Source organism: Rhizobium sp. AAP43, assembly GCF_001296045.1.
GTDB lineage: Bacteria > Pseudomonadota > Alphaproteobacteria > Rhizobiales > Rhizobiaceae > Allorhizobium.
This window is the reverse complement of sequence record NZ_LJHS01000005.1, coordinates 1-461,373: the sequence shown is the minus strand read 5'-3', so window position 1 is coordinate 461,373 and position 461,373 is coordinate 1. Positions and strand designations below refer to the sequence as shown.

General features: G+C 61.0%; 417 protein-coding genes, 1 tRNA gene and 1 other RNA gene (1 of these 419 only partly in view). 236 read left to right on the top strand and 183 right to left on the bottom strand.

What is annotated here, in order from left to right; translation table 11 throughout:
- A protein-coding gene (locus IP76_RS05645) for a transporter (RefSeq protein WP_054157190.1) crosses the window boundary here: on the top strand, positions 1-941 show its 3' portion. The gene continues 52 nt to the left of window position 1, outside the view; only the last 941 of its 993 coding nucleotides appear in the window; its start codon lies off the left edge, out of view; its stop codon occupies positions 939-941.
- A 123-nt stretch (positions 942-1,064) separates the two neighbouring features.
- Here the strand turns inward: IP76_RS05645 and IP76_RS05640 are convergent, their stop codons facing one another.
- Both IP76_RS05640 and IP76_RS05635 read right to left on the bottom strand, forming a co-directional pair.
- On the bottom strand, positions 1,065-1,901 hold the full coding sequence (locus IP76_RS05640) for an outer membrane protein (protein ID WP_054157189.1): 837 nt from the start codon (positions 1,899-1,901) through the stop codon (positions 1,065-1,067).
- A gap of 183 nt (positions 1,902-2,084) precedes the next feature.
- Complete coding sequence (locus IP76_RS05635; protein WP_054157188.1) at positions 2,085-3,086, bottom strand: LLM class flavin-dependent oxidoreductase; 1,002 nt, start codon at positions 3,084-3,086, stop codon at positions 2,085-2,087.
- Positions 3,087-3,236: 150 nt separating this feature from the next.
- Here IP76_RS05635 and ruvC point away from each other — a divergent pair, with 150 nt between their 5' ends.
- From ruvC to glmM, 19 genes are all read left to right on the top strand, one after another.
- Positions 3,237-3,749 carry a crossover junction endodeoxyribonuclease RuvC gene (gene ruvC / locus IP76_RS05630; protein ID WP_054157187.1) on the top strand — a complete coding sequence of 171 codons (513 nt, stop codon included), beginning with the start codon at positions 3,237-3,239 and terminating at the stop codon, positions 3,747-3,749.
- A gap of 58 nt (positions 3,750-3,807) precedes the next feature.
- Entirely contained in the window at positions 3,808-4,059 is a 252-nt protein-coding gene (locus IP76_RS05625) for an AbrB/MazE/SpoVT family DNA-binding domain-containing protein (protein ID WP_054157186.1), read from the top strand.
- Between the two features lies 1 nt (position 4,060).
- Positions 4,061-4,477, top strand: a complete 417-nt coding sequence (locus IP76_RS05620; protein ID WP_054157185.1) for a type II toxin-antitoxin system VapC family toxin — start codon at positions 4,061-4,063, stop codon at positions 4,475-4,477.
- A 21-nt stretch (positions 4,478-4,498) separates the two neighbouring features.
- A complete protein-coding gene (gene ruvA / locus IP76_RS05615; RefSeq protein WP_054157184.1) occupies positions 4,499-5,116 on the top strand; it encodes a Holliday junction branch migration protein RuvA in 618 nt (205 codons plus the stop codon).
- A gap of 73 nt (positions 5,117-5,189) precedes the next feature.
- Positions 5,190-6,230 carry a Holliday junction branch migration DNA helicase RuvB gene (gene ruvB, locus IP76_RS05610; protein ID WP_054157183.1) on the top strand — a complete coding sequence of 347 codons (1,041 nt, stop codon included), beginning with the start codon at positions 5,190-5,192 and terminating at the stop codon, positions 6,228-6,230.
- Positions 6,231-6,245: 15 nt separating this feature from the next.
- Positions 6,246-7,139: a metallophosphoesterase gene (locus IP76_RS05605; protein WP_245281394.1), complete on the top strand. Its 894-nt coding sequence runs from the start codon at positions 6,246-6,248 to the stop codon at positions 7,137-7,139.
- Positions 7,136-7,645, top strand: a complete 510-nt coding sequence (locus IP76_RS05600) for an NUDIX hydrolase (protein WP_054157181.1) — start codon at positions 7,136-7,138, stop codon at positions 7,643-7,645. Before IP76_RS05605 ends, IP76_RS05600 begins: the two co-directional genes overlap by 4 nt.
- Entirely contained in the window at positions 7,642-8,208 is a 567-nt protein-coding gene (locus IP76_RS05595; RefSeq protein WP_054157180.1) for a DinB family protein, read from the top strand. Before IP76_RS05600 ends, IP76_RS05595 begins: the two co-directional genes overlap by 4 nt.
- Positions 8,209-8,262: 54 nt before the next feature.
- Positions 8,263-8,724, top strand: coding sequence for a tol-pal system-associated acyl-CoA thioesterase (ybgC, locus tag IP76_RS05590; RefSeq protein WP_054157179.1), 462 nt, complete (start codon positions 8,263-8,265; stop codon positions 8,722-8,724).
- 213 nt (positions 8,725-8,937) lie between these two features.
- Positions 8,938-9,654: a protein TolQ gene (tolQ, locus tag IP76_RS05585; RefSeq protein WP_054157178.1), complete on the top strand. Its 717-nt coding sequence runs from the start codon at positions 8,938-8,940 to the stop codon at positions 9,652-9,654.
- Positions 9,655-9,678: 24 nt separating this feature from the next.
- Entirely contained in the window at positions 9,679-10,131 is a 453-nt protein-coding gene (tolR, locus tag IP76_RS05580) for a protein TolR (protein WP_054157177.1), read from the top strand.
- A 9-nt stretch (positions 10,132-10,140) separates the two neighbouring features.
- Positions 10,141-11,217, top strand: coding sequence for a hypothetical protein (locus IP76_RS05575; protein ID WP_054157176.1), 1,077 nt, complete (start codon positions 10,141-10,143; stop codon positions 11,215-11,217).
- A gap of 24 nt (positions 11,218-11,241) precedes the next feature.
- Positions 11,242-12,546, top strand: coding sequence for a Tol-Pal system beta propeller repeat protein TolB (tolB, locus tag IP76_RS05570; RefSeq protein ID WP_054157175.1), 1,305 nt, complete (start codon positions 11,242-11,244; stop codon positions 12,544-12,546).
- 167 nt (positions 12,547-12,713) lie between these two features.
- Entirely contained in the window at positions 12,714-13,253 is a 540-nt protein-coding gene (gene pal, locus IP76_RS05565; RefSeq protein WP_054157174.1) for a peptidoglycan-associated lipoprotein Pal, read from the top strand.
- A gap of 158 nt (positions 13,254-13,411) precedes the next feature.
- Positions 13,412-14,392 (top strand): tol-pal system protein YbgF, encoded by a 981-nt coding sequence (gene ybgF, locus IP76_RS05560; protein WP_054157173.1) that lies wholly within the window; start codon positions 13,412-13,414, stop codon positions 14,390-14,392.
- A complete protein-coding gene (gene tilS, locus IP76_RS05555; protein WP_054157172.1) occupies positions 14,392-15,723 on the top strand; it encodes a tRNA lysidine(34) synthetase TilS in 1,332 nt (443 codons plus the stop codon). Before ybgF ends, tilS begins: the two co-directional genes overlap by 1 nt.
- 119 nt (positions 15,724-15,842) lie before the next feature.
- Positions 15,843-17,777 (top strand): ATP-dependent zinc metalloprotease FtsH, encoded by a 1,935-nt coding sequence (ftsH, locus tag IP76_RS05550; protein ID WP_054157171.1) that lies wholly within the window; start codon positions 15,843-15,845, stop codon positions 17,775-17,777.
- A 243-nt stretch (positions 17,778-18,020) separates the two neighbouring features.
- Positions 18,021-19,103: a thioesterase domain-containing protein gene (locus tag IP76_RS05545; RefSeq protein ID WP_054157170.1), complete on the top strand. Its 1,083-nt coding sequence runs from the start codon at positions 18,021-18,023 to the stop codon at positions 19,101-19,103.
- Positions 19,104-19,259: 156 nt separating this feature from the next.
- Positions 19,260-20,615: a phosphoglucosamine mutase gene (gene glmM / locus IP76_RS05540; RefSeq protein ID WP_054157169.1), complete on the top strand. Its 1,356-nt coding sequence runs from the start codon at positions 19,260-19,262 to the stop codon at positions 20,613-20,615.
- Between the two features lie 97 nt (positions 20,616-20,712).
- Here the strand turns inward: glmM and IP76_RS05535 are convergent, their stop codons facing one another.
- Entirely contained in the window at positions 20,713-21,459 is a 747-nt protein-coding gene (locus tag IP76_RS05535) for a YebC/PmpR family DNA-binding transcriptional regulator (protein WP_054157168.1), read from the bottom strand.
- A gap of 178 nt (positions 21,460-21,637) precedes the next feature.
- Here IP76_RS05535 and IP76_RS05530 point away from each other — a divergent pair, with 178 nt between their 5' ends.
- The gene (locus tag IP76_RS05530) at positions 21,638-22,141 is read left to right on the top strand and encodes a pyridoxamine 5'-phosphate oxidase family protein (protein ID WP_054157167.1); all 504 of its coding nucleotides are present in this window, start codon (positions 21,638-21,640) and stop codon (positions 22,139-22,141) included.
- Between the two features lie 64 nt (positions 22,142-22,205).
- Here the strand turns inward: IP76_RS05530 and IP76_RS05525 are convergent, their stop codons facing one another.
- From IP76_RS05525 to IP76_RS05515, 3 genes are all read right to left on the bottom strand, one after another.
- The gene (locus tag IP76_RS05525) at positions 22,206-23,048 is read right to left on the bottom strand and encodes an MBL fold metallo-hydrolase (RefSeq protein WP_054157166.1); all 843 of its coding nucleotides are present in this window, start codon (positions 23,046-23,048) and stop codon (positions 22,206-22,208) included.
- A 133-nt stretch (positions 23,049-23,181) separates the two neighbouring features.
- Positions 23,182-24,006: a TIGR00282 family metallophosphoesterase gene (locus IP76_RS05520; RefSeq protein ID WP_054157165.1), complete on the bottom strand. Its 825-nt coding sequence runs from the start codon at positions 24,004-24,006 to the stop codon at positions 23,182-23,184.
- A gap of 11 nt (positions 24,007-24,017) precedes the next feature.
- The gene (locus IP76_RS05515; RefSeq protein ID WP_054157164.1) at positions 24,018-24,599 is read right to left on the bottom strand and encodes a 5-formyltetrahydrofolate cyclo-ligase; all 582 of its coding nucleotides are present in this window, start codon (positions 24,597-24,599) and stop codon (positions 24,018-24,020) included.
- Positions 24,600-24,763: 164 nt separating this feature from the next.
- Between IP76_RS05515 and IP76_RS05510 the strand changes: the two genes are divergently transcribed.
- A complete protein-coding gene (locus IP76_RS05510) occupies positions 24,764-26,800 on the top strand; it encodes a methyl-accepting chemotaxis protein (protein WP_054157163.1) in 2,037 nt (678 codons plus the stop codon).
- An 81-nt stretch (positions 26,801-26,881) separates the two neighbouring features.
- Here IP76_RS05510 and ssrS read toward each other — a convergent pair.
- The 3 genes from ssrS to IP76_RS05500 all read right to left on the bottom strand — a co-directional run bounded on the left by ssrS (position 26,882) and on the right by IP76_RS05500 (position 27,835).
- Positions 26,882-27,040: non-coding RNA, 6S RNA (gene ssrS, locus IP76_RS22730), on the bottom strand.
- Positions 27,041-27,096: 56 nt separating this feature from the next.
- Positions 27,097-27,480: a cell division protein ZapA gene (locus tag IP76_RS05505; RefSeq protein WP_054157162.1), complete on the bottom strand. Its 384-nt coding sequence runs from the start codon at positions 27,478-27,480 to the stop codon at positions 27,097-27,099.
- Positions 27,481-27,562: 82 nt separating this feature from the next.
- A complete protein-coding gene (locus IP76_RS05500) occupies positions 27,563-27,835 on the bottom strand; it encodes a DUF4164 domain-containing protein (RefSeq protein WP_054157161.1) in 273 nt (90 codons plus the stop codon).
- 341 nt (positions 27,836-28,176) lie between these two features.
- Between IP76_RS05500 and tkt the strand changes: the two genes are divergently transcribed.
- On the top strand, positions 28,177-30,159 hold the full coding sequence (tkt, locus tag IP76_RS05495; protein WP_054157160.1) for a transketolase: 1,983 nt from the start codon (positions 28,177-28,179) through the stop codon (positions 30,157-30,159).
- Positions 30,160-30,235: 76 nt separating this feature from the next.
- The gene (gene gap / locus IP76_RS05490) at positions 30,236-31,246 is read left to right on the top strand and encodes a type I glyceraldehyde-3-phosphate dehydrogenase (protein ID WP_054157159.1); all 1,011 of its coding nucleotides are present in this window, start codon (positions 30,236-30,238) and stop codon (positions 31,244-31,246) included.
- A 71-nt stretch (positions 31,247-31,317) separates the two neighbouring features.
- Here the strand turns inward: gap and IP76_RS05485 are convergent, their stop codons facing one another.
- The gene (locus IP76_RS05485) at positions 31,318-32,859 is read right to left on the bottom strand and encodes a hypothetical protein (protein WP_156318478.1); all 1,542 of its coding nucleotides are present in this window, start codon (positions 32,857-32,859) and stop codon (positions 31,318-31,320) included.
- A 559-nt stretch (positions 32,860-33,418) separates the two neighbouring features.
- On the opposite strand from IP76_RS05485, the gene IP76_RS05480 reads away from it, so the two are divergent.
- The 5 genes from IP76_RS05480 (at position 33,419) to IP76_RS05460 (ending at position 39,540) form a co-directional block, all read left to right on the top strand.
- The gene (locus IP76_RS05480; protein ID WP_054157157.1) at positions 33,419-35,248 is read left to right on the top strand and encodes a potassium/proton antiporter; all 1,830 of its coding nucleotides are present in this window, start codon (positions 33,419-33,421) and stop codon (positions 35,246-35,248) included.
- A gap of 85 nt (positions 35,249-35,333) precedes the next feature.
- Entirely contained in the window at positions 35,334-36,533 is a 1,200-nt protein-coding gene (gene pgk, locus IP76_RS05475; RefSeq protein WP_054157156.1) for a phosphoglycerate kinase, read from the top strand.
- A 369-nt stretch (positions 36,534-36,902) separates the two neighbouring features.
- Entirely contained in the window at positions 36,903-37,832 is a 930-nt protein-coding gene (locus tag IP76_RS05470) for a fructose bisphosphate aldolase (protein WP_054157155.1), read from the top strand.
- Positions 37,833-37,939: 107 nt separating this feature from the next.
- Positions 37,940-38,851, top strand: a complete 912-nt coding sequence (locus IP76_RS05465) for a PhzF family phenazine biosynthesis protein (RefSeq protein WP_054157154.1) — start codon at positions 37,940-37,942, stop codon at positions 38,849-38,851.
- Positions 38,852-39,087: 236 nt separating this feature from the next.
- A complete protein-coding gene (locus IP76_RS05460; protein WP_054157153.1) occupies positions 39,088-39,540 on the top strand; it encodes a PACE efflux transporter in 453 nt (150 codons plus the stop codon).
- A 10-nt stretch (positions 39,541-39,550) separates the two neighbouring features.
- Here IP76_RS05460 and IP76_RS23255 read toward each other — a convergent pair whose 3' ends face one another.
- Entirely contained in the window at positions 39,551-39,706 is a 156-nt protein-coding gene (locus IP76_RS23255; protein WP_197278307.1) for a hypothetical protein, read from the bottom strand.
- Between the two features lie 231 nt (positions 39,707-39,937).
- Between IP76_RS23255 and IP76_RS05455 the strand changes: the two genes are divergently transcribed.
- From IP76_RS05455 to IP76_RS05445, 3 genes are all read left to right on the top strand, one after another.
- Positions 39,938-41,233, top strand: a complete 1,296-nt coding sequence (locus IP76_RS05455; protein WP_054157401.1) for an MFS transporter — start codon at positions 39,938-39,940, stop codon at positions 41,231-41,233.
- Positions 41,233-41,424, top strand: a complete 192-nt coding sequence (locus IP76_RS05450) for a DUF1192 domain-containing protein (RefSeq protein ID WP_245281393.1) — start codon at positions 41,233-41,235, stop codon at positions 41,422-41,424. The genes IP76_RS05455 and IP76_RS05450 overlap by 1 nt, the downstream gene beginning before the upstream one ends.
- 362 nt (positions 41,425-41,786) lie before the next feature.
- Entirely contained in the window at positions 41,787-42,302 is a 516-nt protein-coding gene (locus IP76_RS05445) for a DUF1465 family protein (protein ID WP_054157151.1), read from the top strand.
- A gap of 175 nt (positions 42,303-42,477) precedes the next feature.
- Here the strand turns inward: IP76_RS05445 and rpmE are convergent, their stop codons facing one another.
- Positions 42,478-42,699 carry a 50S ribosomal protein L31 gene (gene rpmE / locus IP76_RS05440; protein ID WP_006726858.1) on the bottom strand — a complete coding sequence of 74 codons (222 nt, stop codon included), beginning with the start codon at positions 42,697-42,699 and terminating at the stop codon, positions 42,478-42,480.
- A 201-nt stretch (positions 42,700-42,900) separates the two neighbouring features.
- On the opposite strand from rpmE, the gene IP76_RS05435 reads away from it, so the two are divergent.
- A complete protein-coding gene (locus IP76_RS05435) occupies positions 42,901-44,703 on the top strand; it encodes an ABC transporter transmembrane domain-containing protein (protein ID WP_054157150.1) in 1,803 nt (600 codons plus the stop codon).
- A 32-nt stretch (positions 44,704-44,735) separates the two neighbouring features.
- Here the strand turns inward: IP76_RS05435 and IP76_RS05430 are convergent, their stop codons facing one another.
- The 8 genes from IP76_RS05430 to IP76_RS05395 form a co-directional block, all read right to left on the bottom strand.
- On the bottom strand, positions 44,736-45,254 hold the full coding sequence (locus IP76_RS05430; RefSeq protein WP_245281392.1) for a nucleotidyltransferase family protein: 519 nt from the start codon (positions 45,252-45,254) through the stop codon (positions 44,736-44,738).
- A 140-nt stretch (positions 45,255-45,394) separates the two neighbouring features.
- Complete coding sequence (locus IP76_RS05425; protein ID WP_054157148.1) at positions 45,395-47,041, bottom strand: FAD-binding dehydrogenase; 1,647 nt, start codon at positions 47,039-47,041, stop codon at positions 45,395-45,397.
- Between the two features lie 100 nt (positions 47,042-47,141).
- A complete protein-coding gene (locus IP76_RS05420) occupies positions 47,142-48,173 on the bottom strand; it encodes a peptidoglycan -binding protein (RefSeq protein ID WP_054157147.1) in 1,032 nt (343 codons plus the stop codon).
- Complete coding sequence (locus IP76_RS05415) at positions 48,173-49,210, bottom strand: hypothetical protein (RefSeq protein WP_054157146.1); 1,038 nt, start codon at positions 49,208-49,210, stop codon at positions 48,173-48,175. Before IP76_RS05415 ends, IP76_RS05420 begins: the two co-directional genes overlap by 1 nt.
- A gap of 100 nt (positions 49,211-49,310) precedes the next feature.
- Positions 49,311-50,111: an inositol monophosphatase family protein gene (locus IP76_RS05410; RefSeq protein WP_054157145.1), complete on the bottom strand. Its 801-nt coding sequence runs from the start codon at positions 50,109-50,111 to the stop codon at positions 49,311-49,313.
- 138 nt (positions 50,112-50,249) lie between these two features.
- Positions 50,250-51,527: a DUF4010 domain-containing protein gene (locus IP76_RS05405; RefSeq protein ID WP_054157144.1), complete on the bottom strand. Its 1,278-nt coding sequence runs from the start codon at positions 51,525-51,527 to the stop codon at positions 50,250-50,252.
- A 42-nt stretch (positions 51,528-51,569) separates the two neighbouring features.
- Entirely contained in the window at positions 51,570-52,760 is a 1,191-nt protein-coding gene (locus IP76_RS05400) for a tetratricopeptide repeat protein (RefSeq protein ID WP_054157143.1), read from the bottom strand.
- A gap of 8 nt (positions 52,761-52,768) precedes the next feature.
- Complete coding sequence (locus IP76_RS05395; protein ID WP_054157142.1) at positions 52,769-53,416, bottom strand: thiamine phosphate synthase; 648 nt, start codon at positions 53,414-53,416, stop codon at positions 52,769-52,771.
- Positions 53,417-53,521: 105 nt separating this feature from the next.
- On the opposite strand from IP76_RS05395, the gene IP76_RS05390 reads away from it, so the two are divergent.
- Together IP76_RS05390 and IP76_RS05385 are read left to right on the top strand one after the other, a co-directional pair.
- Positions 53,522-54,298 carry a sulfite exporter TauE/SafE family protein gene (locus tag IP76_RS05390; protein ID WP_054157141.1) on the top strand — a complete coding sequence of 259 codons (777 nt, stop codon included), beginning with the start codon at positions 53,522-53,524 and terminating at the stop codon, positions 54,296-54,298.
- Positions 54,299-54,366: 68 nt separating this feature from the next.
- The gene (locus tag IP76_RS05385) at positions 54,367-54,627 is read left to right on the top strand and encodes a helix-turn-helix transcriptional regulator (protein ID WP_054157140.1); all 261 of its coding nucleotides are present in this window, start codon (positions 54,367-54,369) and stop codon (positions 54,625-54,627) included.
- Between the two features lie 138 nt (positions 54,628-54,765).
- Here IP76_RS05385 and IP76_RS22725 read toward each other — a convergent pair whose 3' ends face one another.
- Positions 54,766-54,942 (bottom strand): YdcH family protein, encoded by a 177-nt coding sequence (locus tag IP76_RS22725; protein ID WP_082352413.1) that lies wholly within the window; start codon positions 54,940-54,942, stop codon positions 54,766-54,768.
- 235 nt (positions 54,943-55,177) lie between these two features.
- Between IP76_RS22725 and IP76_RS05380 the strand changes: the two genes are divergently transcribed.
- The 6 genes from IP76_RS05380 to IP76_RS05355 all read left to right on the top strand — a co-directional run bounded on the left by IP76_RS05380 (position 55,178) and on the right by IP76_RS05355 (position 59,238).
- On the top strand, positions 55,178-55,381 hold the full coding sequence (locus IP76_RS05380) for a YdcH family protein (RefSeq protein ID WP_054157139.1): 204 nt from the start codon (positions 55,178-55,180) through the stop codon (positions 55,379-55,381).
- 18 nt (positions 55,382-55,399) lie between these two features.
- Positions 55,400-55,900, top strand: a complete 501-nt coding sequence (gene purE / locus IP76_RS05375; protein WP_054157138.1) for a 5-(carboxyamino)imidazole ribonucleotide mutase — start codon at positions 55,400-55,402, stop codon at positions 55,898-55,900.
- Positions 55,897-56,961: a 5-(carboxyamino)imidazole ribonucleotide synthase gene (locus IP76_RS05370; RefSeq protein WP_054157137.1), complete on the top strand. Its 1,065-nt coding sequence runs from the start codon at positions 55,897-55,899 to the stop codon at positions 56,959-56,961. The genes purE and IP76_RS05370 overlap by 4 nt, the downstream gene beginning before the upstream one ends.
- 177 nt (positions 56,962-57,138) lie before the next feature.
- Entirely contained in the window at positions 57,139-57,264 is a 126-nt protein-coding gene (ykgO, locus tag IP76_RS05365; RefSeq protein ID WP_006726873.1) for a type B 50S ribosomal protein L36, read from the top strand.
- A 112-nt stretch (positions 57,265-57,376) separates the two neighbouring features.
- Positions 57,377-58,081, top strand: a complete 705-nt coding sequence (locus IP76_RS05360) for a tetratricopeptide repeat protein (protein ID WP_054157136.1) — start codon at positions 57,377-57,379, stop codon at positions 58,079-58,081.
- Between the two features lie 86 nt (positions 58,082-58,167).
- A complete protein-coding gene (locus tag IP76_RS05355) occupies positions 58,168-59,238 on the top strand; it encodes an alpha/beta fold hydrolase (protein WP_156318477.1) in 1,071 nt (356 codons plus the stop codon).
- Between the two features lie 77 nt (positions 59,239-59,315).
- Here the strand turns inward: IP76_RS05355 and pyk are convergent, their stop codons facing one another.
- On the bottom strand, positions 59,316-60,755 hold the full coding sequence (gene pyk, locus IP76_RS05350) for a pyruvate kinase (protein WP_054157135.1): 1,440 nt from the start codon (positions 60,753-60,755) through the stop codon (positions 59,316-59,318).
- A complete protein-coding gene (locus IP76_RS05345; RefSeq protein ID WP_054157134.1) occupies positions 60,755-61,261 on the bottom strand; it encodes a DUF1036 domain-containing protein in 507 nt (168 codons plus the stop codon). The genes pyk and IP76_RS05345 overlap by 1 nt, the downstream gene beginning before the upstream one ends.
- Positions 61,262-61,446: 185 nt before the next feature.
- Between IP76_RS05345 and IP76_RS05340 the strand changes: the two genes are divergently transcribed.
- The 3 genes from IP76_RS05340 (at position 61,447) to IP76_RS05330 (ending at position 62,927) form a co-directional block, all read left to right on the top strand.
- Positions 61,447-62,256 (top strand): N-formylglutamate amidohydrolase, encoded by an 810-nt coding sequence (locus IP76_RS05340; protein WP_054157133.1) that lies wholly within the window; start codon positions 61,447-61,449, stop codon positions 62,254-62,256.
- A gap of 11 nt (positions 62,257-62,267) precedes the next feature.
- On the top strand, positions 62,268-62,573 hold the full coding sequence (locus IP76_RS05335; protein WP_054157132.1) for a DUF1244 domain-containing protein: 306 nt from the start codon (positions 62,268-62,270) through the stop codon (positions 62,571-62,573).
- Between the two features lie 87 nt (positions 62,574-62,660).
- Positions 62,661-62,927, top strand: coding sequence for a DUF2312 domain-containing protein (locus IP76_RS05330; protein ID WP_054157131.1), 267 nt, complete (start codon positions 62,661-62,663; stop codon positions 62,925-62,927).
- A 92-nt stretch (positions 62,928-63,019) separates the two neighbouring features.
- Here IP76_RS05330 and IP76_RS05325 read toward each other — a convergent pair whose 3' ends face one another.
- The gene (locus IP76_RS05325) at positions 63,020-64,717 is read right to left on the bottom strand and encodes a DUF882 domain-containing protein (protein WP_245281391.1); all 1,698 of its coding nucleotides are present in this window, start codon (positions 64,715-64,717) and stop codon (positions 63,020-63,022) included.
- Positions 64,718-65,033: 316 nt separating this feature from the next.
- Positions 65,034-66,575, bottom strand: a complete 1,542-nt coding sequence (locus tag IP76_RS05320; RefSeq protein WP_054157130.1) for a sigma-54 dependent transcriptional regulator — start codon at positions 66,573-66,575, stop codon at positions 65,034-65,036.
- Between the two features lie 259 nt (positions 66,576-66,834).
- On the opposite strand from IP76_RS05320, the gene IP76_RS05315 reads away from it, so the two are divergent.
- The 13 genes from IP76_RS05315 to IP76_RS05255 all read left to right on the top strand — a co-directional run bounded on the left by IP76_RS05315 (position 66,835) and on the right by IP76_RS05255 (position 82,128).
- Positions 66,835-68,673, top strand: a complete 1,839-nt coding sequence (locus IP76_RS05315; protein WP_054157129.1) for a M3 family oligoendopeptidase — start codon at positions 66,835-66,837, stop codon at positions 68,671-68,673.
- Positions 68,674-68,693: 20 nt separating this feature from the next.
- Positions 68,694-69,854 (top strand): aminodeoxychorismate synthase component I, encoded by a 1,161-nt coding sequence (locus tag IP76_RS05310; RefSeq protein WP_054157128.1) that lies wholly within the window; start codon positions 68,694-68,696, stop codon positions 69,852-69,854.
- The gene (locus IP76_RS05305) at positions 69,839-70,459 is read left to right on the top strand and encodes an aminotransferase class IV family protein (RefSeq protein ID WP_054157127.1); all 621 of its coding nucleotides are present in this window, start codon (positions 69,839-69,841) and stop codon (positions 70,457-70,459) included. Before IP76_RS05310 ends, IP76_RS05305 begins: the two co-directional genes overlap by 16 nt.
- A 9-nt stretch (positions 70,460-70,468) precedes the next feature.
- Complete coding sequence (locus tag IP76_RS05300; protein ID WP_054157126.1) at positions 70,469-70,753, top strand: YciI family protein; 285 nt, start codon at positions 70,469-70,471, stop codon at positions 70,751-70,753.
- Between the two features lie 390 nt (positions 70,754-71,143).
- Positions 71,144-72,031 carry a DUF3445 domain-containing protein gene (locus tag IP76_RS05295; protein WP_054157125.1) on the top strand — a complete coding sequence of 296 codons (888 nt, stop codon included), beginning with the start codon at positions 71,144-71,146 and terminating at the stop codon, positions 72,029-72,031.
- A gap of 141 nt (positions 72,032-72,172) precedes the next feature.
- The gene (locus IP76_RS05290; protein ID WP_054157124.1) at positions 72,173-73,615 is read left to right on the top strand and encodes a homospermidine synthase; all 1,443 of its coding nucleotides are present in this window, start codon (positions 72,173-72,175) and stop codon (positions 73,613-73,615) included.
- Positions 73,616-73,812: 197 nt separating this feature from the next.
- A complete protein-coding gene (gene omp10, locus IP76_RS05285; RefSeq protein ID WP_054157123.1) occupies positions 73,813-74,178 on the top strand; it encodes an outer membrane lipoprotein Omp10 in 366 nt (121 codons plus the stop codon).
- A gap of 210 nt (positions 74,179-74,388) precedes the next feature.
- A complete protein-coding gene (locus IP76_RS05280; RefSeq protein ID WP_054157122.1) occupies positions 74,389-76,293 on the top strand; it encodes a 5'-nucleotidase C-terminal domain-containing protein in 1,905 nt (634 codons plus the stop codon).
- A gap of 122 nt (positions 76,294-76,415) precedes the next feature.
- Positions 76,416-77,450: a ferrochelatase gene (hemH, locus tag IP76_RS05275; protein WP_054157121.1), complete on the top strand. Its 1,035-nt coding sequence runs from the start codon at positions 76,416-76,418 to the stop codon at positions 77,448-77,450.
- Positions 77,451-77,848: 398 nt separating this feature from the next.
- Positions 77,849-78,457: a hypothetical protein gene (locus IP76_RS05270; RefSeq protein ID WP_054157120.1), complete on the top strand. Its 609-nt coding sequence runs from the start codon at positions 77,849-77,851 to the stop codon at positions 78,455-78,457.
- A gap of 81 nt (positions 78,458-78,538) precedes the next feature.
- Positions 78,539-80,485, top strand: coding sequence for a methyl-accepting chemotaxis protein (locus IP76_RS05265; RefSeq protein ID WP_054157119.1), 1,947 nt, complete (start codon positions 78,539-78,541; stop codon positions 80,483-80,485).
- Between the two features lie 166 nt (positions 80,486-80,651).
- Positions 80,652-81,662 (top strand): SPFH domain-containing protein, encoded by a 1,011-nt coding sequence (locus tag IP76_RS05260; RefSeq protein WP_054157118.1) that lies wholly within the window; start codon positions 80,652-80,654, stop codon positions 81,660-81,662.
- A 7-nt stretch (positions 81,663-81,669) separates the two neighbouring features.
- Positions 81,670-82,128 (top strand): NfeD family protein, encoded by a 459-nt coding sequence (locus IP76_RS05255; RefSeq protein ID WP_054157117.1) that lies wholly within the window; start codon positions 81,670-81,672, stop codon positions 82,126-82,128.
- 10 nt (positions 82,129-82,138) lie between these two features.
- Here IP76_RS05255 and IP76_RS05250 read toward each other — a convergent pair whose 3' ends face one another.
- On the bottom strand, positions 82,139-83,134 hold the full coding sequence (locus IP76_RS05250; RefSeq protein WP_054157116.1) for an SIS domain-containing protein: 996 nt from the start codon (positions 83,132-83,134) through the stop codon (positions 82,139-82,141).
- A gap of 157 nt (positions 83,135-83,291) precedes the next feature.
- Between IP76_RS05250 and IP76_RS05245 the strand changes: the two genes are divergently transcribed.
- Entirely contained in the window at positions 83,292-84,860 is a 1,569-nt protein-coding gene (locus IP76_RS05245) for an outer membrane beta-barrel protein (protein WP_245281390.1), read from the top strand.
- Positions 84,861-84,882: 22 nt separating this feature from the next.
- On the opposite strand, the gene galU is transcribed toward IP76_RS05245, so the two are convergent.
- Positions 84,883-85,770: a UTP--glucose-1-phosphate uridylyltransferase GalU gene (gene galU / locus IP76_RS05240; protein WP_054157114.1), complete on the bottom strand. Its 888-nt coding sequence runs from the start codon at positions 85,768-85,770 to the stop codon at positions 84,883-84,885.
- A gap of 192 nt (positions 85,771-85,962) precedes the next feature.
- Between galU and IP76_RS05235 the strand changes: the two genes are divergently transcribed.
- Positions 85,963-87,174: a lytic murein transglycosylase gene (locus IP76_RS05235; RefSeq protein WP_054157113.1), complete on the top strand. Its 1,212-nt coding sequence runs from the start codon at positions 85,963-85,965 to the stop codon at positions 87,172-87,174.
- 159 nt (positions 87,175-87,333) lie between these two features.
- Entirely contained in the window at positions 87,334-88,557 is a 1,224-nt protein-coding gene (locus IP76_RS05230; RefSeq protein WP_054157112.1) for a GDSL-type esterase/lipase family protein, read from the top strand.
- 88 nt (positions 88,558-88,645) lie between these two features.
- On the opposite strand, the gene IP76_RS05225 is transcribed toward IP76_RS05230, so the two are convergent.
- Positions 88,646-90,100: a glutamate synthase subunit beta gene (locus tag IP76_RS05225; RefSeq protein ID WP_054157111.1), complete on the bottom strand. Its 1,455-nt coding sequence runs from the start codon at positions 90,098-90,100 to the stop codon at positions 88,646-88,648.
- A gap of 87 nt (positions 90,101-90,187) precedes the next feature.
- Entirely contained in the window at positions 90,188-94,876 is a 4,689-nt protein-coding gene (gene gltB, locus IP76_RS05220) for a glutamate synthase large subunit (RefSeq protein ID WP_054157398.1), read from the bottom strand.
- Positions 94,877-95,319: 443 nt separating this feature from the next.
- Here gltB and IP76_RS05215 point away from each other — a divergent pair, with 443 nt between their 5' ends.
- From IP76_RS05215 to IP76_RS05195, 5 genes are all read left to right on the top strand, one after another.
- Positions 95,320-96,366 carry a low specificity L-threonine aldolase gene (locus tag IP76_RS05215; RefSeq protein WP_054157397.1) on the top strand — a complete coding sequence of 349 codons (1,047 nt, stop codon included), beginning with the start codon at positions 95,320-95,322 and terminating at the stop codon, positions 96,364-96,366.
- Between the two features lie 144 nt (positions 96,367-96,510).
- Positions 96,511-96,813: a DUF2282 domain-containing protein gene (locus IP76_RS05210; RefSeq protein WP_054157110.1), complete on the top strand. Its 303-nt coding sequence runs from the start codon at positions 96,511-96,513 to the stop codon at positions 96,811-96,813.
- Between the two features lie 120 nt (positions 96,814-96,933).
- Positions 96,934-97,836, top strand: coding sequence for a DUF692 family multinuclear iron-containing protein (locus IP76_RS05205; protein ID WP_054157109.1), 903 nt, complete (start codon positions 96,934-96,936; stop codon positions 97,834-97,836).
- Positions 97,826-98,605, top strand: a complete 780-nt coding sequence (locus IP76_RS05200; protein WP_054157108.1) for a DUF2063 domain-containing protein — start codon at positions 97,826-97,828, stop codon at positions 98,603-98,605. The genes IP76_RS05205 and IP76_RS05200 overlap by 11 nt, the downstream gene beginning before the upstream one ends.
- Before the next feature lie 47 nt (positions 98,606-98,652).
- Positions 98,653-99,210, top strand: coding sequence for a DoxX family protein (locus IP76_RS05195; protein WP_054157396.1), 558 nt, complete (start codon positions 98,653-98,655; stop codon positions 99,208-99,210).
- A 28-nt stretch (positions 99,211-99,238) separates the two neighbouring features.
- Here the strand turns inward: IP76_RS05195 and IP76_RS05190 are convergent, their stop codons facing one another.
- Positions 99,239-99,709 carry an Hsp20 family protein gene (locus IP76_RS05190; protein WP_054157107.1) on the bottom strand — a complete coding sequence of 157 codons (471 nt, stop codon included), beginning with the start codon at positions 99,707-99,709 and terminating at the stop codon, positions 99,239-99,241.
- A gap of 395 nt (positions 99,710-100,104) precedes the next feature.
- On the opposite strand from IP76_RS05190, the gene IP76_RS05185 reads away from it, so the two are divergent.
- Positions 100,105-101,109 (top strand): alpha/beta hydrolase, encoded by a 1,005-nt coding sequence (locus tag IP76_RS05185; RefSeq protein WP_245281389.1) that lies wholly within the window; start codon positions 100,105-100,107, stop codon positions 101,107-101,109.
- A 5-nt stretch (positions 101,110-101,114) separates the two neighbouring features.
- On the opposite strand, the gene hisN is transcribed toward IP76_RS05185, so the two are convergent.
- Complete coding sequence (hisN, locus tag IP76_RS05180) at positions 101,115-101,891, bottom strand: histidinol-phosphatase (protein ID WP_054157106.1); 777 nt, start codon at positions 101,889-101,891, stop codon at positions 101,115-101,117.
- A 346-nt stretch (positions 101,892-102,237) separates the two neighbouring features.
- Positions 102,238-103,113: an N-formylglutamate amidohydrolase gene (locus IP76_RS05175; protein WP_054157105.1), complete on the bottom strand. Its 876-nt coding sequence runs from the start codon at positions 103,111-103,113 to the stop codon at positions 102,238-102,240.
- A 194-nt stretch (positions 103,114-103,307) separates the two neighbouring features.
- Between IP76_RS05175 and cpdR1 the strand changes: the two genes are divergently transcribed.
- A complete protein-coding gene (gene cpdR1 / locus IP76_RS05170) occupies positions 103,308-103,670 on the top strand; it encodes a response regulator CpdR1 (RefSeq protein ID WP_054157104.1) in 363 nt (120 codons plus the stop codon).
- A 95-nt stretch (positions 103,671-103,765) separates the two neighbouring features.
- Positions 103,766-103,840 (top strand) — tRNA-Val (locus tag IP76_RS05165).
- Between the two features lie 218 nt (positions 103,841-104,058).
- Here IP76_RS05165 and IP76_RS05160 read toward each other — a convergent pair.
- Both IP76_RS05160 and IP76_RS05155 read right to left on the bottom strand, forming a co-directional pair.
- Positions 104,059-104,478 carry a hypothetical protein gene (locus tag IP76_RS05160; protein WP_054157103.1) on the bottom strand — a complete coding sequence of 140 codons (420 nt, stop codon included), beginning with the start codon at positions 104,476-104,478 and terminating at the stop codon, positions 104,059-104,061.
- A gap of 4 nt (positions 104,479-104,482) precedes the next feature.
- Positions 104,483-105,175 (bottom strand): fumarylacetoacetate hydrolase family protein, encoded by a 693-nt coding sequence (locus tag IP76_RS05155; protein ID WP_054157394.1) that lies wholly within the window; start codon positions 105,173-105,175, stop codon positions 104,483-104,485.
- Between the two features lie 317 nt (positions 105,176-105,492).
- On the opposite strand from IP76_RS05155, the gene IP76_RS05150 reads away from it, so the two are divergent.
- From IP76_RS05150 to IP76_RS05065, 18 genes are all read left to right on the top strand, one after another.
- A complete protein-coding gene (locus tag IP76_RS05150; protein ID WP_054157102.1) occupies positions 105,493-106,920 on the top strand; it encodes a mannose-1-phosphate guanylyltransferase/mannose-6-phosphate isomerase in 1,428 nt (475 codons plus the stop codon).
- 135 nt (positions 106,921-107,055) lie between these two features.
- On the top strand, positions 107,056-110,400 hold the full coding sequence (locus tag IP76_RS05145; protein WP_054157101.1) for a DUF2126 domain-containing protein: 3,345 nt from the start codon (positions 107,056-107,058) through the stop codon (positions 110,398-110,400).
- 28 nt (positions 110,401-110,428) lie between these two features.
- Positions 110,429-112,819, top strand: coding sequence for a circularly permuted type 2 ATP-grasp protein (locus IP76_RS05140; RefSeq protein WP_245281404.1), 2,391 nt, complete (start codon positions 110,429-110,431; stop codon positions 112,817-112,819).
- A gap of 4 nt (positions 112,820-112,823) precedes the next feature.
- Positions 112,824-113,705: a transglutaminase family protein gene (locus IP76_RS05135; protein WP_054157099.1), complete on the top strand. Its 882-nt coding sequence runs from the start codon at positions 112,824-112,826 to the stop codon at positions 113,703-113,705.
- A 139-nt stretch (positions 113,706-113,844) separates the two neighbouring features.
- Positions 113,845-115,110, top strand: coding sequence for a TadE/TadG family type IV pilus assembly protein (locus tag IP76_RS05130; RefSeq protein WP_245281388.1), 1,266 nt, complete (start codon positions 113,845-113,847; stop codon positions 115,108-115,110).
- A gap of 249 nt (positions 115,111-115,359) precedes the next feature.
- Positions 115,360-117,822: a glycogen/starch/alpha-glucan phosphorylase gene (locus IP76_RS05125; protein WP_054157097.1), complete on the top strand. Its 2,463-nt coding sequence runs from the start codon at positions 115,360-115,362 to the stop codon at positions 117,820-117,822.
- Positions 117,822-120,038: a 1,4-alpha-glucan branching protein GlgB gene (gene glgB / locus IP76_RS05120; RefSeq protein ID WP_054157096.1), complete on the top strand. Its 2,217-nt coding sequence runs from the start codon at positions 117,822-117,824 to the stop codon at positions 120,036-120,038. Before IP76_RS05125 ends, glgB begins: the two co-directional genes overlap by 1 nt.
- A gap of 12 nt (positions 120,039-120,050) precedes the next feature.
- The gene (gene glgC / locus IP76_RS05115) at positions 120,051-121,310 is read left to right on the top strand and encodes a glucose-1-phosphate adenylyltransferase (protein ID WP_054157095.1); all 1,260 of its coding nucleotides are present in this window, start codon (positions 120,051-120,053) and stop codon (positions 121,308-121,310) included.
- Between the two features lie 8 nt (positions 121,311-121,318).
- Positions 121,319-122,758, top strand: coding sequence for a glycogen synthase GlgA (gene glgA, locus IP76_RS05110; RefSeq protein WP_054157094.1), 1,440 nt, complete (start codon positions 121,319-121,321; stop codon positions 122,756-122,758).
- Positions 122,759-122,761: 3 nt separating this feature from the next.
- Positions 122,762-124,390 (top strand): alpha-D-glucose phosphate-specific phosphoglucomutase, encoded by a 1,629-nt coding sequence (locus IP76_RS05105; protein WP_054157093.1) that lies wholly within the window; start codon positions 122,762-122,764, stop codon positions 124,388-124,390.
- 113 nt (positions 124,391-124,503) lie between these two features.
- Complete coding sequence (locus IP76_RS05100; RefSeq protein ID WP_054157092.1) at positions 124,504-124,863, top strand: helix-turn-helix transcriptional regulator; 360 nt, start codon at positions 124,504-124,506, stop codon at positions 124,861-124,863.
- The gene (locus tag IP76_RS05095; protein ID WP_054157091.1) at positions 124,860-125,552 is read left to right on the top strand and encodes an MIP/aquaporin family protein; all 693 of its coding nucleotides are present in this window, start codon (positions 124,860-124,862) and stop codon (positions 125,550-125,552) included. Before IP76_RS05100 ends, IP76_RS05095 begins: the two co-directional genes overlap by 4 nt.
- 3 nt (positions 125,553-125,555) lie before the next feature.
- Positions 125,556-125,981, top strand: a complete 426-nt coding sequence (gene arsC, locus IP76_RS05090) for an arsenate reductase (glutaredoxin) (protein ID WP_054157090.1) — start codon at positions 125,556-125,558, stop codon at positions 125,979-125,981.
- Positions 125,974-126,705, top strand: coding sequence for an arsenical resistance protein ArsH (arsH, locus tag IP76_RS05085; RefSeq protein ID WP_054157089.1), 732 nt, complete (start codon positions 125,974-125,976; stop codon positions 126,703-126,705). The genes arsC and arsH overlap by 8 nt, the downstream gene beginning before the upstream one ends.
- Positions 126,706-126,801: 96 nt before the next feature.
- Positions 126,802-128,748: a glycogen debranching protein GlgX gene (gene glgX, locus IP76_RS05080; RefSeq protein ID WP_245281387.1), complete on the top strand. Its 1,947-nt coding sequence runs from the start codon at positions 126,802-126,804 to the stop codon at positions 128,746-128,748.
- 89 nt (positions 128,749-128,837) lie between these two features.
- Positions 128,838-129,326: a MaoC family dehydratase gene (locus IP76_RS05075; RefSeq protein WP_054157393.1), complete on the top strand. Its 489-nt coding sequence runs from the start codon at positions 128,838-128,840 to the stop codon at positions 129,324-129,326.
- On the top strand, positions 129,323-130,381 hold the full coding sequence (locus IP76_RS05070; RefSeq protein ID WP_054157087.1) for a DUF2332 domain-containing protein: 1,059 nt from the start codon (positions 129,323-129,325) through the stop codon (positions 130,379-130,381). Before IP76_RS05075 ends, IP76_RS05070 begins: the two co-directional genes overlap by 4 nt.
- A gap of 215 nt (positions 130,382-130,596) precedes the next feature.
- On the top strand, positions 130,597-131,127 hold the full coding sequence (locus IP76_RS05065; protein ID WP_054157086.1) for a DUF2314 domain-containing protein: 531 nt from the start codon (positions 130,597-130,599) through the stop codon (positions 131,125-131,127).
- Positions 131,128-131,182: 55 nt separating this feature from the next.
- Here IP76_RS05065 and IP76_RS05060 read toward each other — a convergent pair whose 3' ends face one another.
- Genes IP76_RS05060 through IP76_RS05045 form a run of 4 tightly spaced genes read right to left on the bottom strand, consistent with a single transcriptional unit; the run spans position 131,183 to position 136,312 of the window.
- Positions 131,183-131,737 (bottom strand): sarcosine oxidase subunit gamma, encoded by a 555-nt coding sequence (locus tag IP76_RS05060; protein WP_054157085.1) that lies wholly within the window; start codon positions 131,735-131,737, stop codon positions 131,183-131,185.
- On the bottom strand, positions 131,730-134,723 hold the full coding sequence (locus tag IP76_RS05055; protein ID WP_054157084.1) for a sarcosine oxidase subunit alpha: 2,994 nt from the start codon (positions 134,721-134,723) through the stop codon (positions 131,730-131,732). Before IP76_RS05055 ends, IP76_RS05060 begins: the two co-directional genes overlap by 8 nt.
- Positions 134,720-135,040 (bottom strand): sarcosine oxidase subunit delta, encoded by a 321-nt coding sequence (locus IP76_RS05050; RefSeq protein WP_054157083.1) that lies wholly within the window; start codon positions 135,038-135,040, stop codon positions 134,720-134,722. Before IP76_RS05050 ends, IP76_RS05055 begins: the two co-directional genes overlap by 4 nt.
- A gap of 18 nt (positions 135,041-135,058) precedes the next feature.
- A complete protein-coding gene (locus tag IP76_RS05045; protein WP_054157082.1) occupies positions 135,059-136,312 on the bottom strand; it encodes a sarcosine oxidase subunit beta family protein in 1,254 nt (417 codons plus the stop codon).
- Positions 136,313-136,619: 307 nt separating this feature from the next.
- On the opposite strand from IP76_RS05045, the gene rpsU reads away from it, so the two are divergent.
- The gene (gene rpsU / locus IP76_RS05040; RefSeq protein ID WP_054157081.1) at positions 136,620-136,853 is read left to right on the top strand and encodes a 30S ribosomal protein S21; all 234 of its coding nucleotides are present in this window, start codon (positions 136,620-136,622) and stop codon (positions 136,851-136,853) included.
- A 191-nt stretch (positions 136,854-137,044) separates the two neighbouring features.
- Positions 137,045-137,854, top strand: a complete 810-nt coding sequence (locus IP76_RS05035) for a tetratricopeptide repeat protein (protein ID WP_245281403.1) — start codon at positions 137,045-137,047, stop codon at positions 137,852-137,854.
- Positions 137,855-138,022: 168 nt separating this feature from the next.
- On the opposite strand, the gene IP76_RS05030 is transcribed toward IP76_RS05035, so the two are convergent.
- Positions 138,023-138,247, bottom strand: coding sequence for an aa3-type cytochrome c oxidase subunit IV (locus IP76_RS05030; protein ID WP_054157080.1), 225 nt, complete (start codon positions 138,245-138,247; stop codon positions 138,023-138,025).
- Positions 138,248-138,508: 261 nt separating this feature from the next.
- Here IP76_RS05030 and IP76_RS05025 point away from each other — a divergent pair, with 261 nt between their 5' ends.
- On the top strand, positions 138,509-139,060 hold the full coding sequence (locus IP76_RS05025) for a TRAP transporter small permease subunit (protein ID WP_054157079.1): 552 nt from the start codon (positions 138,509-138,511) through the stop codon (positions 139,058-139,060).
- 1 nt (position 139,061) lies between these two features.
- Positions 139,062-140,915, top strand: a complete 1,854-nt coding sequence (locus tag IP76_RS05020; RefSeq protein ID WP_054157078.1) for a TRAP transporter large permease subunit — start codon at positions 139,062-139,064, stop codon at positions 140,913-140,915.
- A gap of 130 nt (positions 140,916-141,045) precedes the next feature.
- Here the strand turns inward: IP76_RS05020 and IP76_RS05015 are convergent, their stop codons facing one another.
- The 5 genes from IP76_RS05015 to IP76_RS04995 form a co-directional block, all read right to left on the bottom strand.
- Positions 141,046-142,152, bottom strand: coding sequence for a TRAP transporter substrate-binding protein (locus IP76_RS05015; RefSeq protein ID WP_054157077.1), 1,107 nt, complete (start codon positions 142,150-142,152; stop codon positions 141,046-141,048).
- Between the two features lie 201 nt (positions 142,153-142,353).
- Positions 142,354-142,833 carry a hypothetical protein gene (locus IP76_RS05010; protein WP_054157076.1) on the bottom strand — a complete coding sequence of 160 codons (480 nt, stop codon included), beginning with the start codon at positions 142,831-142,833 and terminating at the stop codon, positions 142,354-142,356.
- 111 nt (positions 142,834-142,944) lie between these two features.
- Positions 142,945-143,901, bottom strand: coding sequence for a 2-hydroxyacid dehydrogenase (locus IP76_RS05005; protein ID WP_054157075.1), 957 nt, complete (start codon positions 143,899-143,901; stop codon positions 142,945-142,947).
- A gap of 20 nt (positions 143,902-143,921) precedes the next feature.
- Positions 143,922-144,938, bottom strand: coding sequence for a LacI family DNA-binding transcriptional regulator (locus tag IP76_RS05000; protein WP_054157074.1), 1,017 nt, complete (start codon positions 144,936-144,938; stop codon positions 143,922-143,924).
- Positions 144,939-145,015: 77 nt separating this feature from the next.
- Positions 145,016-145,606: a MarR family winged helix-turn-helix transcriptional regulator gene (locus IP76_RS04995; RefSeq protein WP_082352431.1), complete on the bottom strand. Its 591-nt coding sequence runs from the start codon at positions 145,604-145,606 to the stop codon at positions 145,016-145,018.
- A 94-nt stretch (positions 145,607-145,700) separates the two neighbouring features.
- Between IP76_RS04995 and IP76_RS04990 the strand changes: the two genes are divergently transcribed.
- From IP76_RS04990 to IP76_RS04975, 4 genes are all read left to right on the top strand, one after another.
- Complete coding sequence (locus IP76_RS04990; protein ID WP_054157073.1) at positions 145,701-146,492, top strand: creatininase family protein; 792 nt, start codon at positions 145,701-145,703, stop codon at positions 146,490-146,492.
- 181 nt (positions 146,493-146,673) lie between these two features.
- Positions 146,674-147,792 carry a GTP-binding protein gene (locus IP76_RS04985; RefSeq protein ID WP_054157390.1) on the top strand — a complete coding sequence of 373 codons (1,119 nt, stop codon included), beginning with the start codon at positions 146,674-146,676 and terminating at the stop codon, positions 147,790-147,792.
- Between the two features lie 50 nt (positions 147,793-147,842).
- On the top strand, positions 147,843-148,829 hold the full coding sequence (locus IP76_RS04980) for a WD40 repeat domain-containing protein (protein ID WP_054157072.1): 987 nt from the start codon (positions 147,843-147,845) through the stop codon (positions 148,827-148,829).
- Positions 148,830-149,118: 289 nt separating this feature from the next.
- A complete protein-coding gene (locus IP76_RS04975; protein ID WP_054157071.1) occupies positions 149,119-150,963 on the top strand; it encodes a HAMP domain-containing methyl-accepting chemotaxis protein in 1,845 nt (614 codons plus the stop codon).
- A gap of 78 nt (positions 150,964-151,041) precedes the next feature.
- On the opposite strand, the gene IP76_RS04970 is transcribed toward IP76_RS04975, so the two are convergent.
- The 4 genes from IP76_RS04970 to odc2 form a co-directional block, all read right to left on the bottom strand.
- Positions 151,042-151,659, bottom strand: coding sequence for an outer membrane protein (locus tag IP76_RS04970; RefSeq protein ID WP_082352410.1), 618 nt, complete (start codon positions 151,657-151,659; stop codon positions 151,042-151,044).
- A gap of 306 nt (positions 151,660-151,965) precedes the next feature.
- Entirely contained in the window at positions 151,966-152,661 is a 696-nt protein-coding gene (locus IP76_RS04965; RefSeq protein WP_054157070.1) for an OmpW family protein, read from the bottom strand.
- 272 nt (positions 152,662-152,933) lie between these two features.
- Positions 152,934-153,530, bottom strand: coding sequence for a GNAT family N-acetyltransferase (locus IP76_RS04960; RefSeq protein ID WP_054157069.1), 597 nt, complete (start codon positions 153,528-153,530; stop codon positions 152,934-152,936).
- Positions 153,531-153,599: 69 nt separating this feature from the next.
- Positions 153,600-154,733, bottom strand: coding sequence for an ornithine/lysine decarboxylase (odc2, locus tag IP76_RS04955; protein ID WP_054157068.1), 1,134 nt, complete (start codon positions 154,731-154,733; stop codon positions 153,600-153,602).
- Positions 154,734-155,337: 604 nt separating this feature from the next.
- On the opposite strand from odc2, the gene IP76_RS04950 reads away from it, so the two are divergent.
- From IP76_RS04950 to IP76_RS04940, 3 genes are all read left to right on the top strand, one after another.
- Complete coding sequence (locus IP76_RS04950; protein ID WP_054157067.1) at positions 155,338-156,231, top strand: LysR family transcriptional regulator; 894 nt, start codon at positions 155,338-155,340, stop codon at positions 156,229-156,231.
- Between the two features lie 91 nt (positions 156,232-156,322).
- Positions 156,323-156,967 (top strand): DUF1007 family protein, encoded by a 645-nt coding sequence (locus IP76_RS04945; RefSeq protein WP_054157066.1) that lies wholly within the window; start codon positions 156,323-156,325, stop codon positions 156,965-156,967.
- A gap of 44 nt (positions 156,968-157,011) precedes the next feature.
- Complete coding sequence (locus IP76_RS04940) at positions 157,012-158,106, top strand: nickel/cobalt transporter (protein WP_054157388.1); 1,095 nt, start codon at positions 157,012-157,014, stop codon at positions 158,104-158,106.
- A gap of 3 nt (positions 158,107-158,109) precedes the next feature.
- On the opposite strand, the gene IP76_RS23430 is transcribed toward IP76_RS04940, so the two are convergent.
- From IP76_RS23430 to IP76_RS04920, 4 genes are all read right to left on the bottom strand, one after another.
- A complete protein-coding gene (locus tag IP76_RS23430; RefSeq protein ID WP_245281386.1) occupies positions 158,110-158,505 on the bottom strand; it encodes a hypothetical protein in 396 nt (131 codons plus the stop codon).
- A 16-nt stretch (positions 158,506-158,521) separates the two neighbouring features.
- Entirely contained in the window at positions 158,522-159,211 is a 690-nt protein-coding gene (locus IP76_RS04930; RefSeq protein ID WP_054157065.1) for a GNAT family N-acetyltransferase, read from the bottom strand.
- A gap of 99 nt (positions 159,212-159,310) precedes the next feature.
- Positions 159,311-160,009 carry a tellurite resistance TerB family protein gene (locus IP76_RS04925; protein ID WP_054157064.1) on the bottom strand — a complete coding sequence of 233 codons (699 nt, stop codon included), beginning with the start codon at positions 160,007-160,009 and terminating at the stop codon, positions 159,311-159,313.
- Positions 160,010-160,110: 101 nt separating this feature from the next.
- A complete protein-coding gene (locus IP76_RS04920; protein WP_054157063.1) occupies positions 160,111-160,749 on the bottom strand; it encodes a 2-dehydro-3-deoxy-phosphogluconate aldolase in 639 nt (212 codons plus the stop codon).
- A gap of 155 nt (positions 160,750-160,904) precedes the next feature.
- Between IP76_RS04920 and IP76_RS04915 the strand changes: the two genes are divergently transcribed.
- From IP76_RS04915 to IP76_RS04905, 3 genes are all read left to right on the top strand, one after another.
- Positions 160,905-161,393 carry a CYTH domain-containing protein gene (locus IP76_RS04915; protein WP_054157062.1) on the top strand — a complete coding sequence of 163 codons (489 nt, stop codon included), beginning with the start codon at positions 160,905-160,907 and terminating at the stop codon, positions 161,391-161,393.
- The gene (locus tag IP76_RS04910; RefSeq protein ID WP_054157061.1) at positions 161,377-162,306 is read left to right on the top strand and encodes a CHAD domain-containing protein; all 930 of its coding nucleotides are present in this window, start codon (positions 161,377-161,379) and stop codon (positions 162,304-162,306) included. The genes IP76_RS04915 and IP76_RS04910 overlap by 17 nt, the downstream gene beginning before the upstream one ends.
- Before the next feature lie 70 nt (positions 162,307-162,376).
- Positions 162,377-163,321 carry a rhodanese-related sulfurtransferase gene (locus IP76_RS04905; RefSeq protein WP_054157060.1) on the top strand — a complete coding sequence of 315 codons (945 nt, stop codon included), beginning with the start codon at positions 162,377-162,379 and terminating at the stop codon, positions 163,319-163,321.
- Between the two features lie 47 nt (positions 163,322-163,368).
- On the opposite strand, the gene IP76_RS04900 is transcribed toward IP76_RS04905, so the two are convergent.
- The 8 genes from IP76_RS04900 to IP76_RS04870 all read right to left on the bottom strand — a co-directional run bounded on the left by IP76_RS04900 (position 163,369) and on the right by IP76_RS04870 (position 170,456).
- Positions 163,369-165,600, bottom strand: a complete 2,232-nt coding sequence (locus tag IP76_RS04900; RefSeq protein ID WP_054157059.1) for an EAL domain-containing protein — start codon at positions 165,598-165,600, stop codon at positions 163,369-163,371.
- A gap of 149 nt (positions 165,601-165,749) precedes the next feature.
- On the bottom strand, positions 165,750-166,478 hold the full coding sequence (locus tag IP76_RS04895; RefSeq protein WP_054157058.1) for a Crp/Fnr family transcriptional regulator: 729 nt from the start codon (positions 166,476-166,478) through the stop codon (positions 165,750-165,752).
- 117 nt (positions 166,479-166,595) lie between these two features.
- Positions 166,596-166,868, bottom strand: a complete 273-nt coding sequence (locus tag IP76_RS04890) for a RebB family R body protein (protein ID WP_054157057.1) — start codon at positions 166,866-166,868, stop codon at positions 166,596-166,598.
- 232 nt (positions 166,869-167,100) lie between these two features.
- A complete protein-coding gene (locus tag IP76_RS04885) occupies positions 167,101-167,424 on the bottom strand; it encodes a RebB family R body protein (RefSeq protein WP_054157056.1) in 324 nt (107 codons plus the stop codon).
- Between the two features lie 50 nt (positions 167,425-167,474).
- On the bottom strand, positions 167,475-167,981 hold the full coding sequence (locus IP76_RS04880) for a hypothetical protein (protein ID WP_156318475.1): 507 nt from the start codon (positions 167,979-167,981) through the stop codon (positions 167,475-167,477).
- A gap of 160 nt (positions 167,982-168,141) precedes the next feature.
- Positions 168,142-169,059 (bottom strand): hypothetical protein, encoded by a 918-nt coding sequence (locus IP76_RS23070; RefSeq protein ID WP_156318474.1) that lies wholly within the window; start codon positions 169,057-169,059, stop codon positions 168,142-168,144.
- 126 nt (positions 169,060-169,185) lie between these two features.
- Positions 169,186-169,395 (bottom strand): RebB family R body protein, encoded by a 210-nt coding sequence (locus IP76_RS22720; protein WP_082352409.1) that lies wholly within the window; start codon positions 169,393-169,395, stop codon positions 169,186-169,188.
- A 422-nt stretch (positions 169,396-169,817) separates the two neighbouring features.
- Positions 169,818-170,456: an NAD(P)H-dependent oxidoreductase gene (locus IP76_RS04870; protein ID WP_054157386.1), complete on the bottom strand. Its 639-nt coding sequence runs from the start codon at positions 170,454-170,456 to the stop codon at positions 169,818-169,820.
- A gap of 158 nt (positions 170,457-170,614) precedes the next feature.
- On the opposite strand from IP76_RS04870, the gene IP76_RS04865 reads away from it, so the two are divergent.
- Positions 170,615-171,007, top strand: a complete 393-nt coding sequence (locus tag IP76_RS04865) for a helix-turn-helix domain-containing protein (protein ID WP_054157053.1) — start codon at positions 170,615-170,617, stop codon at positions 171,005-171,007.
- Between the two features lie 18 nt (positions 171,008-171,025).
- On the opposite strand, the gene IP76_RS04860 is transcribed toward IP76_RS04865, so the two are convergent.
- Complete coding sequence (locus IP76_RS04860) at positions 171,026-172,399, bottom strand: GH1 family beta-glucosidase (RefSeq protein ID WP_054157385.1); 1,374 nt, start codon at positions 172,397-172,399, stop codon at positions 171,026-171,028.
- Between the two features lie 255 nt (positions 172,400-172,654).
- Between IP76_RS04860 and IP76_RS04855 the strand changes: the two genes are divergently transcribed.
- Positions 172,655-173,974, top strand: a complete 1,320-nt coding sequence (locus tag IP76_RS04855; protein WP_156318473.1) for a hypothetical protein — start codon at positions 172,655-172,657, stop codon at positions 173,972-173,974.
- Between the two features lie 55 nt (positions 173,975-174,029).
- Here IP76_RS04855 and IP76_RS04850 read toward each other — a convergent pair whose 3' ends face one another.
- From IP76_RS04850 to IP76_RS04830, 5 genes are all read right to left on the bottom strand, one after another.
- Entirely contained in the window at positions 174,030-175,217 is a 1,188-nt protein-coding gene (locus IP76_RS04850) for a Gfo/Idh/MocA family protein (protein ID WP_054157051.1), read from the bottom strand.
- 188 nt (positions 175,218-175,405) lie between these two features.
- A complete protein-coding gene (locus IP76_RS04845) occupies positions 175,406-176,458 on the bottom strand; it encodes a sugar phosphate isomerase/epimerase (RefSeq protein WP_054157050.1) in 1,053 nt (350 codons plus the stop codon).
- 140 nt (positions 176,459-176,598) lie between these two features.
- Entirely contained in the window at positions 176,599-177,552 is a 954-nt protein-coding gene (locus tag IP76_RS04840; protein ID WP_054157049.1) for a substrate-binding domain-containing protein, read from the bottom strand.
- A gap of 73 nt (positions 177,553-177,625) precedes the next feature.
- Positions 177,626-178,636 carry an ABC transporter permease gene (locus IP76_RS04835; protein ID WP_054157048.1) on the bottom strand — a complete coding sequence of 337 codons (1,011 nt, stop codon included), beginning with the start codon at positions 178,634-178,636 and terminating at the stop codon, positions 177,626-177,628.
- 65 nt (positions 178,637-178,701) lie between these two features.
- Positions 178,702-180,228: a sugar ABC transporter ATP-binding protein gene (locus IP76_RS04830; RefSeq protein WP_054157047.1), complete on the bottom strand. Its 1,527-nt coding sequence runs from the start codon at positions 180,226-180,228 to the stop codon at positions 178,702-178,704.
- Between the two features lie 176 nt (positions 180,229-180,404).
- Here IP76_RS04830 and IP76_RS04825 point away from each other — a divergent pair, with 176 nt between their 5' ends.
- A complete protein-coding gene (locus IP76_RS04825) occupies positions 180,405-181,424 on the top strand; it encodes a LacI family DNA-binding transcriptional regulator (protein WP_054157046.1) in 1,020 nt (339 codons plus the stop codon).
- A 131-nt stretch (positions 181,425-181,555) separates the two neighbouring features.
- Entirely contained in the window at positions 181,556-182,038 is a 483-nt protein-coding gene (gene greA / locus IP76_RS04820; RefSeq protein ID WP_054157045.1) for a transcription elongation factor GreA, read from the top strand.
- A gap of 41 nt (positions 182,039-182,079) precedes the next feature.
- Here the strand turns inward: greA and IP76_RS04815 are convergent, their stop codons facing one another.
- The 7 genes from IP76_RS04815 to IP76_RS04780 all read right to left on the bottom strand — a co-directional run bounded on the left by IP76_RS04815 (position 182,080) and on the right by IP76_RS04780 (position 190,738).
- Positions 182,080-182,619: a hypothetical protein gene (locus IP76_RS04815; protein WP_054157044.1), complete on the bottom strand. Its 540-nt coding sequence runs from the start codon at positions 182,617-182,619 to the stop codon at positions 182,080-182,082.
- 452 nt (positions 182,620-183,071) lie between these two features.
- A complete protein-coding gene (gene xylA, locus IP76_RS04805) occupies positions 183,072-184,382 on the bottom strand; it encodes a xylose isomerase (RefSeq protein ID WP_054157042.1) in 1,311 nt (436 codons plus the stop codon).
- 164 nt (positions 184,383-184,546) lie between these two features.
- Positions 184,547-185,995 carry a xylulokinase gene (gene xylB, locus IP76_RS04800; protein ID WP_054157041.1) on the bottom strand — a complete coding sequence of 483 codons (1,449 nt, stop codon included), beginning with the start codon at positions 185,993-185,995 and terminating at the stop codon, positions 184,547-184,549.
- Between the two features lie 27 nt (positions 185,996-186,022).
- Entirely contained in the window at positions 186,023-187,048 is a 1,026-nt protein-coding gene (locus IP76_RS04795) for a LacI family DNA-binding transcriptional regulator (protein WP_054157040.1), read from the bottom strand.
- Between the two features lie 120 nt (positions 187,049-187,168).
- Positions 187,169-187,816, bottom strand: coding sequence for a hypothetical protein (locus IP76_RS04790; protein ID WP_054157039.1), 648 nt, complete (start codon positions 187,814-187,816; stop codon positions 187,169-187,171).
- A gap of 98 nt (positions 187,817-187,914) precedes the next feature.
- Positions 187,915-189,504, bottom strand: a complete 1,590-nt coding sequence (locus IP76_RS04785; protein ID WP_054157038.1) for a DHA2 family efflux MFS transporter permease subunit — start codon at positions 189,502-189,504, stop codon at positions 187,915-187,917.
- 34 nt (positions 189,505-189,538) lie between these two features.
- A complete protein-coding gene (locus IP76_RS04780) occupies positions 189,539-190,738 on the bottom strand; it encodes an HlyD family secretion protein (protein WP_054157037.1) in 1,200 nt (399 codons plus the stop codon).
- A 212-nt stretch (positions 190,739-190,950) separates the two neighbouring features.
- On the opposite strand from IP76_RS04780, the gene IP76_RS04775 reads away from it, so the two are divergent.
- The 5 genes from IP76_RS04775 to lysS all read left to right on the top strand — a co-directional run bounded on the left by IP76_RS04775 (position 190,951) and on the right by lysS (position 197,964).
- A complete protein-coding gene (locus tag IP76_RS04775) occupies positions 190,951-191,589 on the top strand; it encodes a TetR/AcrR family transcriptional regulator (protein ID WP_054157036.1) in 639 nt (212 codons plus the stop codon).
- A 108-nt stretch (positions 191,590-191,697) separates the two neighbouring features.
- The gene (locus tag IP76_RS04770) at positions 191,698-192,468 is read left to right on the top strand and encodes a TerC family protein (RefSeq protein ID WP_054157035.1); all 771 of its coding nucleotides are present in this window, start codon (positions 191,698-191,700) and stop codon (positions 192,466-192,468) included.
- Positions 192,469-192,613: 145 nt separating this feature from the next.
- Complete coding sequence (locus IP76_RS04765) at positions 192,614-194,395, top strand: SLC13 family permease (protein ID WP_054157034.1); 1,782 nt, start codon at positions 192,614-192,616, stop codon at positions 194,393-194,395.
- 445 nt (positions 194,396-194,840) lie between these two features.
- Positions 194,841-196,298, top strand: coding sequence for a glutamate--tRNA ligase (gene gltX / locus IP76_RS04760; protein WP_054157384.1), 1,458 nt, complete (start codon positions 194,841-194,843; stop codon positions 196,296-196,298).
- 169 nt (positions 196,299-196,467) lie between these two features.
- Entirely contained in the window at positions 196,468-197,964 is a 1,497-nt protein-coding gene (gene lysS / locus IP76_RS04755) for a lysine--tRNA ligase (RefSeq protein WP_054157033.1), read from the top strand.
- Between the two features lie 70 nt (positions 197,965-198,034).
- Here lysS and IP76_RS22715 read toward each other — a convergent pair whose 3' ends face one another.
- Positions 198,035-199,690 carry a hypothetical protein gene (locus tag IP76_RS22715; RefSeq protein WP_156318472.1) on the bottom strand — a complete coding sequence of 552 codons (1,656 nt, stop codon included), beginning with the start codon at positions 199,688-199,690 and terminating at the stop codon, positions 198,035-198,037.
- Positions 199,691-199,901: 211 nt separating this feature from the next.
- Between IP76_RS22715 and IP76_RS04745 the strand changes: the two genes are divergently transcribed.
- The 5 genes from IP76_RS04745 (at position 199,902) to arsA (ending at position 205,365) form a co-directional block, all read left to right on the top strand.
- A complete protein-coding gene (locus IP76_RS04745; RefSeq protein WP_156318471.1) occupies positions 199,902-200,786 on the top strand; it encodes a metal ABC transporter substrate-binding protein in 885 nt (294 codons plus the stop codon).
- A 2-nt stretch (positions 200,787-200,788) separates the two neighbouring features.
- The gene (locus tag IP76_RS04740; RefSeq protein ID WP_156318491.1) at positions 200,789-201,682 is read left to right on the top strand and encodes a manganese/iron ABC transporter ATP-binding protein; all 894 of its coding nucleotides are present in this window, start codon (positions 200,789-200,791) and stop codon (positions 201,680-201,682) included.
- Positions 201,663-202,586: a metal ABC transporter permease gene (locus tag IP76_RS04735; RefSeq protein WP_054157030.1), complete on the top strand. Its 924-nt coding sequence runs from the start codon at positions 201,663-201,665 to the stop codon at positions 202,584-202,586. Before IP76_RS04740 ends, IP76_RS04735 begins: the two co-directional genes overlap by 20 nt.
- On the top strand, positions 202,583-203,443 hold the full coding sequence (locus IP76_RS04730) for a metal ABC transporter permease (protein ID WP_054157029.1): 861 nt from the start codon (positions 202,583-202,585) through the stop codon (positions 203,441-203,443). Before IP76_RS04735 ends, IP76_RS04730 begins: the two co-directional genes overlap by 4 nt.
- 140 nt (positions 203,444-203,583) lie before the next feature.
- The gene (arsA, locus tag IP76_RS04725; RefSeq protein ID WP_054157028.1) at positions 203,584-205,365 is read left to right on the top strand and encodes an arsenical pump-driving ATPase; all 1,782 of its coding nucleotides are present in this window, start codon (positions 203,584-203,586) and stop codon (positions 205,363-205,365) included.
- 23 nt (positions 205,366-205,388) lie between these two features.
- On the opposite strand, the gene IP76_RS04720 is transcribed toward arsA, so the two are convergent.
- Positions 205,389-206,285, bottom strand: coding sequence for a DMT family transporter (locus IP76_RS04720; RefSeq protein ID WP_054157027.1), 897 nt, complete (start codon positions 206,283-206,285; stop codon positions 205,389-205,391).
- Between the two features lie 184 nt (positions 206,286-206,469).
- Here IP76_RS04720 and IP76_RS04715 point away from each other — a divergent pair, with 184 nt between their 5' ends.
- The 7 genes from IP76_RS04715 (at position 206,470) to IP76_RS04685 (ending at position 213,766) form a co-directional block, all read left to right on the top strand.
- Positions 206,470-207,378, top strand: a complete 909-nt coding sequence (locus tag IP76_RS04715) for a LysR family transcriptional regulator (protein ID WP_054157026.1) — start codon at positions 206,470-206,472, stop codon at positions 207,376-207,378.
- Between the two features lie 177 nt (positions 207,379-207,555).
- Positions 207,556-208,713 (top strand): ABC transporter substrate-binding protein, encoded by a 1,158-nt coding sequence (locus tag IP76_RS04710; protein WP_054157025.1) that lies wholly within the window; start codon positions 207,556-207,558, stop codon positions 208,711-208,713.
- A 197-nt stretch (positions 208,714-208,910) separates the two neighbouring features.
- The gene (locus IP76_RS04705) at positions 208,911-209,900 is read left to right on the top strand and encodes an ABC transporter ATP-binding protein (RefSeq protein WP_054157383.1); all 990 of its coding nucleotides are present in this window, start codon (positions 208,911-208,913) and stop codon (positions 209,898-209,900) included.
- On the top strand, positions 209,897-210,847 hold the full coding sequence (locus tag IP76_RS04700) for an ABC transporter permease (RefSeq protein WP_054157024.1): 951 nt from the start codon (positions 209,897-209,899) through the stop codon (positions 210,845-210,847). The genes IP76_RS04705 and IP76_RS04700 overlap by 4 nt, the downstream gene beginning before the upstream one ends.
- Complete coding sequence (locus tag IP76_RS04695) at positions 210,837-211,652, top strand: ABC transporter permease (protein WP_054157023.1); 816 nt, start codon at positions 210,837-210,839, stop codon at positions 211,650-211,652. The genes IP76_RS04700 and IP76_RS04695 overlap by 11 nt, the downstream gene beginning before the upstream one ends.
- A gap of 66 nt (positions 211,653-211,718) precedes the next feature.
- Complete coding sequence (locus IP76_RS04690; protein WP_054157022.1) at positions 211,719-213,143, top strand: gamma-aminobutyraldehyde dehydrogenase; 1,425 nt, start codon at positions 211,719-211,721, stop codon at positions 213,141-213,143.
- Positions 213,144-213,295: 152 nt separating this feature from the next.
- Positions 213,296-213,766 carry an SH3 domain-containing protein gene (locus tag IP76_RS04685; protein WP_054157021.1) on the top strand — a complete coding sequence of 157 codons (471 nt, stop codon included), beginning with the start codon at positions 213,296-213,298 and terminating at the stop codon, positions 213,764-213,766.
- Between the two features lie 19 nt (positions 213,767-213,785).
- Here IP76_RS04685 and IP76_RS04680 read toward each other — a convergent pair whose 3' ends face one another.
- Together IP76_RS04680 and tal are read right to left on the bottom strand one after the other, a co-directional pair.
- The gene (locus tag IP76_RS04680; protein ID WP_054157020.1) at positions 213,786-214,178 is read right to left on the bottom strand and encodes a GFA family protein; all 393 of its coding nucleotides are present in this window, start codon (positions 214,176-214,178) and stop codon (positions 213,786-213,788) included.
- A gap of 107 nt (positions 214,179-214,285) precedes the next feature.
- Positions 214,286-215,242 (bottom strand): transaldolase, encoded by a 957-nt coding sequence (gene tal, locus IP76_RS04675; protein WP_054157019.1) that lies wholly within the window; start codon positions 215,240-215,242, stop codon positions 214,286-214,288.
- A 178-nt stretch (positions 215,243-215,420) separates the two neighbouring features.
- Between tal and IP76_RS04670 the strand changes: the two genes are divergently transcribed.
- Positions 215,421-216,398, top strand: coding sequence for a sugar-binding transcriptional regulator (locus IP76_RS04670; RefSeq protein WP_054157018.1), 978 nt, complete (start codon positions 215,421-215,423; stop codon positions 216,396-216,398).
- Here IP76_RS04670 and IP76_RS04665 read toward each other — a convergent pair.
- The 4 genes from IP76_RS04665 to IP76_RS04650 form a co-directional block, all read right to left on the bottom strand.
- Positions 216,395-216,682 (bottom strand): type II toxin-antitoxin system RelE/ParE family toxin, encoded by a 288-nt coding sequence (locus IP76_RS04665; RefSeq protein WP_054157017.1) that lies wholly within the window; start codon positions 216,680-216,682, stop codon positions 216,395-216,397. The genes IP76_RS04670 and IP76_RS04665 overlap by 4 nt on opposite strands.
- Positions 216,683-216,686: 4 nt before the next feature.
- Positions 216,687-216,923, bottom strand: a complete 237-nt coding sequence (locus IP76_RS04660; protein WP_054157016.1) for a ribbon-helix-helix protein, CopG family — start codon at positions 216,921-216,923, stop codon at positions 216,687-216,689.
- Between the two features lie 57 nt (positions 216,924-216,980).
- Positions 216,981-217,865, bottom strand: coding sequence for a bifunctional helix-turn-helix domain-containing protein/methylated-DNA--[protein]-cysteine S-methyltransferase (locus IP76_RS04655; protein ID WP_054157015.1), 885 nt, complete (start codon positions 217,863-217,865; stop codon positions 216,981-216,983).
- An 82-nt stretch (positions 217,866-217,947) separates the two neighbouring features.
- Positions 217,948-218,442, bottom strand: coding sequence for a DUF2244 domain-containing protein (locus tag IP76_RS04650; RefSeq protein ID WP_054157014.1), 495 nt, complete (start codon positions 218,440-218,442; stop codon positions 217,948-217,950).
- A 25-nt stretch (positions 218,443-218,467) separates the two neighbouring features.
- Here IP76_RS04650 and nth point away from each other — a divergent pair, with 25 nt between their 5' ends.
- Positions 218,468-219,247: an endonuclease III gene (gene nth, locus IP76_RS04645; RefSeq protein WP_054157013.1), complete on the top strand. Its 780-nt coding sequence runs from the start codon at positions 218,468-218,470 to the stop codon at positions 219,245-219,247.
- Between the two features lie 18 nt (positions 219,248-219,265).
- On the opposite strand, the gene IP76_RS04640 is transcribed toward nth, so the two are convergent.
- Positions 219,266-219,994, bottom strand: a complete 729-nt coding sequence (locus tag IP76_RS04640; RefSeq protein WP_054157012.1) for a sulfate transporter family protein — start codon at positions 219,992-219,994, stop codon at positions 219,266-219,268.
- Positions 219,995-220,057: 63 nt separating this feature from the next.
- The gene (locus IP76_RS04635) at positions 220,058-220,843 is read right to left on the bottom strand and encodes a carbon-nitrogen hydrolase family protein (protein WP_054157011.1); all 786 of its coding nucleotides are present in this window, start codon (positions 220,841-220,843) and stop codon (positions 220,058-220,060) included.
- Positions 220,844-221,021: 178 nt separating this feature from the next.
- Here IP76_RS04635 and IP76_RS04630 point away from each other — a divergent pair, with 178 nt between their 5' ends.
- Positions 221,022-221,510, top strand: a complete 489-nt coding sequence (locus tag IP76_RS04630) for a hypothetical protein (protein ID WP_054157010.1) — start codon at positions 221,022-221,024, stop codon at positions 221,508-221,510.
- A gap of 39 nt (positions 221,511-221,549) precedes the next feature.
- On the opposite strand, the gene IP76_RS04625 is transcribed toward IP76_RS04630, so the two are convergent.
- Positions 221,550-223,385 (bottom strand): ABC transporter ATP-binding protein, encoded by a 1,836-nt coding sequence (locus tag IP76_RS04625; RefSeq protein WP_054157009.1) that lies wholly within the window; start codon positions 223,383-223,385, stop codon positions 221,550-221,552.
- 44 nt (positions 223,386-223,429) lie between these two features.
- Positions 223,430-224,593, bottom strand: coding sequence for a M20 aminoacylase family protein (locus IP76_RS04620; protein WP_054157008.1), 1,164 nt, complete (start codon positions 224,591-224,593; stop codon positions 223,430-223,432).
- A 320-nt stretch (positions 224,594-224,913) separates the two neighbouring features.
- Here IP76_RS04620 and IP76_RS04615 point away from each other — a divergent pair, with 320 nt between their 5' ends.
- From IP76_RS04615 to IP76_RS04605, 3 genes are all read left to right on the top strand, one after another.
- The gene (locus IP76_RS04615; protein ID WP_054157382.1) at positions 224,914-226,620 is read left to right on the top strand and encodes a peptide ABC transporter substrate-binding protein; all 1,707 of its coding nucleotides are present in this window, start codon (positions 224,914-224,916) and stop codon (positions 226,618-226,620) included.
- A 75-nt stretch (positions 226,621-226,695) separates the two neighbouring features.
- Positions 226,696-227,706 (top strand): ABC transporter permease, encoded by a 1,011-nt coding sequence (locus IP76_RS04610; protein ID WP_054157007.1) that lies wholly within the window; start codon positions 226,696-226,698, stop codon positions 227,704-227,706.
- Positions 227,699-228,637 (top strand): ABC transporter permease, encoded by a 939-nt coding sequence (locus IP76_RS04605; RefSeq protein ID WP_054157006.1) that lies wholly within the window; start codon positions 227,699-227,701, stop codon positions 228,635-228,637. Before IP76_RS04610 ends, IP76_RS04605 begins: the two co-directional genes overlap by 8 nt.
- Before the next feature lie 30 nt (positions 228,638-228,667).
- Here the strand turns inward: IP76_RS04605 and IP76_RS04600 are convergent, their stop codons facing one another.
- Positions 228,668-229,393 carry a phosphatase PAP2 family protein gene (locus IP76_RS04600; RefSeq protein ID WP_245281385.1) on the bottom strand — a complete coding sequence of 242 codons (726 nt, stop codon included), beginning with the start codon at positions 229,391-229,393 and terminating at the stop codon, positions 228,668-228,670.
- 174 nt (positions 229,394-229,567) lie between these two features.
- Between IP76_RS04600 and IP76_RS04595 the strand changes: the two genes are divergently transcribed.
- The 4 genes from IP76_RS04595 to IP76_RS04580 all read left to right on the top strand — a co-directional run bounded on the left by IP76_RS04595 (position 229,568) and on the right by IP76_RS04580 (position 234,744).
- Positions 229,568-230,566, top strand: coding sequence for a P1 family peptidase (locus IP76_RS04595; RefSeq protein ID WP_054157005.1), 999 nt, complete (start codon positions 229,568-229,570; stop codon positions 230,564-230,566).
- A 337-nt stretch (positions 230,567-230,903) separates the two neighbouring features.
- A complete protein-coding gene (locus IP76_RS04590; RefSeq protein ID WP_197278304.1) occupies positions 230,904-232,286 on the top strand; it encodes a bifunctional enoyl-CoA hydratase/phosphate acetyltransferase in 1,383 nt (460 codons plus the stop codon).
- Positions 232,283-233,461, top strand: coding sequence for an acetate/propionate family kinase (locus tag IP76_RS04585; RefSeq protein WP_054157004.1), 1,179 nt, complete (start codon positions 232,283-232,285; stop codon positions 233,459-233,461). The genes IP76_RS04590 and IP76_RS04585 overlap by 4 nt, the downstream gene beginning before the upstream one ends.
- A gap of 89 nt (positions 233,462-233,550) precedes the next feature.
- Positions 233,551-234,744: an alpha-D-ribose 1-methylphosphonate 5-triphosphate diphosphatase gene (locus IP76_RS04580; RefSeq protein ID WP_054157003.1), complete on the top strand. Its 1,194-nt coding sequence runs from the start codon at positions 233,551-233,553 to the stop codon at positions 234,742-234,744.
- Between the two features lie 25 nt (positions 234,745-234,769).
- Here IP76_RS04580 and IP76_RS04575 read toward each other — a convergent pair whose 3' ends face one another.
- Positions 234,770-235,822 carry a dipeptidase gene (locus IP76_RS04575; RefSeq protein WP_054157002.1) on the bottom strand — a complete coding sequence of 351 codons (1,053 nt, stop codon included), beginning with the start codon at positions 235,820-235,822 and terminating at the stop codon, positions 234,770-234,772.
- A gap of 112 nt (positions 235,823-235,934) precedes the next feature.
- Positions 235,935-237,362 carry an amidase gene (locus tag IP76_RS04570; protein ID WP_054157001.1) on the bottom strand — a complete coding sequence of 476 codons (1,428 nt, stop codon included), beginning with the start codon at positions 237,360-237,362 and terminating at the stop codon, positions 235,935-235,937.
- Positions 237,363-237,797: 435 nt separating this feature from the next.
- On the opposite strand from IP76_RS04570, the gene IP76_RS04565 reads away from it, so the two are divergent.
- The 7 genes from IP76_RS04565 to IP76_RS04535 all read left to right on the top strand — a co-directional run bounded on the left by IP76_RS04565 (position 237,798) and on the right by IP76_RS04535 (position 245,864).
- Positions 237,798-238,895, top strand: a complete 1,098-nt coding sequence (locus IP76_RS04565; RefSeq protein ID WP_054157000.1) for an ABC transporter ATP-binding protein — start codon at positions 237,798-237,800, stop codon at positions 238,893-238,895.
- Between the two features lie 2 nt (positions 238,896-238,897).
- Positions 238,898-239,821, top strand: coding sequence for an ABC transporter permease (locus IP76_RS04560; protein WP_054156999.1), 924 nt, complete (start codon positions 238,898-238,900; stop codon positions 239,819-239,821).
- Positions 239,814-240,614, top strand: a complete 801-nt coding sequence (locus IP76_RS04555) for an ABC transporter permease (RefSeq protein ID WP_054156998.1) — start codon at positions 239,814-239,816, stop codon at positions 240,612-240,614. The genes IP76_RS04560 and IP76_RS04555 overlap by 8 nt, the downstream gene beginning before the upstream one ends.
- Before the next feature lie 29 nt (positions 240,615-240,643).
- Complete coding sequence (locus IP76_RS04550) at positions 240,644-241,684, top strand: extracellular solute-binding protein (RefSeq protein WP_082352407.1); 1,041 nt, start codon at positions 240,644-240,646, stop codon at positions 241,682-241,684.
- A gap of 145 nt (positions 241,685-241,829) precedes the next feature.
- Positions 241,830-243,500: an amidohydrolase gene (locus tag IP76_RS04545; RefSeq protein WP_054156996.1), complete on the top strand. Its 1,671-nt coding sequence runs from the start codon at positions 241,830-241,832 to the stop codon at positions 243,498-243,500.
- Positions 243,501-243,510: 10 nt separating this feature from the next.
- Positions 243,511-245,187 (top strand): amidohydrolase, encoded by a 1,677-nt coding sequence (locus IP76_RS04540; protein WP_054156995.1) that lies wholly within the window; start codon positions 243,511-243,513, stop codon positions 245,185-245,187.
- A complete protein-coding gene (locus IP76_RS04535) occupies positions 245,184-245,864 on the top strand; it encodes a TetR/AcrR family transcriptional regulator (protein WP_054156994.1) in 681 nt (226 codons plus the stop codon). Before IP76_RS04540 ends, IP76_RS04535 begins: the two co-directional genes overlap by 4 nt.
- On the opposite strand, the gene IP76_RS04530 is transcribed toward IP76_RS04535, so the two are convergent.
- Complete coding sequence (locus IP76_RS04530) at positions 245,861-246,700, bottom strand: amidohydrolase (RefSeq protein ID WP_054156993.1); 840 nt, start codon at positions 246,698-246,700, stop codon at positions 245,861-245,863. The genes IP76_RS04535 and IP76_RS04530 overlap by 4 nt on opposite strands.
- A 36-nt stretch (positions 246,701-246,736) precedes the next feature.
- A complete protein-coding gene (locus IP76_RS04525) occupies positions 246,737-247,543 on the bottom strand; it encodes an IclR family transcriptional regulator (protein ID WP_054156992.1) in 807 nt (268 codons plus the stop codon).
- Between the two features lie 200 nt (positions 247,544-247,743).
- On the opposite strand from IP76_RS04525, the gene IP76_RS04520 reads away from it, so the two are divergent.
- On the top strand, positions 247,744-248,466 hold the full coding sequence (locus IP76_RS04520) for an SDR family oxidoreductase (protein WP_054157379.1): 723 nt from the start codon (positions 247,744-247,746) through the stop codon (positions 248,464-248,466).
- Positions 248,467-248,560: 94 nt separating this feature from the next.
- Complete coding sequence (locus tag IP76_RS04515; protein ID WP_054156991.1) at positions 248,561-249,403, top strand: fumarylacetoacetate hydrolase family protein; 843 nt, start codon at positions 248,561-248,563, stop codon at positions 249,401-249,403.
- Here the strand turns inward: IP76_RS04515 and IP76_RS22710 are convergent.
- The 3 genes from IP76_RS22710 to IP76_RS04505 all read right to left on the bottom strand — a co-directional run bounded on the left by IP76_RS22710 (position 249,387) and on the right by IP76_RS04505 (position 252,857).
- On the bottom strand, positions 249,387-249,677 hold the full coding sequence (locus IP76_RS22710) for a type II toxin-antitoxin system RelE/ParE family toxin (protein WP_082352405.1): 291 nt from the start codon (positions 249,675-249,677) through the stop codon (positions 249,387-249,389). The two genes, IP76_RS04515 and IP76_RS22710, sit on opposite strands and share 17 nt — an antisense overlap.
- A gap of 87 nt (positions 249,678-249,764) precedes the next feature.
- On the bottom strand, positions 249,765-251,264 hold the full coding sequence (locus IP76_RS04510; protein WP_054156990.1) for an NAD(P)(+) transhydrogenase (Re/Si-specific) subunit beta: 1,500 nt from the start codon (positions 251,262-251,264) through the stop codon (positions 249,765-249,767).
- 21 nt (positions 251,265-251,285) lie between these two features.
- On the bottom strand, positions 251,286-252,857 hold the full coding sequence (locus IP76_RS04505; RefSeq protein WP_054157378.1) for a Re/Si-specific NAD(P)(+) transhydrogenase subunit alpha: 1,572 nt from the start codon (positions 252,855-252,857) through the stop codon (positions 251,286-251,288).
- Between the two features lie 263 nt (positions 252,858-253,120).
- Between IP76_RS04505 and IP76_RS22705 the strand changes: the two genes are divergently transcribed.
- A complete protein-coding gene (locus IP76_RS22705; RefSeq protein WP_082352404.1) occupies positions 253,121-253,285 on the top strand; it encodes a DUF1328 domain-containing protein in 165 nt (54 codons plus the stop codon).
- A gap of 91 nt (positions 253,286-253,376) precedes the next feature.
- On the opposite strand, the gene IP76_RS04500 is transcribed toward IP76_RS22705, so the two are convergent.
- Positions 253,377-254,132: a Crp/Fnr family transcriptional regulator gene (locus tag IP76_RS04500; RefSeq protein ID WP_054156989.1), complete on the bottom strand. Its 756-nt coding sequence runs from the start codon at positions 254,130-254,132 to the stop codon at positions 253,377-253,379.
- A gap of 122 nt (positions 254,133-254,254) precedes the next feature.
- Between IP76_RS04500 and IP76_RS04495 the strand changes: the two genes are divergently transcribed.
- Positions 254,255-254,632 carry a hypothetical protein gene (locus tag IP76_RS04495; RefSeq protein ID WP_156318468.1) on the top strand — a complete coding sequence of 126 codons (378 nt, stop codon included), beginning with the start codon at positions 254,255-254,257 and terminating at the stop codon, positions 254,630-254,632.
- Here IP76_RS04495 and IP76_RS04490 read toward each other — a convergent pair whose 3' ends face one another.
- Positions 254,633-255,199, bottom strand: a complete 567-nt coding sequence (locus IP76_RS04490; protein WP_054156987.1) for an RNA polymerase sigma factor — start codon at positions 255,197-255,199, stop codon at positions 254,633-254,635. It lies immediately after the preceding gene.
- Complete coding sequence (locus tag IP76_RS23590; RefSeq protein WP_306765461.1) at positions 255,196-255,558, bottom strand: NepR family anti-sigma factor; 363 nt, start codon at positions 255,556-255,558, stop codon at positions 255,196-255,198. Before IP76_RS23590 ends, IP76_RS04490 begins: the two co-directional genes overlap by 4 nt.
- Before the next feature lie 12 nt (positions 255,559-255,570).
- Here IP76_RS23590 and IP76_RS22700 point away from each other — a divergent pair, with 12 nt between their 5' ends.
- Positions 255,571-255,735, top strand: coding sequence for a DUF1328 domain-containing protein (locus IP76_RS22700; RefSeq protein WP_082352403.1), 165 nt, complete (start codon positions 255,571-255,573; stop codon positions 255,733-255,735).
- Between the two features lie 195 nt (positions 255,736-255,930).
- On the opposite strand, the gene IP76_RS04480 is transcribed toward IP76_RS22700, so the two are convergent.
- From IP76_RS04480 to IP76_RS04465, 4 genes are all read right to left on the bottom strand, one after another.
- The gene (locus IP76_RS04480; protein ID WP_245281384.1) at positions 255,931-256,275 is read right to left on the bottom strand and encodes a hypothetical protein; all 345 of its coding nucleotides are present in this window, start codon (positions 256,273-256,275) and stop codon (positions 255,931-255,933) included.
- 98 nt (positions 256,276-256,373) lie between these two features.
- Entirely contained in the window at positions 256,374-257,453 is a 1,080-nt protein-coding gene (locus IP76_RS04475) for a putative zinc-binding metallopeptidase (RefSeq protein WP_054156984.1), read from the bottom strand.
- 96 nt (positions 257,454-257,549) lie between these two features.
- The gene (locus tag IP76_RS04470; RefSeq protein ID WP_245281383.1) at positions 257,550-258,464 is read right to left on the bottom strand and encodes a sensor histidine kinase; all 915 of its coding nucleotides are present in this window, start codon (positions 258,462-258,464) and stop codon (positions 257,550-257,552) included.
- 161 nt (positions 258,465-258,625) lie between these two features.
- Positions 258,626-259,420 (bottom strand): response regulator, encoded by a 795-nt coding sequence (locus IP76_RS04465; RefSeq protein WP_054156982.1) that lies wholly within the window; start codon positions 259,418-259,420, stop codon positions 258,626-258,628.
- Here IP76_RS04465 and IP76_RS23425 point away from each other — a divergent pair.
- A complete protein-coding gene (locus IP76_RS23425) occupies positions 259,419-259,769 on the top strand; it encodes a NepR family anti-sigma factor (protein ID WP_156318467.1) in 351 nt (116 codons plus the stop codon). The two genes, IP76_RS04465 and IP76_RS23425, sit on opposite strands and share 2 nt — an antisense overlap.
- 61 nt (positions 259,770-259,830) lie before the next feature.
- Here the strand turns inward: IP76_RS23425 and IP76_RS04455 are convergent, their stop codons facing one another.
- Together IP76_RS04455 and IP76_RS04450 are read right to left on the bottom strand one after the other, a co-directional pair.
- Positions 259,831-260,280 carry a hypothetical protein gene (locus tag IP76_RS04455; protein WP_054156981.1) on the bottom strand — a complete coding sequence of 150 codons (450 nt, stop codon included), beginning with the start codon at positions 260,278-260,280 and terminating at the stop codon, positions 259,831-259,833.
- Positions 260,281-260,282: 2 nt separating this feature from the next.
- Entirely contained in the window at positions 260,283-260,636 is a 354-nt protein-coding gene (locus IP76_RS04450; RefSeq protein ID WP_054157376.1) for a YqjD family protein, read from the bottom strand.
- 251 nt (positions 260,637-260,887) lie between these two features.
- Between IP76_RS04450 and IP76_RS04445 the strand changes: the two genes are divergently transcribed.
- Complete coding sequence (locus IP76_RS04445) at positions 260,888-261,085, top strand: CsbD family protein (protein ID WP_054156980.1); 198 nt, start codon at positions 260,888-260,890, stop codon at positions 261,083-261,085.
- Positions 261,086-261,148: 63 nt separating this feature from the next.
- Here the strand turns inward: IP76_RS04445 and IP76_RS04440 are convergent, their stop codons facing one another.
- Positions 261,149-262,003, bottom strand: coding sequence for an aromatic ring-hydroxylating dioxygenase subunit alpha (locus IP76_RS04440; protein WP_054156979.1), 855 nt, complete (start codon positions 262,001-262,003; stop codon positions 261,149-261,151).
- A 117-nt stretch (positions 262,004-262,120) separates the two neighbouring features.
- On the opposite strand from IP76_RS04440, the gene IP76_RS04435 reads away from it, so the two are divergent.
- From IP76_RS04435 to IP76_RS04405, 7 genes are all read left to right on the top strand, one after another.
- Positions 262,121-262,402, top strand: a complete 282-nt coding sequence (locus IP76_RS04435; RefSeq protein ID WP_054157375.1) for a hypothetical protein — start codon at positions 262,121-262,123, stop codon at positions 262,400-262,402.
- Positions 262,399-263,067 (top strand): Rieske (2Fe-2S) protein, encoded by a 669-nt coding sequence (locus IP76_RS04430; RefSeq protein WP_054156978.1) that lies wholly within the window; start codon positions 262,399-262,401, stop codon positions 263,065-263,067. The genes IP76_RS04435 and IP76_RS04430 overlap by 4 nt, the downstream gene beginning before the upstream one ends.
- Entirely contained in the window at positions 263,067-263,693 is a 627-nt protein-coding gene (locus tag IP76_RS04425; RefSeq protein ID WP_054156977.1) for a glutathione S-transferase family protein, read from the top strand. The genes IP76_RS04430 and IP76_RS04425 overlap by 1 nt, the downstream gene beginning before the upstream one ends.
- 60 nt (positions 263,694-263,753) lie before the next feature.
- Positions 263,754-264,710, top strand: coding sequence for a D-2-hydroxyacid dehydrogenase (locus IP76_RS04420; RefSeq protein ID WP_054156976.1), 957 nt, complete (start codon positions 263,754-263,756; stop codon positions 264,708-264,710).
- A 287-nt stretch (positions 264,711-264,997) separates the two neighbouring features.
- Complete coding sequence (locus IP76_RS04415) at positions 264,998-266,071, top strand: enoyl-CoA hydratase/isomerase family protein (protein WP_054156975.1); 1,074 nt, start codon at positions 264,998-265,000, stop codon at positions 266,069-266,071.
- Positions 266,072-266,570: 499 nt separating this feature from the next.
- Positions 266,571-267,638, top strand: a complete 1,068-nt coding sequence (locus IP76_RS04410; protein ID WP_054156974.1) for a hypothetical protein — start codon at positions 266,571-266,573, stop codon at positions 267,636-267,638.
- Positions 267,635-267,919: a hypothetical protein gene (locus IP76_RS04405; protein ID WP_054156973.1), complete on the top strand. Its 285-nt coding sequence runs from the start codon at positions 267,635-267,637 to the stop codon at positions 267,917-267,919. Before IP76_RS04410 ends, IP76_RS04405 begins: the two co-directional genes overlap by 4 nt.
- Positions 267,920-268,063: 144 nt before the next feature.
- Here the strand turns inward: IP76_RS04405 and IP76_RS04400 are convergent, their stop codons facing one another.
- Positions 268,064-269,473, bottom strand: a complete 1,410-nt coding sequence (locus IP76_RS04400; RefSeq protein ID WP_054156972.1) for a short-chain fatty acyl-CoA regulator family protein — start codon at positions 269,471-269,473, stop codon at positions 268,064-268,066.
- Between the two features lie 134 nt (positions 269,474-269,607).
- Between IP76_RS04400 and IP76_RS04395 the strand changes: the two genes are divergently transcribed.
- The 7 genes from IP76_RS04395 to IP76_RS04365 all read left to right on the top strand — a co-directional run bounded on the left by IP76_RS04395 (position 269,608) and on the right by IP76_RS04365 (position 275,486).
- Complete coding sequence (locus IP76_RS04395) at positions 269,608-271,140, top strand: acyl-CoA carboxylase subunit beta (protein WP_054156971.1); 1,533 nt, start codon at positions 269,608-269,610, stop codon at positions 271,138-271,140.
- 90 nt (positions 271,141-271,230) lie between these two features.
- The gene (yghU, locus tag IP76_RS04390) at positions 271,231-272,142 is read left to right on the top strand and encodes a glutathione-dependent disulfide-bond oxidoreductase (protein ID WP_054156970.1); all 912 of its coding nucleotides are present in this window, start codon (positions 271,231-271,233) and stop codon (positions 272,140-272,142) included.
- 11 nt (positions 272,143-272,153) lie between these two features.
- Positions 272,154-272,531 (top strand): hypothetical protein, encoded by a 378-nt coding sequence (locus tag IP76_RS04385; RefSeq protein ID WP_054156969.1) that lies wholly within the window; start codon positions 272,154-272,156, stop codon positions 272,529-272,531.
- 4 nt (positions 272,532-272,535) lie between these two features.
- Positions 272,536-272,949, top strand: coding sequence for a hypothetical protein (locus tag IP76_RS04380; RefSeq protein ID WP_054156968.1), 414 nt, complete (start codon positions 272,536-272,538; stop codon positions 272,947-272,949).
- Positions 272,950-272,954: 5 nt separating this feature from the next.
- On the top strand, positions 272,955-273,191 hold the full coding sequence (locus IP76_RS04375; RefSeq protein WP_054156967.1) for a DUF4160 domain-containing protein: 237 nt from the start codon (positions 272,955-272,957) through the stop codon (positions 273,189-273,191).
- Positions 273,172-273,456, top strand: coding sequence for a DUF2442 domain-containing protein (locus tag IP76_RS04370; protein ID WP_054156966.1), 285 nt, complete (start codon positions 273,172-273,174; stop codon positions 273,454-273,456). The genes IP76_RS04375 and IP76_RS04370 overlap by 20 nt, the downstream gene beginning before the upstream one ends.
- Before the next feature lie 5 nt (positions 273,457-273,461).
- Entirely contained in the window at positions 273,462-275,486 is a 2,025-nt protein-coding gene (locus tag IP76_RS04365; protein ID WP_054156965.1) for an acetyl/propionyl/methylcrotonyl-CoA carboxylase subunit alpha, read from the top strand.
- A 198-nt stretch (positions 275,487-275,684) separates the two neighbouring features.
- Here the strand turns inward: IP76_RS04365 and IP76_RS04360 are convergent, their stop codons facing one another.
- Positions 275,685-275,954 (bottom strand): hypothetical protein, encoded by a 270-nt coding sequence (locus IP76_RS04360; RefSeq protein WP_054156964.1) that lies wholly within the window; start codon positions 275,952-275,954, stop codon positions 275,685-275,687.
- A 112-nt stretch (positions 275,955-276,066) separates the two neighbouring features.
- Here IP76_RS04360 and scpA point away from each other — a divergent pair, with 112 nt between their 5' ends.
- Together scpA and IP76_RS04350 are read left to right on the top strand one after the other, a co-directional pair.
- Positions 276,067-278,202, top strand: coding sequence for a methylmalonyl-CoA mutase (scpA, locus tag IP76_RS04355; RefSeq protein ID WP_054156963.1), 2,136 nt, complete (start codon positions 276,067-276,069; stop codon positions 278,200-278,202).
- Between the two features lie 26 nt (positions 278,203-278,228).
- Complete coding sequence (locus IP76_RS04350; protein WP_054156962.1) at positions 278,229-279,824, top strand: GMC family oxidoreductase; 1,596 nt, start codon at positions 278,229-278,231, stop codon at positions 279,822-279,824.
- Between the two features lie 9 nt (positions 279,825-279,833).
- Here IP76_RS04350 and IP76_RS04345 read toward each other — a convergent pair whose 3' ends face one another.
- The 5 genes from IP76_RS04345 to speB form a co-directional block, all read right to left on the bottom strand.
- On the bottom strand, positions 279,834-280,634 hold the full coding sequence (locus IP76_RS04345) for an ABC transporter permease (RefSeq protein ID WP_054156961.1): 801 nt from the start codon (positions 280,632-280,634) through the stop codon (positions 279,834-279,836).
- Positions 280,631-281,485 carry an ABC transporter permease gene (locus IP76_RS04340; protein ID WP_054156960.1) on the bottom strand — a complete coding sequence of 285 codons (855 nt, stop codon included), beginning with the start codon at positions 281,483-281,485 and terminating at the stop codon, positions 280,631-280,633. The genes IP76_RS04345 and IP76_RS04340 overlap by 4 nt, the downstream gene beginning before the upstream one ends.
- Entirely contained in the window at positions 281,482-282,516 is a 1,035-nt protein-coding gene (locus IP76_RS04335; protein ID WP_054157374.1) for an ABC transporter ATP-binding protein, read from the bottom strand. Before IP76_RS04335 ends, IP76_RS04340 begins: the two co-directional genes overlap by 4 nt.
- Positions 282,517-282,780: 264 nt before the next feature.
- Positions 282,781-283,860, bottom strand: coding sequence for a PotD/PotF family extracellular solute-binding protein (locus tag IP76_RS04330; protein WP_156318490.1), 1,080 nt, complete (start codon positions 283,858-283,860; stop codon positions 282,781-282,783).
- Positions 283,861-283,949: 89 nt separating this feature from the next.
- Positions 283,950-285,005, bottom strand: coding sequence for an agmatinase (speB, locus tag IP76_RS04325; protein ID WP_054157373.1), 1,056 nt, complete (start codon positions 285,003-285,005; stop codon positions 283,950-283,952).
- Positions 285,006-285,168: 163 nt separating this feature from the next.
- Here speB and IP76_RS04320 point away from each other — a divergent pair, with 163 nt between their 5' ends.
- From IP76_RS04320 to IP76_RS04310, 3 genes are read left to right on the top strand one after another with little or no spacing between them, the layout of a single operon-like run.
- Positions 285,169-286,152, top strand: coding sequence for a LysR substrate-binding domain-containing protein (locus tag IP76_RS04320; RefSeq protein ID WP_054156958.1), 984 nt, complete (start codon positions 285,169-285,171; stop codon positions 286,150-286,152).
- 17 nt (positions 286,153-286,169) lie between these two features.
- Positions 286,170-287,345, top strand: a complete 1,176-nt coding sequence (locus tag IP76_RS04315; RefSeq protein WP_054156957.1) for an aminotransferase — start codon at positions 286,170-286,172, stop codon at positions 287,343-287,345.
- 5 nt (positions 287,346-287,350) lie between these two features.
- A complete protein-coding gene (locus tag IP76_RS04310; protein ID WP_054156956.1) occupies positions 287,351-288,568 on the top strand; it encodes a TIGR03862 family flavoprotein in 1,218 nt (405 codons plus the stop codon).
- Between the two features lie 2 nt (positions 288,569-288,570).
- Here IP76_RS04310 and IP76_RS04305 read toward each other — a convergent pair whose 3' ends face one another.
- The 7 genes from IP76_RS04305 to IP76_RS04275 all read right to left on the bottom strand — a co-directional run bounded on the left by IP76_RS04305 (position 288,571) and on the right by IP76_RS04275 (position 296,031).
- Positions 288,571-289,101, bottom strand: coding sequence for a DUF3833 family protein (locus IP76_RS04305; protein WP_054156955.1), 531 nt, complete (start codon positions 289,099-289,101; stop codon positions 288,571-288,573).
- A gap of 132 nt (positions 289,102-289,233) precedes the next feature.
- A complete protein-coding gene (gene iolB / locus IP76_RS04300; RefSeq protein WP_054156954.1) occupies positions 289,234-290,043 on the bottom strand; it encodes a 5-deoxy-glucuronate isomerase in 810 nt (269 codons plus the stop codon).
- Positions 290,044-290,067: 24 nt separating this feature from the next.
- Positions 290,068-290,334 (bottom strand): hypothetical protein, encoded by a 267-nt coding sequence (locus IP76_RS04295; RefSeq protein ID WP_054156953.1) that lies wholly within the window; start codon positions 290,332-290,334, stop codon positions 290,068-290,070.
- Between the two features lie 104 nt (positions 290,335-290,438).
- Positions 290,439-291,332 (bottom strand): myo-inosose-2 dehydratase, encoded by an 894-nt coding sequence (iolE, locus tag IP76_RS04290; RefSeq protein WP_054156952.1) that lies wholly within the window; start codon positions 291,330-291,332, stop codon positions 290,439-290,441.
- A 2-nt stretch (positions 291,333-291,334) separates the two neighbouring features.
- Positions 291,335-293,155, bottom strand: a complete 1,821-nt coding sequence (gene iolD, locus IP76_RS04285; RefSeq protein WP_054156951.1) for a 3D-(3,5/4)-trihydroxycyclohexane-1,2-dione acylhydrolase (decyclizing) — start codon at positions 293,153-293,155, stop codon at positions 291,335-291,337.
- Complete coding sequence (gene iolC, locus IP76_RS04280) at positions 293,152-295,092, bottom strand: 5-dehydro-2-deoxygluconokinase (RefSeq protein WP_054156950.1); 1,941 nt, start codon at positions 295,090-295,092, stop codon at positions 293,152-293,154. The genes iolD and iolC overlap by 4 nt, the downstream gene beginning before the upstream one ends.
- A gap of 120 nt (positions 295,093-295,212) precedes the next feature.
- The gene (locus IP76_RS04275) at positions 295,213-296,031 is read right to left on the bottom strand and encodes a MurR/RpiR family transcriptional regulator (RefSeq protein ID WP_054156949.1); all 819 of its coding nucleotides are present in this window, start codon (positions 296,029-296,031) and stop codon (positions 295,213-295,215) included.
- 174 nt (positions 296,032-296,205) lie between these two features.
- Between IP76_RS04275 and iolG the strand changes: the two genes are divergently transcribed.
- Positions 296,206-297,201 carry an inositol 2-dehydrogenase gene (gene iolG, locus IP76_RS04270; protein ID WP_054156948.1) on the top strand — a complete coding sequence of 332 codons (996 nt, stop codon included), beginning with the start codon at positions 296,206-296,208 and terminating at the stop codon, positions 297,199-297,201.
- Between the two features lie 106 nt (positions 297,202-297,307).
- Here iolG and IP76_RS04265 read toward each other — a convergent pair whose 3' ends face one another.
- Positions 297,308-298,366: a Gfo/Idh/MocA family protein gene (locus tag IP76_RS04265; protein WP_054156947.1), complete on the bottom strand. Its 1,059-nt coding sequence runs from the start codon at positions 298,364-298,366 to the stop codon at positions 297,308-297,310.
- Positions 298,363-299,148 carry a ThuA domain-containing protein gene (locus IP76_RS04260; RefSeq protein ID WP_054156946.1) on the bottom strand — a complete coding sequence of 262 codons (786 nt, stop codon included), beginning with the start codon at positions 299,146-299,148 and terminating at the stop codon, positions 298,363-298,365. Before IP76_RS04260 ends, IP76_RS04265 begins: the two co-directional genes overlap by 4 nt.
- Before the next feature lie 344 nt (positions 299,149-299,492).
- Between IP76_RS04260 and IP76_RS04255 the strand changes: the two genes are divergently transcribed.
- The 3 genes from IP76_RS04255 (at position 299,493) to IP76_RS04245 (ending at position 301,751) form a co-directional block, all read left to right on the top strand.
- Positions 299,493-300,521 carry a substrate-binding domain-containing protein gene (locus tag IP76_RS04255; RefSeq protein WP_054156945.1) on the top strand — a complete coding sequence of 343 codons (1,029 nt, stop codon included), beginning with the start codon at positions 299,493-299,495 and terminating at the stop codon, positions 300,519-300,521.
- A complete protein-coding gene (locus tag IP76_RS04250) occupies positions 300,518-301,378 on the top strand; it encodes a PfkB family carbohydrate kinase (RefSeq protein ID WP_054156944.1) in 861 nt (286 codons plus the stop codon). The genes IP76_RS04255 and IP76_RS04250 overlap by 4 nt, the downstream gene beginning before the upstream one ends.
- 73 nt (positions 301,379-301,451) lie before the next feature.
- Positions 301,452-301,751 carry a DUF982 domain-containing protein gene (locus tag IP76_RS04245; protein WP_054156943.1) on the top strand — a complete coding sequence of 100 codons (300 nt, stop codon included), beginning with the start codon at positions 301,452-301,454 and terminating at the stop codon, positions 301,749-301,751.
- Between the two features lie 60 nt (positions 301,752-301,811).
- On the opposite strand, the gene treY is transcribed toward IP76_RS04245, so the two are convergent.
- Positions 301,812-304,457 carry a malto-oligosyltrehalose synthase gene (gene treY / locus IP76_RS04240; protein WP_054156942.1) on the bottom strand — a complete coding sequence of 882 codons (2,646 nt, stop codon included), beginning with the start codon at positions 304,455-304,457 and terminating at the stop codon, positions 301,812-301,814.
- Between the two features lie 291 nt (positions 304,458-304,748).
- Here treY and IP76_RS04235 point away from each other — a divergent pair, with 291 nt between their 5' ends.
- Complete coding sequence (locus tag IP76_RS04235) at positions 304,749-304,982, top strand: hypothetical protein (RefSeq protein WP_054156941.1); 234 nt, start codon at positions 304,749-304,751, stop codon at positions 304,980-304,982.
- Between the two features lie 16 nt (positions 304,983-304,998).
- Here IP76_RS04235 and IP76_RS04230 read toward each other — a convergent pair whose 3' ends face one another.
- The 4 genes from IP76_RS04230 to IP76_RS04215 all read right to left on the bottom strand — a co-directional run bounded on the left by IP76_RS04230 (position 304,999) and on the right by IP76_RS04215 (position 309,268).
- Positions 304,999-305,925, bottom strand: a complete 927-nt coding sequence (locus IP76_RS04230) for an ATP-grasp fold amidoligase family protein (RefSeq protein WP_054156940.1) — start codon at positions 305,923-305,925, stop codon at positions 304,999-305,001.
- Positions 305,926-306,125: 200 nt separating this feature from the next.
- Positions 306,126-307,640, bottom strand: a complete 1,515-nt coding sequence (locus IP76_RS04225) for a tripartite tricarboxylate transporter permease (RefSeq protein WP_054156939.1) — start codon at positions 307,638-307,640, stop codon at positions 306,126-306,128.
- A gap of 30 nt (positions 307,641-307,670) precedes the next feature.
- Positions 307,671-308,129: a tripartite tricarboxylate transporter TctB family protein gene (locus tag IP76_RS04220; protein WP_054157372.1), complete on the bottom strand. Its 459-nt coding sequence runs from the start codon at positions 308,127-308,129 to the stop codon at positions 307,671-307,673.
- Between the two features lie 164 nt (positions 308,130-308,293).
- Positions 308,294-309,268: a tripartite tricarboxylate transporter substrate binding protein gene (locus IP76_RS04215; RefSeq protein WP_245281382.1), complete on the bottom strand. Its 975-nt coding sequence runs from the start codon at positions 309,266-309,268 to the stop codon at positions 308,294-308,296.
- Positions 309,269-309,542: 274 nt separating this feature from the next.
- On the opposite strand from IP76_RS04215, the gene IP76_RS04210 reads away from it, so the two are divergent.
- Genes IP76_RS04210 through IP76_RS04200 form a run of 3 tightly spaced genes read left to right on the top strand, consistent with a single transcriptional unit; the run spans position 309,543 to position 312,707 of the window.
- Positions 309,543-310,220, top strand: a complete 678-nt coding sequence (locus IP76_RS04210) for a response regulator transcription factor (RefSeq protein WP_054156938.1) — start codon at positions 309,543-309,545, stop codon at positions 310,218-310,220.
- Positions 310,221-310,257: 37 nt separating this feature from the next.
- Positions 310,258-311,598 carry a sensor histidine kinase gene (locus IP76_RS04205; protein ID WP_245281381.1) on the top strand — a complete coding sequence of 447 codons (1,341 nt, stop codon included), beginning with the start codon at positions 310,258-310,260 and terminating at the stop codon, positions 311,596-311,598.
- The gene (locus IP76_RS04200) at positions 311,595-312,707 is read left to right on the top strand and encodes an ABC transporter substrate-binding protein (RefSeq protein ID WP_054156936.1); all 1,113 of its coding nucleotides are present in this window, start codon (positions 311,595-311,597) and stop codon (positions 312,705-312,707) included. Before IP76_RS04205 ends, IP76_RS04200 begins: the two co-directional genes overlap by 4 nt.
- Positions 312,708-312,732: 25 nt before the next feature.
- Here the strand turns inward: IP76_RS04200 and IP76_RS04195 are convergent, their stop codons facing one another.
- A complete protein-coding gene (locus tag IP76_RS04195; protein ID WP_054156935.1) occupies positions 312,733-315,270 on the bottom strand; it encodes a methyl-accepting chemotaxis protein in 2,538 nt (845 codons plus the stop codon).
- Between the two features lie 208 nt (positions 315,271-315,478).
- Between IP76_RS04195 and IP76_RS04190 the strand changes: the two genes are divergently transcribed.
- The 3 genes from IP76_RS04190 (at position 315,479) to IP76_RS04180 (ending at position 317,483) form a co-directional block, all read left to right on the top strand.
- Complete coding sequence (locus IP76_RS04190; protein WP_054156934.1) at positions 315,479-316,468, top strand: NAD(P)/FAD-dependent oxidoreductase; 990 nt, start codon at positions 315,479-315,481, stop codon at positions 316,466-316,468.
- A gap of 191 nt (positions 316,469-316,659) precedes the next feature.
- Positions 316,660-317,286 (top strand): sigma-70 family RNA polymerase sigma factor, encoded by a 627-nt coding sequence (locus IP76_RS04185; protein WP_054156933.1) that lies wholly within the window; start codon positions 316,660-316,662, stop codon positions 317,284-317,286.
- A 2-nt stretch (positions 317,287-317,288) separates the two neighbouring features.
- Entirely contained in the window at positions 317,289-317,483 is a 195-nt protein-coding gene (locus IP76_RS04180) for a zf-HC2 domain-containing protein (RefSeq protein ID WP_054156932.1), read from the top strand.
- On the opposite strand, the gene IP76_RS04175 is transcribed toward IP76_RS04180, so the two are convergent.
- From IP76_RS04175 to pcaD, 5 genes are read right to left on the bottom strand one after another with little or no spacing between them, the layout of a single operon-like run.
- The gene (locus IP76_RS04175; protein ID WP_054156931.1) at positions 317,484-318,545 is read right to left on the bottom strand and encodes a 3-carboxy-cis,cis-muconate cycloisomerase; all 1,062 of its coding nucleotides are present in this window, start codon (positions 318,543-318,545) and stop codon (positions 317,484-317,486) included.
- Between the two features lie 19 nt (positions 318,546-318,564).
- Complete coding sequence (gene pcaG, locus IP76_RS04170; RefSeq protein WP_054156930.1) at positions 318,565-319,179, bottom strand: protocatechuate 3,4-dioxygenase subunit alpha; 615 nt, start codon at positions 319,177-319,179, stop codon at positions 318,565-318,567.
- Positions 319,179-319,928 carry a protocatechuate 3,4-dioxygenase subunit beta gene (gene pcaH, locus IP76_RS04165; RefSeq protein ID WP_054156929.1) on the bottom strand — a complete coding sequence of 250 codons (750 nt, stop codon included), beginning with the start codon at positions 319,926-319,928 and terminating at the stop codon, positions 319,179-319,181. The genes pcaG and pcaH overlap by 1 nt, the downstream gene beginning before the upstream one ends.
- Positions 319,921-320,340, bottom strand: a complete 420-nt coding sequence (gene pcaC / locus IP76_RS04160; protein WP_054156928.1) for a 4-carboxymuconolactone decarboxylase — start codon at positions 320,338-320,340, stop codon at positions 319,921-319,923. The genes pcaH and pcaC overlap by 8 nt, the downstream gene beginning before the upstream one ends.
- On the bottom strand, positions 320,333-321,145 hold the full coding sequence (pcaD, locus tag IP76_RS04155) for a 3-oxoadipate enol-lactonase (protein WP_054157370.1): 813 nt from the start codon (positions 321,143-321,145) through the stop codon (positions 320,333-320,335). Before pcaD ends, pcaC begins: the two co-directional genes overlap by 8 nt.
- A gap of 96 nt (positions 321,146-321,241) precedes the next feature.
- On the opposite strand from pcaD, the gene pcaQ reads away from it, so the two are divergent.
- Positions 321,242-322,165 (top strand): pca operon transcription factor PcaQ, encoded by a 924-nt coding sequence (gene pcaQ, locus IP76_RS04150; RefSeq protein ID WP_054156927.1) that lies wholly within the window; start codon positions 321,242-321,244, stop codon positions 322,163-322,165.
- Positions 322,166-322,168: 3 nt separating this feature from the next.
- Here the strand turns inward: pcaQ and IP76_RS04145 are convergent, their stop codons facing one another.
- Positions 322,169-322,924 (bottom strand): IclR family transcriptional regulator C-terminal domain-containing protein, encoded by a 756-nt coding sequence (locus tag IP76_RS04145; protein ID WP_054157369.1) that lies wholly within the window; start codon positions 322,922-322,924, stop codon positions 322,169-322,171.
- Between the two features lie 136 nt (positions 322,925-323,060).
- Here IP76_RS04145 and IP76_RS04140 point away from each other — a divergent pair, with 136 nt between their 5' ends.
- The 3 genes from IP76_RS04140 to pcaF are packed head-to-tail and all read left to right on the top strand — an operon-like array spanning position 323,061 to position 325,684.
- On the top strand, positions 323,061-323,768 hold the full coding sequence (locus IP76_RS04140) for a 3-oxoacid CoA-transferase subunit A (protein WP_054156926.1): 708 nt from the start codon (positions 323,061-323,063) through the stop codon (positions 323,766-323,768).
- Positions 323,765-324,466, top strand: coding sequence for a 3-oxoacid CoA-transferase subunit B (locus IP76_RS04135; protein ID WP_054156925.1), 702 nt, complete (start codon positions 323,765-323,767; stop codon positions 324,464-324,466). Before IP76_RS04140 ends, IP76_RS04135 begins: the two co-directional genes overlap by 4 nt.
- A 12-nt stretch (positions 324,467-324,478) precedes the next feature.
- Complete coding sequence (gene pcaF, locus IP76_RS04130; protein WP_054156924.1) at positions 324,479-325,684, top strand: 3-oxoadipyl-CoA thiolase; 1,206 nt, start codon at positions 324,479-324,481, stop codon at positions 325,682-325,684.
- A gap of 39 nt (positions 325,685-325,723) precedes the next feature.
- On the opposite strand, the gene IP76_RS04125 is transcribed toward pcaF, so the two are convergent.
- Positions 325,724-326,317 (bottom strand): DUF922 domain-containing Zn-dependent protease, encoded by a 594-nt coding sequence (locus tag IP76_RS04125; RefSeq protein ID WP_245281380.1) that lies wholly within the window; start codon positions 326,315-326,317, stop codon positions 325,724-325,726.
- 169 nt (positions 326,318-326,486) lie between these two features.
- Between IP76_RS04125 and IP76_RS04120 the strand changes: the two genes are divergently transcribed.
- Positions 326,487-328,499 (top strand): bifunctional diguanylate cyclase/phosphodiesterase, encoded by a 2,013-nt coding sequence (locus IP76_RS04120; protein ID WP_156318466.1) that lies wholly within the window; start codon positions 326,487-326,489, stop codon positions 328,497-328,499.
- Here the strand turns inward: IP76_RS04120 and IP76_RS04115 are convergent.
- The 7 genes from IP76_RS04115 to IP76_RS04085 all read right to left on the bottom strand — a co-directional run bounded on the left by IP76_RS04115 (position 328,486) and on the right by IP76_RS04085 (position 336,058).
- On the bottom strand, positions 328,486-329,232 hold the full coding sequence (locus IP76_RS04115; RefSeq protein WP_054156922.1) for a copper homeostasis protein CutC: 747 nt from the start codon (positions 329,230-329,232) through the stop codon (positions 328,486-328,488). The genes IP76_RS04120 and IP76_RS04115 overlap by 14 nt on opposite strands.
- A complete protein-coding gene (locus IP76_RS04110; RefSeq protein ID WP_082352399.1) occupies positions 329,229-330,497 on the bottom strand; it encodes an MFS transporter in 1,269 nt (422 codons plus the stop codon). The genes IP76_RS04115 and IP76_RS04110 overlap by 4 nt, the downstream gene beginning before the upstream one ends.
- 63 nt (positions 330,498-330,560) lie before the next feature.
- A complete protein-coding gene (locus tag IP76_RS04105; RefSeq protein WP_054156921.1) occupies positions 330,561-332,003 on the bottom strand; it encodes a M81 family metallopeptidase in 1,443 nt (480 codons plus the stop codon).
- Between the two features lie 10 nt (positions 332,004-332,013).
- On the bottom strand, positions 332,014-333,945 hold the full coding sequence (locus tag IP76_RS04100; RefSeq protein WP_054156920.1) for a beta-N-acetylhexosaminidase: 1,932 nt from the start codon (positions 333,943-333,945) through the stop codon (positions 332,014-332,016).
- 24 nt (positions 333,946-333,969) lie between these two features.
- Positions 333,970-334,746: an SDR family oxidoreductase gene (locus IP76_RS04095; protein WP_054156919.1), complete on the bottom strand. Its 777-nt coding sequence runs from the start codon at positions 334,744-334,746 to the stop codon at positions 333,970-333,972.
- Positions 334,747-334,791: 45 nt separating this feature from the next.
- Entirely contained in the window at positions 334,792-335,658 is an 867-nt protein-coding gene (locus IP76_RS04090; protein ID WP_054156918.1) for a MurR/RpiR family transcriptional regulator, read from the bottom strand.
- A 13-nt stretch (positions 335,659-335,671) separates the two neighbouring features.
- Positions 335,672-336,058 (bottom strand): RidA family protein, encoded by a 387-nt coding sequence (locus IP76_RS04085; RefSeq protein WP_054156917.1) that lies wholly within the window; start codon positions 336,056-336,058, stop codon positions 335,672-335,674.
- 112 nt (positions 336,059-336,170) lie between these two features.
- Here IP76_RS04085 and IP76_RS04080 point away from each other — a divergent pair, with 112 nt between their 5' ends.
- Genes IP76_RS04080 through IP76_RS04070 form a run of 3 tightly spaced genes read left to right on the top strand, consistent with a single transcriptional unit; the run spans position 336,171 to position 339,270 of the window.
- On the top strand, positions 336,171-336,662 hold the full coding sequence (locus tag IP76_RS04080; protein ID WP_054156916.1) for a hypothetical protein: 492 nt from the start codon (positions 336,171-336,173) through the stop codon (positions 336,660-336,662).
- A gap of 35 nt (positions 336,663-336,697) precedes the next feature.
- Positions 336,698-338,179 (top strand): M81 family metallopeptidase, encoded by a 1,482-nt coding sequence (locus tag IP76_RS04075; protein ID WP_054156915.1) that lies wholly within the window; start codon positions 336,698-336,700, stop codon positions 338,177-338,179.
- Positions 338,179-339,270: a D-TA family PLP-dependent enzyme gene (locus tag IP76_RS04070; RefSeq protein ID WP_054156914.1), complete on the top strand. Its 1,092-nt coding sequence runs from the start codon at positions 338,179-338,181 to the stop codon at positions 339,268-339,270. The genes IP76_RS04075 and IP76_RS04070 overlap by 1 nt, the downstream gene beginning before the upstream one ends.
- A 35-nt stretch (positions 339,271-339,305) precedes the next feature.
- Here IP76_RS04070 and IP76_RS04065 read toward each other — a convergent pair whose 3' ends face one another.
- From IP76_RS04065 to IP76_RS23060, 7 genes are all read right to left on the bottom strand, one after another.
- Positions 339,306-340,094 (bottom strand): hypothetical protein, encoded by a 789-nt coding sequence (locus tag IP76_RS04065; RefSeq protein WP_054156913.1) that lies wholly within the window; start codon positions 340,092-340,094, stop codon positions 339,306-339,308.
- A gap of 219 nt (positions 340,095-340,313) precedes the next feature.
- Positions 340,314-341,444, bottom strand: coding sequence for an ABC transporter ATP-binding protein (locus IP76_RS04060; RefSeq protein ID WP_054156912.1), 1,131 nt, complete (start codon positions 341,442-341,444; stop codon positions 340,314-340,316).
- A gap of 100 nt (positions 341,445-341,544) precedes the next feature.
- On the bottom strand, positions 341,545-342,765 hold the full coding sequence (locus IP76_RS04055) for an ABC transporter substrate-binding protein (RefSeq protein ID WP_054156911.1): 1,221 nt from the start codon (positions 342,763-342,765) through the stop codon (positions 341,545-341,547).
- Between the two features lie 62 nt (positions 342,766-342,827).
- Positions 342,828-343,688 (bottom strand): carbohydrate ABC transporter permease, encoded by an 861-nt coding sequence (locus IP76_RS04050; RefSeq protein ID WP_054156910.1) that lies wholly within the window; start codon positions 343,686-343,688, stop codon positions 342,828-342,830.
- Complete coding sequence (locus IP76_RS04045; RefSeq protein ID WP_054156909.1) at positions 343,685-344,569, bottom strand: carbohydrate ABC transporter permease; 885 nt, start codon at positions 344,567-344,569, stop codon at positions 343,685-343,687. Before IP76_RS04045 ends, IP76_RS04050 begins: the two co-directional genes overlap by 4 nt.
- A 9-nt stretch (positions 344,570-344,578) precedes the next feature.
- Entirely contained in the window at positions 344,579-345,763 is a 1,185-nt protein-coding gene (locus IP76_RS04040) for a Gfo/Idh/MocA family protein (protein ID WP_054156908.1), read from the bottom strand.
- A gap of 111 nt (positions 345,764-345,874) precedes the next feature.
- Positions 345,875-346,237, bottom strand: a complete 363-nt coding sequence (locus tag IP76_RS23060; protein ID WP_156318464.1) for a hypothetical protein — start codon at positions 346,235-346,237, stop codon at positions 345,875-345,877.
- Between the two features lie 3 nt (positions 346,238-346,240).
- On the opposite strand from IP76_RS23060, the gene IP76_RS04035 reads away from it, so the two are divergent.
- The 19 genes from IP76_RS04035 (at position 346,241) to IP76_RS03945 (ending at position 368,994) form a co-directional block, all read left to right on the top strand.
- Positions 346,241-347,002, top strand: a complete 762-nt coding sequence (locus IP76_RS04035) for a GntR family transcriptional regulator (RefSeq protein ID WP_054156907.1) — start codon at positions 346,241-346,243, stop codon at positions 347,000-347,002.
- Between the two features lie 10 nt (positions 347,003-347,012).
- Complete coding sequence (locus tag IP76_RS04030; protein WP_054156906.1) at positions 347,013-348,035, top strand: SIS domain-containing protein; 1,023 nt, start codon at positions 347,013-347,015, stop codon at positions 348,033-348,035.
- Complete coding sequence (gene nagA, locus IP76_RS04025; protein ID WP_054156905.1) at positions 348,032-349,216, top strand: N-acetylglucosamine-6-phosphate deacetylase; 1,185 nt, start codon at positions 348,032-348,034, stop codon at positions 349,214-349,216. The genes IP76_RS04030 and nagA overlap by 4 nt, the downstream gene beginning before the upstream one ends.
- A complete protein-coding gene (locus tag IP76_RS04020) occupies positions 349,213-350,136 on the top strand; it encodes an ROK family protein (protein ID WP_054156904.1) in 924 nt (307 codons plus the stop codon). Before nagA ends, IP76_RS04020 begins: the two co-directional genes overlap by 4 nt.
- A 3-nt stretch (positions 350,137-350,139) precedes the next feature.
- A complete protein-coding gene (locus tag IP76_RS04015; RefSeq protein WP_054156903.1) occupies positions 350,140-350,622 on the top strand; it encodes a GNAT family N-acetyltransferase in 483 nt (160 codons plus the stop codon).
- A gap of 157 nt (positions 350,623-350,779) precedes the next feature.
- A complete protein-coding gene (locus IP76_RS04010; protein ID WP_054156902.1) occupies positions 350,780-351,511 on the top strand; it encodes a ParA family protein in 732 nt (243 codons plus the stop codon).
- A gap of 411 nt (positions 351,512-351,922) precedes the next feature.
- Positions 351,923-352,567 (top strand): response regulator transcription factor, encoded by a 645-nt coding sequence (locus tag IP76_RS04005; protein ID WP_054156901.1) that lies wholly within the window; start codon positions 351,923-351,925, stop codon positions 352,565-352,567.
- 241 nt (positions 352,568-352,808) lie between these two features.
- Positions 352,809-354,128 (top strand): nucleotide sugar dehydrogenase, encoded by a 1,320-nt coding sequence (locus IP76_RS04000; RefSeq protein WP_054156900.1) that lies wholly within the window; start codon positions 352,809-352,811, stop codon positions 354,126-354,128.
- 11 nt (positions 354,129-354,139) lie between these two features.
- Positions 354,140-355,618, top strand: coding sequence for a glycosyltransferase (locus tag IP76_RS03995; protein WP_054156899.1), 1,479 nt, complete (start codon positions 354,140-354,142; stop codon positions 355,616-355,618).
- Between the two features lie 21 nt (positions 355,619-355,639).
- Entirely contained in the window at positions 355,640-356,761 is a 1,122-nt protein-coding gene (locus IP76_RS03990; protein ID WP_054156898.1) for a hypothetical protein, read from the top strand.
- A 56-nt stretch (positions 356,762-356,817) separates the two neighbouring features.
- Positions 356,818-358,233 (top strand): sugar phosphate nucleotidyltransferase, encoded by a 1,416-nt coding sequence (locus tag IP76_RS03985; RefSeq protein ID WP_054156897.1) that lies wholly within the window; start codon positions 356,818-356,820, stop codon positions 358,231-358,233.
- 9 nt (positions 358,234-358,242) lie between these two features.
- Positions 358,243-359,754 (top strand): right-handed parallel beta-helix repeat-containing protein, encoded by a 1,512-nt coding sequence (locus IP76_RS03980; RefSeq protein WP_054156896.1) that lies wholly within the window; start codon positions 358,243-358,245, stop codon positions 359,752-359,754.
- Between the two features lie 4 nt (positions 359,755-359,758).
- The gene (locus tag IP76_RS03975) at positions 359,759-361,207 is read left to right on the top strand and encodes an MBOAT family protein (protein WP_054156895.1); all 1,449 of its coding nucleotides are present in this window, start codon (positions 359,759-359,761) and stop codon (positions 361,205-361,207) included.
- A 13-nt stretch (positions 361,208-361,220) separates the two neighbouring features.
- Positions 361,221-362,351, top strand: a complete 1,131-nt coding sequence (locus IP76_RS03970) for an alginate O-acetyltransferase (RefSeq protein WP_054156894.1) — start codon at positions 361,221-361,223, stop codon at positions 362,349-362,351.
- 34 nt (positions 362,352-362,385) lie between these two features.
- The gene (locus tag IP76_RS03965; protein WP_156318463.1) at positions 362,386-363,129 is read left to right on the top strand and encodes a hypothetical protein; all 744 of its coding nucleotides are present in this window, start codon (positions 362,386-362,388) and stop codon (positions 363,127-363,129) included.
- The gene (locus IP76_RS03960) at positions 363,126-364,496 is read left to right on the top strand and encodes an alginate biosynthesis protein (protein ID WP_054156892.1); all 1,371 of its coding nucleotides are present in this window, start codon (positions 363,126-363,128) and stop codon (positions 364,494-364,496) included. The genes IP76_RS03965 and IP76_RS03960 overlap by 4 nt, the downstream gene beginning before the upstream one ends.
- Entirely contained in the window at positions 364,493-365,128 is a 636-nt protein-coding gene (locus tag IP76_RS03955; RefSeq protein ID WP_054156891.1) for an alginate O-acetyltransferase AlgF, read from the top strand. Before IP76_RS03960 ends, IP76_RS03955 begins: the two co-directional genes overlap by 4 nt.
- Before the next feature lie 29 nt (positions 365,129-365,157).
- Positions 365,158-367,902 carry a tetratricopeptide repeat protein gene (locus tag IP76_RS03950; protein WP_054156890.1) on the top strand — a complete coding sequence of 915 codons (2,745 nt, stop codon included), beginning with the start codon at positions 365,158-365,160 and terminating at the stop codon, positions 367,900-367,902.
- Between the two features lie 3 nt (positions 367,903-367,905).
- A complete protein-coding gene (locus IP76_RS03945) occupies positions 367,906-368,994 on the top strand; it encodes an alginate lyase family protein (protein ID WP_245281379.1) in 1,089 nt (362 codons plus the stop codon).
- An 11-nt stretch (positions 368,995-369,005) separates the two neighbouring features.
- Here IP76_RS03945 and IP76_RS03940 read toward each other — a convergent pair whose 3' ends face one another.
- From IP76_RS03940 to IP76_RS03925, 4 genes are all read right to left on the bottom strand, one after another.
- Positions 369,006-369,239: a hypothetical protein gene (locus IP76_RS03940; protein WP_082352397.1), complete on the bottom strand. Its 234-nt coding sequence runs from the start codon at positions 369,237-369,239 to the stop codon at positions 369,006-369,008.
- 181 nt (positions 369,240-369,420) lie between these two features.
- A complete protein-coding gene (locus IP76_RS03935; RefSeq protein WP_054156888.1) occupies positions 369,421-369,891 on the bottom strand; it encodes a chemotaxis protein CheW in 471 nt (156 codons plus the stop codon).
- A 150-nt stretch (positions 369,892-370,041) separates the two neighbouring features.
- Positions 370,042-370,965, bottom strand: coding sequence for a hypothetical protein (locus tag IP76_RS03930; protein ID WP_054156887.1), 924 nt, complete (start codon positions 370,963-370,965; stop codon positions 370,042-370,044).
- 88 nt (positions 370,966-371,053) lie between these two features.
- Positions 371,054-371,386: a TIGR01244 family sulfur transferase gene (locus tag IP76_RS03925; RefSeq protein ID WP_054156886.1), complete on the bottom strand. Its 333-nt coding sequence runs from the start codon at positions 371,384-371,386 to the stop codon at positions 371,054-371,056.
- Positions 371,387-371,514: 128 nt separating this feature from the next.
- Here IP76_RS03925 and IP76_RS03920 point away from each other — a divergent pair, with 128 nt between their 5' ends.
- The 5 genes from IP76_RS03920 (at position 371,515) to IP76_RS03900 (ending at position 377,465) form a co-directional block, all read left to right on the top strand.
- Complete coding sequence (locus tag IP76_RS03920) at positions 371,515-371,832, top strand: helix-turn-helix transcriptional regulator (RefSeq protein WP_054156885.1); 318 nt, start codon at positions 371,515-371,517, stop codon at positions 371,830-371,832.
- Between the two features lie 123 nt (positions 371,833-371,955).
- Complete coding sequence (locus IP76_RS03915) at positions 371,956-372,156, top strand: DUF2892 domain-containing protein (protein ID WP_054156884.1); 201 nt, start codon at positions 371,956-371,958, stop codon at positions 372,154-372,156.
- Between the two features lie 14 nt (positions 372,157-372,170).
- The gene (locus tag IP76_RS03910; protein ID WP_054156883.1) at positions 372,171-373,145 is read left to right on the top strand and encodes an efflux RND transporter periplasmic adaptor subunit; all 975 of its coding nucleotides are present in this window, start codon (positions 372,171-372,173) and stop codon (positions 373,143-373,145) included.
- A 47-nt stretch (positions 373,146-373,192) separates the two neighbouring features.
- Positions 373,193-376,393 (top strand): efflux RND transporter permease subunit, encoded by a 3,201-nt coding sequence (locus IP76_RS03905; RefSeq protein WP_156318488.1) that lies wholly within the window; start codon positions 373,193-373,195, stop codon positions 376,391-376,393.
- A 157-nt stretch (positions 376,394-376,550) separates the two neighbouring features.
- Positions 376,551-377,465, top strand: coding sequence for an SMP-30/gluconolactonase/LRE family protein (locus tag IP76_RS03900; protein ID WP_054156882.1), 915 nt, complete (start codon positions 376,551-376,553; stop codon positions 377,463-377,465).
- A 9-nt stretch (positions 377,466-377,474) separates the two neighbouring features.
- On the opposite strand, the gene IP76_RS03895 is transcribed toward IP76_RS03900, so the two are convergent.
- The 6 genes from IP76_RS03895 to IP76_RS03870 form a co-directional block, all read right to left on the bottom strand.
- A complete protein-coding gene (locus IP76_RS03895; protein WP_054156881.1) occupies positions 377,475-378,551 on the bottom strand; it encodes an ABC transporter ATP-binding protein in 1,077 nt (358 codons plus the stop codon).
- Positions 378,548-379,375, bottom strand: a complete 828-nt coding sequence (locus IP76_RS03890; RefSeq protein ID WP_054156880.1) for a carbohydrate ABC transporter permease — start codon at positions 379,373-379,375, stop codon at positions 378,548-378,550. Before IP76_RS03890 ends, IP76_RS03895 begins: the two co-directional genes overlap by 4 nt.
- On the bottom strand, positions 379,372-380,274 hold the full coding sequence (locus IP76_RS03885; RefSeq protein WP_054156879.1) for a carbohydrate ABC transporter permease: 903 nt from the start codon (positions 380,272-380,274) through the stop codon (positions 379,372-379,374). Before IP76_RS03885 ends, IP76_RS03890 begins: the two co-directional genes overlap by 4 nt.
- Before the next feature lie 137 nt (positions 380,275-380,411).
- The gene (locus IP76_RS03880) at positions 380,412-381,647 is read right to left on the bottom strand and encodes a sugar ABC transporter substrate-binding protein (protein WP_054157365.1); all 1,236 of its coding nucleotides are present in this window, start codon (positions 381,645-381,647) and stop codon (positions 380,412-380,414) included.
- Between the two features lie 60 nt (positions 381,648-381,707).
- Complete coding sequence (locus IP76_RS03875) at positions 381,708-382,610, bottom strand: sugar phosphate isomerase/epimerase (protein WP_054157364.1); 903 nt, start codon at positions 382,608-382,610, stop codon at positions 381,708-381,710.
- A 5-nt stretch (positions 382,611-382,615) separates the two neighbouring features.
- Positions 382,616-383,659: a Gfo/Idh/MocA family protein gene (locus IP76_RS03870; RefSeq protein ID WP_082352396.1), complete on the bottom strand. Its 1,044-nt coding sequence runs from the start codon at positions 383,657-383,659 to the stop codon at positions 382,616-382,618.
- A 145-nt stretch (positions 383,660-383,804) separates the two neighbouring features.
- Here IP76_RS03870 and IP76_RS03865 point away from each other — a divergent pair, with 145 nt between their 5' ends.
- On the top strand, positions 383,805-384,821 hold the full coding sequence (locus IP76_RS03865; protein WP_054156877.1) for a LacI family DNA-binding transcriptional regulator: 1,017 nt from the start codon (positions 383,805-383,807) through the stop codon (positions 384,819-384,821).
- A gap of 25 nt (positions 384,822-384,846) precedes the next feature.
- Here IP76_RS03865 and IP76_RS03860 read toward each other — a convergent pair whose 3' ends face one another.
- The 5 genes from IP76_RS03860 to IP76_RS03840 are packed head-to-tail and all read right to left on the bottom strand — an operon-like array spanning position 384,847 to position 389,682.
- Positions 384,847-385,452 carry an ATP-binding cassette domain-containing protein gene (locus IP76_RS03860; RefSeq protein ID WP_054156876.1) on the bottom strand — a complete coding sequence of 202 codons (606 nt, stop codon included), beginning with the start codon at positions 385,450-385,452 and terminating at the stop codon, positions 384,847-384,849.
- On the bottom strand, positions 385,436-386,245 hold the full coding sequence (locus tag IP76_RS03855) for an ATP-binding cassette domain-containing protein (RefSeq protein WP_245281378.1): 810 nt from the start codon (positions 386,243-386,245) through the stop codon (positions 385,436-385,438). Before IP76_RS03855 ends, IP76_RS03860 begins: the two co-directional genes overlap by 17 nt.
- Positions 386,245-387,108, bottom strand: a complete 864-nt coding sequence (locus IP76_RS03850; protein WP_054156875.1) for an ABC transporter permease — start codon at positions 387,106-387,108, stop codon at positions 386,245-386,247. Before IP76_RS03850 ends, IP76_RS03855 begins: the two co-directional genes overlap by 1 nt.
- A complete protein-coding gene (locus IP76_RS03845) occupies positions 387,105-388,112 on the bottom strand; it encodes an ABC transporter permease (RefSeq protein ID WP_245281377.1) in 1,008 nt (335 codons plus the stop codon). Before IP76_RS03845 ends, IP76_RS03850 begins: the two co-directional genes overlap by 4 nt.
- Complete coding sequence (locus IP76_RS03840; protein ID WP_054156873.1) at positions 388,105-389,682, bottom strand: ABC transporter substrate-binding protein; 1,578 nt, start codon at positions 389,680-389,682, stop codon at positions 388,105-388,107. Before IP76_RS03840 ends, IP76_RS03845 begins: the two co-directional genes overlap by 8 nt.
- Before the next feature lie 113 nt (positions 389,683-389,795).
- Between IP76_RS03840 and nikR the strand changes: the two genes are divergently transcribed.
- The gene (gene nikR, locus IP76_RS03835; protein WP_054156872.1) at positions 389,796-390,212 is read left to right on the top strand and encodes a nickel-responsive transcriptional regulator NikR; all 417 of its coding nucleotides are present in this window, start codon (positions 389,796-389,798) and stop codon (positions 390,210-390,212) included.
- A gap of 60 nt (positions 390,213-390,272) precedes the next feature.
- Here the strand turns inward: nikR and IP76_RS03830 are convergent, their stop codons facing one another.
- The 4 genes from IP76_RS03830 to IP76_RS03815 all read right to left on the bottom strand — a co-directional run bounded on the left by IP76_RS03830 (position 390,273) and on the right by IP76_RS03815 (position 404,387).
- Positions 390,273-391,577 carry an HlyD family type I secretion periplasmic adaptor subunit gene (locus IP76_RS03830; protein WP_054156871.1) on the bottom strand — a complete coding sequence of 435 codons (1,305 nt, stop codon included), beginning with the start codon at positions 391,575-391,577 and terminating at the stop codon, positions 390,273-390,275.
- 45 nt (positions 391,578-391,622) lie between these two features.
- A complete protein-coding gene (locus IP76_RS03825; RefSeq protein ID WP_054156870.1) occupies positions 391,623-393,728 on the bottom strand; it encodes a calcium-binding protein in 2,106 nt (701 codons plus the stop codon).
- Between the two features lie 12 nt (positions 393,729-393,740).
- On the bottom strand, positions 393,741-395,459 hold the full coding sequence (locus tag IP76_RS03820) for a type I secretion system permease/ATPase (RefSeq protein WP_054156869.1): 1,719 nt from the start codon (positions 395,457-395,459) through the stop codon (positions 393,741-393,743).
- Positions 395,460-395,537: 78 nt separating this feature from the next.
- A complete protein-coding gene (locus tag IP76_RS03815) occupies positions 395,538-404,387 on the bottom strand; it encodes a peroxidase family protein (protein WP_054156868.1) in 8,850 nt (2,949 codons plus the stop codon).
- Between the two features lie 317 nt (positions 404,388-404,704).
- Here IP76_RS03815 and IP76_RS03810 point away from each other — a divergent pair, with 317 nt between their 5' ends.
- Complete coding sequence (locus tag IP76_RS03810; protein ID WP_054156867.1) at positions 404,705-406,129, top strand: sensor histidine kinase; 1,425 nt, start codon at positions 404,705-404,707, stop codon at positions 406,127-406,129.
- Between the two features lie 28 nt (positions 406,130-406,157).
- Here IP76_RS03810 and IP76_RS03805 read toward each other — a convergent pair whose 3' ends face one another.
- On the bottom strand, positions 406,158-406,826 hold the full coding sequence (locus tag IP76_RS03805; protein WP_054156866.1) for a response regulator transcription factor: 669 nt from the start codon (positions 406,824-406,826) through the stop codon (positions 406,158-406,160).
- Between the two features lie 294 nt (positions 406,827-407,120).
- On the opposite strand from IP76_RS03805, the gene IP76_RS03800 reads away from it, so the two are divergent.
- From IP76_RS03800 to cysG, 9 genes are all read left to right on the top strand, one after another.
- Positions 407,121-407,708: an ANTAR domain-containing response regulator gene (locus IP76_RS03800; RefSeq protein ID WP_054157362.1), complete on the top strand. Its 588-nt coding sequence runs from the start codon at positions 407,121-407,123 to the stop codon at positions 407,706-407,708.
- Positions 407,709-407,756: 48 nt separating this feature from the next.
- Positions 407,757-409,022: a CmpA/NrtA family ABC transporter substrate-binding protein gene (locus IP76_RS03795; protein WP_054156865.1), complete on the top strand. Its 1,266-nt coding sequence runs from the start codon at positions 407,757-407,759 to the stop codon at positions 409,020-409,022.
- A gap of 355 nt (positions 409,023-409,377) precedes the next feature.
- On the top strand, positions 409,378-410,676 hold the full coding sequence (locus IP76_RS03790; protein WP_054156864.1) for a CmpA/NrtA family ABC transporter substrate-binding protein: 1,299 nt from the start codon (positions 409,378-409,380) through the stop codon (positions 410,674-410,676).
- A gap of 123 nt (positions 410,677-410,799) precedes the next feature.
- On the top strand, positions 410,800-411,696 hold the full coding sequence (gene ntrB, locus IP76_RS03785) for a nitrate ABC transporter permease (RefSeq protein WP_054156863.1): 897 nt from the start codon (positions 410,800-410,802) through the stop codon (positions 411,694-411,696).
- 11 nt (positions 411,697-411,707) lie between these two features.
- Positions 411,708-412,505, top strand: coding sequence for an ABC transporter ATP-binding protein (locus tag IP76_RS03780; protein ID WP_054156862.1), 798 nt, complete (start codon positions 411,708-411,710; stop codon positions 412,503-412,505).
- A gap of 5 nt (positions 412,506-412,510) precedes the next feature.
- Positions 412,511-414,958 (top strand): nitrite reductase large subunit NirB, encoded by a 2,448-nt coding sequence (gene nirB, locus IP76_RS03775; RefSeq protein WP_054156861.1) that lies wholly within the window; start codon positions 412,511-412,513, stop codon positions 414,956-414,958.
- A 156-nt stretch (positions 414,959-415,114) separates the two neighbouring features.
- A complete protein-coding gene (nirD, locus tag IP76_RS03770; RefSeq protein WP_054156860.1) occupies positions 415,115-415,444 on the top strand; it encodes a nitrite reductase small subunit NirD in 330 nt (109 codons plus the stop codon).
- A gap of 29 nt (positions 415,445-415,473) precedes the next feature.
- Positions 415,474-418,131, top strand: coding sequence for a nitrate reductase (locus tag IP76_RS03765; protein ID WP_054157361.1), 2,658 nt, complete (start codon positions 415,474-415,476; stop codon positions 418,129-418,131).
- On the top strand, positions 418,103-419,569 hold the full coding sequence (gene cysG / locus IP76_RS03760; protein WP_054156859.1) for a siroheme synthase CysG: 1,467 nt from the start codon (positions 418,103-418,105) through the stop codon (positions 419,567-419,569). The genes IP76_RS03765 and cysG overlap by 29 nt, the downstream gene beginning before the upstream one ends.
- Positions 419,570-419,584: 15 nt before the next feature.
- Here cysG and IP76_RS03755 read toward each other — a convergent pair whose 3' ends face one another.
- The 9 genes from IP76_RS03755 to IP76_RS03715 all read right to left on the bottom strand — a co-directional run bounded on the left by IP76_RS03755 (position 419,585) and on the right by IP76_RS03715 (position 427,293).
- Entirely contained in the window at positions 419,585-420,250 is a 666-nt protein-coding gene (locus IP76_RS03755) for a flavin reductase family protein (RefSeq protein WP_054156858.1), read from the bottom strand.
- Positions 420,251-420,276: 26 nt separating this feature from the next.
- Entirely contained in the window at positions 420,277-421,197 is a 921-nt protein-coding gene (locus IP76_RS03750) for a LysR family transcriptional regulator (protein ID WP_054156857.1), read from the bottom strand.
- On the bottom strand, positions 421,194-421,868 hold the full coding sequence (locus IP76_RS03745) for an aspartate/glutamate racemase family protein (protein WP_054156856.1): 675 nt from the start codon (positions 421,866-421,868) through the stop codon (positions 421,194-421,196). Before IP76_RS03745 ends, IP76_RS03750 begins: the two co-directional genes overlap by 4 nt.
- Complete coding sequence (gene hydA, locus IP76_RS03740) at positions 421,865-423,325, bottom strand: dihydropyrimidinase (protein WP_054156855.1); 1,461 nt, start codon at positions 423,323-423,325, stop codon at positions 421,865-421,867. The genes IP76_RS03745 and hydA overlap by 4 nt, the downstream gene beginning before the upstream one ends.
- A 12-nt stretch (positions 423,326-423,337) precedes the next feature.
- Entirely contained in the window at positions 423,338-424,264 is a 927-nt protein-coding gene (locus IP76_RS03735; protein WP_054156854.1) for an N-carbamoyl-D-amino-acid hydrolase, read from the bottom strand.
- A 28-nt stretch (positions 424,265-424,292) separates the two neighbouring features.
- Positions 424,293-424,958 carry an amino acid ABC transporter permease gene (locus IP76_RS03730; protein WP_054156853.1) on the bottom strand — a complete coding sequence of 222 codons (666 nt, stop codon included), beginning with the start codon at positions 424,956-424,958 and terminating at the stop codon, positions 424,293-424,295.
- Between the two features lie 2 nt (positions 424,959-424,960).
- Complete coding sequence (locus IP76_RS03725) at positions 424,961-425,638, bottom strand: amino acid ABC transporter permease (RefSeq protein WP_054156852.1); 678 nt, start codon at positions 425,636-425,638, stop codon at positions 424,961-424,963.
- Positions 425,639-425,645: 7 nt separating this feature from the next.
- Positions 425,646-426,389 carry an amino acid ABC transporter ATP-binding protein gene (locus IP76_RS03720; protein ID WP_306765460.1) on the bottom strand — a complete coding sequence of 248 codons (744 nt, stop codon included), beginning with the start codon at positions 426,387-426,389 and terminating at the stop codon, positions 425,646-425,648.
- A 61-nt stretch (positions 426,390-426,450) separates the two neighbouring features.
- On the bottom strand, positions 426,451-427,293 hold the full coding sequence (locus tag IP76_RS03715; protein ID WP_082352394.1) for a transporter substrate-binding domain-containing protein: 843 nt from the start codon (positions 427,291-427,293) through the stop codon (positions 426,451-426,453).
- Positions 427,294-427,623: 330 nt separating this feature from the next.
- Between IP76_RS03715 and IP76_RS03710 the strand changes: the two genes are divergently transcribed.
- Positions 427,624-428,493, top strand: a complete 870-nt coding sequence (locus IP76_RS03710; protein ID WP_054156850.1) for a D-amino-acid transaminase — start codon at positions 427,624-427,626, stop codon at positions 428,491-428,493.
- A 20-nt stretch (positions 428,494-428,513) separates the two neighbouring features.
- On the opposite strand, the gene IP76_RS03705 is transcribed toward IP76_RS03710, so the two are convergent.
- Positions 428,514-429,818, bottom strand: coding sequence for an NtaA/DmoA family FMN-dependent monooxygenase (locus tag IP76_RS03705; RefSeq protein WP_054156849.1), 1,305 nt, complete (start codon positions 429,816-429,818; stop codon positions 428,514-428,516).
- A gap of 122 nt (positions 429,819-429,940) precedes the next feature.
- Between IP76_RS03705 and IP76_RS03700 the strand changes: the two genes are divergently transcribed.
- The 4 genes from IP76_RS03700 to IP76_RS03685 are packed head-to-tail and all read left to right on the top strand — an operon-like array spanning position 429,941 to position 433,761.
- A complete protein-coding gene (locus IP76_RS03700; RefSeq protein WP_054156848.1) occupies positions 429,941-430,729 on the top strand; it encodes an ABC transporter ATP-binding protein in 789 nt (262 codons plus the stop codon).
- Entirely contained in the window at positions 430,726-431,739 is a 1,014-nt protein-coding gene (locus IP76_RS03695; RefSeq protein ID WP_054156847.1) for an iron ABC transporter permease, read from the top strand. Before IP76_RS03700 ends, IP76_RS03695 begins: the two co-directional genes overlap by 4 nt.
- Positions 431,736-432,800, top strand: coding sequence for an iron ABC transporter permease (locus IP76_RS03690; RefSeq protein ID WP_054156846.1), 1,065 nt, complete (start codon positions 431,736-431,738; stop codon positions 432,798-432,800). The genes IP76_RS03695 and IP76_RS03690 overlap by 4 nt, the downstream gene beginning before the upstream one ends.
- Before the next feature lie 13 nt (positions 432,801-432,813).
- Entirely contained in the window at positions 432,814-433,761 is a 948-nt protein-coding gene (locus tag IP76_RS03685; RefSeq protein ID WP_054156845.1) for an ABC transporter substrate-binding protein, read from the top strand.
- Positions 433,762-433,842: 81 nt separating this feature from the next.
- On the opposite strand, the gene IP76_RS03680 is transcribed toward IP76_RS03685, so the two are convergent.
- Positions 433,843-435,888: a TonB-dependent receptor gene (locus IP76_RS03680; RefSeq protein WP_245281376.1), complete on the bottom strand. Its 2,046-nt coding sequence runs from the start codon at positions 435,886-435,888 to the stop codon at positions 433,843-433,845.
- A gap of 555 nt (positions 435,889-436,443) precedes the next feature.
- On the opposite strand from IP76_RS03680, the gene IP76_RS03675 reads away from it, so the two are divergent.
- Together IP76_RS03675 and IP76_RS03670 are read left to right on the top strand one after the other, a co-directional pair.
- Positions 436,444-437,280, top strand: coding sequence for a siderophore-interacting protein (locus tag IP76_RS03675; protein WP_197278303.1), 837 nt, complete (start codon positions 436,444-436,446; stop codon positions 437,278-437,280).
- 56 nt (positions 437,281-437,336) lie between these two features.
- Positions 437,337-440,294, top strand: a complete 2,958-nt coding sequence (locus IP76_RS03670) for a condensation domain-containing protein (protein WP_054156842.1) — start codon at positions 437,337-437,339, stop codon at positions 440,292-440,294.
- A 78-nt stretch (positions 440,295-440,372) separates the two neighbouring features.
- On the opposite strand, the gene IP76_RS03665 is transcribed toward IP76_RS03670, so the two are convergent.
- Together IP76_RS03665 and IP76_RS03660 are read right to left on the bottom strand one after the other, a co-directional pair.
- Positions 440,373-441,737, bottom strand: coding sequence for a condensation domain-containing protein (locus IP76_RS03665; protein WP_082352393.1), 1,365 nt, complete (start codon positions 441,735-441,737; stop codon positions 440,373-440,375).
- Positions 441,738-441,828: 91 nt separating this feature from the next.
- Entirely contained in the window at positions 441,829-446,232 is a 4,404-nt protein-coding gene (locus tag IP76_RS03660) for an amino acid adenylation domain-containing protein (protein WP_306765459.1), read from the bottom strand.
- 129 nt (positions 446,233-446,361) lie between these two features.
- Here IP76_RS03660 and IP76_RS03655 point away from each other — a divergent pair, with 129 nt between their 5' ends.
- The 5 genes from IP76_RS03655 to IP76_RS23055 all read left to right on the top strand — a co-directional run bounded on the left by IP76_RS03655 (position 446,362) and on the right by IP76_RS23055 (position 451,689).
- Positions 446,362-447,537, top strand: a complete 1,176-nt coding sequence (locus tag IP76_RS03655; protein WP_054156840.1) for an isochorismate synthase MenF — start codon at positions 446,362-446,364, stop codon at positions 447,535-447,537.
- 26 nt (positions 447,538-447,563) lie between these two features.
- Entirely contained in the window at positions 447,564-449,216 is a 1,653-nt protein-coding gene (locus IP76_RS03650) for a (2,3-dihydroxybenzoyl)adenylate synthase (RefSeq protein ID WP_054157359.1), read from the top strand.
- A gap of 22 nt (positions 449,217-449,238) precedes the next feature.
- Positions 449,239-450,108 carry an isochorismatase gene (locus tag IP76_RS03645; protein ID WP_054156839.1) on the top strand — a complete coding sequence of 290 codons (870 nt, stop codon included), beginning with the start codon at positions 449,239-449,241 and terminating at the stop codon, positions 450,106-450,108.
- Between the two features lie 20 nt (positions 450,109-450,128).
- Positions 450,129-450,884 (top strand): 2,3-dihydro-2,3-dihydroxybenzoate dehydrogenase, encoded by a 756-nt coding sequence (dhbA, locus tag IP76_RS03640; RefSeq protein ID WP_054157358.1) that lies wholly within the window; start codon positions 450,129-450,131, stop codon positions 450,882-450,884.
- 247 nt (positions 450,885-451,131) lie between these two features.
- The gene (locus tag IP76_RS23055; protein ID WP_054156838.1) at positions 451,132-451,689 is read left to right on the top strand and encodes a 4'-phosphopantetheinyl transferase superfamily protein; all 558 of its coding nucleotides are present in this window, start codon (positions 451,132-451,134) and stop codon (positions 451,687-451,689) included.
- Positions 451,690-451,691: 2 nt separating this feature from the next.
- Here the strand turns inward: IP76_RS23055 and IP76_RS03630 are convergent, their stop codons facing one another.
- The 4 genes from IP76_RS03630 to IP76_RS03615 are packed head-to-tail and all read right to left on the bottom strand — an operon-like array spanning position 451,692 to position 455,190.
- Positions 451,692-452,486, bottom strand: coding sequence for a 3-methyl-2-oxobutanoate hydroxymethyltransferase (locus tag IP76_RS03630; RefSeq protein ID WP_054156837.1), 795 nt, complete (start codon positions 452,484-452,486; stop codon positions 451,692-451,694).
- A 25-nt stretch (positions 452,487-452,511) separates the two neighbouring features.
- A complete protein-coding gene (locus IP76_RS03625) occupies positions 452,512-453,738 on the bottom strand; it encodes an NAD(P)/FAD-dependent oxidoreductase (RefSeq protein WP_054156836.1) in 1,227 nt (408 codons plus the stop codon).
- A 1-nt stretch (position 453,739) separates the two neighbouring features.
- A complete protein-coding gene (locus IP76_RS03620) occupies positions 453,740-454,054 on the bottom strand; it encodes a MocE family 2Fe-2S type ferredoxin (RefSeq protein WP_054156835.1) in 315 nt (104 codons plus the stop codon).
- Between the two features lie 44 nt (positions 454,055-454,098).
- Positions 454,099-455,190, bottom strand: coding sequence for a fatty acid desaturase family protein (locus tag IP76_RS03615; RefSeq protein WP_054156834.1), 1,092 nt, complete (start codon positions 455,188-455,190; stop codon positions 454,099-454,101).
- A gap of 163 nt (positions 455,191-455,353) precedes the next feature.
- On the opposite strand from IP76_RS03615, the gene IP76_RS03610 reads away from it, so the two are divergent.
- The 5 genes from IP76_RS03610 (at position 455,354) to IP76_RS03590 (ending at position 461,196) form a co-directional block, all read left to right on the top strand.
- Positions 455,354-456,385 carry a LacI family DNA-binding transcriptional regulator gene (locus IP76_RS03610; protein WP_054157357.1) on the top strand — a complete coding sequence of 344 codons (1,032 nt, stop codon included), beginning with the start codon at positions 455,354-455,356 and terminating at the stop codon, positions 456,383-456,385.
- 163 nt (positions 456,386-456,548) lie between these two features.
- A complete protein-coding gene (locus tag IP76_RS03605; RefSeq protein ID WP_054156833.1) occupies positions 456,549-457,364 on the top strand; it encodes a TIM barrel protein in 816 nt (271 codons plus the stop codon).
- A gap of 182 nt (positions 457,365-457,546) precedes the next feature.
- Entirely contained in the window at positions 457,547-458,470 is a 924-nt protein-coding gene (locus tag IP76_RS03600) for a sugar ABC transporter substrate-binding protein (protein WP_054156832.1), read from the top strand.
- A 68-nt stretch (positions 458,471-458,538) separates the two neighbouring features.
- Positions 458,539-460,092 carry a sugar ABC transporter ATP-binding protein gene (locus tag IP76_RS03595; RefSeq protein WP_054156831.1) on the top strand — a complete coding sequence of 518 codons (1,554 nt, stop codon included), beginning with the start codon at positions 458,539-458,541 and terminating at the stop codon, positions 460,090-460,092.
- A 21-nt stretch (positions 460,093-460,113) separates the two neighbouring features.
- On the top strand, positions 460,114-461,196 hold the full coding sequence (locus tag IP76_RS03590) for an ABC transporter permease (RefSeq protein ID WP_054156830.1): 1,083 nt from the start codon (positions 460,114-460,116) through the stop codon (positions 461,194-461,196).
- Positions 461,197-461,373 lie beyond the last annotated feature (177 nt).

Sequence of the window (461,373 nt, the reverse complement as noted above, 5' to 3'; positions counted from 1 at the left end):
AACCTGGCTCAAGAGGAGAGCGACTTTCGCCCGAATGCCGCATGGCGGACGTCATGACGGGCGACGGCTTCGTCTGGATCCACCTCAACCTAGCAGGTGGTCGCGTTGCCGGATTTCTGGAGCAATTCCCGGGCCTGACGCCAGCGGCCATCGCCGCACTGACGACCCATGACACCCATGCAGCGCTTGCCGTGGACGAAAAGCTGATCTTCGGAACGCTGATCGACTTCCAACGCGAGTTCGACGCAGCGACCCGCGACATCGGCTGGCTGCATTTTGGGCTCTCGGACACCTTCATCATCACCACACGGCTGCAACCGATCCGATCGGTGGACAAGGTTCGTGCGGCGGTGGAAAAGAATACCAGCCGCTATGCTGCGCCACTGCAGATCTTTGAGGTGCTGGTCGCGGAGTTCCAACGCGGAATGATCGCCGTGGTGCTGGAGCTGACGGAAGAACTGAACCAGATCGAAGACCACGTTTATGGCAGCGAAATGCGCGATGAGCGCCGTCGATTGACCCCGATCCGGCGGCTGATCGTGCGGCTGCATCGCCATCTACGAACCATGCTGCTTATCATGCGCCGGGCCGCAGCGACCGACGACGACGAAATGCCAGATGGCGTCGAAGACAGTCTTGCCCGCCTCGCTGGTCGTCTGGAGACGGTGGATCAGGACGTCTCCGCGCTCGCGGATCGCGCAAGGCTTCTGCATGAAGAACTCGATTCCAAGCAGAGCGCCGAGACGAACCGGCATCTCTATATCCTGTCCCTGATGACCGCCCTGCTGCTGCCGCCGTCGCTGGTGACGGGCTTCTTTGGCATGAACACCACGGCCCTTCCCTTCTCGGATGGCGCACACGGCACGCTCTCCGCCTTCGGCTTCATCCTGATATCGATTTTCCTCTCCTGGCTCATTCTCAGGCGAACAGGCATTCTCTAGAGCATTTCCAGCCGAAGCGGTATCGCTTCGGCGTCGGATAATGCGGTAAAATCAGAATGATAGCGCCTGAAACGAAAAAGGGCTGCCCGGAGGCAGCCCTTTGTCTGGATCGTTGTCGAGAGATTATTTGTAGACGAGCTGCTGCGGCGGCTCATAGGCCACCGGCTCTTCGCAGCCGCCGAAGACGTAGCGAGCACCGGCATGCAGACCATGGCTGTAGAAGCCCTTGTCATAGCCAGGACCGCCGCTGTTCTGGAAGCCGAACATATCGCCGCCCAGCGTGTGGCGGAAACGATAACCGACATCGGCCTTGACGTTGCAGGTGACGTCGATCGAGGCACCAGCCATAAGCTGATAGGCAAAGCGCCAGCTGCCGCGGCCGCTATGCTCTTCGGTCGGGTCGCAATTCGTCGGATCCGCTGTTTCGCAGGAGGTGTTGTTCAGCTTGTCCCACTTCACGTAGGAGCCACCGACACCGGCACCGACATACGGCGTGAAATAGGCATAGGAGCCCAGATCCAGGTAGGCGTTGGCCATCAGGCTATAGGCCCTCATCGCCGCGACATCCGTTGATGTACAAGCGACGGCGACACCGCAGGAACCGGTCGTCGAGCCGTTGAAGTCAGCCTTGGCCATGTAGTCGAAGGTCAGATCGGTGCGCAGATATCTGTTGACCTGGTAACCGACACCGCCGCCGACAGAGAAGCTGTCCTTGATGGATGCCGTGGTGAAGTCAACAAGGTTGCCATTCGAACCCTGAAAGTATTCCGCGCCGCGAAGCTTCTGGAAATTGTAGCCCAGATCGCCACGCAGATACCAGCCGGACGCCTCGGACACTTCAACTTCCGGTGCGTCATAGACGGGCTGCGGCTGCGGCTCGGGCTGGTAAAGGTCTGCGGCATAGGATGCCGTGCCGGCCGAAAGGCAAGCCACAGCAATGGCGAGAAGTTTCATCTTCATGGCAGGATACTCCAAAAATCCCAGCGTGGTTGCATCAGGCGAGCACCCGCCCGACCTTCTGAATTGCCTGGATCATGAAGATGAAAAGTTAAGTCCCGCTTAACTACGCGTGTTAACTGTGACCATTGGCGATTTACTTACCATGACGCTTTTTCATTCCGGGCATGCCGGCGAAATGCACCCTCAGGCGGCCAACTGAACCCCTTGGCGCACATCCGCAAGCAACTCGACGGATCTCAGCCTCGCTGCGACATCGTGGATCGGCATAGAGACGATCAACTCATCCGGCTGCACCGCCTTCAGGAACGTATCCAGCTTGCCAGCCACCGTCTGGCGCGAGCCAACGAGCGCATAGCGCAAGGTGTGCTCCACATTGATACGCTCAATATCCGTCCAGACGCCGTCCATACTGTCTACCGGTCGCGGGAAGGCGCGCCGGATATTGCGCCTCAGATTGACGAATTGCTGCTGCGCCGAGGTGAAATAATGACGGGCCGTCTCGTCGTCTTCGGCAAGGGCTGCCATGACCCCAACCATCACATGCGGCTTTTCAAGCGTCGCGGACGGCTGGAAGCGCTCGCGATAGATCTCAACGGCATCCAGCAATTGATCGGGCGCAAAATGCGAGGCGAAGGCATAAGGCAGCCCCAATGCGGCGGCGAGATGCGCGCTATAGAGACTGGACCCGAGAAGCCAGATCGGGACATGGCTGCGCATGCCGGGAACGGCGAGCAGGACCTGCCCCTCGTCCGGCTCGCCCAGCAACTTTTGCAATTCCAGAATATCATGCGGGAAGCTCTCTGCTCCGGCATCCAGATTGCGCCTCAGCGCCTGCGCCGTGCGCATGTCGGTCCCCGGCGCGCGGCCAAGGCCGAGATCGACACGGCCGGGAAACAGCGCCTCCAGCGTGCCGAACTGCTCTGCGATGACCAGCGGAGAATGATTGGGCAGCATGATGCCGCCGGACCCGATCCGGATCGTCCTGGTGCCCGCACCGACATGCCCGATCACCACGGCAGTCGCCGCACTGGCAATGCCAGGCATGCCGTGATGCTCGGCCAGCCAGAAGCGATTGTATCCACGCGCCTCCGCCGTCTGCGCCAGCTTCAGCGAAGCATCGAGCGCCTCGGAAGCGCTGTGACCTTCGGAAATCGGCGAGAGGTCGAGAATGGAAAAGGGGATCATGGCATCGGTCCTGCGTGTCGTTTCCACTCATGTAGGCAGTGCGGACGCCGTACCCAAGAGGTGATGATATTAAATTATAATCACTTCGGATGTTTTTGGTTTGTTCACATTTGGCTGGCACAGATCGCAACGATTGAACTAGGATAGCCCATGACCTCCACGATTCGCATCATTGGTATCGATCCGGGCCTGCGCCGCTGCGGCTGGGGCGTGATCGAAACGCTCGGCAACTCGCTTCGTTTTGTCGGCTCTGGCACCGTGACCTCGGACGGTGACATGGATCTTGCATCGCGCCTCTGCCAGTTGCATGACGGGCTTTCCGAAGTCGTGCACACCTACAATCCGGATGAGGCCGCTGTCGAACAGACCTTCGTCAACAAGGATGCGGTGGCGACGCTGAAGCTCGGCCAGGCCCGTGGTATCGCCATGCTGGTGCCCGCCCGCGCCGGATTGCCGGTGGCAGAATACGCCCCGAATGCCGTGAAGAAAGCCGTGATTGGCGTCGGCCATGGCGAAAAGCAGCAGATCCACATGATGCTGAAAATCCTGATGCCCAAGGCCGAATTCAAGGGCAATGACGCCGCCGACGCGCTCGCTATCGCCATCTGCCACGCCCACAATCGCGGCGGTGACCGCATGCGCAAGGTGCTGGCCTCCGCCTGATTTGTTCTTGACTTGTTCTGACGGTAGGATTTATTCTTACTTGTGAAGGAGCAAGGCCATGCGCGTATCATCCAAGGGTCAAGTGACCATTCCCCGCGACCTGCGCGAGCTCGTCGGCATCGAACCGAATTCGGAAGTGGTCTTCACCGTGGAAGACGGGCGTCTGATGCTATCCGCCAAGAACAGCCCGGAGGCTATTCAGGAACGCGTCCGCTTGGCAGGCCTTCTGAAGACCCTCGAAGCGCTGGAAGGAACAGGCGCCGCAGACATCGACGCAGATGCGCTGATGCACATGACCCGGGATCGTTGACATGGCCGTTCTGGTCGATACCAACGTGCTGGTGGATATCGCGGTGCGCGATCCCGCATGGCTGACCTGGTCCAGGAACCAGCTTTTGAAACTGGGGCGGGCCGAACCGCTTCTGATCAACCCCATCATCTATTCCGAATTTTCCGTGCGCTATACCAACCGCGAGGAAGTCGACGAACTGCTGCCCGAAAGTGAATTCCGCCGCGAGAACCTCCCCTGGGCCGCCGCTTTCGCCGCCGGTCGTGCATTCCGGATCTACAAACTGGCCGGTGGTGGGCGCGATCGTGTGCTGCCGGATTTTCTGATCGGTGCGCATGCCGCCATTCGGGGCCACAAGGTCCTGACTCGCGACCCGAAAGGCTACCGCACCTACTTCCCCGACCTCGACATCATCTCGCCTGAAACCCATCCCCTGTAACTCTTTCGACGCGGACCTCCCATGATCGGCAAACTCAAAGGCACCATTGACGAAATCGGCGACGACTATGTGCTCGTCGACGTCCATGGCGTCTGCTACGTCGCGCATTGTTCGGCCCGCACACTTTCGCGCATTGGCTCGGCCGGTGAGGCCGTGGTGCTTTTCATCGAGACCTATGTGCGCGAGGACCAGTTGAAGCTCTTCGGCTTCATGAGCGCGCTGGAGCGCGAATGGTTCAACCTTTTGCAAAGCGTGCAGGGCGTCGGCGCGAAGGTGGCGCTTGCCGTCCTCTCCACCCTTCCCCCGTCGGACCTCGCCAATGCCATTGCCCTGCAGGACAAGGCTGCCATTTCCCGCGCCCCCGGCGTTGGCCCCAAGGTTGCGTTGCGGCTCGTCACTGAACTCAAGAACAAGGCGCCCGCCTTCGCCGGCGAGGCCTCCGGTACGATTGGCCTCAAGCAGGAGATCGGCGAAGGCGTCGCCTCCGCCCCCGTCGCCGATGCCGTCTCGGCACTCACCAATCTCGGCTATTCCCGCGATCAGGCCGCAAACGCCGTAGCGGCTGCATTGAAGAATGGCGGCGAAGGCGCCGACAGCGCCAAGCTGATCCGATTGGGGCTGAAGGAGCTTTCACGGTGAGAATTGGTCTGCGGCAGCAATGTCGGTATAAGAAAACGAAGCAGTCCGGCTCGATCCGCATGGAAATCCTCGCATGACCACCAACAACCCTATCCTGACGCCCGAAAAGCGTGGCGAAGATCTCGATGCGGCGCTCCGCCCGCAGACCCTCGATGACTTCACCGGTCAGGCGGAGGCACGCGCCAACCTGAAGATCTTTATCGAGGCAGCGAAGAACCGTGGTGAGGCGCTTGATCATGTGCTCTTCGTCGGCCCGCCCGGCCTTGGCAAGACGACCCTTGCCCAGATCATGGCCAAGGAACTCGGCGTCAACTTTCGCTCCACCTCCGGCCCCGTTATCGCCAAGGCCGGCGATCTTGCAGCCCTCCTCACCAATCTTGAAGAGCGTGACGTGCTCTTCATCGACGAAATCCACCGCTTGAGCCCCGCCGTTGAGGAAATCCTCTATCCGGCGATGGAAGATTTTCAGCTCGACCTGATCATCGGCGAAGGCCCGGCTGCGCGATCGGTCAAGATCGACCTGTCGAAGTTCACGCTGGTGGCTGCCACCACCCGTCTCGGCCTTCTGACCACGCCGCTGCGTGACCGTTTCGGCATTCCGGTTCGCCTGAATTTCTATACCGTCGAGGAACTGGAATCGATTGTCCGACGTGGCGCCCGCCTGCTCAACCTGCCGATGACCGATGACGGCGCCCGCGAAGTTGCCCGCCGCGCCCGCGGCACGCCCCGCATCGCAGGCCGCCTTCTGCGGCGCGTGCGCGATTTCGCCGAAGTTGCCCGCGCCGAGGCCGTCACAAAGGTGATTGCAGACGAAGCACTGACACGCCTTAACGTCGACAATATGGGCCTCGACCAGCTCGACATGCGCTATCTCAAGATGATCGCCGTCAATTTCGGCGGCGGGCCTGTTGGTATCGAAACAATTGCCGCCGGTCTCTCCGAACCGCGTGATGCCATCGAAGACATCATCGAGCCCTACATGATCCAGCAGGGCTTTATCCAGCGCACGCCACGTGGCCGCGTCTTGACCGCGACCGCATGGAAGCATCTCGGCATGACCCCACCCAAGGATCTCGAAGCCGCCCAGTTTCGCCTGACGCTTGAGGATGATTGAGTGCTGGGACGACGCATGTTTCTCAAGCTCGCCATTGCCGGTTTATCCGCAGCGATGGCGACAGCGGCCTATCCCTTTGTCGAGGTTTTCGGCAAGCCAAAGGTAACACCCTACCGCCTGACGCCTGCACGCTGGCCAAAGGGCTTGCGACTGAAGATAGCGGTTCTGGCCGATTTCCATGCCTGCGATCCTTGGATGACGCCGGAGCGGATCGGGAGCATCTGCAGCGAGGCCAATGCGCTTGAAGCCGACATCGTGCTGCTGCTCGGCGACTACATGCGCGGGCTGCACCTGATGACGCAGGAGGTCGCGCCGACAGATTGGGCGCAGGCACTATCGATTTTGAAGGCCCCGCTCGGCGTGCACGCGGTGCTTGGCAATCATGACTACTGGGAGGATCCGCGGTTTCAGAAAGAAGGAAACGGCGAGACGATTGCCGAGCAGGCGCTGCGCAGCGTTGGCATCAACATTCTGATCAACACTACCCTTCCCGTCGACAAAGATGGATATCGCTTCTGGCTTGCGGGGCTTGGCGATCAGCTCGCACTCAGACCGGGCTCCCGCTACAAGCGCCCTGAGGCCATCGGCATTCACGACCTCCCTGCCACCCTCGCTTCGATCAACGACGATGCCCCTGTCATCCTGATGGCCCATGAACCCGACATTTTCCCGGAGGTCGACGATCGCGTCAGCCTCACCCTGTCCGGCCACACCCATAACGGCCAGGTCAACATCTTCGGCTGGCGCCCGATTTCCGCGTCGAAGGGGTCGGCGCGTTACCCACGCGGCCACTTCCGCGAAGAGGGCCGTGACCTGATCGTATCGGGCGGCCTCGGATGCTCGGTCCTTCCGGTGCGCGTCGGCACATGGCCGGAAATCTTGGCTATCGAGCTTGGAGACACCGCATGACCTCCCGAACCCTGATCACCATCAAGGATGGCAAGCGCCGGTTCAATCACCGCATTGCGGGCCTGGCCTTTCGGGATGGCCATGTTCTGGTGCATCGCGCAACCCATGAGGCCTTCTGGACATTCCCTGGCGGTCGGGCCGAGATCGGCGAGACCTCGCAGGAGACGCTCCGCCGCGAGATGATGGAAGAACTGCAGGTCGAAGCGAAGATCGAGCGCCTGCTCTGGATCGTCGAGAACTTCTTCGATTACGAGGGCAAGGCCTGGCACGAACTCGGCCTCTACTACCTGATGGAAATTCCGGATCGTTTTCCTTTCCATCCCGCTGACATCGTGCATCATATCCAGGATGGCAAAAACGCGCTCGAGTTCAAATGGGTGCCGGCGACCGGTGAGGCTCTGAAGCGGCTCGATATTCCGCCATACTTCATTGCCGACGAAATCGAGACCCTGCCGCAATCGCCAAAACACATCATCTGGCACGATGGAGATCTTGACCTGAAATGACCGATCCGACCCGGAGTTTCAGAAAGCTGGCCTATAACAACCTGCTCGCCAATGACAGGCTGCATGACGCGGTCGCCAAGCTCTCCGGTGAAGACTTCGAAGCGCCGAGGACAGGCTTCTTCCCGTCGCTCTGCGCAACACTCAATCATATCCTGATCATCGACTGGTTCTATATTGACGCCCTTCTGGGCGGTGATCTGGGACCGAAAGCCTGGGCGAACGAGATCCCGTTCAACACGCAGGGCGAATTGCGGGCAGCACAGGTGAAGTCGGACCGGCGCCTGCTCGACTTCTGTTTGGCCCTCGAAGCCGAAAATCTGAGAGAGCTTGTGCGCATTCACAGGACAGGCCGTGTCCAGATCGAACGCGTGGACGACGTCCTGTCGCATCTCTTCCAGCATCAGACCCATCATCGCGGCCAGGCCCATGCCATGCTGTCCGGCACATCGGTAGCCCCGCCTCAACTCGATGAGTTCATCGTCGCAGATGATGCTGCCAATCGTTTGGACGTGATGCTGCGACTTGGTATCGACGAAACCACCCTCATGATGCTGGACAGGTAAGGGTCGGATCGGTTAGCCCCTCGCCCGCGCGCAAATCCTCGACAGGAGAAATCCATGACAATCCCGAGATTACCCCTCTCCGGCGAGATCATCAACGGCGTGCACCATCTGGTGCAGCGGGTTTACTACGAAGACACCGACTTCTCCGGTGCGGTGTATCATGCGCGCTATCTGCATTTCATGGAACGCGCCCGCACCGATTATCTCCGCTGCCTCGGCGTCGAGCAATCAGCACTCTATGAGACATCGGACGAAGGCCTCGCCTTCATGGTTCATCGCATGGAGATCGATTTCAAGGCCCCTGCCCGCATGGATGACCTCATCACCGTCACGACACGAACCGAAAGGGCCGGCGGCGCGAAGATGATTCTCGCCCAGCAGATCGGGCGCGATGACCGCCTGCTGATTGCTGCGAAAGTGGTCATTGCCGTTGTCAACCGTCATGGCAAACCGAGACGTTTGCCGGAGGGGCTGGCAGAACAGTTCCGCACGGGGATTGAAACTCCCGTTTCGTAACACAGTTTTAACCATAATGGGGTCTTACTCGCGCACTGGAAGTTTGTGCGCTGCACGCCTTCCTTTGACCAAATTTTCATCTCAGAAGGCATTCTGGGGAGCTAAGGCGGAAAAAGGGTTTCGGCGGCGGCTGCCGCGTTCTTCCACCAGTAACAGCTCAGTCACCGCCCGGTTTCACCCACCGGGCGTTTGGATTTCGGGAAAGTGAAGGCGATGGAACAAGTTGGAATGGCAGCAGCCCATGACGTGAGCCTGTGGGGCCTGTTCATGCAGGCTGGCCTGATCGTGAAGTTTGTCATGCTCGGGCTGATTTCGGCCTCTATCTGGACCTGGGCGATCGTCATCGACAAGTATCTGAGCTATGCCCGTGCCCGCCGCCAGTTCGACCAGTTCGAGCAGATCTTCTGGTCCGGCCAGTCCCTCGAAGAACTGTACCGGACCCTTTCCGAGCGCAGCAATACCGGTCTCGCCTCCATGTTCGTCGCTGCGATGCGCGAATGGAAGAAGAGCTTCGAACGCGGCGCCCGCTCGCCGATCGGCCTTCAGATGCGTATCGACCGCGCCATGGATGTGACGCTGGCGCGTGAAACCGAAACACTGGAAGCACGTCTGTCCTCGCTCGCCACCATCGGCTCTGCCGCACCGTTCATCGGCCTTTTCGGTACCGTTGTCGGTATCATGACCTCCTTCCAGGCCATTGCCGGCTCGAACAGCGCCAGCCTCGCAGTTGTTGCACCGGGTATTGCCGAAGCGTTGCTCGCCACCGCCATCGGTCTGGTTGCCGCTATCCCGGCCGTCATCGCCTACAACAAGTTCTCCGGAGAAGCCGGCAAGCTGACCGCCCGCATGGAAGGCTTCGCCGACGAATTCTCTGCCATTCTTTCGCGCCAGATCGACGAGAAGCTGCAGCCGCGCCAGGCGGCGCAGTAACGGCTCGGCGACAGGAGACTTAACATGGGTATGTCAGTCGGATCAGGGGGCAAGGGCGGCGGACGCCGCGGACGCCGCGGCGGTCGAAAGGCCCTCGTCAGCGAAATCAACGTCACGCCTTTCGTCGACGTCGTCCTCGTTCTGCTCATCATCTTCATGGTCGCAGCCCCGATGATGACCGTTGGCGTGCCGATCGACCTGCCGCAGACGCAGGCAGGCGCCCTCAATACAGATACCCAGCCGATCACGGTTTCGGTCAATCCGGCTGGCGAGATCTATCTGCAGGAATCGGCCATCGCCATCGACGAAGTCGTGCCGAAGCTGCAGGCCATCGCCACCACAGGCTATAGCGAACGCATCTTCGTCCGCGCCGACACCGCCGCGACCTATGGCATCGTCATGCAGGTCATGGCACGCATTTCCGCCGCCGGTTACACCAATATCGGCCTTGTCACTTCGCAGGAACAGAAGAACTGATCGGGCGACATGAAGGCGAGTCTCTTCACATCGACTTTTCTGCATGGAGTGGCGCTCGCAGCGACGCTGGTGACACTAGGCTCGCCGGAAAAGCTGGACATGGTGAACATGGAGACGCTTCCGGTCAGCATCGTTCCGATCGAGGAATTCACCCAGATCCAGAAGGGCGACAAGGAAGCCCCGATGGCGGAGAAATCGGCACCGGTTCCGACCGAGAAGCCGCCGATCGCAGAGCCGGCTGAGAACTTCGGCGACAACCAGGTTGATCTGAAATCACCGCCGACGCCAACACAGCGTCCCGTCGAGAAGGAAGTCGCGGCCGCGCCGAAATCCGTCGAAGCCCCTGTGCCGCCGAATGATGCCAAGCCGAACGAAGTGAAGGAAGTGGTGCCGGAAGAGACGGCGCCGCCGCCAACGCCCGAGGCCAAGCCCGCCGAGACACCACCGCCGGAGCCCAAGCCGGAAGAGCCCGTGCCTGTCGAACAGGCCGCTGCGGAAGAAATTCCGCTGCCCGAGAAGGCGCCGGTACCAGCCGCACGCCCCGAGCCGGAACTTGCCAAGCCGGCTGAAAAGAAGCCGGAAAAGAAAGAGACGGCAAAGTCTGACGCCAAGAAGGCTGACAAGAAGCAGGAAACCGCCTCTGCCAAGAAGCAGATGGAGAGCGATTTCAATGCCGACGAAGTTGCAGCCCTCCTGAACAAGACCGATGCCTCCGGCGGCGGCGCGAAACGCTCGACCGATCAGGCCGCACTCGGCGGCGAGACGGACACGGGCGGTTCGACGCTGAGCCAGAGTGAACTCGACGCCCTGCGCGGCGTGATCCAGGAAAACTGGCTGATCACACCCGGCATGGCTGATGCTGAGGATGTGCAGATTCGCGTGTCCTTCCGCCTCGATCAGAATGGCGAGTTGATCGGCGAACCGGAAGCGACAGCCACCGGCGGCTCGCCAACGGCACAACAGGTTCTCATGAGCGGCGCTGTGCGTGCCGTTCGCAAGTCTGCCCCGTTCTCCAATCTGCCACGGGACAAATACGATGCCTGGTCCGAAGTTGTGGTCAACTTCGATCCCAGCGAATTGATGTAAGAGCTGAAAAAAGGCTTGGATAGCATGAAAAAAAATCTACTCGGACTTCTGCTGGTCTGTGCCGGCCTTGCCGGTGCCTTCGTTGCACCAGCCTATGCCGCCGTCGAAATCAACATCAACCGCGGCAATGTCCAGCCGCTCCCGATCGCCGTATCGGACTTCGTCTCCAATGACGGCGTCGGTGCGCAGATCTCGCAGGTCATCGAGGCGAACCTGAAGCGTTCGGGCCTCTTTGCGCCGGTCAACCGTGCGGCATTCATCGAAAAGATCTCCAATCCCGACCAGCCGCCGCGCTTCGAGGACTGGAAGGTCCTCAAGACCGAGGCCCTCGTCGTCGGCCGCATCACCAAGGAAGCCGACGGCCGCCTGCGCGCCGAAGTCCGCCTCTGGGACGTGTTTGGCGGCCAGCAGATGCTCGGACAGCAGTTCTACACGGATCCGAAGAACTGGCGTCGCGTTGCGCACATCATCTCGGATGCGATCTATGAGCGCATCACCGGTGAAAAGGGCTATTTCGACACGCGCATCGTCTTCGTCTCCGAAAGCGGCCCGAAGACAGACCGCAAGCGTCAGCTGGCAATCATGGACCAGGACGGCGAGAACATGCGTCCGCTGACCAACTCCAAGGATCTGGTGCTGACGCCGCGCTTCTCGCCGAACCGTCAGGAAATCACCTACATGTCCTTCGAGGGCGACCAGCCGCGCGTCTACCTTCTGCAGCTGGAAACCGGTTCGCGTGAAGTGGTCGGCAATTTCCCCGGTATGACCTTTGCCCCACGCTTCTCGCCCGATGGTCAACGCGTCATCATGAGCCTGCAGCAGGAAGGCAATGCCAACATCTACACGATGGACCTGCGCTCGCGCACGACCACCCGTCTGACCTCGACCGCCGCCATCGACACCTCGCCCTCTTACTCGCCCGATGGAAGCCAGATCGCCTTTGAAAGCGACCGCGGCGGTCGTCAGCAGCTTTACGTCATGAGTGCAGATGGCTCCGGGCAGCGCCGTATCTCCTTCGGTGACGGCTCCTATTCGACCCCGGTCTGGTCGCCTCGCGGTGATTTGATCGCCTTCACCAAGCAGTCGGGCGGCAAGTTCTCGATCGGCGTGATGAAGACGGACGGCTCGGGCGAGCGCATCCTGACCTCGGGCTTCCACAACGAAGGCCCGACATGGGCGCCAAACGGTCGCGTGCTGATGTTCTTCCGGCAGAATGCCGGCGCCGGCGGGCCGCAGCTCTACTCGATCGACCTGACCGGATACAACGAGCAGGCGATCAAGACCCCCTCCTTCGCGTCAGACCCGGCATGGTCCCCGCTCATGGAGTAGCAAGTTCTAAATGAGGCGCATTTGCGCCTCTTTCTTGCCTTAAACGGGTCTCATTCGACCTGACTTTGCAGTGATTTCACGCTTTGTTAACCATGATTGTTTGGAGCCGCTTAACCGCGATTGGTTATCGTCCGGCAACCCTAACCAAGAATTCAAGGAGACTGGCGATGAGCCGTATCGACACCCCGGCCAAGAGCCGTCTGCAGAAGCTGGCCACCAATCCTGCGATGGTCGCTCTCATGATGACGCTCGCCCTGGCTGGCTGCGCCAACAAGAAGAACCTGCCCAACAGCGCCGGTGAACTAGGCCTCGGCGCCGGCGGCGCAGGTGCCGCGACCCCGGGTTCCGCACAGGACTTCACGGTCAATGTCGGTGACCGCATCTTCTTCGACACCGACTCGACTTCGATCCGCGCGGACGCTGCCCAGACGCTCGACCGTCAGGCTCAGTGGCTAGCTCGTTACCCCAACTACGCGATTACGATCGAAGGCCATGCCGACGAACGCGGCACCCGCGAATACAACCTCGCTCTCGGTGCTCGCCGTGCAGCAGCGACCCGCGATTATCTCGCTCAGCGCGGCGTGCCGGCACAGCGTCTGAAGACGATCTCCTACGGCAAGGAACGCCCGGTCGCCGTCTGCGACGACATCTCGTGCTGGTCGCAGAACCGTCGCGCGGTCACCGTTCTCGGTGGCGCCGGAATGTAAGGCTTCAAGCCTTCGCCAAAATCAAAGGCGTCGCCGCGTGCGGCGCCTTTTTCTTTTCACCTTACTTTGGCCGAACTCGGTTGCTTTTTGCAGCCAATTGGAAAAACTCCTGTCTGCGCCGGTTCGGCGCCCTTGATCGAGAAAACAGGAAAAGGAATATGAAGAAACTTGTGATGGCCGCACTGCTCGCGTCGGCCGCTTTGGCGGGATCGGGCGGGGGAGCATTCGCGTTCCAGCTGTTTCCGGGTCTCTCCGTCGGCGAGCAGAAGGCTGAGCCGAAATCTGCACCACGCGCAGAAGTCCAGATGGCACAGGTCTCCGACCCTTCGATCCGCGTCCAGCAGCTCGAAGAGGAAATCCGCAGCCTCAACGGCCGCATCGAAGAGATGAGCTTCCAGCTGCTGCAGATGCAGGAACAGATCCGCAAGCAGCAGGAAGACAATGAATTCCGCTTCCAGGATCTGGAGAAGAAGAGCGGCTCGCTGACCCGACCGGTGAATCCGGGCAGCGATCAGGATTCGGTCGCCGAAATCATCACCGACACCCCCGACGCCGGCGCATCCGCCGGCGCCGCCACCCCATCGACAGGCGCGCCGGCCGAGCAGACGCTTGGCTCGATCGAGCTCGACGCCAACGGCATGCCGAAGACGGCAATCCTGAATGGCGATGCCGGCAGCAATTCCGCGGCTTTGCCCGGTGTTGATTCGGGGACCACGGTTGCTCCTTCAACCCGCAACACCCAGTCAGCCTCGCTCGGCGCAGAAGACGACGTCTACCAGGTCGCCTATGCCCACGTGCTCTCCGGTGATTACTCGCTGGCCGAAAGCGAATTCCGCGATTTCATCAATGCTTATCCAAGCAGCGCCAAGGTTGCAGACGCAAACTTCTGGCTTGGCGAAGCCCTGTATTCGCAAGGCAATTTCAGTGAAGCCGCCAAGACCTTCCTGAATGCACACCAGACCTACAGTTCCTCGCCCAAGGCACCGGAAATGCTGCTCAAGCTCGGCATGTCGCTGGCCGCTCTCGACAACAATGAAACCGCCTGTGCCACGCTTCGCGAGGTCAGCAAGCGTTACCCCAAAGCCTCCCGTGCCGTTGTTTCCAAGGTCGCGAGCGAGCAGAAGCGGCTCGGCTGCTGATGTCTGCCGCGGCCGCAGAGACGGCCACGACCGGCAGACCATCATCACCCGAGGCCGCCCTTTCGGCCTTCCTTTCGTCTCTGAAGACACCAGCCACTCTGCTGGTCGCCATTTCCGGTGGCAGTGACTCGACCGGGCTCCTGATCCTTCTCAAAAACCTCCTGCGCACGTCACATCGAGACCACCGCCTCGTCGCCGCCACCGTCGACCATCGTCTCCGCCAGGGCTCGACCGAAGAGGCCCGCTGGGTCGCGGATCTCTGCAAACACCTCGACATCCCCCACGACATCCTCGACTGGACCGGTGCCAAGCCGAAAACAGGCATTCCCGCCGCCGCCCGTGACGCACGCTATCGCCTGCTTTCGGACGCCGCCGAGCGCATGGGAGCCGACGCAATCCTCACCGGCCATACCCTGGATGACCAAATCGAGACTGTGCGCATGCGCGCCGAACGCGCTGCAGCATCAGGCCTCGGCCTTGCCGGAATGGCACCGGCCACCCTCTATGGCCGCCGGCACTGGATTCTGAGACCACTTCTCGGAGTCCGCCGCGAAGCCATCCGTGTTGCGCTTCGCCAACAAGCTGCGGCATGGCTGGATGACCCCACGAATGAAGATCCCCGCTATGAGCGCGTGCGCGTCCGGCGCGATGCTCTCCCCTTCGATGAGACCGTCATTGCCAACGCAGCCGCAAGCCGCCGGACACTGTGCTGGGCCACAGCTGACTGGCTGCAGGAGACAGTCGAGAGGCTCGGCGATTATGTCTTTCGTATAGGCCTCCCCTCGCCGCCCGCCGCCGCGATCGCTGACGACCCAGTCCGCCGCCATGCCCTATCGACACTGGCAGCCATCGCCGGCGGACGTTCGCATCGTCCACAGGCCGACAGCATCGATCGGCTGATGACAGCGCTGGATGGGGGACAGGACTTTCGCCTCACACTGGCCGGTGCGCTCTTTGTCAGACGCCGAAACGACCTCTTTTGTCTGCGCGAGAGGCGCGGTCTTTTGCCGCTCCCCCTCCCCGCCGGGACTTCGGTGCTCTGGGACGGCCGGTATCGGCTCGACAATCTGGGCGCGGTCGATCTGCACATCGCAGCCGGCCACGCCCCGATCAATGACCCGAGCCTGCCCGGCACGGTTAAGGCCGCATTGGCCGGCACCCACCCATTTTTCCATGATTTTCAGGGCAATCCGCTGGCCGAACCCGGTCTGGTCCGGTCCAATCTCCACATTGCGCTTCTCGACCACATGCTGCCGGATTTCGATCTGCCGCTTGCTCGGGCGATCGATCGCCTGGTCGGCCGCGACGAGACGCCTTTCTGTCCAATTTAGGAGTTATTGACGGAAAACGTCGGGGGAAGGTCGGTTTGCCTTGGCAACCGGGCGGAGCGCTCCTATGTTATCTGGTAATTCTGCGGGTTCGGCCCGCCTACAGGTGTTCGGGGAGTTCAATGAACCCAAATTTTCGGAATTTCGCGCTCTGGGCAATCATAGCCCTCCTGCTGATCGCATTGTTCAGCATGTTCCAGACGTCGCCGTCTCAGACGAGCTCGCGCGAGATCCCCTATTCGCAGTTCCTCCGGGAAGTGGATTCGGGTCGCGTTCGTGACGCAACAATCACCGGAAACCGCGTCCTTGGAACCTATGTCGAGAATGGCACGGCCTTCCAGACCTATGCGCCCGTGATCGACGACAACCTGCTGAACAAGCTTGAACAGCGGAACGTGATGATTGTCGCCCGGCCGGAAACGGACGGTTCCTCCGGCTTCCTGAGCTATATCGGCACGCTTCTGCCGATGCTGCTGATCCTTGGCGTCTGGCTGTTCTTCATGCGCCAGATGCAGGGCGGCGGTCGTGGTGGCGCCATGGGCTTTGGCAAGTCCAAGGCCAAGCTTTTGACCGAAGCGCATGGCCGCGTGACCTTTGACGACGTTGCCGGCGTTGACGAAGCCAAGCAGGATCTCGAGGAAATCGTCGAATTCCTGCGCGACCCGCAGAAGTTCCAGCGCCTTGGCGGCAAAATCCCGCGCGGCGTTCTGCTCGTTGGCCCTCCGGGCACGGGTAAGACCCTTCTCGCCCGTTCGGTTGCCGGTGAAGCCAATGTGCCATTCTTCACGATCTCCGGTTCGGACTTCGTTGAAATGTTCGTCGGCGTCGGTGCAAGCCGCGTCCGCGACATGTTCGAGCAGGCCAAGAAGAACGCACCTTGCATCATCTTCATCGACGAAATCGACGCCGTCGGTCGCCATCGTGGCGCAGGCCTCGGCGGCGGCAATGACGAGCGCGAACAGACGCTCAACCAGTTGCTCGTCGAGATGGACGGCTTCGAAGCCAATGAAGGCATCATCCTGATCGCGGCGACCAACCGCCCCGACGTTCTCGATCCCGCCCTTCTGCGTCCGGGCCGTTTTGACCGCCAGGTCGTCGTTCCGAACCCCGACATCATCGGCCGCGAGCGCATCCTCAAGGTTCACGCCCGCAACGTGCCGCTGGCACCGAATGTTGATCTGAAGGTTCTCGCCCGCGGGACGCCCGGCTTCTCTGGTGCAGATCTGATGAACCTCGTCAACGAAGCTGCCCTGATGGCCGCACGCCGCAACAAGCGTGTCGTCACCATGGCCGAGTTCGAGGACGCCAAGGACAAGATCATGATGGGCGCGGAACGCCGCTCGTCTGCCATGACCGAAGCCGAAAAGAAGCTGACCGCCTATCACGAAGCCGGCCACGCCATCACCGCTCTGCAGGTGCCGGTTGCTGATCCCTTGCACAAGGCGACGATCATCCCGCGCGGCCGTGCACTTGGCATGGTCATGCAGTTGCCCGAGGGCGACCGCTATTCGATGAGCTACAAGTGGATGGTCTCGCGCCTCGTCATCATGATGGGTGGCCGCGTGGCGGAAGAGCTGACCTTCGGCAAGGAGAACATCACCTCTGGTGCCTCCTCCGACATCGAGCAGGCCACCAAGCTTGCCCGCGCCATGGTCACGCAGTGGGGCTTCTCCGACGTCCTCGGCCAGGTCGCTTACGGCGAAAACCAGCAGGAAGTCTTCCTCGGCCACTCCGTTTCGCAGTCGAAGAACGTTTCGGAATCGACCGCTCAGAAGATCGACACGGAAGTGCGTCGCCTGATCGACGAAGCCTATACCGAAGCCCGCCGTATTTTGACCGACCATCACGACGCCTTTGTTGCGATCGCCGAGGGTCTGCTGGAATACGAAACCCTGTCCGGCGAAGAGATCAAGGCTCTGATCCGCGGCGAAAAGCCGTCCCGCGACAGCGGCGACGACAGCACGCCGAGCCGCGGCTCTGCCGTTCCCTCGACCGGCCGTAAGGACCTGCCGAAGGGTGGCGAGCCGGAAGCGGGCTTTGAGCCTCAGCCGCACTAAGGAACGCCGGTCGCAAAGACCAAACGATTGCAAAGCCCTCCCCTTTCGGGAGGGCTTTGTTGTTTGTGGCGTCAGTGCATGACAGCAGACCACGAAGCGTGATCGACAGCCGGTAACCAAACTTGATCTTTCAACGCGAGAGTGGCCTGCCGTTAACGCATTTTGCCCCCGCTCGTTCTAATATGCCGCACCAGGACAACGGGCGAAGGGCAATTCGTGCAGGCAGGGACGAACGCGGCAAGCATGGAGCGACTGAAGGCGATCTGCGAGCAGATCCTCCGCAAGCCCCTTTCTCCCGATGATAATCTCGTCGATGCGGGCCTCAACGCCAATCGCGCACTCAACATCATGAGGCTGTTCTACCTGCAGACAGGCGTCGAACTCGACGTCAACGCGTTTCTCGATTACCCAAACCTCACACGCCTCGGGCAAATGCTTGGCTGCGGCAAGACAGGTCCGGATGGCAAGCTAATCCTTCTCCGTGAAGGCAAGGGCGAAAGCCCACCGCTCTTCGTCTACGCCGGTGGCGTCAGCGTCTTCTTGGAGCTTGACGACCTCACCCGCACAATCGAACAGCCAGGCCCCATCTACGGGGTCTCGATCTCCTGGACGGACCGCCCTTTCGATAACCCGGCGACGGTGGCAGACGAGGTGCAACACGCGCTTGATGCGATCCGGCATCATCAGCCCGAAGGGCCCGTGCATCTTCTCGGTTATTCCTTTGGAGGAGTACTGGCGCTTGAAATTGCGCGGGCGCTGACCGCTGAAGGCAGGACTGTCGCGTTTTGCGGATTGATCGATACGCCGCAAAACGATCATGTCTGGCCTCTGCATCGCTGGACGGGCTTCATCCTGGCGCGTCTCGCCGCAAAATTGCAAAGGGTTGCAAAGGGCGTTCTGGCAGGCATGCCGGCCCGGCGCGAAGCTCAGGCAATCCTGACGCCCGGCGATCTGCAACGGTTGAGCGCGCCCAAGCGCGGTCACCAACTGGCATTTCGCTTTCTCAACCCTAAACAGCCGGACTATCCGTATCGAGCACCGCAATGGCTCGGCGGCAACACACCGGGCTATACCGCCCGCGCCTGCGAACTCCTGCGGATGAAGGGTTTATACCGCCCCCGCAGATATGATGGCCCGGTCACCTTCTTCTTCTCAATGCAAGGTTCGCCCGTCGACTGCGACGCGCGCACCCTCTGGCGCCCCTATATGCCCCAAGCGGAATGGGTGGCGATCCGGGGCAATCACCTGAGCATGATCATCGGACGAAACGCCCGTACACTGGCCGCCGAAATCTCAAGCCGGCTCGCATCCGCTCACGACATGTAATCAAGTTTGACGCTAATTTACGTGATCAGCGCCGCATTTCGTGGCATGGGAGCGAAAAGTGCGGATGAAGAGCGACCAGCGAGGCAGCCGATTCGGGTTGCCAAGCCCTACCCGCGAGACAGGTTCGCCGCGAAACGGCATTGATACGGAGTTGACATGACACGTCGGTATTTTGGCACAGACGGCATTCGCGGATTGTCCAACCGCTTCCCGATGACGCCGGATCTTGCCATGCGCGTCGGCATCGCCGCCGGCACCCTTTTCCGCCGCGGGGGCCATCGCCACCGGGTGGTGATCGGCAAGGACACGCGCCTCTCCGGCTATATGCTCGAAAACGCCATGGTCGCGGGCTTTACAGCCGCTGGCCTCGATGCCTTCGTTCTGGGCCCGATCCCGACACCGGCCGTCGCCATGCTGACCCGGTCGCTTCGCTGCGACATCGGCGTGATGATCTCGGCGTCCCACAACCCCTTCGCCGATAACGGCATCAAGCTCTTCGGCCCTGACGGCTACAAGCTCTCCGACGAACTGGAGCTCCAGATCGAGGATATGCTAGAAAAGGATATCTACGGCCAGCTCGCAGCGCCCAACGACATCGGCCGGGCCAAGCGTATTGACGGCGTGCAGGACCGCTATGTCGAGTTCGCCAAGCGCACCCTGCCCCGCGACGTCACACTCAAGGGTCTGCGCGTCGCCATCGATTGCGCCAACGGCGCGGCCTACAAGGTGGCGCCGCTCGCCCTTTGGGAACTCGGCGCCGAGGTCATTACCATCGGCAACGAGCCGAACGGCACCAATATCAATCTCGAATGCGGCTCCACCCACCCGGACGCGCTGCAGAAAAAGGTGCATGAAGTACGCGCTGACATTGGCATCGCCCTCGACGGCGACGCCGACCGCGTCATCATCGTCGACGAAAATGGCAAGGTGATCGATGGCGACCAGTTGATGGCGCTGATTGCCGAGACCTGGGCGCAGGACCAGATGCTGCGCGGCGGCGGCATCGTCGCGACCGTCATGTCCAATCTCGGTCTTGAGCGGTTCCTCACCGGCAAGGGCCTGACGCTGGCCCGCACCAAGGTCGGCGACCGCTATGTCGTCGAGCACATGCGCCACAACGACTTCAACATTGGCGGCGAACAGTCCGGCCATATCGTGCTGTCCGACCACGGCACGACCGGCGACGGCCTCGTTGCTGCCCTGCAGATCCTCGCGGCTGTGAAGCGAACCGGAAAGACGGTCAGCGAATTGTGCAACCGGTTTGAACCCGTGCCGCAGCTTCTGCGCAATGTCCGCTTCTCCGGCGGCAAGCCGCTCGAAGACGCGACCGTGAAGCAGGCGATTGCCGATGCCGAGAGTGAGCTCGCCAATTCCGGCCGCCTCGTCATTCGCCCCTCCGGCACCGAGCCGCTGATCCGCGTCATGGCGGAAGGCGACGACCGCGAACAGGTCGAGCGCATCGTCAATGAACTCGTCGACGTCATCGGCAGCGTCCGCAGCGTCGCCGCCTGACAAGCCCGAAATCCACCGCCGCATCCATGAGGCGAAATGCAAGAAGCCCGGCCGCTCAACGCAGCCGGGCTTCTTGTTTCAGGCAAGATTGATGAAATCAGGCGGAGAGTTTCGCCATGACTTCGTCAGAGACTTCGAAGTTCGAATAGACGTTCTGCACATCGTCATCGTCTTCCAGCGTGTCGATGAGCTTCATCAGCGACTGCGCCTTGTCTTCGTCGACCGGCACCGTGTTCTGCGGCTTCCAGATCGCCTTGACCGACTCCGCGCCACCCAGCACCGCTTCCAGCGCCTTGGACACGTCGTTCATGTCCTCAAACGCGCAATAGATGGTGTGGCCGTCTTCATCCGAAACCACGTCCTCGGCACCGGCTTCGATCGCGGCTTCCATGACGGAATCGGCACTGCCGACAGAGGCCTTGTAGGTGATCTCTCCGACGTGATCGAAGGAGAAGGATACCGATCCCGTTTCGCCAAGAGCGCCGCCAGCCTTGGAGAAGGTCGAGCGGACAACCGAAGCCGTACGATTGCGGTTGTCGGTCAGCGTCTCGACGATCACGGCAACGCCGCCCGGACCATAGCCCTCGTAACGGATCGCGTCATAGCTCTCTGCATCGGCGCCAGAGGCCTTCTTGATGGCGCGGTCGATATTGTCCTTCGGCATCGACTGCGCCTTGGCGTTCTGGACGGCGAGGCGCAGAGCAGCGTTCATGGATGGATCGGGCAAGCCAGACTTGGCCGCAACCGTGATTTCGCGCGCGAGCTTGGAGAACATCTTCGAACGGATGCCGTCCTGCTTGCCCTTGCGGTGCATGATGTTTTTGAACTGTGAATGGCCAGCCATGGCACCCCTGATCAGGTCTTATGTTGGAATTGGCGCCTTATACGGGCGAAAGCAGCCCTGTTCAAGACCAAGCTAACCTCGCGCGCCCCATGTGCAACCGAACGGCGCGTGATCGAGGGGCCGGAACAAGTCCCGGCAAAACTCGTTGCCTCTCCGACTGACGTGAAGGAGATAAAACATGGCCAGCTTCAGCGACGCTCGCGAAAACCCTGCAGAACAGCTCTGGGACGAAATCGACCACATCCATGCCGGCATGCTCGGCTTGATGGGAACTGACATGCATATGCAGCCGATGGCCCCGAATGCCGATCGGAAGCGCAACATGATCTGGTTCTACACCAAGACCGATAGCCACCTTGTGCAATCCCTCAAGCCGGGGAGCCGCGCCCATTTCTGCGTCGTCGGCAAGAACCACGATTACCACGCCTGCCTGTCCGGCACGCTCACCGAGATCAAGGATCCGGCCAAGATCGACGAATACTGGAACTCGGTCGTTGCCGCATGGTATGAGGGCGGCAAGTCAGACCCGACACTTACCATGATCGCACTCTCGCTCGATGATGGTGAGATCTGGGCCTCGACCGGAAGCACGCTCAAGTTCGGATGGGAAATCGCCAAGGCCAATCTCGATCCGGAAAAGACCCCCGATGTGGGCATCCATCGCCAGCTGCGGTTCGCCTGAGACCTGTACCTCAGCCATGCCTGACAGAAGAGCGTCCCATAGTCTTCCACGACAGGGGCGCTCTTTAGTTTCCGGCCAGCACCAGGATCATCGGCTTCTTCGGCAAGGTCCGCATGGATACCGTGAAGCCGCTGTTCTGAGACACCTGTTTGTCGTAGCGGTCATCGAACATGCCAAGGAAGCTGTCGATGATTGCTCCGCGCCGATGCATCGGCAGCACCAGCGATGAGCGCAGCCGCTCGATCGTCCGGCTCATGCTCTCGGCCCCCATAGTGAGCCCACCATCCACGGGCACCATCACGATATCAAGGCGGCCGATCTCACCGTAATGAGCGTCCGTCAATTCGTGATGCAAATGTCCGAGATGCCCGATGCACAGCCCCGCCACTTCGAAGATGAAGATGGAATTGCCATTCGGCTCGAAGGCACCGCCCCAACTGCGGATGTCCGTCGCGACATTGCGAACATAGGCATCACCGACAACCAGCGCATGTTTGGCCGGTTCACCCGGCTGCGCCTCATTCCACCCCTGCAGCACGTTCGTGATCGCGGGATCGGGGTTCATCGTATAGTGGCTGGAATGCGCCTTGTTCATCGTCACGACATCAGGCGTGCGAGACGTTCGCAGCCATCCGTTGAAATCTGTGGCGATGGAGATGCCGCCCGGTGTATCGATCTGGAAGGTTGAATGACCGACGAAGGTGATGACCACGTCTTCCTGCAATTGCACGGGCGTGGCGAAAACGGGGCTGCCTGAGGGCGGCGGCGTGAAATTGGCATACTGGACCGACGGTAGGCGTTCCGCGATCAATTGACACTGGCTGAGCTGAGGCCGCGCCTCCTGCGCCCCGACGCCACCCGCCGCCATCAGCAAACTCAAGCCACTCAGCACCAGTCTCAGCATCATGCCGCTCCCGAACCGTCTGTGTCGATGGCATGGAGCATGAGCCAGCCGGACGAAGGCGTAAACCGCCCGCAGCACGCGCGGCCGTCACTTTGGCGTTATTGAGAAACGGTCTTCTGCCGGATGAAGCGGCCAATCAGGCCCAGAAATCCGGAATGGTTTCAGCCAGCCGAGGCCCAATGCGAAGCGGCGCAATCTTTTCGGCAAGACCGGTGCTGTCGGAGATTTCGACACCCACGCCGCAAATGGTTGCAGGCCCGCTTGCCGCTTCGAAACGTCCCTTCGGCATCTTGGAGATGAACCGGTTGAGTGGTTCTTCCTTTTCCATGCCGAGCGAGGAGTCGTAATCGCCGCACATGCCGGCATCCGACATATAGGCCGTGCCGCCGTTCAGGATCTGGTGGTCGGCCGTCGGCACATGCGTATGCGTGCCAACAACGAAGCTGGCACGGCCATCGACGAAATGGCCAAAACACTGCTTCTCGCTGGTCGCTTCTGCGTGGAAGTCGAAGACGATCACGTCGGCCTGCTCCTTCAGCGGGGCGGCCGCAAGAATGCTCTCCGCCGACTTGAAGGGGTCGTCGAGTTCGGGATGCATGAACACCCGGCCCATGATGTTGGCAACGAGCACGCGCGCGCCGTTGCGCGCATAAAAAAGGCCGGAACCCTTGCCGGGCGTGCCGGCCGGATAGTTCGCCGGCCGCAGGAACTGGTCGTGGCGCGTGCAGAAGCTGACCGCTTCCTTCTGGTCCCAGACGTGATTGCCGGTCGTCACCACATCAGCGCCGGCATTGATCGTTTCGAGATAGATGTCCTCGGTAATGCCGAACCCGCCGGCGGCATTTTCCCCGTTGACGATGACGAAATCCAGCTTGAGGTCGGAGATCAAGCCTGGCAGTCGCTCCCAGACAGCCGTCCGTCCGGTCTTGCCCACCATGTCACCGAGAAAAAGCAGTCGCATCGTTCGTCCAATCACACCTTGAATGTTCTGAGGCCGCTTTCCGTCAGCACGGCCTCAAGCCGGACGTCATGCGCTTCCGCCGGCACTTCTGCCACCTCCTGACAGTCGAATGCAATGCCGATCAGCCGCGGATGCCGGCCTTTTTCCCTCAAACGGGCGATTGCACGGTCATAATGCCCCGCGCCATAGCCGATCCGATGCCCCGAAGCATCGAATGCCGAAAGCGGAACGAAGAGCAGATCCGGATCAAGGACAGCTGCCTCGGCACCCGGGCCCCGGGTTCCGAACCCGGTATCAACCAGTTCCGCACCGGCCACAAGTTCGCGGAAGACAATGGTTTCCTTATCCATCACCACTGGCAGGCAGAGGCGCGCACCCCGCGCCTGCAGACGCGCCATCAGCGGGCGAATGTCGGCTTCAGAGCGGATCGGGAAAAAACCCGAGACGACAAGACCCGGTTCAAGCCGGATAGCATCCCCGGCGCGTTCCGCCATGCCAAGGCTCAACTCGAGCCGTGATGTCGCGTCAATTGCGTCACGCAGGGCCAACCGTTCCTTGCGGATGGCAGCCTTCAAAACACGTTTTTCGTTCATTCCTCTCTCCGCAAACCCCATAACCCCCATATCTAGGGAGGCCAAAACACCAAAATATCAGAAAATGCCGTTTATCAAGTTTGGCCGGCAGCCTCTTGAAAACCAACGATTAACAGCACCCCTCTAAACTAAGGGAGAATTCATCCTCATGAGGACCACGTCATATGACACTATTCTCCCGTTTCGGCATCACCAAGACGATCGCCGTCACGACCGTGATGATCCTGGTCGCATCGCTCGGCGCCGTCTCCTGGGTCATCTCCGGTCATATTCAGCAGCGCATCAAGGAAGATGCAATCGCCAACCAGGACACCAGCCTGCGTGTGGCAGCCACCATCATCAGCCGTGACCTGCCCGGCGCCCAGATCACCTGGGGCAGCGACGGCAATGTCACGCGCATCGTGATGGACAGCATTCCCGCCGAGTTCACCGATCACACGATGATCGACACCATCGGTCGCATGACGGGTCAGACGGCGACGATCTTTGCCTGGGACGCTGCCAGCAAGGACTTCTGGCGCCGGACCACGAACATCATCAAGCCGGACGGCAAGCGCGCTGTCGGCACGGCGCTTGGCCAGACCGGCGCGGTCTATCCGTTTGCCACCAAGGGCGAGACCTATCGCGGCGAAGCCGTGATCCTCGATGTTCCCTATTACACCATCTATCAGCCGATCTTCTCGCCGAAGGGCGACGTCCTCGGCATTCTTTACGCCGGTGTCCGTTCTGCAGACATCAACAGCATTGCGACCCAGATGACGAATGCCATCGCCATCACGGCGCTGATTGTCCTGATTTTCGCTGCTGTCCTCATCTCGCTCTTCGTCCGCCAGATCGTCGGCGCTCTCCCGCGTCTGACGGCGGTCGCCAATCGCCTGGCCGGTGGCCAACTCGATACGGTTGTCCCGGACACGAACCTGAAGAACGAAATTGGTGATCTCGCCCGCTCGATCGACGTATTCCGCGAAAGTGCGATCCAGAAGATCGAAATCGAGCGTCGCGCCGCCGAAGCGACAGCCCATGGCGAACAGGAGCGGATCGAGCGCGAGCGCGCCAAGGCCGAAGATGCACGCCTGCTGCAGGAAGCCGTTGAAGCGCTGGCCAGCGGCCTGCACAAACTGAGCGATGGCGACCTCACGGTTCGCATCAACCAGACCTTTACCGGCAATCTCGACAAGCTGCGTCTCGACTTCAACAACTCGGTCGAAAAACTGTCGACCACCCTCTCCGATATCCGCACGGAGACAATGGGCATCGAGGCGAGTTCTTCGGAAATGCGCTCGGCCAATGACGACCTGTCCAAGCGCACCGAGCAGCAGGCCGCCTCGCTGGAAGAGACCTCAGCAGCACTCGAAGAGATCACCTCGACCGTCCGTGGCTCGTCCACCAAGGCTGATCAGGCCGCACAGATCGCCGCGCTGGCCCGCAAGAGCACCGAAAGCTCGAGCAAGGTCGTGTCCGACGCGATCGAAGCCATGAGCCGGATCGAGCAGGCTTCGAGCGAAATCTCGAAGATCATCAACGTCATCGACGAAATCGCCTTCCAGACCAACCTGCTGGCGCTGAACGCCGGCGTTGAGGCCGCACGCGCTGGTGAAGCCGGCAAGGGCTTTGCAGTCGTTGCCCAGGAAGTTCGCGAACTGGCACAACGTTCGGCGAATGCCGCAAAGGACATCAAGACGCTGATCACCAAGTCCGGTGAGGCCGTTGCCGGCGGCGTTTCGCTCGTCCAGCAGACGGGCTCGGCACTCAGCGAGATCTCCGGTCAGGTGGCCTCGATCAACGAGCACATCTCGGCCATCGCATCGGCTGCCCGCGAGCAGTCAACCGCGCTGCACGAGATCAACGGCTCGGTGAACCACATGGACCAGTTCACCCAGAAGAACGCCGCCATGGTGGAAGAAGCGACGGCCGTCACGCATCGTCTCGCCGAAAGCGCCCGCAACCTTTCCGGTCTCGTCACCCAGTTCCGTATGCAGGACGCCGGTTTCCGCCAGATGCCGGCAGCGCAGGCTCCGGCCCGTGCGCCGGCACCGGTCAGCCAGCCGGTTCGCGCCACGTCTGCGCCACGCGCCGCAGAAAGTGCAGCCCGCCCGGTGAACTCCCCTGCCCGAAAGATGGTCGGTACGCTCGCCAAGGCCTTCGGTGGCGGTGGTTCGGCGGCAGCCGCCAGCAGCCCGGACAACTGGGAAGAATTCTGAGCCTCGCTGAGGTCGCAAAACGAAAAGCCGTCGCGAGCGATCGCGGCGGCTTTTTCGTTGAATGCGGATGAAGAGGTAAAAGTGCGATCCACGGCAACCGATGGAGATTTACGATCCTGGGTGCCTACAAACGTAGGTGGGCGCCATATGTCCAAGCCCACGGGCCTGGTCAGGGACAGCTCCCTTTGGATCGAGTATGGCCCCAGGGATTGTGGTTCCTGTCGAGAGGCGCAGACCGCTTGAGAGATATAGGCGCTTCGCCTGCGTCGCGCCAGACCCGCGTGACAATTCCTTGATCAGTTTTCCTGAGCGGTCGCGACAGGACGCTGGGTGAGCTTGCGGGTGATGCCGTTCAATCTGTCCGCAAGTTCGGCGACCGCACGCGCCACCTGCTGGTCACGCTGCACAGCACCTGTCAACACGGTATCTCGACCGTCGCGGAAAGCGGCAAGCTCGGCCTCCGCCGCTGCCAACCGCCGATTGACCTCGGACAATTCGTCCATGACCATGATGCCGGACATCACCGTCAGCCTGAGGTCACCGATTTCGCCGAATTGCCCCTTCAAATGGCTGACATAACGATCGAACTGTCCGGCAAGTGTCGTGAGGTGCTCTTCCTGCCCCTCTTCACAGGCCATGCGATAGGCCTTGCCGTCTATCGTGACTGTTACCTGGGCCATCGGCAATCCAACTCTTCAATCAAAAGCGGCACCGTGGCACCGCCCCTCCAACACTGACTGCCGCACATATGGCAGTCGCGGATCACCGGTCCAACACGGCCCGGATCGTTTCCATGGCCGTCACGAGACGGCGCGAAACCTCGCGATTGACTTCTTCCAGCCGGTTCGCCCGGAACTGGGACTCATCCAGCTCATGCGCCAGCTGCGAGCGATCCGCATGCACCCGGCGCACTTCACCCTCGACTTCGCGGCCCTCGCGCTCGGCTTCGAAACGCATGTCCACGGCATTCTCTAGCCCGGCCACCGCCTGACGAAGCGCGTTCAGCGCGGCATCGACCGGATTGTCCGTCGGCATTGTCTCGCCCCAGTCCCGTTATTCTTGTTGCGCCAGACGAATCGTTGTCGCCCCAGGCGTCGATCTTGCCGGGACAGTAAGCCCCGTGATTGCCGTGCGTCAATAAACCGCCCGTCTGCGATACCAGCCAATTCTGTGGAATATTTGGGTGGATCATCTGATCGGTGAAAGAAATCTCGCCATGCACAGAGAAGAGGCAGGTCATGCTTTTTGCGCCTCACAAATGCCCACACGCTGGGGCTTTTGTTGACTTGCGCGATGCACCTGATAAGGATCAGCCCCGTTCAGACGGCCTGCCATGACAGGCCGTGTCTCGCAGCCCCGGAACAAGCGGAAAAGCCATGATTTCTCCCGAAAAACATCAGCGGATGGCAAATGCGATCCGTTTCCTTGCCATGGATGCAGTGGAAAAGGCCAATTCTGGTCACCCCGGCATGCCAATGGGCTGCGCCGATGTCGCGACTGTCCTCTTCACCCGCTATCTGAGCTTCGACCCGAAGAACCCGCTCTGGCCTGACCGCGATCGTTTCGTGCTGTCGGCCGGCCATGGTTCGATGCTGATCTATTCGCTCCTCTATCTCACAGGATATGAGGACATGACGATCGACGACATCAAGGCCTTCCGCCAGCTGGGCGCCAAGACCGCCGGCCACCCGGAATATGGTCACGCCTCCGGCATCGAGACGACCACCGGTCCGCTCGGCCAGGGCATTGCGACCGCCGTCGGCATGGCCCTCGCCGAAAAGAAGCTCGGCAATGAATTCGGTTCCGAGCTGCAGAACCATTACACCTATGTGCTTGCCGGTGACGGTTGCCTCATGGAAGGCATCAGCCAGGAAGCGATCACGCTTGCCGGCCACCTTAAGCTCAACAAGCTGATCGTCTTCTGGGATGACAACGGCATTTCGATCGACGGTGCCGTCTCGCTCGCCGACTCGACCGACCAGCATGCCCGCTTCCGTTCGGCCGGCTGGAACACCATTGCCATCGATGGTCACGATCCGGAGGCCATTGCCGCTGCCATCGAGACCGCCAAGGCCTCCGACAAGCCGACAATGATCGCGGCCAAGACCGTGATCGGCTTCGGTTCGCCGAACAAGGCCGGCACTCACAAGGTTCACGGCTCGCCGCTCGGCGCCGATGAGATCGCCGCCACCCGCAAGGCGCTTGGCTGGGCCGACGAAGCCTTCTCGATCCCGGCCGACGTGCTCGACGCCTGGCGCCTGTCTGGTCTGCGCTCCACCAAGATCCGCAAGGACTGGGAAGCGCGCCTCGCTGCCGCCGATGCCGACAAGCGCACGGAATTCAACCGCCGCTTCGCCGGTGATCTGCCGGGCACCCTGTCCGGTGCCATCGACGCCTACAAGAAGAAGCTGGCCGAAACCAAGCCGAACATCGCCACCCGCAAGGCCTCCGAGGATGCGCTGGAAGTGATCAACGGCGTTGTTGCCGAAACGCTCGGCGGTTCTGCCGACCTGACCGGCTCGAACAACACCAAGACGAGCCAGACCAAGTCGATCACCCCGACCGACTTCTCCGGCCGCTACCTCCATTACGGGATCCGCGAGCACGGCATGGCAGCCGCCATGAACGGCATCGCGCTGCATGGCGGTCTGATCCCGTATTCCGGCGGCTTCCTGATCTTCTCGGACTATTGCCGTCCGTCGATCCGTCTGGCGGCCCTGATGGGCATCCGCGTCATCCACGTCCTGACCCATGATTCCATCGGTCTTGGCGAAGACGGCCCGACCCACCAGCCGGTCGAGCACATGGCAGCGCTGCGTGCCATCCCGAACCTGATGATGTTCCGACCGGCAGATGCGACGGAAACCGTCGAGTGCTGGCAGGTTGCGCTCGAACATAAGGATCGCCCGTCCGGCATCGCCCTGACCCGCCAGAACCTGATCCCGGCCCGCACGGAATACGAAGAAAGCAACCTCTGCGCCAAGGGCGCCTATGAGCTGATCTCGGCCAGCGACGCCAAGGTCTCGATCTTCGCCTCAGGCTCCGAAGTGGAAATCGCGATCAAGGCCCAGCAGCAGCTGGAAGCCAAGGGCATTTCCGCCCGCGTCGTTTCCGTGCCCTGCTTCGAGCTCTTCTTCGAGCAGGATGCCGCCTATCAGGAAGCGATTATCGGCAAAGCACCGGTCAAGATCGCCGTTGAAGCCGGCATCCGCATGGGGTGGGACGCGATCATCGGTTCCACCGGCACATTCATCGGTATGAAGTCCTTCGGTGCTTCTGGCCCGGCCAAGGAACTTTACAAGCATTTCGGCATCACCTCGGACGCCGTCGTTGCGGCGGCCGAAGCAAAGCTTGCCTGACACCATCCCGCCAGGGCGTCCCCCGGGGCGCCCTGACTTGCCTCTTAAGCCATCTATTCAATTCGGGAGTGTATTCATGACTGTGAAAGTTGCCATCAACGGCTTTGGCCGTATCGGACGTAACGTTCTGCGCGCCATCGTCGAATCCGGCCGCACCGACATCGAAGTCGTCGCGATCAACGATCTCGGCCCGGTCGAAACCAATGCGCATCTGCTGCGCTACGATTCCATCCACGGCAAGTTCCCGGCCACGGTCAAGGTCGAAGGCGACACGATCATCATCGACGGCGGCAAGCCGATCAAGGTCACCGCGATCAAGGATCCGGCAACGCTGCCGCACGCAGAACTCGGCGTCGACATCGCCATGGAATGCACCGGCATCTTCACCTCGCGTGACAAGGCCGCGCTTCACCTCCAGGCTGGCGCAAAGCGCGTCATCGTCTCCGCTCCGGCTGACGGCGCCGACCTGACGGTCGTCTTCGGCGTCAACCACGACCAGCTGACCAAGGACCACCTGGTCATCTCCAACGCCTCCTGCACGACGAACTGCCTGGTTCCTGTCGTCAAGACGCTGGATGACGCCGTAGGCATCGACCACGGCTTCATGACCACGATCCACTCCTACACCGGTGACCAGCCGACGCTCGACACCATGCACAAGGATCTGTACCGCGCCCGCGCTGCAGCCCTGTCCATGATCCCGACCTCGACCGGCGCTGCCAAGGCCGTTGGCCTGGTCCTGCCGCACCTCAAGGGCAAGCTGGACGGCACCTCGATCCGCGTGCCGACCCCGAACGTCTCGGTCGTCGACTTCAAGTTCGTCGCCAAGCGGAACACCACGGTTCAGGAAATCAACGACGCCATCATCGCCGCCTCGAACGGCGCGCTGAAGGGCATCCTCGGCTACACTGACGAGCCGCTGGTCAGCCGTGACTTCAACCACGACAGCCACTCCTCGATCTTCGCGCTCGACCAGACCAAGGTGCTCGAAGGCAACTTCGTCCGCATCCTGACCTGGTACGACAACGAGTGGGGTTTCTCCAACCGCATGTCGGACACGGCAGTGGCGCTCGCCAAGCTGATCTGATCCGTCGCTTCACGCGAGATGCGAAAAGCCGCCCTTCCGGGCGGCTTTTCTGTTTCTACCGACGACCAAGCTTACTGGCAGGCGACTGCATTACCGCCGCCGATCCAGGTCAGCGCCGTGCGATGTGCGCAGCAGGCCGGGCAATTTGTCCGCGGCAGCTGGGTGCCGTCCCCAAGCATGCACTGCCCGATGACACCGTTGGGGATCTGGGCGCATCCGCCGCCAACCGCTGACGTCATCTGGAAGTCGACGCCGATCTCCGTCGACAAGGCATCATTGATGCTTTCCACGAGAACGCCAAGGATCTGCGGATTGCCGACCGGTGAGGTACTGACTGCGGTAAAAGTGCCGTCATCGTTGAAGGTCACGTCATTCGACCATCCGCCCTCACCCTCGACGCCAAAGAACGGAAAGAAGCCGGCGGCAAATTCGTGCTGCACATTTTCGCGATCTTCCTGGGCGACGGAATAGCTCGAGGTCATGGTGATCGTCACGCCATCGACGACGATCAGCCCCTGCACCACGCGCTGCATGTTGCCGTCACCGCCAAAGGTCTGGTCCCAGGTCGGTGCACCATGCTTCCAAACGATGTTGTTGTTGTTCTCCTGCGCCGTCTTCAGCGCTGCGCCATTGTACCAGGGTGAATAGTTCACCAGGTCCGGATTGGTCGACGCCGAGGTGGCGTAGGGTCCGCCAAGCACGGTCGCGACCTTCTGGAAGGTCGCATTGATCTGCACCTTTTCATTGGTCAGGCTGGAGGTGAATTGCGACCAGCTGGATTCGGCTTCACCGCCGAAAATATCCCACACGCCCTCTGCCGCCACCTTGGCCCAGGACTGGCTGACGTCAGACGACGTGGTGGTGCTGTCCAGCGAAGCCGAACGCGCCCGCCCCTGGTTAACCTGGTTCTGGACGTCGCCTATCGATGCCGTATAGGCAAATTGGCCGTTGGCCGCCACCCACTGGGTAATCGCCGTCGAGATGATGTCCGTCTGCTGCAGAAGCGTACGTCCGGCATTCAGTGTATTGGTATCCAGGCCATTCATCAGCCCCCAGGTGAGATATTGCGTCACCCGCACCTGGACGAAATCCGGATAGCCGTTCTTGTCCTTGGGAAGCGGGTTTGGCAGATTCTTCGGATCCGAGGCATAGGTCTCCCAGGCGACATACTTGTCCGCAAGCAGCTTCTGCAGATCGTTGCTGACCTGCGGCACGAGATTGTTGATCACCGCTCCATAGGTCTGCGCGAAGCTGTTGACCCGGCTCGGCTCGTAAAAATTGCTGACGCTTTGCGGCGGCATCGCATCGAAGAAGGCCCAAACGGAATCCGAGGTCGTGCCGAAGGCGGTATTCGCCTGCATCAGCTGGAACTTGCTGCTGTCGAGGTTCAGCCCGTTGACAACGGCATTGTACCATTGCGCCGTAAGCTTCGACATGGCCTGTTCGGAGGCGGATTGCGCCATGGCTTGCCCGCTCCATGCGGCAAAACCAAGCGCCAGTGTCGCGAGTGCCATCCGCCCGAGACCACGGCGGACCCGCCCTGGCACTTTCGCCGCCGCAGCCTGGCCATCAGTGCGAGTACGTTCAGGAATATGAAGATGATTCAATGACATGTGTCCTCCTTCGCGATCTCTTGGGAGATCGACGTCCAACGGTTGTCCGAGTGTGGAAGTCTTTGAGCCATGCGCCGGAACTGCTCCGACACGATCATGTTTCCACAACCAAGACGACACTTCAACGTGCAGAAATTCGATTTCGAGTAGCAAGCCCCTTTAGTCGGGCAAAGGGTAAACGTGGAGCGAGCGGTGTTGGGCCATGCGTCCCGGCAAAGATCCGCCAAGGCGTGCGATCCCATCAATAGCAAGTGGATCGGCGCTTCTCCGGCGCTGTCGACCATTGCGGAGGACCAATTTGGCACGGCCTGTATTCGGCGACCGGCCCGACCGGAAATGGCGCCGAAATTATTTTGCCCCGGCCGATGAAAAGATTTGAATTCGCCCAAGTATCATCATGATCGTCTCTGATAGTCTCCGAGCCATTCGGCAGGGGTAAATGACACCGCCATCTTAAAGCGCCTCTAGCGAGGCATGTGGGTATTCCGGCTCTGGGGGCTGGAGTGAGTGGTGGGGTATGGGTGCCGTTCTTCGGCACCGGGGGTATGAGGGCAAGGTATTGGATGCGTTTTATGCAGTCACACTGGTTGCTACAGCACTTGTGCTTCTGGCGGCCTTTTCGAGCCTCATCGCCTTTCGCTTCGGTGCGCCCCTTCTTCTTCTCTTCCTGAGCATCGGACTTGGTGCCGGGGTCGATGGTCTCGGCATCCGTTTCGACAATTTCGGCCTCGCCTATGTAATCGGTTCACTGGCGCTCGCCGTGGTTCTGTTCGATTCGGGCTATGGCACGTCGCTGCAGTCGTTCCGGCTCGCGGCGGCCCCGGCCCTCACCATGGCAACCCTCGGCGTTCTGTTCACCACGGGCCTTGTCGGGGTGGCGGCGGCGCTCCTGTTCGGCTTCACCTATCCGGAAGGTTTTCTGCTCGGTGCGATCCTCGCCTCAACCGATGCGGCCGCTGTCTTCTTCCTGCTGCGCATCGGCGGCATCAACATCCGTGACCGGGTGCGCTCAGCCCTCGAGGTGGAATCGGGCACCAATGACCCGATGGCGATCTTCCTCGCCATCGCACTCGTTGAGCTGATCGCCAATGGCAGCGGCACGGAAGGCATATCTGGCGACCTCCTGCTGCTGTTCATCGAGCATATGGGCATCGGCCTGGTGATGGGCCTTGCCGGCGGCGTGCTGATCGTCTTCATTCTGCGCCGCATGCATATAGAACAAGGTCTGGCCCCGATCTTCATGCTGGCGCTGTCGCTGATGATCTTTTCCTTTACAGGCCTGATCGGCGGCAGTGGGTTCCTCGCCGTCTATGTCGCGGGCATCTATGCCGGCTCGCGCAAGCTGCCGTCCACCGTTTCGATCAGCCGCTTTCAGGATGGCATGACCTGGCTCGCCCAGATCGTCATGTTCCTTGTGCTCGGTTTGCTGGCCACGCCATCGCAGTTCCCGGCCATCCTTCTGCCAGCGATCCTTCTCGCCCTCTTCCTGATGTTCATCGCCCGGCCACTCGCCATCTGGCTCTGCCTGCTGCCTTACGACTTCACCCAGCGCGAGACGGGCTTCATCGCCTGGGTCGGCCTGCGCGGTGCCGTGTCGATCCTGCTCGGCATCGTGCCGGTCATCGGCAAGATGGAAAATGGTGAAGTCTTCTTCAACACGGCCTTTATCGTCGTGATGATCTCGCTGGTGCTTCAGGGCTGGACGATCAAGCCGCTGGCCAAGCGTCTCGGCCTCATCATCCCACCCCGCATCGGTGCGATCGACAAGGTCGAGCTCGATCTGCCCGGCAGCGCCAATCATGAACTCCTCGCTTACCGCGTTGTGGCTGGAAGTCCCGTCCTGCGCGGTGAGCGCATTCCCCGCTGGGCCATGCCCTCGCTGGTTATCCGTGACGGTAAGTCGATGCGCTACCAGTATGCCGGCCGCCTGCGCGAGAATGACCAGGTCTATCTCTTCATCGCGCCGAGCTACTCGAAACTGCTCGACCGGCTGTTTGCCTCGGAAGTGCCAGTGGAAGACGATGACGGCGAATTCTTCGGCACCTTCGCGATCTCGCCCGCGACACTGGTCAAGAATCTCGACGAAGCCTATGGCCCGCTCTCGATTTCCGATGCCGAGCGCGGCAAGACGGTGACCGAAATGATGACCCAGCGCGTCGGTGGACGGGCAGACTATGCAGACCGCGTCCGTCTCGGCCCCATCGTTCTGATCGTCCGCGATATCGACGAGCATGGCCACATCTCGTCGGTTGGTGTCTCGCTCGAACCTGTGGAACCGGCAACCACCTGGCCGATCTTCCTCAATATCCGCGAACTCGCCCATGCCGTGCGCGACCACCTGCGCCAGAAACGGGCACTCGCACGCGCGGCCCGTCAGGCCGAAAAATGAGACGCCGCGCCTTGCGCCGTCACATCAGCGGTGTAAGGTCCGGCCCGTCAGCCCCATTCAACAGCTTTTCACGACGGGTATATCCATGCCGGCTTTCAAGACACTCGACGACCTCACCGACATCGCAGGCAAGCGCGTGCTTGTCCGCGTCGACCTCAATGTTCCCATGACAGACGGCAAGGTCTCGGACACAACCCGCATCGAACGCGTCGCGCCGACCATCAAGGAACTCTCGGCGAAGGGCGCAAAGGTCATTCTTCTTGCCCATTTTGGTCGTCCGAAGGGTGAACCGGTTGCCGACCAGTCGCTCTCGCTGATTGCGCCATCCGTCGAAGCCGTGCTCGGACAGCATGTCGCCTTCGCCTCCGATTGCATCGGCGCCCCGGCTGCCGACGCCATCGCCGCCATGCAGAACGGTGACATTCTGCTTCTGGAAAACACCCGCTTCCACAAGGGCGAAGAAAAGAACACGCCAGAATTCACCGCCGAACTGGCAAAGAACGGCGACCTCTACGTCAACGACGCCTTCTCGGCCGCCCACCGCGCTCATGCCTCGACCGAGGGCCTCGCCCACCATCTGCCCGCCTATGCCGGCCGCACCATGCAGGCCGAGCTGGAAGCCCTGGAGAAGGGCCTCGGCCAGCCTGAGCGCCCGGTCGTTGCCATCGTCGGCGGCGCCAAGGTCTCGACCAAGATCGATCTTCTGTCCAACCTCGTGACCAAGGTCGATGCACTCGTCATCGGTGGGGGCATGGCCAACACCTTCATTGCCGCCCAAGGCATCGATGTCGGCAAGTCGCTGTGCGAGCACGACCTTGCAGACACCGCCCGCGCGATCATGGAAACGGCAAAGACCGCCGGCTGCGCCATCGTGCTGCCGGTTGACGGCGTCGTTGCCCGCGAGTTCAAGGCCAATACCGCCAATGAAACGGTCGATATCGGCGCGATCCCTGCCGATGCCATGATGCTGGATGTCGGTCCGAAGTCGGTTGAACTGATCAATGGCTGGATCGAGAAGGCCTCGACGCTCGTCTGGAACGGACCGCTCGGCGCATTTGAAATCGCACCCTTCGACACGGCAACCGTGTCCGCGGCCAAGCATGCCGCCACGCAGACACGCGCTGGCAAGCTGGTTTCGGTTGCTGGCGGTGGCGACACCGTCTCAGCGCTGAACCATGCAGGCGTTGCAGACGACTTCTCCTATGTGTCGACCGCAGGTGGCGCCTTCCTCGAATGGATGGAAGGCAAGGAACTGCCAGGCGTTGCAGTCCTGACCAAGGGCTGAGCCGAGGCGCAAAACGCCTTTTCTCCATGCCCTGCCTCCATAAGCGTGAACCGCGTACCGAAAGGTGCGCGGTTTTTCTATGCGGTGTAGCTCACCGCCAGCCTCAGGCTTCGGAACTCAACAGCGTTCGGCGCTTTGTAGCCGGAGAGAGAGAGAGAAGCAGAAACGGGGCAGATGCCAGCGCGATTGAAATTCATTTAAAAAAATATTGGATTTTCAAACGATTGAAATGATTTCAATCGTTTCAATAGGTTAGGCTGCCATTTTCCCATCATGGAAGTTCTGTTATCGCCGAAGTCACCTTGGTTTCTTGAGCGTGAAAACAACGTGAGCGCGTAGCGCGCCATGTTTTAGGGATAGGAGTGAAATATGGTAGACGCGAAGATGTTGAAGACGATCGGCTCGGCCCCCGGCTTTATTGCGGCACTGGATCAGAGCGGTGGTTCGACACCGAAAGCGTTGAGCCTGTATGGCATTTCCGAGACCGACTACGAGGGCGAGGAAGACATGTTCCGCCTGATGCACGCCATGCGCGTCCGCATCATGAAGGCCCCGGCCTTCACCGGCGAAAAGGTTGTCGGCGCCATCCTCTTCGAACGGACGATGGATGGCGATGTCGATGGCCAGCCGGTGCCTTCCTATCTCTGGGAAAAGCGCGGCGTCGTACCGCTCCTGAAGATCGACAAGGGCCTTCTGGACGAGGAAAATGGCGTTCAGTTGATGAAGCCGATGCCCGACCTTGACGCCCTCCTGATCCGCGCCCGGAACAAGGGCATTTTCGGAACCAAGATGCGCTCCGTGATCGCCCATGCCGACAAGGCCGGCATTGCCGCCGTCGTCAGCCAACAGTTCGAAGTCGCTCGCCAGATCATCGGCCAGGGCCTTGTTCCGATCGTCGAGCCGGAAGTCTCGATCAACAGCCCGACCAAGGTGGAAGCCGAAGCCATGTTGCGCGACGCCATCGCCGAGCAGCTGGACACGCTCACCGCCAATGAAGCCGTGATCCTCAAATTGACCATCCCGACAATCGATGACTTCTACGCGCCTCTTGTCGCGCATGAAAAGGTCATCCGCGTCGTTGCGCTTTCCGGCGGTTACAGCACCGTGGACGCCTGCGAAAAGCTCAGCCACAACCACGGCATGATCGCGAGCTTCTCGCGCGCCCTGACGGAAAAGCTGCGGGTCTCGATGAGCGACGCCGACTTCAATACCAGCATCGGCGAGACAATCGACCAGATCTATGCCGCCAGCGTGAACAAGGTTGAGACCGGCACCGAAAACCTGCGTCGTCTGGCTTGAAGGCATGGCATGAAGCCTCGGCCTCGAGCTTGTCACCGTGACACGAAAACCCGGCCTCGCGCCGGGTTTTTTGTTTATGCGGAAGGAAGGTAATATCGGAGCAGAGCATGACATCCGTCCCCTTCGTCACTGTCGACGTCTTCACCGACACCCGCTTTGCCGGCAATCCGCTCGCCGTCATCACGGATGCCCGCAGCCTGAGCGATCGGGAGATGCAAAAGATCGCCACCGAGTTCGGCTATTCCGAAACAACCTTCGTCCTGCCGCCCAGCGATCCCGCCAATACCATCGCACTGCGCATCTTTACCCCGACCACGGAAGTCCCCTTTGCCGGCCATCCCAATGTCGGCACGGCCCACGTGCTCGCAACGCAGGGCTCAGTTTTCGGCAAGGCGTTGACCGACGAGCTGCGGTTCGAGGAAAAAGCAGGCCTCGTGACGATTGCAGTATCGCGTGACGATACGGGTGCGGTCTCCCGGACCACGATTGGCGCACCAGGGCCGCTGATAATCGGCGCTACCGTCACGCCTGATGAGATGGCCCGGTGCTTGGGCTTGGCACCCCAGGATATAGAAACCGCACGCCACCTGCCCGTCTTTGCCTCGGTTGGCCTCAAATTCATTCTGATTGAGGTCACGGATCTTGATGCGCTTGGAAGGGCGACGTCGCGGATCGAACCCCTTCGAGCCCTGCGTGCCGCCCATGCCAGTGAGGATTGCGACTGTGCCACCTTCCTTTATACCTGGGTCGGCGAGGATCATGTGCGGGCCCGCGTGTTCGCGCCCTTCGACAACGTGGCCGAAGACCCGGCAACCGGCAGCGCCTCGGCCGCCCTCGGCGCTCTCCTCACCACGCTCGCAAACCCGAAACCGCACCGCCAACTGCTGGTCGAGCAGGGTGTGGAGATGGGACGCCGCAGCCTCATCCATCTTGATGTCTTCGCCGCGGACAACGAGTTCGACCACGTCACGGTGAGCGGTGGCTCTGTGGAGGTCATGCGCGGGTGTCTGAATGTCTAGAGAAAGTCTGGCAAAACTGTGCAGCGGTTTTGCGTGCGCAAGTGCATGAACACAAAGACTGGAGACGTTCGGCGACACCGTGGCAGCCGGAAGGGCTCTAGCGCCTCGACCGGGCAAAAGACCTTGTAAGGCATCTTGCCCGCTCCATCCGCCCGGCCTATATCAGCGCTCGAGAGGACGACCTCCCCATGCCTGAATTGCGGGACGACCCGCCTGTTTTCCCAGGAGGGAAGAACATGCGCACTGTCGCAGACCGCATTCGCCACGCCGTGAGCTTCGAGATCCTCGGGCTTGCCATGATCACCCCGCTCGGCGCCTGGATCTTCTCCATGCCGATGACCGATATCGGCATCGTTGGCCTTGTCAGCGCCACCTTGGCGACAGCCTGGAACTATCTCTACAATCTCGGCTTCGATCACGCCCTGACCGCCTGGAAAGGCACGACCCTCAAGTCCTGGCCGCAGCGCGTCGCGCATGCCGTCCTGTTCGAAGTCGGCCTGCTGATGATCCTCATGCCCTTTATCGCCTGGTATCTCGGCGTCAGCCTCTGGCATGCCTTCGTCATGGATGCGGCATTCGCGCTTTTTTATATGGTCTATGCCTTCGTCTTCAACTGGAGCTACGACCGTCTCTTTCCCTTGCCGGAATGGAAAAATGCGCAGCAGGCTCAGGCAAACACGGCGCCCTGAACCGATCGGCTCAAGGCCGCAAAAGCAGCGTGGCTGACCAGAGCACGAAGGCGACGACGGCGATCTTCCAGAAATCGCCCCGTCGTCTGAAGCCGGGTAGCCCGAGAGGCTTGATCAGCTGAATGACCATGGCCAACAGCAGGAAGGCGGAGATCGCCTTGTTCATCGTCTTCCCCTTCCAGGTGGCATGCGCAGGGAACCCGTAGGCGGGGCGCGGTGTTGAGGGGAGCTTGAACCGCGTTATCAAACGCAATGCAAGTCATACGCGCGTCACTTTTACACTTCAGAGAAAATCATCCGCCCGCATTGCTGTTCAGACAAACGTAGGAAGATCCGCCTACTGTGACGATGCAGCCACGCTGCGCAGGCCCGCAAACCTCCATTGATGACGAATGCCATGAGCCGTAATCTTCTTCCTGTGATGTCCCTTCTGCTGGGCACTCTCTTCCTGTTTCTCGGAAACGGCCTGCATGGTCTTCTCCTGCCTGTGCGGGGTGCCGCCGAAGGCTATTCCAACGAGGTGCTCGGCCTCCTCGGCACCTCATGGGCCTCCGGCTTCGTGCTCGGTTGCTTCGTGGCCCCTCAGCTCGTCATGCGCGTCGGCCATGTTCGCGCCTTCTCGACATTTGTCTCACTGATCTCGGTCACCGCACTCCTCACCGGGATTTTCGTCGATTCCTATTGGTGGGTGGCGCTCCGCATCGTCACGGGCTTCTGCACGGCTGGAACCTCGATGATCATCGAAAGCTGGCTGAACGAGCGGGCGACGAACGAGAGCCGCGGCATGATCTTCTCGTTCTACATCTCGATCACGCTGATCGGTGTCGTCGGCGGCCAGATGATGGTAGGTCCGCTTGACCCGGAAACGGCGACCCTCTTCATGATCTGCGGCATCGTCTACGGCATTGCCGTGCTGCCGACGCTGATGTCGACGGCAGCGTCGCCACAGCCGCTAAAATCGTTGAAGCTCGACCTGCCGCTGCTTTACCGGAATTCGCCTGTTTCCTTTATCGGTATCCTGATGATCGGCATTGCCAATGGCGCCTATGGCACGCTCGGCGCCGTCTTCGGCACCCGCGCCGGACTTGACGCCGGCACCATCGCGCTCCTCCTGTCGACGACCATCTTCCTTGGCGCAATCATGCAGTTTCCGGCAGGCAAGCTCTCCGACCGGATCGACCGTCGCTACGTGCTGGCCGCCCTGTCGCTGATTGCAGCCCTCGCCGCCCTTGTCATTTTCGCCTTCGGACCGACAGATCCGCTGCACATCTTCATCCTGGTCGGCATCTATGGCGCAGCCGCCAACGCGCTCTATCCGATCGCTGTCGCCCATGCCAACGACTTCGCCAAGGCGGATGAGTTCGTCAAAGTCTCCGGCGGCTTGCTGCTGCTCTTCGGCATTGGCACGATCATTGGCCCCACCATCGGGGGGCCTGTCATGACAGCGGCGGGGCCTTACGCGCTCTTTGCAGTGACCGCCCTCGCCCATCTGTCGATCTTTGCCTATGCGCTCTACCGCAGCCGCCTGCGCGCAGCGATCCCGGCAGCCGACCGCGAGAATATGCCAAACCTGCCGATCTCCGCCTCACCACTCTCGACCCCGGAAAGCCTGACGCTTGATCCACGCTCCACGCCCCTGGACGAGACACAAGAGCCGGGCGATGAAACCAATCTGGAAGGAGCAAAGGCTTGATGAACGAAGAAGACTCGCGCTCGAAACCGGCTCACCATGAGCTGGGTTGTGACCTTTCCGCCATCTCCGCCGGCGAGCTGCAGGGGCGAATCACCCTGCTGGAAAGCGAAATAGACAGAATCCGGGCGGAGATTCTTAGGAAAGACGCAGGCCGAAAGGCCGCAGACAGCCTCTTCAACCAAAAGCTATAGGGGTCAAAATCAGGTGAAGCGCTTGTGAATGATCCACAAGAATTCACAAGAGGCTTTCGTCTTTACCTGTCATTAATCCTTTTCCTGTTAACTACGTTCATCCAGTCTCCTGGATTCAGACGGTTCTCCTCTCGGGTTAAGGTCTGATTTTCTCCCTGTTTTACCTTCAGAGCCGCATTTGCGGCTCTTTTTTTGCTTATTGCGACCCTGTTACCCCGAACTTGTGGGAATTAACCCTTCCTTAAGATACGTCTTGCGGATTTTCGGTAATGGTAGCATCTTGCGATCACCAAAAGCGGCAGGAACAAGTCCACACCGCTGTCGTTACATACTTCAGCGATGCGTTTTACAGGGAAACACTCATGTCGGAACTCGGGGTGAATACGGTCAGCTTCGCAGGACGCGCAGCAGCCTCCACACAGTTCAAGTCGACTTATGCCGAAGGCATGGGCCTCGTTGAAGAAACGGCAGCCTATCTTGATGGCCCCGGCCGCGCAGCGGCAAAGGTTCTTCCGCGTCAGGCGTCGGTGCTCTACGCAGCCGAGTCGATGCGCCTCACCACCCGCCTGATGCAGATGGCCTCCTGGCTCCTCCTTCAGCGCGCCGTCAACAACGGCGAAATGAGCCGCGATCAGGTTCTTTCGGAAAAAAGCAAGGTTCGTCTCGACGGCTTCAACGTCGACCGCACGGCCCCCGGCTGGAACGATCTGCCGGAAGCCTTCCGCGATCTCGTCGAGCGCTCGCTGCGCCTGCAGAACCGCATCGCCCTGCTCGACCGTGAAATCTACCGTCCGTCGGAAGAAGAGTTTCTTCCGGACAATGAGAACAGCGTCCAGGCGCAGCTCAATCTTCTTCGTACCGCATTCAACGCCGGCTGATCAGCCGGTCGACAGCACCACCTTATGCCCGGCCTGCTTTTTGCAGGACCGGGCTTTTTTCTGTCCGCGCGTCAGTCTGCACGACGAGAGATCGATCAAACGAAGACGAGACAAAGCCAAACGCAAAAAGCCCGGCGCGAGGCCGGGCTTTGCATGCAGACGAAGTCGACTGAGATCAGAGGCCGAGGCCGCCGAAACGCTTGTTGAACTTCGAAACGCGGCCGCCGCGGTCCAGCAGCTGCTGGTTGCCGCCGGTCCAGGCCGGGTGCGAAGTCGGGTCGATTTCGAGGTTCATCACGGCGCCTTCAGAACCCCAGGTCGAGCGGGTTTCGTACTCGGTGCCATCGGTCATGACGACCTTGATGACGTGGTAGTCGGGATGGATATCAGCCTTCATGGTTCTATTCCTGCTGTGCCGTGCGGTCCATTTGCCGCAATTGTCTCGGCAAGACCTATTCAATAGATGAAGCCGCAGTCCTTATGGGCTACGGCTTCCCAATTCGATGCCGTGCCTATACATGAAGGGCGCAGGGATAACAAGTACCATGGCGCGAAAGCCTTGGGTCCTTGTCGGAAGCATGAGCAGGAGCATCAAAGAGTGACGTCGCAAGCCGAGACCAATGACAGGAAGCGCGCCTCGCTGAAGCCGCTCGCCTCGCTTCTTCCCTATCTCAAGCGTTATCGCGGCCTCGTCGCCGGTGCCGTGATCTTCCTCGGCCTTGCCGCAGCAACGACACTGGCCTTGCCGATCGCGATCCGCCGTATGCTCGACCATGGCTTTTCCGGCGCCGATACCGGCTTCGTCGACAAGTACTTCGCCATGATGATCGTCATGGCACTGGTTCTCGCCGTCGCCAGCGCACTTCGCTACTATTTCGTCATCACCATCGGCGAGCGTGTCGTTGCCGATCTGCGCGGCGATGTCTTCGCCCAGGTGACCCGCCTCTCGCCCTCCTTCTTCGACGTCAACCAGTCTGGCGAGATCGTGTCGCGGCTGACGGCGGATACGACTCAGCTCAAGTCTGCCGTCGGCGCCACCGCATCGCTTGCCCTGCGCAACTCCATCCTGTGTCTCGGTGCCATCGCCATGATGATCGCGACAAGCCCGAAGCTCTCGGTCATGGTGCTGGCCGCGATCCCGGTCATCGTCTTTCCGCTCGTCGGTTTCGGTCGCTCCGTACGCCGCCGCTCCCGTGCGGCACAGGACACGCTGGCAGAGGCCTCGACCTTCGCCGGCGAGATGATCGGTGCCGCCCGCACACTTCAGGCCTTCAACGGTGAGCAGACAGCCCGCAACCGCTATATGTCCGCCGTCGAAAGCGCCTATGAGGCAGCCCGTGCCGCGATCAAGTCCCGCTCGCTTTTGACCGGCGTTGCAATCACGCTGGTTTTCGGCAGCGTGGTCGGCGTTCTCTGGTACGGCGCCCATAGCGTGCTGGCCGGCACGATGACCGCGGGAACGCTTGGCCAATTCCTCCTCTATTCGTTGATTGCCGCAGGCTCACTCGGCACGCTCTCGGAAGTCTGGGGCGAACTCTCTCAGGCAGCCGGCGCCGCCGAACGACTGACCGAGCTTCTCGCCGAACATCCGGCAATCTCTGCGCCCGCCAATCCGGTTGCCCTGCCGAAACCGGCCAAGGGTGCCGTCAATTTCGAGGCTGTGCAGTTCGCCTACCCGTCGAGCCCCAGCAAATCGGCATTGAAAGGCCTCACCTTCTCCGTCGCTCCGGGCGAAACTGTCGCGATTGTCGGGCCCTCAGGCGCTGGCAAGAGCACGATCTTCTCGCTGATCCTGCGCTTCTACGACCCCGCTTCCGGCACCATCCGGCTTGATGGTATCGACCTGCGAGATGCAGACCCTGAAGATGTCCGAGCCCGCATCGCAATCGTGCCGCAGGACACGACGATCTTCGCCTCGACCATCCACGACAACATCGCCTTCGGCAGCCCGAATGCCAGCCGCGCCATGGTCGAGGCCGCAGCCGAGGCTGCCCAGGCCAGCGAATTCATCGGCCGCCTGGAACACGGCTTCGACACCATGGTGGGCGAACGCGGCATCACACTCTCAGGCGGCCAGCGCCAGCGCATCGCCATTGCCCGGGCCATCCTGCGCGACGCCCCTCTGCTGCTGCTCGACGAAGCAACCTCGGCACTTGACGCCGAAAGCGAAACGCTGGTGCAGAAGGCACTGGAAATCCTGATGCGCGACCGCACCACTGTCGTCATTGCCCACCGTCTGGCAACCGTGCTGAAGGCCGACCGTATCCTCGTGCTGGATCAGGGTGTCATCGTCGAGGAAGGCACGCATCAGAGCCTGATCCGCGATGGCGGGCTCTATGCCAAGCTCGCCCGCCTGCAGTTCGAAACCGGCGGCCGGGACTTTACGGCAGCGGCGCAGTGAGACGCATTTCACGCGCCGGAATCCGTGTTTGATCAGCCGATATCTGCCACTTCCGGCACATCATCCCAAGCAACGATTGTCAGATCTGGCCAATACCGGATCCACCGGCGAAACTTGGCCTCATAGATGTCGCGCGTGATCTGCTTTTTGTTGGGGCGGACGACACATCCCATCAGGTCGTCCAGCCCGAACGGCGCAACAAGCGCAATATCCGCCCCTGCAGGCCTGATGCCCACGGCAGTCGCAGTTGTCGGAAACGTGGTGATGGCGTCGAGGGTCGAGCAATACGGCGAAATGGCCGCGCCGAACTTGGCTGCATACCACAAATGCACCCGAGCCTCGTTTTTGACATCGAGGCGGACAGGCAACTCGCGGAAAACCTCGCCGAGTCGGTTCGCATTTTGCGCTTCCCCCTGCTCAGTCAGATCTTCAGGATCGAAATATACGAGATCAATATCGGCGATACCGTGCAACGGATCCATCCCGAAGGAATCGTTCCAGACGCTCTGTGCCAGCCCGCCAGCGACCAGCCAACAATCCGGCAGCGCCATGTCATGCCAACGATCAAGGATGGGGCGCAAGACCGGGCTGCGCATGACGATGCAAGAAAGTCGAGCGAGCATAGCCTGCTGGTGATCGCACACAGACACCAGAACTCTCCTGAATGATTAGCCGTTCCCGGCCCAATCCCTTACCGACCCGCACTTCTCCCGGCAACGCGACCTGAAAACAGGCAGCCGCCCAGGAACGTGCCTTCAAGCGCATTGTAGCCATGCATGCCGCCGCCGCCGAAGCCCGAGACTTCGCCGGCAGCGTAGAGCCCCGGCACCGGCGCATTATCTGCGCCGAGAACCCTGCCCTGCAGATCCGTGTGTAAACCTCCTAGCGTCTTGCGGGTGAGGATATGTAGACGCACGCCGATCAGCGGCCCGGCGGAAGGATCCAGCAGCGGCTTCGGCTTGGCTGTCCGCAGCAATCGGTCGCCGAGATAGCGGCGTGCGCCGTTGATCGCGGTAACCTGGATGTCCTTGCTGAACGGGTTGGCGAGTTGCCTGTCGCGTGCTTCAATTTGCCGGCGTAAATGGTGAATGCCAAGCCGGTGCTCGCCGGAGAGCTCGTTCATGCCGACGACCAGGTCTTCCAGCGTATCGCGAACGACGAAATCCTCGCCTTTGTCCATGAAGGCTTGCACCGGCCCCGGCGGATTCCGGCCGAACCGTTTCATCAGAAGCGGTATATCCTTGCCCGTCAGGTCAGGGTTTTGCTCCGAACCGGAAAGCGCAAACTCCTTCTTGATGATGGCCCGATTGAGGATGAACCAGGAATAATCATCGCCGCGGCTGCGGATCGCCTTGACGGTGGCAAGCGTATCAAAACCCGGAAGCGCTGGTGGCGCAAACCGATTGCCGTCGGCATCGCACCAGAAGGATGATGGCCCGGGCAGAATGCGGATACCGTGATTGGGCCAGATCGGGTCCCAGTTCTTGAGCCCCTCGGCATAGTGCCACATGCGGTCACCATTGATCACGGTTCCGCCGGCCTCGGTCGCAACCGACAGCATGCGTCCGTCAACATGGACAGGCACGCCTGATACCATCGAGCCTGGCGGTGCACCAAGCCGGTCCACCGGCCAATGCTTGCGCACGAGATCATGATTGCCGCCGATCCCGCCCGAAGCCACGATCACGGCACCCGCCCGCACCTCGAATTCACCGACCACGGCACGCGAACTCGAAGCCCCACGCGAAACCGCATCCGGGGCAAGGACAGAGCCGGACACGCCGACCACGGCACCATTGGTCACAATCAACCGGTCAACGCGATGGCGAAACAGAAAGACCAGGCTGCCGGCCTCCTCTCCCGCCTGCGCTGCCTTGACGAAAGGCTCGATCACTGCAGGGCCTGTGCCCCAGGTCAGGTGGAAGCGCGGCACCGAATTGCCGTGTCCATCAGCCAGCAATCCGCCGCGCTCGGCCCAGCCGACAACCGGAAACCAGCGCATGCCTCTTTGCCGGAGCCATTGGCGCTTCTCGCCCGCGGCAAATTGGAGATAGGCCTCCGCCCATTGGCGCGGCCAGAAATCTTCGGACCGGTCGAAACCAGCCGACCCGAACCAGTCCTGCCGGGCGAGATCAAGACTGTCGCGAATGCCCATCCGGCGCTGTTCCGGGCTGTCGACAAGGAACAATCCGCCCAACGACCAGAAGGCCTGGCCACCGAGGTTCTGCTCGCCCTCCTGATCGATCAGGCCGACTGATAGGCCCCGCTCGACGGCTTCCGTTGCGGCCACAAGGCCCGCAAGCCCGCCGCCGATCACCACGATATCAAATTCTCGCATCGGCCCCTCCTCCGTTACGCAGTGGGATCGATCTTACCTTTACGCGCACGTAACTCAACCGGATAAAAACATCCCGCAACCTGCGGGACGTTCGTTTCCGTTAGCGCTCTGTGAGTTTCAATTCGATGCGCCGGTTTTGGGCCAGAATGTCGGGCGTATTGCCCTCGGTGATCGGCTGGTATTCGCCGAAGCCGGCAGCGACGAGCCGATTGGCCGGAACACCGCGTCCGATCAGATGCTTGACGACCGAGGTCGCACGCGCCGAGGAAAGCTCCCAGTTGTCGCGGTAACGGCCCGTGCCCGACAGTGGCGAGGCATCCGTATGCCCGTCTACGCGCAGAACCCAGTTGATCTCCGAGGGGATCTCCCGGGCAAGCTCAAGGATAGCGCTGGCGAGCTTGTCCATCTCCGCACGACCGGCATCATCCAGGTCAGCTCCACCGACCGGAAACAGGACTTCCGACTGGAAAACGAAGCGGTCGCCGACAATACGGATGTTTTCGCGGTCAGAGAGAATCTCGCGCAAGCGTCCGAAGAAGTCAGAGCGATAACGATTGAGCTCCTGCACGCGCTGGGCAAGCGCCACATTGAGACGGCGACCGAGATCGGCAATGCGCGTCTGCGATGCCTCATCCTTCGCTTCAGACGCCTGCAACGCGCCTTCAATGGCGGCAATCTGGGCCCGCAAGGCTGCGATCTGCTGGTTCAGAAGCTCGATCTGGCTCATGGCGCGGGCACTGACCTGGCGCTCATTATTAAGTTCCGAGGTCAGTTCGCCAACGCGCACTGCCGCCTGCCCCGCAGACCCGGCACCGCTCTCCAGCAGCATCTGCAGCCGTGACCGCTCGGATTCCGAAGTGGAGAGCGAGGATTGCAGTTGCGCAAGCGTATCCTCGAGATCCTGCTTTCCGCCCTTTTCAAGGGCGAGCAGCTGCGTGAGTTCGGCGATCTGGCTGTTGAGCCGGTTCATCACCTCGTCCTTGCCGGAAATCTCGCGGCTGAGGATGAACTGGGCCAGCACGAAGACCGTGAGCAGAAACATGATGGCAAGCAACAGCGTCGACAGGGCATCGACGAAGCCGGGCCAGTAGTCGACCGCACGTTCCTTGCGCCGGTTACGGCCGAGCGCCATTACTTGCTCCCACTCATCTTGTCGTTCAGACGATCCAGCGTCTTGCGCATGGCGCGGGCATCTTCCTGCTGTGCCTCGATCCAGTCGCGCAGCATCTGCTGCTCATTGCGCATGTTCTTGACGAGGCCCTGGATGCTTTCGGCAAGTCCGGCAATGGCCGCAATCGAGCGGTCATTGCCGCCATTGCCATCGCGGCCGGCGATCTTCTGCAGTTCGGCAATCAGCACCCGCATCTCGTCGCCGCCAATGGCGCCTGCCGCATCGATCGAGCCACGCTCGGAATCGAGATCGGTCATGCCGGAGAGCCAGTTTTCCAGTTCCGTATAGAAGCGGTTCTGCGCACGGCCGGCCTGGAGGTCGAGAAATCCGAGGATGAGCGAGCCGGAAAGACCGAGCAGCGACGACGAAAACGCCGTACCCATGCCGGCAAGCGGGGCCGTCAGGCCGGATTTCAGCGATTGCAGAATGTCATTGCTGTCGCCGGATGTCGGATTGAGCGCCTGGATCACCTCGTTGATCGAGCCGATCGTTCCAAGCAACCCCCAGAACGTGCCGAGCAGGCCGAGAAAGACCAGAAGGCCAATCAGATAGCGGGTCGTGTCGCGCGACTCGTCAAGACGCGTACCGATCGAGTCGAGTATCGAACGGAGCGCCGTCGTCGAGATCGCCATGGAGCGACGACGGCCGATCAGCGCTCGCATCGGCGCCAGAAGGCGCGGATCGCGACCGACGCGATCGGCATTGTCGCCGGCTGCCCGGAAGGAGTTGAACCAACGCACTTCGGGGCGAAGCGCCCAGACCTGATTGAACACCAGGATGATGCCGATGACGAGAACGCCAAGGATCAGGCCATTCAGGCCCGGATTGGTCACAAAGGCGGCCTGAGCCTGTCTGTAGAGGATCGCCGCGATGAACCCGACGATGATCAGGAAGATGACCATCGTCGTGAAGAAGGGCATCGGGCTGGAGAGCTTCTGGCCGTGATCTCCCGTCCGGACCTCGACCGCTTCCACGTCCTCCAGCTTCACTTTTACCATGTCGTCTTCAACCTCCTGGAATCTTGAGCCGGAGGCTAGTGGAAAATTGAGACGAATTGAAGCCGAGAAGACGGGGGAATTTCACCTGAATTTTCAGGCGTCAGGCCTGCGGGATCGGCCGGTTGACAACCTCTTCCAGAGCCTTGCGGATATATTCGTTGCCGGCAAGCACGGTGCCGTTCTCGAACATATCCTGGCCGCCCTTCATATCCGAGACAAAGCCGCCGGCTTCGCGGATCAACAGCAGGCCGGCTGCGATGTCCCAGGCATTGAGCTGCGCTTCCCAGAAGCCGTCGAGACGCCCGGCCGCGACATAGGCGAGGTCGAGCGCAGCCGCGCCCATGCGGCGCACGCCGGAGACTTCACCCATCACGTGGCGCAGTTCGACGAGGAACTTGCCGTGCTGGCCGCGGCCGAGATGCGGCACGCCACAGCCGATGACGCAATCCGACAGCACCTTGCGGGCACCAACACGGATGCGGCGATCATTAAGGAAGGCACCGCCGCCCTTTTCGGTCGTGTAGAGCTCGTCGGTCGCCGGGTTGAAGATGACGCCGGCGACGATGTCGCCATTGCGCTCAAGCGCGATCGAGACGGCGAACTGTGGAATGCCGTGCAGGAAGTTGGTCGTACCATCGAGCGGATCGACAATCCAGCGATGCGCGCCATCGCTACCCTTGATCTCGTCGCCCTCTTCACCGAGGAAGCCATAGGTTGGGCGGGCTTTCATAAGCTCCTCGCGCACGATCTTCTCGGCGCGGAAATCGGCCTGCGAAACAAAGTCGCCGGGACCCTTCACCGACACCTGGAGGTTCTGCACCTCACCGAAATCGCGCGACAGCGACTTGCCGGCCTTGAGCGCGGCCTGAACCATGACATTGAGAAGGGCTGAACGGGCCATGAAACGAAATCCTTGAGACTGACGCTCGCCGGAAGCGGCGCTGGGTTGTAGCGCATGGGGCGGCGATGATTGGCGGGTTCAAGACCACAAATAGCGCCGGAATTCAAGGGGCAAAGCCTTCGCGAACGACGCAGGAGGTCAGAGCAGCCCTGTCGTAAGCGGCGCCAGGAGCCCGACGCCAAGCGCGATTGCCGAGACGACACAGACGATGACGGCGAAGGGCCGGCTGCCAGCCACGACAGCATAGCCCGCTTTGGCCAGCATGTTGGCGATGACCGCAATCCCGATGGCATGGCTCGCAACAGGACCGGAGACCCGGTCGAGCATGCCAGACACGGTGACCGTTGCGGCATCGACATCCGCAAGCGCCGAGAGTGCTGAGACCACATATAGCCCCCGATCGCCAAAGACACTGCTTCCGGCCCGCGCAAGAAAAGCAATCACTGCAATCAGCAGCGCCATGCGGACCACCTGGCCCAGTTCGAACGGATTGGCCGGCGGGTCTGCCTTGTTCTCCCCCTCGACCACCGCTCCGCCACGCCCGGCAAGCAGCAACGCTGCGCCACCCATCGCCAGCCCGGCCAAGAGGAGTGAGGGCAGAAGTTCGGAGGCAAGCGATGGCGCAAGGGCGACCACCAGAAATCCGGTGCGGATCAACGATACGCCACCTGCAGCCACGGCACCGGCCGCGAGCCCCGCGGCTGAACCTTCTGCCACGCTGCGCTGGGCGAAAGCGAGTGTCGTTGCTGTCGAAGACACCAGCCCACCAACTGCACCGGCGACGAGATTGCCCTGACCCGGCCCAAGCAAACGCACCGCGACATAGCCGATGAAGGAAATCGATGCGAGGATGATCACCAGAACGACCAGACTACGGGGCGAGACGCCGCCAAAGGGGCCGTAAGGTTGCGATGGGATCAGCGGCAGCAGCAGGAAACCCATGGCGAGCAGCAGGACAGCGGAACGCAACTCAGGCCAGGTCAGCCGCCGGATCGACTGATGCAGGAACTCGCGACTGGAAAGCACGACAACCGTCGCCGCTCCTGCCGCCGACGCAATCACCATGTCGCCCAGCACGGCCAGCACGCCCAGCGCAAAGGCGGCTATGGCCGCAATCACGGTCGTTGCGCTGAAACGGTTCTGCCCCTCCGCTTCCAGCAAAGCAAAACGCAGCAGCGCCGAACTGACGGCAATGAGAAACGCCGCAACAACAAGACCTGGCAACGCAGATGATCCGAGCGATGTCTCGATCAGGCCGGCAAGGCCGCCGGTCATGCCGATCAGAGTGAAGGTCCGGATCCCGGCGATCCGCGCCCCGTCTGGCTCCTCGCGCTCACGCCAGTGCCGCTCGACGCCAATGGCAGCGCCAATTGCAATCGCAAGGCCCAGTCTCTGGAACAGGTCAATCAGGTCCATCTCTTCCGCCCTCCCCCAGACGGCGATCGGCGGTATGTGACCTTAACCCCTCCGGAACCGGTTGGCCTGGTCAATGGCCTGCTTCTGCTGGTCCTCGTTCAGGCCAAGATAGAAATCCTCAAGCCCGACATCCTTGAGACCCGCGCGACGCGACAGCACATACCACTTCGCCGCTTCGACGGGATTGGGTGCCGTGCCGAGCGCGTTGATATAGAGATGCGCCAGCCGGTTCTGCGCAACGACATTGCCACGCTTGGCGGCAATGCTCAGCCAGCGATAGCCCTTCTCGTAGTCGCGCGGACCATTATAGCCGTTCACCTGCCACAGGCCCATATCGAGCTGTGCGGTATCAAAACCGGCCCGCGCGGCACGCTCCATCCATTCGCGGGCGCGGTTCTTCTTTTCCTGCGGGATTTCCTTCAGCGCCGAATAGACCTGCGCCAGCGCATATTGCGCATCAGCGATCCCCTGCTCGGCTGCTTTCTCGTAAAAGGGCATGGCCATGGTGAGGCCGCGCACGCCGGGATTTTCAGAGACCAGGATCTGCGCCCAGTTGAACTGCGCCGAAGCGTTTCCGGCTTCGGCGGCACGGCGCATATAGTCGTCGGCCTTGGCCTTGTCCTGCTCGACGACCCGACCCTCCATCATCATCAGCGCGTATTTGAACATCGCGGCCGGATCGCCGCCCTGGGCTGCCTGAGCATACCAGAAGGCCGCTCCCTTCGGATCGCGCTTGACGCCCAAGCCCCGCGACATGATTTCAGCCAGCAACGTTTGTGCCGCCGGATCGCCGAGTTGAGCGCGCGGCAGCGCCTTGTCGACCGCCGTTAGGAACAGGCCGCGCTGGAACGCGCCATAAGCCTCGTCCGGTTCGTCCGCGAATGGCCGCTCCAGTGGAAGCTCGGGCAACGGCGTTCCCATGCGCAGGAAGATATTGATGCCCTGAAGCTCTTCTTTTCCGCCATCAGGAGAGACCTTCGCACCCTTGACGACCGGAGGGGCCGAATCACGCGCATTGCGGTCGAGCGCTCTGGCATCGCCCGAATTGTCCGGCCCGCCACCGCCGAGGCCGCGCTCAATGGTTCCGGCATCCGCTGGATCTGCGGGCATAATGACCGGCGCATCACCGATATCGAGGCCTTCATCCTCCTGGGCCTGGGCCGCAGACAACGAAAGCACGACCCCGGCAAGGGCTGTACAAATCAGGCGAAGGATTGGCGAGGTTTGGCGCATGACGCGGTCTAAGCTTCAAACCGTGGCGCTTTTTCGTCAAGTTCCGCATTCACCCGTGCAACGATCACAGCGGCGTTTGCAGGATCTTCGAAAACGGCCTTGCCAAGGGCCACAAATTCCACCCCGCTGGCTGCCACGACGACGGCAGAAGCCGGGTCTGTGCCGCCCATGACGATGCACGGGATCTCGATCATCGCCGACCACCACTCGCCGAGTGCCACATTCTTCGAATGTGCTTCAGGCTTGATGTCGCCGTCCAGCTTGCCGAAGAAAACATAGTCGGGCTGCGCCTCGCCGATCTGCAGCGCATGATCGCGGTCCATGGCATTGCCACCACCGACGATCAGCTTGGGCGCATGCTTTTCGACGGCTTCCGCAAGCGCTGCGGCATTGCCGGTCACATGCAAGCCATCAGCCTTCACTCGTCCCGCAGTCCGGCTGTCGTCGACGACCAGTGCCGCCGCACCCGCAGCCTGGATAACCGGCACCAGCGCTTCCGCCGCTTTCTGGAAGGTCGCGTCGTCGCGGCCATAAGAGGGGATAATCACCGAGGCCACGTCGCCGCCGCGCAGCGCATCGCCAACGATCCTTGCGCATTCGGCCGGATCGGCAATATCGGGAACGATGAGAACGAGACGGCAGCGATCTTCGGTCATGCGGGGTCAATCCGGTGATGGGACGGCTCCGCACCCTGCGGAAATGGTCCTCGTAATGTCTGTTTAAATCCGATAGACCGCTCGACCGAAAGGATCAACCGCACAATGCTGACCGACCCGAACTTCTATGCTGTCGCAATCCCCGCAGTAGCGCTGGTTGGCCTGTCAAAAGGCGGTCTTGGCGGTGCTCTGGCATTGATCGGCGTGCCACTGATGGCCTTTGCCGTGCCCCCTATGCAGGCAGCTGCAATCTTCTTGCCGATCCTTCTTGTCATGGATGCGGCAGCGCTCTGGTCCTGGCGCAAGTACAACAGTGCGAGCACCCTCACCGCCATGATGCCGGGCGCATTGATAGGCCTCGGTCTCGGCTGGGCCACATCGAGCTACGTCTCGGCTGACGCCATGCGGCTGGTTTTGGGCGGGATTTCGGTTGTCTTTGCGCTGCGCTACTTCATCGACATCTGGACGGCGCGCAACAGTCCGGCGGCACTGCCGGCCGCCCAGCGCCCACTGGCAGGATCGATCTGGGGATTGCTTTCCGGTTATGGCAGCTTCGTCGCCCATGCGGGCGGCCCGCCATTCCAGGTTTACACACTGCCTTTGAAACTCGACCCCAAGACCTATACCGGCGCGTCTACCCGCTTCTTCGCCATCCTGAACGCCATCAAGGTGATCCCATATTTCGCCCTCGGAGAACTCGATGCGACAAATCTGAAATTGTCGATCGGCCTTCTGCCGGTCGCCCTGATTTCCACACTGATCGGCGCGAAACTCGTCCATCATCTCAGACCCTCCCTCTTCTATCCGCTGATGTACGGCATGGTGCTGGTGGCCGGCGGAAAGCTCTTCTACGACGGCGCAAGTGGCGCCCTCGGCCTTTGACTTTTTGACGAGTGCTGCAGCGCACATTCCCGCTTGCCGGGAAGCGGCCTTTCGCCTAACGTTTGCCCATGACGAACGTGGATCCTTTCATGGCGATTGCAGATCCCAACCGCCGGCAGATCCTGGAGGATCTCCGTCGCGGACCGAGAACCGTCAACGACCTTGCCAGCCAGATGCCGATCAGTCGCCCTGCGGTCTCACAGCACCTGAAAGCCCTGCTTGATTCCGGTCTCGTCGATGTGCGCGCCGAAGGCACACGTCGCATATATTTCATCCGACGTCCCGGCTTTGACCGGATGAACCTCTGGCTCGACCAATTCTGGTCCTGAGCCCCAGCACCCCCGGATCAGCAAACAAAAGCCCCGAAGCTCGGGGGAACTCCGGGGCGGGTTGATGTGGGCTGCTTCATCTATACGGCGGGAGCGACCTTAGGATCGTCTCCCGGCACAGCCCGGAAAGGGTATGGATCAGTGGCGTGTCGAAGCCCTCAGGCGTTCCATTTCATCCTTGAGTCGCAATTTCAGGCGCTTAAGTTCGGCGATCTGCTGATCGTCGGTGGAGGGAGATGCGAGCGCATCATGGAGCTTTTCCTCGATAGCGCCATGCTTCTTCTGCAGCGAGTCAAGATGAGCCTGTATGGTCATTTGATACGTCCTTCCTTGTCGCCTACCTCCAGCCCTCATCCGCTGGAGTTTCAGGCTTTGCGAAAGTAATGTGACACGAGAAATGCGGTTTGTCGAAGGCGAAAGGGCAAATTCCGGCGTCGATAATCGCGCAGAAGGATAACTTCCCGTTACCGGTATTTGGTGATAGGAGCTTGCGCGAATCTCCGGGGCCTTCGTATAGGATGGGCTCGAGGCGCAAAAATGGGGAAAAACGATGGCCGATCAGGAACAGGCTGACATTCGGCTCTCGCTGGCACGGCTTCGCCAGGAGCACGAGGATTACGATGCGGCGATCAACGCCATGATCGCGACCGGATGCGACGCCTTGAGAATCCAGCGGATGAAGAAGAAGAAGCTGGCGATCAAGGACAAGATCACCTCCATCGAAGACCAGATCATCCCCGATATCATCGCATGAAGGCAGAAGGATAGCCTGATGACAGCTGAGTGCCCGCCCGTCGCCATCATCATGGGAAGCCAGTCCGACTGGGAAACCATGAAGAATGCCGCCGACACCCTGGACGCACTCGGCGTCGACTACGAGGCTAGGATCGTTTCGGCACACCGAACGCCTGACCGTATGGTGGCCTTCGCCAAAGGCGCCCGCGACGAGGGCTTCAAGGTGATCATTGCAGGTGCCGGCGGTGCCGCCCACCTGCCCGGCATGGTGGCTTCACTCACCCCGCTTCCGGTCTTCGGCGTACCGGTCCAGTCGAAATCCATGTCCGGTCTCGACAGCCTCTATTCCATCGTCCAGATGCCCGCCGGCATTCCGGTCGGCACACTCGCCATCGGCCGGGCAGGCGCCGTTAATGCCGGCCTGCTCGCTGCCCGTGTCCTTGCCATCTACGACGACGAACTGGCCGACCGCCTGGACGAGTGGATTGCCCGCCAGACAGGCTCTGTTGCCGAATATCCGGTGGACGAAGCGCCATGACCGTTCGCACGATCGGCATTATCGGCGGCGGCCAACTCGGTCGCATGCTGGCCATGGCAGCCGCCCGCCTGAATTACCAGACCGTGATTCTCGAACCGCAGGCAAACAGCCCCGCCGCCCAGCTCGCCAATCGGCAGATCACCGCTGCCTATGACGATGCAGAGGCCCTGGCAGAACTTGCCGAAATCTGCGACGTCGTTACCTACGAATTCGAGAACGTGCCCGTCTCCGCCGCGGAAACCTTGGCGCACAATGTTCCGGTGTATCCGCCGCCAAAAGCGCTGGAAGTCGCCCAGGATCGCGTGACGGAAAAACGCTTCCTCAATGCCTCAGGGATTGAGACCGCCCGCTTCAATGCCATCGACAGCCAGGCTGATCTCGACGCCGCACTCGCCGATTTCGGCGGCGAAGGTGTCTTGAAGACCCGCCGTCTCGGTTACGACGGCAAGGGCCAGAAAGTCTTCCGCAAGGGAGATCCATCCACCGGTGCCTTTGCCGAACTCGGCGGCGTGCCGCTCATCCTCGAAAGCTTCGTGCCCTTTGTCCGCGAGATCTCGATCATCGCTGCCCGCGGCATCGACGGCGACGTGCGTTGCTACGATCCGACGGAAAATGTGCATCGCAATGGCATCCTGCACACCTCGACACTGCCGGCCGCGATCGCCAACGAGACAGCTCAGGCCGCACGCGAGGCCGCAACCAAATTGCTTGATGGCCTCGGCTATGTCGGCGTGGTCGGCATGGAATTCTTCGTGCTCGAAGACGGCACCCTGATTGCCAACGAGATCGCGCCCCGCGTTCACAATTCCGGGCACTGGACGGAAGCCGCCTGCATCGTTTCGCAGTTCGAGCAGCACATCCGTGCCGTTGCGGGCCTCACTCTTGGCGATCCCGTACGCCACTCCGATTGCGTGATGACGAATCTGATTGGTGACGACATCGATTCTGTGCCGGCCTGGCTCGCAAAGCCGAACGTGCTCGTCCATCTCTACGGCAAAACGGAAGCCCGGCCCGGTCGCAAGATGGGTCATGTCACGCAAATCCTGCCGTTCCGGGACTGATAACTCCCGTTTTTTAGCCTTTTGGGCTGGGCAAATGCCGCCCAACCGGTTGACAGGCAGGCCTCCCTCGGGCTAATTGCGCCCAACTCTTCAGGGGCGCGCCCAGCGGCGCGCTTTTGATTGTTTCAGACAGTGGGTGAATGACACATTCCCCGACAATCGTTGTGGACCAGAAAAATGAAGATCAAGAACTCGCTGAAAGCGCTTAAGGCCCGTCATCGCGACAACCGTCTGGTTCGCCGCAAGGGCCGTATCTACATCATCAACAAGCAGAACCCGCGCTTCAAGGCCCGCCAGGGCTGATGCTTCGGGATCTCCGGATCCCGACGCGCTGCTGGTCTGCCCGCCATTCACTGGCGTGTTGATTTCGAAAAATTGAGTTTGAAAGACGGCGCTGAGGGACTACCTTCCCTGAATGCGCCGTTTTTCTTTGCGACTCACCCTTTCCCCGCTGTTTGTCTCCGCCTTGCTCATGACCGGCTCCTCGCTGGCGCAAGCGCCGGATCAGCCCATGCCGACACCGCCGGAGGCTCCCGGCACAATCGTGCCGGAAGCGCGGCCTGGTGCACCCGCAGCACCTAAGGCAGCACCACCTGCAGCCGGGGTCGAGCGCATCCCCGTCAAGGCACCGCCGCCGAAAGTAAAGAGCATCGATGAGATGCTCGTCGAGCTCAAGCGCGAGCGCAATCCGGACGCCGCACGCCAGATCGCCAACAGTGTCCTGGCACGCTGGAGCGAGTCGTCCAGCCCGACCGTCGACCTCCTCATGCAATGGTCCGCCAAGGCAGCCGCTGAAAAGCGCAATGCCGCCGCCCTTGATTTCCTTGACCAGGCGATTGTCCTGAAGCCTGATTTCGCCGGCGCCTGGAACCAGCGAGCCACCCTGCATTTCTCGATGGGCAATTACCGCATGTCCGTCTCGGACATCGAGCGTGTGCTGAAACTCGAGCCCCGCCACTTCGGCGCCATTGCAGGCCTTGCCGGCATCCTCACCGAACGCGGCAGCAAGGATGCTGCCCTTGCCGCCTGGGAACGCTACCTCGAGGTCTTCCCGGCCGACCGTGAGGCACAGGAACTGGTGGCAAAGCTGTCTGAGGAAATCGCCGGGCAGAGGACGTAAACGGTCACCCGTTTCGTGGCCCTTGACGAATGGCTCCACAGCACGATCTCTTGGCGCAGACAGTCCTTGCCTGAAAGATCCCACTCTTGTTCATCGCCTCCCGCCTCGGCATCGTGCTCCTCGGTTTTCTAGCACTGCTCGCCCTCATTCTGGTGGCACTTGCGATTGCCACCCATCTGCGCGCCCGCGCAATCGAGGCTCGGTATCCCAATACAGGCACGCTGACGGATATCGGCGGCTACGGGCTCAACGCGCTGCATCTGCCGGCAGGCGCGGGTGCTGACCTTCCGCCTATTGTCTTCATCCACGGTGCCTCCGGGAATCTGCGTGACCAGGTGGGTGCCTTTCTGGAGCCGCTGGGCGGGCGCGCCGAACTCCTGTTTGTCGACCGGCCGGGACACGGCTATTCGGAGCGCGGCGGGCCAGAAAACGATACGCCGGACGGCCAGGCCAATGCGATTGCCAGACTGATGGAGAAGAAGGGGATCAAGCGTGCAGTCATCGTTGGCCACTCCTTTGGTGGCGCGATTGCAGCTAGCTTCGGGGTGCTGCATCCCGACAAGGTCGAGGGTCTTGTCTTCCTAGCCGCGGCCACCCATCCCTGGCCCGGCGGCGTCGACTGGTATTATCATCTGGCATCGGCACCGATCATCGGGCCGATCTTCTGCAATACGATTGCACTCCATGCCGGCATGGCCCGGCTGGAGCCGGCAACGCACCACGTCTTCGCACCCAATCCGCTTCCGCGAACCTATGTCGAAGACACCGGCCCCGCGCTTGTGCTGCGGCCACAGACATTCCGTGCCAATGCAACCGATGTCGCGGGCCTCCTGGACTACGTCACCCGCTTTTCGCCACGATACAGGGAGATCACACGTCCGACGGTGGTCATCACCGGAGACAGTGATGAAATCGTGCTGGAAGAGATCCACTCAAAAGGCCTTGCCCGCGATATTGCCGGCTCCGAATTGGTCTGGATCGAAGGCCTCGGCCATAAGCCGGACTATGTGGTGACAGAGATTGCGATAGCCGCTATCGAGAAGGTCGCAGGCAACCCACGCGACCTGCAGACCATGGCCCGTGCGGCGGAACCTCGCCTCGCTGCCAACCGCGTTCCATCAAGCGGCTCGACGATGTCTCTACAGGCAGGGCAATAAGGCGAGCGGCCATAACGAAAAAGCCGCCCGAAGGCGGCTTGTCGTAACTTTCAATCACCCCGTCATGGACGAAGGCGTCAGATACCCGTCTGGCCGTCAGAGCCGATATAGGCAATGCGCAGCATGTTCGTTGAACCCGGGGTGCCGAGCGGAACACCGGCCGAAATGATGATCCGGTCACCAGGCTTGCCAAAGCCTTCGTCGACCACGATGCGGCAGGCGCCATTGACCATTTCGTCGAGGTCGGTCGGCTCGGACGAGACGACGCAATGCAGGCCCCAGACGACAGACAGGCGGCGTGCCGTCTGAATGACCGGCGACAATGCGATGATCGGCACTTCCGGACGCTCGCGCGAGGCGCGCAGGCCGGTATTGCCGGACGAGGTATAACAGACGATCGCCTGCAGCTTCAGCGTCTCGGCAATCTGGCGGGCAGCGAGCGAAATCGCGTCGGCACCCGTTGCTTCCGGCTGGGCGCGCTGGGCGTAGATGATGCCCGGATAGTGCGGCTCGCGTTCAACCGTATGCGCGATCGATGCCATGGTGGCCACGGCTTCAACCGGATACTGGCCCGAAGCGGATTCGGCCGAGAGCATGATGGCGTCGGCGCCTTCGAAGACGGCGGTCGCGACGTCGGAGACTTCGGCGCGGGTCGGAACTGGCGCCGTGATCATCGATTCCAGCATCTGGGTAGCAACGACGACAGGCTTGCCTTCGCGGCGGCAGGCGCGGATCAGTTGCTTCTGGATGCCAGGGACGCGCTCGAGCGGCATTTCCACGCCGAGGTCGCCACGGGCAACCATCAGGGCGTCAGAAAGGGCGATGATTTCGTCGATGCGCTCGATGGCCTGCGGCTTCTCGATCTTCGACATCAGGCCAACGCGGCCCTTGGCAATCTTGCGCACTTCGGAGAGATCTTCCGGACGCTGGATGAAGGAGAGCGCAACCCAATCGACATCGTTCACGGCAAGCACGGCGTCGAGGTCGGCGCGGTCCTTGTCGGTGAGTACGCCGGTTGCGAGAATGGTGTCAGGCAGGCTGACGCCCTTGCGGTCGGAGATCTTGGTGCCGGATACGACCGTCGTGACGATGCTCTTGCCATCGCACTTTTCAGCCTTCAGATGCAGCTTGCCGTCGTCGATCAGCAGTCGGTCACCCGGCTTGACAGATTCGAGGATCTCCGGATGCGGCAGGAACACGCGGTTCTGGTCGCCAGGCTCATCCTTGCTGTCGAGGGTAAAGGTCTGGCCCGGCTTCAGTTCCACCGTGGTCTCTGCGAACTTGCCGACGCGCAGCTTCGGACCCTGAAGGTCGGCGAGGATGCCGATCGGACGGCCACAAGCCGCTTCGACATTGCGGATACGCTGCACAAGCGTGCGCATCGTGTCATGGCTCGCATGGCTCATGTTGATGCGGAAAAGATCAGCGCCGGCTTCGTGGAGCTTGCGGATCATTGCCTCGTCGGAGGAGGCGGGACCAAGCGTGGCAAGGATCTTTACTTTGCGGTTGCGCTTCATCAGTTCTGGCTTTCCTGGGTGCCCGACGAATCGGACAGCTGGACCATCCAGCTCCCCTGCCTGCCGGTGTCATATTCTTTGAACCCCATCTGCTGATAGCCGCGTGCGAAGCAATCCTTCACGCCCACGATCTTGAATTCGTTTTCGGCTGCGCACATGTTGATGTCGCCAGCCCAACGCCCACCGCGGGCAGCATCCTCAGCATAGAGATAGTAGTAGCGCGATTGGAGTTCACCCTCGATCAACGTGGCGCAGGTGCCGGCGGGAACCTGCCACCAACCCTCGGTGATCCAGCCCTCTTCCGCCCGGTAGCCGATAGCGACCCCGACGAGGTTCTGGGTGCCATTGCAGACCCGAAACTCGGCATGAGCAGCATCAGCCGCGAGAACGGGTGCAAACAATGCGCCCGCGATCAGGATGGGCTTCAGAAAACGCGCGGCAGCGCGGTCGCAAGTCTGTCGGATTTGCTTCTGCACGGTTGGTGCCGGAACTCCAAAAATACGCATGGGATGCCTTCTTGCGATGCTGGCCAGAGAATGTCAACGCAACTCTAATCGATTGTAATTTCCGCCCCCGGCCAGTCCCGGGACCTTCGTGTCTGATCTTGGCACAAACGTGACGGCCTTGAAAGCTTGCGCTCCTGCATTCCCCATGCGATCAAGCCTTTGCAGCATGGAATGACATCCCGACGATGAATAACGCACCCGTTTTCGAGATACTGGACGGCCGATATGACAGCGGCTTGGTGCTGCTGGCCGATCATGCGACCAATCTCGTGCCGGAGGCCTATGCGCGGCTCGGCCTCGCTGACAGCGCCTTTTCGCGGCATATCGCTTATGACATCGGCATCGAGCCCCTCACGCGTCGCCTGTCAGCCAGGCTTCAGGCGCCAGCCGTGATGTCGCGCTTCTCCCGCCTGCTGATCGATCCGAATCGCGGCGAGGATGATCCGACGATCATCATGCGGATTTCCGACGGCGCGATCATTCCCGGCAACCACCCGATCACAGCCGATGAATGGCAGCACCGTATCGCCACCTATCATCGGCCCTATCATGAAGCTGTATCGGACGTGATTGCGCGTACGGCTGACGCCTCGGGCAAGGCGCCGCTGGTGCTGTCACTGCACTCCTACACTCCGGCCTGGAAAGGCATCCCCCGCCCCTGGCACGCGGCTGTTCTCTGGGACACCGATGAACGCGCCGTTCGCCCCCTGATCGACCAGCTATCCGCGTCGGGCGACATTCTTGTGGGTGACAACGAACCTTATGACGGCGCCTTGAAGGGCGACACCATGTACCGTCACTGCATGATCAAAGGCATCCCGCACGCGCTTCTCGAAGTGCGCCAGGATCTGATCGGCACGGATGATGGCGTCGATACCTGGGTCGACCGGCTGGCGCCGATCTTCGAGCGCCTCAATGCCGACCCGAAGCTGCATGAATATCAGATCCATGCGTCGCGCACCGGCCCCTACCCGGCCGTTGACCCCACGCCCTGAAGGAGATCGTCATGACCTTGCCAACCAAGGACGAGCAGACCGAACTCGAAGCCGCCGCCTTCCGCCGACTGGTCTCGCATCTGCGCAACCGGGCGGATGTGCAGAATATCGACCTGATGAATCTGGCCGGCTTTTGCCGCAACTGTCTGTCCAACTGGTATCTCGATGCGGCACAGGAAAAGGGACTGGGCCTCACGCGCGACGAAAGCCGCGAGATCGTTTACGGCATGCCCTATGACGAATGGAAGGCTCTGAACCAGCGCGAGGCCACGTCTGCGCAGCAACAGGCCTTCGAAAAGAACCGCCCTCAGGAATGAGGCCAAACGCTTTGCTCTTGACGTCGCGCTCGGATCGCGGCACCTGAGCGCCACCGAAAATCCATCCCGAAATCAAGGAGAATGCCCATGTCTGATGCCGCCCACGGCGTCGCCCGCGACCAGCTCCGCGCCTTTGTCGAGCGCATCGAGCGCCTCGAGGAAGAAAAAAAGACGATCGCCGACGACATCAAGGACGTCTATGGCGAAGCCAAGTCCATGGGCTTCGACACCAAGATCCTGAAAAAGGTGATCGCACTGCGCAAGAAGGACGATCAGGAGCGTATGGAAGAGGATCTGATCCTCGACACCTATCTCGCAGCGCTTGGCATGATCGAGAGCCCGCCGGAAGGCTGAGGCCTTCCAATGATGCGGGGACCTCAGACTGAAGGCCCCAATAAAAAACCCGCCTCACGGCGGGTTTTTTCATATCGGCAAACCAGGAAGGATCAGGGCGCCCCGAAACGACTGGGATCGATCGTCGTCGCGTCGAGACGGAAACCATCAGGCACCACGGTCGGCGCGGCAAGCGCACGGGAGACCACGCGCGGCGCCTTGACACTTCTGTCGGAGACCTCAAAACGACCCTGGCTCATTGCCCATTGCTCAAGCATGTTCTTCGTCAGCGACGTACCGCCATACATGGCCATGTGAGCACGCTCCGCCTCTTCCTGACCCGGGCGTCCACCCTTGACCGGGACGGTCGGATCGACCTTGGCGGAACCAGCGGCAGGCTCATCGAAAACATCACCGAACTGGCTTGCAGAAGCAGGCTCAGACTTCGGCGGAATGGAAGCGACTTCGACAGGCCGCTGCGCCGGCTGCGGCGCGGAAACGGCCTCAGGCTCCGCCCGCATCTGCGGAACGGCCACGGGCATATCGCTGGCAGAGCGATTGCTTTCCTCAAGCGCATCGGCAGCTTCCGGCGACAGAATGGCCTGCTCGACCTCGTCGACCTCTGCCTCGGAATCTGCTTGCGCCTTGGCAAGCAAGGCCTCCGCCAGAGCCGGTCGGCTGGCCGGAATCGGCACGGCCAAGCCATCAGGCGACATCATCGAAGGTGCATTCGGATCGATCGACGCCGTCATGACATTGGTCGAGGCATCACCCGGCGCCGGCCGCGGTCCAAGCAAGCTCGGCACCGGAATAGTCATCTCGGCCAGGTCAGGGAATTCGTCGGATGGCGGCTCGACCGGTTGCGGCGTCGCGGAGGCAACCTGCTGCAACGCTTCGCCGGCGGCATTACGCGGCGGCTGATAAAGGGCAACGGCAAGGCTTGCATCGGCCTGGCGGAGCGAAGGACGCGACACTGGAACCGGCGCATCGACACCCGGAAGCGCGCTGGCAACCATTGTCGGCTCGCTGGCCGTAACGACCGGCGGCGGCGGAGCAGCCGGCTCACGCTGGCTTGCAACGGCTGGGCGCTGCGGGACGTCCGGCACGTCTTCCGCTTCATCCTCATCGCCGCCACGAAAGAGCATGGCGAGCAGGTTGCGCGGACGGCTGGAACCCTTTTCCTCGGCCATCATGACAGTGTTGCCACTGGCCAGACGGCGCTTGTATTCGGCCAGCGCCTGCTGGTAACCCGGCAGCGGCTTGCCATCGGACGGAATGTGAACGGTCTTGCCATCCGGGAAAAGACGCACGAGATCCTGACGGTTCATGCGTGGCCAGGCACGCACACCCGCCACGTCCATGTGGACGAAGGGCGAACCGGATGTCGGATAATAGCCAACGCCGCCCGCCTGCATCTTGACGCCCAGCTCGCGCAGCCGCTTGAGCGGCACGCCGGGAATGTAGAAGTCCATCGCCGTGCCCTGCATATGCTGGCTTTCCTTCGCGACACCCTTGGAGCGCGAACGCAGCATGGCATTGGTGGCCGGCGAACGATAAGCGGAGACGACCTTGATATAGCCGGAGGCGCGGGCCTGGCGATAGACCTCCCAAACGAGGTCGAAAAGCCGCGGATCCATCTTTGTGGGCTCGTTGCGGCGCCAGTCGCGCAGAATGTAGTTGAGCTGCTTCAGGCCCTTGGGATCATAGCGACCATTACGCTTGAACGTAATCGAGGCGCGTTCACCGGTATGGACGAATTCGATATTGAGGGTGCGACTCTCCGCGCGCGCCTGTCCGGTTCCCGTGAGCATGAGACCCAGAGACAGGAAGAACACTGCAAAAACGGAAAATGCCAGCCTCGCCGCAAAGTGCGCGCACGCAATCTTTATTTTGCGCCCATCTGCTTGTTGGAGCGCACTGTTTTCTTGCGATGCCTGCAACTCGATCCCCGTAAGCAAAGACTAGGTCCCACGCCACCTGAAATGAACGCTAAATGCGGTCATAGCATGGCAATTGTGCCACAGCCGCACAAGCGTTTCATACATGGTGAACGCTTGCCTAACAAGTATTTAGCCTTATTAGGTGATTAAGCTTACGCGAGAGTTAACAACAGGGGATTGAGCCAAATCAAGCCGCGCTTTTCTGGGGGTTGTCGGGGTCGATGCCGTAGTCCTTCAGCTTTCTGTAGAGAGTCGAGCGGCCGATGCCCAGCTTGCGCGCCACCTGGCTCATCTGGCCACGATAGAATTTCAGCGCAAACCGGATCAATTCCTCTTCGATCTCGGCCAGTTTTCGCACATTTCCGGCCTCGTCGGTACTCACAATGACGTTGGCCATGGACGCGGCCGCGAAGGCCTGGGTCTGGGCTGCGGATTGGCTCGGGACGGACACACGATCGAACAATGCAGCCTGAGCCCGGACAAATGCGGAAGCATCGGCGGCTGCCTGGGCAGCATCGACACCGGCGCTCCGCATCATCTGACGGCGCTCTCCGACCTGTGCCGATATATGCGGGAAATCAGCCTCCCGCAGGCTGGACCCCTCTGCGAGCACGACGGCGCGGAAGACAGCATTTTCGAGCTGGCGCGTATTGCCTGGCCAGTCGAATGCCGTGAGGAGCGCAATCGCCGAGGCTTCGAGCTGAAGCGTCTTGGCGAGCCGCTGCTCCAGCGAAAACCGCTCGACGAAACTGCGCACAAGATGCGGAATATCCTCCTTGCGCCGACGCAGCGATGCGATCGTGATCGGGAAGACGTTGAGGCGATAATAGAGATCCTCGCGGAACCGCCCGGACTTCACCTCTTCTATCAGGTCGCGACTGGTCGCCAGGATCAGACGCACATTGACCTTGGATGCGCGATCCTGGCCAGGACGGCGGATTTCGCCATGCTGGACAATATCGAGAAGACGCATCTGCGTGGAAAGAGGCAGTTCCGCCACCTCGTTGAGATAGAGCGTGCCGCCGTCCGCCTCGAAAAACTTACCCGAAGGGGCGCCCTTCAAGCCCAGGCCAAGATCATTGCCGAACAGGGCCTCGTCCATCTGCGCTGGCGAAATACCGTTGCAATTGACACTGACGAAGGGCCGCGATGAACGCTCGCTGGCCGAATGGATGGCCCGAGCAACCGTTTCCTTGCCAACGCCCGTTTCCCCCTCAAGCATGACGGGAATGGTCGACTGCGCTGCGCGCCGGCCGAGTTCGACGACGCGCGACATGGTCGCACTGACGGCCACAATATCGGCAAAGGTGACCGCGCCGCCGCGCATCCGTCGCGGCGATTTTCCCTGTTGCGCACTCTGATGCACTTTCATCGCCGCTTCGATGGCGCCGACCAACCGGTCACTGCTCACCGGCTTGACGAGGAAGTCGAAGGCTCCGGCCCTGACCGCGTCGAGTGCAAGCTCGTCGGCGCCTTCGGAAATCTCGACGATGACGGGCAAGGCCGCGTTGATTTCGAGTGCGAGGGGCAGAAGTTCGTCGGCGAGATCGGCAACGGTCGCCGAATCGACCACCACCACGCCAATGCTGTCGCGATGACGGATCAGGATCTCGATTCCGTCTTGGCCCGTATCTGCGACATGGACCACATGACCGTGCGCCTCGATTGCAGACTTCATGCTGCGGCGTTCGGCAACATCTTCATCGATGAGTAGGACCTGTGCGTTCAACTTCGTCTCCCCGGATGGACGATAAGGCGCGTTTCGCGCTCCTGGGTTGCAGGTCTCGGAGAGTGACAGAAAGGACTGAACATGTTCTTGGGAGAAACACTCGCATTTTAACGGTCCTTAACCAGTTATGGCACAATCCACAGGCGAGGCGCGACAAAACTCGCCGTTGTGGCACAGACCTGCAACGATCTCCGGAACTTGCCGCGGCGCACATGACTGACTACATCTGGCGCTAACATTGAAAATACGAGGAGCCGCCATGTCGATCGTCCACAGTTCATCTGCCGAAGCCCGCGCCAACCAGGATGCGACGCTTGGCAATCTGCCGGTCTGGCGGCTGGAAGACCTGTATCCCGGCCAGACATCGCCGGAATTTCTCGCAGCACTCGACAAGGCAGCCGCAGACGCGCTGGCCTTTGAAGTGAAGTGGAAGGGCAAGCTGACCGAGGCATTGGAAACTGTTGGCGCCGGCGGGCTCGCTGAGGCGCTCACCGAACTCGATGCGCTGGAAGATCTGCTCGGCCGCATCGCCTCCTATGCCGGCCTCACCTATTATTCCGACATGACGAACCCGGCGAACGGCAAGTTCTTCGGCGATATCCAGGCCAAGCTCACCGACATGTCGTCGCGCCTGCTGTTCTTCCCACTGGAGATGAACCGTCTGGCCGATGACGCGGTCGACGCCGCCATGGACCGTGACGCAGCCCTTGCCCATTTTCGCCCCTGGATCGTTGATCTGAGGAAGGACAAGCCGTTCCAGCTCGACGATCGGATCGAACAACTCTTCCTCGAAAAGTCGCAGACCGGCGCTGCCGCCTTCAACCGTCTCTTCGATGAAACGCTGGCCTCGCTGCGCTTCAAGATCGGCGAAGATGAAATGCCGCTCGAGCCGACGCTGACGCTGCTGCAGGATGCTGATCCGGAAAAGCGCCGGCAGGCCGCCATGGCCCTGTCAAAGACCTTCAAGGACAATGCCCGCATCTTCACGCTGGTGACCAACACGCTGGCGAAGGACAAGGAGATCTCCGATCGCTGGCGCGGCTTCGAAGACATTGCCGATAGTCGCCATCTGGCAAACCGCGTCGAGCGCGAAGTCGTCGACGCGCTCGCCGAAGCCGTACGTGAAGCCTATCCGCGCCTGTCGCACCGCTATTACAAGATGAAGGCCAAATGGCTCGGCATGGACCGGATGAATTTCTGGGACCGCAATGCGCCGCTCGCCGAAACCCCGGATCGTCTGATCCCCTGGAATGAAGCGAAAGACATGGTGCTCTCCGCCTATGGCGGCTTTGCCCCTGAAATGGCCGAGATTGCCGGACGCTTCTTTGACGGCGGCTGGATCGATGCGCCAGCCCGTCCGGGCAAGGCCCCGGGTGCTTTTGCTCATCCGACAGTGCCCTCGGCACATCCCTATGTTCTGGTCAACTATCTCGGCAAGCCGCGCGATGTCATGACGCTAGCCCACGAACTCGGCCATGGCGTGCACCAGGTGCTGGCGGGCGGCCAGGGCGCACTGATGTGCAATACCCCACTGACACTTGCAGAAACGGCATCTGTCTTCGGCGAGATGCTGACATTCCGCGCCCTCCTCGACAAGACGACCGACAGCAAAGAACGCAAGGCCATGCTGGCCCAGAAGGTCGAGGACATGATCAATACGGTCGTGCGACAGATCGCCTTCTACCAGTTCGAGCGCAAGCTCCACACCGCCCGCAAGGACGGCGAACTGACCTCCGAGCAGATCGGCGAACTGTGGCTATCGGTCCAGCAGGAAAGCCTCGGACCGGCCATCGAAATCTCGGAAGGCTACGAGACCTGGTGGACCTACATCCCCCACTTCATCCACTCGCCCTTCTACGTCTACGCTTATGCCTTCGGCGACTGCCTGGTGAACTCGCTCTATGCGGTCTACCAGAATGCCGACCAGGGCTTCCAGGACAAGTATTTCGAACTCCTGAAGGCAGGCGGCACGAAGCACCATTCCGAACTCCTCGCCCCCTTCGGCCTGGACGCGACCGATCCGTCGTTCTGGGCCAAGGGTCTGTCGATGATTGAGGGGCTGATCGACGAGTTGGAAGCGCTAGATAAGGCAGCTTGAACTGGAGCAGCCGCTTTTCCATGGGTGACCACGCCCCTTACGCGCTCTTCCGCGATGATCGCGCCGGAACGAGCCTCGTCTTTGCCGAACCGCAGGACCTCGTCTTCGCGCGGACGGCGGGCGAGGTGCGCCCGGCGCTCGCGCGGTTGGAGGCGGCTCGCAAGGCCGGTAAATGGCTGGCCGGCCACCTCTCCTACGAGGCCGGCTTTGTCTTCGAGGACAAGCTTGCGCCCCTGGTCGAGGACCATCGCGAGACCCCGCTGATCGCCATGGGCATCTTCGAGGCCCCAGCACCAGACAGTCATCCTCTTGCGGCGGCCCCATCGGACATTCCCAACGCGCCTTTTCTGTCTGCGCCGCATGCGGGATGGGATTTTGAGGCCTATCGCGAGCGGTTCGATCGCCTGCACCACCACTTGCGCAGGGGCGATTGTTATCAGGCCAATCTCACCATGCCGATCGAAGCGTGCTGGGAGGGTGATCCAAGGGCGGCATTCTGGTCGCTAGTCGGACGCCAGCCGGTGCATTACGGCGCCTTGATTGATTTCGGTGACCCGGTCATCCTGTCGCGCTCGCCGGAACTGTTCTTCTCCGTCGATGCTGACGGCTGGCTCGAAACCCGGCCGATGAAGGGCACGGCCCCCCGCGGCGCAAGCGCTGAGGAGGACGATGCGATCATCGAGGCCATGCTCGCCGACGAAAAGACTCAGGCCGAAAACCGGATGATCGTCGACCTGCTGCGCAACGATGTCTCCGTGATCTCGGAGGTCGGCACCCTCTCGGTCCCCAAGTTGTTTGCGATAGAGACCTATCCGACCGTGCATCAGATGGTGAGCTATGTCAGGGCCAGGCTCTCGCCCGATATCGGCCTGCCCGAGATCATGGCCGCCCTCTTCCCCTGCGGCTCGGTCACCGGCGCACCAAAAATGTGGGCGATGCGCATCCTGCATGAGTTGGAGGCCGGTCCACGAGATATCTATTGCGGTGCGATCGGCTGGTGCGACCCCAACGGTCCCATGCGATTTTCAGTTGCAATCCGCACGATCTCCCTTTTCAACCAGGGCCGCGCCGTCTTCAATGTGGGCGGCGGCATCGTCTTCGATTCGAAGGCCGAGGCCGAATACGAGGAATGCCTGTTAAAGGCGCGCTTTGCCGTGGGTGACCAATGGATTTCTCGCTGATCGAGACGATGCGGTGGCAGCCGGGCGCAGGTTTCCTGCGGCTCGATCAGCATATGCGCAGGCTCTCCCGCTCAGCCGATGCATTGGGCTTTCGCCAGCCTCAGGATCCGAAAGGCAGGCTCGAGAAAGAGATTTCCGGAGATCAGCCGCTGCGTGTCCGGCTCGTCATGACCTTTCGCGGCAAGATGGAAATCAGCGCCACGCCGTTCGATCCGCTGCCGGAAGAAGCCGTCTGGCGCTTGCGGATTGCCAAAACCCGATTGCAATCCGAAGACAGCCTCTTCCGCCATAAAACCTCGCGGCGAGAGCCCTACGAGGCCGCGCGCGCCGAATATGCCAAAGAGGAGGCTGACGAAGTCATCCTTCTCAACGAGCGGGACGAGGTCTGCGAAGGCACGGTCACCAATGTCTTCGCCGAGGCGGAGGATGGCATGCTGCTGACCCCGCCGCTCACCAGCGGCCTCTTGCCCGGCGTGCTGCGTGCGGAACTTATTCGCGAACGCAAGGCCCGCGGCGAAGTGCTGAAACTTGATGACCTGCGACACCGCAAGCTCTTTGTCGGCAACTCACTGCGCGGTCTCATCCGCGCCGAACTGGTGGAATAGGCAAGCCGAATGTTCATTCTCTCCCTCACCTATGTGAAGCCAGCCGAAGAAGCCGACCGCCTGATGCAGCCGCATATGGACTGGGTGAACGCCGGCTATGATAGCGGCCTGTTCCTGGCTTCCGGCCGCAAGAACCCACGCACCGGCGGAGTGATCCTCGCACGGGGCGATCGAGGCCAGATCGAGGCTTATGTCGCAGCCGATCCCTTCATCATGGAAGGCGTGGCTGTCTGCGAGGTGACGGAAGTTGCGGTGACGCGGACAGCAGCGGGGCTTGAGGGGTTGAAGGACTGATATCAGGATCAGTCACCGCCGCTCCTTGGCGCGTGTCGCCGCCCGTCGAAGACTTCGAGGATTTCGATGCTCTCCGCATGTAACCTGTAGGAGACGATGTAGGGCGTACCCGGGACAATCAGGCGGCGGATGTTTGCCAGACGGGTTATTGTTCCGATTTGAGGCTACAGGTGTAGAAGTTCGACGACGGCAAGGATGCGGGCAGATACCCGGCCGCCCAAGTCAGCTTCGAACGCGCGTCATCGTCTCTTCAGACATGGCAACGATCCTTGGGTTTCCCGGCATCGCTCGACACTCCCAATTCCGCGCCGATCTAGATACACGGCAAAGCCTGTCTTGCCTTCAGATTGGCAAGGCGTCAGGGTGACAGCAAATCGAGACTGACATCAGATGTCCACCACCTTCACCCACACCCCATATGCCAGCACCACCCGCCCCTTCACCATAGGCCTCTCGGCACTCGCCCCCGAGCGCTGGATCACGCCAGATGCTGACCTCCCGCACTATCTCGCCGAAAAACACCACCTCGAAGCAACCCGTCTCGACGAGGTCTTTCGAGCCACCGAAGATAGCCTGCCTGCCCAGCGCGAATGCCTCTATGCTTTGGTCGCGCATCTCGAGCAGGATCACCCGCATGTCTATCAGCGCACCGACAACCATCTCCGTATGGCAGACCATGTCGTCGATCTCTTCGACGAAACGATCCCGCCGCTTCTGCGGGCCGGCATGCTGGTGCAGGACGACCTTGTCATCATGATGAAGCGCGAAACAGGCTGGTCGATCGCTGCCGCCCACCTTTCCTTTCCCTCCTCCTGGCGCCTTGCGGAAAAGTTCGACAGGCCAATGGAGGCGGTGCATGAACACGTACCTGGCTTTGAGGCCGGCACGCGCAATGCCGTGATGATCAACCGTATCTTCGACAATCTCTTACCCGGTCAGCCGGCCGAACGGTTCAACTGGTCGATCAACTGGAAGGAAAAGCTCTTCCATCCCGAAACAGGCCGCAACGATACGGCAGACCCTAAGGACGCTGTGATCCGCGTCGAGCGTCAGACGCTGACGAAATTGCCAGAAAGCGGCGCGATCGTCTTCACCATCCGCATCTATCTCGATCCTGTCAGGCTCTTCGCCCAACACGCAGAAGGGCCTCGGCTGGCAGCCGAACTCGCACGTCAATTGGAGGCGCTGACCGAGGCCCAACTGGCCTATAAAGGCCTTGATCGCCAGAGGGAGCGGCTCGTTGAGCGCTTGGTGGCCATGGCCGCCCACGAAAAATAGGCGCTGACGACATTCGAGCGCCTTGTGACGCCCTTTATTGTGTCAGAGTTTTGTGATCTAGAACCGCCAATATCGCTCCGGCCAGACAAGAAGAGGCCGGAAACACAGCCCGAGAAAAACCGGGCTTCCAAGGAGACGGACATGAGCGAAAAGACCTACCCGGTATACGGCGAGATCACCGGCCCGATCGTGATGATCGGTTTCGGCTCGATCGGCCGCGGCACCCTGCCGCTGATCGAACGCCACTTCAAGTTCGACAAGAGCCGGATGGTCGTGATTGACCCGCGCAACGACGAGGCAGACCTGCTCGCCAAGCACGGCATCAAGCACATCCAGGCGCATGTCACCAAGGACAACTACAAGAAGCTGCTGAAGCCGCTCCTCACGGAAGGGGAAGGCCAGGGCTTCTGCGTCAACCTCTCGGTTGACACCGGCTCGCTCGACCTGATGAAGTTCTGCCGCAAGCTCGACGTGCTCTACATCGACACCGTCGTCGAGCCCTGGCTCGGCTTCTACTTCGACAAGAACATGAAGAACTCCGAGCGCACCAACTATGCGCTGCGCGAAACCGTGCGCCAGGAAAAGGCCAAGAACCCGGGCGGCACCACGGCCGTCTCCACCTGCGGCGCAAACCCCGGCATGGTCTCCTGGTTCGTCAAGCAGGGCCTCGTCAACATTGCTCACGAAATCGGCCTGAAGTTCGAGGAACCGGACCAGAACGACCGCGAAGGCTGGGCCAAGCTGATGAAGAAGGTCGGCGTCAAGGGCGTGCACATTGCCGAGCGCGACACGCAGCGCACGAAGAACCCGAAGCCGCTCAACGTGTTCTGGAACACCTGGTCGGTCGAAGGCTTCATCTCGGAGGGTCTGCAGCCGGCCGAACTCGGCTGGGGCACCCATGAAAACTGGATGCCGAAGAACGCCAAGAAGCACAAGAAGGGCTGCAAGGCCGCAATCTATCTGGAGCAACCGGGCGCCAACACCCGCGTGCGCACCTGGTGCCCGACGCCGGGCCCGCAATATGGCTTCCTCGTCACCCACAACGAGTCGATCTCGATCGCTGACTACTTCACCGTCGAGAAGGATGGCGAAGTCACCTATCGCCCGACCTGCCACTATGCCTACCACCCGGCCAATGATGCCGTGCTCTCGCTGCACGAGATGTTCGGCAATGGCGGGACGCCGCAGCCGGTCCTGCACGTCCTCAACGAAGACGAACTGGTCGACGGCGTCGACGAACTCGGCGTTCTGCTCTACGGCCACGAGAAGAATGCCTACTGGTACGGTTCGCGCCTGTCGCTCGAAGAAACCCGCGAGATCGCCCCTTACCAGAATGCAACCGGCCTGCAGGTGACATCCGCTGTGCTCGCCGGCATGGTCTGGGCGCTTGAAAACCCGAAGGCGGGCATCGTTGAAGCCGACGAGATGGACTACAAGCGCTGCCTCGAAGTGCAGTCGCCCTATCTCGGCCCGGTCGAAGGCCACTACACCGACTGGACCCCGCTCGACGGCCGCCCGGGCCTCTTCCCGGAAGAGCTCGACGAGAAAGATCCGTGGCAGTTCAAGAACATCCTCGTTCGCTGAGCCAATTCCTTTCGCAAACAGGGCCCGCTTTCCTGGCGGGTCCCAGCCTCCTGTCGCAGAAGGGCCACAGCAAGACCGGGATAAGCACCTCGGTCCAGGCGGGATGCCTTGCTTTGGTCCAGCCTTCGCGGCATGGTTCGAAACGACGCATATTGGCAACCGGCCGGACCGGGCTGCCGCACAGGTGGGAGCACTGAATGAACATCCGATCCATCACGGCAATCGCAGCCTGCAGCCTCGCCCTTTCCTCCTGCTATTCCTCGGGTCCGCAGCGGCAGCTGCCGAGCGTTCAGCAGGGACCATCGGTCGAAGGCGCATGGGTCGATCCGAACGGTATTGTCTCGACATTCCAGGGCGGCACTTTCACGACCCGCACCACAGACTCGAACCAGATCCTGGCCTCAGGCTCCTACATGCTGGTCAATGATCGCCTGGTCGAGATCAACATGACCTCGCTGGTGCGCAACACCCGCCAGAAGGTCAACTGCGCCCTTGTCACCCCGGGCCAGCTGAACTGCACCTCGGATAGCGGCGCACAGTTCTCGCTCGCGCGCCGAGCCTGATACAGCCTTCCATCACGAGCGCCTTTTTCGAAAGCGGCCCGCAAGGCCGCTTTCTTGCATTTGCACCGACACTAACATTTTGGAGTGGCCCGTTTTCCGCTTGCCCTCCCCTGGACTTGATGAAAACATCAAGCTTTCCGAGGCCGGGATCGGCTGTCACGAAGACGTGCCAAGCTGGCGGAAGACATATTGCAAAAGGAGAGTAGATCGATGTTCAGACAATTGCGAATTGGCCTCTTGAGCGCCTCCGTACTGGCCCTGACGGCAGGAACGGCATTCGCCGATTTCGAGCTTAACATCCTTCATATCAACGACTTGCACTCCCGCATTGAGGCAATCAACAAGTCCGACTCCACCTGCTCTGCGGAAGATGAAGCGAAAAACGCCTGCTTCGGTGGCATTGCTCGCGTCAAGACCGCAATCGACACCCGTCGGGGCGAGTTGCAGGGCAAGAATGTGCTGACCCTCGACGCCGGCGACCAGTTCCAGGGCTCGCTGTTCTACACCACCTACAAAAGCGCGCCGATCGCCGAATTCATGAATGGCATCGGCTTTGACGCCATGGCCATCGGCAACCATGAATTCGACGATGGCCCGGAAGAACTCGCCAAGTTCATCGATGCGCTGAAGTTCCCGATGATTTCCGGCAACACGCTGGCCGGCCTCAATTCGCCGGTCGCCAACAAGTTCAAGCCCTACATCGTCAAGGAGTTCGGCGCGGAAAAGGTTGCGGTCGTCTCCGTGCTGGCGACCGACACCGACGAGACCTCGTCACCCGGCGATAGCGTGCTCTTCGCCGATGAGATCGGCTACCTGAAGGAAGCCGTCAAGGAAATCGAGGGCCAGGGGATCAACAAGATCGTGCTGCTCTCGCATGTTGGTTACGTCAAGGACCAGGAAATCGCCAAGGCCGTTGATGGCATTGACGTCATCGTCGGTGGCCATAGTCACACGCTTCTGTCCAGCACCGACGAGAAGGCGCAAGGCCCATATCCGACCCTGGTCAAGAACCCGGCCGGCAAGGATGTACCGATCGTCACCGCCTACGCCTATTCCAAATATCTCGGCGATCTGACTGTGGTCTTCGATGACGCCGGTGTCGTCACCTCCTCCACCGGTGCACCGAAACTGCTCGATGCCTCGGTCACACCCGATGCCGGCTTTGTCGCCAAGGTAAAAGAACTGGGCGGCCCGATCGAGGAACTGAAACTGAAGGAGATTGGCTCTACCGCAGAAGCCATCGACGGCGCCCGCGAGACCTGCCGCGCAGTCGAATGCTCGATGGGCAACCTCGTCGCCGACGCAATGGTCGATCGTCTGAAGGATCAGGGCGTCACCATCGCCATCCAGAATGGCGGGGGCCTGCGCGCCTCGATCGATGCCGGCACGGTGACCATGGGCGAGGTTCTGACGGTTCTGCCGTTCCAGAATTCGCTCGCCTCGTTCCAGCTCAAGGGCTCGGATGTGGTGGCAGCGCTTGAAAACGGCGTCAGCCAGATCGAAGAGGCCGCTGGCCGCTTCCCGCAGGTCTCCGGCCTGAAATACACATTCGACGCCTCGAAGCCAGCCGGCAGCCGCGTCTCCGATGTTCAGGTCAAGGAAGGCGATGCCTTCGTCGCCATCGACCCCAACAAGGTCTATGGCATCGCGACCAACAACTACATGCGGTCCGGTGGCGACGGATATAAGGTCTTCGCGACCGGCGGTCAGAACGCCTACGATTTCGGCCCTGGCCTTGAAGCGGTGGTCGCCGACTTCATCGCCAAGAACAGCCCCTATAAGCCCTATACCGATGGCCGCATCACGGTGATTGCAGCCGCAGCACCGGCCGCTGATGCCGCACCGGCCACAACCGATGCAGCGACGAAGCCCGCTGAACCGGCACCAGCCGCAGAAACGGCCACCCCGACAGCAGCACCGGCCGCAACCGCAACCGAGACCGCCGCCACGGCTGCGGCGACTGTCTACAAGGTCATCGCTGGCGACAGCCTGTGGAAGATTGCCGAAGCCACCTATGGCGACGGCAATCTGTGGAAGAAGATTGCCAAGGCCAATGCGCTGCGCAATCCGAACCGCATCCATGTCGGTCGCGAACTGGAATTGCCGGCGAAGTAAGACCCTTTGCCGCACGACAAGGGCCGGTCCGGACTTTTCCGGACCGGCTTTTGCTTTTATCAGATGATCTTAGCAGGCCTTCGTGACGTATAGGTCGAGACACTTATCACCAGGAATTCAAGATGAATGCTCTTCCCGCCCATTGGCCCTCCGACCATCCGCCGGTGAACTTCGGTAAAGTCGGTGTGCTGCTCGTCAACCTCGGCACGCCTGATGGCACCGACTACAAGTCGATGCGCCGTTATCTCGAGGAATTCCTGACGGACAAGCGGGTGATCGAGTGGTCGCGTTGGTTCTGGTATCCGATCCTCTACGGGATTGTGCTGAACAAGCGCCCACAGAAGGTCGGCAAGGCCTATGAGGAGATCTGGAACAAGGAGCTCGACGAAAGCTATCTGCGCACCTACACGCGCAACCAGGCCGAAAAGCTGGCGGTCGCGATGAAGGACCTGCCAAACGTCCATGTCGATTGGGCCATGCGCTACGGCCAGCCGGCCATCCAAGCCAAGATGGACGAGATGCAGAAGGCAGGCTGCGAGAAGATCCTCGTCTATCCGCTTTACCCGCAATATGCCGCCGCAACGACGGCCACCGTCAATGATGAGGCCTTTCGCGCACTTCTGAAAATGCGCTGGCAACCCGCTTTGCGCACCGTGCCGCAATATGCTGACGACCCGGTCTATATCGAAGCGCTGGCCAATTCGATCAACAAGCACCTGGCAACGCTCGACTGGGAGCCGGAGCTGGTGATCACGTCCTATCACGGCATCCCCCGGTCCTACTTCATGAAGGGCGATCCCTATCACTGCCAGTGCTACAAGACGACGCGCCTTCTGCGCGATCATCTGGGCTGGGAAAAAGACAAGCTGATGGTGACCTTCCAGTCCCGTTTTGGACCAGAGGAATGGCTGCAGCCTTACACCGACAAGACGGTCGAAAGGCTCGCCAAGGAAGGCGTGAAGCGTATAGCCATTCTCAATCCCGGCTTCGTCTCGGATTGCCTCGAAACACTGGAGGAAATCGCCGGTGAAGCGGGCGAAGACTTCCTCCACAATGGCGGCGAGAAATTCACCCACATCCCCTGTCTCAACGACAGTGAAGACGGCATGCGCGTGATCGAGAACGTGGTCCGGCGTGAACTTCAAGGTTGGGTCTGAAACGAACGAGTTGAAATGAAGGCCGCCTCCGGGCGGCCTTTCTTCTTGTGGCGGCGTCCGACAGACCAGGGACCGGGCCTGTTAATTGTGGCAGGTACAAACTAATTTCTCTGCGCAACTTAGAGGTCGCACGCCCACCGGAGGACACTGAGAGGACGGACAGAAAAACGATCATCTGCACAAATTTTTCGCAGTGCGTGCGGCCGCTTAGCATCATCATGGACCCGGAGCGGACGCACTCCAATGCAACCAGGCGGTACCAAAGAGCGGACACATTTATTCAACTTTTCGATCTAAAGTATTGGATTTTCGGAGTGTTCTATCTTCGTCTATCGTTATATTAACGTTCCTTTTAAGAATAACTCTTAGATTTCACGGGGAGAGAAGGAGATCCCCCAATGAAATTGAACCGCAACCTATTGGCGTCAGCCCTCGTCGCGCTGTCAGCCGCCCAGGCCCTCGCAGAACCGCCGGCCCCCGATGTCAACAAGCTCGTGACACCGGAAGTCGTGCAGGAGATGCGCGACATCATCGGCGCAGAAATTGTCCGGGTGTCCATCGAGGCCCAGAACAAGAGGCTGGCGAATCTTGAGCAGAGCAAGATCGATGCGCTCGACAGCCAGTGGAAAGCGGAACGCGAATCCACCGACAAGCCACTGATCGCGGCAACTCTGTCCAGCCCGCTCTCCGTTTACCTCGCCCGCCTCCAGGGCAAGTCGCTCGGCCTCTATGCGGAAATCTTCGTGATGGACAAGAACGGCCTGAATGTCGGTCAAAGCTCGGTCACCAGCGACTTCTGGCAGGGCGACGAAGGCAAATTCCAGAACACCTACGCCGTATCGGAAGAAGCTCTCTTCATCGACGAGGCTGAATGGGACGACGAAGCCAAGATCTGGCGCGGCCAGGTGAGCTTCACGGTCCTCGGCACTGACAAGAAGAAGATCGGTGCCGTGACAGTGGAACTCAACCTCACCGAACTTGAGCGTCGCGTGCAGGCCGGCGCCTGATCGACCATTCGCGGTGCCATGACGGCAATCGCTTTTCCCATCTGTGCCGCATCACCTTGAACGTCGAGGCAATTCAGAGCCATGTTGAATAATATTTCCGTCACCACGAAGGGACTGGCCGCCTTCAGCCTTCTGGCGGCAATCGCCATCGCCAGCTCCACCTTCATCTACAACAGGGCTGTCGTGGCTAACGTCCTCGTCAAAGAGGCCGAGCAGATCCAGACCCTGACGGACGCAGTCAGTGAGTTCAGCGATGACATCTATGTTGCCGATCTTCAGCTGAAAAGCTTCCTTCTCACCGGCAACCGCGATTTCGCCGCTACGGTGACGAGCCGGCTTGAGGAGATGAACAAGGATATGAGTGATCTCTCAACCTTGTTCGGGAAGGAAGCGCCAACAGAAGTGCCGGCATTGCAAGCCACTTTCGCCACACTGGGCGAGTGGCAAACCAAATTCGTTCAACGCCAGATCGACCTGATGCGTGACCCTGCGACGGTGGAACTCGCCCGTGCAATCGAGGTCGGCGGCGAGAGCGAAGCTTTGGTCGAGCAAGCTCAGCAGAGCCTCCAATCGATCAAGCAACAATTCGCCACCCGTAGCGCCACTGCCAAGCAACTGCAGGGCGCCGCTCTGTCAACGGTCGAGAGCATATCGCTCGTGGCATCCCTTGCTGTCGCCTTCGCTGCAGCCTTGATGGGCTTCCTCAACTACCGCCTTGTTTCCAGCCCGCTTGCACGTTTGGCAACGGCGACAGACAAGCTCGCCCATGGCGATCTTGACGTCGCGATCAAATCTGGTGGCAAGGACGAAATCGGCCAGATGGCAGCCTCCATGCAGATCTTCCGCGAAGCGGCCCTGGCCAATAAGCGCCTGCAAGCCGATGCGGAAACCAATCGTCGCCAGGCGGAAGCAGACCGCATCTCGGCACAGGAACGCGCCGAGGCCGATGCAGCCGAGCGCCTGCGGATCGCCACCTCCGGCCTTGCTGCCGGTCTCCAGCGGCTTGCCGCCGGCGATCTCGCCTTCCAGCTCAACGAACCCTTCGCTGCAGACTTCGAACCCCTGCGTCACGATTTCAACACGTCGATCCGCCAGCTCAACACCACGCTCTCCGCCATCACACGCAGTGTCAGCGCCATGGAACTTGGAACGCGTGAAATCGCCAGCGGCTCGGATCATCTGTCGAAGCGCACCGAACAGCAGGCAGCATCGCTTGAGGAAACCGCCGCAGCCGTCGAACAGATCACGGCCAATGTGGTGAACTCGACGAAGCGCACGGAAGAAGCGCGGGGCGTGGCGGCTCAGGCCAACACCTCGGCCACCCAGTCCTCGGAGGTCGTCTCCCGCGCCGAGGAAGCCATGCGCCGGATCGAAGGCTCGTCGCAGCAGATCTCCAACATCATCGGCGTGATCGACGAGATCGCCTTCCAGACCAACCTTCTTGCACTGAATGCCGGCGTAGAGGCCGCACGCGCCGGTGAAGCCGGCAAGGGCTTCGCCGTCGTCGCCCAGGAAGTGCGTGAACTGGCTCAGCGTTCGGCCAACGCCGCCAAGGAAATCAAGGCACTGATCCAGAACTCCTCAACGGAGGTCTCCGGTGGTGTTGACCTGGTACGCAAGACCGGAGAGGCGCTCCGGACCATCGGCGGCTTCATCACCGAGATGAACGTGCACATGGATGCCATCGCCATCTCGGCCCGCGAACAGTCGACCGGCCTGTCGGAAGTCAACCAGGCGGTCAACGCCATGGACCAGACGACCCAGCAGAATGCCGCCATGGTCGAAGAGTCGAACGCCGCCTCGGCTGCCCTTGCCACCGAAGCCGCCAAGCTGCGCGAGCTCATCTCGCAGTTCAGCATTGATGCCGGACAGACAGCACAGGTCGGTGCGCTTCGCGAAACGGCCCAGGCCATGGCGCGCCCCTCGGCCCAGGCACCGGTTGCAGCCCGCCCGGCCCCGCGCCGCGCCGCCGCCCCGATGACGCACGGCAATGCAGCGGTCTCAAGGGACAACTGGGAAGAATTCTGATCGCCAGGACAGCTTGAAATGAAAGGGGCGGAGTGCAAACTCCGCCCCTTTCCAATTGTGGGGCACGGGCATGCCGCAGTGACACACGCCCCTTGCATTTGGCGTGCAATATGCCGATCTACAAAGAGAAACTGAAGGTTGTGCCTAGCTAGGGCGGGGAGTGAATATGCCTTTCACAGGTCCGGATATCGTCGTCATTGCACTGGTCGTGCTTGTCATCCTCATACTCTTCGCCGGCATCAAGACCGTGCCGCAGGGTTACCGCTACACGATCGAACGCTTCGGCCGCTACACGCGCACGCTGGAACCCGGCCTTAACATCATCATGCCCTTCATCGAGCAGATTGGTGCGAAGATGAATGTCATGGAACAGGTCCTGGATGTTCCGACCCAGGAAGTCATCACCAAAGACAATGCCTCGGTCTCCGCCGATGCCGTCGCCTTTTACCAGGTGCTGAACGCCGCCGAAGCAGCCTACCAGGTCGCCAACCTTGAAAACGCCATTCTCAACCTGACCATGACCAATATCCGCTCGGTCATGGGCTCGATGGATCTCGACGAGCTCCTCTCCAACCGCGAAGTCATCAACGACCGTCTGCTGCGCGTGGTCGACGAGGCGGTGCGCCCCTGGGGCATCAAGGTCACCCGCGTCGAGATCAAGGACATCCAGCCACCGGTCGATCTGGTCGACGCCATGGGCCGCCAGATGAAGGCCGAGCGCGAGAAGCGCGCCCAGGTCCTGGAAGCTGAAGGCTTCCGCAACGCCCAGATCCTCAGAGCCGAAGGCGCCAAGCAGTCGGCCATCCTGGAAGCCGAAGGCCAGCGCGAAGCCGCTTACCGCGAGGCGGAAGCCCGCGAGCGTCTGGCCGAAGCCGAAGCCAAGGCGACCCGCATGGTGTCGGAAGCGATTGCCGCCGGTGACATCAACGCGATCAACTACTTCGTTGCGCAGAAATACACCGAAGCCATGGCTTCGATCGGCAGCGCCCCCAATTCCAAGGTCGTGCTGATGCCGATGGAAGCTTCCTCTCTGATCGGCTCGCTCGGCGGCATCGGCGCAATTGCGCGCGAAGTCTTCGGCGACCAGCAGCAGCAGCGCGCCCCTGCCCCGCCGCGTGCGCCCGCCGCACCGCGTTCGACGCCGGTCGTCAACCCCTTTGATCCGAACCGCGAGTGAGATCGCCATGATCAGCCGGATCATCACGGAACTTGGCCCCTGGAGCTGGTGGGTGCTCGGCATGCTGCTTCTGGCGGCCGAATTGACGATGCCCGGCGTCTTCCTCGTCTGGGTCGGCCTCGGCGCCCTGCTGACGGGCGCGCTCTCGCTTCTCTTCTGGGAGATGGGCTTCTGGACCTGGCATGTGCAGGCGCTGGTCTTCGCGCTGGCCGCCGTCACCTTCACGCTGGCCGGCCGGCGCTATTTTGCCAGCCGTGACAAGGCCAGCGACCAGCCAATGCTCAACCAGCGCAGCGCAAGCCTTGTCGGCCGCACCGCAACGCTTGGCGAGCCGATCCGCGAAGGCCGCGGCCGCATCCGCCTCGACGACACCTTCTGGTCCGTCTCCGGCCCCGACCTGCCCGAAGGCACGCGCGTCCGAGTGATTTCTGGCAAGGGTGGAGACCTGACGGTCGAAAAGGCTTAAGCCGACGTCGTCAAGCGACCCCGATGCGCAACAGGTCGTGGAAGTGGATGAGGCCTATAGGGCAGTGATGCTCGTCAACCACGATCAGCGCGCCGATGCCATGTTTGTTGATCATGGCAGCGGCCGTCGTTGCCAGTTGATCGCCCTTGATCACCTTCGGATTGCGGGTCATCACGTCATCGACCGTCAGCACGGATAGGTCGCGCGCAAGGTTACGCGCCATGTCACCTTCGGTGACGATGCCGCACAGCCTGCCATCGCCATCAACGACACCGACACAGCCAAAATGCTTGTGCGAGAGAACCTTGACCGCGTCCGGCATCGATGTGCCGAGCGGTACCAGCGGCACCCGCTCCCCGGTATGCATGATTTCACCGACATGGGTGAGCGCCGCTCCCAGCTTTCCGCCAGGATGGAAGGTGCGGAAATCGCCGGGGCCAAAGCCGCGCGCTTCAAGCAGCGCAATCGCGATCGCATCGCCCATGGCCAACTGCAGCACGGCGGAGGTCGTCGGCGCCAGACCGTGCGGGCAGGCTTCCTGCACCTTGGGCATCAAGAGCACGACATCGGCATTGCGCGCGAGCGTCGAGGTCTCGCCGGCGGTGATCGCAATCAGCGGAATGGAAAAACGTCTGGAAAAGCTCAGGATACCCTGAAGCTCTGTCGTCTCGCCGCCCCAGGACAGGGCGAGGATCGCATCGTCTTCGGCAATCATGCCAAGATCGCCGTGATTGGCCTCCGAAGGATGAACGAAGAAGGCCGGCGTGCCGGTCGACGCAAAGGTGGCCGCGATCTTGGTGCCGATATGGCCGCTCTTGCCGACCCCAGTGACAATCACCCGCCCGGAAATCTCGCCGATTGTGCGCACAGCATTGCAGAAGGGCTCAGCCAGCGGCCCCGCCAGCGCCTCCTCAAGCATCCTCATGCCCTCCCGTTCGGTCGAAACGACACGAAGGGCGGTCTCTGTTGCATTGGCTTCGACGAGTTGGACGGCGCGCTTGATCATGCCCGTCCCATACTGCGTTTGGCAAAGCCTGTCCACCGGACCAAGGGGGGCACAGGATCCATCAGCCATGCAGACCCGCGATCGAAACCAAACATTAACCGTCCCGCTTTACGTTTGGGTAAGCATTCGAGACCGTCGGACAAGCAGGATGAAACGCGTGGAGACTTCAAGGGCAAGCGGTATGCGCCGCAGGGGCAGCAAGGCATTTGCCGTGCTGCTGGCCAGCCATGTCTACACCGCCCCTCTTCCCGTCTTCGCCCAGCAGGCCCCGTCGCAGCCAACAGCCGCGGCGTCTACAGCCGCACCGGGCCTATTTTCGACGAGTTGGTCGCAGCCGCAGCGCGCCAGCGAAGAAGTCGCTGGCTTTGAAGCCGAGGGCGTAAACGCCGAGAATGGGGCGACAGAGAGCGGCGAGACCACGGCTTCAGGCCAAGCAGCTGCGAACGGAGCGACACCGGACCCAACCACCGTCACCGGCAGCCTGCCGGCGACAGAGGCCGCCGCTGACGATGGGCTTGCCCGCGACGAGGACCTTCTGCGCCAGAACCTCCCCGAAGGTAAAGTCGATGGCGTAGGCGCCGGCCCGTTGCGCTCGGACGAAGATGAAACCGGCATCCGGCTCGGCAGCTTCATCCTTCGCCCCTCGCTCAGCCAGCAACTGGGCCACGAGCGCCAGAAGACTGCAAGTGGCCGCGAAAGCCGCACCTTTTCCGAAACCGGCCTCAAGGGCACGCTGACTTCCGACTGGTCGCGCCACGAATTGAGCGTGACCGGCGATGGTGCCTGGCAGGAGACCCTCAACGGGGAAGGCTCAGACAAGCCCCGCGCAGCACTCGATGCGCGCCTCAGGCTCGATCTTTCCGACGACACGATTGTCGGGGTAACCGGGAACTACAATTTCAGCCGCGAAGATACGGATGATCCAAATGCCCTCGCTGGTGCTGCCGTCCAGTCCGGCGTCAACCAGTATGGAGGTGGACTGTCGATCGAGCGCGATTTCGGCCTGATCCGCGGTTCGCTGTCCGGCGATGTCACGCGCTACCAGTATTCCGATGCCGAACTCTCCGATGGCACCACAGTCCAGCGTAGCGAGCGTGATCGCATCCGTTCCACCGTAACCGGGCGCGTCACCTACGAGCTGTCGCCGGCTCTGATGCCTTTCGTCGAACTGACCGGTGGCCGCATCCATTATGACGAGACACTCGACAGCGCCGGCTTCCGCCGCTCGGCCGATGTCTACGGCGCAAAGGCCGGCGTCATGCTGGATCTCGGAGAAAAGCTGCGCGGTGAACTGGCTCTTGGCCATGAGCAACAGCGGTTTGACGATAACCGCCTGTCTGATCTCAAGGCGCTGACCATCGACGGCAATCTCGCCTGGTCGCCACGCGAAGGCACGACCCTCGATCTTGCGCTCGATACAAGCATCGATCCCTCGACCACAGCCGGCGTCAATGGTTCGGTCATCCACCGCCTGACGGCGAGCCTCGCCCATGACCTGCGCACCAACCTCGTGGCCCGCCTGACAGGCGGCACAACATTGACACGTTATGAGGAAGAGAATTCGGCCTCGGACACGACGGCCTATCTCGCCGGCGCAGGGCTCACCTGGAAGGTGAACAGCCATCTCGACGCGACGGCTGATCTGAATTTCGAGCGAACCCACTATGAGACAGGGACCGACAGCGACACGCTGACTGCTCTGATCGGCCTAACCGCCAAACGCTGACGGTCAGCCGATCCGCAGATGATTACTTCAAGGCGGCCAGAAGCGCCTTCAGCTGATCTTCGATGACAGGGCGGATGTCTTCGCGTTCGATCGCAAAGGCGACATTGGCGAGGATAAACCCGTCCTTGGCGCCACAGTCGAAGGTCTGCCCCCGGAAGTGGTAGCCTGCGAAATCCTGCTCCTTGGCAAGTCGCAGCATGCCGTCGGTCAGCTGGATCTCGTTGCCGGCTCCGCGTTCCTGGGTTTCCAGGATCTCGAAGATTTCCGGCTGCAGGATGTAGCGGCCGTTGATGAAGAAGTTGGAAGGGGCAGTTCCCTTGGCCGGCTTCTCGACCATTTCGGTAATCTTGAAGCCGCCTTCAAGCGTCTCGCCAACGCCGACGATACCGTATTTATGCGCCTGGTCGGGGGCGCATTCCTCGACTGCGACAATATTTCCGCCGGTTTTCTCATAAAGTTCGACCATGCCCTTGAGGCAGCCCTTTTCAGAGCGCATGATCATATCTGGCAGGAGAAGCGCGAACGGTTCCGTGCCGACGATATCGCGGGCGCACCAGACGGCATGGCCGAGGCCGAGCGGCTCCTGCTGGCGGGTGAAGCTGGTTTGGCCAGCGGTCAGCTGCAGCGAGTCAAGCAGAGACAATTCGGCATTCTTGTTGCGTGACTTGAGCGTCTGCTCAAGTTCGAACTGGATGTCGAAATAGTCTTCGATGACGCCCTTGCCGCGGCCCGTGACGAAAACGAAGTGCTCGATCCCGGCCTCGATCGCCTCGTCGACGACATATTGAATGACCGGCTTGTCGACGACAGTGAGCATTTCCTTCGGCACAGCCTTGGTCGCGGGCAAAAAGCGCGTACCGAGACCGGCAACGGGAAACACGGCTTTACGAAGTTTTTCAGGTCGAACCACACATTCCTCCTGGAGGATCTAATCGATTAACGCATCGCCACGCATGTGCCAGTAACATACATTTGCTTAAAAAAGGCAAAGGCAAAACGAGACTGGGCCGCGTGGTAAAGAGTTTGTTGACGCACCCGCATTAACCTGGCGTGAACAGCCTTTGTTCCGGCTGCAAACCGTAGAACCTACCGGGAGATGCCCATGACAAGACACCGTCCCACCCTCTTCGGCGCCATTGCCCTCGCGCTGTCCACGGTCATGATGCCGCTGGAAGCCTCTGCCGATGCCGGTTTCCAGAAGTGGATCCGCGACTTCTATCCCACGGCAGCCAAGAGCGGCATCACGGAAAAGACCTATCGTCAGGCCTTCAAGGGCGTGACGGAGCCGGACAGGTTTGTCTTGGAAAAGGCCGCCTACCAGCCGGAATTCAAATCCGAGATCTGGGATTATCTCGACAGCCGCGTGAACCCCTACACCGTCAAGGTGGGTCAGGAAATGCTCGCCAAGCATGGCGGTCTGCTGACCGCCCTCGAACGCCACTTTGGCGTCGACAAGCATGTGATCCTCGCCATCTGGTCGATGGAATCCAATTATGGCGCAGCGCTCGAGCGTCCGGATCGTCTGCACAATGTGCCAGGCTCCCTGGCAACGCTAGCCTATGCAGACAAGAAGCGCGCCAAATACGCCCGCACGCAGCTGATTGCCGCGCTGAAAATGCTTCAGAACGGTGATGTTACCAACAAGAACCTGATGGGCTCCTGGGCCGGTGCCATGGGTCACACCCAGTTCATCCCGTCGAGCTACCTGCTTTATGCCATCGACGCCGATGGCAATGGCACGAAGGATATCTGGCACTCGGTCCCGGACGCGCTGGCAACCGCTGCCAATCTGCTGGCCAAGAACGGCTGGACCACTGGCCGCACTTGGGGCTATGAGACCGTCGTTCCGCGGGGCGCTGCCAAATATGCCGGCCAGACCAAGACGCTGGCACAATGGGCGGCCCTCGGCTTCACCCGTCCGAACGGTCGCGGCTTCCGCGATGGCTCTGAGCGCGCCGAACTGAAGATGATGGCCGGCGCCGGTGGCCCGGGCTTCCTGATGACGAAGAACTTCTTCACCATCAAGCGCTACAACAATGCTGACAGCTACGCGCTGGGCGTCGGCCTGCTGGCCGACGAGATCGCCGGCTATAGCGGCATGCAGCAGCGCTGGCCACGGCCGGATGCCTCGCTCGACGTCAAGGAGAAGTTCGAACTGCAGACCCGCATGCAGGCCATGGGCTATTATGACGGCAAGATCGACGGCAATTTCGGCTCCGGCTCGCGTGCTGCCATCTCCGCCATCCAGGCTCGCCTCGGCATGTCCGCCGACGGCCAGCCGTCACGTCAATTGCTTGACGCGCTGCGGAACTGATGCCAGGCCAACCGTCCGGTGACGGACGCGCATTGACGAATACGTCGTCGCGGGAGAGAATTTCACGCGCGACGACCAGCGGCTGCGCGGGTTAAAGTGGCTTGTACCAAGGCCAACCGGACGGAACCAACCGGACGGGCAATGCGGAGGAGTTTACCAATGCACAGCAAAGCAATGCAAACGGCGCGCCGCGCCTGTGCGCTGCTGCTTGGCCTCCTCATCGCCCTATCCGCGCTTATTCCGGCCGCAGAGGCGCAGCAACCGGAGCGTCGCCGCACGCTGATGGATCTCTTCTTCGGTGATCGCCAACCCCGCTATCAGCCCGCACCGCCCCCGCGCGATGTCCGTCGCTCGCAGCGTCAGGCAGAGCCCCGTGCAAGAACAAATCGCAGCGTCACGACAATCAAGACCCGCCAGCCGGCTGCACGGGCCGAGGTGAAACCGCCACCGCCGGCAAAGCTGGAAACGGCGAAGAAGGTGCTGGTCATCGGCGATTTTGTCGCAGGCGGGCTCGGTGACGGCCTGAAGATCGCCTTCGAGGATTCCCCGGGCGTCGTGGTCGAGACCCGCTCCAACGGTTCCTCTGGCCTTGTCCGCGCCGATTATCACGACTGGGCTGGCGAACTGCCCCGCCTCATCGGGGAAATCAAACCGACCGTCGTGGTCATCCAGATTGGCGCCAACGACCGGCAACAGATGGTGACGGACACTGGCCGCCTGGAATTCCGCACCGAAGAATGGTTCGCCGCCTACGCCGCGCGTGCGACCGCCCTCGGTCAGATCGCGACCCAGGCCCGCATCCCCCTTGTCTGGGTCGGGCTCACAGCCTTCCAGTCACCAAGCATGACGGCAGACACACTGCGGCTCAACACGATCTACCAGACGACCGCCGAAAAGCTCGGCGGTGAATTCGTCGACGTCTGGGATGGCTTCGTCGATCAGGACGGTCGCTTTATCGTGACTGGCTCTGACATCAATGGCCAGCCAGTGCGTCTGCGCGGCAGCGACGGCATCAACTTCACAGCCTCCGGCAAGCGCAAGCTCGCCTTCTATGCCGAAAAGCCGCTGCGCCGCCTGCTTGGTGACATGACCAGCCCGGATCTTGTCCGCCTTGACGCCAGCAACCTGCCGAACCTCACAACGCTTGCCCCAACCGAGACGCGCCAGGCGATGACCACGCCGCCGATCGACCTGTTCGACCCGGAACTCGACGGCGCGACGGAACTGCTGGGGGCCAGCACTAAACCGGCCCGGTCTGCTTTTTCGACCCCACGCGAGCAACTGGTCGAAACCGGCAAGCTACCGGATCCACCGCCGGGCCGCGTTGATTATGTCCGCCTGCCGGCCGCGTCGACCCCACAGGGCAAGACGGCGACGCCCTGACCGGCATCGCGGCCAGACATCCAGCACTGCAAGACAAAAAAAGGGGCCGCCCGCCGGCGACCCCTTTGTCATTCCATCACCGCCACGCTTAGCGCGGCAAGATGCTTTCACCCATCAGCGCCTCGTCAATCGCGCGCGCCGCCTGACGGCCCTCACGGATGGCCCAGACCACCAGCGACTGACCACGGCGCACGTCGCCCGCTGCCCAGAGCTTGTCGACGGATGTCTTGTAGTCCTTGTCATTGGCCACGACATTGGTCGAGCCGCGACGGTCGGTATTGAGCGTCAGGCTGCCGTCCAGTTCCTTCAGCACGCTGTCGGTGAACGGACCGGAAAAACCGATGGCGATGAAGGCGAGATCAGCCTTGATGATGAATTCCGTGCCGGGGATCGGCTTGCGCTTGTCATCCACCTGGCAGCACTTCACGCCGGTCAGCACACCGTCTTCGCCGACGAATTCGAGTGTCGCCACCTGGAATTCGCGGTTGGCGCCCTCGGCCTGACTGGACGAGGTCCGCATCTTCGTTGCCCAGAACGGCCAGACGGCGAGCTTATCCTCGGTCTGGGGCGGGCGCGGACGGATGTCGAGCTGGGTAACCTTCACGGCGCCCTGGCGGAAAGCGGTACCGACACAGTCCGACGCCGTGTCACCACCGCCAACCACGACGATGTGCTTGCCACCGGCCAGGATCGGATCGGCAGGCCAGCCGACGCTGTCGATGTTTTCGCGACCGACACGGCGGTTCTGCTGGACCAGATAGGGCATCGCGTCATGAACGCCCTGGAGTTCTACGCCCGGAATGCCCGCTTCGCGCGGCGTTTCCGATCCACCGCAATAGAGCACGGCGTCGTAGTCGGTCCGCAGCTGCTCGACGGTCACGTCGACGCCGACATTGACGCCGTAATGGAAGGTCACGTTTTCGCCCGTCATCTGCTCGACGCGGCGGTCAATGAAGTTCTTCTCCATCTTGAAGTCCGGGATACCGTAACGCAGCAGGCCACCGGCCTTGCTTTCGCGCTCATAGACATGGACTTCATGGCCAGCACGACCAAGCTGCTGCGCAGCGGCGAGACCCGACGGACCGGAGCCGATGATCGCCACCTTCTTGCCGGTATGGATCGTCGCCGGCTGCGGCACGATGAAGCCAAGCTCATAGGCCTTGTCGGCAATCGCCTGCTCGACGGTCTTGATCGCGACCGGCGCATCTTCGAGGTTCAGCGTGCAGGCTTCCTCGCAGGGCGCCGGGCAGACGCGGCCTGTGAATTCCGGGAAGTTGTTGGTGGAATGGAGGTTGCGGATCGCCTCCTCCCACTTGTTGTTGTAGACGAGGTCGTTCCAGTCCGGGATCTGGTTATGCACCGGACAGCCGGTCGGACCATGGCAATAGGGAATGCCGCAGTCCATGCAGCGCGCCGCCTGCTTGGTCACCTCGGGATCCGACATCGGGATGGTGAATTCGCGGAAATGGCGAATGCGGTCGGAGGCCGGCTGATACTTCGCCACCTGCCGGTCGATTTCCATGAAACCTGTAACCTTGCCCATTTTAAAGTCCTGCTAATCTGAGCTTCAACTGCACGGCCGGGCCGTGGGCGGCGACATCCCGGCCCATCCGGGATGTCGAGGTGGCAATCATTCGGCGGCAACGCCCATGCGCATGCGTTCCATCTCCTCAAGCGCACGCCGATACTCGACCGGCATGACCTTGCGGAACTTCGGACGATACTCGGCCCAGCTGTCGAGGATCTGCTTGGCACGGTTGGAACCCGTGTAGTGCAGATGGTTCGAGATCAGCTGGTAGAGGCGCTCTTCGTCGTGGCGGGTCATGTCGCCCGACACGTCAACAAGGCCCTTGTGCATGAGGTCGCCGCCGTGATGGTGCAGCTTCTCCAGCATGTCGTCCTCTTCCGGAACCGGCTCGAGTTCGACCATGGCCATGTTGCAGCGCTTGGCGAAATCGCCGCTCTCATCGAGCACGTAAGCAACACCGCCCGACATGCCGGCTGCAAAGTTGCGGCCGGTTTCACCGAGCACGACGACGACGCCGCCGGTCATGTATTCGCAGCCATGGTCGCCCACGCCCTCGACGACGGCAATCGCACCCGAGTTGCGCACAGCAAACCGTTCGCCAGCCACGCCGCGGAAATAGCACTCCCCGGAGATCGCGCCGTAAAGCACGGTATTGCCGACGATGATCGAGTTCTCCGCCACGATCCGCGAGTTTTCCGGCGGACGCACCACGATGCGGCCACCCGAAAGCCCCTTGCCGACATAGTCATTGCCATCGCCCACGAGGTCGAAGGTAATGCCGCGCGACAGGAAGGCCCCGAAGGACTGGCCGGCAGTGCCGGTCAGCGTCACGTGGATCGTGTCGTCCTTCAGGCCCTTATGGCCGTAGCGCTTGGCCACTTCGCCCGAGAGCATGGCACCCGCAGACCGGTCGACGTTCTTGATGTCGACGTCGAAGACGACAGGCTGCTTCGCCTCAAGCGCCGGCATGGCCTTTTCGATCAGCTTGCGGTCAAGGATGTCGATGATCGGATGGCTCTGCTTCTCGGTCCAGTAGGTCGCCGCCTTCGGCGCGTCGACCTTGTGGAAGATCTTCGAAAAATCGAGCCCCTTGGCCTTCCAGTGCGCCAGCATCTCGTCCTTTTCCAGAAGCTCGGAAGCACCGATGATCTCGTCAAGCTTGGTCACGCCAAGCGAAGCGAGGATCTCGCGCACTTCTTCCGCAACGAAGAAGAAGTAGTTGATGACGTGCTCGGGCGTACCCTTGAAGCGCTTGCGCAGGACCGGATCCTGGGTGGCGACGCCAACCGGGCAGGTGTTGAGATGGCACTTGCGCATCATGATGCAGCCGGCCGCGATCAGCGGTGCCGTCGCAAAGCCGAATTCGTCGGCGCCCAGAAGCGCACCGATGATGACGTCGCGACCGGTCTTCAGACCACCGTCGACCTGCAGCGCGATGCGCGAACGAAGACCGTTCAGCACCAGCGTCTGCTGGGTCTCGGCAAGGCCGATTTCCCAAGGCGAACCCGCATGCTTCAGCGAGGTGAGCGGCGATGCGCCCGTGCCGCCATCAAAGCCCGAGACGGTGATATGGTCGGCGCGTGCCTTGGCAACACCGGCGGCAACCGTGCCGACGCCGACTTCCGAGACGAGCTTAACCGAGACATCGGCTTCGGGATTGACGTTCTTCAGGTCGTAGATCAGCTGCGCCAGATCTTCGATCGAATAGATGTCGTGATGCGGCGGTGGCGAGATCAGGCCGACGCCCGGGGTGGAATGCCGGGTCTTGGCAACGGTCGCATCGACCTTGTGGCCGGGCAGCTGACCGCCCTCGCCGGGCTTGGCACCCTGCGCCACCTTGATCTGCAGCATGTCGGCATTCACCAGGTATTCCGTCGTCACGCCAAAACGGCCAGACGCGATCTGCTTGATCGCCGAACGCTCGGGGTTCATCGACCCGTCTGCGAGCGGCAGGTAACGATCGCTCTCTTCGCCGCCTTCGCCGGTGTTCGACTTGCCGCCGATCTTGTTCATCGCAATCGCCAGCGTCGTATGCGCCTCACGGCTGATTGAGCCGAAGGACATGGCGCCGGTCGAGAAGCGCTTGACGATATCAACCGCGGGCTCGACATCGTCGATGGACACTGGCTTGCGGCCGAGCGCATCCGCCGACTTGATCTTGAACAGGCCGCGAATGGTGTTCATCCGCAGATTGCTGTCATTCACCATTTCGGCGAACTCGCGGTAGCGATCCTGGCTGTTGCCACGAACGGCATGCTGCAGCGACGCGATGGAGTCCGGGCTCCAGGCATGGTTTTCGCCGCGCATGCGGTAGGCATATTCGCCGCCGATATCGAGCGTGTTGGCGAGAACCGGATCCTTGCCGAAGGCCGAGGTATGGCGGGCAACGGTCTCTTCGGCGATTTCCGCAAGTCCGACACCTTCGATCGTGGTGGCGGTCCCGAAGAAATACTTGTCGACCAGCTCCGACGACAGCCCGATCGCATCGAAGATCTGCGCGCCGCAATAGGACTGGTAGGTCGAGATGCCCATCTTGGACATCACCTTGAGGATGCCCTTACCCACCGCCTTGATATAGCGATAGACGACTTCATCATCCGATACTTCCGGCGGGAATTCGCCATGCTTGTGCATGTCGAGCAACGTGTCGAAGGCGAGATAGGGGTTGATTGCCTCGGCGCCGAAGCCGGCGAGACAGCAGAAATGATGCACTTCGCGCGGCTCACCCGATTCCACGACAAGACCGACGGAGGTGCGAAGCCCCTTGCGGATCAGGTGATGGTGCACGGCAGCTGTCGCCAGCAGCGCCGGGATCGCGATACGATCCGGGCCGATCTGGCGGTCGGACAGCACGATGATGTTGTAGCCGCCGCGAACGGCCGCTTCCGCCCGCTCGCAGAGGCGGTCGAGCATTTCCGGCATGCCTTCGGCGCCGCGCTCCACGTCATAGGTGAAGTCGAGCGTCTTGGTGTCGAAACGGTCTTCCATGTGACCGATGGAGCGGATCTTTTCGAGATCGCCATTGGTCAGGATCGGCTGGCGCACTTCCATGCGCTTGGCATTCGCGGCACCCTCGTGATCGAGAATGTTCGGACGCGGCCCGATGAACGAGACGAGGCTCATGACGAGCTCTTCGCGAATCGGATCGATCGGCGGGTTCGTCACCTGCGCGAAGTTCTGCTTGAAATAGGTGTAGAGCAGCTTCGACTTCGATGACATAGCCGAAATCGGCGTGTCGGTGCCCATCGAGCCGATCGCTTCCTGGCCCGTGGTCGCCATTGGCGACATCAGGAGCTTGGTGTCCTCGGTCGTGTAGCCGAACGCCTGCTGGCGATCGAGCAGCGATACGTCACGACGCAGCGCGCGGGGTTCCACCGGCTTCAGGTCTTCGAGGATGAGCTGGGTGCGATCGAGCCATTCGCGGTAGGGATGGCTGCCGGCAAGCGACGACTTCACTTCCTCGTCGGAAATGATGCGGCCTTCCGCCATGTCGATGAGCAGCATCTTGCCCGGCTGCAGGCGCCACTTCTTGACGATCCGCTCTTCCGGCACCGGCAGCGTGCCGGCTTCGGATGCGAGAATGACGCGGTCGTCGTCCGTCACCAGATAGCGAGCCGGACGCAGACCATTGCGGTCGAGCGTGGCACCGATCTGCTTGCCATCGGTGAAGCAGACGGCGGCAGGACCATCCCACGGCTCCATCAGGGCTGCGTGATATTCGTAGAACGCCTTGCGCTCCTTCGACATCGACTGGTTGCCCGACCACGCTTCCGGGATCAGCATCATCACGGCATGCGCCAGCGAGTAACCGCCACGTTGCAGGAATTCGAGCGCGTTATCAAAGCAGGCCGTATCCGACTGGCCTTCATAAGAGATCGGCCAGAGCTTAGAAATGTCGTCGCCGAAGAGTGGCGAGGAGACGGACGCCTGACGCGCCGCCATCCAGTTGACGTTGCCGCGCAGCGTGTTGATTTCGCCGTTATGGGCAACCATGCGGTAAGGGTGCGCGAGCTTCCACGACGGGAAGGTATTGGTCGAGAAACGCTGGTGCACGAGGGCAACGGCCGACTCGAAGCGCGGATCGGCGAGATCCTTGTAATAGGCGCCGACCTGGTAAGCGAGGAACATGCCCTTGTAGACGATCGTCGAGGACGACAGCGAGACCGGATAGAAGCCGGTTTCCTGACCGCCATACTGGTCGTAGATGCGGTTGGAGATGACCTTGCGCAGCAGGAACAGGCGACGTTCGAACTGTTCCTGCGTCGCGGCATCACGGCCGGCACCGATAAAGACCTGGATCTGGCGCGGCTCGGTCGCGGCAATCTCCGGCGCCTTGGACAGCGAGGAATTGTCGACCGGCACGTCGCGATAACCGATCAGGTGCTGGCCTTCGTCAAGACAGACTTCGGCAATGACCTTCTTGAAATGCGCGATCTGCTCTTCATCCTGTGGGAAGAAGAAGTGACCGACGGCATATTCACCGGCCTTCGGCAGGGTAATGCCCTGGGCTGCCATTTCCTCCCGGAAGAAACGATCCGGGATCTGCACCAGAATACCGGCGCCATCGCCCATCAACGGATCGGCGCCGACGGCGCCGCGATGGGTGAGGTTTTCCAGAATGAACAGGCCGTCCCTGACGATCTGGTGGGACTTCACACCCTTCATATGGGCGATGAAGCCGACACCGCAGGCATCGTGCTCGTTCTTCGGATCGTAGAGGCCCTGCTTCGGAGGCAGGCCCGCGCGCACGACCGGGCCGGCGGCGGCCGTATCCACAGCGGTGGACCGCATGATCTCTTCGGATGACGTGACCTTCGTCATTGCCTTTTCCTCCGTTAATGCCGGTCTAGCCGGCTTGTTTGCCGAGAACCCGGCGCAGATGGGCGCCAGCGATGCTGCCGAGATCCTGACAGGACCCTGTGACCATCGCTTGACGCCCGAAAACTTTCGCCCCGGATCTTCAAATTACGTCAGTCATTCTGACCTAATTCCTGGTGATCCTATGCCAGAAACAAGAGGTCCATGCAAGGGTGTGCATGGAAAATTAACGGGGGCCGCGACGTTAAGTTGCCAGCAGACAGGGCTTGGCGCAATTTCCTTTCTTCGGCAAAGACCGCATCAACAACTTCTTGCGGACTGATCATTTCCGGCATGTTCCGCCGCAGACCGCATTGCTCCCATTGGAGAAATGCCTAAGCTTCGAGCATCCTCCCCCCATCTTCAGGAATGATGCCATGTTCTTCGCTTCCGACAACTGGTCCGGCGCCCATCCCAGGATCGCTGAAAGCCTCACCCGCTTTGCCTCCGGCTTCGCCTCTGCATACGGCACCAGCGACCACGACAAGCTCATCGAAGCGAAGTTCAACGACATGTTCGAACGCGAAGTGGCGGTGTTCTTCGTCGCGACCGGCACGGCGGCCAACTCGCTGGCGCTGGCAAGCGTCGCCAAGGCTGGCGGCGTCACCTTCTGTCACTCCGACGCGCATGTGAACGCTGACGAAGGCGGCGCACCGGAATTTCTCACCGGCTCCACGCGCCTGTTCCCGGTCGAAGGCGACAATGGCAAGATCGATCCGCAAGCCCTCGACATCGCCGTCTCGCGCTTCGACGTGCCCTCCGTGCATCACGGCCGACCCATGGCAATCACCGTGACCCAGGCCACTGAAGCCGGCACCGTCTATACGCTCGACGAACTGGACGCGATTGCCGCGATTGCCCGCGAAAAGAAGCTGCCGCTGCATATGGACGGCGCCCGTTTTGCCAATGCACTTGTCGGCCTCAACGCCTCCCCCGCAGAAATGACCTGGAAACGCGGCGTCGACATCCTCTCCTTCGGCGGCACGAAGAACGGCTGCTGGTGCGCCGAGGCGATCATCTTCTTCAAGCCGGAAATGGCAGAGGAAATGCCCTATATCCGCAAGCGCTCCGCCCAGCTCTTTTCCAAGACCCGCTTCATCTCCGCCCAGCTTGAAGCCTACCTTGAGGGCGATCTCTGGCTGGAACTGGCGCGCCATTCCAACGCCATGGCCGATAGGCTGCGTCAGGGCCTGACCGCCAAGAACTCGGCGCGACTCGCCTGGGACACCCAGGCCAATGAGGTCTTCGCTGTGATCGACCGGCAGGCAGCAGCCCGCGCGCGGGAAAATGGGGCCACGTTTTACGATTGGCTGCCGCCCCGCGAAATGCCGCATTTGCTCAACGAAAACGAGACGCTGATCCGTCTGGTCACAAGCTTTGCCACCACGGCAGACGAGGTCGATCAATTCATGGAAGTCGTTTGAGAAGATCGTTTCTTACACTCGGAACTCCTCACTAAACTACAAAAAACATTGATTTTTCAAAGGCTCTTCTTCCGATCATGGTGTTTCTGCCAGCCCCAATAAGGGCCGGCGGGAACAACCAATTGAACCTCCGAGGAGAAGACCATGACCAAATCCACGCTCAACACTGCAGCCCTTGCCGCCGCCGTTACCATGGCGATCGGCAGCGCAGCGCTCATGTCCGCACCAGCCGTCGCCCAGGAAAAGGAACGCTGCTTCGGCATCTCGCTCGCCGGCAAGAACGATTGCGCCGCCGGCCCGGGCACGACATGCGCCGGCACGTCCAAGGTCGACTACCAGGGCAATGCCTGGAAATACGTCGCCAAGGGCACCTGCATGACCATGGCCCTTCCTGACAGCCGCATGGGCTCGCTTGAAGCCCTCGACCGCGACCTCCCCAAGGCCTGATCCGAAAGGTCCAGAGCCGAAATCGGCATCTGCGGGCACACCCCGCGGATGCCGCCTTCACCTGCCCTTGGGATAGTCAGGAGCCTAGCCATGTCAGCCCCCGCCTCGATACATTGTGCCATGTCCGGCGATCCGGGCCATACCAGCCGCTCAAGCCTACCGGCCCGCGCCGGCGCCGGCTTCAAACCCGAGCATGCAGACGAAATCCTGGCGGACAGCTTCCGCATCGGCTTTCTCGAAGTTCATGCGGAAAACTACATGGGTGCCGGCGGACACCCGCACCGCATCCTCACTCGGATGCGCGAAGACTTTCCCCTGTCGATCCACGGCGTCAGCATGTCGATCGGCAGCCCGACCGGGCTCGATAGGGCCCATCTCGAACGCCTCAAAGCGGTCGCCGACCGCTACCAGCCGGCCATGGTTTCCGAACATCTCGCCTGGTCGACCCATGACAGCCATTTCTTCAACGACCTTCTTCCGGTCCCTTATGACGAGGCGACACTTTCCCGGGTCTGCGAGCACGTCCATCAGGTTCAGGAGAGGCTGGGTCGGCGCATTCTTCTCGAAAACCCCTCTACCTATGTCGCCTTCGAAGCAACAACCATGCGCGAGACCGATTTCATTCGTCAGATTGCCGAGCGCACCGGGTGCGGCCTGCTGCTGGACATCAATAATGTCCACGTCTCCGCCACCAATCACGGCTACGGCGCCATTGAATATCTCTCGGATTTCCCGCTCGACCGGGTCGAGGAAATCCACCTTGCCGGCCATGCCGAAGACCTGGACGATGAAGGGCTACCGCTGCTGATCGACAGCCACGACCGGCCCGTCGATGACAAGGTGTGGAAGCTCTACGATCTCGTGCTGGCCAGAACCGGGCCGCTGCCGACGCTTATCGAATGGGACAATGACGTTCCGGACTGGCCAATCCTCAAGCGCGAGGCCCTGCGCGCCGATGCCCGCCTCGAGCGCCATGCCGAAAACCACACCATAACCGCACGCGAGCGTCGCCATGCACGCTGACCCCGTCTCCAGCGGTGCCTTTGCCGCCGCCCTTCTCGCCCCCGACCAACCGCTACCGGATGGCCTGCGCATGAAAGCAGGCACACCGCCGCAGAAGCGCTTTGCCGTCTATCGCAACAATGTCAGCATATCCCTTGTCGATGCCCTGGCCTCGATCTTCCCGACGGTGCAGAACCTCGTCGGCGAAGACTTTTTCCGGGCCATGGCACGCGCCTATGGGACGTCCAGTCCGCCAACATCACCCCTGCTCTTTCAATATGGAGAGAGTTTTGCGGCTTTCCTCGCAACATTTCCGCCTGCCGCTGACCTCCCCTTCTTGGCCGACGTCGCCCGCATCGAACGCCTGTGGCTCGACGCCTTCCACGCAGCCGACGCAAATCCGCTCGATCCAGCAGCACTTGCATCCATACCCCCTGAGAGCCTCGCGGCGACCGCCTTCATGGCGCATCCGGCAACCAGGCTCATTCAAACCCGCTACGCCGCCGGGACAATTGTCGCACGCGACCGGCACGGCATTTCGCTGGAAGGCCTTGATCCCGACCGGACGGAAGACGTGCTCGTGGCCCGACCGCATTTTGATGTCGGCGTCCACATCCTGCCGCTAGGCGGCTATGCCTTTTTCTCCGCCCTGAGCAAGGGAAGCCCGCTCGGTACGGCATGCCAGGCCGCAGAGGAAGCCAGTGGCGACATCGCAGCACTCCTGCAGATAGCCCTAGCGACCGGTGCATTCACCGCCCTCCAAGTTCCCGCCGAAAGGACCGCGCCGTGACCTTCGCCATCGCTCCAATCGATCTCTATCACCGCTCCGCCAGGGCCATGGAGGCGGCCCTCGACGGCTGGTTCCTCGGTCTTGCCGCGCGCTTCGTCTTTCTCGCCGTCCTTGTGCCCTACTACCTGAATTCGGCACTGACCAAGTTCGACGGCCCCTTCTCCGTTGCCGATGGCGCCTACTACCAGATCGCACTGCCGGCCGTGGATGCAGCGAGTGGCGACGTCTCGGCGGTCTCCTTTTTCCCCTGGGGTGCGATGGTAATTTCCGGTTCCTACGGTGAGTTCATCCTGCCGCTGCTCGTCGTCGCCGGCCTCTTCACCCGCATCACCGCCCTTGGAATGATCGCCTTTATTGCCGTCCAGACCCTGACCGACATTCTCGTCCACCAGGTGGATGCCGCGACCATCGGCGCACTTTTCGACCGCTTCCCCGACAGCGTCATCCTCGATCAGCGCCTGCTCTGGGTCTTCCCACTCCTCTATCTCGCCGTGAAGGGCGCAGGCTTCATCTCCCTCGATAAGATCCTTCGCACGCTTTGGACACGCTCCCGAAATCGAACCGCTATGCACGAAAAAGGCGGCAGGCTTTCGCCCGCCGCCTGATGTCAGGACCAAAGATCCTGAGCTTTGATCAGTTCACATGCGCCTCGATCGCCTTCGGCGCAGTCCCGACAGGCTCAGCAGCAATCGAGATGCGACGCGGCTTCATGGCCTCGGGAATATTGCGCAGGAGATCGATGTGCAGAAGGCCGTTCTTCAGCGATGCGGCCGTCACCTCCACATGATCGGCCAGCTGGAAGCGGCGCTCAAAGGCGCGCTTGGCGATGCCGCGATAGAGGAATTCGGTCTGCTCGACCTTGTCATCCTCGGCCTTCTCACCCTTGACGGTGAGAACATGGGCATGTGCCTCGATCGAAAGTTCGCTTTCGTCAAAACCGGCAACGGCCATGGTGATGCGGTACAGGTTCTCGCCCGTCCGCTCGATATTATAAGGTGGGTAGCTCTGGGCGGCTTCCGGTTGGCCGAGACTGTCCAGCATGGTGAACAGACGATCGAAGCCGACCGTGGAGCGGTAGAGGGGAGAAAAGTCGACGTGACGCATATGTGTCCTCCTGAGAAGCGACGTTGGCGTGACAGTCCGCCGGCACATCCCTTGGGGCGATGTGCGAGCGGCTCTGACGGACCCTTCCGGCATCCGTGACAACGATGTGGGAAATCGGATCGGCGAATTCAAGATCGGTTTTCGACCAGCACTGCATAGCTGATGAACTCCCTGTGAACGCTGGGTTCAAGCAGCATTCAACCGGTCCGGACTAGACAGAGGCATCGGTTAAATCAAACCCGATGACCGGCGCTTTTCGCTCTTCCGCGCCGGCCGCACTTCAGCCGGAGCCGTCCGCCCCCTCATCGACGGTTCCGGCTCTTTTCCTTTGACCTTTTCACCGCCTCGCCCTATCCCAATCCTCTCACAGGGCACCTTACGGCAGGCAACCAGGCATGACAGGCATGGCAGACGACACGACAGGCGCCATACTTCACGCGACTCCCGGCAATCCCATTCCGGGCACGCCGCGCACTGGCTACTTCACCGGCCATCGCGGGGTAAAGCTGCGTTATGCGGTCTTCCGCGCCGACACGCAAAACTCCAAGGGGACCGTCGTCCTGCTCCACGGTCGCAATGAGACCATCGAGAAGTATTTCGAGACGATCCGCGACCTCACGGCCAGCGGCTTCTGGGTCGCAACCTATGATTTTCGCGGCCAGGGCGGCTCGGAGCGCCTGCTGAAGGATGGACGGAAAGGCCATGTCGGCCGGTTCGATCACTATGTCCGCGACCTCGAGATTTTCCTCGAAGACGTGGTCCTGCCCGACACCCGCCTGCCATTCTACATGCTGGCCCATTCAACCGGCGGTCTGATCGCGCTGAAGGCCGCTCCACGGCTGGCCAACCGGATCGAGCGCATGGTGCTGACCGCCCCCTTTGTCGGGCTCGGCAAGCAGAAGATGTCGATCGACAACATCAAGCGACTGTCGGCCCTGTTCAGCATCACAGGTTTCGGCACGCGCTCCGTCAACAAGGATGAGCCGCTGAAGCCCTTCGAGGGCAATGCGCTGACATCCGATGCCGAGCGTTACGCCAGAAACCAGCGCCTGATGGCAACGCATCCAGAACTGACCCTCGGTCCGCCAACGGCGCGCTGGCTGCATGAGGCCTTGACGACGATCGATGAAATCCGCGACCCGCGCCATCTGGCCTCGATCACGGTGCCGACCGTCATCGTCGCATCGGGCAATGACCCGATCGTGCCCTATCTCTTCCAGGAATCGCTGGCGCAATATTTCCGCGCCGCCCAACTCGTGCCCGTTCCCGGTGCCCGCCACGAGATCCTCCAGGAGCAGGATCGCTACCGAAACCAGGCCATGGCAGCCTTTCACGCCTTCATTCCCGGCGGCGATCCGGAAGACCAGACCAACCAGGACGACGCAACGCTTGAGGCCTGAGGATATCAGCGGCGGCGGAGCATCTCCATCGCCTCGGCATGCACGGCCTTCGACCCTGCCGCGATAATCGAACCGCCGGCTTCCGGACGCCCGCCGTCCCAGGTGGTGATCACGCCGCCCGCCTGTTCGATGATCGGGATCAGCGCGCCAACGTCATAGGGCTTCAAAACCGTTTCGATGACGAGATCGACATGGCCGGCTGCGAGCAGGCAATAGGCATAGCAGTCAACGCCATAGCGGAAGAGCTTCACCCGATCCTGCACCGCCTGGAAGCGCTCCACCTCCCAGCCCTGGAACAGATGCGGTGACGTTGTGAACAGGGTTGCATTCTCAATGCCACCGCAATCGCGCACATGGTTCTGCCGCTCGCCGTCAGGGCCGGAATACCAGGACCGCTCACCATCGGCAAAATAGCGCTCGCCGGTAAACGGCTGTTCCATCAAGCCCATGACCGAGCGGCCGCGCTCCTGAAAACCGATCAGCGTTCCCCAGACAGGAACACCCGAAATAAAGGCGCGCGTGCCGTCGATCGGATCGATCACCCAAAGCTGGTCGCTGTCCATGCGGATATTCTCATGCTCTTCGCCGAGAATGCCATGGTCGGGGAACTGCGCTTCGATCAGCCGGCGAATGGCAGCCTCCGCCGCCTGATCGCCTTCTGTCACAGGATCGAAGCCGCCCGCCTCCTTGTTGACGACGGACAGCCCCGAGCGAAAGCGTGGCAGGGTCTCGGCCTTGGCCGCATCGGCGAGGCGGAAGAAGAAATCACGATCTGGGCGCATGGTGTCGATCCGTCATCTGAGGGCGGCGCCAGTCTTAGCGGCAGACGCACGGAAAGAAAACCGCCCTCGCCATCCTGCCCTGTGCATTTCGCACGCTGCCTTGCACGCCCCAGGGCCAAATATGCGTATTTTTTCAGCATGCTCAAAAATACACCAGAACCGCTTGACAATGATGCGCTGCAGCATGTACGTTTCAGATACAGTCTTTGACTGTAAATACCCTCCTTGGGTGTTTCCTCCCTAGACTTAGCCGCGCCTTGGGCGCGGTTTTTTTTGCCCGCAGCAAAGCCACGCGCAAAGCAAGCGCACCCGGCAATCGGCAATGTGGGGAGAAAGGCAGGACGGACTACTCGGCCGCGAGAGGCCGCTCGCCGGCATAATCCTCAACGAAATCGGCCATCTGCTGCATGAACACGCCAAGCGAACCTGCAAGGCGGTCAAAGTCCGGGCGCTTCTGCAAGGTCGCTTCATCGATGTAGAGCGATCGATTAATCTCGATCTGCAAGGCATGCAAGCCTCGCGCGGGGCGGCCATAATGCTCGGTGATGAAGCCACCAGCATAGGGCTTGTTGCGCACAGCGGTAAAGCCGAGCTCTTCCAGAAACTGCAAGGCGGCCTGAGACAGCTCGGCAGACGCGCTGGTGCCGTAGCGATCACCAACGATGAAATCAGGCTTCACGCCGCTCCCCGCCACGCGGATATTGCCCGGCATCGAATGGCAGTCGATCAGCACGCCGAAGCCGAAACGGGTATGGGTGCGCGCAATCAACCGGCGCAGGCAGGCGTGATAGGGCTTGTAGCAACCATCGATGCGGGCCATGGCCGCCGCAAGCGGCAGACGGCCCTGATAGATTTCCATATTCTCTGCAACGATGCGTGGTATGGTGCCCAGACCACCCGCCACACGGGCCGAGTTGGAATTGGCATAAGGCGGCAGCGGATCGGAAAACATCCGCGGATCGAGCTCATAAGGCTCGCGATTGACGTCGACATAGGCCCGCGGGAAATGCGCCATCAACAGCGGCGCACCGAGCGCTGGCGCTGCGGAAAAGAGTTCGTCGACATAGTGATCTTCGGACCGGCGGATGGACAGGCCATCGAGACGCGACTGATCGAGGAAGGACACAGGGTAGCGACGGCCGCTATGCGGCGAATTGTAAACGAAGGGGATCGACTGAACTGTCGGCTCACGAACCTCGAACAGTTCGGTATCGATGGTCATCAGCACCCCATGGTTCTTCTTTACCAAGTCACAATCTTGTCGCTTCGTCATGTTGCCAGTTGCCCGATCCGAAGTCCATACTGAGGAAAACGGGTAAATAGGTGCAGTGTGCTTGTTCACCGGTTCTTTACTGAGGCAGCCCTAATGTGAGCGGCTGCCAGTTTCCCATGCAATATATGAACAGCGGTTCCTCAATGACTCAGAAAATTCTCCTCGCCGAAGACGACAACGATATGCGCCGCTTCCTCGTGAAGGCGCTGGAAAAGGCGGGCTACAAGGTCTCCTCCTTCGACAACGGCGCCAGCGCCTATGATCGTCTGCGCGAAGAGCCCTTCTCGCTGCTTTTGACCGACATCGTCATGCCCGAGATGGACGGCATCGAGCTGGCGCGCCGCGCCACCGAACTCGATCCGGACCTCAAGGTGATGTTCATCACCGGCTTTGCCGCCGTCGCTCTCAACGCCGATTCGCAGGCGCCGAAGGATGCCAAGGTCTTGTCCAAGCCTTTCCACCTTCGCGATCTCGTTGATGAAGTGAACAAACTCCTTGCTGCATAAGGCCTTCGCTGGGGATTGAAAAAATCTCTTCACAAAACTGCAAAATGCCTATTGACGGGCGAACAGGTTTTGTGGTCTTAAGCCGCTCATCGGATGGGCGTGTAGCTCAGCGGGAGAGCACTACGTTGACATCGTAGGGGTCACAGGTTCAATCCCTGTCACGCCCACCATTCGAATTCTTTCAAGGGCTTGCCGGAAACGGCGAGCCCTTTTGAATTTCCGGCGTCAGAACCGCCAACAGCCCATTCACCACGCGAATCACTGCAAGGCGTCGCCTCTACCGGTGACCGACAGCTGCATTTTGGCTGGAAGCAGATGGTGCAGGCGCTGACGGGCGAGTGACTTTTGCGGATAGACGATATCCTGAAGAAGGCGGCAGGTCTCTGAACTACCCCGCCATCACCGTCACGGCATCGCCGACAAACACCACCACATAGCCGCCCCGCGTCTTGAGTGCTGCGGCTCGCGCCTGAAGCGCCTCGGCATAGGGCGGCTGTCGCCAGGCGTCGGGAAAGGCCGGGTCGACCAGCACGGTCAGCTGCGGCCCTTGTTCATAAAGCATCATATGCGCGCGCGACGGCTCCCATTCTTCTGAAAGGGATTCATCCGTGCGCCAGAGACAGAAGAAATCGCGACAGGTGGCGGGCCGCGCGTCATAGGCGTCGCAGCCGCCACCGGAAAGACAGTGGCCGCAGCGGATATTGGCCGGTTTGTCGAGTACGTCGATGTCGGGCAGGATGCAGCACAGCGCGCACTCCCCGCACTCACGGTCTGCAACGAGTGCCGGCCCCTGCCCCAGATCGGTCAACGCCTCAGGCCTTGGGCCCGATCGGCGTCGAGATCGGTGACAAGCCTTCGACCTCGCCGGTCAAGACGTCGCCCGAAACGACGGCACCGACGCCAGACGGCGTGCCCGTGTAGATCAGGTCGCCAGGCGTCAGATGGTAGTAGTGCGACAAATGGCTGACCAGTTCCGCAACCGACCAGACCATCTCGTCAAGACGGCCCTCCTGGCGCAGCGCACCGTTAACGGCAAGCGAAATCCGCTGATTGCCAGGAGTGAATGCGTCGGCCGCAGTAATCTCGCCAATCACCGCTGATTGCTCAAAGGCTTTGGCGATATCCCAGGGGCGCTGCTTGTCCTTTGCCACCTGTTGAAGGTCGCGCCGGGTCATGTCGAGACCAACCGCATAGCCGTAGACGGCGGCCATGGCCTGCTCGACCGGGACCTTGAACACCGGCTGGCCGATGGCCACCACCAGCTCGATTTCATGATGGTAATCCTCGGTCCCCGGCGGATAGGCAATCGCCTCGCCTGACAAAACGAGGCCTGTTGGCGGCTTGGTGAAGTAGAAGGGCGCCGCGCGATCGATCGTATTGCCCATCTCTGCCGCATGAGCGGCGTAGTTGCGCCCGACGCAGAAGATGCGATGGACGGGAAAACCTTCCGAGACACCGGCAACGGGAATGAGCGGAGAGGATGGAACGGGAAAGAGCGGAGACACGGGCGACAATACCTTTTCGGAATGCAAGAATGCGATGGACACGCAACAGGGACAGGCGGCGGCGGACGTCATGCCGGAGCGCGAATGGAGCACAGGACGACAGGCCCCGCAACCGCAGGAAATGCCTAATGGTCGAGAAACGCGCAGCCACGAAGGCCGCAACTTGTAGAAAGATGTAACAATATTCACATCTTTGCGTTAAGTCTCGAGCGCAGAAAAAGCCTTCCGGGCGCATACCGGAAAAGGCCAGACCACAATGAAACCGTTCGTCGCATGGGACTGCGACGGAGCCAGAAGACAAGAGAGGCAAGAAGCGTATGAGCGTCAAGATCGTGCCAGTCATCATGGCCGGAGGCAAGGGCACCAGACTGTGGCCATTGTCGAGAGCAGCCGCGGCCAAGCAGTTCATCCGCTTCCTCGGCGACGAGACGCTTCTGCAAAAGACCCTGGCCCGCGTATCGGACGACGCCCTCTATGATGCCCCGATCGTCGTGACCAACGAGGACTTCCGCTTCCTGGTGGCCGAGCAGGCCCGCGAAATGGATGTCAAGCTGGATGCCATCATCCTCGAGCCCGTTGCCCGCAACACGGCAGCCGCCGTGGCCGCCGCCGCCCTGATCGTCCGCGCCCGTCATGGCAGCGACGCTCTGATTCAGATCCTCCCCTCGGACCATGAGATCACCGTCGACGCCGCCTACCGTGACTGCGTAGCCCGTGCAGCCAAGGCCGCAAGCGCCGGCAAGATCGTCACCTTCGGCATCACCCCAACCGAACCTGCCACCGGTTACGGCTATATCGAGATCGGCATGGATCTTGGTGACGGCGTCCATACCGTTTCCCGTTTCGTCGAAAAGCCGAATGCGGACGTCGCGCAGGAAATGCTCGACAGCGGCAAATATGCCTGGAACTCCGGCATGTTCGTCTTCTCGGCCGGTCAGATGATTGCCGAATTGCAGACACTGGCCCCCGAGGTTCTGGCCTCCGTCGAAAAGGCAATCGACAAGGCCAAGGGCGACCTCGATTTTACCCGTCTCGACGCCGAGAGTTTTGCCGCGGCCCCAAGCATCTCGATCGACTATGCCGTCATGGAAAAGACGCCGAACGCAGCCGTGGTTCCCGCCGCAATCAGCTGGTCGGATCTTGGCAGCTGGGACGCGATCTGGAAGCTTGCCGGTGGCGATGAGGATGGCAATGTCGTGAGCGGCAATGCCACTGTCAGCGACACGACGAACTCACTGATTATGTCACGTGATGCCCATCTGGCCGTGCAGGGCATGGATGGCGTGGCCGTGATCGCGTCAGAGGATGCCGTCTATGTCGGCCGCCTCGATCGCAGCCAGGATGTCGGCAATCTGGTGAAGATGCTCGCCGCTGATCCAAAGACCACGCACCTGACCGAAAACCACCCGACGGCCCTGCGCCCCTGGGGCGGCTACACCTCGATCCTCAATGGCGACCGCTTCCAGGTAAAGCGCCTCTTCGTCCATCCCGAGAAGAAGCTGTCGTTGCAAAAGCACCATCACCGTGCGGAACACTGGGTCTGCGTGCGCGGCATCGCCGAAGTGACCATCGACGACAAGGTGACGATCCTGCACGAGAACCAGTCGATCTACATTCCGCAGGGCTCTGTCCACCGCCTCGCCAATCCCGGCAAGATCCGCCTGGAGGTCATCGAGGTGCAGACCGGCTCCTATCTCGGCGAAGATGACATTATCCGCCTGGTCGACGAGTTCGGCCGGAGCTGATCTGCTTTTGACAATTGATAAGTCAGGCCTGGCTCTCGTGAAGATGGCCGGGTCTGCTTGCTTTATGCCGCTGCATTGCACAAGATCGCGACAAGCCGAAAAAATCGGCAGTGGCGAACAGCGAAGCGGAAGCGAATGTCGATCAAGGCAAGCATCTACCACCTCACCCACTACAAGTATGACAATCCGGTCCAGCTTGGACCGCAGATCATCCGGCTGAAACCCGCCGCCCATTCCCGCACCAAGGTCTTGAGCCACGCACTGAAGGTCACGCCCGAGAAACACTTCGTCAACCTGCAGCAGGATCCCTACGGCAACTACCTGGCCCGCTTCGTTTTTCCGGAGCCGGTGACGGAGCTCAAGATCGAGGTCGATCTCGTCGCCGACATGACGGTCTACAATCCCTTCGACTTCTTCACCGAGGAAGTGGCCGCGAAATGGCCCTTCGAATATCCGGAAGACATCCGCGAAGACCTTGCGATCTACCGGACACCAGAGCCATCCTCGCCCGCTTTTGAGGCCTTCATGGACACGGTCGACAAGACGCCTGGTCAGGGCACCGTCGACATGGTTGTCGGCCTCAATGCCCGACTTCAGCACGACATCGGCTACGTCATCCGCATGGAGCCCGGCGTCCAGACGCCGGAGCAGACGCTGACCTCGGCCCGCGGCTCCTGCCGCGACACAAGCTGGCTTCTCGTCCAGGTCCTGCGCCGTCTCGGCCTTGCAGCCCGTTTCGTCTCCGGCTACCTCATCCAGCTCGCACCGGATCTGAAAGCTCTCGACGGCCCCTCCGGCACGGAAGTCGACTTCACCGACCTGCATGCCTGGGCGGAGGTTTATATTCCAGGCGCAGGATGGATCGGCCTTGACCCGACTTCGGGCCTGCTCACCGGCGAGAGCCATATCCCGCTCGCAGCCACACCGCATTACCGCAACGCGGCCCCGATCTCCGGCGGCTATACGGGTCAGGCAAACACAGAATTCGCCTTCGACATGCAGGTCAGCCGTGTTGCCGAGCACCCGCGCATCACCAAACCCTTCTCCGACGACAGCTGGGAGGCGCTGAACAAGCTGGGCCTGAAGGTCGACAGCGACCTCAAGGCCCATGACGTGCGCCTGACCATGGGCGGCGAGCCAACCTTCGTGTCGATCGACGATTTCCAGTCGGCCGAGTGGAACACCGATGCCGTCGGCCCGACCAAGCGGGCGCTGGCCGACCAGCTCATCCGCCGCCTGCGCGAGCGCTTCGCGCCCGGTGGCTTCCTGCATTATGGCCAGGGCAAGTGGTATCCGGGCGAAAGCCTGCCGCGCTGGACCTTCTCCCTCTACTGGCGACGTGACGGCAAGCCGATCTGGCATGAGCCGAGCCTGATTGCCGCCGAAAACCAGGACACAAGCGTCTCGGCAGAACAGGCGCATGCCCTGATGGCTGGCATCGCGAAGGAACTGGAGATCGAGGAGGAGATGATCATACCGGCCTATGAGGATCCGGCCGAATGGATCATCAAGGAAGGCAGCCTGCCGGAAAATGTCGATCCGTCGAATTCCAAGCTGGAAAGCCCGGAAGAGCGCGCCCGCATCGCCAAGGTCTTCGAGCGCGGCCTGACGACGCCGACAGGCTTCATCCTGCCGGTTCAGGCCTGGAACGCCAAAGCGGGTGGCCGGCGATGGGTCAGCGAAAAGTGGCGCACGCGTCGCGGCAAGATCTTCCTCATTCCCGGCGACAGCCCGATCGGTTTTCGCATGCCGCTTGGCACGCTGCCCTACGTGCCGCCGTCGCAGTACCCGTACATCCACCCGGTCGATCCCTCCATTCCGCGTGCACCGCTTCCCGACTATGGCCCTGAGGTCAGGGAAGGCCGGGCCATGCCCGAAGCCTCGCGCAAGAGCGGCGAGACCCAGCAGGACCGCAACGAACAGAACATCACCGGATCGGCCGGCGACATCAGAGGCGCGGTGCGCACCGCGATGAGCGTCGAGCCGCGCGACGGCCGTCTTTGCGTCTTCATGCCGCCGGTCGAGGCCATTGAAGACTATCTGGAACTGGTGGCAGCGGCCGAGACCGCCGCCCGAGATCTCGGTCTTCCCGTCCATATCGAAGGCTATGCCCCACCGCAGGATGAGCGGATCAATGTCATCCGCGTTGCGCCCGATCCGGGTGTCATCGAAGTCAACATCCATCCGGCGGCCAGCTGGCAGGACTGCGTCGCGACCACCAACGCTGTCTATGAGGAAGCGCGCCAGACGAGGCTTGGTGCCGACAAGTTCATGATCGACGGCCGCCACACCGGCACCGGCGGCGGCAACCATGTCGTGGTCGGCGGTGCCAACCCCGCCGACAGCCCTTTCCTGCGCCGGCCCGATCTCCTGAAGAGCCTCGTCCTGCACTGGCAGCGCCATCCGGCTTTGTCCTACATGTTCTCGGGCATGTTCATCGGCCCGACCAGCCAGGCCCCGCGTTTCGATGAGGCCCGCCATGACAGCCTCTATGAGCTGGAAATCGCGATGGCCCAGGTGCCGCTACCCGCCTCTGGGGCAACGCCACCCCTGCCCTGGCTGGTCGACCGGCTGTTCCGCAATCTCTTGACCGACGTCACCGGCAATACCCACCGCTCGGAAATCTGCATCGACAAGCTGTTTTCCCCCGATGGCCCGACCGGTCGCCTCGGCCTTGTCGAGTTTCGCGGCTTCGAAATGCCGCCGAATGCCCGCATGTCGCTTGCCCAGCAATTGCTGATCCGCGCGCTCATTGCACGGTTCTGGAAAAACCCAATCGGCGGTCGATTCGTGCGCTGGGGAACCTCCCTGCATGACCGCTTCATGCTGCCGCATTATCTCTGGCTGGATTTCCTCGAAGTTCTCGCCGACCTCCGCGAAAACGGCTTCGACTTCAAACCGGAATGGTTTGCCGCCCAGCTCGAGTTCCGCTTCCCCTTTGTCGGCGAAGTGACCTACGAGAATTCCAAGCTGGAGCTGCGCCAGGCACTGGAGCCCTGGCATGTCATGGGTGAGGAAGGTGCGGTTGGCGGGACAGTCCGATATGTGGACTCGTCCGTCGAGCGCCTGCAGGTCAAACTCGAGACCGCCAACCCCGAGCGCTATTCCGTTGCCTGCAACGGTCGGCAGGTGCCGCTGCGCAAAACCGACGTCAACGGCGTTGCAGTGGCGGGTGTCCGCTACAAGGCCTGGCAACCGGCGTCTGGCTTGCATCCGAACCTGCCTGTAAACACACCGCTAATATTCGACATATATGATGGATGGTCTGGTCGCTCGATTGGCGGATGCGTCTATCACGTCGCCCATCCCGGTGGCCGGACTTATGACACTTTCCCTGTGAATGGGAATGAAGCGGAAGCCCGTCGGCTTGCACGTTTCGAGCCTTGGGGCCATACAGCCGGCTCCTACACACTTTGGCCCGAGACCGTGTCGCCGGAATTTCCGCATACATTGGACCTGAGGCGACCGCAGGGTATCTGACCAGATGGCACCAAAAACGGCAGCGGAGATGTCACCGCCAGACGATCCCGACAGCGAGGCCCGCTCGGCCGGCTATCGGGTACTGCCGGGCGTTGCCGACGAGATGCTCGACACCCAGGGCAATGTCCGCCCGGTCTGGCGCCCTCTGCTCTCGGCCATCGAGACCATGTCGGACGAGGAACTGCATGAGCGGTTCTCCCGCGCCGACCGCTATCTGCGCGATGCCGGCGTGTTCTACCGGGCGTATGGCGCCGGTGGTTCGAGTGAGCGGGCCTGGCCCTTTTCCCATGTCCCGGTCCTGATTTCGGAAACCGAATGGCAAGTGCTGGCCGAAGGGCTGGTGCAGCGCGCCAATCTGCTGGAAGCGGTGGTCGCCGACATCTATTCCGACAACAAGCTGGTCCAGGAAGGCTTTCTGCCGCCGCAGCTGATCGCTTCCAATCCCGAATTTCTGCGCCCACTGGTCGGCATCAAGCCCGTCGGCGGCCACTACCTGCATTTCTGTTCGTTCGAAATCGGCCGCGGGCCTGACGGCAACTGGTGGGTTCTGGCCGACCGGACGCAAGCGCCTTCCGGCGCGGGCTTTGCGCTGGAAAACCGCGTGGCGACGGCCCGCGCCTTTTCCGACCTCTATGCCGAAACCCATGTCCACCGCCTCGCCTCCTTCTTCGGTGCCTTCCGCAAGGCTTTGCAGAGCAAGGCGCGCAGCAGCGACGAACGAATTGCGGTCCTTTCGCCGGGCCCCGCTAACGAAACCTATTTCGAACACGCCTATATCGCCCGCTACCTCGGCATCATGCTGCTTGAGGGCGAAGACCTGACCGTCGTCGACGGCAAGGTCATGGTGCGCACGGTCGCAGGCCTGAAACCCGTCAGTGTGCTGTGGCGGCGTCTGGATGCGGCCTTTGCCGATCCACTCGAACTCGACCAGAATTCCTATATCGGCACGCCCGGCATGGTCGAGGCGCTGCGCAATGGCGCGGTCACCTTCGTCAACGCGCTCGGTTCCGGCATTCTGGAAACCCGCGCCCTCCTCGCTTTCATGCCGACGCTCTCGCGGCATCTGCTGGGCGAAGAACTGAAACTGCCATCGATCGCCACCTGGTGGTGCGGCCAGAAGGCAGAGCGCGAGCATGTCGCCCGCAATCTCGACCGCATGGTGGTGGGTTCCGCCTTCTCCCGCCTGCCCTTCTTCGATGACAACGGCCGCTCGGTGCTTGGTTCGCGCTACAAGGATCCACAAAGCCGCAGCATTTCCGAATGGCTGGAAGCCGAAACAGGCAATCTCGTCGGCCAGGAAGTGGTCACGCTGTCAACGACGCCGGCCATGGTCGACGGTCGCCTGACGCCGCGGCCGATGAGCCTGCGCGTCTTTGCCGCCCGCACCAATGACGGCTGGCAGATCATGCCCGGCGGTTTCGCCCGTATCGGCAGCGGCAGCGATGCCTCCGCGATCGCCATGCAGTCCGGCGGCAGTGCAGCCGACGTCTGGATCGTCTCCGACAAACCGGTAGAGCGCACCTCGCTTCTGCCCGCCGAGGAAACCTTCACCCGCAACATGCCCGGCAGCCTGCCGAGCCGCGCCGCCGACAACCTGTTCTGGCTTGGCCGCTACATCGAGCGGGCAGAAGGCGTGCTGCGTATCCTGCGCGCCTGGCATTCCCGCTACGCCGAGAGCGCCGATCCGAGCCAGCCGCTCTTGGCCTTCGTCAGCGACTATCTCGCCGCCATCGATGTCGACCCCGGCAAGGGTGCACCCGACAGCCTGCTGCGCAACATCGACAGCGCCGTCTACTCAGCCAGCAACATTCGCGACCGTTTTTCGCCCGATGGCTGGCTGGCGCTCAACGACCTGTCGAAAACCGCGAGGCGCTTCCATGAACATGTGAAGCCCGGCGACGACGCGGCCCATGCGATGACCATCCTCCTGCGCAAGCTCGCGGGCTTTGCCGGTCTCGTGCATGAAAACATGTATCGCTTCACTGGCTGGCGGTTCCTGACGCTTGGACGCCTGATTGAACGCGGGCTGCACATGACCCGCCTGCTTGGCCACATGACCGGCCCGGATGCACCCGATGGCGCGCTCGACATGCTGCTGGAGATCGGCGACAACGTGATGACCCATCGCCGTCGCTACAATGTCTCGACGGCACGTCTGACCGTTACTGACCTTCTGGCGCTCGATCCGCTCAACCCGCGCTCGATCCTCTTCCAGCTCAACGAGATCCGCATCGAGGTCGAGCAACTGCCCAACGCCATGGTCAATGGCCAGATGTCCAACCTCTTCCGCGAAGCCATGCGCCTGCATTCCGGCCTTGCCGTGCTGACACCCGAAACCATGACGGCGGACACCTATGTCAATCTGGAACGGGAACTGGAGAAACTCTCCGATATCCTCGCCCGCTCCTATCTGAGCTGACCCGATGCTCTACGACATCACGCTGCATATCGGCTATTCCTACGAAGTCCCGGCCACCGGCGCCCATCACATGTTGCGGCTGCTGCCGCTTTCGCTGCCAGACCGTCAACGCCTGGTCGCCGGCGCCGTAACCGTCACGCCAGCACCGGACGAGATCTCGACCTTCACGGATTTCTTCCGCCACGCGACGAGCCACGCCATTCTGCGGTCGCCGCACGAAAAGCTCGATATCCGCATGCAGGCCCGTGTGATGCTGCAGGCACAGCCGCTTTCCGCCGACTTTTCGCCGATCCTGGACCGCTTGCCGCCCGAGATTGCCGAAACCTGGTCACTGGAACCGGAATCGCCGCATCATTTCATCGGCACGAGCCCGCGCCTGCCGCGCGACAAGCAGATTGCGGCCTATGCCCGCGAGCAGCTGAAGCCCAGCATGACTGTGCGCCAGATCGCCGAGCAGCTTTGCGCCCGCATTCACAAGGATTTCAAATACGACGCCGCGGCGACCACGGTGGACACCACGCCGACGGAGGCCTTTGCGCTGAAGCGCGGTGTCTGCCAGGACTTTTCCCATGTGATGATCGTGGCCCTCCGGAGCCTCGGCATACCGGCGGGCTATGTCAGCGGCTTCCTGCGCACCATTCCGCCACCGGGTAAGGAGAGGCTGGAAGGCGCCGATGCCATGCATGCCTGGGTACGCGTCTGGTGCGGCAAGCTGACCGGCTGGCTCGAATTCGACCCGACCAATGACGTGCCTGCCGGCACCGATCATATCGTTGTCGGCTACGGTCGCGACTATGCGGATGTGGCTCCTGTGATCGGCGTATTGAAGAGCTACGGCTCGCACAAGACCGAGCAAGCCGTAGATGTGATCCCGATCAAACCCTAAAAAATAACAGGAAAAATCGGAAAATCCGCCGAAAACCGGGCCTTATGCCGGGATTGCATCGAATTATACGGATTGTCTTAAACAGGATGAAACAGGTCTCTGTCATAAAGCATCCAAACCCTGCCTTTGGATGGACATGATGACTGGAACCAAGACTGAGAAGCGACTTTCGGTTCGCCGGATGCTCACCGATCGGGGCGGCAACTTTGCCATGATGACGGCAATCCTGCTGCCTGTGACGCTCGCAACCGTTGGCGTTGCGATGGACATGAACAACCTCGTTCAGGTCAAGAGCGCACTGCAGGACGCAGCCGATTCTGCGGCCCTCTCGGCGGCCTCAGCTCTGGCCAACCAGAATTTGACCGACGAGCAGGCGATCGCCCTCGCCAAGACCTTCTACGCGACACAATACAAAAACACCCGAGGGACCACGGACGCCGTACCGGGTGAAGAAGACAAGCTCGTCCTGACCCTCGGTCAGAACGCGATCGCCTCCGTCAACAAGAACATTGGCACCAAGCTCAACACGTATGACGTGACGATCAACGGAAGCATCGATGTTCCGACCAACGCCTTTACCCAGCTTCTGGGTTATAAGAGCGTGAAAATCGCGGTCGAGGCAAAGGCGGAAAGCTCGAAGGAAACCAAGAGCGCACTGTCCATGTATCTTGTCCTGGACCGGTCGGGCTCGATGTCCTTTACCACCGACACCGTCGATACCACACTGTCGAGCTGCGTGAACTATACGGCCGCCAACTGGGCCTATAAGGACGTTGCACAGGGCAAGAGGAACTATATCAGCCCGACGAAGCCCTGCTATGTGAAGAAGATCGCCGCCTTGAAGACGGCGGCAGCCATGCTTCTGACACAGCTGACGACGGCCGACCCGTTGAACGCCCTGGTCCGAGTGGGAGCCGTCTCTTACAACGACGCGACCCAGACGGAATCGGGCCTCTCCTGGGGCGTTGCCGGTGCGTCAACCTATATCACGGCCCTGCCGCTCGTCCCGACCGGCGGAACGGATGCTTCCGGCGGCATGAAGATTGCCTATGATGCCTTGAAGTCGACGGCGACGACGGAAACCAACGCTCATACCGCCAAGGGCAATGAACGCTTCAGCCGCTACATCGTGCTGATGACAGACGGCGAAATGACGGGCAACAGCTCGAACTGGAACTCCAACATCGACAGCCAGGTCCGCACGCACTGCGCCAACGCCAAGGCTGACGGTATCGAAATCTTCACCGTCGCCTTCATGGCCCCGACCAAGGGCAAGGAGCTGCTCAGCGCCTGCGCGTCAAGCGCCAGCAACTACTACGAACCGAGCGACATGAGTGGCCTTGTCAAGGCCTTCGAGGAAATCGGCAAGGCGGCGGCCAAGGCCACGACGCGCCTGACCAACTGATCCACCGCCCGCCATTCGGCCGAACATTGAAACCGCGCTTCAGTAGCGCGGTTTTTTTGTTACCTGCATTTTCGACTAATCTCATGTGGCGCCAGTGGAACGCCCCGACAATGCTGTGCCGTTTGGTGACACCGATCCAACTCCCTTGTTGCAAGCCACTCAATTCGATGCGTAAACTCGGTTTCGAACGAGGCGACGCCGAAGCTCCAGTCGGCGGCGACCTGCATCCCTCCCTCTGTCAGGCGCCCCATGATCAAGACACCCCACAAAGTCGACCTACCCCTCCCGAAGCGCGAGGTTTCCGATCCGGCAGCACTCGCCGCCGAGATCATGGAAAAGCTGACCTACAGCATCGGCAAGGACGCCAAGGTCGCGACACCGCATGACTGGCTGACGGCGACGATCCTCGTTGTCCGCGACCGGGTCATCGACAAGTGGATGGAATCAACCCGCACGACCTACCACAACAACGGCAAGCGCGTTTATTACCTCTCGCTCGAATTCCTCATCGGTCGCCTGTTGCGCGACGCAATGTCCAATCTCGGCCTCATGGACGATATCCAGACGGCGCTGCAATCGCTCTCCGTAGAATTCGACGTGATCGCAACCCTTGAGCCGGATGCTGCTCTGGGCAATGGCGGCCTCGGCCGTCTGGCGGCCTGTTTCATGGAGAGCATGGCCACCGTCAACATTCCGGCCTATGGCTACGGCATCCGTTACATTCACGGCCTCTTCCGCCAGCAGATGGCCGAAGGCTGGCAGGTGGAATTGCCGGAAAGCTGGCTGGCCCACGGCAATCCGTGGGAGTTCGAACGCCGGGAAAGCTCTTACGAAGTGGGCTTCGGCGGCACGGTGGAAACCGCAGAAGGACCGGATGGCGAGCCGCGCTACGTCTGGAAACAGAGCGAACGCGTCATCGCCACCGCCTATGACACGCCGGCAGTCGGCTGGCGTGGAGAGCGCGTCAACACACTGCGCCTGTGGGCCGCCCAGCCGATAGACCCTATCCTGCTCGCCGCTTTCAACGCCGGTGACCACATCGGCGCGCTGCGGGAAAGCAACAAGGCCGAAACCCTGACCCGCGTCCTTTATCCGGCCGACGCCACCCCGGCCGGTCAGGAACTGCGTCTGCGCCAGGAATTCTTCTTCTGCTCCGCCTCGCTGCAGGACATCGTCCGCCGTCATCTCCAGCAAGGCAATACGCTTGCGCAGATGCCCGACAAGGTGGCGATCCAGCTCAACGACACCCACCCGGCCGTCTCCGTCGCCGAACTCATGCGCATCCTGATCGACCTGCACGGCGTCACCTTCGACGACGCCTGGGATATCACCTCGAAGACCTTCTCCTACACCAACCATACGCTGCTGCCCGAAGCACTGGAAAGCTGGCCGGTGCCGCTCTTCGAGCGCCTCTTGCCGCGCCATATGCAGCTGGTCTACGCGATCAATGCCAAGATCCTGCTCGACGCCCGCAAGAAGCGTGGCTTCAACGACAACGAAATCCGTCAGATCTCTCTGATCGACGAGAGCGGCGAGCGCCGGGTTCGCATGGGCAATCTCGCCTTCATCGGCTCTCACTCGGTAAACGGCGTTTCTGCGCTTCATACCGAGCTAATGAAGGAAACGGTCTTCGCCGACCTGCACAAGCTCTACCCGACGCGCATCAACAACAAGACCAACGGCATCACGCCGCGGCGCTGGCTGATGCAGTGCAACCCTGATCTGACAAGCCTCCTGACCGAAGCCATCGGCCCTGCTTTCCTCGACGATACCGCCAAGCTCACCGAGCTCGACGCCTTTGCTGACGATGCTGCATTCCAGGAAAAGTTCGCGGCCGTAAAGCGGGCCAACAAGCAGCAGCTTGCCCAGCTGGTGGCAAGCCGCATGGGCATCAAGATTGATCCGTCGGCCATGTTCGACATTCAGATCAAGCGCATTCACGAATACAAGCGCCAGCTCCTGAACATCATCGAGACGGTGGCGCTCTTCGACCAGATCCGCTCACATCCGGAACGCGACTGGGTGCCACGCGTCAAGCTCTTCGCCGGCAAGGCCGCCCCCAGCTACCACAACGCCAAACTGATCATCAAACTGGCCAATGACGTCGCCCGCGTCATCAACAACGATCCCTCGGTGCGCGGCCTGCTCAAGGTCGTCTTCGTACCGAACTACAATGTCTCGCTGGCCGAAGTCATGGTGCCGGCGGCCGACCTCTCCGAGCAGATTTCTACCGCCGGCATGGAAGCCTCTGGAACCGGCAACATGAAGTTCGCGTTAAACGGCGCATTGACCATCGGCACGCTCGATGGCGCCAATGTCGAAATGCGCGACCATGTGGGAGAGGATAACATCGTGATTTTTGGAATGACGGCCGAGGAAGTCGGCCGGACGCGCGCCGAGGGGCATAATCCCCGCGCCGTGATCGAAGCCTCACCCGAACTGCAGCAGGCCCTTTCGGCCATCGCCTCCGGCGTGTTTTCGCCAGACGACCGCGAGCGCTATAGCGGTCTCGTGGACGGACTTTATCATCACGACTGGTTCATGGTCGCCGCCGATTTCGACGCCTATGCCCGCGCCCAGCGCCAGGTCGACAGCATCTGGACCGATGAGGCCGCGTGGTATTCGAAGACCATTCGCAACACCGCCCGCATGGGCTGGTTCTCGTCCGACCGCACCATCAGACAGTACAACGACGAAATCTGGAGAGCCTGATGGCAAAATCGCCGAAGACGATCGGTGACGATGCCATGCCGGACACGCCACCGGCCGCAGAAATCGAGGCCATCATCCATGGAACGCATGGCGACCCCTTCGCCTTTCTCGGCGTTCAGCAGGCAGCCGGCGGCGGCCATGTCGCCCGCTGCTTCATTCCCGGCGCCGAGACGGTCACGGCCTGCAATCTCGCAGGCGATGAGATCGGCATACTGACCCGGCACCATGATGCCGGCTTCTTTTCCGGTCGCGTCAAGCTCGAGGGCATCTTGCCGGTGCGCTACCGCGCGACCCGCGGCGATGCCGAATGGACTGTCACCGACCCCTATAGCTTCTGGCCGGTGCTCGGTCCGATGGACGACTACTTCATCCGCGAAGGCTCGCATTTGCGTCTCTTCGACAAGATGGGCGCTCATCCGATCAAGCACCAGGGCGTGGATGGCTTCCATTTTGCCGTCTGGGCCCCCAATGCCCGGCGCGTCTCCGTCGTCGGCGACTTCAACGAGTGGGACGGCCGTCGCCATGTAATGCGCCTGCGCCGCGACACCGGCATCTGGGAGATATTCGCACCTGATGTCCGCACCGGCGCGAGCTACAAATTCGAGATCATCGGCCCGCATGGCGAACTCTTGCCGCTGAAGGCTGATCCCTATGCCCGCCGTGGCGAGCTGCGGCCAAAAAACGCTTCGGTGACGACCGCCGAACTGCAGCAGGTCTGGGAAGACGAGGATCACCGCAAGCACTGGTCAAGCATTGACCAGCGCCGGCAGCCGATCTCGATCTACGAAGTCCATGCCGGCTCCTGGCAGCGGCGTCACGACGGGTCCATGCTGTCATGGGACGAGATGGCCGAGCGGCTGATCCCCTACTGCGTCGACATGGGTTTTACCCATATCGAATTCATGCCGGTGACCGAGCACCCCTACGATCCATCCTGGGGCTACCAGACGACAGGGCTCTACGCCCCGACCGCGCGCTTCGGCGAGCCTGAAGGCTTCGCCCGTTTCGTCAACGGCTGCCACAAGGTGGGCGTGAGCGTCATTCTCGACTGGGTGCCTGCCCATTTCCCGACGGATGCCCATGGGCTTCGCCAGTTCGACGGTACGGCACTTTACGAACATGCCGATCCGCGCCAGGGCTTCCACCCCGACTGGAATACGGCCATCTACAATTTCGGCCGGATCGAGGTCTTGTCTTACCTGATCAACAACGCGCTCTACTGGGCCGAGAAGTTCCATCTCGACGGACTGCGCGTCGATGCTGTCGCGTCCATGCTCTATCTCGACTACTCCCGGAAGGAAGGCGAGTGGGTGCCCAACGAGTATGGCGGGCGCGAGAATCTGGAATCGGTCCGCTTCCTGCAGCAGATGAACGCGCATGTTTACGGCAGCCATCCCGGCATCATGACGATTGCCGAGGAATCGACGTCCTGGCCCAAGGTCTCGCAGCCCGTGCATGAAGGCGGCCTCGGCTTCGGCTTCAAGTGGAACATGGGCTTCATGCATGACACGCTGAGCTATTTCGCCCGTGACCCGATTTACCGAAAGCACCATCACAGCGAGATTACCTTCGGCCTGCTCTATGCCTTCTCGGAAAACTTCGTGCTGCCGATCAGCCATGACGAAGTCGTGCATGGCAAAGGCTCGATGATTGCCAAGATGCCGGGCGACGACTGGCAGAAGTTCGCCAATCTCAGAGCCTATTACGGGCTGATGTGGGGTCACCCCGGCAAGAAGCTGCTCTTCATGGGCCAGGAATTCGCGCAATGGAGCGAGTGGTCGGAAGAGCGATCTCTCGACTGGAACCTGCTGGATTACGCCCCGCATGAAGGCATGCGCCGCCTGGTACGTGACCTGAACTTCACATACCGCAAGAAGCCGGCCCTGCATGCCCGCGATTGCGAGGGCGAAGGCTTTGAATGGATCGTCGGCGATGATCAGGACAATTCTGTCTACGCCTGGCTTCGCAAGGCGCCTGGCGAAAAAACCATCGCCGTGATCTGCAATCTGACACCGACTTATCACGAACGTTACGAATTGAGCTTGCCAGCGGCCGGTCGTTGGCGCGAGATACTCAATACCGATGCTGAAATCTATGGTGGCAGCGGCAAGGGCAATGGCGGACGCGTGGAGGCGTACGCTGCAGAAGGTGGCTGGGCGAAAGCCGGGGTAACGCTTCCGCCACTCGCCGTCATCATGCTGGAACTGGAACATTAAGGGGAGGACTAAATGACGGAAAAATCGGCAAAAAGCCTGTCGCGCGACGCCATGGCCTATGTTCTGGCTGGCGGTCGTGGCAGCCGTCTGAAGGAGTTGACGGATAGGCGCGCAAAGCCAGCCGTCTATTTCGGCGGCAAGGCCCGCATCATCGACTTCGCCCTGTCCAACGCACTCAATTCCGGCATCCGCCGCATCGGTGTCGCCACCCAATACAAGGCCCACTCGCTCATCCGCCACCTGCAGCTCGGCTGGAACTTCTTCAGACCGGAGCGCAACGAGAGCTTCGACGTTCTGCCCGCCTCCCAGCGTGTGTCGGAAACGCAGTGGTATGAAGGCACCGCCGACGCCGTCTACCAGAATGCCGACATCATCGAGTCTTACGCGCCGGAATACATGGTCATCCTTGCCGGCGACCACATCTACAAGATGGACTACGAGCTGATGCTGCAGCAGCACGTCAATTCGGGCGCCGACGTGACGATCGGCTGCCTGGAAGTGCCGCGCATGGAAGCGACCGGCTTCGGCGTCATGCATGTCGATCCGACGGATCGGATCATCGATTTCGTCGAAAAGCCCGCCGACCCGCCGGGCATCCCCGGCAATGAGGATTTTGCCCTCGCCTCCATGGGCATCTACGTCTTCCACACCAAGTTCCTGATGGAGCTCCTGCGTCGGGATGCCGCCGATCCGGATTCCAGCCGCGACTTCGGCAAGGACATCATCCCTTACGTGGTCAAGAGCGGCAAAGCGGTCGCCCATCGCTTCGCCCGCTCCTGCGTGCGCTCCGATTTCGAGCGCACACCCTACTGGCGCGACGTCGGCACGATCGACGCTTACTGGCAGGCCAATATCGACCTGACGGACATCGTTCCCGAACTCGACCTCTACGACAAGACATGGCCAATCTGGACCTATTCGGAAAACACGCCGCCGGCCAAATTCGTCCATGACGACGAAGGCCGTCGCGGGTCGGCGATCTCTTCGCTGGTCTCGGGGGATTGCATCATCTCCGGCTCATCGCTCTACAAGAGCCTGCTGTTCACCGGTGTGCGCGCCAATTCCTATTCGCGCCTCGAAGGGGCGGTCATCCTGCCCAAGGTGCAGATCGGCCGCCATGCTCGCCTCACCAATGTGGTGATCGATCATGGCGTCGTCATTCCCGAGGGCCTGATCGTCGGCGAGGATCCGGAAATGGATGCCAAACGCTTCCGCCGTTCGGAGAACGGCATCTGCCTGATCACGCAGGCGATGATCGACAAACTGGGTTAGCCAATCCGATGAAGGTCCTATCGGTCGCCTCCGAAATCTACCCGCTGATCAAGACCGGGGGCCTTGCCGATGTGGCGGGCGCCCTTCCGATCGCGCTCGCCGCCCATGGCGTCGAGACGAAGACGCTGATCCCTGGTTATCCGGCAGTGATGAAGGCGGTGAAGAAGCCGAAAAAGGTGCACGAGTTCCCCGATCTGCTCGGGGAACATGCCAACCTGCTGCAGGCGAGCCATGAGGGCCTGGAGCTCCTGATCCTGGATATTCCCGCCCTCTATTTGCGCACCGGCGGTCCCTATCTCGACAGCCTTGGCCGCGATTATCCGGATAACTGGAAGCGCTTCGCAGCGCTTTCCAAGGCCGGTGCCGAAATCGCCGCCGGCGCCGTTGCCGGTTTCCAGCCCGATCTCGTGCATGTCCATGACTGGCAGGCCGCGCTCACCCCTGTCTATATGCGCTACGCCGAAGCGCCCGAAGTGCCAAGCCTGATCACCATCCACAACATCGCCTTCCAGGGCCAGTTCGGTGGCGGACTCTTCGCAAGCCTCGGTCTGCCCAGCCATGCCTGGCACGAAGCACTCGAATATTACGGCACGATCAGCTACCTGAAGAGCGGCCTGATGACGGCCCATGCGCTGTCGACCGTCAGCCCGTCCTATGCCGAGGAAATCCTCACACCCGAATTCGGCATGGGTCTGGAAGGGGTGATCGCCAGCCGCAGCGCCGATCTCTACGGCATTGTCAACGGAATCGACGCCGACGTCTGGAACCCGGCAAGGGACACGCTGTTGCCGGCGACCTACTCCGCCACCCAATTGAAGAAACGCGAGCGCAATCGCCGTGCCATGGTTGAGCGTTTCGGCCTGCATGACGATGATGGCCCGATCTTCTGCGTCATCTCGCGTCTCACCTGGCAGAAGGGGCTCGACCTCCTGCATGAAGTTGTGCACGACATCGTCAGAGGCGGCGGCAAACTCGCCATCCTCGGTTCCGGCGATGGCGGTATCGAAGCAACGCTTCAAGCAGCCGCAAGCCAAAATCCCGGCCGTGTCGCCATGGTCCTCGGCTATGATGAGGACCTGTCGCACCTGATGCAGGCCGGCTCTGACATCATCCTTGTGCCCTCCCGTTTCGAGCCCTGCGGCCTGACACAGCTCTATGCACTGCGTTATGGCTGCGTGCCGCTCGTTGCCCGGACCGGCGGTCTGGCCGACACGATCATCGATGCCAATGAAGCAGCCCTTGCCGCCGGTGTCGCGACCGGGGTCCAGTTTGCTCCCGTCACGGCCGAGGCGCTGCGCCGCGCAATCCAACGCACGATGCGCCTATACCGTGACGAGCGACTCTGGCCACAACTGCAGAAGCAGGGCATGAAGTCAGACGTCTCCTGGACCAGGAGCGGCGCCACCTATGCCGAACTCTATCAACGCCTCGTCTCGAAAGGCCTCTAATCGATGATTTCCACCGTCTCCACCAAACCCTATGCGGACCAGAAGCCGGGCACATCCGGCCTGCGCAAGAAGGTCCCGGTGTTCCAGCAGGAAAACTATGCGGAGAACTTCATCCAGGCGATTTTCGACAGCTTGGAAGGCTTTGCCGGCAAGACCCTGGTGATCGGCGGCGACGGCCGCTTCTACAACCGCGAAGTCATCCAGAAGGCGCTGAAAATGGCGGCCGCCAATGGCTTCGGCAAGGTTCTGGTCGGCAAGGGCGGCATCCTGTCGACGCCGGCCGCCTCACATGTCATCCGCAGATACCAGGCCTTCGGCGGCATCGTGCTTTCGGCCAGCCACAATCCCGGCGGCCCGACCGAAGACTTCGGCATCAAATACAACATCGGCAATGGCGGCCCGGCACCGGAAAAGATCACCGACGCGATCTTCGCCCGCACCAAGGTCATCGACAGCTACAAGACGGTTGACGTCGCCGACATCGATCTCGACACGGTGGGCAGCTTCGATCTCGCCGGCATGGTGGTCGAAGTCATCGACCCCGTCACCGACTATGCCGACCTCATGGAGACCCTCTTCGATTTCGCATCCATCCGCGCGTTGATCGCAGGCGGCTTCCGCGTGGTGATCGATTCGATGAGCGCCGTCACCGGCCCCTATGCCGTCGAGATCCTCGAAAAGCGCCTCGGCGCGCCGGCAGGGTCCGTGCGCAACGAAGTCCCGCTGCCCGATTTCGGTCATCACCACCCGGACCCGAACCTCGTCCATGCCAAGACCCTCTATGACGACGTCATGAGCGCTGACGGCCCGGACTTTGGTGCAGCCTCCGATGGCGACGGCGATCGGAACATGGTCGTCGGCAAGGGCATGTTCGTGACGCCCTCGGACAGTCTGGCGATGATCGCAGCAAACGCCACATGCGCCCCCGGCTACGCGCGCGGCATCGCCGGCATCGCCCGCTCGATGCCAACAAGCGCTGCTGCCGACCGCGTCGCTGAAAAGCTCGGCATCGGCATGTTTGAGACCCCGACCGGCTGGAAGTTCTTCGGCAACCTGATGGATGCCGGCAAGGTCACCGTCTGTGGCGAAGAAAGTTTCGGCACTGGCTCCGACCATGTGCGCGAAAAGGACGGCCTTTGGGCCGTGCTCTTCTGGCTGAACATCGTTGCCGCCCGCAAGCAGAGCGTCAAGCAGATCGTGGAAAGTCACTGGGCCGAATACGGCCGCAACTACTATTCGCGCCACGACTATGAGGGCGTCGACACCGATAACGCCAACGCTCTGGTCGCCTCCCTCCGGGCCAAGCTGGACACCCTGCCCGGCACGGCGATCAACGGCCTCACCGTGACAGCCGCCGACGACTTCGCCTATCACGACCCGATCGACCAGTCGGTTTCGAAGAACCAGGGCATCCGAATCCTCTTCGAAGGCGGCAGTCGCATCGTCTTCCGCCTCTCCGGCACCGGCACCTCCGGCGCGACGCTGCGCCTCTATGTCGAACGCTACGAGCCCGACGCCAGCCGCCACCGCATTGAGACGCAAGAGGTCCTGGCGGATCTGATCGCGGCAGCGGAAGAAGTGGCCGAGATCAAGCGCTACACGGGGATGAACGAGCCGACGGTCATTACCTGATCTGACGCACTACATTTGAGACTGATATCAACCCCGGCGCTTCAGCTCCGGGGTTTTTCTATACGAGGAACAGCAGCGATTGACTCCCACATCATATCCACTATTCTGGATATATGGATGAAAAATCGACGATCGCGGCGCTTGCCGCCCTGGCCCAGCCGACCCGCCTTCAGACATTCCGTCTGCTTGTGGCCCATGAACCCGATGGCGTGCCCGCCGGTGAACTCGCGCGCCTGATCGGTGTGCCGCAGAACACCATGTCGGCGCATCTGTCGACGCTCTCCCAGGCAGGTCTGGTCTCTAGTGAGCGCCAGAGCCGCTCGATCATCTACCGAGCCGATCTCGACCGGTTTCGCGCGGTCGCCCTCTATCTGCTTAAGGATTGCTGTGGCGGCAATGTGAGCCTCTGCCAACCGCTGATCGAAGATCTCGCCTGCTGCAGCACGGCTCCAAAATCAGTATTGCCGCAATGACCGATCTCTCCCGCCGCCTCACCGCCGAAGCACTCGGCACCGCCATTCTCGTCGCCACCGTCGTCGGATCCGGCATCATGGCCGACCGCCTCAGTGACGACGTCGCCATCTCGCTGCTCGGCAACACCATCCCGACGGGTGCCATCCTCTTCGTGCTGATCACCATCCTCGGGCCCATCTCAGGCGCCCATTTCAATCCAGTCGTGACGATGGTGTTTGCCGCCCGCCGGGAAATGACGCCAGGCGCGGCTCTGTCCTATCTCATCGCCCAGATCCTTGGCGGCATCGCCGGCACACTCATCGCTCATGCCATGTTCGAGCTACCCATATTCCAGATCTCGGAGACGGTTAGAACTGGCTCCGCCCAGTGGACGGCGGAAGCGGTCGCAACCTTTGGCCTGCTCCTCACCATCCTCGGCGGCCTGCGTTTCAAGGCGGACGCCATTCCCATGCTCGTCGGCCTCTACATCACGGCCGCCTACTGGTTCACCGCCTCGACGTCCTTCGCCAATCCGGCCGTCGCAATCGCCCGCAGCCTGACCAACACATTTGCTGGCATCCGCCCAATCGATTTACCGGGTTTCATCATCGCGCAAATCATTGGCACCGTGCTGGCTTCCATGCTCGCAGCATGGCTGTTTGCCGATGAAGGCCGCGACCCACAGCACAACCGCTCAAGGAGCCGATAGACCATGAACGTCACCATCTACCACAACCCGGCCTGCGGCACCTCGCGCAACACGCTGGATCTCATCCGCCATGCCGGTATCGAGCCCACGGTCATCGAATATCTAAAGACCCCGCCGAGCAAGCCGGAACTGGCAAAGATGATCGCCGACTCTGGCCTCTCCGTGCGCGAAGCGATCCGCGAAAAGGGCACACCTTACGAGGATCTCGGCCTTGCCGATCCCGCCCTTTCAGACGATCAACTGCTCGACGCCATGATCGCGACCCCTATCCTGATCAACCGCCCGCTTGTCGTCACGGAAATGGGCACCCGCCTCTGCCGGCCGTCCGAAGTCGTGCTCGACATTCTCCCCGCCGATGCCTTCACTGCTGCCTTCGTGAAAGAAGACGGCGAGGCCGTGCTCGATGCGGAGGGCAAGCGCCTTGTCTGACAACAAGCCTGATCACACCACCGATCTGCCGGCCGCCGATCTCGATCACCTCCGCCTGCCGGACCTGGAGGCGCTGCGCCGCCCCTTCTCGACGCACAAGCCGCGGATCCTGATCCTCTACGGTTCGCTGCGGCAGATCTCCTTCAGCCGCCTGCTGGCAATGGAAGCCAAGCGTCTGCTCGAGCATTTCGGCGCCGAGGTGAAGGTTTTCGACCCCTCCGGCCTGCCCTTGCCCGACGATGCACCGGTCAGCCACCCCAAGGTCCAGGAACTGCGCGATCTCTCTGCGTGGTCAGAAGGTCAGGTCTGGGTGAGCCCCGAGCGCCACGGCACGCTGACTGGCATCATGAAGGCGCAAATCGACTGGATTCCCTTGTCCGTCGGCGCTATCAGGCCGACTCAGGGCAAGACGCTCGCCGTCATGCAGGTCTCCGGCGGCTCGCAATCGTTCAACGCCGTCAACGCCATGCGCCTGCTCGGCCGCTGGATGCGAATGATCACCATCCCCAACCAATCCTCTGTCGCCAAGGCCTGGCAGGAATTCGACGTCGATGGCCGGATGAAGCCTTCGTCCTATTACGAGCGCGTCGTCGACGTTTGCGAGGAACTGGTGAAGTTCACCTACCTCACACGAGACATCTCGGACTACCTCATCGATCGCTATAGCGAACGCAAGGAAGCCGCGGCCAAGGCGGCAAAGCCCCTCAACCTAGCCGCCCTGTAATAGTCGGCGGCCCCCATTTGCGCGCAGCGGGGGCCTGCTATTCTCTTCTGAACGGAGAGAATCACCGAGATCGCGAGGCCGTGCATGACAGAGCCGATGCCGGGAGTCACAGTCGGACACACCGGAGCCGATTTCCGGCTCTGGTCTCACCATTGCAGCCATGTCGAGCTTTGCCTCTTCGACGCCGATGGACAAGATGAGCTGGCCCGTGTGCCCCTGACGCGCGGCGACGGCGACATCCACCACGTCTTTGTCGAGGGTGCGAAGGAAGGAACCCGTTACGGTTTTCGCGTTCACGGCCCCTATGCGCCAACCGATGGGCACTGGTATGATCCGGCAAAGCTGCTGATCGACCCCTATGCCACAGAGCTCGACCGGCCCTTCGTATACGATCCCCGCTTGGGCCAGTTTGGCGTCGATACCGCCGGCCTGATGCCGAAGGCGATCCTGCGGCATCATCAGCCGCTGCGTCCGATGATGCCGCTCGGCGACCGCGCCGGTTTCATCTACGAGGTCAACGTCAAGGCGCTGACCATGCTGCATCCGGATGTACCGGACGCGCAAAAGGGTACGCTGGCAGCCATTGCCCATCCCGCCATCCTCGCCCATCTCAGGCGTATCGGCGTCGACATGGTCGAACTCATGCCGATCACCGCCTGGATCGACGAGCGACATCTGCCACCCCTCGGCCTCACCAATAGCTGGGGTTACAACCCCGTCGCCATGATGGCGCTCGATCCGCGCATTGTACCGGGCGGCGTCCACGAACTGCGCGAAACGGTGGCGGCGCTCCATGCAGAGGGCATCGGCGTCATCCTTGACCTCGTCTTCAACCACACCGGGGAAAGCGATGTGCACGGCACGACCCTCTCGATGCGCGGCATCGACAATCGCTCGCACTTCCGCCATGTTGCCAATGATCCGGGCAAACTGGTCAACGACACCGGTTGCGGCAATACGCTCGCCTGCGATCACCCCTTCATCCGCAAGCTAATCGTCGACACGCTCCGCCACTTCGTCCTCTCAGCCGGCGTCGACGGTTTCCGCTTTGACCTCGCGCCGATCATGGGCCGGCACTGGGACGGTTTCCACGCCGACGCTCCCACCCTCAAGGCCATCATCGAAGACGAAGTGCTGGAAGACCGCATCCTGATTGCCGAGCCCTGGGATATCGGCCCCGGCGGTTATCAGCTCGGCCGCTTCCCCTCCGCCTTCCTCGAATGGAACGACCGCGCACGCGATACCTACCGACGCCACTGGCGCGGTGATGGCGGAACGACCGGCGACCTCGCAACAGCATTGGCCGGTTCGGCGGATCTGTTTGGAAACAGCGGCCTTCCGCTCACCCGCAGCGTCAACTTCATCGCGGCCCATGATGGCTTCTCGCTCTACGACCTCGTCTCTCATACCCACAAACACAATGCGGCCAATGGCGAGGACAACCGCGACGGCCATAACGAGAACCATTCCTGGAACAATGGCGTCGAAGGCGAGACGAGTGACAAGGTGATCCGCAAGGCGCGTCGCCAGGATGTCGAGGCGCTGCTCTCGACCCTCTTTGCCAGTCGTGGTGCCGTGATGCTGACCGCTGGCGACGAGTTCGGCCGAAGCCAGCGCGGCAACAACAATGCCTATTGCCAGGACAATGCCATCACCTGGCTTGATTGGTCCAAGGCCGACGAGGAGCTGATCGACACCACCGCCCGCCTCGCCGCGATCCGGCAGCGCTTCACCTGCTTTACCGATCCCGGTTTCCTCACCGGTGATGGCGACGTTTCCTGGCTCGCACCGTCCGGCGATCAAATGTCGGTTGCCGATTGGGAGCAGCCGGACAACGCGACATTTGCCATGGTGCTGCGCTCGCTCGACCGCGAAACGGGCACCGCCTGCCGCATTGCCGTCCTGTTCAACAGATCCCACGACGCCGCCGCCTTTTGCCTCCCCCCGCAGCCGGAAAAGAAATGGCGCCGACTTTCCAGCGGAAAAGGCGCGGCAAAGATCGAGGTGAAGGCCAGAAGCGTCGATTTCTGGCTGGAAAGCTGATTTTATTGCAGTGCGGTGACCGGCGCCTATTCCGCCTGACGTGAAGCGGCTGTAGCGTTGCCCAAGGATTGATCAATCAGGTTGTTTATATGCCGCGTGAAATTTCGCTGTCGGATGTGCAGGGCCTTGTCGGTGAGGTTGTCGGGGTCTCGGACTGGATCCTTGTTGACCAGACGATGATCGACGCCTTTGCCGGCGCCACCATGGATCACCAGTTCATCCATACCGATCCGGTTCGCGCCGCGGCCGAAACCCCTTTCGGCGGCACGATCGCGCATGGCTTCCTCACGGTCTCGCTGCTCTCGGCCATGAACTATAATTGCCTGCCGAAGATCCGCGAACAGACCATGGGCATCAATTACGGCTTCGACAAGCTGCGCTTCATGTCGCCGGTCAAGACGGGAAAGCGCATCCGTGGCAGCTTCAAGCTGGCAGAGGCCCGCTTCCGCGGTGCCGGCATGCTGATGAACACCTATGAAGTGACGGTCGAGATTGAGGATGAGCGCAAGCCGGCACTGACCGCCAATTGGATCACCATTTCCCAGTTCGACCCGAAGGACCGGCCGGAGACCATATGACCAGGAATGGGCCTGAGACGATCCGTGAGAGCTTTTACCGTCAGGCGAAAGCGTGTGACGATCTTGGCTCCCCCTTTACCGCCCGCCTCTGCCGGCTGGCAGCCGAAAGGTTGACGGAGGATACTTCCGTCGGCGCGGTGCTCCTCGGCTGGCAGGGCAATCCGGACGGAACCGGCGATGCCGTGGCGCTCAGACTGGCCGGGACGCTGCATGCGCTGGTCCGATCCGGCACGGATGCCGAACTCGCAGCCGTCTATCCGCCGCATGCGGTCGATGACGACACCCTCTGGGGCGCGATCTCAAACGCCCTTCAACGCGACGAAGCCTTCATGCTCGACCGGCTGGCATCCGCACCACAGACCAATGAGGTGCGCCGCTCATCCGCCCTCCTCCCCGGTTTCCTCACGATCGCGGCGCTGACGGAAAAACCGCTCGCCTTGTCCGAAGTCGGTGCCAGTGCGGGCCTCAATCTGCAATGGGATCGCTACAGCTACACGCTTGGCGACACGGCCTTTGGTGACACCTCATCCGTTCATCTCGAACCCCGCTGGCAAGGCCCCCCGCCGCCAAATGTCCGGTTGGAAGTTGCCGAGCGTGCCGGCTGCGACCTCAACCCGCTGGACCCGGCGTCCGAAGATGACCGCCTGCGGCTCTTCTCCTATATCTGGGCCGATCAGCAGGACCGTCTGGACCGGACCGCAGCAGCACTCGCCATGGCAACCGAGAGCGGGCTGAAGGTCGAAAAGGCCGATGCCATTGCCTGGCTCCGCCAACGCCTGGCCACGCCCCGCCCCGGCCTTACCCACGTGATCTACCACACCATCGCCTGGCAGTATTTCCCAGCCGAGCTGAAGGCCGAGGGCGAAGCCTTGATCACTGAGGCGGGTCTGCGTGCAACACAGGACGCGCCACTGGCCCGCCTGCAACTCGAGGCCGACGGCAAGCCGGATGGCGCTGCCATCCTCCTGACGATGTGGCCGACGGGCGAGACCCGCGAGATAGGGCGGGCGGATTTTCATGGACGCTGGGTGAAATGGGTAGGCTGGAGCGCGTAAAGCCTCGGCATCCGTGCAGCCGTCACTTGTCAGACACGGCGCCATTCTCCTGTGACTGCCACCACTTCCAAAACGCACAGGGCTTTCGGTAGATGCCGCCTTGCCGGCACTGGGCCACGCCGCGTTTCCATGACTGCCGTATCGGCAGTTAAGGGCTACACGCGGGATAAGACGCTCTCATCGGCACAACAGGCGAAGAGAACGGAACTTTGGCGATGACAGTTTTCAAGGCGGCAAGTCTTGCCGCATACCTCACCTTGGCATCTTTTGGCGCGGCATCAGCCGTAGTCATGGTCGAACAAGGCGATCCGATTATGGCCGAGGCCTTTGAAAAAGCGAAGGCAGGCCTCGATGACTTCCTCGCCAAGGCGGAAAACCCGCCCGAGGGGACCTATAACTACACGGTCAAGATCGGCATCTTCGATGAAGGCGACAGCTATCGGATCAACAGTTTCTCGGAGGGCTCCCTGTCCTCCGAATTCTTCTGGCTGAGCGACATCGAAAGAAACGAGAGCGGCTATACCGGCCGGATCAGCAACGAACCTGAAATGGTCGAGCACATCGAAATGGGCCAGACGATTGCCTTCACCAAGGAGGATATCGCCGACTGGTTCTACATGGACGAGAAGGGCATGACCGGCAATTTTACCGGCTGCGCGATTGCCAAGATCACTCCTTCCGCCGAGATCGACGAACTCTTCCGCTCCATGGGCCTTGTCTGCGACACGCAGGCCATCACCCATTGAAAAAGGCCGGGGTCACCCCGGCCTTTTCTTTAACAACAGGAGCAGACCGCTCTCCTCAGAGCGAGGCATCCTCGGCGCCTTCGGCCAACATGCCAAAAGCATAGTCGGCAAACGACCGCCAGCATTCGACGCGGAAAGTTTCAGCCTCGACACGGTGGAGAATGATCTCGATCTTGCCGAACACCGTGCGGGTGACGGCACCCACCGGGAAAGCGACAAGCGAGAGGTCGAGTGGGCAGCCGGTATTGACGGTGACGTCAGCCGCAGGCCCCGATACGATGATCGCGGCGTTGCGGTGGGAGACGTCCGCTGCCGAATGCAGGGTGCCGGAGGCGGCGCAATCGGCCATCAGGTCTCCGCCGGTCTCATCGATCAGCAGCCACTCGTCCGGACCGATCCAGAACGCCGTGCGGCCCTTGGCGGCGGCAGAGGTCTTCGGCTTCGTTGGAAGCGTCAACCCAAGCGCCTTGGAGAGTCCGGCGACCGCATCGGCACCGGCGCGCAACGAGACGCGGACAGCAACGGGAGCCGCCGTCAGGCGCACCTTCGCGCTGCCACCATGGAAGCCGGCAAGAACAGTCTTGCGCTCAGCGATTACAGCATCAGCCATGGATGCGGCCTCCTTCCTTGTCAAAGAATACCATGTCGGTCACTTCCACCGCGATGGTCTTGTCCTTCATCGGCACGTAGAGCGTCTCGCCCATCCGGGCACGTCCACCGGCCACCATGGCAATCGCAATGGAGCGGCCGAGGTTTTCCGACCAGTAGGACGAGGTGACGTGACCGAGCATGGTCATCGGCTTCGGCTGGTTCGGATTGGCCACGATCTGCCCGCCCTCTTCCAGCACCTCATTCGGGTTCTTGGTCAAAAGTCCGACCAGCTGCTTGCGGCCTTCCTTGACCAGATCCGGACGCTTCATGCCGCGAATACCGACAAAGTCGGTCTTCTTTTTCGACACCGCCCAGGAGAGGCCGGCATCGTCTGCGGTCAGCGTGCCGTCGGTGTCCTGTCCGACGATGATGTAGCCCTTCTCGGCGCGCAGCACGTGCATGGTCTCGGTGCCGTAGAGGCAGGCGCCCATCGACTGGGCCCGTTCCCAGATTTGTCTAAAGACGTCAGCACCGAAATCGGCAGGCACGTTGACTTCGAAACCGAGTTCACCGGTGAACGACACGCGGAAGAGGCGCGTCGGCACGCCGCAGAACTTGCCTTCGGCCACGCTCATATGCGGGAAGGCTTCGTTCGAGATATCGATGCCCTCGACGAAAGGCGCGATGATGTCGCGCGCCTTCGGACCCTGGACCGCGATGACCGCCCACTGTTCGGTGGTCGAGGTGAGCCAGACCTTCAGATGCGGGAATTCCGTCTGCAGATAGTCTTCCATGTGGTGCATGACACGCGGCGCACCGCCGGTCGTCGTGGTCACATGGAAGCGATCCTCGGCGAGACGCCCGACAACGCCGTCGTCATAGATGAAGCCGTCTTCGCGCGTCATGATGCCATAGCGCGCCTTGCCGGGCTTCAGCGTGTCCCAGGCATTGGTGTACATGAGGTTGAGGAACTCGGCCGCGTCAGGACCGACAACCTCGATCTTGCCCAGCGTCGAGGCGTTGAACACGCCAGCGACGTCACGGGCCGTCTTGCATTCGCGGTTGACGGCCGCATGCATGTCTTCGCCGGCCCTTGGATAGTACCAGGCGCGCTTCCAGTTGCCGACGTCTTCATAGACGGCACCCTGGCTGACTTCATAGGCATGCATCGGCGTCTTGCGGGTCGGATCGAACAATTCGCCACGCGAATGGTTGATCAGTGTGCCGAAGGTGACCGGCGTGTAAGGCGCACGGAAGGTTGTGAGACCGACCTGCGGGATTTCCTTGCCAAGCACTTCCGCCGCGATCGCCAGACCATGCATGTTGGACAGCTTGCCCTGATCGGACGCCATACCATTTGTCGTGAAGCGCTTGATATGCTCGATCGAATGCATGCCTTCGCGCACGGCAAGACGAATGTCCTTGGCGCAGACATCGTGCTGGAAGTCGACGAAGGCCTTGACGTTGTCTTCGCGGCCAGCCCCTTCGGCAGCCCCGATCATGCCACCGGTCCAGGCATGGGCGTTCGAACCCGTCAGCGAAACGCTTGAAGTCTCGGTCGCACCGGCAGCCTTGGCCATGGAAAGCCCGGCCGACGTTGCTTCATCCAGCAAGGCCTGCAGATCGTCGGTGCCGTTGCAGGCGCCGACCGAGATGCAGTCATGCGCATAGACATCCGGCAGGAAGCGCTGGTTGGCCGCATCGAACTTCAGCTTGCCGCGCGACTGCGAGAACATGTGCACGGAGGGCGTCCAGCCGCCGCACATCAGAAGCGCATCGACCTCGATCTTGCGCGCCTGACCACCGCCATTGCGGCGAACCGTGATCGAGCGAACGCGCAGACGTCCGGCGGTATCGACGACGCCGTGACCGGTCAGAACCTCGATCCCCAGCGCCCGCGCCTCGGCCAGAACGCCCTCGCCCGGCTTTTCGCGGGCATCGACGATGACGGGCACCGAGACGCCGGCCTTTTTCAGGTCGATCGCCGCTTCGTATGCGGAATCATGCGCCGTGTAGACGGCAACCTTTGCACCAACGGCAACGCCGAAGTGGTTGAGATAGGTCCGGGCTGCTGACGCCAGCATGATGCCGGGGCGGTCATTGTTGGCGAACACCATATGACGCTCGATCGCACCGCTGGCGATCACGACGCGTTTGGCGCGCACCTGCCACAGACGCTCGCGCGGCAGCGCCTTGGACGGATTGGCGACATGATCGGTCACACGCTCGGCCAGCGCCACATAGTTATGGGCGTGATAACCGAAAGCAGTCGTGCGGGTCAGCACCGTCACATTCGGCATGGCCTTGAGCTTGGCGACCACACCTTGCGCCCAGTCATAGCCATTCTGGCCGTCGATGGTGGCACCGGTGTCGAAATGGAAAGCACCGCCCATTTCCGGCTGCTCGTCAGCGATCATGACGCGAACGCCCGTCTGGGCGGCAGCCAGTGCAGAGGCGAGACCGGCAGCGCCGCCGCCAATCACCAGCACGTCACAATGGGCATAGCGGCTCGCATAGTGGTCCGGATCCGATTCCTTCGGCGCATTGCCAAGACCGGCAGCGCGACGGATGAAGGGCTCATAGATCTGATGCCAGGCGGCCTTCGGCCACATGAAGGTCTTGTAGTAAAAGCCGGCGGCGAAGAACGGCGACAACAGATTGTTGACCTCGCCGATGTCGAGCGACAGCGACGGCCAGCGGTTCTGCGTCTCGACCTTCATCCCGTCGAAGACTTCCTGCACGGTCGCCCGCACATTCGGCTGCCGGCGGGCAGCATCGCGCGAAATGTCGAGCAGCGCATTCGGCTCTTCCGGGCCGGCCGTCAGGATGCCGCGCGGACGATGATATTTGAACGAGCGGCCAGCGAGATGCATGCCGTTGGCAATCATCGCGGAAGCGACGGTATCGCCTTCGTATGCGGTCAGGCTGCGGCCATCAATGGTGAAGCGGGCGGTGCGAGCCGGTGTCAGGCGGCCCTTGCCGGGAATGCGGTTGGCAGCGCTCATGCCTTTTCTCCCTTCGATGCAGACGGGGCAACCAGTGTTGCGGGATCGGGCATGGGTTCACCGGCCTTGTAGGTCAGCAGGATCTTGTCGGAAATCGTGTCACGGGCCGCATTGAAGAAACGCCCGCAGCCATGGATATGACGCCAGCGCTCGAAGATCAGACCCTTCGGGTTGTCGCGCAGGAAGAAGTAGTCGGCGAATTCTTCGTCCGTGATCGAGGCGATGTTTTCCGGGCGTGCGATATGCGCTTCACCGGCGGCGCGAAATTCGAGCTCGGCGCGCTCTTCTTCGCAATAGGGGCACTTGATGATCAGCATTTTGATCGATCCTTGAAATCAGTGAGCAACGGCAGCGGCGGCTGCCTCATCGATCAGGCGGCCGGTGCGGAAGCGGTCGAGCGTCAGGCCCTGGGCCAGACGATGCGGCTCGCCTTTGGCGATCAGATGCGCGAACAGGTTGGCAGAACCCGGCGTTGCCTTGAAACCGCCCGTCCCCCAGCCGGCATTGACGAACAGGTTCTGAACCGGCGTGACACTCTGGATCGGTGAACGGTCGGCCGTGTTGTCGGTAATCCCGCCCCACTGGCGCATCATCTTCACGCGACGGAACATTGGGAACAGCTCGCAGATCGCATCCAGCGTATGCGTGATGATCTGCATGCCACCGGTCTGACTATAGGAATTGTACTGGTCGGTACCGGCACCGATAACCAGCTCTCCCTTGTCCGACTGCGAGATATAGGCATGTACGGTGTTCGACATGACCACGCAGGGGAAGATCGGTTTCAGCGGCTCGGAGACGAGCGCCTGCAGCGGCGTCGAGTGAACCGGCAAGCGCACGCCGGCCATGCCCATGACGACCGAGGAGTGGCCAGCAGCGGAAACGCCGACCTTCTTCGCGCCGATAAAGCCCTTGGTCGTGTCGACGCCGGTGACTTCACCATTTGGTCCGCGACGGATACCCGTCACTTCGCAATTCTGGATGATGTGCACGCCGCGATCAGACGCGGCACGCGCATAACCCCAGGCAACCGCATCGTGACGCGCCGTGCCGCCACGGCGCTGCAGCGCTGCACCATTGATCGGGTAACGAGCCGTCTTGGAAATATCGAGCGGCGGGCAAAACGCCTTGGCCTGCTCCGGCGTCAGCCACTCGTTGTCGATGCCATAGAGGTTGTTGGCATTCACATGGCGCTTGAACGACTGCTGGTCGTGCACATTGTGCGACAGCATCATCACGCCGCGCGGCGAATACATGACGTTGTAATTGAGGTCCTGGCTCAGGCCCTCCCAGAGCTTCAGCGAATGCTCGTAGATGTCCATGCTCTCTTCATAGAGATAGTTGGACCGGATGATCGTCGTGTTTCGACCGGTATTGCCACCGCCGAGCCAGCCTTTTTCAATCACCGCGACATTAGTGATGCCGTGTTCCTTGGCCAGATAATAGGCTGCACCAAGACCATGGCCGCCGGCACCGATGATAATGACGTCATAGGATTGCCGCGGTTCGGGAGAGACCCACTGAGCCTCCCATCCCTTGTGGGCACGCATCGCCTCACGGACAACGGCAAAGACCGAATATTTGCGCATTCGCCTTAAACTCCTGTGGTTCAGGCATTTGGGTAGGGCCTTAGCTGTCGCAAATCAATATGCGTCATGACGTGCATTTTGCGACACGCAGGTGCTCCTCTTTCGACACGCTTCAGATCGTGGCCGCAGAGAGCCAAAAATTAAGACCGGAACGCCTGCCCCATATGGACTTCCGGGCATCTCTCTGCTATTGGCCGTCGTCAATCGCCAGACTCACAAGGTCAGGCGAACCTTTTTGCTGTTTCCGTCGATGCAACGTTCGTTGGCGGAAGGACACAACTCTTAGAACCGAAGGAACGGGATAAACGTGCAGGTACTAGTCCGCGACAACAACGTTGACCAGGCGCTCCGCGCTCTCAAGAAGAAGATGCAGCGCGAAGGCATCTTCCGTGAAATGAAGATGCACGACTTCTATGAGAAGCCGTCCCAGAAGCGCGCTCGCGAAAAGGCCGAATCCGTTCGTCGCGTTCGCAAGCTTGCTCGCAAGCGGATGCAGCGCGAAGGTCTGATTGCTGGTCCGTCGCGCTCGGCTGCTCGCTGATCAGCCCCGATTTGGACGTTTTCCTATGAAATGAGAGCGGGGGCGAAGAGAATCGCCGCCGCTCTTTTGATATGAAACACGAACTGACGCTGTTCCCGGAGCTTTCTGGCGCTGGCAGCGGCCGGATGATGCGACCGATGAAAAACACCTCGATCCTCGCGACCGCCCTCCCCGCAATCCGCACGAGGCAGATGGCGACTGCGATGGCTGTGACTGCGCTTCTGGCGTTGACTGGCTGCGCGACGACCACGGAAACCACTGATGTTATCCGCGTCGATCGCGCTCAGGGCTCTGAGGAAAACATTGCATCACTGACGGCCGTCATTCAGTCGAACCCACGCGATCCGGAAGGCTACAATGTTCGCGGCTCCGCTTATGGCCGTGCAGGCCAGTTCAAGCCCGCGCTGGACGACTTCAACACCGCACTTCAGATCAACCCGCAGTTCTACCAGGCCTATGCCAACCGTGCGCTCGTCTACCGCAACATGGGCAAGCCGGTTGAAGCTGCCGCCGATTACAATGCGGCTCTGAAGCTGAACGCGAATTACGATGTCGCCTATATCGGCCGCGGCAATATTTATCGTCAGGCCGGGCGAATCGACGAAGCCTTCGGAGATTTCAACCGCGCCATTCAGCTCGACACCACGGACGGGCGCGCCTACCACAATCGCGGCCTGATCTACCAGCTGCGCGGCGACCACGCCAAGGCGATCGAGGACTTCTCAAAAGCCATCTCGCTGTCCGGACGCGCGCCCGAGCCCTATAACGGCCGCGGCGTCTCCTATATCGCGCTCAACGACGATGAAAACGCATTTGCCGACTTCAACCTCGCCATCGAGCTGAACGGCAACATCGCTGAAAGCTGGGCCAACCAGGCACTGGTCTATGAGCGTCGCGGCGACAAGGCACGCGCTGCCAAGTCCTACGCCCACGCGCTTAATCTGGACCCGAAATATGAACCCGCCAAGCAGGGCCTCGCCCGGACGCGCGGCGCGAGCTGAGCGGTTAAACTCAGCGAGACTGAAGCGAAGTTTTGACAGTGATCAGCGGCGGGGAAACCCGCCGTTTTCTTTTGTACTCGGCGACGGCCAGGGCTCGGAACAGCGGACAAAGAAAAAGGCGACCCGCCTGACGGATCGCCTTGAACAACATATCAGCAGGAATGCCGATCAGCGCATGATAAAGACGCCGGCAATGCTGAGAACGATCCAGACGAAGAAGCCGCCGATCAGGCCAGCGCCACCGAAAAAGCCGGCAGCCATGGCGATCATCAGAGCAACCAGGATGGCCGTGCCATACTTGGTGCCGGCGATAAAGAAGTCATAGGTCTTTTCATGCTCCCGGTAATCCATCTGAGCACCGGTTTCAACCGGACCGGAATGATGTTCGCTCATAGTCGATCTCCCACGTCTTCGTCTGACACCCGCCCGCAGAATCGCATCCGGCCAGCGCTGGTGAAATAAGGTCGAATTCCCGAATACACAAACGACAGCGGGAGCGCAATCGCAGCCAGCGCGCATTTTGTCGCCCCGGCTGTACCTTCATAAACACAGCGTCGCGACTTTGGTCGAATGCCTCCGGAGAAGTGGCAGAGCGACCGTTGCACCCATGCAATCCATGCTCTAATCACGAAGCACTATGGGGAGACAAAAACCATGAAAATTCTATTGGCTCTTTCCCGGCTGATCGACACAGTCAACGCCTTCATCGGACGTTCCGTGTCCTGGCTGCTCCTGGCAGCCGTGCTGATCAGCGCCGGCAATGCCGTTATGCGCAAGATGTTCGACTTGTCATCCAATGCGTGGCTCGAACTACAATGGTACCTGTTCGGCGCGGTCTTCATGCTGGCCGCCGCCTACACGCTGCTGCGCAACGAACACATCCGCATCGACATCGTATCGAGTACCTGGACCAAGCGGACGCGGGACTGGATCGACCTCATCCTGCACATCATCTTTCTGGTGCCTTTCTCCACGCTGATGGCCTACCTCGCATGGCCTTGGTTCTGGCGATCCTTCACATCGGGGGAAATCTCCTCAAGCGCCGGCGGCCTGATCATCTGGCCCGCAAAGGGAGTCGTGTTGATCGGTTTCATGCTGCTCGTAGCCCAGGCGTTTTCTGAAATCATCAAGCGCTTCGCCATCGTCACCGGACGGATGGCCGATCCCGCACTGGAAGAAGCCGCAACCGAAAACATGGAGCGCTGAGATGATCGATCTGATCGCACATAACCTTGCGCCCATCATGTTCACGACCGTCATGCTGATGCTGCTGCTCGGCTATCCGGTCGCCTTCACGCTCGCCGCTGGCGGATTGATCTACTTCGTCCTCGGAGTCGAATTCTCAACGATCTCTTCAGAGATCCGTTTGTTCTGGCCGCTGCTGCAGTCCCATCCAGACCGCATCTACGGCGGCATCATGTCCAACGAGACATTGCTGTCGATCCCCTTTTTCACCCTGATGGGCATCATCCTCGAGCGCTCGCGCATGGCAGAAGATCTGCTCGACACGATCGGTCAGCTGTTCGGCCCAATCCGCGGTGGCCTTGCCTATGCGGTCATTCTAGTTGGCGCCCTGCTTGGCGCCACGACAGGCGTTGTCGCCGCATCAGTCATGGCCATGGGCCTCATCTCCCTGCCAATCATGCTGCGCTACAATTACAACGCCCCGCTCGCGACCGGAACGATTGCAGCTTCTGGCACGCTGGCGCAGATCGTGCCGCCGTCGCTCGTACTGATCGTCATGGCCGACCAGCTCGGCCGATCTGTTGGAGACATGTATGTCGGCGCGCTCTATCCCGCACTCCTCATCATCGCCACCTACTGCGCTTATATTTTCGTAATCAGCCTGATCAAACCCCAATGGGTCCCTGCCCTGCCGAAGGAAGCCCGCACACTGGGTGACGGGGTCACGTCCCTGCTGGTCATGATCGCCCTCGGTACCGGCCTCTATTTCCTCGGTCGGTCGTTTCTGTTCACAGGCATTCAGAGCCCGGAATGGCAGCTGGTCGCCGGGCTCGCATTTAGCGTCACGACCGTCTACATCCTGGCGCTCGTCAACCGCGGCATGAATCTGAACCTGATCTCCCGCCTCGCCCAGCAGGTGATCATCGTGATGGTGCCGCCGCTGGCGTTGATCTTCCTCGTGCTTGGCACCATCTTCCTCGGCATCGCCACCCCGACTGAGGGCGGCGCCATGGGTGCAACGGGGGCCCTGATCATCTCCGCCGCCAAGGGACGTCTGTCCTTTGCGGTGCTGAAGAATGCACTCGACGCCTCCACCCGCCTCTCGGCTTTCGTCATGATGATCCTGATCGGTGCCCGAGTCTTCGGCCTGACCTTCTACGGCATCAACGGCAATGTCTGGATCGAGGACCTGATGCTTGCCCTGCCGGGCGGTGAATACGGCTTCCTGATCGTTGTCACGATCATCGTCTTCATCCTCGGCTGCTTCCTCGATTTCTTCGAGATCGCCTTCATCATGGTGCCACTGCTCGTACCTGTGGCCGAAAGCCATGGCATCGACCTCGTCTGGTTCGGCATCATCCTTGGCATCAACCTGCAAACTTCGTTCCTCACACCTCCCTTCGGCTTCTCGCTATTCTACCTTCGCTCTGTCGCACCCGAAGGCCAATGGAAGGACAAGGTGACGGGACATACGCGACCCGGCATCAAGACACTGGACATCTACAAGGGCGTCCTCCCCTTCATCGTCATCCAATTCCTGATGATCATGGTGGTCATTGCCTTCCCAGGCCTGGTCATGCACTACAAGGGTACGGCAGGAACTGCCGATCCAAGCACGATCCAGATTCAGGTTCCCTCCGGTGGTGGCCTGTCATTGCCGCCACTCGGATCCGGAACCGGTACGGCCCCATCCTTCGGACTACCTCCGCCGAGCTTTGGTGGACAGCCCGCAACACCCGGAACGTCCGTAGCACCAGCAGCACCATCGCTCGGCCTGCCGCCGCCGGACTTCGGCGGGGCGCAGGCACCCGCTCCAGCTGCCCCGGCACCGGCATCGAAGACCCCGGATCTCAGTCAGCCACCAGCCTTCAACTGATGCAACCAAAATGGAAAAGCCCCCGTCCGGGGGCTTTTTTTTCTATCTCTCATGCGCCGCGACGCAGCAGACAATAAAAAACCCGGCCTCCACAGGAGGCCGGGCATTGCGGATCACGAAGGCATAAGGCTTAGAGCTTGCCGGCGCGCTGCTGCATCATCATGAAGGTATCATAGGTGTATTCAGACAGCTGCATCCACAGATAGGCATCGCGCTTGAACGCGACCTGGTCTTCGTAGATCTTCTTGAACCACTCGTTTGACGCGGTGATCTCGGCATAGACCTCGGTTGCGGCATTATAGCAGGCTTCGAGGATCTCCTGGCTGAATGGACGCAGCTGCGTACCGGCTGCCACAAGCTCGCGGATAGCGACGGGGTTCTTTTTGTCGTACTTCGCCATCATGCTGGTATTGGCATAAGCGCAGGCGTCACGCAGCACCGCCTTGTAGCCGGCCGGAAGCTCATCATACTTGGTCTTGTTGACGAAGGCATGGATAACCGGGCCGCCTTCCCAGAAGGCTGGATAATAGTAGTAAGGGGCAACCTTGTTGAAGCCGAGCTTCTGGTCGTCATAGGGCCCGACCCATTCAGCGGCATCGATCGTGCCCTTTTCGAGCGCCGGGTAGATGTCGCCGCCCGGGATCTGCTGCGGCACGGCCCCAAGCTTTTCGACAACGCGGCCTGCCAGGCCGGCGATGCGCATCTTCACGCCCTTGAAGTCGTCGACGGTATTGATCTCCTTGCGGAACCAGCCCCCCATCTGCGCACCGGTATTGCCAGCGATAAAACCGACAAGGCCGTGGGTCGCATAGAATTCGTTGAGCAGCGTGTTGCCATTGCCTTCATAGAACCAGGAATTGGTGAGGCGTGCATTGAGGCCGAAGGGAATGGCCGTACCGATCGCGAAGGTCGGGTCCTTGCCGACATAATAGTAGGAGCAGGTATGGCACATTTCGACAGTGCCGGCAGACACGGCGTCAGCGGCTTGCAGACCGGGCACGATCTCACCCGCTGCAAAGGGTTGTATAGTGAAATTGCCGTCAGTGGCTTCGGAAACATGCTTGGCGATGTCATCAGCGCCACCATAGATGGTGTCGAGCGACTTCGGAAATGATGACGTCAGACGCCAGGTGACCTTGGGCGCACCCTGCGCGATGGCAGGTGCGGCGAGCACTGTCGAAGCGGCAGCGCCGGCACCGGCAATCCCGGCCTTTTTGATAAATGAACGACGATCCATGTAATACCTCCCGTTATGGACTGATCGACGAAAAGGCGCCGTTGCGCCTTCCCCCTCGCATCGATCACGAGAGCTAACCATGTTGGCACAACGCTTTCAAGACATGCCTCATGCACCTTTAGGCCTAGACTTTGGTTGTATCATCCAGACGCCTGCACTTTTGTCCCACCGACAAAGGGCCAGCAAGGCGGCTCGGGCGCGTCACGGCAGCATGAGCAAAGCGAGATCGGCCTCGCGTGGGTCTGCCATCTCGTAGGAAAAGCTCTTTCCCCTTACCAGCGTGATCAGCGCCTTTCCGGCGCCGTCGCTGAGGGTGACGCTGCCATCTTCGTTTTCCGTCCAAGTCCGCGCCGCCTGCAGCCCGGGCCAGACTGCGGCACAATCCGGAGGGGCAAAGAAGGAGCGGCTGCGGCTGGTGAGCGTTCCACCCCGCTCGACCAGACAGACGCTGCGGCGGGTAAAATTGGAAACCGAAAAAATCGCCGGTGGCGACGCCCCGACAGCCGCCGTATCAATCAGCGTCGAGGGCTTGGGCCCAGCCGGCTGAGGAATACCGCCAGAAATCAGGGCATCGGTCTGAACAGACGACATGGAGGCAGGATTGGCGAGCAGCGACAATCCTGTCGCGGCAACCGCTGCAGCGCCGAGCGCAGACGCAAGCACGAGGAGATAGGCTTTCATGGAAGCACCCCTTCACCGCCTTGAGGGCTGGTCAGGGAACAATGCGCCGACAAGCTTGCCGAAAGCTGGAGCGGCAAGCTTGCAAGTAGACCAAGGCCTTTGGGGGTTACATCAGCCCTTGAACGGTGTTTCCGGAACCGGCGTCAGCGGCCGCCCCTCTTCGAACCAGGAGAGAATATTGTCGGCCACCAGATCCGCCATCGCATCCCGCGTCGGGACGGAGGCCGAGGCGACATGCGGCAAGAGCGAGACATTCGGCAGGTCGAGCAAAGCCTTCGGCACGCGCGGCTCGTCCGCAAAGACGTCGAGGCCGGCGGCCGCGATGGTCCCGTCCTTGAGTGCCGCAATCAGCGCCGGCTCATCGACTGTCGATCCACGTCCGACATTGATCAGCACGCCCTTGGGCCCAAGCGCCTTCAGCACCCCGGCGTCGATTGCACCCGCTGTCTGCGGCGTCGACGGCACGATCGAGATCAGCGTATCGACAGCGGTGGCGAGTGCAAGCAGGCTTTCGTGATAGGTGTAGGGCACATCGGCACGGGGCGTGCGGGTGTGATAATGGATCTCCACCTTGAACGGCACCAGCCGCGACGCGATCTCCAGGCCGATCCGCCCCAGCCCGTGTATGCCGACGCGTTGGCCCTTGAGCGACAGGGGCGACAGCGGGAAAGCCCCTTCGCTTTCCCAGCGCCCTTCGCGCAGATAGGTTTCAGCGAAATGAAACCGACGCACGGTATTGAGCAGCAAGGCGAGCGCCGTGTCGGCAACCTCGTCGTTCAGGACATCAGGCGTATGCGTGACGATTACGCCCCGGCGGGCCGCTTCTGCAACGTCAACGCCGTCATAGCCGACGCCGAAGCTGCCGATGACCTCAAGATTGGGCAGCGCCGCCATCAGCGACGCCGGAAAACGGCCTGACACCGCACCGCCACGCACCCGCGACAAAGTCTCCGCATCCAGCTCTGACGTGTCGACGGAGGCGATTTCGACAAGTTCGCAGCGCTCGGACAGGCGCGCGGTAACACGCGGATGGATACGTCCCGGGATCAGGATGACAGGCTTGGTCATGGGGGAGCTTCCTTCGGCTTTCAACGCGGAATGGGGCTGGTCGACTGGCGAATCCGCATCTCGGGCTTGATCAGATGGATGCCATCAGGCTCGTGGCTGCCCGCAAGCTTGTCGAGCAGCGCCCGCGCGGCCAGCCTGCCGACCTCGGCCTGACCGTTCCAGACGGTCGTCAGCGCTGGCGTTGCGATCGAGGCTTCTTCAAGATCGTCGTAGCCAGTCACGGAAATGTCCTTGCCGGGCACCAGTCCAGCACGGGCAATGCCGTTCATCAGACCGATGGCGACAAGATCGTTCCAGCACACCGCAGCCGTTGGCTTTTGTGGCAGAGACAGGAAGTTCACAGCCGCCTCGAAACCGCCCTGCTTGGTGCGGGGCCCTGGAATGCGAAGGCCCGGATCGACCTCTATGCCCGCCTTGCGCAGCGCATTGACATAGCCCTGATAACGATCACGCCCCGTCGACGTCTGGTCGGTCCCGCCGATCATTGCAATCGAGCGATGGCCAAGACCAATCAGATGATTGGTCGCAAGTGAAATGCCATAGGTGTCGTCACCGCGATAGATCGGTACGTCGAGCCCATCCATCGAGCGGGCAATGAAGATTGCCGGCATCCCGTTGTTTTCCGCCAGCATCACATCTTCCGGCGGCGTGCCAATGGCCGGTGACATGATCACACCGTCACCGCCAAGCTGCAAAAGCGTCTCGACGAACATGCGCTGCTTGTCGACCGAATCGTAGTGGTTGGACAGAATGAAGGTGTGGCGACTGCGATCGAGTTCGGTCTCGATCGCCTTCAGGATCTCCCCGTAAAACGGGTTCATGATATCATGCACCACGACACCGATAATGCCTGAACGCGATGTCCGGAGACTGGCCGCACGGCGGTTATAGATATAACCGAGCGCCCTTGCCTGCTCTTTGATCTTTTCCCTGGTATCGACGGCAACCAGAGGACTGTCGCGGAGCGCAAGCGAAATTGTCGCCGTAGACAGACCGAGCGATTCCGCAATGGTCGAAAGCTTGACCTTTTGTGCCACGTATCCTCCCTCGCAGCAGACCGGCGGCGCGAATTCGCGCCCTTAAACCGTTTAATTAAACAATTTAAGCGCGGCTTTCAATCGTCTTCGTCCAGATCGACTGGTTCACGCGCGGCCTGCGGCCGGTTTGACAGGTTGTCCTCAATGGCGGTGAGCAGCTTCACAAGTTGGCGCACCTCTTTTCCAGACAGGCCGCGGATCGCCTTACGCTCGCAATCGGCCATGGCGGCCTGGATTCGCGCCAGGCTGTTGCGGCCCTCTCCGGTCAGATAGACCTTGGTCTGCCGCTGGTCACGATCATCCGCCTGCCGGGTGACGAAGCCCTGAGCTTCCATGCGGCCGATGGTGCGCGTCATGGTCGGTGCCTTGACGCCAAGCCTAAGCGCCAGGGCGCCGGGCGTCATGCCGTCATCGGCGGCCAGCAGCTGGATGACGCCATCCTGTCCGGGGTAAAGACCACTTTGCGACAGCCCGTGGGAGAGACGCGTGCGCATGGCCCGCGCAACCTGGGTGACGGAGGCAGAAAGCAGGCCGCTTCCGGCGAGATCCTTCTTCTTCGCCCCCTTCTTCTTCTCGCTGCGATCCAGCTTGCCGCCAGTGTCGCCCTTGGCCGCCTTCTCAGGCTTGGATGCCTTGGGTGCCTTGTCGGCCTTGTCCTTTTTCGCCATTACTCTCCCCGGGGGCTTGGCCGCATGCATCACCAGCCAATAGGCTGGCCGCGAACGGTCGCCTGTCATATCGAAGATCAGGAGACGAGGCCAGATGGCGAAACCCGAGCGCTGGTTCAACCGCAACGATGCCCGGCTCTCGCCGCGTGATCGCCACGACTGGATCGCCGTCCTGCCGCTCGGCGCCCATGAGCAGCACGGCCCGCACCTGCCCTTCGAGACGGACACCATCATTGCAACCGGCATAGCAGAGCGGCTCGCAGCCGCCTTGCCGGATCATTTGCCAGTCACGATCCTGCCAACGGAGCCGGTCGGCTATTCCATCGAACACATGGACGTCGAGGGCACGGCAACGCTCGCCTTCGACGAGGCCGTCACCCGCTGGCTGGGTATGGCGGAGGAATTGAACGAAGGGGGCATTCGCAAGCTCGTTCTGCTCAATGCCCATGGCGGCAATTCGCCCCTGCTCACCATTGTCGCGACCGAGGCCCGCGTCCGCTTCAACATGCTGGTCGTGGCGACAAGCTGGAGCCGCTTCGGACTGCCGGAGGGCGTCATCACACCGGAGGCCAAGGCCATCGACATTCACGGCGGCGATATCGAAACCTCGGTGATGCTGGCGCTCGCACCTGAACGTGTCGACATGCAGAAGGCCGAAAATTTTCCGTCCCGCCAAACCGATTTAGTCCAGCGCTTCACGCACCTGCGCGCCTACGGTCCGCATGCCTTCGGCTGGAAAATGGCCGACCTCAACCCACAAGGCGTCGCCGGCAATGCGAAGGCAGCAACGGCGGACAAGGGCGAAAGGTTGATCGAGCACGCGGTAAAGGGACTGGTGGAGCTGATTGAGGATATGCGTCAGTTTGATGTGGCGGACTTTCGGTGAATACGGCCTGTACCTGCTTCGGCAAGGGCTTCCGCTTTGCTACCCCGACCTCAGGCGGCTGCCCGACATTGAACCTCACCTGACCGCACGAAAGCCTTTGAACTGCTCCGGCTGAACGCCTATATGGGGGTAACACCATTACAAGCCGCTGATGCGGCAGTCCCACCCGATCGAGGCTTTCATGACCGAAGCAACCGTAAAACCGACACCCGTCACCGTGCTCACCGGCTATCTCGGCGCCGGAAAGACCACGCTCTTGAACCGCATTCTGTCGGAAAACCACGGCAAGAAATACGCCGTCATCGTCAATGAATTCGGCGAAATCGGCATCGATAACGACCTGATCGTCGAGTCGGACGAAGAAATCTACGAGATGAACAATGGCTGCGTCTGCTGCACGGTGCGCGGCGACCTGATCCGCGTCGTTGAAGGCCTGATGCGCCGCCCCGGCCGGTTCGATGGCATCATCGTCGAGACGACGGGCCTCGCCGATCCGGTTCCCGTTGCACAGACCTTCTTCATGGATGACGATGTCCGCTCCAAGACCGAGCTTGATGCCGTGGTCGCGCTTGTCGACGCCAAGCACCTGCCGCTGCGCCTGAAGGACAGCCGCGAAGCCGAAGACCAGATCGCCTTTGCCGATGTCGTTGTCATCAACAAGGCCGATCTTGTCAGCCATGACGAGCTGCACCAGATCGAGCACATCGTACGCGCGATCAACCCGTCCGCCCGCATCTACTCGACCACCCGCTCCGGCGTCGATCTGTCCAAGGTGCTCGACCAGGGCGCCTTCAATCTTGAGCGCGCGCTGGAAAATGATCCGCATTTCCTCGATCACGATGCCCCCGATCATGTCTGCGGTCCGGATTGCGGCCACGACCATCATCACCATGATCACGACCATCATCATCATGACCACGGGCACGATCATCATGATCATGGCCATGCGCATGACCACGGCCACCACCACCATGATCACGGCCCATCCGCGATCCATGATGTAACGGTTGTTTCCGTCTCGCTGCGCGGCGGCGAGATGAACCCGGATCGCTTCTTCCCCTGGATCCAGAAGGTAACCCAGACGCAAGGCCCGAACATCCTGCGCCTGAAGGGTATCATCGCCTTCAAGGGCGACGAAGAACGTTACGTTGTTCAGGGCGTGCACATGATCGTCGAGGGCGATCACCAGCGTCCGTGGAAGGATGGTGAAAAGCGCGAAAGCCGCCTCGTCTTCATCGGTCGAGAGCTGGATCGCGAAAAGCTCGAAGCGAGCTTCAAGGCCTGCGAGGCGACGGCGTGAGCCCTCACCTGACCCTGCCCAAAGACAAAGCAAGAGGACATATCTGACCCATGCCGACCGTTGCCCCGCTCGACATCGAAGGCCACGTGCTGGCAGCCCATTTTCTCGGCGACATTCCGGTTTTCGCCGCCTCGAGCGGTGCTATCCACCGCCTTGATGGCGGCGAGAAGGTGACGAAAACGGATGCTGGATTGCTGACCTGCGTCAAGGATCCCGCTAGCCAAACCCTCCTCACCGGCGGCGAGGACGGGCGCGTGCTCCGGATCGCCCCTGACGGCAGCGTGACCGAACTGGCCCATGCCCCGCGTAAATGGATCAATGTCGTCGCCCCCGGCCCGCAGGGCGCCGTCGCCTATGCCCATGGCAAGTCCACTTTTGTGCGGCTCGCGGATGGTACGACGAAGGAATTCGCCGAGGAACGCACGGTCGAGGGGGTAGACTTCGCGCCCAAGGGTCTGCGCATAGCCGTCGCCCGCTATAATGGCGTGACCCTGCACTGGGTTGGAACTGCCGGCGCACCTGTCGACCTCGACTGGAAAGGCGCGCATACCGGCGTGACCTTCTCACCCGATGGCCGCTTCGTCGTCACCATGATGCAGGAAAGCGCCCTTCACGGCTGGAAGCTGGACGGCAAGAGCACGGATGCCCGTCACATGCGCATGACCGGCTACCCCGCCAAGGTCAAATCCCTGTCCTGGTCACCGAAGGGCAAATGGCTGGCTTCATCCGGTGCGCCCGCCGCCATCGTCTGGCCTTTTGCCGGCAAGGATGGCCCAATGGGCAAGGCGCCGCTGGAACTCGGCACACGCGCCAACATCCTCGTGACCCAGGTCGCCTTCCATCCACTGGAAGAGGTTCTCGCCATCGGCTTCATCGACGGCATGATCCTCGCCGTGCGGATTGCGGACGGCAAGGAGGCCCTTCTGCGTCGCCCAGGCAAAGGTGCGATCACGGCCATGGACTGGAGCACGACCGGCAAGCTTCTCTGCTTTGCATCCGATCAGGGCGACTGCGGCGTCATCGACATCACCGCCTGATTGAGCCGGAGCGCCCGGGAAACCCTGTTGATTGCAGACTTCCGGGCGCCCTTACCGAAATGACAAAAAAAACCCGCTAAATCTTGCATAGCCCCCTAAACGAGTCGTCAACCTTAACCGACCGGTAGGATATTTGTCCTTTGATGAGGACAGAACGGGCGAGAGATATAAGCCGCGCTTCGTTCGCCGCGCTATTTCAAAAAATCAGACTGTTGAACCACGGCATTGCTCCGCGGACGCTCCTGCTTGCGCTGGACGCCGGCTGCCCTGCCATCCGCACGGATACACCATGACACTCAATTTGAAAATCGTCATCACGACAGCCGGTCTAGCTCTCGCAGGCGGTATCGTGGTCGTCGCAGCCATCGGCGCCCAGACACTGCAGATGCTGAAGGTGAACGGACCGATCTATCAAGAGATCGTCGACGGCAAGGACCTGATCGCCGACATCCTGCCACCACCGCTCTATCTGATCGAATCCTACGCGCTTGCCAGCGAAACCGCGCTGCATCCGGAAACAGCCGCAACCAATATTCCGCGCATCAAGGATCTGCACAAGCTCTACGACGAGCGACGTGACTACTGGAAATCCTCCACGCTGCCAGCCAGCCTGCAGAATAAGCTCTACACGGACGTTCTGGCTAAGGGCGACACCTATTGGAAGACGCTTGAAGGCGACTACGTCCCCTTTGCAAATGCAGGCGATGTTAGCGCCATCAAGCCTGCACTTTTGAAGCTGAAGCAGGAGTTTCATGACCATGAAGCTTCGGTGAACCAATTGGTCGCCATGGCCGGAACCTATCTCGTCGATCGCGAGGCCTATGCCGCCGCGGAGTCCGCGAGCCGCGAGATGCTGTCAATAGTTCTCGGCCTGATGCTGATCGCGACCGCACTCGGAACCGTCTTCTTCGTCCGCCGGCGTGCCCTCAATCCACTGGCCGAAATCTCCGGCTACATGACGCAGATGGCAACCGGCACCTATTCGGAACCCGTGCCACACTCAGAGCGTCGAGACGAAATCGGACAGATCGCAGCCGCTGTCGAAGTCTTCCGCAAAGCCGGACTTGAGAATCAACGCCTCCAGTTCGACGCAGAAAACGCCCGTGCCGTGATTGATCAGGAGCGTAGCGCTCGAGATCATGATCGGGCGATCGAAGCAGAGGCGCTCCGTTTTGTCATCGAGACGCTCGGTGCCGGTCTGCATCGCCTGGCCGACTGCAACATTCGCATGACCTTGGACGAGCCCTTCGATCACCGATTCGAACGCTTGCGCGAGGATTTCAACCACTCCATCGCGACCTTTCAGACCACACTGGAAAGAGTTCTGGTCGAGACCCGGCGGCTTCACGAAAACAGTATGGAAATGCGCGAGGGATCGTCCAACCTTGCCACCCGAACAGAACAACAGGCAGCAGCACTCGAGCAGACCTCATCTGCGCTGGAACAGGTCACCGCGACCGTCAATGCCTCGGCCGATCGCACACAGGATACCCGCGACCTCGTTCGCGAGGCCAAGGACTCGGCCATCGCATCCGCCGAAGTGGTGCGCTCGGCCGTGACTGCCATGGAGCGGATCGAACAGGCCTCGTCAGAAATCGGACAGATCATCGGCGTCATCGATGAAATCGCTTTCCAGACAAACCTGCTGGCGCTCAACGCCGGCGTGGAAGCCGCGCGCGCCGGCGAGGCCGGCAAGGGCTTTGCCGTCGTCGCCCAGGAAGTGCGGGAACTGGCCCAGAGGTCCGCGACAGCCGCGCGTGATATCAAGGGGTTGATCCAGAAGTCCAGCACAGAGGTATCGTCAGGCGTCAGGCTGGTGGGTGAAACCGGATCGGCGCTCGACCGGATCGGCGAGTTCGTGGCTCAGATCGACACGAACATCGACGCCATTGCTCTTGCGGCGAAGGAGCAGGCGCTTGGCCTCAAGGAGATCAGCACCGCCGTGGAGAACATCGATCAGATGACCCAGCGCAATGCCGCCATGGTCGAGGAAACCTCGGCGATCAGCCACACACTTGCCGCCGGTGCTACCGAACTGTCGAACCTTGTCGGTCGCTTCCAGCTCAATCGCCGTTCTGGCATTCGTGACGAGGAAGCACCAAAGCCCGTAAGGCGTCTGTCAGCCGCGGCCTGATCAGACAGGGCACCAACGAAAAACGCCCGGCCATCCATTCAGGAGGCCGGGCGTTCTTATTAAGTCCGGGTGTTCTGATTAGAACTTCACGCCAAGACCGACATTGACCACGTGCTGGTCGAAATCGATCTCGTTGCCACCCAGGTCACCCGTGCCGAAATCGTTGTAACGATATTCGACGCGCGTGAACATGCGATCGGTGAGCGCGTAGTCGACGCCACCGCCGACGGTCCAGCCGTGCAGCGTGTCATCGTCGCCATTGCCCTCGATCTGGGTGCCCGTGTAACCACCTGCTGCGAAGAGCAGCGCGCGGTCCATGGCATAGCCGACGCGGCCGCGAGCCGAGCCGCTAAGGCCGGTGCTGACATCAGAACCTGCCAGGTTTTCTTCGTTCCAGTCGTAGTTCAGATCGCCTTCAAGACCGACCAGGAAGCCGCTGGAAAGCTGCCAGTTGTAGCCGGCAAAGCCGCCGAAGCGAGCGCCGTCGAAGCTTTCCGAACCAACGCCATCAACGTCGCCATTGCCCCAGCCGTAGCCGGTGTGAATACCTGCATAGCCACCTGCCCAGGTAAAGGCCGGTGCGGATTCAACAGCGACCGGCGGCTCGGCCGGTGCTTCATAGATCGCATCTGCTGCGAATACCGAGGTCGAAATCGCAACAGCTGCGACCGAACCGAGAAGGATGCTCTTGATCATGTGTTTCACTCCTGTGTTACAAGATCGGGTTGTAACGCCACCCCTGATTTTTGTCTGTAATCATTATACAACACAACAATCAGAACTTCATCAGCGTTTTAGTTCCCGCCCGAGCGAACGTTTTTCGCGCCGGACCCCGCTGCCAGAAGGGTGTAGAGAGAAATTGGTTCCGTGTTATGGCGGAAAAAAGATCATTGCAGCTCAACTTGCCTTGATGCTTTTGTAAGCTGTTGCGCAATCGACACAAAAAAATGAGGCGACCGCCTTGCGATCGCCCCTTTCACTCTACGTCAGTAGCCCGCCTGATCAGAAGCGGTAGGTGACGCCGGCACCGATGAGCCAGGGATCAAGCTTTGCCTTGCCCGAGTAATCTGCGCCACCGATCGTGGTCTCGTAATCAGCCTTGAGGAAGAGTTTCTTCACGTCGAAGTTCACGCCCCAGTGCTCGTTCACCATATAGTCGGCACCGATCTGCAGGGCCGTGCCAAAGGTATTCTCTACATCGAGATCGCTCGCCGTATCCCCCGACTGGCTGTAAAACATCGTGTAGTTGAGGCCGGCGCCGACATAAGGCTTGAAGGCGCCGAAGTCGGTGAAGTGATACTGCAGGGTCAGCGTTGGCGGCAGGACCCAAGTCTTGCCGATTTTGCCAAGACCGGCAACAGAACCCTCGCCGTAGACATTGGCGTAGGTCGTGCCGAGGATCAGTTCAGCCGCGATGTTATCGGTGAAGTAGTAGGACACGTCGAGTTCCGGGATCACCGTGTCGCTGTAGGACAGGTCAGAGCCGGCAACGCCATCGACCGAACCGGAATCATTCGTGATGACGCCGAGCCCACGCACGCGGATCTGCCAGGGGCTGAGTGAAGCGATATCCGCCGTTGCCGCGGGGACAGGCTCCTGCAGCGGCGCGAGATCCGCTGCAACCGCCGCTGATGAAAGCAGCACGAGGGTCGCGGTCGCGATGATGGCGCGGTTGCAGGCAGTCCGAGGGGTGGTCATTGGTCTCTCCTTGAGAAGTCGATCTGTGGCATTAGCCAATGCCAGCTAGCAGTCATGGAGAGAGACCCGATTTGAGCCAGATCAATAGGTTGGCATTGAATTATAGAGAACAACAATCGCAATAGGGACTGTTGCCGCAATGCGACAGTCAGATTTGACGATTGGAAAAACGGCAGGTTGGGCGAACACACACCCATAACCCCGTGAAAGAAAAGACCCGGCACGACGAATCGTCGGCCGAGCCTCTTTCAGCCAATGCCTTGAGGTGTCGATCAGGCTGCGCGACGTCGATCCGTCGGATGGGACAGTCGCCGGCCAGTCGCAACAACCATGCCTGCCGTGCCCTCCAGCCAGCCGGGCACAAGCTCAAGCGCCAGGAAACGCTCGCGGGCAAATGGCCCTGGCATCACCAGATGCTGGGTCTTTTCGGCAAAGAAGCCGAAGCGCTCGTAATAGGGCGCATCGCCGACGAGGAGCACCGCTCCATGGCCCCGCGTCTTCGCTTCGAGGAGCGCGGCGCGCATCAAAGCCCCACCGACGCCCTTGCCGGCATGGGCAGCATCGACCGCGAGCGGACCGAGCAGCAACGCATCAACACCCTGCCCCTCGCGGCTGACGCCAGCCTCGACATTCCACAGGCGCACGGTGCCGATGACGTGACCGTCCCGGTCGCGTGCGACAAGCGCCAGCCCCTCGGCCGGAATGCGGTTGCGGCGGATCTTCTCCGACGATTTCTTGCGGCGGTCTTCGCCCATGGCGCGGTCGAGCAAAGCCTCGCGTGCCACGACGTCGGCCGGCGTTTCATGATCGATGACGAATGCAGGCGTGGCGAGAAAAAGCGCACGCATGCTGGTCAGAACAGCGGCCATTCTGGCCTCCCATCCCAAGCGATGACGATAATTGTGAGGGTCCGTGCCGGTTAGCCGGCACGGGAGACGTCAGATGACGTAGGACTTCAGCGGGTCGAAGCCGTTGAACGCCACCGCCGAATAGGTGGTGGTGTAGGCGCCAGTGCCCTCGATCAGAACCTCGTCGCCGATCGAAAGCGAGATCGGCAGCGGATACATGTTCTTCTCGTACATCACGTCAGCCGAATCGCAGGTCGGACCGGCGAGAACGCAGGGCTCCATCGCGTCGGCGTCATGGGCGGTGCGGATCGGGTAACGGATCGCTTCGTCCATGGTTTCGGCGAGACCGCCGAACTTGCCGATGTCGAGGAACACCCAGCGGTGCTCGTCATTGTCAGACTTCTTCGAAATCAGCACGACCTCGGCCTTGATCACGCCGGCATTGCCGACCATGCCGCGGCCTGGCTCGATGATGGTCTGCGGGATGTTGTTGCCGAAGTGCTTCTTCAGCGACGCCTTGATCGCCAGGCCATAAGCTTCTGCCGACGGGATGTCGCGCAGATACTTGGTCGGGAAACCACCACCCATGTTGACCATCTGGAGCACGATGCCCTGCTTGGCCAGCGAGTTAAACACGCGCTTGGCATCGGCAAGAGCGCCATCCCAGGCATCGACCTTGGTCATCTGCGAACCGACATGGAACGAGACGCCGAAGGATTCGAGGCCGAGCTGGTGTGCGTAGACGAGAACGTCGACGGCCATCTGCGGCACGCAGCCGAACTTGCGGGAAAGCGGCCATTCGGCACCTTCGCCATCGGTCAGGACGCGGCAGAACACGCGGGCACCCGGAGCGGCACGGGAAATCTTTTCGACTTCCTCATGGCTGTCGACGGCATAGAGGTTCACGCCAAGCGCAAATGCGCGGGCGATGTCGCGTTCCTTCTTGATGGTGTTGCCGAACGAGATGCGCGAGGCATCCGCACCGGCATCGAGCGCCATCTGGATTTCGGCAACGGAAGCGCAGTCGAAGTTCGAGCCGAGCGAGGCCAGGAGCTGGAGGATCTCTGGGGCTGGGTTCGCCTTGACTGCGTAGTAGATGGCGCTGTCCGGCAGGGCGTGCCGGAAGGCGCCGAAATTGTCGCGTACGACGTCGAGGTCAACCACGAGGCAGGGACCTTCGGGACGTCGGGTGTTGATGAAGTCGAGGATGCGAGCCGTGGTCATCGGTCTACCTTCCATATTCCAAGTGTATCCGAAGCTGCCAAGCTTGCGGATGGACAAAGGACGGCGAGACATCGCTCGAAACCAGTCGGTGGAGACACCGGTACCGTACGAACGCTCGACGCGCGAAACATTGGATAAACGCACCCTGCAACGAGCGCATAAATCCGCTTTGTCTGCCATGGATTGGAGGGAGACCCTACCGCACTTCCGGCAATGATGGTGTGCCTCTGAAGTAACTCCAGCTGATGGAAAGCCGGAAGAGACTAGAAAGGCCCGCACCGTCGTTGCTTCGTATGTCCTCGCATTTTCCGGTTGGCCGGAATAGCGACTGGAGGGGTTAGTTCCAGGTACCTTACCGATGACCTCACCTTAGGGATAAATCCCCATTCGAGGGTCGGCGGACACACACGGGCACGTGCGACTTTGGGCTGATCACGAGATAAGAAAGGTGGCCGTCATAATCAAGCGGTTTTTCAACCTCTGGGGAAGTTTTTTGAAGACCTCCCGCAGTCACTATTGAACAGTGCCGAGCTATTGTTCACAATCCACTGATAGAACAGACCCGACCAGAACCGGACTGCAGACCAGCGGAACAAGGAAAACGATGGACACCCTGACGCGAATTCGTGCTTTCATCGATGTCGTCGAAGCGGAGGGCTTCTCGGCAGCGGCCCGCAAGACCGGCCGCTCAAAAGCCCTGTTGTCCAAATATGTCAAGGAGTTGGAAGACGAGCTCGGGGCGCTTTTGCTCAACCGCACCACCCGACAGTTCTCTCTGACGGAGGCTGGCCACACCTATTACCGCACGGCCGCCGACATCCTGAAGGAGATCGACAATCTTGCCGATCTCGTTCGCGAGAATAATGCTGACCTCAAGGGCAAGCTCAAGGTGACGGTGCCGCGCACCTTCCTCGACGCGGAAATCGGTCAGTCGCTGATCGATTTTGCCAAGGAGAATCCCGAACTCTCGCTCGAAATCGTCGCGGAAGATCGATTCGTTGATCTGATCGAGGAAGGCTTCGACCTCGGCATCCGAATCACGAAGCTGGATGATTCCGGCATGATTGCCCGCAAGCTCTCCGATTTCCGGCTTTATGCCTGCGCCACGCCGGAGTTCGTCGCCGCCAACCAACCCCTGATCCATCCAAGCGAGTTGTCACGCCTGCCCTTCCTCATCGACACCAATTCACGCTCGCACAACAGTCTACGCTTCGTCGATGCGGACGGCGCCACCATCTCGGTGGGCGTCAGCGGCCCGATCGAGGTCAACAGTCCCCAGGCCACACTTCGGGCGGCGCGCGCTGGAATGGGCATCGCCATGCTGCCGGACTTCATCGCCAGACCCTATATCGTCTCTGGCGAACTGGTCTCGCTGTTCGACGACTTCATCGCCAAGGATCGCGGCATCTATGCCGTCTACCCGCATCGCCGCTATCTCCCGGCCAAGGTGCGCGCTTTCGTCGACTACCTCCACGCATGGTTCAAACGCTATACGTGAAGCTCGGCGCCGGATGCGGGTCCCATTTTCGTCCCAATCCTCTTTCAAGGGAACACACATCACGGGCATTCGGGGGAAGGTCAGGATCACCATGTTGAGACGTCTCGGTATAGGGTTGGCCGGATTGGTGACAGGCTTCGCCACGCCGGCCTTTTCCCATCCGCACATTTTCGCCGAAGCGCGGCTGGAAATCGTCGCCGCCGATGACGGCACGCTGAAGGAATTGCGCAATGTCTGGCGCTTCGATGATGTCTTCTCGGCGAGCGTCCTCATGGACTATGACAAGAACAGCGACCTGAAGCTCGACCCTTCCGAACTGAAGGAGATCGCAGACACGATCCGCGAATCGCTCGGCGACTACGGCTACTTCACCTTCATCACCAAGGATGGGCAGCCGGCGGAAGTGGCACGCCCAGAGGTCTTCAACGTCGATTACCGCGAAAATCAGCTCCTCGTCTTCTTCGTGGCTCATCCGAAGACGCCGCTCAAGATTGGCGGCAAGATGACGGTCGGCGTCTATGACCCGACCCTCTACACGGCGATCGACTTTGCCAATGACACGGACATGGTTGTCGAGGGCAAGGGCTTTGAAACCTGCAAGCACAAGGTCGTGCGGCCCGATGCAGACGCGGTCATTGCCCAGAACCAGGATAACCTGACCGAAGCCTTCTTCAACGATCCGGCCGGCACCGACATGGGCAAGCTCTTTGCCACCCGCATGGAGATCGCGTGCTGACGGCCTGCCGGAATGTCGGCCGGTCCGGCGGGAGCAACGCCCGGATGGTCGCCATGGCGGCCGTGGGGATTGGCGCACTTCTGCTGGCAGCTGGCCTCGCCCATGCAGCCTCGCCCCTCGGCGTCGGCAGCGCCGAACCCGCCTACCAGCCAACAAGCGGCCCGCTGGCCGGATTACTCCTCTGGATCAACAGTCACCAGCAGGATTTTTATCGAGCCCTGACCGGATCGCTGAAAGCCATGCGCGAAGATCCCTGGGCGTTGACCGGCCTGATCGGCCTGTCATTTGCTTACGGCGTCTTTCACGCAGCCGGCCCCGGGCACGGCAAGGCTGTAATTTCCTCCTACATGCTGGCCAACGAGATCGAACTGCGCCGCGGCATTCTCGTTTCCTTTATCTCGGCGCTGATGCAGGGGCTGGTCGCGATCGTCGTTGTCGGCGCTGCCTATCTCGTCCTGCGCGGCACGTCGATCACCATGACCACGGCGACGCAGAGCCTGGAAATTGCAAGCTATGCGCTGATCGTCGCCTTCGGCGTCTGGCTTCTGCTGCGCAAGCTGAAAACCCTGTGGCGCCCGTCAGCGCGCGCGAGCCAACCGGCAACAGATGGCCTGTTCGGACAAACAGCGGCAGCAGACAGCACCACCGCGTCACTCTTCGCCAACCCCTCGGAGACCACCGGACCATCCGCCGTGAGAGCACCCTCGCGCTTTCAGGCGCTGGCGGTGGATCACCGCCACGACGCACTTGCTCCCGGCTCCGTCTGCCACGAATGCGGCATTGCGCATGCCCCCGATCCGGGCCTCCTGCGCGGCACCTTCCATCTCCGCGATGCCTGGTCAGCCGTCATTGCAGTCGGCCTGCGGCCCTGTTCCGGCGCTGTACTGGTGATGACATTTGCCCTTTTGAACGGCTTGCTGCTGGGGGGCGTCCTCTCGGTGCTGGCCATGGCGCTCGGCACCGCGATCACGGTCTCGATCCTCGCCAGCCTCGCCGTTGGCGCCAAGGGTCTGGCGCTGCGCCTCTCCGGCCCCGGCTCCCGCCGCGCCGGCGTTGTCGCGACGGCCATTGAAATCGCCGCCGCGCTTCTTGTCATCCTGCTTGGGGCCTTGCTGCTCGCAGCCAGCCTGCAGATCTGAAGCTTACTCGCCGTTGCGGCTCTGTTGGTAGCGCGAACGCAGCCACAGAATGACGAAGATCGACATCAAGGCAATCGCGCCGAACAAGGCGCCAAGTTCCGGCGAATAGCGTCCGATCCAGAGCACCACGGTCGGCACGATCAGCATGAGGCCGAAGATGACGGCGACAACGGCTGCTGCAGAGGTGGCGGTCGAACGCGGCGCAACAGCACCCGCCTCGCCCGTTGCCGATTTTTTCGGCGCGGGCAAGAAACGCCAGGCATAGACCACAACGCCGATAGCGACACAGATACCAACCGACCAGGCAATCGTCGGATTGACGACAGAACCGTAGAGAAGCGCCGCTGCCGTGATGGCAGTGCCGACATAAAGAATGATGCTGAAGATGTTCGGCTTCACGGGATGTTCTTCCTTGTCATGTGTGGGTGGCCGAGAGCGCGGCACGCAGATCTTCAAGGCGCTGGCGCTGACGTCCGGCCTCATCGAAATTCTCAGGCGACAGCCAGGCCTCGAACGCCGCCTTCGCCAGCGACCACTCGCCATCGATCATTGAGAACCAAGCGGTATCGCGGTTCTTGCCCTTCGACAGCATGTGCTGGCGAAAGACACCTTCGAAACTGAAACCGTAGCGCAAAGCCGAGGCCTTGCTCGGCGCATTGTCGTTGTGGCACTTCCACTCGTAGCGGCGATAGCCGAGATCCTCGAAGATGTGCCGCGCCAGAAGGTAATGCGCCTCCGTCGACAACGGCGAGCGGCTCATCTGCGGACCATGCGCCACACCGCCAATTTCGACCACGCCATTGGCGGGATCGGGCCGCATGTAGTTCGCCATGCCCACGACCTTGCCGGTCGCCTTGTCCCGAAACACTTCCGTGACCCAACCGCCTTTCTGAACAGCCGAGAGCCACGTATCGAAATCCTCGACACCGGCAAAATCCGGCTGGGTGAAATAGGTGAGCAGCGGATTGATGGCGATACCGCCGAGACCGTCCCAAAGAGCATTGAGGTGGGCGGTGCGATCATAAGGCTCGATCACGACAAAACGCCCCTCAAGCCGAACCGGCTGGGGCGGGATGCACCCCTTGAATGTCGACAGATCACGCATCGGAACCTCCGGCAAAATGGATTGCCCGAGGCTTAGGCCACTGAAGGGCCAAAGGCAACCGGAACGGCCGCGGGCGGGCCGGACCGGTTGCCGCAGCCGTTAGAGACTGACCTTGGCAGAGGCGACGGTTGCCTCGATATGATCGACAAGCGCATCGGCAAGACCAAGCCTGCCAGCCAGCATGTCGAGATAGCCACGCTCGGTGCGCGTGTCGGGCTCGATCGTCAGACGCGACGCCGTGTAGATCTCGACCTTCTGCTCTTCTGTCTTGGCAGCGGCCACCAGTGCATCGAGATCGGCGGGCTTTGCGAGTTCCGCTTCGATGAAGGCTTCCGCTTCGGCGCCAAGGCCCGACAGATGCACCTTGTCCATGATCCGGCCCCGTTCCTCGGCATCGATATGACCGTCCGCCTTGGCAGCCGCGATCATCGCCCGCACCAGTGACAGCGCAAAATCATTGGAGATGGCGGCAGGCTCAGTGCTGAACGGGCTGTCACTCGGCGGCGGAAGAAGTTCCGGCAGCGCCTGGGTCGGCTCGACCGGCTGGCCGGACTTGTAATTCTTGTAGGCCTGGTAGCCGAGGCCGGCGATAACGGCGAGGCCTCCGAGCTTCAGCGCATTACCACCGAGCGAGCGGCCGGTCTTGGTGCCGAGGAGCACGGTCGCAAGCGCGCCCGTCTTCCAGGGATTGGCCTTGGCAAGGCCAAGGAGATCGCTGCCCTTCTGGCCCACACTGCCAGTCGATCCGGGCATTTGCGATCCGAGGAATTGATCCAGCAGCTTCTTGGCATCGAACATCGCGGTCTCCTTGTTGTATCCGTCGTTTCCTAGATAGGAAGGGGTCAGACGATTACAAAGAGGCCGCGACGCTTCTTGTTCCCCAAAGTGGAACCGAGAGATCAGCCCTTCAGGGCTGCCGCTTCACTGGCAAGCTTGGTGATGCCGGCCCAGTCACCAGCGGCAACCAGTTCCTTCGGCGCAACCCAGGAGCCGCCGACGCAGACGACGTTCGGCAGCGACAGGTAATCCATGGCATTCTTCAGCGAAATACCGCCGGTCGGGCAGAACAGCGTGCCGGCAAGCGGCGAGGACAGCGCCTTGAGATAGGCGGCACCGCCGGCCTGTTCGGCGGGGAAGAACTTCAAAACCTTGTAACCTTCCTCGCGCAACGCCATCACTTCGGACGCAGTCGCCGCACCCGGCAGGAGCGGAATGTCCGACCCGCGAGCGACGTCGAGCAGTTCCTGCGTCGTGCCCGGGCTGACGATGAACTGCGAACCGGCCTCGACCGCTGCGTGAAAATGGCTGGCATTGAGGATTGTGCCGGCACCAACAACGGCACCTTCGACTTCCTGGGCAACCAGGCGGACGGCTTCAAGTGCGGCATCCGTGCGCAGCGTGATCTCGATCGCCTTCAGGCCACCGGCCACCAGCGCCCGCGCCAGAGGCACGGCCGTCTTTGCGTCCTCGATGATCAGCACCGGAACGACCGGCTGCAGCTTCAGGGTGGAAAGGAGCTTTTCGGTTTTTTCGCCCATGGCAGAAGCCTCTTTTCAAACGATTAGATTTCGCTATTCCCTAGCGCGGGTGACGGTCGATGTCGAGCACCAAGGTTGCACTGAATCTTTACGGTTTCCTAACGTGACATCCTCGGATAGTGTCGCAATGCGGTAAATCTTCGGAGTATGGGTGTATGGCGAAGGAAATTGAACGCAAGTTTCTCGTTCGCGCTGACAGCTGGAAAGAATCCGTCACATCGCAGACGCGAATGAAACAGGCCTATATCGCCGCCGAAAGCGACCGTTCCGTACGGATCCGCACACGCAATGACGAAACTGCACAGCTGACAATCAAGTTTGGCAGCGGCATTCTGGTGCGAGACGAGTTCGAATACCAGATTCCCCATGCCGATGCCGTGGAGATGATGGCATTTGCAAATGGCAGCGTCATCGAAAAGACCCGTCACACCGTCGACTATGAAGGTTTCACCTGGGAGATTGATGTCTTCGCAGGCGTCTATCGCGGCTTGGTGATTGCAGAAGTCGAAATGGCTTCGGAGCAGGACAACCCCGCCCTGCCCGACTGGCTTGGACGCGAAGTCACCGGTGACACGCGTTATTCGAACCAGACGCTCGCCACCCAGCGCCCGCGCCCGGAGCTGGTGCATGCCATATCGCATTGAGCCGGGTCGCGACCTCGCAAACGAGGTGCGCGCCGTGGCCACGGGGCAGTTCGAAGACGCGATTGAGGCGCTGGAGAAGAGGCCCGAAGGGCTGCATGAGGCTATCCACGAGGCGCGCAAGAAATTCAAGCGCCTGCGCAATCTCTACCGTCTGATCGGCTCGAGCGCCAAGACCTTCCGCCGGTCAGAGAACCAGCGCCTGCGCGATTGCGCCCGTACGCTGTCGCGGGTACGCGACGCCACGGCGCTGATCGAAACGGTTGCGCACCTGTCCGCCCATGCAATTACCGACGATGAGGCACAAACGCTGGCCACAGTCCGCGAGGTGCTTGAGCGCCGCCGGGACGAGATTGCCGCAACCGAAACGGATCTTGAGGGCAAGGTGGCAGCTGTGATTGCCGAATGCCGGAAAGGCATCGACACCCTCGGCAAGCTCAAACTGCCCTCGAAGCAGGGCCATGGCGGCCAACTCCTCGCCAAAGGATGGCGCCAGGGACTGGAGCGCGCGCGGGAGGCTCTGGAAGCCTGCAAGGGTGACGGACATGGCGAAGCCTATCACGACCTGCGAAAGGCAGCGCAAGCCTATTGGATGAACCTGTCGCTCATGCAGCCGCTCTGGCCGAGCGCCTTTGCAGCCAAACGCGACGCCGCAAAGCGCCTCGTCGATCTGCTTGGTCACGAACATGACTTGACCATTCTGGCCGGGCTGTTCGATGAGGAAGCGGAGATCTTCGGTGATGGACAAGGACAATCCTTCCTGCTCGCCATCATCATCCGCCACCAGCAGGAACTGCGCCGCCAGGCTTTGACGCTCGCGGGCAAGGTCTTCGCCGATCACCCCCGGCGCGAGGCCCAGATCATCGCCTGCCTATGGGCGGAGGCGAAAGCCGCCGGACGAGACGGTAGGAATTGACGAATTTCAAACTTGCCGCCGGACGCGGAAATCCGTTGCGCAGCAGGGCGCAAAGCAGTATTTCGCAGCCATGACAGACAGCCTCACCTCTCCCCGCCCCGAAGCCGTCGGCGCCTTTTGCGTCGCCGCTCTCTATCATTTTGCCAAATTTCCGCGCTTCGCAGACTTCCGCGAACCGCTGGAAGATCTGTGCAAGGCCAACGGCGTGAAGGGCACCCTGCTGATTGCCCATGAAGGCATCAACGGCACGATCGCCGGCACCGATGCCGGCATTGCCACGGTGCTCGCCTTCATCCGCAGCCAGCCGGAATTCGGAGGTCTGGTGCACAAGGAAAGCCGGGCGTCGAAGATGCCGTTCCTGCGCATGAAGGTACGGCTGAAGAAAGAAATCGTCACCATGGGCGTCGAGGACATCGACCCCAACGAGATCGTCGGCACCTATGTCGATCCGAAGGATTGGAACGACCTGATTTCCGATCCGGAGACGATCGTCATCGACACCCGCAATGACTATGAGACGGCGATCGGCATTTTCCGCGGTGCGGTTGATCCGAACACCAAGACCTTCCGGGAATTCCCCGACTGGGTGAAAAACAATCCCGGCCTGCACAACAAGCCGAAGATCGCCATGTATTGCACCGGCGGCATCCGCTGCGAGAAGGCGACGGCCTTCATGAAGCAACAGGGCTTCGACGAGGTCTACCACCTCAAGGGCGGCATTCTGAAATATCTGGAAGAGGTGCCGGAAGAAGAGAGCCTTTGGGATGGCGCCTGCTTCGTCTTCGACGAGCGCGTCTCCGTGACCCACGGGTTGAAGGAAGGCGATCACAAGCTCTGCCATGCCTGCCGCAACCCGATCACGGCCGAGGAAATTACCCACCCGCATTATGAGGAAGGCGTCTCCTGCAGCCATTGCTACGGTGATCGTACCGAGGCTGACCGCGACCGTTACCGGCAGCGGCAATTGCAGATCGCTTTGGCGAAGAAGCGCGGCGAACGCCATATCGGCAGCTGATAACTACCCATCACCTTAGGGTCGACCCGGCCTAAACCGCTGACATCCTAGTGCCGCTCGCCCCGATGGGCAGCAAAGGCGATATCGGCCGCCCGCGCCCGTGGCGTCATCGAGCGCGCCCGATAGGCGTCGATATCCTCGACGGTCGACGGTCGTCCGAAGAGATAGCCTTGCAACTGGTCGCAGCCCGCAAGGCGAAGAATGACCGCCTGCTGCTCGGTTTCGACCCCTTCGGCCGTAACGGGAATGTTGAGCGACCGCGCCAATGCCACAGTCGCCTGCAGCATCTCGACCGCCCGATGGCCATCACCCAGGCTCTGGATCAGCGACCGGTCGATCTTCATCCGGTCAAAGCCAAACTGGCGGAGATAGCCGACGCTTGAGAAACCGACGCCAAAATCGTCCAGCGCGATCCGCACGCCGATGCGCCGCAAGCGATCGAGCGCCATGCGCGCCCGCTCGGCATTCTGGATGAAATAGGTCTCGGTCATTTCCAGCACGACGCGCTGCGGATCGACATTTGCCTGTTCGAACAAGTCCTCGACGCGGCACACAAAGGCCGGATCTCGGAACTGGCCGGGCGAAATATTGACCGAGAGCTTGATGCCCGGCCAGCGCTTCAGCTGCGACAGCGCCATATCAAGTACGCAGAGCCCGAGGCGGTCGATCAGACCACTGGCTTCGGCAATCGGAATGAAGACATCTGGAGACACAGGTCCATGGCCGCGTCGCGTCCAGCGAGCCAAAGCTTCGACGCCGACCAGATCGAAACTGTGCGCATCGACGATTGGCTGGTAGACGACGGAAATCTCGCCATCCTGGATCGCGGCCCTGAGGTCGAGTTCCAGCTGGTTGCGCATCTCACGAGCGTCGTCCATCCCCGCATCGTAAAAGGTCCAGCGTCCGCGTCCGCCATCCTTGGAGGAATACATCGCCATGTCTGCACGGCGGATCAGTTCGTCCGCATCGACATGCCCCCCGGAAGACACACAAAGTCCGATACTGCAGCCTACAACCACCACGCGGTCGCCAAGCAACAGCGGCTCGTTGAAGAAGGACAGGATCGCTTCTGACAGGACTTCTGCCCGCGCCTGGGCATCCTCCCCCTTCAGCACGATTGCAAACTCGTCGCCGCCAATCCGCGCAAGAGCCGACGGATCGCCCGCAAGAACCGTCAGACCCGCAGCCACGGCGCGGATCAGGCTGTCACCGGTGGCATGACCATAGGCGTCATTGATCTCCTTGAAACCGTCGAGGTCGAGATAGATCAGCACGACATCGTCACCCGTCACCTGCGCTTCCGCGACGCGGGTCTCCAGCATCCTGAACAGACCTTCGCGATTGGCAACGCCGCTCAACTGGTCAGTGAGCGACAAGCGAACGGCCGCCTGCTCATCCGCCCGCAACCGCCGGACCACCATCCAGCCGGTCAGAAGCAGGGTGAGGCAGAACAGGCCAACGATCACCAGCGCCGTTGTCACCAGCGCCTCGACCTGCTGGCGGCTCATGTCGCCGGGTGCACGTGGGCTCCACGCAAGAGCTGCAAGCGGTACGCCCGAAGGGGATTCAATCGCGACCCGATGAGTGGAGCGGGTGGAGGCAGGAACCAGGGACAATCCCGGCAGGACATAGGCTGCTGCGTGCCGATCCACGGTGCCGGGCGTCAGGTGGCGGATGAAGACGAGATAGGCCCGCCGTTCCGGCGGGACCTCGATTTCGCCCGACTTCTTGCGAATGAGCGCAACACCGGCAGCTCCAATGCCCTTGTCGGTGCGCACGAAGCCGGAGACTTGCGGCGTGCCGCCCGCCTCCCGCGACTGCACTTCCTTCAGCATCGCCTGAATGTCTTGCCGAAGATATCCCCCCAAGCCGCCGGCAATCGGACTTCCGTCGGAATAGGCCATCAGCGATCGCCCTGCGCGATCTAGAAGGATCGCCACGTCGAACAGGTCGCTGTCATAGGTCATGTCGCCGAAATTGCGATCGGACCAGTCGCTCGGCGACGGATCATAGACGTTGTCAGCCGCATCATCCCAGGCCGCATAGTCGTTGAGCGTCGCATCGAGCTGATAGCGGAAGGTCTGGATCGCCCCGCGAATTGTCTCGCGTGACCGCTCCTCATCGAGGTGGTTTGCGTAGCTCGCGACACGATCAAGTGCGGTGACGACGATCAGGGTCACCGTCACTGCGACAACCGCCGACAACAACAGCATCGCTGCGACCGCGAACCGTCTGTTGAGGTGGGCCTTGAGCCCCGTCTGTACTGCCTCGTGCCGCATCGGGTTGACCTTCAATCGAATTTTTACCCTGCATTGCAATAGGTTCAATTTGACTTAACAGGTCTTCACTAGATGCTAGCTATATCTAGGGGGCTGGAGGCGGCCAATCTGATCCCACCGCAAGACTTGATATGTGGATTCGCTCGCCGTCACATCAGGGCTTCGGCGGAGCGGATGGTAATCGACTGGCGACTGGTCTCGATCGACCCCTCTCGGCAGAGTGCTATGATCGATCTGCTGACAACTTCGCGAGTTGTGCCGAGCATCGAGGCAAACTCCGCATGGGTCGGTGCCGGATAGATCATGCCCCCGTCGCGTAGCTGGTCGGTTTCCTGCGCAAGCTTGGAAATTGCCCGGCGCAGGCGGTCGTCGGTCTTCATCGTCGCCAGTTCGAAGCTCAATTCGGCAAGCGTATTGATCCGCCCCGCCATCTGCTCGATCAATCGAGCGCTGAGCGGCGGATATTGCGCCATGAGGTCACGAAAAGTCCGGACAGAAAACAGGAGTGCTGAGGATTTCTCCGAACCGGCAGCCACCTCAAGCTGGTTTTCACCCGCCTCGATCAACGACATTTCATAAAACAGGTCGCCCGGGCGAATGGTCTGCAAGGCAAGAAGAATTCCGCTCGGCGAGCAGCGACGAACCACAAAGAGACCACTGACCGCAAGGCCAACCAGCCGCTTCTCGCTTCCCTGCGTCACCACGATCTCGTTCTTGGAATAGCTGCGATGATAACCTCGGGAAACGATCGTCCGGATTGCCTGAGGGTCAAGCCCGCGAAACAAGGCGCAGGATGTGCCGAGACTGGCGATCTCGCTGCCCGATGGACGCGGGCTGGCAAAGGCAGACTTGGTGCGATCAAGGCGATAGGACGTCATGATGCAAGGGACCCGTGTTCTGTTACAGATGGCAAGCCGGCCGCCAACCCTGAAGCGGATGACCGGTGCACTTCCAAAAATGGCCGGGAGGCAGGGCCTCCCGGCAGCGGACGCGGATCAGCTCGCGCTGAGCATTTTGGCGATGGCGATAGCGTCGGAGATCGTGTCGACACTGTAGATCTGCATGACGCCCTGTGTCGTCGCAGCCTGCGCCAGGATGTTCTGGTTGTTCTGGGCCGTGACCGAGTTTTCGAACATCAGGCCGGTCGAATGCGAGGCAGCCTGATACAGCGAGCCCATGGCCATGGCCGGTGCTTCGCCCACAACCTTGACGTTGGCCTGGGTAACGGCATCGGTGATCACGGAATTGACGGCGGTCGGGGTAGTCATATGTTCACTCCTTGGTTAGCTTTGGCTTCAGGACCTGATCGCGGCGCAATCAGGGGTTCTCGGTGCCGCCTGCGCAGCACGAGTTCGGGTGTCCGAGAAGGACCTGGAATGGGTGTCGAACCGTCGCTGTCCGCCATGACCCGGAGAGAGGTTGCGCTCCACTCCGCCGGAACGGCCCCGTCTGCTCCGGCGGGCGGTCGGGCACACTGCCAACCCTCCGCCCGGCGACGGTTCAACCTGGTATTCGGGAACGCATCAGGGCAACCATCCCGGCGCGCGGCTCACCGAGAAGAAGACTTGCCAGCGCCACGGCATCGGCAACGGTATCGATGGTGCTGACCTGCTTGGCGCTCTGCGCAAGGCCGGACAGGGACAGGGTATTGATATTGCCATGCGCCTTGACGGCGTTGGCGAACATAAGTCCGGTCGAGTGCGAGGCGGTGAGAAATTCCTGCCCCATGGAATAGGCGGGGCTATCGGCTTCAACGATCTCGCCCAGGGCGCCCGCATCGCTGTCGACGTCCATTGTCTTTCCCTTTTCTCCAGCGGTCGGCATCTGCTCTTCCCCTTTGTGACAATGATTGAAGTCTGCAATTCGTCGAGGACCTACTGTCCCCGTTTTTGCTGGGCAGTGCGTTTCAGTGCCTCGTATCGCTCCTGGAATTTTTGCATGCGGTAGTTGAGTTGGTCCTCGCGCGCCTTCATCGAGGCCATTCTGGTCTTTTCGTCCATGCCCGCGGCGACCGCACCGCGCCCCAGAAGATCACTGACCAGAGGCTGTCCATTCGGCCCGGCCGCCTGCGATCCCAAGGCAGCCATTCCCTGATCCCGGATCTTTTGCAGATCCTGAAGAAGCGGCGCGAATTCCTTGAGAACCACCGCCACCACTGTATCGATGAGGATGCGCGGTATCTCCGGTTCGGTTGCACCGCTGTTTCCCGGCAGCGTGATCTGGCCTGGGACCAGATCCATATTCACCTCCGGCAATTCCAGCACCTGAGGCTTTTCCGGCACGACGGGCAGCGGAATCCCCGGCTCCTTGATCTTCTGCGTATCGTCGAGTAGCGCCTTGACCCGGTTGAACACCACGGCCGCGACGGTATCGATGAGCAAGGTCGGGATATCCGGTTGCGTGGTGGTCCCAGTTGCCGGTGGCGTGGTCGGATCCGGCGGCGCCGGCGACAGAACCGCGGCTGGATCAGCGCTCGGCGATGCCGATGGTTCGGTACCGGTCTGGTCGCGCAGCTCTGCTGATGAAGTCTCCGTGTCCATCTCAACCTCCCTTGATGCTGACGAATTGTTTGGCGAGACTTGCAATGTCGGTGGCAAAGGCCGTGGTATCCTGTTGCGACGCCTTGATCTGGGTCAGCAACGTCTTGCCGGTCTCCTGCTCCGATGAGACGCCACTGGCGATCATCGCCAACGCCTTACCGGCGGCGGCCGTATAGATCTGCTCCATCCCCTGCAGGTAGGTCCGGGTATCCTCGCCCAGCATCGAGACGACCTGGCCGAGCGCTGCGGACGCAAAGGTCTCGACCGTTGCATCCGATATCCCGATCAGAGGACCGCTTGGGGGTGTCGTGCCCCCACCAGACCCATCACCTCCGGTGTCACCGAGCTTGTTCGTGGCTTTCTCGTCCGTTTTGCTTTCGAGCCTTAGACCGTCAGGTTGAGTATCGGCCGACAAAGGCTCAGTCGTAAGCGACATCGGTGTGCCGGATACGGGTGCCCGCGGCGCAACTGGAACCACCGACGCAGGCGGCTGAGCCGGATTGGAATTGCCAGCCGCAATCGGCGGCCCTTGACGGGTCTGAGCCTGCGCCATCTGAGCCCCATTCGACACCTGCCCCGGACCGGGATTGCCACCGGGCGGAACGGCAGCAATCCCGGACGGCCGAACGGAAGGTGCAGCGGCGGAGACTGGGCTGACACCAAGGCGAACAGGGGCGGGCGCAGCCTGGGATGGGGCCGATGATGGCGCCACCGGAACAGGGCGGACTGTAGCGGCGGCCGGCGGCACCGATACGGCTCCAGCCGGCGCTGCGGTCTGCATTGCCGCTTGAGGTACAGAATTGGCTGCAAGCGCGGCCGCCACAACGGTCGGAGGTGCGGCCAAAGGAGGTCCCGGTTGCAGCAGAGGAGCCGGCTCGGTCCTCGACTGCGCAACCGCCTGCTCCTTTCTCTTCAGCATCCACATGACTTCATCCCGATCATTTGGTGATAGAAGCCGCCACACGCGGCCAAGGCTCAAAACACACTGACAAGGGTTGCGAGATACGCGGCAAGATCTCCCGCTCTCTGCGAAACGGTCCTTCCGCTAAGGCGCCGCTGGCGGCTTGTTGAGGAGTGCCAGAGCATTGGCGATGACCGAGGGCGCGAGCGTATTGATATTTTGCTGCGCCGCCGTCGCATTTTGCATGGAAAGTGAATAGGCATGGCCGGCGGCCTGGTAGAACATGCTGACCGCGACACTCGGAGCCTCGGTCATCACGGATGCAGTTCCGTTTCCAGTCTGTGGTGCACTCATCGCGACTAACCTGCTCTAAGCTGCTTCATTTTCTACGTCTGGTGGACAAGGCGGTTGTAAATTAGCGATCACATCAGTTCTGTAGCTTTTGGTACATGTTTAATATTTTATGCAATTATAGATAGTCACATCCTGTCACAATCAACCAGCCATATGCGCCATTTCGCCTTCCCTGCAGTCCAGCAGGAAAGCCTATCCATCTGATAAGAATGCAAGAATCTCGATTGAGGCCATTGCAACCTCGAGCAAGGCAACAATCTCCCAACGGAGGTTTTCCACAACCTTGCACAGAATGAAGCATGCGTACTCTTGGTTGTATTTTCCTCTTGGGGCGATGCCGTGTTTACCCGACATGAAAAAGGGCCCTGGAAATCCAGAGCCCTTGCAAGCATTTTTGGAACAGCGGTCCGATAAAGAGGATATCAGGCAACCACGGACACGAACTGGTCCTTCGGACGGCGGACCTTCTTCAGGCCAGCCAGCCAATCCCCTTCCGCAGCGCGATAGCCGAGCGGCAGGATTGTGACCGATCGCAGGCCCTTTTCGCGAAGGCCAAGGATCTCGTCGAGTTTGGCCGCATCGAAACCTTCCATCGGGGTTGCATCGACGCCTTCAAAGGCGGCAGCGGCCACCGACATGCCAAAGCCGATATAAGCCTGACGGGCGGCGTGCTCGAAATTGACCTCGGCCTCACGGCCCGGATACATGTTGAGCAGCATCTGGCGGTAGTTTTCCCAGCCTTCGTTCTTGAAGCCACGCTCCTCATTGACGAGGTCGAACATGTCGTTGATGCGGTCAGTCGTGTAATTGTCCCAGGCCGCGAAAACGAGAAGGTGCGACCCTTCGGTCACCTGCGCCTGGTTCCAGGCAATTTCCTGGATTCGGGCGCGGACCTCAGGATTGGTCACAACGATGACCTCGAAGGGCTGCAACCCGCTGGAGGTGGGCGCGAGACGCGCCGCCTCGATAATGCGCTCGACCTTGTCTTCGGGAACGCTCTTCGTGGGGTCCATCTTCTTGGTGGCATAGCGCCAGTTCAGCTTTTCGATTAGTGCGGACATCAGGATCTCCATCCAGGTTTCGACCCTTGGTTCGCCTGGGAGGCATTGGCGAGACGCACAAGGTCTGGTATTGATTAGTAACCAGGCCTAGATAGGGAACCCAAAGAAATGTGCAAGCAGGCACATTTCTGATACCAGGTTTCACGAGGAGAACCGAAATGTGTAACGGCTATGATCCGGCCAAGTGTACGACGGTCAGCGAGATGCTGGCGCGGCTCGGTGACAAGTGGACCGTACTCGTGATCATGATGCTGGATGACGGGCCACAGCGCTTCAGCGATCTGAAACGCATGGTCGTTGGCGTGTCGCAGCGGATGCTAACCCTCACGCTGAGAGCGCTGGAGCGGGACGGGATTGTCGAGCGGACAGTCCACCCGACCGTGCCGCCCAAGGTCGAATATGCCCTCACCGATCTCGGACGATCCTTCTCAGCGCCGGTCAAGGCTCTGGGCGGCTGGGTCTTCTCCAATCACGAGGACATCCAGTCTGCCCGCACCCGCTTCGACGAGCGGAATGCGGAAGCCGGAGCGAAACTCATAAAGCTCGGATAACGCCCACGATGACGGCGACTAGTCAGCCTTGAAATTTCCCTTGGGAAATTCGGCTGCCAGATCCCGATACCACTTGCCGCTCTTCTTGATGGTGCGAACCTGGGTGTCATAATCGACATGCACAAGGCCGAAGCGCATCCGGTAGCCTTCCGCCCATTCGAAATTGTCCATCAGCGACCAGGCGAAATAACCCTGCATCGGATAGCCCTCGGCGATCAGATCAGCCACCTTGTCGAGATGTTCGGCGTAGTAATCGAGCCGCGGCTGGTCATCGACCTCGCCGCCTTCGACCTCCATATTGTAGCAGGCGCCATTCTCGGTGATGTAGCAGACTGGCAGATCGTAACGGGCATAGAGCCGCTCGACGAGCGACTTCAGCGCCGGCGCGTAGACTTCCCAGCCAATATCGGTTTTCACATCCGACACAGGTGCTGCATTGACGGTTGCCGGGAATTCGGCACCCGGCGTCGGATCGTCAGAGACCCGCATCGGTGTGTAGTAGTTGAGCCCCCACCAATCGAGCGGCTGGCTGATGATGGACAAGTCCCCCTCTTCGATCTTCGGCATGCGATGGCCAAGGGCCGAGAGGAACTCGGCCGGGTACTCGCCCTTGAAAACCGGATCGAAGAAAACGCCATTGTGGAACTGATGCGCCCGCTCGGCCGCCGCACGATCCTCCGTGGCCTCAGACCCTGGCAGCGTCTCATGCGCGTTGAGCACCAGCCCGACCGGCACCTTGGGCGCCACTTCGCGGATCGCCTGGACCGAAAGCCCATGCGCAAGATTGGTGTAGTGCAGCGCATGAAGGGCCGCATCCATGCTGCGCTCACCCGGCGCATGCACGCCATAGAGATGGCTGAGCCAGACCGAGCACCAGGGCTCGTTGAAGGTCGCGACCGCATCAAGCCGGTCACCGAGGCGTTCCATCACCACCTTGGTGTAACGTTGGAAACCCTGCGCCGTGGGGCGCGCCGTCCAGCCGCCCTCACCCATCAGCGAAAGCGGCAGATCCCAATGGTAAAGCGTCGCATAGGCCTTGATGCCGCGTGCCTTCAGGCCATCGACAAGGTTGTCATAGAAATCGAGACCCTTCTCGTTGATCGGGCCCGCCCCATCAGGAATGATCCGCGGCCAGGCAATCGAGAAACGATAGCCGGTGACGCCCATGTCCTTGATCAGATCGAGATCGCTTTCCCACCTGTTGTAGTGATCGCAGGCCACATCGCCATTGTGGCGCCCGAACACCCGCCCCGGCATGTTGGAAAACGCATCCCAGATCGAGGGCTTGCGACCATCGGCCTTCGACGCCCCTTCGATCTGGAAGGAGGCGGTAGCGACACCGAACAGGAAGTCACCGGGAAAACGTTCGGCAAGTGCCTTGGGATCGATCATCGACAGGTCCTTCGTCTCGTCTCGGCGGGCGTGCCGCCGTGCAAACATCGCTAGCGGTTTAGGGCAAAGCCGCAACGGGGTGAAGACAGCGCGGCGAAAAAACTGCAACGTTGTAGGTGGAGGCCTTTTACCTCACAGAGATCAGTCAAAAATGATTGCATCCAAAAATAAATGCAACCATTGATGCAGACAGCAATCTTAGCCATCGCTAAGATGGACAAGTTCACTCTCGTTCAGGATTGGCTGGAGCACTCAATGGCACAGAAACAACTGCAACTGAACTTTATCAACAACACGCCGTATCACGGGCACGAGGTCTTCATCAGCTTTCAGAACGGCGCCCCGGGCACCACAAATTTCGACGTGACCTACGGGAATGGGAAATCCGTTGAGATCAAGCCCCACAACCTGATGTCGGAGCCCCTGAGCCTGAAAGACATAGGCCCAACAGGGCTGACGATCAATCAGGCCGTCTCGATCCTCGTCTATGTTTCCTATGGCAATGCGCTGCAATCGCGCACCAGTGCTCCCACTTTCATCGGCGGCGGGATGGATTACCAAACCCTGTTCCAAACCTTTGAAATCACAATGACGGGCAATGCCGGCGACCAGGGTGATATGACCGCGATCAACTACTTCACAGCGCCGATGGAGATTGCGAGTTACGCCGCCGATGGCACCCTCATCCAATCAGTCGGATACACCGCCGACGCCAACACCATCGCGGCGAAACTGGGTGCCAGTTCCTCGCCGCCTTGGGGCGCTTTGGTGAAAGACGCAGCGGGTGATTGGGTGCGGTTTATCGGTCCCTCCTCCTACGCTCCGCCGCCTGCCACGCCCTATCAGAGCTTCATTCCCTATCTGCAATCCGTCCATGCAGCCGGTCAGTTGACGAAGATCGTCAACTCCAATGCCTTTCTCTATAAGTCTAAAAAAACACAAAAGACCACAAACTACATACTAACACTCGACCACGTGGCCACAGCAGCTGCCAATGGCTCGTTGACCTTGAATGGGGAAATCCACACCACGATCACGGGCGATAGCAGTGCACAAGGGCCGACCTTCAAAGAATGCAACGCGACGATATCCGCTGTGGATCCCGTCAGTTACAACACGGCTATCTACGGCCAGGTCATCAATTCGGCGGTGACATTTTCAGGATTGGGCTGGAGCAAACTCTCAAGCCAGGTAAAGTCCTGGGATCTGGAAGATCAAGCGGTCGAGCTGACAACGCAGAAGCTGTTGATCGGCGAGGTAACAACAGGCCTTCTGCTCGGTCTGATCAACAGCAATACGGTGCCCGCAGGCCAGGACGTCGCGCTCAAGGACATGAAATCCGATGCCTGGTGGAAGCTCTCTCCGCTGCCGGCCTTCCGCGAGGCGCAACCGGATCATCCCTATTATAACACGTATGCAGCCGAGCTCTTCGCGGCCTCTACCAATCAGGTCTACTCTATTCCCTTCAGCGATCGCCTGGGCAACGGCCCGTTGATCAACACCGTGTCGTACAACGGCCAGGACGTCGCCAACTGGACCGTGACACTCCTGCCACCGCTTTCCGCAGGGGGATAGGTAAAAGCCAACGGGAACCTCCCGGCTTCAGCACCGGGAGGTTCCCGTTGGGCGTTTAAACCTTCACCCAACCGCCATTCTTCTTCGACGACTCGATGCAGGCCGTGACAAAAGCCACGCCCTTCACCCCGTCATCCACCGTCGGATAGACCACGGCCGGATCAACGGCCGCTCCCGTCCGCGCTGCTTGGATGGCGTGAGCCGCCTCGGTGTAGATCGTCGCAAAGGCTTCCAGATACCCCTCCGGATGCCCCGACGGAATGCGGGTCACACGGGCAGCAGCAGAGTTCGCCCCAGCGCCACCACGGGTGATCAGCTGCTTGGGCTCGCCAAGACGGGTGTACCAGAGATAGTTCGGATCGGCCTGCGTCCATTCGATGCCAGCCTTGGTGCCATAGACCCGCACCTTCAGCCCGTTTTCATGGCCAGTCGCCACCTGGCTGCACCAGAGCATGCCCTTGGCCGGCATTTCGCTGCCCTTGGCTTTGAACCGCAGCATCACATGGGCGTTGTCATCCAGACGACGGCCTTCGACGAAGGTGTGCACATCAGCCGCCAGTTCGTCCAGTTCAAGGCCGGAAATGAAACTGCCGAGGTTATAGGCATGGGTCCCGATATCGCCGGTCGAGCCGCCGACGCCGGATTGTGCCGGGTCGGTGCGCCAGACGGCCTGTTTCGCCCCGGTCTGCTCGACCGGTTCGGCCAGCCAATCCTGCGGATATTCCATATGCACCAGCCTGATATCACCGAGATCACCGGATGCCACCAGTTCGCGGGCATGGCGGACCATCGGATAGCCAGTATAGTTATGTGTCAGGATGAAGAGGGCCTTCGCCTTGTCGGCCACCTCTTTCAGAGCCTTTGCATCCTCCAGGTTCGAGGTCAGCGGCTTGTCGCAGATGACGTGGATGCCTTTTTCAAGGAAGGCCTTGGCGGCAGCAAAATGCACATGGTTCGGCGTCACGATCGAGACCGCCTCGATGCCATCAGGACGCGCCGATTCCTTGTCCGCCATCTCCTGGAAGGAGGCGTAGCAACGCTCCGGATCAAGGCCGAGATCGCGCCCCGAAGCCAGCGACTTCTCCGCCGTCGACGACAGCGCACCCGCGACCAGATCATACTGATCGTCGAGCCGGGCGGCCATGCGGTGTACGGCACCGATAAACGCCCCCTGCCCGCCGCCGACCATGCCCAGACGGATTTTTGCCGCGCGGTGTTCCGATTTGCTCGCTTCAATCGCCATAGTGTTTTCTCCCTTGCTATCCTTGAAGCCCCCTCTGGCTGCCGCCATCTCCCCCACAAGGGGGGAGAGCGATCACCGCAAGCGTCCCTTTTCCTGTTTGGCATATGGCACCGTGGAGGAGGGCTCACAGGCCGGCGGCAAAGCCCCTCCCCCTTGTGGGGAGGGGTTGGGGAGGGGAATAAAGCTGACTACAGCCCCAGCATCCGCCGGTTCGCCGCATCATCCGTGCCGCCGGCGGCAAAATCGTCGAAGGCATGTTCGGTCACGCGGATGATATGCGCCTTGACGAATTCCGCCCCTTCGCGGGCGCCGTCTTCCGGATGCTTCAATGCGCATTCCCACTCGACAACAGCCCAGCCGTCGAAATCATTGGCTGCCATCTTCGAGAAAATCGCACCGAAATCGACCTGGCCATCACCGAGCGAGCGGAAGCGCCCTGCCCTGTTGACCCAGCCCTGGTAGCCGCCATAGACGCCTTGCCGGCCGGTCGGGTTGAATTCCGCGTCCTTGACGTGGAACATCTTGATGCGGTCTTTGTAGATGTCGATGTTGTCGAGATAGTCGAGGCACTGCAGCACATAGTGCGAGGGGTCGTAGAGCATGTTGGCTCTGCTATGGTTCTTCACCCGCTCGAGGAACATCTCGAAGGTGACGCCATCATGCAGATCTTCGCCTGGATGGATCTCGTAGCAAACATCGACGCCCTGCTCCTCGGCATAGTCGAGGATCGGCAGCCAGCGGCGCGCCAACTCGTCGAAAGCAGTCTCGACCAGACCGGCCGGACGCTGCGGCCACGGATAAATGTAGGGCCAGGCCAGTGCACCGGAAAAGGTCGCATGCGCCTTGATGCCGAGGTTGCGCGACGCCTTCAACGCGTATTTGACTTGGCTCACGGCCCATTCCTGCCGCGCCTTCGGATTGCCGCGCACCTCGGGTGCGGCAAAGCCGTCAAAGGCCTCGTCATAGGCCGGATGCACAGCGACCAGCTGGCCCTGCAAATGGGTGGAAAGCTCGGTGATCTCGACGCCATTGGCCTGCGCCACACCGGCAAGCTCGTCGCAATAATCCTTGGAGTCTGCAGCCTTTTTCAGGTCGACCAGCTGGCTGGCCCAGGTCGGAACCTGCACGCCCACATAGCCCTTGTCGGCGGCCCATTTGGTGATCGCATCCCAGGAATTAAACGGTGCGGCATCGCCCGCAAACTGGCCGAGAAAGATTGCCGGCCCCTTGATCGTCTTCATGAATTCTCCTCCCTGAGATCCCTGCAACGTTTCCGTAAACGATTACAGGAGATGGATTTTCGATACAACCGCAATGATGCAGCCCTTCAAACATCTGCCCGGGATAACCCGGGCAGAGCAGTCTTTGCGGTGTGGTTGGATCAGAACGGCGAATCCGGGAAGTAGTAATTCTTCGCGTTTTCCGGCGTGATCAGCGTGGCGTCGAGCGTATAGGTGCCATGGACCGGAACGCTGTCATAGATGGCCGCAGCCGTCAGCTCCATCGCCGTGCCGACCATCGATGGCGGATAGAGCACGTTGACCGGCACCATCTTGTCGCCATCCTGAACCTTCTTGATCATGTCCTTCGAGCCCGCACCACCAATGATGTACTGGATATCGGTACGACCGGCCTGTTCGATCGCCTGCAGCACGCCGACAGCCATGTCGTCATCCTGGCACCAGACCACATCGATCTTCGGATATTTGGTCAGGTAATCCTGCATGACCTTGAAAGCATCGTCGCGATTCCAGTTTCCGAACTGGCGATCGAGAACCTTGACGTTGGAGCCCTTAATGCCTTCATCGAAGCCATCCTGTCGCTGCTGGTCGATCGGGATCGGCAGGCCGCGGATGATGACGACTTCCGCATCTGGTGAGGTCTTGGCAATGTATTCGCCGGCAACCTTGCCGAGCGCCGGGTTGTTGCCGGCGACATAGAGATCACGCACCGTATTGTCGTTCACCGACGGGGCACGGTCGACGATGGTGACGAAGTGACCCTTGTTCTTCACTTCCTTCATCGCGTTGACCAGCGGATCTGGATCGGTCGGCAGGATGACGAGCGCGTCGATGCCCTGGATTTCCAGATCCTGCACGGCATTGGCCTGGGTTGCCGGATCAGCCGAGGTCTTGACGATGACGTTAAGGCCCGGATGCTCCTTCATCAGGAGTTCGGCAACGCGGTTGGCATGATAGACGACGCCTGCGGTCCAGCCGTGGTCGGCAGCGGGAATGGAGACGCCGATGGTCTTGGTCTCCTGCGCCTGGGCCGCCGTGAAGATCGAGGTCAGCGCCGTCATCGCGACAGCGAGACCCAACAGTTTCTTGTGCATTGGTTTCCTCCCAAAGTGACAAAGGGTCGACTGATGAACGGACCGGGCGACCCTCCTCTGCCCGGCCGTTTCGTTACGCCTTGCGCGCCAGCGACCGCTGGACGAGCATCGCGATGATGATGATCGTGCCCTGAATGGCGCCGATCAGATATTCGGAGATGAAGTTGGACAGCAGCATGATGTTGCCGACGAGTTCGAGGATGAAGGCACCGCAAATCGTGCCCCAGACGCGCCCCGCGCCCCCTTTGAGCGCAGTCCCGCCGACGACAACGGCGGTGATCGCCTGCAACTCCCAGAGAATGCCCGTAGTCGCCGAGGTCGAGCCAAGGCGCGGCACATAGAGCAACACGGCAATCGCCACACAGAGACCCTGGATAACGAAGGCAATGGTGCGCACCCGGTCAACGGCAATGCCGGAATAGCGCGCCACATCACGGTTCGAACCGACGGCGACGACATGGCGGCCATAGCGTGTGCGGTAAAGAATGACCGCGGCAATCGCTGTCACCACGAGGATGATGACTATCGGCACAGGTAGGCCGAGGATCGAGCCGAAATAGACCGGTCGATAGACTTCCTGCTGGGCCGGATCGCTGAGCGTGATCGCGCCGCCTTGGGAAAGCCAGGTTGTCAAGCCGCGATAGATGCCCATCGTGCCAAGCGTGGCGATGAAAGGCTCGATCTTGCCGACAGTGGTGATCAGACCATTGGCAAGGCCGCAGAGCGAACCGATGATGATGGCAAGCGCCATGGCAGCCGCAATCATCAGCGTCGGATCGGCAATCACGCCCGAATTCATGAACAGGATCATGAGGCTGGCGACAAAGGCCACCATCGAGCCGACCGAAAGATCGAGATCGCCCGAGGAGATGACGAAGGTTGCCCCGACAGCGATGATCGCGATGAAGGCGGAGCGCGTCGCCACATTGGCCAGATTGTTGAGCCCGATGAAATTGGGGTTCACCAGCGCGCCGACGATCAGCAGGATCAGCAATGCGGCAAAGGGGGCGACGGCCCGCAGATCCACATCACGCCAGCTGCGGCGGCTGCGGCTTTCCGGTGTCGTATCAGTCTCGGCAGTCATATGGTCCCGTCTCCTCCCGGATGCCCCTTGTGCCTGGGGCTACTCCGTCCATCAAATTCCGTTGTTCAACTTGCCATCTGCCGTTTCAGGCCGGCGGCATAGCGCATGATCACCTGCTCGGAGATCTCCTCACCCTCAAGCACGCCGACCAGCCGGCCCTCGCGCATCACAGCGACCCGCGTGCAGAGACCGATGACCTCAGGCATCTCAGAGGAGATGACGATGATCGAGCGCCCCTCTCGGGCAAGGGCTGCGATGAAATGATAGATCTGCTGCTTGGTGCCGACATCGATGCCGCGTGTCGGCTCGTCGATGATGATCACGTCAGGTTCGACTTCCATGATCTTGGCGAGCAGCAGCTTCTGCTGATTGCCGCCTGACATGCGCCCGACCCGGACCTTGTCGTCGCGAACGCGGATATCGAAGCGGCGCTTGGCGCGTGCCATGGCTTTCGCCTCGCTGGCTGGGTCGAGATAGCCGTGGCGAACGTGATTTTCCATGGATTGCAAGGTCAGGTTCGCCGTCATGCCCTCGCCGAGCAGCAGGCCCTTGCCCTTGCGATCCTTGGTCATATAGGCGAGCCCGCGCCGGTTCGCCTCGCGGAAATCGCCGGCGTCGAGGACCATGCCCTTGAGCCGCACCTCGCCAGACAGCCTCGGCCTTAAACCCGCGACCGCCTCCATCAGCTCCGTCCGGCCAGAGCCGATGAGCCCTGAGAAACCCAGCACTTCGCCGCGCTTGAGCTCGAAGCTTGCGTGCTTGACGAAGCCGGTCGAGAGATCCTTGACCGACAGCACGATCTCCTCGTCGACATTGGGCTCATGTTTGCTCGGATAGAGGCTGGACAATTCGCGCCCCACCATCAGCTGGGCAATGGCCTCACCATCGAGCGCAGAGGTCGGCGCCGTCTTCACCCATTGCCCATCGCGCAACACCGTCACGCGGTCGGTCAGCTCCATCACCTCGTCCAACTTGTGAGACACGAAGACGAAGCTGGTGCCGCCGGCGCGCAGTTTGCGCACCTGGTCGAACAGCACTTCCGTTTCCTCGCGCGACAACACCGCGGTCGGCTCATCCATGAAGACGATGCGCGCCTTGCGGCTGATCGCCTTGGCAATCTCGACCATCTGCTTGTCGGCCACCGCCAGCGAACTGATCAAGGCATTTTCATCGATATGAGAACCCAGCTGATCCAGCACCCGGCGCGCCTCAGCCCGCATCACCTTGCGATCGAGCATGCCGAAACGTGTGACTTCGCGACCGAGAAACAGGCTCTCGGTGACTGTCAGATGGTCCGCGAGATTGAATTCCTGGTGGATGAGCACGATGCCCAGCGCTTCCGCAGAGCCATTAGCGGGCAGGATCACCGGCTCGCCGTCGAGCAGAATGCGCCCAGCCGTTGCCTGCTCGAAACCCGAGAGGATCTTGACCAGCGTAGATTTACCCGCGCCGTTCTCACCCATCAACGCATGGACCTCACCCGGCAACACGTCGAAATCGACGCTGAACAGGACCTGGACCTCACCGAATGATTTGGAAATACGCTCCGCCACGAGCACGGGTGTCCGCGCCTCGTCCCCAGCCAATGTCATGCAATCCTCCCGGCGGCTCCTCAACCGCTATGACCTTTGTGTAAACCTTTACATGGATGATGTAAAGGTTTACATCAGTCAATCATGGGGAGATTTAGGACCCCACCGTCTTTCGCAGGCGCAATAGGGAAGGTAAGGTCTCCAACGATTCCATGCGGATAGGGGGATGAAGCCGCGTGCAGAATTCAGCACCAGCGACGATCGAGGATGTCGCACGTCTTGCAGAAGTATCGATCGCAACGGTGAGCCGCGCGATCCACACGCCGGACAAGGTCGCCAAGTCGACCCGCCAGCGCGTCAACCAGGCCATCGCCATCACCGGCTACACGACCAATGCCATGGCGCGCTCGCTGCGCATGGGCCGGTCGAACATGATCCTGATCCTCGCCCCCGATATCGGCGACCCGAACTTCTCGTCCACGCTGATCGGGCTTGAGAACGAAGCGCGCGCCCATGGCTACGGCGTGTTGATCGGCCATACCCAGAACGACCCGGAACGTGGGCTGGAATATCTGAAATTCCTAAGCTCCGGCCAGGCCACCGGCCTTGTGCTCTTCACGGGCCACGAACCCTTTGGCCATCAGGTGCTCGGCACCCGCCTGCCACCGTCGGTCGCCGTGTTCGAGCCGGTCTTCGGCTCGAAGATCTCCTATGTCGGCGTCGATGATGTCGCCGGTGCGCGCAAGGCCGCCGAACACCTGCTCTCCGCCGGCCATCGCTCGATTGCGTTTATCGGTGACAGCAAGACCAGGCTCGGCCACCAGCGCCGCCGCCAGGGGTTCGACAAGGCGCTGGACGCCGCACGCATTCCACCGGCAAACCGCTTCGTGCTGGAAGGCGATGGCACAATTGAAAGCGGCCGCCTCGCCGTCGAGCAACTCTTCGTCCGCGACACCCTGCCCACCGCCTTCATGTGCGTCAACGATGCCACCGCCGTCGGCGTGCTCAGCGGCCTCACCGCCCGCGGCTATAACCTGCCGCACGATTTCTCCGTCATCGGCTTTGATGACGTACCCCAGGCCACCTATGTTAATCCGGCACTGACCACGATCCGCCAGCCCCGCACCGCCATCGGAAAACAGGCCATGGCCCTGCTGATCCAGCAGCTGTCAGAGCGCCCGACTGAGCGGGAGGAAATCCTGCTGATGCCAGATCTGATCGTGCGCGGATCCGTGGCAGGTCCGGTGAGGCGATAAGGACCGAGCGTCGAGAAGATGCGGAGTGGACCTATCCTCAGACTTGGCCGTTAGTGTCGGATCATCCTATTATGTTGGGAACAACCCGTGACGCCCGCTGGCGCCACCAGACATCGCTATCGGAGACTATTGTGAGCGTAGCTTTCACCAAGGAAGAGAGTTCGGAAACCGCAGCGGAACTCCATCTGCCTGACCGCCCGATCTCGCAGCATCCCAACCTCGTCACCGCGGATGGCCTGAAACGGCTGGAGGTAGAGGCAGAGGAAGCACGCATCGCCTATCTCGCCGCCCAGGCCGTCGAGGATGTCAACGAGCGCCGCCGGCAGTCGGCCGTCCCCTATCGCGACTTGCGTTATCTGACCGAACGCCTGCGCACCGCCCAGGTGATCCCAGCCCCCGAAAGCAACGCCATTGTCGCCTTCGGCAGCAAGGTCACATTTGAACGCGACGATGGTCGCGTGCAGACCTACCGCATTGTCGGCGAGGATGAAGCCGATCCGAAGACCGGCTCGATCTCGTTTGTCTCGCCAGTCGCCGCCCGCCTGATGGGCAAGGCGGTGGGTGACGTGGTGAGCGTCGGCGATCAGGAGTTGGAGATCACGGCGATCGCGTGAAGACCCGACGGCTTGACAACCGTACCGCCGGTCCAATGCGCTCAGCTTCGGACCCGCAGATATCGCTGTACAATTGGGGCGCCCGCGCCGCGGATGGTCATGCGCGTTTCCATGTGATCGCCGTCGCAACTCACGTCGTAGATCATCGGCCCACCCGGTGTCATGGGAGGAACGGGGACCGAATTCGACCCGCCTGAACTGTGGACGGTGACCTGATTTCCGTGGACCTCGGCAGAGGTGGAGAGCTGCAGCTTGCCCTCGGCGGTCATCTGCCATGTGCCGGTGCCGGAATATCCAAGGCCGGACGTATCCCCACCGGTGATCACAGCATCATCGGTTTCCAGGCTGGCAGCCAGCGAGGCCGCAGCGGCAAAGCGTCCATCGGGCTGGAATGTCACATATCCGGTCCGTTCGACAACCGGCATCCGAACATTGGCAGGCAGCTTTTCGCGCATCCATTCGGCCATACCGTTTCCATCGGTTTTCCAGGAGCCGACGATACAATCTTCTTGCGCCCGGGCGGCTGGCGCAGAAAGCGCCGCACCAAGGAGTGAGCTCATCAAGGCAACCATGACTTTCATCGTGAGATATCCTCGCAGAAATCAATTTACAGCTTTTGGATGCAGTCCACACGCGATGGCTCGGGCTTGCCCCACGGCAGTTGCCGGCGGACCAGAGCCGCTTTGAACCCACGGGATCGATACATCAACCGCAAAAGCAGCAGAAACCGAACCGGTCGGAGAATTCGGAACCCTTTGAGGAGTGACGGCTGACGGCCACTGACCTCATCCAAAATTTCTCGCAATAAGTGTACCAAAAGCTGGAATAGACGGCAATCTGGCGGAAGCGGGTGCTGTGATCCGTGACGATCCGGAGAGAAAAATCATGAGATTTCGATAGCTTCTTGCGACCGATGCCGAGGGAATTCGAATGCATGGCTACGCGTCGCACACCGCGGCCCTCGGCTGGAAACCCCGACGATAAAAAAGCCGGGACGCTTGCGCGCCCCGGCCTTGAACCGTTGAACGGCCGATCAAACGTAGCGGTTGACCACGTTCTCCAGCAGCTCCTGCTTGCCGGAAACCGGCTTCGGGTTGACGTTCTGGGCTTCGACGCGAGCGGCGATCGCATCGAGGCTTTCCTCGCCGCGCAGCATCTTCTGGTTCTCGGCCTTGTCCCAGCCGGCATAACGGCTGTTGAGCGGGCCGGAAAGCGCCTTGTCTTCCACCATTTTCGCCGCCGCCTTCAGGCCGCGGGCGCAGCAGTCCATGCCGCCGATATGGCCGATCAGCAGGTCTTCGGCGTCGAGTGACTGGCGGCGCAGCTTGGCGTCGAAGTTGGTGCCGCCCGTCGTGAAGCCACCGGCCTGCAGAACCTGGTAATAGGCCAGCGCCATTTCCGGCACATTGTTCGGGAACTGGTCGGTATCCCAGCCGGACTGGTAGTCGTTGCGGTTCATGTCGATCGAGCCGAAGATGCCGAGCGCATTGGCAAGCGCCAGCTCGTGCTCGAAGCTGTGACCGGCAAGGATCGCATGGCCCTGCTCGATGTTCACCTTCACTTCCTTTTCAAGGCCATAACGCTTCAGGAAGCCATAGACCGTCGCGACGTCGTAGTCATACTGGTGCTTCGACGGTTCCTGCGGCTTCGGCTCGATCAGGATTGCGCCCTTGAAGCCGATCTTGTGCTTGTATTCGACGACGAGATTGAGGAAGCGGCCCATCTGGTCGAGTTCGCGAGAAAGATCGGTATTGAGCAGCGTCTCATAGCCTTCGCGGCCGCCCCACAGGACATAGTTTTCGCCGCCGAGCTTCTGCGTCGCATCCAGGCAGGTCTTCACGGTCGCGGCCGCAAAGGCAAAGACGTCAGGATCCGGATTGGTGGCCGCGCCCGACATGTAGCGGCGATGCGAGAACATGTTCGCCGTGCCCCAGAGCAGCTTGACGCCGGTCTCTTCCTGCTTCTTGGCGAAGTAGTCGACGATCTCGTTGAGGTTCTTCGTGTTCTCGGCAAAGCTGTTGCCCTCAGGGCGAACATCGGCGTCGTGGAAGCAGTAGTAGGGCGTGCCGAGCAGCTGGAAGAATTCGAAGGCGACATCGGCCTTCAGCTTCGCCGCAGCCATCGTATCCTCAAACCAGGGACGCTCAAACGTGTTGCCGCCGAACGGGTCAGTGCCCGGCCAGACAAAGGTGTGCCAATAGGCAATCGCAAAGCGCAGATGGTCTTCCATGCGCTTGCCGAGGACAACTTCGTCCGGATTGTAGTGACGGAAGGCCAGAGGATTGGTGCTGTCCGGGCCTTCATATTTGATCTTCTGGATATTGCCGAAGAAACCTGTGCTCATGGGATACTCCTCCTTGGTGTGGTGATTTTTCAAGTCCCCTCCCCAACCCCTCCCCACAAGGGGGAGGGGCTAGACCTGCCGCCGACCAATTGCCGGAGTGCCGGCCTCTTGGTTTTCTCCCCCCTTGTGGGGGAGATGGCCGGCAGGCCAGAGGGGGTATTTCTTCAAATTCCGCGGATCGCCGGATAAAGCGCCCGGTAGCGGCCATAGGCCGTCTCGTAGGCCCCAGTCAGCGCCTTGACCGGCTCGACCGTCTCAGCCGTCTTCGGCGCCGTGCAGACCGAAAGCGGATCAGCCCCGGTCGCCGCAATCAGCCCAAGCCGTGCGGCCCCGAAGGCAGCCCCGAAATCACCGTCAGCTGGAATGTCGACGGACATGTCGAGTGCCGTTGCGATGGAAGACAGCCAGTAGCGCGAGCGCGATCCGCCGCCGATCGCCGTCACGCGGTTGATCTTCGTGCCAGCGGATTTCAATGCTTCCAGGCTGTCCCGAATGGCAAAGGTGACGCCCTCGAGCACGGCCTGGGTGAGCACGGCGCGATAGCTCTCATGGCCAAGCCCGATAAAGGCGCCGCGGATCTTGGCGTCATTATGCGGTGTGCGCTCGCCCGAAAGATACGGCAGGAAGGTCACGCCTGATGGCGCCTTCAGCGTGTCGCCGAGTTCGGCCGTGAGATCGCCGGCCGACTTGCCGGTCACGCCCGAATGCCAGTTCAGCGCATCGGTGGCCGAGAGGATGACGCCCATCTGATGCCAGGTCTTCGGAAGAGCATGGCAGAAGGCGTGGACTGCACTTTCCGGCTTCGGGAGATAGGAGGCGTTGGCTGCGAACAGCACGCCAGATGTGCCGAGCGACACGAAAGCCTGACCTTCGGCAACCGTACCCATACCGCAGGCAGATGCTGCATTGTCCCCTGCTCCGCCGGCGACGACAACATCAGCACCCAGCCCCCACTTCGCTGCCAGTTCCGCGCGCAAAGTGCCGGCGCGATCCGTACCTTCGACGAGACCCGGCATCTGTTCGACGGTCAGGCCCGTGGCTTCCAGCAGTGCCGGCGACCAGGCACGCTTGCCGGTATCGAGCCAGCTGGTGCCGGCCGAATCCGACATGTCGGAAAGATACTCCCCCGTCAGCCAGAGCCTGAGGAAATCCTTGGGCAGCAGCACCTTGTGCACCCGGGCAAAGACGTCAGGCTCGTTGTTCTTCACCCAGGCAAGCTTCGGCGCGGTAAACCCGGGAAATACGATATTGCCGGTCAGTGCCCGAAAACGTGGATCGGCATCGAGGCTCGCTGCCTCGGCATGGGAGCGCGTGTCATTCCACAGGATGCAAGGCCGCAGCACCTGATCGGCCGCGTCGATCAGCGTCGCACCATGCATGTGGCCGGATAGGCCAATGCCCTTCACCGCCGCCAATTCCTTCGGATGTGTTGCCTTCAGCGCCGCAACGGCTTCTTCCGTCGCAGTCAGCCAGTCAACTGGCGCCTGCTCCGACCAGCCCGGATGCGGCCGCTGCACGGTAAGGGCCGCATGGCCGACGCCAACCACCCGCTGGTCGCCATCGATCAGCATCGCCTTGACACTCGACGTGCCGAGATCCAGTCCGAGATACATGGGGTAGCCTCCTCATTGCCTCTGCCTTCAGGGCAGATTGTCCTTCAAGAATATGTCGATACGAATGCGCTCCTGGGCCGTGACCACCGGAAGCCCGTCGGCCTTCGCCTTCAGCACGCGAATGGCGCTGCGCACTTCATGGCCCGCATCCTGGTTGAGCACGGCATCGATCAGCCCGCTGTGCAATGCCTCGCGCGTCGTCTCGGTCAACTCATGCGCGATCACCACCGGCCGGTCGGCAGGAGCAAGCTTCGCGAGCGCCCGGACAAGCCCGCGATTGCCGGCCCCCAGACTGTAGAGCCCGACAATGTCGTCGCGTTGCGCAAAGAGATCGCCAACGATGGCCTCGACCGTTGCCGGATCGTCACGCCCCTCCAGCACCGGCAGCAGTCCGAAGCCGGAAAAATCATCCGTCATCACCTTGGCAAAGGCATCACAACGTTCACGATGGTCGCGCACCAGCATGGACCCGGCCAGAACGGCGACCGTGCCGCGGCGCCCGCTGAGGAAGCGTCCGATCAGGCTAGCGGCCGTCCGCCCGGCAGCGGCATTGTCGATGCCGGCATAGTGATCCCGCAGCGTGCCGGACAGATCAGAAACGAGCGTGACGAGCGGGATACCGGCTGTAACGGCACGCTGGGCAGCCATCGCCACCTCCGGCGCATCGACGGCGACGAAGGCAATGCCGGCGGGATTTTCCGCCGCCGCCTGATCGAGCGCCTGCGCAAGTGCCTGCGCATCGAAGGCTGGCACATCAATGAGCCGGATCGCGATCCGCTCAACGGCAGCCCTCTCCCGCGCCTCCTCAAGCCTCGCGCGCAAACCGTGCATAAAGGAATTGTCGTTGAAGGGAATGATGAAGGTCAGCGGATAAACGCGTCCTTTGGCAAGGTTCGCCGCCGCCACATCGCGCACGAAACCCAGCTCCATGACCGCCTGGTCAACCTTGCCACGCGTCGCAGCACTCACACCCGGACGCCGGTTCAACACGCGGTCGACCGTGGCAAGGCTGACGCCCGCGCGAGTGGCGATATCATGGACTGTGGGTTTCATGCTCTCCTCCGGCGCCTGTCCTACACCAGAGAATGAGGTACGTAAATCAGATTTCGATGTACGTACCTCAGATTTTGTCGAAGACCTTGCAATCGACTCTTTCCGGTGGCCAAGGAAGAGCTACGGCAGAGCGACTTCCTCGATCACATAGCGCATGCGCCCCGCCTCTTCGACCTGCCGGAATACGATGTAGTGAGGCGGAAGGGCGAGCTGAGGCTCATCGGTCATGCCCGGCGTTTTCATCGCCGAGAGGCCTGGCCCGTCGACTGGCTGGATCGTCAACTGGTTGCCGTCAGCGCCCACTATCCGCAAGGGTGCGTCCCCCGGCATGCGCGCGAGGAAGGTGGCGGCGAGTTCCCCTTGCATATATCCGGAGAGTTGCAGCATGTAAGTATTGGTATGCTGGAAGGCCACACCATTGTTCGACGTGCTGTTATGCCAATAACATAGCGGCATCAGGTAGCAGGACCCGCCCGTGGGCACGGAACCGTCGGCGTTCGCCGTCATATGGCCGCCGACGCTGAATTGCGGATGGCTCGTGCTGCCACCCGGCAGCGGAGACGTCACATAGCAGGTGCTGTTGATGCCATAGTTGATCAACAGCTGTTTCCAGGTCGCACCGTCGATCTTTGGATCAGGGGTGCTGCCGTCCACATTGTAGAGAACGCCACTGTAGTTCACCGGGGTTGCCGACGTGGATTCGATATGAATGCCGGAATAGCGGCTGACAAAATCTGCCAGGGCCTGCGCTGCGATTTGCTCGTTCATTTGAGTGCTCCTCGTGCCGACCAACCCCGGCAGCATTGCCGAGGTTGCACACGAGAAATATTACACCGCAACCGAGAATCGCAAATCCGGGCACAACCTCAGTGACCGGCACCCGCCGGTGCTGCGGACTTCGGCTTCTGCAACAGCATGGCAAGCACCACCAGAGCACCGAAGAGCACGGTAAGCGTCAGGAACACGTCCATGAAGGACAGGAGCCAAGCCTGCTGGGTGGCAACACCGGACAGCTTCTGAACCGCGACTGTCGTCCCGTCCAGTCCATAGCCGTCATAGTTCGCGCCGACGCTTGCGAGCCAGTCGAGCGCCGACTGGTTGCCCCAGTGAAGCTGCTCGGAGAGCCTTGCATAGTGATCGTCCGAGCGCTGGGTCAGCATGGTATTGATGATTGCGAGCCCTACCGCGCCGCCAAGGTTGCGCGTCAGATTGAACAGGCCGGACGCGTTCTTCATGCGCTCGGGCGGCAGAGTGCCAAGCGCCAGATTGTTGATCGGCACCATGCAGATCATCAACGAGCAGCCGCGCAGGATCTGCGGCACCAGCAATTCGTAGAAGTCCCAGTCGGCCGTGATCCCGGTCATCATATAAGTACCGATGGCGAAACCGCCGAAGCCGATCATCATCATCACGCGCGGATCGAGTTTGCTCGACAGGATGCCGGCAATCGGAGCGGTGATGAACATTGCTGCGCCAGAGACGAACATGGTCTCCCCGATCATCAGCGAGTCGTAACCGCGGATACGCCCAAGATAAAGTGGGTAGAGGTAGGTCAGACCATAGAGCCCGACCCCCATCACGAAGGAAAACAACGAGCCGAACGCAAAATTGGCATTGGAGAAGGCTCGCAAATCAACGACCGGCAACTCCACTCTGAACACGCGCCAGAAGAAGATCGCGCCGCCCACCACCATGGCAACCGTGCCCATGACGATATGATGGTCGTTGAACCAGTCCTTGTTATTGCCCTCTTCAAGCACAAACTCCATCGTACCGAGGAAGATCGCCATCGCGGCAAGCCCCCACCAGTCGAACTTCTTCAGAAGCTTCAGGTCGGGCTTGTCGAAGTCAATCAGGCTCCAGGCGGCAGCCGCAACAAGGACGCCTGGAATGACGTTGATCAGGAACAGCCAATGCCAGGACATGGCATGGCTGATATAGCCGCCGATCGTGGGGCCAACCGTTGGTGCAAGCGTGGCCACAAGCCCCACCATCGGCGAGACGATATTGCGCTTGGAGGGCGGGAAGATTGTGAAGGCGGCCGCGAAGACGGAGGGGATCATGCCGCCGCCGATAAAGCCCTGGATCGCTCGGTAGACGATCATCTGCTCGATATTCGTTGCTGTCGCGCACAAGGCGCTGGCCAGGGTGAAACCGGCCGCACAGAAGGTGAAAAGAACCCGCGTCGACAGGATGCGGGCAAGAACGCCCGACAGCGGGATCATGATGACTTCGGCGATCAGGTAGGACGTCTGCACCCAGGCGATCTCGTCCGAACCGGCTCCAAGGCCGGCCTGGATCTCGGACAGCGACGCCGAAACGATCTGAATATCGAGGATAGACATGAACATGCCGAAGACCATCGCCAGAAAGGCGACGAGGCGCTTCGGATCCATGCGCTCTTCCGCGCCGATCCCGGATGCGGGAACGGCACCCTGTGCTGTTGCTGCGGCCATGACACGGCCCTTTCGAAAGCTGATCGACCCGACGTTACTTGGCAGCCAGCGCCTGCGCAGCCGGTGCAGTGCGCATGTCGACATCGACGATGACACTCAGACCTGCGCGCAAGTGGCCTTCAGCCAAAGCCTCCTTAGGCAGCGCAATGCGGACCGGAACCCGCTGCACGACCTTGGTGAAGTTGCCTGTCGCGTTTTCCGCCGGCAGCATCGAGAAGACGGCACCCGAAGCAGGCGCGATGGAGGTCACGGTGCCCTCAAGCGGCTGATCGCCGTAAGCGTCAACATGGATATTGACCTTGGAACCCGGCTCCAGATGCGCAATCTGGGTTTCCTTGAAATTGGCCTCGATGAAAAGCTCGCTCGTCGGCACCAGCGCGGCAAGTCGCTTGCCGGCCGAGACGAGGTCGCCGGTCTGTACCGAAAGATTGCCGACGATACCGTCGTATGGAGCCTTGAGGACTGTGAAATCGAGGTCCCGTTTTGCCTTGTCGACCGCCAGCGCAGCAACCTTGATGCTGTTCAGCGCCTCATCGCGCTGTGCTTTCAGCAGCGACAGATTGGCTTCCGACGACGCGACGGCCGCCTCTCCGGCGACGAGATTGGCCTTGGCCTGCTCCAGCACGACCGAGGCATTGTCGAGATCAGCCGTCGTACCAACCGACTTCGACGCGAGGTCACTGGCACGCTTGGCATTGATTTCAGCACCACGGACGGCTGCCTGCAAGGCACCGAGTTGCGCCTTGGCCTGAGCAACGCTCGCATTGCCACCGATGATCTGGGCATCGATACGGCTGACCGCGAGCTCTGCACTCCGACGATTGGCTTCGGCCTGATCAAACGCAATCTGATAGTCGCCGCCATCCAGCGTTACCAGCGGATCGCCAGCCCGCACAGCCTGGTTGCTCTTCACATCTACTTTAGCCACATAGCCGGAGACCTTCGGCGAAATGATCGCGATGTCGCCCTGGATATAGGCATCTTCGGTAGACACCATGAAGCGACCTTCGGTCCACCAGCCATAACCATACCAACCGGCGGCGCCGAGAAGCGCCAGGGCAATTACCGGGAGGACAGGGCTGCGGCGCTTCTTCGCGGCCGGAGCAACGAGGGCTTCAGGGCCTGCGACTTCGGATGGGCTTCCCGGTTCCCGACCTGTCTCCGACACGGCTTCGTCAGCCTCGACGGGTGCGGAGTTCGAACGAAGGGCGGTGGATCTTTGCGTGGCGGACATGTCTGGGACCGGGAGTAAGAGAATTGTTAATCGAACTAAACCGTTCGGTTCGATTGACATAAAAGGTTTTCTCGTCCATATCAAGAGGCAGATCGATGAAGATCGGGCAACACGTGCATTCACCAGATGAACGGTTAACGATGCAAGAATTGAAGAGCGAAGTAGGTGCGGCGCAGGAGCCGTCGGCGGATGCAAAAGACCCATGCGCCCGGATGATTGCCGGCCGCTTTGCCGCCGGTGCGGATCCGGTGAAGCGTGGCCAGATCCTCGATGGCGCCAAGCGTGTCTTCATGAAGATGGGTTATGACGCCGCCAGCATGAACGACGTGACGCGCGAAGCTGGCGTGTCCAAGGGCACGATCTACGTCTACTTCCAGAGCAAGGAAGAGCTTTTCGCCGCCCTGATTGAACGGGCCAAGGGCCTCTTCGCCGAAAGCATCCGTGAACTCCTTGCTCAAAGCCCGGAACCGATCGAGGGACTGCGCCGCTTCGGCCACGCCTTCGCACGACAGATCTTTGACAGCGAGATGATCCCCGCCATGCGCATCCTGCTCGGGGTTGTCGACCGCATGCCAACACTTTGTCAGCGCTTCTTCGCCGGCTCTCCGACAAATGCCAGATCGGTGTTGAAGAACTATCTCGACAAGCATGTCGAAGCAGGCGTCTTCTATATTGACGATACCTCGCTGGCAGCCAGCCAGTTCATCGAGTTGACGGCGGGCTCCTTCTTCAAAGGTTCTCTGTTCAACGACTACGAGCAGCGGCCATCCGACGACGAGATCGCCCGCGTCATCGAAAGCGGCCTGGCGGTGTTTCTGGCAGCCTATGGTCGTCGCGACCGAACGATCTGAGCGACCGAGCAAACCAAGCGATAACGGCACCAAGGCGTTGCGACATCTTGTCAAATGCCAAGTCCTGCACCATGTCTGTCCGGCCCTTTTCTCGCTCGGAAGTCATTCATGGAACAGATCACCGTCCTCATGCAGGATCCTGCCGCCTGGATCGCCCTCCTGACCCTCGTGGTCATGGAAGTCGTGCTCGGCATCGACAATCTCATCTTCATTTCGATCCTGACCAACAAGCTGCCCGCCGAAATGCGCGAAAAGGCACGCCGCATCGGCATCGGCCTGGCACTCGGTATGCGCCTTGCGCTACTCGGAACGGTCGCCTGGATCGTCCAGCTGACAACGCCGGTGTTTGAGCTCTTCGGCCATGGCTTCTCCTGGAAGGACATGATCCTGATTGCCGGCGGCCTGTTCCTGGTCTGGAAGGCCACCAAGGAAATCCACCACAATGTCGACCCAGTCGACCAGGAAGAGGATTTCATCGCCTCCTCCGCCTCCACGACCTTTGCCAGCGCGATTGGCCAGATCCTGCTGCTCGACCTCGTCTTCTCCATCGACAGCATCATCACCGCGGTTGGCATGACGCCCCATCTGCCGATCATGGTAATCGCCGTTCTCGCTGCCGTTACCGTGATGCTTGTCGCAGCGACACCGCTTGCCAATTTCATCGAAAAGAACCCCACCATCGTGATGCTGGCGCTGGCCTTCCTCCTGATGATCGGCACGACCCTGATTGCCGAAGGCATGGGCTTCCATGTGCCGAAGGGGTACATTTACGCCGCTATGGCCTTCTCGGCACTGGTCGAGGTCCTCAATATGTTTGCCCGACGCAAACGCGAGCGCGACCGCGCCATCGCCAAAGCAACGGCATCATCGCTCCACTGAGCGGATCTCATGTGGCACTGCGATCGGCCTGCTTCGGCGGGCCGATTTTTTTTCGCACAGTAACATCTTGGGAACCCTTTGCTCTTGCCTGAATTGGAGGCAGGTTCTAGTCCTTCACCCAACGCGTCACCAACGCCGGGGCACCATGACATACGAGCAGATACTCTCCTTCAGTCTCATTGCCGTGATGATGGCGGCATTCCTCTGGGAGAAGCTGCGATATGACGTCATCGCCTGCGGCGCGCTGATCGCATCGGTCGCGCTTGGCCTCGTCACGCCGAAAGATGCCTTTGCCGGCTTCTCCGACGATCTTGTTATCATTGTCGGCAGCGCTCTTGTTGTGTCAGCCGGCGTTGCCCGCTCCGGCGTGGTCGACCTGGCGATCAAGCGGTTCTTCCCTGCCCTGAGCTCCCTCCACGGCCAGATGCTGCTGCTGCTGGTTTCAGTCGCCGTCCTCTCCGCCTTCATCAAGAACATCGGGGCTCTGGCAATCATGATGCCGGTGGCCTTCCGCTTTGCCCGCAAGTCCAGCGTGCCGGTTTCTGTTTTTCTGATGCCAATGGCCTTTTCTGCCCTGCTCGGTGGCCTGATGACACAGATCGGCACCTCGCCCAATATTGCCGTCTCTCGGCTCCGCCAGGAAATGACGGGCCAATCCTTCACGATGTTTGACTTCACCCCCGTCGGAGGCCTTCTGACGGTCGGCGGCATTGCCTTTCTGATCTTCTTCTATTGGCTGGTGCCCCGGCGCGAAAATCAGAATCCCTCATTGCAGGAGGCGCTGGAAAGCTCGAACTTTACCACCGAGGCTCGCATCCCCGGCCAGTCGGCCTTTGTCGGAAAGCCGCTCAACGCCTTGCTGCAACTGACACAGGGCGAGGTGACCGCCACGGCCATCCTGCGCGGAGACACGCGGCTCTCGCCCTTCCCCGATATCATCCTGCAGGAAGACGACACCATCCTTCTGGAAGGTCCTTCTGAAGGCCTCGACAGAATTGTGTCCCAGGCCAATCTGTCGCTCGGCAATGAGGGAACAGGCAAAAGCGGCCCGGACCGGCGCAAGCGCGGCGACCTCTCCTCGGTCGAGGCCGTGGTTGGACGCGGATCGCCGCTGATTGGTCAGACAGCCAAGGAACTGTCCCTTGTCCACACCTATGGCGTCAATCTCCTGGCGGTCAGCCGCCAAGGCAAGCGCATGCGCGAACGTCTTGGCGCGATCACGCTGCGATCCGGCGATGTCGTGCTTCTGCAGGGTCTGCGCCAGCAAATGCCGTCAATCCTGACCGAGCTTGGCTGCCTGCCATTGGCGGAGCGGGAAATCCTGCTCGGCACATCGCGCAATGTCCTGATCCCGCTTGCCATTCTCGTCATCGCCATGGGTGCGACGGCGGTCGGCCTCGCACCGGTCGCCATCGCCTTCTTCGCCGCAGCCCTCGCGATGGTCGCGTTTGGCGTCATTCCGGTGAGTGAGGTCTACCGCGCGGTCGACGGCCCGATCCTCGTCATGCTGGCCGCCCTTATCCCGGTCGCAGACACGCTGCGCACGACGGGCGGCAGCGACGTCATCGCCGGCTGGCTGAATGTGGCGGCGTCCGGCATGCCAGCCTGGGGAACAGTGGCGCTCATCCTGGTCACGGCCATGGCTGTCACGCCCTTCCTGAACAATGCAGCGACCGTCCTCGTGATGGCACCGATTGCGGCAAGCTTTGCAACCGGCCTCGGCTATAAGCCGGAGGCCTTCCTCATGGCAGTTGCCATCGGCGCCGGTTGCGACTTCCTCACTCCGATTGGTCATCAGTGCAACACGCTGGTCATGGGGCCGGGCGGCTACAAGTTTTCCGATTATCCACGGCTTGGCCTGCCCCTCTCCTTCATGGTCCTGCTGGTGGCCGTTCCGGCCCTGCTTTACGTCTGGCCGGTGCAATAGAATCCCGAACGCAAAAAAGAACCTGCGCCGGCGGGCGCAGGTTCCAGGGGCGGGGACTTGGGGACGAACACAGGTCGGACGGTTGAGGGGCTCGTCTGCCAATTCGTTGGCCAGGGAGAGAAACCGGAAAAATCTCCCTGTTCCCCTTGATCCCGTCGCGTCCGGTTGGCACGACCTGCGTTCTGGCTAAGAAACGAGCGCCACGGCCTCTGGTTCCATGCCACCTCGTGTTTTTTTTAAAGCCAGAGGCCGGCCGGTGGCGGCAGCAACCTGTTTGCCTCGGTTTTCCTTGACGCAATCGCCTGAATATGGCCTAAGGCCAGCCGGCGGAAGAGGCATGGGCACTGGCAAAGATCAGCCTGCCCCACCGCCAAACGCATCCTTCGCATCCCCTTTGAAGACCGGGCATCCGCCGGGTCCCCGCACGCACCACGAGCTGAGTTCCATGACCAATTCCGGCGTCCGCGTCCGCATCGCACCTTCCCCGACCGGCGAGCCCCATGTCGGCACCGCCTATATCGCGCTGTTCAACTACCTCTTCGCGAAGAAATTCGGCGGCGAGTTCATTCTGCGCATCGAGGACACCGACGCGACGCGCTCGACGGCCGAATTCGAACAGAAGGTGCTGGACGCCCTGAAATGGACCGGCCTCACCTGGTCGGAGGGCCCAGATGTCGGCGGCCCCTACGGCCCGTACCGCCAGTCCGAGCGCAAGGATCTCTACCGCCCCTTCGTCGACAAGATGCTCGACAATGGCGGCGCCTTTCATTGCTTCTGCACGCCAGCTCGCCTGGAAAGCATGCGCGAGGCACAGCGCGCGGCCGGAAAGCCCCCCGGCTATGACGGTCACTGCCTGCACCTGAAGGCCGAGGAAGTCACCACCCGCGTGGCCGCCGGTGAGCCGCATGTCATTCGCCTGAAGGTACCGACAGAAGGTTCCTGCGATTTCCACGACGGCGTCTATGGCGATGTCTCGATCCCGTGGGAAAGCGTCGACATGCAGGTCCTCTTGAAGGCCGACGGCATGCCGACCTATCACATGGCCAACGTCGTCGACGACCACATGATGAAGATCACCCACGTCGCCCGTGGCGAAGAGTGGCTGGCCTCCGTGCCGAAGCACATCCTCATCTACAGGCATCTCGGCCTTGAGCCGCCAGTCTTTATGCACCTGTCGCTGATGCGCAATCACGACAAGTCGAAGCTGTCGAAGCGCAAGAACCCGACCTCGATCTCCTACTACTCGGCCCTCGGCTATTTGCCGGAAGCCCTGATGAACTTCCTCGGCCTGTTCTTCATCCAGATCGCCGAAGGCGAAGAGCTGCTGTCTATGGAAGAGCTGATCGCAAAGTTCGACCCCGACAACCTCTCCAAGGCCGGCGCGATCTTCGACATCCAGAAGCTCGACTGGCTGAACGGCCGCTGGCTGCGCGAGAAGCTGACACCGGAAGAGTTTGTTGCCCGTGTCCTCGACTGGTCGATGGAGAATGATCGCCTCGTCGAAGGCCTGAAACTCGCCCAGAGCCGCGTCACCAAGCTCGGCGAAGTCCCGCCGCTCGCCGGCTTCCTGCTCGCCAACGACGTTGGTCTTTCGCCCGCCTCGTTTGGCGGCCTGAAGACCAGCCCGGCCGAAACGCTCGAAATCGTCACCACCGTCCAGGCGGATCTCGAAAAGATCCTCGAATGGAACGTCACGACCATCGAGGAAGAACTCCGCACGATCTCCGAACGCCTGAACAAGAAGCTGCGCGTTGTCACCCCGCCCCTCTTCGTCGCCGTCTCCGGCAGCCAGCGCTCGCTGCCGCTGTTTGACTCGATGGCGCTCCTCGGCCGCTCGGTCGTGCGCCAGCGGCTGAAGATTGCGATCCAGGTGCTGACCGCGATGGCGGGTGCGCAGAACTGAGGGTAACCCCTCCCCCTTGTGGGGAGGGGTTGGGGAGGGGTTTTTGCCCCGAGCAAGACGCCTCCCCTCCCCGTTGCTTCGCTCCGACCCTCCCCACAAGCGGGAGGGTTGACCGAGCCAGCCGCACCGGCGAACTGAAACGAACACAGCCGCAAGAGGCATTCACACGATGACCGAACAGAAGACCGAAACCGCCCTCTCCTCCGACCCGACAGAGGTCCGCCGCCAGAAGCTTGCGCTGCTGCGCGAAACCGTGGGCGACGTCTATCCGGCGCATTTCCACCGCACGATGACCAACGCGGAATTCGCCGAGAAGTACGCGGGCCTGGAACTGGACGAGACGTCGGATGACATCATCACTGTCGCAGGTCGCGTCTATTCCTCGCGCAATTCCGGCATGTTCATGGATATCCATGATGCCTCGGGGAAGATCCAGATCTTCAGCCATAAGGACACGACCCCGGAAGAAGCCCGCGCGCTTTTGCCGATGATCGATCTCGGCGACATCATCGGGGTCAAGGGCCAGGTCCGTCGCACCAAGCGTGGCGAGCTCACCATCAACGCCCATGAAATCACCATGCTCACCAAGACGCTGCTCCCCATGCCGGAGAAGTATCATGGTCTCGCCGACATCGAGCTGCGCTACCGCAAGCGCCACCTCGACATCCTCACCAACGAGGAATCCAAGCTCCGCTTCCAGCAGCGCTCGAAGATCGTCTCCGGCATTCGCCGCTTCATGGAGGCCGAAGGCTTCCTCGAAGTCGAGACCCCGATGCTGCAGACCGTCTATGGCGGCGCGACCGCCGAGCCCTTCAAGACGCACCACAATACGCTGAAGATGGACATGTACCTGCGCATCGCGCCGGAACTGTTCTTGAAGCGCACGCTGGTCTCAGGCCTTGCCGACAAGGTGTTCGAGGTCAACCGCAACTTCCGCAACGAAGGTGTGTCGACCCGCCACAACCCCGAATTCACCATGCTGGAATGCTACTGGGCCTATGCCGACTACGAGGACATCATGGGCCTCGTCGAGCGCATGTTCGAGACGCTCGCCCTCTCGATCCACGGCACGACGGACATCACCTTCGGCGACAAGGAAATCTCCTTCAAGGGCCCGTTCAAGCGCGTGCCCATGCCTGATGCCGTCAAGGAAGCAACCGGCATCGATTTCCTCGCGATGAAGACCGACGAAGAAGCCCGTACCGCCGCCAAGGCCGCCGGCTTTGCCGTCGAGAAGGACTGGACCTGGGGCGAATGCCTCGCTTTCATCTTCGAGGAGAAGGTCGAAGGCACGCTGATCCAGCCATCACACGTCACCCATTTCCCGAAGGACATCTCGCCCTTTGCCAAGGAAGTGCCGGGCGAGCCACGCCTCGTCGAACGTTTCGAGACCTATTGCAACGCCTGGGAAGTCGGCAACGCCTTCTCCGAACTCAATGATCCGGAAGAGCAGCGCAAGCGCATGGTCGAGCAGCTCGAACAGGCCCATTCGCGCGGTGAAAAGGACAAGCAGCTTGACGACGAGTTCCTTGATGCCATCGACCAGGGCATGCCGCCCGCCGGCGGCCTCGGCATCGGCGTAGACCGCCTCGTCATGCTCTTGACCAACGCCCCGTCGATCCGCGACATCATCCTTTTCCCGGCGCGCCGCAATCGCAACGATTGAGCGAGCGCAGGTTCAACAAACGAAAAGGGCGGCCATCCTGCGATGGCCGCCTTTTTTTGATTTCGAGAATTCAGTGATCCGCCTTGGCGTGCTCATCCGTTTTTGGCTGCGCCTTGGGCGGCAGGATGGCCTCGTCTTCGGCGGGCGCATCCGGACCGCTTCCCGCAGCCGCTGGCTTGGCGTCCGTACCGGGGTTTGCAGCCGCACCATGGCTTGTCGTCTCAGCCCCATCCGCGGCACCGCCTTCGATCGGGGCGGCCCGCATCTTGGCCAGCCAGTCATCGCCCTGGATCGGCGCCGTCGCCGGGCCGGCATCCTCGGAAGTCGCGTCTTCCGCCTTTGCTGCCTCAGGCTCTGACGGCTCATCGCCACCGCCAAGACCCACCATGCTCTTCAAGCCGTCGAACCAACCCTTGTCCTCGGCAGGGGCTGCCGCAGTCTCTGCCGGCGCGGCGGCATCATCCTCGACGGGGGCAGCGGCATGATCGTCGGCTGGAGCCTTTGCCTGTTCCTCGGACGCCACATCGCCATGGCCATCAACAGGAGTCTCGGCCGGGGCCTGAGCGTGATCATCAGCAGGCGTCGCGCCATCTTCCTTCGCTGGTGCCTCCGCATGTTGCTCAGCGGGTGCAGCAGCGTGGTCATCAGCCGGTGCTGCGGCGTGATCTTTCGCAGGCGCATCCCCGTGGCCTTCTGCGGGGGCCGACACGTGCCCTTCCGCAGCGGGTGCCGCATGGCCGTCAGCCGGTGCTGCCGCATGATCTTCCGCAGGCGCATCGCCGTGGCCTTCTGCTTGGGCCGCAGCATGACCGTCCGCAGCGGGTGCCGCATGACCGTCAACAGGTGTTGCCGCATGGTCGGCAGCCGGGGCTTCGTCACCGCCCAGCCCGACCATGCCCATGACGGTGGCCATCCAGCCCTTGCTCTCCGTCGTGCCGTGCTCGGCAACGGGTGTCTCTTCGCCATGGCCTTCGGCAGGCGCTTCGCCATGCGCATCCGCTGGCGCTTCGCCATGGCCTTCAGCCGGCGCTTCGCCGTGACCTTCAGCTGGCGCTTCGCCATGACCATCGGCCGGCGCCTCGCCATGGCCTTCGGCCGGAGCCTTTTCACCATGGCCCTCGGCAGCCGCACCATCGTCTCCGCCCTCGGGCACTTCGACCTCGGGTTTCAGACAATCCGTTGAGTCATCCAGTTTTGCCATGAGCGCCTGGATATCGGCGTCCGGCATTTCGAAACGCTCGCCAAAAAACTGACCGTTTGCAGCAGCAGTCCCATCAATGTAGCGTGCGGTCAGCACCCGTGCGGACGCCTCTTCGGGTACGCGGCTCGGATCCGGCACATAGATCACATCCGCACCGACAGATCGGCCACGGATCAGCGCCCGGCTGGTCGGCCCGTTCACATCCAGCACCACCACCTGCACCAGGTCAGCCTTCTTTGCTTCCTGCACCGCCTTGGCGACGCGGAGCGCTGTCTTGATCCGTCCGAGACCATCACTCGGCTCGTCTGTGGTGACATATTTGCGGATCCAGAAACGATCCTTTTTCTGGATTTCGACGGTCTGCACTTCGGTGCAGGCAAATCCGTTCAGCTCTGCATAGGATGGGCCGAGGAGTTGGTCAGCGCCGATGAACACGGCAGCAGCACCCGTGCCGCCGCACATGACAAGCGCGGCTCCTGCGATCAGCACGACTTTGCGTGACAGGTGAGGCTTTGGAATCCTCACGCTTCGAACTCCGCCATGACACTGTCCCGACTGTTGACGCAATACTGACTGTCACCATATGCCAGTCTCCTTGCAGAACCCTTAAGCCCATCTTCCCATTATGAAACGGCAAGGCTTTCGCTTGTTTTTGCAAATCATTCGCAAGAGCGTTGACAAACGCCGACCGCGCTATAAGTTTTAATGCGAATGAGTTGCAAGAATGGGATGGACCATGATTTCGAAGCTCGGCCGACTACTGGCGCTTGCCCTGCTCCTTCCCGGAGCGGCACTTGCCGACGAGAAGCCGAAGATCGTAACGACCTTCACGGTGATTGCCGATATCGCCCGCAACGTCGCGGGTGACGCAGCCACGGTCGAGAGCATCACCAAGCCCGGCGCCGAGATCCACGGTTACCAGCCAACCCCGCGCGATATCCTGAAGGCCCGCGATGCCGATCTCGTTCTGTGGAACGGTCTCAATCTGGAAGTCTGGTTCGAAAAATTCCTCGCCAATCTCGGCGACGTGCCCAATGTGACGGTCAGCGATGGCGTAGAACCGATCGATATTTCCGGCGGGGACTACGAGGGCAAACCCAACCCGCATGCCTGGATGTCGCCGGAAAATGCCCTCATCTATGTCGACAACATCCGCAAGGCACTGATTGAAATCGACCCGGCCAATATCGCCGTCTACGAAGCCAATGCCCGCACCTATACACTGAAGATCAGGGCCGAGATCGATCCCTTGAAGGCCGAGATCGCAGCCCTGCCGGAAGACCGGCGTTATCTCGTCACCAGCGAAGGCGCCTTCTCCTATCTCGCCCGCGATCTCGGCCTCAAGGAACTTTATCTCTGGCCGATCAATGCCGACAGTCAGGGCACGCCGCAGCAGGTCAAGGCGGTGGTCGATGCGGTGGTCGAGAACAAGATCCCGGCCGTCTTCTCCGAAAGCACGGTCTCCGACAAACCGGCAAGACAGGTAGCGGCAGAAACCGGTGCAGCCTATGGCGGCGTGCTCTATGTCGACTCGCTGAGCGACGAGAGCGGCCCGGTCCCGACCTATATCGACCTCCTCAAGGTTACCGTATCCACCATTGCGAAGGGTCTCGCCGGATGATCATGGGATCGCGCGATCGAAGGTCACCCCGCCAGGCACCGCAAGGCATCACGGCGAACGACGTCACGGTCACTTATCGCAACGGCCACACGGCATTGCGCCATGCAAGCTTCGCCATCCCGACCGGCACCATCACGGCCCTTGTCGGTGTCAACGGCGCCGGCAAATCCACTCTCTTCAAGGCGATCATGGGCTTCGTTCCGGTCGCCTCGGGCGAGATCCGCATTCTCGGCATGAACGTGCGCGAGGCGCTGCGCCGGAACCTGATCGCCTATGTACCGCAGGCCGAAGAGGTCGACTGGAATTTCCCGGTGCTGGTCGAGGACGTGGTGATGATGGGCCGCTACGGCCACATGAATTTCCTGCGCATTCCCTCAAAGCACGATCACCAGCTTGTCGATGAAGCGCTTATCCGCGTTGGCATGTCGGACTATCGCAAGCGCCAGATCGGCGAACTCTCCGGCGGCCAGCGCAAGCGTGTCTTCCTCGCCCGCGCGCTCGCCCAGGAAGGCCAGGTCATCTTGCTCGACGAACCCTTTACCGGCGTCGACGTCACGACCGAAGAACAGATCATCAGCCTGATGAAGGACCTGCGCGCCGAAGGCCGCGTCATGCTGGTCTCGACCCACAATCTCGGCAGCGTTCCGGACTTTTGCGATCGCACAATCTTCGTCAAGGGAACCGTCATCGCATCCGGCACGACGCAAGACACCTTCACCGAAGACAACCTGAAGACCGCGTTTGGCGGCGCGCTCCGCCATTTCGTGCTGGCCGGCCGCGATCTGCATGACGACGAAGACGGCCGCGAAGTCACCGTGATCACCGACGACGAACGCCCCTTCGTTATCTACGGCACACCGAAGCCCGGAGTGAACAATGCTCGCGACGCTTCTTGAGCCCTTCACTTATGACTACATGCGCAATGCAATCCTGGTCAGCGCACTGGTCGGCGGCGTCTGCGGCTTTCTCTCTGCCTATCTTATGCTGAAGGGCTGGTCGTTGATCGGCGACGCACTGTCCCATGCCATCGTGCCCGGCGTCGCCGGCGCCTATATGCTCGGCCTCCCCTTCGCCTTTGGCGCCTTCCTCTCCGGCGGCATGGCCGCCCTTGCCATCCTCTTCCTCAACCAGCGCACCAAGCTCAAGGAAGATGCGATCATCGGCTTGATCTTCACCTCGTTCTTCGGTCTTGGCCTCTTCATGGTGTCGATCTCGCCTGTCTCGATCGACATCAAGACCATTGTGCTTGGCAATATCCTCGCTATTACGCCCGCCGATACACTGCAGCTCGTCCTGATCGGTGGCGTGAGCCTTCTCGTTCTGACGCTCAAGTGGAAGGACCTGATGGTCACCTTCTTCGATGAGAACCACGCCCGGTCGATCGGCCTCAAGCCTGAGCGGCTGAAGGTGATCTTCTTCACACTGCTCGCCGCCTCCACGGTCGCAGCCATGCAGACTGTTGGCGCCTTCCTCGTCATCGCCATGGTCGTGACGCCCGGCGCCACCGCCTATCTCTTGACCGACCGTTTCCAGCGACTGATCCTCATGGCACTTAGCATCGGTGCCGGCACCAGCTTCGTCGGCGCCTATGCAAGCTACTTCCTCGATGGTGCAACCGGCGGCATCATCGTCGTGCTGCAGACCGTGATCTTCCTGGCCGCCTTCCTGTTCGCGCCCAAACACGGCATGCTGGCCGCCCGCAGCCGCGCCCGTGACGCGCTCGCGCCTGTGCCCGTGCCCGTTTCAAAGGCCAGCACCGGCATTGCGCCGCAAGGCCTTGCCGAAGAGCGCCCGGCATGAGCGAAACCATCGAACTCGCGCTCCTGCCCTTCCAGCTGCCCTTCATGCAGTCGGCCTTCGTGGTGACGCTAATGATCGCCGTGCCGATGGCGCTTTTATCCTGCCTGCTGGTGCTCAAAGGCTGGTCGCTGATGGGCGACGCCGTCTCCCATGCCGTGCTTCCGGGTATTGTCATCGCTTATATTGCCGGCATTCCGCTCGCCATCGGCGCCTTTATCGCCGGCCTCGCCTGCGCACTGCTCACCGGCTTCATCAAAGAAAACAGCCGCATCAAGGAAGACACGGTGCTCGGCATCGTCTTCTCCGGCATGTTCGGCCTCGGTCTTGTGCTCTATGTGCAGGTCAAAAGCTCCGTCCACCTCGACCACATCCTTTTCGGCGACATGCTTGGCATCCTGCCGTCAGACCTGATCGAGACGGGCCTGATCGCCCTCTTCTCCACGCTCTTCCTCGTCGTCCTGCGCAAGGACCTGCTGGCGCATGCCTTTGATCCGCAGCACGCCCAGGCCATCGGCCTTTCGGTGCGCCTGCTGCACTACGGTCAGCTCGCGGTCTTGTCCCTGCTCGTCGTTGGCGCGTTGAAGGCGGTCGGCATCATTCTCTCCGTCGCCATGCTGGTTGCCCCTGGCGCGATTGCCTTCCTGCTCACGCGGCGATTTGCCACTATGATGGTCGCCGCCGTCACTGTTGCCGTCACGGCCTCACTGTCCGGCATTTATGTAAGCTTCTTCCTGGACAGCGCCCCGGCCCCAACCATCGTTTTGATCATGAGCACCATGTTCATCCTCGCCTTTCTGCGCACTGTCTGGACGGCAAGGCACGAGCGCCAGATGCCGGTATCGGAGATCGACGGTTAAGCCGCCACCCCGGATACCGCCCCCAACCCGTCGGTCGACCCGAGGCGCAAGCCCTGCGTCGCCCCTTGTTGTGGATCAAGTGATCTGCCTCAGCCTGCGCTATGCTGCCGTTCACGCAATGAGCGAGGAGCACGCAGGGCATGACATCCATGAGATTGCTGGAAACGCCAAGTCGCCACCTGTTCTTCACCGGGAAAGGCGGGGTCGGCAAGACTTCGCTCAGTTGCGCAACCGCCATCGCGCTTGCCGACAAGGGCTTGAAAATCCTGCTGGTCAGCACGGATCCTGCATCCAATCTCGATGAAATGCTCGGCGTGGCGCTCGACACCGAGCCCACCCCGGTACCGGGCGTGCCCGGCCTCTCGGCGATGAACATAGATCCCGAAACCGCGGCCGAGGAATACCGGGCGCGCGTGCTCGACCAGATGGGGCCGGCGGCCACGGAAACGGAAAAGGCCACCGTTCGGGAGCAATTGTCGGGTGCCTGCACCACCGAGATCGCGGCCTTCGATGCCTTTGTCGGTCTGCTGGCCGATGACAATCCGCTCTTCGATCACATCATCTTCGACACCGCCCCGACCGGCCATACGCTGCGGCTATTGAGCCTGCCGAAAGCCTGGACGGGCTTTCTCGAAGCCAATCAACGCGGCGCCTCCTGCCTTGGGCCCCATTCCGGCCTGAAGATGCAGGAAGATCGGTTTCGCGATGCCCTGCAATGCCTCGGCGATCCGGCCCGCACCACCATCGTTCTCGTGACCAGGGCCGAGCGGGGCGCCATCCGCGAAGCCGCACGCACGGCTAGCGAACTGGCCGAGCTTGGACTCTCGAACCAGATGCTCGCAGTCAACGGCCGCTTCACGCCCTCGGACCCGGCCGATCGGGTGGCGGTCGCTTTCGCCGCAGAACAGACGGCAGCCCTCGCCGATCTGCCGCCATCGCTTGCCGCACTTCCCCGTGACGAGGTGCCGCTCAAATCCTTTGACATGATCGGGCTCTCCGCCCTTCGAGGCCTGTTCTCGCCCGACGCGGCGTTGGTCGCAGCAGACGCAGACATGTCGATCACCATTACCGATCTCCCGCAGCTTTCAACACTGGTGGACGACATTGCCGAAGGCGACAAAGGCCTTGTCATGATCATGGGTAAGGGCGGGGTCGGCAAAACCACGATTGCCGCCGCTGTCGCAGTCGGCCTCGCAGCACGCGGTCATACCGTACACCTGACGACGACCGATCCGGCCGCACATCTGTCCTTCGTGGTCGGTGGAGACGCAATGCCGGGCCTGACTGTTGACCGCATCGACCCTGAAGCCGAGACGGCGCGCTATATCAAAAAAATCCTGTCGACCAAGGGGCGTGATCTCGATCAGGAGGAAAAGGATCTGCTGCGCGAGGATCTCGCCTCCCCCTGCACCGAGGAAGTCGCCGTTTTCCACGCCTTTTCCCGTGTCGTCGGCGAGGCGCGCTCGAGCTTCGTCGTCATCGATACGGCGCCGACCGGCCACACGCTGCTGCTGCTCGACGCAACAGGTGCCTATCACCGTCAGATGACGCGCCACATGGATGACGCTGCACCCGGCCGCATGGTGACCCCGCTGATGCGCCTTCAGGACCCCGCCTATACCCGTGTTCTGCTGGTGACCTTGGCCGAGACGACGCCCGTTTCGGAGGCCGCCGCCCTACAGGAGGATCTGCGCCGCGCGAAAATCGAACCCTATGGCTGGGTGGTGAACAAGTCGATGGCCATCACCGGCACGCGCGACCCGCTCCTGCGAGCCCGCATCAAGGGCGAGATGGCCCAGATCGAGCGCGTAAAACGGGATTTTGCCCACCGCCTCTATGGCCTGGATTTCCGCGCCGTGGCACCGGTCGGACTGCCGGCCCTGCTTGAGCTCGTCCAGCAACGGCAAACGCCGCAACATTGATAACGGCAGGGGGAGCCAAGGCCTTATACCCGGGCTTCTTCCTCGGCCCGACGTACGCGGCGGGAGACAACCCATTCCCGCCAGACCGTGAACAGGCCGGCACCCACGACAATCACCGCACCGAGCACCGTATTCCAGCGCAGGACTTCGCCGAAGACGCTGACGGCAATTACCGCGCCGAGCACGAGCTGCCAGTAGGAAATCGGTTGAACGATCACAGCATCCAGATTTTCATAGGCCCGGATCAAGGCGAAGTGCCCGACAATGCCGGTGCAGCAGAGCCCGCCCATCCAGGCCCAGTCGCCCGGCGTGAACGGCACCCAGAAGAACGGCCCAAGCACACTCGCCCCCATGAAACCGACAATGGCGAGATAGAAGAAGCTGGTCGATGGCTGGTCGTCACGGCTGACCAGCCGGGTCGCAATGCCATACACCGCGCCGAGCACGGCGCAGATCAGCGGCAGCCAGATATAGGTGTTGAAGCCACCGCCGCTGGGCGACAGCATGATCACGACACCGACAAGACCGGCGACGATCGCAGTCCAGCGCCGCCAGCCGACCTTTTCGCCGAGGATCGGCATGGACAGAAGCGCCACGAAGATCGGTCCGGCGGCAAAAATCGCCTGGCTCTGGGCGAGGCCCACCTTGGTGAAGGCAACGATCGAGATCAGGATCTGCGAAAAGAGAATAAGTCCCCGCAGGACCTGCAGGAACGGCCGCTTGGTGTTCACCGCCTGCGTCAGGCCACCCGAGGAGCGCATGGCGAGAAATACGGCGAAGGCCACGAAGGCCCAGTACCGAACCATGGCCACCTGCACCGGCGAATAGCTGGCGCCGAGATGTTTGGAAATGCCATCCTGGATGGCAAAGACCGAGAAGGCGAGAAAGGTGAAGGTATAGCCGAGCGGCGTCGATTTCATGGGAGCGGACGGATGCTTTTGTTCGGGGCAAGGTTCCGTGGATCAACCGACGGCGCGGGCATACCGATCCTACACCCCTGACGCCGATTTCCTAGTCCGCAAATTCACAGCTGCCATGCAAGCTGACAATGTCTTGGCTTTAAGATGGCTTGCCGCGCCCCGAGCCGCCATGCTTCAGTAGCGCATGGCATTCACATTCCGTCAGTTGCAATATTTCGTCGCCGTCGCCGAGCAGGGCTCCGTCACCCGCGCCGCCCAGAACCTGTCGATCTCCCAGTCTTCGGTGACCGAGGCGATCAAGGAACTGGAGGGCGATCTTGGCGTAACGCTCTTCGAGCGCCACCCTCGCGGGCTGTCGGTCACCCATAACGGCCACCAGTTCCTGCGCCACGCCACGAAGATCCTCGCCACCGTCTCAGATGCGCGAAATGTCTTTGCCGACACCAAGAGCAACACCGGCGGAACGCTCAATATCGGTGTCACCTCGCTCGTCGCGGGCTATGTGCTGTCCGACCTTCTTGCCCGCTATCGCCGCGCCTGCCCCGATGTCGAGGTATCGGCGCTGGAGGATAATGGCTCCTATCTTGAACATCTGCTGATCGGCGGCGAGCTGGACGTGGCAGTCATGGTTATCTCCAACCTCCGCGACCGCATGGCCCTGCAGGCGGAAATCCTCGAAACCTCGCCCTACCGCCTCTGGCTGCCGATTGGCCATCCGCTCGTCTCCGCCGACATCATCTCGATTGCCGATATCACCAAGGAACCACTGATCATGCTGACGGTGGATGAAATCGAGGAGAATACCGGAAAACTCCTCTCGGCGCTCGGTGCCCGCCCCCATGTCGCCTTCCGCACCCGTTCCGTGGAAGCCGTCCGCAGCCTGGTCGCAACAGGCGCCGGCGTGGCCCTGCTTCCCGACCTCGTCTATCGGCCCTGGTCGCTGGAAGGCGACCGCATCGAAAGCCGCGACGTCTCCGGCGCGCTGCCTGTGGTGCAGGTCGGCATGGTCTGGCGCAAAGGGTCCAGCCTGCCGCAAGCGGCGCGGGATTTTGTCGGGATCGCCGAGGCGAGCCGCAGTGGCAGGGTGCGATAAGGACACCCTGCTGATGATTTGCCCCTCATCCCCCCGATCTCGCAGATCCTCACCTATCGGAAAAACCGATACCACCATTCTGACGAATGAATTTGCGAATGCGGCACATTCGCGGCAACCTTCACGGCGGGAACATTGAGCCGCACAAGCGGCCACTCACAACCGGGAGACGTCGCGATGAAGACCTTTCTGAAATCCTGCACAGCCCTTGCTTCCGTCCTCAGCATGACCACTGTATCGCTTGCCCAGGAACCGCTTCAGGCACTGGGACCGGGCGAAGGTGCCGTCTCGATCGTTGCCTGGGCCGGCTATATCGAGCGCGGCGAAACCGACAAGAATTACGACTGGGTCACCGAATTCGAGAAGAAGACCGGCTGCATGGTCACTGTGAAGACCGCTGCCACCTCGGATGAAATGGTCGCCCTGATGAACGAAGGCGGCTTCGACCTCGTCACCGCCTCGGGCGACGCCTCGCTGCGCCTCGTGGCCGGCAAGCGCGTGCAGCCGATCAATACCGCCCTCATCCCGTCCTGGAGCACGATCGACGAGCGCCTGCAGAACGCCCCCTGGCACACCAAGGACGGCGTTCATTATGGCACCCCTTATGTCTGGGGCCCGAACGTGCTGATGTACAATACCAAGGCCTTTGGCGACAAGGCGCCGGACAGCTGGAACGTGGTGTTCGAGGAAATGACGCTGCCCGACGGCAAGTCGAACAGCGGCCGCGTCCAGGCCTATGACGGCCCGATCTATGTGGCGGACGCCGCCCTCTACCTGATGACCCACAAGCCGGAACTCGGCATCAAGGATCCGTACGAGCTGAACGAGGACCAGTACAAGGCAGCGCTTGAGCTGCTGCGTGGCCAGCGCAAGCTGGTTGGCCGCTACTGGCATGACGCGATGATCCAGATCGACGACTTCAAGAATGAAGGCGTCGTCGCCTCCGGCTCCTGGCCCTTCCAGGCCAACCTCTTGAAGGCCGACCAGCCAGTCGCGTCTGTCTTCCCGAAGGAAGGCGTAACCGGCTGGGCTGACACCACCATGCTGCATGTCGACAGCGAGCATCCGAATTGCGCGTACATGTGGATGGAGCATTCGCTCTCGCCCAAGGTCCAGGGTGATGTCTCGGCCTGGTTCGGCACGGTGCCGTCCGTTCCCGCCGCCTGCAAGGGCAATGCGCTTCTCGGCGACGAGGGCTGCAAGACCAATGGCTACGAGAACTTCGACAAGATCAAGTTCTGGAAGACCCCGGTCTCCAAATGCGAAAGCCAGGGCGAATGCGTGCCCTATCACCGCTGGGTCTCCGACTACATCGGCGTAATCGGCGGACGGTAAGCTCTCAAACGGGGCGCCAGCCCCTCACCCTAACCCTCTCCCCGTGAACGGGGAGAGGGGACTTGCCCCGAAACACCGCTCACATCATTGCCAGCCGACGCTCTGCGAGGCCGGCGGAGTTGTGCCTTTCTCCCCGCCTGCGGGGAGAAGGTGCCGGCAGGCGGATGAGGGGCCATAATGCAAATCTGGAGTCCTTGATGACCGCAGCCGTCTCATTCACGAAGGTCTCGCGCCATTTTGGCAGCGTCAAAGCCGTCGACAGCGTCGACCTGACGGTCGCCCCGGGCGAGTTCTTTGCCATGCTCGGCCCGTCGGGCTCCGGCAAGACGACGTGTCTGCGCCTCATCGCCGGCTTCGAACAGCCGACCGATGGCCATATCGAGATCTTCGGTGAAACGGCCGAGGGCGTGCCGCCCTATCGCCGCAACGTCAACACGGTGTTCCAAGACTACGCCCTCTTCCCGCATCTGAACATCCTCGACAACGTCGCCTATGGCTTGATGGTCAAGGGCGTGGCAAAGGCCGAACGACATCGCGAAGCCGAAAAGGCGCTGGAAATGGTCAAGCTGCCCGGCTACGGCGCGCGCAAGCCGGGTCAACTTTCCGGCGGACAGCGCCAGCGCGTGGCGCTCGCCCGGGCGCTTGTCAACAAGCCCAAGGTCCTTCTGCTCGATGAACCGCTCGGTGCCCTCGATCTGAAGCTGCGCGAACAGATGCAGGAGGAGCTGAAAAGCCTGCAGCGCGCGCTCGGCATTACCTTTGTTTTCGTCACCCATGACCAGGGCGAGGCGCTCTCCATGGCCGACCGCGTCGCCGTCTTCAACGACGGCAAGATCGTTCAGGCCGGCACGCCGCACGAAATCTACAACCGCCCCCGCACCCGCTTCGTCGCCGATTTTGTCGGCTCTTCCAATGTGATCGCACCAGACGCCATGAAACTGCTGGGCGGCGAAGCCCGCTGGACGAGCCTGCGTCCGGAAGCCATCCGCATCGTCTCAGAAGGCGGCGTGGAGGCGACTGTCCGCTCCGCGAGCTTCCTCGGCGCCTCGACCAAGCTCTTTGTCGAAACGGCCGTTGCAGCACTCACCGTGTCGCTGCCCGCTGGCCAGACCGCACCGCAGACCCGCGAAAGCATCCGCATTGGGTGGTTGCCGTCTGACCCGCATTACATGGAGGCCGGCGCATGACGGCGGTCTCCGCATCGGCGATCACCCCTGGCCGTCAGGGCCTGATGGGGCGGCTCTCGGATCTGTTCTGGCGGAGGCCCAACCTGCTGCTGGTTCTGATGCTGGTGCCGCCCCTGCTCTGGCTTGGCATCGTCTATGTCGGCTCGCTGGTGGCGCTGCTCCTGCAGAGCTTCTTCTCGATCGACGAATTCTCCGGCCTGATCACCTACGAATTCACGCTCGCAACCTATGGCCAGCTGCTGCAACCGGCAAATTTCGACATCATCCTGCGCACGCTGCTGATGTCGGCTGCCGTTACCCTCGCCTCTGCCGTCATTGCCTTCCCGATCGCCTATTATGCCGCCCGCCACGCCAAGGGAAAATGGAAGGCCATCTTCTATCTCGGCATCATGCTGCCGCTCTGGTCGAGCTATCTGGTCAAAGTCTATGCCTGGAAGCTGATCCTTGCCAAGGAAGGCATCCTGACCTGGATCTTCGAAAAACTGCGCCTGACATGGCTGCTCGACGGCATTCTCGCCATCCCCGTCATCGGCGGCAATTCGCTGTCGATCAGCTATCTCGGCATCTTTATCGTCTTCGTCTATGTCTGGCTGCCCTTCATGATCCTGCCAATCCAGGCAGCGCTCGAGCGCGTGCCCGGCAACCTGATCGAAGCCTCGGGCGATCTTGGCGCCGATTCCGGCCAGACCTTCCGCCATGTGCTTTTCCCCCTGGCGCTCCCCGGCATTGTCGCCGGCTCGATCTTCACCTTCTCGCTGACCATGGGCGATTACATTATCCCGCAGATCGTCGGCACCTCGCGTCTCTTCATCGGCCAGGCCGTCTATGCCCAGCAGGGCACGGCGGGCAATATCCCGCTCGCCGCCGCTTTCTCGGTTGTGCCGATCGTCATCATGGGCATTTATCTGACCATCGCCAAACGCATGGGGGCCTTCGATGCGCTCTGATCGTTCCCAGTCCGCAGGCCTTTCGCTCAAGATCGCCGCAGGCTTCGGCCTTGCCTTCCTGCACCTGCCGATCCTTTTGATCTTCGTCTATGCCTTCACCACGGAGGAAAAGAGCTTCCAGTGGCCGCCGCCGGGCTTCACGATGAAATGGTTCGCCGTCGCCTGGAACCGCCCCGACATCTGGGAAGCGCTTGGCCTTTCGGTCAAGGTCGCGAGCATTGCCACCGTCATCGCGCTTGTGCTCGGCACACTTGCCGCCGCTGCCGTCGCCCGGACAAAATTCTTCGGTCGGGAGGTGATCTCGCTGCTCGTCATCCTGCCGATCGCCCTGCCCGGCATCATCACCGGTATTGCGCTGCGCTCGGCTTTTTCGTTGGCGGATATCCCGTTTTCGGTCTGGACGATCATTCTCGGCCACGCCACTTTCTGCGTCGTCGTCGTCTATAACAATGCGGTGGCCCGCTTCCGCCGAACCTCCGGCTCGCTGATCGAGGCCTCGATGGATCTCGGTGCCGATGGTTTTCAGACCTTCCGGCACGTCATCCTGCCGAACATTGCAACAGCCTTGCTCGCCGGCGGCATGCTCGCCTTTGCACTGTCGTTTGACGAAGTCATCGTCACCACATTTACTGCCGGCCAGCAGACGACCCTGCCCATCTGGATGCTCGAAGAACTGATCCGCCCCCGCCAGCGCCCGGTGACCAATGTCGTCGCAATGGTCGTGGTCATCGTCACCTTCCTGCCAATCCTGGCGGCCTATTACCTGACCCGCGATACCGACCAGATCGCCGGCAGTGGCAAATGAACAACCGGCACCGCCTCTTCTAAACGGGCGCCGTCCCAAATGAAGTCTGATAAAAGGGAGAACGACATGGACACCCAGATGCTGATCGGCGCGAGCTTCGAAGCCGGAACAGAGACGGACGAGAAAATCCTCAATCCGAAGACGGGCGAGGTCATTATCGACCTACCGGAAGCCTCGCTCGCCCAGGTCGAACAAGCCGTTGACGCTGCCGAAGGCGCTTTTGCCTCCTGGTCGCAGACCACCCCCGGCCAGCGCGCCGGCTATCTGCTCGCCATTGCCGATGCGATCGAAAAGGATGCCGCCGGCTTCGCCGCCCTTGAAAGCCTGAACTGCGGCAAGCCGATCAATGCCGTTTTGAACGATGAAATCCCGGCGATCGTCGATTGCTACCGCTTCTTTGCCGGTGCGATCCGCACGCTGCAGGCGCCGGTCTCGGGCGAATATCTGCCGGGCTTCACCTCGATGATCCGCCGCGACGCTGTCGGCGTCATCGGCTCGATTGCGCCGTGGAACTATCCGCTGATGATGATGGCCTGGAAGCTGGCACCGGCGCTGGCCGGCGGCAACACCATCGTCTTCAAGCCCTCCGAACAGACGCCGCTGACGGCGCTGAAACTCGCCAAGGTCATGGCCGAGATCCTGCCCGAGGGCGTGGTCAATGTCGTGCTCGGCCGCGGCGAAAGCGTCGGCAACGCGCTGATCAACAATCCGAAGATCCAGATGCTGTCGATCACCGGCGACATCGCCACGGGCAAGAAGGTGATGACCGCCGCTGCGAAGACGGTGAAGCGCACGCACCTGGAACTCGGCGGCAAGGCGCCTGTCATCATCCACGATGACGCCGATATCGACGCGGTTGTCGCCGCCATCCGCACCTTCGGTTATTACAATGCCGGCCAGGATTGCACCGCCGCCTGCCGCATCTATGCGGCTGACAAGATCTACGACCGTTTCGTCGCCGATCTCGCAAGCGCCGTATCGACGATCAAATTCAACCAGGCCGATGACGCGGAAAACGAGATCGGTCCGCTGATCTCCAAGCGCCAGCGCGACCGCGTCGAAAGCTTCGTAACGCGCGCTGCCGAACACAAGCACATGGAAGTCGTCACCGGCGGCAAGATCGGCTCGGACAAGGGCTTCTTCTACACGCCGACCGTCATTGCCGGCGCGACGCAAGACGACGAAATCGTCCGTCGCGAAGTCTTCGGCCCGGTGGTCTCCGTCACCCGCTTCTCAGACGCAGACCAGGCGGTCACCTGGGCAAACGACAGCGACTACGGCCTTGCCTCCTCGGTCTGGACCAAGGACATCTCCCGCGCCATGCAGACCGCCGCCAAGCTTCGCTACGGCTGCACCTGGATCAACACCCACTTCATGCTCTGCAACGAAATGCCCCATGGCGGCATGAAGCAATCCGGCTATGGCAAGGACATGTCGATCTACGCGCTGGAAGATTACACGACGGTGCGCCATGTGATGATCGCGCATTGAGAACAATGCGGGCGTCCGATGAACGCTATCCTCGTCCTCGGGCTTAACCCGGGGACGAGCAAGACGATCTCTCTGCCGTTTACCCTGACAGACCAAACCAGTGGCAACGGACCTCGCTCCTCCTTATCATAATGCCGAACGAGGAGAACGAGATGCGCTGCGAACAGAATCGCGTGAGATACAAGAGCACCAAGACCCTCATCGCGGCTGCCGCACTTCTCTGCACAACTCAACTGCTGCCCACCCCGGCACAAGCCCAGCAGCCGCAAGTCATCCCCGCCCCGAGCCTCGATGGCGGCAGTCAGATGATGGATACCTATCTCTGGCATGTCCGCGGCCTACCACCCGGCACACAGCTTTCTGTCCATACGGGAGCCGGCCCCAATTTTCGCGTCATCCACGCGCTTGAAGATGGCACCCCAATCGAACGCCTCTCCTGCAAGGACAGCCGTGGCGGCTACTGGTGCCGCATCGCCACCGTCACCCGCCCACGCATCTCAGGCTGGGTGGATGGTCGGTTTTTGCTGGAAGAACCGGGCTTCGCCCCACCAGAAGCGGATCGGAATGCACCGACCGATCCGGTCATCGTGATCGATCCGTTTGAGCGGCCACGGCGTCCGTGAACGATACGTTCCTGGATGCTCAATCCTCCCCTCGCCCCTCGGCAGGCCGATCCCGATCAAAGCGCTCGGCAACCGGAAACTCAGGCATCCAGCTTTCCCGCCGGATCGTCCAGAGCTCGTAGCTCGGCTGCAACACGTTAATATCGTCGAATGAGCCCACATGAAGCTCGACCTCATCTCCGCTGCGATTGAAGACACGCGAGCCGCAGACAGGACAGAAGAAGCGCCCGTCATACATCTGGGCTTCGCCGGTAATCCTCACCTGATTATCCCGATAGATCGCTGCGGCGTAAAAAAGGGCACCATGATACTTCCGGCAGTCAAGGCAATGGCAAATGCCGACGCGGTCTGGCTCGCCTTCGGCCTCGAACCGCACCTTGCCGCAGGCGCAGCCACCCGTAATGATCGCCATCTCTTTCCTCCCTCAGATAGGCGAACAGCCTAGCGAAAACGAAAATGGCCCGAGCTTTTGCTAGGGCCATTTCCAAACTCCAAATTGAGGGAACGGTTCCCCGACGATCAGGCAGCCAATGCCTTGGCAATCTGACCGCGCAGCGTGCCCAGATCCTTGGCGAAGCCGCGAATGCCTTCGGCGAGCTTTTCGGTCGCCATGGCATCTTCGTTCATCGCCCAGCGGAAGGCCTTTTCGTCGAGCGAGACATGCGGCTCGGCCTTGACGGTATCGGGCGACAGCGCGCGGGTGAGCGTGCCTTCAGCAGCATTCAGCTCGTCGAGCAGCTGCGGGCTGATGGTCAGGCGGTCGCAACCGGCCAGTGCTTCGATTTCGCCGGCATTGCGGAAGGAGGCGCCCATGACGATCGTGCCGATGCCGTTTGCCTTGTAATAGTTGTAGATCGAACGAACCGAGACGACGCCCGGATCGGTCTCGGAAGTGTAGTCCTCACCGGTCGACTTCTTGTACCAGTCGAGGATACGGCCGACGAAGGGCGAGATGAGGAAGACCTTGGCTTCGGCGCAGGCGATCGCCTGGGCCTTGGAGAAGAGCAGGGTCAGATTGCAATCTATGCCTTCCTTCTGCAGCACTTCGGCAGCGCGAATGCCTTCCCAGGTCGAGGCGAGCTTGATCAGGATGCGATCCTTCTCGATGCCGCGCTCCTTGTAGCCGGCAATGATCTGATGCGCCTTTTCGATCGAGGCCTTGGTGTCGAAGGAGAGATCGGCATCCACTTCGGTCGAGACACGGCCGGGCACCAGGGCTGCAAGAGCCGCGCCAACAGAAATCGCCATACGGTCAGCAATCGCGCCAATCACGGCATCATCCTGGCCGCCCTTGGTCTTGCCCCAGGTGATGGCTTCCTGGAAGGCATCCTTGAACGCATCGGTGCCGAGCGCCTTCAAAACGATCGAGGGATTGGTGGTGCAATCGACCGGCTTCAGACGGGCAACGGCCTCGATATCGCCGGTATCGGCGACCACGGTCGTCATGGAACGAAGCTGTTCGAGTTTCGAGGTCATCGCGAGATCCTTCGGCTGGACGAAAACAGGTTGCCGAGCGGCCCGAGCGGCCGATCGTGCTTGGCCAGACTATCGCCATCCGAAGGTGGCAAAGTCAAGACATCTGTTCTTACAATTTGACATAAGTATCATGAGAACGGATAGTGAGGCTCGGAAGTTCCACAATTCGAGAGAGATCTTGGCGAAGCTCAGACGCGATCATCACACGACGCTTACGGATGCCGGTTCACTCCGTATCCGCGCCGCATGGCTCTATTACAACGAGGGCCTGACGCAGAAAGACGTGGCTGACAGGCTGGGAGTCAGCCGGCAGACGGTGATCCGCATGCTTGAGGAGGCGCGCAAGCGTGCCGAAGTGCAGATCTGGATCAGCGAAGGCATGGCCGATAGCATCGATCTCGCGATCCGACTCGAGAAAGCCTACGGCCTCGACGAAGCCATCGTCGTGCCCTCGCCGGAAAAGACGGACGCCGACGCCATCGCCAAGGCCGTCGGTCTGGCGCTTGGCCAGTTCCTGACAGAGGCAATCACCGACGACATGACGATTGGTGTCGGCTGGGGCCGCACCATGACCGCCTCGCTGTCAGCCTTCCGCCCGCCGCGGCGGGAAAACTGCAAGGTGGTGTCCCTGCTCGGCGGCATTGTCGCCGTCCACCAGACCAACCCGATCGACTATACCTGGCGACTGGCAAGCCAGCTTGGCGCCGAATGCTACATGTTCCTTGCACCGCTGATGGTCGACAGCCTTGCAACGAAGAAGGCGCTGATCGAGCAATGCGGGTTGAAGACGCTTTATGACCTCGCCGAAAACCTCGACCTCGCGGTCGTGTCCTGCGGCGATATCGGACCGCACTCCACCTCTCTGTCGGAAGGCTTCATCAGCCATGAAACGCTGACAGAACTGGTGGACGCAGGATGCGTTTGCGACACCATGTTCAACTTCATCGACGAAGACGGAAATCCGGTTGCACACCCGATCAATGAACGGGCGATGGCGATTGATCTGGATACGCTGAAAAAGGCACAACACATCGTGATTGCGTCTGGCGGCGCGCATCGCGCCATGGCAATCCGCGCCACCATGCGCCGGATCGGCGGCAATACGCTGATCACGGATGAGGCGGCAGCACGGGAGTTGTTGGAGATGGTGCGCTAAAGTTGTTCTGGCCAGGCGCGTGCGCCATGCTGAACGAACAGGATCTCAATCTGGTTATCCTTCACCCGGTAGGCGACGACATATCCAAGGTCTGCTAGCACCAACTCGCGCGTACCATTAATCTCGCCCCTCCGCCCCATAAAGGCATTGGTCGCCAGCAATCGAGCCGTTCGTGAGTGTATTGCTCTCACGATACGCCCGGCAGCAACGGGGTTGCGTTCGAGCAGATAGTCGCCGATGGCCGCGAGTTCTTGAAGATAGCGTCGCGTCCAGACGATACGCATGGCCTCAAGGTGAACCGTACTTGTTCAACACGGCTTCGATCTCCGCATCGCTGGCAAATTCGCCGCGGTCGGCTTCAGCCACGGCTTCCAGAACACCGGATACCCACTGCTCCTGCCAGGCAAGCGAACGCCCTTGAGCCAGCGCATCCTCGACGATCTGGTCGCGGGACAAATCGCTCCGCTCCACCAGACTGTCGATCCGGCGGCTGATGTCATCAGGAATTTGAACCGTGTTGCGCATACGCCATCATCTCACAGCGGCGTTGTTTCGAAAAGCGCCCTTTCACCCAGTCGCTTGTCATCCCTTCCCGGCCTCCCAGCCAAGCATCGCCCGCTTGCGGGTCAGCCCCCAATGATACCCCGTCAAGGCACCACTCTTGCCGAGCGCCCGGTGGCACGGCACGACAAACGAGATCGGGTTGCGTCCGACGGCGGCGCCCACGGCACGGCTTGCGGTTGGCTGGCCGATTTTCTGGGCGATATCGGAATAGGTGACGGCCCGGCCGAGCGGGATCCCCAGGAGGCTTTGCCAGACGCGGATCTGGAAGTCGGAGCCGATCAGCACCACGCGCAAGGGCTCCTCTGCCGACCAGCGTTCGGGATGGAAGACGCGAGCCGCATAGGATGCGGTTGCCTCGCTATCCTCGACGTATTTGGCATTTGGCCAGCGGCGCGCCATGTCATCGAAACAGGCGGCCTCGCCACCCGTTTCCGCAAAGGCGAGGCCCGCCAGCCCGCGATCGGTGATCATGACCAGCGAAAGCCCAAAGGGCGATGGGTGATAGCCGTAGCGGATCGTGAGTCCAGCGCCGCGTGCCTTCCATTCACCCGGGCTCATCGCTTCATGCGTGACAAAGAGATCATGCAAGCGGCCTGGGCCGGAAAGACCGAGTTCGAGTGATGTCTCGAGCAGCGGCAGTTCCTCGCGACCGAGCAAGCGTTTGGCATGATCGAGCGTGACCGCCTGCAGGAAGGCCTTAGGTGAAAGGCCCGCCCAGCGGGTAAACGTTTTCTGCAATTGTGTCGGAGACTGCCCGAGCCGTTCGGCAATATCATCCAGTGACGGCTGGCTCTGGTAGTCGAGCGTCAGCATTTCGATCACCTGCCGCACGGTCTCGTAATCCGAGCCCTCAGGCGTGATGTCGGTCCCGCGGGACAGGTCGATCTGCTCGGCAAGTGTCATGGCGAAATCCTCTTCTCGTGAGGACTTCACCACAGGCTCAGGCCTGATACCACCCGTTTCTTGCGGTGGGTATCAGCCCAGATCAGATCCGTTGCTTGGCGGTCGCCAGTGCACACTTGAAGGCCTTGGAAAAGCTTTCCCGGTCATCCGGATTGAGGAACGAGCCGACATCGGTGATCAGCCCCTCGCCGGCAACGGTCATTGAGGTGATACCGAACTCCTCGTGCCGCTTGACGAAGAAGCGCGCCCAGAGCGTCTTGAACCGATGCTCCGTCATCCGCCCTGCCGGCGTGAACTTGCGAATCGACAGACTGGTGCGCGAGACGACAACCTCTTCGCGGGCACGGGCCGCGCGATAATTCAGCCAGAAAGCACCGTAGAGGAGCAGGAAATCAAGCCCGAAAAACAGTCCGATTGGCCAGGCACCCGTCGCCATGAAGAAAAGCGCATGGACAAGGCAGACCGTACCGGTAATCGCAAACAGCACCCGGTAGCCTTTTCGCCCCAGCGACCGGTAGGGCGTCAGTTCCGCTGCGAAAATCGGCTGGTCCGCCGCCTGCTCGAGATTGCCTTCCATTGCCCTGCCCGACTATAGGTTTTCCATGACTGATCAGAAGCCGAAATCCAGCGCCCAAACTTTGAAAAAGTCAAATCCAACGGCCCGTCGCAAGCCAGCGGCACGCCGTCGCACCGCTTATTCGAAGGCCGAGCTGGAAGAGATTTTCCGCCGCTTCTCGATCCAAAGGCCGGAGCCCAAAGGCGAGCTGGAGCACGTCAACCCCTTTACGCTTGTCGTCGCCGTGGCGCTTTCTGCCCAGGCAACCGACGCCGGCGTAAATAAGGCGACCCGCGCCCTCTTCAAGGTGGCCGATACGCCCGAAAAAATGCTGGCTTTGGGCGAGGAAAAGGTCCGGGAATACATCAAGACCATCGGGCTTTTTCGCAACAAGGCGAAGAACGTCATCGCGCTTTCCCAGAAACTGGTCGATGACTTCGGAAGCATCGTACCGCGCACCCGCGAGGAGCTGGTCACGCTCCCCGGTGTTGGGCGGAAGACAGCGAATGTCGTGATGTCCATGGCCTTCGGCATCCCGACCATGGCAGTCGATACGCATATCCTCCGGATCGGCAACCGCATCAAGCTCGCGCCGGGCAAGACACCGGACGAGATCGAGGACACCCTGATGCAGATTGTCCCGAAGCAGTATCTCTTCCATGCCCATCATTGGCTGATCCTGCATGGCCGTTACTGTTGCAAGGCGCGCAAGCCCGAATGTGAGCGCTGCGTGATTGCCGATATCTGCAAATCGCCGGAAAAGACCGTCGATGTGCCAGCCCCGCTGGTCGAGCTGCCTCAGCAGATGATCGGCGTCAGTGAATGATGGCAGCCGGCGCGGGCGTCAACGACTGACCGCGGTGGCTCCCACGCCCACATCCCGGCGGCTAAGCGCCTTGTGCAGATGCACCATAAGCCCGGCTGCAAAAAGCGGCGTCAAAAGGTTGAGGATCGGCACGGCGAGAAAGCCGGCAATCACGAGACCCGCAAGAAAGACGGTGCTCGAATGCTTGGCCCGGTAACGCTTGGCATCTTCGACACTGCGCAAACGCATGGCGGCAAACTCGAAGAATTCGCGACCCAGCAGATAGCCGTTGACCAGGAAAAAGGCGATGATGTTGATGCCGGGGATGAACAGCAGCATCAGCGCAACGAGATTGCCGATGATCACAACGCCGAAGAACTTGATCGAGGCAATGATCGCCTCCCCCATCGGCATGGCCTTGCCCGGCGGGTCGTTCGGATAGTCGCGCTTCTCGACCACTTCAGCGACATCGTCGAGAAAGAGACCGGCCACAATCGCCGTCACGGGCGAAAGCAGAAGTGCCAGACCAAGCGCAAGGCCGATGCTGGCCAGGATCCCGAAGACCAATGTCAGCCAGCCGGCCCAGGCCGGAAGCTCCGGAATGAAGCCTTCGACGGTCGGCATGATGAAGGCCATGAAGCTTTCGCGCAGACCAAACCACAGTCCGATCAAAACCAGGATGGTGAGCCCGAGTGTCTTCCAGAAGGCAGATCTCGTTTCCGGGGCAAAGAGATTGCGCAGGGACATGAGCGCGGCATCAAAGATCATCAGGGGCTCCTTCGGCTTTCGCCTGATGTAGTGCCACGCATCCACCGCTGCAATGCGAGCGCATCACAGACGATAAAGCCCCGGCCGCCGATCGGTGAGATAGGGATTTTGCGCCCGTGCCTCGTCATAGGCGGCCGGGTTGACCTCGGCGACAAGCAGCGTTTCCATCATGCCGGCCCGTGCAAGCTCGTCACCATCAGGCCCGAGAATCACGGATCGGCCGCCATAGGAGAGTTCGTTTTCCGTCCCGCAGAGATCGGCATAGACCAGAAAGACCCCGTTTTCGAAGGCCCGTGCCGGCACCACGATATCGGCAACGCGCCGGCTGATCAGCCCCTGCGGCAAGGCGGTCGGAACGAGGACCAGTTCGGCGCCCGCAAGGGCCAGTGTCCGCACATTTTCCGGAAACTCGACATCGTAGCAGATCAGCATGCCGGTCTTGATACCGTTGAGGTCGAACACCTGCGGCGGCTCTGAGCCGGGTTTGAAGGCTGCCCGCTCCCCTTCGCCGTAGAGATGGCTCTTGCGATAGAATTCAGCGCTTCCATCCGGCCGGACCAGAACCGAGGAATTGTAAACATGGGCGCCGTCGCGCTCCGGAAATCCGGCGCAGATGGCCAGTCCGCAGTCTGCGGCGATCTCGCGCAAGGCCTCCATGATCGGCCCATCCCGCCCTTCGGCAAGCGATGCAAAGCCGGCACCCTGGGCATAACCGCTGATCCCGAGTTCAGGCGTCACCAGAAGATCAGCCCCCATTTCGGCAGCGGCCATCGCAGCCCTTGCGATCTTTCCGATATTGCCGGGAACATCGCCGGAAAGCGGCTGCATCTGGTAAAGCGAAATGAGCATTTCAACACCTGTCGACCTTGTGAACGGGTGTTGGCAGGTTAGAACCGCTTCAAGGGTCGAGGCAAGCGGCAACTCCAAGACACAAGGCAAAGACGACGGTTGCGGATCTCCGTTGCCTTTCCCGCAGCGGACCTTATCTTGGGTGTATGAAATCTATGTCCTGCCTGGAATGGCCGTAATGGTCTGGATCGCCGCGGCAACCATTGCCGTCCTGCTGGCTGCCTTGCTTTTGAAAAGGCGCCCCCTGGCGATCGGGGTCGCGGCAGTGATTGCCGTGATCGGCGCAATCGTCTGGTTTTTCAGCGACGGCCAATCCCGGCTTCAACGCGCTGAGATGACCGCCGTGACGGTCAGCGTGGCTGCCAACAACAAGACATGCGCCAACCCGGATCGGCCGATTGCCGCAACCTTCACCAACACCTCAGACCAGACGGTAAACCGCCTGTCCTTCGACCTGGTTGGACGACCACTGGGGAAAACGGATATCGCCTATCGTGGCTTCCTGCGCGACGAACAGGTCATCGCGCCCGGCGATACGGTCACCCGGTGCTACGCGTTACTCTTCCACGCCTTTGCCCACCCCCGCCCCGAAATCATCGACGCGACGAAATACGAGTGGAGCGCCCATGTGACGCTCGTCGGCTTCGGTCAGCCGCCTTCCAGTTGAGGGGCCGAGCGCCCCCCAATACGAGTCAGCGGGCGACATTCACATCTGAACCAGATGCCCCTCGGCCACTTCGCGATATTTTCGCACAGGCGGCTCATAACCGAGCGGGCGGATCGGGCTCTTGATCTCGTCGGTCGCAAGATTGCGCTTAAGCTTGCGACGTGCGGGATCCGGCACCGGCACTGCCGCCATCAGCTTTTTGGTATACGGATGCTGCGGATTGTCGAACACCGCCTGACGCGGTCCGATCTCGACGATCTCGCCGAGATACATGACCGCCACACGATGGCTCACACGCTCCACCACGGCCATGTCGTGGCTGATGAACAGATAGGCGAGGTTGAGGCTCTGCTGCAATTCGAGCAGCAGATTGCAGACCTGCGCCTTGATCGAGACGTCGAGTGCCGACACGGCCTCGTCCGCAACGATGATCTTCGGGTCGAGCATGAGGGATCGAGCGATCGCCACACGCTGGCGCTGGCCGCCGGAGAACTCATGCGGATAGCGTGACATGAACTCGGCGCTGAGACCGACCCGTTCGAGCAGGTCGGCCGCCTTGTCGCGCGCCTGTGCCTTTGTGCCCAACTGATGTTCGATGAAGGGTTCCATCACCGCCTGGCCGACGCTCATCCGCGGATCGAGGCTGGCAAACGGGTCCTGGAAAACCATCTGGATGCTTCGACGCATGCGCCGCAACGAAGCCTCGTCGAGCCGGCGCACATCATAGCCATCCACCGAGATCTGACCGGATGTCGGATTGACCAGCCGCGTGATCGAACGCCCGGTCGTCGACTTGCCGCAACCGGATTCGCCGACCAGCGAAAGCGTTTCGCCGGGGCGAAGGTCGAAGGACACGTTTTCGACCGCATGCACGGCACCACTCCTGCGGCCCAGCAGCCCTGAGCGGATATCAAAGCGAGTGGTGAGGTTCTTGACCTCCAGAAGCGGCTGATTGCCCTTTTGCGGCGGCGCGGTTTCAGCCTCTGCAACAAGCGTTTCGCCTGTCTTGATATCGATGACCGGAAACCGCATCGGATTGTCGCGTCCGCCCATCGAGCCGAGCTTGGGCACGGCTGACAGAAGCGCCCGCGTATAGGGATGCTGACCACGATTGAAAATGTCGTCGGTCGTGCCGGTTTCCACTGCCTCGCCGCGGAACATGACCACGGTGCGGTCGGAGACTTCAGCCACCACGCCCATGTCATGGGTGATGAACAGAACCGCCATGCCCTCCTCGTCCTGAAGCGTCTTGATCAGGTCGAGGATCTGGCCCTGGATGGTGACGTCGAGCGCGGTCGTCGGCTCATCCGCGATCAGGAGCTTGGGCCGGGAGGCAAGCGCCATGGCAATCATCACGCGCTGGCGCATGCCGCCGGAAAACTGGTGCGGATATTCGTCGAAGCGGTTCTTCGCATTGGGGATTCGCACACGGTCAAGCAGTCGCAAGACCTCCGCCTTCGCGTCCGCCGCCGGGATGTCGCGGTGGCAGGTGATGGCTTCCGCGATCTGCTTGCCGATCGGGAAGATCGGGTTGAGCGAGGTCATCGGCTCCTGGAAGATCATCGAGATCTGGTTGCCGCGCACCTGCCGCATCTGCTCGCGGTCGAGTGTCAGGAGTTCACGTCCCTCGAGCTTGACGCTGCCCTCGATACGGCTGGTCGTCTCCGACAGAAGCCGCATGATCGAGAGCGAGGTAACGCTTTTGCCTGATCCCGATTCCCCGACGATCGCCACCGTTTCGCGTGGCGCGATATCGAGGTTCATGCCCCGCACGACCGATCGCCACTCTGTCCCGATGCGGAAGGAGGTCGTGAGGTTACGCACCGAGAGCACTGGTGCCGCGCTCGTCTCTTTTCCCTGTTCCACCGCTGCCATATCCCGTTCCCCTGTTTTTATGTCGTCGAGATCTGGTTGAAATGTCAGGCTGCGAGTGCCGTCTCCGCAAGCGTCACCCAGTAGCTGATGCCGTAGGGGATCGCCTCGTCGTTGAAGTCATAGGCCGAGTTGTGCAGGTTGGCCGTCTCGCCATTGCCGATGAAGACGAAGGAGCCCGGCCGCGCCTCCAGCATGTAGGAGAAATCCTCAGCACCCATGGCAGGCGGGAATTCGTCGCTGACAGCCTGGGGTCCGGCGACCTTTCGCATGACGTCAAGCGCAAATTCGGTTTCGGCCGCGTGGTTGAAGGTAACGGGATAGCCGCGATGATAGGAGACGGTGGCCCTTGCCCCCATCGCCATAGCCACACCGGTGGCAATCTCGTTGATCCGGGTTTCTGCCATGTCGCGCAGCTCCGGCAGCAGCGTGCGCACCGTGCCCGAAAGCTTCACGCCGTCCGGGATGACGTTATAGGCATCGCCGCCATGGATTTTGGTGACGGTGACGACCACCGACTTCAAAGGATCGGTTTCGCGCGCTGCGATCGACTGCAGGGCGACGACGACCTGCGCCGAGGCCAGCACCGGATCAACACTTTTGTGTGGCTGGGCCGCATGGCCGCTGCGGCCGTGGATCTCGATGTCGAACTGGTCGGCCGCCGCCATCACCGAGCCCTTGCGGGTGGCAAACGTGCCGACGGCCATGCCCGGATGATTGTGCATGCCATAAACTTCCGAGATGGCGAACTCTTCCATCATGCCGTCGGCGACCATTTCCCGGGCGCCACCGCCACCCTCTTCCGCCGGCTGGAAAATGACCGCGATCGAGCCCTTGAAATTGCGCGTCTCGGCCAGATGCTTGGCTGCACCGAGCAGCATGGCCGTATGCCCATCGTGACCGCAGGCATGCATCTTGCCGGGGGTCTTCGACGCCCAGGCCTTGCCCGACATTTCATGGATCGGCAGGGCATCCATGTCGGCGCGGAACCCGACGACCGGACCCTCACCACGGCTGCCCTTGATGATGCCGACGACGCCCGTGCGGCCGATGCCGGTTTTCACCTCGTCACAGCCGAACTCCTTCAGCTTGTCCGCAACGAAGGCGGCTGTGGCATGCACATCGAACAGCAGTTCCGGATGCTGGTGGATATGCCGCCGCCATTCGGCGACCTCCGGCTGCAGCTCGCTGGCACGATTGATCACTGGCATAAAGGACCTCTTTTTGTCGTTGTTCCCCGCAGGATTTGGGGCATACTGTTTCCGCGAATTCACACTTTGGCAACCCGCAATTTTCGCTGTTGCATCAAAATTGGGCTCATGCTTACATGGCCCAAATTTTAGACAGCCCGACAGAGCGCGCCTTTGTCCGGGGCGCGCAGCGCGCACGCTTCATCCCTGCATTTTCTCAAAAAATTTGAATAATACCAAGATGATAGGTGGTTGACATTTGGTGCATCCGCTGGCCACATCTCGCTCCGGTGGATAAAACGACACCGTGCTCCAAACAATAATAAATGGGGAATGAGCTGATGAAGACACGCACACTGATGCTGGCGGCCTCGGCAGCCGCCTTCGCCCTGTCGGGCGCGCCGGCCATGGCCGAACGCGGCACGGACGGCGATCTGAAGATCATCTTCTGGCAGGCCGTTTCGACGATGAACCCGTATCTTTCGGGTGGCACCAAGGAAGTCTACGCGGCGTCCATGGTCATCGAACCGCTGGCCCGCTATGACGAGACCGGCGCGCTGGTGCCCATGCTCGCCGCCGAAATTCCGACCGTCGAGAACGGTGGCGTCGCAGCCGACCTGAAGAGCATCACCTGGAAGCTGAAGCCCGACCTGAAGTGGTCCGACGGCTCCGCCGTAACAGCCGAAGACGCAATCTTCACCTGGAAATATTGCACGGCGCCGGACGGCGGCTGCGCGCAAGGGGCTTATTTCGAAGGCGTGACCAATGTCGAGGCGATCGACGCCTCCACCATCAAGGTCTCCTTTGCCGATCCCAAGCCCTATCCCTACAGCGCCTTTGTCGGCGCACAGGCCCCGATCATCCAGGCGGCCCAGTTCAAGGATTGCCTCGGCATCAAGGCGCCGGAATGCACCTCAGCCAACTTTGGCCCGATTGGTACCGGTCCCTTCGTCGTCAAGGAGTTCAAGCCGAACGACGTCGTCACCTTCGAAGCCAACAGCAATTATCGCGATGCGGCCAAGCCGGCTTTCGCCTCGGTCACCCTGAAGGGTGGCGGTGACGCGGCGTCTGCAGCCCGCTCGGTTCTTGAGACCGGCGAATTCGACTATGCCTGGAACATGCAGGTCGAACCTGAAATCCTCGAACAGATGATGGCTGCCGGCAAGGGCAAGATCGAAGTCGCCTTCGGCACCCAGGTCGAACGTATCGACATCAACCCCTACGGCGTCGACCCCTCGCTCGGCGACAAGCGCTCGACCAAGGAAGCTGGCCCGCATCCGGCGCTGTCTGATCCGGCTGTGCGCCGCGCGCTGTCGATCGCCATTGACCGCGAGATCATCGATGAGGCCGGCTACGGCCCGAACGGTCAGCCCACCTGCAACATCCTGCCCGCTCCGGACATCTATGTCTCGACCGCCGTCGACTGGTGCCTGAAGCAGGACGTTGAAGGCGCCAACAAGCTGCTCGACGATGCCGGCTGGAAGATGGGCTCGGATGGCATCCGCGAAAAGGATGGCGTCAAGCTCTCCTTCCTCTACCAGACCTCGACCAACTCCGTTCGCCAGGGCACCCAGGCGCTGGTCAAGGACATGTGGAGCCAGATCGGCGTCTCCGTCGAACTGCGCAACATCTCGGCCTCCGTCTTCTTCGGTGGAGATCCGGCCTCTCCGGACACCTTCCAGAAGTTCATGGCCGACATCCAGATGTACACCAACAACTTCGACGGCACCGACCCGGAGAAGTACATGGCCGGCTGGATGTGCGACAAGATCCCGAGCCCGGCCACCGGCTGGCAGGGGGAGAACATCGTCCGCTATTGCAACCCGGAATATGATGCACTCGTGAAGGAACTCGGCAAGACCGGCAAGCTGGAAGATCGCGCCGTCATTGCCAAGAAGCTGAACGACATGCTCTCCAACGATGTCGCCCAGATTCCGCTTATCCATCGTGGCCAGCCCTCGGCTGTCAACAACACGCTGCTGGGCGTCAAGATGAACGCCTGGGACTCGGAGCTCTGGAACGTCGCCGACTGGTCGCGCGCGAAGTAATGCCACCGTGGCTGGGTCCGTCGCTTGCGGCGGCTCCAGCCACAGCCTCTTCGCCGACAGTCTGGAGACCCACCGATGTTTACCTTCACCGTCCGGCGGCTGCTGTTCGCAGTGCCGACGCTACTGGCCATCAGTTTCATTATCTTTGCCCTGCTCGACCTGTCCCCGGGCGATCCCTTGAGCGACCTGCCACTGACCATTCCGCCGGAAGTGCGTGAACAGATCCGGCTGGCCATGGGCCTCGATCAGCCCTTCTTCATCCGCTACATGAAATGGCTGCAGCAGTTCTTCATCAATGAACCGCTCAACATCTTCGAACAATTGACCGGGCTCACCATCGGCACCGGAGAGCGCATGCGGGTTCTGTCCTGGGCAACCCGCAGCCCCGTGGTCGATCTTATCGTCCAGCGCCTGCCCCAGACGCTCTGGGTGGTTGGCCTGTCCTATCTCTTCGGTGTGCTGCTGGCGATCCCGATCGGCGTCATCTCCGCCTATCGGCAATATTCGCTCTTCGACCAGATCGGCACCTTCGTTTCGATGGTCGGCTATTCGGTGCCGACCTTCTTCACCGGCGTGCTCTTGATCGTCGTGTTTTCCTCCTGGCTGCAGTGGTTCCCGTCGATCTATGATACCACGCTGGTGGTCGACAGCTGGGGAACCTTTCTCCTCCAAGTGAAGCAGATGTTCCTGCCCGTGCTGGTGCTGACGCTGTACAACGTCTCGCAGATCAGCCGCTTCGTCCGGGCTTCCATGCTCGACAACCTCCACATGGATTATGTGCGCACAGCACGTGCCAAGGGTGTGAAGGAAAAGATCGTGCTCCTCGTGCATGTGCTGCGCAACAGCCTGATCCCGGTGGTCACCGTGATTGCGCTCGGCGTGCCCACTATCTTCTCCGGTGCCATTATCACCGAGCAGGTGTTCCGGGTGAACGGGCTCGGCCAGCTGCTGATCACCGCGATCCAGGGCGCTGACATCCCGCTCGTCCAAACGCTGACCTTCATCTTCGCGATCCTGATCGTGCTCTTCAACCTGATTGCCGACGTTCTCTACGGCATACTCGATCCGAGGATCCGCTATGAGTGACGCCACGCTTTCCCCCGCCGCAACGGCAGCACCCGCCCCACAGACAAGGAGCAAAAGCGGTGGCTTCTGGTCTCAGCTCTGGCGACAATTCCGCGCCCACAAGGGCGGTGTGGCTGGCCTCATCGTCTTCATCTTCATTCTTCTGGCGGTCTTCATCGGCCCGTATATCCACACGATCGACCCGAACAAGATCGACATCAAGGCGAAGAACCAGGGCCCGTCGCTCCTGCATCCGTTTGGCACGGACAATCTTGGCAAGGACATGCTTGCTCAAGTGCTTGCCGGCGGTCAGATCTCGCTCGCTGTCGGCATGACCGCAATGGCCTTAGCGCTGCTCGTCGGCACTCTCGTCGGCGTGCTCTCGGGCTATTCCCGCAAGCTCGACGGCCCGCTGATGCGCATGACCGACCTCTTCCTGGCCCTGCCGCTCCTGCCGCTGCTGCTCGTGATCATCATGCTCTTCCGCGATACGCTGCGGGCGGCCTTCGGACCCGAGACCGGTATCTTCATCCTGATCGTCTTCGTCATCGGCATCACCAGCTGGATGCACACCGCCCGCATCGTCCGCGGCGATGTTCTGGCGATCAAGAGCCAGGAATTCATCCTGGCGGCCAAATCGAGCGGCATGCGCGAATATCGCATCATCCTCAAGCACATCCTGCCCAATGTGATGTCCTCGATCATGGTCTCGGCCACACTCGGCATCGCCACCGCCATCATCACCGAATCCGCCCTCTCCTTCCTCGGCCTTGGCTTCCCGCCCGACTTCCCCACCTGGGGCCGCCTCCTCTTCGACGGCGCCAACTTCCTGCAGATCAACCCATCCCGCGTCCTCTGGCCGGGTCTGGCGATCTCGCTGACGGTGTTGAGCGTGAATTACATCGGCGATGCGATCAGGGATGCACTGGACCCGAAGGCAGTGAAGCATTGAGGAGATGAGGGAGGTGAGGGAAAGCGTCCCTCACCGCCCCAGAAACCACCGTGCTGCAAACCAGCTGCCACAGGCCCAGACCGTGCCAGCGGCCCAGCCGCCCAGCACGTCAGTCGGGTAGTGCACGCCGAGATAGATCCGGCTGAGGCCGATGATCAGGGTGAGGAAAACGGCGACAAGCGGAAAGAAATAGCGCAGAAGGCGGCGGTCTTCGAGGCGCGAGAGCAGTGCACCGAGCGTCAGATAGGTGATGGCGGACAGCATCGCATGGCCGCTCGGGAAGGAGAGGTCCGTCACTTCGACGAGATGCTGCACGACCTCCGGTCGGGGTCTCGCAATACCGATCTTCATCGCGCTGCTCACAGCCCAGCCGCCGAGGATGGAGACGGTGACGAAGATTGCGGTTCGGTAGGATCGGCGCAGGATCAGGTAGATGACGACGAGCGATGTCAGCAGCGACAGGACCGTGATCCCACCAAGCGCCGTAATGTCCGTCACCACCTTGGTCAGCCATGCAGGGCCAATCGGCAGGCCGACATCCGAGGCATCGCGCAGCATCAGAAGCACGCTCTCATCAAAAGCCCGCGTCTCGCCTTCGAGGATCTCGTCGGTCAGGGCAAAAAGGCCATAGGCGAAGAGGGCGGCCACAAGCGCGGTGAGCCAGACACGATATTCGGTGCCGGAAACATAGCGCGTAAAGCGTGTCCTCAGAGGCTCGAGGGGGCGCAGGAGCCGGTGCTGGTCTTGCTCGGTCAAGGTCAAGGTCTTTCGTTGAAACAGATCGGGCAATGCTTCAGATGGGGTCGCACCGACGGCGCGTCAATCCGCAAAGGCGGCGCGTTGTTCCCGGAAAGAAGCTCCATGATGGGGCTTGATATCAACCACTTGCCCCTTCACTCTCCCCGCGCAATCCTTTGGGAGACACACCGCATGCCTCACGCCGCTCTGAACCTCCTGACAGATGTCGAGGGCCTCTCCGTTGGCCATGCCACGGATCTGGTCCTCGGCTCGGGCGTCACGGTGATCGTCTTCGATGAACCGGCAACCGCATCCGGCACCGTGCTGGGTGGCGCACCGGGTGGACGCGATACAGGCCTGCTTGACCCATCGATGACGGTGCAGCAGGTCGACGCCTTCGTGCTCTCGGGCGGCTCGGCCTTCGGGCTGGATGCCGCAGGCGGGGTGCAATCGGGGCTGAGGGCTGCGGGACGGGGCTTTGCCGTCGGGCCAGTGCGCGTGCCGATCGTCCCGCAGGCGATCCTGATGGATCTGTTGAACGGTGGCAACAAGGACTGGGGCCTGCATGCACCATATCGCGATCTCGGTTATGAAGCGTATCGGAACGCAGCCACAGGAGCCTTCCCGCTCGGCACCATCGGGGCGGGAACAGGCGCCACGACGGCAAATTTCAAGGGCGGCCTGGGCTCGGCCAGCGCCGTTTCCTCGACCGGGCACACGATCGCAGCGCTGGTGGCCGTCAATGCCATGGGCTCGGTGGTCATTGGCGACGGCCCGCAGTTCTGGGCAGCCAGCTTTGAGGAAAAGCAGGAATTCGGCGGCCTTGGCCAACCGAGCCACGTAAGCGCCGAAGACCGCGCCATGCGCATAAAGGGTCTGCGACTGACGGCGACGACCATCGGCGCGGTGGTGACCGATTGCACACTCTCCAAGGCGGAAACGCACCGGCTGTCGCTTTGCGCCCATGACGGCCTGGCCCGCGCCGTGCTGCCTGCCCACTTGCCCTCCGATGGCGACACGATGTTTGCCGCCTCGACGGGCAAGCGTGCGAGCAATGGTGCCGCCGATCTGATGGAACTCTGCCATCTGGCGACGCTGGTAACAGCGCGGGCAATTGCGCGCGGCGTGTTCGAGGCGGTGGCTTTGCCTTATCCGGATGCGATGCCGGCCTGGCGTGACAGGTGGGGGTGACGTCTTCTCACCCGCACCCCGAGGTGCCCGACTATGCCGGCCCTTGAAGGACGCAGGCCACTAGCCGGCCCCGTGCCGCCTCGCCCTCTGCCGACCGCGCAATGCGGGTGGCGGCTTCGAGGCACTTGCCGGCCAAGGTCACCTCGGCATGAGGGCATGACACGCACAGTACCCTGCCATTCTCCACAAAGGGCGAGCCCAATACTTTCGTCCCATCGCTCCTTGACCCAAGTCAAGGACAGCCCATGCTTCACCACAGAGATTGCCCACCAAGATTGGTCGTGCCTCTGAAGCAGACCAGTCGCAGGATGAACAGATCGTGGGAGGACGATCCGACATGGAAGACGAAAGCGACATGGAAAGACCTGTCCTCACCAACCGCACCTTCGATGAACTGAAGCTCGGCGATTCCGCCAGCCTGACGCGCATCATCGGGCCCGATGATATCGAACTTTTCGCCGCCCTTTCCGGCGATCACAATCCAGTGCCCCTCGGCCAGTCGCTGATCCCGGCCGGCATGATTTCCGCCGTGCTCGATACGCGGCTTCCGGGCCCCGGCACTGTCTATCTCGGTCAGGATCTCGAATTCTGGAAGGATATCGCAACCGGCGACCGGATTACCGCCACCGTGACGCTGATGACCAAGGAGAGCGACGGCCATACGCTGATCTTCGACACGCGCTGCGTCAACCAGCAGGGTGAGCCAGTGCTGGTCGGCCGCGCCAGGGTGCGCGCACCCCAGGAGCGGATCAGCTGGTCGGAAAACGCAGCACCGGGCGTCTCCCTGCAGCGCCACGACCGCTTCGACGCCATCGTGGCCGAGGCCCGCAGCCTGCCCATGGTCCGCACCGCCCTTGTCCATCCCTGCTCGCCTGACGTCATCGAGGCCGCAGTCGAGATCCGTGACGAAGGGCTGCTCGATCCGATCCTGATCGGTCCGGAAGCAAAAATCAGGGCGGCTGCCGCGGCCGCCGGTATCTCGATCGACGGCTTCCAGATTGTGCATGCCGAACACAGCCACGCGGCAGCGGCCATGGCGGTGGAACTCGCCGTGGCCGGCAAGGTCGGCTCGGTGATGAAGGGCAGCCTGCATTCCGACGAAATCCTGGGCGCGGTCGTCGGCAGCGGATCGGGCCTGCGGACCGAGCGTCGCGTCAGCCATGTCTATGTCATGGATGTGCCCGCCTATTCCAAGCTGCTCGTGGTGACGGACGCGGCGATCAACATCGCGCCGACCCTCGACCAGAAACGCGACATCTGCCAGAACGCCGTGGATCTCATGCATATGCTGGGCGTGGCAGAGCCCAAGGTCGCCGTGCTCGCAGCCGTCGAAACGGTCAATGACAAGATGCCGGCCACGCTCGAGGCAGCAGCCTTGACCGTCATGGCAGCCCGCGGTCAGATCAAGGGCGCCAAGGTCGACGGCCCGCTCGCCTTCGACAATGCGATCTCGATGGAGGCCGCCCGGACCAAGGGCATCATCTCGCCCGTTGCGGGCGACGCCGATGTCCTGTTGGTGCCCGATCTCGAGGCCGGCAACATGCTCGCCAAGCAGCTTCTCTATTTCGCCAATGCCGATGCGGCAGGCCTTGTGCTTGGCGCGCGCGTACCCGTCATCCTTACGAGCCGCTCGGACAGCCTGCGTGTCCGCATCGCCTCGGCAGCCCTTGCCAAACTCGTGGCCGCGAAGCGCTTGGCAGCGCAGGGCCAGATCAAATGAGCCAAAAATTGCTGCTGACCTTCAATGCCGGTTCGTCCACGGTCAAGATCGGCATCTTTGCCCGAAAGACGGATGGGGCAAGGCGCATCGGCAAGGGCGTCATCGATTTTCGCGCCGAACCGCTCACCTTCCACCTGGTCGAAGGCCCCACCGTCTTCGACGTGCCCCTGGAAGCCAGAACCGATGACCTTCTGCATGACGTGCTGGAAGAGGTCTTCGACTGGCTCGGGGAACACTACGACCTCGACGCCGTCTCGGCGGTCGGCCACCGCGTCGTTCATGGCGGCGACCTGTTTGGCGAAGCCGTTGGCATCGACAGCACAAGCCTCAAGGCCATTGAAAGCCTGGTGACATTGGCGCCGCTGCATCAGCCACAGAACCTGCGGCTGATCCGCGCCATTGCCGAACTCAAAGCTGGCCTGCCCCAGACCGCCTCCTTCGACACCGCCTTCCATCGCACGCAAGCCGATGTGATCAGGCGTTTCGCGATCCCACGAGACTGGTTCGACAAGGGCGTCAAACGCTACGGTTTCCACGGCCTGTCCTATGTCTATATCGCCGGAGCACTGAAGACACTGGAACCGCAACGGTTGGGCGGCCGCGCTATCGTTGCCCATCTGGGATCCGGCGCCAGTCTCTGCGCGATGGAAAACGGCGTTAGCCTCGACACCTCCATGGGCTTTTCCACCATTGATGGCGTGCCCATGGCCACCCGCTCCGGCGCTATTGATCCGGGTGTCCTCTTCCACCTGATGGATGCGCACGGCCTGACTGCAAAACAGGTCGAGGAGATGATCTATCGGCAGTCCGGATTGCTGGGCCTCTCCGGCGGCATCAGCGCCGATAGCCGCGTCCTGCTCGAGACAGCAGCACCGGCAGCCCGCGAAGCCCTCGACGTCTTCACCTTCCGCATCGCCGGCGAAGTGGCGCGGCTGGCAGCCTCGCTCGGTGGGCTGGATACGCTGGTCTTCACCGCTGGCATCGGAGAAAACCAGCCGGCGATCCGAAGCGCTGTCGTCGAGCGGCTGCAGTTCCTCGGAGCCGTTCTGGATGACGCGGCGAATGGCCGAAATGATCCGGTGATTTCCACCCCGGAGAGCCGTATCGTCATCCGTGTCATCGCGACCGACGAGGAACAGGTGATCGCCGATGACTGCCAGGCACTGGTCGGCTGAGCCCATGCGGTTCTGAGCGCAGGTGACACCAAAGCGTCATGAAACCCGCCTAGAGACGCAGCATCGACAAGCGGACCGGAGGTGTGACGATGCTGAGACAGACGAATGCTGCGGGCGAGATTTTTGAACCCGCGCGCGGCAACGCCCTCATCCTCTCCAATGCTCGCGTGGTTCTCCCCACCCATGTCTTGCATGGCTCGGTGGTAATCGAAGACGGAAAGATCGCCGAGATCCATGAAGGCGCGTCGAGGGTCCCCGGCGCGCTCGACCTGGCCGGCGACTATCTCCTGCCTGGCCTCGTCGACATCCACACCGACCATTTCGAGAAGCACCTCTATCCCCGCGCCCATGTGCGCTGGGATTTCATGCGCGCAGCCTTGGCTCACGACGCCCAGATCATCGGCGGCGGTGTGACCACCGTCTTCGACAGCCTCTGCGTTGGTGCCACCACCGACAATCCCGAACGCGCCGAAATCCTGGGGCCGATGATCGCAGCCCTTGAACAAGCGCAAGCGTCCGGCATGTTGCGCGCCGAGCATCTCGTCCATCTGCGCTGCGAACTCACCGATCCCGCAACGCCAGCGCTGACGGCGGCAAACATCGATCGCGAGATCGTGCGGGTCATTTCGGTCATGGAGCACCTGCCCGGCATCCGCCAGAGCCGCGACATCGCGGCCTATGTGGCCCGCGCCGCCAAGTCGACCGGCGAAAGCCCGGAACGCGTGCGCGAGAAAATCAAGGATCTGGTGGCCGAAAAGAGCCATTTCGCCGCGACCACACGGCCGGACGTGGTCGCACTCGCGACGTCACGCGGGCTGCCGCTGATGAGCCATGACGATACGGACGTGGCCCATATCGCAGAGGGTCTGGCCGAAGGCGTGACGATCTCCGAATTTCCCTGTTCAATGGAAGCAGCCCGGGCCGCTCGAGACGGCGGCATGCAGATCGTGGCTGGCGCCCCCAACCTCGTGCGCGGCGGTTCCCAGTCCGGCAATATCGCCGTGCGCGATCTGCTGGTGGAAAGGCTGGTTGATATCCTGGCATCCGACTATGTGCCGCGCTCGATGCTGGACGCCGCTTTCATGATAGCGGCCGATCCGGGCCTTAATTTCGATCTGCCAACGGCGATCGCCATGGTCACCCGCAACCCGGCGCTTGCCGGTGGTCTTGCCGATCGCGGCGCCATCGAGACCGGCCTCAAGGCCGACGTCATCCGCGTCGACCTTGCAGACAGCCATCCCTTTGTGAAAGCCGCATGGCGCTCAGGCTCGCGGGTCGCCTGAACCGCAGGCCAGAGTTCTGGCGCGTCTATTCGTGCCAGGCGGAGGCCAGCACCCTCAGCCAGTTTTCACGGCAAATCTTGTCGAGCGCATCCTGATCGTAACCATGGTCCCGGAGTGCCGAGATCAGGCGTTGATTGCCTGCCGCATCGGCAATCGCATTCGGGATGGTGGCACCGTCAAAGTCCGAACCGAGCGCCACGCAGTCGATTCCGACGCGCTCGACCAGACGGTCGAGATGGCGCACCATGTCAGACAGCGGCGTATCTGGATTGTCCCGCCCGTCGGCGCGCAACATGGTCACGGCATAGTTGAGACCGACGAGACCCCGGCTCTCGCGGATGGCGTCAAGCTGGTGGTCAGTCAGATTGCGCGCGACTGGGGTCAAGGCATGCACATTGGAATGGCTGGCGATCAACGGCTGATCGCTGATGCGCGCCACATCCCAGAAGCCCTTCTCGGTGATATGCGCGAGATCGATCAGGATACCCAGCCTGTTGCAGGCCTTGACCAACGCCGCGCCCGCATCCGTCAGCCCAGGTCCCGTATCCGGCGAGCTGGGATAAGCGAACGGAACGCCGTGACCGAAGATATTGTTCCGGCTCCAGACCGGGCCGAGTGAGCGCAGGCCGGCAGCATAGAACACATCCAGCGCGTCGAGATCCGCGTCGATCGCCTCGCAACCTTCCATGTGAAGGACAGCGGCGAAAACACCCTCCGCCATTGCAGCCCGGATCTCGGCCGTGCTGCGGCATAGCCGCCAACCGCCGGCCTGTTCCAGCTGATGTGCGAGCGCCGCCATGCCGAGCGCAATGTCGAGCGAGGAGTGGCGGTCGAGTGGCGGATCGAGTGGGGTGGTATAATGCCCGTCCGCATCCGGCTCCTTCAGGCTGAAGTCATGCGGTGAGGGAATGTAGATCGCGCACAAGCCACCGGCGAGCCCGCCTCGCTTTGCCCGTGGCGCATCGATATGGCCGGCAGACGTGCCCTTGATAAAGTCCTGAAGCGGATTGCCGCCCTCCTGCCGCTCCCGCCACAGGCGCAGGAGAACATCGTTGTGACCGTCGAAGACCATATCCATGAAAGATTATTCCGTATGCAAAATGAGATCTGCCGATGCCCTCGCCTCGGCAACGCAGCGATGATCAGAGACTAGAACCAGAATCTGGGCGAACTCAAGAGGACAAAAGGCATCAGGCAAAGAGCGGCGGGACACGCTTGAGAAAGTCCGTCGCTCCCTCATACGCAGCGGCAAGCGACAGAACCCTCTGGTCCGCCCGTGGCGGGCCGATCAGCTGAAAACCATTCGGCAGGCCTTCAGGCGAGAACCCGGCCGGCAGCGCTGCAACTGGCAGGCCCGCCATGCTGGGGCCGATCACCACTTCCATCCAGCGATGGTAGGTGTCCATCGCACGCCCGGCAATCATGCGCGGCCAGGGGATATCGACCTCGAAGGGAAACACCTGGGCAGACGGCGCCACCAGATAGTCATGGGTCTGGAACAGTGTCTGCAGCGCCTGATACCAGGCGGTCCTGATCGCCGACGCCTCATAGACCTCGGCTGCCGTGATCCGCAGGCCTGCGCGAACCTCAAACAGGATCTCCGGCTTCAGATGGCCGCGCCGGCTCGGATCCTCATAGAGATCGCGCATGCTGCCGGCGGTGAAGAAGCTGCGCAGCGTCGTCCAGGCCCACCACAGCCGCTCCATGTCGAAATCGGGCATCGCCGCTTCCACCTGAAAGCCAAGACCGGAAAACACCTTGAGGGCACGCTCGGAAAGGGAAAGGACGCCGGGCTCGAACGGAAGATGGCCACGATAGTCACCCAGCCAGCCAATCCGCCCGCCCTTTTCCGCAACAGCCGGGTCGAGCGCAAACTGCGGGCTGTCGATCGAGGCTGGGTCGCGTGGGTCATAGCCGGCCTGGACATTGAGCAGCATCACCACATCCTCAACGCTGCGCCCCATCGGCCCGATCGTCGAAAGCTGGTTGAGATAGGCGTCGCGTCCCGGAAGCGTGGGGATACGGCCAAAACTCGGGCGGAAACCAACGACATTGTTGAAGGCGGCCGGATTGCGCAATGATCCCATCATGTCGCTGCCATCGGCGAGCGGCAGGAGCCGGGCCGCAAGCGCTGCCGCCGCCCCGCCACTGGAGCCGCCGGCCGAGCGACCGAGGTCCCAGGGGTTCCGGGTTGGCCCGAAGACCGGATTATAGGTGTGGGAGCCAAAGCCCCATTCTGGGGTATTGGTTTTGCCGATGATGATCGCACCAGCCCGGCGCATGCGCTCGACCTGGATGTCGTCGTAGTCCGGCACATAGTCATGGAACAGCGTCGAGCCATAGGTACAGGGAATGCCCTTCGCCTCGCTGAGGTCCTTGATCGCGATCGGCATACCATGCAGCGGACCGAGGATATGCCCCTCTTCACGGGCACGATCCATGCGCCGCGCCTCGTCCAGAACCTCCTCCGTCTTCCGCAGGCTGACCAGGGCATTGACGCCGGCATTCAGACGGCCGATCCGCTCGAGATAGGCGGCCATCACCGCCTCTGCCTGAAGGGCGCCTGTTTGAAGGTCGGTGGCAAGAGAGGTGGCGGACAGGAAAGTCGGATCGGTCAACAGAAACTCCGGTCGTCGGGGAAGGACTGGACGCATCTCGCGCAACCCACGATGGGACGAGGCCGTTAGCCTGTCAACCGCACGGCCACGCCGGTTGTGCAGCCCAGCCATGCGTCAGAGAAATCGGTGCAGGCCTTGAAAATAAAAATGGTCAAACGACCAAATTGGAGGCAACATGCCAAAAAATGGGGTGCGCCAAAGGTCTGGCAGCGCATCACCGGAACCAAGGGAACAGCCGGACAAGCAGTGATCGGGGCCTGTTTACCCGCAACCTGGCGGGCAAGGCTCCATCCAACCGGGAGACGCCTGCAATGCAAGACAGCTGGCACGTGATTTGCGTGGAGGAAGGGGCGAGACCGCAAAGGGCCTCCGCCCGTTCGACGACGAACCCGTATCGCCCGCATCACGCATAACCCGAACGCCAGGGGGCATCGCTTGAGTTCCGCATCCGAAAAGGCAGCCATCGAAATTCGCGGCGTAAGCCGCATCTACGGAGCGGGAAGTGATAAGGTCACCGCGCTCGACAAGATCTTCCTCGCGATCCGGGAAAACGAGTTCTTTACCCTCCTCGGCCCTTCCGGTTGCGGAAAGACCACACTGCTCCGGTTGATCGCCGGCTTCGATTTCCCGACAACAGGCGAAATCCTGCTGCATGGCGAAGACATCGCACCCCTGCCGCCTTTCAAGCGGCCGGTGAACACCGTTTTCCAGAGCTATGCCCTCTTTCCCCACATGACCGTCGCCGAAAACATCGGCTTCGGGCTGAAGATGCTCGGCAAGCCGGCAGCCGAGATCAAGGCGCGGGTCGAGGAGATGCTTGACCTCGTCCACATGACAAAGATGCGCGACCGCCAGGTCAGCCAGATCTCCGGTGGCCAGCAGCAGCGCGTGGCACTGGCCCGGGCGCTGGCACCGAAGCCCAAGGTCCTTCTGCTCGACGAACCGCTCTCCGCCCTTGACTATAAGCTCCGCAAGGAAATGCAGATCGAGTTGAAGCGCGTGCAGTCTGAAACTGGCATCACCTTCATCTTCGTCACCCATGATCAGGAAGAAGCGCTGACCATGTCCGACCGCATCGCGGTCATGTCGAATGGCGAGCTTCGCCAGGTCGGCACGGCGCGCGAAATCTACGATCGGCCGGCTGACCGCTTCGTGGCGGACTTTATCGGCGAGAGCAATTTCATCGAGGCCGAGATCCTTGCCATACGCGACGAGGCGGCGAGCGTGCGCCTTGCCAACGGTGCCGAGATCGAGGCATCGCTTCCTATCGGCCGGCCTGATGACAGTAAGGTCACGATCGTGATCCGCCCGGAACATGCCGCGCTGACCTCCGCTGGCAGCGGAAACTTCGACGGTGTCCTCTCCGACGCGATCTATTTCGGCACCGACACCCATTACCATCTGACGCTTGATGACGGCACGGCCTTCATCGTGCGCGAGCAGAACAGTCGCGCAAGCGCCGTTGGCCACCCCAAGGGTGAACGCATCGGTATCAAGCTCCGCCCCGCCGCCGCACAGATCCTGGGAGGCTGACCATGGATGGCGCCCAGAAAGCAGCAGCCAGCGCCGAAAGCCGGGATATCCGCAACCGCTGGCTTCTCAGCCTGCCCGCTCTGATAATCGTGTTCGTGGCGGCCGTCGGCCCGCTCTTCGTCATGCTGGTCTATTCCTTCTTCGAGAAGGGCTCCTATGGCGATGTAAAGTTCGGCACGTTCTCGACGGAAGGTTGGGTTTCGGTCTTCTTCCAGCGGGATATCTTCGACGACACGCTGGGGCTCGCCGACGCGCATCTGTCGATCATCTGGCGCTCGATCAAGCTCTCTTTCTTCACCACCCTGCTCACCCTCGCACTTGGCTTTCCCACCGCCTATTTCATCGCGACACGACCACCAAAGACGCGTGAGATCTGGGTCTTCCTCGTCACCATCCCCTTCTGGACCAACCTTCTGATCCGCACTTTCGCCATGCAGCAGGTCATCCGCAACGAAGGCATCCTGAACAATGTGCTGATCTGGCTCGGGGTGATCGATAGCCCGCTGCAGATCATGTACACGGATACGGCCAACCTCCTCGGCATGACCTATATCTATCTGCCGCTGATGGTTCTGCCGCTCTATGCCTCGATCGAAAAGCTGGATTTCCGGCTCGTCGAAGCCGGCTACGATCTCTACGCCAACCGCCTGCAAGTCCTCTGGCGGATCGTCATCCCGCTGGTAAAACCCGGCCTGATTGCCGGTTCCATCCTCGTCTTCATTCCCTCGCTCGGCGCCTATGTCATTCCGCGCGTGCTCGGCGGCGGCAAGAACATGATGCTCGGCAACCTGATCGAGCTGCAGTTCGGGGCCGGACGCAACTGGCCGCTCGGTGCCGCGATGTCGATCACGCTGATGGCGCTCGTCATGGTGGCGCTGCTGATCTACGTCCGGAACGCCTCACGCACGGGGGCCGGTCATGCGTAGTCAATTCGACATCCGCTCGCAGCCAGGCTTCGGCGTCATTGCCCTGATTACCTTCTTTGCGCTCTATCTGCCGATGGCGACCCTTGTTGCCTATTCCTTCAACGGCGCCGACTCGCTCTCGGTCTGGGAAGGGTTTTCCCTGCGCTGGTTCGTCTCCGCCTCGCAGAACGAAGCCGTCCAGGATGCCGCGATCCGCTCGCTCGTCATCGCCGTCTGGGCTGCCACCATCGCCACAACTGCCGCCACCATGGCGGCCCTCGCGATGACACGCACAAGGCCCTATCGCGGCCTGACCTTCAAATATGCGCTGATCAACCAGCCGCTGATGGTGCCGGAAATCGTCACCGCGGTGGCCCTTCTGATCGTCTTTTCCCGCATCAAGGTCTGGACCGGCTATTCCGGCCTCGGCTTCCTGATCGCCGCTCATACAGCGTTTTGCCTGCCCTTTGCCTATCTGCCGATCCGGGCAAGGCTCGAAAGCATGGACCTGACGCTCGAGCGCGCTGCCGCCGATCTTTATGCCACACCATGGCAGGCCTTCCGCCATGTCACGCTGCCACTGCTGCGCCCCGCCATCATCGCAGGCTTCATGCTGTCGCTCGTGATTTCCCTCGACGACGTGGTGATTACGGAATTCGTCAAATCGGGCGGCCAGGACACCCTGCCCACCTACATGCTCGGCCAGATCCGTCGCGAGACGACGCCAGAGATCAATGCCATCGCGACCATCTTCCTTGTGCTCTCGACGATCCTCGTCGTGATCTTCTTCTTCATCAACAGACGCAAACAATAACGACTGTCAAAAACAGAGAGGAACGGACAATGCATAAAAAATGGATGACAACCACGGCGCTCGCAGCGCTCTCGGTGCTGGCCCTTGCAGGCTCGGCGTCGGCCGCCGGCGAACTCAACATCTACAACTGGGGTGATTATACCAGCCCGGACATGATCAAGAAGTTCGAACAGCAGTTCGACGTCAAGGTGACGATCACCGACTACGATTCCAATGACACGGCGCTTGCCAAGGTGCGTGCCGGCGGCCATGGCTTCGACATCGTGGTGCCCTCGGCCAACTATCTGCCGATCTGGATCAGCGAAGGCCTGCTGCTCGAAGCGCGCCCTGACCAGATGGAAAACTTCAAGAATGTCGATCCGCGCTGGGTCGACGTCGAATGGGATCCGGGCCGTCACTACTCGGTTCCGTGGCAGTGGGGCGTGACCGGCATCGGCGTCAACACCAAGGTCTATGGCGGCGACATCAACACCTCGGCCATCTTCCTCGACCCGCCGGCCGAACTGGTCGGCAAGTTGAACGTGACGCCTGAGATGAACGACGTGCTGTTCGCCACGATCAAATATGTTGGCGGCGACTGGTGCACCAGCGACAAGGATGTGCTGCGCAAGGTGCGTGACAAGCTGGTCGAAGCCAAGAGCAAGTGGCTGGCCATGGACTACAGCGTCACCGAGAAGCTGCCCGCCGGCGATTATTCGGGCGTCTACTACTGGAATGGCGCCATCATGCGCGCCCGCGAGAAGAACGCGGACATCAAGTTCGGCTATCCGAAGGAAGGCTACCCGGTCTTCATGGACAGCGTCGCAATCCTGAAGGACGCCAAGAACGCCGACAATGCCAAGCTGTTCATGAACTTCATCATGGACCCGGAAAACGCGGCCATGATTTCCAACTTCGCCAAATATGCCAATGGCATCAAGGGCTCCGAGCAGTTCATGGCCAAGGAGATGCAAGGCGCACCGGAGCTGGTGATCCCCGCCGAACTGGAAAGCGCCGGCCAGTTCCTGCTGACCTGCGAGCCGGCCGTGCAGGAACTTTACACCAAGATCTGGACCGAAGTGCAGAAGTAAGCACGCCCCAGACAAACAGACCTGAGACAGGGCGGGAGGGGAACTCCCTTCCGCCTTGCGGAGATCCGCGTCGTGCGTCCGACCGGAGCGTGCCGACTGCTTCCGCGCGCAGCGTAAGAAAGACCTGAGATTTAAGGAAACCGCCATGGCCAAGACCGCAGACATCATCATCACCAATGGCCGCGTGCTGACCATGGACCCCGCAAGTCCGAGGGCGGAGGCCGTCGCCCTTGCCGGTAACCGCATTCTGGCCGTCGGCACCAATGCCGAGATAGGCGCCCTCGCCGCGCCCGCAACCAAAGTGATCGATGCCGGTGGCGCAACCGTCATGCCGGGCTTCAATGAAGCCCATATGCACATCTTCCCGGGCTCGGTGTCGCTGCGCCAGTTGAACCTGCACGGCATCCAGGGTGTTGAGGCACTGAGGTCCGCGATCCTCGACTATGCAGACAAGAACCCGGACGAACCCCTGCTCATGGGCTTTTCCGCCGACTATTCGATCATCTCGATGACGGAGCCCTGCACCCGCCACCATCTGGATGCGATCCTGCCCGACCGCCCCTTCATGATGTTTGCGCCAGACCATCATACCGCCTGGGCCAACACCATGGCGCTCACACAGGCAGGCCTCCTCCACGGCAAGGACGTCGGCATCGGCAACGAGATTGTCATGGGTCCTGACGGCCTCGCCAACGGCGAACTGCGCGAAGGCAATGCCTTCGGTCCGGTCGCAGCGCTTGCCTCGACCGGCGGCCGCGAGGAGCTTGGCATGGTGACCGGCATGGACCCTGACCATGTAACAGCGGAGCAATATGCCCTCGACCGCTCAATCCTGAAGGCCGGTCTCGACTACTGCGCCAGCTGGGGCGTCACCTCGATCCAGAATTTCGACGGAAACCACTACCAGCTGCGCCTGATGCGCGACCTGGAGCTGGCGGGCGAACTCTCCTGCCGCATTCGCATTCCCTATCACATGAAGAATTTCATGCCCCTTGATGACCTCGACAAGGCAGCCGCCTGGAAGACGGAATTCGCCACCGACATGCTGCGCGGCGATTTCGTCAAGGTCTTCATGGATGGCGTGCTCGACAGCCAGACAGCCTATATGCTGGACGGCTATGGCGACCGGCCAGGCTACACTTATGAGCCGCTTTTTACGCCGCAAGCCTTCAACGCCATCGCCACAAAGGCCGATGCTCTTGGGCTGCAGGTCGCGGTCCATGCCATCGGCAGTGCCGCCGTGCGTCAGACGCTTGATGGATACGAAGCGGCCGTGACGGCGAATGGCAAGGGAGACAATCGCCACCGCATCGAGCATATCGAACTCATCTACCCGGACGATATTGCGCGCTTTGCGGAGCTCGGCATCGTCGCTTCCGTACAGCCTGTGCACTATCCCGGCGGCACCTGCTTTCCGGCAGAGCCGACGACGGCAAAGATCGGTGAGGACCGCTGGGACTATGCCTATGCCTGGCGCACGCTGAAAAATGCCGGCGCGCCTGTCGTCTTTGCATCGGACTGGCCCGTCTCTCCAGTCTCGCCCTTCCAGTGCATCCAGGATGCATTGACCCGCAAGCCCTGGAAGGAGGGCCTGAACGACCAGCGCTTCACGCTTTCAGAGGCGCTCGAAGCCTATACCGCGATCGGCGCCTGGGTTGAGTTCATGGAGGATCGCAAGGGTAAGCTGAAACCCGGCTTCCTCGCCGACGTGGTGATCCTGACGACCGATATCGAAACCGTCGACCCGGACCAGATCATGGACACGGTCCGCGCCGCCGTCACGATCTGCGACGGTCGCATTACCCATCAGGCCTGAGGACACCAGCATGCACGCCGATCTCATCATCCATAATGCCCGCATCCTGACGATGGATGATGCTCATCCGCGCGCAGAGGCAATCGCGCTTTGCGGTAACCGGATCCTCGCGGTCGGCGGCAACGACGCGGTGCTCGCGCTTGCCGGTGCCGAGACCCGTCTCCACGATGCCGATGGCGCGACCGTGCTGCCCGGCTTCAACGAAGCCCATATGCACATCTTCGGCGGCTCCGTGGCGCTCGGCGAGCTCTCGCTTTTCGGCGTGAAAGGCTTCGATGCGCTGGCGAAGGCGGTGTTGGACTATGCGGCTGACAACCCCGACCTGCCGCTGCTTGTCGCGCAGACGGCAGACTATACCATCCTGTCCGAGACCGAACGCGTGACCCGTCATCATCTCGACCGCATCATCGCCGACCGGCCCTTCCTGATGGTCGCCCCCGACCGCCACACGGCCTGGGCCAACACGATTGCGCTGGAAAAGGCAGGCATCCTGAAAGGCCGCGAGGTCGGCATCGGCAACGAGATCGTCATGGGCGAGGACGGACTGGCGAGCGGCGAACTGCGCGAGAGCAATGCCATGCGCCCAGTCCAGGCCATGAGCGTGACCGGCGGTCGCGAAGGCCTCGGCGTCGGCACCGGGGGCGATCCCGAACACGTCACCGCCAAACAACGGGCCGGCGACATCTCCATCCTCAAGCGCGGCCTCGCCTATTGCGCCTCGCTCGGCATCACATCGATCCAGAACATGGACGGCAGCCTCTATCAGCTGGAAATGCTCGACGAGATCGAGAGGACGGATGGCCTGCCGGTCCGGGTGCGAATGCCCTATCACATGAAGAATTTCATGCCGCTCTCTGACCTTGAGGAAAAGGCCGCCGCCTGGAAGGTGCGCTTCGACACGGACAAGCTCCGCTGCGACTTCGTCAAGCTGTTCATGGACGGTGTGACCGAGGGCGAAACCGCCGTCTTCGTCGATGACTATGCTCACAAGCCGGGCTGGAAGGGCGAGCCGCTGTTTTCGGCCGAAGCCTTCAATGCGGTTGCGACCGAAGCCAACCGTCTCGGCCTTCCTGTTGCCGTGCATGCGATCGGCGATGGCGCAGTGCGCATGGTGCTGGACGGCTACGAGGCTTCGATCAACGCCAATGGCCGAAAGGACATGCGCAACCGCATCGAACATATCGAGGTGGTCCATCCCGACGATATCGGGCGCTTTGCCGAGACAGGCACCGTGGCCTCGATGCAGCCCACCCATCCGCCGGGGTCCGCCGGCCTGCCGCTTGAACCCTATCTCACCTATATCGGCCCTGAGCGCTGGCCGCATGCCTTTGCCTGGAAAACGCTGGTGGATGCAGGCGCAACGATCGTCTTCGCCACCGACTGGCCCGTCTCGCCGCTCCCGCCGCTGAGCTGCATCGTCGACGCCATGACACGCCAGCCCTGGGCCGAAAATGTGCCTGACCAACGCTTGAGCCTTGGCGAAACGCTCGCCGCCTATACCCGCACCAGCGCCTGGGTCGAATACATGGGGGATCGCAAAGGCGTGCTGAAGCCGGGCTATCTTGCCGATGTCGTGCTATTGTCCGGAAACCTTGAAAACCAGACCCACGCCGATATCGCAGCCCTTTCGCCTGTTCTGACGATCTGCGACGGCCGCATCACCTTCGATGCCGGAGGAAGACAATGAGCGAAACGCCGCCGCGACCGGATCGAGGGCCGAGCGCCGAGCCGGCACGCGGCCGTCCGCCGGGCGCGACGCGCAAGGGACTGGAAACTCGCCTCCGCATCATCAAGGGCGCCCGCGAAGCGCTGGAGGTAGGCGGCATGGAGGCGCTGACCACCCGGCGCATCGCCGCGTCGGCAGGCGTCAAGCTTGCCACACTGCACTACTACTTCGACAGCAAGGAAAGCCTGCTCCTTGCCGTGCTCGAAGACCTGATCGACGACATGGACACGGCTTATCGGCAGGACGAAGCCTTGCCGGAAGCGCCGGAGGACAGGATCGAGGCCTTGATCCGCGCCAGTTGGCGCTACATCCAGCGCACCCGCGACAAGCAGCTCGCCCAGACCGAACTGACGCTCTACGCCCTGCGCACCAAGGGCTCGGAATGGCTCGCGGCGCGGCAGTACAATGCCTATATCGACTTCTATGGCCATCTCGTCTTCGTCGACGTTGAGGACGAGGATCTGCGCCGGATCGGCCGCGCCGTCGCCCGCCAGATGCTAATCGGCATCGACGGCATCATCCTGCAAAGCTATGCTCTACAGGACCTCTCATCCTCCAACGACGACATTGAGGCCCTGATCGCAGCCACGCGCGGCTACCTGCGCCGTCTTCTGGCAGAGCGCGACAAGGCCCCTTAACCGAGACCCCAGACCCGCTTCGCATTGCCGGAAAAGAGCATCTCCTTTTCCACCACCGTCGCGCCATGCAACAGGGCCTGCGTGGTCGCGACCCAGGTGGAGAGCCCGCCGCCCAGAGTGCAGACAGGCCAGTCGGAGCCCCAAATCGCGCGATCAAAACCGAAGGCGGCAATCACATGCTCGAAATAGGGCTTGAGATCCTCCAGCGTCCAGGTCTCAAGATCGCCATAGGCCGGCACGCCAGAGATCTTCACAAGGATGTTGCGACGCTTGGCGATCTCTGCAACGCCTTGGCTCCAGATCTCGTAGCCATGGCCCTTGATATCCGGCACGCCGCAATGATCGAGGATGAAGGTCACATCAGGAGCAAGATCGACCAGCGCGATTGCCTTGTCGATCTGATGCGGCAGCATGCAGAGATCGAAGGTCAGGCCCGTTCCCGACAGCCGCCTGATATTCTCCCGAAACAGAGCGCCCTCGGAGATATCGTCGGGCACCACATGCAAGACCCGGCGAAATCCCTTGACGAGGGGATTGGCGCGCTGCCCCTCCAGATAAGCGGCAAAGCCCGGATCTTCGGGCCGGCACGCAGCGATCACGCCGCGGATAAGACTGCCCGGCTCACGGGATACGGCTGCGACCATATCCGTCTCGGCAGCCATATCGGCGGGATCGACATCCACCTCCATGTGGAGAACCGAGGATATGCCGAGCCGCCGCGCTTCACGAGAATAGCGCTCCCAAGTGAAATCGGCATCGAGTGCGGGCACAGACTGAAGCCAAGGATAGCGCAGCCGGTCGCGATAGATCAGGTGCAGGTGGGTATCGATGATCATGGTGGCCCCTCCCAAGGCGCATGCGAAATCAAGTCGTCATAACGAGGCATAGGCCTCTTCACCGCCAGCCATGCCGCCGCCGGCAAGCGCCGAGATCCGCCGTGCCGTCTCTGTAAGTGCGCTGATCGTGGCGTTGATGTCAGGGGCACCGGGCGTATTGATCAGTGTGATGTAGGGAACGGTCAGTGCGGCAATCGCCTGACCATCGGCGCTGGTGATTGGCGCGGAGAGATTGACCACGCCGGCCGTCTGCGCGCTCGGCATCATTTCGTAGCCACGCGCCGCGATCTGGACGAGCCGGGCGCGGAATGCATCCGTCATGCGCCCCTCCGGGCCGCCGCTTGCCACATGTTCAGCCACCATCATCTCGCGTAGGTCGGGATGGCGAAAGGCGAGCAGCACATGCCCCGATCCGGTGTCGAACAGGCCCATGCGCGAGCCGACCCGGATCGAAATGCCCCAGTAGCCGGGCGCCTCCAATTGCGCGATGACCACCGGATGGCCCCGATCATAAACGACGATGTGGTTTGCCTGACGTGTTGCCTCGCCGAGTTCCCGCATCAGCGGCATGGCGAGAGAGGCAAGACGACGGGTCGGCGCATGCATCTGCGCAAGGCCGAATATCTTCAGCGTCAGTGCGTAGAGATCGCCCTCCAGCCGCGCCACGTATCCACGTTTCACCAGCCGGTCGAGCATCCGGTAGAATTCATTAGGGCTGCGGTCGAGGCGCTTGGCGATCTCGGCTTGGCTCAACCCGCCATCGACACCAGCGAGAAGCTCGAGAATATCAAGCCCCTTGTCGAGCGCCGGTGCCCGGTAGCGATCCTGATCTGCCTCACTCACCCAATTCCCTCCTCGAAAGGCTGCAAGCGACCTTGACGTTTATGAATAAATGTTTTGCATATGAATGATGCTCGCATTGTGCGACCCTTTATGCAAGGGTTGAACGGCGACGGGAGGAGACCGGCCGTGTTTTCGACCGCAGCGCGCCAACGCGATGACCGGACAGAGCCGCGGGAAGAGGAGTGATTATGAACCTGCCGATGAAAGACAAGCATGTGCTAGTGACGGCGGCCGGCCAGGGCATTGGCCGCGCAAGCGCCATCGCCTTCGCGCGGGCCGGTGCGACCGTGGTCGCGACCGACATCAACACGGAGGCCTTGGCGTCGCTGGAGGGCGAGCCGAATATCACCACACGCATTCTCGACGTCCTGAACGAAGAGGCAGTGAGCGCAGTTGTCGCCGAAACCGGTCCCTTCGATGTCCTGTTCAACTGCGCCGGCGTGGTTCATGCCGGAACCGTGCTGGACATGGCCGACAAGGATCTCGACTTCGCTTTCGACCTCAATGTCCGCGCCATGATCCGCACCATCCGCGCCGTTCTTCCGGCCATGCTGGAGCGCGGCGATGGCTCGATCATCAACATGGCCTCGGTGGCGAGCTCGATAAAGGGTGTCCCCAACCGCTTTGCCTATACGGTGACAAAGGCAGCCGTGATCGGGCTGACGAAATCCGTCGCCGCCGACTACGTGACACAAGGCATTCGTTGTAACGCCATCTGCCCCGGCACAGTGGAAAGCCCGTCGCTGCAGGACCGCATGCGCGCCCAAGGGGACTACGATGCCGCCCGCGCCGCCTTCATCGCCCGCCAGCCCATGGGGCGCCTCGGCACCCCGGAAGAAATTGCCGACCTCGCCGTCTACATTGCCGGCGCCACCTATACCTCGGGCCAGGCCTTCGCCATCGACGGCGGTTGGACGATCTAAGCAATGCCGGGAACAGTGTCAGGCGGCTGTCCGTCCGGCATTGCGAATACGCACACTGAGCGGCACCGCCGCGCGTTTTGAAAGGACGACGACTATGAAACTGATGCGCGTTGGCCCACTCGGGCAGGAAAAGCCCGCCATTGTCGACAAGGACGGCAAGATCCGCGACCTCTCCGCCCATGTCACCGACATCGGCGGCGCTGCGATTTCGCCGGAAGGCCTGGCCAAGATCGCCGCTCTCGATCTGGCCTCTCTGCCGGAAATTGCCGCCGACCGCATCGGTGCCTGCGTCGCCGGGACCGGCAAATTCATCTGCATCGGCCTCAACTACTCCGACCACGCCGCCGAGACAGGTGCAGCGGTCCCGCCGGAGCCTGTCATCTTCATGAAGGCGACCTCGGCCATCTGCGGCCCCAACGATGACGTGCTCATCCCGCGCACCTCGGAAAAGACCGACTGGGAAGTCGAACTCGGCGTCGTCATCGGCAAGACCGCCAAGTATGTCTCGGAAGCCGATGCCATGGATTATGTCGCTGGCTACTGCGTCTCCCACGACGTGTCTGAACGGGCCTTCCAGACGGAGCGCGCGGGACAGTGGACCAAGGGCAAGTCCTGCGACACCTTCGGCCCGATCGGCCCCTGGCTCGTCACCAAGGACGAGATCGCGGACCCGCAGAACCTCAAGATGTGGCTCTCGGTGAACGGTAAGATGATGCAGGACGGTTCGTCGAAGACCATGGTCTACGGCGTTGCCCACCTCGTCTCCTATCTCAGCCAGTTCATGAGCCTGCATCCCGGCGACGTCATCTCCACCGGCACTCCTCCGGGCGTTGGCCTTGGCATGAAGCCGCCGCAGTTCTTGAAGGCTGGCGACGTGGTCGAGCTGGGCATTGAAGGCTTGGGTACGCAGAAGCAGACCTTCAAGGCGGATGTCTGAGACTGCCTGTTAGGCCTGGTACCGACCCCGCCTTCGTGGCGGGGTTTTCGTTTGGGAATTCAGGCAAGTGGTTCACAGACCAGCTGGTCCAGTCTCCGCAATGCCGAGTCCTGATTTCTCGGACACCGGGGCCAATCGTCGGCATCGGCTTCCAGTCATCAGGATCTTCGCTGCGTTGAACCAGTTCCAACTGCCAGCCGGCATCGATCCGGGCGTCATCGGGAAACGCACGAACTTCGGCCCCGCCACTTCCAAGCCACTGGATCAGCTTCATGTTCGCAATGTATCAAAACGGAGATACTTGATCGAACAAAAAAGCCGGGCGTTCCCACCCGGCTTTCCATGTTCAAATCCATCCCGCTTACTTGATCAACGGCAGAATACTGTCGATCGACTTTTTCGCGTCGCCGTAGAACATCCGCGTGTTGTCCTTGTAGAACAGCGGGTTCTCGATGCCGGAATAGCCGGTGCCCTGGCCGCGCTTGGAGACGAACACCTGCTTGGCCTTCCACACTTCCAGAACCGGCATGCCGGCGATCGGGGAGTTCGGGTCTTCCTGGGCGGCCGGGTTGACGATGTCGTTCGAGCCGATGACGATGACGACGTCCGTCTCGGGGAAGTCCTCGTTGATCTCGTCCATTTCGAGAACGATGTCGTAAGGGACCTTCGCTTCTGCGAGCAGCACGTTCATGTGGCCCGGCAGACGGCCCGCGACCGGATGGATCGCAAAGCGCACGGTCTTGCCGGCTGCGCGCAGCTTGCGGGTGAGTTCCGAGACAGACTGCTGCGCCTGCGCGACCGCCATGCCGTAACCCGGCACGATGACGATGCTGTCGGCATCATTGAGCGCATTGGCAACACCATCGCCATCAATCGCGATCTGCTCGCCCGTGACTTCCATTTGCGGCCCGGTTGCGCCGCCGAAACCGCCGAGGATGACCGAGACGAAGCTGCGGTTCATCGCCTTGCACATGATGTAGGAGAGGATGGCACCCGAAGAGCCAACGAGCGCTCCGACGACGATCAGGAGATCGTTCGACAGCGAGAAGCCGATGGCCGCGGCTGCCCAGCCGGAATAGCTGTTCAGCATCGAGACGACGACCGGCATGTCGGCGCCGCCGATGCCCATGATCAGGTGATAGCCGATGAAGAGCGCCAAGAGCGTCATTAGGATCAGCGTCCAGCTGCCGGCACCCTGGAAGTAGAGGACTAGCAGGATCAGCGAGCCCAAGGCCGCAGCCGCGTTGAGCAGATGACCGCCCGGAAGCTTCGTTGCCTTGCCATCCACCTTGCCGGCAAGCTTGCCATAGGCAACAACCGAACCGGTGAAGGTAACGGCACCGATGAAGACGCCGAGGAAGACTTCGATCTTCAAGACCGCGATTTCCGCTGCCGTCTTTTCGGCAATCTTCAGGGCAAAGCCGGTGAAATCGCCAAACAGCGCGGCCTTCCCGGCCTGAGCCGCACAGGCAACCGCACTCAGCGGATCGCAGGTCGCAAGACCGGCCTCGCTCAGCGTGCTGGCAATGCGCCACATCTCGATTTCGGCGTTGAAGCCGATGAAGACGGCGGCGAGACCAACCAGCGAATGCATGGCGGCAACCAGTTGCGGCATCTCGGTCATCTGCACGCGCTGGGCAACGACCCAGCCAATGCCGCCGCCGATGGCGATCATGATTGCCGAGATGACCCAGTTGCCGGCACCGGGGCCGTAGATCGTCGCAACGACCGCAAGCCCCATGCCGACGATGCCGTACCAGACGGCGCGCTTGGCGCTTTCCTGGCCGGAGAGACCGCCGAGCGACAGGATGAAGAGAACGGCTGCGACGACATAGGCCGCTGTTGTGAATCCGTAGTCCATGTGTGTGTCCCCTCCCCTAGCTCAAGACTTCTGGAACATGGCGAGCATGCGCCGTGTCACCATGAAACCACCGACGATATTGATGCCGGCCATCAGGATGGAAAGACCTGCAAGCAGGATCACCAGGAAGTTGCCGGACCCGATCTGCATCAGGGCGCCCAGGATGATGATCGAGGAAATCGCATTGGTGATTGCCATCAGCGGCGTGTGCAGCGAATGGCTGACATTCCAGATGACCTGGAAGCCGACGAAGCAGGCAAGCACGAAGACGATGAAATGGCTCATGAAGCTGGCCGGCGCATAAAGGCCGGCGAGCAGGATCAGCGCACCACCACCGGCGAGCATGCCCACCTGGTTGCGGGTCTGCGTCTTGAAGGCGGCGATTTCCTGCGCCCGCTTTTCTTCAGGCGTCAGCTCCTTGACCTTTTCCTTGGGCTTGGCAGCGGCGATCGCCTGGATCTTCGGCGGCGGTGGCGGATAGGTGATCTCGCCGCCCTTGGTGACGGTCGCGCCGCGAATGACGTCGTCTTCCATGTTGTGAACGACGACACCGTCCTTTGCAGGCGTCAGGTCCGTCATCATGTGGCGAATGTTCGTCGCGTAGAGCGTCGACGACTGGGCTGCCATCCGGCTCGGGAAATCCGTATAGCCGACGATGGTCACGCCATTGTCCGAGACGATCTTCTGGTCGGCAACCGTGAGATCGCAATTGCCGCCACGCTCTGCTGCGAGGTCGACAACGACGGAGCCGGGCTTCATCGCAGCGACCATGTCGGCGAGCCAGAGCTTTGGCGCGTCACGCCCCGGGATCAGCGCCGTGGTGATGACGATGTCGATGTCGGGGGCCAGTTCGCGGAACTTGGCGAGCTGCTTTTCACGGAACTCCGGCGACGACGGTGCAGCATAGCCACCCGTTGCAGCACCATCCTGCGTGGCTTCGAATTCGAGATAGACGAACTGCGCGCCCATACTTTCGATCTGCTCGGCAACCTCAGGGCGCACGTCGAAGGCATAGGTGATGGCGCCGAGCGAGGTGGCCGTGCCGATCGCCGCAAGACCGGCTACGCCTGCACCGATCACCAGAACTTTCGCCGGCGGCACCTTGCCCGCAGCCGTCACCTGGCCGGTGAAGAAGCGGCCGAAATTGTTGCCGGCCTCGATGACGGCGCGGTAACCGGCGATGTTTGCCATCGACGACAGGGCGTCCATCTTCTGTGCGCGCGAAATGCGCGGCACCATGTCCATGGCAATGACATTGGCGCCCTTCGATCGGGCCTGTTCGAGCAATTCTGCGTTCTGGCCAGGATAGAAGAAGGAGATCAGCGTCTTCGAGGGTGAAAGCAGGTCGATTTCGACGGCTTCCGGCGGCCGGACCTTGGCGATGATATCGGCGGCATCATAAAGCGCGGCCGCGGTATCGACCACGGTGACGCCAGCGGCCTTGTAGGCCTCATCGGAAAAGCCGGCGGCCTTGCCTGCACCCGCCTCGATCAGGCAATCATAACCCAGCTTCTGCAATTGCTGAGCGCTATCGGGCGTCATGGCAACTCGCGCCTCGCCACCATACGTTTCTCTCGGTGAACCGATCTTCAATCCCATCTCCCTCGCTCCTCGCTCGAACGATCAAACCTTGGGCAAGGCGACTAACGTCACCACGCATACCGAGGCGGACACGAGCAGATGTGCGCTGCGCTGTCTAGCCCGGCAAACCCGCCATGTGACGGTTTTACCCTTCGACTTCTCGCCTTAAAACGATTTTTGCTGCAACGCACAACGTCGCAAAGCGCACTTTGGGGAACAATCCGGCCGCGCAAAAGTTTGCCTCGCGGAACAAGGAACAAAACTGGAGACGACCGATGCTGCAATGGATTTTGATCTTCCTCCTGATCGCCGCCGTGGCGAGCCTTTTCGGCTTTCGCGGTGTGGCTGGCGCATCGGCGGGCATTGCGAAGATCCTGATCTTCATCGTGCTTGTCGTCATGATAATCGCGCTGTTTACCGGCATTCTGATCGTCGCCTGACCGACTTACGCTTTTGGACGCAAAAAAGGCCCGCTGCCAAAGTGGGCCTTTTTACATTGATACATCACAGTCTTCGGTGAGCGGGCGCGGATTAGATGAAGGGTCGCAGGCGCGGCTCACCGGGTGTCCAGCCGGCAAGGTCCTGCAGGCCTTCCGGATTGATCACCTCGCAACCACGATCACGCCAGAGGATGAGGCCACGATCAACCAGTTTGCGCAGGGTCTTGTTGGTGTGCACGATCGACAGGCCGAGCGTATCGGCGAGATGCATTTGGGTGATCGGGATGTGCCGTCTGGTATCGTCGAGCATCCCGGCATTCATGCCGCGCTCAAAGAGGAAAGCAAGGAGGTAGGACGCCCTTTCGATGGCCGAACGACGGCCGATGCTGAGGAGGTGCTCATCCAGGATCGCCTCTTCCCGGGCCGCGAGCCAGGTTAGGTCGTAACCGAGACCGGCATGGCGCTCGAAGAGCGAAAAGAGCTTGGAACGTTCGAACACGCAGAGCGTCATCGGCGTCATCGCTTCCACCGAATGCTGCATCTCTGCCATCAGGGCGCCTTGCAGGCCGACCATATCACCCGGCACGACGTAATTGAGGATTTGCCGGCGCCCGTCCTCAAGGATCTTGTAGCGAAAACCCCAGCCGGACAACACTGTGTAGAGATGCGCGCTGCGCGCACCCTCGACGAGAATGGTGGAATTGGCATCCGCGAGGAGTTCCCCGCGCTTGAACTGGGCCACAAACTCCACTTCCTCTTCTGAAAAAGGGCGAAAGCTGCGCAGCTGGCGCAAAGGACATTCAAAGCAGCTGACGCGAATGGGGTTCTGGCGCGGCTCTACAGTCATGGCTTAACCTCAAAAATGCGTCACAATCTCGCCAATGGAACAATAGAGGTTGTTCCATGTCTTTTTTAAATGACCACCTCCTTTCGCCTCAGCATAAAGCGGGCACAAAAGAAGGAATGTTCATGGCCACGCCACCTCTCCACGTGCTGATCGCAGAGAACCAATACCTGATCGCGATGGAGGTGGAGCGCATCTTGAGAGAAACCGTGCACTGCGACGTGTCGATCGTTCCACTCTCACGTCTTGGCGCGATCCTCGAAAAAACCCGCTTCGATATCGTGATCGTCGAGGCCGCAGCGGCAGCGACCGCCAATCTGGAGCGATCATCAATCATTGAGACGGCGGGAGCCGTCCCGGTATTTCTCTCGTCCTACGACGAACTTGGCAAGGAAATGCCCGCCGCATCCGCCCAGCTCGTCGTACAGAAACCCCTCGCACAGGAAGAACTGGCGACTGCCCTCGCTGAGGCTGCGGCGCGCGTTGCCGCGCGCCGCGGATGATCAGCCGGCAAACGCCTTCTTGATCACAGCCGAGCTATTGGCATCGGGACCATAGTCGCCCTCGCCGCTCACACCCAGGATTTCCTGGAGCTTGTTGCGCGCGCGATTGATACGGCTCTTGATTGTGCCCACTGCGCAGCCGCAGATTTCAGCCGCTTCCTCATAGGCAAAGCCTGAGGCACCGACGAGCACGATCGCCTCGCGCTGATCGCTCGGCAACTGGTCGAGCGCGCGCTTGAAGTCCTGTAGATCAAGGGATCCATACTGTTGCGGATGGGTCGAGAGCTGGGAAGTAAAGATACCATCCGTGTCGGAGACCTCGCGGCCACGCTTGCGCATTTGCGAATAGAATTCGTTGCGCAGAATGGTGAACAGCCAGGCCTTCATGTTTGTACCCGGCTCGAAATGGTCCTGCTTGGCCCAGGCTTTCATGATCGTGTCCTGCACCAGATCGTCCGCCACATGGTGGCGACCGGTCAGGGAGACGGCGAAGGCGCGCAGATTTGGCAGCGCTGCCAGAAGATCGCGTTTGAAGGAACGGTCGATCGCCTCCTGATCCACAGTCATTGCGCAACGTCCTTCGCGATGGCCTGGTTGGAGCGCTCGGCCGCATCCAGCTTTTCAAGAAGCTGCATGAAGCGATCCGGAATGCCTTCTTCCTGGACGGACTGATAGTAGCTGCGCAACTGGTCCGCCACGCTCGGATGAAATGCATTAACGCCTGGCTGGCCTACTGGCACCGGCGCTTTCTTGGTGTGCTCTGTCATATGTTCCAACACGTTTGGACAACTCTCGTGCGGTGAATGCGCGAAGTGGCCAGAAGTTCCGGGGGTGCCCGATCTTTTTTTAAGGCGCTGCGCAAAAATCGCAGATGTGGACCATGGAACAATCCTTGGCGGATCGACGTTTGTCCAGTCATCGATCAAGGAGAAATTACCATGCTTTATTACGCTCTCGTCTTCCTCGTCATCGCACTGATCGCCGGTGTACTTGGCTTCGGCGGTATTGCCGGCACGTCTGCAGGCATTGCCCAGATACTCTTCGGCGTCTTTATCATTCTTTTCCTCGTATCGCTCGCGATGCGTCTCTTCCGTCGCGCCTGAATGCAAATGGAGGCGCCCCAGCGGCGCCTCCCATCACCCAGTTAAAGATTCGGGTTTGAGCGGCCGGTAACAGCGCTGTCAGTCTGACCCGAGATTTCATCCAGACATGCATATTACACCTCGATCCAGCTTCGCCTGATCGAGGTGTTGTCGTGTGCTCTTCTTCGTTGGGTGGCCTCTGCTACCGGCTGTCCCTCACTCCGGCAGCGAACCATAGCGGTCGAGGGGAATCGGAATGTCTTGGGCGAGAGGCAACATGGCCTGCGGGTTGACCGCATCATCACCAGCAGCCTGAGACGACCAGGCGGTCAGCCGATTGGGGTTGATGGTCTGACGAATGGACTTTCCAGCCACAAGCTCGGCATCCACAGGAACGCAATCGCCATAGACGATATTTGTCAATTTTCGCGCTTGATCGAGTTCTTTTGGCAGCGCCATGAAGCACTGTGTAACGCTGTCGTAGGAAACGACAGAGACGGGCTCGTCGAGACAGCTTGTATCCTGAGAATGGCAAGCCACGATAACCAGCAATGCAGCCATACTATTCATCGTCGTTCTCTCCGTTACACAAGTGTTAACGCGAAGAACTGTCCGATGTTCCAGAGAGGGTGTCTTGGCGAAATCCGCTGTGGCAGACGTCACATTGAGTTGGACGCTTCGCTCCGGATCAGCTGATGAATATAGGCGAGCTTGTCGAAGACAGCCTCGGACATGACGAACGGATAGAGGTCCGGCTGCCCCATGCTGCGGTTGATGCTATTGATCGCGAGCGTCAACGGCACCCAGGCTCGGATGAGCGTCTGTGCGCTCCCGCTCCGATAGCTGTCAAATGTCCGCTTGAGTTCAATATTCTCCGCCGGCGTCTCGACATCCGGATTGGTCCTGAGACCAAATGCATCGGCCGTATCCAGTGCATCGACGATATGGAAGTAATGCGCGAAGGTCTCAGCAAAGTCCTCCCACGGGTGGCTCGCTGCATAGGCGGAAATGAACCATTGCTCCCATCCCGGCTGCGGTCCTTCCCGGTAATGGCGATTGAGCGCCTCACCATAATCCGCTCGCTCGTCGCCAAACACCGCCCGGCAGGCCTCGAAGGCGTTGCGGTCGCGAATGAGGACGTTCCAGTAGTAATGCGCAATCTCGTGCCGGAAATGGCCAAGCAGCGTGCGGAAGGGCTCACCCAGCGCCACCCGCCGCGCCTCGCGCTCGGCATCATGGGCCTCAACGACGTTGAGCGTGATCAACCCGTCCGCATGGCCCGTCAGGATCGGCTCGTCATCGGAAGACTGCGGATCTTCAGCCAGAAAATCAAAACCCAGGCCGTTTTCCGGATCCTGCCGTCGAGTGACGAGCGGCAGGCGGAAGCGCAAGAGAGAATAGAACAGTCCCCGCTTGGCGAGTTCGATCTTCTGCCAGTTCTCGACATTTTCCGAAACGGAGAGGTCAGGGATTGTCACATTGTGCCGACAGGCAATGCAGAAACCCGTCTCGTCATCATCTTCAACAAGCCAGTTGCAGCCACCGACCTCTGCGTTGACGCAGCGCTTTGGAAAGACAGCTTGCGCGTTGACGGCGGGTAGAAGCGCGCCATTGCCGGAATCCAGAGCAACCATGGTGAGGTCCGACGGCTTGAAAGCCAGCCGGGCATGGCAGGAAACACAGCCGGTATTTTCGAAATGCACCACATTCGAGCAGTTCGTGCAATTGAACAGGCGCATGGGACCCCCAGAGAAAAGATGCAGTCCCCGCAGTTCGCGCGCCGCGCACCCGCACGAAGGTGCAAGGGTCACGCCAACACGTTGGACTGGGAACAATCAGTCGAAGATTTCAAGCGGGAAGGACAGTTCGTAACGAACCTCGCCATCCTGCAACAAATGCCGAGCCTCGCCATTAACGGATGCCGGCACAACACGTTCCAGAACCGTACTGCCGAAACGCCCAGCCTTGCCTTCTTCAATCCCCGGCGATCCATAAGGCTCGACCCAGGTGATCTTCACCATCGGCCCAGTCGGGGTCTCGAACTTCTGACAAGACACGTCGATCGGCATGCGGCGCTGCAAGAAGTCGCCATGGCTGACAGCATTGACGACCAGTTCGTGCAGGGCAAGACCGATATGCAGAGACGCATTCGGCGTCAGAAGGACATTGTCCCCGCTGACCTTTACGAGGTCAGCGTTCTCCTGAACATAGCGATCCACCTGCTGCTTCAAAAGATCGCGGAAATAGGCGCCCCGCCAGCTGGAATCGGTGATCAGATCCTGGCTCTGCGACAAGGCATGCAGGCGGCCGCGGAACTTTCCGAGGAACATGTCGAGGGTTCCGGCATGACGCGCCGTCTGGGATGCGATGGACTGGATAATGGCGAGCAGGTTCTTCGAGCGATGGCTGACTTCACGCAGCAAGGCCCGCAACAAACGTTCGCGGCGCCGATCCTCGGTTCGATCAATGACCACGGTGATCATGTGCAGATCGCCATCGTTCATTTCCACCAGCCGGCAGCGGAATTCGAAGAAGGTATCGTCGGTGGATTCCACTTCGATCTCGGCCTTGTCGCCGGATTTCTTCAGCATCGCCTTCATCTCGGCAAGGCGTTCGCCGATCTCGGGTCCGAAAATGGTCTCATCGCTCGGAACAGCACCGGGTTCCAGCCGCCAGCGTGCGGGAAGCGACGTGATGCAAACGTACCGGCCATCCTTATCCTGGAGGATCAGGCTGGCTCCGACATCCATCAGGGCGGTTATGAAAAACTCCCGCAGCTGCCGATCGCCGCGCTGAGGTTCAAACCATGTCAACCGATGTACCAATATTCCAGCTCCGCCTTTAATCGGCAATTCGGTTCAGGTCGGGGCAGCTGGCGCCGCTCCGCCTGAACTCTTTTCGTTCGTCTCAATCAAGCCTGTTCGGCCACACGTTCGTTGAAAAACAGAGCCTGGCTGATCAGTGCCTTGACCATGTCGGGGTTGAACGGCTTGGTCACCAGGAAGGCTGGTTCAGGGCGCTCGCCGGTGAGAAGACGCTCGGGGAAGGCTGTAATGAAGATGACCGGAATGCTGTCGACCTTCAGAATGTCGTTGACAGCATCGATACCCGAGCTGCCATCCGCAAGCTGGATATCGGCAAGCACCATCTTGGGGTTTGTGCGCTTGAAGAGATCAACCGCCTCGTCATGCGTGCGGGCAATGCCTGTAACCCGGTGACCCAGATCCTCGACCATCTGTTCGATGTCGAGCGCGATCAGCGGCTCGTCCTCGATGATCATGATATCGGTTGCCACCTGGCGCGAGATTTCAGCAGACGCCTCGTTGAACAGCGCGTTGAAACCGGCCTCGCTGACCGCAAGCACGCTTGCCGCTTCCGCGACCGTGAAACCTTCCACAGTGATCAGCAGGAAGGCGTGGCGGGCGCGCGTCGGCACCGCGGCCAGATTGGCCTGCGCACGCTTCTCCCAGGCGAAGGGCGAGGTAATCGGGGGAAGCTCGACCTTGGTCGAATCATAAATGGCGACGAACAGCCGATAAAGCGCGACCCGGTCGTCACCGACGTTCGGGAAAACGGAGATATCGGCAATGAGTGCTTCGAGGACTGCCGCCACATAGGCATCACCGGAAGTCTGTGAGCCGGTAACAGCGCGAGCATATCGCCTCAGGTAAGGCAGGTGGACAGCGACGCGGGCGGTAAGGGACATGCAATTCTCCAATCAGTATGGAATAGGTGCGGACTCGGCCTCAAACGTGCAAATCAAAAAATTGTTCCGTCGATCTGGAACTTTTTTCAACGATCGCTTCTTATCAGCGCATAATCTCTTCGGGAAAAGAAATGCAGTGGATGACAAAGATATGAGGAACGATGGCGCCGACAAGAGCGACAAGTCGAAATCGTCCACAGAGGGCCGAAAGAATGCAGACGCCCTGATCGCCTCGAAGTTGCGAGGCTATTATGACAGCATCGTTGAGGAAGGCACGCCCGACCACCTGCTGGACCTGCTCGAAAGGCTGCAGGAGGCGGAGAGGAAGATGAACGAGCCTCGGGAGTGACGCCTCACGCCCGCCGCTCTTTTTCCGGGGAAGGCCCCAGCACATCAGTCATCGCAACCACTCAGTCATCGTCCGCCTGAGAGCCGGCGCCCTGGGACTTCACCACAGCGAACACCATGGCAGCGATGGCCGCCGTGGTCAGGATCGAGCGCCCCTTCATGAGCGCAGGAATCCCGGCCAGCAATTGCAAAGTCATTGGATCGGGCAAACGAGATCGCGCCGCCCTCTGCCGCGCTTCGAGACGCAGTTGCGCACGCCGATTGATCCTCTGCACGACGAGAACGACAATGCCAGCCGCAAGCGCCGTGATCCCCGCCACCCCAAGGGCTGCCAGCACCGGACCAAAGAACTGAGATAGGTACAGTCCGAGCGCCACCAGAAGGGCGACATAGGCGGTCATGCCGAACACAGCGGCAATCGCGCCGCCAATGAGCGAGCGCGACAAGCGTCGGGCCGCCGGCTTCACCCGGCCGAAAGCAACGACGCCCAATTGTCTGAACAGTGGAAACATGATCAGCGACGGCTGAGCAGCGCGAGCACATAGCCGACGCCAGCGGCAATCGCCAGCGACTGGAACGGCTTGGCGTGGACATAGTCCTCGATATCCTGCTCGATGTTCGCGACCGTCTCACGCGCGCTCTCGACATACTCGCGAGACACTTCACCGGCTTCCCGAACCTTGCCGCTGCCATAGGAAGCAAGGGTCTGGGTCAATGCCGCGATGTCACGGCGCAAGGTCTCAAGTTCGGCCTGGATGTCTTCGCTCGATGCGCCCGGAGTGGTTGATGCAGCCGCCTCGTTGCGATCCGCGGCCTCATCCGCCACGGCTTCAATCTTGCTCTTCGAGGCGTTCGGGATCTGGGCCATGCGGGGCTCCTTTGTCTGATCTGAAAATACGGTTTCACCACCACAACGCCGCAGCAGGCGCAGTGTTCCAAGGCAAAAGAAGATTTCGACACCTGTGCAAGGTGGCGGCATTTTTTCGCGCGGGATGAGGTTTCCGGTTGGGTGCCAGGCCATAGCCAAGGCGATTTTTCAGCGGAACTTCCGGGGCCGAACAGACGTTATTGCCACCGAGGACACGAGCCTCGATGAACAACAAAACACGGGAGTGACCCATGAATTGGAATCAAGTCGAAGGCAATTGGGAGCAGTTCAAGGGCAAGGCCCAGACCCAGTGGGGCAAGCTCACCGGTGACGATCTCGACGTCATCGCCGGCAAGCGCAAGGAGCTCTCCGGCAAGATCCAGGCCGCCTATGGCAAGACCCAGGAAGAAGCCGATCGCGAGATCGATGACTGGATGACCCGCAACTAAGCACGTCAGCGCATTTAAGGAAAAGCCCGGAAGCCGCCGCTTCCGGGCTTTTTGCTGTCTCCCTCAGGCAGCGGTCGTCGCTCCATAGGTAACACCTTTTTCCTTCAGCCAACGCCGATAGGCAATCGACGATGCATCCGCCCGCGTCGGGATTTCCTTGCGCGGCTCGAGCGGCAGGAGCACCGGTCGCTGGTTTTCGAGAATGATCCGGTCCTGCAGGAAAATCATCTGCTGGAAGTGAATGAGTTCGGTGGTCGTCGAGACATCATCGATCAGATACATGATCGGATGCGCCCGACAGCGATCCGGATCGAGGGGCTGGACGAAGAGGCCGATCACATCCCAGCGGTCATCCGCATTCGGACAGGTCTTGTAGAGGATCGTCGTGAACGGGGTCATCACCCGATACATGTATTTGGTCGAAATACCGTTCGTGGCGGATAGCGCAGCCTGCGGCTGGAAAAACTCGCAATTGGTTGCCCAGACCTCGTCTTCCTCGCGCCGGATCTCGACGTCATACTGCATCACTTCGGTATGCGGCTCGGCACCCAGCACATCGGTATGGACGAAGGGAAAATGCGCCATGTCCAGGAAGTTTTCCACGATCCTCAGACCCGACGCCCTGACGGTGACGACACCGCAGGGCACGTAACGCCGATCTGCCTCATCGGCTTCGGGCAGGGGAAAGATCTCGCGCTCCGGGGACCCGAGCGTCGTCCACAGAAAGCCGAAACGATGACGCAGCGGCAGCGGATCGACGCGACCCTCCGCCCGAACCACGATTTGGCCGTCCGCGTCCTTCTCCATGGTGAGATCCGTGCCCAAAAGGCGGTTATGCGAGCGCCCGACGGGAATGACAGCCTCCGTATCGAGCACATACCACTGGTCGAGCGAAGCCCTGTCGACACTATTCTGCATTTTCCGTCTTTCCTCTGGAGCAAGGGGAGAAACCACTTGAAACCCCGTCTGCATGACCGCTAGATTGCCCAAAAATTAGAGCGCGCACAATTGCAGGGCAACGTTGATCCCCATCCGATGACAGAGCATGCCAAGAGCGCGACCGTCGCCTTCACCTTTTCCGGGCGCCTCGAGCCCAACAGTTTCACCGCCTTCGCCGAACACCGCGCCGCCCGTTTAGCGCTCCTCCTCGACATCGCGACCTGCGACCGTGACCACTGTCGGCTGGCAATTTCCGGTCCCGAAGCGCTGATCGATGCCTTCGAGATGGCAACGAGCCTTGGGCCCTATGATTGCATCGTGCTCGACGTAAGCCGCACCTCTCTTGATCAAGACCTGCCCGAAAAGGCCGTATCATGACCGCCAATCCCTGGATCCCGATCGCCCTCTCCGCCTCGATCGAGCCCGGCACGTCGGCCGGCACACGCGTTCTCGGCGAAGAGCGCGTCGTCTGGCGTGACGAGGCAGGCGCGCCGCATGTCTGGGAAGATCGCTGTCCGCATCGCGGCATGCGCATGAGCTTCGGCTTCGTACGCGGCGACCACATTGCCTGCCTCTATCATGGCTGGCGCTATGATACCGCCGGCCAGTGTCGGCACATCCCCGCCCATCCCGATCTCGACGTGCCGAAGACAATCAAGGTGCCGACCTTCGCCGTGGTTGAAAAAGGCGGCATAGTGTGGATGGCGACCGAAGGCGCCGACCTGGCCGAGCTGCCCGCAGTTCCAGACCACGCACACCCCGTCCGCAGCCTTTTTCTCGACCAGCCCATCGCCCTCGTCCGGGCAGCGGTCGTCGACACACCACCGCAAGGCTGGCATGCCGAGCCCTTGGCCGATGGCGTGGTTACCTTGCGGGGTAACGACGCCACCGCAATCCTTGCCTTGCAGACCCGCGACACCTCAAAGACGGGACTTCACATCACCGTGGGAGGCGAGGCGTCCACCGCAATCCGCCGCGAACTCGCGATTTGGGCAACGGCCCTGCGCACAAGGCTCGAAACCGAAATGACGAAGGCCGCGTGATGATCAGACTTTACGACTATCACCTCGACGAGAATGGTTTTCGCGTCCGCCTCCTTCTCTCCATGCTGGGCCTGCCCTTCGAGACTGTCGCCGTCGACAAGGCGCCCGGCCGGGAACACCAGATGCCCGCCATGCTGGCGATCAACCCGACCGGTACCCTGCCGACCCTCGAAGACGGTGACGTCAGGCTCTTCGGCACCGGTGCGATCCTCGCCTATCTCGTGCGGGCCTATGCACCCGACCAGAAATGGCTGCCCGTCGACCCGGCAGACTTCGGCCGCGTGCAACAATGGCTGGGCTTTGCCGGACGCGAATTGCAGGCGGCGATCGACGCGCGCGAGGCCGCTCTCTTTTCGGCCGCAGGCGCATCGGACACCGACCGTCAAAGAGCCCGAAACGCCCTCCGCATCATGGACGACCATATGGTGCTCCGGCAGATTGAAGGCGCCGAATGGTTCGTCGGCGACACCCCGACGCTTGCCGATCTGGCCCTTCTGCCGAGCTTTGCCCTCTCCCGCGATGCCGGCATCGACCATGACGAATATCCCGCCCTTCGCCGCTGGCTGCGCCGCTTCCGCGCCCTGCCCGGCTTCATCACCATGCCCGGCATTCCCGACTATCACTGACATGCAGGGGCCAGCCGGCAGCAGATCGGCAAGCGCAAAGCCAAAGCAGGGAGGACCACCATGATCCGCATCGTCTTTCTCGATCGAGACACGCTGTCGCCGGAAACGGTTCTGCGCCCGCCCGCCATGCCGCATGAACTGATCGTCCATGCCCGGACAAGGCCCGATCAGGTGGCCGAACGCATCCGTGAGGCAGACGTGGTGATCACCAACAAAGCACCGGTCCGCGCCGATGCGCTGGCCACCGCAACCCGGCTAAAGCTGATCGCCGTTGCCGCCACCGGGACCGATGTCATCGACCTTGCCGCAGCAAAGGCACGCAGCGTGGCCGTCTGCAACATCCGCAACTATGCCAGGCACACGGTGCCGGAGCACACATTCGCGCTGATGCTGGCGCTGCGTCGCTCGATCCTGCCCTATCGGCAATCCGTGATCGAAGGCCATTGGCAGCAGGCGGCGCAGTTTTGCTATTTCGACTATCCGATATCTGACCTCGGCGGCTCGACGCTCGGCATCATCGGGCATGGAACGCTTGGCCAGGCAGTTGGCCGGATTGCCGAAGCCTTCGGTATGACGGTCCTCGCCGCCGGGCGGCGCGGCGAAACCGACCTCAAACCCGGCCAGACGGCCTTCGACGAGGTGCTGCGCCGATCCGACGTCATCACCCTGCATTGCCCGCTGACACCGGAAACGCGCGGTGTGATCGGCGCCCGCGAATTCGGCCTGATGGAGAGACGGCCCCTGCTGATCAACACCGGTCGCGGCGGCCTTGTCGATGAAAGGGCACTCGAACAGGCGCTGGACAAGGGCCAGATATCAGGCGCCGGCTTCGACGTCACCGATGGCGAACCGCCGGCCGTAGACAGCCCGATGATGCGGATTGCGTCACGCGAAAACGTCATCCTCACACCGCATGTCGCCTGGGCCAGCCGCGAGGCCATCCAGGCACTGGCCGACCAGCTGATCGAGAATATCGAGCTGTTTCTCGCAGGGACCCCGCGCAATCTCGTTGGCTGACCCTGCTCAGGCAGCAGGGCTATCGCATAGGGATACCGGCCGCGGTTCCAGGCTCCCTCTTCTCCCCAGCGGGGAGAAGGTGGCCCGCAGGGCCGGATGAGGGGGGCGCGAAGCGCCAAAGGTGTGCCACGTAGCCCCCTCATCGCCTCGCATGCGCTCGGCACTTCTCCCCGCTGGGGAGAAGAGGGAGGCCGCAACAGCCTCCGTTACCCCATACGCAACAGCCCAGCCCTTGCCCTTTCGCCACGACGCATATCTAACTCTTTCAAAAGACAAGGGAGGACGGCATGCGCTATCTGGAGGCGGACTATCAGGGTGAGGACATCCTGACGGCAAAAAAGGGCGCGCTCGGGCTGATCGCTCTCAACCGGCCACGGGTGCTGAACAGTCTCTCCCACGATATGGTCCTCGCCTTCGGCAAGGCGCTCGATGCCTTCGAGGCCGACCGCCAAGTGGCAGCAGTCCTCGTCACCGGCGAGGGCGAACGTGGCCTTTGCGCCGGCGGCGACATCAGGATGTTCTATGAAAGCGGCAAGGCGGGCGATGGCAAGGCCTCGGAATTCCTCAAGGCAGAATACCGCCTGAATGCCCGCATCGCCGGTTTCAAAAAGCCCTATATCGTCGTGATGGACGGCATCACCATGGGCGGCGGCGTCGGTGTCTCGAGCCATGGCAGCCACCGCATCGTCACTGAAACGACGAAACTCGCCATGCCCGAAACCGGCATCGGCTTCTTCCCCGATATCGGCGCCACCTGGCTCCTCTCCCGCGCATCCGGCGAACTCGGCACCTGGATGGGGCTAACAGGCGAGGCAGTGAACGGCGCGGACGCGATCACCGCAGGCTTTGCCGACTGGTATGTGCCGCAGGACCGGGTGACAGAACTTCTGGAACGGATCGCCGCCCTCCCCGCACCCGCCCTTGGGGCAACAATCGCTTCGATCATCCGCGACTATACGGTGGACGGCCCGACCGGCATTTTTTCCGAAGGCCGCACCATGATCGACCGCTGCTTCGCCTTCGACACGGTGGAGGAGATCATCGCCGCCCTTGAAAAGGAACAGGGCGACCTCGCCGCCAGAACGCTCACCGCCCTCAGCGCGAAATCGCCGACCAGCCTGAAGGTGACGCTCAGGATGATGCGCGAGGCCCGCCGCTCCAGGGACCTCGAAACCTGCCTCGAACGCGAATTTGCCGGCACCCTCCAGGTGGTGAAAGTCCCCGATTTCTACGAAGGCATCCGCGCGGCGATCATCGACAAGGACAGGAACCCGAAATGGTCGCCGGCGACGCTGGAGGGGGTGGCACCGGAGAGTGTCGAGGCGTTCTTTGTGGCACGGGATGTGCGGTTGTTTGGGTAGGGTGGGAGATGCCTAGAGTTCGCGACCGACGAGCGGTGAGTCCATATGCTCGCGGACAGAAGCGTTAAGCTGGGCCGATTTCGCCGCTGTCAATTGGTCGCAACTTACTGAAGGGAACTGATGACGGAGATAATCGGCGCAATGTGCCGTGAGAGAACAACCGCCTTGCGCTAGAAGCGGTCACGCAAATCCTTTTGGCCGAAATCCTTATTGCCGACCAGAATCAGCTTCCTAAGCGCATGCGCAGTGATCAGAGCTCGCAGTATATGGGAAAGCAAACGACCGTCACGCATATCAACTCGCGGTTACCCACGACAGCCATAGCAGGACGTTGTGCCTTGGGCAGCATGCCATCCATTACCGACTCCTTGCTGGAAGGGGGAGATTGTGTCATCGTTGAAACCAACAATTTCGAAGCGGCTCGCGCGCATTCCAGCGGCTGTAGTAATGCACGCTGGTAACAATAAGTAGGGTAGGTGTCGTCAGGAGGCACCCGGAAATGGCTTTTGAACGAGAAACTTTCTTTGGCCTGCATTTCGAGCCAAGGCATGACGGCGAGCGTCATCACGTAATTCCGGTGCAGAACCTTATCCAAGCTTTAGAGGGGTTGCAGCGTACTATCCATCTCGTCGCAATGATGAGAGAAGGACGGGAGGTACGAACTCGCGCTCGCGTGACACGTGACATTGAAGAGCGCTTTCAGCTTCATTGTGAAATCCCAGAAGAGGGAAGCTACTATCAGCCCACATTCATTGCGGAAAAAGACCAAAGCCTTTTTAGTCTGGATGAAGCAGCAGCCGTAGCGGAACTAACTCGAAGCCTACTGAAGTCTGTCGCGACTGGGGATGAGGAGGATTTCAGGAAAGCAGTCGTTGATTCTGCATTCCGCACGCCCCTTCTTTCATCACTCGGTAAGATGTTTGGTGGGCAAGGTGGACATTATCGCCTTTCAGTCGAAGATCGGTCGGGTCACGTAATCGTCGACAGCTTATCTGCGATCAATGGGCTGGAACGGCTCCGGCTGGCACGGCTGTCGCCGGATACCCACTCGATTGTTACGGGCTATTTTACGAAGATTGACTTTAAAGAGCGCAAACTCTCCCTGCTGATTCCAAGCACAGGGCGCTTAATCAGCTGCCTATACGTAGAGGAAATTGAGCCAGCACTGCTCGAAAACGCCAGGGACCTTATTCAGGTTGTAGGCACTATTGAGCTAGATGAAGACGGTAATCCGCAGAGGATTACGGACGTTCAGGAAGTTCACCCTGTCAATACTGACGACATCGACCTCATCGAACTTCTCCCGGATTACCTTAAATCTAACGAGCTGAATAATCTTCGGGTGACTGTAGAGCTGAGTGAAGATAAACAGACATATTTTGGAAAATTGGACGATCTAGGCATCAATCAAGCTGCGTATACACGTTCCGACCTAATCGAAGCTTTGGAAGCAGAGATTGATTTTCTTTGGAAGAATGTCGCTCGCGAAGACGATGACAACCTTGCGCCCAAGGCGCAATTACTCAAGTCGCGGCTCAGAACGCTCTTTAAGGAGTATTCAGAATGAACTTAGATCGTTCGAAAGTTCAGGAAAACTTGCCAAAAAAGGGTTTTGTCGAGCAAGATGACCGCAGTCATATCTTCTACCATTTTTATCACGAGGGCAAGAAAACCCATATTCGCACCCATGTTAGCCATGGCAGCAAATATAAGACACTCGGCGACGATCTGGTATCAAGTATGGCGAAACAGTGCAAAACAACGGCAAAGAACTTCAGAGGCCTAGCAGAATGCACGCTGTCCCAAGAAGGCTATATTAAGTTACTTAAAGAGGCTGGCGAGATTTAAGGGATGCAAACCCCGGTTGCCGGGGGCCATTTTAAATTCGGACACGACGGCCACATTGGGCACATGAATGCATCACAATACGAAGACGTTGAGGAAGGGTTAGATATCTGCGACGAGACTAATCGTTCCAATCCGAGCCCCCCCTCACTCAATCTCATAGGGCATCGGGTTCCGCACCCGATGATCCACCACCAGCTTCCTTTTCAGCGGCGGCACGGCGCGGCTGGTGCATTTGACGCGTTCGCAGATGCGGCAGGAGATGCCGATGGGGTCGAAGGCGCCGCGGTTGGAGAGGTCGAGGTCGTCGGCATAGACGAAGGCGCCGGCATAGGAGATCTCGCAGCCGAGCGCCAAGGCGTAGCGCGGATTGGCGGCGCGGAAGCCGGCGGAGCCTTTTGACACCTGGGTCGCGATGCAGAGATAGCGCACGCCGTCGGGCGTCTCCGCCGTCTGGCGGATGATCCGGCCAGGCGTCTCGAAGGCCTGATGGGCATTCCACAGCGGACAGGCTGCCCCGAAGCGGGCGAATTGCAGGCGGGCAGCACTGTGCCGCTTGGTGATGTTGCCGGCCCGGTCGATGCGGGCAAAGAAGATCGGCACGCCCTTGAGGCCCGGACGCTGCAGCGTCGAGAGACGGTGGCAGACCTGTTCCAGCGAGGCCTCGAAACGGGCGGCGAGCAGTTCGATGTCGTGGCGCAGATCCCGCGCGGCGGTGAGGAAGCTGCGATAGGGCAGGATCAGCGCGCCGGCGAAATAGTTGTAGAGACCCATGCGACAGATCTCGACCGCTTCTTCGCTGCGGAAATTCGCCTGTTTCAGCACCTGGTCGATCTTTGTGGCAGCGGCGAGCTGGGCGATCTGGATGGCGATCTGGAAATCGCGCGTAGGCGCCGAGGCATAGCGGCTGACAGTGAGGATCCGCCCCACCGGATCGAAGCGACGGATGGCCTCGTCGCCCGCCTCGCCGCGCACGACGCGCACGCCGTGGCGCGCTTCGAGATGGCCTGAAAGGGCCGCGTAATTCTCCCCCTCCCCGAGCTTCAGCTCCGTCGCCAGCTGCTCGGCGGCGAGGTCGAGATCGTGGATATAGTTGTCGACGAAATGGAAGAAGTCGCGCACCTCGTCATAAGGCGTCACCTCCTGGCTGGGGGCTGCCCCCAGCCGGTCGTCGAGGCTGGCAAGCTGTTCATTGCCGCGCCTGTAAGCCTGGTGCGCGGCAATCAGGGCATGGGCAAAGCCGGGCGCATTCTGGGTGACGAGCTTCAACTCCTGCAGGCTCGGTGAATAGGTCTCGAACAGGGGATCGGAGAGCGCCTCCGTCAGCGCCGACATCAGCCGGTCGTTCTGGCCGGAGGAGAGCTCCGTGATATCAATGCCGAACTTTTCCGCCAGCGACAAAAGCACAGAGGCCGAGACCGGGCGCTGGTTGTTTTCGATCTGGTTGAGATAGCTGGTGGAAATGCCGACCATATCGGCAAACTGCGCCTGGGTGGCCCCGTTTGCCTGGCGGATGTCGCGGACCTTGCGGCCGATGAAGAGTTTCCCGATGGCCATTTCGCAAATTCGCAATTTTCACTTTGCAAATTCATAAATCCACAGATGCACCTGTTCAACCGTTTTCTTCTGCGGCACAGTGGAATAGGTGTCACATCAAGGCTTGAGAGCCAAAAGACCATTCGGGAGGACATATGCTGACGATCCTGGACCAGCTCGAAGCCCGCCGCGACGAGGCCCGCCTCGGCGGCGGCGAAAAGCGCATCGCCGCCCAGCATGGCAAGAGCAAGCTGACTGCCCGCGAGCGCATCGAGGTCCTGCTCGACGAAGGCTCCTTCGAAGAATACGACATGTATGTCACCCATCGCTGCACCGATTTCGGCATGGCCGAACAGAAGGTGCCGGGCGACGGCGTCGTCACCGGCTGGGGCACGATCAACGGCCGCCAGGTCTATGTCTTCTCCCAGGATTTCACCGTGCTCGGCGGCTCGCTGTCGGAAACCCATGCCCAGAAGATCTGCAAGATCATGGACATGGCGATGAAGGTGGGCGCACCCGTGATCGGCCTCAACGACAGCGGCGGCGCCCGCATTCAGGAGGGCGTCGCTTCACTCGCCGGCTATGCCGACGTCTTCAAGCGCAATGTCGACGCGTCGGGCGTCATCCCGCAGATCTCCGTGATCATGGGCCCCTGCGCCGGCGGTGCCGTCTATTCGCCCGCCATGACCGATTTCATCTTCATGGTGCGGGATAGCTCGTACATGTTCGTCACCGGCCCCGATGTGGTGAAGACCGTGACCAACGAGATCGTCACGGCGGAAGAGCTTGGCGGCGCCTCGACGCATACCAAGAAGTCTTCCGTGGCAGACGGCGCCTTTGAGAACGATATCGAGGCGCTGGAACAGGTCCGCCTGCTCTTCGATTTCCTGCCGCTCAACAACCGCGAAAAGCCGCCGGTCCGCCCCTTCCACGACGATCCGGCCCGCATCGAGATGCGGCTGGACACGCTGATCCCCGACAGTTCCAACAAGCCCTATGACATGAAGGAGCTGATCTACGCGCTGGCCGACGAGGGCGATTTCTTCGAGATCCAGGAAGCCTTTGCGAAGAACATCATCACCGGCTTTATCCGCATGGAAGGCCAGACGGTCGGCGTTGTTGCCAACCAGCCCATGGTGCTGGCCGGCTGCCTCGACATCGATTCGTCGCGCAAGGCCGCCCGCTTCGTCCGCTTCTGCGACGCCTTCTCGATCCCGATCCTGACGCTGGTTGACGTGCCCGGCTTCCTGCCCGGCACGGCGCAGGAATATGGCGGCGTCATCAAGCATGGCGCCAAGCTCCTCTTCGCCTATAGCCAGGCGACTGTGCCGATGGTGACCCTCATCACCCGCAAGGCCTATGGCGGCGCCTATGACGTCATGGCCTCCAAACACATTGGCGCCGACATCAACTATGCCTGGCCGACCGCCGAAATCGCCGTCATGGGCGCCAAGGGAGCCACAGAGATCCTCTACCGTCAGGAACTCGGCGACGCCGAGAAGATCGCGGCACGGACCAAAGAATACGAAGTCAACTTTGCCAACCCCTTCAAGGCCGCCGAACGCGGCTTCATCGACGAGGTCATCATGCCGCATTCCTCCCGTCGCCGGATCGCCCGCGCCTTCGCGAGCCTTCGGAACAAGCAGGTCGGCACCCACTGGAAGAAGCACGATACGATCCCGCTTTAACGCGCGGATGTGTGTGGGCAAACCGGATGCCGAGCGCCTATATAGGCGTGAGCGTGCCCAAGGCGCTTCACCGAGAGAGGAAGAGATTTCATGACCGACGAAAAATTTCCGCCCGCCAACAACCTGCCCGCCGGCTATGTCCCGCCCAAGGTTTGGACCTGGGAGCCGGGCAATGGCGGCCAGTTCGCCAGCATCAACCGGCCAACCGCCGGCGCTCAGACGGATGTCGAACTCCAGGTCGGTAAACATCCACTGCAGCTCTATTCGCTCGCGACGCCGAACGGCCAGAAGGTGACGATCCTGCTTGAGGAACTGCTTGAAGCCGGTCATCAGGGTGCGGAATACGATGCCTGGCTGATCAATATCGGCAAGGGCGAACAGTTCGGCAAAGGCTTTGTCGACATCAACCCGAATTCGAAGATCCCGGCCCTCGCCGACCATGCGCCGAAAGATGGCGGTGCGCCGATCCGGTTGTTCGAGTCCGCCTCGATCATGACCTATCTCGCGGAAAAGTTCGGTGCCTTCCTGCCGTCGGAGCCTCGCGCCCGCGCTGAAGTTCTGAATTGGCTGTTCTGGCAGATGGGATCTGCCCCCTTTGTCGGCGGTGGCTTCGGCCACTTCTTCTCCTACGCGCCAATGAAGATCCAATATGCGATCGATCGTTACGCCATGGAGGCCAAGCGGCAGATGGACGTTCTCAACCGGCAGCTCGCCGACAACGAATTTGTCGCCGGCAAGGAATACTCCATCGCCGACATGGCCATCTGGCCCTGGTATGGCCGCCTCGCGCTCGACACTTCCTATCCGGATGCCGGCACCTTCCTGTCGACCCATGAATATGACCACGTCCTGCGCTGGGCCAAGCAACTTGCCGAACGGCCCGCCCTGAAGCGCGGGGTGATGGTCAACAAGACCTCCGGCCCGCTTGCTGAACAATTGCACGAACGCCACGATGCCTCCGACTTCTTGACGAAGACGCAGGACAAGATCAGCGAGGCGTAAGGGAGACGCAAATGTCCAAGGCACCAGACATGATCAAGCACCGTGGCTTCCCTTCCGGGATGCCGGGAACCGGTGTGCAGTTCACCATCCGCCGTGCCAATGATCGGGGGGTAACCCCGATCAAGGCCCTGCCGCGCAAGGCGCGGCCGGGCACCAAGGAACACCGGATCGACGCCGCCTTCCTGCATGCGCTCTGGCACCAGTTCGGGGCCGAGCCCTTCATTCGCGGCAATCTCGACGCCGCACGGATGAGCCTCCTTTTCGGCCGTGAGGTCGTGCCGGCCGAGAAGGACTTCGATCCGCAATCCTATGATGCGATGCTGGTGATCGACGAACGGGTCGCCCGCAAGAACTTCCCCGAATCCTTCGAAGACGTGTTTGAGGTCTGAGGTCATGGCAAAAGATCCGATCATGCCCAAACATCAGGGTTTTCCGGCAGGCCTCCTCGGCACGCAGTGGCAGTACACGATCCGCCGGCCGAACCCGAAGGTGACGCCGCTCACCAACTGGCCGCGCCACCGGACGATGGACCAGACCGTCGCGGCGGCCGATTCAGGCTTTGTCCAGGCGCTCTGGCAGTATTTTGGCACGGAACCCTTCGAGCGCGGCAATCTCGACGGCGAGCGGCTCTGCCGCCTCTTCGGCCGGGAAGTGATTGCCGCCGAACGCGGTTTTGACCCGCAATCCTACTTTGCCAAGCTGAAACTCAACGAACCGCTGGCCCGCAAGAACTTCCCGGAAGCGTTCGGCGACGTGAAGGACGAGCAGAGCGTGGCCAAGGGCTTGAAGAAGAAGGTGCGGGAATAGCGGGCATGCCGACACTCCTTCTCTGGAAAGGACATCGTTTTCTTTTCTACTCGAAGGAGATCGGCGTGCCGCCACATATTCACGTCCCGAAGGACGGAAAGCAGTTGAAAGTGTGGTTGCGGGATCTCGGTGTCGCCCGCAACGCAGGCTTCGCGGCCCATGAGGTGAATGCACTCCTCAAGGTCGTCGAGGAACACCGGCAGGGTTTCGAGGAGGCGTGGAATGACCACTTTGGACATTGACGAGCGGCAGCTTCAGGTCCGTTCCGTAGACGTCACGGAGGACAGCATCATCTTCGATATGCTGGATGGGCGCAGGATCGTGGCGCCGCTCTGGTGGTATCCACGCCTCGCCTCCGCCTCCCCCGAGCAGCGTTCCAAGGGTGAAATTCTCCCCTTTGGTGACGCCGTCGGCTGGGAAGAGATCGACGAATACATCAGCGCCAAGGCGCTCATCATCGGAGGTGCCGCTCCCGGCGCCGTCCCACCTGCTCAAGCTGCCGAGTGACAACAATGATCCAGAAAATCCTCATCGCCAACCGGGGCGAAATCGCCTGCCGGGTCATCAAGACCGCCAAGAAGCTCGGCATCAAGACGGTCGCTGTCTATTCCGATGCTGACCGCAATGCGCTGCATGTCGAGATGGCGGATGAGGCGGTGCATATCGGCCCAGCCCCGTCGAACCAGTCCTATATCGTCATCGACAAGATCCTCGATGCGATCAGACAGACTGGCGCCGATGCGGTCCATCCCGGCTATGGCTTCCTCTCGGAAAACGCCGCATTTGCCGAAGCGCTGGAAAAGGCAGGCGTCACCTTCATCGGGCCACCGGTGGGCGCGATCCAGGCCATGGGCGACAAGATTACCTCGAAGAAGCTGGCGGCAGAAGCCGGTGTCTCCACAGTGCCCGGCCATATGGGCCTGATCGCGGATGCCGACGAGGCGGTCAAAATTTCCGGTGAGATTGGCTATCCCGTCATGATCAAGGCCTCGGCCGGCGGCGGCGGCAAGGGCATGCGCATCGCCTGGAATGCAGAAGAGGCCCGCGAAGGGTTCCAGTCGTCGAAGAACGAGGCGAAGAATTCCTTCGGCGACGACCGCATCTTCATCGAGAAATTTGTGACGGAACCGCGCCATATCGAAATCCAGGTGCTCGGCGACAAGCACGGCAACACGCTCTATCTCGGCGAGCGCGAATGCTCGATCCAGCGGCGCAACCAGAAGGTCATCGAAGAGGCCCCCTCGCCCTTCCTTGACGAAGCCACCCGCAAGGCCATGGGGGAACAGGCCGTCGCGCTGGCAAAAGCCGTCGGTTATCACTCCGCCGGTACCGTCGAATTCATCGTCGATGGCAAAGAGAACAAGTTCTACTTCCTCGAGATGAACACCCGCTTGCAGGTCGAGCATCCCGTGACCGAACTGGTGACCGGACTGGACTTGGTCGAGCAAATGATCCGCGTTGCTGCGGGCGAAACGCTTAGCTTCGGCCAGGACGACGTGAAGCTCAACGGCTGGGCGATCGAAAGCCGACTCTATGCCGAAGACCCGTATCGCAACTTCCTGCCTTCGATCGGCCGCCTCAGCCGCTATCGCCCGCCGGAAGAAGGCGAGCGCCCCGATGGCACCGTGGTGCGCAACGACACCGGCGTCTTCGAGGGCGGCGAGATCTCGATGTATTACGACCCGATGATCGCCAAGCTCTGCACCTGGGCGCCCGGCGAAGGGGCCACGGCGCGCCTCGCGGCAATCAAGGCCATGGGCAAGGCGCTGAACAGCTTCGAGGTCGAGGGCATCGGCCACAACCTGCCATTCCTCTCGGCTGTCATGGGCCAGGAGCGCTTCCGCTCCGGCAAGCTCACCACGGCCTATATCGCCGAGGAATTCAAGGACGGCTTTACAGGCGTTGCGCCGGATACGGCAACCGAGCACGTTCTTGCAGCCTTCGCCGCTGTTGCCCACTATCGCCGCGAAAGCCGCGCAACCCAGATTTCCGGCACACTCGGAAACCATCCGCGCAAGCTCGGCCGCAACTGGGTGGTTGCGATTGGGGAGACCAGGCACACAGTCACTCTTCGTTCGGAGCCGACCGAAACCATTGTGCATTTCGAGACCGGCCGAAGCCTGCGCATCGACACGACCTGGCAACCCGGCCAGACGCTCGCCCATATCCTCGTCGATGGTGACCCCACCATCATCAAGGTCGACCTCAAGGGCCCGGCCATCCGCCTGCGTCTGCACGGCATAGACGTGACCGCCCGCATCCGCTCCCCGCGCGTGGCGGCACTCGCCGAACTCATGCCGGAAAAACTGCCGCCGGATACGTCGAAGATGCTGCTCTGCCCGATGCCGGGCGTGATCACCGGGGTTGCGGTCAAGGAAGGCGAGACCGTGGAAGCCGGTCAGGCGCTTGCCACCGTCGAGGCGATGAAGATGGAAAACATCCTGAAGGCCGAACGCCGCGGCACCGTGAAGAAGATCGTCGTCAAGCCGGGCCAGAGTCTAGCAGTGGACGAGCTGATCATGGAGTTCGAGGGGTGAGGACGCCGTCGGCAATTGCGGTCGGGGTACCCCCCTCTGTCGGCTACGCCGACATCTCCCCCACAAGGGGGGAGAGTGGCCGCTCGCGTTCCGCCTGCCTCACAGATTCGAAGTTACATTTGGGGCAAAAGGCCGGCCCCACCCCGCTCTCCCCCCTTGTGGGGGAGATGTCCGGCAGGACAGAGGGGGGTACCGCCATCACAAGCCATATTCGACCTTCTTGCGCGCGATCATCTCTTCGATCTGCACCCGGCTCTCTTCTTCCGAGAGAAACGGACCTTCCATGCGTCGCAGAAGGAGAGCACGCAACGCCTGCTGATCTTCCTCCCGCATCTCCGTCTCTTCGCGCACCAGATCAAGCCCTCGCTCGACGACAGCGGCGAGGCTCGGGAAGTGGCCGTCCTCGACCAGCTTGCGGGCAAATTCTGCCTGCTGCGGCGAGAGCGAGACAGAGGCTTTTACGGTCATGGCAAGGCGCTCCGGTTAGGCTCACAAGAATAGCCCCGACCGAAAACCCCGTCAAACTGACTTCCCTCGGCGAACCGCCGAACCGCGCAGCCTTCAGATAAGGATCGCATCGATGACCAAGAAAACCATTGCCGACTGGCAGGCGCTTGCCGAGAAGGAATTGAAGCGCCCCGCCGACAGCCTTGTCTGGCAGACACCGGAGGGCATTCCGGTGAAGCCGCTGTATACGGCAGACGACATCGCCGGCATCGGCCATCTCGACAGCCTGCCGGGCTTTGCCCCCTTCGTACGCGGCCCCCGTGCCACCATGTATGCCGGCCGCCCGTGGACGATCCGGCAATATGCCGGCTTCTCGACGGCGGAGGAGAGCAATGCCTTTTATCGCAAGGCGCTGGCCGCCGGTCAGCAGGGCGTATCCGTCGCCTTCGATCTTGCCACCCATCGCGGTTATGACTCGGATCACCCGCGTGTGGAGGGCGATGTCGGCAAGGCGGGTGTGGCGATCGACAGTGTCGAGGACATGAAGATCCTGTTCGACGGCATTCCGTTGCAGGATATCTCGGTGTCGATGACCATGAACGGTGCGGTCATCCCGATCCTGGCGAACTTCATTGTTACGGGTGAGGAGCAAGGGGTATCGCGCGACAAGCTGTCCGGGACCATCCAGAACGACATCCTCAAGGAGTTCATGGTCCGCAACACCTACATCTATCCGCCCGAACCCTCGATGCGGATCATCGCCGACATCATCGAATACACGGCAAAGGAGATGCCGAAGTTCAATTCGATCTCGATCTCCGGCTATCACATGCAGGAGGCCGGCGCGACGCTGGTGCAGGAGCTCGCTTTCACGCTAGCCGACGGGCGCGAATATGTCCGCGCGGCCATCGCCAAGGGCATGGATGTCGATGAATTCGCCGGCCGGCTGTCGTTCTTCTTCGCCATCGGCATGAACTTTTTCATGGAGGCCGCGAAACTGCGCACCGCCCGCCTGCTCTGGACCCGCATCATGCAGGAATTCGAGCCGAAGAAGGCGTCCTCCCTGATGCTGCGCACCCATTGCCAGACATCGGGCGTGTCGCTGGCCGAACAGGACCCCTACAACAACATCATCCGCACCGCCTTTGAGGCCATGTCGGCAGCCCTTGGCGGCACGCAGTCGCTGCACACCAATTCCTTCGACGAGGCGATCGCCCTGCCGACCGAATTCTCCGCCCGCATCGCCCGCAACACCCAGCTCATCTTGCAGAACGAGACGGGTGTCACCAAGGTCGTCGATCCGCTCGCCGGCTCCTATTATGTTGAGAGCCTGACCAACGAACTGGCGGAGAAAGCCTGGGCGCTGATCGAGGAGGTCGAAAGCCTGGGTGGCATGACCAAGGCTGTCGATGACGGCCTGCCGAAGCGGCTGATCGAGGAAGCCGCCACCCGCCGCCAGGCCGCCGTCGACCGGGGCGAGGAGGTCATCGTCGGGGTCAACAAGTTCCGCCTGGAAAACGAAGAACCCATCGACATCCTCGAAATCGACAACACCGCCGTTCGTCTGTCGCAGGTCAAGCGCATCGAGCAGACGCGCCGCCAGCGGGATCCGAAGCGGGTCAGCGAAACGCTCGCTCGGCTGACCGAGGTCGCCAAGACCGGACAGGGCAACATTCTCGAAGCCGCCGTCGACGCGGCCCGCGCCCGTGCGACCGTCGGCGAGATTTCGGACGCCATGCGCGCCGTCTTCGGCGATCACGTTGCTGTCCCCGAAGTCGTGCATGACATCTACGGCAAGGCTTACGAGGGCGATCCGGAAATGGAAACGCTCACGACCCGCCTCAAGGACTACGGCAAGGCAGCCGCCAAGCCACGCATCCTGATCGCCAAGCTCGGCCAGGATGGCCATGATCGCGGTGCCAAGGTGATTGCGTCGGCCTTCGGCGATATCGGCTTCGATGTCGTGGCAGGCCCCCTCTTCCAGACGCCGGACGAGGCGGCAGACCTGGCCGTCGCAAACAAGGTGCAGGTCGTCGGCATGTCCTCGCTCGCCGCAGGCCATAAGACACTCGCCCCGCAGCTCGTCGAGGCACTGAAGGCCAAGGGCGCGAATGACGTGATCGTCGTCGTCGGCGGGGTCATTCCGCGTCAGGACTACGACTTCCTGCTCGAGCATGGCGCCTCCGCCGTCTTCGGCCCCGGCACCAATGTCATGGATGCCGCGCGCTCTGTGCTTGACCTGCTGGAGGGGCGCCTGCGAAACAGTTGAGACGCAGGCAGCGCTCGGGGAGGAGCATGGAGACCTACGATTACATCGTCATCGGCGCCGGCACTGCCGGCTGCCTGCTGGCCAACCGGCTCTCCGCCGATCCATCGCGGCGGGTGCTGCTGCTGGAAGCCGGTGGCAGCGACAATTATCACTGGATCCATATCCCGGTCGGCTATCTGTACTGCATCAACAATCCGCGCACCGACTGGTGTTTTAAGACAGAGGCCGAGCCAGGCCTGAACGGTCGCGCCATCGGCTATCCCAGAGGCAAGGTGCTGGGCGGCTGCTCCTCGATCAACGGCATGATCTACATGCGCGGCCAGGCGCGCGACTACGACCAGTGGCGCCAGATGGGTTGCGACGGCTGGGGCTGGGATGACGTGCTGCCGCTCTTCAAAAAGACCGAAGACTTCCACAAGGGTGCCGACGACAAGCATGGTTCAGGCGGCGAATGGCGCGTGGAAAAGGCCAGGCTTCGCTGGGATGTGCTGGAAGCGTTTCGCGAGGCGGCCAAACAGGCCGGCATTCCGGAAACCGACGACTTCAACCACGGCGACAATGAAGGCTCCGGCTTCTTCGAGGTCAACCAGCGCTCCGGCATCCGCTGGAACACGGCGAAGGCCTTTCTGAAGCCGATCCGTCACCGGAAGAACCTGACGATCCTCACGCGCGCCCATGTGAAGCGGCTGACCATCGAAGGCGACCGCGTAACCGGCGCCGAAGTGCATCACGACGGGGAGCTGAAACACTTTACCGCCCGCCGCGAGGTGGTGCTGTCAGCCGGCGCCATCGGCTCGCCGCAGATCCTCGAACTCTCCGGCATCGGTCGCGGCGATGTCTTGCAGCAGGCGGGGATCGAGACCGTCCGTGAAGTGCCCGCTGTCGGCGAGAACCTGCAGGACCACCTGCAACTTCGCCTCGTCTTCAAGGTGACGGGCGTTCCAACACTTAACGAGCGCGCGTCGAGCCTCTACGGCAAGGCAATGATCGGCCTGGAATACGCGCTGCGCCGCTCTGGCCCCATGTCCATGGCCCCGAGCCAACTTGGCATCTTCACCCGTTCCGGCCCGGACAAGGAGACGGCCGATCTCGAATATCACGTTCAGCCGGTCTCCCTCGACAAGTTCGGCGACCCCGTTCACCCCTTCCCAGCGATGACGGCGAGTGTCTGCAATCTGAGACCCGAGAGCAGGGGCTCGGTGCATATTGCGGGGCCGGACTGCGCCGCCCAGCCGAAGATCGCGCCGAACTATCTCTCGACACCTGGCGACCGCGACGTGGCTGTGCGCGCGATCCGCCTCACCCGCCACATCGCGTCCCAGCCCGCCTTTGCCCGCTATCAGCCGGAGGAGTATCGCCCCGGCCCAGCGCTCGAAAGCGATGCGGAGCTGGAAACGGCCGCAGGCGACATCGGCACGACGATCTTCCACCCCGTCGGCACCTGCCGCATGGGGGCGGATCCGGACAGCGTCGTCGATCCGCGTTTGCGGCTACGCGCCTTGAAGGGCCTGCGCATTGCCGATGCCTCGGTCATGCCGACGATCACCTCGGGCAACACCAATTCCCCAACCCTGATGATTGGCGAAAAAGCGTCAGCGATGATCCTGGAGGATCACCGCTAACCGTTGAGATCAGTTGCGGTCGTCGGCATTCGCCCCGAGCAGCTTCGGCAGATCGCCGAAGCGCGCCACCAGCCCGAAGACGGTCGCCGCGACAGCGACGAACAGGATCGTCACCGACGCCATCACCGGCGTATAGCCGTAGCGCAGGGCGTTGAAGATCTTGATCGGCAGCGTCTCCATCACGAAACCGACCGTCATGTAGGCGACGATGTATTCGTTGAGCGAGAGTACGAAGGCGAAGGCATAGCCGGAGACGAGATAGGGCATGATCAGCGGCAAAACGACCGTGCGGAAGATAGTCCGGTCGTCGGCCCCCATGGTCGCAGCCGCCTCGACCAGCGAGCGATCGATGGCCGAGAAGCCGAGCGACAGCGTCACCAAAGGCAGCGTGACGAAGAAGATCGCGTGGCTGACAACGGCTGTCCAGGGCTGGCCATAAAAGCCGGTCGCGGCCCAGAAGGTGAGCAGGCCCAGCGCCGTGATGACGGGCGGCAGGGTGAAGGGTGCGATGCCAAGCAGCTGGAACACCTGCGCCCAGGGCGCATGCCGCCGCCAGAGGAACCAGGCAAGCGGCAGGGCGATGGCAACGGCCAGAGCGGCCGCGCAAAGCGCCAGGATGACCGAGGCGAAGAAGGCGGCACGCCAACCGGGATCAGTAAAGATCGCGCCGTACCACGAGAGCGAAAAGCCCTGCGGCGGGAAGTTCAGGCTCTGCTTGGCATTTACCGAGACCCCTGCGACGACCACGATGGGCGCAGCAAGGAAAATGCCGATCAGGGTAAAGTAGAGACGGGTCAGGGCCTTGTTCATGCTGCCTCTCCCTTGCGACCAATGAGCAGCGTCAGCGCCACCATGCCAAGCGTAACGAGCACGAGGAACACGGCCATGGCCGCTGCGAACGGCATGTTGGACTGGTAGATCGCCTGGTCGGTAATCAGCACCGAAAGCGTCCAGTGCGAGGGTCGACCGAGGATCTGCGGCAGAAGATAAGAGCCAAGCGCAAAGATGAACACCATGATCAGCGTGGCAATCAGCGTATTGCGCAGCGCTGGGACCACCACCGTGAAGAAGGCCTTGATCGGCGAAGCGCCGAGCGTGCGGGCGGCTTCCGTTAGCGTTGGGTCAAGCCGAACGAGCGCGGGATAAAGCACGAGCACCGTGTAGGGCAGCGCCTGATAGGCCATGCCGGTCAGAACCGCGCCGAAATTCGGCATCAGCGCCACCGGCTTTTCCATGAGGCCGATCATGACCAGCAGGTTGGTGATGCCGGCGGTGCGCGAAAACAGCGTTGACCAGGCAAAGCCAATAATGACTTCCGAAAGCGACAGGATGGAGAGGAGCGCGACCAGCCACAGCACCTGCGCTTTGCGCGACATGCGCGCCAGCAGATAGGTAAACGGTAGCGCCAGCGTCACGCAGACGACGGCAACCGCAATCGCCAGCATCAGCGAAAAGCCGAGCACGCCACCGAAGAAGAAGCTGAGGAAGCGGGCATAATTGTCGAAGACGAAATCCGGCGAATAGAAGCCGGTCGGATCCCGCTTGAAGAAAGAGACGGCGATCATCGTCGCGAAAGGCACGACGAAGAACAGGATCAGCATGCCCGCCGGAAAGGCGAGCGGTGCATAGTCGAGCGCGGTTTTGGGGGGCTCGCGTCTCATGCGGACAGCACCACGGCGGTTTCGGGATCGATGACGATACCGACATCCTGTCCGACGGTCACGACCGGCCGCTCGCGTGGCGTCGAGACGGCGACGACTTCGGTGCCGGATACATCGAGGAAGGTTTCGATCGTACCGCCGAGATCGCGGATGAAGGTAACCTTGCCGGTGATCCGGCCTTCGCCGGGGGCTGCGAGCTTGACGTCCTCGGGCCGAACCGAGAGGCTGGCCTGCGCCGAACCGGATGGAGCCGATATGCCGGCGACAGTCTGGCCGAGAACCAGCGTGGAACCGCCCTGCGCCGTCAGCGGCAGGAGGTTGGTCGAGCCGATAAAGTCGGCCACGAAGCGGTCGGCCGGCTTGCGATAGATCTCGATGGGGCTTGCCGCCTGGCGGATCTTGCCGCCGCTCATCACGACGACCGTATCGGCCATGGTCATCGCCTCGCGCTGATCGTGGGTCACGACGATGGTCGTGATGCCAAGCTGCTGCTGCAGCTTGCGCAACTCCACCTGCATCGCCTCGCGCAGCTTGGCATCAAGCGCCGACAGCGGCTCATCGAGCAGGAAGAGTTTCGGCGAAATCGCAAGCGCCCGCGCAATCGCCACGCGCTGGCGCTGGCCGCCGGAGAGCTTGTGCACGGGACGGTCTGCATAACCGGTCAGGTGGATCATCGAGAGCAGCTCATCCACCCGCTTCACCTGCTCCTCGCGACCGATGCCACGGATGCGCAAGGGATAGGCGATGTTCTCGCCGACGGTCAGATGCGGAAAAAGCGCCAGCGACTGGAAGACCATGCCGAGTTCACGCTTGTGCGTCGGCACCTGGGTGATGTCCTGCCCGTCAAGCACGATCGCGCCGCCTGTCGGGCTGTCGAGACCGGCAATCATTCGAAGCAACGTTGTCTTGCCGCAGCCGGATGGGCCGAGCAGGCAGACGAAAGTGCCATGCGGCACCGAGAGCTGCACTTTGTCGACGGCCGTGAACGGACCGAACTGCTTGGTGATAGAGTTGAGGGCGAGGCCAGACATCATGTCTCCGAAATCAAATGGTGCAGGCTCGAAGCCCTTTGGCGCGGCGATAACATTTCACGCCCGAATTGTCTTGCAAACGCTATGCGGTCATACACTGCGCGACATGCGCTTTAAGTCGGGGCTTTGCCCCTCGCCCTACCCTCTCCCCGCAAGCGGGGAGAGGAGAAGTAGGCGCAGAGCGAACCGCTCATCTCCCTCTCCCCGCGTGCGGGGAGAAGGTGCCGGCAGGCGGATGAGGGGCAGGACCCTGCCCCGTCACGATCAACCGACGATCAACTCGGTCCACTTCTGGTTCAGCCAGTCCGACTTGGTCTGGTAGAGGTCATAGCGCGGCGTGATCGGCTCGATATCCGAGGAAACGGACGCGAATTCTTCCGCCGTCAGATCAAGCAGTTCGCGCTTAACCGTAGGCGCCGTACCGACCTTGCGCGACAGGGTCGCCTGGATCGACGGCTGGCACATGTAGTCGATGAACACATGCGCTTCTTCAGACTTGGTCGAAGCGCGAGACAGCGCCCAGCAACCCGAATCCTGAATGCCGCCTTCCTTCGGGAAGGTCGAACGAACCGGCTGGCCGTCGGCAGCGGCAAGGCCCGTAACGTCATGGTAATACTGACCCATCGGAATTTCGCCCGACTTCAGCGACTGCTCGAACTGCGCCTCATCACGATACCAGAGACGGACATTCGGCTTCACTTCGGCAAGTTTCTCCAGGACCTTGAGGATACCCTCTTCGGTGTCGAGCGCATTGGTGCCGCCAAAGTGGGTCTTGGCCGTCACTTCCAGCAGGAAGGAGTTGGAAACCAGGGCCAGCAGGCCGAGCTTGTCCTCATTCGCCGGATCCCAAAGCGCGTTCCAGGAGGTTGGTGCTTCCTTGTAGACATCGGTATTGGTGACAAGTGTGATGTACCAGGCCACGGCACCGACGCCGGCAACGCGACCATCCGGGTACTTGTTGACGAAGCGGTCGATCAGGCCCGAGGCGTTCTTGATCTTCGCCATATCGATCGGCGCCCAGAGTTCGGTCGCCTGGCCCTTCAGCATCGCAACCTGCGACATCATCGAAAGGTCGGCCGGCGCCTGACCGGCCTTGGCGGCCTGCTCAAGCTGCACGAGCCAGGCCTCACCGGTCGGTTCGGCGATGGACTCAACGGCAATGCCGGTCGACTTGGTGAACTCAGGGAAGATATTCTTGTCGAACGAATCCTTGAAGTAGCCGCCATAGACGCCGATCTTGATCGACTTGTCCTGGGCGCGCAGGATCGACGGCATGGCAAGCGCGCCGGCAGCGGCGACCGAACCGGCCAGCACGCTGCGGCGGCTGATGGAAGTGGAGAGAATGTCTTTCATGGTCCTGTTCCCTTGTTGTGATCGGGCCGTTTCGCCCTTGTTGTGATGCCAGGCCGGTCATTCCGGCCCCTTGGGTTTCCTCAGCGTGCCTTGATCGCTGGACTGTAGACCATCAGGCTGAGGATTTCGAAGAGGATTTGTGCGCCGACATGCGCCGTGTTGTGGTTCGCGTCATATTGCGGCGCGACCTCGACCACATCGCCGCCAACAAGGTTCACACCCTTGAAGCCGCGAATGAGTTCCAATGCCTCCCGCGAGGTCAGACCACCGACTTCAGGTGTCCCCGTGCCGGGGGCCACGCTCGGATCGAGACTGTCGATATCGAAGGAGAGATAGGTCGGGCCGTCGCCGATCACAGCCTTCGCCTTTTCGATGATGGCGGCAATGCCGAGACCGTTGATCTCCTCGGCATGAATGACGGTCATGCCGGACTCGTAGGAGAATTCCCAGAGATATTCGGCAGGCCCGCGAATGCCGATCTGGATCGTCCGGACAGGGTCGAGCACGCCGTCGAGCACCGCATTGCGGAACGGGCCGCCGTGGTGGAACTTCGTCTGGTCGAAGGCACCGCCGGTGTCGCAATGGGCGTCGATATGGATCATACCGACGGGGCCATGCGTCTTGGCAATCGCCTTCATGATCGGATGGGTGATCGAATGGTCTCCACCAACAGAAAGCGGCAGCACACCCTGGCTCACCAGCTTCGTGTGATAAGCCTCGATATCGTCATGGCTCATCTCCAACCGGTAGCGGCTGGAAAACGGCACGTCGCCGATATCGGCAACCTTGAGATCGAAGACCGGCGCGCATTCGAGCACATGGTTATAGGGACCGATGCGATCGATCGCCCGCAAGGCGCGAGGCCCGAAGCGGGAGCCTGGCCGGTTGGTGACACCAAGATCCATGGGCACGCCGACAATCGCGACGTCGAGATCGCTGACGTCAGGATTGCGCTGGTCGACCTGACGATAAGGGGCAGACACGAAGGTCGGCACGCCGGCATAAGGGGCAGCCCGAGTGCCGTTCGAGAAGATCTTCTCGCCGACTTTGGCGAACTTCGGATCGAAGATCTCGCCGGCTTTGTCGTTTCCGTATTTCTCGCGCAACGCCGCCAGACGCTTTTCGTCGAAGGTCATATCTCGTTCCCAGTTCATGAACGATGTCGAAAACATCGTATGTTTTTTCAGCACACGTCCCGTTTGCCTTTATTGCGAGCATTAATCCGCAGTGGACTTGGAAAATCAATTCACGATGTTATAGCAATCGATGTGAGAAATTTTCACGGAGCCAAAGTCCTCAATGGCAAGCCGCCTGCCCCCACTCAACCCTTTGCGCGCCTTCGAGGCGGCCGCCCGGCGCGGCTCGATTTCTGCTGCGGCGCGGGAACTGAGCGTGACCCACGGCGCCATTTCGCACCAGATCAAGAGCCTGGAAGAGACGCTGAAGACGGCGCTCTTCGAACGTGGCGGCAAGCGACTGAAGCTCACGCCGCAAGGGGCACTGCTGCTGCCAGCCGTCACCCAGGCTTTTGATGGGATCGCGGCCGCTACCGCACTGATGAACCGGCCGTCTACCAGCGGCAATCTACGCATTTCCTGCGTCCCTGCCCTCCTCTCGCTCTGGCTTGTGCCCCGCCTCGGCTCCTTTGTTGACCGCTATCCCGAGATCAGCCTGACACTCACCTCCAGCAATGAGCCCAACCTGATCTATTCGCCGGATATTGACGTGGCTGTCCTTTACGGCTCCGGCGGTTGGAAGGATTGCTGGACGCGGCTGTGGAGTACGTTCGAACTCTTCCCCGTCGTCAGCCCGACATTGCTCAATAGCCGTCCGCTGCGGTCCATCCGGGACCTGCGCGAGCATGTACTCTTGCATGGCGATGACGGACGCGAATGGTACAGCTGGCTCGCGGCAGCCGACCAACTGGATATGCCAAAGGCGCGCGAGCACTTCATGGGCGATGCACGGCTCTCCACCGAAGCCGCTCGCCACGGCCAAGGCGTAGCACTCGGTGACAGCATTACAGCATCGAGCCTGATCGCTGCCGGCGAGCTGATAATGCCCTTCGATCTCGCGGTTCCCGCACCCGATGCCTTCTATGTCGCTGCCCGCAATGATGTTCGCGCAGCCCCTATTGCCAAGGTCTTCATCGACTGGATGTTCGAGACGATCGAGGCCGAACGCGCGGCTCAGCCGCGTCCTGCCAGCCGGAGCCGTAGCCTGCCATCGCCCCGCCGGCGCAACACGAACAGCACAACCTCGCCCATGGACGAGGGCGATTAACATCTAAGGATTTCGTCATGACAGCCGCCCGCTTCAACCCGCTCGTTGCCGAGCTTTCCGCCCCGCCTGTTCCCGCGGTCTTTGCCTGGGCACGCGCTTACAGCGGCTCGGCCGGCCCGATGATCGATCTGAGCCAGGCCGTTCCCGGCTACCCCCCGCATCCGGACCTCTTCGCCTGGCTCGCCGAGGCAGCGTCGGCCCGGGCGAATGCGGGTTACGGCCCAATCGAAGGGGAAACGCCGCTGCGCGAGGCCTATGCCACCGAGGTATCGCAGGTTTATGGCGCGGCGGTGAGCGCCGAGAATATCCACATCACAGCCGGCTGCAACCAGGCATTCATGGCGTCTGCCATGGCGATCGCCGGCAACGGCGATGCAATTGCGCTGACCGACCCCTATTACTTCAACCAGGAAACAACGCTTGCCATGCTCGGCATCCGTCGTGAACTGATCCCGCTCGATGCAGCGTGTGGCTTTGTGCCTGAAATTGAAGGCATCGAGGCCGCACTGGCCAAAGGCGTAAAGGCCGTGGCGCTGGTCTCGCCGAACAACCCGACTGGCGCGATTTATCCCGCAACCCTGTTGCATCAGGCCTTCGAAGCCTGCCGCCGGGCTGGGGCCTTCCTGATCCTGGACGAGACCTATCGCGACTTCCTGCCTGGCACTGATCGCCCGCATGATCTCCTGTCTATCCCCGGCTGGGAGGACAATCTGATCCTCCTCTATTCCTTCTCGAAATCCTTCTGCATTCCGGGGCATCGGCTGGGCGCGATCACGGCTGGCCCGAAAGCCGTATCGGAAATCGCCAAGGTCATGGACAATCTGCAGATCTGCGCGCCCCGCGCGCCCCAGGCAGCCGTCGCCAAGGCCATTCCGGCGCTCAGGGACTGGCGCGAGCAGAACCGCATCGAAATCCTCAAGCGCGCCGATACGCTGAGGCAGGTGATAACTGAACTTCCGGCCTGGAACATGGCCTCGCTTGGTGCCTATTTCGCTTTCATCCGACATCCGTTCCCGGGGAAGGATTCGGCAGAAGTTGCAGAACGTCTCGCCAAGAAGGCCGGCGTGCTCTGCATCCCCGGCGCCTATTTTGGCGACGACCAGCAAGATTATTTGCGCTTCGCCTTTGCCAATGCCGACAGCGAAACCATCGCCGGTCTTGTTGCCCGCCTCTCGACCTTCTCGATGGACTGACGGACATGGCACGACGAAACGTGGCAGTCATCGGCGGCGGCCCAGCAGGGCTTATGGCGGCGGAGCATCTGGCAGGACAGGGTCACGCCGTCACCGTCTACGACGCCATGCCGACGGTCGGGCGGAAGTTCATGCTGGCCGGAAAGTCTGGCCTGAACATCAGCCATGCCGAGGATTATGCCCGCTTTGTCACCCGCTATGGCGCAGCGAACGATCGGCTGCGTCCGGTGCTTGACCTGATGACGCCGGACGCGATCCGCAGCTGGGCCGCAGGGCTCGGCACGGAAACCTTTGTCGGCTCCTCCGGCCGCATCTTTCCAGTGGCGATGAAGGCCTCGCCCTTGCTGCGCGCCTGGCTGAAACGGCTGGAGGATCTGGGCGTGACCATCCTGACCCGCCATCGCTGGACCGGATTTGACGGAAACACGCTGCGTTTCGAGACATCAGAAGGCATAAAGCACGTCACGCCAGATGCGACGCTGCTGGCACTTGGTGGGGCAAGCTGGCCGAAGCTGGGCTCGGATGCCGCCTGGGTTCCATGGCTGGAAGCCGAGGGTATTGCGATTACCCCCTTGCGCTCCGCCAATTGCGGCTTCGACTGCGATTTTTCAGAAAATTTCAACAGCCGCTTTTCCGGCCAGCCGGTAAAATCCGTAAAAGCTGCATCGGCCGCGGGCACCACCCAGGGCGAATTCGTCATCAGCCGCGGCGGCATAGAAGGCAGCGTGATCTATGCCCATTCTGCAGCACTCAGAGATGCGCTTGACCGGGATGGCCATGCCGCCTTGTCGCTTGATCTGACGCCCGGACGCACGGCAGAGAGACTGGCGGCGGATCTCGTCCGCCAGGATCGCAAGGCGAGTTTTTCGACACGACTGAAGAAGGCCGCCAATCTCGATGGTGTAAAGATCGCACTGCTGCGCGAAGTCACCCCTGAGGCCAGTCACCTCGACGCCAGCGCACTCGCAAACCTCATCAAGGCTTTACCGCTCGCCGTCCACCGCCCGCGTCCGATTGCCGAGGCGATCTCGACGGCAGGCGGCGTTTCTTTGGACGCGATAGACGCGCAGTTCATGCTGACATCACGCCCCGGCACCTTTGTCGCTGGCGAGATGCTCGACTGGGAAGCACCGACAGGCGGCTATCTGCTCACGGCCTGTTTCGCGACCGGCATCGCTGCCGCCAATGGCATCGACCGCTGGCTGGCAGCCGGAGAGGCTTGACCTCAGCGGCTGGCGGTCTTGTGCGAAGACCCCGGCTTGCGGAATTCGACCGTGGTCTTGGCAACCGGAATGCCGAATTTGGTGACCAATGCCGTGTTCAGCACGGTGCCATCCTCACGCAAAACCATCTTATCCCAGAAATGCACCTTATTGCCCTGCGTTTCCGGGCTCAGATAGACGAGGTAATTGAAGCGGGCGACCGGCCCGTTCAGCGTCACCTTGGTTTCGCCGATCACGTCTTCGCGGGTGCCGCTATAGGTGGTCGGGCTGGTCTTGGTGAACCGCCATGTCTTGCGATCCTTGGTCCCGTCGTCGAAAACGAAGTCTTCGCGCAGCGTCAGCGTCTTGCCATCCCACTTTCCGGTGAGATCGACCGTGAAGCTGCGCTTCACGCCATTGATCGCGCGGAACGAGCCGACCGCTTCCGTTCGACCGGTGAAATAGTCTTCAAAGGTGAATTTCTCGGCCGCCTGTCCGGTCGCGGGCAGTAGGCTGAGGGCAAGCCCGACCAGGGCAAAACTGATCTTTGGCATGGATACATCTCCATCATTGGCGCAGTTGTGCACCTAGTACGGAGAGGATGGCCCGCCGGATCTGGCATTGGCCCGGGAAACGCTTTCGTGAAGGCGAAGACCGCCTTCACGGTGCTTTTCAACCCGCCTGGCTCAAGAATTGTCGCGCTTATAGATCCAGTCGTGGTCCGGGTGGTTCTGGAAACGCCATTTGCGCAAGGGGCCGGCCATGACGTTGAGATAATACATCTCATAGCCATGCGGCACGCCGCAGGGATGATGCCCCTTCGGCACCAGCACCACATCACCATCGGAAACGGCCATGGTCTCGTCCAGCGAGCCATCCTCGGTGAAGACGCGCTGGAAACCGAAGCCCTGGGCAGGATTCAGGCGATGATAATAAGTCTCCTCAAGATAGGTCATCTCGGGGAAATTGTCCTCGTCATGCCGATGCGGCGGATAGGATGACCAGTTGCCCGACGGCGTGAAGACTTCCGTCACCAGCAGGCTGTCGGCAACATCGCGGTCTTCCATGGCAATCGGATAGATATGCCGGGTATTGGCACCCTTGCCGCGATCAACGAGCGAAATACCTTCAGGCCCGATCTGCTGCGCCTCGCGACCTGGCATGGCAGGCGCCGTGCAGATTGCCAGCACGCAGTCTGTTGTCGCCGTGGCTGACCAGTCGCTGCCAGCCGGCACATAAACGCAATGCGGCGGCGTCTTCTCGAAGACCGACATGCGGTCGCCAAGCGCGCCGAAGTTCTTGCCACCACCGGAGATCTCAGCCTTGCCCTCGACAAGCACTAGAATGACTTCCGTTTCACCGGTCTGCTCGGCAGCGCTTTCGCCCGCTTTCAGACGGTAGAGGCCGAAGCCGACATAGCCCCAACCGGCATCCGCGGGCGTAATGTCATGCACCTTGCCGGATGTGCCCGAAGGCTTGCGCAACAGATCGGTCATTCCTCGTCTCCCAAAATTCGGCGCTTACTCGCCATCAGGCCTTTCGGCTTCGGCAGCAATCCTCGCCCGTTCGGCCTCCGCCTTGGCTTCGGCCTTCCTGATTGTGTGGTCATACATGAACAGCAATTCGTAACCGGCATAGAGGCCGGTAACGACAAAGATCATCGCCCAGCCGGTCGCCCCGTTCGAAAATTCCACCCCAGCCCAGGCCAGCGGAAAAACGGTGCAAAGGATGCGAATCCAGAGTGGCTTAAAGAAGGGATGGGTCGGATCGAGGATCTGGAATTTCAAGGCTTCGCTCCCGGCAGTCTTGTGAATGGGTCGCCTGCAATAGAGCCCAAATCCGTGCGCTGTCAAAACACGGGGCGGAGAGAAGTCCCCGCCCCGGCTGCAATTCAAATCAGGCCGGCGTCCTTGGCGAAGCCCTTGAGCGACTTCAGACCCAGGCTCTGATACTCGAACGGATTGCGCACGTTAGGATCCTGCTCGGCTTCGATGACCACCCAGCCCTGATAGCCGTGCTCGGCAGCGATCTTCAGCACCGGCGTAAAATTCACGCCGCCTTCGCTGTCACCGGGAACCGTGAACACGCCCCGGCGCACACCTTCGAGGAAGGAAAGCTTTTCCTGGCGAACCTGATCGGCGATCACCGGACGCACGTTCTTGGCATGGATATGCCCGACGCGGCCCATATACTTGCGTGCGACCGCTTCCGGGTTGCCGCCGCCGAAATAGCAATGGCCGGTATCGAGCAGCAGCTTGGCATGCGGCCCCGTGTGCTCCATCAGCTTGTCGATCTCAGCCTCGGTCTCGACAACCGTTCCCATGTGGTGGTGGTAGACGAGCGAAATGCCTTGGGCTGCCGAGAATTCGGCCAGCGCCTCGACGCCCGCGCCAAACTTCGCCCAGTCGGCCTCCGCAAGAACCGGACGATCGGCAAGTGCCGTATCATCTGCGCCATGGATGGCGTTGGAGGTTTCGCAGACGATGATGACCTTGCAGCCCATCGCCTTCAGCACGTCGAGGAAGGGCTGCATGGCGGCCTTTTCTTCCTCGATCGTATTGGTAAGAAGGTTCAGCGAATGCCAGCCGGAAACGAATTTCAGGCCGCGCGGCTCCAGGACAGACTTCAATCCGGCCGGATCGGTCGGCAGCTTATGGCCCTTCTCGATGCCGTCGAAACCGATCTTGGCGGTCTCGTCCAGGCACTGTTCTAGGCTGATATGCGCACCGAGGCTGCGATCGTCATCGTTCGACCAGGCAATCGGGTTGGTTCCGAAAAGGATCATGTTCAGTTTCTTTCCTTGAGAGCTGCCTCATAGCGGGCGCGGGCATCATTTACTTCGCTGCGGACCGAGACTTCCGGCACCGCGACATCCCACCAGTAGCCGCCGGCCCCGGTCGTCGGATAAGGGTCGGTGTCAATGACGATGACCGTGGTTTCGGTCGCTTCGCGGGCAGCGTCGAGCGCCGCTTCGAGTTCCGCAATGCTCGACACCTTCGTGGAACGTGCGCCCATCGCAGCAGTGTGGGCAACGAAATCGATGGCAATCGGATTGACGTTGGAATGGGCATAGAGGTTGTTAAACTCGGCGCCACCGGTCCCCATCTGCAGCCGGTTGATGCAGCCGTAACCCCTGTTATCGGTAATCACGAGCGTGATCTTCACACCCATGCCGACGGCAGTGGCGAGTTCCGAATTCATCATCATGTACGAGCCGTCGCCGACCATGACGATGACATCGCGATCAGGCTCCGCCATCTTGATGCCGAGACCACCGGCAACTTCGTAGCCCATGCAGGAGAAGCCGTATTCCATGTGGTAGGAAAGCGGCAGTTTCGACTTCCACAACTGGTGCAGTTCGCCCGGCATGGTGCCGGCGGCGCACATGACGACGGTGTTGTCGCGCGAGGCGCGTTGAACGGCGCCGATCACCTGCATGTCCGTTGGCAGTGAATTCGAATCCTGTGGCGCGTCCGTAACCGCATCGGCCTTGGCGAACCAGGCGGCCTTGAGGGCCGCATCGGGGGCGGCATAGGCGTGCGCGCCAAGCGCCGCCGAGAGCTTTTCGAGACCGACCTTTGCATCTGATGTCAGCGGGATCGCATCATGCTTGGCGCTGTCATAGGCTTGAACATTGAGCGCCAGGATGCGGCGATTGGGGTTCTTGAACAGCGCCCAGGAACCGGTGGTGAAGTCCTGGAAACGCGTGCCGACACCGATCACCAGATCGGCGTTTTCTGAAACGATGTTGGCGCTCTCCGCCCCGGTCACACCGACCGGGCCAAAATTCAGGCTGTGATCCCAGGCAAGCGCCGACTTGCCCGCCTGTGTCTCGACGACGGGGATCTGATGTTTCTCGACGAAGGCCTTCAGTGTCTCTGTGGCGCCCGAAAAATGCACACCGCCACCGGCCACGATGACCGGGTTCTTGGCAGCCTTGAGTGCCGCAACAGCCGCATCGAATTCACCGACATCCGGTTCCGGACGGCGGAAGCGCCAGACCTTCTTTGCAAAGAAACTCTCGGGATAGTCATAGGCTTCTGCCTGCACATCCTGGCAGAAGGCCAGCGTCACCGGACCGCAATCGGCCGGATCTGTCATCGTGCGAAAGGCGCGCGGCAAGGCGGTGAGCAACTGTTCCGGGCGGGTGATCCGATCGAAGTAGCGGGAAACAGGCTTGAAGCAGTCATTCACCGACATCGTGCCGTCGCCGAAATCCTCGATCTGTTGCAGGACCGGATCGGGGCCGCGATTGGCAAACACATCGCCGGGGATGAACAGAACCGGCAGGCGGTTGACATGGGCAAGCGCTGCCGCAGTCACCATGTTGAGTGCGCCCGGGCCGATGGACGATGTCACCGCCATGGCGCGGCGGCGGCGCAACTGCTTGGCATAGGCGATTGCCGCATGCGCCATCGACTGCTCGTTCTGGCCGCGATAGGTCGGCAGCTCATGGCGAATGCCATGCAGCGCTTCCCCGATGCCGGCCACATTGCCGTGGCCGAAGATCGCCCAGACACCCGAGATATAGGTCTCGCCATCCTCGTTGAACTGATTGGCGAGGTACCGCACCATCGCCTGAGCGGCGGTCAGCCGGATCGTTTTCATGCTCTCTCTCCCTCGGCGGCAACCGCCCTCGCTTGCGCCTTTGCCCGCGCCTCATCCCAGATGGCACAGAGGCTCCGGTAGCGTGCCGCCATATCCTCCACCGCTTCGGCATCACTAATGGTGCCGCTCAGCCACTTGCGCGCGGCATCGGCGAAGATCGTCCGCCCCACCGCAAAACCCTTCACCAGATCGAAGCCGGCCGCAAGCTGGAAGCTCTCCTCCAGCTCTGCCTGCGGAGCGTCGAGGCCGAGCACCACGATGCCACGCGTATGCTGGTCGTTGCGTTCAATTGCGGCGCAAGCATTGGCCCAGGACGCCGTTGTCTTCATCGGCTCCAGCTTCCACCAGTCGGGATAGACGCCGATTTCGTAGAACCGTTCGATGATCTTGGCGGTCGTCTCGTCGTCGCAAGCGCCGACCTTGGACGGGATGACCTCCAGCAGGAATTCCAGACGATTGCGACGTGCCGCATGGAACAGACGCTGTACCGTCTTTTCCTGCTCCGCTTTCATCTCGGCCGTATCGTCCGGATGGTAGAAGCATAGAACCTTGACGACATGTTCGAGCGGCCACTCGACCAGCCCGCCGAAATCGGGACCGATCTCCGGCTCCAGCGTCAGGGGCCGCGATCCCGGCCATTCGACCGGACGTCCGATCCAGAGGCCCGTTCCGGCGGCGCTGTAAAGCGCATCGCGCCCGACCCGGCTGTCGCAAAGCAGACCATAACCCGGTTGCCCCGCCGAAACACCGAGTGCCGCGTCGAGGCAGAGGTTCTTGAAATCACCGATCCGGTCGTCGGAAACGCCGGCTTCCTTCGCCATGGCTTCAAGCTGCATGCGATGGTCAAAGGCGAAAACCCGCATGGTCGACCAGTCACCCTTGCGGTTGGTCGACCAGTGCACCTGCTCCAGCGCCTCGTCCTTGCGCAGCGCCTTGTTCTTGATCCCGGTGCGGAAGAAATATTGCAGCTCTTCCCAGCTTGGATAGGCGGGTGTGCAGCCGTGGCGCGAGACGGCAAAGGCGCCGCAGGCATTGGCAAATTTGAGGCTCGTCGGCCAGTCTTCGCCAGTCAGCCAGCCCTTCAGCAGACCGGACATGAAGCCGTCGCCAGCGCCAAGCACGTTGAACACCTCGATCGGGAACCCTTCGCCGGTCTGGCCGTCATCGAGACTGTCGGGAATGGCATCTTCGAACACGACCGCGCCCATCGGCCCGCGTTTGCAGACCAGCGTGGCCGGCGAGACCTGACGAACGGCACGCAGGGCCTCGATCGTATTGGTTGAGCCACCGGCGATATGGAATTCTTCTTCGGTGCCGACGATCAGGTTGAACAGATGGAGCGTCGACTGCAGCTTGGCCGTGACCTTGGCTGACTCGACAAACCGGCTTTCGCCATCGCCATGACCAGCCAAACCCCAGAGGTTCGGGCGGTAGTCAATATCGAGCGCGGTCAGACCACCGGACTGGCGAGCAATTTCCAGCGCCTTCAGCACGGCCTGCTCCGTGCGCGGATGGGAAAGATGTGTACCGGTCGCACAAACGCAGCGCGCCTCGGCGACGAAATCCGGGTCGATATCGTCTTCCGACAGCGCCATGTCAGCGCAGTTCTCGCGATAGAAGATCAGCGGAAACTGGTGTTCGTCGCGAATGCCGAGCAGGACCAGTGCCGTCAGGCGCTCCTTGTCCGTCTTGACGCCGCGCACATCGACCCCTTCGCGGACCAGCTGTTCGCGAATGAAGCGACCCATATGCTCGTCACCAACACGCGTGATCAGCGCCGACTTGAGGCCGAGCCGGGCAGTGCCCGCGGCGATGTTCGTCGGCGAGCCACCAATATATTTGTTGAAGGAGGCCATATCCTCCAGCCGTCCGCCAACCTGAGCCCCGTAAAGGTCCACAGATGAACGACCGATCGTGATCAGATCGAGCGAAGCCAAGTCTATTCCTCCCTACAATACGAGGTCTCCCGCCCCGCCTCGCGACCGCTCGCAACATTTGGAACGGCCATCTTCAAAATGGACTATAAATTCTATTTTTGAGAATTTCAATACGGATGTTCAATCTTCCTTCCGCTTTGTACCGACCGCGACTGCCAGTGTGATGGCGAGGCAAAGCGTCGCAGAAAGCGAGCGAAACGCGCCAAAATCGACCTCCGAAACCGAAAGCAAGGTGGCATCCGTGCGCATGAGCGGACCAACGACCGTATCGGTCACGGCGACGACGGGCATGCCACGGGCACATACCTGCTCCACAAGCTCCAGGGTTTCCGCCGAATAGGGCGAAAAGGTCACCGCAAGCAGTGCATCCCCATCCCGGATCGAATGATGATTATCGAGCCGCCCGACGATGCTGTGCAGCACGGCCGGAACGCCCATTTTTTCGAAGGCATAGGCCAGATAACTGGCAACGGGGAACGAACGGCGAAGGCCGATGATGTGAATGGTCTGCGCACCGGCCAGGGCCTCGACGGCGGCTTCCAAGGCCTGCGGATCAACGCTGTTCACCAGATTTTCAAGCGAAAGTCGCCCGGCCTCGACAAATTCGGCCAAAAGGGCCGATGGCGTGCCCTCCGCTTTTTCGCGCAGATGCTCCAGCCGTGTCGAATAGTCCGGCCAGCCGCCAACATAGCTCTCGCGAAATAGCTTCTGCATGCCGGAAAAGCCGGAAAAGCCCATGATCTGGCAAAAGCGCATGAAGGCCGACGGCTGGACGCCTGCCCCTTCTGCCATCTCGGCCACCGTGGAAACTGCGATACGATCCCGGTTCGCCGCGACATAGTCGGCGCATTGTTTCAGGCGCTTCGGCAGTGCCGTCGAGACCTCCAGCAATTTCTCCTCGAAGGCCTTGATCGTCTGTGGCCCGCCAACATCATTCATCGCGTCATCCCGTGTTCAGTCATACTTGACAGCACCTTTGCCAGTGACTAGCAAAATAGAACGTATATTCCAAATCGCGGCATTTGCCAGCAAGAAATGGAATGGTCGCCAGGCCCGAACTGGGACCGGCAGTAACGAGGGCCACCGATGGCGGTGGCATAGGGAGGATTGATCATGGTCACGAAACTGGCGCTTCTCGGCGCAGGTCGTATCGGCAAGGTGCATGCAAAAGCCATCGCGGAGGACAAGCGCGCCAAGCTCGTGGCGGTCGCGGACGCCTTCGCCGAGGCGGCGAACGCCATCGCGGCCCAGACAGGCTGCGCGGTGAAGACGATCGAGGAGATCGAAGCCGACAAGGACATCGATGCCGTCATCATCTGCACCCCGACCAACACCCATGCCGACCTGATCGAGCGTTTCGCCAAGGCCGGCAAGGCGATTTTCTGCGAAAAGCCGATTGATCTGGACGTTAACAGGGCCAAGGCCTGCCTTGAAACCGTGCGCGCCGTCGGCGGCAAGGTCATGCTTGGCTTCAACCGCCGCTTCGACCCGCATTTCCAGGCCGTCCGCAAGGAAATCGACAAGGGCACGATCGGCAAGGTCGAGATGGTCACCATCACCAGCCGCGATCCGGGCGCCCCGCCGGCCGAATACATCAAGGTGTCCGGCGGCATCTTCCGCGACATGACCATCCATGACTTCGACATGGCGCGCTTCCTGCTCGGCGAAGAGATCGAGACCGTTCAGGCTTCGGCCTCCGTTCTGGTCGACCCCAAGATTGGCGAACTCGGCGACTACGACAGCGCCTCGCTGATCCTGACGACGAAGAGCGGCCGCCAGGCGATCATCTCCAACTCGCGCCGCGCCTCCTACGGCTACGACCAGCGCATCGAAGTGCATGGCTCGCTCGGTTCGGTTTCGGCCGAAAACCAGCGCCCGGTCTCGATCGAAGTCGCCAGCAAGGATGGTTATACCCGCCCGCCGCTGCATGACTTCTTCATGACCCGCTACACGGCCGCTTACGCCGCCGAAATCTCGGCCTTCATCGATGCGCTGGAAAACGGCACGCCGATGGCCCCCTCGGCAGAAGACGGGTTGATCGCCCTGGCGCTGGCCGACGCTGCCGTGAAGTCCGCCAAGGACAAATCAGCCGTAACGATCGCCTACTGACCACAACATAGGCCCGCGCCACCGCAAGGAGGCGCAGAATGGAAACGCCGCCCGAACCTCCTCGGGCGGCGTTTTCCGTTTCGCTATAGATCCAGCAAGGACGGCCTCAGACGGCGAGCTCGCGCCGCTCGACTTCGGTCAGCATGGCGAGATCCAGGATCTTCTGCAGGTCTGCCGCATGTCGGAAGCTCGGCTCCTGCATGTGGCCCGAACGGATGGCAGCAATGAACTTCTGATAGTTCGTTTCCACCGGATCGACCTCGATTTCGCGCCAGACCGCCTTTTCGACATCCTCCTGCAGGCAGGCTCTGAGCGAGGAATCCTCCAGCGTATGGATGACCTCCAGCGCACCCTTGTCGCCATGCACCCGGAGCCGCAGCTCGTTCAGGTGTCCCGTAGCCCACCGGCTGGCATGGACGACGCCCATCGCGCCATTGGTGAACTCGGCCGTCATGGTGAAGCTGTCATTCGCATCGAGATCGTATTCGCCGATCCGATTGCCCGGCGCCTTCTCGAAGGTCTTCAGCCGGGCAAAGACATGGTCGATATCGGTCGCCGCTCCAAAGCCGGCAAAGTCGAGGATATGGATGCCGACATCGCCCAGCACGCCGTTCGAGCCATGCTTGGTGGACAGCCGCCACAGCCATTGGCTTTCGGTTGCCCAGTCGCCCCAGGCCTTGGAGACGAGCCAGCTCTGCAGATAGGAGGCCTCGATGTGGCGAACCTTGCCGATTTCGCCGTCCAGGACCAGCTGGCGGGCCTTCTGCACCTGCGCCACATTGCGGTATGTCAGGTTGACCATATTGACGAGCCCCGACGCTTCCGCCGCCGTCGCCATTTCATCGGCCTTGGCATAATTCTCGGCCAGCGGCTTCTCGCACATCACATGCTTGCCAGCCGCAATCAGCTTCAGCGTGGTTGGATGATGCACACGGTCGGGCGTGACATTGGTGACCGCGTCGAATTCACCCCAGGCAATCGCCTCGTCGAGCGACGTGAAGGTATTGGGGATGCCATGCCGGGCAGCAAAACCGCGCACTGTCGCCAGGTCGAGATCAACAGCCGCGACAAGCTGCACATCCGACATCGTCGAGAAATTCATCGCATGGCTATTGGCCATGCCGCCGGTCCCGAGGATCAAAAGACGAATGGGGGCAGTGCTCATTTGTAGCCTTCCTCCCCGGCCTGATGCAGGCGCGGACCGCGCTCCGTGATCGGCTCCAGCGCCTCTTCAACCGGAACATTCGGCGCCTCATGCACGGCCGAATAGCGCGGCATCGGATTGTAGGCCCACTTCACGCCATTGCGGATGACCTGCTGGACCGTCGCATCATGATAGGTCGGATAGGTTTCATGGCCGGGACGGAAATAGAAGATATTGCCCGCACCGCGACGCCAAGTGAGACCCGAACGGAAGATCTCACCGCCGGCAAACCAGGAGATGAACACCGTCTCCAGCGGTTCGGGAACGGAGAAGAACTCGCCGTACATTTCCTCGTTTTCAAGTACGAAATTCTCCGGGATACCGGCTGCGATGGGATGGCCCGGATTGACCGTCCAGATTCGCTCACGCTCGCCGGCCTCGCGCCATTTCAGCGCGCAGGGCGTGCCCATCAGCCGTTTGAAAGGCTTGGAGAAATGGCCGGAATGCAGGACGATTAGCCCCATGCCTTCCCAGACCCGTTTGGCCACGCGCTCGACGATCTCATCGGAGACTTCGCCATGCGCCTTATGGCCCCACCAGATCAGCACATCGGTCTCGGCAAGCCGCGCCTCGGAGAGGCCATGCTCCGGCTCCTGCAGGGTGGCCGTCGTGGCTTCCATCCCCTCCCCTTTGTTGAGCGCTGCAGCAATCGTGGAATGCATACCCTCGGGATAGATCTCGCGCACGACGGCGTTTTCCCGCTCGTGAATATTCTCTCCCCAGACAACCGTTCGGATCGTCATCTGACGCCTCCCTGACTTTGATTTTCCATACTGTGCTCATTTTCCGGCACGCGACTGCACCATCGCTTCCAAATTTGAAAGCGCTTTGGCTGGCGCAAGCTGACAAAAAACCACCGACCTGTCAAACCCTCGAAGAGGCTCCGGGCGAAACTGTCGCAGCGCAATATCAGCAAGCTACGCCACTCCATCCAGGCGCATGAACACCATCAGGAATGAGGGCTACAACCGAACCAAAATTGCAACCGCTTTGGCAAACAGGATCCCACGCTTGCCAGCTGGCGCGGGCGCATGGGATAAGCGGGGCGAAAAGACCAACCCCAGAAGCGAGAGCAACGGCACCACGGATGAAGCTGAAGGAATTCGCAGAGCATATCGGCCTGTCGCCGACCACCGTCAGCCGCGCCTTGAGCGGCTATCCGGAGGTCAGCGAAGCCACGCGCAAGCGGGTGTCGGAAGAAGCCGCCCGGCTCGGCTATCGCCCGAACGTCAATGCAGTCAGGCTGGCGACGGGTCGCGCCGGCGCGATTGGCGTGGTGATGACCAAGGTTGGCGACTATCAGTTCTCCGAATTCATGAGCGGCATGGCTGAGCGACTGAGCGGCAGTGATATCGACATCCTGCTGACGCCGATGGCTGAACACGAAACCACAGACGAATTGCAGATCTATCGCCGGCTTGCCCAGAGCCGCCGCGTCGATGCCGTGGTCATCCACTCGCCCCGCCCCAATGACCCACGCATTGCCCTGCTCCATCAGCTGAAACTGCCCTTCATCGTGCATGGGCGTTCCGAAACCGATGTGCCGCACGCCTGGCTCGACATTGACAATGAAGGCGCGATCCGCCGCTCGACGGACCATCTTCTCGACCTTGGCCATCGCCGCATCGCCATGATCAATGGCCGCGAGGGCCTGACATTCACGCTCGATCGCGACCGTGGATATCAGACGGCTCTTGCCGAACGCGGCATCGCCTTTGACCCGGGGCTCGTCAGCCACGCGGAATTCACTGACGAGCAGGGCTTCCGCATCGCCCGCGCACGGCTCGCTGACCACCCCCGGCCAACCGCCTTTATCGCCGGTTCGATGATGACGGCGCTCGGCATCTACCGGGCCGCGCGTGCCATGAACCTCACCGTCGGCAAGGACGTCTCCGTCATCGCGCATGACGACGTTTTTCCCTATCTGACCGCCGACAACATGGCGCCCGCCCTGTCGGCGACGAGGTCCTCGATCCGCGCAGCCGGACACCGCATCGCCGATCTCCTCTTGCAGATGCTGGAAGGGCGCGAGGCAACTGAGATTGCCGAACTCTGGCCGGTCGAGCTGATCCTGCGCGAATCCTCCCGCGCAGCACCCAGGGAAACTTCGGCATGATTGACGGACGCGCCAAAGCCCAGGTGGTCGTGATCGGTCACGTCAACCACGACCGCATCTGGCGGCTGAACGAAACACTGCGCTCAGGCGCGCGGATTGCCTGGCACAGCCGCGAAACGCGCCTTGGCGGCGGTGGCTATTTCACCGGGCGACGGCTGCTGCAGCTCGGGCATCCGGTAACGCTGATCTCCAATCTGATGGACGATGCGGCCGGCGATCAGGCATTCGCAGATTTGGCAGCCGAAGGTTTCGATACCTCGCTGATCACCCGACGCGAGGGCGAGACCGATTTCGCCGATATCCTGCTCGACCCGGAAGGTGAACGCACCATCCTGTCAAGCGAGCGCCGCCTGTCGCGCAGCTTCGTCCTCGATGAGCCCGTCTCTGCCGCCGCCTTTTATGTCAACGCCCCTCGCCTGCCCGAGGCCGCCATCACCTCCCTGTCGCAGGCGAGGCTTTCCGTTTCTCAATTGCCGCTGAGGGATGCGGGGCCACGCCCGGCAGATGTCGTGGTCGGCTCGAAGGCGGACCTGCCAGAGCATTCGATCAAGGATATCTGGCAGCTCGCCCATGCGCTCTCTGGCGAACGCCTGCGCCATCTCGTGATGACAGATGGCCCGGCGGCCATGGTGATCTACGACGGGGCGCACGAACGGCGCGTCCCGGTCACCGAGCAGGTTTCCGTCCGCGATACGATCGGCGCCGGCGACAGTTTCAGTGGCGCGCTGATCGACGGCCTCCTTCGTGAGATGGAGATTGCCGAGGCGGCCCGGCATGCGTCATCCCTCACAGCGCGATGGCTGGAACAGCGCGAACAGGGCGCCGACCCGATAGTTGCCGCAGAATCAACATCATAACTCCCCTTTTTTGAGGCCTACCTGGAACCGATCCTGTCACCCGTGAGTTTGTGGGTGCCTAACGGAGGATGGTATGACCGATACTGATTTCACCTGGACCGTTCCAGTCGAACTACAACTGCCTTGCGGCCTGACCAGACGCTTTCTCAATGCTTATGATGCCCTTGATTTTCTCGACGCCGAATGGCCGACCCGCCGTGGCGACGCCTATGCACGCGCCATCCGCCTTTGCCGCATAGCGCTTCGCAGCCCAAGCGCCACGGAACTTGCCCGCGCAGCCTTTATCGCCGCCGGCGAAGAGACTGGCATGCGTCAGTGCTATGACCTGCGCCGCCAGCCAAGCTTTCGCCCTTCCGGCCGCGCGGTCGCCTGAAATTTCAACCAACTGAGAGACGAAGAGAGGACGCCATTCGCCGAAGCGAATGGCGTCAGATTACGGCGCGACGAGCAGCGCCACCGGCTGCGGCCCCAGCACATCGCGGAGCGAAAGCCTCGATCCCGGACCGATCCGGCGTCCCGTCAACACATCGCGCCACTCGGTGGTTTCGAGATCATCCGGCAGATCAATCCCGGTATCCCCCCAGAACTTACTTGCCTCCAGACCAGCGCATGATGTTTGCAGCGACAGCGGAAGCCTGATTGCAATGGTGAGCAAGGTATACCCCCCATGACGGCGCGCGAAGGCGACGACATGCTGCTGGCGTGCGCCCACGGCCTGAAGCGGCGTATAGGTGCCTTCGCTAAAAAGCAGCGGCTCATCGTGCCTAAGACGCAAGCCACGGGCGATCAGCGCCTGCTTGGCGCGACCCGTTGCAAGGGCATGGGGATCTGTCAGTACCGGGGCCGCATCCACTTCGAAGTCTCCCACCGCCTCGAACGCTGGCGGGCGCCTGTTATCCGGATCGACAAAGCTGAAATCCAGCACTTCGCTGCCCTGGTAGATATCAGGAATACCGGGTGCTGTGAGCTTGAGGGCCGTTTGGGTCAGACCATTGATCAGACCCGCAGCCATGATAGACTGAATTTCACCGACAAAATCCTTCAAGAATTCAGGACGATCGAGAAGAGCCCGCGCGTGGTCGGCAACGGCGCTCTCGTAGTCTTCATTGACATCGGCCCAGTCACTGCGCAGCTTCGCCTCGCGCATGGATTTTTCGAGGAAAGCGACAAAGCGGTCGCAAAAGGCCGCAACGCCATCTCGGTCATCAGCCGCAAGATTGATGGGCCAATGCCCGACCAGCGACTGGTAGATCATCCATTCGAGGCGGGGCTCAGGCGCCGCCTCGCCATTCACAGAGCGGAGGGCTGGCCGATCCATGGCGCGCCATTTCTCGACCAAGGTCGCAAATCGGGGCGCATCTTCTGCAAGGGCAAACAGTCGTGCCCGCGCATCCTCACCCCGCTTGGTGTCATGGGTGGACGATGCCGAAAGACCGCGAGGCTGGCGCTCCGAACGCCGCGTCATCTCGGCATGAAAATGGTCAAGTCCCGCCATTGGTGGCTCCAGTTCGCCCCCAACTTCATTCAGCGCCAGACATTCCACATGTCGGAAGAACAGTGTGTCTTCGAGCGCCTTGGCCATCAGCGGTCCGGTCAATTGCTGAAAACGCCGCCGCAATTCTGCAGCGCGCACCGGATCACTGGCATCGCCATCGCCCTTCAACAGTGTCACCAGGGCGGATGCTGCCTCGCGTTCAACAGCAGAAAGCTCCCTTTCGGCCGCCGCAAGCACCGCATCGAGAAGTTCGCCGTCCGCAGCGGATAGACCCGTTTGCGTGCCGTAGCTTCGATAGCGCGGAAAGGCGACGAGCAGTTCCTCCAGCCCCCTGCGCAGCGGCCCAGCTTCACAGCCGAGAAGCCCACGTGCAAGACGAAGGACCGCATCCACTTCGCCTGCAAAATTGACCCGGACCATGCGAAGCTTGGCCTCGCGCATCTCCGTTGCCACATCGACCGTAGTCCCGCAGATCGTCTCATAGCCTTGCCGCATAGCCAGAAAACCAGCGCTGTCGAGCAGAACCGGCACTTCGGCTGCGATGAACTCATATCCAGTCGAGCCCTCAACCGGCCAGTCTGCGGGCAGATCCTCACCGGGGGCGAGGATTTTCTCAACGAAGATTGGTAGGTCATGTCCAACAGCATCCCGCAGACGCCGGAGATAGGCCGCCGGATCCGCAAGCCCATCGACGTGATCGATCCGCAAGCCCTGAACCAAGCCGTCGCCCACCATATCCAGCACGGCTTGATGGGCCGCGGCAAAAACAGCCTCATCCTCGACCCTCAGGCCAACCAAACCGGCAATTTCGAAGAAGCGTCGGTAGTTGAGCCCCTTGGCGGCTTCCGTCCAGGCTATCAACTGCCATGGCTGGCGTTTGTGCAGGGCGACGAGGAATGCAGGGTCTGCCGAGCGCTCTGCAAGCGCCTGCTGGAGCACCTCAAAATCAGGGCTCTCGCACAAGCCCGACACGGCGGCATGAAACTCTTGCGCGCGATCCGCCGAAGCTGCCTTCCCGAGGGCGGCAAGCTCTGCAGCGAGGCCCGTTTTAAAGCCGACGAGTGCAAATGGATACGTCTCAGGAAGGAGCGGATAGCCACTGTCGATGTAACGCAGAACAAGAGTGCCTCGCTCCCGATCGAGATCAAGTTTCAGATCGCCATTCGCCACCGCATCGTCAAAGGAGGCTCCGAGAAATGGCAGGGTCAGCCGACGGCTCCAGTCTATGTCAAAGTAATGGGAAAACGGGCTCGCCTCACCCCATTCGATCACGCTGCGCCACCACGGGTTTTCAAGGCTCGCAGCCATATGGTTCGGCACAATGTCGAGGATCAGGCCCATGCCATTGCTTTTCAAGACGCGAGCCAATGCCTCAAGACCCTGGCGCCCGCCAAGCGTCGGATCAACGAGGTTCGCGTCGGTGACATCATAGCCATGCGTCGACCCGTCCGTCGCCGCAAAGATCGGAGAGGCGTAGAGATGACTGATCCCCAGTCGCCTCAGGTAAGGAACGAGGCTCGCGGCGCGCTCAAAGTCCATACCCCCGCGAAATTGCAGGCGATAGGTCGAGACAGGAACTGACATGGATATTCCTTGGAAAAGGCAGTTGCGGATATCACCGACAAACGCCCGAGCCGGCGATTTGTTTCCGCCCAGAACAAAGGGCCCGGCCCCGCCTTTACTCTATTTGAACAGATTTCGCTCAAGAGACGGCAGTTGCTACGCAAGCGAACTTTAAAAGCGCAAGTATTACCCAGAATTATTCAAGACCTTTTTTGGTCACTCATTTAACAGATCCGCATTTTCCAATATGTTGGATATGAGGCTGATTCGAGAAAGTCTCGCGAGCTAAATGACTTAGCTGGGGATGCGGACATGACGGACAATACCGATATCGAGACCTGGGCCATGGTCCGGGCGCAGCAGATCGTGATGCAGCAAGGCGCCAATCTTGTGGTTGCCGCGCAACGCCTCGATCACAAGAAAACCACCGCCAATACCTATGCACTGAGGGCTGCGATTGCGCATTGCCTGATGGAAGCACTCTCCGTTCCCTCTCCGGAGGTGATCGGCAGCATGCAGGCTCAGGCTTCGCGCCACAGCGCCTGACACGCGCCTCGCAATGCTATGGCAGCTTTGGCGGAAGCTGCCATGCATTGCCGAGGATGAGGTCATATTCCGGCGGTTCGAAGGCCTCAAAGCCACCGCCGGGATAGAGGGTTAGTTCCCCGACAAACAGCCCCTCGTCCGTGTCGAAGAAATCCACCCGGACGAAATCCAGATCGTGCACGAGGCGCTCCGCCAACGACACCATCAGGTCAAGGGTGTCAGGCTTCGGCAACTCGCCCGGATAGGGTGCGTAGTAATCGGGATCATAGAACGGCAAGCGCTCCCATGAGCGCGAATAGGTGGCGGAATAGCCGCGGTCATCAACGCGGGTATCGACGATCACATAGGACACCACGCCGTTGAACACGAAGCAGCGATAGTCCCACGGCACGCCGCCGTCTTTGCTTAACAGCTTCTCGACAACAATCTTGCGCTCGACCTGAGAATAGGCCCATTCGCGATTGTAGCGCGCATGATCGGTTGCGAGCCATGCCGGGCCGGGATCATCGATCACCAGGGCGTCGACATCCGCCTGTGTATACAGAAACCGCCCGAGGCCGCTCGCGTGGTTTGGCTTCATCACGGCGGGCAACGGGATCTTCGACCAGTCGGCGTCACGAAGGTTCGTGCCGGCCCAATAGGTCGGAATGACATGTTGAGCGCCAATGCGACCGGCGATGAACTCCTTCACCGCCAGCTTGTCGACCAGCTTGCCATAGAGTGGATTGCGATCGTGGAGCTTGCGATACTGGACCTTCTCGCTGAAGGTTCGAGGCGCGTCGAGCCGTGGCCATGCACCCTTCATGCTCCAGAATTTCAAGGCGACATAGGGCCTGTCCGGCAAGGGCGCGATCAGTCGCCAGAAAATGCGTTTCATCAGAGAGAGCAGCGAGCTCTGCTCGTAGCCCGATCGGATAAAACTCTCTTTGCGTGGTTCGCTCACCGTGAACTCCCGGACCGGCCTCCCAGATCGGCTGCGCCCTCAGCTATTGTCGTCCAGATCTTGTCGCATCCCGACGTTAAGATTGTCGAACCGGCGCGCACTTTGCGCCAAAACAGAAAACGCCGTGCCTGCAAAGCAGGACACGGCGCCTCCTGGGAGGATCTGGTCGGAGATGGCGGCCCGAACGGGCCGCCCCGTGGTCAGATCGGGAGTTCTGCGGCAAGCTTTGCCCGACGCTTGGCCCGCCAGCCGAGGATGAGCGGCAGGAAGGCGACGAGGATGGCAAGCGCCCAGAGGATGAGCGAGATCTTGCTCTGGAACAGGATGGAAACGTCACCACCGCTGATCGCCAGCGCATTGCGCAAGTTCACTTCCATGACTTCACCCAGGACATAGCCAAGGATGATGGGCGCCATGTCGAAGCCCGCCTTGCGCAAGAGCCATCCCGCAATACCGATGGCAAGCATCAGATAGATCGCAAAGACCGAGGCATGGGTAGAATAGACACCGATAACCGAGAGTACGAGGATGCCCGGAACCAGGACCCAGTTCGGCATGGTGAGCACGCGGGCAAAGATATTGACCAGCGGCAGGTTGAGCGCGAGCAGAATGAAGTTGCCGACGAAGAGCGAGGCGACAAGACCACCGACGATCTCGGGACGCTCGACGAGCAGCATCGGACCCGGCTGGATGTTGTAGAGCATCAGGGCGCCGAGCATGACAGCGGTCGTGCCCGAACCGGGTACGCCAAGCGTCAGCATCGGTACGAAAGCGCCCGCAGCTGTTGCGTTATTGGCCGCTTCCGGAGCCGCCAGACCGCGAACGTCACCCTTGCCGAAGGTGCCTTCCGTATCGGAAAAGCGCTTTTCGGTGGTGTAGGACACGGCACTCGAAACCGAGGCACCGGTTCCCGGCAGAACGCCGACGATGAAGCCGATGATCGAACCACGGATCGTCGCACCCATGCTGAACATCACGTCGGAGAACTTCGCCGTCATGCGGCCGAGTTCGCGGATGACCGTAACGCCCTTCGTCTGGTGCTCGAGGATGAGCATGGCTTCCGAGATCGAGAAGAGACCGATGACAAGTGTGACGAACTCGATGCCGTCGCCGAGTTCCGGCTCATTGAAGGTGAAGCGATAGGCGCCCGAGGTGGCGTCGAGGCCGACAGTCGCCAGCATCAGACCGAGCGTGCAGCCGATCAGCGTCTTGACAGGCTGCGAACCGACCATGGAGCCGAGCGTTGCAAAAGCGAAGACCATCAGCACGAAGTATTCAGCCGGACCGAAACCGATCGCCAGACCGGACAGGACAGGCGCAAAGAAAGCAAGTCCGATGACCCCGATGATGCCGCCCACAAAGGACGCGATCCCGGAAAGCGCCAGCGCTTCGCCGGCCCGGCCCTGTTTTGCCATCGGATAGCCGTCCATCGCCGTCATGACTGCCCCGGCATCCCCGGGCACATTGAGCAGGATGGACGAGATACGACCGCCATATTCGGCGCCGCAATATACGGAAGCGAGCAGGATCATCGTGCTTTCGGCGGGAAGGCCCATCGAATAGGCGATCGGCATCAGAAGCGCGATCCCGTTGATCGGGCCGATGGCCGGCAAAGCGCCGACGAGCGTGCCGATAAAGCAGCCGATGAAACCAATCAGCAGGTTTTGCCAGGTGAGAGCAACGCCGAAGCCCTGCCAGAGATAATCGAAATCCATGGGATATGTCCTTTCAGGTCAGGGCGACGGTCAGCCGAAAATGGCGCCGGTCGGCAGATAGACCTCGAGCAAGAAGGAGAAGATGAACCACCAGAGCGCTGCGTGAACAACTGCGCCAATAACCGAGAGTTTGGCCGATGCGCCGAACAACCAACCGGTGACGGCCGTCAGAACGAAGATCGAAGCCGCAAATCCGAGTGGTTCAAGCAGCGCAACGCTGATGATCAAGGTCAGCGGAATGGCCAGGATGCGAACAAGTGCCTTGCCTGTGGGAAAGCTTTCGGCCGATCCTGGAAACTTCATGTAGATCAGCCCGAAGAGACCGAGCAGGATGGCGAGCATAACCGGGACAAAGCGCGGTCCAAGCGGATCGGAGGAGAAGGCATATTCGATCCGGCTACCGCCGATGCCATAGGCGACGGCAAGACCAAGCAGGACGATGGCGCTGATCCGGCCGATAAGGTGATGGGTTCTGGTATTTTCCGACATGTATTGCTCCCAGCAGCCGGGATTTGCCGCGACAACGATCGGCGGCAGGTCCGAATTCATGAGGCCGGCTTTGTGGATCCGGCATTGGTGGAGGGATCAGCCCCCGGCGCGTTAAGGCCGGGGGATAGTCGATGCCGCCCCAACGAGCGGCATCGCCTGCGACATCAGAGACCGGCTTCCTTGGCCAACGTCTTGAACTTCGCCACATCGGCCTTGACGCGATCGTCGAATGCCTGACCGATCAGGGTGAATTCGAACAGGCCGCGATCCTGGCGTTCCTTGGCGAATTCCGGCGTCTTGCTCATCTCTTCGAGGGCCTTGACCCAGAAGTCATAGTCGGCGGCGCTGACATCCTTGCCGACATAGTAACCGCGCCAGACCGGCCATTCGATATCGAAGCCAGCTTCCTTGGCTGTCGGGATTTCGGCAAGTTCGCCCGGCAGGCGATCCGGCGACATGACGGCGAGAATGCGGACCTTGCCGGCCACATGGTGCTTGCCCATTTCGGCCGCATCACCGGCACCGATCTTGACATGGCCGCCTTCGAGTGCGGTCAGAACCGCGCCGCCGCCTTCAAGCGCCACATAGCGCATGTCCTTCGGCTCATGGCCCGCGGCCTTGGCAATCAGCGAACCCTTCATCCAGTCCTGCGAACCGACGGCGCCACCGCCGGCAATCGCGAAGCTCGAAGGATCAGCCTTGTAGGCTTCAACGAGTTCGGCCATCGACTTGTAGGGCGAGTCTGCCGCAACAACGATGACGCCATAGTCGGCACCGAGTGCGCCAAGCCAGCGCACGGCGTTTTCGTCATACTGACCAAACTTACCCTGGGCGATCAGCAAAGCCGAACCGGACGATGCAGCCGTGATGAGATTGCCGTCGCTGCCGCGCTTGCCGATCACATGGTTGTAGGCCACGGCGCCGACGCCGCCTTCCATGTAGGTAACAGCCATGGGCTCGGAAATCTTCTTGGTCGCCAGAAGCGCATTCGCAGCCAGGCGGCAGGTCAGGTCGAAACCACCGCCAGGCTTGGCGCCGGCCAGGCATTCCGGCTTTGTCGGCTCGGCCATGGCGCTGCCACCTGCAACGAGCGTTACGACGGCCGCACCGGCCAGCATCTTCATCATGGTATGGATCATTGTATTCTCCCGAGTTTGAAACACCCGGAAAACCCTCTCGACACGAAAAGTGCGCACGGCCACAAAAGGGCATGCGGGCAGCTCTGCGATGGCGTGAGGATCCTCCCTCATGACCGGGTTCAGCTCTCTCCCTCGACCGGTCGACCATCTAGCTATGCCTCGAACCTGTCATAATACTGTCTAAACGGTAAACGCGTGTGGATCGGCATTAACCAGCCGTCTTGGCAGCGCTGAGCCGCTTGATTGGCACCCGCATCCGTGTAAGCGTCTGCTCATGCGCATATTGCTCGTGGAAGACACGCTGGATGTTGGCGAGGCAATCTCGCGTCGCTTCGAGACCATCGGCCACACGGTCGACTGGCAAACCGATGGCCGTGCCGCGTCGGAAATCCTCGACTTCACCGAATATGATCTCGTCATTCTCGACGTCATGCTGCCGGGGCTCGACGGCTTTTCGGTGCTCAAACGCCTGCGGCAGAGCCGGAACACGGTGCCTGTCCTCGTGCTGACGGCCCGCTCCGAGATCGACGACCGGGTCGGTGCGCTCGATCTCGGTGCCGATGACTATCTGGTCAAGCCTTTCGACTTCCGCGAACTCGAGGCGCGAGCCCGCGTGCTGATGCGCCGCCGCACCGGCGGTGAGGCGACCAATGTGATTACGGTCGGCGATATCTTGCTCGACCGCTCGCAGCGTTCAGTCCGTATCGGCAATCGCGAGGTTCAGCTCAAGCGGCGCGAAATGACACTTCTCGAAATCTTCGCCAGCCGTCCCGGCCGCGTCTTTTCCAAGGAGCAACTGCTTGATCAGTTGTTCGGCTTTGATGAAGCCGCCGGCCCGAATGCGATTGAGCTCTATGTCGGTCGGCTGCGCAAGAAGATTGAAGGCGGCAGGGCGCGCATCGTCACGGTACGCGGAATAGGATATCAGCTGGTGACCGATGCAGAGGACTGAGCCTTCTCTTTTTTCCCGCCTGGTTATCCGGGTAACCATGGTTCTCGCTGGCGGCGCCGCGATCCTCATGACGGCGGCCTGGATCTATGCCAAGGCAGCCGCAGATGAGGCCTATGATCGGCTCCTGCAAGGGGCGGCAATCCAGATCCTCGACAGCCTGTCGGTGGTCGATGGAAAGATCGAGGTCAATCTGCCACCAAGCGCCTTCGAGCTTCTTGGGCTCGCGCCACGCGACAAGATCTTCTACCGCGTCGTTCTGCCGGATGGCGAAACCCTGACCGGCTATGAGGATCTGGCAGAAGAAGCCGATCTCAACACACCGCGTGCGACACCGCTCTTCCAGACCATCACCTATCGCGATCAGGAGGTTCGCCTCGTGATTACCAGTCGGGCCATGGCAGACCAGAGCGTCGGCGGCTGGGCGCATGTCGCGATTGCCCAGACGGTCGAGGCACGGCACGCTTTGACAACGGAGCTGACCACGCGCGCTTTTCTTCTGGTCGCGCTGATGAGCCTCCTCGCACTCGGCGGAACGATCATTGCCGTGCGTTACTCTCTGCGCCCCCTGGATGCCTTAGGCGACACCCTGCGTCGACGCGACCCACAGGACCTTACTCCACTCGACGTCTCGGTCCCCCGTGAACTCGCGCCCTTCGTCGGCTCGATCAACCACTTCATGCGAAGGTTGGACGAGCGACTGAGGCTCCTGCAGCGCTTCATCGCCGACAGCGCCCATCAGATCCGCACGCCGCTGACAGCGCTGTCCGCTCAAGTCAGTCTGATCGACGAAGAGGCGATGGCTGAAAGCGACCGCCGGCATCTGAGCCGCGTGAAGAGCAGAACGGCTGAACTGGCGCGGTTCACCACGCAATTGCTCAACCATGCCATGGTCATCCATCGCTTCGATTCCGTCCAGCTTTCCCCGGTTGACCTGACCGACGTCGCCCGCAAGGCATTTCGGGCAGCCGTGCCGATCACCATCGATCCCGATACGGTGGTGTCCTTCGAGGCGCCGGACGAACGTTTGACCATTCTGGGGGACGGCCTCAGCCTGCGCGAGGCCATCGTCAACATCATCGACAATTCGCTGCGACACGGCACCCTGCAGAAACTCGAGGTCCGCATCCAGCGCCGGGGCAACTACGCGCAGGTCGAAGTTGAGGATGATGGGCCGGGGATTGCCCCCGCTGACTGGCAAACCGTGACCAAGCGTTTCGTATCGTCAAAATCCGGCGAAGGAAGCTCCGGCCTTGGCTTCGCCATTGCCGCCGAAGTGGCTGCCGCACTCGGCGGCTCCTTGTCATTCCGCGAAAAGACGGACGTGACCGATTTCGCCGTCGTGCTTGAACTGCCGCTGATGAGGGAAGAGATCGTATGAAGCCAATAGCGACAGGACACCTCGCCGCTGGGCTATCGCTGATGCTGTGCCTTGCTTCAGTGCAGACACACGCGGCAGAGGGCGAGCAGCTCCTCCTCCCGGCACTGGGCAGCGAGCGGGTAAGGCTCGTAATCAATGCTGCGACCGATGCAGATGCGATGCGGCCACTCATCCTGGATTTTCAGCAGATGGCCCCGGATGTCACCGTCGAGTTTAACGACTATGTCACGAATGACCTGTTTCGCGAGGCGGAAATGGCCTGCGCGATGGGCAACGCCTTCGGTGACCTGCTCCTGTCGTCATCCGTCGACCAACTGGTCAAGCTTGCCAATGACGGCTGTGCCCAGACCCATCGTTCGCCTGAAACAGAAAACGTTCCTGCCTGGGCCAACTGGCGCGACGAGGTTTTCGGCTTCACTTTCGAGCCGGCTGTGATCGTCTATGACAGTCGCCGCGTGCCCCCCGAAGACGTGCCGCGCTCCCATGTTGAAATCGCCGAACTGTTGCGCGCCAAGCCTGAGGTCTATCGCGGGCGCATTGGCACCTATGACATCGAAGCTTCGGGGGTTGGTTATCTCCTGGCGTTTCACGATGCCCTGCAGGCACCGACAAGCTTCGGCCGGCTGCTTGAAAGCCTCAGCCGCGCCGATGTGGTGACGCGATGCTGCAACAATGAAGTGCTGGGCGAGATCAACAATGGCAAGCTGCGGATCGCATACAATGTTCTCGGTTCCTACGCCTATGCAGCCTCGTTACGCAATTCCGACCTGAAGGTGCTTATTCCGCGGGACTATACCTTGATCCTGTCACGCGGCGCACTGGTGCCCCAGCACGCGGCGCATGTTGGCGAGGCACAGCGTTTCCTGGATTATCTTCTGTCGCCCCGCGGCAAGCAGGTTGCCCGGGAGCAGGCCTTCTTCTTTGCCGAGGGGGCGCCTCTGCCACAGGGCGTCGACGGGCCATCCTCATCGCTGATCGAATCGGGAATCGGCAGACCGATCCGCATCGGCCCTGCCCTGCTAGCAGCCCAGGACCGGGCCACACGACAAGGCTTCATCGAAAATTGGGCAGCGCTGTTTCGCCCTTCGATAAAAGGGACCGATCAGTGAACGGATCGATCCCTTCTTATCTCAATCAGGCAGCGCGGGCATTGCCCGGCCGGGATGCCTGCGTTTGCGCGGCCAGTTTGAAGCGGTTGACGAGCTGCATCAGCGCATCGGCTTCATCCGCCAGCTGGCGTGTCGCGGCATTGGTTTCCTCGACCATGGCCGCATTGCGCTGGGTCATCTGATCCATCTCATTGACGGAGGCATTGACCTCGGCAAGGCCCATTGACTGGTCGCGGCTCGCCGTCGCGATCACGGCCACCCGATCGGCAACGGTGACGATATTGGTGGAAATCTCTGCCAGCACTGCGCCTGTCTGCTGTACGAGCTTTGCACCGGAGGCGACCTCAGAGCCTGACTTGTTGATCAGATCCTTGATCTGCTGGGCGGCCCCCGCAGACCGCTGAGCAAGTTCACGAACCTCCTGGGCGACGACGGCAAAGCCCTTGCCGGCCTCGCCGGCGCGCGCCGCCTCAATGCCCGCATTGAGAGCAAGAAGATTGGTCTGGAAGGCGATTTCATCGATCACATCGATGATCTGCACGATCTGGCCGGACGCGTTTTCGATCCGGCCCATGGCCTCGATCGCGCTGTTCACGACGACAGACGAGGTATCGGCCCGAGACTTGGTCTCCGCCACGATCTGATTGGCTTCCTCAGCCCGTTCAGCCGAAGACTTGACCGTCACCGTGATCTGGTCGACAGCCGCCGCCGTCTCCTCCAGCGAAGCCGCCTGCTGTTCGGTCCGCTTGGCCAGCTGGTCCGCAGCGCTGGTCATTTCAGCCGCATTCCGCTGGATCATGTAGGTGTTCGAGCGGATATGGGTGAGCGTATCCTGCAGACGCTCCAGCGAACTGTTGAAATCCGTGCGCAACTGTTCGAGGCGCCCCTGGAACGGGGTATCGATTGTCTGCGAAATATCACCCTGCGACAGGCGTCCAAGCCCCGCGGCCAGCGCACTGACGGCGAAGTCGATCTGGCGATCAACCTCCTGCTTTTCGAGATCATTGCGACGGCGCTCGTCTTCCGCCTGTACGCGTTCGGCCTCGCTGCGGCTTTCGATTTCGATCTTCGACAGGGCATTTTGCTTGAACACGCCAAGCGCACGGGCCATTTCGCCGATTTCATCGACGCGCGCCTCGCCATTGATCTTTGTGTCCAGAACACCTTCGGCCAGCCGGCGCATGGCACCGGTGATCTGGCCAATCGGCCCCTTGAAGGTCAGCACCAGGCCGATACCGGCAAAGATCGAGATCAGGATGCCGAGCATCGTGGCACCAATGGAGATCGAATTGGCGTCGCGGCGCTCTTCGCCGGCGCTCACCTTCTGCATCTCGGCGAAGCTGGTCAGTTTCGTCCAGATCACATTGAGGTCACTGCCGGCCTGCTCAAAACTCGCCTTGCGGTCCTTGCTCACCTTGACGAGATCCAGGCTTGCCGCCTCCATGCTTGCAACGGAGCGCTCGAGTTCCTGTGTCACGGCGACGAGCGACGGCTGATCGGCAGCCACCTCCGCCAGCGATGCGAGTGCTTTGCGGGCGGCGGCAAACTGCTGCTGCAGCAGCGCCTGATTCTCGTCGGTCGGCTCCAAGAGGAACCGAGCCATCATGATCTGCAGCGAGTAGCCGACAGAAATCATCTGGCGACCGTTTGTCAGCACGGTCTGAGCCTTGGCGAGCGGCGCATCCAGCTCGGCGAAACGGATGGTCGCGTCCTTCATCTTCTGCTGCGCGGCAAGGCCGAGATAAGCATTGAGCTGGGTGAAATTGCGCAGATTGCCGGTCACCGCCGTGATGGCATCTTCCGAGCGATCCCCGGCGTCAATAAAGGCCTTGAGGTCCGTGGCAATCTTGTCGAGTGTCTTGGCAGCCGACTTGTTGGCCTCCGGAAGGACGCTGACCAGCAGCTTCTGACGCTCGACGAGTTCGCCGAGGCGGCCCTTCACGACTTCAAATTTTTCATCCGGCGTCTTGGCCTTGGTGTAGGCAGAATTGGTTTCAGTGAGGAATGTGCCCGTGCTGCGAATGCTTTCCGCCTCGCGGAGCATGGATTTCGCCATCGTATCGTCGGACTGGATCTTGGTTTCCGTGCTCATCATTGCAGCCGTGGCACGGCCCTGTGCGGCGACGACAGCCCCATTGCCATCCTGAAGTGTACCGATGAGCCCACCTTCAGCCTCATGCAGCTTCCACAATTCGTCGACATGCGTGACAACCGTATCGACCAGAGCGCTGGCTTCGTTGAGCTCCGCGCGGCCGCCGGCATCAGGGCCGAGCTGCGCGAGCGTAGCTTTCAAGTTGTCCTGCTGCTGCTTCAACTGACGGGTCAGATCGTCCCGTGCTTCCGGCGTCGTCTCGGCGAGGAACCGCGTCATCGAGGCCGACACGTCGCGGAATCCACTCAGCGACTGCAGGACGCTGTTCGAGATCTCAATGCGCCCCTGCAGCAAACCCGAAGCATAAAGCCCTGTAAAGCCGACTGCCGAGATGCTGATCACGAAGGGAAGGATGAAGATCAGCACCTTCGTCTGAATGCTGAAACGCGACAAAATGCGGTCGATAAACACTCTAAATCTCCTCAATACCGGATGCCGAACGGAATCCGGGATCGTCTGCTCCCATGAATCATCCGAGAATGGGGCGACAAACCTAATTCCCCCTTAATAAAGGGATCGCAGATTTATCATCATCTGTGCGCCACGAAGTCGTCAGAACACATCCGGATCGTCTCCACAGACGTAGTCCGATTTGAAATTATGCTGGAAAGGGAAACACATGCGGCAAAGGCTTGCGATCATCGGTGCGGGTATTGCCGGCTTAAGCCTCGCGCGGGCGCTTGGAAATTCGGCAGACGTGATAATCTTTGAAAAGAGCCGCGGGCTTGGTGGGCGAATGGCCAATCGGCGGCGCGAGGGCTATGCCTTCGATCATGGAGCGCAGTTCTTCACAGCCCGCTCTGAAAGCTTCAAGACCGTCATCGAACGCGCCCGCGCGTCGGAGGCCGTGGCGCCGTGGCCCGAACGCGTTCCAACGCTGTCTAGGGCGGGACTTCTTCCCGACGATCGTCCTGATCAGCTGCGGTATGTCGGCACGCCCGGCATGAACAGCCTGGCGAATGCACTTGGACTGGAGCTGACAATTCGCAAAGAGGCAACGGTCGGCGGCCTGATCGACACCCCGGATGGCTGGCATCTGCGCGATGGCGAGGGCGGCGATCTTGGCCGGTTCGACTGGGTAATATCAACCGCGCCCGCGCCCCAGACAGCGCGACTGATGCCGGACGCGTTTTCGGGCAAGGCCGCGCTGGAGCGCGTCCGAATGAGCGGATGCTTCACCCTGATGATCGGCCTTGAGCAAAGCTTCGATCCGGGCTTCGAAGCCGCAAGAATCGAGGACACCGTGCTGAGCTGGATCGCCGTCGACACAAGCAAGCCGGGTCGTGGCAGGAACGGAACAAGTCTCGTGCTCCACAGCCGCAACGACTGGGCCGAGGCCAATTTGGAGCGTGAGCGAAGCGCCGTGACAACCCACATGCTGGCGGCAGCGGGGCATCTCCTCCGGCGCGACCTCACCCATACCGCCTTCATCGACCTGCATCGCTGGCGCTATGCCAATGTCGAGGAGACAGCTGGCCAGGATTACCTGCTCGATCACCAAAGGAAGCTTGCCGCCTGTGGAGACTGGTGCCGCGGCAACCGTGTAGAGGCGGCCGTGGAAAGCGCCGAGGCACTGGCAAGGGCTCTTCTGCCCTATTTCCGAGGATGAGCATGACACTTGGCGTGGACTGACCAGCCCCATGACAAGGCAAGTTGCATCTGGCGTTCCAGCCACACTCAGTTTTTTTCAGCATAGCCTGTAAGAACGATGAACCTCACGCGACTGAACTGGTGCAAACTGCAAACTGCAAGCTTGCAGTCAGGCGGTCGATAGGCCGCGCCACGACCAGGGGAACGGTGATGAGGGAATTGGGCGAACATGGAGCCTATGCAGATGGCCGAGCCGTAGCGGCGTTTCTCGCCGATGGCGTCTACTTGAGCGATCTGAGAAGCCGCATGCTGAAGTTCGCCAGCTTGCAGTTGTCCGATCGCAGTCTCGCCGAAGATGCAGTGCAAGAGGCTCTGGCTGGCGCTTTGCGCAATGCCGACGCCTTTGCCGGTCGCTCCGCCTTTCGCACCTGGGTCTTCGCCATTTTGCGCAACAAGATCGCCGACCAGTTGCGACACAAGCGACGGCAATCTGCTCTCATTGCCATGCCTCTTGGCGAAGACAATAATGATGACGACAGATCCTTCTTCGACGCCAAGGGGCATTGGTCACCGGAAAACAAGCCATGCGACTGGGGCAATCCGGAGGAAGAACTGCTCGGCAAAGATTTCTGGAGGGTCTTTGAAGCCTGCCTGGATCACCTCCCGCCGGATCAGGGTCGCGTCTTCATGATGCGGGAATTCGTCGAGATGGAAACGCCCGAGATCTGCGCCGAAGTCGGCATAACCGTCACCAATCTGCATGTGTTGATGCATCGCGCGCGCCTGCGTTTGCGCAATTGCCTCGAAGGTCACTGGTTCGCACCGAAGGAAAACTGATCATGCTGAAATGCGAAGAAGCGACAAAACTGGCCTCCGACGGTATGGATCGTCGCCTGTCTCTGGCCGAATCCCTCGGCCTCAAACTGCATCTGATTGGCTGCGGCGCCTGCACGAACTTCAACCGCCAGATCAGACTGATCGGCAGCGTCAGCCGTCGCTTTGCCCGGCAGAGTTCAGCCGCGACGGAGGACTGATCAGTCGTTGCCCAATCTCTCGCCCAAGACTTCGATTGAACCAAGAAGCTCAATGGCCAGCCGCGTGGCCGCCCCCGTTGCAACCGCCATCTGCGGGAGGATCATCCATTCAAGCGTCCAGGCGGCCCCCGAACGCTCCTGCTCGTGAACCAGCGCCTGATGCAGGCCGGAGATCTGCACCGCATTGAAACGGGCAAGCGAAACCAGCACCTCCGCCTTCACCGGATTGCGCTTGTGCGGCATGGCCGAGGAAGCACCGCCGCCGCCAATTGCGGCCGTTCCGTCGCTGGCCATCAGGGCGAGGTCCTGCCCCAGTTTTCCAAGGCTGCCTGAGATCTGTGACAGGAGGCCACCGATCTCGACGATTATCCCGCGCTGGCTGTGCCATCGTGGTCGATCGGCAAGGCCGAGCTCCGACGCCAGCCGGCTGCGGACGGCAAGCCCCTTGTCGCCCAGTTTTTCCAATGTGCCCGCAGCACCGCCGAACTGAAGCGGGAACCCCGTTTCGACCATGCGTGCAAGGGAGCCTCGAAGATCGACCAAAGGCCGCCTCCAGGTTTCGATACGGTCAGCGACCGTGATCGGGATGGCGGCCTGCATCCGGGTGCGACCCATCAGTGAATGGCTGCCGAACCGGTCATGCACATCATCAAGACCATGAACAATAGTGCCGAGCCGCTGATCGAGGATCCGCGAGACGGCCTGCAGCCGAAGCATCAGGCCGGTGTCGATCGCATCCTGGCTGGTCGCGCCGAAATGCAGCTCTGGACCGTGCTCGCCCAGCGAGGCCCGCCACTGCCGCACCAGATCCGGAATGACAACGCCGTCCCTGGCCACCGCTTGCTTCACCGCATCGAGGTCGGCGACGAAATGCTCCGGCAAGGCACCGATCGCCGCCGCAGCAGCCTCCGACACCAGCCCCTCTTCGGCCTGGACTTTCGCCAGCGCCACCTCAAACGCAAGCAGCGCTGCGAGTTCGGCAGCCAGCGCAAACTGTGCGGCAACCACTTCGTCCCCGAGAAGGCCCGAGAGGATGGGATGGTCGAAAACGGATGCGGTCATGCGGGTCTCGCCTTTGCCGTCAGATATCGAAGAAGACGGTTTCCTTCTCCCCCTGCAGGTGGATGTCGAAGTGGTAAGTCGAACCGTTCGGCTCTGCAATCAGCGTTGGCACGCGAACCCTGTGCTCGATGCGGGCTAGCACCGGATCTTCGGCATTGGCCGCCTCTTCGTCGGCGAAATACATCCGCGTGTTGAGGCCGAGATTGATGCCGCGGGCGACGATCCAGAACGAGATATGCGGCGCCATCAGGCGACCATCGCGAAAAGGCACCCGGCCGGGCTTGATCGTCTCGAACTGGTATTCGCCGCTGGTCAGATCACAGGGGCAGCGCCCCCAGCCGGTGAAGTTCGGGTCCGCACTGCCACGCGTCTCCGACGGGCTGTTGTAAAAGCCAGCCGCATCCGCCTGCCAAATCTCGATGAGTGCGTCCTTCAGCGGCGTGCCGGCGCCATCGATCACGCGGCCGGTCACGGCGATGCGCTCACCGAGTGTCTTGTCGTTGACCATGGTGGTGCCGAGGTCGACGGGATAGACGCCCTTGATCTCGGCAAAGTTCGGCGTGAGGCCGATATGCACGTACGGGCCTGCAGTCTGCGACGGGCTTTCCTTGAGATAGTCGAGACCCTGAACCATCAGTTTCCCTCCATCCGGTTTTCAAACAGCGTTGACCGACGCCCACGCAAAATGATGTCGAACTTGTAGGCCCGCGCATCCATCGGGATTGTCGCCGCCCAATCGAGCGCTGCGACCAATTGCTCGATGGCCGCTCGGTCGGGAATCGTCATCACGATCGGACATTTCCAGATCATCGGATCGCCCTCGAAATACATCTGGGTGATCAGGCGCTGGGCAAAACCATGTCCGAAGATGGAGAAATGAATATGCGCCGGCCGCCAGTCATTGACGCCGTTGGGCCAGGGATATGGACCCGGCTTCACTGTCCGAAAGGCGTAATAGCCATTCTCGTCGGTGATCGTGCGCCCGCAGCCACCGAAATTGGGGTCGAGGGCAGCGAGATAGCTTTCCTTCTTGTGGCGATAACGCCCGCCTGCATTGGCCTGCCAAAACTCCAGAAGCGCGCCCGGCACCGGTCGTCCGCGCTCATCGAGTACACGGCCATGCACGATAATCCGTTCGCCGATGGCGCTCTCACCGGGCTTGGCGAAATTGTGGATCAGATCGTTGTCGAGTTCGCCCAGCATGGAATGACCGAAGACGGGGCCGGTGATTTCGGACTTGGTCCCATCGAGCGACAGCAATGCCTTCTGCGGTGATCGCAGCACGGATGTCTTGTAGGTCGGAGTCAACGCTGGCGGATGCCAGTCGCGGTCGCGGGCGAAGAAGGCCCCGGTTTCAGGCTTGTTGTTGGAAGGATCAGTCATCGCGCCCTCCTCCGGACGGTTCGGAATCCATCTTTTGAAACTCGGTCTTGGCGATCTTGAAGGCCCGGTTGGCCGCCGGCACGCCGGCATAGACAGCAACATGCAGCAGCGCTTCGCAGATATCGTCGCGGCTGGCCCCCGTATTGGCCGTCGCCCGGATATGCATCGCAACCTCCTCGTCATGGCCAAGTGCCGCCAGAAGCGCAATGGTCACCATGGACCGCTCGCGCTTGCTCCAGGTCGGGCGTGACCAGACCGTCCCCCACGCACCCTCGGTGATCATCTCCTGAAATGGCGCATCGAAGGTGGTCGCCGACTGAGAAGCACGATCGACATGGGCATCACCGAGTACGGAACGACGGGTCACCATGCCCTGTCGGTAGCGTTCGGACGGGTAACGGCTCTCAGCCATGGGGCGCATCTCCAGAGACGACCATTGCAAGGAAGGCTTCGATGACGGCGGTCAGCGCTTCGGGCTGCTCGACGCAGGGAATGTGGCCGGCGTCGCGGATCACCTCATAGCGCGCCGAGGGAATGAGCCGGGCAAGCGACAGCACCAGATCCGGCGGCGTCGCGCCATCCTGATCGCCCACCACGCAAAGCGTCGGAACAGCAATTCGGGCCGCTGCCTCGGTAAAATCGGCATCGCGAATAGCAGCGCAGGTTCCGGTATAACCGTCCGCCGGCTGGCGGCTCATCATGTTGCGATAGCCCGGAAGTGCCGGATTGTCGGCCTGCCGGAAGCCAGGTGTAAACCAGCGCTCCATCACGGCATCGGCAATGCTCTCGATCCCGGCCTCCTCGACGGCAGCAATCCGGGCATTCCAGGCGTCCGTCGTGCCGATCTTGTGGGCCGTATCGCAGAGAACCAGTGCCCTGACGAGATCGGGACGGTGGGCATAGAGACCCTGGGCGATCAGACCACCGACGGAAAGGCCGCAGATCACGGCATTTTCGATCTTCAGATGTTCGAGAAGCCCGACAAGGTCATCAACGTGATCGCCGATTGTGTAGGGCGCTGACCCGACATCCGAGAGACCATGGCCACGCTTGTCATAGGCCAGCAGCGGATAGTCACCGGCCAGCCGCACCAGGACGTCACGCCAGATCCGAAAATCGGTTCCAAGCGAATTGACGAACACCAGCACTGGGCGATGTGCCGGTCCGCCGATGATCTGATAATGCAGCGCAAGGCCATTGATATCTACGAATTGCACGGCGGGCTCCTCTCTCGGCGACATATTGCGCATGCTGTTTGGTTCGGTAAAATGACGTTTTGGACGCTACACCTAACCAAATGGTTATGGAATCGAATGATCGACAACCGCATCAAGTTTCGCCATCTCCAGACATTCGTCGAGGTCGCCCGGCAGAAAAGCGTAATGAAGGCAGCTGGACTTCTGCATGTCAGCCAGCCTGCGGTCACCAAGACCATCCGCGAACTGGAAGACGTGCTCGGCGTAGCCGTCTTCGAGCGGGACGGTCGCGGCATCCGCATTACCCGCTATGGCGAAGCCTTTCTCAAGCACGCCGGTGCGGCGCTGACGGCACTGAGGCAAGGCTTTGACAGCGTCTCGCATGCGCTGCATGCCGATGCACCGCCCATCCGCATCGGCGCCCTTCCCACGGTTTCGACGCATATCATGCCGCAGGCGATGACGCTTTTCCTCAAGGAGGATGTCTCGGCCCGGATCAAGATCGTCACAGGTGAAAACGCGGTCCTGCTCGAACAATTGCGGGTCGGCGATCTCGATCTCGTGGTAGGCCGCCTTGCCGCACCGGAACAGATGGCGGGATTCTCGTTTGAACATCTCTATTCGGAGCAGGTCATCTTCTGCGTCCGCGACGGCCATCCCATGCTCGATGAGGGCCCGGGCGTCTTCGCCGCGCTGGACCGGTATCCGGTGCTCATGCCGACACGCGCCTCGATCATCCGGCCCTTTGTCGAGCGCTTCCTGATTGCCAACGGCATTTCCGGCCTGCCGACCCAGATCGAGACCGTCTCTGACAGTTTCGGTCGCGCCTTCGTGCGCCAGACCGATGCGATCTGGATCATTTCCGCCGGTGTCGTCGCAACTGACATTGCCGATGGTAAGCTCAAGGCCCTGCCGTTCGACACCAGCGAAACCAGGGGACCGGTGGGCTTGACCGTCCGTTCGGATTCCATTCCCTCCATGCCACTGGCACTGCTGATGCGCACAATCCGCGAAGTGGCACGGAACACTGCGGCGGCATGACACTCAGGCAAGCATGGTGCGCAGCCGCGCCTGCAGCGCCTGCATGGGGCCAAGACAGTGTAGACCAAGCTCTGAGGCCGGAAGAACAGCCGCCGGTGCACCGACATTGATCGCGGCCACCACACGTCCGCGCTCATTGCGAACAGGCACGGCGATCGAGCAGAGACCGATTTCCAACTCTTGATCGATCACCGCATAACCCTGGCTGCGCACCCGGGCGATCTCCGCCATGAGCGCAGATTTCTCCGTCAGCGTATGCACCGTATGCGCCTTGAGAACCGATGCATCGAGAATGGTAGCGACGTCGGTGTCGGACAGGGCCGCAAGCAGGACACGCCCCATCGAGGCACTATAGGCAGGCAGGCGGGATCCGGGCATCAGGTTGATCGACATGACCCGCTTCTGCGATGCGCGGGCGATATAGACGACCTCGGTGCCATCCAGCACCGAGGCGGAGGCGCTATGCCCGACGATCTCCGACAACTGGTCGAGATGGGGCTGCAGCAGGATCGGAAGCGGCGTTGCCGAAAGCCAGGCATGGCCGAGCCGCAAGACCTTGGGCGTCAGCGCGAAGAACTTGCCGTCATAATCCGCATATCCCTGATCGGCGAGTGTCAGCAGACAACGCCGTGCAGTCGCCCGGTCAAGCCCGCTGATCTCCGCCGCCTCGGTGATGCTCAGCCTCTGGCGCTCCGGCCCGAAGGCTTCGATGACCTTGAGGCCCTTGGCAAAGCCCCCCATCAGATCGCGCTCACCCATCGCCATCCTCGATCTTTCCGTGCGATAATCGAACAAAAATCGCATATCGCACAAAACTCTTGCTGTCTATCCGTCGCTTGGCTTAGGTCTGAGGTGACGATGCGGCTGGCCGCAACCAGAGGAAACGGGAGTTCCCATGGACAAGACAATTGCAAACCTGGCGGAAGCGGTGGCCGGCATCGGCGATGGTGCCACCGTCATGATCGGAGGCTTCGGCGGCTCCGGCGCACCGATCGAGCTCATCCACGCGCTCATCGACAAGGGCCCGAAGAACCTGACGGTCATCAACAACAATGCCGGCAATGGTCGCATCGGCATTGCGGCCATGATCGACGCTGGCATGGTCAAAAAGATGATCTGCTCCTTCCCGCGCTCTTCCGACCCCCGCGCTTTTACCGACCGATATCTGGCGGGCGAGATCGAGCTGGAACTGGTTCCGCAAGGCACGCTTGCAGAGCGTATACGCGCAGGCGGCGCCGGCATCCCGGCCTTCTACACGCCGACAGGCTTCGGCACGGAACTGGCCGAAGGCAAGGTCATTGCGGAGTTCGATGGCCGCAAATACGTGCAGGAACGCTGGCTGAAGGCCGATTTTGCCATCGTCAAGGCGCATCTCGGCGATACCATGGGCAACCTGACCTACCGGATGGCTGGCCGCAACTTCAATCCGCTGATGTGCATGGCCGCTGCCAAGACCATCGCCCAGGTGTCCAAGATCGTCCCACCCGGCGGCATCGACCCCGAACAGGTGATCACCCCCGGCATCTTCGTCGATGGGGTTGTTGAAGTCGAAAACCCGCAACAGGAAGAAGCGCTGATCCGCGCCGGAGTGGTTTACGCATGACCGAAGCCCCAGCCATCGACACCCGCGAGGATATCAAGCTCTCCAATGCCCAGATCGCCTGGCGCGCGGCCCAGGACATCGAGGACGGCGCCTATGTGAACCTCGGCATCGGCTTCCCCGAAATGGTGGCCAAGTTCCAGCCACCCGGCCGTGAAGCGATCTTTCATACCGAAAATGGCGTGCTGAACTTCGGCGAAGCGCCTGCCGCCGGCGAAGAGGACTGGGACCTGATCAATGCCGGCAAGAAGGCGATCACGCTGAAGCCGGGTGCAGCCTTTTTCCACCATGCCGACAGCTTCGCCATGGTCCGCGGCGGCCATCTCGATGTCGCGATCCTCGGCGCCTATCAGGTGGCCGAAAACGGTGACCTCGCCAACTGGCGCGTCGGCTCCAAGGGCGTTCCCGCCGTCGGCGGCGCCATGGATCTGGTACACGGTGCCAAGCAGGTCGTCGTCATCACCGAACATGTCACCAAGGACGGCAAGCCGAAGCTCGTCGAGCGCTGCAGCTTCCCGCTGACTGGCGTCGGCTGCATCACCCGCGTCTATACGAGTCATGCCGTGATCGACATCGTCGACGGCAAGTTTGTCGTACGCGAAAAGCTTGCCGCCATGTCGATGGACGAACTGCAGGCCATGACCGGCGCCAAGCTGCATACGGACGGTCCGGTCGCCGACCTCGTCGTGCCCGCGCTGTAAGGAGTAGAAGCCATGACCGAAGCCTTTATCTGCGACTACATCCGCACGCCCATCGGCCGTTTCGGCGGATCGCTCTCCTCCGTCCGGGCCGATGATCTCGGCGCCGTGCCGCTGAAGGCACTGATGGAGCGCCACGCCGGCATCGATTGGGAAGCCGTCGAGGACGTGATCTACGGCTGCGCCAACCAGGCCGGCGAAGACAACCGCAACGTTGCCCGTATGTCACTGCTGCTGGCCGGCCTTCCGGTCTCTGTGACGGGCACCACGATCAACCGCCTCTGCGGCTCCGGCATGGATGCGGTCATCACCGCCGCCCGCGCCATCAAGGCCGGTGAGGCAGAACTGATGATCGCAGGCGGCGTCGAAAGCATGAGCCGTGCCCCCTTCGTCATGCCCAAGGCCGAGACAGCTTTCTCCCGCAATGCCGAGATCTACGACACGACTATCGGCTGGCGCTTCGTCAATCCACTGATGAAGAAGCAGTATGGCGTCGATTCCATGCCGGAGACCGGCGATAACGTCGCAATCGATTTCAAGGTTTCCCGCGAGGATCAGGATGCCTTTGCCGTGCGCAGCCAGGCAAAGGCGGCGGAAGCGCAAGCAAATGGCCGGCTGGCGAAGGAAATCGTTGATGTCACCGTACCGCAGCGCAAGGGTGACCCCATCATCGTTGACCGTGACGAGCACCCGCGCGCAACCTCTGTCGAGGCGCTCGCCAAGCTGAAGCCGGTCAACAAGATGGACGGCGCCACCGTCACCGCCGGCAATGCCTCGGGCGTCAATGACGGAGCCGCCGCCCTGATCATCGCTTCGGAAGCTGCCGTAAAGAAATACGGCCTCAACCCCATCGCCCGCATCCTGGGTGGTGCGACCGCGGGCGTTCCGCCGCGCATCATGGGCTTCGGCCCAGCCCCGGCCTCGAAGAAACTGCTCGCCCGCTTAGGCCTGACGCAGCAGCAGATCGACGTCATCGAACTGAACGAAGCCTTTGCCTCCCAAGGGATCGCCACACTCCGCGATCTCGGCATTGCCGACGACGACCCGCGCGTCAACCGCAACGGTGGCGCGATTGCGCTTGGTCACCCGCTCGGCATGTCGGGCGCCCGCATCGCCGGAACGGCAGCGCTGGAACTCAGGGAAATCGGTGGGCGCTATGCGCTCTCCACCATGTGTATCGGTGTCGGCCAGGGCATCGCGATCGCCCTTGAACGGGTCTGATACCACAACAAGGTGCCCCATAGGGGCGCCTTTTTCGCTTCAGGGGTTGAGGAAGGTCAGGATCAGCTGATGGACCGCGCCACCCGGTGACATCTCGACCTGATCATATTCGCTATGGCGTGCGCCATGCGCATCCGAGATCGGTTTGAGCTGCGCCTGAAGTGCTGCACGGACCTTCTTGCAGCCAGGGTCATTCTGGGCACTGAGGCCGATCGAGACATCCTGAATCTGCTGCGTCAGGTCCTGCATGAACTGTCCATGCAGCTTTTCATGCGCCGCGATCCCGTCATAGAAACGATCCCACTTCGCCTGAACATTGGACGGCAGTTTCTGTGTGGGTTTCGGCAAGGTATAGGTGATGATGAGCTTTGGCTTGGCCGTTGCCAGCACGCAATCAGCACCCTGCTGCTGATAGTCCCGCTGCCAGGTGAGCTTGAAACTCGTATGGGCAATCACCCGACCGAGACCGAGTTTGGGGCCGCGCTCGCCGATCGATTGGTAAAGCTCCATCGGAGCCGTTCCCTTGATCGAGTAATGCTCAATTTTTTCGATCGGCTCCCAGCTTTGAGCCGAGACATTGCTCCCAAAGAGACTTGCCGCCGCCACGAGTGAGATAATTGCCTGCTTGATCACGCGGGGGAGCCTCCGTTGCTGGGAGGTTTGCCATAGCGACGAATTGCGGCAGCAGCAACCAGGACAGGGCATACACGTATTGCCAGATCCTGCGAAAACGCTTTGCGCTAAGTTAAGATCTTCTGTTGTAGAGTGTGCAAAACTACCACTTTCAGGAGGTGTAGTCCGAGTGACGGATGATACCATGATGGGCCGCATGCGCAGGATCTTGGTCAGCGCGATCCGATTGTTGAAGGTACCGAATGACAATCCGGAGCTGACGCTCGCCCAGTTCGGCGCCTTTTCCAAACAGGTCCCGCTGCTCTATTTTATTCTGGGAACGAATATGCTGTCGCTCGCCTGGACGCACCAGGGTACGGCACCTGCAGCCTTGGTCACCTATGTCCCGGCATTCCTCGTATTGGTGTTCTTCGCCCGCTCGCTCATCTGGTTGAAAAGTCGCAAGGTCAGCCGGACTGCAGAGCAGGCCTATCGGCAATTGCGCGCGACGAACATCCTGTCCTTCCCGATTGCCGTGGTCTGCACCCTCTGGGCACTATCGGTCCTGCCCTATGGCGATGCATATCAGAGAGCACATGTCGCCTTCTTCATGGCAATCACGGTCATCGGCTGTATCTTCAGTCTGATGCATTTGCGCTCCGCCGCCATGATGGTGACGGTAACGGTGACAATCCCCTTCTTCGTCGCCATGTGCCTGACGGGCGAACCGACCTTCATCGCGACGGGGATCAATGTCATTCTCGTCACCATTCCGATGATCATGATCCTTCTGGACCAGTATCGCGACTTTCGGACCTTGAACGAATCCCGCCACGTGCTTCTGCAGCAGCAGAAAGCGCTTCAGGATCAAAACAAGGCCATGCAGGCCCTGTCCGATGAGAACCTGCGCCTGGCCAATCTCGACACACTGACGCAGCTTGCCAATCGTCGCAGCTTCTTCCAGATGCTGGAACGGGCCTTCGCACGGGCACGCCAGAGCGGCGAACGCCTCGCTGTCGGCGTGATCGATCTCGACGGCTTCAAACCCGTCAACGACATGTATGGTCACGCAGCTGGCGACAAGGTTCTCGCCGAGATCGGCCTGCGCCTCGGCGGCATCACCGAAAGCAGACTGACCGTCTATCGCCTTGGCGGCGATGAGTTTGCCCTTTTGCTCGAAGGTGATGCATCAGAAGGCCGTGTCACAGCGCTGGGCCAGACGATCTGCGACCTGATCGCCAATAGAATCAATATCGGCAGCGGCCTTGTACAGGTGACGGCATCGGTCGGCTTTGCCATCTATCCGGATGTCGGCGGTTCGGGCCAGGAAATTTACGAGCGAGCCGACTATGCCCTCTATACGGCCAAACGCCGCCACCGGGCCGGATCGGTCATCTTCAACGCGGTGCAGGCGGACGAACTGACACGCCAGAAGATCGTCGAAGACGCAATGATCGCAGCCGACCTGGAGCGCGAACTCTATCTGGTCTACCAGCCGATCAGCCATGCGGACGACTTAAGCTGCACCGGCTATGAGGCGCTTGCCCGCTGGCAGAGCCCGCGCATTGGGTCTGTCTCTCCGGCGGAATTCATTCCGGTCGCCGAACACAATGGTCGCATTACGATGATGACCCGCATCCTCTTGGAGCGGGCACTCGCTGTTGCCGCGAATTGGCCGAAGGATGTCTATCTCTCGTTCAATCTCTCGCCCCACGACCTCAGCTCACCGGATAACTGTCTGAAGATCGTCGCGATCGTGCTGAAGAGCGGCTTCAATCCGGCCCGCATCAACTTTGAGGTGACGGAGACGGCGATCATGCACGACTTCGAACAGGCCAGCGCCTCTATCCAGCTGCTGCGTGAACTCGGTGCCGGCATCGCCCTCGACGACTTCGGTACGGGCTTCTCCAGCCTCAATCACGTCCACAAGCTGCCACTGACCAAAATCAAGATCGACGGCAGCTTTGTGCGCAACATCCACCAGCGCAAGACGAGCTACAAAATCGTCAAGTCTGTCCTGGCGCTGAGCGCGGATATGGAACTCGATGCGATTGCCGAGGGCGTGGAAACGCTGGAGGAACTGCAGGTTCTGCGGGCGCTCGGCGTCAGCTCGGTACAGGGCTACTATGTGAGCAAGCCGATCACGGCCGAAGAGACATTCGCACAGACACCCGCCGAAATGCCCCTGGTCAGGATATCCTGACGGGGGCGTCTGCCAGCCGCTGCATTTCCTGCTTCAACTGACGGACGGTTTCCTCGTCCGTCCGGCGCCGGTCGCGACTTTCGAAACCGAACTCAACAAGACGCGCAGCAACCGCCACCGGCTGGCTGCAAGACGCATGCAGTTCGACAATGCCGGGGATCGACAGGAAAGCCGCCGCATTCTCCGGCCGCACACCGCCGCCCGGCATGATCGATATCCGCCCAGCGGCCGCAGCTGCGATCCTCGACAGTTCGGCAAGCCCTGTCACGGCATGACGGGCGCCACCGGACGTCAAAATCCGCTTGAAGCCGAGGGCGATGGCGAGATCAAGAGCCTGTGTGAGGTCCGGTGCAAGATCGAAGGCCCGGTGCAGGGTCAGATCCATGCCGGATGCGGCATCAACCAGACTTTCGAGCACCGCAGGATCCAGCCGCCCATCGGTCTGGGCAGCTCCGATGACAACGCCGGCAAGCCCCACCTCTTTCGCCACCCGGATATCGTCTAGAATGATGTCGATTTCGGACGCTTGATAGTGGAAATCGCCAGAACGCGGCCGGATCAGCGCATGGACGGGCAGTGGCTGTCTCGCTGCAAGGTGCATCAGCCCGGCAGACGGGGTCAGGCCTCCCGCATCGAGGGCGGAACAGAGTTCGATGCGATCGGCCCCACCACGAACCGCAGCCTGAAGCCCTTCAGCATCATCGACGCAGATTTCCAGCAATGACGGCATCATGCAGTTTCCCCCTCACCCGCAACCAGCGGATCGCCGCCTTGTGCCACCTCAGGCTTGCGCCGCATCCGGGACGCCGAGCCGTCAAGGAACCAGAGGAGGGCAACCCCGCACAGTCCGGCCAAGGCACCAATCAGCGCCGTGCCCGAATAGTCGCTGAGGCTGGTGCCCGTTGCAAACAGAAGCGAACTCAATCCACCGCTGACAAAGATGTTCACCGCGATCAGCGAGCTGCCGAGACCAGCCCGGTCGGCGATCAGGTTCTGCAGATAGCTGATCGGCACGGCGATGATTGCGGCCGCGCCGAGACCGCTGACGAGGGTCAAGACGTAGACGTCGACCCGGCTGTCGGCAAAGCCGAGAAAAACGAGGTAGCTGCAATAGATCGACGCCCCAACCCCGACGGCAAAGATGGGCGATGCGCGAGCCTCGACCCACCCCCAGAACAGGATGAAGAGGATCTCGAGAAAGGCAACGATGCCGACGATGATGCCAACATCTGCGGCACTGCCCCCAGCCGCCCCAGTAACGATCAGCGGCAGCACCGTACCGTTGACATGCAGCATGGAGGAAATGAGCGCGATGGCGAGCAGCCGGACCAGCACCGGCGGTGCTGCAATCTGCCCCAGCGAGCGGAGAAAGGAATGGTCGACACTCTTGGTCAGCCCCGCCACCGGCGTTTGCTCCTTCACACCAAAGGTGAACAGGGCGACGCAAATGCAGCAGGCGAGGCTCGCGAGCAGAAAGGCCGGCAACATGCTGGGCGCACCGGCAAGCACAATGCCAACAAGGCCCGGCACCAGAACCCAGGAGGCCGACAGCACGGCCCGGATGGCGGAGTTCACCGCCATCAGTTCGCGGGCCGACATGCCTGATGAGGAGGTGCGCACATGCGCGAAGATCAGCGAGTTGAGCGCGCCGAAGATCGGGAGGAAGATCAGGGTTGCAACGACGAAGACGGGCGCTGTCGGAAAGACATAGACCATGCCGAAACCGACCACGCCGAAAAGAGCGGCCGCGATCATCGAGGAGCGAAAACGGCCGAGACGGTCGGCGACAATGCCGGCGGTGACGCTGGCGCTGACATTGACGAGCGCTGCCGTGAAGATGATCGCCGAATAGACGGCGTCTGACAGCCCAAGCTCCCGGATCCCGATCAGCGACATATAGGGTGATGTCGCGGCCCCGGTGAAACCGAAGAAGAAGATGGCGAGCGCACTCACCCGGATGGGCGGATGCCGAAAGAGAAGCGAAAGCGTCGACGACATCGATGAACTCAAAAATGATGTGACTGCCACCGACGGGCGGCAGTCGTGATCTTGCTGCAAATATCAGGCCGGGAATCGCTGAGAGAAATGAACCACCGGGCTATACGCGAAATCCTTGACGAAGGGATAGGTCGGCTGATGCCGCCTTTGGCTCGTCTGGTTCTCGATATCCTGGTTGATCACGCCATCGGTCAGCGCCATGAGGTTGGGATTGGCGATCGGCGCCAGTTCTGGCGAGAGATAGCCTGACTTGACCACAAGCAGCCTGACCGTCTTTGGATCAAGACCAAGCCGTTCGAAATCCGCGATATTGTGATAGGGCCGACGCTTGGCGGCAAGCACCAGCGTGATGCCGCCGATCCACACCACCACCTGCCTGTCGGCATCCGCGCCGGGCGCATCGAGTCTGATCACCTCGACATCGGCAATCACGGACGGGCTTGCCGGATCGAGCGCACCGCCGATCTTGAGCGAGAGCCGAGCGCCCTCACCCGCAGCAAAGCAGGCGTCGACGGCGGGACGGTCGGTGATCCCGGCGATCAGCACATCCTCTGCCTGTTCCCGAATGAGAGCAGCCAGCACATCGGCGCGGTCGCCGACGCCGCCACCGGTCGGATTGTCACCGGAATCGGCAAGGATGATCGGTCGTGTCTCGGTCTTGGCGGCGATCTCCAGCATGGCGTCCAGCGGACCGGTGACCGGACCGAAGCGGAAGTCTTCGCGTGCATCCCAGTAGGACTGGGCAATGGCAGTGGCGACCGTCTCAGCAGCCGCCTTGTCGACAGCCGTCACGACGGCACAGGCCGTGCCCCGCGGCTCGTCTGCCCAGACATAACCGACCATCAGATTGGCGTCCCAGATACCGGGCACGGCATCGTGTTCCGGGAGTTTCAGATAGAGGCTCTTCGCCGGCTCGTCTTCGGTCGAGGTCCGCTCGCCAGGCAGCAGCACCGGCACGGGCGCCCATGCGACGCCCGGACGCTCGCCCGTCGTCAGGGCGCGAACCAACATCGACCAGGCCCGCACCATAGTTTCGCGCACATCGATATGCGGCGCCGTGCGATAACCGGCGAATATATCGAGCTGATCGATAATCCTCTGGCTGACATTGCCATGCAGGTCATAGCTTGCAGCCACGATCACCTCGGGACCAACGACAGAACGAGCCGCCGCAATCCAGTCGCCTTCGGCATCGTCCATGCCCTCGACATTCATCGCGCCATGCATGGCAAGATAAAGACCATCGACCGGCAGTGCCGCTTTCAGGCGGTCGAGGAATTCTGCTTTGAACCCCTCATAGGTGGCGCGCGCCAGAGGGCCGCCGGGCGTGGCGCGGGCATGGAGGAGCGGCAGATGCTCAACGCCTTCGGCATCGAGGAAATTGAAATACTCGGCCCCCAGAAGCTCACCCTCCCGCAGCACGCGGAAATCCTCTGGCTGCATGAGAACGGGCGATGAGGTCGAGCATTCGGTGTGGATGCCGCCGACGGCGATGCGAAGTGTCATGAATCGATCCTCAGTAGCGGGGGCTCAAACGGACGATGGCGGCAAAGCGCAGCCAGTCCTTGTTTTCCCTCGGCGTCCAGGCGGCTTCTGCGATGGCCGGAAGACGCGGGAAAACGAGATGGTTGAAATAGTCCCGCGTCAGGAAGTGCTCACACCAGATACAGGCCTGCACACCGCGCATGCGGGCGGCCAGTTCCGGCGGGAACTCGGCGACCGCCTCATAGGTGTAGGTATGCTGCGGAGGCACGGTGCCGGCCCAGCTCGCGCCCGGCTCCTGGAAGGCTTCGTCCTGCACCATGTCGAGATAATAGGCCTGGCCCGGCGTCATGACGACGTCATAGCCCAGTTTTGCCAGTTCAAGTCCGACCTCCGGCTTCTGCCAGGCCATCAAGAGCGTACCATCCGGATCGACGCCGCCGCCATGGCTGACTTCGTCCCAGCCCGCGAGCTTGCGGCCGCGCTCGGAGAGCATCACCTGAATGCGCTTCATGAAATAGCTCTGCAGGCCGAAGGTACCCTCGATGCCTTGCCTCTCCATCAGCTTCCTGGCGAGCGGCGATGCCATCCAGGTATTGGCGGCCACTTCGTCGCCACCGATATGGATCAGCCTGGACGGGAAGAGTTCGACCATCTCGTCGAACACCTTGCCGAGGACTTCATAGGTGTATTCAATCGCCGGATTGAGCGCGTTGTTGGGATATCCCTGGACCGAGCGGTAGCTGTCGGGTGCTTCCTGACCATCAACGAGCTCCGGCAGTGCGACCAACGTTGCGGTGCTGTGGCCGGGAATGTCGATCTCTGGAACGACCTCGACCTGCAACGCACCGGCATGCGCAACGATATCCTTCACATCCTCCTGGGAGTAAAAACCGCCGACCGGATCAACGCCATTGCCGAGCTGCGGCAGGAGTGGTTCGTCCGGTCCCCGAAGCACGCCCAGCGTGGTCAGTTGAGGGAAGGCCTTGATTTCCAGACGCCAAGCCTCGTCATCGGAGAGGTGCCAGTGAAAGGTGTTCATCCGGAACCAGGCCAGGATATCGATCAACCGCTTGACGTCATCGACCGGATAGAACTGGCGGGAGACATCGAGATGGCAGCCGCGCCAATCATAGCGCGGCGCATCGGAAATCGTGCCGGAGGCGGGGAAGCGGAAGATATCGGGCTGCATGCGCGCGCCATGCAGCATCTGGGCAAGCAGGGTCAGCGCATATTGAAGCCCCGCCACATCGCCATAGCGGAGCGCAATTTCATCGGCAGCGAAGGTGAGCGCATAGGCAGAAGCGCCGAGGCTGTCATCTGCGGACAATGACACAGCCCGCCCTTCATGCACTCTGGCAAGCGAGAGCGGCGCATGACCGACCGGGAAGAGGCGGCAGAACAGCCGCAGCACATTCTCGACGGCGCGCAACTCGACAAGCGATGCGCCGTCAGCGGGATAAAGCGCAACTGGGAAACCCTCGCCCGCAACGAGCGCGACCGAGGCCGGCCAGGGCAGCATGGCGAAGGGCTCGGTGACTTTGCCCTCCGGCAGGAGCGCTGGCGGCGGCGCGCTGTGGTCACCACCCAGCATCAGATCGGCCACTGCGACTGCGGCATGCTGGCCGGACGACAGGGTGAGATAGGCAGACTTCGCGCCATCCGTCCTGTGTTTTGCCGGACGCCACAGACCGCCGACCCGGAAGCTCCAGGATGCACCCGGCTGAAGCACGAAGCCGGCTGGCGGGGCGAACTGATGGAAATTCGCATTGCGCTTGAGGAAGGTGGCGTTCTCGCAGACCGGCTCTTCGATATCCTTCACGCGCGTCAAAGACGTATAGGCGAGCTTGAAACCATCGATCGAAACATCGGACAGGTTGATGAGAGTGAAAACGAAAGCGCCACACGGATCGCCCTCGACGGGAACCCAGGTGTTTTCGAGGCGAAACTGGACAGCTGTTGCCATGGTGATGCTCCCGGCTTTGGAAAATCAATAATTGTCGGATTGTGAAAAGGTGCGGGCAAGCTCGGCCTGGCCGGCCGTCAGGCCGCAATCGACCGGTAGGCACACGCCGGTAATGGCGGCGGCTTGCTCGCTAGCGAGAAAATAGACGGCATTGGCCACGTCTTGCGCCGTCGCGATGCGGCGAAGCGCGTACCAGCGCTTGGCCTCTTCAAAGACTTGCGGATTGGCGCTCGCCCGCGCCTCCCAGGCCTGCGTGCGCACCGTGCCGGGTGCCACCGCATTGGCGCGAATGCCGAACTTGCCGTATTCAACAGCGATCAGCTTGGTGAGATGGATGAGGCCCGCTTTCGCCGCGCTATAGGCCGGATGGCCGAACACGGCCATGCCATTGACCGAGGCAATGTTGACCAGCGCGCCATGGCTTTCCTTCAATGCTGCCTCGAAGGCGCGGAAGCAGAGGAATGGTGCCTCGAGATTAAGCGCGTTGTCCCGACGCCAGATATCGCCATCGGTATCGCTAAGAGATACGGCGCGGGCGGCGCCGGCATTGTTCACCAGCGTGTGGACGAGGCCCAGTGCAGCGACGGTAGATGCGGCGCGGCCAAGTTCGACCTCATTGGTGACATCGCAGGCAAGTGGCACGAAGCGATCATTGTCTCCAAGCGACGCTGCCGCCATGGCTGCGGCATCGCCATCCAGGTCGAGCAGCACGACGAGGTCATGGCTATCGGCCAGACGCTTGGCAATCGCCCGCCCGATATCGCCGGCAGCACCCGTTACAACCGCCACGCTGCGCATCAGACGCGGATCCCGGTCTGCTCGGAGGACGAAATGAGGCGCATCAGACTAGTCTCCCAGAAGTTGCCGGTCATCGCCGCCGTCGCGGTGCTCAACCAGTTGCTGCTTGATATGGCGCAGGGTGACCTGCGACTGTTTTCGATTTCGGTAGGCAACAAGGCTGGCGATCACATCGACCACAGCCAGATAGGCAAAGCGCGTGGAGGTTGGGCGGAAGATGTTCTCGCCCTCCGGCAGATCGATGCCCACAACCAGTTCGGAAGCCCTTGCGACCGGGCTGTCGCTCTGGGTGAGCGCGATCGTCGTGATGCCGTTCTCGCGAGCCAGATTGAAGCAGTTGACCAATTCGGCATTCCGCCCGGAAAAGGACGAGCCGATCAAGACATCGTTCGAGCGGGCTGCGGCTGTCAGCATCAGTTGCATATTGTGATCCGCAGAGGCCGTGACCCGCGAGCCGAGCCGGAAGAGCCGGTTCTGGATCTCGCCTGAGATCATCGAGGAATTGCCGCCAGAACCGAAGGCATAGACCATTTCGGCCCGTGCCAGCCGGTCAGCAACTTTGTCGAGGATCACCGGATCGAGCGCGCGATGGACCATGAACATCGCATTCTGCGCCTTGGTGATCACGTCGGTTGCGACATCCGCCGGCTCCGTGCTCTGCGTCTCCGGATTGAGATAGCGCACGCCGACATAGGCCGTACGTGCCAGACTGACCTTGAAATCGGCAAAGTTCTGGCAGCCGAGACGTCTGCAGAAGCGCGTCACGGTCGGTGGCGAGACTTCGGCACGCTCGGCAAGCTCGATGATCGAGGCATTGACCGCGAAATCAAACGCGTTGAGCAGAATATCCGCGATGCGTTGTTCTGAGGCCGAAAACTGGCCCGCCTCTTCCTGTAACCGCGCGAAGATATCCATGCCCTTGCCTCTGCTATTTCGAAGGCTTGTAGGCTATGCAGTCGATCTCGACCTTGCAATCGACCATCATCGAGGCCTGCACGCAGGCGCGCGCCGGCGGATGCTCGCCGAAGTACTGCTGGTAGATCTTGTTGAATGTCCAGAAATCACGGGGATCGTCGAGCCAGACGCCGCAGCGCACGACATGCTCGACGCCATATCCAGCCTCATCGAGAATGGCGAGGACATTGGCAATTGTCTTGTGGGTCTGCTCGATGATGCCGCCGGAAATGATTTCGCCGTCTTCCATGGCCACCTGGCCGGAAACATGCAGCCAGCCATCGGCCTCAACAGCCCGCGCGAAAGGCAAACGCTGACCACCGGCACCGGCCTTCTCAGCCCCGTAACGCTTGATCGTCATGGACACCTCTTATGCAAATTATTTTCTTCGATCGTTGACAAGCGACCACAAAAAACGGATTTTGACCAGACAAAATCGACATCTATGAAAAGAATTTCAAAGTGGGGACGAAATGCGCGATCCTTTCCAAAATCCTTTTGCAATTGAAGATACTGCCCGCCACGCGATCTGGGAGATGCTCGTACCCCGCGACATCGACGCCTTCCTGGCAGCCGACTGGAGCATGGTGGCAGGCGATTTCGTCGAGGATGGCTTCATCGGCATCAGCGGCAATCGCGAAGAGGATGCCGACAAATGGACCCTCGCCTTTCCGAACCTGGCCGCCTATCGCGATGAATGGTTGAAGCAGGCGCAAGACTTTGCCCAGCAGAGCTATGGCGAAGATCCGCGCGGCGCAATTTTCACCACGACGACCCTGGAGGAAATCGAGGTGATTGGTGAGACGGCGCTGGTGCGCAAGAAGTTCGACGGCGGCATCAAGAAGGCCGACGGCACAGTGGACGTGATGCGCTGGCAGACGCTGTATTACTGCCGTCTGCACGAAGGACGCTGGAAGATCTCCGGCTTTACCGGCTACCTGCCCAACCCGATGGGCAAGCGCTGATCTCAGCGCCTCTCCCCACACCCGGAGTTTAGCCTTTGCGCATCTTCACCGCAGCACTTGCAACGGAAACCAACACGTTTTCGCCGATCTGCATCGACCGCCGCGCCTTCGAGGAATCGCTGTATGCGGCACCGGGCCAACATCCGGTCACGCCAACGCTCTGCACGGCCCCCCTCACCGTCGGCCGCAAGGTCTGCTCTGACAAGGGCTGGACCCTGATCGAGGGGACGGCGACCTGGGCGGATCCAGCCGGCCTGGTCAACCGCCAGACCTATGAGGGCCTGCGCGACGAGATCCTCGATCAACTGCGCGCAGCAATGCCGGTGAATGCCGTCGTACTTGGCCTGCATGGCGCCATGGTGGCCGACGGCTACATCGATCCAGAGGGCGACTTGCTGGCCCGGATCCGCGCAATCGTCGGCCCGGACATCCTCGTCTGCGCCGAACTCGACCCGCATAGCCATCTGACTGCAAAACGCGTAGCGGCAGCCGACTTTTTCGTCGTCTTCAAGGAATTCCCGCATACCGACTTCGTTGATCGCGCCGAAGATCTCTGGCGGATTGCCGTTGACACGCTGGAGGGCCGCGTCAATCCGGTCATGTCCGTCTTCGATTGCCGGATGATCGATGTTTTCCCCACTTCGCGTGAACCGATGCGCAGCTTTGTTGACAGGCTTATGGCCATTGAAGCTGACGATGCGGATGTGCTGTCACTCTCCGTAATTCACGGCTTCATGGCAGGCGACGTGCCGGAAATGGGCACCAAGACGATTGCCGTGACCAACGGAACGCCGGAAAAGGGCGAAGCACTGGCCCGTGACCTAGGCCTCGAACTCTTTTCCAAGCGTGGCACGTTCATGATGCCGCAGATTGATGAGGGCGAAGCGCTGGATCGGGCCCTTACGCGCACCGACGGCCCCGTCGTCATCGCCGACATGTGGGACAATCCGGGCGGCGGGACGGCTGGCGATGCCACAGTCATCCTGGAGGAAATGCTGAGACGCGGCGTAACCAATGCAGCGATTGGCATGATCTGGGATCCGATTGCCGTGCAGATCTGCATGGCAGCCGGCGAAGGGGCGGAGATCCCCTTGCGTTTCGGGGCAAAATCAGCGCCCGGAACCGGAAATCCCGTCGACGGGCTGGTCAAGGTCGTCAAGGTCGTGCCGAATGCCGAGATGCGCTTTGGCGACAGCATCGCGCCTTTCGGCGATGCCGCCCATATCCACCTCGCCGGCATCGACATCATCCTGAGCTCGGTCCGGGTCCAGAGTTACGATCCCTCGCTGTTTACGGCGCTCGGCATCGAGCCGACGGAAAAGCACCTCCTGGTGATCAAGTCGACCAACCACTTCTATGCTGCCTTTTCCAAGATCGCCTCGGAGATTCTTTACTGCGCTGCCGGAACACCCTATCCCAACAATCCCGCGAAAACGGCCTATCGCCATGTCAGGCATGACATCTGGCCGATCATGGCCAATCCGCATGACGCACCTGAAGGCAACGAGGCCGCTTGATGACGAACCTGCCACGCCCCCGCATCGGACAGGACATTGCTTCCCTGTCGACACCCCTGCCGATGATTGATGAAGCCCGCCTGGCTGGCAATATCGCGCGTGTGCAGTCTTACATGAATACCCATGGCCTTGCCTTCCGGCCGCATATCAAGACCCACAAGATCCCGAATCTTGCCAGGGAGCAGGTCGAAGCCGGCGCACGCGGCATCAATTGCCAGAAGATCACTGAAGCCGAAGTCTTCGCCGATGCCGGCTTCGAGGACATTCTTATCACATTCAACATTCTCGGGCCGGAAAAGCTGGAACGTCTGGTCGCGCTTAATGCACGGATCTCCGGGCTGAAAGTGGTTGCCGACAGCGAAGCTACAGTTTCAGGCCTCTCGAAGGCCTTCTCCGGCGAGCGCCCGCTGGCGGTACTCGTCGAATGCGATACCGGCGGTGGCCGCTGCGGCGTACAGACGCCGGACGCAGCAGTCGCCCTGGCAAAGGCCATCGCCGGCGCCCCGGGGCTCACCTTCGCCGGCCTGCTCACCTATCCCAAGGCTGACACCGAGGACGCCGTCGAAGCCTTTTTCAGCACAGCCATCGCGAAGCTGGCGGACCTCGACATCCCCTGCCCCATCGTCTCGAATGGCGGTACGCCCAGTCTCTTTTCCGCCCACAAGGTCAAATCCGCGACGGAACACCGGGCCGGCACCTACATCTACAATGACCGCTCCATGGTCCGCGCAGGCCATTGCAGCCTCGATGATTGCGCCATGTTCATTCTGGCAACGGTGGTCTCACGGCCGACCGAGGACCGTGCCATCCTCGATGCTGGTTCCAAGGCGCTGACCTCAGACCTCCTCGGCTTTTCCGACTTCGGCCTGATCCTCGATTATCCGGATGCCGTTATAACGGGTCTCTCCGAAGAACACGGCACCGTAGACCTGTCCAAGGTCACCCGCCGCCGCCCCGAGATCGGCGAAAAGGTCCGCGTCATCCCGAACCACACCTGCGTCGTCTCCAACCTCTTCGACATCATGACCTTCCACAAGGACGGCGTCGTGACCCGCGTGGAAGAGGTCGAGGCCCGCGGTCTGGTCTGGTAAAGGCCTGACCAAGACCGGTTCGGCACATCCAATCGCTATCTGGAGGAAGGTGCCAGCCTTTGGCTGAGTGCCATTGAGAGTTCTCGCGCGACACAGCCAAGTGACGGCAGAGAGCTGATGCCGTATCTTGAACGCACTTTCGCAGGCGCATCCGACATACCCTGGTGGGCGCAGAGGCGCACGTAATCCACGATGACGAGCCTTACATCGGTATCGGGCAGACGAGCCTGATCAAACGAATTGCTTTTGAGCGGTAATCCATCGAGAGCATCAAAGCCAGCCAGGACACAGTCAATTGCGGACCTGGAATGCTCACGGTGATAACCGAGATCGACAAGCACGTAGCCGCCGACGGCCCAGTTGAATTTCTGGAAGCTTGCGGCATGGCAACCAAGGTTGGATCGCGGCAGTGCCAGCATGTCCTCTTTGATGAAATCCTGCATCGGAAGGTCTCGAAGCTGGCTTAGTCGCACTTCCTGATCGGCTGTAAAGAAGGTGTCCACGGCGACGATAGAAATATGCTCGGTACCCCATGCCCGTCGATAGCGACCTGGTCTTTCACGGATAAGGCTATCAGCGACATCCTTTGCAAAAGCGGAATCCGCGTGAATTTTGGTCTCCGGCTGACCATTCCGATACAGGAAAATTTGCGTATCCGGTCCAAGTGCCTGCACATAGTCGAAGGCTTGCCGCAGTTGAGCCTGGGAGTACTCACTCCCTGCCTTGTATGGGCTACTTGTGAGGAACACGCCGAGAAAGAAAAGACAGAAAATGAGAATGCCGAAGCCTTGTCGAGCCAGGGCTTCACTGTCGCGTGATTTCAATGCAGTTCCAGATCCATTTCAATCTTCAAATAGAAACGTCTCCCGGTGCGACAGCTGGGCCATAGGAAAAAGCTGCATCGCATGATGGATTGCACCCATACAGTGCACATCGCCCCTGAGGGGTCCAGTCGAAATTTTCTGACTGCGATTTTGCCACAAAAAAAGGTCCGCCCGAAGGCGGACCAAGGCTCTGGCCGCTGGATTGGCCGGGAGGATGGTTTAGCCGGCCGCCGTAACGGAGGCCGGGAGTTCAAGCGTGCGCCAGTCGATGCGGCGCTCCAGAGCCTGCCCATTGGCATCGAAGAGATGGCAGTCTGCCGCCATGATGCCCGTGGTCATCGGCTGTTCTGCCTGGACCGGTGCCGATCCTGGCAGAAGCGCGCAATAGGCGTCGCCGGTTGAAAGTGCCGCATAGGCGATCGTGTTGATGCCCAGGCGCTCGATTACGCTTGGCGTTACCACGATATTGATGTCGCCCTGTCCGAGACGGGTATGTTCCGGCCGGATGCCGAGCGTCAGCGTTTTGCCGACGAGATCGTCGCGCGGCTCGACCGGGATGATCGCCGTCTGGCCATCATAGCTGATTTTGACGCCCGTCGGATCGATCCCGACGCATGTCACGGGCACGAAATTCATCTTCGGATTGCCGATGAAGCCGGCAACGAAGGTGTTCTGCGGCTTGTGATAGAGTTCAAGCGGCGCACCGACCTGGGCGATATCACCGGCATTCAGAACCACGATCCGGTCGGCCATGGTCATGGCTTCGATCTGGTCATGGGTGACGTAGATCATCGTCGCTTCGAGATCGCGGTGCAGCTTGGTGAGCTCGATGCGCATTTCGGCGCGCAGGGCCGCATCGAGGTTCGACAAGGGTTCGTCGAACAGAAAGATCTTCGGCTCGCGCACGATCGCACGACCGATCGCCACACGCTGGCGCTGGCCGCCGGACAGCTGTCCCGGCCGCTGCTGCAGGCGCTGGTCGAGATGCAGGATCTTGGCGACGCCATCGACCTTTTCGCGGATCTTCTCTTCAGAAAGTTTCTCGACGCGCAGCGGGAAGGCGATGTTCTCGAACACCGTCATGTGCGGATAGAGCGCATAGGACTGGAAGACCATGGCGATGCCACGCTCGACCGGTGGCTTGTCGTTCACCCGCTCGGCATCGATGACGATGTCACCATCAGTGGTGTCGTCGAGGCCGGCGATCATCCTCAGAAGCGTGGACTTGCCACAGCCGGACGGGCCGACGAACACGATGAACTCGCCGTCCCGGACGTCAAGGCTCACACCCTTGATGACCTCGAAATGTCCGTAGGACTTGCGCACCTTGTTGAGAAATAGCTGACCCACGCGCTCACGTCTCCAACGCCGGTTGAATGAACCGGCCAAATGTCTGTCGTTTAATGACCGCGGGCCGGAACCGGCCCGCGGAAGAGGAATTGGCTCGAGCTTACTTGTACTGCTCGAGGTCGGCGGCTGCCTTCTTCAGGGCATCTGCCGGCTCAGCCTTGCCGGTCACGACAGACTGGACCATTTCGATCATGACGTTCTGGAAGCCCTTGTAGTCCGTGAAAAGAGGCTCAGGACCACCATAGGCGATACCGTCGATGAACGGCTTCCAGAAGGGCTCGTTGGCGACGAACTTGTCGACGACAGCACCCGGACGCAGCGGCGTGAGGCCCGCGCCTCCCTGCAGCTCATATTCGTGCTGGATGTCGGTCGAGGTGATGTACTTGGCGAATTCGATCGCCTTTTCCTCGACGCCCGAATCCTTGAAGATGGCAAGGCTGTCAGTGATCAGCAGCGTGCCTTCACCCTTGGCCGATGGGCCCTTCGGCAGCGGCGCGACACCCCATTCAACCTTCGTGTCCTTGAGGCGGTAGGCAGCGCCAGAGCCGGCCTGGATCATGCCGACCTTGCCGTCGAGGAAGATGGCGCGGATTTCGTTCTGCTCGTAAGCGGTCGCACCTTCGACGGAGTAAGGCGTGATCTCCTTGTAAGCTTGAAGGGCTGCCAGAACCTCAGGGCTGTCGATGACGATCTTGTCGCCGTCGATGACCTTGCCGTTGTTGGTGTAAACCCAGTGCATGAACTGGTGCATGGTGTTGTCAAAGGTCTTGGCCGGGAGACCGTAACCGGCAATGCCAGTCTTTTCCTTGATCTGCTTGGCAAATGCGATTTCTTCTTCCCAGGTCTTCGGGGGAGTTTCCGGGTCGAGACCAGCCTGCTTGAAGAGAGCCTTGTTCCAGTAGAGGGCCTTGGTCGAGAAAGCGACCGGAACGCCCCACTGCGTGCCATCGAAGGTCACGGTGTCAACGATATTGGGATAATAGGACGCCTTCTCCTCGTCGGTCATCGGGACTTCGACGATCAGTTCGTTCTGGGCAAATTCCTTCAGCGTGCGCGAACCGACATAGGCCATGGCGACCGGCGTGCCGGCAACGGCGAGCGTGGTTGCCTTGTCCTGGCACTGCTCCCAGCCAACGACTTCCGGCTTGACCTTCCAGCCCGCGTTTTTGGCTTCCCATTCGCCAATATACTTCTCGTGGATCGGGTCGATCTTATCGCCGCAATAGATCCAGCTGATTTCCTGATCGGCAGCCAGTGTGGTCAGCGCCGAGCTGGCCAGAAGGGCGAAAGAGCCCGCGAGCATGGTAAGAGACTTCGTCATCTGTAGTTCCCCTTTGTTGACAGGTTGAAGCGTCCGGTTGGCCCGAATTTTATTGGCATCGCTTATTTCACGGCGCCTGCGGTCAGTCCGCTGACGAGATAGCGTTGCAGGAAGAAGATCACGATCATCGCTGGCGCAATGCCGACGAAGCTTGCCGCCATCAACTCATTCCAGATCACCTCCTGGCGACCGAAATAGGCAAACAGCCCGATCGGCAGCGGCATGTATTCGGTCTTGGAGTTGAAGGTCAGCGCAAAGATGAATTGCTGGGCATAGGCGCCAATGAACGTCGTGATGGCAACAACGGCGATGCCAGGCGTGGCAAGCGGCAGAATAACCCGACGGAAGGTATAGAAATAGCCCGCGCCATCGACATAGGCCGCCTCTTCCAGCTCCTTCGGAATGCGCAGCATATAGGTTCGCAGCAACCAGATGGCCGATGGAATAAGGAAAGCGACACCCGGCACGATCATGGCGAAATAGGTATTGAGCACGCCCATCGACCGCATCAGACGAAAGAGCGGGATCAACAGCACGGCGCCCGAGAACATGTTGACGGCAAGGAAGGCACCCAAAAGCTGGCCCCGTCCCTTGAACTCGAAGCGGGCAAAGGCATAGGCCGCCGGCACCACAAGCGTCAGGACAATGACCGTCGCAATCGTCGAGATGAGGAAAGAGTTGAAGATATACCGGGCGAAACCGGGAACGCTGACCCACATCGTGCGATAGGCGTCGAATGAACCGTTTTCCGGAAAGAAGCGGTAAGGCGAGGAGAAGAGCTGGCTGAGCGGTTTCAGCGACACGAGGAACCCTTCGACGAAGGGCGCCAGGATGAAGGTGAGGAAGACGCCGATGCCGGCATAAATCCCGACCAGTTCGTACCATTTGTAGCGGTTGATCAACGCTGTCTTGTCGTAACTCATCGGGCATGCTCCTGCGAAAGACGGCTGGTGACGCGGAAGTAGGCGACGCAGAAGATCGACAGGAAGATGCAGATCAGCACGGCACGCGCAGCCCCCTCCCCGTATTTCTTCGACCCGATCGCGGTGTGATAGGTATCGATGATCATCGTGGTGGTCTCGCCGCTCGGTCCGCCGCGCGTCAGGATCCAGATGATATCGAAGGAGTTGAAGGTAGCGATCAGCGACAGCATCGACATGGTGATCATGGCAGGCAGGATCAGCGGCATGGTGATGCGGCGGAAGCGATAGAAGCGGCCGGCGCCATCGGTCCATGCAGCCTCATAGAGATCCTGCGGGATCGCCTGCATGGCAGCGAGCATATAGAGCGTCACCATCGGTACGCCGATCCACACATCGGTGAAGATCGTCGCCCAGAAGGCAGTCGAGCCATAGGCCAGGAAGGCAACGGGCCCGTCGACCAGACCGGTCCGCTGCAGCATGCCGGAGATCATGCCGAACTGGCCATTATACATCCAGCCCCACATGAAGATGCCAATCGCCATCGGCACGATCCAGGGCGGCATGGTAAGCACGCGAAACAGCGTGCGGCCCGGCACGGCCGTGTTGAGCATCGCCGCGCCAAAAGTCCCGATGATCATCTTGATCGATACCGAGAAGAAGGTCCAGATGAAGGTTCTGACGATGACTGTCGCGAAGGTGTCGTTGAAAATCTTCTCGTAATTCACCCAACCAACCCAGTTGGTTGTCTTCTTCAGCGACGCATCGGTGAAGGACAGGATGAAGGTTTCAACGAGCGGATAGGCGACGATGACCGCGATGTAGAGGACCGCCGGCGCAATCAGTAGCCAGGCGAAGAGAACCGCGCTTTTGCGAGCTTCCATGGTCGCTCCTTACGCCTGCCGAACACGGGATCGCGCGGCATCCGCACCGTGCAGACACGCATCGAACCGCTCCCAGACCGGCTTCAGGTCAACCACCTTGCGGCCGAAACGCGCCTCATCCATGGCAAGTGCCAGAATACCGGCTTCCAGCGCATCGATGGCCGAAACTGGCTGCTGAGCACCAGTCTTGACAAACGCGATGACGTCTTCCGCCATCTGTTCGTCGGCTCCATAATGCTGCGAGAGTGCCGAGGGCGCCTTGTAGGTATTGGCGACGACCTTCTCATTGGTGCGCGCATTGTGCACATCCATGAAGCCGCGAACGAAGTCGCCTTCCGCCATCCCCTTTGACCCGATCACGCAGAAGCGGCGGAATTCGTCGGGCACGTTGAGATTGGTATGGAAGGTCATCGACACACCGTTCTCGTATTCCACGATCGCGGTCTGATAATCGATGATATCGCCATCGCTGTCGAAGACCTTGTCGGAGCCCTGCCAGCCGCTTGGCTTGCGGTGGTAGACTTCCAGATCATTGATGCCATCGTTCTGCGGTGCGTTTTCCGGCGTGAAGCTCTTGCGACCGCCGAAGCTTGCGACGAAGCGCGGCCGCGCGTCGACCACGCCATTGTAGAGGTCGAGGTCATGGCAGCACTTTTCCAGCATGAAGCCACCGGCATAATGGCCATAACGGCGCCAGTCCCGCATGAAGAAGGCGCCATGATAGGGCTGAATATGCTCTGACGCCTCAATCGACACGACATTGCCGAGAAGCCCATCCGCCTGCGCCTTGCGCAGATCGCGGTAGAGTGGCGAATAGCGCAGCACGAGGCCGACAAGAAGCCGATCATGGCCATAGGTATTGAGCAGAGAGGCCAGCGCATAGCTTTCCTCGATGCTGGTAACGATCGGCTTTTCGGTAAAGACAGTGAGACCGGCCTCGAGGCCGAGGCGGATATGCTCCAGATGCATGTGATTGGGCGAGCCGATCATCAAAAGATCGAAGCTTTCGCCCGTAATCAGCGCTTCGGGCGTGTCATAGACCTTGCCGGCAGAAATCCCATGCTCCGTCAGCGTTGCCATGCCGGCTGGTGCCGGATCGACATAACCGACGATTTCGAAGCTCGGATCGATCTCCTTGAACACGCGTCCGAGATATCCCAGACGGAATCCGAGTCCGATTACGGCGACCTTCATGCTGCATTCCCCTGTCTTCGTAATTATTTTTCGCAGACTGCGTCAAAACCCGGTCACCGTCAACACGAACTGCGAAATTTCGCGACTCGATGAAAATGGTTTTCACAACACTCAGCGATGATCGTAACCCTGCACAAACTGACAGCCCGCTCGCCCCACCAGGATCAAGAAGTACGGCACGGTTCGCCGGCCACCGTTGTGCAAAGTCCAATCGTTAATGGACGATACCAAAAACAGTCCAATCGTAAAGGTGAGACTCGACAGAATCAGGCAAAACAGGGGCAAACCTCTGGATTTACGAGGATATTTCTTACTGAACTCCAAAAACAGCTGCTCACGCTCAAAACCATTTGCAAAAAGGTCTCCTGTTGGTATTGTTTTGGCCATGAATGATTGGGACAGAACCATGCGGCGGAACCATTCCAAGGACGGCGTGACTGCACGGAACAGACCATGGCCGGGCAGGAGTGCCACAGCATGAACTTGCCTCTAGACAAGCTTCAGTCAGCCCGCGGCGGCCCCCTTTACGTGAAGCTGCGCATGATGATCGAAGAGGCGGTTGCCTCCGGCCGTCTGAAACATGGCGACGCCCTGCCGGCAGAGCGCGACATTGCCGAGGCCGCGGACATCAGCCGCGTGACTGTCAGGAAGGCAATCGACGAACTGGTGGCGGAAGGACTGCTCGTGCGCCGGCGCGGCTCGGGCACCTTTGTCGTCAAACCTGTCACCCGTATGCAGCAACCGCTCAGCCAGCTGACCTCCTTCACGGAGGATATGCGGCGGCGCGGTATGGTGGCGGGCTCGCGCTGGCTCGGTCGTGGCATCCATTATCCGACGGCGGAAGAAACCATGATGCTAGGCCTGGTCGGGGGCGCACGCGTTGCCCGCATTGATCGGCTCCGCACCGCCGATGACATGCCGATTGCGCTGGAGCGCACCAGCCTGCCGGAAGACTTGTTGCCTGATCCGGAAGCCATAGAGGATTCACTGTATCTGTGTCTGTTCAAGGCCGGCATCCGCCCCGTCCGGGCCAACCAGCGTATCTCGGCCGTCCTTCTGAAGGATGACGAAACCAAACTGCTCGGCGTGCCGCCAGGCTCGGCCGCCCTCTCGGTCCAGCGCATCGCCTATCTCGAAAGCGGCCGCGTAATGGAAATGTCCCGCGCCCTCTATCGCAGCGATGCCTACGACCTCGTCGCCGAACTTGGTGTCGGCTCGCCCATGAAGCCCGAAAACTGAAAGTGAGACCATGACTACCAAGATGCGCGAGGAGATCGACGAGATCCCGGCAGCAGCAGCGCGACTGCTCGATACCCAAACCGACCTGATACGGGATTGCGCCAGCGCCCTGAAGAAGGCCGATCCGAAGACAGTGGTGACGATTGCGCGCGGCTCCTCGGATCATGCGGCATACTTCCTCAAATATGCAGTGGAACTGCAACTCGGCCTGCCCGTCGCCTCTCTCGGCCCTTCGCTCGCCTCCATCTACGAGGCGCCGCTGAAGCTCGGGCATGCGGCAGCCTTCGCCGTCTCGCAATCGGGCGCCAGCCCCGACATCGTCGCGATGGCGCGGGGCGCCCGTGCAGGCGGCGCAACCACCATCAGCCTTGTCAATACGATCGCATCCCCGCTCGCAGAGACCGCCGACTTTGCCGTCGACATCATGGCCGGCCCCGAGATTGCCGTTGCCGCGACCAAGTCCTTCGTCAATTCAATCGTCGCGGGCCTGGCCATTATTGCCGCCTGGAGCGAGGACAAGGTGCTGGTTCAGGCGGTCGATGCCCTGCCTGAGCATCTGCAATCAGCACTGGCGCTGGACTGGTCGGCACTTCTTGAGCCACTGCGCGAAGCTGAATCCCTCTATATGCTGGGCCGTGGCCCGGCGCTGGCGATTGCGGCGGAAGCAGCCTTGAAATGCAAGGAAACCTGCGAACTGCATGCCGAGGCCTATTCCTCGGCCGAGGTCCTGCATGGTCCGGTTTCCATCGTCGGACGTGACTTCCCCGTCGTCGCCTTTGCGGCGCGCGACCGGGCGGAAGCCTCCGTGGCCCAGACAATCTCGAAACTGGCAGCAGGCAACGCAGCCTGCTTCATCACCTCGGACAAGGCGACTGGTGGGGAAAAGCTGCCCTTCATTGCGACAGGGCACCCGATCACGGATGCGCTGGCATTGATCGTTCCCTATTATGGCTTCATCGAATCCCTGTCGCGCGCCCGGGGGTTCAATCCGGACAAGCCCGTCGCGCTGAAAAAGGTGACCGAGACACAATGAGCGGCCGTTACGCCATCACCGCCACCCGCATTTTCGACGGACATGTCATGCATGCGAATGCTGCCATGACCGTCGAAGCGGGCCGCGTGGTCGAAATCCTGCCGCGCGATCGCTTAGGTGCGGGTTTCCCCGTCCGCGAGACCGGAGCAGCCCTCATCGCCCCTGGCTATGTCGATCTCCAGGTCAATGGCGGCGGCGGCGTGCTGTTCAACAATGATCCGACGGTCCAAGGCATCGAGACGATCTGCCGGGCTCATGCCCGTTTCGGAACGACGGCTCTGATGATCACGCTGATCACCGACACGCCGGACGTGAAGAAGACAGCTATCGGTGCGGGCTGTGATGCCGCCAACAAGTCCATCACCGGCTATCTCGGCCTGCACCTTGAAGGTCCGCATCTGTCGCTCGCCCGCAAGGGTACGCATGATCCAGCCCTGATCCGTCCGATGACAGAGGATGATCTGCGCTACCTCGAAACGGAAGCCGGCAGCTTCGGCTTGCCGATGATCACGGTGGCGCCGGAAAGCGTCACGCCGGCCCAGGTTGCAAGGCTCGTTGCCACCGGATATCGGGTCAGCCTCGGTCACACCGACACCCGTTGCGCCGATGTATCCGCCTATGTCGAAGCCGGCGCCACGCTCGTCACCCATTTGTTCAACGCCATGAGCCAGCTTGGCAATCGCGAACCCGGACTTGTCGGCGCGGCCCTCGCCTCGCCGGCACTTCATTGCGGCCTGATCGCCGATGGCTTCCATGTCGATCCCGTCACGATGCGCATCGCGTTGGCGGCAAAGCAGCACCCTGCCCACATCTTCCTCGTCACCGATGCCATGTCGACCATTGGCACCGATTCGACCGGATTTGATCTCAACGGCCGCGCCGTCTACCGGAGCGGCGGACGACTGACACTCGCTGACGGCACGCTGGCCGGTGCCGATATCGACATGCATTCCTGTGTCCGCTTCGTTCATGAAACCCTTGACCTGCCTCTTGAAGAAGCATTGCGCATGGCCGCGCTCTATCCTGCACAGGCCATCGGGGCGACGAGCAAGGGCTGCCTGACGGCTGGTTCCGACGCCGATTTTGTGATGCTGAATGACGATCTATCGCTCGCCTCGACTTGGATCGCCGGGGAACGCATTCATCAGGCAGAAGCAGTATTGAACAGGATCAGCGCATGATCGTCTGTTTTGATATCGGTGGCACCGCCATCAAGGGCGCGGTCGCGACGACCGCTGAAGACATCCAGACCTTTCCGCGTAAGCCCACGCCCCTCAATGATTTCGACGCCTTCGTTGCAACGCTGGCCGAAGTCGTTTCCGAGGCTGGCGGGACACCGGACTGCATCGCAATCTCGATTGCCGGCGTCATCGATCCCGACACATCGAAAGCCGTCGTTGCCAACATTCCCTGCATTCACGGCAGAACACTCCAGGCAGACCTTGAATCCGCCCTCGGCTTACCCGTGTTCATTGCCAATGATGCCGACTGCTTTGTACTCGCCGAAGCCGGGATCGGAGCCGCACGCGGCCATCGCGTCGTCTTCGGCGTCATTCTCGGTACGGGCGTCGGCGGCGGATTGGTCATCGACGGAAAGCTGATCAACAGCACCGGTGGATTTGCCGGTGAGTGGGGCCATGGGCCGATCCAGAAAACGGAAGCTGGCACACCACCGGTCCGCATTCCCCGATTTCAATGCGGCTGCGGCCAGATCGGCTGCATCGACGCGATCTGCAGTGCCAGAGGCCTCGAAAAGCTGCATTTCGAACTGCACCGTGAGACGCAGACAAGCGAAGGGATCATTACCGCCTGGCAAGCGGCGGACAAGACCGCGGCCCGAACCATCGACGTCTATCTCGACATCATTGCCGATCCGCTGGCGCTCGTCGTCAACGTGACAGGAACGACGAGCGTGCCCGTCGGTGGCGGGCTGTCCAATGTGCCGGCGCTGATTTCCGAAATCGACATCGCGGTGCGCCGTCGTATCTTACGAAAATTCGACCGCCCGCTGGTCGTACCGGCTGCCTGCCGCGTCGAGCCTGGCCTGATCGGTGCCGCGCTCTTCGGCCTCGGCGCCTTGGCCGACAAAACGGAGAGCTGAGACATGGCCGCAGACATGCTGGTCAAGCTCTATGAGCTTTCCGCCGATTCGGTACTCGACCGAAATCTGGAGGACGCGGGGATCATCATCCGCCGGGCGCTTGCACCCGAACTGGAAACGATCTGCAACTGGATCAGACCCCGCTTCGGAGCAGGCTGGGCCTCAGAGGCGACCGTCGCGATCAGCCGGCAGCCGCCAACCTGCTTCATCGCCCATCAGGGTGAGACCCTGCTCGGCTTCGCTTGCCATGAGGCCACGATGAAAGGCTTTTTCGGTCCGACCGGTGTTGACGAGAAGGCACGTGGCCGTGGCATCGGCATGGCACTCCTGGTGCGGACACTCATCGACATGCGGGACCAGGGTTACGCCTATGCCGTCATCGGCGGTGCCGGCCCCATCGAGTTCTACCGCAAAAGTGTTGGTGCCATCGAAATCGAGGGCTCCTCGCCCGGCATCTACAGACATATTCTGCGGGATCTCGGTTAGTCTCATTGCACAATAACCGACCAGCTCGACACCAGAAATCGGACCGGCGAATAGGAAACGCTAATTCAAAGTTAACTATATTTTTTAATTCTTCGTTTGCACCATGACCGTGCCAGGCAGAGCGATTTGAGCTCGAATGCGCAGCAGGATTTTTCCGATGACGGTCATTACATTTGCAAACACCAAGGGTGGCGCCGGCAAGACAACGGCAGCGGTTCTGCTCACCAGCGAGCTGCTGCATCGCGGCTACCGCGTCTGCGTTCTCGATGCCGATCCACAGCGCTGGCTGGCCCGCTGGGTTGAGCAGATGGGCGGCATGCCGGGCCTCAGCGTCGATTCCTACATCTCGTCGGCGACCCTGCAGCGCACAATGACCGAAAAGCGCAAGATGTTCGAATATGTCATCGTCGACATGCCCGGCATCCAGTCCTCGCTGCTCGCCTCTGCTGTCGGCTTCTCCAACCACGTGATCGTGCCCATACAGGGCAGCCACATGGATGCCCAAGGAGGCGCGCATGTGCTGGATCTGATCCGCTATCTCGACCGCAGTGCCGGCATTCGCGTGCCGCATTCGGTCGTTCTCTCACGCGTCAATCCGTTGATCACCACCCGCTCGATGCAGGCCGTAAAGCGGCTTCTGTCGGAGCAGAACATCCATGTCTTCGACACCCCCATCGCCGAACGCTCAGCCTTCCGCGAAATGTTCGACTTCAACTGCCTGTTGCGCAAGCTCGACCCCGCGCGGGTAAGCAATCTCGACAAGGCGGTCGACAATGCCAGCCGCTACGCCAACGAAGTGATGGCACTTGTGCCCGCCAGCCAGGCGGTCGAGCCTGCCCGCATGAGCCTGCGCAGAGAAAACCGGCTCGATACGGCCGCCGCAGCCTGACATTACCCAACGCCTCCAGCGACATGCGGTCGATCGATAGCTCCGATCGACCGCATGCTTTTTTGGAGAACCGAGCCGCGGTTCAAATTGCGAATGTTCAGCAATCCGTCTCAGATTTGCACACACAGACTGTGACGTAGGACACACGTCAATTTTCGTTCCGTGCGCAGCGTCATAAAATTAAACGATTGAAAACCATGAATATGTTCTGAAGAGACCCTCTAAAATGAGGTGGTTTTGATCATGCTGCATGACAACATTTCGTTGGGCATTTTCGCGGCAACGCAACATATTGACACTCTGACAGTTGTCCCGGAACATGAACCAGTATCCGGGGAAGGTTCTCATTGAACACTCGGACTTCAAAACCAATCAGGAGATTTGCGGCAATGTCGACAGATTGGAGCACCAATGGAAAGCGCTAACAAGATCAGGGTCCTCGTCGTCGACGACAACCCAGTCCTAGTGGATGGGCTCAACTTCCTGATCAACTCCACTCGCCGAATGGCGGCGACAATCCCCTCCCGGCGGGAGCAGACACTGAACGATATGGTCGAGCGACTTGAACCCGACGTCCTGGTCGCAGACCCGGAAGTCCTCGATACCAAACTGAAGGATTGCGGACTAGATTTTGATACACTTAAGAATCGCGTGAAGGTCTTGGCCTATTGCGACTGCCGCGATCTACGTTGCGGACAATTCTATCTTGGGCGCGGCTATGGTGGCGTTGTCACGAAAGCCGTTGCGAGCCCTAAACTCTTGAGAGCGATCCAGAGTATCCATGCCGGTGACATGGTGATTGATGAAACTGTGTTGGCCGCAACTGATCGAAACATGGAACCGCCGGAAACTGACCAGCGAAAACTCTCACTCAAGGAAGAACTTGTTTTGCGGCATGTGGCCCTCGGCAAGGCCATGAAAGAGATCGCTGCCGAAAACCAGCTAAGCGCCAAGACCGTCGAGACGTATAAGTACAGGGCAACAAAAAAACTCGATCTCCGATCTAGATCTGACATTGTCAGCTACGCCATGAGCGTAGGATGGCTTCAACACTAGACTAAAATAAATAATTACGACAAAGCCGCGACAAACGTTGCGGCTTTTTTATTTGAAAAATTCCGAAAAATGTCAGGAATGAGTCAAAATTATTCAAACAAAGAGAGGAAAATCCTGACAAGAGTCGATTTTTCCTGACTTTGATCTGATTGCCACACCTGCCAATCCTAGAGCCCAGATTAACAATCGTTAACCATCGGACGCCCGGAACGGGACGGACGACAACGAGAGGGCATGAAGTATGGCCAGGATCAGCGTGTTTGGAATAGGGTATGTCGGCGTCGTTGCGGCGGCATGCCTGGCGAAGGACGGCCACGAGGTGATCGCCGTCGATATCGACCCCGGTAAGGTCGACGCAATCAACCAGGGACGCGCACCGATCGTCGAAAAGGGGCTCGACGCCATTATTGCAACGACGGTCGCCAGCGGCAAGCTGCGCGCCACCCTCGACATCAACGAAGCGATTGCAAACACCGAAGTCTCCTTCGTCTGCGTTGGAACCCCGAGCGCACCAGATGGTTCGGTCGGCCTTACCTACGTGACCAAGGCCTGCGAAGCGATCGGCGTTGCCATCGCCGCCAAGGGAACCTTCCATTCCGTCGTCGTCCGCTCGACGATCGTCCCCGGCAGCATGGACACAGTCTGCATTCCGGCCCTCGAAGCCGCATCTGGCCTCGTCGCCGGCAAGGACTTCGGCGTCGGATACTATCCGGAATTCCTGCGCGAAAGCACGGCCATCGAGGACTATTATGATCCAGGCCTCATCGTCTTCGGCGCGATCGACGAGCGCACAGATGCCGTCCTGCACGAACTGAACGCCGGACTGCCCTGCCCCTGCCATTCGGTACCGCTCGCGACTGCCGAAATGATCAAGTACACGAGCAATTCCTGGCGCGCCGTCAAGGTGACCTTCGCCAACGAGATTGGCAACATTGCCAAGGCCTGCGGTGTCGATGGCCAGCAGGTCATGAAGATCCTGTGCTCCGACCTCAAGGTCAACATCTCGCCTTACTTCATGCGGCCTGGCTTCGCTTTCGGCGGCTCCTGCCTTCCGAAGGACGTGCGGGCGCTGCGCCATCTGGCCGGTGAGAAGCACGTCGAAAGCGCGCTGCTCGACGCGGTGCTGGAAGCCAACGAAGCCCAGATCGACCGCGCCGAAACCATGGTTTCCCAGATGGGCGGCCAAAGCATCGGCATGGTCGGCATTTCCTTCAAGACCGGCACGGACGATCTGCGCGAGAGCCCGCTTGCCAACCTTGCCTCCAGGCTGATCGCCAAGGGCTATGACCTCAAGATCTACGATCCCTTCGTCCACCAGGCCTATGCCGAGGGCATGACAGGTGCTGGACGCGGCAACGACACGGAAATCGACCTCAAGAACCGTCTGGTCGGTGATCTCGGCGACCTGATGGACAATTCGGACGTCATCCTTGTCGGCAATCACTATGCCGAAGCGATGCCGGTTCTCGATCAGTCGAGCGACAAGATCCCCATGGTCGACCTGCTTCGGATCCGCCCGGACATCCGCTCGTCTGGATCCTATCAGGGCATCTGCTGGTAAAGGAGAAACTGATGCTGGCCCATGTCATCTATATCCTGGCCATGATCGTCCTGGCGCTGAGCGTACCGCATGCCAAGGTGGATGCCGTCTCCGGCACGCTCGTCACCATCGGGCTGATCGGAGGCTGGCGATATTGCTGGGCCGGCATCAACCTGGCGCGCGCCGCTTATTACCTTCGATTCGCCTATCCGAGACGGCGGGATGCAGCCGCCCATGCCTACAAAGCACGCGGCCTCAAGGATCACGCCTATTTCCTCGTGACCACCTACAAGATCGCCCCGGAAATCTCGACCCGCGTCTATCGCTCGATTTTCGAAGCTGCTTACCGTGCTGCCGGTGGCGCCACCATCGTGGCGTCAATCGTCGACGAGGCGGACGCCCGACTTATCCGCCGGGTCAGGGCGTCCGTCGCGCTCGATCACCCTGGCCGAGAGGCACAGGTATCGGTCCAGATCGACAAGATCGACGGCACCGGCAAGCGCGATGCGCTGGCAACCTCGCTGCAATCGATCGCAAGGCTCAATCCGGGCCGCAACGACATCGTCCTCTTTGTTGATGGTGACAGCTGCGTCCCCACGGACGTTATCGAACGCAGCCTGCCCTTCTTCACCGATCCGAAGGTCGGCGCCGTAACCACGGACGAAATGAGCGACACCGAAGGCGGCCGCCTGTTCCGCGACTGGTTCGATCTTCGCTTTGCCCAGCGTCACGTCATGATGTCGTCGATGTCGCTGAGTGAGCGCGTTTTGACCCTGACTGGTCGCATGTCGATCTTCAGGGCGAGCCTCGCCACCGATCCCGGCTTCGTCGAACTGGTGCGCAGCGATTTCATCGACCACTGGCGCCTGGGGCGCGTGCACTTCCTCACCGGCGACGACAAGTCCACCTGGTTCTGGCTGCTGCAGCGCGGTTACAAGATGCTCTACCTGCCGGACCTGTGCAGCGTATCGATCGAGACCCAGCCGAAACCAGGCTTCTACGAATCCGCAACCGTTCTGATGACACGCTGGTTCGGCAACATGCTGCGGACGAACGCCCGTGCACTGTCACTGCCGGGACGCCAGATCGGCTACTTCACCTGGTGGTCGCTGCTCGATCAGGCGCTGTCGATCTGGACCACGCTGGCGGGTCCCGCGAGCATCCTGCTTGCCACACTGTTCGTCAGCCCCTGGATCCTGCCCATCTATTTCGCCTGGGTCATGTTCACTCGCTACAGCCTGTGCACCGTGATCATGACCTTCCGCGGCAAGAGCTTCCCGATCACCTATCCCTTCCTGCTTTATTTCAGCCAGGTCGCCGGCGCCGTTGTTAAAAGCTTCATCCTCTTCCGCCTCGACCGGCAAAAATGGACCCGCCAGAGCACGGCCGGATCAGGGAGGTCTCCCCTCCCCTTCCGCCAGCGCTGGCGCGCTCGCAGCTCCACTTACATGCACTGCCTCGCGCTGGGATGGCTGATCCTCGGCGTGGCCTATGTCGGCAACATCATCTGATCGCGAAAAGGACTAGAGACCATGGACACCGATACGAAACCCGCCCGCGACACCGTTCCAGGCACGTTTGCCACGCATTCCAATACGCGGGCTAATCCCATGCTCGACAATGGCACCGAGCATCCGCAGACGAGCATTCCCTTTTCCGCGATGATCGACGGACGCCATTTCAGCGGTCGCAGCCTGTCGCTCGTTTCCGCCAATGTTTCGGGCCTCTCCAGCCCCGACCTGGACGGCAAGGAACGGATCGCGGTTCTGCGTTTCGACTTTGGCGGCTACGCGATCTCCCTCCATGCCGGCGTCCATATCAGCCGCCTCGATGCCGAAACCGGCGAATTGCGGCTCACCTTCCTTGATCCGACCGGCGAACACCTGCCGACGCTCCGCTACCTCCTGAACAGCCACATTGCCGGCGACATCACCTCTGTCGATGGCATCATCAGCCTGCGTGAACGCTCGGCATCCGGCACGAGCAAGCGAACAGGCACGCAGAGTTCACTGAGCGACGTCATCGGCCGTGGCTTGAAGGTCGCAGCAACGGCAGCCCTTAGTCTGGCGCTCGCCGGGATCGCTGCCAACCTGATCTACCAGCGGATCTTCTCCAAGGACGTCACCCAGCTCGCCACGCTCTCGGCCGGCGGCGATCCACTGCGTGCCGTCGCAAGCGGCCAGATCTCCTACCTCAACCCTGAGGCTCGAGAAGGCGAGGTCCTGTACACGCTGCAGGCCGTCTCCGGCACAACCCTTAACATCACCATGCCCTGCGATTGCCAGGTCCTGCCCGTCTCCACCAAGGGCTCCACTGTCCTCGCCGGCGAGCCGGTCGTGGAAATCCTGAAGGCCAACGGCGCGCCCGTTGTTGAGGCCGTGGTCAGTGCAGAACAGGCCAAGGCGCTTGTCGCCGGCGATGTCGCCGAACTGCACTTTGCCGATGGCATGGTCGCCTATGGCTGGCTCGCCGATGGCTCGGGTTCGCTGACATCGGCCAACAATGAAGGCGATATGCGTGCCCTGATCGCGCCCAAGGCCGAAATCGGCAAGGCCGCCATCGGTTCCCCGGTCACGGTTCGGATCATCAACCGGCAGATTTTCGCGGTCCGCCAGAAACTCGACACCTGGTTCCGCTCTGGAGCGGCCGGCTGAGGAGGCCGAAGCAGATGATCCCGCACACGCAATCTCAAGATCCGACTGGAGCAGTCATGCAGGACATTCATCCTCTTATCCTCTGCGGAGGCATTGGCACACGTCTCTGGCCGCTATCGCGTACAGAACACCCCAAGCAGTTCCAGCGTATTGACGGCAACTCCGAGACAACTTTCTTCCACGCAACCGTCGAGCGCTACAGGGCCCCGGGCTTTGCCGATCCGCTTGTTTCGGTCAGCAGCACCCATGTCGCGACCGTCCTCCAGCAGCTCGACGAGATCCGTTGCCCCGCCCGCATCATCGCTGAACCGATCTCCCGCAATACCGGCCCGGCCGTACTTGCAGCAGCGCTGATGCTGGCAAAGACGGATCCCGCCTCCCTGATCTGCGTCATCCCATCGGATCATATCGTCAAGGGTGACCTTGCTGCCGACATCGTATCGGCACGTTCGGCGGCAGAGGCAGGCCACATCGTGCTCTTCGGCGTACCGCCGGAATACCCAGAGACAGGTTACGGCTACATCGTCGATGGCGGTGAAATCGAGGCATTGCCTTGCGCCCGAAAGGTCTCCCGTTTCGTTGAGAAGCCGCCACTGGACGTGGCAATGGCACTCATCGAGGCTGGCACCGCGTTTTGGGCATCCGGCATCAGCCTCTTCCGGGCCGATGTGCTGATCGAGGAATTCCGCCGCCTGGACGAGCAAACATTTGATGCGGTCACGCTTGCCGTCGCACGCGGACTTGAGACCGACCACGCGCTTTACCTCTCTGCAGAAGCCCTGCAGCCGGCCGCCAACCTGCCGACGGAATCCATCGTCTTCGAACGCTCGCCGACCACCGTCATCTCCCCCCTTACCGTCGCATGGAGCGATGTCGGCGCCTGGAATGCGCTGCACCACATCGCTGAGAAGGACGAGGAAGGCAATGTGCTGAGCGGTGACGTCATCTCGATCGATACCCGCAATTCCTACGTCCGCTCCACCCACAAGCTGATCGCTGTCGTCGGTCTCGACGATGTCGTCATTGTCGATACGGACGATGCACTCCTGGTGACCACGCGGGACCAGGCCCAGCAGGTCAAGCAGATCGTCAAGAAGCTGGAAACAATCAAGCGCCGCGAACTGTCGCAACATATGCGCAACCAGATGGCTTGGGGCGAAGTCAAGCGGATCCAGAGTGGGCCCGGCTACGAGTTGCGCAGCATGACCTTGCGTCCGGGCATGATGTTGCCTGTCGCCCAGGACCAGACGCTGCATCGCATGATGACGGTGACCAAAGGCGCCGGTCTGCTCAAGACCGAGACACTGACCAGGCCACTCCGGATCGGAGAGACCTTCGAAGTCGCAGCCAATGAGGGAGCCGTCATCTACTGCAGCCCGGAATCCGAAATGCAGATCGTCGAAGTCGTCTGCGATGCGGCCTTCAAGTCGGTCGCAACCGCCCTCGACGCCCTCCAACTGGTCAACAGCTAAGGGTAAACCATGCGCAAGGCTCTTCCCCTCCTCGTCGTCCTGGCGGCTTCGGTCTCGATGCCGCTCCAGGCAAATGCTGCCGAGACGGGCGACCAGAGCGTCGCGCAGCTGACCGATGCCGTCACCGCACTCGGTCGGCGCCTTCAGCCGGCGAACACGCGGTTGCCGGATGCACGGGATCTTCTGGTCGGTCCGCTTGCAGTCGCCGTGCTGCCGCAGGACCGGCCCGTGCCGGCCCTCGACCAGCTCGCGGGAAAAGCCACGCTCGACATGATCCCCGCCGACTTCATGCTCGCACAATTGCGGCTGCAGGCCGGCGCCGGTTTCGACGCCAGCATGGAAAACGCAATTGCCGGCTCAGAAACGGAAGCGATCTTCATCAGCGCAGGCTCAATCAGCCTTCAGGAACTCGCGGACCGGGCCGGCGAACTCAAGTCCGGCGCAGTCGAACGTCGTGCCGACGGCATTCTCGTCCGGGTACCGATCGTCATCTGGCAGGATGCAGCCCTTGTTCTTGCAGAGGGTGACCGCCTGCTGCTCTCGACAGCGGATGGTGCCTTCGTTGCGAATTCGGGGCTGATCACCCTTGATCACGCAGCAATTTCTGGAACAGCCGAACGCAATTCCCGCCTCAATGCCTTCCGTCCCTTCGTCACCACCGTCAGGACTGGTGCCCTTCAAGCGCAGTCATCGAGCTTCTCAAATCTCGGCTATGGTGGCGTTGGCGCCACCGGCGGCATCAGCATCAGCGGTGCCCCGCTCTATCCGGCACGCCTGCGCTCGCATGTGACCAGTAGCATTTTCGCAGGGATCTCCTCCCTGTCCTTCTTCAACACGGCAGATGTTCTAGTCGCAGACAATCGCTTTGATGAAACGGATGGCCCCGCAATCGCCTTGAAGGGCGTCACTCGGGGCCAGATCCTGGGCAATGTGGTTACGAACACTCACAAAGCCCAGGCCATCGACATCCAGAACCGGTCGAGTGACATCGACATCAACGGCAATGTCATCCTCGACAGTCGGGGCACCGGCATCTTTCTTGCCAATGAGGTGAGCGACATCAAGATTGCCGGCAATATCCTCTCCGGCAACGGCCGCGGTGCGATCTCGATCGTCGAAGGCCGCTGCGTCGACATTTCCTCAAACATTGCGCTCACCAATGCCCAGGTCGGCATCAAGGTCAGGGCGAGCGACAGGCTATCGCTTTCGCACAATTCTCTCGTCGGCAATGCCGGCGCGGGAATCTCCGTGCTCGACCAAAGCGCTGGCGCGAGCCTTCAGCTTGCGAACAATTCCTTCTCTTCCAATCTCTCAGGCATCGACGGCGCCACCATCAGCCGGCTCGAGCTGAGCGGCAATGATTTCTCCCGACAGTCCCCCGTCATTCTCGACGGCGAGCTGTCTGCCCATACTGCCCACCTTCTCCAGGCTTCGGCCGGCAGACTGGACGGCAGCGGCCCCACCTTCACGATCAACCCATCCGGCGCGGGAAACTCCGCCGATTGCGAGCCCCGGAGTTGAAACCATGGTCTTTTCATCCGAGACTTTTATCTTCTTGTTCCTGCCGCTTTTCCTAGTGGCCTATTATCTCACTCCAGAGCGACTGCGATCATGGACGATCATGATCGGCTCCTACATCTTCTATTGCTGGTGGCGGGCCGACTATCTTCTGCTGTTCATCGCGGTGACGGCCTGGGCCTATGGCTGCGGCCTGCTCATCGACAGATGGGAAGGTCAGGCACGTGCCAAGACGACGCTGGTCATTGGCGTCACCGGCTGCCTGATCGTGCTGGGTATCTTCAAATACCTGAACTTCTTCATGGACAGCTTTGCCGCACTCCTCGGCACCACACCGGATCAACTCGGCTACCATTGGCAGCTGATCCTGCCGATCGGCGTGTCCTTTTACGTCTTCCACGCCATCGGCTATATCGTCGACGTCTACCGCAAGGACACGCCGGCCACGCGCAGCTTCGTCGACTTTGCTGCCTTCATGGCGCTCTTCCCGCACATGATCGCCGGCCCGGTTCTCCGCTTCCGTGACCTCACCGACCAGTTCGCCAAACGCGAACATTCCCTGCCGATCTTCACCTCGGGTCTTTACATCTTCACCATCGGCCTCGCCAAGAAGGTGCTGATCGCAGACACTGTGGCACCGGTCGCCGATCAGGTGTTCTCGCTTGCCAATCCGACCATGGTCGAATCCTGGCTCGGCGCGATCGCCTATATGCTCCAGCTCTACTTCGACTTCTCCGGCTATTCCGACATGGCCATCGGCCTGGCACTGATGATGGGCTTCCGCTTCAAGGCCAACTTCAACATGCCCTACCTCAGCCGGTCGATCACCGACTTCTGGCAGCGCTGGCACATCAGCCTCTCCACCTGGCTGCGCGACTACCTTTACATTCCGCTTGGCGGCAACCGCAAAGGTCCGCTGCGCACCTACCTCAACCTCTTCCTAGTCATGTTGCTCGGCGGCCTGTGGCACGGTGCAAACTGGACCTATGTCCTTTGGGGCGCATGGCATGGCGGCCTGCTCGCTGCCGAACGTTACACCGGCTGGGCGAAGACTTCCGCAACGAACATCCTTGCGATTCCCCTCACCCTCATCCTGGTGCTGATTGGCTGGGTCATGTTCCGCGCTGCCAATGTCCACGAGGCCTTCACCATCTACGGCGGCATGCTCGGCCTGAATGGCGTCACCCCTGGGATCGAGTTCCTCGCCAACGTTACCAGAGAAAACCTGGTCTTCATGATGGTCGCAATTGCAGCCGTCTTTGCAGAGCCGGTCTTCAAGAAGTTCGCCGATGCGGAAATCTCGCCGGCGGTCCACGGCCTCGAATTCAACGGCACGGGAACTGCAGTCGCCAAGCCGTCACTCACGCTGCCGCTCGTCATGGGGCTGCTGCTCGTTGTGACCGTGGCACGGCTCTCCGAACAGTCCGCTTCACCCTTCCTCTACTTCCAGTTCTGACAGGAGCAACGACATGGCCACGATACGCCAACATACCGCAACGCTGCTCGTCCCAACGATCTTCTTCGGCTACGCCCTCTATGCGAACTCGACGTTGCTGATCTCGTCCACGGCCACGGATGCACACGCGGCCGAAAACAAGAACCTTTCGCTGTCCTATGTGATCGACGGCGAAGCAACCCGCGACTTGGACGCCCTCTACAAGAAAGAATTGCCGCATCGGGAGCCCTCCGTCGGGGTGTTCGGAAACGCCCGCTACGCGGTTCTTGGCGCGGGCCGAAAGGGCGTGGTCATCGGTGACGACCACTGGTTCTTCACCACAGAAGAGTTCAAAAAGGTCTCGCAGGCTGACATCTCGGATGCCGTCGAACGGATCGACGGCATTCGCAAGCAACTGGCGGAGCGCGGCATTACCCTCGTCGTCGCGCCCCTTCCGGCAAAGTCTGACATCTATGCCGAAGAACTGCCGGGTAGCCTGCAAAGCAGCGCGATGGCGGATGCCTACGAGGCCTTTTCCTCTGCCCTTCGCGATAAGGGGCTCACCGTCGCGGATACACGCACGGCGCTGGTTCAGGCCAAGCCTTTCGACCCGGTCTTCCTCAAATCCGATACACACTGGACGCCCCATGGAGCCAAGGCGACCGCCGCCGCCATCCAGAGCACACTGCAGGCTGCTGGCCTAACCCTGCCCCAGCAACAGGTGACTGCGCAGTGGCAGACCCCGGTCTCGATCTGGGGCGATCTCACCCGCTACGTAACGTCGCCCGAATATGCACCGGCAGCCGGGCTGACCCAGGAAAACCTGCCGATCTATCGCACGACGGCCGAGAGCCCGGACGCGGGCGCAGATCTCTTCGGCGACAGTGCAGGCGCACCTGTCATGCTGGTCGGTACCAGCTACAGCGCCAATGAAAACTGGTCCTTCGTCGATTTCCTCAGGGAAAGCCTCTCGACCGACGTCGTCAATGTTGCCAAGGAGGGCCTTGGTCCCGGCGTGCCGATGCTGGACCTCCTGGAAGGCGGCGTGCTCGACGAAAGCAAGCCAAGCGTCGTGGTCTGGGAGTTTCCGGTGCGCTTTCTCGGCACCAAGACCCTTTGGAAGCGCGTAACCAGCGAACCGGAGGGCGGGCACCACAATGCGTAAGCAAACGCTGACCCTCTGCCTGTCTGCTCTCGTCTTGGCGACGGCGGTTCCCGCCGCCGCCCGGCCCCCGCACTTCGCCAAATGGCTCGAGCAGCGCAATGCACCGCCGGTAGATCCCAATGCGCCCAAGGCCAAGAAGTCCGGAAAACAGGGAGCCGCCTCGCACTTGCCGCCTGAGTTGCAGGAAGCCAGGGAACGCATGTTCGCCGGCAAGAGCGTGGAGTACGGGACACTGCAGAGGCTCGCAGACAGCGGCGATGGGGTTGCGGCCTTCAGGCTTGCAGAACGCATATCCGCAAAACAGAAGCCGGAACTGGCGACCCACGCGTTGCATTACTTCACTCTCGCCGTGACTGACAACCGCGGCTATGCGGTGCGCAATATGTTGCGCATCCTGGAGCAACCGGATCTGCAGTTGTCGCCCTCTCATCTCGCCGCCGCAGAAGCGGCCCTGACGCGACAGGCCGCCAAGGGCAATGCGCTCGCCGTCGACGGCCTGCTCGGCCTTTACACCAAGGGGCATCCCTTCGGCAGTAAGCCGGAACGGTTCGAAAAACTGCTCGCAGCCGGCGGCGCCGCGAGTGGCCAGATCGCTTACGGAATGGCCATCACCTTGCTTTCCGACCCCGACGCCTCAGCCGAAGACCGCGAAAAGGCCGGACGCTATCTGGCGATCGCTCGCGACAAGGGCAGCCTCGGCATGCAGGCGGCGGCCCACAATCTCCTTGCGCAGATGCAAACCCTGCAAACCCAGCCCCAAGCGGAGGTTCAACAATGACCTGCCGACCCAGCCAAGCTCTCGTATCGACCACCGCCATCGCCCTCGTATTGGCCGGCCTGTCAAGCGCCCCAGTCAGCGCTGAAGAGCCCAATGAAGGCCCCTCCGGCTTCGGTTGCCATGCTCTCGAAGACATAGCCGAACTGCAGATGATCGAAGGCAAGGACGGCATGTTCTTCCGCATCCTTGCGGATCTACGCCTTCAGCACGCCTTTACCGACCAGACCGTCGAGCGTCTGGCCGCAATGTCGAAGGCACTTGCAGCCCATGGAACCACGCTCGTTTATGTCCCGCTGCCCACCAAGTCCCAGGTGCATCCCGATCTTGTGCCGGAGCGTGCAGCGCTTTACGGCTTCGATGCCGGTATCGCATCCCAAGTCTATGACGATGTCGTCAGACGACTGGAGAAGAAGGGCGTCGTCGCAGTCGACATCGCCACGCCCATGCGCAGCGACAATCGTAGCCCCTCCGGCGACTATTCTTTCTTCAAGGCCGACTTCCACTGGACTGCACACGGTGCGGATGTCGCGGCAAAGGCAATCGGCGACAGGCTTAAGACCCTGCCTGCCTATGAAGACATCACCCCCGTTCGCTACGAGATGGAAGAGGTCATACCGGACCGTGAATCGTCCAGCATGCGCGACTTGCTGCAGAAGCACTGCCTGAAGAATGTGCCTCCGGTGACAGCCAAAGCCTATCGGGCCGTGCGCCAGGAAGATGCCGCAGCAGGCGGTGGGGGTCTGGACATCTTTGGAGCGGCGGAACACGCAACGACCGCATTGATCGGCACCAGTTACTCCGACAAGCCAATCAGCAACTTCGCCGACTTCCTGCAATATCGCACCGGGGTGCCGGTCGAGAACTACTCGATCTCGGGTGGTAACCAGTTCGGCTCGATCCTCTCTTACATTACCTCTCGCGAGTTTCAGGAAAGCCGGCCGCGCTTCTTGATCTGGGAAAACCCGATCTACAACAATCTCGGCCAGTACGGCGATGCGCCCTGGCAGGAAGTGCTCGCGGCAGCGGGCGGTGAGTGCACGACAAGCGTTGCGGCCACCCGCAAGGACGATCGTACCGTCGAGGCGGATCTCGCATCGATCAAGCTCTCACCCGGCGACGTACTGTTGGCTGATATCGGCCGTGACATCAGCCGCAAGGCGCAGTTCACATTCACAGGCACCGACGGCCAGAACCGCGTGCGCTCGGTCGAACGCGGTGACCGTCTGCGCAGCACCGGCCGCTATTTCCTCTCGCTCGGCGGCTTCCCCGCCGGCTCGTTCGGCAAGGTCTCCGTCTCGTTCGACGCCGCTGTCGACGAAACGACAACCCTGTCCATCTGCAAAACCAAGACTGGAGAACAATCATGAAGACGACGAACCTGCTCACACTGTCCGCCATGAGCCTCCTCGCCCTTTTGCCCCTTTCGACAATCACCATGGCAGACGATGGCGGTCTCTATGAAAAGCCGCTCGATCCCAATTCAGCCTTTGTGCGGGTGATTGCACCGAAGTCCTCCACGGCCTCGGTCAACAGCAGCGCATTCGACCAGTTGAAATCGGGCGTCTCCCCTTATGTTGCCGTCGCACCAGGTGAAATCTCGGTCTCCGCTGGCACCGGCGAAGGCAAGGTGGCGGCTGAAGCCGGAAAGTTCTATTCGGCCGTGCTTGCGGATGGGAAAATGGTCACCATCGAGGATGACATGACCAAAAACCCCGCCAAGGCCACATTGACCCTCTACAACCTGACTGAACGCGCCGATCTCGATCTCTTCGTTCCCCAGGCCGGCGCGGATGCGCTGTCCGACGTTGGAAGCGGCGGATCGAAGTCAGTCGCGCTGAGAGCACCCCTCAATGTCGATCTCGTGGTCCGCGAAGGCGATGCCGAACTGGCCAAGCTCGACAAGGTGGAATTCAAGCGCCTCGCCGGCGTCACGGTGATCGTGACCGGCACCGGCAATGACGTCAGCGCCGTCGCCGTCTCCAGCACCATCGCCCGCTAAGTCCCATTGAGCCTCCGGAGGTGACCCCCATGACGATTTCACATATTGCCAAATCGCTGCTGCTGGCAGGCGTGATGACGGTAGCCACCGGAACGCCCGGCCGGGCCGAGCCTATCAATGTCCGCTTTCAGCCGCCGAACATCCAGCTGCCAAAAGCCGGGAGCTGCACGCCGCGCATCCGCGATGAAGACATGATCGCGGAATGGACGGCTTGGGACCAGAAAGCCCTGCCGGACCGCAAGGTCTATGCGATCACCCGAGACATGAACCGAATGCGCGATCTTGACGCTCGCCGTTTCGAGCCTGTCATCAACCGTATCCGTGCGCTCTTGCCGACAGTCAAGGCGGACTACGATGACAAGGCGGCACTGTTCGACCAGGTCAAGCTGATGCTGGCCAAGGGTGAAAGCGAAAAAGTGCGCCAGGATGGCATGGTGGCGAGCCTTCTCGCAGCCGGCGGCCATGCGGCAGGCGCACTCAACACGCTTGCCGATTACCTGATCGATGGCAAGGGCATCGAGGCCGACCGGGCACGCGGCCTGAAGCTGAAGGTGGAAGCTGCCTATGGCGGCAGCGCCGATGCGATCCTCGATCTCGCGCGCCTCACCAATGACGGTGAGACGGTCGACGGCTGGCGGATCCAGCCGGACCTCGCCGTCAACATGGCATTCGGGGCCCTTGTTGGCGTCCTCGATGAAGGTATCTGCGACCGGATGAGCCGGATCGCCCGTGAATATGAAGACGGCAGCGTCGTCGTGCAGGATTATAACCTTACCCAGGCCTGGTATCGTTTCGCCGCAGACCTTGGCGATTCAACTGCAGCCTGGAAGGTTGCCGAACTCAACCTTCTCAGCGAGACCGTCGAGAAGGACAATGCAGTCCTGGTCAAGTACCTCACCATGGCTGCGGATGGCGGCAACATGTCGGCCATTCTCGAACTGGGACGCCTCTATGCAGAAGGCGCGCTGGTCCCGCGTGACCGGGACAGGGCATTGGCCCTTTACCGTCAGGCCGAGGATTTGGGCAACCAGGCAGGCCTCGTCAAACAGGCGCAGCTTCTCGAAGAAACCAAGGATACATCGGCCGCCGACCTCCAGTCTTATGAAGACGTGTTGCGGCGTTTGACGGAAGCGAAGGATCCGCCATCCTTCGCCTTCACACGACTGGCTCGCCTTGTTCAGGCCAAGAGCGGCATCTGGAACCCCTCACCCGAGGTCCGCAGCCTGCTTGAGAAGGCAGTGGCAGGCGGTGACATCGAAGGCGGTATCGATTTGGCCGAGCTGCTGTTGAGACATGATCTCGAACCGTCCACGGTGACGCGCGCAACCGACCTCCTCGCTCGAGCGATCCACATCAACGGTGAAATCAACGCAATCGCCAAGCTGCAGAAAGTACATCTCTGCGTCGATCCTTCCGGTCCTGACTTCGCTGCCGCGGCTTACTGGGGGGATGTGGAGGCCGGCGCCGGGAACAAGACGCTGGACCTCGATCCGGAGCAGATCGATAAGCTGCCCGAGCTCAACGACCCCTACCTTATCGCGGCCATTCAAACGCAGGCCCTCTACGGTCGTGCAAGCGCCCTTGCGCTTTACCAGCGCTACCTGAAAACGGCCGGTTACTCCGATCAGGTTCTCCGCTTCTGGGACCAGCGCGCGCAGCTGCGACGCGGCGCGACGGTCGAGGGCATGCTGATCGAATTCAAGCAGAACGTCGAGCGCGGTGCGCTCGACAAGGCGCGCCGCAGCATTCACCTGACAAGTGATGCACTCACCGTCGATGCCGGCCTGAGCTTTGCCCACTTTCTGGTGAAGAACTATGCGGGAGATCACGACAGCATGGTCTTGGCGAAGGAAATCCTCGTCCCTCTCGCCGAGGGTGGCGCCGGACGCGCAGTCCAGCTGCTGATGGAAATCGACGCGAACGACACCAGCATCCCGTCCCCGGTTACAACCTATCGGCCAGTGATGCAGGAACGGGGTGACATGACGGCACAGCTTCTTCTGGCGGAACAGAGCACTGATGAGACGGAAAAGGGCCTCTACTACCAGCGCGCCATCAGTGCCCAGCGTTGCGACTATGACGACACGATGGCGCTCGCCGACTATGCCCTGAAACATCGTAAGCAGGATGCGGAACGCTGGCTGTCTATCGCAGCCAACATTGCCAGCGACGACGGCTGGCGCAAGGTGAAGATCGCCGACACCTATGCCTCGATGAAGACCGAGCAAGGCCGCAAGATAGCTTCCAAGCTCTATGCCGAGGCGAAGGATGCCGGCGAACCTGCCGCATACTATCGCTTGATTGCCACCTATGCCGATGAAACCTCTCCGGAATTCGATCTCGCGAAAGCCTCTGCGATGTTCACCGAACTGGTGCGCATATCCGATATCAAGGATGTACCGCAGAAACTCGTGATGCTTGGCAAAATGGATCCGCAGATCCGCCAGGCCGTCTCGCAGCAGATCGACATTCGTGATCTCTACCAGCAGGCGGCAGCCGTCGGACAGCCGGTGGCCATGCGCGAATTGGCCAAGCTGATGCGTGGCGAAACCGATGCCAAGGCATCCGCCGAGCAAGCCTTCGAATGGCTGAAGAAGTCCGCCGAAGCGGGCGATGGGGAAGCCATGTATCTCCTGTCGCAATCCTATGCCTTTGGCTCTGGCACCGAACCACGGCTGGATGCGGCACAACACTGGATGGCGGAGGCTGCAAAGGCCGGATACCCGGCCGCCACCGCGATCCTGAAGCTCAACACCGCAAAAACGGAGGGCTGATCCTTGCCCCTATCCATGACCAGAAAAGGCTGCGGCATCGTCCTCGGCACAGTCCTCGCCCTGTCCCTCACGCCCCTGGCCACCCGAGAGGCCGAAGCGGCGTCAGACGTGTGCTTCACGGTTCCGCAGCCGGTCATGAGCCTCGGTTTCGGCAGCCGCTACGAGGCGGCTTCCAAGGCAAGAACGGATCTCGACGAGGAGTCCGATGCCGCGGTCACCAAAGCCCTGAAGCCGATCGACAAGTTCATTCAGAATCTGTCGCGCGAGGTCACCCGCGCATCAGCCAAGGATGATCCGACCATCAAGCGTGCCCATCAGCGCTGCGTCATCGACGCCGTGCATAAATGGGCCTCCGCCGATGCCTTGAATGATATGCGGACCTTCAATGCCAAGCTGGCAGTGCCCTCGCGGATCGGCGGCATTGCCATCGCCTATGCCGAGGTCCGCAACACGGTCCCGGGCCTCGAGATCAAGCAGAAGGTGATTGAGAACTGGCTGAGCCGCCGTGCGAAGGAGACCGTCTACTTCTTCGACAACGAGGCGACTGAGGGCGCAAGCCGCAACAATCTTCGCGCCTGGGCAAGCCTTGCCGTCGGAGAAGTCGGCAACCTCACCAAGAACAGGGAATTCGTCGAATGGGCGATCCTGAGCAACCGCACAATGATCGAAGGTGCGTCTGCCAATGGCAGCCTGCCGCTGGAAATGAACCGCAAGCAATACGCCCTGCACTACCAGCTTCACGCCATGTCGCCGCTGATGACCTCGGTGGCGCGCCTGTGTGACCAGGGTTATGGCAAGGGGGGAGCCGACTTTGACAAGCTCGCGACCATGGCGAGGTTCTCGGTGAGAGCCGTCAAGGATCCGACAATCGTCCAGAAGATCAATGGTCGCAGTCAGACGGTGAAACCGGGCATCAAGGAGAACCTGTCAGCGCTCGCGTGGATGGAGCCCTATGTGGCCCTGACCGGCGACGAGATGTTCGAGCGACAGTTCGCGGCATACCGGGATCTGTCCAACTCCAAGCTCGGCGGCAATCTCACCGATCTCTACGCCAATCGACAGGTAAGCTGCACCATCTCCGCCAGCAACTGAGCGGGCGATGTTTACTCTGAGGTAAGGCGGATCTTGTGGCCGATCAGCGGCACGTTGCGCGGCGCGCGCGCGATGCCTTGATCTTCTTTCCAATCTGACACTTCGAGGGAGACAAGCGCCTTCACGGAATCCCATTCCAGCGCGCGCCCGTGCGTTCCGGCAAGGGCGTCTTGCAGACGGCTCAACAGGTCGTCCGTCAGAGTAGTATTGTTTGGCTGCGGCACCTCGGGATCCTCCAAGATCATGATGGTCCGAAAACTACGTTTTTAAAAGCGAATTGCCGCCATTTCTGGCGGCAAAGACTTAAAGGAGTCACAATTTCGCGTGAACGTTGCATCCGAGGGCCGGACTGTCTTTGCTCATGTTGAACAAAGGATGAGCGAGACAAGTCAAATGCGCGGCTAAGTGTCAGCCGCGCCCTTCGCATCAGGCAGCCATGCCCCAGGAGGCAGGATCATCTTCGCCGAACATGCGTTCCAGGCTGAGGAAGCAGATCATGCTCTTCTCGTGGGCAATGATACCATCCGAGAATGCTGCACTCGAACCGGTTGCCGCAGGCAAAGGCTGCAATGTGCTTCCAGCGACGGTGAGGATATCGGAAACGCCATCTACCAGAAGACCAACCGTCATGCCGTTGACCTCGGTGACCACTACGGCGCTGCGCTCGGTCGCCTGAGCGGCCGGCATGCCGAGCTTGACCGCGAGATCGACGATCGGGATGACCGTTCCACGCAGGTTCATGACGCCCAGCACTTCATAAGGCGAATGCGGAATGGGCGTGACCGGAGCCCAACCGCGAATTTCGCGGATCGACGTGGTCTTCACGCAGAATTCCTGCTGATGAAGCCGGAAAGCGATGATTTCGAGTGCATCCGCAGCATTTGAATGGGAATTCATCCGCAGTCTCTCCCGTGAGCAAGCCGCTCACCCTCTGTGGGGTGCAGTCTGTCTGCACCCGCCATCTGTTGAACCGGTACGGTGATTCTATCCGCGGGCAATTAAAGAATCTCTAAAACAACTACGCATATCCACTGGATATGCTGGGCCTTAGGAATTGCCGAGGTTTTGCTCCGCAAGGCTCGCGTAAAGAGCAATCTGTCCTGCGCACCAAGTCTGAAATTCCCAGACGAGATCCGGGTCGATCGTATCCACCCGACCAGCACGAATTAAAAACAAGTCGCGCTCGGCAGCCCGTTTCAACAGATTGCCGATATGCTGGCGGGAAACCTGGAAACGCATGGCCAAGGACTGGTAGGTCAGGGGTAGATCCCAGGCACCGTCTTCGGCATGACTGGCGAGAGAGGCGCCGATGACGGCGCACAGAACCAGATAGCCGCTGTCATGGTCGGTAAACTCAGAGACGATACGAAACGGCGCAAGATAGATGTCGGCTTCCACAAAGGCCTTCTGGGCTGCGGCCAGGCATCGGGCGAGTGTCACCGTATCCTGACGCAATCGCTGCGCCGAGGAAGCGCTGACCCCGTCCAGTTGCCCCGCCGCCTCAAGGAATGCAAGCGGCGAGCGCGCGACTTCCGCAATCAGCAGATCTGATGGCTGAAGTCGGAGCGTTCGCAGATCCCTGTTGTTCTGGACGGCACGGACATAGCCACCGGCCCGCAAGCCCGAGATGAGCTCACTCACTTGCCGCGGGCTGCTGGGGACAGCGGCCTGAAGGCTCTTCATCGTGGGCGGTGGTGCGATCCCGGACAGATATTGGGCATGCATGGCAACCAGCGTATAGCAGGTGATATAGCGGAATTTCTGCGCAAAAATCTTGTTGCTCGGCCACGCATGAGCCTGCGCTCCCGTCATGCTGCGGCAATAGTCGAAGACAACCTGCGAAAAATTCGGCTGCTCGATCAACCGTGCAGCGCGAAGCCAGAGAGGGTGTTCCCCATGCTGCTCGACACTTGAATGGAGCAATCGCGATCGCGCCGAAAGAACCTCCGGCACTGCATTGGGATCCGCCATGCGCTCCTCCAACAACCTAGTGTCGTATGAAGGGGAAAGTGCACCCTATGTCGAGTGCAAAATTTCGCGATTCAGTCTTGGCAAGACATCAGACCAGGCCGGTCATCTGATAGACGGCCGCACAGCGCTGGCCGGAGGCGCAGTAAGCCAGAACCGGACCATCCTTGGCAGAAAGCACGTCCTTCAGCTTGCGAGCCTGATCAAGCGAAACCTCGCCGGGGATGACCGGAATATGGATGAACTCGATCCCCAGAGCGGAGCCGGCCTTCTCCATGTCATCAAAACGCGGCTGCTCAAACCCCTCATTGTCAGGTCGCATGCAGACCACAGTCCTATAGCCCGCTTCCGCCACCTGCTGGAGGTGGCTCGGAGAAAGCTGTCCCGTGACATGAAAATTCTGATCGATGCTGCGAATGCTCATGGCGAAACAACCTCCAGGTTGAAAATGGAAATAAATCTACGTTATTTCGTATATACTATTAATCACATATTTTTTCAAGAGACCCCGGCGACTTGAAAATCAGTTCAGGCACCGATACATTCGTATGTATGAAGATAGATCCTGAAGCAATGAAAGCCGGCGCCGATCTGGCAAGCGAACTGTTGAAATCGCTGTCAAATCGCTATCGCCTGCTGATCCTCTGCCGCCTGTCGGACGGCGAACACTCAGTCGGCCAGCTGGCAGAATTTCTCGGAATCCGGGACAGCACGGTCTCGCAGCATCTCGCGCTTTTGCGGCGTGAGAAGGTGATTTCCGGACGGCGCGATGGCCAGACCATCTGGTATCGGATCGAAAGTGAGCCAGCGCGCGCCGTCATCGCCACGCTCTACGCCAACTTTTGCCAGTCGAGTGAATGCGCCGCCTGAGCGCGGCCTGACAGCACTATAATCGACCACAGCCCCCTTCGAAGACGCGGTTGTCCAGCGGCTTGACTTTCGTGGATCTAGTATATACATAATATCGTAGATATGAATGTTTAGGAGAAACCCATGTCTCTCGACCGCGCGATCCTCATCTTTGCAGGCGTCATGATTTTCCTGTCCCTGCTTCTCACCCACTTCGTTCATCCCGGTTTCGTCTGGCTCACCGCTTTTATCGGGTTCAACTTGATCCAGTCGGCGTTCACCGGCTTCTGCCCGGCGGCCATTGTTTTCCGCAAGCTCGGCCTGCGGTCGGGCAGCGCTTTCTGAAGGACACAGACAAGATGAACAGGTCCCTGATCACGCTGCTCCTCGCCACGACCACCATGGCTTTGTCTGCGGCTCATGCAGCCGAGATTGTGGTGGCTCCGGTCGAGATTGCAGAAACCAAGGCCGTCTACGGCCAGATCCAGCCCCGCAACAGCGTTGCAGCACGGGCCCGGATCGGTGGAACCGTGATCGAGTTGGCCGTCACGGAAGGCGATCAGGTGAAGGCCGGCGACATCATAGCCCGGATCAAAGACGACAAGATCGACTTCCAGGTCCAGGCCGTGGAGGCCCAGCTATTGGGCCTCCAGGCGTCGCTGCGGGATGTCGATGTCGAACTGGACCGCGCCGAGCGCCTATTGCGCAGCGGCTCGATTACAGCCCAGCGTCTGGACCAGTTGCGCACCCAGCGCGACGTCACGACAAACCAGATCGGCGCGGCCGAGGCTCAGCGCTCCCTTCTCCTGCAGCAAGCGAAAGAAGGGGCTGTGCTGTCTCCGGCCGATGGCCGCATCATCTCGGTCCCGGTCACCCGCCAGTCGGTGGTAATGGGCGGCGAAACGATCGCGACCATCGCCGGTGGTGGTTTCTTCCTCCGTCTGGCCATCCCCGAACGCCATGCCGCAAGTCTTGTCGAAGGCGCATCAATCAGCATCGGAACGGCTGGAGACGCCCTGACAGGTCGCCTTGCCAAGGTTTATCCCTCGATTGAAGGTGGGCGGGTAACGGCCGATGTCGAAGTCGAAGGGCTGGATACCCGCTATGTCGCCGCCCGCGTCCCCGTGGACGTGCCGATTGGCAAGCGGCAGGCATTGCTGGTTCCAGAAAACGCCCTGACCAGCAAGGCCGGCGTCGACTTCCTTACTCTGCGCGAAGGTGAGGCGACCGTACAGCGGACCGTTGTCACCGGCGAGAAACGCAAGCTCAACGGAAAAACACAGGTCGAGATCCTGACCGGCCTTGCCGCCGGCGACATCGTGGTGACGCCATGAGCCGCGACGACAAGACCAACGCCACCACTACCGAACCCTTGACGGACATGCCGCAGGGCAAGCTCGGCATTGCCGGCGCCCTCACCCGCGCCTTCATCAGGTCGCCACTCACTCCGCTCTTCCTGATCGCGGCCTTCGCCTTCGGCCTCGTCGCCCTCATCTCGCTACCGCGCGAGGAGGAGCCGCAGATCTCCGTGCCCATGGTGGATATCATCGTTCAGGCACCCGGCCTCAACGCCGCCGATGCTGAAAAGCTGATCACCGAGCCACTCGAAACCATCGTCAAGAGCATCAACGACGTCGAGCACATCTACTCGCAGTCGATGGACAACCAGGTCATGGTTACCGCACGCTTCCTCGTCGGCACATCCGCGGATGCCGCCGTGCTGCGCGTCCATGATCGGGTCCGCGCCAATATGGACCGCATTCCCGTCGGCATTGCCGAGCCGAAGGTGGTCGGGCGCGGCATCGACGACGTGGCCATCGTCACGCTGACCTTATCGCCGGATGTCGGCGCAGCGGCCAGTGTAAGCGCCAATGATATCACCCGGATCGTCCGCGAAGTCCGCAATGAAATCGCCAAGGTCAACAATGTCGGCCTGACCTATCTCGTCGGGGAGACCAGCGAAATCATCCGGGTCTCGCCACAGCCTGAAAAGCTGGCGCTTTACGGCATTACCCTACAGCAGCTGGCCGGAAAGGTGGGCGGCGCCAACACGGCAATGCCGGCCGGACAGGTTCGCGATCAGGGCAACCAGATCGACGTGATCGCCGGCGAGACGCTGTCGACCCCGCTCGCCATCGGCAATCTGCTGCTCACCACACGGGACGGGCGCCCCGTTTATGTCCGGGATGTGGCGTCAATCGAATTTGCGACCGACACGGCCGAGGCTCGGGTCTCGACCCTGAGACGCCAAGGTGATGCGATCGAGCGCACCCCATCCGTAACGCTCGCCATCGCCAAGCGGGCCGGCTCGAACGCCGTCGTCGTTGCGGAAACCGTTCTGGAACGCGTCGAAGCGCTGAAGGGCAAACTCATTCCGGACGATATCCAGGTCGAGGTTACCCGGGACTATGGGGAAACGGCCAATGAGAAGGCCAATGAACTTCTCTATCATCTGGGCCTTGCCACCGTGTCGATCATCGCTCTGGTCTGGTTGGCGATCGGTCGCCGTGAAGCGCTTGTGGTTGCCATCGTCATTCCAATCACAATCCTGCTCACCCTGTTTGCCTCCTGGCTGATGGGGTACACGCTGAACCGCGTCTCGCTGTTCGCGTTGATCTTTTCGATTGGTATCCTGGTCGATGACGCCATTGTCGTGATCGAGAACATCGCCCGGCACTGGGGCATGGGCGACGGGCGCAGCCGTGAGCGAAGCGCCATCGAAGCCGTCGCGGAAGTTGGTAACCCGACGATTGTCGCAACGCTGACGGTCGTGGCCGCCCTCCTGCCCATGCTCTTCGTCTCAGGCATGATGGGTCCCTATATGAGCCCCATTCCGGCCAATGCCTCGGCCGCGATGATCTTCTCCTTCTTCGTCGCCGTGATCGTCACGCCCTGGCTGATGCTGAAAGTCTCGGGCAATGCGCCCGTCCATGCCGGGAGTGGTCATGGTGATGATGCAGGAGGCCTGCTCGGTCGCGGCTATGCAGCCGTCGCCGGGCCGATCCTTGCCTCCAAGGCCCGCAGCTGGACCTTCCTTTTGCTGGTCGGTCTGTTGACCCTTGGCTCGCTGACCCTCTTCTACACGCAGCACGTCACCGTTAAGCTCCTGCCCTTCGATAACAAGTCGGAGCTGCAGGTCACTATCGACCTGCCGGAAGGCGCATCGGTCGAGGCAACGGATGCCGTTGCCCAGGCAATCGGCGCGATCACGCTGCAATTGCCGGAGGTCATGACGGTCCAGACCCATGCGGGCACCGCCGCCCCCTTCAACTTCAACGGGCTCGTCCGCCATTCCTATATGCGTGCCGCCCCCCATCAGGGCGACGTTGCGGTCAACTTGAGCCCCAAATCGACGCGGGACCGGTCAAGCCATGACATCGCCCTTGACATCCGCGCGCGGATGAAGACCCTCGACGTCCCGGCCGGCACCAGCCTCAAAGTTGTGGAGCCGCCACCGGGGCCGCCGGTCATGGCCACTCTGCTCGCCGAAATCTACGGACCGACACCGGAGATCCGCCGCGCAGTGGCTGCAAAGGTTGAAACCGCGTTCCGGTCGGTGCCCTTTATCGTCGACGTCGACAACTCCTATGGCGTCGAGGCTCCGCGCAAGCGGCTGCTGGTTTCGACCGATGACGCCGAATTCTACCGCGTTGAGGAAGGCGATGTCTTCGACACCATCGCGATCCTGTCGAATGGCAAGACGATCGGCTACTCCCATCGTGGCGAAGGCCGCCCGCCAATCCCGATCCGCCTCGAGCGGGCCAAGGGCGAAAAGATGATCGACGAGACCTTCCTGACCACGCCAATTCCGGCCAACACACTCCCCGGCAACCGGGGCGTGGTCGAGCTCGGTGACGTCGTGCGTGTGGTGGATGAAAAGACCTCGCTGCCGATCTTCCGCCACAACGGCGTCAGCGCCGAAATGGTGACGGCGGAACTTGCCGGCGCCTTCGAGGCACCGCTTTACGGCATGCTCGCCGTGCAGAAAGCGATTGATGCACAGGACTGGACGGGCTTGCCGAAGCCGGTGATCTCGCTCAACGGCCAACCCCACAGCGAAGACGAGGCGACCCTGCTCTGGGACGGCGAATGGGAAGTGACCTGGGTGACCTTCCGCGACATGGGCGCCGCCTTCATGATCGCGCTTCTCGGCATCTATATCCTCGTCGTCGCCCAATTCGGCTCCTTCAAGGTTCCGCTGGTAATCCTGACCCCGGTGCCACTGACGTTCATCGGTATCCTCGGCGGACACTGGCTGTTCGGCGCGCCCTTCTCGGCAACTTCGATGATCGGCTTCATCGCGCTCGCCGGCATTATCGTGCGCAACTCGATCCTTCTGGTCGACTTCATCCGCCATGCCGACCACTCGGGAAGGACCCTGACCGACGTCCTGATCGAAGCCGGCTCCATCCGGTTCAAGCCAATCCTGCTGACGGCGCTTGCCGCCATCATCGGTGCCGCCGTGATCCTGACCGATCCGATCTTCCAGGGTCTCGCGATCTCGCTGCTCTTCGGCCTGATCTCCTCGACGCTGCTGACCGTTCTGGTCATCCCGGCGATCTATCGGGTTCTGAGAACCTGACGCCAACGGCCTCGACATCTCCCCTTGAACCGGTGGAGGTCGAGGCCGGGATCACTCCAAGTGCATACGCCTCACCACCTGCCCTTGTGGTTGCGACTGGCTGTGCTTATGAATTCGAGGCGCATCTGGCCCCCGCCCTTGTCAGCAGGAAAAGACCATGTCGGACAATCCCTTTTACAAAATCTTCGACCCCGGTTTTCGCGATCTGGTCGTCGCCAGTGCCCGACTGGAAGAGCTGCATACCGGTTGCCGCTGGACCGAGGGCCCGGTCTGGTTCGACGACGCCCAGCATCTGCTGTTCAGCGACATCCCGAACCAGCAAGTCCTGCGCTATGTCGACGGCAGCGGCGTTTCAGTGTTCCGAAGCCCATCCCACTTCATCAATGGCAATACCCGCGACCGGCAGGGCCGCCTCGTGTCCTGCGAACACGGCGGCCGCCGGATCATCCGCACGGAAGTGGACGGCACGATCACGACACTGGCAGACAGCCACAACGGAAAACGGTTGAATTCCCCCAATGACGTGGTCGTCCACTCCGACGGCGCCATATGGTTCACTGACCCGTCCTACGGCATCCTCTCGGACTATGAAGGCTACAAGGCAGCCGAGGAACAGCCGACGCGCAACGTCTACCGCCTCGATGCGCAGACTGGCGCGCTGGAGATCATGGTCGACGACTTCCTCCAGCCGAACGGCCTTGCCTTTTCACCCGACGAAACGCGGCTCTACATCGCCGATTCCGGCGCAAGCCATGCACCGGAAGCCCCCCGCCACATCCGCGTCTTCGACGTGGTAGACGGCAGGCGGCTCGCCAATGGCCGGGTCTTTGTCGACATCGATAAGGGCATTCCAGACGGCATACGCACGGACACAGAAGGAAACCTCTGGTCGAGTGCTGCCGATGGCGTGCATTGCTTTGCGCCAGACGGCCGCCTTCTCGGCAAGATCCTGGTGCCGCAGGCGGTGTCCAACCTGACCTTCGGCGGCCCACGCCGCAACCGGCTGTTCATGACCGCATCGACCTCGCTCTATGCGATCTACACGGCAACCACTGGCGCACAGCGCCCCTGATCGCTCCGTTCAGACGGGCTCGATCCGGTTTCCTGTCGCACCATCGAACAGGTGCAGATGGGCCGGATCGAAGGCAAGGCCGATCATCTCCCCTTGGCTCAGCCTCTGGCGTTCACCGACGACGACATTGATCTCCGGGTCGGTTGCCGAGGTGATGTAGGTCGTCGATCCCGTGCTTTCGACCATGCCGACCGGCACCCGCAGCATGGCCTCGCTCTCCGGCACCAGCCGCAGATGCTCGGGCCGCAGGCCAAGTGTCAGCCGTTCGGTGGCCGGCATCGGACGCTCAAGCCGGATCGTCTGCGGCCCATCCAGATCGAGCTGGAGAGAGCGTCCGTCCTGACCGCCCGTGGCCGGGATGAAATTCATAGCCGGAGAGCCGATGAAGCCGGCGACGAAGGTGTTGACCGGGTGATCGTAGAGGTCGAGCGGAGCACCCTGCTGCTCGATTACGCCCTGGCGCATGACGACGACATGGTCGGCCATTGTCATCGCCTCCACCTGATCATGGGTGACATAGACGGAGGTGGCGCCGAGCCGATCGTGCAGTGCGCGGATTTCCTTGCGCATATGGACGCGGAGAGCGGCATCGAGGTTCGACAAAGGCTCGTCGAACAGGAAGGCCTTGGGATTACGGATGATCGCCCGGCTCATTGCCACGCGCTGTCGCTGACCGCCGGAAAGCTCGCGCGGATAGCGATGCATCAGATTGGAGAGGCCTGTCGTCACCGCCACCGCTTCAGCCGCCTTGCGCGCTTCGGCCTTCTTCACGCCGCGAATACGCAGCGAGTAGGTGAGGTTCTCCTCCACCGTCATATGCGGATAAAGAGCGTAGGACTGGAAAACCATGGCAAGGTCACGCTTGCGCGGCGGCACCCCATTCATCGTCTGACCGGCAATCACGAGATCCCCCGTCGAAATGCTTTCAAGACCTGCCAGCGAACGCAGGAGCGTGGACTTGCCGCAACCTGAAGGACCGACCAGCGCCACGAAGGAACCCTTGCGGATCTTGAGGTCGATATCGCGCAGCGCGTGATAGGCGCCGTAGTATTTGTTGACGCCGGAGAGTTCGATCTGATGGGTCATTTAAGGGCTCCAGACGTGAGACCGGACACGATCCGGCGCTGCAGAAGAACGAAGACGGCAAGGATGGGGGTCACATAGATCGTGGCAAAGGCCATGATGTTGTTCCACTCATTGGTGTTCGGCCCCATGAAGGAATTCAGGCCGACGCTGGCCGGCTGGTACTCGACCGCCTGGATGATCGACTTCGAATAGACGAACTCGCCAAAGGCCTGCATGAAGATCAGGATCGCGGAGACGAGGATGCCGTTGCGGGCAAGCGGCAGGACGATGTGGAAGAAGGCCCCGACGCGCGAATTGCCGTCGACCAGAGCTGCTTCTTCCAGTTCCATCGGCACGCTCATGAAGGTCGCTCGGACAAGCACGACAAAGAAGGGCATGCTTTTCGCGGCGATCGCAATGATGACCGCCAGACGCGGCGTCTCAAGCATGCCGATCTGCGAAAAGCCGACAAAGATCGGCGTGATCATCAGCGACGCCGGCAGAACCTGCAGCATGAGAATAAGGAACAGGCCGACATCGACCCAGCCATTGCGATAACGCGCCAGCACATAGGCGCAGCCCGTGCCGAGCACCGTGATGAGCCCGACCGCGCCAAGGGCGATGACCAGCGAATTCCACATGTAGCGGGCGAGGTTTCGGCTCTCCCAGACATAGGGATAGGCGCCCCACTGCGGTTCGCTGGGCCAGAAGCTTGGCGGCGTGGCGAACATCGCCGACCCGCTTTTGAGCGTGGTGATATACATCCAGTAGAGGGGAAAGAGATAGATCGCGACGAGGATGAGCGCGATGGCCAGCATCAATCTGTTGAGGAGAGTGTCGCTCATCCACGCACCTCCTGCCGGGTGGAGCGGACATAGACGAGGGAGGCAAACATCACGAAAACGATCATGATGACGGAAATCGTCGCCCCACCCGCAAAGTCATACTGCTTGAATGAAAGGTCCCAGGCCCAGTACTGCGCGACATTCGAGGCATTGTTCGGCCCGCCGGCGGTGATCGCGGCGAAGAGATCGAACTGCTGAAGCGTGAAAATCAGCCCGAGCGAGACGACGGCTCCGATGGTCGAGCGCATCATCGGCAGCGTGATTGTGAAGAAGCGCTGCCAGACATTGGCGCCATCGAGTTCGGCTGCTTCGAAGAGATCCTTCGGAATGCCGGACAGGCCGACGGACAGCAGGATCATGTTGAAGGATGTCCCGAGCCAGATATTGGCGATGATGACGGCCCAGAGCGAATAGTTGGGGTCCGAGCGCCAGAAGATGTTGGCGGAGATGATCCCGCTCTCGCGCAGGAAGTAGTTCAAGACGCCGAAATCGCCGGACAGGATCCAGTTCCAGATGGCGCCGACGACGAGGCCCGGCATGACCCAGGAGACGAGAAAGAGACCGCGCAGCCAGGAGGCGCCGGGAAAATTCGTCCAGAAGAACAGTGCAAGGCCAAAGCCGATGGCAAACTGACCGGCAATCGAGGCGGTGACGAAGATCGCGGTATTGGTGAAGATCGGCCAGGTTTCGCGCTGAGAAAACAGGGCAGCATAGTTTTTCAAACCGACAAACGGCCGAAAAAAGGTGCCGAGCGAGAACATGTCGACTTCCTGGAAACTCATCAGCACATTGTAAAGCAGTGGCAGCCCGGCCATGAGAAGCAGAAAACCGAGTGGAAAGGCGACGAGAGCGATGTCGAAGCCGCGTCCATCGGTCAGGCTGGATAGGATCTTGCGCATCGCAGTCTCCGCTGAAGCGATCATGGCTCCGGTCGGGCCGCCCCCGCAGCTTGGGGAACGAGAGCGGCCCTCCGGGAGGTAAATGAGACAGAGGCGAAGCGGCACGTTTGCGTGCAGGCCCCGCCTATGCCGATAGCTTAGCCGGTGACCGCGCTGATGGTTTCAGCCGCCTGGTCCAGCGCTTCCTTCGGCGTCATCTGGCCGGTGAGAGCGCCCTGGATTGCATCCTGGATTGCCTTCGAGATCTTCGGCCATTCCGGGTGCGGACCGCGGGCCTTGGCGTATTTCAGCTGCTCCTGGAAGACCTTCAGACCGGCATCCTTCTTCTCATTGCCGGTTGCCGGAAGCGTAATGTCGGAACGGGCCGGAAGCTGACCGTATTTCTCGAACATCACATTGTCCTGCGAGGCGAAGTATTCGAGAGCCTTGAAGGCGGCCTCCGGATGCTTGGTGTTCGAGAAGATCGCGTAGTTGAAGTCACCCATGGCGGATGAACGCTCGGCACCTTCCTGCGGCACCGGCAAAAGCGCCACGCGCCAGTCGAACTTTGCTTCCTCGGACATGCGGTTCAGCTCCCACGGACCAGAGATCGCCATGGCCGCATTGCCGGAATTGAAGGTACCGGTGGAATCCCACTGGCCGCGCGTCAGGCTATCCGGCGAGGCAAGCTTCTCGTCCATGATGGTCTTCCAGGCTTCGAGCGCCTTGACCGCACCATCGGCATTGATCTTCTCATAGCCGCCGCCGCCCATCTGCGCCCAGGGCAGGAACTGGAAGGTGCCCTCTTCGCTGGCCTTGGCGGAGAAAGCGAGACCATAGACGTTCTTCGCCGGATCGTTCAGCTTGCGCGCTGCATCGATGAGCTCTGCCCAGGTCTGCGGCGGCTTGTCCGGATCAAGTCCCTTTTCCTTGAACATGTCGGCATTGTAGTAGAGCGCGATCGTATTGGTGGCCTTCGGCACGCCGAAGAGCTTGCCGTCCCAGGTAACCGAATTGAGCGGACCGGGGAAATAATTGGCCGGCTTGATCACCTCGGATTTCGCGACCATGTCGGTGATATCAAGGAAAGCGCCACGCGAGGCAAAGAGCGCATGCTCCGGATTGTCGATAGCGATGATGTCGGGCGCCTGGCCTGTGGAGTAGGCGCGCATGGCCTCGCTCACAACATCATCGAACTGCACCAGCCGGTATTCGACCTTGATGCCCGGCTCCTTCTCGTCAAATTCACGCGCCAGGTTCCAGGCCGGCTGCTCGGGCTTGTCGAGGCTCCAGATGGTGATCGTGACCTCTTCCTGTGCATGGGCCTGCAGCGCGAACCCGGACACGGAGGCCAGTGCAAATGCACCGGCCATCAGGCAATTCTTGATAGACATGCTCTCCTCCTTGGGGTTGACCATTGATCCCGCCGACTTCCTCCAAGCCGGCAGGCAGTCTCATTGCGGATCGGTGACGAAATCCCCGCCTCGGCAATTCTTCAGATAGTTCAGGCCATGGACCTGGCCGGTCATCTCCAGCGCATCGCGATAAACTGGATCATGCCAGCCTTCGATGTCGATCGAACCGGACCAGCCGGCGAGCCGAAGCTCGGAAATCACATCCGTCCAGTTGGTGTCGCCGAAGCCGGGCGTGCGCATCAAGACAAAGGGATGCTTGCCGAAGACCCCATGTTCGCGGATCACATCCCAGCGGATGGTTGCGTCCTTGCCATGGACATGAAAGAATTTGTGCGCCCATTTGCGGATCTGCGGGATCGGATCGATCAAATAGACCATCTGGTGGCAGGGCTCCCATTCAAGCCCGATATGCTCGTCCGGCGTCTCGTTGAAAATCAGTTCCCAAGCGTCCGGATTGTGGGCGATGTTCCAGTCGCCGGTCTGCCAGTTTCCATCCATGGCGCAGTTTTCGAACGCGATCTTGACGCCTTTATCGGCAGCCCGCTTGGCAAGCTCGCTCCAGATTTCGCGGTAACGCGGCAGACTATCCGTCAGCGGACGGTTACGGACGCGGCCGGTAAAGCCCGCGACGCAGGTGGCGCCGAAATGATGGGCATTGTCGATGCAATCCTTCCAGCCCTGCAGGGTCTGAAGATCCATATCGGTCTCTTCCAGCGGATTGCCGAACATGCCGATGGTCGAGATCGTGATGTCACGGTCGCCAATCGCCTCGACGCAGCGCTTGCCGAGATCGGCAATGTCCTGCCCGTTCGTCGTCTGCCAGAAGAAGGGCTCGAAGCTCTCGAAGCCCATATCGGCGATCTGGCTGATCCGCTCAGCTGCCTTGCCGGCACTGGCGCTGACCATGGTTCCAATGCGAATGGATTTTGCGGGATTGCTCACGGGCTTCAATATCCTTGTGCTGAAAGATCGACGGGAAGCCCGGTGCGCGCGCTTTCGATCGCGCCGAACACCATGGCAAGGCTTCGAATGTTGTCGGCGGCCGCCGTTTCAGGGGCACGACCAGACTGTGCGGCCCGGATGAAGTCGACGAGCACGCTTTTGTGCCCATGGGTCTCTTCGTCATCAGGTGCATCCGGCACGACCAGCGCATGGTGTCCACGCAACAGGCCGGGCTCGTCGCCAGCGACCGTCGCCTCGAAGGCGTCTTCGCCATCCCAGGTCAACATGCCCTTGGAACCGACGAGGCGCCAATTGCTCTCCCAGCTCGTCCGGCGGCCTTCCGCACACCAGGAGCCGCGATAGGTGAAGACCGCATCTCCCGAGAGCCGAAAGATCGCATTGGCTGCCGCGCCATGCGCATACCAGGAGCCGGACGGATTGGTTTCGACGCAATAGACCGAGAGTGGCAGCTTGCCGGAGACAAAACGAGCGGCATCAAACGTGTGGATGGCCATGTCCAGCAGCAGCACATTGTCCATCGCTTCGCGGAAGCCGCCGAAATGCGGGCCGATGAAGAAGTCGCAATGGATGGCCGTGAGTTCGCCGATCAGCCCTTCCTGGACCACGCGCCGCATGCGGCGCACGCCGGAAATGAAGCGGCGGTTCTGCACGACGGCATGGACGCGACCGGCGGCAGCGGCAAGCGCGAGCAGATCCCTGGCTTCCCCCAGGGAGGCTGCAAGCGGCTTTTCGGAGAGAACATGGCAGCCGAGCCGCAAGGCGGTCGAGACGACCTCCGCCCGCGCTGAGGGAATGACGACATCGAACAGCATATCGGCCCGGGTTTCGATCAGCACGTCGGCAAGGCTGGTGCCGATGACAACGTTCTCAAGGCCGAACTCGGCCACAAGCGCGACCGCCGTTTCGCCGTTGATGTCGACAAGGCCAACGATCGTCACCGCCGCCTGAATTTCGGCGCTCGACTGGATCGCCCGGAGCCAGCCTTTGGCCATAGCTCCGCACCCGCATAAAACGGCTCTTGATGTCACTGCTATCCTCCCAAAGGATGAGCGGAACTCCTCTTCCGCACGTCCTGCAAGCGTCGTAAACGTTTACGGTACTATGAACGAGACTTTGCATGTGTCAACAGAATTTCGTAAACGATTACGGAAGATCATTGGCTGGGGGAAATCGATGAAGGGCATTCGACAACTCGCCGAGCATCTCGACATTTCGATCGGGACGGTTTCTCGCGCCCTGAACGGCAAGCCTGACGTCAACGAGGAAACCCGCAAGCGCGTTCTGGAGGCGGCGGAAAAGCTCGGCTATGTCGCCAACCAGGCGGGCCGCTCGCTCCGCAAGGGCGCGACGGGCATCATTGGCTTCATGATGCAGACCGGCCATGACATCACCGGCGAGGGGGACAGTTTCTTCATGCGCGTCTTCGACGGTGTGCAAACCGTGCTGTCGCAGCATAATCTCGACCTCGTCGCGCTGCTTTGCTCGTCCGAGGAAGACCCTGAAGCCTATCTGAAACGCATTGTCGCGCGCGGCTTTGCCGATGGCATCATCCTCTCGGCAACCCGCCACAAGGATGCGCGCTTCGAATTGCTGCACAAGACCAAGATCCCCTTCCTCACGCTCGGCCGAAGCCAGACCGATGTCGGCCAACCCTGGTATGACTTGGACTTCGAGGGCATGGCCGAGGCGGCGCTCGGCAGGCTGATCGACAAGGGTCATCGCCACATCGCGATCAGCCGCCCCTTTGGCGAGATCAATCTCGGCTATGTGTTCGAAGACAAATGTCGGGCACTGCTATCGGATCGCGGCCTGCAACTGGACCCGGACCACATCTTGCGTTGCAGCCCTAACGAGGCCGGCGGCTATGACGTCGCCCGCCAAGTCATCGCTGCGAAAACCCGCCCCTCGGCCATCGTGCTGCTGAACGAAGCAACCGTAGTCGGCTTCTATCGTGGCCTGCAGGAAGCGGGTCTCACGCCCGGACGCGATATCGCCGTGATCGGTCAGCACAGCCCGCAGGCACAGTTCCTGCATCCGGCGCTGACCTGCTTCCGCCCGGATCTGCGTCTGCTCGGGGTGGCACTCGCCGAAACGCTGCTCTCGACCATGCCCGCCTTCGCCGCGCACTATCCGGAGGCCGAACGGCGGCGCTTATGGCCGATGGAACTGATCGAGGGCGAAAGCGACTGAGAGACTGCGCTCCATCAGGGCGAGATCACCCCGACAGCCGGCCATCCACCAGTTCCAAGCGCCGCGACGAAACCCGCTCCAGTAAAGCGGCATCATGGCTGATCGCGAGAATGCCAAGCCCAGCGTGTGCGCGGTCACGCAGCACGCTCCAGAGATCTGCCTGGGTGATCGGATCAAGCATCGCAGTGATTTCATCGGCTACCAGATAGCGGGTCTGCGGTCCAAGCGCCCGAAGCAGGGCGACCCTCTGCAACTCGCCACCGGAAATCTCGTGCGGATACCGGTCATACCAGCGGCGTGAGACCCCAACCGCCTCCCGCATCGCCTCATCCGGAACCCAGGCTTCTTCCAGCACGCGGCCGATGCGCCAGCGCGGATTGACGGCAAAGATCGACGACTGATGCACATATTGCACCGCGACCCGATTGCGCGACATCTCCGCGCCGTCGACGGTCACCATTCCACGGTCAGCTGCCAGATAACCCGCAACAACACGACCAAGCGTCGACTTGCCACCGCCGGACGCCCCAGAAAGCCCCAGCACCTCGCCGGGCGCAAGGCAGAAGCTCGCACCATCGAGAAGCGCGCGGCCGCGCACGAAGGAAAAGTGCAGATCACGCGCTTCGAGCATAGGCCGCCGTCTCAAGCTGGAATTCGTTCTGCGGCATGGCACGCCACAAGTGGCGGGCATAAGGCGTCTCAAGCCGCGATCCATCGCCGGAAAAAGCACGCGCATCCTCGATACCAACAAGGCCGCCATCGCGAAGAAGCGCAACGCGGTCGGTATAGGGCAGTGCATGCGCGAGATCATGCGTGATGAGAAGCACGGCTTTGCCCGCATCCGCGAGCCGCCGCAGATGGCGCAGAACAATTGCCGCATTGTCCGGATCGAGACCGCTTGTCGGCTCGTCTGCCACGATCAGATCCGGCTCACCGACCGTCGCCATCGCCAGCATCAAGCGCCGGGCCATCCCGCCGGACAGCTGGTACGGATACAGACGAGCAACGGCCGCCTCCAGCCCGAAGCTCTCAAGCAGAGCCCCGATCGCCGCCTTTGGCAGTTCATGCCCGCTCCGGGTCGCCGCCCAGGCCAGTTGCCGGCCACAACGCACCAGCGGATCGAGGTGGCTCGGCGATTGCGGCACAAGCCCCATGCGACACCCTGTGAGTTTTCCCTCACCCAAAGCCCCGATCTCGATCCCACCAATCGAAATGCTACCAGTAAGCACGGCATTCGGCGGCAGAATGCCGAACAGCGCGTGCGCGACGAGGCTCTTTCCTGCTCCCGACGCTCCAACCAGGCCGAGCACCTGTCCGCGATCGATGGTGAAGCTCAAAGCCTCGAGCACGGGCACGACCCGATGATGCAACAGACCGTCATAACGTCGGAAGGCAATACCGAATCCGTCAATCGAAAGCAGCATCAGGATTGCTCCGCCCTGGGGTCAAACACGGTCCTTAGGCCATTGCCGATGGCATCGAAACTGAGGACGACGGCAAGAAGAGCAATGCCTGGAAATAGGCCCAGCCACCATTTTCCGGCGGTCAGATAACGCAGGGAATCCGCGAGCAGAACACCGATGGCCGGCTTCGACGGTTCGAGACCGAAACCGATAAAGGTGAGCCCGGCTTCGTGCAGGATGGCATGCGGAAACAACAGCACCAGACCGACGATCAGTTGCGGCACGAGATGCGGCAGGAAGTGATACCGCCCGATATAAAACCAGGATTTGCCGAAGCCGCGCGACGCAAGCACGAAATCCGCCTGCCGAAGCTGCAGGATCTCGGCCCGCAGGATGCGCGTGAGGCGCGGCCAGTGGGTAACGGCAACCGCAATCACCACGGCGCTCGTACCCCCACCAAGCGCAAAGGAAATCAGGATTAGCAGCACGAAATGCGGAAGCCCCATCGCGGCATCCACCAGAAAGGCGACGACCGCATCTGCAATGCGACCGCAGGTTACGGCAAACAACGCCAGCAGAAGCGCGATCAGCACCGAAATCGCCGAAGCGATGAGCCCGATCCACAAGCTGACACTCAACCCGTGCACCGTTCGCGCCGCCATGTCATGACCGAACTGGTCGGTCCCAAACCAATGACTGAGCGATGGCTCCAGCAGCCGCGTGGAAAAATCCGCGTCGATCCCACGGGCACCGAGGACCAGAGAGCCCAGAACAATACCCAGCACCAGTGCCATTCCAACGGCTGCAGCCATCAGCGTCGCAAGCCTGTTGCCGGCACGAAACCGCTCCGGTGGCGTCGATGGCAGATCCATGGCCGTGCTCATCGAACCGGCTCCCTTGCCTGCATGCGCGGATCGACGAGGCGATAGAGGAGATCGGCGATCGTATTGCCGAAGAAGACGAAGCTCGTGAGGAAGAGGGTGAGTGCCAGCAGAAGCGGCACATCCCCCCGAATGCCCGCTTCCACCGTTGCCTTGCCGAGGCCCGGATAGGCAAAGACCTGTTCGGCGAGGATCGAGCCGCCGAAGAGTTCGCCAAGCGAGGCGAAGAGCACGGTAACGGCGGGGAGCGCGGCGTTGCGCGCGCCGTGCCGAAGCGCAATGTCGAAACGTGAAGCTCCTTGCGCCCGGGCATAGAGCGCATAGTCCGACTGCATGTTCTCAGCCATCTTGGCCCTTGTATGCAGCGCCACTTGCGCCACGCCGAGAACCGTCAGCGCCATCAGCGGCAGGATGAGATGATGCAGCCTCAGCAACCAGGTGACATGCTCAGGCAAGACCCCAATCGGCGATGCGCAGCAGACCGGCGTCCAATTGAGGCTGACTGAAAACACTGTCAGAAGCAGGATCGCCAACCAGAAAGTCGGCGTCGAGGCCAGCACATACGCATAGAGCCGGATAACCCTATCTGTCCACGATCCTTCAGAGGCGCCGGCGATGACGCCAAGCGCAAATCCCAGGACACCGGAAAGCAGCCATGCAAGGGCCATCAGCGGCGCCGAAGCGCGGAAGCGTGCGGCTAACACCTCGCTCACCGGTGCATTGAATGTCATCGAATAGCCGAGATCGCCACGCAGCACATTCTCAAGCCACTTGGCCAATTGCAGAGGCGCTGGCTGGTCGAGCCCCCATTTTTCCGCGATCAAGGCGCGCTGCTCAGGCCCGACCCGCGCGATATCGGCCCCGAGATAGGCATTCACCGGATCAAGCGGCGAAAGCTTGACCAGCGTGAAGGCAAGAATGGCAACCGCCGTGAGAACAAGCACCAGACGCAGCATGGAGCCCAGAACGATACGCGTCCGCCCGAGGCGATGAAATCGCCTACTCACAGGTCCATGTCCAGTTCTGGATCATCGCGGTGATCGGCCAGCCATGGCCATGCGGTTCGATCTGGGTTGGGCCGATATCGAGGCAGGAATTGACGTAGTAGATGTGATCGAGATTGACGAGCCAGGCCCAGGCCGCATCGCTCTTCGGGCCAAAGCCTGTGGTGCCGTCAAAATCCGCCTTCTGCCAGTCGGCAAAGGAGGCCTCCAGGCTTTCCGACCCTTGCGCTGCGGCCAGATGCGCGTCGACCTTGGGATTGCTGTAATATCCGGGGTTGAAATAATCGATGCCGCTCTGGCCTGACTGGTAGAGATTGTAGATCTCCAGCGGCGAATGACTGCCCCAGCCGAAGAGGACAGGCTCGGAATGCATCACCCGCCCGATTTCATCCCAGCTTTTACCGGTCGCCGTCGCCGCGATCCCAAGGGCCTTCAGCTGTTCGGCCACCGTCTGCGCCAGCGCACGCCGGGTGGAATCAGATGCGGGGTAATTGATCGGGAAAGCAGCGCGCACGCCGTCCTTAGCGCGGATGCCATCCTCTCCGACACGCCAGCCCGCCTGATCGAGCACAATCTTCGCCGCCTTGATGTCAAAGGCGACGGCACTCTCGGCATTGGACCAGGACAGTCCATCCGCAGGGCCAAAAGCCGGAGTTCCGTGCCCGAGCAGAGCCACATCCACCAGAACCTTGCGGTCGATGCCAAGATTGATCGCCCGGCGGATGGCAATATCCGATGTCACCGCATTGCCAAGCGGCACACCTGCTGCATTGGTCTTGCCCTCATTTTTCAACATGGGAAAGGCAAGGCCGCGATTATCGACGGATTTGACGGTCAGCTGCCGGAAGCCAGCAGGTGGCGCATCGGCCGCCGTTGCCGGAACCGAGACCATGTCGACCTGCCCGGCCCGCGCGGCCGCAAGGCTCGTATCCTCGTCGGTAAAGACAAAGGTGATCCGCTCGAAGGCCGGGGCCGGTCCATAATAGTTCGGGTTTCGCTCGACGATCAGTTGCTCGCCCTCTGTCCAGGACAGGAGCCTATAAGGGCCAGAGCCAACCGGCTTGCGGGCATAACCCACGCCATATTGGTCAGCCGGCACGATGCCGAGCGCGTAGAAGTTCTCCGTAAACGTAATCCATGGCCGCTTCAGCGTGATCTGAACCGTGTGGTCGTCAAGCGCACGCGCGCCGTCGAACACGGTGAGATCGATCGGCCCGCCAGCCTTGGCGGCCTCGGTAAAGGTGAAGACGACGTCCTTTGCGCGAAGGGCCGAACCATCGGAAAAACGGGCATCGGACCTGAGGCCGATCGTCCAGGTAAGGCGATCCTCCGACAACGTCCATGTAGTCGCCAGATCGGGCTTTGTCGCGAGATCGGCATCGCGGGATAGAAGTGTCGACTGAAACAGCGGATGGCCGTATCGCCCCCAGCCGAGGAGCGGATCATAGCCGGTATCCGGCTCACCACCGATTGCGAGGACGAGATCCGTCTTGGGAGATGCACAAGCGTTCGATGAGACGGCCAGAAAGACCACCGACATCACAACTGCGACGCGGTGAATTGCCTTGGTCATGCAAATATACCTATATCGAAATGACAACGCGCGCCGGCAATCAGCCGGTGCGCGGAACAATATTGACGAGATGGTATGATGTCTACAGAGAAACATCATACTCGGGGGCGGCCATGCAGCGCATAACGATTACGCTCGATGACGAGCTGATGCAGGACCTCGACCGGCTGATCGCCGCACGCGGCGGCCAGAACCGGTCGGAAGCGATCCGCGACCTCGTGCGGGCCGGCCTGCAGCAGGCAACGCGGGAGGAAAATGCCGGGCAACCTTGCGTCGGCGTCTTGAGCTATGTCTACGACCACGCCGCCCGCGACCTGTCGCGGCGGTTGACCAACACCTTCCACGATCACCATGACCTGACGATTGCCAGCATGCATGTGCATCTCGACGCCGAGAACTGTCTCGAAGTCGGCATTCTGAAGGGCAGCATGGAAGAGGTGCAGCATTTCGCCGATCACGTCACCGCCGAGCGCTCGGTGCGCCACGGCTCGGTCCAACTCATCCCCGTTCAGTCGACGCCGCACGAATGAGACTACCTAGAAGCAAGCATTGTCGGGAGCCAACCACCGGCTCCCGAAATCATCCAGCACTCACTCTTCCCTGAAAGCCTTCATGATCTGGTCTGTGAAGGGCTTTGCGAGGAAGGAAGCAACCGTCCGCTCCTCGGTCTCGATGTAGACCTCAACCGGCATGCCGGGGGTGAGTTTTGTCCCGAGGTCTCCGAGATCATCAGGGGAGAAGGCGACGCTGGTCTTGTAGTAGGGAAGATTGCTTGCCTTATCGACGATGGTGGCGGCCGAGACGAGGTCGACCTTTCCGACGATTTCCGGCGTGGTCTGGCGGTTGAACGCGGTGAACCGCATGCGCGCGGCCTGGCCGACGAAGATGCGGTCGACATCGGTGGTCGCCACTTTCACATGCACGCTGAGATCACTGTCCTGCGGGACGATCGCCATGATCACCTGGCCGGGTGCCACGACGCCGCCGATGGTATGGGCCTGAACATCGTAGATATAGCCGGTCTCAGGCGCCTTGACGACGGTCCGCTCAAGCCGATGGCTGAGCTGCTGGGCGCGCTGCTCAAGCTCGATCAGACGCGCGTCGACGGTGACGATCTCCTTTTGCAGCTCGGTGCGGCTGGTCTGGTCGATCGACATCAGCCGCACATTGAGCTCGCTAATCTGGCCTTCGGCTTCAGCCACACGGGCCAGAAGATCACCGACAGTGCCTTCGATGCGCACCATCTGCCGCTTCAGCCCGCGCAGCTCCGAGGCCTTTGCGAGCCCCTTGGTAACCAGGCCTTCCTGCATGGCGAGCTCTTCACCCAGCAGGTCGCTTTCGGCAAGGTTCGCCTTTTCCTGTTCCTTGAGGCCGTCGATCTGGTTGCGCAGTTGGGCGATCTGCATGCCGATCTGCTGCTTCTGGTTTGCGCGCATCTCGCGGTTCTCGTCAAACAGCTTGCGCTCCTCGCGCGCTACAGCCGGTGTCAGCGTCAGGCCATCGAAGGACAGCGCGTCTGCCCCGTCCCGTTCGGCAACGAGGCGGGCCTGCATGGCACCGAGCTGCTCGATCTGCGAGCGGACGATGTCGAGCTCGATCCGCACTTGGGTATCATCAAGCCGCAGCACCACGTCCCCGCGCCGAACCAGATCACCGACCTTCACCGGCAGTGCCACCACCGTGCCGCCGTCGACATGCTGGACCTGCTTTGTTTCGCCGGTGACCGCCAACTCCCCTTGAGCGATGACCGCACCGGCAAATTTCGCCTGCGCCGCCCACCCGCCGATGCCGCCTGCAAGCAGGATCGCGAGCAGGCTGGCCGTAATCATCCGCCCGCGCAATCCCGTGCCCGAGAGCGAGACATTGGTGCTACCGTCTTGTTGCCGCTGTGTCATGACATGCTCCATTCAAACGCAAGGTTACTCGGGTGAAAAAGAGGTTCAGGCCACCAGCCCCTCGGCAGTGCCGGGAAGATGGAAGGCGGTGAGGATCAGATCGTCGGCATTGAGATCATGGGCGCTGATAATGACGATCTCATAATCGGCATCGCCATCGATATCGGTGACAAGCTGCAGCACGTGATGGCCAGCATCGTCGTCGTCGATCATCTTCTTGTAGAGCTTGACCAGCGTCCGGTGCTCGTCTTCGTCAAGCGACAGCGAAGTCTCGCCATCGTCGAAATAGAGACGCCCCAGCTCCCGCTCCAGCCGTGACAGATCGACCTTGTCACCGACATTGAAGTCGCGGATCTCGTCAAAGCCGTTTCCATTATTGTCGATCGAAGCGACAGAGCCGAAGACGAAGTGATCATCACCGCTCCCGCCATAAAGCACATTGACCGCAGAACTCGCCGCGATGATGTCGTTGCCCTCGCCGGCCACGACATTCTCGATCGAGGTCAGGCGGTCAGTTCCGATCTCGGCGCCGGTTGCCACACCGGCCTCAAGGTCGATGGAGAGGGCCGCAACGGCTGAATGCGCATCATAGGTGTCGGCACCTTCGCCGCCATGGATCACGTCATTGCCGTCGGAGGTGGATGCTACGGCCGGAGCAACCTCTTCTGGTTTGGACAGGTCGGGGTCAACAGTCCCAAGGCTGCGCAGGCTGAGCACTGGAAGGATACCAGCGACATAGACGTCATCGCCATCGCCGCCCACCACGACATCCGCGCCTGCACCGCCGCCGAGCGTATCGGCATCCGCGCCGCCATCCAGCACATCGTCACCGTCCTCGCCGGACAAGACATCGCGGCCGGTTTCACCGAACAGGCGGTCGTGCCCTTCCCCCCCGGAAAGCACGTCGTCACCCGCGCCACCGTTCAGGCTGTCGCGGCCAGCCTCGCCGAAGAGCACATCGTTTCCGTCTTCCCCGAACAGCACGTCATCGCCATCGCCGCCGAAGATGCGGTCGTCGCCTGCGCCGCCATGCAGCACGTCGCGGCCATCGCCGCCGATCAGAAGGTCGTTGCCCGCACCACCGAGCACGAGATCGTCGCTCTCACGGCCATAAACGATATCGCCCCCGGCACCAGCATCGATCACGTCCTTGCCCGGCGTGCCGATCAGCACGTCGTCGCCGTCAGTGCCGCTGATCTCGCGGTCCGGATGTTGGCGAAGATCGAGAAAGGCTTGTCCCTGGATCGTCGTCTTGCCGTCGCCAATCGTGAAGGTGAACGTCACCATGCCAAGCTTGTCGCGTTCCGGCACGTAGATCCAGGCATCGCTGCCATGGGTGCGGATCTCCCCAGACGTGGCACGGATCGCAGAGATTTGCAGCTTGTCGCCATCGGGATCGATCGCTGCCCGCGCAAAATCGGCCCAGACAAGCAGCATGGAGAGGTTGACGAGGCCGGCACCGAGATAGACGGGTCCACGGGACAAGGGGGCGCGGTTGACCGGTGTCACAGGGGGTGTGGTTGGGCCACCATTGCCCGGCGGCGTGCCACCTCCGCCATTGCTGTCCGTATCATCAGGACCGCCATCCGCTGGGCCCGGGTTCGCAGATGCACCGCCGCGGGAGCCAGTGAGGAAAGGCAGCCCGTTGCGGGGCGAGACGACCTGCGGAACGGAGAACTGGAAGCCATTGGCTGCGACATCGATGGAGACACCCTGAAACGGACGGCTGGCATAGGCCCCCTCCAGGACGAAGTCCTCGGAGTTGAAACGGATCGACGAATAGAGCCGCCTTGAGGCCGGCAGTTGCTCGACCACATCCTCGAAGCGCTTCTGCAGCTCCTGCCAAAAGGCCGCGACATCGAAACCGCGTCCGAGGGGCGCCTCCTCGACGGCAGGGATCGGGTCATCCTCCAGGGACGTTCCCTTCCCCTGATCGCCCAACTCAGCGTTGGGCGCCGGATTGACCGCATCGCGCAAGCGCCCAAGATAGGCACCAACCCCGATCGCCAGCACTGAGAATATGCCTGGAGAAACCAGCGCCCTGTCAACCTCGGGCTTCAGATCGAACTTGCGCGCTGGCGCCTTGGCAGCCGCCAAATCGCCATGGCCGAGTTTGACGCTATCGTCTTGGTCGACTGTCGGACCGAACATCGCACCGCCTCCTCACTCTGCCGCCATGGGCATAACCCGCATCGGGCGCATCTTTTTCTCGGAGGTGTTGGCCGGGACCTTGATGATGTCTTCCTTTGGCCCGAACGACACGAGCTTGCCACCCTGGACGACGCCGACCATGTCGACCGCCTGAAGGGCACTGGGGCGATGGGCGACGATGACGACGATACCGCCACGTTCGCGCACCTTGACGATCGCCTTCATCAGCGCCTCCTCGCCCTCGGAATCGAGGTTGGAGTTCGGCTCGTCGAGCACGATCAGGAAGGGATCGCCGTAAAGCGCACGGGCAAGCGCGATGCGCTGCCGCTGACCTGCCGACAGTGCCTGTCCGCCAGGGCCGATCTGGGTCTGGTAGCCGTTCGGAAGCCGCACGATCAGGTCGTGAATGCCGGCCGCCCTGGCTGCCCGGAAGATCATCTTGGCATCCGCATCTGGGTCAAAGCGGGCAATGTTGTCGGCAACCGTCCCGTCCAGCAGCGCCACGTCCTGCGGCAGATAGCCGATATTGTCGGTGAAGAACCGGGTTGGCCACTGCTTCAGATCCGCACCGTCGATCCGCACCGCACCGCGCAGCAGCGGCCAAATGCCGAGCAGCGAGCGAGCAAGCGTGGTCTTGCCGCCGCCGGAGGGACCGATCAGCGCCAGCGCCTGGCCTGCCATAAGCTGGAACGAGACATCGCTGAGAAGCACCGTGCCCGTCGTCGGGGCAACCGTTGTCATGCCTTCGACAACAAGCCCCTCGGTCGGTGCCGGCAGGTCGAACTGCGTCTTCGGCTTGTCGAGCACGGCCAGCGTATCCTTGATCCGCGACCAACTGCGGCGCGCCGAGATCACGCCTTTCCACTGGGCGATTGCCTGGTCCACCGGAGCAAGCGCGCGACCGGTGACAATCGAGGACGCGATGATCGCACCCGCCGACATCTCGCCCTGGATCGTAAGGTAAGCGCCAAGCCCAAGCGTTGCCGATTGCAGCATCATGCGCAGCACCTTGGAGATCCCGGCAAAGGTGCCGGCAATATCGGAGGTCGCGGTCTGCGTATCGAGATGGCGGCGATTGGCGCTTTCAAAGCGGTCGAGCGCGCGTTCGGTCATACCCATTGAATAGAGGATATCGCCATTGCGGACATTGTTGTCCGAAACCGTGTTGCGCTGGATCGAGGCCCGCGTCATTTCCTTGGCATGGCGACGCGAAAGAAGTTCGGCAGCGATCGTCAGACAGGCGAGGAAGGCGGCACCACCAAGCGTCAGCATGCCGAGCATGGGATGCAACAGCCAGACAAAGACCAGGTAAACCGGGATCCACGGCAGGTCAAACAGCGCGACCGGGCCGGCACCGGAGAGGAAGCCTCGCACCGTATCGACATCGCGCCCGCGCTCGGAGGCTTCCGCCGTCGAATAGCCGAAGCGCGGCATGTCCATCACCACGCGATGCACGAGTGGCGCGATCTGCCGATCGACATTGGCACCGAAACGCACCAGAAGCTGCGAGCGGATAATGTCAAACAGGCCCTGGAACAGGTAGAGCCCAATAGCAATGACCGAGAGCCAGACCAGTGTCGGAACGCTACCGCTGGTCAGCGCCCGGTCATAGATCTGCAGCATGTAGAAAGCGCCAGTCAGCGCCAGGATATTGATGATCCCCGACAGTCCGAAAACAAAACCGGTAAGAAGACCGATGCCGGACAGCTTGTAATTCGATGACTTGCTCATGACGCGCCCCAATCCGTAATCCAGATACGCTGCTCCTGTCCGCCCCCGCCCGGGGCGGACAGTCTGTCTTCGCTGTCCTTAGGAAACGCCGAGGAAGTCGTTGACCGTCAGGTTGTGGCGGCCATGCAGCAGGAGTTCGAAGTCCGACGCCGTGTCGCCCTGCGTATTGCCGCGGATCACCGTGAACTCCTCACCGTCGCGCACCTCATGCGTAATGGTCACGTCGCCGATCGCATCAATGGTCTGGCCTGCCTCGAGCTTCATCGAGCCCATGCCGGTGAAGTCGATCCGGTCGCCGGTTTGGAAGCCGTAGACCGTGTCACCATTGGCAACCGCTGCGGACGAGAACTTGAACACGTCATCGCCCAGCCCGCCGTCGATAACATTGACTGCCGAAGACGCGATGATCGTGTCATGACCCGAACCGCCAACGAAACTCTCGAAACCGTAGAACGTATCGGAGCCCGTCGTCCCGCCGCTCACCGAGCCGCGCTGGTTGAAGCCGTTGCCAAGGTCGACCGTCAGGTTGGCATTGGTCGCCGCATAGTCGAGCGTGTCGCGATCTGCTTCGCCGTAGTAGACGTCGTTGCCATCCGACAGCGTTGCAATCACAGTGTCGTCGCCGGCACCGCCCCAGACCCGGTCATCCCCGGCCCCACCCTCGATCACGTCATTGCCGCCATCGCCGAAGATCAGGTCCGCGCCGGCACCACCAAAGACAATGTCCGCACCTTCCCCGGCATGGACCTCGTCATCGCCGAGACCCGCATTGACGACATCATTGCCGTCGCCACCTGTCACGACATCGTCGCCGTCCTCACCGCGCAGAATGTCCGAGCCTCCCTGGCCGGCCAATACATCGGTCCCGGCGCCGCCCAGGATCGTGTCGTCCCCGGATGCCCCCAAGAGTGCATCCGCAGCAGCCGTGCCGATCAGGGTGAGCGCAGCCACGGGAACAGGTGTCGGCGTCGGCGTTACGCCGCCATCGTCTTCTCCATCGCTATCGCCGTCACCGTCAGAGTTCCCGTCGCCATCCCCTTCACCGTCCGTGTCGCCGTCGTCTTCATCGTCGCCATCGTCGACACTTCCATCACCGTCGCCGTCGCCGTTGTCGCCGTCAGGGTCGGTCTGGCCATCGCCGTCACCATCGTCTTCGCCTTCACCCTCGCCTTCGCCATTGCCAACGCCGTCCTCGACGTCGGAGGAGAAGATGTCCTCGGGCAGTCCTGCCAGGCCGGTGTTGCGGGCGACGATGTCAGCGAAGTTCTGGCCATCGATGAAGTTTTCATAGAGATCGAAGTTGTCGAAGCGCTCGGTGTAGTAGAACCGGTCGGCTTCCTGCAGGCGGTCGAACTGCTCATGCAGAACGACCCAGAAGGTGTCGCCGGCCATGCCGCCATTGAAGTGCTTTTCAGCCAGACCACCGACCCAGAGGTCGACGCGGTCAATCCCCTTGACCAGCCCGGTGCCGTCCTCCTGGACTGCAACGATGTTGCCATTGATGGCCTTGAACGCAGCGATCTGATCTGCCTGCAACACGAGGTCTGGATAGGCCGCCATGAACTGGGCGAGCACGACGTCAGTCAGGCCATTGCGCAGCTTGAAGTCCTGCCAGCTCGAATAGGGGTTCATCGAACCGCCATTCGCCTCCAGGAAATCGACCGCAAACTTCACATAGGGATCGGTCGAAGCCTTCAGGTCCGCCTTGACCTGATTCAGTGTACCGAGACCAACATCGCGGCCACGGGCAACATTGAAGGCGAAGAGGTCGGCGCGGATGCGAACGAGGTCGTTGCGGACCGCATCCACAACGTTAAAGTCAACATCTTCCGCCGGCTGCTCGACGATCCCGGACAGGATTGCCCCTGTTCCGAGCTGCTCGTAGCCGGGCTGCGGATTATAGCCCATTGCCTGAAGTTGCTGCAGCTGCCCCGGCGTAAACACATCATTGGTCGGGTTCAGGAAGGCGTCGAACAGGTTGACCGAGTAGTTCTGCCCGTCCGGTCCCTTTACTGTCACGGTGTCGCCGATCAGCGAATGGCCGATGCGATAGACGGCGGCAGCGAATTCATGGCTGATGCTCGCCGTCGCATTTTCGTTATAGGCCTCGAACCCATGGTCGCCATCGCCCTGGATCCCGCCGATCAGCGCATCGGCAAATTCGGTAAAGACGACGCGCTGGTACTCGGCCTCGTTCACCATCTTGGCGGCCTGGAACAGCTCCTCTTCCGTCCCGACAAAACCGGCGTCCAACAGCTTCTCGACATGGAAGTTGTGGTTGCGCGCCCAGATGGTGTGCATCGAGGTCAGCGTGAAATTCTCGTTCGCACGACCATCACCACCGATATAGTGGTCGAGCGGGCTGATGATCGGATTGGCATCGAGCAGCAGCGCATGGCTGGAGCCCATGAAGTTGCTGGCAAGTGTACGGACAATCGTCATGTCATAGCTGTTCGACGTGCTGTTCCACAGCGTCGGGTAATACTGGTCGATCGTCATACCAGACATACCAAGTCCCGGCCCCTTGAAGACTGTGCCGGCTTCGCGGTGATGGTCTAGCAGCTCTCGCAGGGTCGACATCAGGTGCTGGCCGGGTGCCGACGGATCAGCGGTCCCCATCAGGATATGAGAGCCGACGCCACCATGGCCGTCCGCTTCCCGCAGGAACTGACCGACGATCGTATTCGACCCATAGACCTGGTTCTGGTCGACAAAGGGCGACGTCTTGTTGATGTGCTGCGGAATATCCGTGGCCGACTGGAGTGGCTCGGCAAGCGCGCCACGCGTGAGGTCGGTAAAGTTTGCAGCCGTCGGCCCCGGAATGTCGACACCGTCGATGATCACCTTGCCGGCACCGCCCTTGGGCAGGAAGTCCAGCCCGTGGTCGAAATACTGGCCAAAGGCCATGAAGAAGATATTGGCCTGGTTCGGTGCTTTCGGCAGTCCGTCCTCCTGGTCACCCAGGATGTTGGAAATGGCGCGCGCATCAAGCCCATCAAAGATCGGGTTTAGCGCCCGATTGATCATGTTGTTCTGGGCGTCAGTCACGACACCATCGCCATAACGGGCATCGGTGAGACGGATGAAGGGCTGATCGGCATTGCCAGAGGTCGGATTGGCAAGATTGTTGCCGGCGCCGGACAGGTCGCGAACGCCACCAGCACCGAGTGAATCGTCATCTCCGGCATAGGCCGGCAGCCCTTTGATCAGGTTGGTCAGCCCTTCGATGTCGCGAGCCGTATATTCGAATGGACCGCTAGGACCGAGAATTGGACCGGTGGTGCTGCCACCATGATCGCTCGGGGGCGCAAGCTGCGGCACGTCGCCCGAGAAGGTGATCGAGTGCGTTCCGTTCGAGAGCGTCTTGGACCCGTTGCCGTTGACCGTCAGCGCATAGTCCGTCGGGTTTGCACCCGCAGGGATCTCGATCACATCCTGGGCACGCAGGGTTCCAAGGATCGTATCTTGGCCACCGGCCGAGCGGAACAGGATGCGGTGTGCAGATGCCAGATCCGAAATATCGACCGTATCGTTGCCCTCCGAACCATCGATCGTGATGGTATTGAAGTTCAGGCTCGTCGGATTGAAGTTACCGATTGCAATGACCTGGTCATTGCCGGGACCGGTATTGATGATGATCTCCTCGATATTGTCGAGTTCCGCGATAACGTTGGCGTTGGTCGTACCGTTACGGGTGATGATGATCTCGGTGTTGACATTGAGGGGCGCGAAGGGATTCAGCACCAACCAATCGGCACGGGCGTAGATGCGGTAGGTTTCCGTCTGGTTGTTGCCGTTGACGACGAAGGTATCGTTGCTGCCAGCGCCGCCATCGACGAAGTCACGGCCGTCAGCGATACCGAATCCAGGGAACCCAGTGTTTCTGACGGTCCAGGAAATCACGTCATCGCCGGCGCCGCCATTCACCGTGTCGTTGCCGATAGACCCGGCCAGAACATCAGCACCAGCAGTCCCATTGAGCGTTTCGCCGAAGACGGTTCCGGTAACGGTATCGCCCACGGCAGCAGTTGGTGTCGATGTCAGCGTTGTGACGGCGCCGCTTCCATCAGTATAGGATACGTCAACCCGCAAAAGGTTACCAACTTGCGCGCCACCGGGCGTGAAAGTTGCAGCCGTTGCACCGGCAATATTCGTCCAGGTCGCTCCATTGTCGACCGACATACGCCATTGGAAGGAGAAAGCGCCAAGTCCGTCCGGGTCCGCGATCCCCGACGTATCCACGGAAAGTTGCTGTGGTCTCGTGGGTGTCAGATCGGAAATCACGGGTGAACCGCTCTGACCTTCGTTGACGTTGGAGACCGTAACGGCAAGTGCCTGTGTATCAATGGCAAGTCCATCGGATACCTGGACGACCACATCGTAGACATTGTTGGCACCGACATCGGTTGGAGCCTCAAAATTCGGTGGCACAAGGAATGTCAGGATCCCGGTGGATGGATCGATCGCAAACAAAGCAGCATCGGCCCCCCCAGCAATTGAATAGGTGAGCACCTGGCCAGCATCCGGATCGTTGGCCGTTACGGTTGTCACGATCGAGCTGTTTTCTCCGACCGTGGTTGCCGCAGTCGCACCGCCGCCATTGGATGTAATCGAAGGTTCGCGATTGAAGAGCTCGGCGACTGATGCGTCACCGTCGGCGAAGCGAAGGGTCTCAATATTGCTCAGACGGTCCTGCCCGTCAGAATTGACCAGCCCAAGCGTCCCATCGGGATCGACCGTCACGTGCGTCACCGTCAGACTGCCATCTTCATTCAGTTCGAAGGCATAATTCGCCCGCACATCCGAATAGACGGCGACGTCAGTGTCACCATTCTGGCCACCATCGACGATTTCACGGACGATTTCCATCTGCCCGGGAAGGATCGCACGATCGAGCAGCAGTTCCGATAGCGTCTTGCCGCCAAGGGCCGGGGCGGCATTCGTCGGGATTTCCCCGTTGACCAGCTGGGACTGAAGATAGATCGGTCCAGCCAGACTGTCTGCGGTATAGGTCGCGTTTGGCGTGGTAATGCGAATGCGAACGTTCAACCACTTGTCACCATCGATCACATCGTCGCCGCCACGGCCTTCGATTGTGTCGCTGCCGCCACCGCCGAGAAGAATGTTGCCGGCATCAAAGGCGATCTGTGCTTCGCGGGCTGCCTCGCCGACCGCGTTCGTATTCTGAACCAGATCGCCGAGAAGTTCGCGAAGGCCGGAGATCCGGTCGATGCCAGCCTGGCTCAGATGATGCTTGACCATCGTGTTTTCGGCACCGGCGAGGTTTGCGCCTGGTTCCGCTTCCGGATCAGGCGTCGAAGGGAACGCCGTGGAGCGATGATCCCCTTTGAGGAGATCGTTCGCCTTGTAACCGGACAGGCCTTCGACAGCGTCGAAGCGATTGCGCAGGATATCCTGCTGGTCCGTGGTGAAGATCGGCTTGAGGAGGTCGGCATCGGCCGCTTTGGTCGTGCCCTTGTAGGCTGCCCAGTCATACCCCCACATGCCTTCATTGCGCATCACGCTCTCGCCCTGCACCATGATGTCGTCGCCGGATTCGGCATCAAAGTCATGTTCGTTCTGACCGGCGAACATGACGTCATGGCCAAGGATCGTCGAGTTGAAGAACAGCTCGGAATTGTCACCGGCCGTCGTATCAAAGCCGTTGCCGCCCTCGATCCAGTCGTCGCCTTCATTGCCAAGCAGGAAGTCGCCGCCTTCGCCGCCGAGCATGAAGTCGTCGCCTTCACCGCCGAACATTTCCTTGCCGTCGGGCCCGGAGATCAGAACGTCAGAGCCCTGATTGCCGAAGACCAGCGCCAGGCCGGAGCCGCCATGGACAACGTCATTTCCTTCTTCGCCCATGAGGAAATCGGTCTCGCCGATATCCGTGCCAGAATTGGTGATGATATCGTCGCCCTCGCCGCCATGGACCTTGTCGACGCCATAACCCGCTTCGATCCGGTCATTGCCGCCACGCCCCCAGACAGTGTCGTCGCCACCACCGGAAATGATCGTATCCGCCTGGTTCGTGCCCTGGATAAGGGCATGATCGAGGCTGTTGAACTGGATGAAGTTGGCGCCACGCTGCACCATCGGAGCCAGCGCGTTCTGGAACGGATCACTCCCCATCGGATCGGGACCGACCCACTTGCCCTGCTCCAACGGATCGACATAGAGCACATGATCGGGAACGGAGAATATGTCGCCCGGAACTGCATAGCCAGACTCGCCAATGTCCGTGTTGCGGATGACGAGTTCGGCCAGCGAGTTCGCTTCCAGCTCGTTCAGCAGGTTAAGGCCCTGTGTACGTGACAGATAGTAGAAGCGGTCTCCATTCTGCAGATTTTCAAGCTGGAGTTCGAAGACAAAGGAGAAAGTGGACCCCAGCATGCCGCCGAAGGCCATCTTCTTTTCGGCAAGACCGCCAATCCAGAGATCGACATCGTTCAAGCCGCCGAGATCTGCATAGGCGCCTGTGCCATTGACGAAGTCGAGACGATCAGCCGGCGCGCCTTGGCCACCGAAGACCAGCTTCATCGCCGCGTCGCGCCTTTCCTCCATCGTCGTGGCGCGACTGCCGGTCGGATTTTGCGGTGTCATCGCGGCAGGATCCAGCACCGTTGTAATCGAAGAATGCGTGCCATAAGCCGCGATGAAGTTCACGATCGAAGCCGGGTTCTTCAAGTTCATGCCGAAATCAACCCAGTTCTTGTAAGGGTCGAGCTGGCTATCGCCATTGGCGATTTCCTTGAACTGAGCACGCGCCGCATTCAGGCTCGGAATGCCGGTTTCACGGCCTCGGGCGATGTTGAGGGCGGCAAGGTCGAGTGGGATGCCGACCAGATGGTTGCGCAGAACGTCGGTGACAAATTCGTCGATCTCGTTGCCGACCTGACCGGTCATGCCGCGAATGACGGCCCCAGCCCCCTGCTCGGCCGTAACAGCGCCCGACGCATAGGCAATCGGGTTGAGGAAGGCATCGAACAGGTCCATGGAAGAACCGACGCCATCCGCATCAACGCTATCGACAGTCTCGTTCAGCATCGAATGACCGAAGCGATAGACGACATGGGCGAACTCGGCGAAGATCGCCGGATCGATGTCCATGGACGGATTGAAGACAAAGGCATCGACATCTGGCTGGATCTTCCGAGCAAATTCCTCAAAGACCAGATGCTGGTACTGCATTTCCGTGGTGAAGCGGGCGGCCTGGAACAGGCGCTCACCGTCCCAATTCAACGTGACAAGATCCTCGGGCAATTCCTGAACGTCTGTCGCAAGCCACTCGTTCAGGAAGCCGAGATCACCGTTTTGCGCGGCCTCAATGGCGCGCACCTTGACCTGCTCCACCGTGTTGTTGTGTTCGGAATGGAAAATGTGGTGAACAGCGGTCAGGCCAATGTTCTCATTGCCGCGACCATCACCGGTGACAAAGTGGGCATCGAGCAGTTCATCGTCATAGGTCGTTGCCTGCCCGACGTTGTTGAGAGGAATGGCATTCCCGGCATCACCATCGGCATCGGCAATTTTGAGAATGGCGGCGGTTGATGGATTGCGATCGTGATCGACAAGACCAGGAACCGCATTATGCGCGATATCATCCAGGAAGGCGTGCCCGGTGAGGACTGCGTTGCTCAGGCTGATTGGCGCGTCGGGATTGCCTTCGACCAGGCCATTGGCGGTTATCAGCTGCGGAAAACCGTTGGGGCCGCGAATGAACTCACCGTAAGCGTCCATGAGGAAGAGCGGAACGCTTCCGACATATTCGTCCGAGAGCTCAATCCCGAGAATGTCTCGAGCCTGATCCTTCACTTCGCCCCAGGTTGCGATCCCCTTGGCACCTTCAAGCAAATGGCCTGTCGCGACCGGCTTGCCATCGGCATCGAGCTTGTATTCCCGCAGGAACAACTGCTTTGAAGCCGTGGACGAATAGGTCTGGTTCTGGTCGACGAAAGGCGTCGTGAAATTGCGGGGCTGTTCCGGCGCACGGGTCAGCACCATGTAATTGGTGAAGCTCCCCGGAACATAAAGCGGGTCATCGGGCGACAGCGGAATGTAGATCTTGTCATTGCCCCCCTTTTCGACCAGGTCGAGGCCGTGGTCGAAAAACTGGCCGAACAGCGTAAACCAGGAATTGTAGGGTGCCGAAAGGCCTTCGTCGGGCGCAACATTCTCAATCAGCACCGACGGACCGTCAAACCTGATGCCGTAGGTCGCTTCCAGATTGCCAGCGATACCCGCAGTCGCCTCGGCGGCAAGCACGGCAACGGTCTTCTGCGTGCTGTTCGCAGCCTTTGCATCTTCGAGTGCTTCGTTGAAGTCTGCGCGAATGGCATCAACCGCCGCCATGATGTCACCGGAATAGCCCGACTGAACCAGCGCCGTGTAAATGGCGGCCGGATTGGCCAATGTCTGGTCAACGATCAGGTTGGAGATCAGCCGCGGATCGGCGTCTGCAACCGCACCCGTGGGGTTATAGGCACTGTTCGATATCGTCGTGAAGCTCGGCCCCGCCTGGGAAAAGCCTGTGAACAGTCGGAAGGTATCGCCGTCGCTGACGCGCCAACCCTGCTCCAGCAACCGAACAAAGGGTTGGTCTGCGGAACCCCAATCCTCGCGCCCCTCCGCAAGGTTGTTGTAGCTGCCGTCCACCGTGCGCAGGCCGTAGGGAACATGGTCAGCACTGATCGCCTGGGTTAGCCCAAGGCTGGTGACCGTCTGCTCGACATTCTCGATAACGATCCGCTCACCCGCACTATTGATCGGGAAACCCTCTGCATCCAACGTGTAGGTATTCCCCGCGTCATCAGACCAGATTTCCTTGAGGCCGGCTGAAAAACTACCCGAATGCGCCGTCGAATTGGCTTCGGCGATCTTGATCTGCTTCAGGATGAATTCGAGGTCGTGCTGATTGATGTGAACCATGACGCTTCGGGAAATCCCCGCCTCCGTGAGCTTGATCGGCGTTCTGACAGGGGTTTGTCAGGACTTTGTCAGGTTCGAAGCTTCTCACAACCACGGGACGATTGAAGGGAACTAGGTCTCACGATGTATGCGCCCTAGGTCCTATCCAGTTTCGGACCATGGTCCGATAGTTTTCAGACCATGGACGCCAAGGAAAAATCGTCGATACTGGCGAAAACCAAGAAATGTCCCACCGACTGCAGGATTTATGCTTACTCTGTAGGGACCGAGCCGGAGCTCCAGACAGCGCCGGAGACAGCATCGGACAGTCGAGCACCATGAAGGCAAAGAACGGTCTTTCGCAGCCAAGTCTGATCTGGAGGTTCTGGGGCAAGCTTTCAGAACTCTCCTTGTCTGCGCAATTCCTGATCGCGGCCTCGGTGATCGTCTTCAGCCTCATGGCAGGCGTCAGCTTCTTCACCGCAGCGCAAGTGGAGACCGCAGCGCTGAATGCAGCCGGCTCTGCCGGCGCAGTACGCATGCAGACGCTGATTGCACCGCTCGTCCAGACGACCCCGTCGGGTAGCTTCGAATTCAACGAGACGTTTGAGGACAGCATCTCTGCCCTGATCGGCCAGGGGCCAATCGGCCAACGTATCCGCTTCATCAAGATATGGTCGGCCGATGGACGCCAGATCTTCCCGAAGGAAGAGCCCTTGCCGGCCCCGATCGTTTTTGATGAGCTGGCACGCGCACTCCAAGGCGAAACGGTTGTGTCGCGTACGACGATTGCCAAACACGACTACAGCGAAGAAGAACGGGTCGAGCCCCTGCTTGAAGTCTACGCACCACTGGTCAGCAACAGTGACGGCAAGGTTCTGCTTGCAGGTGAAATCTACGAAGAATCCGTAGTGCTCGAGCAGCAGATCCTTGGCACGCGCCACAAATCGATGGCCGTCGTCCTCCTGATCTCTGTACCGATGCTCTCTCTTCTCTATCTGGTGGTGCGCAAAGGTGCCCGGCTGATCGAGCATCAGAGGCGAACATTGCGAGAAAGCCTGCGCAATGCGATCGAGCTTTCCGTCGAGAACAACAGGCTTCGCTTGCTGGCAGAAAATGCCCGCGTTGAGGCCGGCAAGCTGAATGAGCGAATTCTTGATCAGATCGGTTCCGATCTCCACGACGGTTCGGTCCAGCTTCTGACCTTGGTAAAGCTTCGCCTGAGCGACCTGTCGAGCACAAAACAGGACATATCTCCCGAGACACGCAGGGAAGCGCTTCACAAGGCGATCGACCTCGTCACCAATGTGCTTGACGAAATCCGGCATCTTTCTGCCGGGTTGGTCCTACCTGAGCTGGAAGAAACAACGGTCGACGAGGCGATCCATCTGGCAGCCAAGCGCTATCTCGAGATTACCGGACGCGAAGCTCCAGTCGAAGGCCGGCTTCGTTCGGAACTACGTATTCCCGATCTATCGATTTGCCTCTATCGTTTCGTGCTTGAAGGGCTTCTCAACAGCTACCGCCACGCGCCAGACAACCGCAATCTCGTCCGCTATCACTGCCGCGCAGGAAAGCTTTATGTCGCCGTAGTCGATATCGGAAAAAAACCGGTCCTTGCCTCGAAGAGCGAAGTCCAGAGATCACGCCTGGGCAAGGTCAGCCAGAAACGTCGCATTCGAAACTTCGGTGGCAGGATGCGCTACTTTCCGCGCAAGAACGGAACATTTGCAGTCGCAAGTCTCCCTCTAGGTGCGGACTGAGGCGGGGCGGGGCACGCCACCCAAACCTTCACCCGGAGATGCGTCTAGCAGGCGCTTCCTTTGGTGCAGCGCGGTTCTTGACGGCGATCACGAGCTCGACGCGGTTGCGAACATCAAGCTTGCTCATCAGCGAGGTCATATAGTGCTTGACCGTCTTTTCGCTGAGATTAAGGCTGGTGCCGATCTCACGATTGGTCATACCCTTCAGCAATCCGCCGATAATCTGCTCCTCGCGATGATGCAGGTGTTCTTTCGGCTGTGCCGCACGCCGCAGCTCTGCGGTCTTCATCGAGACGATTACCTTCGTGGCAAAACCCGGGGTGATATAGGTTTCTCCATCATGAGCCCGCAGGATCGCCTCATGCAGATCCGAGGAGGAAGATCCCTTCAGAACGTAACCGGAAATGCCTGCCTCGATCAGTTCAACCGCAGGCTGGATAGCGCTGGACGCCGTAAACACGATCACCTTTGTATAGGGATGGGTCACAAGCATCAGATCGATCGCAGCGAAAGAATCGCCGGGCATGCTGAGATCCATGACTATGACATCAGGTCGATGTTGCTCAAGGATCTGCAGTGCATCAATTGTATTGTGGCCCATGGCCACCACATCGAGATCGGCCTTGCTGCTGTAAAGGCTCACAAGACCTTCAAGCAGAATCGGATGATCATCGACAAACGCGACCCTTACCACCATAACCCATGCCTCCTTAGGGTTATTATGAGTAACACGCGGCCTCGGCGTGGTGAAGCGTTTGCTTAAATATCAGTTAACGCCCATTCGCCCATTTTTGGGAAATAATTGCTCTTCCGGATGAACTAAAATAAAACATCAAGATGAAATCGACTGTTTTTCTCTGTGTTCCGCAGATAACCGGAGGCACGAGATGGACGCGTGTCAATTTGCATATTATTGCGCCAGCATCGGAAAAACCTAGTTTTTAGGCAATGCCGGTTGCCATCAATGCTGCATTGCGTCATCAATCCCTGCATGAACCACCTCGACCTCACCATCCTGGTAATTGATGAGAACGCTGTTCGTGCAGCGATCATCGAGGAAGGATTGCATGAGGCTGGCCACAGACGGGTGACCGTCGTCCACGAGGTGAACGGCATAGCCCGTATCGTCGAGACGCTTGCCCCCGATGTCATCATCATCGATATTGAAAACCCGAACCGGGACATGATGGAACATCTGTTCCAACTCACGCGCTCCGTCAGTCGCCCGATTGCCATGTTCGTCGACCGTTCGGACACCGCCTCGATCGAAGCCGCCGTCGATGCTGGCGTTTCCGCCTATGTCGTCGATGGCCTGCGCAAGGAACGCATCAAGCCGATCCTCGATATGGCGGTCAGCCGATTCAATGCCTTCAGCCGCCTGCAACGCGAGTTGGCCGATGCAAGAAGCGCACTTGAGGAGCGCAAGGTGATCGAGCGCGCCAAGGGGATCCTGATGAAGATGCGCGGCCTTTCGGAAGAGGAGGCCTTCACGCTGATGCGCCAGACGGCGATGAACGAAAAGAAACGGCTTGCCGACATCGCCCAATCGGTGGTGACAGCTGCCGGCATGTTGCTGTGATGGCGTGCTGGTCCGAACCCGAAAAGCGGAGGCGGCGGAGTGCTTGAAATGACGATCGACAATGGCAAAAGCGGGCTCAACGCACCGGCAAGGATCAGTGGCGGCGAACAGAAACTGCTGCGCGCCGGCTTCATCCCGCTCATGGATGCATCCGTGCTTGTCGCAGCGGCGGAATTCGGGTTTGCGGCGCGGGAAGGCTTGACGCTCGACCTTGTGCGCGACGTGTCCTGGGCCAATGTGCGCGACAGACTGGCCTTCCGGCAATTCGACATTGCCCATATGCTGTCACCCATGCCCGTCGCCTCGATGCTCGGTCTGGGCTCCAACCCCTCGCCAACCATCGCGCCTTTCTCGCTCGGTCGCGGCGGCAACGCGATTACGCTGTCCTCACGTCTCTTCGAACGGATGCAGGCCATTGCCGATCTGAGCGACACCGCCTCGGCCCTCGACAATGCTCGGGCGCTAGCATCCGTACTTGCCGAGATGCGGGCTGCGGGAGAAACACCGCCGACCTTCGGGATGACCTATCCATTCTCGTCCCACAATTACGAATTCCGCTACTGGCTGGCCGCTGGCGGCATCGATCCGGATGCGGATGTGAAGATGGTCGTTGTGCCACCGCCGCTCACCTCAGATGCGCTTGCTGCCGGCGCGATCGACGGCTTTTGCGTTGGCGCGCCCTGGAACATGGTCGCATCCGAACGCGGCCTGGGGCGGATCGTTGCAGCAAAGCAGGATATCTGGCCGTCGGCACCGGAAAAGGTCGTCGGCATGCGCCCGGAATGGGCAGCCGCCAACGCAGACACGGTGTCTCGTCTGGTCGTCGCACTCGATGCCGCGGCACGCTGGTGTGACGATCGCGCCAACCACGCACGTCTCGCCGAAACGCTGTCAGCCGAGCGTTATATCGCAGCACCGGTCGATATCCTTAGACAGGTTCTCGCCGGGGAATTCTCACTCGACGCCAAGGGAACCAAGCGTGTTCTCGAAAACTATTTCGTCTTTCACCGGGGGGAGGCAAACCTGCCCGCCCCCCGCCAGGCCTTGTGGATCTACAGCCAGATGATCCGCTGGGGCCAAACGGGTTTCTCCGCCGACAAGGCATCGGCGGCGGCCTCGGCCTTCCGGCCGGATCTTTATCGGGCAGCCCTCGGGCAGCCTGCACGCGAAGAGACCCTATCTCCTGTTGGCGTGAGGCCGGGGGACACCTTCATGGACGGGCAGGTTTTCGACCCATTGAACATCCCCGGCTATGTCGAAGGCTTCCCCGTGCGCATGCAAGCCTCCCTTGGCGACAGGTCCCAAGACGCCTGATTGAAGCGTGCACTGCACAAAGCAGCGGCATCTGCATTCAAAGCGAGATCGCGAAACATGCAGAGCCTTTACCCACAACGCCAGGCAGACGACAGGCTTACGAGCAGAAAAACCTTCCATATCAACAACTTCAAGAGCGCTTTCTAAAACTGGCACGCCTCTTGCTTCTTAATATTCGTCCACGATCAACGGCGATCGCAGGACGGATGAGCGCCGCAGAGGCGCAGATACCCATCAGACAATGACGTCGCAGGCTTTTTGCTGTCCGGCTCCTCCCGCCAGGACACCGCAGGAAAGCTCGCGGCGTTTTTTTCGTTTTCCAGATCTCCGTCGCACACCAGAGGGGCAAACAATTATGACGAAGACTAAAGGAATGAACATCAGCCGCCGTCAGATCCTCAAGATCACCTCCGCTGCCGCTCTCGTGAGCGCAGCCCGCCTGGCCCTGCCGTCTGGCGCCTTTGCCGCGAGTGCCGGCCCTGAAGTCACCGGCGTCAAACTGGGCTTCATCGCACTGACAGATGCCGCACCGCTGGTCATCGCCAAGGAAAAGGGCTTCTTCGAGAAACACGGCATGCCTGATGTCGAAGTCCTGAAGCAGGCTTCCTGGGGCGCGACACGCGACAATCTCGTCCTCGGTGGCGAGGCAAACGGCATCGATGGCGCACATATCCTCACCCCGATGCCCTATCTGATGGAAACCGGCAAGGTGACGCAGAACAATGTGCCGGTACCGATGTCGATCATCGCCCGCCTCAATCTCGACAGCCAGGGCATCTCGGTTGCCAAGGAATATGCCGAGACCGGCGTACAACTGGATGCATCGAAGCTGAAGGAAGCCTTTGCCGCCAAGAAGGCCGCCGGCAACGAGATTAAGGTCGCCATGACCTTCCCCGGCGGTACCCATGACCTGTGGATCCGCTACTGGCTGGCCGCCGGCGGCATCGATCCGGACAAGGACGTCTCCACCATCGTTGTCCCGCCGCCGCAGATGGTTGCCAACATGAAGGTCGGCAACATGGATGCCTTCTGTGTCGGCGAGCCCTGGAACGAGCAGCTCGTCAACCAGGGCATCGGCTTTACCGCCTGCACCACAGGTGAGCTGTGGAAGGGCCATCCGGAAAAGGCGCTGGGTCTCCGCACCGACTGGATCGAGAAGAATCCGAACGCCGCCAAGGCCCTGATGATGGCCGTGATGGAAGCCCAGATCTGGGCCGACAGCATGGACAACAAGGAAGAGATGTCGGCGATCCTCGGCAAGCGCCAGTGGTTCAACGTGCCGCCGAAGGATGTGGCCGGCCGCCTGAAGGGCACCATCAACTATGGCAACGGCCGTCTGCTCGAAAACACCGGACTCGAGATGAAGTTCTGGAAGGACCACGCTTCCTATCCTTTCAAGAGCCATGATGCCTGGTTCCTGACCGAGAACGTCCGCTGGGGCAAATTCGCAGCCGACACCGACATCAAGGCACTGGTCGACAAGGTCAACCGCGAGGACATCTGGCGGGCCGCCGCCGCCGATCTCGGCATCGCCGCCGCCGACATCCCGGCTTCCTCGTCGCGCGGACCGGAGACCTTCTTCGACGGCAAGGTCTTCGATCCGGAAAACCCGAAGGCCTATCTCGACAGCCTGACGATCAAGGCCGGAGCCTAATTTCACAGTCTCCCCCGCGGGGGAGGCTGTAACCACGCATGGCCGGATGAGGGGGAGCGACGCTCGGCGCATTTGCCTCCCCTCATCGCTAGCTAAACACCAACCGCCCAAAAGGACCACACCATGACCGCAACCGCCCGCAAGACTGAGACCGAGGCGACGGCCATTTCAGCGACCAGGACAGGGACGGTCGTCATGATCGCACAGCGCCCAGCCAGTAAGCTCAACATCCGCAAGCCGCTCGCCGCCCTCTGTCGCAATGTCCTGCCGCCACTTGTGGTGCTGATCGGGCTCCTGGCCGTCTGGCAGATCGCCTGCTCCAATCCCGGCGCCAGCCTGCCACCGCCATCGCAGATCTGGATCGACAGTTATGACCTGATCGCCTTTCCGTTCTTCGATTACGGCTCGCAGGACATTGGTCTTGCCTGGCGGGTTCTGATCTCGCTTGAACGTGTCGCCATCGGTTTCGGCCTCGCAGCTGTCGTCGGCGTCTTCCTGGGTGCGGTTGTCGGCCAGTCGGTCTGGGCCATGCGCGGTCTCGATCCGATCTTCCAGATCCTGCGCACGGTGCCACCGCTGGCCTGGCTGCCGCTGTCGCTCGCCGCATTCCAGAACTCCAATCCGTCGGCGATCTTCGTCATCTTCATCACCTCGATCTGGCCCGTGATCATCAACACCGCTGTCGGCGTGCGCAATATCCCGGAAGACTATCGCAACATCGCCCGCGTACTGCGCCTCAATCCGCTGGAATTCTTCATCCGCATCATGGTGCCGGCTGCAGCTCCTTACATTTTCACCGGCCTTCGTATCGGCATCGGCCTGTCGTGGCTGGCCATCGTTGCTGCGGAAATGCTGACCGGCGGCGTCGGCATCGGCTTCTTCATCTGGGATGCGTGGAATTCCTCGCGCCTCTCCGACATCATCGTGGCGCTCGCCTATATCGGCGTGACCGGCTTCGTCCTCGACAAGCTGGTCGCCCTTCTCGGCAACGTCATCACCCGCGGCACCGCGAAGAACTGAGGAGAGCGAGCATGAACGCCTATCTCAAGATCGACCATATCGACAAAAGCTTTGAACGGGGCGGCACGAAGACGGACGTCCTCAAGGATGTCAGCCTCACCATCGACAAAGGTGAATTCGTCTCGATCATCGGCCATTCTGGCTGCGGCAAGTCGACCTTGCTCAACCTCATCGCCGGCCTGACGCGCGTCTCCTCCGGTGCCGTTTTGCTCGAAAACGTCGAGGTCAACGCGCCAGGCCCAGAACGCGCCGTGGTCTTTCAAAACCACTCGCTCCTGCCTTGGCTGACCGTCTATGAAAACGTCAATCTTGCAGTCTCGAAGGTCTTTGCCGGCCGCAAGACCAAGGCGGAAAAGCATGAATGGGTGATGCGCAATCTGGATCTCGTCCAGATGGGCCATGCCAAGGACAAGCGCCCGGCGGAGATCTCCGGTGGCATGAAACAGCGCGTCGGCATCGCCCGCGCACTCGCCATGGAGCCGAAGATCCTGCTGCTCGACGAGCCTTTCGGCGCGCTCGATGCCCTCACCCGCGCCCATCTGCAGGATGCGGTGATGGAAATCCATTCCCGTCTCGGCAACACGATGATCATGATCACCCATGACGTCGACGAGGCTGTGCTGCTCTCCGACCGCATCGTCATGATGACCAACGGCCCGGCAGCCCGCATTGGCGAAGTGCTGGAAGTCCCGATCCTGCGCCCGCGCGACCGCATCGCGCTCGCCGCCGACCGAACCTACCTCAAATCCCGCGAAGCCGTGTTGAAGTTCCTCTACGAACGCCACCGCTTTGTCGAAGCTGCGGAGTAACATCAATGGCTGAGAAACTCGTCATCATCGGAAATGGCATGGCTCCGGGCCGCATGATGGAGGAATTGTTCGAAAAGGCGCCGGGCCTTTACGACGTGACCATCTTCAACGCTGAGCCGCGCGTCAACTACGACCGCATCATGCTCTCGCCGGTGCTATCAGGCGAAAAGTCCTATGAAGACATCGTCATCCACAATGACCACTGGTACACCGCCCATGGCGTGACCCTGCACAAGGGCGCCAAAGTCACCGAGATCGATCGCCAGGCCAAGACGGTGACATCGGCCAACGGCATCACAGTCCCTTACGACAAGCTGGTCATCGCAACCGGCTCGCTGCCCTTCATCATCCCGGTTCCCGGCCACCAGCTGCCGGGTGTACTGCCCTACCGAGATCTCGACGACGTCGACAACATGCTGAAGATCGCCGAAGGCAAGGGTCGCGCCATCGTCATCGGCGCCGGCCTGCTGGGTCTTGAAGCGGCTTACGGCCTGAAGCGCCAGGGAATGGATGTCACCGTCATCCACCTGATGCCAACCATCATGGAGCGCCAGCTCGATCCGGCCGCCGCCTACCTCTTGGAAAAGGCGCTCACCGAACGCGGCATCGACATCATCACAAAGGCCAACACCAAGCAGATCCTCGGAACCGACAAGGTCGAAGGCATCGAACTGGAAGACGGCCGTGTGATCAAGGGCGACATGGTCATCATGGCCGTCGGCATCCGCCCGGCCTCCCAGCTCGCCAAGGATGCAGGCATAGCGGTCAACCGCGGCATTGTCGTCGACGACGGCATGATGACCTCGGACCCCAATATCTTTGCACTCGGCGAATGCGCCGAACATCGCGGCACCTGCTACGGCCTCGTCGCGCCCCTTTATGAAGCAGCCCGCGTTCTTGCCGATTGCCTGACCGGTGGCACCGGCGAGTATCACGGCTCCGTCGTCAACACGAAGCTCAAGGTGACCGGCATCAACCTGTTCTCGGCCGGCGACTTTGCAGAAGCGCCTGACCGCGAGGAAATCGTTCTGCGCGATGCTTCCGCCGGCATCTACAAGCGCCTCGTGCTGAAGGACAACAAGATCCTCGGCGCCGTGCTCTACGGCGAAACCGCTGACGGTTCCTGGTTCTTCGATCTGATGAAGCGCGGAACCGACATCTCTCAAATGCGCGAAACCCTGATATTCGGCCAGTCATACCAGGGGGGCACCCCGCTGGACCCTATGGCGGCCGTTGCAGCCTTGCCGGATGATGCAGAAATCTGCGGCTGCAACGGCGTCTGCAAGGGCAAGATCACGACCACGATCTCGTCCAAGGGCCTGACCTCGCTTGATGACGTGCGCGCCCATACCAAAGCATCCGCTTCTTGCGGCTCCTGCACGGGCCTTGTCGAGCAGTTGATGGCCCTGACTTTGGGCGACGCCTACAACCCCGCCGCCGTAACACCAATGTGCACCTGCACCGAACTCGGTCATGATGATGTCCGCCGTCTGATCAAGGCCAAGGGGCTGAAGACCATTCCAGCCGTGATGCAGGAACTGGAGTGGAAGACATCCTGCGGCTGCGCCAAATGCCGTCCGGCACTCAACTACTACCTGGTTTGTGACTGGCCGGATGAATATGCCGATGACTACCAGTCGCGTTACATCAACGAACGCGTGCACGCCAACATCCAGAAAGACGGCACCTATTCGGTCGTGCCGCGCATGTGGGGCGGCGTCACGAATGCCGCCGAACTGCGCGCGATCGCCGATGTCGTCGACAAGTTTGATATCCCACTGGTGAAGGTGACCGGCGGTCAGCGCATCGATTTGCTCGGTATCGAGAAGGAAGACCTGCCCGCCGTCTGGTCCGATCTCGGCAAGGCCGGTTTCGTCTCCGGCCAGGCCTATGCCAAGGGCCTTCGCACCGTAAAGACCTGCGTCGGTTCCGACTGGTGCCGCTTCGGAACGCAGGATTCAACCGGGCTTGGCATCCGCATTGAGAAATTCATGTGGGGCTCATGGACACCGGCGAAGCTGAAGCTCGCCGTTTCTGGGTGTCCGCGCAACTGCGCCGAAGCCACCTGCAAGGATATCGGCGTCATCTGCGTCGACAGTGGTTTCGAGATCCACTTCGCCGGTGCTGCCGGCCTCGACATCAAGGGCACCGAAGTGCTCGGCCTGGTGAAGAGCGAGGACGAAGCCCTCGAACATATCGTGGCGCTCACCCAGATGTACCGCGAGCAGGCCCGTTATCTCGAGCGCATCTACAAATGGGCCAAGCGCGTCGGACTGGATGAGATCCGCCGCCAGATCATGACCGACGCGGAAAAGCGCAAGGGCTATTACGAGCGCTTCGTCTTCAGCCAGTCGTTTGCCCAGGTGGACCCCTGGTCGGAACGCGTCTCCGGCAAGGACAAGCATGAGTTCAAGCCCATGGCAACCGTCGGGTTCTCGGCGGCGGCGGAATAGAAGACCCTCTCTGGCCTGCCGGCCATCTCCCCCACAAGGGGGGAGAGGACCAAGCTGAAACCGCTCGGTTCTCTCACCAAGGGTTCGGCTGGGTTAAGCCCTCCCCCTTGTGGGGAGGGTGGGGAGGGGTCTTAGGCAACAACAAGGAACACACCCATGAACTGGATCGCCATCGGCCATATCGACGACATTCCCCTGCGTGGTGCCCGCTGCGTGAAAACGCCCGAGGGCAAGATCGCCGTTTTCCGCACCAACGAAAACGAGGTTTTCGCCATCGAGGACCACTGCCCCCACAAGGGCGGCCCGCTCTCCCAGGGCATCGTGCACGGCAAGGCCGTCACCTGCCCCCTGCACAACTTCGTCATCTCGCTCGAAAGCGGCAAGGCGCTCGGGGCCGATGAAGGTGAGGTCAGGACCATTCCGCTGCGCAACATCGACGGTCAACTCTCCATCGCGCTCGACGCGATGCTGGTAGCGGCGGAGTGAATGCGATGGTGAGCTTGGCGAAGGCGTCCATGTCGACTGAAACCAAGACCACCTGTCCCTATTGCGGCGTCGGCTGCGGCGTGATTGCCAGTGTCGATGACGCCGGCAAGGTGAGCGTCAACGGCGATCCGGACCATCCGGCCAATTTCGGCCGCCTCTGCTCCAAGGGCTCGGCGCTCGCCGAAACGCTCGATCTCGACGGTCGGGCACTCTACCCTGAGATCGATGGTGAACGGGCTGCCTGGGACGAAGCGCTAGACCGCGTCGCGACGACCTTTAGCCAAACAATCGCCGAGCATGGGCCCGACTCCGTTGCCTTCTACGTATCCGGCCAGTTGCTGACCGAAGACTACTACGTCGCCAACAAACTGATGAAAGGCTTCATCGGCTCCGCCAATATCGACACCAATTCACGCCTTTGCATGGCATCCTCCGTTGCCGGGCACCGGCGCGCCTTCGGGTCCGATACAGTCCCCGGCGCTTATGAGGATCTGGAGCTTGCCGATCTCGTCGTGCTGGTTGGCTCCAATATGGCCTGGTGCCATCCCGTTCTCTACCAGCGCCTCGCGGCTGCCAAGGCCGCACGGCCGACGATGAAGGTTGTCGTCATCGATCCGCGGCGCACCGCCACTTCCGATCTCGCCGATCTGCACCTCTCCGTCCGCCCGGATGGAGACGTTGCCCTGTTCAACGGTCTGCTCGCCCATCTGGTCGAGACCGGCCGGACCGACGAAGCTTTCGTTGGCGCCCACACGACTGGTCTAGCCGAAGCGCTGATGGCGGTTTCTCGCCAGTCCATGTCGGACCTTTCCGAGGCAACGGGCGTATCCGGCATGCTGCTTCGCCAGTTCTTCTGGCTCTTCGGGCAGACGGAGAAGGTCGTCACCTGCTACAGCCAAGGCGTCAACCAGTCGGCCTCAGGCACCGACAAGGTGAACGCCATACTCAACTGCCATCTGGCCACGGGCCGGATCGGCCAGCCCGGCATGGGACCATTTTCGCTCACCGGTCAGCCCAATGCTATGGGCGGACGCGAAGTCGGTGGTCTCGCCAACATGCTCGCCGGCCATATGGCGATCGAGAACCCGGTTGATCGCGAAAGGGTCCAGCGCTTCTGGAATGCGCCAGTCATCGCGGCCAAAGCCGGCCTCAAGGCCGTCGACATGTTCGAGGCCGTGGCCGACGGCCGGATCAAGGCGATCTGGATCATGTCCACCAACCCCGTGGTCTCTATGCCGAACGCAGACGCCATCAGGAAAGCACTGGAAGTCTGCCCCTTCATTGTGGTCTCCGACATCCAGAAGAATACGGACACGGCGCGGCTCGCCCATGTGCTCCTGCCAGCAACGGGATGGGGTGAAAAATCCGGCACCGTCACCAATTCCGAACGCCGGATCTCGCGCCAGCGACCCTTCTTGTCCGTACCGGCCGAAGCCCGTCCGGATTGGTGGCAGCTTGCTGAAGTCGGAAAGCGCATGGGGTTTGCCAAGGCTTTCGATTATGCCTCGCCAGCTGAAATCTTTGCCGAACATGCAACCCTGTCCGCCTTTGAAAACGATGGCACGCGCGACTTCGACATCGGCGCGCATGCCACGATCGACGATGAAGCCTACGACAAGCTGTCGCCGTTCCAATGGCCCCAAGCGGAGGGCACCGCACCACGCGAGCGCTTCTTTGCCGACGGCCGCTTCTATCACCCTGACGGCAAGGCGCGTTTCATAGCCGTCGCCGCGGCTGCCATGCCGAAGCTGGACGAGCGTTATCCCTTCACGCTCAACACCGGCCGGGTGCGCGACCACTGGCACACGATGACCCGGACCGGAAAGAGCGCCCGTTTGTCCGCCCACATCGCCGAACCTTTTTGCGAGATCCACCCACTCGATGCCGCGGAAATCGGGCTGTCGGATGCGGATCTCGTCGAGGTGGAAGGCCGCGACGGCGCAACTGTCATCGTCCGGGCCCTGCTGACGGAGAGGCAGGCGCGCGGCGCGGTCTTCGTTCCCATGCACTGGACCGGTGAAACGGCACCGTCCGCCCGTGTCTGCACGCTGGTGCCGTCCAAGGTCGATCCCGTCTCGGGGCAACCCGCCCTGAAGCGGACGGAGGTCTCCGTCAAGCGCAACGAGGCCTCCAACCACGGCTTCCTCGTTTCCACCATAAAGCCAGCAGACCTGCCTTTCGCCTACTGGGCGATTGCGCGGACGAATGGCGGCCATCGGGTGGAATTTGCCGGCAATACGACGGCAGACGGCTGGGAGAGCTGGCTTCGTGATAGCCTGAACCTCGGCGAGAGCCTGCAACTCTTAGGCTATATCGACAGTCAGACAGGCGACCACCGGATCCTCGCATTCGAAGGCGACCAGCTGATCGCAGCACTTTTTGTGTCGCGCGGACCAGTGTCCGTGTCGCGGCAGTGGGCAGCGGACCAGCTGACCGAGCGCCATTCCGACCCGCGAGCGCGATCCATGCTGGTGGCAGGGCGGCCGGCACCCGGACGGCCGGATAAGGGCGCGATCGTCTGCTCGTGTTTCTCGGTCGGCGTCAACGAGATTTCGGCTGCCGCCCGTAGCGGCTGCTGCTCGGTCGAAGCCATCGGCAAGGCTTTGAATGCAGGCACCAATTGCGGCTCCTGCCGCCCGGAAATCAGGAGGATTGTCGATGCCACGCACGTTCTCGCCGCCGAATAAGACACCGGAGCGCATCGCGCCACTCGCCAAGCTGCCCGTTTTCTGGAACCTCACCGGCAAACGGGCCGTCATCGCCGGTGGTTCGGAGGCGGCCGCCTGGAAGACGGAGCTTCTTCTTGCCTGTGGCGCAACCGTCGATGTCTATTGCGGCTGCGAGCATCTCGGCGAGACAATGCAGGCCATGATTGCCGCGGGCTCGGTGAACCATCATGCGCATCCCTGGCATTGCGGCATATTTCAAGGCGCGGCGCTTGCCCTCGCCGACTGCGAAACCGATGAAGAGGCGAAGGCTTTCTTCTGTGCGGCCCGCGCAGCCGGCGTGCCGGTCAATGTGATCGACAAGCCGGCCTATTGCCAGTTCCAGTTCGGCTCGATCGTCAACCGGTCGCCGGTGATCGTCTCGATCTCAACGGATGGCGCCGCCCCCATTCTTGCCCAGGCCATCCGGCAGCGGATCGAAACGCTTCTGCCGCCTGCCTTGAAGGATTGGGCTCGCCTGGCGCAGACCATGCGCGATGCGGTGAACCTCAGATTGGCACCCGGTGCGCGACGTCGACTTTTCTGGGAGAGGTTCGTTGATCGCGGGCTCGGTTCGAACCATGCACCGGACGACGAAACAGCCGCAATCCTTCTGACCGAGGCAGATCGTATTGCGAAGGCACCAAGCGCTGGCTGCGTGACGCTGGTCGGCGCCGGGCCCGGCGACGCGGAGCTTCTGACGCTGAAAGCCATGCGCGCACTTCAGGCCGCCGACGTCATTCTCTTCGACGATCTGGTCTCGCCAGAGGTTCTGGAGCTGGCGCGGCGCGAAGCCAAGCGCATGTTGGTCGGCAAACGCGGCGGCCGCGAAAGCTGCCGGCAGGAAGACATCAACGACATGATGGTGATGTTTGCCAAGGCGGGCAAACGGGTTGTCCGGCTGAAATCCGGCGATCCCATGATCTTCGGCCGTGCCGGCGAAGAAATCGCACGGTTGCGCCAGGAAGGCATCGCGGTCGAGGTGGTCCCCGGCATCACGGCCGCCTCTGCCATGGCGGCATCGCTCGGCGTGTCGCTGACCCATCGCGACCACGCCCAGCAAGTCCGCTTCGTCACCGGTCATTCCCGCCACGGCGAACTGCCGCAATCGCTGGACTGGCCTTCGCTTGCCGACCCACGCCAATCCACGATCTTCTACATGGGTGGCCGGACAGCCGGGTCGATCGAGGAAAAGCTGCGCGTGGCTGGCATGCCGGCCACGACCCCTGTCGTCATCGCCTCGGCGATCAGCCGCTCGAACCAGCGTTCCTGGCGGGGAAGGCTCGCACATCTCCCGAGGGCGATGCAGGATATGGGACTGGACGAGCCCGTCCTGATCGGTATCGGCAATGCATTTGAGGCAGAGATGACGGTTGATCGTTCACGCTGGCAGCCGGAAACTGTGGCCGCAGCGATATGAGCGGCTGGGAACGCATCAGCCGGTCCTGCCCTCCTCCTGTCGCCGGCGATACGCCTCGACGCTGAGTGTCTTGTGCTCGAACTGCTCCTGGGTCCTTGTGTAGAGATATCCACCCAGGCGCCCGACCGCATCCATCAGGGCTTGATCGACATGAAGGTTTGAGGGATCGACGGCGTCGCTGCGCACGAAGAGGCCGAGAACCTCGCCAATGATGATCTCGCGCGCAGGTCCCACCTGCAATGTCGTATGCCGGCGGCATTCGAGGGCCGCAGGTGCCGCCAGGATACGCGGACTACGCACCATCTGCCCCGAAACCGTCGCGAGGCCGGCCTCCTGCAATTCATCGACATCAGGTCCGAACTTGATCGCGCAGATCTCCATCTGCTCGACGAGGTCGCTGTCAACGATATGTACGGTAAACTCGCCGGTTTCCCGAATATTGCGGGCCGTGTCCTTGTAGCTGAGGTCAGCATGGTTCTCGACGCCGATCGCCACAAGTGCCGGATCATGGGTCAGAACATTGAAGAAGCTGAAGGGACCGGCATTCGCCTGACCCGCACGGCTCAGGGTTGTCACCAGCGCGATCGGACGGGGGATGACCGTGCCGATCAGAAGCTTGTAGCGCTCCCGTTCGGTCAACTGGGTGAAATCAAAATGCGTATGCGCGGTGTCGTCTTTCATACGAGTTCCTCTGTCATCCTCATGCCTCAGCCGCCGGTGCCGAACTCCGACAGTGCCCGCTTCATCTCGGAAATGAAGGCATGCAGGAGTCTCGAGCGCGGCACGCCCTTGCGGGTGATTAGAACGGCTGGAACTTCAATGGGTGGCAGGAAGGATCGCTCCACGATATCGGGTGTCTTGTGGAAGGCCGCGGTATATGGGTCGATGACTGCAGACCCGATACCGGCGGTCGCCAGCACGGCGGCGGTGGCGCAATAGCGAACCTCGACGCGTGGGTGATAGGGCGCCCCGTCACGCTCGAAGGCTGCCCGGACCATATGCCCGAGGCGGGAATCGATCTCCAGTCCGATGAAATCGCCACGCGACAGAAACTCGGCGCTGACCGTGCTATCGTCCACCCTGGCAGCCTTGGGCACGACCGCGACCATGTGCGTCCGTGCCAGAACCTCGACATTGACGGCCGGATGGCGCTCGATCGCAAGCGCAAGGCCGAGATCCGCACTGCCGCTCTGAACCGCTTCGATGACATGCTCCAACCGTCGAACGTCATAGGCGACCGAAACACCTGTGCGCTCCTTGAGAAACCGCCGCATCGCCAGCGGCGCCACCGTGTGACCAAGTGGCGGCGTCGAGATGATCCGCAAGCGTCCAGACAGCCCCTGCCGCATGTCACGGGCGCGATCCGCAAAGCCGCGCAAGAGACCGAAAACCGGCTTTATGTCTTCATGCAGGGCGACCGCCTCCTCCGTTGGCTGGAGGCGTCGATGCAGGCGCTCAAACAGGGTGACCCCGGTCTGCACCTCAAGCTGCCGGATGCCGTTCGAGACGGCCGGCTGCGAGATTCCGAGCTGCTCCGCCGCTTCCACCGTGGTGCCGCACCGCATGATGGCGTCGAAAATTTCGAGAAGACGAAGCGATATATCAGACTTGGCAGGGAGTTCGCTCATGCAAGACCCGTGACAAGGTTTCCGAAGGCCATGGCGACCGCCGCCTGCGTCGGATCGATGACTGCAACGCCTGTCTCTTGTTCAAGACGCTTTCTGTGGCCGGACATCCCCGCACATCCGAGCACGATCGCCCCGGCGCCCATGGCCTTGAGCCTGTTCGCCGCCTGGAGCAAAAGACCATAACTTTCTTCACCATGCCCGCTATCGGCGACCGAAATCGAACCCGCAAGCGCCACTTCGCCGGCCAGACGGTGATCGACGCCCAGGCGCCGAAGATTGCGCAGATGGCGCGGAATCGACGCTTCCGCAACCGCGATGACACCGAACATGTCGGCAAGAGCAAGGGCCGAAAGCACACCCGCATCCTGAATGCCGTAGACAGGGCGCGACGTGATCGACCGGGCAAGGTCCAGTCCGGGCTGCGAATAGCATGCGAGCACGAAGGCGCTGGCATCCGGCCGCTCCTCGATCACGGCCGCCGTATTGAGGGCGGCTTCGTCCACATGGCGTTGCGTGACCACACCCGGCGGGCCATGCGCAATGGTGATGCATTCGATCGCAGGCGCGCCCGGAAAACCAAAGCCGGAAAGTGCCTCTCTGAGGCCTTCGGTAACAACCTCGGAGCTGTTGGGATTGATGACCAGAATCGGCCCGAAAACAAAATCGGTCATGGGGCCACCTCATGGCCATAGGCCGCAGCAACAACGAATTCGACGGCCCGGTAGCCCGGCATCGTTCCCGTATCGGTCGGCTTGCGCGCCACGAACTGCCCCTGCCCGCGCGCGGCCTTCAGCGCGCCTTTCTCGACCACGATCCGCCCCCGATTCATGACCAATTCCGGCCAGCCGGTAAACTCCATGCCCTCGAACGGTGTGTAGTCCATATTGTCGTGCTGATCCGCGAGCGTCACCTTGCGACGCTCCTCCGGATTCCAGATGGCAATGTCAGCATCGAAGCCGGGCATCAGGCTGCCTTTGCGATCAAGCCCGAACACCCGCGCGGCATTCGCGCTGGACAGGCGAACGAAATCGCCAAGGGTGATCCGGCCTTTCGCCACGCCCTCCGAAAACAGATAGGGCAATCGCATGGCGATGCCCGGCATGCCGTTTGCGATTTTGGCATATGGCACATCCACCCCGTTGGAAAACTTGCCTGTCGCATCCGCACGATACGGCGCATGGTCCGACGATACGCTTTCAAACGTGCCCGTTCGGATATGCTGCCATAGCGCCTCCTGGGTCTCGCGGTCGCGCAAGGGCGGCGAGCAGACATATTTCGCGCCCTCCATACCGGATCGGTCGAGGTCGGCACGGGTCAGCGCCAGATATTGCGGGCAGGTCTCGGCGAAGAGCCGCGTTCCAGCCAGCTTCTCGCGCCGCACGATCTCCGCCCCGCCACGTGTCGACACATGGACAATGAACAGAGGCGTGTCGACCAGCTTGGCGAGCGAGATGGCCCGGTTGATCGCTTCTTCCTCGGCCAGTTCCGGACGGCTGAGTGCATGATATCTCGGTTCGGTCAGCCCGGCGGCCGCAAAGCGCCGGTTCATCCACTTCACCATCTCGTTGTTCTCGGCATGGACCATGGTCAGCGCGCCATAGGTCTTGGCAAGGGCCAGAATGTCGAGCATGCCGCCATCCCCGATATTCATCAGGTCATAGGTCATGAACACCTTGAACGAGGTGATGCCGCGCTCGAAAACCCCGGGAAGTTCGGCAAGGACCGAAGGCGACGGGTCCGAGATGATCAGGTGATAGGAATAGTCGATGACAGCGTTGGGTATGGCGCGGCTGTCATAGGTGGCGATGACCTCTGATATCGCCTGACCGCGGTGCTGGGCGGCAAATGGAATGAAGCAGGAATTGCCGCCAAAGGCTGCGGACACCGAACCGGAATAATAGTCGTCGGAAGTCATCACGCCGGAAGAGCTTTCTTGCGCGATGTGGCAATGCCCTTCGATACCGCCAGGCAGGACGAGTTTGCCGCCGGCATCGATCCGGTGCTCCCCGCCGACGATCCGGTCGCAGATCGCAGCGATGGTGCCACCGCAAATGCCGATATCCGCCTTGAACGTCTCCCCGGCCGTAACCAGGGTGCCGCCGTGAATGACCGTATCGAAGTCTGCCATACGTCCTGCTCCTCAGACTTCGATGATGACGCCGGTCTGCGACGTGATGCGACCATAATGCTCGACGCGCCGGTGGCGTTCGAAATCGAAGATCGTCGTCTTGCCAAAGGCACATTTCGCGAAGTCGCAATCGGCCAGGATCAGTTCATCTTCTTCAGTCTCGGCGCGGGCAAGCACGAAACCGTCCGGATCGACAATGATGGAGCCACCAATCAGCGGATGGCCATCCTCGACACCGGCCTTGGCGACGCCAACGACGAAGGAGGCGTTCTGATAAGCGCCCGATTGCAACGACAGGTCGGAGTGGAACAGGCGCTTTTCCTGCCCCTCGGCGCTCATCTGGCTGTTCACCGCAGGCGTGTTGTAGCCGATCGTGATCAGCTCGACGCCCTGCAGACCCATGCAGCGATAGGTCTCTGGCCAGCGGCGGTCGTTGCAGATTGCCATGCCCATGATGACGCCTTCATTGCGCCAGACATTGAAACCCAGATCGCCGGGCAAGAAATAGCGCTTCTCCATGTGCTGAAAAGCGCGCTCGGTGTCATACTCGACATGCCCCGGCAGATGCACCTTGCGATACTTGCCAATGATCTCGCCTTTGCGGTTGGTCATGATCGAGGTGTTAAAATGCTGCCCCTCCGGCGTGAGTTCGGCATAGCCGAAGCTGATCGCCACGCCGAGTTCGCGGGCCCGCTCAAAGAGCGGCAAGGTGGCGCGACTGGGCATTTCCGTTTCGAACCAGGTGTCGACCTCGTTCCAATCCGGCATGTACCAGCGCGGAAAGAATGTTGTCAGCGCCAGTTCGGGATAAACGACCAGTGTTGCGCCACGGGACGCGGCCTCATTGAGGAGCGCCAGCATACGGGCCACCACCACATCGCGGCTATCCGCCTTCTGGATGGCTCCGAGCTGCGCGCCGGCGATAATCATTCGCGTCATAGTCATTAACCTTCTCAAGTCTCGTTGGTCACGCTGCAAGGCTTTTCTGGAAACGACTGACAAGCCGCACCACAGGCCAGAGCAGGATGAGATAGATCAGCGCCGCAAGGACGAGCGGCGATGCATTATAGGTAATCGAACGCGCCATATTCGCGCTGTAGAGGAGCTCCGATAGCGAGACGACCGAGGCAAGCGAGGTGAGTTTCACCACCTCGATCGTGTTGGACAAAAGGTCCGGAAGCACATTGCGGATCGCTTGGGGCAGGACGACAGAGGTCAGTGTCTGGCTCTTGCTGAGACCGGTAGACCGTGCGGCCTCCCATTGCCCCTTGCCGACCGACAGGATGCCGGCCCGGTAGACCTCGGCATAGTAGGCCGAGTTGTTCATCAGGAAGGCCAGCACCACAGCAGCAAAGGGCGAGATCTCGACGCCCGCAAAGGGCAGGCCCGAATAGATGAAAATCAAAAGCACAAGCGGCGGCAGCGCCCGGAAGATATCCGTGAGCAGGAGTGAAGGCAGCCTGATCCAGGCGCGCTGGCTGAGATTGGCAAGCGCGACGAAAAGGCCACCGGCGAGACCGAGCAGGATGACAGCCACACACAGTTTCGCGGTCATCCACAGGCCGTTCAGCATCAACGGCAATGTTTTCAGCATGATCGGGATATTGAAGAACTGGTCGATGAGGCTCTGCATGGTCAGGTCCTCCTTCGCCGTTCGTGGCGCCGCTCGAACCATCGCGCGGCCCAGACCAGCGGCAGGAAAATGATCAGATAGGCGATGGCTGCGAGCGAAAGCGGCGTTGCACTGCCGGAAAAGCTCTGCGCCGTAGTCGCTGCCGACAGCACTTCCGAAACGCCGATAACGGAGCCGAGCGCAGTCATCTTGGTGATCGCCAGCACGCGGTTGACCAAAGGCGGCAAGGCAAGGCGGACGGCCTGCGGCAAGGCAATGTGAAGCAGCGTCCCGCCAAACCCAAGGCCGGTCGAGAGACCCGCTTCCCACTGGCCCTTCTCGACCGAGAGAAAACCGGCCCAGAAGATCTCCTCCGCGAATGCAGCGAGGGTCAGGGACAGGACGATGAACAGGACCATCGGCCCCGATAGCCGGATGCCGGCTCCGGGGAGACCGAAATACAGAATCAGGATCAGGACCAGAGGCGGCAAGGCGCGAAAGATATCCGCAAAGGCGATGATGAAGACATTACAGATCCGGATGCGGCAGGTTCTGAGGCAGGCAAGCGCAAGCCCCATAGCCACACCGGCTACGACCACCATCAGACCGATCCAGAGAGCAACCCAGACGCCAGCCACGATATCCGGGAGATAGCGCACCATCACGTCGTGATTGAAGAAGGTTTCAAGGAAGCGCTGCATGGTGCGGCTATCCCCTGACGCGTGACAGGAAGCTGCGGGCGCGATCCGTCTTCGGGTTGGAAAAAATCTCCTCAGGCGGCCCCTCTTCCACGATCACGCCGCCATCCATGAACACAATGCGGTCTGCCGCCTCGCGGGCAAAACCCATTTCATGACTGACGACAAGCATCGTCATGCCCTTGCCCTTGAGGTCCTTCATAACCGCGAGCACGGAGCCCACCAGTTCCGGATCAAGCGCGGATGTTGGTTCGTCAAACAGCATGACCAGCGGATCAAGTGCGAGCGCCCGCGCGATGGCGACACGCTGCTGCTGGCCGCCCGAAAGCTCGGAGGGCATGGCTTCGGCCTTGTGCGCAAGGCCCACACCTTCAAGCATCTCCATCGCCCGCGCAGTTGCGTCTGCGGTGGAGCGCTTCAGGGCCTTGCACTGCGCCAGGGTGACATTCTTCAGAACGCTCATGTGCGGATAGAGATGGAACCCCTGGAAAACCATGCCAACCTTCAGACGCATCTGCGCAAGGTCACGGCTGGTGCCGCTCATGATGTTGCGGCCATCAAGGACGATATCCCCACCGGACGGCTCCTCCAGCCTGTTGCAGCACCTGAGCAACGTGCTTTTACCAGACCCGGATGGGCCGATGACGAAGACGAGTTCTCCCTTGGCAACCTTCAGGTTGATGTCACGGAGGATATGATTGTCGCCGAACCGCTTCTGCAGCGAAACGATTTCCAGCATAGGACGGTTGGTCATTCAGGGTCTCCCGCGAGAGCATGGGGTGGCGGGAAAGACCCCACCACCCCAAAGGCAAACGTCACTTCAGGTCGCAGGACGCCTGATGCTCGTCTTCGCTATAACCCTCGAAACCCGGGACGCCGTAACCCTTGGTGGGTGTGACGATGGTTGTGCCGGCTACCGGCGTCGTGCCGAACCATTTCTCCGACAGCTTGGCCATGGAGCCGTCGATCTTCAGGCATTCGATTGCCTTGTCGACAAGGTTGCGCCCTTCCACGTCATCCTTGCGGAAGGCCAGACCCCAGACGAGACCGGTCGGATATTCATAAGACAGCTTGACTTGTGGGTTCTGCTTGGCAGCCCAGGCAGCAACCGTGGCACCGGCCAGGTTCGCATCGGCACGACCGGCAATAACGGCGGCAACCGCATCGGTATTGGTGCCATAACTTTCAATCTTCCAGCCGTATTCCGCCTCGCGCTCGCGCAGGAAGCTGTCATAGGCAGAGCCCTTGTTGACCGAGATCGTCTTACCCTTGAGGTCTTCGAGAGATTTGTAGTCGGCAGCATCCGCCGGCACGACAAAGGCAAAATTGGTGTCCATGAAGCCTTCGGTGAATAGCAGGTTCGCCGAGCGTTCCTTGTTCACCGTGACCGGTGCGGCGAGAAAATCATAGGTCTTGGCCTGGAGCGCCGGGATAAGCCCGGAAAACTGGGCCGAGGTCAGGTCGACCGTCTTGCCGAGGCGTTCGCCGATCAGATTGACGAGGTCGACGTTGAAGCCTTCGACCTTTCCGTCAAGGGTCGGCATGGCATGAGGGGCAAATGTACCGTCGAGCGCTGTCTTGATCACACCATCGGCATGAGCAACCGAAAAGGCAGCGAGCATCGTCAGTCCGGCAAGGCCGGATCTCATAAAGGTCATCGTCTGTTCTCCTGCTGGAAGTGCCATTTTGGCTTGTTGTTCCGAGGATGATTTCACAGGCTTCGCTGCGCTGCAATATAATTGGCTATTATAATTGGAATTGAATTATTCGTTTTCGATATACGAAACTCCGCGCCATGCGACACCGCACGCCACAAAAAATCCTTTTAAATCAGAAAATTGATCCACAGATTGCTGGCACCTCGCGCAATTCGGGATAGCTGCGCAATAGTATTGAACCACAGCAGGTGGCTTGCATGCGATCTTGCGCGATGCAAAACCACAGAAGCAATGAGCGAAACACCGAGGCCGGAAGGACTAGCACGAGAGATGGATAGGATCGTATATCTGAATGGAGAATGGCTGGGCGAAACCGAGGCCAAGGTCTCCGTCTTCGACCGCGGTTTCCTTTTCGCCGATGCCATTTACGAAGTGACTGCCGTCATCGACGGAAAGCTCATTGACTATCCGGGCCACGCGGCACGCCTGAAACGCTCGCTCGATGCCATGGATATTCCCATGCCGGTAGATGAGACCGAATTGCTGGCGCTCCATAAAGACCTCGCGAAACGAAATAGCCTCACGGAAGGCCTGATTTACCTGCAGATTTCACGCGGCAGCCAGGATCGCGATTTCGTGTATCCGAAGGATATGCGGCCGACCTTCACCATGTTTACCCAAGCGAAATCCGTGCTTGGCAATGCCAAGTGGAAGACCGGCCTCTCGCTGCAGACCGTGCCGGAAGGCCGTTGGTCACAGCGACAGATCAAGACGGTGCAGCTCCTCTATTCGTCACTGAAAAAGACCGAGGCACAGCGCGAAGGTTTCGACGACGTACTCTTCGTCGAGGATGGCTCTGTGACGGAAGCAAGCTCTGCAAACTTCCACATTGTCACCAAGGACGGCACGGTCGTCACCCGTGACCTTTCGAATGCCCTCCTTCACGGCATCACCCGCGGTTCGATCCTCGATCTTGCAAAAACAGCAGGGCTGAAGGCCGAGGAACGCAGCTTTTCCGTGGACGAAGCCATGGCGGCATCAGAGGCCTTCATCACCTCGGCCACAAGCTTCGTGACACCCGTCGTGTCGATTGACCGGACGCCGATCGGCAACGGTGCAGTCGGACCGATCACGCGGCAACTGCTCGACCTCTACATCAACGACCGACTGGCCCACGGCATGCCGATCGCGTCAGCCTGACCCGACGGCGACCTCGGCGCTTATTCCGAAAGGTGATCCAGAAACGTCGTGCCCCGATAAGCGTCGCGCAGCAGGGCTGCATCGACGAGACGGGGCATCAGACGTTCCAATGCCAGGTGCATGGACCCAACGGAGCCGCCAGGCAAGGCGATAAAGCCATCAATCGCGCCGCTTTCGCTCCAGTCACGGATGGCTTCGAAGGCGTCATCAACCGTCCCGATTATCTGCCAATGGCCTGACCCGATCACCTCGGGCCGCGCCAGAAGTTCGGAAACGGTCGGCGCCTCGCGTTCGATCAGTCGGAAAAGCAGCTCCGCATGAGTTCGGCTTCTTGGGCTGGCGGGCGGTTCGGGAAGATCGCCTGAGGTAACACGCCGATCACCCGGCCAGGTGGACAGATCAAGGCCAAGCATCCGGCTGACGGCGGCAAGCTGCCGTCCCCGGTCTGCACGCGCGTGCGTTTCGGCGAAGAGATCTTCTGCCTCCTTTCGCGTCTCGGCGAGATAGAGGCTGAGGCCTGGCATCAAACGGACCGCGCCGGATGACCGACCGTGCGCTTCGGCGCGACGGCGCAGATCGTGGCGCAATTCGATCGCGGCCGCCTTGTCCGGTGTCGAGGCAAAGACGGCATCGGCGACGGAAGCTGCGAAGTCACGTCCTGTTGGAGATGCGCCCGCCTGCACAAGGGGAATGCGCCCCTTGCCGAAAGCCGGAATGTTTAAAGGCCCGCTGACTGTCACATGTGTGCCCTGATACCCAATCGGACCCACCATGGTCGGATCGGCGAAGGTTCCCGTCGCCCGATCCATCCTCAGCGCTTCATGCGGATAGCTGTCCCACAGGGCCTTCACCACAGCTGTCACTTCTGCTGCATGCTCATAGCGCTCTTCGGCCGAAGGCATGTCCTTAAGCCCGAAATTCTCCTGCCCTTCAAGCGCCGTCACGATGTTCCAACCGGCCCTGCCCTTGCTCAACCAATTGAGGGTCTGGAGCTGGCGCGCGATGATATAAGGCGGGAGAAAGGAAGCCGATATCGTCGACAAGAGACCGATATGGGTGGTTTCGCGGGCGATAGAGGCAAGTAGCACCGTGGGATCGAGGCTGGTGAAGCCCGGTCCCTTGTCCAGAACCTCCGGCCGCAGGAACAGCGTGTCAGGGCGAAAGACAAAATCGAGACAGGCAGCCTCCGCCCGCCGAGCGATATCAAGGTAAAAATCGCTGAAAAACAGGTCCTCGACACCACTGTCCGGGCGTCGCCAGCCCTCGCCGCTGAGCCAGGTCGGCGCGAGCGACATGCCAATTTTCAGTTTTCGGGAGGCGGTCATCGAGGAATTCCTGCGTTGAAATCTGCTGCATGGGGCGATAGGGAAAGCCCCAAAATCAAATTGTGGACTTTTTTACTATAGTTTAATATCGCCGCAAGAGGCCAAACGGGAGTTGCAATTTCGTGCTCGAAGCCAGGAGTGTTACCGCGGGTTACGGCGAACTGCCTGTGTTGCAAGGTCTGTCCGCAGCATTTGCCCGGGGTCGGGTGACCGCACTTGTCGGCCCAAATGGATGCGGCAAGTCGACGCTTCTGAAAGCCATTATGGGCTTCGTACCGGTCTCGGCAGGTGACATTGCACTCGAGAACCAGGCGATCCGTGGCCTCGCAAGGCGAACACTGGCGCAGCGTCTCTCCTATCTCCCACAGGAATCCCATTGCCCTGACTACATGACGCTCGGTGAACTGATCGAGCTTGCCGCCCATGCCCGCTACACGCTGGCCGGTGGCCCCTCGGAGAAGGATCGGGCTCTCTTTCGCCAGTCGCTGGAGATCGTCGGCCTCAAGGACAAGGCGCATTGCCAGGTCAATGCCCTGTCGGGCGGCCAACGTCAGCGAGCCTTCATCGCTATGGTTCTGGCGCAGGACACTGAGGTGATCCTGATGGACGAGCCGGTCAATCATCTCGACATCAAGTATCAGTATGCCGTGCTTGGCCTGATCCGCGAACTTTCGGTGCGCCATGGCAAGACAATCGTCGTCGTGCTGCATGATCTCAATCTGGCCGCCGCATTTGCAGACGATGTCGTCATGCTGCGGGCGGGCCGGGTCGTCGCGGCAGGCCCCGTTGCATCGACCATCACCGAAACCACCATCGCAAGGGTCTTCGACCTTGAGACTGAGGTGTTCGTCCGCGATGGCAGACTGGTCTGTCTGCCCCAAATCCGGTTGCAGGAAACCGCAGCAGCATGAACAACCGCCTGCTCTTTCTCGCCTTGACGCCCTGTGTGCTTGCCTTCGCACTTCTCGCCCATCTTACCTTCGGGGCAACGCGTTTCCCGGTAAGCGAGGTCATAGAGACCCTGATCCGTCAACAGGCGGACACATTCGAGCAATCCGTCATCCTCTATCAGCGGCTCCCGCGAGCCCTGATTGCCATCTATGTCGGGGCAACGACGGCCGTGGCCGGCGCCGTTTTGCAGGGGCTGACCCGCAATCCACTGGCATCCCCGTCGACGCTCGGCATCAATGCAGGCGCAATGCTCTTCGTCATCGCGGGCGCCTATCTCTTCGATCTCGGCATGGAGGCTCAGGGCATCGCAGCCCTTGCCGGCGGCTTTGGCGGCTTTTTCGCCTGCCTCCTTGTCGCGCGTGTGGCAGGTCGCCGGAATGATCCGCGCGGGCTGGCACTCATTCTGGCCGGCACGCTGGTCTCCATGCTGCTTGTCGGCCTGACCAACGCCTTCCTGCTCTCCGATCCTGCCCGCCGTGCCGATTTTCTCGGCTTTGTCAGCGGCAATATCAACCATGTCTATGCCGACCGCCTCGCAGCCTTCTGGTGGATCGGTGCCTTGGCGCTTACGGTTCTTGCCATCCTTGCCCGGCCGCTCACGCTCATTCTGCTGGGTGCGGAAAAGGCCGCCTCGGCTGGCGTTCCCGCAACATTTGTATCCCGCCTCGCCCTCATTTCAGCAATGCTGGCCAGCAGTTCTGCCGTCGCAATCTGCGGACCGATCGGCTTTGTCGGCCTGATCGTGCCGCATCTTCTCAGACCCCTGGTCGGCAATGGCTTTGCAAGACTGCTGCCATCCGCCGCCCTGACCGGGGCTGCGCTTTGCCTGGCGGCAGATCTTGCCGCGCGCGAAGCGTTCCAGCCCTTCAATGTTCATACCGGTCTCCTCATGGATCTCTTCGGCGGACTGGTCTTCGTCGTCATCGTCAAGCGCTACTATCTCTCCCCCGCGCGAAGGGAGTTGTCATGAGACGCGACAGGGCTACCGACGGCAAGCCGATCATACGGTTGACCAGCGGATTGCAGATCGGCGAAGGCAACCTTGCAGCAGGCCTTGGCTTGATTGCCTTGGCCCTTGCGCTCGCTTGCCTCTCCACCGGGCTTGGGTCGACTGAGACCGGAATGCCGGATCTCTTGCATTCGCTCGCCGGTGGCGCACTCCCTGACGCCGAAGCCTATGCGCTTTGGAACGTACGCCTGCCCCGCATCGTGCTCGGCTTCATGGCCGGCTGGAGCGTGGCGCTGGCCGGTGCCATGCTGCAATCGCTTGCCCGCAACCCTCTGGCCGATCCGGGCCTGTTCGGGCTCAGCCAGGGCTCGATCACCATGATCATGCTGCTCCTTGTCTTTTTCCCCGCAGCATCGAAGCTCCTTGTGGCTTTCGCTGCGGTCGGCGGGGGCCTGGCCGTCGCCCTGCTGCTGATCGGTCTTGTCGGTGGAGAAAGGTCGAGCGGGCTTGCAATCCTGCTCATGGGCATCGCCATCGAAACCATGCTGTCGGCGCTCGCCTCGGTCCTGCTGCTCTATACGCCGGCGGAAACATCCTATGCGCTGTCCGACTGGCTCGCGGGCTCGCTGTTCCATGCCGACTGGCAACTGATCGGCACCTTCGCACCACTGTTCTGCGTCACACCGATTGGCATATTTCTGATCGGCCGCGCACTCTCGGCCTATGATCTTGGCAATGACATGGCGATGGCGCTCGGCGAACCAATCGCCCGTTCGCGGCCCTTGGTCCTTGGGTTTGCGGTCCTTCTCAGTTCCGCAGCCGTGACTGCCGTTGGCCCCCTCACCTTCCTCGGCGTGCTCGCTCCGCAACTGGCGGGCTATGTTTCCCCCGCCATCGGACGGGCCCGTCTTTTCCTCTCTGCACTCACCGGCGGGATCCTGGTGGTCGGCGCTGACGCCCTAACACGCGGGATCGGTGCCGATATGCCGATGCCGATCGGGCTCGCGGTGACTCTGATCGGCGTGCCGCTCTTTGTCGTGGCGCTTCGCCTACAGGCGCTGCGCAAGATGCATTCCCACTGAAAGGCAAGAGACCATGCGTTTGACGATACTGCTTGCAACCCTGCTGCTGGCTGGCACAAGCCTTGCCGGCGAGCGCGCCTTGACTGACGACGGCGGCCGCAAAGTCACCATTCCGGAAAAGCTTGAGCGCATCGTCGTGATGCACGAAGCGCTGCTCGGCCTTCCCCTGATGGATCTCGGTATCTCGCCGGTCGGCAGCTACGGTCGCGGCGATGACGGCAGATCTCTGACGGCAGTGGACTTCATCGACACGGTTCTCGGCCAAGGCCACGACAAGCCGAAAGGCATCGGCGCCGTCGGCCAGATCGATCTTGAAAAACTGCGCGCACTCAACCCGGACCTGATCATTGGTACGGAGCGTGACCTCGATAAACTTGCCCAGCTTGAACCGCTGGGGCCGGTCTATATCCAGAATGTCAGCACCGGCAAGGCGCGCGGCTTTAGCGTTGAAGCCGAACTCGCCGATGTCGTCGGTGCGCAGGACGCCCTTGCGACGCGCAGGCAAACCTATCTCAACCACCTGGAAAAAGTTCGCCAGAAGATGCCGCCCAAACAGGGCGCCACCTATCTCGCACTGATCGTGCATGATCAGATCAATCTCGTCGGAGACATGTCCGGAGCCGTCCAGGCGATCGAGGACCTCGGTTTCGCCCGCCTACCAATGGAAGGACTGGTTCCCGGTGCCGGCATGGGCTCGACCTTCTCCCTCCCGATCAACGCCGAGAGCTTCGGCCGTCTCGACCCGGATCTGCTGGTGATCATGAACAGCTATGCCGGCAAGGACCGCTCTGAAGCGGCAATCCGCGCCCGGCTCGACAAGCTCTTGCCAGGCTGGGACAGGTTCTTGAAGCCGGTCCGCGAAGGGCGCGTGCTGTTTCTCGATTCCGGCGAAGTCGCAACGCCGACGATTGCCAGCGCCGAACATACGCTGGACGCCTTCGAAGCGGTGGCGGACCGCTAGGGAGCTCCGCTCCAGACACCAAAAAAGGGCTGCGGACATTTCGGTCCGCAGCCCTTTTTTTTAATCTCAAGCAGTCAGGCCTTAGAACGTGCCTCTCACACCGATGCCAAAGAGCCGCGGCGTGGTCATGCTGGCCTCGATACCGCCGCCTTTGCCGCGATTAATCTGGACATAGGTCGGAGCCCGCTCGTCGAAGACGTTCTTCACATAGCCATAGACTTCCATCTCGTCGCGGATCTTGTAGCTCGCCCGCACATCCGCCAGCGTATAAGCATCGACCGCATAGGCCGCGCTGTTCGCATCGTCGGAATAGTAGTTGTCGAGGTGGCGAGCTTCAGCCGAAAGGTTGAACTTCTCGGTCACGTCCCAGCTCGCGCCGAAGCTCACCATATAGCCTGGCGACTTCAGGAAGTTGTTGCCCTCAAGGGCTGCCGAAGCAGACATTTCGTCGATCTCGGTGCGCAGAAGGCCAGCGCCGCCCTTCAGAGTCAGGTTGTCGAGTGCGCGGTATTCGAAGGCCGCTTCCATGCCATAGGCATGCGCCTTCTCGGCATTGATGGTGTAATATTGGGTGACGCCACTGGCGAGCAGTTCGCCGAAGGGCCGCTGGGCATTCTTGAAATCCATGTAGAAAATGTTGGCATTGACGAAGAGCTTGTCTTCCAGGAGTTCGGCACGGGTGAACAATTCGTAGTTGGTCACCGTCTCTTCTTCAAAGGTCAGCCAGGCATTCGGGCTGCGGCGCAGGGATGCACCGCCCGGATTGTAGCCACGGCTGATCAGGCCCCCGACGGTCCAGTCCGGCGTGACGTCATAGGCCAGTGTCAGCTTCGGCAGGATGGCGTCAAAGGTCTCGTCATAGTCGAGTTCGCCAATCCCTGTATAGGTGCCGGCACGCTGGATGTGGTCGCGCTGATAGCGAAGACCGCCGGTGAGCGTCCACTGCTCGGCCAGCTTGTAGCTCAACTCACCGAAGATACCCAGATTGTCCTTGGTATCGTCAAAGGTCGTGATGCCGCTGAAATTGAGGTATTCATCAGAGGTCGTGTGCGCATAATAAACCCCGGCCATACCGCTGAGCACATCGTCCTCGGAGCCGAAATTGACCCGCGATTCATGCGAGATATTGGCCTGCTCGACCACCGCATTGCCATTGGTTGCAGGCTCAGCCAGGCGCTCGACATCCGACGCGGAATACTGCGTCTGGTTGAACCAGCTGATGCCGTTATCAAAGTCATAGGTCACGTCGAGGATCGCCGTATTGGTGCGCTGGTCCCAACTCGGCATGGTCGTTGTATAGCTTTCGAGATCGTCATAGGGCTGCTGAGCCGCCTCCTGGCTCGGACGATTGCCCGAGTTGTGGGAAAGCGTCAGCTTGGCCGACAGACCGGGAATTTCGGAAGGCTCCCACAACAGCTTGCCGCGCGCGTTGAAAGCATCGAAGTTCTGGTCTGTATCGCCCTGCAGGAAGGCAGCATTGACATAGTCGATGAAGGTATCGCGGCCGGCATAATCGATCGCGATACGGCCTGCCAGTTCCTCGTCGATGATCGGGCCTGACAAGGCGACCGAGGCGCGCTTGGTGTTGTAACTGCCGATTTCGGCCTGATAGGAGGCCTCCGGCGTGAAGGTCGGATCCTTCGAGTTGACGATGATCGCACCGCCGATAGCGTTTGCCCCCTGAGACGTGGTCTGTGGGCCGCGGAAGACCTCGATGCTGTCGACATCCCAGATCGACGTGCTGCCATAGATGGACTCGAAATAGTTCATGTAATGACCATCGAGATTGACGCTGGCCCGCGGCACCGTTCCCGCAAAGAAAGCACCGGACCCAGTGTTCGGCCCTTGGGAATCCTGACCTCGGATAACCGGGGCACCGACATTGTCGGTGTAGACGACGTTCGGCACATCCGTGATGGCTTCCGCGATGGAGGCGTTGCCGGCTTCCTCCTTCTTGATGTCCTCTTCCTCCTTGACTGCAACCGAAGAGGCCGTGTCGCTGAGGCTGCGTGCGACCTTTTCGCCGGTCACGACAATCGCATCCAGAACCGTCTCGTCCCCGGCGGCATCCTGCGCGAATGTGGCATAAGCAGGCAGCGACAGCGCAATGGCGCTAGCGCTCAGCATCAAAATTCTACTTGATCGCAAAGACATGAAAATCCCCTCAACAACGCGTCATTCGATTCAAACTTGACAACTTGAATCAACATTAAAACCGACATGTCAACGGGAAGAGCGCAATTCGCATTGGTTGCATCGTATTTGTTTCTTTTTTGCCACAATTAGAACGCCACCAGCCCAGGGCACGGTTTCCGATTTGTCTAAGCGGAACGGGTAGCCAGATATGAATCGATATAAATAACTGTTTTTAAACGATAATTAAACCGATATTCATGATGACAAAATAGACCGCATACGCGGGTACCCGAGACAAGGCCGAGAGAGCGCATTTCGCAAACCTCTCCTCAACACGTCAATCAATAATTGCAATGACAGGAAATCCATGGATCTCGATAGTCCGATCCAGCGTCGCAATCACAAAACATGACTATTAGATACAAGTTTATTGCGCAAGCGAAAATCGCCTGCTAGGGTTTCGCCCGATCCGTCACGGCAACCCTGAATGGACCCAGATATCGTGACCAGGCCACCCTTATCGTTGATCGTCGAAAGATGGACCGCATGACCACAAATGCCCTTGCCATGTCGCTGGCCGACAGAACACCGAAAAGACACCGGCACACCGTGCGCCTGCGCCACCTGAAAGTGGCGCGTGTAGAGCAGCTCAGCCACGCCCTGGTGCGTGTCATTATGGCCGGGCCGGAGCTCTCAGGCTTTTCCAGCCTCGGTTTCGACGATCATGTGAAAATGTTCTTTGCTGCTCCGGGGGAGGCCAAACCGCGTCTTCCGACTGTGGGACCAAACGGGCTGGAAATGCCGGAAGATGGCCCCCCTCTCCTCGGCCGCGACTACACGCCACGCAGCTTTGATCCTGAGACAGGCGAGTTGGCGATCGACTTTGCCATCCACCACGACGGCCCGGCCAGCAATTGGGCGAGGGCTGCGAAGCCTGGCCAGTCCGCCTGGGTTGCCGGTCCGCGTGGATCATTCGTTGTTCCACTCACATTTGACTGGCACCTGCTGATCGCCGACGAGACGGGTCTTCCGGCGCTGGCCCGGCGTCTTGAGGAACTTCCGGCCGGAACGCGCGCACTCGCTTTGATCGAAGTCGAGGGACAGGACGACGTGATCCCGCTTCAGACAGCAAGCGACGCATCGATCGTCTGGGTCCACCGTCACGGCAGCGATCCCAACCAGACAGGCCCATTGCTCGAAGCGCTCACCCGGACCGCACTGCCATCGGGTGATTTTTTCGGTTGGATCGGCTGCGAATCCTCGACGGCCAAGGCCTTGCGCTCATTCCTTGTGACGGAACGCGGCGCCAATCCGAAGTGGTTGCGCGCTTCAGGCTACTGGCGGCGCGGAGATGCCGGCGTCCACGACCATTTTGACGATTGAGCGGCCCACCTCGGCCGGCTCCATAAGAATACAATCGACTGAAGGAGGAACCCGACATGTCCGCAGAAGCACAGCGTGCGATGTCGCATGCCCATGATCAACAGAACCTGAGCGGCACGGAAGGAGTAACACCTGCAAATCTTGCATCCTTGCCTCCTCGCATGACAGTGCCATCGGATCACGAGGAACATGTCTGGCTTCAGCAGATGCAGGATCCAGACGGTATTTTCCGACACCTGATCGCCTACAGGATCGCGGGGAATGTCGACATTGTGGGACTGGCCGAGTCCGCACGAGAACTGGCACGCCGCTGGTCACCGCTCGATAGCCGCTATCGGTTTGAAGACAGCGGCCAGCTGCTCCGCCTGAATGTATCGAAAGGATTCGATGCCATAGAAATCCTCAGAGCCGATACGCTCGCCGACGCAGCTCGCCAGGCGCTCGCCCTTCAGGCCAAGGCCTTTGATCCGGAACGTGATGCCCCGTTCAAGCTGCTCCTGATCCTGTGCAGCGCAGAAACCTTGCTGGTGCTCCTCACGCATAGGCTGATCGAGGCGCTGTGCCCGCCGGAGACCATCCTGCGGGGCCTAGGCGCAGCCTATGCCCGCCGGCCCCTACCAGAATTGCCAGCGCCGAAGGCGACAGGGGCGGACCATCCGTCCGAAGGATCGCCCATCGCCTGGCTGCGCCGCGCCGATATCACCGATGTCGTGGTCTCCAGCATGCATGACGATGCATCAGCTGAAGCGGCGGGCCCAATTGCTCGCCGATACAGCGCCGTCCTGCCGCGTAAGCGCCTTACTGGGCCCGTCGCCACCGAGACAGAACCGATGCGCCTTCTGGCAGCACTTGGTCCAGCCTTTGCTCGCTTCGTTGCCCTACTGGGTGGCCATCCCGAGATAGACCTGGAACTTTCGCGCGATCCGGAAGCGAGCCTCGGCGAGCCCGGCCTTGGCTGCACTGCCGCAACGTCTACCGTGATCCCGATCCACACCAATCGACCGCTGACGGAGGCGCAGGACGCCATTCTCTCGGGTGAAGCCCAGACACCCCATTCGGCGTCCCCTGGCCCTCGCGTTTCGGTCACCTGGCTCAGCGACCCCAACCCTTTCTTCGCCGTGCCTGACGTGACGCTTCATCGCCTGCCGCTGCCGACATTGATCGCGCTTCCCGATCTCGGGCTCGGCATTACAACGCTGCCTGACGGCAACCTCCTCCTGGAACTGACGACGGGCCAGGCCCTGTCGTCAAATGCAGGCGCGTTTCTCCTGGAACGCTTCGTCATTGCCCTTAACGATCCGGCCTTGCTGGATGGCCAGTCGGCGATCTCGATGATGGCAACACCTTTGGCAACAGCACCGTCTAATGCGCCAGCCAAACCCAATGACCCCGCGAAGAACGAAGCTCAGACGATCGAGGCCTTGATCCTCGCTGCCTTCCGAGAAGCGCTGGGCATGCCGGATATGAGCGCAACGGATGACTTCTTCGATCAAGGGGGGCACTCTCTCATTGCCACTCGCATCATCGGTCGCCTTCTTGGCAACCATGGGATCGAGGTGCATTTCAACGACCTGTTCAGTCACCCGACAGCTGCATCACTGGCTTTGCATGCCCGCCGGGTCGATGCAGCAAACCACGGGCTACCCGAGACCCAGACGGACTCGACTGACAGCCGCCGGGCGCCCCTGTCTCTGGCCCAGATGTCGCTGTGGAAGGCCTATGCCGCATTCGGCTTCAACGAAATCTTCAACATACCCTTTGCACTCGACTTTCTCGATCCGGTCGACGAGCGGGTCTTCGAATGCGCCTTCCTCGACATCCTCGAGCGTCATCCAGGCCTGCGCACCCTCTTCCACCCGGACGGCGACACCGTATTCCAGGAAGTGGTGCCGATGTATGACATCCCGGACTACAGGTGGTTCTGGACCAGCGACGAAAGCATCGGCGTCGAGCGCAATGCAGAAGCCGGACACCACTTCGACCTGGCCCGCGAGCTTCCAATCCGGCTTCGCTTCCTGAAAGATCCAGAATGCGGCCGACAGACACTGTCCTTCCTCTTCCATCACATCGTGCTCGACGAATGGTCGGTGAACCTGATGATGGACGAACTCGTCGACGCCTATCGGGCCCGAAGCGCAGGCCAGGTCCCGCAATGGGCAACGCAACCCGCGCCGTTCCACGAATTTGCCCGCAAGCAGCACCAAGCTGGCGTCAACGCCGAGCATCTTGCCTACTGGACCGACATGCTACGCGACGCGCCGACGAGTCTGCCGGTACTTGGCTCGGACGGTAAGCAGACTGCCGATGCAGAGGCAGGCCCCTCCTCCGCCGCCGGCGGCTGGGTGGAATTCAAGCTCGACAGGACCGTGACCGAGGGCCTTTACGCGACGGCAAGGGATATGAGCGCCTCGCTGTTCAACGTTGCCTATGCGGCCATTGCCGCGTCCCTCTTCCGGCTCGGCGGCGTCAAGGATCTCGTCGTCGGCACCTCCGCGTCCGGGCGGATCGACCAGGCGTATTTCGATACGGTCGGTTACTTCACCACCGTCGTCGCCCACCGCTTGCGCTTCGATCCATCAACGACAGCTGGCGACCTGATCACCATGATCAAGAACACCGTGAACGGCTCCCTGCCTCATTCGGAGATCCCGATCGACCTGATCGAGGAAGCACTCGGCATGACGCCCGGCCGCGATCATCTCTTCGAGGTGTTCATCCAGATCCATGCCAAGAACAAGTTGAATGGCGTGCTGCAATCGGCAGACGGACGTACGATCGAGTTCCGCCAGGTCGATCCAGAGCGTCACGAGTCCCTGCTTGGACTGCATTTCGAGGTGATGGAGGAGATGATCGGCGGCGAAAGGTCGATCCGCGTGCTAATGAGTTACCGCGCCGACCATTATGGCCCCGAGCAAGTCGAAAACATTCGCACGACGACCCGCGACATGTTTGCCTGCTTCGCAACGAAAGCCACAGCGACACTTCCGGTTTCAGCGCTTCTGGCCACGGCCTGACCCCTATTCCAACCCATTAGAAAAGGCCGGCTTCGCATGCGAAGCCGGCCTTTTTTCGTGTCCGCCAATAGCTGAGCGTCAAGCGCCCGTAAATTCGGCTTGAACCTGGGAAACCAATGCACGAGCATCAGCGGCAAGCCCGGCCGGCGACAGGGCAAGCCGCAGCAGATGTGGCAAGGCGTTCTTGTGGCGCTCGAATTCGGAACCGTCGAGCACGGCTGAATCGGCGTCCAGCCGCAATGTCAGGTCGCTGCCATCATCGGCCCCGCGGAACGTCAGGCTGTAGCCTTCACCGGGACCATTCGCGAGAATATGCCGGGAGACCTGGAGATCTGGGAAGGCCGGCGCGCTGAAAGGCAAGACATTGATGAGCGGCGAAAAATAAAAGCGGCTTCCCTCGGGCATTTCCCGGTCCGTAGCGATCTGCTCGATGCGGTAGCGGCCATGCATCCGCTGCTTGCGCAAGATCGCGGCAGACCTTTTGAGATAGGCCGAAACCGTCTCGCCTCGCTCCAGCCGCACAAAGAAGGGAAGAATGTTGACCAGCATGCCCGGCATATGCGCGCCCACGCTGCCCCAGCGGCTCATGAAGGGAAGCCACAGCGTCAGGACCTCGCCGTCTGCCGTCTTTTGACGCGGCAGCGTCTCGTGAAAATAGAGCCCGGCCGTCAGCACCAGCAGATCCGGCCAGCCGATCCCAAGTTCCATGGCCGTTTGCCGAAGCTGATCCGGCAGGGTGTCATCGAGATCGGAAACCCCCTCGAATGTGCTCGCACCATAGCTTTCGTCACCCTTGTAGATCACCGGCAGATCCGCAGCCCCTTCGAGATAGGCCTGCCAGAAGGCGCGATCGGCCGCATGACGGTGGCTCTGCCGGTAAGCCTCTTCCTCTGCGATAAAACTCGCCAGCGAATGGAAGGGTGGCCCGGCATCCTCTCCATCGCGAAAGTGCCGGTAAAGCTGAGCGCAGCGATGTTCGACCAGTGACAGTCCGAACCCATCGACGATGATGTGGTGGGCGCGGATATACCAAAGATGATGATCTTCGGAGAGGCGGATCAGAAATTGCGCGGATAGCCTGTCAACTCTCAGATCGAGCGGCGCTTTCACATCCGCCTCCATCAGCCGTCGCGCCTCGGCCATAGGGTCTTCCCGATTACTGAAATCGAAGATCTCGACCGGCGGGCGGCATGCCGGATCGCAGAACTGCTCTGGCGCGTCGCTCTTGCCTCCATCACGGAAACGCACCCACAGGACTTCAGCCTCGGCAACGGTGCGCGAAATCGCAGCTGACATGGCCGCATGATCGAGCGTGCCCTTAAGCACGATGCAGTGGGCAACGGTCGAGACGGGCTCATCGGGATGGAAGAGAAACTCCTCCCAGAAATCGAGTTGCGGCAGGGTCAACGGCATCCATTGGCCGGCAGCTTGGATATGCGACACGAAGGATCTCCTCATGGACTGTCATCAGCGATGGGCGCCCGGCCAGCGCCGGACCCTGGGTTCGGCAAACCGAACGGGTGGCAAGGCAGGATTAGCCTGCCGCAACCGGAAACAGGGCCTGGACCTCTCCGGCATTGCGGCAGCGGACAAGTTGCGGAAGCGTTAGCTCAACGCCGATCTCGCTTTTAATCCGGGTCGAAATGGCCATCAGATGCGAGGGCTTGAGACCCAGCGACAGAAAATCGGTCTTGGCATCCACTTGCCGACCCGGCGGATTGCCAAGCACGCCGAGATAGATATCAAGCACCCGCGCCTCCTTCGGGTCTTGCACGGACCGGGCAGGAGGCACCTCCGACGATGCGGGCGATCCATCCAGCAACGCACGCGCCCGCCGCCGATCAGGCTTGCCATTGGCCGAAAGCGGCAGGTCATCGACAGCTAGAAAACGCGTCGGAATATGCGATTCCGGCAGGTGCCGCCGGGCAAAGGCGCGCAGTTCGGAACCAGCGATCACGGCACCGGGGGCGGCAACATAGAGAACGCCAATCGCCGCGTCTCCCCGTTGCTCATGGCCGTAATCGACCACCAGCACGCGGCGGAAATCGGGGTGGCGGGCCAGCTCGTTTTCAATATCCGGAAGCGAGACGCGGACACCCCGCACCTTCACATAGCCATTGACCCGGCTTGCAAACAGGATTTCGCCATCAGGGCGGAAGCGACCTCGGTCACCCGTGCGGAAGGCGCGAACCTCGGCCCCTGTCTCATCCCGCACGGTGACGAAATCGGTCTGACTGATCACGCCATCTTCCAGATAGCCGATGGCAACATTCGTACCCGCCGTGTGAATCCGGCCGACAACGCCGGTCGGGCAATGCCCGCCCGTCTCATCCAGCAGAAAATAGCGATTTCCCGGCAGCGGATAGCCGTAGGGAATGAGATCGGTGTCCTCTGGCACAATCTCGTGCCAGATACTCCAGATGGTGGTTTCGGTCGGCCCGCCAAGCGAAATCAGGCTGAGCGCCGGGTTAAGTTTGCGAAGGTCGGCAATCACCACCGGCTTGATATAGTCCCCCCCTTGCGCGACCAGACGCAGGGACCGCAATTCGTCGCCGCGCCGGCATGACAACAGCATTTCCAGGATCGCCGGCACCGAGCACCAGAGCGTTACACCATGCTCGGCAACCAGCTGGTTCCAGCGGATCGCATCCTTCTCCTCGCCGGGTGCCGGCAGCACCAGCGTCGCACCTGCCGTCAGGCAGCCAAAGACATCGAAGACGGACATGTCGTGATGCAAGGGGGTAACCGATATGAACACATCCCGGTCGGTAACAGCCCAATTTGAAAGTGTGCTGCCGATGACATTGGCCGTCGCCCGGTTGGCCAGCACCACGCATTTCGGTTTTCCCGTCGTGCCGGACGTGTAGAGATAATAGGCAGGATCGTCGCTAAGAGACAGTTCATCCAGAGGCAGGGCGAGTGTTTGCGCATTGACCGGCGCGTCGCCACCCAGAAGCTCCCTCGGCGATACCGCCGAAAAGCCCTCGGGCACTGCGGTCGCAACAATGAGATCCGGCCGGCAATTCGTCAGAAGGTAACGGAGCCGGTCGTCCGGCGAGCCAGCGTCGATCGGCACCCAGATCGCTCCGAGAAAAGCTGCGGCCAAGGTCACCGCCGTATGCTCGAAACTGCGCCCGAGGGCGATTGCAACGACACTCCCACGCGTCACGCCGCGTATCTTGAGACCTTCCATTGCGCGTGCAACCTCACGGCCGAGTTCCGAGTAGGTCAACCGGCGGGTACCGCAAATCAACGCCGTTTTACCATTCTCTCCATCGAACAGGTGAGATGCGATGCGCTGAAGAAACGGAAGCGTATTGGCATCGCTCTCCGTGCTGTTGCGGTGATAGTGATCGAGGCGCAGGAAATCCTGCGCCGGGAGGTCCAGCCGGTCCAGTGCAACCAGCGCTTCGACGGCCCGGCCGATCGCCTCCAGAATGTCACGCACAATCTCCTCGCCCAGTGCCTCCCGGGCATAATCGATATCGATACGGAGATTGCCGACAGGGTCCAGCGAGAAGCGGATGTCCATCGCCACCTGCGGCGTCTGCGTCAGTCCACTGACCAGCTGGACCGGGTGGTCGGGCGGCAGAACAGGCCAGGACAACCCGTTGGTGATGACAACCGGCAGCGCCACACTGCCAGGATTGTTCGTCATCAGCATCCGGCTCAGATCAACCCCGGAATACGAGAGATGATCCAGCCCTTCGAGCACATCAGCCTGCAGGCGCTCGCATCGTGCGGCAAAAGAACCGGATCGCCGATCCCAATTGACGGCAATGAAGCTGGATCCATTCCGGAAGCCACCGGTGCTTGGCGGAGCTACGGGAATTCCAACGCAAAGGGTGCTGTTCGCCTCCCAATGAGACAGGACCTCCAGGATCAAAGAAGTCAGCATGCTGTTCTTGAACAGCCGTTGCCGCGCGCCGATGCGGCTCAAGCGGGCGAAACGGTCACGCGCGATCGTCAGGCTCTCGCGGCGATAGGAGGATGCCTTGATCGTCTCCAATGGTTTCAGCCATGGCAGCTCCGGTGGTCCGGCATTGCTGGAGAGCTTCGCCGCCCAATACTCCGCATCGGCACTGCGCTTCTCAGCGGGCGCACTCGGCGTATCCGTTTCGCGAGACATCTTGCCCCCTTCGGCAGTAGCCACACCAAAGATCTCGTTTGCCAGAGAGGCAATCGCCCTGCCATCAACGATCAGGGCATCGAAGCGGATAAAAATGATCGCTTCGCCAGCTCCACCCCCCGAACCTTCGGGCAGGCGGAAGGCGACCACCTCCCAAGGTGAGCGGTGTAGATCAAAGTGGTTATGGGCAAAGGCCTCGCGCAGTTTTCCGATATGGTGCAGCGCGTCTTCGGCTGATCGGTCCGTCAGATCAATCAGCTCGAAATTGACCACCTCATCCTCAGAGATCGTCTCGATCAATCGCATCTCATCGATATGTGTCCGCAAGCATGCGTGCTGGCGAACGAGCGCCGCGAGACGAAGCACAAGAGCGTCGAGATCCACCGCGCCACGATATTCCCGAAACTCCTGCATCGGCACGCCGCCAAGCGGAACATGGTCGCTGCGCCCCAGGAGATAAGCCTGCTGCAGCGCATTTAAGCGACGTTCCATGTCCTGTCCTTTCAAAGAATGGAAAGCTTGGGAACACGGCTCGCGTCCTATAAGCCCGAGTTCCGATAAAGGCAGGTCGACAGTGGCAGGCTGCCTCGCCACGCGCCGGACAAGATCGACAAAATCGTTGAACAGTCCGCCGATCCAGTCTTCCGCCAGGGCATCGCGGCGGATGTCCCAATTGATCAAAAGGCCGCCATCCACAGTCGCGACCTGCGCATCTAGCGCAACGTTCGGACCCTGCGAAACGGCCCAGTTCATCGCGCCAAAGATCTGCGACACCCGCTCGGAAAAGAGATCGCCACCGGGCAGGTCGAGCCCGGATGTGAAGACGACCGGCGAGGCCTGCACCGTTCCATCAAGGCGCGAGAGGTCACGCATGACGCTGACACCCGGATAGGCGCTATGGCCAAGGAGATCGATCATTTCGTCACCGAGCCGTTTGGCCAGAGTCGTCAGACTGTCGTCGGCACGGATCTCCACCCGAAGGACAAGAATGTTCGAAAAGTCTCCGACAATGCCCTCGACGCCCGCGATCACCGGCCAGCGTAGGAAACTCGGCACGGACAGACGGAAACGCTCGCTTGCGGTGGCACGCCCCAGCGCATGCGCGAACAAGGCGAGGAAAAGACTGGACGACGTCACACGAAGACGGCGCGCGCACTGCTCAAGCGCTTGCCTTTCTGCGGACGAAAAATGGGCCGCGATCCGCGTACTCTTTGCGTTGCCGTTAGGCGGCATAGGCGTGAGCGGAAGGTGCGGCGCAGGTGGAATACTTGCCAGCCTGTCCTTCCACCACAGACGGTCCGTTTCCCGCTTTTGTTTCAGATCACGATCGGCCTGCACGGCATCGAGCCAGTCGAAAAAATGCGGTCGGTCAGCGAGATCAGGCTTTTCAGGATCGGCATACAGCCGCGCCAGATCTTCCATCACGATGCGGAAGCTTGCGGGATCGATTGCCACCATGTCGGTATCGACATGCAGCCGTCTCGCTCCTTCCGGCAGGAGGCTGAGTCCGAAAGCAGACGACTGCCCCGCCTCAAGGTTGAGGCGGTGATGCGTCCAGCTGTCGCGCTTGGCCTCCAGATGGGCAGCGAGCATGGGCTCTTTCCAGTCGGAAAGGTCTTCGACTTCGAATGTGATTTCAGCTGCTTCGGGCGCAATCGACTGGCGGCCATCCGCATCGACGCGGAGACGCAACATCGGGTGCAATCCGCCAAGGCGCTTGATCGCCAGGGCCAGACGGCCGGGATCAAGGGCGCTGCCATCGAACTCGACATAGAGGTGCGGAACAACTCCACCGAGTATTCCGGGCATCCCTCGTCCGACCCAACTGGCCGCCTGCATCGATGTTAATTCACGCATCTGAACTCACAGCGGTTGACAAAACATGATCAACATACTCAAGTATAAGCGATCGTCAACCACCAGCATAGGAGGTGCTGCATGAGAGCCGGCGCACTCAGGACGAACCACGCCGAATCGGCCTTATCAGTTGATTTAACGAAGAAATTTATATTCACCTCGGGAAACAGGGAGCTGCGCGCGCACGGAATTCGCGAACAGATTTCGGTTCCAGCACGGGGTGGGCACTTGGTCGACAGCCCCTTGCAGCGGGCGTTGACAGAGGCTTTCGAGCGGGCCCATCGCAGTGGACGGGCAAATCCGATCGTCATCGGTGCGATCCCATTCGACGTTAGCGAACCCTCTTGCCTCTACGTGACAGACAACCATGAATGGCACTCACGCGACGCCACGACGCCCCATTTTCCCACCGGCTCCCCCGTTCTGACGGCACAGCGAAGCCTTCCGGATGAGGCCGGGTTCAAGCGTGCCGTCGAGCATGCCATCGTCAATTTCCGCCACAGCGACGTGCGCAAAGTGGTGCTGTCTGTCATGCGGGAACTGAAGTTTTCGACCGACATCGATGTCGACCTGCTTCTGGCCAATCTGAGGGCCCGCAACCGCGAAGGCTACCAGTTCCGCATCGCGACGCCCGATGGCGGCGAACTGGTTGGCGTGAGCCCCGAGCTTCTGATGCGCAAGGAAGGCGACAGGATCGTCTCGAACCCGCTTGCCGGCTCCGCCAAACGTCTGACCGATCCTGAAGCAGACCGCGCCAATGCTGAAAAGCTGGAGGCCTCGGAAAAGGATCATTATGAGCACCGGCTGGTGGTCGACGATATCCGGGCGAGACTTGAACCCTGCTGCGCCGAACTGTCCGTGCCTTCGCGCCCGTCGCTGATCAACACGGCAGCCCTCTGGCACCTGTCGACCCGAATGGAAGGCCGCGTCGCCGACCCCTCGATGAACGCCCTGCAACTCGCCTGCCTGATACATCCCACACCGGCCGTCTGCGGCTTCCCGACCGAGCGGGCCCACCGACTGATCCGCTTCGTCGAGCCCTTCGACCGTGGGCTTTTCACCGGAATGGTCGGCTGGTGCGACGCCGAGGGCAACGGCGAATGGGTCGTGACGATCCGCTGCGGCACGGTGAAGGGCAATACCGTCCAGCTGTTTGCTGGCGCAGGCATCGTCGAGGCTTCGCAGCCCGATTCCGAGTGGGCAGAGGTGCAGACCAAACTCGGCACCATGCTGGCTGCCTGCGGCGTCGAGGCATGATGATCGAGATCGTCGGAAACAAGCCTATGAAAAATACCAGAATAGAATTCACGCCATGGCCAGAGGACGTCGCTGCGCGCTACCGCGAGCGCGGCTATTGGATCGACAGGCCTCTGTCGCGGATCGTGGAAGAACAGGCCAGCCAGCGCCCCGATGCGGTGGCTGTGATCTGCGGCGACCGCAGTGTCACCTACGCACAGCTCGACCGGCTTTCGACAAGCCTTGCAGCAAAGTTTGCCCTAACAGGCCTTGGGCACGGCGACACGGCTCTCGTGCAACTGCCGAACCTTGCCGAGTTCTATATCGTCTATTTCGCCCTGCTGAAGATCGGGGTCGCTCCGGTCAACGCTCTTTACAGCCATCGTCGGCTGGAAATGTCGGCCTATGCCCGCCAGATTGCCCCGCGCCTGCTGGTCGCATCGCGGCGACACGAACTCTTCGCCGACGATCACTTTCTCGATGAACTGAAGACCTTGTCGCCGAACCTCGACACGGTCCTTTTGCTGGATGAGCCCTCGCCTGAAACGGATCTGGCACACTGGATGCAGTCGGACGACGGCCAATCTGTCGAATTCGAGCCAACGCCACCGGGGGACGTGGCCTTCTTCCAGCTATCCGGTGGCAGCACCGGCACTCCGAAACTGATCCCGCGCACCCATAACGACTATGACTATTCCGTTCGGGCCAGCGCGGAGATCTGCAAGCTAACCCCAGACACGCGCTACCTCTGCGCCCTGCCAGCCGCGCATAATTACCCGATGAGCTCGCCAGGCGCGCTTGGTGTCTTTCATGCCGGCGGAACCGTGGTGATGGCGCCCAACCCGGAGCCGCTTGCTTGCTTCGCCCTGATCGAGCGCCATGCCGTCGATATGGTCGCGCTTGTTCCACCCGCCGTTGCCTTGTGGCTACAGGCGGCACCGCCGCACCGCACAGCACTCGCCTCTCTGAAACTTGTCCAGGTGGGCGGCGCAAGTTTTGCCGAGACCCTGGCCCGCCAGGTGCCGGAGGTTCTCGGCTGCGGTTTGCAGCAGGTTTTCGGCATGGCTGAAGGCCTCGTCAACTACACCCGCCTTGACGATCCGGATGAGCGCATCTTCACCACCCAGGGCCGGCCGATCAGTCCGGACGACGAGGTTCTCATCCTCGACGAGGACGGGAGACCTGTGCCCGAGGGCGAACCGGGCCTGCTTGCCACGCGCGGCCCCTACACGTTTCGCGGCTACTACCAAAGCCCCGAGCACAATGCCCGCGTCTTCGACCGCAACGGTTTCTACTCATCCGGTGATGTCGTGCAGCGTACGGCAGACGGTTACCTGAAGGTCGTCGGCCGGGTGAAGGACCAGATCAATCGCGGTGGTGAAAAGGTGGCCGCAGAAGAAGTCGAGGACCTGCTGCTCACCCATGCTGACGTCACGCATGCAGCATTGGTTGCCATGCCGGATGATCTGCTCGGTGAAAAGAGCTGCGCTTTCGTCGTCTCCCATAACCCGAGCCTGAAGGCGCCGGCACTCCGCCAGCATCTGATGCGCCTCGGCGTTGCCGAATACAAACTGCCCGACCGGGTGCGCTTCATCGAAGCCATGCCCCTGACGGCCGTCGGCAAAATCGACAAGAAGCGGTTGCGCGAGCTCCTGGCCCAGACGGCTGGGGCTCCCGCTCTCACACCCGTACTGACCTGAGACAATCCGACAGAGGTGCAAAATGGCCATTCCCGCTATCTCCGACTATCCGATGCCGAAGCCCGAGAGCTTCCCCGCCAACAAGACCGCCTGGAAGCCGGAAGCCGCCCGCTCCGTTCTTCTCATTCACGATATGCAGCGCTATTTCCTCCGCTTCTACGAGGCGGACGGCGGTCTGATGCAGAGCCTCATCGACAACCTCGCCCGCCTGCTGACTTGGGCCCGCGCAAACGGCGTGCCCGTGGTCTACACCGCCCAGCCGCATGAACAGCCGCCGGGCGACCGTGCATTGCTCAACGATATGTGGGGCCCAGGCCTCACCGTCGCCGATCCGACGCTGCAGCAGATCATCGAAGCCCTCGCCCCGCAGCCATCCGATGTGGTGCTGACCAAATGGCGCTACAGCGCCTTCGAGCGCTCGGACCTCGCGGAGCTGATGCGCGGCTGGGGCCGCGATCAGCTCGTGATCGGCGGCGTCTATGCCCATATCGGCTGCATGGTGACGGCCGTCGAAGCCTTCATGAAAGACATCCAGGCCTTCATGGTCGGCGATGCCGTGGCCGATTTTTCCGAGGCCGAACACCGCATGGCCTTGCAATATGTCGCCACCCGTTGCGGTGCCGTAGTCGATACCGCGAGCCTGGCCGGTGCGGCGAAGAAGACCGCAAGCCGCGCCTGGCTGGAAGCCCGCCTGCTGCAACTTGTCGAGGACGGATCTGAAATCGATCCCGACGAGAACCTGATCTTCTACGGCCTCGACTCGCTTCAGGTCATGATGGTTGCGGCCGAACTCAAGCAATTTGACGTGGTCGTCGGCTTCGACGAACTGGCCCGCGTACCGACGCTCAATGGCTGGTGGTCACTGATCCAGGATCGACGGCTCGCGGCCTGATGCAGGAAGAGGCAAAACGCATGCAGGATGGTGACTTTTCCGGCCGTCGGATACTGGTTTCCGGCGCAGCCGGCGGCATAGGCCGGCGCATCGCCGAACGCTTTGCGGAAGCCGGCGCCGAAGTGATCGGCCTCGATCTCGCGCGACCGGAGAACCCGCCGCCCTTCCGTCTTGTCGCCGTTGACATCCGCGACCCGGCAAGCGTCACGGCCACATGCCGTGACCTGCGGGCGGAGGCAGAGGAAATCGATGTCCTGGTCAACGGCGCTGGCGTCTTGCGGCTGGGGCGGACGGAGGAGCTCTCCTGCGAGGACTTTGACGCCTGCATGGAGGTCAATGCCCGTGGTGCCTTCCTTTTGATGCGCGAATGGGTTCCGGCATTCCAGCGCCGAAGGGCGGGAGCGATTGTCAACATTGCCTCCAATGCGGCCCATGTGCCGCGTGTCGGCATGGCGGCCTATTGCGCCTCAAAAGCCGCCCTTGTCAGCCTCAGCCACACGGTCGGCCTCGAGCTTGCGCCCTTTGGCGTCCGCTGCAACATCGTCTCGCCGGGCTCGACCGACACAGCCATGCTGGAAGGCATGATGAACGGCAAGAGCGGCTATGCGCGTCTCGTCGCCGGACAGCCGGATCAGTTCAAGCTCGGCATCCCGCTCGGCAAGATCGCCAGCGCCGACGATATTGCTGATGTCGTACTTTTCCTCGCCTCCGACCGCGCCGGCCATGTCACCCTCCAGGACATCGTCGTCGATGGCGGGGCAACGCTGGCCGCCTGAGGTGAACGCCGGGGAGATAACGACAGGGGCGGTCGCCAGGGGGCGGCCAGCACCTGGGCCACGTGTTGAAACGAGCCCTTGGACTGGCCAACTCCCGATCAGGGAGGTCGGCGATCACGCCGGCGTTGACCTCCCCATTGTTGCGAACACAAAAGGTCCATCGCCGATCAGATGCATCACGGCCACATTCTCTGACAGCATAGCGGACAATCCCTCGCCATTTTTCGCAGACGTGCCGCGACCGGCCATGCTCGACCGGGCGGCGCCCCGGCGGATTGCGGAATACATCGGCGGACGCGCCTGTGCGCGCGAAGCGATCCGGCGCCTGACGGGTGACATCGCCGATTTGCCGGTCGGCCCCGATCGCTCGCCCCGCTGGCCTGGAGGGCTCTGCGGCTCGATCTCTCACTGTGGTCGAAGAGCAATCGCTGTTGCAGGCGAGACGAGCCACTTCATCGGCATCGGGATTGATCTGGAACGATGTCTGTCGAATGCCGAAGCCCGCGATATTGCCGATCTGGTCACAAGCGATAAGGAACGTCAGCGCCTGGGCACAAGACTGGATGCGCTCACCCTGTCTTTAATCTTTTCAGCCAAGGAGAGCCTGTTCAAAGCCTTGTCATCGCAAACAGGCCCCATCCCCTTCTTCCAGTCTTTCCAGGTCTCGGAGATCGAGCACAGCAACATGCGTCTGTCCCTCATCCCGGACACCTTGCCGGGACAACACTGCGAGACCGAGTTTACGGTCGGTCTCGCCGAACTGGGTGAGCTGTTCGCCACATTCGCCTTGCTTGCAAAACCGTGACGTCAGCCGCCGATCATGGACCGGAAGCGGGAGAGCTCGACCTCGGAAACCCCGACATTGTGGCTGGACGCCGGATACGCCCCGCTATCGACATCCTCGCGGAACTCGCGAAAGGCCGCGATGCGATCCTGCTGCAGGCGATCGAACTCGGCGGCAAAGTTACGATAGGTCTTTGCATGGCGCGGAACGTGTCCGCGGTTCTGTCCGAGCACGTCGTCAGCAAACAGATATTGCGCGTCACAGCCGGCACCGGCCCCCATAGAGATCATGAAGAGTGAGGTATGGGCGCTGATCAGTGCGGCAATATCAGCTGGAACAACCTCGATTTCAGCGGCAAAAGCACCCGCCTCCTCCAGCGCCTTGACTGCGTTCCAGATCGTCAGCGCACTCTCCGCCGTCTTGCCAACAGCACGGAAACCGCCGGTCCAGGTGGCCTTGGACGGGATCAGTCCGACATGGCTGCAGACCGGAATTCCCTCGTCACGCAGCCTCCGAATGATCCCAAGGCTGGCCGCACAATAGACGGCGTCTCCACCGGCACGCATCGCCTGAAAGGCAGCGCGCAGATACTCTTCTGCCGTAACGAAATCACCATATTCGAGGCCCGGCACGGCAAAGACATTGGGTGCCGCCTCGCGGAAGGCAGGTCCCAGAAGGGACGGTGGCACAGACACCATTTCAATGCCGGCCTTGTCGGCGGCGTCTGCCTCGTCGAGCGTGACGACACGCAGCATGCTCAACTGCCGCTTGCCCTTGAGCGCCAGAATGTCAGCAACGGTGGGACGGTTGGATTTCATCGGTTCATCCTTCGGCGCCGAGCGCTCACAATAGAGATTTCAATTTGGTCGCGGGATCGGCAAGTGTTGCGGGATCCGGTTTTGTGCCCTTCCCGATCAGCATTTCCGCCAGCCGGATATCGCGTGCCACAGCACCGCCAGGCCCAAGTCCGCTCGCGGCCAACAGCTGGCCGTCAGCCCCGAGATGGAAGAGGATCTCGGCTTCCGCGGTGAGCGGTCGAACGATCTCCTGTATGGCGCCATCCGCAAGACCGGCCACTTGCAGGGTCAGGTCGTATTGGTCGGACCAGAACCACGGCACGTTTTTGAACACCTCATCATGTCCGAGCATGTTGGCCGCCGCCACAGCCCCCTGGTCCTGCGCATTGCGCCAGGATTCGAGCCTGACCCGTCTGCCTGCATAGGCATGAACGGGAAACGAGCAGCAGTCGCCGGCGGCGAAGATATCAGGATCACTGGTCCTCAGATGCTGATCGACGGCAATGCCATTCTCGATGGTAAGCCGGGCGTCGGATGCAAGGGCCGTGTTCGGCTGCGCGCCGATACCAACGACAAGGGCATCCGCCTCGACAGTCCGGCCGTTGCCAAGAGCGATGGTGACCGCGTTTTCGTCCGATCGAATTCCCTCGACGGGCACCCCGCAGATCAGCACCACCCCTTCAGCCACATGCCGCGCCTGCAGCTTGAGGGCCAGGACTTCCGGCACGCCGCGGATCAGGACACGGGGCTGTACCTCGATCAGCGTTATCTCTGTTCCAAGCTTGCGGCCCATCGCTGCCAGTTCGAGGCCGATGAAGCCACCGCCGAGAATGGCGACATGCCGCCCCGGCTGCATATGGCAACGGATCGCCTCGGCATGCTCGACGGTACGCAGCACGTGGATGCGCTTGCTCGAAGGGACGCCCGGGAGTTGACGCGGCGCAGCACCTGTCGCCAGTAGCAGCCGCTCGTAGGGTAGAAACTCCCCGCGTTCGAGCGCCAAATGGTGCTCCGATGGCTGCAGCGCCGTAACCCGCAGCCCGCGTCGAAAGGCTATCCCGGCCTCAGCAAAACGGTCATCTGCGGCGATCGCGCGAACGCTCCCGGATGACGCATCTGGGCCAACCTTCGATAAGGGTGGGCGTTCATAGGGCAGATGCGGCTCCTCGCCGATCAGCGTGACAGAACCCTGATAGCCCTGTTCCCGCAGCGCAAATGCCGCCCGGACGCCGGCCTCTCCCGCGCCCACGATCACCATGCCTCGATCGACCATATCAGCCAACCTGGATCAGGACGCGCCCGCCATCCACTTTGACCGGATAGGTCTTCAGGTTGATGCAGACGGGCGCTCCCTTGGCTTCGCCGGTCTTGTAATTAAAGCGGCCATTGTGTTTTGGACACTCGATGATGTCGTCCATGACCAGACCATCGGCCAGATGCACATGCTCATGCGTGCAATGGCCATCGGTCGCATGGAAACTGTCTTCCGGGCTGCGATAAATGGCAAAGCTCTTGCCATCGTGATCGAAGCGGATCACATCCTCTTCGTCGATCTCGTCCTTGTCGCAGACGTCGATCCAGGTGCTCATCGGGTTCTCCTCCCCATTATTGTCTATGTGGTCGCTCTGGTGGTTTATTCAGCAGCCGGCGCCATGGCTTCGTTGTGAAAGTCTTCGCGGTAGGGCTTTGCCGTTGGCGGAAGATCGCGCTTGAGGAAGTAGTCCTCGTTGCGCAGCTGGCGCAGGAAGGCCGGTATCATTTCGCGATACCCATGCAGGATCGAGGGGTTTGCCGCCGGCATGTCGTCCTTGATCATCGCATGCAGTTTCGGCAGTGCATGATAGGGCACCATCGGAAACATGTGGTGTTCCACATGGTAGTTCATGTTCCAGTAGATGAAGCGGCTGATCGGGTTCATGTAGACGGTGCGGCTGTTCAGCCGGTGGTCGATGACATTGTCGGCGAGGCCGCCATGCTGCAAAAGGCCGGTCATCACATGGTGCCATGCCCCGTAAAGCCTTGGCAGACCAATCAGCATCAACGGCAGAATAGACCCCATGGCAACGGCAAGAGCAGTCGTTACGACATAGATGGCAAGCCAGATTCGCGCGGTGCGGATCGCCTTCGGTTGCTCGGTTTCAGGAACGAACGTCTTTTCTTCTGCACTGATCACGCCGAAGGCGTTGCGCACCATGTCGACCATGGCATGCCAGGCATCGAGCAGGCCAAAGAAGTTCAGGATCAGCCGGACAAGGTCCGGCGGTCGCATCACGGCAATCTCGGGATCACGGCCGACAATCACGGTGTCTGTATGGTGGCGGGTATGGCTCCAGCGCCAGGTCACCGGATTGCGCATGATCATGAAGCACGCAATCTGGTAGACGACTGCGTTCATCCACATCGTCTTGAAAGCTGTGCCATGACTGCACTCGTGCCAGCGACTATCCGAGGCAGAACCGTAAAGAACACCGTAGGCGAGGAAGAAGGGAATCGCCCAGAGGCTGCCCCAGAAATAGATGCCGAAACCGGCAAAGACCACCATCGACCCAAGCCAGATCGCCGTGTCACGAATGGCCGGGCCATCTTCCCGCTTCATCAATTCCTTCATCTGCTTGCGTGGTACGTCGGTATGATACCACTCCGCCGCCGACAAGCCGCTGGCCACTGCCGCCTGGGCATCCTTGCCCAGCAGACTATAGTCCCGCTTTGTCGCAATCCTCGCCATGCTATCCTCCTGCTCCTCCGGGAACCGGTCCCGCGTCCATTTGACGGTAAGCAAAGGATGACCACTCTTTTTTAGGAGCTCAATAGGGCCGTGATATATTCTATCAAAACCTATCATTTATAATGAGAATTGTGATAGACAACCTCACAAAGAGGGAATGATCATGGGAACGAGACCAACCATTGCGGATCTTGCCAGGGCGGCCAATGTCAGCGTTGCGACGGTGGACCGCGTATTGAACGGGCGACACAAGGTTCGCGAAGATACGGCCCGACGAGTCTATCAGGCAGCCAGCGATATCGGTTTTCATGCGGTGAGCCTGCTGCGTCAGCGCATCTTCGAAGGCCAGCCACAATATCGCCTGGGCTTCGTCCTGCAGAAGCCGGATCAACCCTTTTACCAGGCCTTCGCTCGCGAACTGGAGGCCGCAGTTGAAAATTTCACCGACATCAGAGGCATCGCACAGATTGAGTACGCCTCCAGCCAGACTCCAGCCGAACGTTCCGAGAAGCTGAAGGATGTCGGCGCTCGATGCCACGCAGTCGCCATGGTGTCCCCGGACTATCCTGCGATCACAGCGGTGGTGGAAGACCTGAAGTCGAGAAATATCCCGGTCTTCTCGCTTCTGTCAGATTTCGCCTCAGGCGTACGCGAGGGTTATGTAGGGGTAAACAACCGCAAGGCTGGCCGAACAGCCGCCTGGATGATTACCAAGGCAGCAAAGCGCCCCGGCAAAGTGGCGATCTTCGTTGGCAGCCATCGCTTCAACGGCCACGAACTCCGGGAAATCGGTTTCCGGTCCTTCTTCCGCGAATGCGCCCCGGAATTTGAAGTGCTCGATAGTTTCGTGAACCTCGATACCGGTGAAATTACCCACGAAGCGACAATCGATCTCATACAGCGACATCCCGACCTCGTAGGTTTTTACGTCGCTGGCGGCGGCATGGAAGGGGCAATCTCGGCCCTGAGAGAAGAAAACGCAGCCGGCAAATATGTCGTCGCCGTCAATGAGCTGACACCCGACTCGAGGGCAGCCCTCGCGGACGACATCATCACCGTCGCGATCCACACACCTCTGCAGCATCTCTGCCGCGAACTCATCCGTGTAATGGTCGCCGCAATCGAAAATGGACCCGCCTCGGTCCCAGGCCAGACCTTCCTGCCGTTTGAAATGTACGTTCCAGAAAATATCTGATCTAGAATGATAAAATCACATCATCAACATCTGCAAAATCTCTCATGAATGAGAGAGAATGATGTCAGTTCGACTTTGACGATGGCCCGGAAAACTGATGACCTTCTGTCGAGAGGCGGGAGGAGACACTCCGCCTGGAAAGACATCATCCTGGGAGACATTCATGGCGGCACCCACCTTCGCGCTCAACCATATGGTTGCGCCTTCGCTTCCCTTCGCAGATCTGGTCAAGGCCGGCGCCGCGATTGGCATCCATCACTTCGAAATCCGCAATGACCTTGCTGGGAACGCCATTCTCGACGGAACTGCGCCCGAAGCCATTCGCGCGGAAGCCGCAACTGCCAACGCGGAAATCATCTCCATCAATGCCCTGCAGCGCTTCAATGAATGGACGCCGGAACGGGAAGCCGAAGCCAGAGAGCTCGCCGCCTATGCGGCGGCTTGCGGCGCCAAGGCGCTCGTTCTCGTGCCCCTCAACGACGGCAGCGGACAGGCTGATGGCGAACGCCAGGCTAACCTGCGCACGGCCCTGAAGGCCCTCACACCCATCCTCGAACAAGCAGGACTGATCGGCCTCGTCGAGCCCCTCGGCTTCAACATCTGTTCCCTGCGCTCCAAGAAAGAGGCCGCAGAGGCAATCACTGCCGTCTCCGGCAGCGGTCGCTTCAAGCTGGTGCACGACACGTTCCACCATGTTCTTGCGGGCGAACCGGAACTCTTCCCGGAGATCACCGGCCTTGTGCACATTTCCGGCGTGGACGACGCAGGCGTCAGCATCGACGATATGCGGGACCCGCACCGTGTCATGGTCACGGAGCATGACAGGCTCGACAATGTCGGCCAGATCCGCAGCCTTCTGGCTGCAGGCTATTCCGGACCGTTTTCCTTCGAGCCCTTCGCAGAAGATGCCGCCCGCGATGCTGATCCGGCGACATCCGCACGTGAAAGCATCGATTTCATCCTGCAGAAGCTTGGCTAAGCGCTGCGCAGAAAATCACGTTGACACACCGTTAAAATGGAATAAATATTCCACATACTCGAATATGGGTCTGTTTATTCCATGCGCCTTTGGGAGAAGGGCGTATCGAGATCGCCTCACCGGAAAGATGAGGCTCCGGGAATTGTCGGGTGAACCGGACACCCAAAGTGGAGGAGAGAAACATGAAAAAGCTTATTCTCGGCACGACGATCGCGCTGATGACGTCGGTATCGGCCTATGCCGGCGACATCGGCGTCTCGATGGCGAATTCGGATACCTTCCTGACGGTGCTTCGCAAGGGCATCGAAAAATCGGCAGCCGATGCGAGCCAGCCGGTTCAGATTGAAATTGCAGACGACGACGTTCAAAAGCAGCTGTCGCAGATCCAGAACTTCATCGCAGCCAAGGTCGATGCGATCATCGTCAACGCCGTCGACACTTCGGCAACCGCGCCGATGACCAAGCTCGCCAATGACGCCGGCATTCCGATCGTCTATGTCAACCGTCAGCCGGCCGACGTCGATGCACTGGGCCCGAAGGGCGCTTTCGTCGCATCGAACGAAGTGGATTCCGGTACGCTGGAAACCAAGGAAGTCTGCCGTATCCTCGGCGGCAAGGGCGACATCTTGGTCATGGTCGGCGACCTCGCCAACCAGGCAGCCGTCCAGCGCACCAAGGACATCCACGACGTGATCGCCACGCCTGAATGCTCCGGCATGAAGATCCTTGATGAGCAGACTGCCGTTTGGGATCCGGTCAAGGCACAAGACCTGATGACCAACTGGATCGCTGCAGGCCACAAGCCGGCTGCCGTCATCGCCAACAATGACAATATGGCCATCGGTGCGATCAACGCCATGAAGGCTGCTGGCTGGAGCATGGATGACGTGGTCGTCGCCGGCATCGACGCCACCCAGGAAGCGCTTGCCTACATGAAGGCCGGCGACCTCGACGTCACCGTCTTCCAGGATGCCTTCGGCCAGGGCGCCGGCGCCGTGGACGCGGCCATGAAGCTCGCCAAGGGCGAAAAAGTCGAAGCCAAGGTCTGGATTCCGTTCCAGCTGGTGACACCGGCAAACATGGACCAGTTCGTCACCAAGAACTGATCGACGCCAATCTGGTCCGCCGCCATGGAGGTGACGGCGGACCAGTCTTTCCGGGGAGGAGTATACTCATGGTGCGATCACAGGCGATCAGCCCGCAGACCATGCTGGCCGTCAGACAGAGCGGCGCAGTTCCACAGAGCGAATACCTGCTCGAGGTCAGCGATGTCCGCAAGGAGTTTCCCGGCGTCGTCGCTCTCGACGATGTGCAGTTGAAGCTTCGCCGCGGCACGGTGCATGCCCTGATGGGCGAAAATGGCGCTGGCAAGTCGACGCTGATGAAGATCCTCGCCGGGATCTACACGCCGGACAGCGGCAGTTTCCGCCTGCGCGGCGCCGAAATCCGCCTCAAGAACCCGCTCGATGCCCTGCAGAATGGTATTGCGATGATCCATCAGGAATTGAACCTGATGTCTCCCATGACCGTCTCGGAAAACATCTGGATCGGGCGCGAACCGATCGGCCGTTTTGGCCTTATCGATCATGCCGAGATGAACCGTCGCACGGAAGCCCTGTTTGCCCGTCTCGACATCGACATCGACCCGGAGATCAAGGTCGGCACGCTCAGCGTTGCCAGCCGCCAGATGGTCGAGATCGCCAAAGCCGTATCCTTCGATTCCGACGTCCTGATCATGGACGAACCGACTTCTGCCCTGACCGACAAGGAAGTGAACCATCTCTTCCGCATCATTCGCGCCCTGCGCGAAGAGGGTAAGGGCATCATCTACATCACCCACAAGATGAACGAACTCTTCGAGATTGCCGACGAGTTCTCCGTCTTCCGCGACGGCAAGTACATTGCCACCTGCAATTCCGCAGACGTCACCCGCGACGACATCATCCGCATGATGGTTGGTCGCGAAATTACGCAGATGTTCCCCAAGGAACCGGCGCAGATTGGCGAGGTCGTGCTCTCTGCAAAAGGGCTGACGCTGAACGGCGTCTTCCACGACGTGTCCTTCGATGTGCGCGCTGGCGAAATTCTCGGTTTTGCAGGCCTCGTCGGCTCGGGACGTTCGAATGTTGCCGAAACCATCTTTGGTGTGACGCCGGCAGACGCAGGAACGATCGAGCTTTTCGGCAAACAGGTGAATGTGTCCTCGCCATCCATCGCCATGAGCCACGGCATGGCTTTCCTTACGGAAGACCGCAAGGAAACAGGCTGTTTTCTGCTGCTCGACATCCAGGAAAATGCCCAGATGGCAGTGCTGCAGCAGCGCTATGTCAATCTCGGTTTTGTTCAGCAGGAAAAGCTGCGCAAGGCAGCATCGGACATGGCCGGACGCCTGCGGGTGCGCACGCCGGACATGCGCGAGCCGATCATCAACCTGTCGGGTGGCAACCAGCAGAAAGTGCTGATCTGCCGCTGGCTGATGACCAATCCGAAGATACTCATTCTCGACGAACCCACCCGCGGCATCGATGTCGGCGCGAAGGCCGAGATTCACCGACTGATCTCGCAACTGGCGGGCCAGGGCGTGGCCATCATCATGATCTCGTCTGAAATGCCGGAGGTTCTCGGCATGAGCGACCGGATCGTCGTGCTGCATGAAGGAAGGGTCACCGGCATCCTGGACAGAGCCGAGGCCGACCAAGTGAAAATTATGGAGCTGGCGTCGCGCTGACGACACAGCCGGGAGGAAATCATGTCAGATGCCATCAATGAACTGGGCGAGACGTCCAAGACGGGCTTGAAGAAGGTTCGACGCCTGCCCCCTGAATTCTCGATCCTCGCCGTGCTGATCGGCATCGCGCTGGTCTTCGAAGTGCTCGGCTGGTACCTTGTGGGCGAGAGCTTTCTTGCCAACAAGCAGCGTCTGTCGATCATCGTCCTGCAGGTCGCTGTCACCGGCATTATTGCAGTCGGCGTGACCCAGGTGATCATCACCGGCGGCGTCGACCTCTCCTCAGGGTCCATGGTTGGCTTCATCGCGATGGTGGCGGCGAGCTTCGCCCAGACATCGCTCAACGCCCGTGCCGTGTTCCTGCAACCCGAATATGCCGCCTTCGGCCTCAGCTGGTTCATTGATTCCAGTCCGATCTGGCCCTTGCTGGTCGGATTGCTGCTGGGTGGCTTCCTTGGTTACCTGAATGGCCTCCTCATCGCCAAGACTGGCATTCCGCCCTTTATCGCCACCCTCGGCATGATGGTGTCCGTCCGCGGCCTGGCAAAATGGTACACCGAAGGCCAGCCGGTCGCACTGCTCAACGAAAACTTCGCCTGGCTCGGACAAAGTTTCGACCTCTGGGGCTTCCCCGTTCCACGAACGGTCATCGTCTTCTTTGTCGTCGCCACGATCTTCCACATTGCCTTGTCTTACACCCGCTACGGCAAGTTCACCTATGCGATCGGTGCCAACAGCCAGGCCGCACGGGTTTCGGGCATCGATATCGGCAAGCACCTGATCAAGGTCTATGCTGTCGCTGGCCTGTTGTCCGGCCTTGCAGGCGTCATGCTTGCCGCCCGCGCCCAGTCCGGCCAGCCAAACATGGGCATCTCCTTCGAACTGGATGCGATCGCGGCGGCCGTGATCGGGGGCACCTCGCTTTCCGGCGGCATTGGCCGGATCACCGGGACGGTCATCGGCACCATCATTCTCGGTGTCGTCACCTCGGGCTTCACCTTCCTCAAGGTTGGCGCCTACTATCAGGAAATCGTCAAGGGCGCGATCATCGTGGCGGCCGTCGTCATTGACGTCTACCGCCAACGCAAGAAATCACGCGCCTGACAAACCTCCCCAGGCGCTGAGGCGACGCAGGTTCGGCGGGCCTGCGTCGCCTCTCCTCTTCATGCAGCCAGACAATATGACGTTGATGTCAGGGACCTATCGAGAGATGACCATGAAGCCTTATGTTTTGACCGTATCCTGCAAGTCCACCCGCGGCATTGTCGCGGCGATCTCCGG

What these genes read in the sequence shown, in the direction of transcription:
- IP76_RS05065 (WP_054157086.1), top strand. Translation starts at nt 130,597, where the DNA reads ATGACAGTTTTCAAGGCGGCAAGTCTTGCCGCATACCTCACCTTGGCA.
- IP76_RS05235 (WP_054157113.1), top strand. Translation starts at nt 85,963, where the DNA reads ATGACAAGACACCGTCCCACCCTCTTCGGCGCCATTGCCCTCGCGCTG.
- IP76_RS04380 (WP_054156968.1), top strand. Translation starts at nt 272,536, where the DNA reads ATGGCAAAAGATCCGATCATGCCCAAACATCAGGGTTTTCCGGCAGGC.
- IP76_RS05400 (WP_054157143.1), bottom strand. Translation starts at nt 52,760, where the DNA reads ATGCGCCAAACCTCGCCAATCCTTCGCCTGATTTGTACAGCCCTTGCC.
- IP76_RS22710 (WP_082352405.1), bottom strand. Translation starts at nt 249,677, where the DNA reads ATGAAGCTGATCCAGTGGCTTGGAAGTGGCGGGGCCGAAGTTCGTGCG.
- IP76_RS04040 (WP_054156908.1), bottom strand. Translation starts at nt 345,763, where the DNA reads ATGAAGGTCGCCGTAATCGGACTCGGATTCCGTCTGGGATATCTCGGA.
- IP76_RS03905 (WP_156318488.1), top strand. Translation starts at nt 373,193, where the DNA reads ATGCCGCAGGGCAAGCTCGGCATTGCCGGCGCCCTCACCCGCGCCTTC.
- IP76_RS04610 (WP_054157007.1), top strand. Translation starts at nt 226,696, where the DNA reads ATGTTTACCTTCACCGTCCGGCGGCTGCTGTTCGCAGTGCCGACGCTA.
- IP76_RS04665 (WP_054157017.1), bottom strand. Translation starts at nt 216,682, where the DNA reads ATGCGTATCGTCTGGACGCGACGCTATCTTCAAGAACTCGCGGCCATC.
- IP76_RS05255 (WP_054157117.1), top strand. Translation starts at nt 81,670, where the DNA reads ATGATCAGCCGGATCATCACGGAACTTGGCCCCTGGAGCTGGTGGGTG.
- IP76_RS03935 (WP_054156888.1), bottom strand. Translation starts at nt 369,891, where the DNA reads ATGAATTCCCATTCAAATGCTGCGGATGCACTCGAAATCATCGCTTTC.
- IP76_RS04265 (WP_054156947.1), bottom strand. Translation starts at nt 298,366, where the DNA reads ATGAGCACTGCCCCCATTCGTCTTTTGATCCTCGGGACCGGCGGCATG.
- IP76_RS04835 (WP_054157048.1), bottom strand. Translation starts at nt 178,636, where the DNA reads ATGACTGCCGAGACTGATACGACACCGGAAAGCCGCAGCCGCCGCAGC.
- nirD (WP_054156860.1), top strand. Translation starts at nt 415,115, where the DNA reads ATGAACTGGATCGCCATCGGCCATATCGACGACATTCCCCTGCGTGGT.
- IP76_RS04655 (WP_054157015.1), bottom strand. Translation starts at nt 217,865, where the DNA reads ATGACACTTGCCGAGCAGATCGACCTGTCCCGCGGGACCGACATCACG.
- IP76_RS05430 (WP_245281392.1), bottom strand. Translation starts at nt 45,254, where the DNA reads ATGGCGCTGCCGGATTGTTGGCTGGTCGCTGGCGGGCTGGCACAGAGC.
- pcaQ (WP_054156927.1), top strand. Translation starts at nt 321,242, where the DNA reads ATGATCGACAACCGCATCAAGTTTCGCCATCTCCAGACATTCGTCGAG.
- IP76_RS03950 (WP_054156890.1), top strand. Translation starts at nt 365,158, where the DNA reads ATGACGATTTCACATATTGCCAAATCGCTGCTGCTGGCAGGCGTGATG.
- IP76_RS04690 (WP_054157022.1), top strand. Translation starts at nt 211,719, where the DNA reads ATGGACACCCAGATGCTGATCGGCGCGAGCTTCGAAGCCGGAACAGAG.
- IP76_RS23255 (WP_197278307.1), bottom strand. Translation starts at nt 39,706, where the DNA reads ATGAACAAGGCGATCTCCGCCTTCCTGCTGTTGGCCATGGTCATTCAG.
- IP76_RS04395 (WP_054156971.1), top strand. Translation starts at nt 269,608, where the DNA reads ATGCTGACGATCCTGGACCAGCTCGAAGCCCGCCGCGACGAGGCCCGC.
- nagA (WP_054156905.1), top strand. Translation starts at nt 348,032, where the DNA reads ATGAGCGGCCGTTACGCCATCACCGCCACCCGCATTTTCGACGGACAT.
- IP76_RS04225 (WP_054156939.1), bottom strand. Translation starts at nt 307,640, where the DNA reads ATGGATTTCGATTATCTCTGGCAGGGCTTCGGCGTTGCTCTCACCTGG.
- IP76_RS04680 (WP_054157020.1), bottom strand. Translation starts at nt 214,178, where the DNA reads ATGGCGATCATTACGGGTGGCTGCGCCTGCGGCAAGGTGCGGTTCGAG.
- IP76_RS05045 (WP_054157082.1), bottom strand. Translation starts at nt 136,312, where the DNA reads ATGCGCAAATATTCGGTCTTTGCCGTTGTCCGTGAGGCGATGCGTGCC.
- IP76_RS05055 (WP_054157084.1), bottom strand. Translation starts at nt 134,723, where the DNA reads ATGAGCGCTGCCAACCGCATTCCCGGCAAGGGCCGCCTGACACCGGCT.
- IP76_RS04705 (WP_054157383.1), top strand. Translation starts at nt 208,911, where the DNA reads ATGACCGCAGCCGTCTCATTCACGAAGGTCTCGCGCCATTTTGGCAGC.
- IP76_RS05030 (WP_054157080.1), bottom strand. Translation starts at nt 138,247, where the DNA reads ATGAGCGAACATCATTCCGGTCCGGTTGAAACCGGTGCTCAGATGGAT.
- IP76_RS03695 (WP_054156847.1), top strand. Translation starts at nt 430,726, where the DNA reads ATGAACAACCGCCTGCTCTTTCTCGCCTTGACGCCCTGTGTGCTTGCC.
- IP76_RS03980 (WP_054156896.1), top strand. Translation starts at nt 358,243, where the DNA reads ATGCGCAAGGCTCTTCCCCTCCTCGTCGTCCTGGCGGCTTCGGTCTCG.
- IP76_RS03885 (WP_054156879.1), bottom strand. Translation starts at nt 380,274, where the DNA reads ATGCGCAAGATCCTATCCAGCCTGACCGATGGACGCGGCTTCGACATC.
- IP76_RS05515 (WP_054157164.1), bottom strand. Translation starts at nt 24,599, where the DNA reads ATGAACGAAAAACGTGTTTTGAAGGCTGCCATCCGCAAGGAACGGTTG.
- IP76_RS04940 (WP_054157388.1), top strand. Translation starts at nt 157,012, where the DNA reads ATGGTCGCCATGGCGGCCGTGGGGATTGGCGCACTTCTGCTGGCAGCT.
- IP76_RS05470 (WP_054157155.1), top strand. Translation starts at nt 36,903, where the DNA reads ATGGTAGACGCGAAGATGTTGAAGACGATCGGCTCGGCCCCCGGCTTT.
- IP76_RS04490 (WP_054156987.1), bottom strand. Translation starts at nt 255,199, where the DNA reads ATGACTGTGGATCAGGAGGCGATCGACCGTTCCTTCAAACGCGATCTT.
- IP76_RS04360 (WP_054156964.1), bottom strand. Translation starts at nt 275,954, where the DNA reads ATGACCGTAAAAGCCTCTGTCTCGCTCTCGCCGCAGCAGGCAGAATTT.
- rpmE (WP_006726858.1), bottom strand. Translation starts at nt 42,699, where the DNA reads ATGAAGGCTGATATCCATCCCGACTACCACGTCATCAAGGTCGTCATG.
- IP76_RS04695 (WP_054157023.1), top strand. Translation starts at nt 210,837, where the DNA reads ATGCGCTCTGATCGTTCCCAGTCCGCAGGCCTTTCGCTCAAGATCGCC.
- IP76_RS04845 (WP_054157050.1), bottom strand. Translation starts at nt 176,458, where the DNA reads ATGAAGACGATCAAGGGGCCGGCAATCTTTCTCGGCCAGTTTGCGGGC.
- IP76_RS05200 (WP_054157108.1), top strand. Translation starts at nt 97,826, where the DNA reads ATGCACGCTGACCCCGTCTCCAGCGGTGCCTTTGCCGCCGCCCTTCTC.
- IP76_RS05260 (WP_054157118.1), top strand. Translation starts at nt 80,652, where the DNA reads ATGCCTTTCACAGGTCCGGATATCGTCGTCATTGCACTGGTCGTGCTT.
- IP76_RS05545 (WP_054157170.1), top strand. Translation starts at nt 18,021, where the DNA reads ATGGAGCGACTGAAGGCGATCTGCGAGCAGATCCTCCGCAAGCCCCTT.
- IP76_RS04840 (WP_054157049.1), bottom strand. Translation starts at nt 177,552, where the DNA reads ATGCACAAGAAACTGTTGGGTCTCGCTGTCGCGATGACGGCGCTGACC.
- IP76_RS23425 (WP_156318467.1), top strand. Translation starts at nt 259,419, where the DNA reads ATGCAATTCTCCAATCAGTATGGAATAGGTGCGGACTCGGCCTCAAAC.
- pgk (WP_054157156.1), top strand. Translation starts at nt 35,334, where the DNA reads ATGCCGGCTTTCAAGACACTCGACGACCTCACCGACATCGCAGGCAAG.
- IP76_RS04050 (WP_054156910.1), bottom strand. Translation starts at nt 343,688, where the DNA reads ATGAGTTACGACAAGACAGCGTTGATCAACCGCTACAAATGGTACGAA.
- IP76_RS04730 (WP_054157029.1), top strand. Translation starts at nt 202,583, where the DNA reads ATGAGCGAAACCATCGAACTCGCGCTCCTGCCCTTCCAGCTGCCCTTC.
- IP76_RS04090 (WP_054156918.1), bottom strand. Translation starts at nt 335,658, where the DNA reads ATGGATATCTTCGCGCGGTTACAGGAAGAGGCGGGCCAGTTTTCGGCC.
- IP76_RS04650 (WP_054157014.1), bottom strand. Translation starts at nt 218,442, where the DNA reads ATGGAAGGCAATCTCGAGCAGGCGGCGGACCAGCCGATTTTCGCAGCG.
- IP76_RS05345 (WP_054157134.1), bottom strand. Translation starts at nt 61,261, where the DNA reads ATGCGTATTTTTGGAGTTCCGGCACCAACCGTGCAGAAGCAAATCCGA.
- IP76_RS03750 (WP_054156857.1), bottom strand. Translation starts at nt 421,197, where the DNA reads ATGAGCGAACTCCCTGCCAAGTCTGATATATCGCTTCGTCTTCTCGAA.
- IP76_RS04930 (WP_054157065.1), bottom strand. Translation starts at nt 159,211, where the DNA reads ATGCGTGATCTGTCGACATTCAAGGGGTGCATCCCGCCCCAGCCGGTT.
- pcaH (WP_054156929.1), bottom strand. Translation starts at nt 319,928, where the DNA reads ATGACTGATCCTTCCAACAACAAGCCTGAAACCGGGGCCTTCTTCGCC.
- odc2 (WP_054157068.1), bottom strand. Translation starts at nt 154,733, where the DNA reads ATGACCACGGCTCGCATCCTCGACTTCATCAACACCCGACGTCCCGAA.
- IP76_RS03670 (WP_054156842.1), top strand. Translation starts at nt 437,337, where the DNA reads ATGTCCGCAGAAGCACAGCGTGCGATGTCGCATGCCCATGATCAACAG.
- tilS (WP_054157172.1), top strand. Translation starts at nt 14,392, where the DNA reads ATGTCTGCCGCGGCCGCAGAGACGGCCACGACCGGCAGACCATCATCA.
- pcaC (WP_054156928.1), bottom strand. Translation starts at nt 320,340, where the DNA reads ATGGCTGAGAGCCGTTACCCGTCCGAACGCTACCGACAGGGCATGGTG.
- ybgC (WP_054157179.1), top strand. Translation starts at nt 8,263, where the DNA reads ATGACAATCCCGAGATTACCCCTCTCCGGCGAGATCATCAACGGCGTG.
- IP76_RS04210 (WP_054156938.1), top strand. Translation starts at nt 309,543, where the DNA reads ATGCGCATATTGCTCGTGGAAGACACGCTGGATGTTGGCGAGGCAATC.
- IP76_RS04975 (WP_054157071.1), top strand. Translation starts at nt 149,119, where the DNA reads ATGACACTCAATTTGAAAATCGTCATCACGACAGCCGGTCTAGCTCTC.
- IP76_RS05195 (WP_054157396.1), top strand. Translation starts at nt 98,653, where the DNA reads ATGGAGGCGGCCCTCGACGGCTGGTTCCTCGGTCTTGCCGCGCGCTTC.
- IP76_RS03895 (WP_054156881.1), bottom strand. Translation starts at nt 378,551, where the DNA reads ATGACCCATCAGATCGAACTCTCCGGCGTCAACAAATACTACGGCGCC.
- IP76_RS04140 (WP_054156926.1), top strand. Translation starts at nt 323,061, where the DNA reads ATGGACAAGACAATTGCAAACCTGGCGGAAGCGGTGGCCGGCATCGGC.
- IP76_RS03600 (WP_054156832.1), top strand. Translation starts at nt 457,547, where the DNA reads ATGAAAAAGCTTATTCTCGGCACGACGATCGCGCTGATGACGTCGGTA.
- iolD (WP_054156951.1), bottom strand. Translation starts at nt 293,155, where the DNA reads ATGAAAACGATCCGGCTGACCGCCGCTCAGGCGATGGTGCGGTACCTC.
- IP76_RS05035 (WP_245281403.1), top strand. Translation starts at nt 137,045, where the DNA reads ATGGCGACTGCGATGGCTGTGACTGCGCTTCTGGCGTTGACTGGCTGC.
- IP76_RS22700 (WP_082352403.1), top strand. Translation starts at nt 255,571, where the DNA reads ATGCTTTATTACGCTCTCGTCTTCCTCGTCATCGCACTGATCGCCGGT.
- IP76_RS04375 (WP_054156967.1), top strand. Translation starts at nt 272,955, where the DNA reads ATGCCGACACTCCTTCTCTGGAAAGGACATCGTTTTCTTTTCTACTCG.
- IP76_RS03920 (WP_054156885.1), top strand. Translation starts at nt 371,515, where the DNA reads ATGAAGATAGATCCTGAAGCAATGAAAGCCGGCGCCGATCTGGCAAGC.
- IP76_RS04745 (WP_156318471.1), top strand. Translation starts at nt 199,902, where the DNA reads ATGATTTCGAAGCTCGGCCGACTACTGGCGCTTGCCCTGCTCCTTCCC.
- IP76_RS05485 (WP_156318478.1), bottom strand. Translation starts at nt 32,859, where the DNA reads ATGTCATTGAATCATCTTCATATTCCTGAACGTACTCGCACTGATGGC.
- IP76_RS05415 (WP_054157146.1), bottom strand. Translation starts at nt 49,210, where the DNA reads ATGGTAAAAGTGAAGCTGGAGGACGTGGAAGCGGTCGAGGTCCGGACG.
- xylA (WP_054157042.1), bottom strand. Translation starts at nt 184,382, where the DNA reads ATGAGCACAGGTTTCTTCGGCAATATCCAGAAGATCAAATATGAAGGC.
- cpdR1 (WP_054157104.1), top strand. Translation starts at nt 103,308, where the DNA reads ATGACTCAGAAAATTCTCCTCGCCGAAGACGACAACGATATGCGCCGC.
- IP76_RS04135 (WP_054156925.1), top strand. Translation starts at nt 323,765, where the DNA reads ATGACCGAAGCCCCAGCCATCGACACCCGCGAGGATATCAAGCTCTCC.
- IP76_RS03755 (WP_054156858.1), bottom strand. Translation starts at nt 420,250, where the DNA reads ATGAAAGACGACACCGCGCATACGCATTTTGATTTCACCCAGTTGACC.
- IP76_RS04190 (WP_054156934.1), top strand. Translation starts at nt 315,479, where the DNA reads ATGCGGCAAAGGCTTGCGATCATCGGTGCGGGTATTGCCGGCTTAAGC.
- IP76_RS04885 (WP_054157056.1), bottom strand. Translation starts at nt 167,424, where the DNA reads ATGCCGACCGCTGGAGAAAAGGGAAAGACAATGGACGTCGACAGCGAT.
- IP76_RS05300 (WP_054157126.1), top strand. Translation starts at nt 70,469, where the DNA reads ATGTTCATTCTCTCCCTCACCTATGTGAAGCCAGCCGAAGAAGCCGAC.
- IP76_RS05520 (WP_054157165.1), bottom strand. Translation starts at nt 24,006, where the DNA reads ATGCGACTGCTTTTTCTCGGTGACATGGTGGGCAAGACCGGACGGACG.
- IP76_RS03795 (WP_054156865.1), top strand. Translation starts at nt 407,757, where the DNA reads ATGACGATCGACAATGGCAAAAGCGGGCTCAACGCACCGGCAAGGATC.
- IP76_RS04595 (WP_054157005.1), top strand. Translation starts at nt 229,568, where the DNA reads ATGCCTCACGCCGCTCTGAACCTCCTGACAGATGTCGAGGGCCTCTCC.
- IP76_RS04510 (WP_054156990.1), bottom strand. Translation starts at nt 251,264, where the DNA reads ATGGACTACGGATTCACAACAGCGGCCTATGTCGTCGCAGCCGTTCTC.
- IP76_RS04105 (WP_054156921.1), bottom strand. Translation starts at nt 332,003, where the DNA reads ATGACACTTCGCATCGCCGTCGGCGGCATCCACACCGAATGCTCGACC.
- IP76_RS04960 (WP_054157069.1), bottom strand. Translation starts at nt 153,530, where the DNA reads ATGGCCGCTGTTCTGACCAGCATGCGTGCGCTTTTTCTCGCCACGCCT.
- IP76_RS05425 (WP_054157148.1), bottom strand. Translation starts at nt 47,041, where the DNA reads ATGCGAGAATTTGATATCGTGGTGATCGGCGGCGGGCTTGCGGGCCTT.
- IP76_RS05190 (WP_054157107.1), bottom strand. Translation starts at nt 99,709, where the DNA reads ATGCGTCACGTCGACTTTTCTCCCCTCTACCGCTCCACGGTCGGCTTC.
- IP76_RS05265 (WP_054157119.1), top strand. Translation starts at nt 78,539, where the DNA reads ATGTTGAATAATATTTCCGTCACCACGAAGGGACTGGCCGCCTTCAGC.
- IP76_RS04000 (WP_054156900.1), top strand. Translation starts at nt 352,809, where the DNA reads ATGGCCAGGATCAGCGTGTTTGGAATAGGGTATGTCGGCGTCGTTGCG.
- IP76_RS04615 (WP_054157382.1), top strand. Translation starts at nt 224,914, where the DNA reads ATGAAGACACGCACACTGATGCTGGCGGCCTCGGCAGCCGCCTTCGCC.
- IP76_RS04905 (WP_054157060.1), top strand. Translation starts at nt 162,377, where the DNA reads ATGACAGACAGCCTCACCTCTCCCCGCCCCGAAGCCGTCGGCGCCTTT.
- gltX (WP_054157384.1), top strand. Translation starts at nt 194,841, where the DNA reads ATGACCAATTCCGGCGTCCGCGTCCGCATCGCACCTTCCCCGACCGGC.
- nirB (WP_054156861.1), top strand. Translation starts at nt 412,511, where the DNA reads ATGGCTGAGAAACTCGTCATCATCGGAAATGGCATGGCTCCGGGCCGC.
- IP76_RS05640 (WP_054157189.1), bottom strand. Translation starts at nt 1,901, where the DNA reads ATGAAGATGAAACTTCTCGCCATTGCTGTGGCTTGCCTTTCGGCCGGC.
- IP76_RS03725 (WP_054156852.1), bottom strand. Translation starts at nt 425,638, where the DNA reads ATGCAGCGCTTCCTTGAAACCTTCTTCAATCACGACGTGATGGTGCGC.
- IP76_RS05225 (WP_054157111.1), bottom strand. Translation starts at nt 90,100, where the DNA reads ATGGGCAAGGTTACAGGTTTCATGGAAATCGACCGGCAGGTGGCGAAG.
- IP76_RS05210 (WP_054157110.1), top strand. Translation starts at nt 96,511, where the DNA reads ATGACCAAATCCACGCTCAACACTGCAGCCCTTGCCGCCGCCGTTACC.
- IP76_RS04580 (WP_054157003.1), top strand. Translation starts at nt 233,551, where the DNA reads ATGCTGAGACAGACGAATGCTGCGGGCGAGATTTTTGAACCCGCGCGC.
- cysG (WP_054156859.1), top strand. Translation starts at nt 418,103, where the DNA reads ATGCCACGCACGTTCTCGCCGCCGAATAAGACACCGGAGCGCATCGCG.
- IP76_RS04480 (WP_245281384.1), bottom strand. Translation starts at nt 256,275, where the DNA reads ATGGCTGCATTGCTGGTTATCGTGGCTTGCCATTCTCAGGATACAAGC.
- IP76_RS04815 (WP_054157044.1), bottom strand. Translation starts at nt 182,619, where the DNA reads ATGAAAGTCATGGTTGCCTTGATGAGCTCACTCCTTGGTGCGGCGCTT.
- IP76_RS05230 (WP_054157112.1), top strand. Translation starts at nt 87,334, where the DNA reads ATGCACAGCAAAGCAATGCAAACGGCGCGCCGCGCCTGTGCGCTGCTG.
- pal (WP_054157174.1), top strand. Translation starts at nt 12,714, where the DNA reads ATGAGCCGTATCGACACCCCGGCCAAGAGCCGTCTGCAGAAGCTGGCC.
- IP76_RS03620 (WP_054156835.1), bottom strand. Translation starts at nt 454,054, where the DNA reads ATGAGCACCTGGATCGACGTCTGCGACAAGGACGAGATCGACGAAGAG.
- IP76_RS03975 (WP_054156895.1), top strand. Translation starts at nt 359,759, where the DNA reads ATGGTCTTTTCATCCGAGACTTTTATCTTCTTGTTCCTGCCGCTTTTC.
- IP76_RS03630 (WP_054156837.1), bottom strand. Translation starts at nt 452,486, where the DNA reads ATGAAATCCAACCGTCCCACCGTTGCTGACATTCTGGCGCTCAAGGGC.
- IP76_RS04795 (WP_054157040.1), bottom strand. Translation starts at nt 187,048, where the DNA reads ATGAAACCCACAGTCCATGATATCGCCACTCGCGCGGGCGTCAGCCTT.
- IP76_RS05020 (WP_054157078.1), top strand. Translation starts at nt 139,062, where the DNA reads ATGATCGATCTGATCGCACATAACCTTGCGCCCATCATGTTCACGACC.
- IP76_RS04535 (WP_054156994.1), top strand. Translation starts at nt 245,184, where the DNA reads ATGAGCGAAACGCCGCCGCGACCGGATCGAGGGCCGAGCGCCGAGCCG.
- IP76_RS04685 (WP_054157021.1), top strand. Translation starts at nt 213,296, where the DNA reads ATGCGCTGCGAACAGAATCGCGTGAGATACAAGAGCACCAAGACCCTC.
- IP76_RS04555 (WP_054156998.1), top strand. Translation starts at nt 239,814, where the DNA reads ATGCGTAGTCAATTCGACATCCGCTCGCAGCCAGGCTTCGGCGTCATT.
- IP76_RS05175 (WP_054157105.1), bottom strand. Translation starts at nt 103,113, where the DNA reads ATGACCATCGATACCGAACTGTTCGAGGTTCGTGAGCCGACAGTTCAG.
- IP76_RS04620 (WP_054157008.1), bottom strand. Translation starts at nt 224,593, where the DNA reads ATGCCAGTGATCAATCGTGCCAGCGAGCTGCAGCCGGAGGTCGCCGAA.
- IP76_RS05530 (WP_054157167.1), top strand. Translation starts at nt 21,638, where the DNA reads ATGGCCAGCTTCAGCGACGCTCGCGAAAACCCTGCAGAACAGCTCTGG.
- IP76_RS03940 (WP_082352397.1), bottom strand. Translation starts at nt 369,239, where the DNA reads ATGATCTTGGAGGATCCCGAGGTGCCGCAGCCAAACAATACTACTCTG.
- IP76_RS05600 (WP_054157181.1), top strand. Translation starts at nt 7,136, where the DNA reads ATGACCTCCCGAACCCTGATCACCATCAAGGATGGCAAGCGCCGGTTC.
- IP76_RS04080 (WP_054156916.1), top strand. Translation starts at nt 336,171, where the DNA reads ATGCGCGATCCTTTCCAAAATCCTTTTGCAATTGAAGATACTGCCCGC.
- IP76_RS03815 (WP_054156868.1), bottom strand. Translation starts at nt 404,387, where the DNA reads ATGGTTCACATCAATCAGCACGACCTCGAATTCATCCTGAAGCAGATC.
- IP76_RS04400 (WP_054156972.1), bottom strand. Translation starts at nt 269,473, where the DNA reads ATGGCCATCGGGAAACTCTTCATCGGCCGCAAGGTCCGCGACATCCGC.
- IP76_RS22725 (WP_082352413.1), bottom strand. Translation starts at nt 54,942, where the DNA reads ATGACCATACAGGCTCATCTTGACTCGCTGCAGAAGAAGCATGGCGCT.
- IP76_RS04180 (WP_054156932.1), top strand. Translation starts at nt 317,289, where the DNA reads ATGCTGAAATGCGAAGAAGCGACAAAACTGGCCTCCGACGGTATGGAT.
- IP76_RS04115 (WP_054156922.1), bottom strand. Translation starts at nt 329,232, where the DNA reads ATGATGCCGTCATTGCTGGAAATCTGCGTCGATGATGCTGAAGGGCTT.
- arsA (WP_054157028.1), top strand. Translation starts at nt 203,584, where the DNA reads ATGACATCCATGAGATTGCTGGAAACGCCAAGTCGCCACCTGTTCTTC.
- IP76_RS04635 (WP_054157011.1), bottom strand. Translation starts at nt 220,843, where the DNA reads ATGCTCATTTCGCTTTACCAGATGCAGCCGCTTTCCGGCGATGTTCCC.
- IP76_RS04185 (WP_054156933.1), top strand. Translation starts at nt 316,660, where the DNA reads ATGAGGGAATTGGGCGAACATGGAGCCTATGCAGATGGCCGAGCCGTA.
- IP76_RS05215 (WP_054157397.1), top strand. Translation starts at nt 95,320, where the DNA reads ATGTTCTTCGCTTCCGACAACTGGTCCGGCGCCCATCCCAGGATCGCT.
- glgB (WP_054157096.1), top strand. Translation starts at nt 117,822, where the DNA reads ATGGCAAAATCGCCGAAGACGATCGGTGACGATGCCATGCCGGACACG.
- IP76_RS03710 (WP_054156850.1), top strand. Translation starts at nt 427,624, where the DNA reads ATGGATAGGATCGTATATCTGAATGGAGAATGGCTGGGCGAAACCGAG.
- IP76_RS03850 (WP_054156875.1), bottom strand. Translation starts at nt 387,108, where the DNA reads ATGAGCACGGCCATGGATCTGCCATCGACGCCACCGGAGCGGTTTCGT.
- yghU (WP_054156970.1), top strand. Translation starts at nt 271,231, where the DNA reads ATGACCGACGAAAAATTTCCGCCCGCCAACAACCTGCCCGCCGGCTAT.
- IP76_RS04715 (WP_054157026.1), top strand. Translation starts at nt 206,470, where the DNA reads ATGGCATTCACATTCCGTCAGTTGCAATATTTCGTCGCCGTCGCCGAG.
- IP76_RS05625 (WP_054157186.1), top strand. Translation starts at nt 3,808, where the DNA reads ATGCGCGTATCATCCAAGGGTCAAGTGACCATTCCCCGCGACCTGCGC.
- IP76_RS04925 (WP_054157064.1), bottom strand. Translation starts at nt 160,009, where the DNA reads ATGTTCGATGCCAAGAAGCTGCTGGATCAATTCCTCGGATCGCAAATG.
- IP76_RS05100 (WP_054157092.1), top strand. Translation starts at nt 124,504, where the DNA reads ATGGATGAAAAATCGACGATCGCGGCGCTTGCCGCCCTGGCCCAGCCG.
- IP76_RS04590 (WP_197278304.1), top strand. Translation starts at nt 230,904, where the DNA reads ATGGAAGACGAAAGCGACATGGAAAGACCTGTCCTCACCAACCGCACC.
- IP76_RS03605 (WP_054156833.1), top strand. Translation starts at nt 456,549, where the DNA reads ATGGCGGCACCCACCTTCGCGCTCAACCATATGGTTGCGCCTTCGCTT.
- IP76_RS04145 (WP_054157369.1), bottom strand. Translation starts at nt 322,924, where the DNA reads ATGGGTGAGCGCGATCTGATGGGGGGCTTTGCCAAGGGCCTCAAGGTC.
- nth (WP_054157013.1), top strand. Translation starts at nt 218,468, where the DNA reads ATGACTGATCAGAAGCCGAAATCCAGCGCCCAAACTTTGAAAAAGTCA.
- hydA (WP_054156855.1), bottom strand. Translation starts at nt 423,325, where the DNA reads ATGGCAGACTTCGATACGGTCATTCACGGCGGCACCCTGGTTACGGCC.
- IP76_RS04465 (WP_054156982.1), bottom strand. Translation starts at nt 259,420, where the DNA reads ATGTCCCTTACCGCCCGCGTCGCTGTCCACCTGCCTTACCTGAGGCGA.
- IP76_RS05075 (WP_054157393.1), top strand. Translation starts at nt 128,838, where the DNA reads ATGCCGCGTGAAATTTCGCTGTCGGATGTGCAGGGCCTTGTCGGTGAG.
- IP76_RS05290 (WP_054157124.1), top strand. Translation starts at nt 72,173, where the DNA reads ATGAGCGAAAAGACCTACCCGGTATACGGCGAGATCACCGGCCCGATC.
- IP76_RS05305 (WP_054157127.1), top strand. Translation starts at nt 69,839, where the DNA reads ATGGATTTCTCGCTGATCGAGACGATGCGGTGGCAGCCGGGCGCAGGT.
- ruvA (WP_054157184.1), top strand. Translation starts at nt 4,499, where the DNA reads ATGATCGGCAAACTCAAAGGCACCATTGACGAAATCGGCGACGACTAT.
- IP76_RS04735 (WP_054157030.1), top strand. Translation starts at nt 201,663, where the DNA reads ATGCTCGCGACGCTTCTTGAGCCCTTCACTTATGACTACATGCGCAAT.
- IP76_RS03595 (WP_054156831.1), top strand. Translation starts at nt 458,539, where the DNA reads ATGGTGCGATCACAGGCGATCAGCCCGCAGACCATGCTGGCCGTCAGA.
- glgA (WP_054157094.1), top strand. Translation starts at nt 121,319, where the DNA reads ATGAAGGTCCTATCGGTCGCCTCCGAAATCTACCCGCTGATCAAGACC.
- treY (WP_054156942.1), bottom strand. Translation starts at nt 304,457, where the DNA reads ATGTCAGTTCCTGTCTCGACCTATCGCCTGCAATTTCGCGGGGGTATG.
- IP76_RS03915 (WP_054156884.1), top strand. Translation starts at nt 371,956, where the DNA reads ATGTCTCTCGACCGCGCGATCCTCATCTTTGCAGGCGTCATGATTTTC.
- IP76_RS03955 (WP_054156891.1), top strand. Translation starts at nt 364,493, where the DNA reads ATGAAGACGACGAACCTGCTCACACTGTCCGCCATGAGCCTCCTCGCC.
- IP76_RS03735 (WP_054156854.1), bottom strand. Translation starts at nt 424,264, where the DNA reads ATGACGCGAATGATTATCGCCGGCGCGCAGCTCGGAGCCATCCAGAAG.
- IP76_RS03925 (WP_054156886.1), bottom strand. Translation starts at nt 371,386, where the DNA reads ATGAGCATTCGCAGCATCGATCAGAATTTTCATGTCACGGGACAGCTT.
- IP76_RS05465 (WP_054157154.1), top strand. Translation starts at nt 37,940, where the DNA reads ATGACATCCGTCCCCTTCGTCACTGTCGACGTCTTCACCGACACCCGC.
- IP76_RS03900 (WP_054156882.1), top strand. Translation starts at nt 376,551, where the DNA reads ATGTCGGACAATCCCTTTTACAAAATCTTCGACCCCGGTTTTCGCGAT.
- IP76_RS04985 (WP_054157390.1), top strand. Translation starts at nt 146,674, where the DNA reads ATGACCGAAGCAACCGTAAAACCGACACCCGTCACCGTGCTCACCGGC.
- IP76_RS04640 (WP_054157012.1), bottom strand. Translation starts at nt 219,994, where the DNA reads ATGATCTTTGATGCCGCGCTCATGTCCCTGCGCAATCTCTTTGCCCCG.
- IP76_RS04215 (WP_245281382.1), bottom strand. Translation starts at nt 309,268, where the DNA reads ATGATCCATACCATGATGAAGATGCTGGCCGGTGCGGCCGTCGTAACG.
- ftsH (WP_054157171.1), top strand. Translation starts at nt 15,843, where the DNA reads ATGAACCCAAATTTTCGGAATTTCGCGCTCTGGGCAATCATAGCCCTC.
- IP76_RS03625 (WP_054156836.1), bottom strand. Translation starts at nt 453,738, where the DNA reads ATGGTCGATCGAGGCATGGTGATCGTGGGCGCGGGAGAGGCCGGCGTC.
- IP76_RS04370 (WP_054156966.1), top strand. Translation starts at nt 273,172, where the DNA reads ATGACCACTTTGGACATTGACGAGCGGCAGCTTCAGGTCCGTTCCGTA.
- dhbA (WP_054157358.1), top strand. Translation starts at nt 450,129, where the DNA reads ATGCAGGATGGTGACTTTTCCGGCCGTCGGATACTGGTTTCCGGCGCA.
- IP76_RS05185 (WP_245281389.1), top strand. Translation starts at nt 100,105, where the DNA reads ATGACAGGCATGGCAGACGACACGACAGGCGCCATACTTCACGCGACT.
- IP76_RS04720 (WP_054157027.1), bottom strand. Translation starts at nt 206,285, where the DNA reads ATGAAATCGACGCCGCTCGGCTATACCTTCACCTTTCTCGCCTTCTCG.
- IP76_RS05025 (WP_054157079.1), top strand. Translation starts at nt 138,509, where the DNA reads ATGAAAATTCTATTGGCTCTTTCCCGGCTGATCGACACAGTCAACGCC.
- IP76_RS04455 (WP_054156981.1), bottom strand. Translation starts at nt 260,280, where the DNA reads ATGTTTCCACTGTTCAGACAATTGGGCGTCGTTGCTTTCGGCCGGGTG.
- IP76_RS03705 (WP_054156849.1), bottom strand. Translation starts at nt 429,818, where the DNA reads ATGACCGCCTCCCGAAAACTGAAAATTGGCATGTCGCTCGCGCCGACC.
- IP76_RS03675 (WP_197278303.1), top strand. Translation starts at nt 436,444, where the DNA reads ATGACCACAAATGCCCTTGCCATGTCGCTGGCCGACAGAACACCGAAA.
- IP76_RS04305 (WP_054156955.1), bottom strand. Translation starts at nt 289,101, where the DNA reads ATGCCAAAGATCAGTTTTGCCCTGGTCGGGCTTGCCCTCAGCCTACTG.
- IP76_RS04790 (WP_054157039.1), bottom strand. Translation starts at nt 187,816, where the DNA reads ATGAACGAGCAAATCGCAGCGCAGGCCCTGGCAGATTTTGTCAGCCGC.
- IP76_RS03820 (WP_054156869.1), bottom strand. Translation starts at nt 395,459, where the DNA reads ATGAGCAAGTCATCGAATTACAAGCTGTCCGGCATCGGTCTTCTTACC.
- IP76_RS05410 (WP_054157145.1), bottom strand. Translation starts at nt 50,111, where the DNA reads ATGGCCCGTTCAGCCCTTCTCAATGTCATGGTTCAGGCCGCGCTCAAG.
- IP76_RS05395 (WP_054157142.1), bottom strand. Translation starts at nt 53,416, where the DNA reads ATGACCGAAGATCGCTGCCGTCTCGTTCTCATCGTTCCCGATATTGCC.
- gap (WP_054157159.1), top strand. Translation starts at nt 30,236, where the DNA reads ATGACTGTGAAAGTTGCCATCAACGGCTTTGGCCGTATCGGACGTAAC.
- IP76_RS04915 (WP_054157062.1), top strand. Translation starts at nt 160,905, where the DNA reads ATGGCGAAGGAAATTGAACGCAAGTTTCTCGTTCGCGCTGACAGCTGG.
- IP76_RS04035 (WP_054156907.1), top strand. Translation starts at nt 346,241, where the DNA reads ATGAACTTGCCTCTAGACAAGCTTCAGTCAGCCCGCGGCGGCCCCCTT.
- IP76_RS04830 (WP_054157047.1), bottom strand. Translation starts at nt 180,228, where the DNA reads ATGACATTGGCTGGGGACGAGGCGCGGACACCCGTGCTCGTGGCGGAG.
- tkt (WP_054157160.1), top strand. Translation starts at nt 28,177, where the DNA reads ATGATTTCTCCCGAAAAACATCAGCGGATGGCAAATGCGATCCGTTTC.
- IP76_RS03660 (WP_306765459.1), bottom strand. Translation starts at nt 446,232, where the DNA reads ATGCCCGGAATACTCGGTGGAGTTGTTCCGCACCTCTATGTCGAGTTC.
- IP76_RS05205 (WP_054157109.1), top strand. Translation starts at nt 96,934, where the DNA reads ATGTCCGGCGATCCGGGCCATACCAGCCGCTCAAGCCTACCGGCCCGC.
- IP76_RS04435 (WP_054157375.1), top strand. Translation starts at nt 262,121, where the DNA reads ATGACAGAGCATGCCAAGAGCGCGACCGTCGCCTTCACCTTTTCCGGG.
- IP76_RS05330 (WP_054157131.1), top strand. Translation starts at nt 62,661, where the DNA reads ATGTCTGATGCCGCCCACGGCGTCGCCCGCGACCAGCTCCGCGCCTTT.
- IP76_RS04470 (WP_245281383.1), bottom strand. Translation starts at nt 258,464, where the DNA reads ATGGATGTCGGAGCCAGCCTGATCCTCCAGGATAAGGATGGCCGGTAC.
- IP76_RS04385 (WP_054156969.1), top strand. Translation starts at nt 272,154, where the DNA reads ATGTCCAAGGCACCAGACATGATCAAGCACCGTGGCTTCCCTTCCGGG.
- IP76_RS04175 (WP_054156931.1), bottom strand. Translation starts at nt 318,545, where the DNA reads ATGACCGCATCCGTTTTCGACCATCCCATCCTCTCGGGCCTTCTCGGG.
- omp10 (WP_054157123.1), top strand. Translation starts at nt 73,813, where the DNA reads ATGAACATCCGATCCATCACGGCAATCGCAGCCTGCAGCCTCGCCCTT.
- IP76_RS05620 (WP_054157185.1), top strand. Translation starts at nt 4,061, where the DNA reads ATGGCCGTTCTGGTCGATACCAACGTGCTGGTGGATATCGCGGTGCGC.
- IP76_RS04445 (WP_054156980.1), top strand. Translation starts at nt 260,888, where the DNA reads ATGAATTGGAATCAAGTCGAAGGCAATTGGGAGCAGTTCAAGGGCAAG.
- IP76_RS03890 (WP_054156880.1), bottom strand. Translation starts at nt 379,375, where the DNA reads ATGAGCGACACTCTCCTCAACAGATTGATGCTGGCCATCGCGCTCATC.
- lysS (WP_054157033.1), top strand. Translation starts at nt 196,468, where the DNA reads ATGACCGAACAGAAGACCGAAACCGCCCTCTCCTCCGACCCGACAGAG.
- IP76_RS04865 (WP_054157053.1), top strand. Translation starts at nt 170,615, where the DNA reads ATGTGTAACGGCTATGATCCGGCCAAGTGTACGACGGTCAGCGAGATG.
- IP76_RS04410 (WP_054156974.1), top strand. Translation starts at nt 266,571, where the DNA reads ATGGCTTTTGAACGAGAAACTTTCTTTGGCCTGCATTTCGAGCCAAGG.
- IP76_RS04245 (WP_054156943.1), top strand. Translation starts at nt 301,452, where the DNA reads ATGACCGATACTGATTTCACCTGGACCGTTCCAGTCGAACTACAACTG.
- IP76_RS05325 (WP_245281391.1), bottom strand. Translation starts at nt 64,717, where the DNA reads ATGCTCACGGGAACCGGACAGGCGCGCGCGGAGAGTCGCACCCTCAAT.
- purE (WP_054157138.1), top strand. Translation starts at nt 55,400, where the DNA reads ATGACAGCTGAGTGCCCGCCCGTCGCCATCATCATGGGAAGCCAGTCC.
- xylB (WP_054157041.1), bottom strand. Translation starts at nt 185,995, where the DNA reads ATGTATCTCGGACTGGATCTCGGCACGTCGAGTGTCAAGGCGATGCTG.
- IP76_RS03650 (WP_054157359.1), top strand. Translation starts at nt 447,564, where the DNA reads ATGAAAAATACCAGAATAGAATTCACGCCATGGCCAGAGGACGTCGCT.
- IP76_RS23070 (WP_156318474.1), bottom strand. Translation starts at nt 169,059, where the DNA reads ATGCTGAAGAGAAAGGAGCAGGCGGTTGCGCAGTCGAGGACCGAGCCG.
- ybgF (WP_054157173.1), top strand. Translation starts at nt 13,412, where the DNA reads ATGAAGAAACTTGTGATGGCCGCACTGCTCGCGTCGGCCGCTTTGGCG.
- IP76_RS05005 (WP_054157075.1), bottom strand. Translation starts at nt 143,901, where the DNA reads ATGACCAAGCCTGTCATCCTGATCCCGGGACGTATCCATCCGCGTGTT.
- IP76_RS04440 (WP_054156979.1), bottom strand. Translation starts at nt 262,003, where the DNA reads ATGCAGAATAGTGTCGACAGGGCTTCGCTCGACCAGTGGTATGTGCTC.
- IP76_RS05525 (WP_054157166.1), bottom strand. Translation starts at nt 23,048, where the DNA reads ATGATGCTGAGACTGGTGCTGAGTGGCTTGAGTTTGCTGATGGCGGCG.
- iolG (WP_054156948.1), top strand. Translation starts at nt 296,206, where the DNA reads ATGGTCACGAAACTGGCGCTTCTCGGCGCAGGTCGTATCGGCAAGGTG.
- ruvC (WP_054157187.1), top strand. Translation starts at nt 3,237, where the DNA reads ATGACCTCCACGATTCGCATCATTGGTATCGATCCGGGCCTGCGCCGC.
- IP76_RS03990 (WP_054156898.1), top strand. Translation starts at nt 355,640, where the DNA reads ATGGACACCGATACGAAACCCGCCCGCGACACCGTTCCAGGCACGTTT.
- IP76_RS04475 (WP_054156984.1), bottom strand. Translation starts at nt 257,453, where the DNA reads ATGCGCCTGTTCAATTGCACGAACTGCTCGAATGTGGTGCATTTCGAA.
- IP76_RS05310 (WP_054157128.1), top strand. Translation starts at nt 68,694, where the DNA reads ATGGGTGACCACGCCCCTTACGCGCTCTTCCGCGATGATCGCGCCGGA.
- IP76_RS04405 (WP_054156973.1), top strand. Translation starts at nt 267,635, where the DNA reads ATGAACTTAGATCGTTCGAAAGTTCAGGAAAACTTGCCAAAAAAGGGT.
- IP76_RS05095 (WP_054157091.1), top strand. Translation starts at nt 124,860, where the DNA reads ATGACCGATCTCTCCCGCCGCCTCACCGCCGAAGCACTCGGCACCGCC.
- IP76_RS03880 (WP_054157365.1), bottom strand. Translation starts at nt 381,647, where the DNA reads ATGTCTATCAAGAATTGCCTGATGGCCGGTGCATTTGCACTGGCCTCC.
- IP76_RS05060 (WP_054157085.1), bottom strand. Translation starts at nt 131,737, where the DNA reads ATGGCTGATGCTGTAATCGCTGAGCGCAAGACTGTTCTTGCCGGCTTC.
- IP76_RS04110 (WP_082352399.1), bottom strand. Translation starts at nt 330,497, where the DNA reads ATGTCGTCGACGCTTTCGCTTCTCTTTCGGCATCCGCCCATCCGGGTG.
- IP76_RS03715 (WP_082352394.1), bottom strand. Translation starts at nt 427,293, where the DNA reads ATGACCTTTATGAGATCCGGCCTTGCCGGACTGACGATGCTCGCTGCC.
- IP76_RS03730 (WP_054156853.1), bottom strand. Translation starts at nt 424,958, where the DNA reads ATGCAGAGCCTCATCGACCAGTTCTTCAATATCCCGATCATGCTGAAA.
- arsC (WP_054157090.1), top strand. Translation starts at nt 125,556, where the DNA reads ATGAACGTCACCATCTACCACAACCCGGCCTGCGGCACCTCGCGCAAC.
- IP76_RS03960 (WP_054156892.1), top strand. Translation starts at nt 363,126, where the DNA reads ATGACCTGCCGACCCAGCCAAGCTCTCGTATCGACCACCGCCATCGCC.
- IP76_RS05445 (WP_054157151.1), top strand. Translation starts at nt 41,787, where the DNA reads ATGTCGGAACTCGGGGTGAATACGGTCAGCTTCGCAGGACGCGCAGCA.
- gltB (WP_054157398.1), bottom strand. Translation starts at nt 94,876, where the DNA reads ATGCGGTCCACCGCTGTGGATACGGCCGCCGCCGGCCCGGTCGTGCGC.
- IP76_RS04005 (WP_054156901.1), top strand. Translation starts at nt 351,923, where the DNA reads ATGGAAAGCGCTAACAAGATCAGGGTCCTCGTCGTCGACGACAACCCA.
- IP76_RS05360 (WP_054157136.1), top strand. Translation starts at nt 57,377, where the DNA reads ATGCGCCGTTTTTCTTTGCGACTCACCCTTTCCCCGCTGTTTGTCTCC.
- IP76_RS04275 (WP_054156949.1), bottom strand. Translation starts at nt 296,031, where the DNA reads ATGAATGATGTTGGCGGGCCACAGACGATCAAGGCCTTCGAGGAGAAA.
- IP76_RS04855 (WP_156318473.1), top strand. Translation starts at nt 172,655, where the DNA reads ATGGCACAGAAACAACTGCAACTGAACTTTATCAACAACACGCCGTAT.
- pyk (WP_054157135.1), bottom strand. Translation starts at nt 60,755, where the DNA reads ATGAAGCGCAACCGCAAAGTAAAGATCCTTGCCACGCTTGGTCCCGCC.
- IP76_RS05635 (WP_054157188.1), bottom strand. Translation starts at nt 3,086, where the DNA reads ATGATCCCCTTTTCCATTCTCGACCTCTCGCCGATTTCCGAAGGTCAC.
- IP76_RS05070 (WP_054157087.1), top strand. Translation starts at nt 129,323, where the DNA reads ATGACCAGGAATGGGCCTGAGACGATCCGTGAGAGCTTTTACCGTCAG.
- IP76_RS05505 (WP_054157162.1), bottom strand. Translation starts at nt 27,480, where the DNA reads ATGGCCCAGGTAACAGTCACGATAGACGGCAAGGCCTATCGCATGGCC.
- IP76_RS05335 (WP_054157132.1), top strand. Translation starts at nt 62,268, where the DNA reads ATGACCTTGCCAACCAAGGACGAGCAGACCGAACTCGAAGCCGCCGCC.
- IP76_RS04990 (WP_054157073.1), top strand. Translation starts at nt 145,701, where the DNA reads ATGGCGAAACCCGAGCGCTGGTTCAACCGCAACGATGCCCGGCTCTCG.
- IP76_RS03645 (WP_054156839.1), top strand. Translation starts at nt 449,239, where the DNA reads ATGGCCATTCCCGCTATCTCCGACTATCCGATGCCGAAGCCCGAGAGC.
- IP76_RS04070 (WP_054156914.1), top strand. Translation starts at nt 338,179, where the DNA reads ATGACGAACCTGCCACGCCCCCGCATCGGACAGGACATTGCTTCCCTG.
- IP76_RS04310 (WP_054156956.1), top strand. Translation starts at nt 287,351, where the DNA reads ATGGCACGACGAAACGTGGCAGTCATCGGCGGCGGCCCAGCAGGGCTT.
- IP76_RS05380 (WP_054157139.1), top strand. Translation starts at nt 55,178, where the DNA reads ATGGCCGATCAGGAACAGGCTGACATTCGGCTCTCGCTGGCACGGCTT.
- IP76_RS05010 (WP_054157076.1), bottom strand. Translation starts at nt 142,833, where the DNA reads ATGAAAGCCTATCTCCTCGTGCTTGCGTCTGCGCTCGGCGCTGCAGCG.
- IP76_RS04030 (WP_054156906.1), top strand. Translation starts at nt 347,013, where the DNA reads ATGACTACCAAGATGCGCGAGGAGATCGACGAGATCCCGGCAGCAGCA.
- IP76_RS04630 (WP_054157010.1), top strand. Translation starts at nt 221,022, where the DNA reads ATGGTCTGGATCGCCGCGGCAACCATTGCCGTCCTGCTGGCTGCCTTG.
- IP76_RS05390 (WP_054157141.1), top strand. Translation starts at nt 53,522, where the DNA reads ATGCTGACCGACCCGAACTTCTATGCTGTCGCAATCCCCGCAGTAGCG.
- iolB (WP_054156954.1), bottom strand. Translation starts at nt 290,043, where the DNA reads ATGACCGATCTGTTGCGCAAGCCTTCGGGCACATCCGGCAAGGTGCAT.
- IP76_RS05050 (WP_054157083.1), bottom strand. Translation starts at nt 135,040, where the DNA reads ATGCTGATCATCAAGTGCCCCTATTGCGAAGAAGAGCGCGCCGAGCTC.
- IP76_RS04425 (WP_054156977.1), top strand. Translation starts at nt 263,067, where the DNA reads ATGATCAGACTTTACGACTATCACCTCGACGAGAATGGTTTTCGCGTC.
- IP76_RS05105 (WP_054157093.1), top strand. Translation starts at nt 122,762, where the DNA reads ATGATTTCCACCGTCTCCACCAAACCCTATGCGGACCAGAAGCCGGGC.
- IP76_RS05145 (WP_054157101.1), top strand. Translation starts at nt 107,056, where the DNA reads ATGTCGATCAAGGCAAGCATCTACCACCTCACCCACTACAAGTATGAC.
- IP76_RS04365 (WP_054156965.1), top strand. Translation starts at nt 273,462, where the DNA reads ATGATCCAGAAAATCCTCATCGCCAACCGGGGCGAAATCGCCTGCCGG.
- IP76_RS03615 (WP_054156834.1), bottom strand. Translation starts at nt 455,190, where the DNA reads ATGGCGAGGATTGCGACAAAGCGGGACTATAGTCTGCTGGGCAAGGAT.
- IP76_RS04205 (WP_245281381.1), top strand. Translation starts at nt 310,258, where the DNA reads ATGGTTCTCGCTGGCGGCGCCGCGATCCTCATGACGGCGGCCTGGATC.
- IP76_RS03655 (WP_054156840.1), top strand. Translation starts at nt 446,362, where the DNA reads ATGAGAGCCGGCGCACTCAGGACGAACCACGCCGAATCGGCCTTATCA.
- IP76_RS05405 (WP_054157144.1), bottom strand. Translation starts at nt 51,527, where the DNA reads ATGGACCTGATTGACCTGTTCCAGAGACTGGGCCTTGCGATTGCAATT.
- IP76_RS04500 (WP_054156989.1), bottom strand. Translation starts at nt 254,132, where the DNA reads ATGACTGTAGAGCCGCGCCAGAACCCCATTCGCGTCAGCTGCTTTGAA.
- IP76_RS05130 (WP_245281388.1), top strand. Translation starts at nt 113,845, where the DNA reads ATGACTGGAACCAAGACTGAGAAGCGACTTTCGGTTCGCCGGATGCTC.
- IP76_RS05140 (WP_245281404.1), top strand. Translation starts at nt 110,429, where the DNA reads ATGTCACCGCCAGACGATCCCGACAGCGAGGCCCGCTCGGCCGGCTAT.
- IP76_RS04255 (WP_054156945.1), top strand. Translation starts at nt 299,493, where the DNA reads ATGAAGCTGAAGGAATTCGCAGAGCATATCGGCCTGTCGCCGACCACC.
- IP76_RS03840 (WP_054156873.1), bottom strand. Translation starts at nt 389,682, where the DNA reads ATGACCAAGGCAATTCACCGCGTCGCAGTTGTGATGTCGGTGGTCTTT.
- IP76_RS04250 (WP_054156944.1), top strand. Translation starts at nt 300,518, where the DNA reads ATGATTGACGGACGCGCCAAAGCCCAGGTGGTCGTGATCGGTCACGTC.
- IP76_RS03910 (WP_054156883.1), top strand. Translation starts at nt 372,171, where the DNA reads ATGAACAGGTCCCTGATCACGCTGCTCCTCGCCACGACCACCATGGCT.
- IP76_RS04945 (WP_054157066.1), top strand. Translation starts at nt 156,323, where the DNA reads ATGTTGAGACGTCTCGGTATAGGGTTGGCCGGATTGGTGACAGGCTTC.
- IP76_RS05150 (WP_054157102.1), top strand. Translation starts at nt 105,493, where the DNA reads ATGAGCGTCAAGATCGTGCCAGTCATCATGGCCGGAGGCAAGGGCACC.
- IP76_RS04010 (WP_054156902.1), top strand. Translation starts at nt 350,780, where the DNA reads ATGACGGTCATTACATTTGCAAACACCAAGGGTGGCGCCGGCAAGACA.
- IP76_RS04965 (WP_054157070.1), bottom strand. Translation starts at nt 152,661, where the DNA reads ATGACCACCCCTCGGACTGCCTGCAACCGCGCCATCATCGCGACCGCG.
- IP76_RS05370 (WP_054157137.1), top strand. Translation starts at nt 55,897, where the DNA reads ATGACCGTTCGCACGATCGGCATTATCGGCGGCGGCCAACTCGGTCGC.
- IP76_RS04530 (WP_054156993.1), bottom strand. Translation starts at nt 246,700, where the DNA reads ATGATCATCGATACCCACCTGCACCTGATCTATCGCGACCGGCTGCGC.
- pcaF (WP_054156924.1), top strand. Translation starts at nt 324,479, where the DNA reads ATGACCGAAGCCTTTATCTGCGACTACATCCGCACGCCCATCGGCCGT.
- IP76_RS04020 (WP_054156904.1), top strand. Translation starts at nt 349,213, where the DNA reads ATGATCGTCTGTTTTGATATCGGTGGCACCGCCATCAAGGGCGCGGTC.
- IP76_RS04420 (WP_054156976.1), top strand. Translation starts at nt 263,754, where the DNA reads ATGATCCGCATCGTCTTTCTCGATCGAGACACGCTGTCGCCGGAAACG.
- glgC (WP_054157095.1), top strand. Translation starts at nt 120,051, where the DNA reads ATGACGGAAAAATCGGCAAAAAGCCTGTCGCGCGACGCCATGGCCTAT.
- hemH (WP_054157121.1), top strand. Translation starts at nt 76,416, where the DNA reads ATGAATGCTCTTCCCGCCCATTGGCCCTCCGACCATCCGCCGGTGAAC.
- IP76_RS03610 (WP_054157357.1), top strand. Translation starts at nt 455,354, where the DNA reads ATGGGAACGAGACCAACCATTGCGGATCTTGCCAGGGCGGCCAATGTC.
- IP76_RS04895 (WP_054157058.1), bottom strand. Translation starts at nt 166,478, where the DNA reads ATGACGTCCTATCGCCTTGATCGCACCAAGTCTGCCTTTGCCAGCCCG.
- IP76_RS04980 (WP_054157072.1), top strand. Translation starts at nt 147,843, where the DNA reads ATGCCGACCGTTGCCCCGCTCGACATCGAAGGCCACGTGCTGGCAGCC.
- IP76_RS04200 (WP_054156936.1), top strand. Translation starts at nt 311,595, where the DNA reads ATGAAGCCAATAGCGACAGGACACCTCGCCGCTGGGCTATCGCTGATG.
- IP76_RS05340 (WP_054157133.1), top strand. Translation starts at nt 61,447, where the DNA reads ATGAATAACGCACCCGTTTTCGAGATACTGGACGGCCGATATGACAGC.
- IP76_RS04055 (WP_054156911.1), bottom strand. Translation starts at nt 342,765, where the DNA reads ATGACGAAGTCTCTTACCATGCTCGCGGGCTCTTTCGCCCTTCTGGCC.
- IP76_RS05535 (WP_054157168.1), bottom strand. Translation starts at nt 21,459, where the DNA reads ATGGCTGGCCATTCACAGTTCAAAAACATCATGCACCGCAAGGGCAAG.
- IP76_RS04550 (WP_082352407.1), top strand. Translation starts at nt 240,644, where the DNA reads ATGCATAAAAAATGGATGACAACCACGGCGCTCGCAGCGCTCTCGGTG.
- pcaG (WP_054156930.1), bottom strand. Translation starts at nt 319,179, where the DNA reads ATGGTTCAGGGTCTCGACTATCTCAAGGAAAGCCCGTCGCAGACTGCA.
- IP76_RS04545 (WP_054156996.1), top strand. Translation starts at nt 241,830, where the DNA reads ATGGCCAAGACCGCAGACATCATCATCACCAATGGCCGCGTGCTGACC.
- IP76_RS03970 (WP_054156894.1), top strand. Translation starts at nt 361,221, where the DNA reads ATGGCCACGATACGCCAACATACCGCAACGCTGCTCGTCCCAACGATC.
- IP76_RS04340 (WP_054156960.1), bottom strand. Translation starts at nt 281,485, where the DNA reads ATGAGACGCGAGCCCCCCAAAACCGCGCTCGACTATGCACCGCTCGCC.
- IP76_RS05250 (WP_054157116.1), bottom strand. Translation starts at nt 83,134, where the DNA reads ATGATCAAGCGCGCCGTCCAACTCGTCGAAGCCAATGCAACAGAGACC.
- IP76_RS05315 (WP_054157129.1), top strand. Translation starts at nt 66,835, where the DNA reads ATGTCGATCGTCCACAGTTCATCTGCCGAAGCCCGCGCCAACCAGGAT.
- IP76_RS04870 (WP_054157386.1), bottom strand. Translation starts at nt 170,456, where the DNA reads ATGTCCGCACTAATCGAAAAGCTGAACTGGCGCTATGCCACCAAGAAG.
- IP76_RS04850 (WP_054157051.1), bottom strand. Translation starts at nt 175,217, where the DNA reads ATGGCGATTGAAGCGAGCAAATCGGAACACCGCGCGGCAAAAATCCGT.
- IP76_RS05385 (WP_054157140.1), top strand. Translation starts at nt 54,367, where the DNA reads ATGACGAACGTGGATCCTTTCATGGCGATTGCAGATCCCAACCGCCGG.
- IP76_RS22720 (WP_082352409.1), bottom strand. Translation starts at nt 169,395, where the DNA reads ATGAGTGCACCACAGACTGGAAACGGAACTGCATCCGTGATGACCGAG.
- IP76_RS03860 (WP_054156876.1), bottom strand. Translation starts at nt 385,452, where the DNA reads ATGCTCGAAGCGCGTGATCTGCACTTTTCCTTCGTGCGCGGCCGCGCG.
- IP76_RS05595 (WP_054157180.1), top strand. Translation starts at nt 7,642, where the DNA reads ATGACCGATCCGACCCGGAGTTTCAGAAAGCTGGCCTATAACAACCTG.
- IP76_RS04970 (WP_082352410.1), bottom strand. Translation starts at nt 151,659, where the DNA reads ATGATCAAGAGCATCCTTCTCGGTTCGGTCGCAGCTGTTGCGATTTCG.
- IP76_RS04260 (WP_054156946.1), bottom strand. Translation starts at nt 299,148, where the DNA reads ATGACGATCCGAACGGTTGTCTGGGGAGAGAATATTCACGAGCGGGAA.
- IP76_RS04700 (WP_054157024.1), top strand. Translation starts at nt 209,897, where the DNA reads ATGACGGCGGTCTCCGCATCGGCGATCACCCCTGGCCGTCAGGGCCTG.
- IP76_RS03995 (WP_054156899.1), top strand. Translation starts at nt 354,140, where the DNA reads ATGCTGGCCCATGTCATCTATATCCTGGCCATGATCGTCCTGGCGCTG.
- IP76_RS05280 (WP_054157122.1), top strand. Translation starts at nt 74,389, where the DNA reads ATGTTCAGACAATTGCGAATTGGCCTCTTGAGCGCCTCCGTACTGGCC.
- IP76_RS05420 (WP_054157147.1), bottom strand. Translation starts at nt 48,173, where the DNA reads ATGGCGCTCGGCCGTAACCGGCGCAAGGAACGTGCGGTCGACTACTGG.
- IP76_RS04785 (WP_054157038.1), bottom strand. Translation starts at nt 189,504, where the DNA reads ATGGCCGCAGCAACAGCACAGGGTGCCGTTCCCGCATCCGGGATCGGC.
- speB (WP_054157373.1), bottom strand. Translation starts at nt 285,005, where the DNA reads ATGACCTTCGACGAAAAGCGTCTGGCGGCGTTGCGCGAGAAATACGGA.
- IP76_RS05500 (WP_054157161.1), bottom strand. Translation starts at nt 27,835, where the DNA reads ATGCCGACGGACAATCCGGTCGATGCCGCGCTGAACGCGCTTCGTCAG.
- IP76_RS04900 (WP_054157059.1), bottom strand. Translation starts at nt 165,600, where the DNA reads ATGCGGCACGAGGCAGTACAGACGGGGCTCAAGGCCCACCTCAACAGA.
- IP76_RS04775 (WP_054157036.1), top strand. Translation starts at nt 190,951, where the DNA reads ATGATTGCCGGCCGCTTTGCCGCCGGTGCGGATCCGGTGAAGCGTGGC.
- IP76_RS05575 (WP_054157176.1), top strand. Translation starts at nt 10,141, where the DNA reads ATGAAGGCGAGTCTCTTCACATCGACTTTTCTGCATGGAGTGGCGCTC.
- IP76_RS04910 (WP_054157061.1), top strand. Translation starts at nt 161,377, where the DNA reads ATGCCATATCGCATTGAGCCGGGTCGCGACCTCGCAAACGAGGTGCGC.
- IP76_RS03690 (WP_054156846.1), top strand. Translation starts at nt 431,736, where the DNA reads ATGAGACGCGACAGGGCTACCGACGGCAAGCCGATCATACGGTTGACC.
- IP76_RS23055 (WP_054156838.1), top strand. Translation starts at nt 451,132, where the DNA reads ATGCTCGACCGGGCGGCGCCCCGGCGGATTGCGGAATACATCGGCGGA.
- IP76_RS04430 (WP_054156978.1), top strand. Translation starts at nt 262,399, where the DNA reads ATGACCGCCAATCCCTGGATCCCGATCGCCCTCTCCGCCTCGATCGAG.
- IP76_RS04520 (WP_054157379.1), top strand. Translation starts at nt 247,744, where the DNA reads ATGAAAGACAAGCATGTGCTAGTGACGGCGGCCGGCCAGGGCATTGGC.
- IP76_RS04575 (WP_054157002.1), bottom strand. Translation starts at nt 235,822, where the DNA reads ATGGATATGGTCTTCGACGGTCACAACGATGTTCTCCTGCGCCTGTGG.
- IP76_RS04350 (WP_054156962.1), top strand. Translation starts at nt 278,229, where the DNA reads ATGGAGACCTACGATTACATCGTCATCGGCGCCGGCACTGCCGGCTGC.
- ntrB (WP_054156863.1), top strand. Translation starts at nt 410,800, where the DNA reads ATGACCGCAACCGCCCGCAAGACTGAGACCGAGGCGACGGCCATTTCA.
- iolE (WP_054156952.1), bottom strand. Translation starts at nt 291,332, where the DNA reads ATGATCCTTTTCGGAACCAACCCGATTGCCTGGTCGAACGATGACGAT.
- IP76_RS04950 (WP_054157067.1), top strand. Translation starts at nt 155,338, where the DNA reads ATGGACACCCTGACGCGAATTCGTGCTTTCATCGATGTCGTCGAAGCG.
- IP76_RS04235 (WP_054156941.1), top strand. Translation starts at nt 304,749, where the DNA reads ATGACGGACAATACCGATATCGAGACCTGGGCCATGGTCCGGGCGCAG.
- IP76_RS05450 (WP_245281393.1), top strand. Translation starts at nt 41,233, where the DNA reads ATGAACGAAGAAGACTCGCGCTCGAAACCGGCTCACCATGAGCTGGGT.
- glgX (WP_245281387.1), top strand. Translation starts at nt 126,802, where the DNA reads ATGCCGGGAGTCACAGTCGGACACACCGGAGCCGATTTCCGGCTCTGG.
- IP76_RS04220 (WP_054157372.1), bottom strand. Translation starts at nt 308,129, where the DNA reads ATGTCGGAAAATACCAGAACCCATCACCTTATCGGCCGGATCAGCGCC.
- IP76_RS04085 (WP_054156917.1), bottom strand. Translation starts at nt 336,058, where the DNA reads ATGACGATCAAGCGTTACGGGGCTGAGAAGGCCGGTGCCGGTGGTCAG.
- IP76_RS05135 (WP_054157099.1), top strand. Translation starts at nt 112,824, where the DNA reads ATGCTCTACGACATCACGCTGCATATCGGCTATTCCTACGAAGTCCCG.
- IP76_RS04560 (WP_054156999.1), top strand. Translation starts at nt 238,898, where the DNA reads ATGGATGGCGCCCAGAAAGCAGCAGCCAGCGCCGAAAGCCGGGATATC.
- IP76_RS04585 (WP_054157004.1), top strand. Translation starts at nt 232,283, where the DNA reads ATGAGCCAAAAATTGCTGCTGACCTTCAATGCCGGTTCGTCCACGGTC.
- IP76_RS05460 (WP_054157153.1), top strand. Translation starts at nt 39,088, where the DNA reads ATGCGCACTGTCGCAGACCGCATTCGCCACGCCGTGAGCTTCGAGATC.
- IP76_RS03790 (WP_054156864.1), top strand. Translation starts at nt 409,378, where the DNA reads ATGACGAAGACTAAAGGAATGAACATCAGCCGCCGTCAGATCCTCAAG.
- IP76_RS03810 (WP_054156867.1), top strand. Translation starts at nt 404,705, where the DNA reads ATGAAGGCAAAGAACGGTCTTTCGCAGCCAAGTCTGATCTGGAGGTTC.
- IP76_RS03805 (WP_054156866.1), bottom strand. Translation starts at nt 406,826, where the DNA reads ATGGTGGTAAGGGTCGCGTTTGTCGATGATCATCCGATTCTGCTTGAA.
- IP76_RS04100 (WP_054156920.1), bottom strand. Translation starts at nt 333,945, where the DNA reads ATGGCAACAGCTGTCCAGTTTCGCCTCGAAAACACCTGGGTTCCCGTC.
- IP76_RS04770 (WP_054157035.1), top strand. Translation starts at nt 191,698, where the DNA reads ATGGAACAGATCACCGTCCTCATGCAGGATCCTGCCGCCTGGATCGCC.
- IP76_RS22705 (WP_082352404.1), top strand. Translation starts at nt 253,121, where the DNA reads ATGCTGCAATGGATTTTGATCTTCCTCCTGATCGCCGCCGTGGCGAGC.
- ruvB (WP_054157183.1), top strand. Translation starts at nt 5,190, where the DNA reads ATGACCACCAACAACCCTATCCTGACGCCCGAAAAGCGTGGCGAAGAT.
- scpA (WP_054156963.1), top strand. Translation starts at nt 276,067, where the DNA reads ATGACCAAGAAAACCATTGCCGACTGGCAGGCGCTTGCCGAGAAGGAA.
- IP76_RS03800 (WP_054157362.1), top strand. Translation starts at nt 407,121, where the DNA reads ATGAACCACCTCGACCTCACCATCCTGGTAATTGATGAGAACGCTGTT.
- tal (WP_054157019.1), bottom strand. Translation starts at nt 215,242, where the DNA reads ATGACCTCGAAACTCGAACAGCTTCGTTCCATGACGACCGTGGTCGCC.
- IP76_RS04710 (WP_054157025.1), top strand. Translation starts at nt 207,556, where the DNA reads ATGAAGACCTTTCTGAAATCCTGCACAGCCCTTGCTTCCGTCCTCAGC.
- glmM (WP_054157169.1), top strand. Translation starts at nt 19,260, where the DNA reads ATGACACGTCGGTATTTTGGCACAGACGGCATTCGCGGATTGTCCAAC.
- tolR (WP_054157177.1), top strand. Translation starts at nt 9,679, where the DNA reads ATGGGTATGTCAGTCGGATCAGGGGGCAAGGGCGGCGGACGCCGCGGA.
- IP76_RS04415 (WP_054156975.1), top strand. Translation starts at nt 264,998, where the DNA reads ATGCGCTATCTGGAGGCGGACTATCAGGGTGAGGACATCCTGACGGCA.
- IP76_RS04780 (WP_054157037.1), bottom strand. Translation starts at nt 190,738, where the DNA reads ATGTCCGCCACGCAAAGATCCACCGCCCTTCGTTCGAACTCCGCACCC.
- IP76_RS03590 (WP_054156830.1), top strand. Translation starts at nt 460,114, where the DNA reads ATGTCAGATGCCATCAATGAACTGGGCGAGACGTCCAAGACGGGCTTG.
- IP76_RS05125 (WP_054157097.1), top strand. Translation starts at nt 115,360, where the DNA reads ATGATCAAGACACCCCACAAAGTCGACCTACCCCTCCCGAAGCGCGAG.
- IP76_RS04015 (WP_054156903.1), top strand. Translation starts at nt 350,140, where the DNA reads ATGGCCGCAGACATGCTGGTCAAGCTCTATGAGCTTTCCGCCGATTCG.
- tolQ (WP_054157178.1), top strand. Translation starts at nt 8,938, where the DNA reads ATGGAACAAGTTGGAATGGCAGCAGCCCATGACGTGAGCCTGTGGGGC.
- IP76_RS05270 (WP_054157120.1), top strand. Translation starts at nt 77,849, where the DNA reads ATGAAATTGAACCGCAACCTATTGGCGTCAGCCCTCGTCGCGCTGTCA.
- ykgO (WP_006726873.1), top strand. Translation starts at nt 57,139, where the DNA reads ATGAAGATCAAGAACTCGCTGAAAGCGCTTAAGGCCCGTCATCGCGAC.
- IP76_RS04515 (WP_054156991.1), top strand. Translation starts at nt 248,561, where the DNA reads ATGAAACTGATGCGCGTTGGCCCACTCGGGCAGGAAAAGCCCGCCATT.
- IP76_RS04765 (WP_054157034.1), top strand. Translation starts at nt 192,614, where the DNA reads ATGACATACGAGCAGATACTCTCCTTCAGTCTCATTGCCGTGATGATG.
- IP76_RS04920 (WP_054157063.1), bottom strand. Translation starts at nt 160,749, where the DNA reads ATGGGCGAAAAAACCGAAAAGCTCCTTTCCACCCTGAAGCTGCAGCCG.
- IP76_RS03765 (WP_054157361.1), top strand. Translation starts at nt 415,474, where the DNA reads ATGTCGACTGAAACCAAGACCACCTGTCCCTATTGCGGCGTCGGCTGC.
- IP76_RS04660 (WP_054157016.1), bottom strand. Translation starts at nt 216,923, where the DNA reads ATGCGCAACACGGTTCAAATTCCTGATGACATCAGCCGCCGGATCGAC.
- IP76_RS04345 (WP_054156961.1), bottom strand. Translation starts at nt 280,634, where the DNA reads ATGAACAAGGCCCTGACCCGTCTCTACTTTACCCTGATCGGCATTTTC.
- IP76_RS04890 (WP_054157057.1), bottom strand. Translation starts at nt 166,868, where the DNA reads ATGACTACCCCGACCGCCGTCAATTCCGTGATCACCGATGCCGTTACC.
- tolB (WP_054157175.1), top strand. Translation starts at nt 11,242, where the DNA reads ATGAAAAAAAATCTACTCGGACTTCTGCTGGTCTGTGCCGGCCTTGCC.
- IP76_RS04605 (WP_054157006.1), top strand. Translation starts at nt 227,699, where the DNA reads ATGAGTGACGCCACGCTTTCCCCCGCCGCAACGGCAGCACCCGCCCCA.
- IP76_RS03780 (WP_054156862.1), top strand. Translation starts at nt 411,708, where the DNA reads ATGAACGCCTATCTCAAGATCGACCATATCGACAAAAGCTTTGAACGG.
- IP76_RS05295 (WP_054157125.1), top strand. Translation starts at nt 71,144, where the DNA reads ATGTCCACCACCTTCACCCACACCCCATATGCCAGCACCACCCGCCCC.
- IP76_RS04995 (WP_082352431.1), bottom strand. Translation starts at nt 145,606, where the DNA reads ATGGCGAAAAAGGACAAGGCCGACAAGGCACCCAAGGCATCCAAGCCT.
- IP76_RS03720 (WP_306765460.1), bottom strand. Translation starts at nt 426,389, where the DNA reads ATGACCAACCGTCCTATGCTGGAAATCGTTTCGCTGCAGAAGCGGTTC.
- hisN (WP_054157106.1), bottom strand. Translation starts at nt 101,891, where the DNA reads ATGCGCCCAGATCGTGATTTCTTCTTCCGCCTCGCCGATGCGGCCAAG.
- IP76_RS04495 (WP_156318468.1), top strand. Translation starts at nt 254,255, where the DNA reads ATGGCCACGCCACCTCTCCACGTGCTGATCGCAGAGAACCAATACCTG.
- IP76_RS03745 (WP_054156856.1), bottom strand. Translation starts at nt 421,868, where the DNA reads ATGACCGATTTTGTTTTCGGGCCGATTCTGGTCATCAATCCCAACAGC.
- IP76_RS04540 (WP_054156995.1), top strand. Translation starts at nt 243,511, where the DNA reads ATGCACGCCGATCTCATCATCCATAATGCCCGCATCCTGACGATGGAT.
- IP76_RS04045 (WP_054156909.1), bottom strand. Translation starts at nt 344,569, where the DNA reads ATGGAAGCTCGCAAAAGCGCGGTTCTCTTCGCCTGGCTACTGATTGCG.
- IP76_RS03825 (WP_054156870.1), bottom strand. Translation starts at nt 393,728, where the DNA reads ATGTTCGGTCCGACAGTCGACCAAGACGATAGCGTCAAACTCGGCCAT.
- IP76_RS05605 (WP_245281394.1), top strand. Translation starts at nt 6,246, where the DNA reads ATGTTTCTCAAGCTCGCCATTGCCGGTTTATCCGCAGCGATGGCGACA.
- nikR (WP_054156872.1), top strand. Translation starts at nt 389,796, where the DNA reads ATGCAGCGCATAACGATTACGCTCGATGACGAGCTGATGCAGGACCTC.
- IP76_RS03930 (WP_054156887.1), bottom strand. Translation starts at nt 370,965, where the DNA reads ATGGCGGATCCCAATGCAGTGCCGGAGGTTCTTTCGGCGCGATCGCGA.
- IP76_RS04320 (WP_054156958.1), top strand. Translation starts at nt 285,169, where the DNA reads ATGGCAAGCCGCCTGCCCCCACTCAACCCTTTGCGCGCCTTCGAGGCG.
- IP76_RS04335 (WP_054157374.1), bottom strand. Translation starts at nt 282,516, where the DNA reads ATGTCTGGCCTCGCCCTCAACTCTATCACCAAGCAGTTCGGTCCGTTC.
- IP76_RS04740 (WP_156318491.1), top strand. Translation starts at nt 200,789, where the DNA reads ATGGGATCGCGCGATCGAAGGTCACCCCGCCAGGCACCGCAAGGCATC.
- IP76_RS03685 (WP_054156845.1), top strand. Translation starts at nt 432,814, where the DNA reads ATGCGTTTGACGATACTGCTTGCAACCCTGCTGCTGGCTGGCACAAGC.
- IP76_RS04315 (WP_054156957.1), top strand. Translation starts at nt 286,170, where the DNA reads ATGACAGCCGCCCGCTTCAACCCGCTCGTTGCCGAGCTTTCCGCCCCG.
- IP76_RS05455 (WP_054157401.1), top strand. Translation starts at nt 39,938, where the DNA reads ATGAGCCGTAATCTTCTTCCTGTGATGTCCCTTCTGCTGGGCACTCTC.
- IP76_RS03680 (WP_245281376.1), bottom strand. Translation starts at nt 435,888, where the DNA reads ATGCTGAGCGCTAGCGCCATTGCGCTGTCGCTGCCTGCTTATGCCACA.
- IP76_RS04450 (WP_054157376.1), bottom strand. Translation starts at nt 260,636, where the DNA reads ATGGCCCAGATCCCGAACGCCTCGAAGAGCAAGATTGAAGCCGTGGCG.
- IP76_RS03830 (WP_054156871.1), bottom strand. Translation starts at nt 391,577, where the DNA reads ATGACACAGCGGCAACAAGACGGTAGCACCAATGTCTCGCTCTCGGGC.
- IP76_RS05015 (WP_054157077.1), bottom strand. Translation starts at nt 142,152, where the DNA reads ATGGATCGTCGTTCATTTATCAAAAAGGCCGGGATTGCCGGTGCCGGC.
- IP76_RS03855 (WP_245281378.1), bottom strand. Translation starts at nt 386,245, where the DNA reads ATGCTGCTTTCGATTGACGGATTCGGTATTGCCTTCCGACGTTATGAC.
- IP76_RS04625 (WP_054157009.1), bottom strand. Translation starts at nt 223,385, where the DNA reads ATGGCAGCGGTGGAACAGGGAAAAGAGACGAGCGCGGCACCAGTGCTC.
- IP76_RS04860 (WP_054157385.1), bottom strand. Translation starts at nt 172,399, where the DNA reads ATGATCGATCCCAAGGCACTTGCCGAACGTTTTCCCGGTGACTTCCTG.
- IP76_RS03985 (WP_054156897.1), top strand. Translation starts at nt 356,818, where the DNA reads ATGCAGGACATTCATCCTCTTATCCTCTGCGGAGGCATTGGCACACGT.
- IP76_RS05510 (WP_054157163.1), top strand. Translation starts at nt 24,764, where the DNA reads ATGACACTATTCTCCCGTTTCGGCATCACCAAGACGATCGCCGTCACG.
- IP76_RS03865 (WP_054156877.1), top strand. Translation starts at nt 383,805, where the DNA reads ATGAAGGGCATTCGACAACTCGCCGAGCATCTCGACATTTCGATCGGG.